The organism is Streptomyces subrutilus (assembly GCF_008704535.1).
In the GTDB taxonomy this organism is placed as follows: Bacteria; Actinomycetota; Actinomycetes; order Streptomycetales; family Streptomycetaceae; genus Streptomyces; species Streptomyces subrutilus.
On sequence record NZ_CP023701.1, the window covers coordinates 4262157 to 4625000 of the forward strand.

The following is a 362844-nucleotide window of genomic DNA, read 5'->3' on the forward strand; positions in this document are numbered from 1 at the left end:
GGGCGTTGCCGATGGACATCGGCGTCGTGGCGGGCATCGTGCTCGCCGCAATCGTGGCTGTGATCGGCCTCTTCAAGCTCATGTGGCGGGTGGCCGAACCCAACGAGGCACTCGTCATCTCCGGCTCCGCGCACCGCACCGAGGGCCTCGGCGAGGGCATGGGGTTCCGGATCGTCACGGGCCGGGGGACGCTCGTCCTGCCGGGCGTGCAGGCGGTGCGCAAGCTGTCCCTGGACCTCAACGAGACCCAGCTGTCGGTGGACTGCGTCACGCACCAGGGCATTCCGCTGCGGGTCAAGGGCGTCGTCATCTTCAAGGTCGGCGACGACCTCGTCTCGATCGCCAACGCGGCGCGCCGCTTCCTGGACCAGCAGAAGATGATGCCCGAGCGGGTGCACATCGTCTTCGCGGGCCATCTGCGGTCCATCGTGGGCGGCCTGACGGTCGAGGACATGATCCGGGACCGGGAGAAGCTCACCGGGCAGACCCGGATGGCCTGCGGTACGGAGATGGAGAAGCTCGGCCTGATCGTCGACTCGCTCCAGATCCACGAGATCGAGGACCCGACCGGCTACATCAAGAACCTGGCCATGCCGCACGCGGCGGCCGTGCAGCGCGACGCGCGGATCGCGCAGGCGGAGGCGAACCGGCTGGCGACGGAGGCCGAGCAGGCGGCCTCGGCCCGGATGGCGGAGGCCACCCGGGACAGCGAGATCCTCCAGGCCGGCTACCAGGCGGAGCGCGACAAGGCCGCGGCCACCGCGCGGCAGGCGGGCCCGCTGTCGGAGGCCGCGGCCCGGCAGGAGGTCGTCGTCCAGGAGACCCGGGTGGCGGAGCTGGAGGCGCACCGGCGCGAGCAGCAGCTCCAGGCCGACGTGCGCAAGCCGGCGGACGCGGCGGCCTACGAGACGCGGACCCGGGCGGAGGCCGAGCGCGACGCGCGGATCTCGGCGGCGCAGGCCAAGGCGAAGGAGACGGAGCTGGCGGCCGCGGCCGAGGCGACCCGGGTCACGACGGCGGCCGCGGCCGACGCGCGGGCCACGGAGGCGCGCGGGCTCGCGGCGGCCACGGCGACCCGGGCGACCGGTGAGGCGGAGGCGGCGGCGACGCAGGCGCGGGGCCTGGCGGAGGCGGAGTCGGCGAGGGCGAGGGGCCTGGCCGAAGCGGAGGCGATCAAGGCGCGGGCGGCGGCGCTGGCGGAGAACCAGGAGGCGGTGGTCGCGCAGCAGCTGGCCGAGAACTGGCCGGCGATCGTGGAGGCGGGCGCGGGCGCCTTCGGGAACGTGGAGCACATGGTGCTGCTGAACGGGGCCGAGGGGATGTCGGAGGTGTTCGCGAAGGCCCTGACCATGGGCGGTACCGGGCTGGGGCTCGCGCGCCAGCTGCTGTCCTCGATGGCCCCGGCCCCGGCCCCGGCCCAGCCCCCGGCCGGCGCCGGCGCACCGGCAACGGCCCCGGCGCCCCTACCGGGCCCGGCGCCGGGCGAGGGCCGCATCCCGATCCGCGAGGAGGGCTGACACCGCCGGCGGGCCCGTGCCCCGGGCCCGCCGCGCTACTTCGGGGCGCGGCGGCCCAGCAGGCGCTTGGCGGCGAGGACGATCAGGATGCCGGTCGCCAGGACCGCGGCGCCCTCGCCGAAGCCGCCGTCCGGCTCCGGCGGGGGCGCCGCGTCCGCCGGGGCGCCCGGCTTCGGCGAGGGCGCCGCGGTGGGCCGTTCGTCACCCGTGGCCCCGGCCACGGGGACGGCGATGACGCGGCTCCCCGCGCCCTCCGCGCCGAACATCAGGGTCCGGCCGTCCGGCGTGTACGTCACCGACTCGGCCTGCCCCTGCCAGGGCGCGTCGACCCGCTCGCCCGCGCCCTGCGGCCGCCCGTCCTTCCACGGGTAGCTGCGCGCCGTGAAGTAGCCGCGCAGCGTCAGCCGGGTGCCGTCGGGCGAGAACGCCCCGTCGGTCACCCACGGGACGTCGGCGACCCGCCGGAACACGTTGGGCGCGTCGCCGGGCACCAGCCGCTCCGGGCCCTCGTACAGGCCGCCCTTCTGCTCGTTCTTGCTCGCGATGTACACCCGGCCGGTGACCGGATGCACCATCAGGGACTCGGCGTTGCGCGGCCCGTCGGCGTAGGTGACCGTGAACTGCTCGGCCCTGACGGTCGCGTCGCGCAGTTCGGCCGGCTCCTTGAAGCGGTAGATCCACACGTGCTTCCAGGTCCCGTCGAGGTTGTCCCCGATGTCCCCGACGTACAACTGGCCGTCCGGTCCCAGCGAGATCGCCTCGACGTCGCGCGGCGTGCCGATGCCGGTCAGCGTGAGCCGGGCCACCGTACGGCCGGTCGCCGAGTCCACGGCGTACACGTACGGGCCGTCGTCGCTGTCGTTGTGCGTCCAGTACACGCCCGGGTGGACGCGGCTGGCGGCCAGTCCGCTCGACTCCTTGATCCGGGGGTCGGCGATCGTGAAGGACGAGGCGCCGGGCGCGGGCGCCGTGGCCGCGGCGGCCGTCGCGGGCGGCAGCGCCACGAAGGCCGCCGCGGCCGCGGCGAGGACGGCGGCGGACAGGGCGGCGGCGGTGGCGGGGGCCGGCGGCAGGAGGCGCATGCCCCCAGCCTGCCAGCCCGCCCGCCGTGTCCGGCGTCACAGGGGTATCCGTCGTGCGATCCGCGATGATGACCGGATGCGTTTCATGTTCGTCGGTGACTCCATGACCATCGGGCGCGCCGGCGACCACACCTGGCGCTACCGGATGTGGCAGCACCTGGACGCGACCTTCGGCGGCCCCTTCGAGATCGTCGGCCCGCGCACCGGCCTGTACGACGAGACGGCCGGCGCGGCCGCCGGCGAGGCGTACGCCGACCCCGGCTTCCCGCCGGCGGCCCGCCGCCACCTGGCCGGCTGGGGCGAGGGCTGGCAGCACATGGCCCCGCTGATCGGCCCCGCCGCGGGCGCCGCCCGGGCCGACGTCCTGTTGGTCTCGCTGGGCCTGATCGACCTGGGCTTCTACACCCGCGCGGACCAGACCGCCGCCAACGTGCGCCGGTTCGTGGCCGGGGCGCGTGCCGCCCGGCCCGGGGTGCGGATGGTGCTGCTGCCGGTCATACCCAACGTGCGGGCCAGGACGGACGCGCCGTTCGCGGCGGAGGTGGCCCGGTTCAACGACCTGCTGGCGAAGGCGGTCGCGGACCTGACGACCGACGCCTCCCCGCTCCTGCTGGCCGCGCGCCCGCAGGCGTACGAGATCGACCACGACACCTACGACGGCACCCACCCCAACGCCTCCGGGGAGCACCGCCTCGCGGGGGAGTTCGCGGCGGTGCTGCACCAGGCGTGGGGGATCGGCGGGCCCTACCGGGTGGACCGGGCCGCTCCGTAACACGCCCTTCACCGTGGGGCCTTGCTTCGAGTCCACTCCAGGCAGTTGGCTAGTGACCCATGAAGTACACGCAGCTGGGACGCACCGGCCTCAAGGTCAGCCGACTTGTACTCGGCACGATGAACTTCGGCCCCCAGACCGGGGAGTCCGAAAGCCACGCCATCATGGACTCCGCCCACGCATCGGGCATCAACTACTTCGACACCGCGAACGTGTACGGCTGGGGTGAGAACAAGGGCCGCACCGAGGAGATCATCGGCACCTGGTTCGCCCAGGGCGGCCGCCGCCGCGAGAAGACGGTCCTCGCCACCAAGGTCTACGGCTCCATGGCCCCGGAGGGCGAGTCCTGGCCCAACTACGACCGGCTGTCCGCGCTCAACATCCGGCGGGCCGTCGACGCGAGCCTCAAGCGGCTCCAGACGGACTACATCGACGTCTACCAGTTCCACCACGTGGACCGGCTGACGCCCTTCGAGGAGATCTGGCAGGCCGTCGAGGTCCTGGTCCGGCAGGGCAAGATCCTCTACGCGGGCTCCTCCAACTTCCCCGGCTGGAAGATCGCCCAGGCCAACGAGACCGCCGCCCGCCACGGCCGGCTCGGCCTGGTCAGCGAGCAGTGCCTCTACAACCTCGCCGAGCGGCGCGCGGAGCTGGAGGTCCTCCCGGCGGCCGAGGCGTACGGGCTCGGGGTCATCCCGTGGTCCCCGCTCCACGGCGGCCTGCTGGGCGGCGCCATCCGCAAGGCCGCGGACTCCGGCCGCACCGCCGGCGGGCGCTCGGCGGACTCGCTGGCCAACAGCACGGTGCGGGCGCAGGTGCAGGCGTACGAGGACCTGCTGGACAAGCACGGCCTGGAGCCGGGCGAGGTCGCCCTCGCATGGCTGCTGACCCGGCCCGGGGTGACCGGGCCGATCGTCGGGCCGCGGACGCAGGAGCAGCTGGACTCGGCGGTGCGCGCGGTGGAGCTGGAGCTCTCGGAGGAGGTCCTGTCCGGCCTGGACGAGATCTTCCCCGGCCCCGGGCCGGCGCCGGAGGCCTTCGCCTGGTAGCGGACGGACGGATGGGCGGACGCGTCGGGGCGCGGCGGCGCCGGCCGGGCTACTGCCCGACGGCCGCCGCCACGGCCACGACGAGGAACATCAGCACGAGCACGCCCGCCATGACGCGGTTTCTGGTCTTGGGATCCACCCGTCGAGCCTAACCCGCCCGCCGCCACCGCCCCGCACGGCCCCCGGCCGCGGGCGGGGCGGGGGCGGCGGGCGCCGGCCCGTACGGGCGCTCTTGCGGGCGCCGTACGGGGCCGTTCGTCAGCCGCCGGCGAGCGGCCAGGCCGCGGCCGTCTCGTAGCGGGGCCGCTCGCCGGGCACCGGGCCGGCGGGGAGGTTGCTGCGCACCAGGCTGAGGGTGTCGGCCCGCCAGGGCGTGCCCTCGAACCCCGCGAGGGACTCCAGGTACGGCCGCAGCGGGGTGGCGCCGTCGCGGCTGCGGGCCAGGGTGAGGTGGGGCGTGTACCGCCGGTGCTGCTCCATGGGCACGCCGGCCCGCCGGGCGGCGGCGTCGGCCCGTTCGGCCAGCATCCGCAGGGCGTCGATCCCGCCGGCCGCCCCGGCCCACAGCGCGCGGTCCCCGAAGTGCCCCGAGCCGTGCAGCCGCAGGTCGAAGGGGGCCGTACGCTGCGCGGCGCGGGCCAGCCGGGCGTGCAGGTCCGGGAGGAGCTCCTCGCGCACCTCGCCCAGGAAGGCCAGGGTGAAGTGCCAGCCGGACTCCGCGGTCCACCTCAGCCGGTCGTCGCGGAGCGGGCGTACGGCCGCGGCGAGCTCGGCCACGGCCCGCGGCGGCGGCAGGACGGCGGCGAACAGTCTCATGCCCCCCGACCCTACCGGCGCCCCGTGCGCGGGGGCCGGGTCGGTCAGGCGGCCGTCACCAGCTCCCGGCGCGCGGAGGGCACGAAGGAGACCCCCCGCCGGCCGACCCGCAGCCGCAGGTTGCCGACGCGTGCCAGCACCACCGCGACGGCCACGGAGGCGAGCAGCGAGATCGCACCGCCGGCGGCCATGCCGATCCGGGCGCCGTAGGTGTCGGTGATCCAGCCCAGCAGCGGCGCGCCCAGCGGGGTGCCGCCGGTGAAGACCATCATGAACAGGGCCATGACCCGGCCGCGCATCTCGGGGTCGGTCGCCATCTGCACGCTGGAGTTGGCCGTGACGTTGACGGTCAGGCCGAAGATGCCGATCGGCACCAGCAGCGCGGCGAACAGCCAGAAGCCGGGCGCGAACGCGGTCACGATCAGCAGGCCCGCGAAGAGCACGGCCGCGGCCACCAGCAGCCGCAGGCGGGAGTGGCCGCGCCGGGCGGCGAGCAGGGCGCCCGCGAGGGAGCCGGCCGCGATCAGGGTGTTGAAGAGGCCGTAGGTGCCCGCGTCGCCGTGGAAGACGTCGCTGACGAAGGCCGACAGCCAGATCGGGAAGTTGAACCCGAAGGTGCCGATGAAGCCGACCAGCACGATCGGCCAGATCAGCTCGGGCCGTCCGGCGACGTAGCGCAGTCCCTCGCGCAGCTGTCCCTTGGCGCGCGGCTGGACCTCGACCGGGTGCAGTTCGCCGGTGCGCATCAGGAGCAGGCCGGCGATGGGCGCGGCGAAGGACAGTCCGTTCAGCAGGAAGGCCCAGCCGGAGCCGACGGCGGTGATCAGCACGCCGGCGACCGCGGGGCCGACCAGCCGCGCGGACTGGAAGTTGGCGGAGTTCAGGCTGACGGCGTTGGCGACCTGGTCCTTGCCGACCATCTCGGAGACGAAGGTCTGCCGGGCCGGGTTGTCGACGACGGTGACGAGGCCGAGCAGGAAGGCGGCCAGGTAGACGTGCCAGACCTGGACGTTCCCGGCGAGGGTGAGGACGGCGAGCGCGATGCCGGTGAGCCCCATGGCGCCCTGGGTGACGATCAGCAGGGGCCGCTTGGGGAGCCGGTCGGCGAGGACGCCTCCGTAGAGGCCGAACATCAGCATCGGCAGGAACTGCAGGGCGATGGTGATGCCGACGGCGGAGGCGGAGCCGGTCAGCGAGAGGACCAGCCAGTCCTGGGCGATGCGCTGCATCCAGGTGCCGGTGTTCGAGACGACCTGGCCGGTCGCGAAGAGGCGGTAGTTCCGGATCTTCAGCGAGCTGAACATGGACGCCTTGCCCGCGGGTGCGGCAGCGGCGGTAGAGAGGGTGGATGTGTGGCCGGGTGCGGAGTCTGCTCCGGTTCCCGTACTCAAAAGCGTTCGCCTCCTGGCGTCGTTCCTACAGGTGGGCGAGCTTCTCCAGGACGGGTGCGGCCGCGCGCAGCTTGGCCCACTCCTCCTCGGTCAGCTCGGCCGCGAGCCCGGCCAGGAAGGCGTTGCGCTTGCGGCGGCTCTCTTCGAGCATCGCCTCGGCTTCCTCGGTCTGGCGGACCACCTTCTGGCGGCGGTCGTCGGGGTGCGGTTCCAGCGTGACCAGTCCCTTGGCTTCCAGCAGCGCGACGATGCGTGTCATCGACGGCGGCTGGACGTGCTCCCGCCGGGCGAGCTCGCCCGGGGTCGCCTGACCGCAGCGGGCGAGGGTGCCGAGGACCGACATCTCGGTCGGGCTCAGCGACTCGTCGACGCGCTGGTGCTTCAGCCGCCGTCCCAGGCGCATGACGGCGGAGCGGAGATCGTTCACGGCGGCAGCATCGTCGCCATGGGAGAGGTCGTGCATGTCCTTAGAGTAACTCATTACTCTCGCTAAAGAACACCCGTTGTTTTTCGTCACTCGTACGGGTGAGTGCGCGGCGGAAAGCGACCCGCGTCCACGGCCTCTGCCCCGACCCTTTCGGCATGGGGACACATGTGCTCAGCATGCGCATAGACGGGGAGCTCCTCGACAGGCTCCGCACTCATGCCGCCAAACGCGGAATGAGCGTCCAGGACTATGTGGTCCGGACGCTCATTCGCGACGACTTCGACGAGCGCTTCAAGACGGCCGTCGACGAGACAGAGAAGTTCTACGGGCTCACCTGAGCGGGCGGCCCCGGTGCTCACGTGAGGCCGAGCGCCGGCATCGCGTAGTAGAAGACGAAGACCGCCGACACGATGTACATGGCCACCGGGACGTCCCGGCCGCGGCCCGTCGCCAGGCGCAGCGCGCAGAAGCTCACGAAGCCGATGCCGATGCCGTTGGTGATCGAGTAGGTGAAGGGCATCATCACCATGGCCAGGAAGGCCGGGACGGCGATGGTGAAGTCGCTCCAGTCGATGTCCCGGATCGAGCCCGCCAGGATCAGGAAGCCCACCGCCACCAGCGCGGGGGTCGCGGCCTGGGACGGGACCATGGTGGCGAGCGGGGTCAGGAAGAGCGCCACGGCGAAGAGGCCGCCGGTCACCACGTTCGCCAGGCCCGTACGGGCGCCCTCGCCGACGCCGGCCGTGGACTCCACGAAGCAGGTGGTCGCGGAGGAGGAGGTCGCGCCGCCCGAGGCGACGGCCAGGCCGTCGACCAGCAGGACCCGGTTGATGCCGGGGAAGTTGCCGTCCTTGTCGATCAGCTTGGCCTCGTCGCCGACGCCCAGGATCGTGCCCATCGCGTCGAAGAAGCAGGACAGCAGCACGGTGAAGACGAACAGGATGCCGGTCAGCATCCCGACCTTCCCGAAGCCGCCGAACAGGCTGACCTGCCCGACCAGCCCGAAGTCGGGCGCGGCCACCGGATTGCCGGGCCACTCGGGGACCGTCAGGCCCCAGGCCTGGGCCGGGAGGCTGGTGACCAGCTGGACGCCGACCGCGGCCACGGTCATGACCACGATGGAGATCAGGATCGCGCCGGGCGTCTTGCGGATGATCAGGGCGAGGGTCAGCAGCACGCCGATCACGAAGATCAGGACCGGCCAGCCGTGCAGGTGGCCGTTGCCGCCGAGCTGGAGCGGGACCGTGGTGTGCGCGGCGTCCGGGATGCGGGAGACGAAGCCCGAGTCGACCAGGCCGATCAGCATGATGAACAGGCCGATGCCGATCGCGATGCCCTTGCGCAGGCCCAGCGGCACCGCGTTCATCACCCGCTCGCGCAGGCCGGTGGCGACGAGCAGCATCACCACGAAGCCGGCCAGCACCACCATGCCCATGGCGTCGGGCCAGCTCATGCGCGGGGCGAGCTGGAGGGCCACCACGGTGTTGACGCCGAGGCCGGCGGCCAGGGCGATCGGGACGTTGCCGATGACGCCCATGAGGAGCGTGGAGAATGCGGCCGTCAGGACGGTGGCGGTGACGAGCTGGCCGCCGTCGAGCTGGTGGCCGTACATGTCCTTCGCGCTGCCCAGGATGATCGGGTTCAGCACGATGATGTAGGCCATCGCGAAGAAGGTCGCGAGGCCGCCGCGGACCTCGCGGGCGACGGTCGAGCCGCGCTCGGAGATCTTGAAGTAGCGGTCCAGCCCGGAGGACGCCTGCGGGGAGGGTTCCGGGGTGGTGGCCGAAGGGGCGGGGGCCGGGGTGCTCATACGGTCCTCATTGGGTGTTCATACGAAGAAAATGGGCCACGCCCACATCGTTTCAGTATGAACACATGAACGAAGGGGCGTCCATCTCCGCGCGTAGATGCCGGGAGGACCGGCCTAGACTTGCCACATGGCGAAATGGACAGCGAAGCACGAGGCGCCCGAGCCCCTGGAGGGACCGGTCGTCGCCACCGTCACCGGCGGCACGATCCTGTGGTTCGCCCTCTTCCTCGTCCAGCTGCCCTTCTACGGGTGGTTCGCGGACCGCGGCCAGCTGTGGTGGGTCTGGACCTGCGCGGCCGGCGGCTTCCTCGGCCTGATCGGCATCTGGTACGTCCGGGGCCGCGAAGCGGCCCTCAAGCGCCACGCCGAAGCCGCGGGCGGTCCGGGCGCGGGCGGTCCGGCCGCGGGCGCCGGCGGAGCGGCCGGCGCGGGGCACGCGTAGCGGCGGACCGCCCGGGGGCCTTCCGGCCCGCTACCAGGGGACGATCCGGGTCATCCCGAGGTCGGATCTTCGCCCCGCTCGGCGGGTGAACCGTACGAACCCCCCTTAACGTCGAGAACATGACGCAGCGGGCGAAGACCGAATCCGACGGACCCGAGCCGGGCGGCGGCGCCCCCGGGACCGCCATCGACGCGGGGGCCGAACTCGATCCGGTCCACCCGGTCAGGCCCCCCGCCCCCCGGTTCAAGCCCGGCGGCCTCACCACCGCCGAAGTGGCCGAACGCGTCGCCCGCGGCGAGGTCAACGACGTCCCCGTCCGCTCCTCGCGCTCCACCCCCGACATCGTCCGCGCCAACGTCTTCACCCGCTTCAACGCGATCATCGGCGTGCTGTGGGTGGTCATGCTGTTCGTCGCACCCATCCAGGACAGCCTCTTCGGCTTCGTGATCATCGCGAACACCGGGATCGGCATCATCCAGGAACTGCGCGCCAAGAAGACCCTCGACGGCCTCGCCGTCATCGGCGAGGCCAAGCCCGGCGTCCGCCGCGACGGCCGCACGGCCGAGATCTCCACCTCAGAGATCGTCCTCGGCGACGTCATCGAACTCGGCCCCGGCGACAAGGTCGTCGTCGACGGCTCCGTCGGCGAGGCCGACGGCCTGGAGATCGACGAGTCCCTGCTCACCGGTGAGGCCGACCCCGTCCTGAAGAAGCCCGGCGACCCGGTCATGTCCGGGTCGTTCGTCGTCGCCGGCGGCGGCGCCTTCACCGCCACCAAGGTCGGCCGCGAGGCCTACGCCGCCCAGCTCGCCGAAGAGGCCTCCCGCTTCACCCTCGTCCACTCCGAGCTGCGCTCCGGCATCTCCACCATCCTCAAGTACGTCACCTGGATGATGGTCCCGACCTCCATCGGCCTGATCATCAGCCAGCTGGTCGTCAAGCAGAACAACCTCAAGGACGCCATCGCCCGCACCGTCGGCGGCATCGTCCCGATGATCCCCGAGGGGCTCGTCCTGCTCACCTCGGTCGCCTTCGCGATCGGCGTCATCCGTCTCGGCCGCAAGCAGTGCCTGGTCCAGGAACTGCCCGCCATCGAGGGCCTCGCCCGCGTCGACGTCGTCTGCCTCGACAAGACCGGCACCCTCACCGAGGGCGGCATGGACGTCACCGAGCTCCGCCCGATCGGCGGCGCCGACCCCGCGTACGTACAGAAGGTGCTCGGCGCCCTCGGCGAGTCCGACCCGCGCCCCAACGCCAGCCTCCAGGCCGTCATCGACGCCTACCCGGCCAGCGCCGCATGGCGCTGCACCGAATCCCTGCCCTTCTCCTCCGCCCGCAAGTACAGCGGCGCCAGCTTCAGCGAGGGCGACGGCGAGAACACCACCTGGCTGCTGGGCGCCCCCGACGTCCTGCTGCCCGCCGGGGACCCGGCCCTCGACGAGGTCGACGCCCTCAACGAGGAGGGGCTGCGGGTCCTGCTCCTGGCCCGCTCCGGCCGCGAGCTCGACGACCCGGCCGTCGCCACCGGCATCCGGGCCACCGCCCTGGTCGTCCTGGAACAGCGGCTGCGCCCCGACGCCGGCGACACCCTGCGCTACTTCGAGGACCAGGGCGTCAAGGCGAAGGTGATCTCCGGCGACAACGCGGTCTCCGTCGGCGCGGTCGCCGGGAAGCTCGGGCTGCCGGGCGCCCAGAACACGGTCGACGCCCGCACCCTGCCGGCCGACCGCGAGGAGATGGCCCGGGTCCTCGACGAGAACGCCGTCTTCGGCCGGGTCACCCCGCAGCAGAAGCGCGACATGGTCGCCGCCCTCCAGTCCCAGGGCCACACCGTCGCCATGACCGGCGACGGCGTCAACGACGTGCTGGCCCTGAAGGACGCGGACATCGGCGTCTCGATGGGCTCCGGATCGGAGGCCACGCGCGCCGTCGCGCAGATCGTGCTGCTGAACAACAGCTTCGCCACCCTCCCCTCGGTGGTCGCAGAAGGCCGCCGGGTCATCGGCAACATCACCCGCGTGGCCACCCTCTTCCTCACCAAGACGGTCTACTCGGTGCTGCTGGCCGTCCTGGTGGTCTGCTCGCAGGTCGAGTACCCGTTCCTGCCCCGCCACCTCACCCTGCTGTCCACCCTCACGATCGGCATCCCGGCCTTCTTCCTGGCCCTGGCCCCCAACAAGGAGCGCGCCAAGCCGCACTTCGTGAAACGGGTCATGCGCTACGCCATCCCCGGCGGCGTCATCGCGGGCACGGCCACCTTCGTCACGTACGTGATCGCCCGCGGCCACTACACCGGCCCGGACGCCCTGCAGGCCGAGACCAGCGCGGCCACGCTCACGCTGTTCCTCACCTCGATGTGGGTCCTGGCGATCATCGCCCGCCGGTACACCTGGTGGCGGGTGGCCCTGGTCGGCGCCATGGGCGCGGCGTTCCTGATCGTCCTCGTGGTCCCGTGGCTCCAGGAGTTCTTCCAGCTGAAGCTGGTGGGCGCCACGATGCCGTGGACCGCGGTCGCGATCGCGGCGGCGGCGGCGGCCCTGATCGAGTTCACCTTCCGCCGGGTCGACAGGAGGTTCCCGGCCTGACCGGCCTGACCGGCCTGACCGGCGGACTCAGCGGACGGGGGCGGGGGCCGGCGCCCCCTGGGCCTCGCGGACCTGCGGCTCGGGCGCCCGGGGCCGCGGGGGCCGGGGCGGGGCGCCGATGTCCTTGAGGCGCATGGCCGGCCGCTCCACCAGGTGCCAGGAGAGCATCGCCGCGGCCAGGGCGCCGGCCAAGGACAGCCCCAGGTAGGCGGCGAAGCCCCAGCGGGCGCCGCCCAGGACGGCCAGACCCTGCTGCACGAGGAACCCGTAGATGTAGATCCCGTACGAGTAGTCGTGCCTGGCACCGATGCGCTGGAAGGGCTTCGGCAACCGGATGGCGAGCCAGAGCAGCAGATACGACATGGCCGGGATGCCGAGGGCGAAGAAGTACCCGTAGCGCAGGGTCAGGGCGAATACCAGGGCGCTCAGCGCGGCCAGCTGATCGCTGACCGGGACGTGTTCCTTGTAGAGTTCCAGCAGCGCGCCGAGGGCGAAGGCGAAGCCGAGGTACACCAGGTAGTTGACGCTCAGGGGACCCATCAGCGGGATGACCAGGTCCCCGCCGTGGCCCGCTCCAGCCGCCCCGGCGATCAGCCGGTTCCCGACGGCGTCGGCCAAGACCATGCCGCCGAGGACGGCGGTCACCGCGAGCACCGTGCGCCGGGAGCGGGTCAGGGAGCCGCCGAGGGCGAGGAGGGCCACCCCGAGGTAGCAGAGGATCTCGTAGGCCAGGGACCACAGGGCCCCGTTGAGCGCGTTGTTGTGCGCCAGCCCCTTGCCGGCCGCGGTCTCCAGAATCCCCGACATGCCCCACTGGCCGATGCCCACGGCCCAGTTGGCCCGGAGATACTCGAACGGTCCCTGCGGGTGGTCCCAGAACCCGGCCGTGCCGCCGTGCTGGCGTCCGTACAGGAAGGGGGCCACGACGAAGGCCGTGACGGCCATGCAGACCCAGAATCCAGGGAGCAGCCTCAGCGCGCGGTGCCACAGGAAGCGTCCGACGGGCAGCCGGTTGCCGCTGCGCGTCACGAGGATGCCGGAGAGGAAGAAGAAGCCGAAGACCGACAGCTTCCCGAGGTCGATCTGTCCCTGGGAGAACGTGTGACCGGGCTCATGGGAGCCGAACCCGAGGACCTGCGCGTGCGAGACGACGACGGCCGAGGCGAGCAGGAGGCGCAGCAGGCCCAGGCTGTTGTTCCGCCCCGAGAAGAGCTCGGACACAGGCCCGCGCGACCAGCGAAAACCGGGCGTACGGGCACTACGGTCTGGCATGACGCTCCCCCCGAACGATTCCCTGAGGGGGCGCGCTCATCTGGTCAGATCAAAGGACCATTCAGTCTGTGCGGAGAGCGCGCCGCCTGTCAAAGGACCAGCCGCGTCCCGGGTGCCCGGCGCGCGACCGGGGACGCCGCGGCGGCCTAGTCGAACCAGCGGTCGCGGGCCAGTTCCGCGGTGCGGGAGGCGTCTTCCAGGAGGGCGGCCACCTCGAAGCGGCGGGGCCACTGGCCCGCCGCCCAGGAGAGGCCCGCGGCCACGCCCTCCAGGGTGGCGGCGTGCACCGTGCCGTCGGGGGTGCGGCGCCAGTCCAGTTCGGTGCCGCCCGCGATCAGCTCCTCGTGCTCCAGGTAGCTGTCGGGGGTGGCCGGGCCCAGCAGCACCCGTACCGACTCCGGGACCGGGTGCTCCTCGCCCGGGGTGGTGACCTCCGCCGGCACCGTCTCCGACAGGCGGCGCACCTGGAGCAGTTCCGCGAGGTCCGCCGCCCGCGACGGGGCGACCGGGAGCAGCGCCAAGCCCGCCGCGAGCGGCAGCAGGTCCGGGGCGTCGGCGACCAGCGCGTCCGCCGCGTCCACCACGCGCACCTCGCCGTCGACCACCGCGCGCAGCTCGTCCGGCAGGGTCACCTGCTCCGGGTCCAGGTCCGCCAGCGCCCCGTACAGGCCGTGCAGCTGCCGGTCGGTCACCTCGTGCTCCGGGTCGGCCAGCCGGCCCAGCAGCTCCGCCGCGCCGCCGGGCTCGTCCAGCAGGGCGGCCGCGGTGGTGCGTACGCCCAGGGCCCGCAGGACCTGCTCGTCCTCGAAGCCGGTGGCGTCCGCCGGGGTGTAGAGGCCCGCCAGCAGCGGGTCGCCGCCCGCCGCGCGCAGGCCCGCCGGGCGGCGGCCGTCGAAGACCGGGTGGTCGCGCAGCCACCACGCGGTGTACGGGCGCACGGACCGGGTGGTGCCGTCCGGGAGCAGTACGCGCACCGGCTGGACCAGCGCGTCGCGCAGCGGCGGCCGGGCGAGCATGGCCAGGGCCTGCGGCCAGCAGTCGTCGTCGACCAGGTCGAGGTCGCGCACGGCGACGAGCTCGGTGGCCACCGGCGGCACCGGGGTGTCGGGCAGCTGGTCGAGCAGGTCCTCGCACCAGACGTCGACCGCGTCCAGCAGGCCCGCGTCGTCGGGTTCGGCGAAGTCGCCCTCCCGGGGCTCCAGTTCGTCCGGGTCCAGGACCACGTCGGTGGCGCGGACCAGCTGGAACTCGGCCAGCACGCCGCAGGCGGTGAGCGGGCCGGCGCCCCACCGGTCCACGAGCTCGGCGTCCACGTACGGGACCTCGTCCTCGCGCAGCACCGAGGCCAGCGGCGAGCCCGGCAGCAGCAGTTCGCCCGCCGGCGCCGGTTCCCCGTCCTCGTCGGGCAGGGCCAGCGCGCCCAGCCAGGGTTCGTCGCCCGGGGCCAGGTCGGCGTCGCGGACCAGGCCCAGGACCACCTCGGCCAGCTCCTCGGCGTCCAGCGCGTCCTCGTCCCACACGTCCCCGGCGTCCAGCGAACCGGCGACGGCCGCCCGCACCTGCGGGGTCGTCAGCACGGCCCGCGGGGTGGCGGGCAGCGCGCCGAGCTTCTCCAGCAGCGGGTGCACCGCGTCCGGGTGGGCCACCTTCAGCCCCAGCCGGGCCAGGTTCTCCGGGGTGTCCGCGGAGGGCAGCAGCAGGTGCCGGGGGCCGATCGCGGTGCGCCCGTCGGCCAGCGGAACCGGCAGCCCCGACAGCCGGTCGGGGTCGACGCCGGCGAGGCTGTCGTAGAGCCGGTGCCACCAGTCGGGGGTGCGCTCGATGCCCGCGATCCGCTCGATGGCGTCGCCCAGCGGCAGCCGGCCCACCCCGAGGGTGCGCAGTTCCGGGCGCCGTTCCAGGCCCGCCGGGAGCAGGGTCGGCAGGACCTCGGCGAGGACCCGTACGGTGTCGGCGCCCGCGCCCTCCACGACCTCGGCCTCGAAGGGGCGCAGCGCGGCCCGCTCCGGCGCGTCCGCGTCGGCGTCCGGGTCCCCGGCCGGGGCGGCGGGGGCGGCGGGGGCCAGGAACGCGGTGCGGGGCAGGCGGCGCAGGACGGCGCCGCGCAGGGCCCCGTCCAGCTCGCCCGTGCCGAGCGGCCCGGGCACCAGGTCGACGAGGGCGGTGCTCACCGGGTCCCAGGTGCCGAGGAGTTCGGCGTAGGCGTCGGCGGCGCGCTCGACGAGGAAGTCGGTCAGCGGCCCGGGCGCGGGGTGCCGTCGGGTGGTGTCGAGCGGGAGGGTCGCGATGAGCAGCGCGGGGATGCCCAGCGGCTCGTCGGTGGGGGTCGGGGCGTGCACCACGGGCGCGGTCGCGGGCCGCAGCGGGGCGCCCTCGGCGTCGACGGGCACGGACCAGGAGACGGCCCAGGCGGGGCGCAGCCGCTCCTCTACGGGGCGGTCGGCCAGCAGCGCGGGCTCGACGGGGCCGCCGTGGCGGACGCTCCGCCAGCGCCGGGTGCCCGCCGCGGAGTCCTCGATGACGGTGTACGGGCCCTCGTCGCGGCGGTAGAGGGTGCGGGCGGCGGCGCCGGGGAGCTCGACGACGACCTCGCGCAGCCCGGGCAGGGTCAGCAGCAGGGCGTCGTCGATCGAGCCGAGCAGCCGCTCCGCGAGGTCCTGGGCGGCGGCATCGCGCAGCGGGAGGACCACGACGGTGTCGTAGCCCTCGGGGGCGGTGCCCTCGGCGGGCAACGGCAGGCGCAGCAGGGGGACGTGGCCGTCGCGGCGGCGCAGTTCGTCGCCGAGTCCGGGGCTGCCGACCGCGGCGCCGCGGGCCAGCTCGCGGGCCTCGGCCAGGGACCAGCGGACGCCGCCGTGCCGGCCGAGGACCGCGGGCTCGTCGCTGACGGCGAGGACGGCCGCGAAGCCGACGCCGAACCGGCCGACGGTGTCGCCCGATCCGGTGGACTCCCGCTTGGCGGAGGCGCGCAGGGTGCTCAGCGACTCCACGCCCGTGGCGTCCAGCGGGGCTCCGGTGTTGGCCACGGCGAGCACCGCGGGGCCGCCGTCGCCCGGGTGCAGGGTGAGCCGCAGCCGGCCGGGGACGCGGGCCCGGGCCGCGGCGTCGGCGGCGTTCTGGGCCAGTTCGACGACGAGCCGGTCCCGGTAGCCGCCGAGCGCGAGGTCCTCCTCGGCGTTGGCGTCCTCGCGGAACCGGGCCGGGCCGGCGCCCCAGGCGTCGAGCACCCCGCGCCGCAGCCGGGCCGTGCCGAAGGGGTCCACGCCGTCCTGGGCCGCCGTCACTCGCACGCTCACGCCGCTGCCTCCATGCTGTACTGCGTTCGGGAATGCCGAGCCCTGAAGGTATCGCGTACGGGACCGGCTCTTGGCCGTGAGGTGCGCGAACACCACGACGTTCGCGTCCCGGTGGCGGTCGGGGGCGGGGCTGCCGCCGCAGGTGATCGGGCGGAGCGCGGCCGCCCCGGCCGTCGGTCGTCTTCACGTCGCCCAGGGCCCGGGAGGAGACGGCGAGGTGCGTGGAGCCGTCCGGGACGTCCCTCCGCAAGCTCGTGGACGCGCCCGGCCGGGCAGCGCGGGGGCGGGCAGCCGCAGGCCCGCACCGCCCGTCCGGGAGCCGTCGCCGGTGGCGGGTCCGGCGGCGGGTCCGGCGGCGGACCCGGCCGTGGGCACGGCGGAGCCCCCGGCGACGGTGCGTCGCCGGGGGCTCCCGAGCCGTCAGGGGTGCGCGGAGCGCTCCCGCGCTACAGCTTCTCGATCACGTAGTCGACGCACGCGGTCAGCGCCTGCACGTCCGCCGGGTCGATCGCCGGGAACATCGCGATGCGCAGCTGGTTGCGGCCGAGCTTGCGGTAGGGCTCGGTGTCCACGATGCCGTTGGCGCGCAGCACCTTGGCGACGGCCGCCGCGTCGACGTCGTCCGAGAAGTCGATCGTGCCGATGACGGCGGACCGCTTGTCGGCGTCCACGACGAACGGGCTGGCGTACTTCGACGCCTCCGCCCACCCGTACAGGTTGCGCGCGCTGGCCGCCGTGCGGCCGGTCGCGAACTCCAGGCCGCCCTGGCCGTTCAGCCACTCCAGCTGCTCGTTCAGCAGGAACAGCGTGGACAGTGCCGGGGTGTTGTACGTCTGGTTCTTCAGCGAGTTGTCGATCGCCGTCGGCAGCGAGAAGAACTCCGGGATGTGCCGGCCGGAGGCGTGGACGCGCGCCGCGCGCTCCAGGGCCGCCGGGGAGAACGCCGCCAGCCACAGGCCGCCGTCGGACGCGAAGGACTTCTGCGGGGCGAAGTAGTAGACGTCGGTCTCGGTGATGTCCACCGGCAGGCCGCCCGCGCCCGAGGTCGCGTCCACCAGGACGAGGGACCCGGCGTCGGCGCCCGCGACGCGCCTGATCGGCGCGGCGACGCCCGTCGAGGTCTCGTTGTGCGTGTACGCGTACACGTCCACGCCCGCCTCGGCCACCGGCTCGGGGTGCGTACCGGGCTCGGAGGAGATCACGGACGGCTCGTCCAGCCACGGCGCGAGCTTCGCGGCCTTGGCGAACTTGGAGGAGAACTCGCCGAACGTCAGGTGCTGGGACTTGCGCTCGATCAGCCCGGCGGTCGCGACGTCCCAGAAGGCGGTGGAGCCGCCGTTGCCCAGGATCACCTCGTAGCCCTCGGGGAGGGAGAACAGGTCCCGGACGCCCTGCCGCACCGAGCCGACCAGGTTCTTGACCGGGGCCTGGCGGTGGGAGGTTCCGAGCAGGGAGGTACCGGTGGCGGCGAGGGCGTCCAGCGCCTCGGTCCGCACCTTGGAGGGGCCCGCGCCGAAGCGTCCGTCGGCGGGCTTGATGTCAGCGGGAATCTGGATCTCGGCCACGAGCGGAGCGTATCGGTTCCCGGACCGCGCCCCGGAGGCGCGTCCACCCGGTGAGACGCCCCGGGACGGTGGCAGGCTGGGCCCCGTGACGTCTCCCGGGGAACTAGAGCGGACATTGCGGGCGAACCTGCGCGGGGAGGTGGACTTCGGCGCCGCCGCGCGGGCGCTGGTCACCATGGACGCCTCCAACTACCGGCGCGTCCCGGTCGGCGTGGTCGCCCCGCGCGACGCCGCGGACGTCTCGGCGGCCCTGGAGGTCTGCGCCGCGGCGGGCGTCCCCGTCGTCCCGCGCGGCGGCGGCACCTCCATCGCCGGCCAGGCCACCGGCACCGGGGTGGTCCTCGACCTCACCCGCCACATGAACGCCCTGGTGTCGGTGGATCCGGCCGCCCGCACCGCCGTCGTCCAGCCCGGCCTCGTGCTCGACCGGCTGCGGGAGGCGGTCCGCCCGTACGGGCTCGCCTTCGGCCCCGACCCCTCCACGCACTCCCGCTGCACCCTCGGCGGCATGATCGGGAACAACGCGTGCGGAGCCCACTCGGTCGCCTGGGGCACCACCGCGGACAACGTCCTCGAACTGGCCGTGACCGCCTACGGAGGCGCCGCCCACCGGCTGTCCACCGGCTGGGCCGGAGCCCCGCCGGGCCTGCGCGAGCTGGTCGCGGGCAACCTGGCCGTGCTCCGCACCGGCCTCGCCGGCGGCTTCTCCCGGCGCATCTCCGGCTACGGCGGCCTGGACGCCCTCCTCCCCGAGCACGGCACGCGGCCGGCCCGCGCCTTCTGCGGCAGCGAGGGCACGCTCGGCGTGGTCACCGAGGCGGTGGTGCGGCTGGTCGAGGCGCCCGCCGCGCCCGTGCTCGCGGTCCTCGGGTACGCCGACGAGAGCGCGGCCGCCGATGCCGCCGCGGGGCTGCTCGCCCACGGCCCGCTGACGGTGGAGGGCATGGCGCGCGACCTGGTCGGGGACGCGGCCGGACTGCCGCGCGGCGGTGCCTGGCTGTTCGTGGAGATGCCCGACGCGGGCGCCGCCCGCACGCTGCTGCGGGCCGCGGACGCCCTCGACGCCGTGCTCGTGGCGGACCGGGCCGGACAGCGGGCGCTGTGGCGCATCCGCGAGGACGCCGCGGGCACCGCCACCCGGCTGCCCGACGGCACCATGGCCTGGCCCGGCTGGGAGGACTGCGCGGTGCCGCCGGCCCGGCTCGGGGCCTACCTGCGGGAGTTCCGGGCCCTGCTGGCGGCGCACGGGCTGCGCGGCGCGCCCTACGGGCACTTCGGCGAGGGCTGCGTGCACGTGCGCATCGACTTCGACCTGGCCACCGGCCCGGGGGTGGCCCGCTTCCGCGCCTTCTCGGAAGAACTGGCCGACCTGGTCGTCTCCCACGGCGGCTCCCTCTCCGGGGAGCACGGCGACGGGCAGGCGCGGGCCGAGCTGCTGCCCCGGATGTACGGGCCCGAGACGCTCGCGCTCTTCGCCGCCTACAAGGACGTGTGGGACCCGGCGGGCGGCATGAACCCGGGCATCCTGGTCCGGCCCGCGCGGCTGGACGAGAACCTGCGCTTCGCGGCGCTGCCCGCCACCCCGTTCGCGCGCGAGGTCGCCCGCTGCGTCGGGGTCGCGAAGTGCCGCACGACGGAACCCGGCGGGCCGGGGGTGATGTGCCCGTCCTACCGGGTCACGGGGGAGGAGCGGCACTCCACGCGCGGCCGGGCCCGGCTGCTGCACGAGATGCTGGCCGGGGAGGTCGTCACCGGCGGCTGGCGCTCGGCGGAGGTGGCCGAGGCGCTGGACCTGTGCCTGGGCTGCAAGGGCTGCGCCGGCGACTGCCCGGTGGGCGTGGACATGGCCGCGTACAAGGCCGAGTTCCTGCACCGGCACTGGGCGGGCCGCGTCCGCCCGCTCGCCCACTACCTGCTCGGCGGCCTCCCGCGGTGGCTCCGGGCCGTCGCCGCCCTCCGCGCCGCGCGCCCGTTGAACGCGGCCGCCCGCCACCTGCGCGTACCCGGCCTGGAACGCCGCCGCCCCCTGCCCCCGCTGGCCCCCGAACCCTTCACCCGCTGGTGGCACCGGTCGGGACCGGGTACGGGGCGGCCAGCGCCGCCCGCCGGACCGGCCGACCCGGCCGCGCCGGGCGGGCCCGAGGACGCCGGGCCCGGGGCCCCGGGCCCCACGGTCGTCACCCTCTGGCCGGACACGTTCACCAACCACCTCTCGCCCGACGCCGCCCGCGCCGCCGTCCGGGTCCTGGGGGCGGCGGGCCTCGCGGTCGGGCTGCCGCCGGACGGGGTCTGCTGCGGCCTCACGTACGTCTCCACCGGCCGCCTCGACCGGGCCCGCAGCGTGCTGCGCCGCACCCTCGGCGCCCTCGACGCCGCCGGCGGCGTCGACGGCCCCGTCGTGGTCCTGGAGCCCAGCTGCGCGGCCGCGCTGCGCGCCGACCTGCCCGCGCTGCTCCCCGACGACCCCCGGGCCGCCCGCCTCGCGGCGTCGGTGCGCACCTTCGCCGAGACCCTGGAGGAGTACGCCCCCGCCTGGCGGCCGCCGCGCCTCGACCGGGCGGTGGCCGGGCAGACCCACTGCCACCAGCACGCCGTCCTCGGCGACGCCGCCGACCGGCGGCTGCGCGAGCGCGCCGGCCTGACCGGTGAACTCAGCGGCGGCTGCTGCGGCCTGGCGGGGAACTTCGGCTTCGAACCCGGCCACCACGAGGTGTCCGTGGCGTGCGCCGGGGAACAGCTCCTGCCGGCCCTGCGCGCGGCCCCGCCGACCGCCCTCGTCCAGGCCGACGGCTACTCCTGCCGCACCCAGATCGCCCAGCTCGGCGGGGTCCGGGCCCACCACCTGGCGGAGCTGCTGGCCGACGGGCTGTGACCGGCCCGTCTGTAAGGCAAGACACCCCGCCACACTCCTTACGAACCCCTTAACCTGGAGCCATGACCGCGCCTTCCGCACGCCCGACGACGACCCCGGTCCCGGCCGCGTCCGCCCCCGCCGCCACGCCCCTCGCCCCGCCGGAGGGGCCCGCCGGCGGGGCGGCCCGCTTCGGCCCGGTCGCGCTGGTGGTCTCGGCGGGCGTCTCGGTGCAGTTCGGCGCCGCCCTCGCGGTCATGGTCATGCCCCGGGTCGGCGCCGCCGGCGTCGTCACGCTGCGGCTCGCGGCGGCCGCGCTGGTGCTGCTGCTCGTGTGCCGGCCCAAGGTGCGCGGCCACTCCCGCGCCGACTGGGGCACGGTGCTCGCCTTCGGCGTCACCATGGCGGGCATGAACGGCCTCTTCTACCAGGCGGTCGACCGCATCCCGCTGGGCCCGGCCGTCACCCTGGAGGTCCTCGGCCCGCTCGCCCTCTCCGTGATCGTCTCCCGCCGCCTGGTGAACCTGCTCTGGGCGGGCCTGGCCCTCGGCGGCGTGGTGCTGCTGTCCGGCCACGGCGGGGGCGGCCTCGGCTTCGGCTCGCTCGATCCGGCGGGCGCGGCGTTCGCGCTCGGGGCGGGCGTGATGTGGGCGGCGTACATCGTCTTCAGCGCGCGTACCGGCCGCCGCTTCCCGCAGGCGGACGGCCTCGCCCTGGCCATGGCCGTGGCCGCGGTGCTGTCGTTGCCGCTGGGCGTCTACGAGGCCGGCTCCGACCTGCTGGTCCCGGCCACCCTCGCCCTGGGCGTCGGGGTGGCCCTGCTGTCCTCGGTCCTCCCGTACACCCTGGAGCTGCTCGCGCTGCGGCGGCTGCCGGCCCCGACCTTCGCGATCCTGATGAGCCTGGAGCCGGCCATCGCCGCCACCGCCGGCTTCCTCGTCCTGCACCAGGCCCTGTCCACCGTGGACGCCCTGGCCATCGCCCTCGTGATCGCGGCCAGCATGGGCGCCGTCCGCTCGCAGACCCGCAAGCGGCAGCCCGCCTGAGCGACCGCCGACCCGCCCGGGACGCGAGGGAGCCCCGGCCACCGCACAGCGTGGTGGCCGGGGCTCCCTCGCGTCCCGGGCCGGGCGGCGGCCGCGGGTATGCCGAGCAGGGTGACGAGGACCGCGGTGAGCAGGACCGTCGTACGAGGAGGACGCACCAGCGTGGTTCCTTCGGGAAAGAGGCGGCACGGAGTCGAACGCGGCGGGCCGCGGCGGGCCCTGGCCGGCGGGTCGGCAGCGCGACCGGGTCGGCCGGGACGCGCCGTCGCGGTCGCCGGCGTCCGCGACGCACAAGCCCCTTGCCCCCCAGCTGTGTTGGGGCGGGCGCGGGACGGCGCCGGCCTTCGGTCGAATCATGCAAGCACGCTTGATTGTTTTGCCGGAGGCTGCCAGTCTTCCCCTCACGCCGAGAGGGGAGCGCACCGTGCCCGATCCGTCCGCCGCCGCCGTCTTCGCCGATCTCACCGAGGAGAGCCGCGCACTGGACCTCCTGGTGGGTGAGCTGCCCGCGGGGGACTGGGGCCGGCCGACCCCCGCGCCCGGCTGGAGCATCGCCCACCAGATCGCCCACCTCCACTGGACCGACCGGGCCGCGCTGCTCGCCCTCACCGACGCCGACGGCTTCGCGGGCATGGTCGAGGAGGCCCTGGCGGCCCCCGACTCCTTCGTCGACGCGGGCGCCGAGGAGGGCGCCGGGCTGCCCCCCGCCGAACTCCTGGCCCACTGGCGCACCGGTCGGGCCGGCCTCGACCGGGCGCTGGCCGCGGCCTCGCCCGACACCCGGTTCCCCTGGTACGGGCCGCCGATGAAGGCCGCCTCGATGGCGAGCGCCCGGCTGATGGAGACGTGGGCGCACGGCCAGGACGTGGCCGACGCCCTCGGCGTGCGCCGCACCCCGACCGCCCGGCTGCGGCACGTGGCCCGGATCGGGGTACGGGCCCGCGACTACGCCTACGCGGTCCGCGGGCTGCCCGCGCCGGACGGGGAGTTCCGGGTGGAGCTGGCCGCACCCGGCGCCGCGGACGAGGTGTGGGCGTACGGTCCCGCGGACGCCCCGCAGCGGATCACCGGCCCGGCCCTCGACTTCTGCCTGCTGGTGACCCAGCGGGCGCACCGGGCGGACCTCGCCCTGACCGCGACCGGCCCCGACGCCGACCGGTGGCTGGACATCGCCCAGGCCTTCGCGGGCCCGGCGGGCCCCGGCCGCACCCCGCGGTCCGGCCGGTGAACGCGCCGGTGGACGGCCCGAAGACCACCCCGCAGGACGGCCCCGCAGGCCCCGCGGAGGCGGGCCCGACGGGCCCGACGCCCGCCCGGCCGCTGCGCATCGGCAACGCGTCCGGCTTCTACGGCGACCGGGCCGGCGCACTGCGCGAGATGCTGACCGGCGGCCCGCTGGACGTGCTGACCGGCGACTACCTCGCCGAGCTGACGATGCTCATCCTCGGCCGCGACCGCCTCAAGGACCCCGCGACCGGCTACGCCAAGACCTTCCTGCGCCAACTGGAGGACGGGCTCGCTCTCGCGCACGAACGGGGCGTACGGATCGTGGCGAACGCCGGCGGCCTGAACCCGGCGGCACTGGCCGACGCGGTCCGCGCCCTGGCGGCCGGGGCCGGCATCCCGGTCCGGGTCGCACACGTCGAGGGCGACGACCTGATGCCGTACGCGCAGGGCGCGCTGACGGCCAACGCCTACCTCGGCGGGGCCGGGATCACCGCCTGCCTGCGGGCCGGCGCCGACGTGGTCGTGACCGGCAGGGTCACGGACGCGGCGCTGGTCAGCGGCGCGGCCGCCTGGTGGTTCGACTGGGCGCCCGACGCCCACGACCGGCTGGCCGGCGCGGTGGTCGCGGGCCACGTCCTGGAGTGCGGGACCCAGGCCACCGGCGGCAACTACTCCTTCTTCACCCGGCACGACGTCCGCCACCCCGGCTTCCCCCTCGCCGAGATCGCCGAGGACGGCTCCAGCGTGATCACCAAGCACCCGGGCACCGGCGGCGCCGTCACCCCCGGCACGGTCACGGCCCAACTCCTCTACGAGACCCAGGGCGTCCGCTACCTGGGCCCCGACGTCACCGCCCGCCTCGACACGGTCCGGCTCGCCGAGGACGGCCCCGACCGGGTGCGCGTGACGGGCGTGCTCGGCGAACCGCCGCCGCCCACCCTCAAAGTCGGCGTCACCCGCATCGGCGGCTGGCGCAACGAGGTGGTCTTCGTCCTGACCGGCCTGGACATCGAGGCCAAGGCCGCACTGGTCCGTACCCAGCTCGCCGACTCCCTCGAAGCCGTGGCCTGCGCCCAGTGGACCCTGTCCCGCACGGACCACGAGGACGCCGCGACCGAGGAGACGGCCAGCGCCCTGCTGCGCCTGGTCGTGCGCGACCCGTCCCCGGACCGGGTCGGCCGCGCCCTGACCTCGGCCGCGATCGAACTGGCCCTCGCCAGCTACCCCGGCTTCCACGTGACGGCCCCGCCGGGCCCCGCCCAGCCGTACGGGGTCTTCGCCTCCTCCACCGTGCCCGCCGACACCGTCCCGCACACCGCGGTCCTCCCGGACGGCGCCCGCGTCCACCTGCGCCCGCCCCCGCGCCCCGACGCACCGCGGGAGCCGGCGCCCGAGCCGCGGCCGCCTCGGGAAGGCACCGCGGACCGGGCCCCCGCCGGGGCTCCGGAGGACACCGTCCGCGCGCCCCTCGGGGCCGTGGCCGGGGCCCGCAGCGGGGACAAGGGGGGCGACGCCAACGTCGGGGTGTGGGTCGAGTCCGCTCCCGCCTGGGCGTGGCTGCACCGCACCCTGACGGTCGACGCCTTCCGGTCCCTGCTCCCCGAGACCCGCGACCTGCCCGTCGTCCGGCACGAGCTGCCGCACCTGCGGGCCCTGAACTTCACCGTCACCGGCATCCTCGGCGACGGCGTGGCCTCCGGCCACCGGTTCGACCCGCAGGCCAAGGCCCTCGGCGAATGGCTCCGCGCCCGCCACCTCGACATCCCCGCGCACCTCGTCCCCGCGCACCCCGTGCCCCCGCACCCCGCCCCGACGCACCCCGCCCCCGACCCGGAGGTCGGAACATGACCCGCCTCGGCACCACCGTCGACCCCCGCGCCCCCGAGTACGCGCAGGCCCGTACCGCCGCGCTGGAGCGGCTGACCGCCCTCGGCGCCGAGCTCGCCAAGGCGCTGGCCGGCGGCGGCGAGAAGTACACCGCCCGCCACCGCGGCCGCGGCAAGCTCCTGGCCCGCGAGCGCATCGAACTGCTCGTCGACCCCGACACCCCGTTCCTGGAACTGTCCCCGCTCGCGGCCTGGGGCAGCGACTACCCCGTCGGCGCGTCCCTGGTCACCGGCATCGGCACCGTGGAGGGCGTCGAGTGCCTGATCACGGCCAACGACCCCACCGTCCGCGGCGGCGCCAGCAACCCCTGGACCCTGAAGAAGGCGCTGCGGGCGAACGACATCGCCCGGGAGAACCGGCTGCCCTGCATCAGCCTCGTCGAGTCCGGCGGCGCCGACCTGCCCTCCCAGAAGGAGATCTTCATCCCCGGCGGCGCGCTCTTCCGTGACATCACCCGCCTCTCCGCCGAGGGCGTCCCCACCATCGCCGTCGTCTTCGGCAACTCCACCGCCGGAGGCGCGTACGTCCCCGGCATGTCCGACCACACCGTCATGATCAAGGACCGTTCCAAGGTCTTCCTCGGCGGCCCGCCGCTGGTCAAGATGGCCACCGGCGAGGAGAGCGACGACGAGTCCCTCGGCGGCGCCGACATGCACGCCCGCACCTCCGGCCTCGCCGACCACTACGCCCTCGACGAGCACGACGCGATCCGCCAGGCCCGCCGCATCGTCGCCCGACTCAACCACCGCAAGGCCCACCCGGACCCGCCTAAGGCCCGCGACCCCCTCCACGATCCCGAGGAACTCCTCGGCATCGTCCCGCCCGACCTCAAGACCCCCTTCGACCCCCGCGAAGTCGTCGCCCGCATCGTCGACGGCTCCGACTTCGACGAGTTCAAGCCGCTCTACGGCACCAGCCTGGTCACCGGCTGGGCCACCCTCCACGGCTACCCCGTCGGCATCCTCGCCAACGCCCAGGGCGTCCTGTTCAGCGCCGAGTCGCAGAAGGCCGCCCAGTTCATCCAGCTCGCCAACCAGCGCGACATCCCGCTGCTCTTCCTGCACAACACCACCGGCTACATGGTCGGCAAGGAGTACGAGCAGGGCGGCATCATCAAACACGGCGCGATGATGATCAACGCGGTCTCCAACTCCCGCGTCCCGCACCTGTCCGTCCTCATCGGCGCGAGCTACGGCGCCGGCCACTACGGCATGTGCGGCCGCGCCTACGAACCGCGCTTCCTCTTCGCCTGGCCCAGCGCCAAGTCCGCCGTCATGGGCCCCCAGCAGCTCGCCGGTGTCCTCTCCATCGTGTCCCGGCAGTCCGCCGCCGCGAAGGGGCAGCCGTACGACGAAGAGGCCGACGCCGGGATGCGGGCCTTCGTCGAAGCGCAGATCGAGTCCGAGTCCCTGCCCCTGTTCCTCTCCGGGCGGCTCTACGACGACGGGGTCATCGACCCCCGCGACACCCGCACCGTCCTCGGCCTGTGCCTGTCGGCCGTCCACAACGCCCCCGTCGAGGGCGCCCGCGGCGGCTTCGGCATCTTCCGGATGTGAGCGCCCCATGACCCAGACACCCCTGCACCGCGTCCTGGTCGCCAACCGCGGCGAGATCGCGGTACGCGTCTTCCGCACCGCCCGCGCCCTGGGCCTGGCCACCGTCGCCGTCCACTCCGACCCCGACGAGCACGCCCTGCACGTGCGCGAGGCCGACGCGGCCGTCCGGCTGCCCGGCGCCGCCCCCGCCGACACCTACCTGCGCGGCGACCTCATCGTCAAAGCCGCCCTGGCCGCCGGCGCCGACGCCGTCCACCCCGGCTACGGCTTCCTCTCCGAGAACGCCGCCTTCGCCCGCGAGGTCCAAGGCGCCGGCCTGGTCTGGATCGGCCCGTCCCCCGAGGCCATCGAGGCCATGGCCTCCAAGACCCGCGCCAAGGAACTCGTGCGCGCCGCCGGCGTCCCCCTCCTCGACCCCGTCGACCCGGCCACCGCCACCGCCGCCGACCTGCCGCTCCTGCTCAAGGCCGCGGCCGGGGGCGGCGGCCGCGGCATGCGCGTGGTCCGCGACCTCGACGCCCTGCCCGAAGCCCTCGAAGGGGCCCGCGCCGAAGCCCGCTCCGCCTTCGGCGACGCCGAGGTCTTCGCCGAGCCCTACGTCGAACGCGGCCGCCACGTCGAGGTGCAGGTCCTCGCCGACGCCCACGGCACCGTATGGGCGCTCGGCACCCGCGACTGCTCCCTCCAGCGCCGCCACCAGAAGGTCATCGAAGAGGCCCCCGCCCCAGGCCTCCCCGAACCCCTGCGCACCACCCTCCACGAAGCCGCCGTCGCCGCCGCCCGCGCCGTCTCCTACCGGGGCGCGGGCACCGTCGAGTTCCTCGTCACCGCCGACGGCCGCCCCTACTTCCTGGAGATGAACACCCGGCTCCAGGTCGAACACCCGGTCACCGAAGCCGTCTTCGGCCTCGACCTCGTCGCCCTCCAACTCCGCGTCGCCGAAGGCGCCGCCCTGCCCCTGACACCCCCGGACCCCACCGGCCACGCCGTCGAGGCCCGCCTCTACGCCGAGGACCCGGCCCTCGACTGGCGCCCGCAGACCGGCACCCTGCACACCCTCGCCGTCCCCGACGGCGTCCGCGTCGACACCGGCTTCACCGACGGCGACACCGTCTCCGTCCACTACGACGCCATGCTGGCCAAGGTCGTCGCCCACGCCCCCACCCGCGCCGAAGCCGTCCGCACCCTCGCCCACGCCCTCGCCGCGGCCCGCATCCACGGCCTCACCACCAACCGCGACCTCCTCGTACGCTCCCTGCGCCACCCGGAGTTCACCACCGGAGCGCCCGACACCGGCTTCTACGACCGCCACCTGGCCGCCCTCACCGAGGACGCCCCCGACGCGGGGCTGTCCGCCCTCGCCGCCGCCCTGGCCGCGGCCGCGCCCGCTCCGGACGCCCCGCTCGCCGCCCGACTCGGCGGCTGGCGCAACGTCCGCTCCCAGCCGCAGACCCGCCGCTACACCTGCGCCGGCACCGAGTACGAGGTCCAGTACCACCCCGTGGACCACCCCGGGGTACGGGTCCTGGCCGCCGCACCCGACCGCGTCACCCTCGAAGTCGACGGCGTCCGGCACGTGTTCCACGTGAAACGGAAATCGAACGAGGTCTACGTGGACTCCGCCGTCGACGGAGCCCGCACCCTCACGCCCGTCCCCCGGTTCACCGACCCCCAGGACCGCACCGAACCGGGCTCCCTGCTCGCCCCCATGCCCGGCACCGTCGTCCGCGTCGCCGAGGGTCTGGCCCCCGGCAGCCCCGTCACCGCCGGGCAGCCCCTGCTCTGGCTGGAGGCGATGAAGATGGAACACCGCATCCTCGCGCCCGCCTCCGGCACGCTCACCGCGCTCCACGCCGCCACCGGCCACCAGGTCGAGTTCGGCGCCCTGCTCGCCGTAGTCCAGGAGGAACCGCCAGCATGAGCCCCGTCATCGAACCCCAGGAACACCAGGACCTGCGCACCGCGGTCGCCGCCCTCGGCCGCAAGTACGGCCGCGAGTACCTCGCCCGCGTCGCCCGCGAAGGCGGCCACCCCGACGCACTGTGGGCCGACGCGGCCGAGCTCGGCTACCTCGGCGTCAGCCTCCCCGAGGAGTACGGCGGCGGGGGCGGCGGCATCGCCGAACTGTCCATCGTCCTCGAAGAACTCGGCGCCGCCGGCTGCCCGCTCCTGATGATGGTGGTCTCGCCCGCCATCTGCGGCACGGTCATCGCCCGCTTCGGCACCGACGCCCAGAAGCGCGCCTGGCTCCCCGGCCTCGCCGACGGCACCCGCACCATGGCCTTCGGCATCACCGAACCCGACGCCGGCTCCAACTCCCACCGCATCACCACCACCGCCCGGCGCGACGGCGACGACTGGGTCCTCACCGGCCGCAAGGTCTTCATCTCCGGCGTGGACATCGCCGACGCCACCCTCGTCGTCGGCCGCACCGAGGACGCCCGGGACGGCCGCCTCAAGCCCTGCCTGTTCATCGTCCCGCGCGACACCCCCGGCTTCGGCCGCTCCCTCATCGACATGGAGATCCAGGCCGCCGAGAAGCAGTGGGAACTCACCCTGGACGAGGTACGGCTGCCCGCCGACGCCCTCGTCGGCGACGAGGACGCCGGGCTGCTCCAGCTCTTCGCGGGACTCAACCCCGAGCGCATCATGACCGCCGCGTTCGCCATCGGCATGGGCCGCCACGCCCTCGCCAAGGCCGTCGACTACGCGAAGACCCGCCAGGTCTGGAAGACCCCCATCGGCGCCCACCAGGCCATCGCCCACCCCCTCGCCGCCTCCCACATCGAACTGGAGCTGGCCCGCCTGATGATGCAGAAGGCCGCGGCGCTGTACGACGCGGGCGACGACATGGGTGCGGGCGAGGCCGCGAACATGGCGAAGTACGCCGCCGCCGAGGCCTGCGTCCGGGCCGTGGACCAGTCCGTCCACACCCTCGGCGGCAACGGCCTCACCCGCGAGTACGGCCTGGCCTCCCTGATCACCGCCTCCCGCGTGGCCCGCATAGCCCCGGTCAGCCGCGAGATGATCCTGAACTTCATCTCCCACCAGACCCTGGGCCTCCCCAAGTCCTACTAGCCCGCGCCGGTGCCACCCCCGCCCGAGCGGCGCAGGACCCCGGCTCCACCGGGCACCGAGCTCCGCCCGAACCCGCCCCTCAAGCGCCGACGAGGCCGAACGGCCCGACCCCGCCGAGGAAGGCCCGCCCGAACCCGCCCCTCAAGCGCCGACGAGGCCGAACGGCCCGACCCCGCCGAGGAAGGCCCGGCCGCACCCGCGCTGCAACCGCCGGCGAGGCGAGAGGTGCCCGACCCCGCCGAGGAAGGGCCGCCCGCACCCGCGCCTCCACCGCCGGCGGGGTTGAAGCGGCCGGGCCCCGACGAAGGGGCCGGGCCGTTCACCCCCGCCAAGCCCCCCGCAGGGGCCCCGGCATACCCTCCCCCGAGGGCACCGCACGGCACCCCCACCCCGCACCCCCTCCGGAGGAGACATGGCCCCACTGGTCCACGCCGCGCGAGCGACCGGCGTCGCCACGCTCACCCTCGACTCCCCGGCCAACCGCAACGCCCTCTCCGCCGCCCTCGTCGGAGAGCTCCGCGCGGCCCTCGCCACCGCCGCCGCGGACCCGGAGGTCCGGGCCGTCGTCCTCACCCACACCGGCAGCACCTTCTGCGCCGGCGCCGACCTCAAGGCCCCCTGCGCCCCCGCCGACTTCCTCGCCCTGCTCCGCGAGATCGCCGGGCTCCCCAAGCCCGTACTGGCCCGCGTCACCGGCCACGTCCGCGCCGGCGGCCTCGGCCTGCTCGGGGTCTGCGACATCGCCGCCGCCGGACCGGAGTCCTCGTACGCCTTCACCGAGACCCATCTCGGCCTCGCCCCGGCGGTGATCTCCATGCCGCTGCTCCCGCGCCTCGACCCGCGCGCGGCCTCCCGCTACTTCCTCACCGCCGAGCGGTTCGACGCCGCCGAAGCCGCCCGCATCGGGCTGCTCACCCTGCACGCCGACGACGTCGACCTGGCCCTGGGGCCCGTGCTCGACGGCCTGCGCAAGGCCTCCCCGCAGGGGCTGGCCGCCACGAAGGCGCTCACCGCGGCCGCCGTGCGCGCGACCCTGGACCGCGACGGCGACCGCCTCACCGGCCTCTCCGCCGAGCTCTTCGCCTCCGCGGAGGCCCGCGAGGGCATCACCGCCCGCTTCGAACGCCGGGACCCGTCATGGGCCCTGTAGCGGACCCCACCGCCACCGCCCCCAAGCAGGCCCGCAGCCGCGTCACCCGCCGCCACCTCCTGGAGGCGGCCGTCTCCTGCCTGGCGGAACACGGCTGGGCCGGCTCGACCGTCTCCGTCGTCGCCGAACGGGCCGGTGTCTCGCGCGGCGCGGCCCAGCACCACTTCCCGACCCGCGAGGACCTGTTCACCGCGGCCGTCGAGTACGTGGCCGAGGAACGCTCCACGGCCCTGCGCGAGCTCTTCCACGCGGGCCCGGCCGCACGCCCGGCCGTCGTGGCGGCCCTGGTGGACCTCTACACCGGAGCCCTCTTCCGGGCGGCCCTCCAGCTGTGGGTCGCGGCCGGCAACGAGGAGCAGCTGCGCCCCCGGGTCACCGAGCTGGAGGCCCGCGTCGGCCGCGAGACGCACCGGATCGCCGTGGAGCTGCTGGGCGCGGACGAGTCGGTGCCGGGCGTACGGGAGACCGTCCAGGGCCTCCTCGACATGGCCCGCGGCCTGGGTCTGGCGAACCTGCTGACGGACGACGAGGCCCGCCGCGCCCGCGTGGTGGCCCAGTGGTGCCGCATGCTGGACGCCACCCTTCCCGACCCCGCAGGGCCGGCCTGACCCGCACGCACGAAGGGCGCCGCCCCCCGAGGGGGACGGCGCCCGACGCGCGAAGGAGGGCCGACCCGGCCGACCGGCCGGGGCCGGGCCCGGCCCCGTCAGGCGGTCTCGGCCATGTCCGCGTACCCGGCGATCTCGTGCGGGTCGCGCCGGCTCGGGCCGGTGTAGCGCGCCGAGGGCCGGACCAGGCGGCCCGTGCGCTTCTGCTCCAGGATGTGCGCCGACCAGCCGGCCGTACGGGCGCAGGTGAACATCGAGGTGAACATGTGCGCCGGGACCTCCGCGAAGTCCAGCATGATCGCGGCCCAGAACTCCACGTTCGTCGCGAGCACCCGGTCGGGCCGGCGCGCGTGCAGCTCCTCCAGCGCGGCCTTCTCCAGCGCCGCGGCGACCTCGTAGCGCGGCGCGTCCAGCTCCTTGGCCGTGCGGCGCAGCACGCGGGCCCGCGGGTCCTCCGCGCGGTAGACGCGGTGCCCGAAGCCCATCAGGCGCTCGCCCTTGTCGAGGGCCTTCTTCACGTACGCCACGGCGTCGCCGGTGCGCTCGATCTCCTCGATCATCCCGAGCACGCGGGACGGCGCCCCGCCGTGCAGCGGCCCGGACATCGCGCCCACGGCGCCGGACAGCGCCGCGGCCACGTCCGCGCCGGTGGAGGCGATGACGCGCGCGGTGAAGGTGGAGGCGTTCATGCCGTGCTCGGCGGCGGAGGTCCAGTAGGCGTCCACGGCCTTGACGTGGCGCGGGTCCGGCTCGCCCCGCCAGCGGATCATGAAGCGCTCGACGACGGACCCGGCCTTGTCGATCTCCCGCTGCGGGACCATGGGCAGGCCCTGGCCGCGCGCCGACTGGGCGACGTAGGACAGCGCCATGACGGCGGCCCGGGCGAGGTCGTCGCGCGCGGTGCGCTCGTCGATGTCGAGCAGCGGTTTCAGGCCCCACACGGGGGCGAGCATGGCGAGTGCGGACTGCACGTCGACCCGGATGTCACCGGAGTGGACCGGGATCGGGAAGGGTTCGGCGGCGGGCAGGCCGGGGTTGAAGGCTCCGTCGACCAGCAGGCCCCACACGTTCCCGAAGGAGACGTGGCCGACGAGGTCCTCGATGTCGACCCCGCGGTAGCGCAGCGAACCGCCTTCCTTGTCCGGTTCGGCGATATCGGTCTCGAACGCGACGACCCCTTCGAGCCCGGGTACGAAATCGGACATCAGGCGGCTCCTCAGCTAGTGCGAACACGCGCGGCTCCCGGCGTGATTCGCGGTCCGGCGCGGTCATCCCCGTTGATGCCCGGCGCGGTCGGTGGTCATCCGTGCGGGGACCCTCGGACCGGCCCCAAGATTTTGTCCGTTCCCGGTGGACTGCGGAAGCGTGACATACGGCACACCCGCCGGGCGGCCTCTGGGGCAGGATGGCGGGCGTGACCGATCAGGACCTTGACCCCGCCGTCATGCGCAAGCAGTACCGCTCGGAGATCGTCGACGAGCGGACCCTCGCCGAGGATCCCATGGGGCAGTTCGCCCGCTGGTTCCAGCAGGCCGCCGACGCGCACCTCTTCGAACCCAACGCCATGGTCGTCTCCACGTCGACCCCGGACGGCCGCCCGAGCTCGCGCACGGTGCTGCTGAAGCAGTTCGACGAGCGCGGGTTCGTCTTCTTCACCAATTACGAGTCGCGCAAGGGCCGCGAGCTGGAGGTGAACCCGCACATCGCCCTCCTCTTCCCCTGGCACCCCCTGGCCCGTCAGGTCGTCGTCACCGGTACGGCGGTCCGCATCGGCCGCGACGAGACGGCGGCGTACTTCCGCTCCCGCCCGCACGGCTCGCAGCTGGGCGCCTGGGCGAGCGAGCAGTCCCGGGTGATCGGCTCCCGCGCGGAGCTGGACCGCCGGTACGCGGAGCTCGCCGTCCGCTACCCCGAGGGCGAGCAGGTCCCGGTGCCGCCGCAGTGGGGCGGCCTGCGGGTGACCCCGGGGGAGGTGGAGTTCTGGCAGGGCCACGAGAACCGCCTGCACGACCGCCTGCGGTACGCCCGGGACGCCGGAGCGGCGGCGGGGTGGCGCGTGGAGCGGCTCTGCCCGTAGCGGCGGCCGGAAGGGCCGGTCGGGGGCGGCGGGCCGGTTCCCGGGCCGGGAGACGTCCGGGAAGGGTCCGGCACGGGTCCGGGAGAACAGGCGACCCGCGGGCTCGGGGTCTCTCCCCCTGCAGTGGGAGAAGCCGGCCGGACGTACCGGCGAGCCCGCGGGTCGGGTGACTGCTTGGGATTGGCACCTGGCGCTACCGCCGGGCACCGCACTGGGTGCGTGCGACGACGGGCGCTTTAGCCCGCAGCCACCTCACGCGTCCGGTTTCCGTACATTGCGGCAACCACCTCCCTTCTCGTGTACGGCCGAGCCTAGAACTCCCTCCCGGGCCGCACAACCGGATTATTCGCGGGCCGGTCCACAGGCCCGCGTCCTGGCCACAACTCCCCTTATCCCAGGGCCTGTTGCTCTCTACACTGGGCCGGCCTGAACCCAGGGGGGTGGCTCCATGAGCGCACGGGCGCTTCCGCGCGACTACCGGATCAAGTCCGGCCGCATCACCGTGCTCGTCCTCGCCGTGGGAGGCGGCTGGCTCGCCGCGCTGCTGCCGCTCTGGAACGACGAGACCATCGTCGGCTGGGTGAAACTGCTGGTCGCGGGCCTGCTGGTGGTCCTCTTCGGCTGGCTGCTCTTCGCCGCCCGCCGCTGCTCCACCTCCGCGGACCTCAAGGGCATCACGGTCCGCGGCATGACCCGCACCCGCCGTCTGGCCTGGGAGGACGTCCAGGACATCCGGGCCGTGCCCAACCCGAGCGCCGCCGTGGCCCGGAACGCGCCGAAGGTCCTCTCGTACGCCTACGACACCGACGGCCAGCGCCTCCTGCTCGCCTACGTCGACGACGTCCACGTGACGGTCGAACGCGAGATCGACCTGCTCCGCGCCGCCTGGACCGAGCTGCGCGGCGAGGACTGGGAGGCCGACGCGGACGCGGCGCGCCGGATCCGGCGCCAGCACGCCCGGGAGGCCGGCACGGCCCGCGCCATGGCCTGGATCACCGGCGCGATCGTGCTGCTCACGGTCCTGTTCGTGGTGTTCCTGCTCGTCTCCGGCTGACCCTTCCGCGCGGGCGCCGGGACCGGCTCAGTGCCGGAAGAAGATCCGGTCGCCGTACTCCTGCATGACGCGGCCGTTCCACTCGTGGCCGCCGTCCACGTTGCCCGAGCGCAGCAGCGGCGGCTCGATCCCGCGGCCGGCGAGCTCGCCGGCCGCCGCCGCCATGACCGCCTGCATGATCGCGCTGGTGACGACGGTGGAGGCGGGGGCGAAGGGGGCGTCGATCCCGTCGAGGCTCAGCTCGGCGTCACCGACCGCGATCTTGCTGTCGAGGACCACGTCGCAGTGGTCCTTCAGGAAGGTCCCCGAGACGTGGCGCGACTTGGTCTCCGTCGTGTACGCCACCGAGGTCACGCCGATGACCTTCAGGCCGATGGCGCGGGCGTTCATGGCCATCTCGACCGGCAGGGCGTTGCGCCCGGACAGGGAGATGATCACGAGGAGGTCGCCGTCGGCCGCGGGGCTGCTGTCCAGGACGGCGCCGGCCAGGCCGTCGACCCGCTCCAGGGCGCTGCCCAGCGTCGCGGGCATGACGTCGATGCCGGCCGTGCCCGGGACCGCGAGGAAGTTCATCAGGGCCAGTCCGCCGGCCCGGTAGACCACGTCCATGGCGGGCAGCGAGGAATGCCCGGCGCCGAACGCGAAGAGCCGGTTCCCGGAGGCGACGGCGTCGGCGACGAGGGACCCGGCCTGGGCGATCCGCCCGCCCTCCTCGTTGCGCACCCGCTCCAGCAGGCCGATGGCGGCGTCGAAGAACTGACCGGCCAGCTTGCTCTCGCTCATACGCCGATGGCCCTTCGGGAGGTGGGGTGGGAGGGGAGGTGCGTCGGTGTCCGCCGCTCACCGTGCGGTCTGGACCAAGGGCCTGTCAATACGAACGTCAATCCCGGGACGAAAGGCCCTGGGGGGATGTCCCGGGATGTCCGGGGGTGCCCTCCGGGAGATCACCCGGAGGGTGCGCGCGCGGCGGTCGGGAGATGTCCCGGAGCGCCCTTGACGCCCGGCACGGGACGGTTGTCGGCCGGATGCGTCAGAATTGGGGGCAGGGCCAGCGCACGCAATCCGAGGGGCACGAATGTCCGGACTGATCGACACCACGGAGATGTACCTCCGCACCATCCTCGAACTCGAAGAGGAAGGTGTGGTCCCCATGCGCGCCCGGATCGCCGAGCGGCTGGACCAGAGCGGCCCGACGGTGAGCCAGACGGTGGCGCGCATGGAGCGCGACGGCCTGGTGGCCGTCGCCAGCGACCGGCACCTGGAGCTGACGGAGGAGGGGCGGCGGTTGGCGACGCGCGTGATGCGCAAGCACCGGCTCGCCGAGTGCCTCCTGGTCGACGTGATCGGCCTGGAGTGGGAGCAGGTGCACGCCGAGGCCTGCCGTTGGGAGCACGTGATGAGCGAGGCGGTGGAGCGGCGGGTGCTGGAGCTGCTGCGCCACCCGACCGAGTCGCCGTACGGAAACCCGATCCCGGGGCTGGAGGAGCTGGGCGAGAAGGCCGAGGCCGATCCGTTCCTGGAGGCCGGCATGGTCAGCCTGGCCGAGCTGGACCCGGGCTCCGAGGGCAAGACGGTGGTCGTCCGCCGGATCGGCGAGCCGATCCAGACGGACGCCCAGCTGATGTACACGCTGCGGCGGGCGGGCGTGCAGCCCGGCTCCGTGGTGAGCGTGACGGAGTCCCCGGGCGGGGTACTGGTCGGCAGCGGCGGCGAGGCCGCCGAGCTGGACTCGGAGATCGCCTCGCACGTCTTCGTCGCGAAGCGCTGACCGGGGGCCGGGCCGCGGCGGCCCGGAGACACGGGCGGTCCCGGCGCCTCGCGGCGCCGGGACCGGTCCTCCCCTGGTGACCTGGAGCCCCGAGCTCTCAAGGTCGTCCCTTCGGACCGTCTTCCCCGAGCGGCCCGCCTCCCTGGTGAAAGGATCTCCCTCGGCAGTGCCGGTCAATCCTTGAGCAAGGTCACTCGAACGAGCGGTGTTCTGGGCGAGACCCCCGTTTTCGAATGCGGGTTCGATAGTCTGGCGCGGAGCGAAGGGGGTGCATCTGCGGTGGTACAGCGCATCGATGTGACGGGAGCCGGCGGAGTGCGCCTGGCCGCCTGGGAGTTCCGCGAACCGGGCGCGGGGCCCGCGGCGGCCTCCGCACCGGCCGCCGCCGACCCCGCGTCCGCCCGTCCCGGGGTCCTCTTACTGCACGGCCTCATGGGCCGGGCCTTCCACTGGACCGGCACCGCCCGCTGGCTCGCCGAGCGGCACCGCGTGGTGGCCCTGGACCAGCGCGGCCACGGCCAGAGCGAGCGCCCGGCCGCCGGCCCGTACACCCGCGAGGCGTTCGTCGCCGATGCCGAGGCCGCCGTCGAACAGCTCGGCCTCGCCCCCGTGACCCTGATCGGGCACTCCATGGGCGCCCTCACCGCCTGGCAGCTCGCGGCCCGCCGCCCGGACCTCGTCGCGGCCGTGGTCATCTGCGACATGCGCGCCTCGGCCCTCGGCGAAGCCTCCCAGCAGGAGTGGGAGGACTGGTTCCGCCGCTGGCCGCTCCCCTTCCCCACCCAGGACGCCGCCCGCCGCTGGTTCGGCGAGGACGACCCCCGGGTGGAGCGCCCCGACCCCGGCCGGGGCGCCTTCTTCGCCGAGGTCATGCACGAGACCGACGACGGCTGGCGGCCGCTGTTCTCCCGGCGCCAGATGCTGACGGCCCGTGAGACCTGGGTGCACGACGCCCACTGGGAGGAGCTGGCCCAGGTGCGCTGCCCGACGCTCGTGGTCCGCGGCCTGGACGGCGAGCTGGGCCGGGCCGAGGCCCAGGAGATGGTCCGCGTCCTGCCCGCCGGCCGGTACGCGGAGATCCCGGACGCCGGGCACTACCTCCACTACGACCAGCCGACCGCCTGGCGCGCCGCCCTGGAGCCCTTCCTGGACGGCATCGGGGCGGCCCGCCCCTGACACCGCGGCGCCGCCCGCCGACGGCACCGGCGAAACCGGCACCGAGGGGCCGCCGCACACGGGGAGGGAAGGGGACGGGGGCGGACGCCTGAACCGACCGCCCGCCCGGGCCCGTACGCGGCGGAGCCCGCCCCGGCGGGTCCCCGGGGCGGGCTCCTGCGGCGCAGCGGCGGCTCAGTCCTTGCTGACCGCCAGCAGGATCTCCGGCAGCCGGCGCGCCACCATCGGCGCCGCCAGCCGCAGCCCCGCCCAGGCGGCCAGCGCGCCCCAGGCCGCGCCCACGGGCAGCACGATCCAGGCCAGGCCGTGCTGGGACACGTTCAGGTAGATCGTCAGGGCGATCACCGGAGCGCTGATCAGCGCCGACACCAGCATCCCGCCGAAGATCCCCAGCCAGGCGAGCGCGCCCTGCCCCGGCGAGACGTTCTTGAAGGCGCCCTCCGTCGGGATCGAGTACGGGAAGCGCGCCGAGGCCAGCGCCCCCGAGCAGAACATCGACCCCACCAGGGCCACCGCCACGCCCAGGGCCGCAGGGAACCCCTCCCAGTCGTCGAGCAGGGCGGCCGTCACCACCGTCACCAGCACCGTGTACGGGCCCGCGACCAGCACCAGCGCCAAGGCCCGGGCGCGCAGTTCGAGGTAGGCGTCGCGCGGGGTGGAGATCGTCTGCGCGACCATCCAGAACGCGGAGGTGTCCTGCCCGAACTGGTTGTACATCTGGACGCCGAGCATGCCCGCGCCGAAACAGGCGAGGTACAGGGAGCCGGTGCCCTGGAGCGCGTTGAAGACCGGGACGATCAGGCCGATCGCCAGCGCGGTCACCCAGGAGGACTTGGTCTTCGGGTCGCGCACCATGTACCGCAGGGTCCGCTGCACGACCGCGCCCGTCCGCCCGTCCGGCAGCAGCGACCAGAAGCCGCCCGCACCGCGGTCCTTCCCCGGACCGGCCGCCGCGACGGTCGAACCGTCCGGGGTGACCATCAGCCGGGTCAGGCTCCGCTCCCAGAACCACAGCAGCAGGGCCAGCGCGCCCAGCGTGAGGGCCAGTTGGGCGGCCGCCACCCCGTACGCGCCGTCGCCGACCGAGTCCACCATGCCGACGGCGGTCGCCGGCGGCAGCCACCGCACCACGGCCTCGACGGGCTCCAGCTGCGCCAGGCCGCCCGTCTGGAAGAGGCGCTGGCCGGCGAAGTTGGCCACCTGCGCGCCCACCGCGATCAGCAGTCCGCTCAGCACCGCCAGGTCGCGCCCCTTGCGGCTGCTGAGCAGCCGCACGTTGGCCGTGGCCACCGCCCGGGCCAGGGTCACGCAGCCCAGCAGCAGCAGCGGCACGGCCACCACGGCCGCCACCGCCCCGGCCGTGCCCCGTGCGACCGCGATCACCGAGCCGACGGCCAGGCACAGCGTGAACAGCGGCCCGATCCCGATCAGGGAGGAGGCCAGCAGGGCCCGTACGAGGGGCCGCGGGCGCAGCGGCAGCATCACCAGCCGGCTCGGGTCCAGGGTCTCGTCGCCGGTGGGGAAGAACAGCGGCATGAAGGTCCAGCCGAGCGCCAGGATCGCGGCCAGCAGGACGACGACCGTGCCCGCGTGGGCGTTCCCGCGCAGCAGGGCCAGCCCGAAGGTGGCGAAGAAGGCGACGACGAGCGCGAAGACCAGCGAGCCGATCCAGGCGGCCTTGCGCTTCGAGGAGCCCTTGAGGCCGTTGCGCATGAGCGAGAGCTTCAGCCGGACGAAGACCCCGGTGAGGGAGTCGGGCGCGGTGGCGGCGGGTGCGGGCCCGGCGGTGGGCCGGGCCGTGGTGGCGGTCATCGGGAGGCCGCCCCGGATCCGCCGAGCCAGTCCAGGGAGTCCCCGGCCGCGTCGCGCCCGTGCGCGCCGACCAATTCGAGGAAGGCGGCCTGCAGCGACGGCGCGTCGCCGCGCACGGCGGCCAGCGGGCCGGCGGCGCGGATGCGTCCGGCGGCCATGACGGCGACCCAGTCGCACAGGGATTCCACGAGTTCCATCACGTGGGAGGAGAAGACGACGGTGGCCCCGGAGGCGGTGTAACGTTCCAGCACTCCGCGGATGGTCTGCGCGGACACGGGGTCGACGCCCTCGAACGGCTCGTCCAGGAAGAGCACTTCGGGATTGTGCAGCAGCGCGGCCGCCAGGCCGATCTTCTTGCGCATGCCCGTCGAGTAGTCCACGACCAGCTTGTGCTGCGAGCCCGCGAGGCCGAGGACCTCCAGCAGCTGCGTCGCCCGCTTGTCGGTCTCCTGCCCCGGCAGGCCGCGCAGCCGGCCCATGTAGCCGAGCAGCTCCCGCCCGGACAGCCGCTCGAACAGCCGCAGACCCTCCGGCAGGACGCCGATCCGCGACTTCACCTCGACCGGATCGGCCCACACGTCGTGCCCGGCGACGAAGACCCGCCCCTGGTCGGGGCGGAGCAGCCCGGTCACCATCGACAGGGTCGTGGTCTTGCCGGCGCCGTTCGGGCCGACCAGACCGATGAACCGGCCCGCCGGCAGCTCCAGGTCCACCCCCGCCACGGCCACCTGCTCGCCGAAGCGCTTCCACAGCCCCTCCACCCGCACGGCGGGCGGCGCGGATCGCGCGCCACCCGTCCCCTGCGTGCCGTTCGTCGCATCGCCCTGGTCCGGCATGCGCCCGCCTCCCGTTTCGTCCCCGTTGGTGGTTCCGTCTTCACCATAGGAGGCGCGGGAGGGGCCTGAGCAGTTACTTATGTCATGAACTTGCCCGTACGCATGTCGCCGTCACGCCCCGCCGCGGGCCCGCTCCGCCGCCGCCTCCCGCCCGCACGCGTACGCCAGCGCGTCGATCAGCTCCTCCGCGTCCGGCAGCCACCGGTTGGCCGGCGTGGGCCGCCGCGCCCACTGCACCGAGCCCCGGCCGCCGAAGCGGGTGGGCGGCGCCGCCACGTACCCGCCCTCGCCGCGCACCTCCAGATCGAGCGCGGACGGGATCCAGCCCAGCTTCCGTACCAGGTCGGGCACCTTCGCCCCGGCGCCCGGCAGCACGAAGAACAGCATCCGGTGGTCGGGGGTCAGGGCGACCGGCCCCAGCGTGCGCTGCATCCGCTCCAGCCGGGCCAGCGCCAGGAACCCGGCGGAGTCCGGCAGGTCCACCGCGTCGAACGTACGGCCCGTCGGCATCAGGATCGAGGCCTCCGGGGTCTTCGTCCACACCCGCCGCACCTGCACCGCACTGCCCGTGGCCAGCGCCGCCCAGTCCTTCACCGCCGGATGCGCGCCGGGTGCCGGGCAGTCCACCGCGCCGCAGGAGCACACCTCCCGGCCGTCCCCCGACTCCAGCCAGGTGCCGGCGAAGACATCCCAGTGCCGTTCTTCCGCGTACCGCACGGCATGGTCCAGCAGCTGCTCGCCGCGCTGCTTGGGGATGGGTGCGGTCTCCGTTACTCCGATGGTCTCTTCCACGCCCATCACAACTCCGAGCGTCACCTCGGGTTACGGCCGCAAACCGGCCGGTGGACGGAACACGGATCCTGCATGCGGGGCGCATGGAGGCACGGGCGGGGGCGCGTAGGAGGCCGCTGCGGAGGAGTTGGGTAGCGACACCACGCAGAGCGGAAGATTCTCCGCACATCAGGCGGGAAGTGATCATTCCAAGGATCACCCGCGGCCACAGGGGGTTTTCATGGCAGCCAGGCCTCTCGTCGCCCGCCAGCCGAACGAACGGCTGCAGGCGCTCATCCAGGAAGCCGGGTGCTCCAATGCCGGGCTCGCCCGGCGCGTGAACATGTGCGGGGCCGAACACGGCCTGGACCTGCGCTACGACAAGACCTCCGTCGCCCGCTGGCTGCGCGGCCAGCAGCCGCGCGGCCGGGCACCGGGCATCATCGCCGAGGCCCTCGGGCGCAAACTCGGCCGGACCGTCACCATCGACGAGATCGGCATGGCCAACGGCAAGAACCTCGCCTCCGGCATCGGCCTCCAGTTCTCCCCGACCGTCGTCGGCGCCATCGAACAGGTCTGCGAGCTGTGGCGCAGCGACGTCGGCCGCCGCGACTTCCTCGCCGGGTCGAGCGTGGCCGCGTCCGCGCTCGTCGAACCGAGCCGCGACTGGCTGATCACCGGCGCCGACAGCCAGGTGGCCCGCAGCGGCGGCTCCCGCGTCGGCGCGTCCGACGTCGAGGCCGTACGGGCCACCACCGAGGCCCTCAAGGAACTCGACCACCGCTTCGGCAGCGGGCACGTGCGGCCCGTGGTCGTGCACTACCTCAACTCCGTGGTGTCCGGGCTGATCGGCGGCTCGTACCGGGAACCGGTCGGCCGGGCCCTGTTCGCGGCCGTCGCCCGGCTGACGGAACTCGCCGGCTACATGGCCGTGGACACCGGCCAGCCCGGCCTGGCCCAGCGCTACTACATCCAGGCCCTGCGCCTCGCCCAGGCGGCCGGCGACCGGGCGTACGGCGGGTACGTGCTGGCCGCGTCCATGAGCCACCTCGCCGCCGAGCTGGGCAACCCGCGGGAGATCGCCCAACTGGCGCGGGCCGCCCAGGAGGGCACGCGCGGCCAGGTCACCCCGAGGGTGGAGGCGATGTTCTACGCGGCCGAGGCGCGCGGCCACGCGCTGCTCGGGGACACCCGGGCCACGACCGTCCTGGCGGGGCGCGCGGTGACCGCGCTGGAGCGGGCCGAGCCGGAGTCGGGCGACGACCCGGTCTGGATCCGCCACTTCGACCAGGCCTACCTCGCCGACGAACTGGCCCACTGCCACCGGGACCTCGGCCAGGCGGATGCGGGGGCGCGGCGCGCGCAGGAGGCGCTGCGCGGGCTGCCGGAGGGCAAGGAGCGCCGCCGGGCGATCGGCCTGCTGCTGCTGGCGGCGGCGCAGGTCCAGCAGCGGGAGGTGGAGGAGGCCTGCCAGACGGCCGCCCGGGCGGCGGACCTGTTGGCGGGGCTGCGCTCGACCCGCGGTGCGGAGTACCTGGACGACTTCCGCTCCCGGCTGGAGCCCTACCGCGAGGAGCCCGCGGTCCGCGAGTTCGGCGCCCGCCTGGAGGCCCATGCGGCCCAGGTCGCCTAGGGCGCGCCCGGAGATCCGGCTTCCGGATCGGGCCGGCCGGTTCGCGGGCGGCCTCCCGGGGGCGGTGGGTGACCGGGTAGCGTGGGCCGACGGTCGCGCAGGTTCGGGCAAGTCGGAGAAGGAGTACCGGTGACGGAGCACGGACGAGGCGGCGCCCCCCAGCCGGGTGCCCCGTGGGGTCCGGACCCCGCCTACCCGCCGCGACCGGAGCAGGCGCACGGCGCGCAGGGCCCCGAGCCCACCGGATACCCGGAGTACCCCGGGCCTCCCGGGTACCCGGGCGCGCCCGGGCAGCAGGCGGCCGCGCCGGGGCTCCCCGCGTACGGCTACCCGCAGCCCGGCGAGCCCGGCGGCCCCGCGTGGGAGGCGTCCGGCCACGCGGCCCCGGGGTACGGCTATCCGCCGGCCGGCCCCGGGCACGTGGTCGGCCCCGGGTACGAGGGCCCGGGCGATCCGCACGGCTACGGCTACCCGCCGCTGCCCGAGGCGGTCACCCAGTACATCCCGCCGGTGCCCCCGGGGCCGGGCGGCGCGGGCGAGGACGCCACGCAGTACATCCCGCCGGTCCCGGCGGGGCCGGCGCACGGGGAGGCGGCCACGCAGTACATCCCGCCGGTGCCCGCGGGGCCGGGCGGCGCGGGTGAGGACGCCACGCAGTACATCCCGCCGGTGCCGGCGGGGCCGGCGCACGGGGAGGCGGCCACGCAGTACATCCCGCCGGTGCCGGCGGGGCCGGGCGGCGCGGGTGAGGACGCCACGCAGTACATCCCGCCGGTGCCGGCGGGGCCGGGCGGCGCGGGTGAGGACGCCACGCAGTACATCCCGCCGGTGCCGGCGGGGCCGGCGCACGGGGAGGCGGCCACGCAGTACATCCCGCCGGTGCCCGCGGGCCCCGGGCCCGAGGAGCCGGCGACGCAGTACCTGCCGCCCGTCCCGGCCGGCCCCGCCGCCGAGTTCGACGGGCTGTTCCGCGGCGAGGACGCCGCCGGGCAGACCCGGCACCTGCCCCCGGTCCAGGAGCCGGTGCTCCGGCAGCAGCCGCCGCGCCCGTACCCGCCGAGGGCGCAGGGCCCCGTAGCGCAGCAGCCGTACCCGCACCCGCAGCAGGGCCACCCGCGGAGCCATCCGCAGCAGCAGTTCGCGCCGGTCCCGCCCCCGCAGCCCGCCCCGCGCCGGGTCTCCCCGGGCATCATCGCCGCCGTGGTCATCGGCCTGGCCGTCGTCGGGCTCGGAGTCGGCTCGCTGCTGGGCGACGGCAAGCCGCAGAACAACGACCCGGGCGCGGCCCCCGTCGCACCCACCGGCGCCTCGGCGGCGGCCGGCGGCGGCGAGGCCCCGGTCGACCCGGGCGGTCCGCAGGCCGTCCAGCTCGACAAGCTCCTCGCCGACAGCAACGACAGCCGGGCCGCGGTGATCAAGGCCGTGGAGGACATCAAGACCTGCAGCAACCTCGACCGGGCCGCCTCCGACCTGCGCGACGCGGCCCGCCAGCGCGAGGAGCTCGTCACCCGCCTCGGGGAGCTCAAGGTCGACCAGCTCCCGGACAACGCGAAGCTGAACGCGGCCCTCACCAAGGCCTGGCAGTCCTCGGCCGCGGCCGACAACAGCTACGCGGCGTGGGCGCAGGACGTGACCGGGCCCGACGGCTGCAAGGACGGCAAGGCCCGCTCCACCGACAACGCGGCCGCCGGCAACCGGGCGAGCGGCGACGCGACGAAGGCCAAGGAGCAGGCCGCGACCCTGTGGAACACGATCGCGGCCAAGTACTCCCTCACCAAGCGGGACAAGTCGCAGCTCTGAGCCCGCCCGCCCCGGGCGGTCAGGCCGCCCGGGGGGCCTGCTCCAGCGTGGGCGTCATGTCCATCGACTGCTCGCCCGGCTGGGCGACGAGCCGGCCGGCCTGGACGACCTGGAAGGCGACCCGGCCGTTGACCATGCGGGGGAAGCCGCCGACGGCGCGCATGTCCGCGTAGCGCCAGCCGAGGTCGGGGGTGAGGCCGCCGGTGGGCACGGCCGCCGACTGGTTGAGCATCCGCGCGACCTTGCGGCCGGTGATCTCGTCGCCCGCCTTGAACCGGCCCACGATCTCGTTCAGCACGGTGTACGCGATCCAGGTGGTCTGGGTGCCGCTGTCGTCGGGGTCGACGTCGTCGTCGCCGAAGGCGAAGTCGGAGATCACCGAGCGCATGGGCGCCCAGGCGGGGTCGGTGGACACCGGGTACCAGCTGGTGACCAGGGCGCCCTCGAAGGGGCTGTCCCGGCCGCCGGTGCGGTCGACCAGGGACTGGCCGACGCTGCCCAGGACCGAGGAGATCTGCGGGTTGCGGTGCTGGGTGTCGGCCCGCCGGAAGGCGTCGAAGAAGGTCTCCGTCCGCTCGCCGAGCACCGCCGTCACGCACCCCTTCTCCTTGGCGTCCTTCGGGTCCTTGGCGTCCTTCCCGCCGGTGCCGCCGGTCGCGGCCGCCAGGGCGTCGCGGGCCTGGACGGCGAAGTCGGCGGAGTCCTCGGCGGCCCGGATGTCGGAGGCGTCGCCCGCCTTGTTGGCGCGCAGCCCGGCGTTGAGCAGGATCGGCAGCGAGTCGCCCGCGGGCGTGTCGGGGCGCACCAGCGCGACCTGGGAGCAGGTGCGGCCGAGCTGGTGGCCGGCGCCGGCGAGGAGGACCGGCTGGCCGCCGTTGACGGGGTAGGACAGCGTCGACTGGAACTCCTCGGCGGAGACCCCGTACCCGCCGATGAAGGGGATGCCCTCGGCCTCCAGCGGGGCCATGAAGGCGCGGCCGTGCTGGCTGTAGGAGCCGACGACGGCGACGGCCTTCTCGGTGATGGCCTTGCGGGCGCAGTCGGCGGCGCCGGTGGGGGTGTTGCGCTCGTTGCAGGTGAGCACGCGCAGCTTGTGGCCGTTGATGCCGCCCTTGGAGTTCACCCACCGTTCGTAGGCGCGGGCCATGGCGGGCATGCCGGGCATGTTCGTCGCCTGGGTGCCCTCGGGCGCGAAGGTCATGACGGTGAGGGTGTCCCCGGAGCCCCCCGGGCCTCCGGGGACCACCCCGCAGCCGGCGGCGAGACAGGCACCCATCGCCGTGGCCAGGAGCGTGCGGGAGAGGAATGCTGCGCGTTGCCGATCGGTCATGTCCATGCACCATTCCGCCCCACGGGTAACTGAGGTGTGAGGTGTCCACAACATTCGGTGACGTCGAGGTGAATGGCCGGGGCGGTCGCCGTCGGGGTGCGGGGCGCGGGGGTCCGCTCGGTCCGGGGGCGGCCCGGGCGCCTCATGATCGCGGCGTACGGGAACGTACGATCGAAAGCGTGACATTCGCCCAAGGTTCGAAGAACTCTTCCCGCCGCGGCGGCCGCTCCTCCACCATGGGCGGCATGCCCCTCAACGACATGCCGTGGTGGCGCTGGCGCGGCAACGTGCGCTCGGCGCTGCACATGCTCTCCGACCCGGTCTTCCACGAGGAGACCTGGCTCGCCGGCGCGGAGGGCTACGGAGACGTCACCGACGCCGTGTACCGGCTGGTCGAGGACACCTGGCTCGACAGCTGGTCCGCCGAGAAGTACGTCGGCACGATCTTCCGGGACTCGCAGGAGGCGGCCCTGGTGGACCTCGCCGTGCTGCGCGTGCTGCGGATACTCCACCAGGTCGGCCCGGACGCGCCCGTCTCCGCCTTCCTCGAACACCACGCGTGGCCCGAGGCGGTCCGCGCCGCGCGCGAGGCCCACGTACGGCTGGCCACGGCGGACGGGGAGGACCCGGACGTACGGCCGCGCTCGCTGGAACTGCTGAGAATCCTCACGCGTACGGTGTGAAAGGCTGTGGGGTCATGAGCGACCACCCACAGCCCGAGGCCCAGGCCCGCCCCCAGCAGTTCGTCCTGACCGTGTCCTGCCCCGACAAGCAGGGCATCGTGCACGCCGTGTCGAGCTACCTCTTCATGACCGGCTGCAACATCGAGGACAGCCAGCAGTTCGGCGACCGGGCCACCGGCCTGTTCTTCATGCGGGTGCACTTCGAGGCCGAGGCACCGGTCACGCTGGAGAAGCTGCGGGCCAGCTTCGCGGCCATCGGCGACTCGTTCCGGATGGACTGGCAGATCCACCGCTCGGACCAGCGGATGCGGATCGTCCTGATGGTGTCGAAGTTCGGGCACTGCCTCAACGACCTGCTGTTCCGGTCGAGCATCGGCGCGCTCCCGGTCGAGATCGCGGCCGTGGTCTCCAACCACACCGACTTCGCGGAGCTGGTCGGCTCCTACGACGTCCCGTTCGTGCACATCCCGGTGACGAAGGACACGAAGGCGGCGGCGGAGGCCGAGCTGCTGGAACTGGTGCGCAGCGAGAACGTCGAGCTGGTGGTGCTGGCCCGGTACATGCAGGTGCTGTCGGACACCCTCTGCAAGGAGCTGAGCGGGCGGATCATCAACATCCACCACTCGTTCCTGCCCAGCTTCAAGGGCGCCAAGCCGTACCACCAGGCGCACGCGCGGGGCGTGAAGCTGATCGGCGCGACCGCCCACTACGTGACGGCCGACCTCGACGAGGGGCCGATCATCGAGCAGGAGGTCGAGCGGGTGGGGCACGAGGTGACCCCGGACCAACTGGTCGCGATCGGACGGGACGTGGAGTGCCAGGCGCTGGCGCGGGCCGTGAAGTGGCACAGCGAGCACCGCGTCCTGCTGAACGGCGCCCGTACGGTCGTCTTCGCGTAGCCCGCGCGGGCCGGGGCCGGGGGCCGGTGCCGGCCCGCCCCCGGCCCGAGCCCCGCGGGCCCCCGGCTCCGCCGGGCACCGGGCTCCACCCGGACCCGCGCCTCACACGCCGGCGGGGCTGGGAGGGGCGGGCCGGGGGTTCGGTCGGGGCCGTGGGGTCAGGCGTCCGGGGCTTCGACCCCGCAGTAGCCGGCGAACGCCGCCAGGATCTCGTCCTCCGAGATGCGGCCGTCCCCGTCCGTGTCCAGCGCCGTCGCCACCTGCGTGGCGAGCTCCGCCGGGGTGCCCAGCACGTGCAGCGCCCGCGCCGCGCCCGGCGCCGTCGCGCCGACGCCGCCCTCGTCCGCCACCGCGATCACGGCCCGCAGGAACGGCCGCGCGATCTCCGCGAACCGCTCCGGACTGTCCCGCAGCCGCTTCGCCGCGCCGGTGATGAACTCCTCGCGGGACACCCGCTGGTCCCCGTCGACGTCCGCGATGCCGGCCAGCCCCTGCCAGAAGGCCTCGGCCCCGGCGAAAACGGCCTGGCCCTTGTCCGAGCGGGCGGTCACCCCGAATTCGGCCAGCACCGCCCTCGCGGCCGAGCTGAAGTCCTCCCGGTCGATATAGCCGGAGCCGTCCTGGTCGAAGGTGGCGAATCGGGCGGCGATCTTGCGCTCGTATTCTGCGCTGTCCATGTTAGGCGTTCCGCCTTCACGTGTGCGGTGGGTACAGATCAAGACAAGGCAGGAGCGTAAGGCCTTCGTGGCCTGCGCGTTAAGCGAAGCGGTCAAGCAGGTGGCCGCATCGAACCCGCGCACGGGGAGCGCGGTGGGGCGCGTACGCGTGTACCCATGTGCCGGGGTCCGTAACGCCGTTCGTACGGCGATCACACGTCGGCCCGCATCTATCACGCGTGGCGCGATTCAGGGGCAAGGTTCGTCCAAAACACGCGCACATGGCCCCGTGCCCACTACATTCGATCCGTCGACACACGGCTGGGGGCACTATGCCGAAGGACGTACCACCGCGCTGGGACCGCCGCATGCAGCAGCGGCTCGCCCGCGGTGAGGCCGCCGCGCTCGGTGAGCTGTACGACCGGTTCGCCTCGCTCGTGCACGGCCTGGCGCACCGGGTGCTCGGTGACGAGAAGGCGGCCGACCGGATCACCCGCGAGGTCTTCGGCTACATCTGGGAGAACCCGGACGCCTACGACCCCAAGCAGGGATCCATGCGCTCCTGGGTCGCCCGGATCACCCAGGGCCAGGCGGTGGACCGGCTCCGGCAGGCCGAACTGGGCCGCGGATCGCGCGAGGAACTGGAGCAGAAGGTGCGCACTGCCCACGCGGCCGCCCGCGCGGACTACATCGTGACGTCCATGCCCGCACCCCTGCGCGCGGCCCTCGAACTCGCCTACTTCAAACGGCGCGACTACCGGCAGGCCGCCGCCGACCTCAAGATCAGCGAGGACGAGGCGCGGCGCCGGCTGAGACTCGGGCTCCAACTGCTCTCGACCGCGCACACCTTCCCGCAGGAGGACACCGCCCGGGCCGGGTCCGGGCCGGGGCCCTTCGGCCCGTCCGGATTCGGCCCGCCCCGCTACGGATCGGCCCGATGAGCGGCCCCGCGGAGTGGGCCGGGGACGGTTACGGGAGCCCCGTCGGCCCCGTGTGGATACCGGGGCCGCGCGACGCCGCCGAGGACCCGGACCCGGGGCGCGCGCCCCGGGTCTCCGGACGGCCCGAGCCGGTCGCCGACCCGGTGGCCGAGGACGCCGACCCGGTCGCCGAGGCCGCCGCGGAACCCGTGGCGCTGGCGGCGGACCCGGCCCGGGCCGCGAGCGGGGCCGTGCCCGCGGTGCCGCTCACGCACGCCGTGCTGAAGTCCCTGCTCGGGGCGTGGGCGCTGGCCGCCTGCTCGGCGGCGGAGACACGGGCCGTGGAGGACCACCTGACCGAGTGCGCGCCCTGCGCGGAGGAGGCGCTGCGGCTGCGCGACGCGGTGGGCCTGCTGCAGCCCGAGGAGAGCCTCGACCTGAAGCCGCTGCTGCGGTCGCGGGTGCTGGAGGACTGCCTCGGCAAGCGTCCGGCCCGGATCCCGGTGCCGGGCTGGGCCGCCCCGTACGACACGGAGACGGCGCGGCTCGACGCGCTGCTGCGGGACTTCGGCGACGCCGAGTGGCAGACCCCGGTGCGGCTGAAGTGGTTCGAGGAGGAGCGGCGGCGCTCGCGCTGGACCACGGTGGCGGGGGTGATCGGCCACCTGCTGACGGTGGACGGGCTGGTCGCGGCGGCCCTCGGCCTCGACGACCCGCTGGGCCCGGACGCACCGAAGGGCGCGGACCCGGCCGCGCGGACGGAGCGCTTCTGGGAGTCCTCGGAGCAGCCGGCCGGCCGCGAGGTCCGCGAACCGTGGCGGGACCAGGGGCACACGCTGGTCCGCACGGTCTCCTTCGCGGGTGGCGGCGTGGCCGAACTGGACGTGGACTACGGCGGCTTCGCGCTGCCGCTCGCGGACGCCTTCCTGGAGCGGGCCTTCGAGTGCTGGGTCCACGCGTGGGACATCGCGGAGGCGGTGGACTACCCGTACGCGATGCCGACGGGCCCGCACCTGCACCGCATGATCGACCTGGCGGCCCGGCTGCTGCCGGGCGCGCTCGCGGCGCGCCGCAGGGCGGGCCTGGCCGCGCCCGCGCGGGGCCTGGTCGCGGCGGGTGCGCCGGGGCGCACGCTGCACCTGGAGATCGAGGGCGCGGGCGGGGGCGGCTGGGACATCGCGCTGGACTCGCCGGCGGCCAGTACGTCGGCGGAGCGGACCGTGGCGGAGATCGCGCTGGACGGGGTGGAGTTCTGCCAGTTGGCCGCGGGCCACATCGCGCCGGAGGAGGCGGCCGCGGGGCAGCACGGGGACCGGGAGGCGATCCGGGACGTGCTGCTCGCGGCGGCGTCCCTGAGCCGGCTGTAGCCTCCCGGCGGGGTGGCGGTGCGGGCTCCGGGCGCGGGCCGGCGCCGTCCGACCGTGCCGGCACCTTCGGCCTCGCCGGCGTTCGAGGCGCGGGTCCGGGCGGTGCCCGGTGCCCGGCGGAGCCGGGGTGGGCCGGTGCCGGGGCGGGTCGTCGTCCGGGATCGCGTGATGGATGGCGTCCGCTCCCGGCTTCGGTCCTTGCGGCCCTGTGTACGCCACACATCACGTGTTACGTCCCGGACCGGCACCCCACCCCGTCCCCGGCCCCGTCCCCGGCCCCGTCCCCGTCCCCGGCCCCGGCCCCGGCCGGCGCGGGCCCGTAGCGCTGGGGCGCGGCTCCCCGCGAGGGGTCAGGCGAAGCGTTCGCGGAGGCGGTACTTGAGGACCTTGCGGAGGGCTTCGTTGCGGGGGAGGGAGTCCAGGAGTTCGAGCTGCTCCGGGAGTTTGTGCGGGGACAGGCCCTGGGCGCGGAGGTGGGCGGTGAGGCGGGGGAGGGTCAGGGGGGTGGCGCCCGGGGGTTGTTCGACGACCGCGCAGACGCGTTCGCCGCGTTCCGCGTCGGGGAGGCCGATGACGGCGGCGTCGGCGACGTCCGGGAGCAGGTGGAGGAGGTCCTCGATCTCCTTGGCCGAGATGTTCTCGCCCTTGCGGATGATGACGTCCTTGCTGCGGCCGGTGAGCACCAGGTAGCCGTCCGGGGTGAGGCGGCCGAGGTCGCCGGTGATCAGGTAGCCGTCGGCGTCGAAGACCTCCGCCGACCGGCCCCGGTTCAGGTACCCCTGGCAGACGGCCTCGCCGCGCAGCCGGACCTCGCCGTCGGTGCCGGGCGGCAGCGGGGTGCCGTCGGGGGCGGTGATGCGGATGGACATGCCCTCCGGGGGGCGGCCCTCGGTGGTGGCGAGGTGGTCCGGGGTGTCGTCGGGGGCGCCCATGGTGATCATCGGGACTTCGGTCATGCCGTACCCGTGGGTGAGCTGGCAGCCCATCTCACGGACGACGGCGTGGTAGATCTCGGGCGGTTTGGGGGCGCCGCCGCCCGCGAGGAGGCGGAGGGTGGGGATGAGCGGGGTGCCGGGGTCCTTGCGCTGTTCGGTGAGGAACATGGAGTAGAAGGCGGTGGAGCCGCCGGCCACGGTGACGCCGTGGCGGCGGTAGCCGTCGAGGGCGCCGGGCATCGCGAACTTCTCGAAGAGGACGGCGGGGAAGCCGTAGAGCAGCAGCATGACGGTGTAGTCGGGCCCGGCTATGTGGGCGAAGGGGAAGGCCATGGAGCCCACGTCGGTCTCGGTCAGGTGCAGGGCGTGGGCCAGGCAGGAGCCGCCGGCGATCAGGGAGCGGTCGGTGTGCAGGACGCCCTTGGGGTCCGAGGTGGTGCCGGAGGTCCAGTAGATCCAGCGGACGCCGGTGCCGGAGGCGGGGGGCGGGGGCAGGACGGCCGGGTCGCCGTCCGGGAGGTCCTCGTACGCGTCGAAGACGCCGCGGGCGCCGAGCCGGGCGGCCATGGCGGGGTAGTCGTGGCCGCGCCAGACGCCGGGGACGGCGAAGTACTCGGCCCGGGACTCGCGCAGGGCGAAGCCGACCTCGCGGTCGCGGTAGAAGGGGATGACGGGGGACTGGACGGCGCCGAGGCGGGCGAGGGCGACCGAGAGGAGCACCGTCTCGATGCGGGTGGGCAGTTGCCAGGCGACGACGGTGCCGGGGCGCACGCCCATGCCGTACAGGCCCGCGGCGACGCGGGCGGCGCGGTCGCGGAGCTCGCCGAAGGTCAGCCGGCGGTCGTGCGCGGGGTCCTCGGCGGCTTCGACGAGGACGGTGGTGTCGGGGGTGAGCGCGGCCCGGCGGGCGACCAGTTCCCACAGGGTGCGGGACCGGCTCAGTTCTGTGGCGGTGTCCGTCATCCCAGACCTCCCCATAGCTGACGGATAGTCAGATCAAGCGCAGAGCGTAGGGCTCCGGCGCTTGTCGGTCCAGGGGTGGCGGGGCTAGCTTGTTTCTGACGATCCATCAGATTGGGGAGACGGTCATGGAACTGGATTTGCCTCGGATCATCAGCGTCGACGACCACGTGATCGAGCCCGCCCACCTGTTCGACGTCTGGCTGCCCGCCAAGTACCGCGACCGCGGGCCGCGTCCGCTCACCGCCGGCATCGGCGAACTCCAGTACACGGGCGGCAAGTACGTGATCACCATGGATCCCGACGGCCCGCCCACCGACTGGTGGATCTACGAGGACCTGAAGTTCCCGTACAAGCGCAACATCGCAGCGGTCGGCTTCGACCGCGACGACATGACGCTGGAGGGCATCACCCGCGAGGAGATGCGCCGCGGCTGCTGGGACCCCAAGGCGCGGCTGGATGACATGGACCTCAACCACGTCGAGGCCTCCCTGTGCTTCCCGACCTTCCCGCGCTTCTGCGGGCAGACCTTCGCGGAGGCCCACGACAAGGAGGTGGCGCTCGCCTGCGTGCGCGCCTACAACGACTGGATGGTCGAGGAGTGGTGCGGCGACAGCGGCGGCCGGCTGATCCCGCTGTGCATCATCCCGCTGTGGGACATCGACCTGGCGGTCGCCGAGATCCGGCGCAACGCCGCGCGCGGGGTGCGGGCGGTGACCTTCTCCGAGATCCCGACCCACCTCGGGCTGCCGTCGATCCACTCCGGCTACTGGGACCCCTTCTTCGCCGTCTGCCAGGAGACCGGCACCGTCGTCAACATGCACATCGGGTCCTCCTCCCAGATGCCCGCCGCCTCCCCCGACGCGCCGCCCGCCGTGCAGGCCTCCCTCAGCTTCAACAACGCGATGGCCTCGATGATGGACTTCCTCTTCAGCGGGGTCCTGGTGAAGTTCCCGACCCTCAAGCTCGCCTACAGCGAAGGCCAGATGGGCTGGATCCCCTACGCCCTGGAGCGGGCCGACGACGTCTGGCGCGAGCACCGCGCCTGGGGCGGGGTCCGCGGACTGGTCCCCGAGCCGCCGTCCACCTACTACTACCGGCAGATCTTCTGCTGCTTCTTCCGCGACAAGCACGGGATCGCCTCGCTCGACGTGGTCGGCCGCGACAACGCCACCTTCGAGACCGACTACCCGCATGTGGACTCGACCTTCCCGCACACCAAGGAGGTCGCCCTCGACCACGTCGAGGGACTGGACGAGGAGACCGTCTACAAGCTGATGCGCGGCAACGCCATCCGCATGCTCGGCCTCGACCTGGACCGCTGATGGACCTGACCTACACCGAGGAGGAGCAGGACTTCCGGGCCGCACTGCGCGCCTGGCTCGCCAAGGTGCTCCCCGCACTGCCGCCCGCCCCCTCCCCGGACGACTGGCCGGGCCGCCGCGCCCACGACGCGGGCTGGCAGCGCCGGCTCTACGACGCCGGGTACGCGGGCCTGCACTGGCCGGTCGACGCCGGGGGCCGCGGCGCCACCCCCACCCAGCACCTGATCTTCCTGGAGGAGACGGAGCGGGCCGGGGCCCCGTACGTCGGCGCGAACTTCGTCGGGCTGCTGCACGCCGGCCCCACCATCGCCGCCGAGGGCAGCGCGGAGCAGCGGGCGCGCTGGCTGCCGCCCGTCCTGCGCGGCGACGAGATGTGGTGCCAGGGGTTCAGCGAGCCCGGCGCGGGCTCCGACCTGGCCTCCCTGCGCACCCGCGCGGTGCGGGACGGGGACGCGTACGTGGTGACCGGCTCGAAGATCTGGACCTCGCACGCCGAGGTCGCCGACTGGTGCGAGCTGCTGGTGCGCACCGATCCGGACGCCCCCCGGCACCGCGGGATCTCCTGGCTGGCCCTGCCGATGGACGCGCCGGGGGTGACGGTGCGGCCGCTGCGGACGCTGGCCGGGTCGGCGGAGTTCGCGGAGGTGTTCCTGGACGAGGTGCGGGTGCCGCTCTCGCACCGGGTCGGCGCGGAGAACGACGGCTGGCGCGTCACCATGGTGACGCTGTCCTTCGAGCGCGGCACCGCCTTCGTCGGCGAGGTCGTCGCCTGCCGCCGCACCCTGGAGGGCCTGGCCCGCACGGCGCGGGCCAACGGCCGCTGGGACGACCCGGTGCTGCGGCGCCGGCTGGGCCGGCTGTACGGGGAGTTCGGCGCGCTGTGGCGGCTCACGCAGTGGAACGTCAGTGCGGCGGAGCGCTCGGGCGGGGTGCCGGGCGTCGGCGGCTCGGTCTTCAAACTCGCCTATTCGCACGCCCGGCAGGAGCTGTACGAGGCGGCGGCCGAGGTGCTGGGCGCGGACTCCCTCGTCCTGGACGCGCGGTGGACGCCGGACCGGCTCTCCTCCCTGTCGTACACCATCGCCGCCGGCACCTCGCAGATCCAGCGCAACATCGTCGCCGAGCGCATCCTCGGCCTCCCGAAGGGCCGGTGACGGGGCATGCACTTCCAGCCGACCGAGGACCAGGAGGCGCTGCGCGCCGGCGTACGGGCCCTGCTGGCGGGGCGGTACGGGCGCGAGGAGCTGCGGGCGGCGGTGGACGGCGGGCCGGTGGTGGACCGGGCGCTGTGGCGGGAGCTGGGCACGGCCGGGTTCTTCGCCCTGCGGCTGCCGGAGTCCGCCGGGGGCGTGGGGCTGGGCCTCGCGGAGGGGGTCCTCGTCTTCGAGGAGGCGGGGCGGGCGCTGCTGCCCGGCCCGCTGGTGGCCACGCACCTGGCCGCCGGGGTGGTGCCGGGCGCCGCCGAGGGCACGGCGGTGGTGACCGCCGGCGACCTGGACGGGGGGCTGGTGGCGTACCTGGCGGAGGCAGACGCGGTCCTGGGGGCGGCCGGGCCCGGGGTGCCGGCCGGGGAGCCGGTGCGCTCGGTGGACCCGCTGACCCCGCTGCACCGGGTGGCGGCGCCGGGCGAGGTGGCGCCGTACCGCACGGCGGGAGCGCTGCTGACGGCGGCGCTGCAGGTCGGGAGCGCGCTGCGGACGCTGGAGCTGGCGGTGCGCCACGCGGGCGAGCGGGAGCAGTTCGGGCAGCCGATCGGTGCGTTCCAGGCGGTCAAGCACCTGTGCGCGGGGATGCTGGTGCGGGCCGAGGTGGCCCGTACGGCCGTCTACGCGGCAGCGGTCACCGAGGACGCGGGGGAGGTCGCGGCGGCCGGGCTGCTGGCGGACGAGGCCGCCGTACTGGGGGCCCGGGACTGCCTACAGGTGCACGGGGGGATGGGCTTCACCTGGGAGGCGGACGTCCACCTGCACCTGAAGCGAGCCTGGGTGCGGGCCCGGCAGTGGCGGACCGCGGAGCAGGCGGAGGAGCTACTGGCGGCGGAACTGCTGGCCGGGGCCGGCCCGCCGGGACCGGGTGACGCGCCGTGACGGAACGGCCCGGGCGGGCACGGGAGGGACACCGCGGGACGCATGTCCGATTACAGAGAGTTGATATCGGTTTGTGTCCTTCGGGGGCCCCCTTACGGACCGGAGTCGGGGGCCTGCTCCGGTACGCTCCCACGCATGCGGGCGGTTGAGCGGCGAAGGCGCCGCACAGTATGCACTACGCCTACTCCATCGCGCGGGAATATGCCCGAAGCGCTTGTTGTGGTGACTGTACGTCAACCAAGCTGCTCCGCACGGGGATCACGCTGGGTGATCCCATCCCGTCGCGAGGCGAAGTGTCCGCCGGTTCGGATGGTGTGAGCGGTGCAGGTGCTTCAGGTTCAGCTGGAGGTAGGACCGGACCCCGCCGAGGTCGGCCGGGCGCGCCGGTGGGCCAGGTCCCGGCTGGCGGGGTCGGGCATAGGGGTCGACGAGCCGCTCGCCGAGACGCTGATCCTGCTGATCTCGGAACTGGTGACCAACGCGGTCGTGCACACGGGCTGTCCGGCCGTGCTGCGGATGCTCTTCGGGGGGCCGGGGGTGCGGGTGGAGGTCGCGGACGCGAGCGACCGGGCGCCGGCCCGGCGGCAGGCCGCCGGGGACGACACCGGGGGCCGGGGCCTGGAGCTGGTGGACGGACTGGCGGACCGGTGGGGATGGCAGCGCGAGGGCGCGGGCAAGCGGATCTGGTGCGAGGTCGACCGGGCGCAGCAGGTGGCGGCGGGGGAGCGCGCCCCGGACGGGGCGCCGGAGATTCACACGTCGGGGCGGGAACCGCGCGTGTACCTCTAACGAGGTGTTGACGATCCGTCACCTCTTGATCACCCTGGTGGGGAGCGATTCGACGCGAGGGGACGCCAAGGGAAGGCCTTGACGAGTGCGGGTCGCGGGGTGGCGGCCGCCGTGCCGCGCTCGGGGCGCGCATGCGCGCCGCCGCCACCCGCAGGTCAGCGCCGCCGGCGGCCGCGGTCCCGGCCGCGGTCCCGTTCCCGCTCGGGCGTCACAGGACGGCCACCGGGGCCACGGGGGTGCCCACGGCGCCGACGAAGGGTTCCGGCATGGCGGAGAGCAGGAACGCGTACCGGTTCTCTTGTGCACAGGCTGTGGACAACTTTTCGAGATTCCAGTTCTGGCCCTGGTGCATGCCCATCTCGACCAGGTCGAGCGCGTGCACCGGCAGCCAGAGGTCCTCGATCTCCGGCGGGAAGATCTCGAAGGTCAGGGTGTCGTTCGCGACCGCCGCCACGTCGCGCGCGTGGAACCACTCCGGGGTGCGGACGGACAGGCCGGGGGACGGGAAGCCGTACCCGTGCTTGTCGCCCGCCAGATAGACCTGGACCTGGCCGGTGCGGACCAGGACGATGTCGCCCGCGCGGACGGCGACCCCGCCGAACTCCTCGGCCTCGGAAAGGTCTTCGGGGGTCACCGCGTGGCCGCCCGCCAGCCGGTCCAGGCCCTTGGCGCGGGCCACGTCCAGCAGGACGCCCCGCGAGACGATGTGCCCGGCCTTGTCGATGCCGCTGAACGAGGCCCGGCCGTGGGCGGTGATCGAGTCGGCGGGGCGGCCGTTGTAGATCCGCCCGGAGTGCGAGACGTGCGTCAGGGCGTCCCAGTGGGTGCCCGCCTGGAGGCCCATGGTCACCGCGTCGTCGCTGCAGGCCACCGTGCCCGGCCCGAAGATCTCCTGGTTGATCTGGACCATCGTGTGCAGCGGGTTGACGCGGCCGGGGATCAGGCCGGCCTGCACCCCGTCCTCCTTGAGGGGCAGGGCCAGGGGGACGCGGCGGCCGGTGCGGATCTCGCGGGCCGCCTCGCGGACCACGGCGTCGGTCACCAGGTTCAGCGTGCCGATCTCGTCGTCGGCGCCCCAGCGGCCCCAGTTGTTGACGCGCTTGGCGATGGCGTGGAACTCGGCGGGCAGGGACATGGGGCTCATCAGCTCCTTGCGGGTGCGGGTGCGGGTGCGGGTGCGGACCGCGGATCGCGGATCGCGGACCTCGGGCGGGCGGCCGTCGGCGGGGGCGTCCCAGACGGGACCCGACGAGGGCTTGTGCGGGGGCGTCCGACTGCCCCTAGAATCTAACGGTCCGTCAGAAAACGCGGGAAGGGGCCGGACGTGGGGAACTTCTTGGCAGGCAGGGTCGTCGCCGTCACGGGCGCCGGCCGGGGCATCGGGCGGGCCGTGGCACGCGCCGCCGCCGCCGAGGGCGCCCGGGTCGTCGTCAACGACTACGGCGTCGGGATCGAGGGCGGCGAGCCCACCAGCGAGATAGCCGAGGCGGTGGTGAAGGAGATCGCGGCCGCGGGCGGCGAGGCCGTCGCCGTCGCCGACGACATCTCCACCATGGCTGGCGGCCAGCGCATCGTCGACACGGCCCTGGCCCACTACGGGCGCATCGACGGCGTCGTCTGCGTCGCGGGCATCCTGCGCGAGCGGATGCTCTTCAACATGTCCGAGGAGGAGTGGGACCCGGTGGTCGCCACCCACCTCAAGGGCACCTTCACCGTCTTCCGCGCCGCCTCCGCCGTCATGCGCCGGCAGGGCTCCGGCACCCTCATCGGCTTCACCAGCGGCAACCACCAGGGTTCGGTCGCGCAGGCCAACTACAGCGCCGCCAAGGGCGGGGTCATCTCCCTCGTCCGGTCCGCGGCCCTCGGCCTGGCCAAGTACGGGGTCACCGCCAACGCCGTCGCACCCGTCGCCCGCACCCGCATGTCGGCGGGAGTCCCCATGGAGCTCAAGGAGATCGGGGAGCCCGAGGACGTCGCCGCGCTCGTGACCTACCTGCTCAGCGACCGGGCCGTCGCCACCGGCGGCGAGAGGATCACCGGGCAGGTCTACACGATCGCCGGCCCGAAGATCGCCGTCTGGGCGCAGCCGCGCGAGCTGCGCGCCGGCTACGCCGAGGGCTCCTGGACCCCCGAGCGGATCGCGGACTTCCTGCCCGGCACCGTGGGCACCGACCCGATGCCCATGCTGGCGCAGCTGGAGGCCATGGCCAAGGCGGCGGCCGCCAAGGACCGCCCCAACGCGTAGGGAGCGGCGTGGACTTCAGCTTCGGGGCCGAGGACGGGGAACTGCGCGCCCGGGCCCGCGCATGGCTCACCGGGCACCTCGTGGGCCCGTACGCCGACGCCGTCGGCCTCGGCGGCCCCGGCAGCGAGCACGAGGAGGTCCCGGCCCGCCGCGCCTGGGAGCGCGAGCTGGGCCGCGGCGGCTGGATCGGGCAGGGCTGGGACGCCCCGGACGGCGCGTACGGGCAGCGGCGGCTGTCCCTGACCGGGCAGGTGGTGTGGGCCGAGGAGTACGCGGCGCTGCGCGCCCCCGGCCGGGTCGGCCACATCGGCGAGAACCTCCTCGCGCCCACCCTGCTCGCGTACGGCAGCCGCGAGCAGCAGGGCCGCTTCCTGCCCGGCATCGCACGGGGCGAGGAGCTGTGGTGCCAGGGCTACAGCGAACCGGGCGCCGGGTCCGACCTCGCGGCCGTGCGGACCCGCGCCGTACGGGACCGGGCCGACGGCCGGTACCGCGTCACCGGGCAGAAGATCTGGACCTCGCTGGCGGGGGACGCCGACTGGTGCTTCGTCCTCGCCCGCACCGAGCCGGGCTCCCGGCGCCACCGGGGGCTGTCCTTCCTGCTGGTGCGGATGGACCAGCCGGGGCGGGTCGAGGTCCGGCCCATCCGGCAGATGTCGGGGACCTCGGAGTTCAACGAGGTCTACTTCGACGGGGCCGAGGCGGACGGGGCGGTCGGCGCCGAGGGCGACGGCTGGACCGTGGCCATGGGCCTGCTCGCGCTGGAGCGCGGGGTGTCGACGCTGGTCCAGCAGATCGGCTTCGCGGCCGAACTCGAACGCGTCCTGGCCGCGTACGCCGCCTCCGCCGAGGCCGGGGACCCGGTCCTGCGCGAACGCCTCGTACGGCAGTGGGCCGAGCTGCGCACCATGCGGTGGAACGCGCTGCGGACCCTCGGAGACGGGGGCGGTCCCGGTGCGCCGAGCGTGGCGAAGCTGCTGTGGGGCGGCTGGCACAAGCGGCTCGGCGAGCTGGCGGTGGCGGTGCGGGGCGCGGCGGCGACGGCGGGGCCGGCGCCGTGGGCGCCGGGGCTGCCGTACGAGCGGGGCCTCGACGAGGGCCAGCGGCTGTTCCTGTTCACCCGGGCCGACACCATCTACGGCGGCTCGGACGAGATCCAGCGGAACATCATCGCCGAGCGCGTGCTCGGCCTGCCTAAGGAGTCCAGGTGAGAGGCGTCGTGTTCGACGGCAAGCAGGCCCGGGTGGTCGACGACCTGGAGATCCGCGACCCCGGCCCGGGGGAGGTGCTGGTGGCCGTCGCGGCGGCCGGGCTGTGCCACAGCGACCTGTCGGTGATCGACGGGACCATCCCCTTCCCGCCGCCGGTGGTCCTCGGGCACGAGGGCGCCGGGGTGGTCGAGGCGGTCGGGGCGGGGGTCGCGCACGTGGCGCCCGGGGACCACGTGGCGCTGTCCACGCTGGCCAACTGCGGGGCGTGCGCCGACTGCGACCGGGGACGGCCGACGATGTGCCGCAAGGCCATCGGCAGGCCGGGTCAGCCGTTCTCGCGGGGCGGCGCCCCGCTGTTCCAGTTCGCCTCGAACTCGGCGTTCGCGGAGCGGACCCTCGTCAAGGCCGTCCAGGCCGTGAAGATCCCCGCCGACGTGCCGCTGACCTCGGCGGCGCTGATCGGCTGCGGGGTGCTGACCGGGGTGGGCGCGGCCTTGAACCGGGCGAAGGTGGACCGCGGGGACTCGGTGGTGGTCATCGGCACCGGCGGCATCGGACTGAACGTCCTGCAAGGGGCCCGGATCGCGGGGGCCACGACGATCGTCGCCATCGACGCCAACCCGGCGAAGGAGGCGGTGGCCCGGCAGTTCGGCGCCACGCACTTCATCGACGCCTCGGCCGTCGCCGACACCTCGGCCGCGGTCCGCGAGGTGCTGCCGACCGGCGCCGACCACGCCTTCGAGTGCGTGGGCAGCGTGAAGCTGATCCGGCAGGCGGTCGACCTCCTGGACCGGCACGGTCAGGCGGTCCTGCTCGGCGTGCCCGGCTTCAAGGAGGAGGCGTCGTTCCTCGTCTCGTCGATGTACCTGGACAAGACGATCATGGGCTGCCGGTACGGGTCCGCGCGCCCCCAGCGCGACATCGCCCTGTACGCCGAGCTCTACCGGCAGGGTCGGCTGCTGCTGGACGAACTGGTCACCGAGGTCTACCCGGTGGAGGACTTCGCGAAGGCGGTGGACGACGCCCACCACGGGCGGGTGGCCCGGGGGGTCCTCACCTTCTGAACGCGGCGGCCCCCGCCCGCGGGGCCGCTCCGGGCGGGCCGGCCGGGCCCGGTGCGCCGGCCGGCCCGCCCGGAGCGCGTCGGCCGGCGGTTCGTCCGGCTCAAGGCCGAGCGGTCCCGGCTGCCGGGTCGGCGGGGTCAGTCGCCGAAGCGGCCGAAGCGGCCCCGGTGGAAGAGCAGGGGGTCGCCCTCGCCGTCGGCGCCCAGGGCCAGCACGCGGCCGACGACGATGAGGTGGTCCCCGCCGGTGTGGACGGCGTGGATCCGGCAGTCGATCCAGGCGGGCACGGCGTCGAGCTGCGGCGATCCGGTGACGGGGGCGGGGGAGTGGGCCACCCCCGCGAACTTGTCGGCGCCGCTGACGGCGAAGGAGCGGCACAGCCCGCCCTGTTCGGCGCCGAGGATGTTGACGCAGAACACCCCCGCGCGGGCGATCCGCGGCCAGGTGGTCGACGTACGGGCCACCATGAAGGTGACCAGCGGCGGGTCGAGGGAGAGCGAGGCGAAGGACTGGCAGGCGAAGCCGGCCGGGCCGTCCTCGTCCGCGCCCGGCGGCGCCGTGATCACCGTGACCCCGCTGGCGAAGTTCCCCAGGACCGCCCGGAACTCGCCGGGGCCCACCGGCGCGCGCTCGTCCGCCCCGACCGCCCGCAACTCGGGCGGGGGCAGGGCCTCGACGGGCTCCGGGCCCGGGAGAGGGGAGCCGACCGACCTGAGGTACCGGACGACGGTGGCCGCCATCCCTACGTGTCCCATCACACTCCGATTGAACCTGACGGTACGTCAGATGGGAAGGGGTGCCGCGGTGCGGGCCCGGGCGCGGCCGTGCGTGCGCCGTCCGCGCCCCGGCGGCGCGTCGTACCGCCGCGTGCGGCGCGCCGCCGTACGGGTGAATCCGGCCGCCCGGGGCGGCCCGTACGCCCGTGGTGTCGCGGGGGCCGGTCATCGTGGCTGCGACCGCGTACGCCGTACTTTCGGGAGGACCCCCATGCTCGGCACCGACTTCCGTACCGGATCGCCCAACTGGCTCGACCTCGGCAGCCCCGACACCGCGGCGGCCGCGACCTTCTACGGGGCCGTGCTCGGCTGGGAGTTCGTCCCGGCCGGACCGCAGGCCGGCGGGTACGGCTTCTTCCAGGTCGGGGGCAGGACCGTCGCCGCGATCGGACCGCTGACCGAGGAGGGCGCCTCGTCCGCCTGGATGACCCACTTCATGACCCCGGACGCCGAGGCCACCGCCCGCGCGGTGCGGGAGGGCGGCGGCCGGGTGCGCACGGAGCCCGGGGACGTCATGGACGAGGGCCGCCTCGCGCAGTTCACCGACCCGCAGGGCGCCGAGTTCGCGTGCTGGCAGCCCGGGAAGACGGCCGGACTGGGGCTGACCACCGCCGAGAACACCCTGCTCTGGGTGGAACTGCACGTCCCGGACCCGGCCGCGGCCATCGGGTTCTACGCCGGCCTGTTCGGGTGGCGGTCCGCCGAGATGCCGACGCCCGGGATGACGTACCGGGTCCTGAGCATCGCCGACGGGGACCAGCAGGACGGCTCGTTCGGCGGGGTCGCACCGCTGGGCGAGGGAGCGGGAGAGGAGGCGCGCTGGGTGCCGTACTTCCACGCGGCGGACGTGGACGCGACGACGGAGCGGATCACCGGGGCCGGCGGGTCGGTGCTGATGCCGGGCGCGGACGTGCCGGACGTCGGCCGGATCGCGTGGGCCGCGGACCCGGCGGGAGCGGTGTTCGCCCTGCTGAAGCCGGATCCGCGGCAGGCGTAGGAGCTGCCGTTCGGACGCTGCCGTCCGGGGGTCCGGTTCAGCGGCCCCGGTAGGTGGGGGTGCGGCGCTCCACGAAGCCGGCCACGCCCTCGGCGGCGTCCGCCGTGGTCATGTTGATCTCCTGGGCGGCGGCTTCGGCGGCCAGGGCGGCGGCCCGGTCGCCGTCGAGGGAGGCGTTGACCAGCTGCTTGGTCAGGGCCAGGGCCCGGGTCGGGCCCTGGGCCAGCCGCTGCGCCCAGGCGCGTGCCGTCTCCTCCAGGGCGTCGCCGGGCACCACCTTGTTCACCAGGCCGAGCCGCTCGGCCTCGGCGGCCGGGACGGCATCGCCGAAGAACATCAGCTCCTTGGCCTTCTGGGGGCCGACGAGACGGGGCAGCAGGTAGGCGCCGGCGCCGTCCGGGACCAGGCCGCGGCGGACGAACACCTCGATGAAACGGGCGCCTTCGGCGGCGACGACGAGGTCGCAGGCGAGGGCGAGGTGGGCGCCGATGCCGGCGGCCGTGCCGTTGACGGCGGCGATGACGGGCTTCTCGCAGTCCAGGACCGCGGTGATCAGGCGCTGCGCGCCGAGCCGGATCATGCGGGCCACGTCGCCGGCGACGCGTTCGGTGGGGGCGGAGGCGCCGGGGGGCGCGCCGCGCAGGTCGGCTCCGGCGCAGAAGCCCTTGCCGGTGGCGGTGATCACGACGGCCCGGACGTCGGGGTCGGCGGAGGCCGCGCCGAGCAGCGCGATGACGCGTTCGCGCTGGTCCCGGGTGACGGCGTTCATGGCCTCGGGCCGGTTGAGGGTGATCCAGGAGACGCCGCCGTCGGTGCGGTGGAGGACTTCGTCCTCGGGGGTGGGGGCGGGGGCGGGAGCTGCGGGGGGCACGGGGGCTCCTTGCGGTGTCGACTGCGTCGGTCCGGGGCGCGTGGCGCGGGCCGGCCGTTTCGGCTTCGCGGGCGTGAGGCTCGGGTCGTGGGCCCTTGGCGGGGGCCGGCCGGTCCGGCCCCGTCGGCGTGTGAGGCGCGGGTCCGGGCGGGGCCGGTGCCCGGCGGGGCTCGGCCGGGCCGGGGCGCGCCGTCCAGCCCCGCCGGGAGGTCAGCGGCAGAGGGCCAGGGCGTCCAGGGCCACCGCGCCCTGCCCCCGGGGGAGGACCATCAGGGGGTTGATGTCCAGCTCGGAGAGTTCGTCGCCCAGTTCCAGGGCCATCCGCTGGATCCGCAGGATCACCTCCACCAGGGCGTCCACGTCCGCCGGAGGTGCCCCCCGCACCCCCTCCAGCAGGGCGTGCCCGCGCAGTTCCGTCAGCATCCTGCGGGCCTGGTCCTCGCCGAACGGCGGGACGCGGACCGCGGCGTCGTGCAGGACCTCGACGAGGACACCGCCGAGGCCGACGGTGACGGTGGGGCCGAAGAGGTCGTCCTGGGTGACACCGACGACCATCTCCACGCCGCGTTCGATCATCTGGCAGACCAGGATGCCGTCCAGCGGCACGTTCTCGTAGCGGGCGATGTCGGTCAGTTCGCGGTACGCGTCGCGGATCTGGCTCGCCGAGGTCAGGCCGACCTTGACCAGGCCGAGCTCCGTCTTGTGGGCGAGCTGGGGGCCCGAGGCCTTCATGACGACCGGGTAGCCGACGAGCCCGGCCGCCCGCACGGCCGCCGCCGCGCTGGTCACCAGTTGCTCGCGCGGGACCCGTATGCCGTAGGCCCGCAGGAGCTGTTTGGCGGCGTGTTCGCTGAGCTGCTGGCCGGGGCGCATCAGGGCCTGGGCCTTGCGGAAGGACGGGGAGGGGGTGCGGGGGGCCTCGTCGAAGGGGGAGCGGTAGGAGGCGGTGAAGCGGTGGTGGCCGAGGTAGGCGCGTACGGCGGTGATGCAGTTGCCGAAGGTGCGGAAGGTGGCGACGCGGGAGGAGCCGAGGAGGGTGGTGCGGTAGGCCTCCTCGGTGCCGACGGGGGAGCCCCAGATCACGCAGACCAGCTTGTCGGTGGCTTCGGCGGCGTCCACGAGGTCCTGGGCGAGCCGGTCGCTCATCGGGGGGAAGGGGCCGGTGATCGGACAGATCAGGACGCCGACGGAGGGGTCGGCGAGGATCGAGTCGATGATCTTGCGGCCGCGCCAGTCGCCGACGGGGTGACCGCCGTTGTCGACGGGGTTGGCGACGTCGAGGTAGTCGGGGATCCACTGGTGGAGCTCGCGCTGCCGGGCCTCGGAGAGGGTGGGCAGGGTGAGGCCGGCTTCGGTGGCGAGGTCGGAGAAGTGGGCGCCGGTGCCGCCGGATATGGAGTAGACGACGACCCCGTCGGCCACCGGCTTGCGGGCCCGGGCCAGCAGGGCTGCGGTGTCCTGGAGTTCGTCGAGTCCGTCGACGCGGATGACGCCGAACTGCCGCATGGCGGCGTCGACGACGGTGTCGGCTCCGGTCAGCTTCCCGGTGTGGGAGGCGGCCGTCCGGGCGCCGGTCTCGGTGCGGCCGACCTTGACGGCGACGACGGGGACGCCGTTGCGCGCGGCCCGGTCGGCGGCGAGGAGGAAGGAGCGGCCGTCCTTGAGGCCCTCGACGTAGCAGGCGATGGCCCCCACCTCCGGCCGTTCGGCGAAGTACGAGATGAAGTCGGAGGTCTCCAGGTCGGCTTCGTTGCCGGTCGGCGCCCAGTGGGAGAGGCGGATGCCGAGCTCCTGGAGGGTGTAGACGGGCCGGCCCTGGTGGCCGGACTGGGTGATGAGGGCGATGGCCGGGCCGTCGAGGTCCTCGCGGAACTCCTGGAAGGCGTTGAGGTTGGTGTTGGGGCCCAGGAGGCGCAGGCCGGAGCGTTCCACGGCGGCCGTGAGCCGGGCCTGGGCGAGGGCGCCCTCGTCGCCGGTCTCGGCGAATCCGGAGGCGAAGGCGACCGCGAACTTGACCTTGGTCTCGGCCAGTTCCTCGATGACGGGGAGCGGGTCGGCGACGAGGAGGACGGCGAGGTCCACCTGTTCGGGCAGGTCGGCCACGGAGGCGTGGCAGGGCCGGCCGAAGACGGCGGTCCGGGTCGGGTGGACCGGATGGATGCGGGCGCCCACCCGCTCGGCCCAGGCGACGAGCTGGCGGGTGATGCCGGTGTTCGGCCGGCCCTCGGTGTCCGAGGCGCCGATGACGGCCACGGACTCGGGCCGGAAGAACCGGTCCAGGTCGGGCACATCGGCGTGCAGGGGCCGCCCGCTGACGTCCAGGGCGGGCGCGTCCTCGGCGGACGGTGCCGCCGTCGAGTGGACGGCCGTCCTGGGGGTCTCCCCGCAGGCCTCGACACGTGCGCGGAAGTCGGTGGTGAGGGTGCCGTGAGTAGATCCAAGCATCGTTCCGCCCGCTCCTGCTCGATGAACCTCAATAACTGACGCGTAGTCAGATTACTGAACTGACGTGCCGTCAGGAACAGGGCTGCGCAGGAAAGGTGGTGGAGGTGGTGTGTGGAACGGTGCCAGACGGTGCCCGGGCGGGTCCAGAGTGCCGTTCAGGCCGTCCGGCGCACCTGTCGCGCCACCGCCTTCGCGATCCGTTCGGCGTCCAGGGCCATCTCCCGGAACATCCCGCTGATGGGGTTGGAGAAGCCGGTGAAGTGCAGTCCGGGCGCCCCGGCGGCGGTGCGGGCGCCGTGCGTACGGGGCCGGCCGCGCGCGTCGAGCACCCCGAGGTGGCCGACCAGGCCCTCCAGGGCGCGCCGGTAGCCGGTGGCCGCGATCACCGCGTCCGGTGCGATCCGCGCGCCGTCCGCCAGCACCACCTCCGCGCCGTCGAAGGAGTCCACCGCGGCGACCGGCTCCACGGCGCCCCGGCGGACCGCGTCGATCAGGCCGACGTCCTGCACCGGGATCGCCCCCTGCCGGACCCTGCTGTACAGGCCGGTCGCGGGCCGCGGGAGGCCGTGCGCCGACAGGTCCGGGACGGAGGCGCGCGCGACGAGCGCCCCCAGCCGGTCCACGAGCCGTACGGGCAGCCGGCGGACGAGGATGCCGGTGCGCTGGGCCGGCCAGCCGGCGGTGGAGCGGCGGACGATGTGCGGGGCGGTGCGCACGGCGAGCCTGACCCGCGCGGCCCCGCCCTCGGCGAGGTCGACGGCTATCTCGGCGCCGGTGTTGCCGACGCCGACGACCAGGACGTCCCGGCCCGCGTACGGGGCGGGGTTGCGGTAGCCGGCGGCGTGCAGCAACTCCCCGGTGTAGCCGTCCCGGCCGGGCCACGCGGGCAGGGCGGGGGTGTGGTTGAAGCCGGTGGCGACGACGACGGCCGCGGCGGCCAGCACCCGGCCGCCACTGGCGTGCAGGGTCCAGCCGTGCCCGTCGGGGGCCCGCTCGACGCGGATCACCTCCACGCCGGTGACGAGTTCCAGCTCGTGGTGCTCGGCGTACTTCTCCAGGTAGCGCACGACGTCGTCGCGGGAGACCCAGCGTCCGAAGCGGCGCGGCATGGCCAGGCCGGGCAGGGCGGACAGGCGGCGCGTGGTGTGCAGGTGCAGCCGGTCGTAGTGTCCGCGCCAGGAGGCGCCGGGCGCGTCGGACTTCTCCACGACGACGGCCCGGACCCCGCGCGAGCGCAGTGCGGCGGCGGCCGCGAGGCCGCCGGGACCGGCGCCGATGACGTAGACGGGGCGCGGCTGGGTGGTCAGGTCTGGTGCTGCGGGGGCTCCGGGCATGAGGAGTGAGCGTATCGCCACGCTGGGTTGATGGGTCTCGGACGAGGAGGGAATCGATTGCGGATCGATCACGGGCGGGGTGTTGGGGACGGGCGCGGGTGCGGGGGCGGGCGTTTCGGGTGCGGGTGCGCGGCGGAGTGCGTTGGGGGGCTTGCGGGGAGGGGCGGTCATCCGTTGAACTGACGTACCGTCAGATTCATGTGGTGTGGAGGGGTGGAGGGCCGCCGATGCAGACCGTCTGGCTCAGTGGGGCCGAATGGCTCGCCGTGCTCCGGATAGGCCTCGGCCTGTGGTGGCTGGAGAGCTGGCGGCACAAGGACAAGAAGGGCTGGTTCGAACGCGGTACGGGCATCGCCTGGGCCGCCGACATCGCGGGCAAGCACCGCTGGGCGTTCGTCAAGGGCGGCTTCGACACGGTGGTCCGGCCCCGGCCGAAGCTGATCGCCCACGTCGTCGTCCACGCCGAACTCGCCCTCGGCCTCGGCCTGGTGCTCGGATTCCTGACCCCGGTCGCACTGGTCGGCGGACTGCTGCTGAACCTGCTCTACCTGGTGCTGATGATCCACGACTGGGCCGAGCAGGGCCAGAACGCCATGATGGCCCTGATCTCGCTCGTGACGCTCTTCGCCGTCGGCTGGCAGACCTGGTCACTCGACGCGGCCCTGGGGCTCTTCCTGTGACCGGCGCCCGGTACGACCTCCCGGAGACCGACGACTTCACGCGCCCCTACTGGGACGCCGCCGCCGAAGGCAGGCTGCTGCTGCGCCGGTGCGCGGAGTGCGGGCGGGCGCACCACTACCCGCGCGAGTTCTGCCCGTTCTGCTGGGCGGGGGAGGACCGGGTGGCGTGGGAGGCGGCGAGCGGGCGGGCCGTGCTCTACACCTGGTCGGTGATCCACCGCAACGACCTGCCGCCCTTCGGCGACCGCGTCCCGTACACGGCGGCCGTGGTGGACCTGGCGGAGGGGCCGCGGATGATGACGCAGGTCGTCGACTGCGCGGCGGCGGACCTCGCGATCGGCATGCCGCTGACGGTGGCCTTCCGCGAGACGGCCCCCGGCATGACGGTCCCGGTCTTCCGTCCGGTGGCCGCCGGCCCTCCCCGGGAGGACTGACCTCGGGTGGGCCGCATGCCCGGGGGCCGGCGCGCCGGCGCGCCGGCGGGGGTGGGGCGGTCGCGGGTCGCCGGTAGCGGGTCGCGGCCGTGCGCCGAGGCGACGGGCCCGGCCGCCCGCGGGCTCACGGCCCGTACGGCCCTACGGGCTCGCGGCCCTCACGGCCGTCCGCGCCCGCGGCCCTACGGTCCGTACGGCCCTACGGCCAGAGGAGGGTACGGGTCCAGGTGCCGGACGGGGTGCGGCGGTAGCGCAGGCGGGTGTGGCGGCGGGCCGGGTCGCCCTGGAAGAACTCGGCCTCGGTGGCGTCCAGGACGTACCGGGTCCAGGTGGGCGTGGGGGCGTCGGGTTCGGCGGCGGCCCGTTCCCAGGCCGCCGCCGACGCCTCCGCCAGTTCCGCGCTGGAGCCCAGCACCTCGCTCTGCCGGCCGGTCAGCGCCGCGGCGAGCGCACCGCGCGAGCGGGCCGCCAGGTCCGCCCGGCTCTCCTCGGCACCGCAGGCGGCGACCCGGCCGCGTACGCGCACCTGCCGGCCCACCGCCGGCCAGTAGAAGCCGAGCGCGGCCTCGGGGCGGGCCGCGAGCTGCACGCCCTTGGCGCTGGTGGAGTGCGAGGCGAAGTGCCAGCCGCGGGCGTCCGCGTCGTGCAGCATCAGCGTGCGGACGTCGGGCCGGCCCTCGCCGTCCACGGTGGCCAGGCTCATGGTGTGCGGTTCGGGCTGCCCGGCCGCGGCGGCCTGCGTCAGCCACTCCCGGAACAGCGCCAGCGGCGCGTCCGGTGCGGCCTCGGCGTCGAAGACCGGCAGCGCGGTGTCCCACACGCGCAGGGAGTGCAGGGTGGCGCGGAACTCGTCGTCGCCGATCTCGCTCGTCATGCCGGCCAGCCTAGGCCGTCCCGGCCGTCCGCCCGGGCTTCCCCGGCCGTCCCGACCGGGCCGTGCCCGGGTCCTGGCCGAGGTTCCGGTGCGGGGTGCGGCGGCCGGCGGGGCGGGGTCGGGGGGTCAGGAGCGGCCCAGCAGGAGGGTGCCCGAGGAGCAGAACCAGCCGCCCGTTCCCGAGGCCAGGGCCACCTCCGGCAGGCGGCCCCCGGCCTTCAGCACCTGGCCGGCGCCCGCCTCGCCGCGGAGCTGGCGGACCGCCTCCACCAGCAGGAACAGCCCGCGCATGCCCGGGTGGCAGGCCGAGAGTCCGCCGCCGTCCGTGTTGACGGGGAGCTCGCCCCCGCGCAGCAGGCGGCCCTTCTCGACGAAGGCGCCGCCCTCCCCCTTGGCGCAGAAGCCGAGGTCCTCCAGGGTCACCAGGGTCATGTAGGTGAAGGCGTCGTAGATCTCGGCGAGGTCCACGTCCGCCGGGGTGAGGCCGGCCCGTTCGAAGGCGAGCCGGCCCGAGACCGCGGCCGGGGAGACGGTGAAGTCCTCCCACTCGGACATGGTGGTGTGGGAGACGGAGGCGCCCGCGCCCAGGACCCACACGGGGGCCTTCGCGGTGTCGGGCACGTAGTCCTCCGCGGCCAGCAGCACCGCGCAGCCGCCGTCCGAGCGGATGCAGCAGTTCAGCTTGGTGAAGGGGTCGGCGATCATCTCGGAGGCGAGCACGTCGTCGACGGTCAGCGGGTCGCGGAACATCGCGTCCGGGTTCGTGGCCGCGTTCGCCCGTGCCTGGACGGCCACCGAGGCGAGCTGCTCCAGCGTCGTGCCGTACGCGTGCATGTGGCGGCGGGCGGCCATCGCGTACTTCGCGATCAGGGTGTGTCCGTACGGGACCTCGAACTGCAGCGGGCCGCGCGCCCCGAAGGAGAGGTTGGCGGTGCGGCGGCGGGCCTTGATGTCGGCGCGGGCGGTCGAACCGTAGACCAGCAGCACGGCGTTGGCGTGACCGGCGGCGATGGCGTCCGCGGCGTGGGCCGCCATCACCTCCCAGGTGGAGCCGCCCACGGAGGTGGAATCGACCCAGGTGGGGCGCAGGCCCAGGTACTCGGCGACCTCCACCGGCGCCAGGATGCCGAGGCCCGCCGAGGCGAAGCCGTCGATGACCGAGCGGTCCAGCCCGGAGTCGGCCAGGGCGCGGCGGGCGGCCTGGGCGTGCAGCGCGTACGGGGTGGGGCCGTCCACCCGGCCGCAGTCCGAGAGCGCGACACCGACGACCGCGACCCGGCGGCGGGAGGCGCCGGGGGTCCGGGGGGTGCCGGCCGGTCCGGTCGGGGCGGGGGCGGAGGCGGGTGCGGGCCCTCGGAGGGGTCCGGGCGTGGGTCCAGGCATGGGGCGACGGTACATCTGACGATGCGTCAGAAGCCAGACCGCGTCGCCGTCCCGAACCCGAACCGATCCGCCCGCCCCCTGTGCATCTACCGCCCTCCGTCCTAACATGACGCGCCGTCAGATACGGGGAGGAGCACGACGATGGATGCCGCCTTCACCGCGGAGCAGGACGAGATGCGCCGCACCCTGCGCGAGGTCCTGGCCAAACGCTGCGGTCCGGCCGAGGTCAAGGCCGCCGTACGGACCGCAGCCGGACACGATCCGGGGCTGTGGCAGCAGCTCGCCCGCGAGCTCGGCCTGCCGGGTCTGGCCGTCGCCGAGGAGTACGGCGGCGTCGGCTGCGCCCCCGGAGACCTGGCCCTGGCCTGCGAGGAGGCGGGGCGGGTGCTGCTGCCCTCGCCGCTGCTGGCCACCGCCGTGCTCGCCGTGCCGCTGGTCACCGCCCTCGGCACCGCCGCCCAGCGCTCCGAGCTGCTGCCGCCGCTGGCGGCCGGCGGGCTCACCGCCGCCCTCGCCGTCCCCGGCCCGGCCCTGGCCACCGCCCTCGCCCTGGCCGGCGACAACACGGGCGGGGAGTGGGCGGGCGGCGGCCGGGCCGGCGGGGTGCAGGCCCGGGCCGACGCGGACGGCGCGGGCTGGCGGCTGTACGGGGAGGCCGCGCAGGTGCTCGACGGCCACAGCGCCGCCCTGCTGCTGGTGGCCGCGCACACCGGCGGGTTCGCGCGCAGCCGCACGCTGCTGTTCCTCGTGCGCGAGGACGCCCCCGGCCTCGCCCGCACCCGGCAGTCCGTGCTCGACGAGACCCGCCCGCAGGCCCGCGTCGAGCTGCGGGACGTGCCGGCGCGGCTGCTCGGCACCGAGGACGCCGACGTGCTCGGGGCGCTGGCCGGCGCCGGGCGCACCGCGGCGGCCGTGCTCGCGGCCGAGGCGGTGGGGGCGGCGGACCAGGCGCTCGCCCGCACCGTGGAGTACGTGCGCGAGCGCGAGCAGTTCGGCCGGTCCATCGGCTCGTTCCAGGCGGTCAAGCACCGCCTCGCCGACCTCTACGTACAGGTGCAGGCGGCCCGTTCGGCGGCCTACTACGCCGCTTGGGACCCGGCGCAGGGCGCCCTCGCCCTCGCCCAGGCGCTGGAGGCGCTGCGGGTCACCGCGGGGGAGGCGATCCAGTTGCACGGCGGCATCGGCTTCACCTGGGAGCACGACGCCCACCTCTACTTCAAGCGCGCGGCCGCCGACGAGCTGCTGTTCGGCCCGGTCCACCGGCTGCGGGCGCACGCCGCGCAGCGGGCCGGGCTCTTCGCCCCTCCGTCCCCGACCCGTTCCGAGAAGGTGGCCGTCTGATGGCAGCGACATCCGGCGTCGGCGTCCGGCTGATGCAGAAGGTCTCCTCGACCCTGCTGTTCGCCAAGGTCGCCCCGCACGTCATACCCGCCGTGGACAAGGCGGTGCACCGGCTGACCCGCGGCAAGGTCATCCTCAGCGCGCAGATGCTGCCGGGCGTGATCCTCACCGCCAAGGGCGCCAGGACCGGCGAGCCGCGCACCACGCCGCTCGCCTGCATGCCGGAGGACGGCGGGACGAGCTGGCTGCTGATCGGATCCAACTTCGGCCGGCCCGGGCACCCGGCATGGACCGGGAACCTGCTCAGGCACCCGGACGCGGACGTGAGTTGGAAGGGTCGGGACATCGCCGTGCGCGCCCGGCTGCTGGAGGGCGAGGAGCGCGCGGAGGCGTGGCGTGCGGCACTGGCCTTCTGGCCGCCGTACGCGGCGTACCAGGCGCGCATCGAGCGCGAGATACGGCTGTTCCGCCTGGAGCGGCGCTGATCGCAGGCGTGGGCCGGGAGGGCGGGGACGAGCGGGCCGGAGGGGGGATGGGGCGGCGGGCGGCCGGGGCCGCTCGGTACGGCGGACCCGGGAACGGGTCCGCCGCTACTTCGTCGGCTTCTTGCCCGTGATGCCGAGGTGGACGAGCAGCGCCAGGTTCGGCTTGAGCTCGGCCTGCTTGACGCCCCAGGTCTGGAAGCCCTTCTGGTGCGAGGCGACCGCGGCCAGCATCGCGACCAGGGACCCGGCCACGGCGGCGGGGCTGACGTCCTTGTCGACCTTGCCCTTGGCCTGGAGCTCCTTCATCGACTCCGTCAGGGAGTTGGTGACGGAGTTGAGGATCTTCATGCGGATCTTGTAGAAGCGCTTGTCGCCCTCGGCCGCGCCGAGGTCGACGACCCGAAGGATCGCGTCGTTGCGCCGCCAGAAGTCCAGGAAGCCCTCGACGAGTTCCTCGGCCGCGGCCCAGCCCGCCTTGCCGACCCAGGTCCGGCCCTCGACGAGCGAGGTCAACTCCGCTCCCTCGGTGGCCATGTGCTCGGCGATCTCCAGGACGGCGCCTTCGACGTCCGGGAAGTACTGGTAGAAGGTCGCGGGGGAGGTACCGGCCTTGCGGGCGACGTCGATCACCTTGACGTCGCGGTACGGCGAGGAGCTGAGCATCTCGCTGAGGCAGTCGAGCAACTTCTGCCGCGTCGCCTGGCCGCGCCGGCCGGCGACACGCCCGTCGACGGTGCGTACTTGTCCTGTCATGCCGTCAGCTTACCGAGGGGTGATGGGCGCGCTATTCGGCCGCCTGCAAATGGGGTCATCGGGCCTCTGGGCTGGGTGTGAGCGGGCCCTGAGAGGATGGAGGGTCGATTTTCGGCCGTTATGACGCCGAGTGGGGCGACCATCGGCCGGTCATCGGCCGCCCATCGGGCGTCCACCGGGCCGTCGGCGCGCGGCCGTCGGGCCTCCGCCACCGCGCCCCGGACGCGCCGGGGTGCGCCCGGGGCACCGGTCGGGCGCACGGGCGCCGCGTGCGGTCCCCCGGATCGCCCGTCCGGACCGGCCGTCCGGACCGGCCGTCCCCCGAATAGTCTTGTCAACAGGCTGTGGACAAGTTTTCGGGCGGATCATGGCTGGGAGGGGTGGGAGGGTACACACCCCCGCACAACGGAAGGAACCGGGCTCATGGCCGCATTCGCGGAAGGCACACCCTGCTGGGTGGACGCCTCGCTCCCGGACGTCGAGGCGGGCAAGCGCTTCTACGGCGAGCTCTTCGGCTGGACCTTCTCGCCCGGCGCTGGCGCCGACTACGGCCACTACACCCAGGCCTACAGCCGCGGCCGCAACGTCGCCGCCCTCGCACCCAAGCCGGACGGCCGGATGCCGACCGTCTGGGGCATCTACCTCTACACCACCGACGCCCACGCCTGCGCCCAGCGCATCCGCGCGGCCGGCGGCCAGATGGTCATGGAGCCCATGCCCGTGGGCCCGTACGGGACCGCCGCCATGGCCGCGGACCCGGGCGGCGCCGTCTTCGGCCTCTGGCAGCCCGGCACCCACCACGGCTTCGAGGCCCGGCAGGAGCCGTACACGTACTGCTGGAGCGAGGTGTACACCCGGGCCCGCGACGCCGTCGACGCCTTCTACGCCAAGGTCTTCGGCTACGTCCCGCAGGACCAGGACGACGCGGGCGTCGAATACCGCGTCTGGTCCCCGCCCGGCAGCACGCAGGGCGCCACGGCCGGCGGCCCGCCCGGCGCGGGCACCGCCGTGATGGGCCGCAGCCTGATCACCGACGCCTTCCCCGAGGTCATGCCCGCGCACTTCCTGGCCTACTTCGCCGTACCCGACTGCGACCAGTCCGTCGCGATGGTCCGGCGGCTCGGCGGACGGGTCACCGCCGAGCCCTTCGACACCCCCTACGGCCGCATCGCGGTCGTCGCCGACGACCAGGGCGCCGTCTTCGGCCTGTTGTCGGAGCCGCGCACCAAGCCCGCCGGATAGCCGCCGGACGGCCGTCGGACCCGGCCCCCGCGCGGCCCCGCCCGCGGGCCGCGCACCCGGCCGCGACCGGCCCCGTGCCGTCCGCCCCCGGCCGTGCCGGGGCCGGACCGGGCGCGGGCCTGACAGAATCGGGGGTGCGCGACCCGGGCGGCGCCCGGGAGTGAGACGCTGCACGGGGCGGGGCCCCGGCCCGGCTCCGAGCGTGCTGGTGGAAACGGGCCCGGCGAGGGCCCGTACGGGGATGGGTGTGGAGGCGAGTGGTGGAGCAGCTGACGCAGCACGACCCGAGACGGATCGGCCCCTTCGAGGTGCTGGGACGGCTCGGCGCCGGCGGCATGGGGCTGGTCTATCTCGCGCGGTCCGCGTCCGGACGGCGGGTCGCGATCAAGACGGTGCGCACCGAACTCGCCGAGGACCAGCTGTTCCGGGTGCGCTTCACCCGCGAGGTGGAGGCCGCCCGCGCGGTCTCCGGCTTCTACACCGCGGCCGTCGTCGACGCCGACCCGCGCGCCGCCGTGCCGTGGCTGGCCACCGCCTACGTCCCGGCGCCCTCCCTGGAGGAGATCGTCAACGAGTGCGGGCCGATGCCGGCCCAGGCCGTGCGCTGGCTCGCCGCCGGCATCGCCGAGGCGCTGCAGTCCATCCACGGCGCCGGCCTCGTCCACCGCGACCTGAAGCCGTCCAACGTGCTCGTCGTCGAGGACGGTCCGCGCGTGATCGACTTCGGCATCGCCAGCGGGGTCTCCAACACCCGTCTGACCATGACCAACGTCGCCGTCGGCACTCCCGCCTACATGTCGCCCGAGCAGGCGAAGGACTCGCGCAGCGTCCGCGGCGCCAGCGACGTGTTCTCGCTCGGCTCCACCCTCGTCTTCGCGGCCACCGGCCACCCGCCCTTCCACGGGGCCAACCCGGTGGAGACGGTCTTCATGCTGCTGCGCGAAGGCCCCAACCTCGACGGGCTCCCCGACGAGCTGCGCCCGCTCATCGACTCCTGCATGCAGATGGACGCCACCCGGCGCCCCACCCCGGCCGACCTCCAGGCGCAGCTCGCCCCGCACCTCTTCGACGGCGGCGACGACAGCGGCACCGCCTCGGCCTGGCTGCCGGCGCGGGCGGTCGCGATGATCGAGACCCGCCGGTCGGGCAACCGCCCCGCGCACGTCGCCGCCCTCCCCGGCCCCGCGCCCGGCCCCGCGCCGGCGGCCCGGCGCGGGCCCGACTCCGCGGGCGCCACGCACCGCCGGCAGCGCGGCGTCGACCCCTGGGTGGACCCGCGGACCGGCCAGGCCGTGCCGCAGCGCCCGCACCACCCGCCGATGGCCCCGGCCCGCTCCGGCGAGCCCGTGCGCCTGGGCGGCTCCCCGGTGCCGATCGGCCCCGGGCCGCGCGCGAGCGCGGCGGCGGCCGCCGTCCACGCCTCCGCACAGGGCGCCGTGGACGCGGCGACCGGCTGGGTCCGGCCCCCCGGCGGGTCCACGGCCGCACCCGCCGCCGAGGCCGCCCGGGCCGTGGCGGGGTCCGTACCGCATCCGGCCCCGGCCCCGGACAGCGGACGCTGGCGGCCGTGGCGCTTCCGCATGTCCAACGAGGTGTGGGGCACCCCGACCGTCTCCGGCGACCTGCTCTACGTCACCTCCTTCGAGGTCCACGCCCTGGACGTGGCCAGCGGCCGGCGCCAGTTCAAGACCCGCGACGTCGCCTGGTCCATGGCCGTCTCCGACGGCCGGATCCACGCCTCCGACGGCCCGTCCCTGTACGCGCTCGACGCGACCGACGGCTCCGAGCGGTGGCGGCTGTCCACCGACGCCTGGGTGTACGCGCTGACCGCGGAGCGCGGCACGGTCGTCACCGCCACGCGCGGCGGCGGCGTACAGGGCTGGGAATCGTCCAACGGCCACAAGCTGTGGGAGCTGACCGGCGCGCAGACCGACTTCGAGACCCCGGAGGCGGCCCCCGTCCTGCACGACGGCACCGTCTACGTGTGGCAGGACGCCCGGCTGCGGGCCGTGGACGCCCGTACCGGCCGCGAGTCCTGGTCGTACCCGGTCGGCGACGCGGGCTCGTGCGGAAACGTCCCGGTACGGGTCACCCCCGCCCCGGACGGCAACGTCTACGTCAGCGCCGGCACCCGGGTGCTGTCGGTGGACCGGGCCTCGGGCCGGGTCCGCTGGCACTTCGAGGCCCCGGCGGTGTTCCTGGCCGCGCCGGCTTTCGCGCCGGGCCCGGCGGTGACGGGCGGCGGGGTCTACCTCGCCGACTACCTCGGCACCGTCTACGCCCTCGACGCGGCCACCGGCAAGGACCGCTGGCGGATCGCGACGGAGCCGCGGGCGTCCTCGGACCCGGTGCTGGTGGCGAACGGCAACGTCCACCTGGGCGCCGGCAGCGCCCTCTACACGCTCGACGCGGTCACCGGCACCCCGAAGTGGCGGTTCGCGGCGGGCGGCGAGATCACCGGCCTGCCGGCGGTCGCGGACGGCCGGGTCCACTTCGGCTCGGCCGACCACTGCCTGTACACCCTGGACGCGGCGGGCGGCCAGCTCCGCTGGAAACTGGCCACGGGCGGCGAGATCACGGGCGCCCCGGTCGCGGAGGCGGGCGTGGTCTACGCGTGCAGCAAGGACCGCTGCGTCTACGCCCTGGACGCGGCCAAGGGCACCGGCACCCGGACGGGAGGCTGAGGCGACTCGGCCCCCTCCCGGTCGCACAACGCACCGGGAGTGACAGGATGGACCCCATGAGCAACGTCTACTTCGACATCACCATCAACGACAAGCCCGCGGGCCGCATCGTCTTCGAGCTGTTCGACAAGGTCGTCCCGAACACCGCTCGGAACTTCCGCGAGCTGGCCACCGGCCAGAACGGCTACGGCTACGCGGGCTCCGGCTTCCACCGCATCATCCCCCAGTTCATGCTCCAGGGCGGTGACTTCACCAACCACAACGGCACCGGCGGCAAGAGCATCTTCGGCGAGAAGTTCGCGGACGAGAACTTCGAGCTGAAGCACGACCGCCCGTACCTGCTGTCGATGGCGAACGCCGGCCGCAACACCAACGGCTCGCAGTTCTTCGTCACCACCGTCGTCACCTCCTGGCTCGACGGCAAGCACGTCGTCTTCGGCGAGGTCGTCGAGGGCAAGGAGCTCGTCGACCAGATCGAGGCCCTGGGCTCCCAGTCCGGCGCCCCCAAGGCCAAGGTCGAGATCGCGGCCTCGGGCGTCGTCGACGCCGCCTGACCCCCGCACCCCGTGCCGGCCGGCCCCGCCCCCTCCGGGGGCCGGGGCCGCCGCCGCGTCCGGGGCGCTACACCCGGCCGACGGCGAGCAGGTGCGAGCTCGCGGCCAGCAGCTCCGGGTACGGCTCGGCCAGCCGCGCCGCGGTCAGCGCGGCCTCGAACATCCGCGACCCGATCAGGCTCTCCCGGGTGTGCTGCTCGGTCGCCTTGAGCGCCGACCACGCCGGGCCTTCGACGCCGTAGACCCGCGGCCCGCGCAGCCCGGCCTCGCGCAGCTCCGCCGCCAGCCCGTCGCCGGTGTGGAAGTAGGCGGTGGTGAAGCCCTTGCGCCCGGCCTCGTGGACACCGGCGACCAGGACGTCGGCGACGGCGTCGCGGACCCGGTCGACCGCCAGCAGGGTGGTCGCGACGTGCTCGAAGACGGAGGAGTACCGCCCGATGGCGGCGGCCGCGACCAGCCCGCCGGGCCGCACCACCCGAGCCGCCTCGCGCAGCGCCCGTACCCGGTCGCCGGCCTCGACCAGGTGGTACAGCGGGCCCAGCAGGAGCGCGGCGTCGTACGCGCCGTCGCCGGCCGCCAGCGAGCGGGCGTCGCCGAGCGCGCTGCGCAGTCCGGCGGCCCGCGCCTCCTCGACGTGACGCGGTACGGGATCGACCAGGTCGACCTCGTACCCGTCCGCGACGAGCCACCGGGCATGGGCACCGGGCCCCGCCCCGACGTCGAGGACCCGCGCGGGCGCGGGCGGCAGGTGCCGCCGCAACAGCTCCTGGGTGCGGACCATCTCCAGCACCCCGTCCGCACTGCTGCTCAGCCGGTCGGATTCGCTGATCGTCTCGCTGTAGAAGGCGATGATCTCTGGGCCTACGGAGTGTGGGGGCATGCTCCGGATTGTCGACCCTGGCCGCAACGGACGGTACCCCCTAGCCTGACCGGTCAACCGGTCAGCCCCACCATTCAAGGAACCCACATGCCACTCCTCAAGTACGAGCAGATCGCGGAGAGCCTGCGCCATCGCATCTCCGAGGGCGAGTTCGGTCCGGGGGACTTGCTGCCCTCCAGTCGTGACCTGTGCGAACAGTGGTCCGTCTCGCGGGCCACCGCGATCAGGGCGATGGAGGTGTTGCGCGCGGACGGCGTGGCCGTGCCCCATCAAGGGCGCGGTTTCGCCGTGACGGATGCGCCGGTGGCGCGCCCGGCCGGTGGACGGGGTCCGGGAACGAGCCGGGTGCAGGGCGCTCCCTACCGCCGGCTGGGCGTACCGGACCTGTTGGTGCCTCCCTCGCACGTGGCCGAAGCCCTCGGCCTGGCGGCCGGACGCCAAGCCCTTCACCGGGCCAGGCTCGTCCTCACGGAGGAGGGGCAGCCGCGTTCGCACGTGGTCGCGTGGTTCCCGCCGGAAGTCGCTGAGCTCTGCCCGCGGCTCCATGAGAACGGGCCGATCGCGGAGGGTACGACGAGCTACGTGCGGCGCAGCACGGGTCGGCTGTCCGTTCGTGGTTCGGACACCACGACGGTGCGCTTGGCGACGAGGGCAGAAGCCGAACTCCTTCAGGTGAAACGCCCCTGTGCGGTCGTGGTGGTGCTCCATACCGCCTACGACGAGGCTGGTGAGCCCCTGGTCTGCGAGGAAGGCGTGACCGCCGAGGGGCTGTGGGAGCTCGTAGACAACTATGCGATGAACCAACGGGGTTGACTGGACCGGTCCACCGGTCCAATCTGCATCACGTGAGGCGCGGATCGCGCTGTAACGTCGAGACCCCCGCGACCGCGCCAACGGTCCGGGGGCATGGCTACCGCTTCGAAGGAGCGTCAGCATGGTGCATTTTATCGGTCCACCCTTGGCCGAAGTGGTGCGGAGGTGGCGGCGCGAGCCGCGGACGGTACCTCTCGTGCGAGCCGAGCTGCGGAGCGCCCTGGGCGAATGGAGGCTGGCCGAGCTGGAGGAGAACGCTCTGATCGTCGTCTCCGAGTTGGTGACCAATGCCGTTCGGCACGCGGTGGGGCCCCGGGACAGGGAAGTCGAGACGCGTTTCCTACGGCTGCCGGACGGACTCGCGATCGAGGTGCACGACGCGGGCGACGGCTGGCCGGAGATCGGGCCACCGGCCGCGGAGGGCGAAGGCGGCCGTGGGTTGCACCTGGTGGCGGCCCTCGCCCACCGTTGGGCCGTCGAGGAGCGGTGTGGACCCGGCAAACGGGTGTGGGCCCACCTGTCCGTGCGACCGCGACGCGGCTGAGTGCCGCTGGGCGAGTAGCAGGTGCGATCGGCGCCCGGCCGGTGGGTTACGCCCGGTCCTCCGGGTGTTTCGGTGGCCAGCCGCGGGGGTCGGGGGCGTCGGTCCGGGGCGGGTGGCTCGGGTCCGTGGTGGGGTGGCCGGGGGTTTCGGGCGGGTGGGCGGCCGGGTCGTACGGGCCGGGGGCCGGCTGGTCGTACGGTCGCGCGGGCTCCTGGTGGGGCGGGTACGCCGGGTTCTGCGGGTGCGTCGGGTACGCGGGCGCCCGGGAGGTGCGGGTGCGGCGGGGGCGGCCGCGCATGACGGCCGCGCCGAGGATCAGCAGGGCGCCGCCGCCGAAGGCGTTCGCGAGGCCGTCACCGATGCCTCCGCCGCCGGCCCCGCCGACCGAGAGGCCGTCGGCGGCCTGGCCCTGCCGGACCATCCACAGCACGGCGAACCCGAGCACGATGACCCCGGCCAGTGCCATCAGCAGCCGCGAGCGCAGCACGACCGCCGCCAGCGTGAGGAGGGCGGCGACGACGAACGGGAGCAGGATCGAGCCGAAGAGCGCCGCCCCGTCCGAGGTGATGCCGGCGGAGGAGAACAGCTCCTCCAAGCGGTAGTCGGTACCGTGACGGCCGTCGTACCAGGCACGGAAGGGGCTCCAGACGGCGGCCGTCGCTCCGATCAGGCCGAGCAGCGAACCGAGTGCGTTGCGGATCATGCCCGGCCCTCCGAGGTAGCGGTTGCGTTCCCGACGCTACGCCCGGCCGCCCGGCCCCGCACGCGGGCCGGGCGGCCGGGGGACGGGCCGGTTCCGGGTGCGCGCCGACTCGACCCGGATGCGCAGGGCCTCGTACATCGCGGCGTGGCCGCGGGCGGCGCCGAGCGGCGGCCTGCCGAGGCACAGGGGGACGAGCAGCCCGCGGAAGCGTTCGCCGTGCTCCAGCCGCGTGGTCCGGCCCGGGCCCTCGGTCAGCCGCAGGACGTGCTCCCGGTCGAAGAGGCCCCGTACCAGGAAGGGGCGGGTCCAGCGCAGCTCCCGGCCGGGGACGGCGGTGACGACCGTCGGGCGCAGGACGACCGGTCGGCCGCGCTCCGGGTGGGTGACCAGGGTCAGACGGGTGCCGGGCACGGCCGCGCCGGCGGCCTCGCGGATGTACGGGTTCCACGCGGCGTGGCCGGGGAAGTCGGTCAGGACCTCCCAGACCTCCCCGGGCGTCGCGTCGATGCTGGTCTCGGTGGCGGTGGTGCGCACTGGTGGCGTGCTCCTCGTGTGGGTCCGTGAAGGGCTCACCGAAGGGACGCGGGCGTGCGGCTCGCCGCCGGGTTCGGTTGGTTCGGGGCGACCGTCCGGGGCGTTCGGGCGTCGGCCGCCCGGTCGTTCGCGGGCTGTTCGGTTGTCCGTCGGATGATACGTCCGGGTCGGCGGGGGTGCTGGTAGCGTGGCCCGCCATCGTCCAGGGGGAGGGGTCGGGCCATGGCGGCTGGGCGTCGGATCAGGTTCACGGCGGTACTGATCGCCGTCGTCTTCGCGCTGACGGGGTTCTCGTCGAGCGGCGGCGGCAGCGGGAGCGGCGGGACGAGCAAGGGCAAGAGCGGCGGCGGCTGCTCCAGCTCCAAGAGCGGCAAGAAGAAGTCGTACTCCGGCGGCAGCGGCCGTACGGCGAGCGGCTCGCCCTCGGCGAGCCCGAGCGGCGATCCGGCGACGGCCGTGGTGGTCACCTGCACCGGCGCGTCCTCGGCGGTCACCACCCTGCGCGTCACCTCGCGCCTGGACCGGGCGGCGACGTTCGAGGTGCGGCTGTACCGGGAGGGCTCGGGCGGCACGGTCGTCGACACGACCGATGCCGAGGTCACCCTGGAGGCGCGGGCGACCCGCACCGTCGACGTGGCCCTGAAGGACCCGGCGCGGGCGGCCGAGGTCAGGACCTGCCGGGTCGGCGCGGTCACCGTGCGGTCGTCCTCGGCGTCCGCGACGACCGGCCCGGCGCCGACCGGGTCGTCGGACGGGTCCGGCGGGTCGTCCCCGAGGAAGCCCACGAAGAAGTCGACGTCGAAGCCGAAGTCGGGGGCGGGAGCGTCCCGCTAGCCCGGCCGGGCCGCGCCCGCGGCCGGGCCCGCGGCCTCGCCGCCGTCCGGGCCCCGGTCGAGGCGGCCGGTCGCCACCAGGTCGCCGGCCGGGGTGAGGCGTGCCAGGTCGCCGGTGCGGAGGTAGCCGTCGCCGGTGAAGGCCCGTGCGTTGTGGTCGGGCGCCCGGTAGTAGCCCCGCGGGGTGCAGGGACCGCGGACGAGGAGTTCGCCGCTCCCGCCCCGCGGCACGTCCCTGCCGTCCGCGTCGACGATGCGGACCTCGTCGTCGGGGGAGAGCGGTCGGCCCCGGGTGGTGTGCACCGTCCCGGCCGGGTCGTCGGGCCGGGTGAGGGTGAGCGGGCCCTCGGCCCGTCCGGAGACCCGTTGCAGCCGGCATCCCCACGCGGCGCCCAGCCCGGCGGCGGCCGTCCCGTCGGAGGCCGTCCCGCCGATCTGTACGAGCCGCAGGCTGCCCGTGTCCGTCCGGGCCGCGGGGAGGGCGTCGAGCCAGGCCCGGGCCACGGCGGGCACCACCGAGGTGACGGTGACCCGCTCCCGGGCGACGAGCGGCAGGCACACGGCGGGATCCGGGTCCTCGGCCAGGACGACGGTGCCGCCGGCGGCGAGGGTGCCGAGGATGCCGGGGCAGCCGAAGGTGAGGTTGAACTCGTCGGGCAGCGCGGCGAGGTACACGTCGTCCCCGGTGAGCGCGACCAGTTCGGCGGCGGCCCGGACCTGGCAGGCGTAGTCGTTGTGGGTGCGCGGTACGAGCCGGGGCGCCGCGGTGGCGTCGTCGTCGGAGAGCAGGAAGAACGCCACCTGGCCGGCGTCGGGTGCCAGCGGCGGCTCGGGCGGGGCGTCGATGGAGTCCAGCCGGCAGTAGTGGCAGCCCGACGGGTCGGTGGTGAGGCCGCCGTACGGGGACGCGACGCCCGGCGGCTCGTAGGTGAACACCCGCCGCAGGAACGGCTCGCGGGCCGCGATGTCCGCGGCCATCGCCGTGTGGTCGAAGCCCTCGCGCGTCGAGGGGCCGACGTAGCCGACGGCCCGGGCGACCCGCACCAGGTGGGACACCTCGGGCGTGCGCAGCGAGACCGGGCAGATCACGGGCACCACCCCGGCGCGCATCAGCGCGAACAGCGTGACGACGGCCTCGGGGACGTTGGGCAGCTGCACGAGCACCCGCTGCCCGGCGCGCAGGCCGCGCAGCCGGAAGCCGGCGGCCGCGCGGTCGGCGCGCCGGTTCAGGCCCGCGTAGGTGAGGCGGCCGGCGCCGTGGACCAGCGCGGTCCGCGGCCCGTACCGGAGGGCCCAGCCGCGCAGCAGGTTGTCCAGCGTGCTGCCGCGCCAGTGGCCGGCGGCCCAGTAGCGGTCGACGAACTCCTCGGGCCAGGGCGTGCAGCCGTCGAGCATGGGCGTCACTCGCCTCCTCCGTACCGGTGCGCGGGCGGCCGCGCCGCCCGGTCCCGGTGATCCAATCCGGCGGCCCGCCGGCGGGCAATGCGCCGTCCCTACCACGGGCGGCGCCCCGAGTCGGCAGAACACCCAGGCCAAGCCGCTGACCAGGAGGGACGGCCGGGAGGAGGTCGGGCGCCGGTCAGCGCAGCCGGTACGCGGGGGCCGTCCGGCGCGATCCGAACAGCTCCGCCTGTCGCTCCGGGTCCAGGTTTCCCAGCGCGATCAGCGCCGGGGCCTGGTCCAGGGCCTGCCGCAGCGCGGCCCGCTTCGCGGACCACAGCGCCCGTACGGTCCCCTGCACGGCCTCCGTCGGGAAGCCGGCCAGCGTCCGCGCCGCGCGCAGGGCCGCGGGGAGCAGCTCCTCGGGTTCGGTCAGCTCCGAGACCAGGCCGATCTCGTACGCCCGCTGCGCGGAGAGCCGTTCCGCCGTGCCCATCAGGGACATCCGGGCGACCTCGCCGAAGGGCATGCGCTGGGCCATGTAGACGGCCTCGTACGCGCTGACCATGCCGTAGCTGGTGTGCGGGTCGAAGTAGGTGGCGCCGCGTGCGGAGACGAGGAACTCCGCCTCGCCCAGCAGGTAGAACGCCCCGCCGCAGGCCATGCCGTTGACGGCGGCGACCACCGGCTTCCACAGGTCGCAGGACTTGGGCCCGATGCCCGCCAGCGGGTCGTCCACCGCGTACGGGGACGCGGGCTGTGCCACCCGCACCCCGCGGTCGATCCCGGTGCAGAACGCGGCCGTCCCCGCGCCCGTGAGGACGACGGCCCGGATCTCGTCCGCGAACCGCAACTCCCGCCACACCGCGACCAGTTCGGCCGCGGTCTCCAGGTCGATCGCGTTGTGCCGGTGCTCCCGGTCCAGGGTGACGACGGCGACCCCGGCCGCCGCGTCCCGCTCCACCCGCAGCGTCACGGCCGCTCCAGGAGCCAGCGCGGCACGGCGGTGCCGCCCGTGTCGGTGAACGCGACCTGGACCCGCGCCCCGATCCGCAGCCGGGCCGGGTCCACCGAGTCCAGCGGGGCGTCGGGGGAGGCCACCAGGTTCCCGGCGAGCCGGATGTGCGGGGCGTCGGCGAGCTCCACGAGGATCACGTTGTACGGGGCCTGCGCGGCGTACGCGGGCAGCAGCGGCGGGTGCGGCCGCACGTACGACCAGATGCGGCCGCGGCCGCTCATCAGGCGCCATTCGCTGTCGAAGGACCGGCAGTGCGGGCAGCAGGGGCGGGGCGGGAAGCGCAGCCGGCCGCAGGCCGGGGCGGCGCAGGCCTGGACGCGGAGCTCGCCGCGGGCGGCGTACTCCCAGAAGGGGGTGCCGTCCTCGTCGGGGACGGGCAGCAGCAGTCCGTCGGCGCCGGCCGGCGGGGTGTCGGGCGCCGCCCCGGGTGCGGTGCCGGGCGGGGTCGCGGGCGGTGTGGCGGGTGCGGTCATCGGTCGGCTCCTAGGGGCTCAGGCGCGCAGCAGGATCGCGGACGTGGGGACCCCCTCGCCCGCCGTGACCAGGCAGGTCGCGGCGTCCGGCACCTGGGCGGTGGAGACGCCGCGGAGCTGCTTGACGCCCTCGTTGATCAGGTTGAAGCCGTGCACGTAGGCCTCGCTCAGGCCGCCGCCCCCGGTGTTGATCGGGAGCCGGCCGCCCATCTCCAGGGCGCCGCCCTCGGTGAAGGCGGCGCCCTCGCCGCGCCCGCAGAAGCCGTAGCCCTCCAGGGAGAGCGGGATGAGGGGGGTGAAGGCGTCGTAGATCTGGGCGACGTCCACGTCCTGGGGGCCGAAGTCGGCCTGCTTCCACAGGTGGCGGGCGGCGGTCCAGGCGGGGCCGGAGAGCGGGTCGTCGTTCCAGTAGTTGACCATCCCGTGGTGCTGGGCGGGCAGACCCTGGGCGGCGGAGTGCACGTAGACGGGCCGCTGGCGGCAGTCGCGGGCGCGCTCGGCGGAGACGATCACGCAGGCCAGGGCGCCGTCGGTCTCCAGGCAGTTGTCGAAGAGGCAGAGCGGGTCGCTGATCATCCGGGAGGTCATGTACATCTCGCGGGTCAGCGGGCGCTCGTACATCATCGCGGCGGGGTTCTCGTTGGCCCGGTTGCGGCAGGCCATCGCCACGTTGAAGAGGTGGTCGCGGGTGGCGCCGTACTCGTGCATGTAGCGCCGGGCCAGCATCCCGATCTCGTCGGCGGGGCGCAGCAGGCCGAAGGGGCGGGTCCACTGGCCGGGGGTGGGGAGCTGGACGGCGGTGTTCTTCCAGGGGCGCGGGCCGGAGCCGCGCTTGCGCGAGCGCCACGCCACGCCGACGGTGGCCTGACCGGTGGCGACGGCGGCGGCGAGGTGGCCGACGGTGGCGCAGGAACCGCCGCCGCCGTAGCCGATCTTGGAGAAGAAGGTGACGTCGCCGGCGCCGATGGCCTTGGCGACCTCGACCTCGTCGGTCTCCTCCATGGTGTACGAGGAGAAGGCGTCGACCTCGGAGGGGTCTATGCCCGCGTCGGCCAGCGCCGCCAGGATGGCGCGGCAGGCCAATTCCTTCTCGGACTGCGGCAGTCGTTTGGCAAAGGCGGTCTGCCCGATGCCGACTATCGCCGTAGCGTCCTTGAGCGTTGCCGCCATCGCCACCTCCGGGGGGTGCGCCAGTACTGACAGCCGCGAAGGCTACAGCTAATCTGACGGATAGTCAGCTACTGGTACCGGGGAGGGGCGGACGATGCACGAGGGCGCACACGGGTACACGGGCACGGACAGCGGCTCGGGCACGGACCCGGGAGGCCGCCGGGACGCCGGGACGGCGCCGGCTGCGGGGCGCGGACCCGGCACGGGGAACGGCGCGGACCTGCCCGCCCCCCGCGACGCCTCCGGCGACGCCGCCCACGCGGCCCCCGGCGACGACCCCCGCGGTGACCTGCGCTGGGGCAGCGTCGCCGCCCTCGTCCGGTCCGCGGCCCGCCGCCACGGCGACCGGGAGGCCGTCGTCGACGGGCGGGTGCGGATCAGCTACGCCGGGCTCGGCGAGCGCGTCGAGCGCGCCGCCGCCGCCTGCATCGCGGCCGGCGTCGAACCGGGCGACCGGGTCGCCGTCTGGGCCCCCAACACCCTGGAGTGGATCGTCTCCGCCCTCGGCGCGGTCTCGGCCGGCGCCGTCCTCGTCCCCCTCAACACCCGCTTCAAGGGCGCCGAGGCCGCGTACGTCCTGCGGCGCAGCCGCGCCCGGCTGCTCTTCGTCACCGGCACCTTCCTCGGCACCTCCTACGTCGCCTCCCTGCGCCGCGCCGCCGCGGAAGGCCCCGGCGGCGGCCCGCTGCCCGGCCTCCCGCACCTGGAGCAGGTCGTCGTCCTCGCCGAGGACGCCCCGGCCTCCTTCCGCACCTGGAAGGAGTTCCTGGCGGGCGGGGACGCCGTCCCGGCCGACGTGGTCCGCGAGCGCGCCGAGGTGATCCGCCCCGAGGACCCCTCCGACATCGTCTTCACCTCGGGCACCACCGGCAGCCCCAAGGGCGCCGTCATCACCCACGCCCAGACCCTGCGCTGCTACGCCGTCTGGAGCGACCTCGCCGGCCTGCGCGAAGGCGACCGCTACCTGATCGTGAACCCCTTCTTCCACACCTTCGGCTACAAGGCCGGGATCATCGCCTGCCTGATGCGCGGGGCCACGATGGTCCCGCAGCCCGTCTTCGACGTCGACACCGTCCTCGCCAACGTCGCCGCCGAGCGGATCTCCGTCCTCCCCGGCCCGCCCACCCTCCACCAGTCCCTCCTGGACCATCCGCACCGGGACCACCACGACCTGTCCGCCCTGCGCCTGGTCGTCACCGGAGCGGCCGTCGTCCCCCTCCGGCTGGTGGAACGGCTCCGCGGCGAACTGCGCATCGCCACCGTCCTGACCGCCTACGGGCTCTCCGAGGCCAGCGGCATCGTCAGCATGTGCCGCCGCGGCGACCCCGCCCGGGTCATCGCCGAGACCTCCGGGCGGGCCATCCCGGACACCGAGCTGCGCATCGTCGGCCCCGAGGGCCGCGACCAGCCCGCCGGCACGGCCGGAGAGGTGTGGGTCCGCGGCCACCACGTCATGCGGGGCTACTTCGAGGACCCCGACGGGACCGCCGGGGCGATCACCCCCGACGGCTGGCTGCGCACCGGCGACGTCGGCGTGCTCGACCGGGCCGGGAACCTGCGGATCACCGACCGGATCAAGGACATGTTCATCGTCGGCGGCTTCAACGCCTACCCCGCCGAGATCGAACAGCTCCTCGGCCTCCACCCGGACGTCGCCGACGTGGCGGTGGTCGGCGTCCCCGACGCGAGACTCGGCGAGGTCGGCAAGGCGTACGCGGTCCGCCGCCCCGGCGCGACGCTGACCGCAGACGACCTGATCGCCTGGTCCCGGCGGGAGATGGCCAACTACAAGGTGCCGCGCACCGTGGAGTTCGTCGCCGAACTGCCCCGCAACGCCGGCGGCAAGGTCCTCAAACGCGACCTGCGCGCCCGCTGACCGGCCGTTCGGCTGCGGCTGCCGCCGTGACGGGTGCGGCCGGCGCCGCGTCGTCGCGCCGCGCCAGCACCAGCCGCCACCGGGGCGCGCCCGAGGGCAGCCGGCCGAAGGGCTCCAACGGGGTGGTCGCCACCGTGAAGCCCGCCGCCTCCAGGTCCGCCCGGACCCCGCTGGGCGGGAAGGTCCGGTAGTACATGACGAACGGCGGCCGCCACACCGCGTTGCGCACCCGCATCGCGGCGTCGAAGCCCGCCACCGCCCACCACACCGGTGAGCGGAGCGGGATCGGGGCGCCGATCGGGAAGGCGAAGAGCCCGCCCTCGCGCAGCGCGGACCGCACCCCGGCGAACAGGGCCGGTCGCTCGGCCGGCAGGAAGTGGCCGAAGGCCCCGAAGCTCACCGCGAGGTCGTACGTGTCCGCGAGCGCGGCCGGCAGCGCCCGCGCGTCGGCCCGTACGAAGTCCACCCGCCCGGCCGCGCCCCCGCCGTCCCCGTACGCCTCGTCCCCGTGGGCCCGCCGGGCCTGCGCCAGCATGCCCGCGCTGAGGTCCACCCCGGTCACCCGCCCGCGGCACAGCCGGCGCAGCATCCCGATCCCGGCGCCGGTGCCGCAGCACACGTCCAGACCGGCCCCGAAGGAGCCCTCCCGCCGGGCGAGGGCCTCCTCGACGGCGTCGAGCATCCGGTCCGGGGTGCGGAACGGCGTGCGGTCGAACTTCGGGGCGAGCAGGTCGTAGCCCCGCTCCACGGAGGAGAGGGCCTGGACGGCGAGTTCGCGGACGCCCGGTCCGCCGGAGGTGAACACGGGCCCAGCGTAGGCCGTCCCGCCCTCCCGCCGGGGCGTCCGGACGCGGGCGTGCGACGGCGGTCGCGATGGCTCCCCCTCCGGGCCACCGCGACCGCCGTCCCCCCGTTGCTCCCCCGTACGACGTCCGTTGTGCGTGCCGTACGTACCGTGCGTGCCGTGCCTACGGGCGCGGACCGGACGCGTGGTTGTCCAGCGTCCGGATCTCCTCGCCGGAGGCGTGGTTGTCGAGCGGCTTCTGGCCCGGGTTCGGGACCGGCTTCTGCACCGGCGGGTCGAGCGGCTTGATCTCGATGCCCGAGGCGTGGTTGTCGAGCGGCCGTATGTCGCCCTCGTTCGGCAGTACGTTCTCGTTCGTCGTCATCGGATCTCCTGATGGATGGGTAGGACCCGTTCGGCGATTCCCCCGCGGACCGCCGAACGGGTGGTCCTCCAACCGGCCCGGGTGCTCCCCCCGGCGCTCCGGGCCGATGGACCTATCGTGCCGCAGGGCGATAAACGAACGATGAACGCCGTATTCATCGGGCATCCGTGCAGGTCAGAGCCGTTCGAGCGGAATCCGGCCACCGCCTTCGGCGTCCGCCCGCTCCCGGGCCGCCGTGCTCAGGCCGCGATCTCGGAGGCCAGCAGGGCCCGCACCTCGGCCAGTTCCGCCGAGCCCAGCTGCTCGAACACCGACTCGGCGTCCCGCCAGCACGCCCGCGCCCGGTCCGTCTGGCCCAGCCGCAGCAGCGCCCGGCCCAGCACCATCAGCACCGTGGCCCGGCGCCACTCGCCGCCGATGCCGCGCAGCGCGATGGCCTGCTCGGCGTGCGAGGCGGCCAGCGTGGGCCTGCGCGCCGCCAGGTGGGCCTCGGCGAGCCGGAAGTGCGTCACGCCCTCCCACAGCGGCTGCCGGTTCTCGTGGAACAGGGACAGGGCCTCGGCGAGCTGGTCCAGGGCCTCGCCGAGCCGGCCCGCCTGGGTCAGCGCGATGCCCAGCGCGTAGCGGCCGTTGGCCAGGCGCAGGGTCAGGCCCATCCGGTCGTATATGGCGATGCCCTGGCGCGCCAGGTCGATCGCGCTGGTCAGCCGGCCCAGCTCCACGTGGATGCGGGAGAGGTTGCACAGGGCGCTGGCCTCGCCGATGTTGTTGCCGTCCGCCCGGAAGTTCTCGATCGCCTCCAGCAGGTAGCGCTCGCCGTCCGCGTGCCGCCCCTGGTAGAGGGCGATGATCCCGCGGTCGTTGGGCGCCCAGCAGCTCGGCAGCGGGTCCGCGGCCTCCCGGGCGAGTGCCGTGGCCTGGCGGGCCTCGTCGTCGGCCTCGGTGAAACGGCCGGTGAACAGGTGCACCATGGTGAGCGTGGTGCGGGCCCGGCCCTCGGCGCGCGGGTCCTTCGCGGCGCGCGCGGCGTCGCGCAGGGCCATCGCGGCGGACTCGTACTGCTTGGAGTTGGCGCCGGACTCCGCGAGGTCCTTGGCGGCCCACAGCAGGTCCACGGCCCGGCGCAGCACCCGCGTCCCGTCCCGGTCCGGGCGCACGGAGGCCTGCCGGACGCACGCCAGCAGCGGGTCCGCCTCCGCGTACAGCCAGTCCAGGGCGGCGCGCGGCCCGGCGAAGGAGAGCCCCGGGTAGCAGGTGTCGGACAGGTGCGCCGGGAGCCGGTCGCCGGGGCGTTCCATGGCGTACACCCCGGAGGCGGTGGCCAGGTAGAAGTCGAGCAGCCGGTCCAGGGCGGCGTCGCGGCCGGCGGGCGGGTGCTCGTCGCGCTCGGCGCAGGCCCGGGCGTAGAGGCGTACGAGGTCGTGGAAGCGGTAGCGGCCGGGGGCGGCGGATTCGAGCAGGGAGCAGTCGACGAGGGCCTCCAGGAGGTCCTCGGTGTCGTGTTCGGCGAGGTCCAGGACGGCGGCCGCGGCGGAGAGGGAGACGTCGGGACCGTCGGCGAGCCCGAGCAGCCGGAACGCCCGCTGCTGGGCGGGTTCGAGCTGGCCGTAGCCGAGTTCGAAGGTGGCCTTGACGGCGAGGTCGCCGGCCTGGAGCTCGTCGAGGCGGCGGCGCTCGTCGGCGAGCTTCGCGGCGAGGACGGAGACGGTCCAGGTGCGGCGGGCGGCGAGGCGGGAGGCGGCGATGCGGATGGCGAGCGGCAGGAAGCCGCAGGCGCCGACGACGTCGAGGGCGGCCTGGCGTTCGGCGCCGACCCGCTCGGCGCCGACGATGCAGGTGAAGAGCTGGAGCGCCTCCTCGGGGCTCATCACGTCGAGGTCGACGAGGTGGGCGCCGGCCAGCCCGGCCATCCGCACCCGGCTGGTGACCAGGGCCGCGCAGCCCGCGGTGCCCGGCAGCAGGGGCCGGACCTGGGCGGCGTCGCGGGCGTTGTCGAGCAGGACCAGGACGCGGCGGCCGTCGAGCGTGGAGCGGTAGAGGGCGGCGCGCTCGGCGGGGGAGTCGGGGATGGCGCTGTCGGGGGTGCCCAGGGCGCGCAGGAAGGAGCCGAGGACGGCTTCGGGTTCGGCGGGCCGGGCCTCGGTGCCCTGGAGGTCGACGTAGAGCTGGCCGTCGGGGAAGTGCGGGCGGGCGGTGTGGGCCACGTGCACGGCGAGGGTGGTCTTGCCGACCCCGCCGATGCCCGCGAGGGCGGAGACGGCCATGACCCGGCCGGCCTCGGCGCTGCGCGACAGGATGCCCCCGAGCTCGTCGACGAAGCTGGACCTGCCGGTGAAGTCCGATACCGTCGCGGGCAGTTGGGCGGGGCGCGTCCGGCCGGCCGCGGCGGCCGGCACCGGGTCCTCGGCGCGGGCGAGGTCGGCGTCCGCGTTGAGGATGCGCTGCTGGAGGGCGGAGAGCTCGGGCCGGGGATCGACCCCGAGCTCCCCGGAGAGCAGGCGGCGGGTGTCGGCGTAGACGGCGAGGGCCTCGGCCTGCCGGCCGCTGCGGTAGAGGGCGAGCATCAGCAGCTCGCGCAGGCGCTCGCGCAGCGGGTGGGCGGCGGTCAGCGCGGTGAGCTCGGAGACCGCCCCGGCGTGGTGGCCGACCTCCAGGTCCAGGTCGAGCCGGGCCTCCAGCAGCTGGAGCCGCCATTCGGCGAGCCGGGTGCGCTCGGTCTCCGCGTGCGGTCCGGGGACCCCGGCGAGCGGTTCGCCGTCCCACAGGCCCAGGGCGCGGGCGAGGAGCGTACGGGCGAGGCCGCGGTCCCCGGCGCCGCGCGCCGCCTCGGCCTCGGCGGCCAGGCCGCGGGCGACGCCGAGGTCCAGGGTGGCGGTGGAGCGCAGCCGGATGGCGTAGCCGCCGGATTCGCTGACGAGCATCCCGGGGTCGAGGACCTTGCGCAGCCGGGAGGCGTACGTGCGGATGGTGGCGAGGGCCTGCTGCGGCGGGTCCTCGCCCCAGATGGCGTCGATGAGTTCGGGCGCGGTGGCGGTGCGGCCCTCGCGCAGCAGCAGTACGGCGAGCAGGGCGCGCTGCTGGGGTGTCCCGGAGGGCAGGGCCTCGGCGCCGCGCCAGGCCCGGATCGGCCCGAGGACGGAGAACCGGGCGCCGGGGGCGGCCTCGCGGGGCGCCGGAGCCGGGGCGGGCGCCGCGGGGGCCGCCGGGGCGCCCGCGGGGGTGCGGGCCCTGGGGGCGCTGCCCGTGGGGAAGGTGCCCGCGGGGAGGGTGCCCGCGGGGGCGGCGTGTGTTCGGGTGGTGTCCGCGGGAGTGGGGACGCCCGCCGGGACGGTGGTGCCCACGGAGCCGGTCCGGGCCGCATCGGGGTGGTTCCGCGGGCGCGGGATGGCCGGTACGCCGTCCATCTGTCGTCCCCCTGCCTTCCGTCGGTGTCATGGTCAGTCTGCCCTGTGTTGCGCGTACACGTCAGCCCGTAACGGACCGATCGCCTCCCGACTAGCTGACGGTTCGTCAGATCGGCGCTACGGTAGGAGGCATGGAGACCTTCCCGAAGATCATCTCGGTGGACGACCACACGGTTGAGCCCCCCCACGTATGGCGGGACCGGCTCCCGTCCAAGTACAAGGACACCGGCCCCCGGATCGTCCGCGCCCCCCTGAAGGAGATGACCTTCCTCGGCGGCAAGTTCGCACCCGTGATGGGCGCACCGGGCGACGACGGCCCGATCGGCGACTGGTGGGTGTACGAGGACCTGCACCGGCCGCTCACCCGTCTCGACACGGCCGTCGGGTACGACCGCGACGAGATCAAGCTGGAAGTCATCACCTACGAGCAGATGCGCCCGGGGTCCTTCTCGGTTCCCGAGCGGCTCGCGGACATGGACGTCAACCACGTGCAGTCGGCGCTCTGCTTCCCGACCTTCCCGCGCTTCTGCGGCCAGACCTTCACCGAGGCCGGGGACCGGGAGCTCGGGCTGCTCGGCGTACGGGCCTACAACGACTGGATGGTCGAGGAGTGGTGCGGCCCCGACGCCCGCGGCCGGCTGATCCCCCTCACCCTGGTCCCGCTGTGGGACGCCCGCCTCGCGGCCGCCGAGGTCCGCCGCAACGCCGCCCGCGGGGTGCGCGCCGTCGCCTTCTCCGAGATACCCCCTCACCTGGGACTGCCGTCCATCCACACGGACGACTGGGACCCCTTCCTGGAGGCCTGCGACGAGACCGGCACGGTCATCGCCATGCACATCGGCTCCTCCTCCCGCATGCCGTCCACCTCGGCCGACGCCCCGCCCGCCGTGGGCTCCACCATCACCTTCGCCAACTGCTGCTTCTCGATGGTGGACTGGCTGATGAGCGGGAAGTTCGAACGCTTCCCGCGGCTGAAGATCATGTACGCGGAGGGCCAGATCGGGTGGATCCCCTACATCCTGGAACGCGCGAACGTGGTCTGGGAGGAGAACCGCGGCTGGGGCGGGGTCGCCGACAAGGTCCTGCGGCCTCCGTCGGAGCTCTTCGCCGAGCACGTCTTCGGCTGCTTCTTCGACGACGCCTTCGGCCTGAAGAACCTCGACGCGATCGGCGTCGGCAACGTCCTCTACGAGACCGACTACCCGCACTCGGACTCCACCTGGCCCAAGTCCCGCGAGGTGGGCGAGGCCCAGATGGGCCACCTGGCGCCGGACGTGGTCGACCGCATCGTGCGCGGCAACGCGATCGACCTGCTCGGCCTGACGCCCGACGGCCTGTGGGAGGGACCGGGCTCCGCGGCCTGAACCGGCGCGGCGCACGGCCCCGGACGCGGCGACGAGCGCGGGACCGGGGCGGGGGCGTGCGCGGGACGGGGCGGCGACGGGGCACCGGCGGAGCCGGGGCGGGCCGCGGGCAGGGGTCCGTCTTGCACCCGCGCCCGCCCCCGGGGCATGCTTCGCCGGGGTACAGCGGGAGGATCATCATGCCGGTGGACGTGCGGACCGTGATCACGGTCGTGCTGTGTGCTGCCGCCGCGCTGGGAGCCTCCGCCGCCGTCGCCGAACTGGTGCCGCCGCCCGAAGGGGCCGCGCCGACGGCCGTACGGGCCGCGGCCGCGCCGACGGCCGCGCCGACCGGGCCGTCGCGCACGCAGGCCGCGAAGCCCCAGCTCTCCCCGCAGCCCGGGACGACCCTGCCGCCGCCCGTGGTGCCCAAGCCCGGCGGCCCCGCCGCGTTCACCGGAGCGCTGTTCACCAAGGGCCTCGACGGCGACCACTTCTGCACCGCCACCGTGGTGCACAGCCCCGGCCGCGACCTCATCGTCACCGCCGGCCACTGCCTGCTCGACGGGGACCAGAGCGGCGGCAGCGCCGTCTTCGCACCCGCGTACGCGAACGGCGCCGCCCCGTACGGCACGTGGAAGATCGACCGGGTGTTCGAGGACGCCCGCTGGGCCGAGGACGCCGACGACGACTACGACCTGGCCTTCGCCCGCCTCGCCCCCGACGCCTCGGGCCGCCGCATCGAGGACGTGACCGGCGCGGCCGTGCTCGACACCAGCGGCCGCGCGGGCGAGGAGGTCACGGTCACCGGCTACCCCGCCGACCGCAAGGTGCCCCGTACGTGCACGGCCGTCGCCGTCCGCGAGAGCGCCACCGAGCAGCGCTTCGACTGCGCCGACTTCCCCGGCGGCACCAGCGGCAGCGCCTGGATCGCCGGCGACGGGAAGATCATCGGCGTCCTCACGGGCGGGGACACCGACGACGTGTCGACCAGCACGGTCCTCGGCGACTACGCGGCCTCCCTCTACGCCGAGGCCGCCGCCGACCGCTGAACGCTGAACGCGGTGCACCCGGTCCCGGCGCGGTCCGGAGGGGACGCCCCGGGTCGTGTCGTCGAAGTCCCGTCCGACCGGCGGGGTCTGCCCCGCCCTCCGGGCGGACGGCACCAGCTCGACGACACTCCCTAGGCCAGGAGGCCGAGGTGGACCGGCCGGTCCCGGGCGTCGGCCAGCAGGTCGGGCAGGCGCGGCGGCCACAGCGGCTCGCCGAGCGTCGCGAGGCGCCGGGGCGAGAGCCACTGCCAGTGGATGTCCGGGGCTTCCAGGACCGGTTCGCGGCGCGGGCCCGTGGTGACGTAGACGTGCTCGTGCTGGCGGACCGGCACGCCCTGGTGCGTGAAGTCGTGCTCCCACGTGCACAGCAGCCGCTGCGGTTCCAGGTCGGTCCACCCGGTCTCCTCGCGCAGCTCCCGCCGCACGCACTGCTGCGGGGTCTCGCCCGGGTCGATCCCGCCGCCCGGCGGCAGCCAGTGGATGCCGACCTCCACGTTGTTCTCGCGGAAGAGGAACACCGATCCGGAGGGGGACACGATGACAACGCGCGCTGCCTGGCGTGGAGTTCGCATCGGTTCAGCGTACGCCGGTGATCGCCTCGGGGGGACGGTGCTGCACGGCTTCCTCCCGTTCCGCAGCCCACCCCTCCGCGCACGGCCGGCCCCGGCCCCGCGTCCCACCCCGGCGCCCCGGCCCCAGCCCGGCTCCCGCGCCGGTCCCGCGCCCGAGCCGCGCCCGGCCCCCTGACTGCCGCGGCCCGCGGCCCGCGGCCGCCGCGACGCCCCGTCGCCCCGTCGCCTCGGAGGCCGTCCGCCGCCCCGTCACAGCCGGGCGCGGGAGCGCCCGCTGACGGTCCGTGCGCGTTGCCCCGCGCCGCCCCGGGGCGGCGGATCGGGTCCCGTGAAGGGCGGCTGCTGTACGGTCGGTTCAATGAGCAAGCACGCCCGGGCCCGCTCCCGTCGACCCCGCACCTCCGCCGCCGGACGCGCCCCGCGCCGGGTGGCCCTGGTCGCCGCCTTCGGCCTGGTGGCCTTCGGGGCGGGCTGGGCGTACGTCACGGACGGCTCCGAGCAGGGCTCCGAGGCCGCGGCCCGGGCCGCCACGGACGCCCGGCCGCGGGCCGTGGACCGCGCCGCCCGCGATACCCGGCGGGACCCGATGCAGGGCCTGACGGGGGTCGGCGAAGCGACCCGGGCGCGCATCCCGGCCGACTCCCGCCAGCTGCTCCTGGTCACCGGCGAGTCCCGCGGGTCCTCGCGGTCCACCGCCACGCTCTACACCCGCCCCGCGCCGGGCGCCGACTGGGTGCGCGGCGCGAGCTGGCCGGCCCGCAACGGCGCCAAGGGCTGGTCCGCCGAGCGCACGTACGGGGACCTGACCTCTCCGGAGGGCGTCTTCGAGCTCACCGACGCGGGCGGCCTGCTGGCGCCGCCGCCCGGAACCCGGCTCCCCTACGACCGGGACCCGGCCTTCGTGGCGAGCGGCCGCGGGGTGAACGGGGAGTCGCTGGAGGGAGCCTTCGACTACGTGGTCGCGATCGACTTCAACCGCAGGGCCGGCCGGTCGCCGCTGGACCCGGTGAAGCCGGAGGGGGAGGAGAAGGGCGGCAACATCTGGCTCCACGTGGACCACGACGGCCCCTCGCAGGGCTGCGTGGGCCTGCCCAAGGAGGCGATGGTGACGGTCCTGGAGACCCTCGACCCGGCGGCCCGGCCGGTCATCGTGATGGGACCGGAGGGCTTCTGAGCCGCCGGTCCTCAGACGCGGACCCGCTGGACCGGTGACGGCCGCCCGAGGGAGGCGGCGGCGCAGAGCTTCGGCACGTGCGATCCGTCGGAGGAGGCCACCTTCGCCCGTCCGGTCGCGAGGGCCGCGGTGGCCACCACGAGCGAGTCCACGACGCATGCGTGCCCGTCGAGCCCCACGGCCTCGAACAGCTCGACCGCCTCGTCGGCCACCCTCTCCGTCACGGTGACGACCGTGAGCCGGGGCCTCTGCCGGGCCGGGCGCCGACCTGCCCGGCCGGCACGGCGCACTTCGGCCCAGGGTCACCCCTCCGCCATCCCACCCTTGGTGGGATGCGGCAGCGCCGGTTCGATCCCCGCCCACCCCTTGTCTGACGAGCCGTCAGATACGACGATGGCCCCGCACCGACCCGCACCGGCCGCACGGACGGCCCCACGAACCGGCAGACGAAGGCGAGGCGAACCGGCATGGCGCGCGTGTTCCCGCAAGGACGGCTGGTCTACGGGATGCAGCTCCCGGTCCAGTCGCAGAGCACCATCTACGCCGAACCCTGGGAGGCCGCCGCCACCGCCGCCGACCTCGCCGAGGTGGCGCGGGCCGCCGACCGGGCCGGCTTCGGGTACGTGGCCACCTGTGACCACGTGGCCGTACCGCGCCGGCTCGCCGGGCCCATGAGCACCGTCTGGTACGACCCGGTGGCCACCCTCTCCTTCCTCGCCGGCATCACCGAGCACGTGCGCCTCCTCAGCCACGTCGCGATCGTCGGCCTGCGCCACCCCCTGGTCAGCGCCAAGCAGTACGCCACCCTCGACCACCTCTCCGGCGGCCGGCTGATCCTCGGGGTCGGGGCCGGGCACGTGCAGGAGGAGTTCGAGGCGCTCGGCGTGGACTTCGCGCGCCGCGGGGCCGTCCTCGACGAGACCCTCGACGCGCTGCGGGCGGCGCTGGGGCCCGAGGAGTACCCGGAGTTCGAGGGGGAGCTGTTCTCCTTCCGGGACCTGGGCCAGCTGCCCCGGCCCGCCCAGGCGCGCATCCCCGTCTGGGTCGGCGGCTCCTCGCCGGCCGGGCTGCGCCGGGCCGCCGTCCGGGGCGACGGCTGGCTCCCGCAGGGGGACCCGCGGCACCGGCTGCCGGCGCAGATCGCCCGGCTCCGGGAGCTGCGGGCGGAGGCCGGGATCGGGGAGCCCGTCGAGATCGGCGCGATCACCGAGGCGCTGTACGTCGGCGAGCCCGGCTGGGACACCGGCCGCCGGACGCTCACGGGCAAGGCGCAGGTGCTGGCGGAGTCCCTGCGGGAGTACGGGGCGCTCGGCGTGGACCAGATCCAGGTCCGCTTCCGCAGCCGCGACCGGGCCGAGCTGACGGACCAGATCGCCGCGTTCGGCGCGGAGGTCGCGCCGCACCTCAACGACTAGGAGGCACCGCCATGGGCAAGCTCGACGGACGGGTCGTCATCATCACCGGCGCGGCGCGCGGCCAGGGCGAGCAGGAGGCCCGGCTCTTCGCCGCCGAGGGGGCCAGGGTGCTCCTCGGCGACGTGCTGGACGAGCAGGGTGCGGCGGTGGCCGAGGAGATCGGCAAGGACCGGGCCCGGTACGTGCGGCTGGACGTGACCCGGGAGGAGGACTGGTCGGCGGCGGTCGAGGCGGCGAAGGACGCCTTCGGCGCGATCGACGGGCTGGTCAACAACGCGGGCATCCTGCGGTTCAACGAGCTGACCGCGACCCCGCTGGAGGAGTTCCGGCAGGTGGTCGAGGTCAACCAGGTCGGGGCCTTCCTCGGCATCCGCACGGTGGCCCCGGAGATCGCGGCGGCCGGCGGCGGCACGATCGTCAACACCTCCTCGTACACGGGCCTGACGGGGATGGCGTACGTCGGCGCGTACGCGGCGACCAAGGCCGCCGTGCTGGGGCTGACCCGGGTCGCGGCGCTGGAGCTGGCCGGCCGGGGCATCAGGGTCAACGCGCTGTGCCCGGGCGCCGTGGACACCCCGATGGCCAACCCGGGGCTGCTGGACCCGGCCGGGCAGAGCGACGAGGGCAGGGAGGCCATGGCCGCGCTGTACCGCCGGGTCGTGCCGCTGGGCCGGGTCGGCCGGCCGGAGGAGGTCGCGCGGCTGGCCCTCTTCCTGACCGGCGGGGACTCCTCCTACATCACCGGCCAGCCGTTCGTGATCGACGGCGGCTGGACGGCCGGGGTCTCCCTCGGCTGAACCGGCCCGGCCAAAGACCTGATGGGGCGTCAGGTATTGACGCTCCGGCCCTCCCGGTGGAACAGTCGGACCATCGAATCTGACGGAACGTCAGAAATCAAAGGACGGTGAACCCCCTTGGAATTCGGGCTCTTCGTGCAGGGATACGTGGCCGAGTCACGGTCCAAGGTCGACCCCGAGGCGGAGCACAAGGCGCTGATCGAGGAGACCGAGTACGTCATCCAGGCCGACAAGTCGGGCTTCAAGTACGCCTGGGCCTCCGAGCACCACTTCCTGGAGGAGTACTCGCACCTCTCCGCGAACGAGGTCTTCCTCGGCTACCTCGCGCACGCCACCGAGCGCATCCACCTCGGCTCCGGCATCTTCAACCCCCTCGCACCGGTGAACCACCCGGTGAAGGTGGCCGAGAAGGTCGCCATGCTCGACCACCTCTCCAAGGGCCGCTTCGAGTTCGGCACCGGCCGCGGCGCGGGCAGCCACGAGATCCTCGGCTTCCTGCCCGGCATCGAGGACATGAACGGCACCAAGGAGATCTGGGAGGAGACCATCGCGGAGTTCCCCAAGATGTTCCTCCAGGAGGAGTACGAGGGGTTCCAGGGCAAGCACTGGTCGCTGCCGCCGCGCAAGATCTTCCCCAAGCCGTACGGCAAGGCCCACCCGGCCATGTGGTACGCCGCCGGGTCCCCCTCCTCGTACGCGATGGCGGCGAAGAAGGGGCTCGGGGTGCTGGGCTTCAGCGTCCAGAAGGTCTCCGACATGGAGTGGGTGCTGGAGCAGTACAAGACGGCCATCCAGGAGGCGAAGGCCATCGGCGCCTTCGTCAACGACAACGTCATGGTCACCTCGACCGCGATCTGCGCCGAGACCCACGACAAGGCGGTCGAGATCGCCGTCAACGCCCACATGAACCGCTTCCAGTCGCTCGTCTTCCGCTACCACGACACCTTCCCGCGGCCGGAGGCCATCCCGCAGTGGCCCGAGCTGCTGCCGGAGTACAACGCGGAGATCATCGAGCTGCTGATCGCCGAGGAGCTGATGATCTGCGGCGATCCGTCCGAGGTGCGGGCCCAGTGCAAGCGGTGGGAGCAGGCCGGCGCCGACCAGCTGTCCTTCGGACTGCCGACCGGGGTGTCGCCCGAGGACACGCTGAACACCATCAAGCTGATCGGTGAGCACGTGATCCCGCACATCGACACGGACCCGGTCCACCGCACGACCCGCTTCCGCGAGTCCGCCTAGGCCGTCTCTTTCGGATCGTGCCGGGCCCGCGGCGTCTGGCACCGTGCCTGGCCGCACTGCCGAGGCGACCACGTACGTCCCGTACGCGAGCGCCCCGGCAGCACGCCCGGGCACGGCACCAGACGCCGCGGGCTCGGCCGACAGGATCCGAAAGAGACGACCTAGGGGCACCTCCGGCCCCGCCGGCGTTCGCGGCGCGGAGCCCGGCGGGGCCGGGGTCCTGCGGAGCTCGGGCCGGGGGCGGGCCGGGGCCCGCACCCCGGCCTGTCGGAACCGGCCCCGGCGGGGCCGAAGCGCACGTGTGACCGAGGAAGGGACGTCATGCTCGACCACCTGATCAAGGGAGCCACCGTCGTCGACGGGACCGGCGCCCCCGCGTTCACCGCCGACGTCGGGCTCCGCGACGGCCGCATCGTGGCCATCGGCGCCGTCACCGAGGAGGCCCGCACCAGCGAGGACGCCACGGGGCTCGTCCTGGCGCCCGGCTTCGTCGACCCGCACACGCACTACGACGCCCAGCTCTTCTGGGACCCCTACGCCACCCCCTCCATGAACCACGGCGTCACCACCGTCGCCGGCGGCAACTGCGGGTTCACCCTCGCCCCCCTCAACCCGGCCCGCCCCGAGGACGCCGACTACACCCGCCGCATGATGAGCAAGGTCGAGGGCATGGCACTCAAGGCCCTCGAAGAGGGCGTCGACTGGACCTGGTCGACCTTCGGCGAGTACCTCGACGCCCTCGACGGCCGCATCGCCGTCAACGCCGGGTTCATGGTCGGCCACTGCGCCCTGCGCCGTCACGTCATGGGCGAGGACGCCGTCGGCGGGCAGCCCACCCCCGAGCAGCTCGACGAGATGCTCGCGCTGTTCCACGACGCGATGGACGCCGGTGCCTGGGGCCTGTCCACCACCCAGTCCTCCACCCACTCCGACGGGGCCGGCGCCCCCGTCGCGTCGCGGCACGCGAAGCCCGCCGAGCTCCTCGCGCTCTCCCGGGCCGTCGCCGAACACGAGGGCACCCAGCTCGAAGCCATCGTCGCCGGCTGCCTCGACCAGTTCTCCGACGAGGAGATCGACCTCTTCGTCGACATGAGCGCGGCCGCCGGCCGGCCCCTCAACTGGAACGTCCTCACCATCGACGCCGCCGTCCCCGAGCGCGTCCCGCGCCAGCTGGTCCCCAGCGAGCGGGCCCGCAGGGCCGGCGGCCGGATCGTGGCGCTCACCATGCCGATCCTCACGCCCATGAACATGTCGCTGGGCACCTTCTGCGCCCTCAACCTCATACCCGGCTGGGGCGAGGTCCTCGCCCTGCCCGTGCCCGAGCGGATCGCCCGGCTCCGCGACGCGGACGTACGGGCCGACCTGCTGCGCCGGGCCGACAGCAAGGAGGCCGGCGTCTTCCGCCGCCTCGCCGACTTCGGGCGGTACGTCATCGGCGACACGTACAGCAAGGAGAACGAGGGCCTCTCCGGCCGGGTCGTGAACGCCATCGCGGCCGAGCGCGGCCAGGACCCCTTCCACTGCCTGGTGGAGATCTGCGCCAACGACGACCTGCGCACCGTCCTGTGGCCCATGCCCACCGACAACGACCCCGCCAGCTGGGCCCTGCGCCAGGAGACCTGGCAGCACGAGGACGTCCTGCTCGGCGGCTCCGACGCGGGCGCCCACCTGGACCGGATGTGCGGTGCCCCCTACACCACCCGCTTCCTCGGCGACTGCCTGCGCGGCCGCCGCCTGGTCCCGCTGGAGCAGGCGGTGCAGATGCTCACCGACGATCCGGCCCGGCTGTTCGGGCTGCGCGAGCGCGGCCGGATCGCCGAGGGCTACCACGCGGACCTGGTCCTCTTCGACCCGGAGCGCATCGAGGCCGGCCCGGCGACGCTCGTGCACGACCTGCCCGGCGACAGCCCGCGGCTGGACGCGCGGGCCGTCGGGATCGTCTCGGTACGGGTCAACGGCGTCGAGACCATCCGCGACGACGAGGTCACCGGTGCCGTCCCGGGCATCGTGCTCCGGTCGGGCCGCGACACGAGGACGGTGAGCACCCGATGACGCGGCTCTACATCGGCGGCGAGTGGGTCGAACCGGACGGCGGCCACTACGAGGTGGTCAACCCGGCGGACGAATCCGTCGTCGGCCTGGCCCCCGAGGCCTCGCGCGGCCAGGTCGAGGAAGCGGCGCGCGCCGCGGCCGGGGCGTTCGGCGCGTGGTCCCGCACCCGGCCCGAGGAGCGGGCGGCGATCCTGGACCGGGCCGCCGACATCATCGAGCGCGAGTACGGGCCCTGGTCGGACCTGGCCCGGCAGGAGACGGGCGCGCCCACCGGGGTCGCCCGCGGCATGCAGGTGGGGGTCGGCGCGGCCCGCTTCCGGCGCTACGCGCGGGGCGCGCTGGAGCCGGTGGAGCGCGGGCTGCCGCCCCAGGTGACGGAGGCCGGCCCGATGGGGAGGGCGAGCGTGCTGGGCGCGCTGGAGGTGCGCCAGCCGGTCGGCGTGGTCACCTGCATCACCTCGTACAACAATCCGTGGGCCAACCCGGCGGGCAAGGTGGCGCCCGCCCTGGCCATGGGGAACACGGTGGTGGTCAAGCCGGCACCGCAGGACCCGCTGTCGGTGTTCAAGATGGCGGAGGCGCTGCACGAGGCCGGGGCCCCGGCGGGCGTGGTGAACGTGGTCTGCGGCACCGCGGTCGAGGTGGGCGAGGCGGCGGTGGACTCCCCGTACGTGGACATGGTGTCGTTCACCGGCTCCACGGGAGTCGGGCAGCGCATCGCCGAGGTCTGCGGCCGGACGATGAAGCGGCAGCTGATGGAGCTGGGCGGCAAGGGCGCCGCGGTGGTCTTCGAGGACGCCGACCTGGACGCGGCGGTGTCGGGGATCGGGACGACCTTCTCCTTCTATTCGGGGCAGATCTGCACCGCTCCGACGCGGGTGATCGTCCACCGCGCGGTGTACGCGGAGCTGGTGGAGAAGCTGACCGGGTACCTGGCCTTCATGAAGGTGGGCGATCCGGCGGTGCGGGGCACGGTGGTCGGCCCGGTGATCTCGGCGGCGCACCGCGACCGGGTGGAGTCGTACGTCGAGCTGGGCCGCAAGGAGGGGGCACGGATCGCGTTCGGCGGCGAGCGTCCGGTGGTCGGCGACGGCAGGGGCTTCTACGCGGCCCCGACGCTGCTGGTCGACTGCACCCGCGCCATGCGGGTGGTCCGGGAGGAGATCTTCGGCCCGGTGGTGGTCGTCGTCCCGTTCGACGGGGGCGAGGACGAGGCGGTCGAGCTGGCCAACGACAGCGACTTCGGGCTGATCGGCTACGTCTGGTCCGGGGACGCGGCGCGCGCGTTCCGGGTGGCGCGGCGGCTGCGGTCGGGCGGGGTCGGCGTGAACACGGTCGGGCGGAACATGGAGGCGCCGTTCGGCGGCTTCAAGCGCTCGGGCGTGGGCCGGGACGTCGGCTCGTACGCCCTGCACGCCTACAGCGAGACGCAGTCGATCGTCTGGGCCGGCTGAGCTCCCGGACGGCGGGCCCGCTCAGCCGGTGGCGTCCAGGATGAAGGACGCCTCTCCCCGGACCCGGCCGTTGACCTGGAGCTGCACGAGGTGCTCGCCGGAGTGGTAGCGGCGGGTGGTGATCGGTTTGAAGGAGTGGCGTCTGGTGCCGGTGAGGACCTCGCCGGGGGCGAGGCCGCGGGTGGTGAGCTTGAAGACCTTGGGGGTGCGGGCGCCGTTCGCCTTGACGTGGTGGACCACGTAGTCGATGACGAGCTCGGCGGGGAGCGGGCCGGTGTGGGTCACCGTGTAGTCGAAGACGAGGTACTCGCCGACGGCGACGCGCGGGGTGGTGACCACGGGCCCGCCGACGGTGACCGGCACGTCGGGGGAGTGGCCCAGCAGGGTGAGCGCGTCGGGCCGCCCGGCCTTGATCAGGGTGCGCAGGCCGTGCCGGACGACGCGGTCCGTCGCGGGGTCGGTGCCGGGGCCGGTGCGCCATCGTGCGGCGGTCTTGACGGCGAGGGCGGGGTGGTCGCGGCTGATGTCGTTGAGGTGGTTGGCCACGGACCGGCGGACGTACTCGGACGGATCGCGGTGCAGGGCGTCGAGCACGGGCAGGACCGGCCGGGGGTCGGCGATGAAGGCGGGCAGCCGCGGGGCCCACGGCAGCCGGGGCCTGGTGCCCTCGCCGGCCAGCCTCCGTACATGGGGGTCCTGGTCGCCGGTCCAGTCCGCGACCACGGCCAGGGCGCGGGCGGGATCGGCGCGCAGGAAGGGGCGGACGGCGGATTCGGCGGTCAGTCGCGGGGTGAGGTCGTGCAGCAGCGCGAGCCCGGGTTCGAAGGCGGCCAGTCCGCGGACGGCGACCGCCTCGTTGACGGGGAAGGTCATCCAGCCGGTGAGGCCGGGATCGTCCAGGGCGGTGCGCAGCACGGCCTCGAAGGCGGTCCAGTCGTCCGGGAGGTCGGTGAGGACGGCGTCGCGCACGGCGTCGACGCGGGCGCGGAAGCCCAGGCCGTCGAGGCTCGCGGCGCGGGCGGTGAGCGCGGGGGAGGAGGGCCGGCGGCCCGCGCGGGCGAGCAGCCGGGCCAGGTTACTGACGGTATCCGCGCTGAGGAGCTCGTCGGCGGTGGGCATGGGGCCCAGTCTGGCGCACGAGGCCGTGGTTTCGGGGCCCGCAAATTGGCACGGGAAAGTTTTGAATGGGACAAAACGGGCACACCTGCGGTTTCCGCATTCCGGAAGCTTTGGCCCCGGGCCTTCCGATCCGTGAATAGATGCCTGAGTGAACCTTGTATTGCGAGAGCGTGAACCGTCTCGACGTCAAGATTCCAAGGATTTTAGTCCTGTGAAGTACTGGACTTAAGTCCTCCGGATGAGGAAACCGCACCCTCTAACGTCCTGACTCATGACACAGCTGGACGTTCGGCCTCGGGTCGGAGACACGGTAAGCGGCGTCGCCGGGAGCGAGGGCGAAGGCGACGTCCGCGGCAAGGGCCTCGGCAAGGGGTCCGTCGGACTGGTGGGAAGCGCCGTCATCGGCATCTCCACCGTCGCCCCCGTCTACTGCCTGACCTCGACCCTCGGCTCCACCGCCGGCGAGGTCGGCGTCCAGATGCCGGCGGTCTTCCTCGCCGGCTTCATCCCGATGCTCCTGGTCGCCTTCGCCTACCGCGAGCTCAACAAGGCCGTCCCCGACTGCGGCACCTCCTTCACCTGGACCGTCAAGGCCTTCGGCCCGCGGATCGGCTGGATGTGCGGATGGGGCCTGGTGATCGCCACGATCATCGTGCTCTCCAACCTGGCCGGCGTCGCCACCTCCTACTTCTGGCTGCTGGCCGGCGAGATCACGAACAACCCGTCGATCGCCGCCCTCGACGACAACAAGCTCGTCCACATCGCCACCTGCCTCACCCTCATCGCCGCCGCCACCGCCATCAGCTACCGCGGCATGACGGCCACCAAGGGCGTCCAGTACACGCTGGTCGGCCTCCAGCTCGCGGTCCTGGCCATCTTCGTCGCCATGGCCTTCCAGAAGGCCTCCGCCGGCAGCTTCGACACCGGCCTGGACTTCTCCTGGTCCTGGATGAACCCCTTCGCGGTCGAGTCCATGGCGGCCTTCACCGCCGGACTCTCGCTCTCGATCTTCATGTACTGGGGCTGGGACGCCTGTCTCGCCACCAACGAGGAGACCACCGGCTCCGCCAAGACCCCCGGCCGCGCCTCCCTCATCGCGATGATCGTCCTGGTCGGCTCCTACCTGGCCACCGGCATCGCCGCCCAGATGGCCGTCGGCTCCGGGACCAGCGGCCTGGGCCTCGGCAACCCCGAGACCTCAGGCAACGTCTTCGCCGCCCTCGCCGGCCCCGTGATGGGCCCGATGCTCGGCATCCTGCTCTTCGTCGCCGTCCTGGCCTCCGCCACCGCATCCCTGCAGACCACCTTCATCCCGGTGGCCCGCACCGTCCTGGCGATGTCCACGTACGAGGCCCTGCCCGCCTCCTACGCCAAGGTCCACCCGAAGTTCAAGACCCCGGGCCGCGCCACCGTCATGGCGGGCATCGCCACCGGCGCCTTCTACACCGTCATGACCCTGGTCAGCGAGAACGTCCTCACCGACACGATCTTCGCCCTCGGCCTGATGATCTGCTTCTACTACTCGCTGACGGCCTTCGCCTGCGCCTGGTACTTCCGCGCCGACCTGCGCCGCTCCGTGCGCGACCTGTTCTTCAAGGGCGTCTTCCCGGTCCTCGGCGGCCTGCTGCTCGCCACCGTCTTCTTCAAGACGCTGATCGACATGTGGAACCCGTCCTACGGCTCCGGCTCGACCGTCCTCGGCGTCGGCAGCGTCTTCGTGATCGGCGTCGGCCTGCTCGCCCTCGGCCTGGTCGTCATGTTCGTCACCGAACGCCGCAGCCCCGCCTTCTTCCGCGGCGAGGTCCTCACCAAGTCCACCCCGGCCCTGGTGGTCGAGGACTGACCCCACCGCCGAGGCTCCCCGAGCCCGGCCCAGCCAGGTCATCGCGTACGGCCCCGGATCGGTCCCCGATCCGGGGCCGTACGCGTGGGACCCCACCCGGCCGCACGGCGCCGCGCGCGGCCCCGCAGTGACCCGGGGCGCGGCCGGGTCGTTGGGCGGGGCATGAATGCCATGAAGCGCACCCTTTCCGCCCTGGTCCTCACCGGCGGCGCCGCCCTCGCACTCACCCCCGTCGCCGCCCACGCCGACGAGCCCGCCATCCAGGGCCCCCCGATCACCCAGCGCGTCGGCGACATCGTCAGCCGCCCCGGCCAGGCCGTCGAGGACACCAAGACCGCCCTCGAAGTGACCACCGCCGCCGCCGGCTCCGCCACGGGGGCCACCGACACCTCCCTCGCGGGAGCGGGCAGCGCCCTGACGGGCGGCCTCCCCAAGGCCCCGAAGGCGGGCTGAGACGCCCGACACCGCCGGGCCCGGGCCGCCGCGGTCGACACGGCCCGGCGGCAGGGGCCCGGCCGCACGGCCCGGCCCCTCCTCCGTCGCGTCGCGTCGCGCCTCAGGCGTCCACCGCCGGCGCCGGCCCCATCGCATTCAGTCGGCCGGCGCGCTGGATCTGGGCGAGCCGTCGCACCTCCCGGTGGAACGGCTCGTCGGCCGGCACGTTCCAGGAGTGCAGGTAGACCAGGAGCTGGGTCAGGACGGTGTCGTACTCCACGAGGGACGCGCACTCTCCGCCGTCCCGGTCGACGAGCCTTTGGAGCATCCGCTCCTTCTCCTCGTTCTCCGCGGCCAGGGTCGCCCTGAAACCCTGTACGTATTTGCCCAACTGTCCCTTTTTGGTGATGTATTCGAGTTTGTTCTCGATCAGGCTCCGCTGGCGCGCGGTGACCGGCGTGCCGCCGAGCAGCCCCTTCAGGCGGCCGGCGTGTCCGGCGCGCTCCTGCGCGAGCTCCCGCATCTGGCCCTCGGTGAGGTCGCTCCGGCACAGCAGCAGGATCGCCGTGTTGTCGTAGCTCTCGCCGGCCGCGACGTGCGTCAGCTCGTGTGCGAGGGAGCCCAGGCGCTCCACCTTGCCCTCCGTCTGGTTCACCGCGTGCGTCATCCGGTACCTGTCGTCGATCCGCCTGGTGCCCGGCATGCCGACGCCCAGGTCGACGATGCCGCTCAGGCCCGTCACCTCGGCGAGCACCTCCCGCGTCTCCTGCGGCGCATGGGGGTCCGCCGCCATCGCGACCAGCGCGTTCAGGTCGTTGGCCACCAGGCCGGCGAGGGCCCCGGCGGCCGCCGTGCCGGCGAGGGCCTCGGCCGGGGTGGCGCCCGCGGCGCTGCCCTTCGTCACGGCGCCGAGCAGCGTGCCCACCCGCCGCTGGAGATGGTCGGAGAGCGTGGTGGAGAGGATGGACAGGTCGGAGTTGGGTCCCCCGGCCTGGATGAGCGGCAGGAGCTCCTCGTACAGGCCGATGAGGTTCGACGCCGCCTGCGCCGGGGGCTGCTCCAGCACCCCGTCGAGCCGACTGTAGATCGCGTACTCCGCCCTCGCCTCGTCGAGGACCTTCGCGACGGCCGGGCGCCGCTCGGAAGGCAGCGTTCCCGTCAAGGCGTTCTGGGCGGTCGTCCGGATCTGGTCCAGTACGGTGGTCCGGCCCCCGTAGTCGTCCCGGCCCTTCCGCCCGTACGTCTCCAGCAGCTTGTCGAGCTTCTTGACGTCACTGGGGCGCATGCCGGACGCCCTGCTGCTCTCCTTGAAGGCCTCCGCCGAGATCAGGCGCGCCACGGTCACCGGCTCCGACGCCGAGGGGGCCGACCGCGCCGGTCCGTCGTGCCCGTGCGCTCCGGCCGCGTGCCGGTCGCCGTCCGGAGCGGGCCCCGCCATGGCCCGTGTCGCGTTGGCCTCCGCCTCGCGTTCGAACCGGTCGGAGGGGTCGGAGACCTTCAGGCCCGAACCGTTGTCGGTGCCCGCGACCGGACCCTGCCGCTGCTGGATCACGTGGGTCAGCTCGTGCGCGAGGGTGTGCTTGTCCCCTCCGCCCTCGCCGATGACCACGTGACGGCCCGAGGTGTACGCCCGGGCGCCGACCTCGGCGGCCGAGGCGCGGGCGGCGCCGTCGTCGTGGATGCGGACGTCGGAGAAGTCCGCGCCGAGACGGGTCTCCATCTCCGCGCGCAGCGCGCCGTCGAGGGGCCGTCCCGAAGCGGCGAGGACCTCGTGCACCGCCGACCGCTGCACCGGCGCCTCCTCGGCCCCGGCCGCCCCCCGTGCGCCGTGTCCGCAGCCCGGACCGTGCTGGTGCGGGCCCCCGGGGTGACCGGCCCGCTGGAGCATGCGGACGACGGCCGCATTGCCCGCGGTGCGCTGCAGGGCCGCCAGGCCGACCGCTTCGACGGGGGCCGGAGCCCTGGGCGCCGGGTTCCTCCTGTCGGGGGCCTGCTCCGACACGTGCTCGTGAACCACTGGTTGTCTCCCCATCGTCGGGTGCGGTCCCGACCACGACAACAGCCGCCCCAGCGGCCCGGAAGGGCGGAACGCGCCGACACCGGGGCACACCGCACTGCCCGCGCGGACACCCCGGGACGGGCCGGCGGGAGGGGGAGGTCCGGGCCCGTCGCCCGCCCCGGGCGCGCCCGGCCGGTCGGAAAGACCGTCCGGGCGGAGCCGGCCCGGCCGTTCGGGGCCGTGGCCCCGGGCCGGGGTGCCGTCGGCGGCCGGGCCGGAGGTCAGAGGTACTGCGCGAAGTCGTCCAGGGTGCGCAGGACGTCGGGCTCGGCGGCCGAGGGGAGCTGGAGGACGACCTCCTCGATGCCCAGCTCGGCGTAGTGGCCGAGCTTGCCCCGGGTCGGCTGGACGGCGTACGGGACCACCTGGAGGGACTTGGGGTCGCGCCCGGCGCCCTCCCACACCCGGCGCAGGGCCGGGAGGGACTCGCCCAGGCCGCCGCCGCCGATCGGGAGCCAGCCGTCGGCGTGGTCGGCGATGGCGGCGAAGAGCTTGGGCCCGGCCTGTCCGCCGATCAGGGTGCGGGGGCCGTGCAGGGGCACGCCGGGGCCCAGCTCGCGCGGGGCCTGGACGGGCTTCGGGTGGGCGGAGCTGGCCCGGACGGAGGAGAACGAGCCCGCGTACGCGGTGGGGTCCGGCGCCCACAGGGCGCGCATCAGGGCCATCCGGTCGCGGACCAGGTCGCGGCGGGTGCGCCACTCGACGCCGTGGTCGGCGGCCTCCTCGACGTTCCAGCCGTAGCCGATGCCCAGGGTGAGGCGGCCGCCGGAGAGGTGGTCGAGGGTCGCGGCCTGCTTGGCGAGGTCGATCGGGTCGTGCTGGGCGACCAGGGTGATGCCGGTGCCCAGGTGCAGCCGCTCGGTCACCGCGGCCGCCTGGCCGAGGGCGACGAAGGGGTCGAGGGTGCGCCCGTACATCTCGGGCAGGTCGCCGCCCATCGGGGCCGGGGTGTCGCGGCTGACCGGGATGTGGGTGTGCTCCGGCAGGTAGAGGCCGGAGAACCCGCGCTCCTCCAGGCTGCGGGCGAGGCGGACGGGGGAGACGGTGCGGTCGGTGAGGAAGATCGTCGTGGCGATCCGCATGGCTTCTGGCACCTCCGGGACGTGGGACGGCCACGGTACGGCGTCCGCCCCGCGGAGGGCAGGGCGCGTCGTCGGCCGACAGCGCGGAGCCCCCTCCGTCCGGTGGACCGCCGGGCGCGCCGACCCGCCGGACCCCCGGACGGCTGGAACCATGCGGCAATGGGTTCCCCGAGCACGGCCGAGAGTTCGGCGACGGCGCGACTCGTCCTGCTGACGCTCGCGTCCGGTCAGTTCCTGATGGCGCTCGACAGTTCCGTCATGAACGTCTCCATCGCCACGGTGGCCGAGGACGTGGGCACGACCGTGACGGGCATCCAGGGCGCGATCACCGCCTACACCCTCGTGATGGCCATGTTCATGATCCCCGGCGGCAAGGTCGGGGCGCTGATCGGCCGCAGACGGGCGTTCATGATCGGCTGCTGTGTGTACGGCGCCGGCTCCCTCACCACGGCGCTCGCACCGAACCTGCCCGTGCTGCTGCTGGGCTGGGCGCTGCTGGAGGGTCTCGGAGCGGCGCTCATCCTGCCCGCGATCGTGGCGCTCGTCGCCGGCAACTTCTCCGTCGAACGCCGGCCCGCCGCCTACGGACTCGTCGTCGCGGCGGGGGCCGTGGCCATCGCCGTCGGACCGCTGGTCGGCGGGGTCGCGACGACGTACTTCTCCTGGCGGTGGGTCTTCGCCGGCGAGGTCGTGGTGGTGCTCGGCATCCTCGCGCTCGCGCGCCGCGTCGCGGACGCCCCGCCCGGTGAACGCCGCGGCGTCGACTCCGTGGGCGCCCTCCTCTCCGCACTCGGGCTCGGGACCTTCGTCTACGGCGTGCTCCGGTCCGACGAATGGGGCTGGTTCCAGCCCAAGCCCGACGCGCCGTCGTGGATCGGGGTGTCCCTGACGACGTGGCTGATGCTGGCGGGTCTGCTGCTGATCCGGCTCTTCCTCGACTGGGAAAGGCGGGTCGTCGAGCGCGGCGGCGATCCCCTCGTCGATCCCGGCATGCTGCGGAACAAGCAGCTCACCGGCGGCCTGACGATGTTCTTCTTCCAGTACCTCGTGCAGATGGGCGTGTTCTTCGTCGTCCCGCTCTACCTGTCCGTCGCGCTGGGCCTGTCCGCGCTGGAGACCGGCGCCCGTCTCCTGCCGCTCTCGGTGAGCCTGCTGGCGGCCGCGGTCCTGATCCCGCGCTTCCTCCCGGACGTCTCGCCGCGGCGCGTGGTACGGCTCGGCACCCTCGCGCTGCTCGCGGGAGCGGTGGTGCTGATGGCCGCACTCGACGCGGGCGCCGGGGCGGAGATCGTCACCCTCCCCCTCCTGCTGATCGGACTGGGCATGGGCGCGCTGGCGTCCCAGCTCGGGTCGGTCACCGTGTCCGCGGTGCCGCAGTCCCGGAGCGCGGAGGTCGGCGGCGTACAGAACGCCGTCACCAACCTCGGCGCCTCGATCGGCACGGCACTGGCCGGATCGATCATGATCGGCGCGCTGACGGCGTCCTTCCTGACGAGCGTCGAGGCGAATCCCGCGGTCCCGGACAGCGTCAAGAGCCAGGCGACCGCCCAGCTCCAGAGCGGCGCGCCGTTCCTGTCCGACGCCCAGCTCAAGACCGCCCTCGCCGGGGCCGGCACGAGCACGGAGGTGTCCGAGGCGGCCATCGCCGCCAACGCCGACGCCCGGCTCGACGGCTTGCGCGCGGCGCTCGCCGTCCTCGCCTTCGCCGCGCTCATCGCCCTGTTCTTCGCCCGGCGGATCCCGTCGGCCCAGCCCCGCTCGACGGAGGCCTAGGCAGACCGTCCCCTTTCGAAGGGGACGGCCCAGGGTGCGCCCGCGGCCGCCGGGAGCGGGACGTCCGCCACGGCCAGGGAGGGGGTGTGGCCGTCGGCTTCGGCCAGGACGCGGCCGTCCGGGGCCCAGACCGCCGCGCCCCCGCAGCCCGTCCAGGGGCCGGCCGGGCCGACGTGGTTGGCGAGGACCACGTACATGCCGTGGTCGCGGGCGATCCCGGGGTGCACGGCGACCCGTTGCGCGACTCCCTCGTCCGTCCCGTAGAGCGAGCTCGCGAGGTGCACGGCGCAGCCGGCCGCCGCGCCCGCGCCGGGGACCTGCGCGACGTGGTTGTCGTAGCAGATGCCCAGCGAGAAGCGCAGGCCGCCGAGTGCGAAGCGGCCGGGCCGGTCGCCCGCCGCGAAGACCTCCCGCTCCTGCCCGCGCAGGTGCTGTTTGGCGTACGTCGTCACGTGCGCCCCGTCCGCCCCGTGGACCAGGGTCGCGATGACGGGCCGGGGGCCGTCCGTGCGCAGCGCCGCGTTCACGGCGGTGGCGATCCCGGCCGAGCGCAGCGGGTCCAGGCGGGGATCGTCGGCGCCGGTCAGCCACAGGGCGGGGTCGGCGGCGACGGAGTCCAACGCGTAGCCGGTCAGGGTCAGCTCGGGGAACACCACCAGCGCGGCGCCCGCCGCCCGGGCCCGGCCGGCGAGGGCGGCCGCGCGCGCGGCGTTGGCGGGCACGTCGGCGGGGACGCAGGTCAGCTGGGCGGCGGCGATCTTCACGGGCCCAGGATGCCACCGGGCGTGCGCCGCACACCAGGGCGAATCCGCGACGTGGCCTCCGGTCCGAGCCACTTCACGGAACCCGCCCCGAGGGTTCCGGCAGGCCGGGACGCGGCGGCGATGTCCGCGCGGACCCCCGCACCCCCGCACCCGGCACGTCGGCCCGGCCGCCTGCACGGTGCCGCTCCTCGTGGCCGCGCGCGGCGGGCGGGACGGGCCGCGGGCCCGGCGCTACCGTGCGGACACGGCCTGGGCGCGCGGGTAGCGGGCCAGCCAGCCCGGGGCCCCGCCGGCGGGTCCGTGCAGGGCCGGGCCCTGGGTCATCTCCAGGGCGAAGTCGTCGGCGAGCTCCAGGACCGTGGCGCGGCCCTCCAGCTCGGTGAGCCAGCCGGCCGGGAGCGCGGTCTCGCCGTGCTGCGCGCCGAGCAGGGCCCCGCACAGGGCGCCGGCGGCGCCGGAGTCCCCGCCGTGGTTGACGGCCAGCCGCAGTCCCTGCGCGACGTCCTCGGCGACCAGCGCGCAGTAGACGGCGACGGCGAGCACGTCCTCGGCCGCGTGCCCGTCCCCGCCGCCCGCGCCGTCGCCCGATGCCAGGGCCGCGACGGTCCGGGGGCCGGGCGGGCCCAGGGTGACGGCCGACAGGGCGCGCTGGAGGGCGTCCGTGACGGGCTGGTGGCCGGGCCGGGCGCCGAGCAGGGCGAGGGCGCGCCGGACGGCGGAGTCGGGCGAGTCGCCGCGCGTCAGGCCGTGGACGACGACGGCGCCGGCCCCGGCCGTGAGGTAGGCGGCGGGGTGGCCGTGGCTCTGCGCGGCGCATTCGACGGCGAGTTGCAGGACCAGGGCGGGCTCCCAGCCGACCAGCAGCCCGAAGGGCGCCGAGCGGGCCGCGGCGGCCGCACCGCGGGCGGTGGGGTTCTTGGGGTGGGCGGGGGTGCCGAGGGCCGCGTCGGCGAAGCCGGTGAGGCAGGCCCGGTCGGGGTCGCGCCGGGCGTAGAGCCACTCCTCCTGCGCGAGCCAGCCGTTGTCCGCGCGCCGCTCGTCGGGGCCCCAGTCGTGCTGGGTGGCGGCCCAGCGCAGGTGGGCGCGGTGGACGTCGGTGGGCGGGTGCCAGGTGCCGGTGTCCCGGCGCACGTGGGCCCGGATCAGGCCGTCGACCGTGAAGAGGGTCAGCTGCGTGGCGGCGGTGACCCGGCCGCGGCGTCCGAGGTGGGGGACGGGGTCGATCAGGCCCTGCGGGCCGTGGGCCGCGCGCAGCGCGTCGAGGGAGAGGGCGGTCACGGGCGCGCCGAAGGCGTCGCCGATGGCGGCGCCGAGGAGGGCCCCGCGCACCCGGCTGCGGAAGTCCTGCTGCTGGGCCCGGCCCCAGAGCCCGGTGAGCGCGGCCCGGGCGGACACCCCGCTGCCGATGGTCCCGCCACCGCGGACGGCGGCCCGGCCCGCAGCGCCGGCAGCGTCGCCCGCTCCTGGGACGGCGGCCCCGCCCGCAGCGCCGGCAGCGTCGCCCGCTCCTGTTTCGGCACCCGTACCCGCAGGCGAGCCCGTGCCCGTTCCTGAGTCCGTACCCGAGCCCGAGCCCGTATGCCTGCCCGTGCCCGTGCCCGTAGGCGTGCCGGCACCCGTGCCCGTTGCGGTTCCGGTTTCGGCTCCGCTTCCCGTTCCGCTTCCGCTCCCGGACGGCGCTCCGGGCCCGGGCGGCGTGGCCGCCGCGGCCGGGTCCGGCGGGGTGCCGTTCGTAGGGACCTGGCTCGTATCCATCAGTTCGTCCACCCCCGGCACCGTGCCCCGTCGACCCAACCCGTACAGCCGCGCATGCGAATCCGCACTGTAGTTGACAGGTTCAGTCGGTTTCGGAGCCGGGAGGTCAAGCAGCCCGTAACTGAGCGCAGAACGGCCGGAATCCGAATACTTCCAGCCGCCGACCTGGCGCATGACACGTTTTGCCACCTGCCTCCGAGCCGGTTGGTTTCGGCCATGCCGCGTTCATCCGACGTTCTCCGCGGCCGCCCAGCCTCGGAGTCATGAAGAAGGCACTGCTCGCCGCGACCGTCGTCGCCTCCGCACTCACCGCGTCCCTGGTCGCGGCCCCCGCCGCCACCGCCTCCGGCTTCCCCCGGGACCGGGACGGCCGCGACCGCTCCGCCATTCCCTTCACCGAGGCCACCGTCACCGCCGGCGCCGACGGCTCCTTCACCCTGGACTGGAAGGCCCGCGGCACCAAGCGGGTCGAGATCAAGGCGAACGGCAAGGTCGTCGCGAAGGGGGGCGCCCAGGGCCGGGCCGTGGTCACCGGCCTGCCCGCCGCCGACCGCCAGTGGTTCGACTTCACGCCCGACCACGGCCGGGGCCTGCACCTCGCCGACCGCCTGATCAAGCTCGACGGCGCCGTCAACTTCCGCGACGCGGGCGGCTACCGCACCACCACCGGCCAGTGGGTCAAGATGGGCGAGGTCTACCGCTCCGACGCCCTCGACAAGCTGACCGCCAACGACCTCGCCAAGCTCCAGCGCCTGCGCGTCAAGACGGTCTTCGACCTGCGCATGGCCGACGAGCGCACCCAGGCCGCCGACAAGGTCCCCGCCGGCGCCTCCTACGTCGTCGCCGACGTCTTCGCCGGGTCCGGCTCCTTCCAGGCCCTGCCCAGGACCCCCGACGAGGCCGTCAAGGCCATGACCGACGCCGAGCGGGCCATGGTCGCCGGCGAGGGCGGCAAGAAGGCCTACACCCAGGTCTTCGAGGGCATCCAGCGCGACCGCGCCCGCTCCGTCCTCTTCCACTGCACCGCCGGCAAGGACCGCACGGGCTGGGCCAACGCCTCCCTCCTCACCGCCCTCGGCGTGCCCCGCGAGACCGTCGAGGCCGACTACCTGGCCAGCAACGACTACCGCAAGGCCGCCAACGACGCCGTCCTCTCCCACCTGCCCGCCCAGCAGGCCGCCGTCTACAAGCCGCTGCTCGACGTCCGGCCCGAGTACCTGAACGCGGGCTACGCCGAGGTCAAGGCCCGCTACGGCACCTTCGACCGCTACCTGAAGGACGGCCTCGGCATCGACTCCCGCGAACTGCGCGAGCTCAAGCGGGACCTCCTCGTCGGCTGACCGGACCGCCGCGGGTCGGGGAGCGGACCTGCTCCCGCCCCGCGGCGTCCGTGCGCCGCCGCGCCTACTCCAGTACGGGCAGCAGCTCGGGCAGGTGCCCGTCCGAGGCGCGCGCCGCGTCCTGGCGTTCCTGCGGCACCTCCCCGTACAGCGTCGTCCGGGCCCGCGCCGGACGTCCCGCCGCCCCGGCGACCGCGATCAGGTCCCGCACCGACTTGTACGACCCGTAACCCGACCCCGCCATCCGCGAGATGGTCTCCTCCATCAGCGTGCCGCCCAGGTCGTTCGCCCCGGACCGGAGCATCTCGGCCGCGCCGTCGGAGCCCAGCTTCACCCAGCTCGTCTGGATGTTGGTGATGTGCGGGTGGAGCAGCAGCCGCGCCATTGCCGTCACCGCCCGGTTGTCCCGCGCCGTCGGCCCGGGGCGCGCGATGCCCGCCAGGTACACGGGTGCGTTGGTGTGGATGAACGGAAGCGTCACGAACTCCGTGAACCCGCCCGTCCGCTGCTGGATGCGGGCCAGCGTGCGGAAGTGGCCGAGCCAGTGCCGGGGCTGGTCCACGTGCCCGTACATCATGGTCGACGAGGACCGGATGCCCAGCTCGTGCGCCGTGGTGACCACGTCGATCCAGTCCGCCGCCGGCAGCTTGCCCTTCGTCAGGACCCAGCGCACCTCGTCGTCCAGGATCTCCGCGGCCGTGCCCGGGATGGAGTCCAGCCCCGCCTCCTTGGCCGCCGTCAGCCACTCGCGCACCGACAGACCCGTGCGCGTGGCACCGTTGACGACCTCCATCGGCGAGAAGGCGTGCACGTGCATGCCCGGCACCCGCTCCTTCACCGCCCGCGCGATGTCGAAGTACGCCGTCCCCGGCAGGTCCGGGTGGATGCCGCCCTGCATGCACACCTCGACCGCGCCCACGTCCCACGCCTGGGCGGCGCGGTCGGCGACCTGGTCCAGCGAGAGGGTGTACGCGTCGGCGTCCGTGCGGCGCTGCGCGAACGCGCAGAAACGGCAGCCGGTGTAGCAGACGTTGGTGAAGTTGATGTTGCGCGTGACGATGTAGGTCACCTCGTCCCCGACGACCGACTTGCGCAGGTCGTCAGCGATCCGGCACAGCGCGTCCAGCGCCGGCCCGTCCGCGTGCAGCAGCGCGAGGGCCTGCCCGTCGCTCAGCTTCGTCGGGTCGTCGGCGGCCTGCGCGAGCGCGGCCCGTACGTCCGTGTCGATGCGCTCGGGCACCATGCCCGGCGCGGCGGCCTCGCGCAGGGCCTCCCAGTCGCCGTAGACGTGGTCGAAGTCGTCGCGCCGGTCCCCGGTGCGGCCCTCGGTGTCGATGGTCGCGTGCAGGTCGGTGCGCCCGTACGCGGCGAAGCCCTCGTCGGGCTCCTGCCACGGGCGGCCCTCGACCGCGGCGCCCTCGTCCGCGAGCCCCGTCGCCGGATCCGCCAGGGCCCGTACGTGCGGCAGCAGCCGCGGGTCGAGCCAGGGCTCGCCGCGCTGCAGGAACTCCGGGTAGATCGTGAGGCGTTCGCGCAGTGCGAAGCCGGCGGCCGCGGTCCGCTCGGCCAGCTCCTCGATGTGCGGCCAGGGCCGCTCCGGGTTCACGTGGTCCGGGGTCAGCGGGGACACGCCGCCCCAGTCGTCGATGCCGGCGCCGATGAGGAGGGCGTACTCGGCGTCCACCAGGTTCGGCGGGGCCTGGATGCGGGCGCCGGGGCCCAGCAGGTGGCGGGCGACGGCGATGGCGGCGGCCAGCTCCTCCAGTTCCGCGTCCGGCATCCCGCGCATCGCGGTGTCCGGCTTGGCCCGGAAGTTCTGGACGATGACCTCCTGGATGCCGTGGTAGCTGCGCTGGATCCGGCGCAGCTCGAAGAAGGCGTCGGCGCGCTCCTCGTACGACTCCCCGATGCCGATCAGGACCCCGGTGGTGAAGGGGACGTTCGAGCGGCCCGCGTCCTCCAGCACCCGCAGCCGCACGGCCGGCTCCTTGTCGGGGGAGCCGTGGTGCGGGCCGCCGGGCTCGGACCACAGCCGGGTGGCGGTGGTCTCCAGCATCATCCCCATGGACGGGGCGACGGGCTTGAGGCGCTGGAGGTCCGACCAGGACATGACGCCCGGGTTCAGGTGCGGCAGCAGCCCCGTCTCCTCCAGGACCCGGATGGCCATGGCCCGCACGTAGGCGAGGGTGTCGTCGTACCCGTGCGCGTCGAGCCACTCGCGCGCCTCTGGCCAGCGCTCCTCCGGGCGGTCCCCGAGCGTGAACAGGGCCTCCTTGCAGCCCATCGCGGCTCCCTGGCGGGCGATGGCGAGGACCTCGTCGGGGGAGAGGTACATGCCGTGGCCGGCGCGGCGCAGCTTGCCGGGCACGGTGACGAAGGTGCAGTAGTGGCACTTGTCGCGGCAGAGTCGAGTGAGGGGGATGAAGACCTTGCGCGAGTACGTGATGACGCCCGGGCGGCCGGCGGCGGCGAGCCCGGCGTCTCTCACCCGTGCGGCGGACGCGGCGAGGTCCCGGAGGTCCGCGCCGCGCGCCTGGAGGAGTACGGCCGCCTCGGTCGCGTCGAGCGCGACGCCGTCGCGGGCCCGCCGGAGCGCGCGGCGCATCGCGTTTTCGGTCGGAGCGTCACTCGGAGTGGTCATGGCCCGAGCATACGATCCGGTGGTAGCCGCACGGGATGGGTCATCGCATCAGCTCACCGGCGTTGACCAGCAGTGACTGGCCGGTTATCGCCCGCGCCCGGTCCGAGGCCAGGAAGACGGCGGCGTCCGCGACGTCCCCGTCGGTGGCGAGGTCGGGCAGGGCCATGCGCGCGGTGAGGCGGGCGTGCACCTCGGCCTCGGGGACGCCCTCGGCGTGGGCGGTGAAGGTGACGAAGGCCTGGACCGGAGGCCCCCACATCCAGCCCGGAAGCACGGTGTTGACGCGGATGCGGTACGGGCCGAGCTCGCGGGCCATCGCGTACATGGCCGAGGTCAGCGCCCCCTTGGACGCCGCGTACGCGCTCTGCCGCACCTCGTTGGGGGCGGCCACCGCGGACTGCGTCCCGATGATGACGACCGACCCCCCGGCGGCCTTGAGGGCGGGCAGGCAGGCGCGGGTCATGCGCAGGGTGCCGAGCAGGTTCACGTCGAGGACCTGCTGCCAGGTGCCGAAGTCGGCGTCCTGGAGGCCGCCGAAGTACGAGTCCCAGGCCGCGACGTGCACCACCGCGTCCACGCCCCCGAACCGTTCGCGCGCCAGGTCGGCGAGGGCCCGGCACTGGTCCTCGTCGGTGATGTCGGTCGGCCGGTAGGCGGTGCGCGCACCGGCCGGGTCGATCTCGGCGGCGGACTTGGCGAGGTTGGCCTCGGTGCGCGCCCCGAGCACCGCGTTCCCGCCGTCCCGCACCACGGCGGCGGCCACCTGGTGGCCGAGGCCGGCCCCGACGCCGGAGACGATGACGGTCTTCCCTTGCAGCAGCACGGCGATCCTCCGGATAGCGCTCACCTGACGGGGCGTCAGGTTAAGGCGCGCGACCGGGGTTGGGAAGGCCCGCGCGCCCGCCCCCGCCGCTCCGGGCTCCCGCCCGCGCGCCCGCCCCGGTGGCAGGGCCCACGCTCGGCCCCTCCGGCGCGACCGCGCGCGGGCCCTCGGGCGGGCCCGCTCAGCCCCTTCGGCGCGACCGCGCTCAGCCCCTCGGGTGGGCCGCTATCGCGCGGCCGAGGCGCGCGAGGCCCTCGCCGATCTCCGCGGGGGTGTGCGCGGTGAAGGACAGGCGCAGGGTGCGGGGGTCCGCGGGGCCGGTGAAGAAGGGGGCGCCCGGGACGAACGCCACCTCGTGCGCCACCGCCGTGGCGAGCAGGGCCGTCGCGTCGTACCCCTCCGGGAGGCGGGCCCAGACGAACATGCCGCCCTCGGGGCGGTTCCAGGCGGACCCCGCCGGAAGGGCCCCGGGCAGGCCCGCCAGCAGGGCGTCGCGGCGGGCCCGGTAGGCGTCCCGCACGGAGCCGACGTGGGCGTCGAGGTCCGAGGCGCCGAGGTAGTGGGCCGCGGCCAGCTGGTCAACCGTGGAGGTGTGCAGGTCGGCCGCCTGCTTCGCGAGCACCGCCGCCCGGAGCAGCCCGGCCGGGGCCCGCAGCCAGCCCAGCCGCAGCCCCGGGGCCATGACCTTGGAGAAGCTGCCGAGCAGCGCCGTACGGTCCTCGGCCCCCGGGTGGGCGGCGAGCCAGGGGATGTCGGAGCCCTCGTAGCGCAGCTCCCCGTACGGGTCGTCCTCCACCAGCCACAGCCCGAGGCGGGCGGCGACGGCGGCCACCGCCGCGCGACGGGCGGCGGGCAGGGTGCGGCCGGTCGGGTTCTGGAAGGTGGGCACGGTGTAGAGCAGCTTGGGCCGCTCCCGCGCGACGATCTCCGCGAGGGCGTCCGGCACGATGCCCTCCCCGTCGCACGGCACGGCCACCAGCCGGGCCCCGGCCAGCGCGAACGACTGCAGCGCGGCGAGGTACGTCGGGTTCTCCACCAGGACCGTGTCCCCGGGCTCCACGAGCGCGGCGGCGAGGAGCGACAGCCCCTGCTGGGAGCCGGTGGTGACCAGCACCTCCTCCGCGCCGGTCGCCAGCCCCCGCGCGCTCGCCCGGCCGGCGACGGCCGCGCGCAGCTCGGGGACGCCCTCGGTGGTGGAGTACTGGAGCGCCCGGCGGGCCCCGGCGCCGAGGGCGGCGTCGTACGCGGCCCGCAGCCCCCCGGTGTCGAAGAGCTCGGGCGCGGGGAGGCCGCCGGCGAAGGAGACGACCCCGGGGCGCTCGGTGAGCGCGAGGATCTCGCGCACGGGGGAGCTGCCCACCGAGCGGACCCGCGCGGCGAGGGCGGGCGGCGGGGCGAGGGGGGTGGTGGCGGCGGCGACAGCGGGCACGGGGGTCCTCCGGGAGACGGGTGCCGGCATCGTAGTCAGAGAAAGGTGCAGACGGCATGCATGTGTCACATGGTGAACTCGGCCCGCACTCTCGTGATCTGACGTGACATCAGCTAGACCGGACCCATGACGACAGGAGCGCACGACCCCGCCCCCGGCGACGACCGGAGCACCGCCCGCACCGACTTCCGCGACCCCGCCCGCGCCGACACCCGCGCCGATCCCCGGGTCGACACCCGGGTCGACGACTACGCCGGGCTCGCCGCCGTCGGCCCCTACGGCGTCCGCCCCGGCCATGCGCTGATCACCATGGTGGAGCCGCACCCGGGCCACGAGTTCGCGTACAACCGCTGGTACGAGGACGACCACTACTACGCCGGCGCCATGGCCATGCCCTGGATGTACGCGGGCCGCCGCTGGGTCGCGACCCGCGAGCTCCAGGAGCTGCGCTACCCGGAGAAGTCCGCCGTGGCCCAGCCGGTCACCGCCGGCTGCTACCTCTCCACGTACTGGGTCACCGAGGGCCGCTACGACGAGCACATGAAGTGGACCGTCGGCATCAACACGCGCCTCAACCGCGACGGCCGCGTCTACCAGGACCGCACCCACGTCTTCACGGCGTTCCAGGACCACGTCGCCACCGTCTACCGGGACGGGGCCGCCGGCCCCCGGGACTTCCACGCCCTCGACCACCCGTACGCCGGGCTCGTCCTCCAGGTCGTCGACGCGGACGGCCCCGAACAGCGGGCCGAGCTGCTGGAGTGGCTGCGGGCGCGGGCTCTGCCGGAGCGGCTGCGCGGCTCGTCCGCCGCGATGGTCACGGTCTTCCGGCCGACCCCGCTGCCCGGCGACCGGATGACGTACGTCAAGCAGGTCGAGGGGGTCGGGACCCGCCTGACCCTGCTGTGGTTCCTGGAAGAGGAGCCCCGGGCCTGCTGGGACCGCTTCCGGGGCCTGGACGCCGAGGTGGCCGGATCGGGGCTGGGGCGGGTCGAGCTGGTCGCCCCGTTCGTCCCGACGGTGCCGGGGACCGACCGCTACGTCGACCGGCTGCGCTGAGCGGGCGCCCGCGCCGGGCCCGGGCATGCCCGAGCCCCCTCGGCCAAGACGGCGGACCGGTCGAGAGGGCTCCAGTCAGTGGTGCGGGTACTGCGGGTGGTGCGGGTACTGCGAGGAACTCGGGGGACGCGTGCAGTGACGTTCAGGCGCGTCGTCCCGACCGGCCCTCGGTGACGCCGGTGACGAAGGAGGTCCAGGAGCCGGGCGCGAAGGTGAGGGACGGGCCGTCCTGCACCTTCGAGTCGCGCACCGCGACGGCCTCCGTCACGGGGGACTTCACCTCGACGCAGGCGCCGTTGGCGGAATAGGAGGACTTGGTCCAGTTGTGCGTGGCGCCCTGGCGAATAGCCATGTTTCTCTCCGGTTCAGCGAGTGGTCCAACTGGGGGTCGATGTCAGCCACTTCTTCCTGCTGACGTGATCGACGCTACCGGCAGCTCCGGAAGGGCGAAGGGGCCATTCACCCGACCGAGTGGCATATTCCAGTCAGGCCTTCTGTGGCCGGGGAGTGACGGTGTACCGTACCGGCCCTCCCGCGCCACCCGCGCCTTTTCCTCCCGCTTTACTCGCCCTTGCCCGCGTATTGGTCGATGATCCCGGAAATGAACTGCCGGGTCTGGTCGACGCCCAGGGCCTGGGCGCGCAGGTGCTCGTACATCACGCTGTACTTCTGCACGTCGTTGGCCTTCTCCAGGTACAGGTCGCTCGTCACGCCCTCGATGTAGACCACGGTCGAGTCCGAGGCGTCCGGGAATTCGAGGATCGCGTACTGGCCGTTCACGCCGGGGTGCGCGCCCAGCGCGAAGGGCATCACCTGCACGGTCACGTGCGGCTGGTCCGACTGCTCTATCAGGTACTGGAGCTGGCGCGTCATCAACTCGGCGTCGCCCACCTGCCGCCGCAGCGCCGCCTCGTCGATGACGGCCCACAGGCGCAGCGGACCGAGGTCGGGATTGTTGTTCTCCGTCTCCGACAGCCGCTTCTGGCGGTGCATCCGGACCTGTACGCGCTTCTCCACGTCCGCGGGAGCGGTCTCCGGCCACGCGCCCCGGACCAGGGCCTGCGCGTACTCGGTGGTCTGGAGCAGTCCGGGGATCACCAGCGGCTCGTAGGTGCGCAGACTGGCGGCGTCCGTCTCCAGTCCGATGTACACGCTGTACGGGATGTCGCCGAAGGCGTGCCACCAGCCCTGCTGGCGCGAGTCCTTGGCCATCTGCATGAGGGAGTCGACGAGGCGGCGGTCCTCGACCTCGTACACCTCGCACAGGTCGCGGACGTCGCGCTGGCTGATGGAGCGGCGGCCGTTCTCCAGCCTGCTGATCTTCGACTGGGAGACGAGCAGGCGCTCCGCGACCTGCTCGGCCGTCATGCCCTTGTCCTCGCGGAGCCTGCGCAGCTCCATGCCCAATCGTCGGCGTCGGACGGTGGGATTGACATTGGACGCCACGTGAACGGCACCTCCGCCTTCTTCTGTCGCTGTCTCTCTGCGTGTCTGATGTCGAGCAGACTGCCACCGAAGCGTGGGCCACCGCTGGGGAACGGCCCGGAAAACAGACGCGCGGGGTGGCGGGACCGGGATGACCGGCCCCGCCACCCCGCGCGCTGGCGGTGTGTGCCGGACCGGCCCTGGCGGGCGCGGTCACGGCCGTGGCGTTGCGGTGGAACGGGGTGCGGTGGGCACGCCGCGTCGCCGCGGCGTGCCCACCGGGTGGATCAGTGCGCGGCCGCGCGGGCCATCGCACCCGTCCGGCGCGGCTGCAGCGGGACGCTGCTCGCCGTGGCACGGGCCGGCGGTGCCGGTGCGCGGTCGCGGCGCGGCTGTGCGGCCACACCGTTCTGGACGTCCATCACGGCGTGCGCCACCAGTCCGCCCATGGGGTCGTGCCGGATCAGGTCCCGTAGCCGGGACCTGGACGAACGCCCCTCGTTGCCGGGGTACAGGTGCTTGCCGAGTCCGACCGCGTGGGCCAGTGCGGCAAGCGCCGCGGTCCGCGGGTCCGGCGGTACGCCGGTGCGGATCGCCGTATCGAGCCGGGTACGGATCTCCCGGCTGATGGCCGTGTCCGTCGCCTGGTAGCGAGTTGTCGGCAACACCCCGCACATCTGGCCCGCGACGGCATGGACCATGCCGCAACGCTCCAGGTGAGCGAGGTAAATCTGGCGGAGCCCCAACCGGGGTCCGCCAATCCAGTGGACGGCCCGTACCGGGCTGCCGCGCCTGCGCAGCAGTTCCAGTGCGGAGTCCAGAGTCGGATCTCCTGTCGGCCGTGGCATCACCACGGCGATACGATCCCCGTCAGGGGCTATCCGTCCTGCCAGAGCCAGCTCCACTAGCTGTGCCCCGGCCAGGCCGAGGTCGAGCGACTGCGGCTGCGCCGTGGTACCCGTGGCCGGGTCCAAGGCGAGCAGCAGAAGCTCCTCCGGAATTGTTCTGCGGCTCCTGCCCATCCATGCCTCCCCGCGTGGATGAGTGACAGGGTGACGCCTCTCACATTCATCTGTCGAGAGCGCCTGACCGCTTTGCGGGGGAACTCGCAACTATGTCGTTCTCGTCTAGCACGGGGGCGATGCCCCCGAGACGGGACACTGTTAGACATTCGGACAGCCGGACGTGGCGGCGATCGAGGAGGAACTGGTGGCGGGCGAGTCCCCCGACAAGTCGGTAGATGCAGGAGCACCGGGGGCGGCGGAGTCCTCCGCGGAGCGTGACCCGAGGCTGTCGGTCTTCCGACCCAGGAACCCCGCGGAACCCACCGACCCCGCCGGGCGCCCCGAAGGCCCCGAACGCCCCGAACGCCCCGACACCGCGCGGACCGCCGACGGCGCCGCCGGTGCCGAGGGAGCCGGGGCCGCCGGCGAGCGTGCGCAGGCTGCCGACCGCGCTGGTGCTGCCGGGCGGACCGGCGCTGCCGAGCGCTCCGGCGCTGCCGAGCGGGCCGGGCGTGCCGGGGGCGGCGCCGCCGGGCGCCCTGAGGGTGCCGACGCTGGCGGGGCCGAGGGCGCCGGACGTGGCGTCGACGCCGCGGACCGCTCCGGCGCCGCGGACCGCTCCGGCGCTGCCGAGCGGACCGGGCACCCTGAGGACGCCGCTGCTGGTGACGCCGACCGTGCGGACCGTGCCGGGGCCGCCGGGGCCGCCGGGGCCGCCAACGGGCGTGCGCGGGGTGGCGACCGCTCCGGCGCTGCCGGGCGCGCCGAGAGCGGCGCCGGGCGTGCTGCGGGTGTCGGCACCGGCGGTGCCCAGGGCGCCGACCGTGACGGCGCTGCCGGTCGGACCGGGGGCGCCGACCGGGCCCAGGGCGCCGGCGGTGCCGAGGGCGACGATCCACTGAGGGAGGCGGTGGCGGCCTGGGTGGCCACGGCGGACCCGGCGACCCCTGACGACGCTGCTCCGGACAACGCGGCCCCGAAGGGCGGGCGTTCGGACGCGACCGCTCCCGCTGCCGGTGCGGCGCCCGCGACGCGCGGCGACGCGGGCGCGGCTGCTGCCGCCGAGGCTCCGGACGCGACTGCCGTCCGGCGCCCCGGTACGGGTTCCGGTAAGGATTCCGGTACGGCGTCTCGGGAAGGTTCCGCTTCTGCCTCCGATTCCGCTCTCCCGTCCGGCTCCGGCCGCGCCACCGCGGGCCCGGCGGAGTCCGCTCCGGGCACCGGCAAGCGGCCCGGCGCTGCCGAGGCCTCGGCCCCCGCCGTACCGAAGGTCGCCGACGAACCGGCCCCGTCCACCGGCAAGAAGCCCGCTCCCGGCACCGCTCCCGGCACCGCTCCCGGCACCGGCACCGGCACCGGCACCGGCTCGGGCGACAGCGACCGCACGGCCGTCTTCCGCACGGTGAAGCCCTCCGGTCCGGCTTCCGGTCCGGCTTCCGGTCCGGGTTCCGTTTCGGGCTCTGGTTCCGGTTCCGCCGGCGAGCGGTCCGGTGCCGCCGACGACGGTGAGCGCACCGCCGTCTTCCGGACGCAGAAGCCCGCCGCGAACGCGCCGCACACTCCCATCGACTTCTTCCGCCCGGCCAAACCGGTCACCGGCAAGCCCGCGACCCCCGCCGGCCCCGCCGGGTCCGACGCTCCGGCCGACAGCGAGCGCACCGCCGTCTTCCGTGCGGTCAAGCCGCCCACCGCGCCGACCGACCGCACCGACACCGGCTCCGCTTCCGGTTCCGGTTCCGGTTCCGCCCCGGCCGTCGACGACGGGCCCGCCGACAGCGAGAGCACCGCCGTGTTCCGCGTCGTGAAGCCCGCTGCCACGGGTGCCGGGCGGGTCGCGCCGCCGAAGGCCAGCACTTTCGTACCGCTGCGCACGGACGACACCCCGACCCCCTCGGCCCAGGCCCGCCCCCAAGCACCGGCCCCGGCCGACACCCGGCCCCGCAGCACGGCCGAGTCGCCCGAGCGGACCACGCAGCAGCCGCTGCCGCCCAGGCCGCCGCTCGACATGCTGGCGGACCTCACCAACAACCCGCCCCCGCCGCCGAGCCCGATGCGCACCGCCGTGCGACGGTTCAAGATCTACTTCCCGCTCGCGGTGCTCCTGGCGATCATCCTGGCCGTGGTCCAGCTCGTGCGGCCGCTGCCCGAGCCGAAGCTCGCGATGACCGCGAAGACCTCGTACACCTTCGACGGCGCGAAGCCCGAGCTGCCCTGGCCCGGCGAGGGGCAGGCCTACATGGCCGCCGCCGGACTCGGCACCCTCGGCCAGTCCGGCGAGCAGAAGCCGGTGCCGATCGCCAGCGTCACCAAGTCGATGACGGCCTACATCATCCTGCGCGACCACCCGATCAAGAAGGGGGAGAAGGGCGAGACGATCACCATCGACAAGACGGCCGAGACCGAGGGCAAGAAGAACAACTCGACCGACAACGAGTCCACCCTCGACACCGTCAAGGAGGGCGACAAGATCAGCGAGTACGACGCCATCGCCGCCCTCATGATCCCCTCGGCCAACAACATCGCGCGGCTGCTCGCGCGGTGGGACTCCGGTTCCCAGGACGCGTTCGTCAAGAAGATGAACGACACCGCCAAGGAACTCGGCATGGCCAACACCACGTACACCGACCCCTCGGGCCTGGACGCGACCACGGTCAGCACCGCCGAGGACCAGGTCAAGCTGGGCCTGAAGCTGGTCGAGATCGAGACACTGCTCGACATCACGAAGAAGCCCGGCTGGGTCGACCCGTCCGGCAAGAACTGGCGGAACTGGAACGGTCTCGTCCCGTACAACGACTCGCTCGGCATCAAGACCGGTACGACGACGAAGGCCGGCGGAAACCTCCTCTTCGCCGCCCAGAAGAAGATCGGCAACACCAACCAGCTGATCGTCGGCGCGGTCCTCGGCCAGCACAAGCCGCCGATCATCGACAGCGTCCTCGCCGCGAGCAAGCAGCTGATGATCGCCACCCAGAAGTCCCTCGCGGGCGCACCCGTCGTCAAGAAGGGCGATGTCGTGGGCTACGTGGACGACGGGCTCGGCGGCCGGACCCCGGTCGTCGCGACCGCCGACGTCCAGGCGATCGGCTGGGCCGGCCTCACCGTCGGCATCAAGCTGTCGGAGGGCGAGGGCGGCAAGCTCCCGCAGACCGCGAAGGCCGGCACCGAGGTCGGCGTGCTGACCGTCGGCGAGGGCGCCAGCCAGGTCAAGGTGCCGGTCGCGCTGCAGGGCGACCTGGCCGCGCCGGGCTTCGCCAGCAAGCTGACGCGCGTCGGCTGACGGCCGGTGCGAGCGTGGAACCGGCGCCCCGGGCAACTCCGGGGCGCCGGGGCGCGTCCTTCGATCCGGGCGGCGCGCCCTTCGGACCGGACCGCGTGCGCGGATGCGGGCACGCGTCCGCGTCCGGGTGCGGGTGTGGACTCAGGTGTTGGGGAGTGCGGCAGTGACCACCGCTGAGCAGCAGGGACGCAGTCAGGCCGGGCCCCCGTCGGACTCCGCCGCCGACGGGGCGCGGGCCGCGGCGCCCGCGGCCCCGGACCCCGGCATAGGCCGCGCGGGCGCCGGGCGCGCGGGCCGCGCGGGCCGCCGCGTCCTCGACCGGGCGCGCCGGCACCCGGTGGCCGTGGCCACCGTGCTCGCCGGAGCGCTGCACGTCCTGTGGTTCTTCAGCTTCGCCAACAGCGGCGGCGACCTCGCCGCGCAGGACGCCTGGGCCGAGTTCGTCGGCCGGCATCCCGACTCGGCGTACAACCTCGCCTGGTACGGCGGGATGCACCCGGTCTCGTACAGCGTGGTCTCGCCGTACCTCATGCACGTGCTCGGCGTGCGCACCACCATGATGGTCGCGGGCACCGTCTCGGCCGCGCTGCTCGCGCTGGTCCTGACCCGCTGCCGCGGCGCCGTCCGCGAGCCCCTGTGGCCCGCCCTCGCCGGCGTGTACGGGCTGTTCTGCAACGCCCTGTCGGGCCGGGTCACCTTCGGGCTCGGGGTGATGTTCGCGCTCGGCGCGGTCGCCGCCGTGTTCTGCTGGCCCCGCAAGTGGTCGCGGCGCCGCTGGGCGAAGGCGGCCGTGGCGGCCCCGCTGGCCGGCCTCGCCACCGCCTCCAGCCCCGTCGCCGGACTGTTCCTCGGGGTGGTGGCGGCCGCACTGTTCCTGACCCGGCGGCGCCCGGGCGCGTACGCGCTGGGGCTCGCGCCGGTCGCGGTGGTCGGGCTGTCGGCGTGGCTGTTCCCGTTCTCCGGGACGCAGCCGATGCGGCTGGGCTCGGCCTGGCTGCCGTTCTTCTTCGCGCTGCTGATCCTCTTCCTGGTGCCGAAGGGCTGGAAGACCGTCCGCGTCGCCTCCGCCGTCTACGCCCTGGGCACCTTCGTGACCTGGGCGGTCGACTCGCAGGTCGGCTCGAACGTGACCCGGCTGGTCATGCTGTTCGGCGGCGCCGTGCTGCTCGCCGCGCTCCCGTACCGCGTGCCGCGGACCAGGCCCTGGTACGCGGTGCTGCTGGCCTTCGCCGGGATCACCGTCTGGATCACCACCAACAGCGTCACCGACATCATCCGCACCACCCCGCTGGCGGCCTGGAACCGGGAGCTGGCCCCGCTCGTCGACCAGCTGCAGAAGGCGGGCGCGGACCGCGGCCGGGTCGAGGTGGTCCCGGCGAGCAGCCACCGCGAGTCCTCCGCCTTCCCCTCGTACGTGAACCTCGCGCGCGGCTGGAACCGGCAGGCCGACCTGGAGCGCAACCCGCTCTTCTACGACGACACGCTCACCGCCGACACCTACCGCGACTGGCTGGACCGCTGGGCCGTGCACTACGTGGTGCTGCCCGCCGACAAACCCGACGAGGGCGGCCGGGACGAGGCGAAGCTGGTGCGCGAGAGCGACCTGCCCTACCTCCAGCAGGTGTGGGGTGACGCGAACTGGCAGCTCTTCAAGGTGCAGGACCCGACGGACCTGGTGGCCGGCCCGGCCACGGTGGTGCGGGCCGGCGCCGACCAGCTGGTCGTGAACGTACGGCGGGCCGGCCGGGTGCTGGTGCGCATCCCGCACTCGCCCTGGCTGGGCCTGGTGGACGGGGCCGGCAAGCCGGTGGAGCCGCCGCAGGAGACCTTCGCGTCGAAGGCGCGCTCGGGCGGCGAGGGCGGCAGCACGCTGCCGAAGGAGTACGCGAACACGGCCGGCTGCCTGTTCAAGGCGGCTCCCGACGCCTCGGGCGACGTGTGGACCGAGCTGCTGGCACCGGGCCCGGGGGAGTACCGGGTGGCGGCGAAGTACCAGCTGCCGCGGGGGACGCCCTGCCCGGAGGAACTGGTGCAGCCCAAGCTGGGGACCCCGGTGTTCCCGGACCCGGTACGGCCGTGACCCGCGTGCGCCGGTCCGGAATTCTTTACGTCCGGTCCGGGTGCGTCGGCCCGTTTATGTGCATACGATCCGAGTAGTCCGATTGGGTGCTTCCCTAGGGAGTTGACGACGGGATGAGCAAAGAGCAGAAGCACGACGTCCAGGCCGCCATGGCGAAGGCGCAGGACCCGGCGCAGGTGCCCCGTGCGCAGGGCCACGGGTTCGAAGGCCCGGTACGGAGCAAGGTCAAGGGCGGCGCCCACACGAAGGCCGACCTCAAGCGGGCCGGCACGCCGCAGGGCGACCGCATCGGCGAGCGCAGCCGCGGCCTGAGCTGACGGCCACGGCCTGAACCGAAGGCCACGGCCTGAACCGACGGCCACGGTCTCAGCCGACCCGGGGGCGGGAGCGAGCCGCCCCGTCCCGTACGCCGAGAACCGCGCGCCCGCGACCCGCACCCCTTAGGACCGTGAGCCCCGTGAACCCCATGAGCCGGGACCTGGTGGTCCGCCCCGCACCTCCGCGCACTACGGTGATCTGACCGGCACGGGGGGTGCGGGGCGGCGCACGGCCGCGCGACCGCCTCCCCCGACCGTCCGCCCATCCACCGGCTCACGGAAACGGGACCCATCATCCAGTCGCGACTGCCCGCCTGGACGGCCACGCTGACCTGGAAGGCCGCCGTCTTCATCACCCTCATGTGTTGCGGCCTGGCCGCCCTGCTGGGCGTCCTCGTGCACCGGGCCATGAACCACCAGACCGAGACCGCCGCCCGCGACAAGGCCCTGGCCCGGCTGGAGCGGACGATCGGCGCGTACGAGGCGGGCGCCCGCCTGCCCCGCGGCGAGGGCATCGACCCGGTGGGCCTGCCCCGGGAACTGCGCGAGAGCGCCGTCCGCGGCAAGCGCGCCACCGCCGTCGGCGAGCACCGCGGCCGGTCCGCGATGTGGGCCGCGGGGCCCGCCGCCGACGCGACCGCGATAGCCGTCGCCGTGGACTTCACCGCGGCCGAGCGGACCATCGCCGAGCTGGACCGGGCCATCCTCGGCTCCTCCGCCCTCGCCATCGGCCTCACCCTCCTCATCGGCGCCTTCTCCGTCACCCGCGTCACCCGGCGGCTGCACCTGACCGCGCAGGTGGCGCGCCGGATCAGCGCGGGCGACCTCGACGCCCGCGTCGGCGACCACGCCCGCAACAAGGACGAGGTCGCGGCCGTCTCCCGGGCCCTGGACACGATGGCCTGCACCCTCCAGCGCAAACTGGAGGCCGAGCAGCGCTTCACCGCCGACGTCGCCCACGAACTGCGCACCCCGCTGACCGGCCTGATCGCGGCCGCCGAACTGCTGCCGCCGGGCCGCCCCGCCGAGCTCGTCCGCGACCGGGTGCAGGCCATGCGGGCGCTCACCGAGGACCTCCTGGAGATATCCCGGCTCGACGCGCGCAGCGAGCGGGCCGAGCTGGACTCCCACGACCTGGCCGAGCTGGTGGCCCGCACCGTCCGTGCCTCGGGCACCTCCGCCGAACTGGTGGTGCTCGCGACGACGCGGCTGGAGACCGACCGGCGCAGGCTGGACCGGATCATCGGCAACCTCGTCGTCAACGCCCACAAGCACGGCGCCGAGCCGGTGACGGTCACGGTCGACGGCCGCGACCGGACGGTGACCGTCACCGACGCGGGGCCCGGCTATCCCGAGTACCTGCTCACCGACGGCCCGCAGCGGTTCCGTACGGAGGGCATGAACAAGGGCCACGGCCTGGGCCTGACCATCGCCGCGGGCCAGGCCCGCACCCTCGGCGCCACCCTGACCTTCCACCGGCGGCGGGGCGGCGGCGCCGAAGCCCGTATCAGACTCCCGGGCCCCCGCGGCCCGGCCGGACCACCACCTCCGGGCACACCGGCTCCCCCGGCCCACTGAACCCACCGCCGCCACCCACCACGCAACGCAGAGGACCCCCGACCACAACGGGTCGGGGGTCCTCGGACGTGCCCTCGGCAGGATTCGAACCTGCGACACCGGCTTTAGGAGAGCCGTGCTCTATCCCCTGAGCTACGAAGGCGAGCGACGTCGGAGCCTGCGCGGGACGTCGCCGCATCCTCCGCGGAGGAGTCCGGCTCGCCTCGGCAAGCGCCCCGGCCGCCCCAAGGGCAGCCGAGGGACAGCGTAGCGGATCAGGGGCGGGCTCCGCGGCTGGGTTCTCGGGGGGCCGCGGTCGGCCCGCCCGGTCAAGTCCGTCGCCACGCGGCGGGCTTCGGCGCACCACGGGGCAGCCCCCGCCCGCCCCGACCCGTCAGGTGGTCTCGGTGTCGTAGAAGCAGAGGTGGTCCGCGATGGCGGCGACCTCGGGCTTCGGGTCCGGGTAGGCCCAGGCGATGTCCGCGCCGTCCGGCACGGACCAGTAGCGGGCGTCGCCCTTGAACGGGCAGTGGGTGCGGGTGTCGGACGGGGTGAGGAGCTCCGTGCGGACGTCCTGCGGGGGCAGGTAGTAGCGCACCGGGCAGCCCGTCTCCCGCAGGGCCAGGGCGCGGTCGCTCTCGGCGAGCAGCCGACCGTTGCGCACGACGCGCACGTGCAGGCCGGCCTGTTCGATGGTGATGTCGTGTCCACGTGTCATACGTTCCTCAGCACCGCCGCCCGGCCCGTTCTTCCCGTGCCGCGCACCTGTCCCGCGAACGGGTCGACCGGCCGCCGTGACCGGGATGACCGGCTTGATCGTGCCGGGTTGCCGGGTTGCCGGGCGGCGAGGTGCCGGCGGGCCGCAGGCCGGGCTCCGGCGGGCCGAGCGACCGGACCCGGGCCGGACCCGGGCCGGATTCGCCCCCCCCCGCGTCCTCCGGTTCCGCGTCCGGTTCCGCTCGTGCCGTCTCACGGCCGGGTGACGCGGACCTGGTAGCTGCCGTTGCGCAGTTCTCCGACCACCGAGATGCTGATGCCCGCCTTCTCGTCGGTGAAGGTCTCGCCCGGCCGGAACGGCGCGTCCGACAGTTCCGCGTGCACGTTCGGGCGCCGGGTGCAGCCGCCGCTCCCGCTCGCGCTGTCCGACACCGTGACGGGGCCGCGCCCGGTGTCCACGTCGGAGTCCACCTTGTAGATGAGGACGCCCGGCCTGCACACCGCCTCGTCGTTGCCCGCCTGGGTCCGCACCTCCACCGCGTACCCGGTGCTCTCGGACAGCGGGACGAAGGCCAGCTTCGTGCCGCCCGACACCGCCAGCGGGGACAGGACGTGGTCGCTGACGCCCGACTTCGACGCGCAGCTGATCTGCGTGCTGTCCAGCCAGCCCAGCTTCCACTTGTGCCAGCCCAGCAGGTCGTTGTTGGCGCCCCAGTCCTCGCTCATGATGTCCCAGTGCCCGACCGTGCCGCCGCCGTCGGAGGTGTACAGGTCCGGCAGGCCGAAGACGTGCCCGTTCTCGTGGGGCAGGACGCGGTAGCCGGTCTCCCGGTAGGTGCCGGAGCCGTCGTCCTGCCGGCTGTAGACGAAGGACGTGTTCGCGAGCGGCACCCCGTCGGCCATCGGGGCCTCGCCGTTGCCGGAGAAGGTGACCGACAGGACGGTGTCCAGGGCGGACGGCCCGGCGTTCGGCGTGACGAGGACGTTGATCAGGTCGTACCGGCTGAAGTCGACCTCGGAGTCCGCGGCCTTCGCGATGTGCTCGACCAGCTGGCGGTAGCCCGGCTCGTACGGGGACCCGCGTTCGATCCCGTACGCCGCGAACGGCATCGGCATCCGCAGCCAGTTGCGTATCGGGGCCTCGGCCTGGTAGCTGAGCCGGCCGTAGGAGCTGGTGCGGAACCAGTCCGAGGTCCGGGGGAAGAACTCCGCCAGCCGGTCCGCGGCCGTGCCCTCGCCCTTGGCGTCGGGGAAGTCGATCATCAGGTTCAGTGCCCGGACCTCGCCGGTGGAGCGCGCGTACCCGGGCGGCGTCGGCAGGCCCTCGGACAGCTGCACGCCCATCGTGCCGGTGATCCGGCACGGCGCGAGGGCCGATTCGACGGTCGTGGCCCTCGGGCCGGCCGCCGAGTGGGTCCGGCCGGATATGCCCGCGCTCGCGGTCGCGGTGACGCCGAGGGCCAGCGCGGTCAGGCCGATGTACGCGCAGGTGCGGTGGGGTCTGCGTATCCGGTGGCGGGTCTGCGGCATGGAGAGCGCCTTCGGGTCCGCGGCAGTCGGCCGGGTCCGACTGCGCTCTGTCCGATCACCCTCCGACGGCGGCGGCGCGCCCGCGCGCCGGGAGAGGCCGAACGTGAACCGCCTGGTGAGTCAGGTCACACGCGAGGGTGAAATAACCGGGGACCTGATCCCCGTTTGCATGGGAGTCCCGCGAAGTGGGGACGGGCTCCCCGTTTGACGCGTCGCGCTGACACGGACGGCGGACGCGAGCCGCACGGACGTCCCATCCCAGTCGTACGACCGTGTGAGCGTACGAGTGACCGCCCCGAGGAGGCCCCGGAATGAAGCGCTCCACCACCGCACCCGCGGTCCCGCCCGCCACCGCGGCACCCGCCGCACCCGCGGTCCCGTCCGCCACCGCGGCACCCGCCGCACCCGCGGTCCCGTCCGCCACCGCGGCACCCGCCGCACCCGCGGTCCCGTCCGCCACCGCGGCACCCGCCGCACCCGCGGTCCCGTCCGCCACCGCGGCACCCGCCGCCACCGCGGTCCCGTCCGCCACCGCGGCACCCATCGCACCCGCGGTCCCGCCCGCCACCGCGGGAGCCACCACCCCCGGCTGCCCCGCCGTCCCGCGCCCCCGTGCCGACGCCGTCCGCAACCGCGAGCGCATCCTGGCCGCGGCCCGCGAGGTCTTCGTGGAGTTCGGCCCCGGCGCCCCCTTCGACGAGGTGGCGCGCCGCGCGGGCATCGGCAACGCCACCCTCTACCGGCACTTCCCCGACCGGGACGCCCTCGTCCACCACGTCGTCCTCTACGTCATGGACGGGGTGGCCTCCGAAGCCGAGGCCACCCTCGCCGAAGAACCCGACGCCTTCGCCGCGCTCTGCCGCTTCACGCACGCCGCCGCCGACGAGCGGATCGGCGCCCTGTGCCCGATGCTCGCCGACGACTTCGACCGCGACCACCCCGAACTCGTCGCCGCGCGCGAGGCGTTGGAGGCCGTCATCGAGCGGCTGCTGGCCACCGGCCAGGACGCCGGCCTGATCCGTACGGACATCGGCGTCGGCGATCTGACGCTCGCCCTCTCCCAGCTCAGCCGCCCCCTCCCGGGGACCGGCTGCCTCGACGCGGACCGTTTCGTCCACCGCCATCTCCAGCTGTTCCTCGACGGGTTGCGGGCCCCGGCCCGCTCGGTGCTGCCCGGTGCGGCGGCCACCCTGGAGGACCTGAGGCGGAAAACCATGTGACACGCACATAGCTCCGTTATTAGCCTCTTTCAGTCATTCCGTACAGTGAAGTGGGTACCCCCATGTCAAAAACAGCCGCGATTCCGCCGCTGGCTGCCGATCCCAGCCGCTGGAAGGCACTCGTCTTCATAGCCCTGGCCCAGCTGATGGTCGTCCTCGACGCGACCATCGTGAACATCGCCCTCCCCTCGGCCCAGACCGACCTCGGCATCTCCGACGGCAACCGCCAGTGGGTCATCACCGCCTACGCGCTCGCCTTCGGCGGTCTGCTCCTCTTCGGCGGCCGCATCGCCGACAAGTGGGGCCGCAAGAACGCCTTCACCGTCGGTCTCATCGGCTTCGCCCTGGCCTCCGCGCTCGGCGGCGCCGCCACCGGCGAGGCCATGATGCTGGGCGCCCGCGCCCTCCAGGGCGCCTTCGGCGCGCTGCTCGCGCCGGCCGCCCTCTCGCTGCTCGCGGTGATGTTCACCGACGCCAAGGAGCGGGCCAAGGCCTTCGGCATCTACGGTGCCATCGCGGGCGGCGGCGGCGCTGTCGGCCTGATCCTCGGCGGCTTCCTCACCGAGTACCTCAACTGGCGCTGGACCTTCTTCGTCAACATCCCCTTCGCGATCGTCGCGGCCATCGGCGCCTGGTTCGTCATCCGCGAGCCCGCCGGCTCCCGCAACCGCGCACCGCTCGACATCCCGGGCGTGGTCCTGTCCACCCTCGGCCTGGTCGCCCTCGTGTACGGCTTCACCCGCGCCGAGTCCGCCGGCTGGTCGGACGCCACGACCGTGGGCATGTTCGTCGCCTCCGCGGTGCTCCTGGCGGCCTTCGTCGGCGTCGAGTCCAAGGTCAAGTCCCCGCTGCTCCCGCTGCGCGTGCTGCTGGAGCGCAACCGCGGCGGCGTCTACCTCTCGCTGGGCCTCGCCGTCATCTCCATGTTCGGCCTGTTCCTCTTCCTCACCTACTACCTGCAGGTCGTCAAGGGCTTCTCGCCCGTCAAGACCGGCTTCGCCTTCCTCCCGATGATCGTGGGCATGATCACCGGCTCCACCCAGATCGGCGCCCGCCTGATGACGCGGGTCCCGCCGCGCCTGCTGATGGGCCCCGGCTTCCTGGTCGCCGCCACCGGCATGCTGCTGCTGACCCGGCTGGAGGTCGGGTCCTCCTACCCGGCGCTGATCCTGCCCGCCCAGCTGCTGCTCGGCCTCGGCATGGGTACGGCGTTCATGCCGGCCATGTCCCTGGCCACGCACGGGGTGAACCCGGCCGACGCCGGTGTCGCCTCCGCCATGGTCAACACCTCGCAGCAGGTCGGCGGCGCCATCGGCACCGCGCTGCTGAACACCATCGCCGCCTCGGCGACCACCGCCTACCTGACCGACCACGCGGCCGAGGCCGCGGCCGGCGGCGCCGCGGCCAAGCTGGTCCAGGCGCAGGCCATGGTCGAGGGCTACTCCTCCGCCATCTGGTGGGCGGTGGGCATCCTCGCCACCAGCTCGGCCATCGCGCTGACGCTGATCAACACCGGCCGTCCGGGTGCCGGCGGCCCGGTGGCCTCCGGCTCGGGCTCCGCCGAGGACGCCGAGTTCAAGGTGCCGGTGATCGCCCACTGACGGGGGCTGCGCCGGTCCGGGAATGACTGAAGACCCCGCGTGGTTCAAATTTGAACCACGCGGGGTCGGTCCTGTTTCCGGGGGCCACGCTCCCGCCCGCACCCGCACGAAGGAGCCCCCCGATGACCCCCGCCGCCGCGGTTCCCGCGATCCCCGCCGCCCGGATGCCCGCGCTCTACCTCAGCCACGGCGCGCCGCCCCTCGCGGACGACCCGATCTGGCCGGCCGAACTGGCCGCCTGGTCCGCGCGGCTGCCCCGCCCCACGGCGATCCTGATGGTCTCGGCCCACTGGGAGGAGGCCCCGCTCGCCCTCGGCGCCACCGTGCCCACCCCGCTCGTGTACGACTTCCGGGGCTTCCCCGAGCACTACTACCGGGTCCGCTACGACGCCCCCGGCGCCCCCGCGCTGGCCGCCTCCGTACGGGCCCTGCTGCGCGCCCCGGGCACCCCCGTCCAGGACGTCCCCGGCCGCGGCCTCGACCACGGGGCGTACGTCCCGCTGGTGGAGATGTTCCCCGAGGCCGACATACCGGTGCTCCAGATCTCCCTGCCGACCCTGAACCCGCGCCGGCTGATGGACATCGGCCGCAAGCTGGCCCCGCTGCGCGACGAGGGCGTCCTCGTCGTCGGCAGCGGCTTCTTCACCCACAACCTCGCCGCGCTCCGCCACCCCGGCCCGGGCGTCCCCGCCTGGTCGGCCGAGTTCGACGCCTGGGGCAGCGAGGCGCTGGCCGCCGGCGATCTGGACGCGCTGCTCGACTTCGAGTCCGCGTCCCCCTCGGGCCGACTGGCGCACCCCCGTACGGAACACTTCGCCCCGCTCTTCGTCACCCTCGGCGCCGCCGAGGCCGCGGGCGACCTCGGGTCCCGCCGCGACACGGTGGACGGCTTCTGGATGGGCCTCTCGAAGCGCTCCTTCCAGTTCGGCTAGGTCGTCTCTTTCGGATCTTGTCGGCCGAGCCCGCGGCGTCTGGTGCCGTGCCTGGGCGTGCTGCCGGGGCGCTCGCCTACTGGACGTACGTGGTCGCCTCGGCAGTGCGGCCAGGCACGGTGTCAGACGCCGCGGGCCCGGCAAGATCCGAAAGAGACGGCCTAGGTCGGCGGGACGCCCCGGCCGGCGGTTCCCGCCCCGGGACGGCCGCACGTGACCGTTTTTGGCGTAAAAAAGCAGCTTGTCGTTTATTCGGTGATTACTTCGCCCGCGCAGGCAACCGGCGGGCGCCGCGGGCCGTCTTCAGGGGCGGAGTGCAGGTGTCCGCGGCGCGGCTCCGCAAGGGGCCCGGCCGCGGCGGATGTGACGGCGGTCTCACGGACCGTGTGGTCCGGCGGGGGGCGGCGCCTCTCGGATCGCCCCCCGTTCCCGCCCTGACCTGCATTTCTTCGGGTTCTGTCGGCGTCCGGTCCCGCCTCGCGGCGGGGCAGGATACTGCAAGATCTCCGAAAAGAGGGAGCATCGTGGGAATTCTGTCCCGATTCCAGTCGTTGTTTCCTTCGGAAGCGGGCACTCGGGAGAGTGTCCGGGGACGTACCAGGGCTCGACCGGTGGCGTCCAGCAGCCGCACCGCGACCGAACTCATCGCAAGGGAGCACGCATGGCAACCCGCGCCGTCGCCCGTCGTCAGTCCTCGAGCAGTGCCCGCTCGGTGGGCGGGGAGATCGCAGACCGCGACCTTGTCGGCATGTACCTGGACGAGATCGCTCGCACCCCGCTGCTCGACGCGGCCAAGGAAGTGGAGCTCTCCCAGATCATCGAGGCGGGCGTGTACGCCCGCCAGATCCTCGACGGAGGCATAGAGCGCGAGGGCCGGGCGCCCTCGCGCGAGGAGCTGGAGGCGCTCGCCGCCGAGGGCGAGCGCGCCAAGGAAGTCTTCATCCGGTCCAACCTGCGCCTCGTCGTAGCGGTCGCCCGCCGCTACCCGCGCAGCGGGCTGCCCCTCCTCGACCTCATCCAGGAGGGCAACGCCGGCCTGGTCCGCGCCGTCGAGAAGTTCGACTACGCCAAGGGCTTCAAGTTCTCCACGTACGCCACGTGGTGGATCCGCCAGGCCATCACCCGCTCCATCGCCGACCAGTCCCGCACCATCCGCCTCCCCGTCCACCTCGTCGAGGAGCTCGGCCGCATCCGCCGAGTCCAGCGCGAGTTCAACCGGGAGAACGGCCGGGACCCGGAGCACGCGGAGATCGCCGCCGAGCTGGACACGACGGAGAAGCGCGTCGGCGACGTGCTGGACTGGGCCCGTGACCCGGTCAGCCTGAACATGGGCGTGGACGACGACGGCGACACGCAGTTCGGCGACCTGCTGGAGGACACCTCGGCGATCTCGCCCGAGCAGTCCGTGCTCTCGCTGCTGCGCAGCGAGGAGCTGGAAGACCTCCTCGGCAAGCTGGACCAGCGCACGGCGTCGATCATCAAGATGCGGTACGGCATCGACGACGGCCGCGAGCGGACCCTGACCGAGGTCGGCAAGCAGCACGGCCTGACCCGTGAGCGCATCCGCCAGATCGAGAAGCACGCGCTGCTGGAGCTGAAGAAGATGGCCCACGACACGGGCTTCGACGCCGTGGCCTGATCCGTCCCACCCCCCCCCAGACGAGCCCCGGCACCTATCCCCCCCAGGTGCCGGGGCTCCCCCCTGCCCTGCCCCCTCCCCGACTACCCCCCGGCCCCGGCCAGCCGGTCCGCCAGGGCGCGGGCACCCGCCGCCAGCGCCGCCGGGGCCTGCACCGTGAACGGCAACCCCGTCAGCGCCAGCCGCGCGGCCAGCCACTCCGGCGCGTCCCCGCTCTCGAACCGCACCCGCGTGCCCCCACCGCCCGCGCCCCCACCGCCCGCACCCACACCACCCGCACCCGCACTGCCTGCGCCCGTGCCCACACCACCCGCACTCGTACCACCCGCACCTCCGACCGCACCCGTACCACCGTCGCCCTCCACCGCCGCCTCCCGCAGCCACTGCGGCAGCTCCGCCGGCCCCGCCGCGAAGGTGACCTCCACCGCGTACGTCTCCCCGCCCCGCAGCCCCCGCCGGACGAACTCCTCCGCCTCCATCGGCAGCTCGCGCGGCGCGAACCGGGCCCCCGTCGCGAACGCCTCCGCCACCCGGTCCACCCGGAAGGTCCGCCAGTCCCCGCGCTCCAGGTCGTACGCGACCAGGTACCACCGGCTCCCCGTGCTCACCAGCCGGTACGGCTCCACCACCCGCCGCGACCGCACCCCGTCCCGCGCCCGGTAGGCGAACCGCAGCCGCTCCGGCCCGGCCACCGCCGAGGCCATCGCGGTCAGCGTGCGCGGGTCCACGCTCGCCCCGTCCCCCCGGCTCAGCGCGACGGTGGCCGACTGGAGCGCGCCCACCCGCCGCCGCAGCCGCGAGGGCAGGACCTGCTCCAGCTTGGCCAGCGCCCGTACGGAGGCCTCCTCGATCCCCTCGATGGCGTGCCCGGCGCCCGCCCGCAGCCCCACCGCGATGGCCACCGCCTCCTCGTCGTCGAGGAGCAGCGGCGGCATCGCCGCCCCGGCCACCAGCCGGTACCCGCCGTCCGCGCCCAGCGTGGCCTCCACCGGGTACCCCAGCTCCCGTAGTCGCCCGATGTCCCGCCGGATCGTCCGGGGGCTCACCCGCAGCCGCTCCGCCAGCTCGCTGCCGGGCCATTCGCGCGGGGTCTGGAGGAGGGACAGCAGGGACAGGAGCCGTGCCGGAGTGTCGGTCATGCCCTCCAGGCTGCCAGCGAACGAGGACACGGGGTGACCTAGATGCCGTCTACGTTTCTCTCCATGAGCACCGAGACGTCCCACGCATCGCCCGGAAGAGAGAACGGGCCCGTACGAGAAGAGCGGAACGCGGCCGCGCCGCCGGACCCGGGCGCGGCGCCGGCCGCCGGCCCCCACGACGCTCCCGCGCCGGGCGGCTCGTCCGCCGACCGCCGCCGCTGGCTGGCGCTCGCCATCGTGATGACCGCGGCCTTCATGGACCTGGTCGACGTCACGATCGTCAACATCGCCATCCCCAGCATGCGCCAGGACCTCGGCGCCTCCACCAGCGCGATCCAGTGGATCACCGCCGGCTACGCGCTCGCCTTCGCCGCGGGCCTGATCACCGGTGGCCGTCTCGGCGACATCTACGGCCGCAAGCGCCTCTTCCTCGTCGGCATCACCGGCTTCACCGCCGCCTCGCTGCTCTGCGGCATCGCCGCCGACCCGGCGATGCTGGTCTCCTCCCGCCTGCTCCAGGGCGCGATGGCGGCCCTGATGGTCCCGCAGGTCCTCGCGATCATCCACGTGACCTTCCCGCCGCACGAGCGCGGCAAGGTCTTCGGCCTGTTCGGCGCCATCGTGGGCCTCGGCGCCGTCTCGGGCCCCATGCTGGGCGCGCTGCTCACCGAGTGGAACCTGTTCGGCCTCGAATGGCGTCCGATCTTCCTGATCAACCTGCCCGTCGGCATCGCGGGCGTGCTCCTGGGCCGCAAGTTCATCACCGAGTCCAAGGCCCCCCGGGCCCTGCGCCTGGACCTGGTCGGCGTGGTGCTGGCCACCCTCGCGCTGGTCATGCTGATCTTCCCGCTCACGCACGGCCGGGAGAACGACTGGCCGCTGTGGGGCTTCGTGTGCATGGCCCTGGCGCCGGTCGTCTTCGCGGGCTTCATCGCCTACGAGAAGTACAAGATCAAGAAGGACGGTTCGCCCCTCGTCGAGCTGTCCCTCTTCAAGGTCAAGAGCTTCGCCGGCGGCATCGCCGTCCAGCTGACCTTCGGCATCGCGACCGGCATCTTCTTCCTGGTCTGGACCCTGTACATGCAGATGGGCCTCGGCTGGAGCGCCCTGCGCGCCGGCACCACCGGCATCCCCTTCTCCGTCGCCGTCTCGGCCGCCGCGGGCATCTCGGTGCAGAAGCTCGTCCCGCGCTTCGGCCGCAAGGTGCTCCAGGCCGGTGCGCTGACCATGGCCGCGGGCCTGCTCCTCTACATCTGGGAGTCGCAGCACTACGGCATGGGGATCGCGTCCTGGCAGATGGCCGCCCCCCTGGTCGTCATGGGCATCGGCATGGGCCTGATCGTGGCCCCGCTGACCGACACCGTGCTCTCCGAGGTGCCGCCGGAGCACGCCGGCTCCGCCTCCGGCCTGATCAACACCACCGGCCAGATGGGCAACGCGCTGGGCCTCGGCCTCACCTCGGTGGTCTTCTTCGGCCTGATCGACGACGACACGGTCTTCGGCTCCCCCTACGTCGAGGCCTTCCGCGGCGCCCTGTGGTGGGTCGTGGCCGTGCTGTTGGTGATCTTCGCCGTGATGTTCATGCTGCCGCGCAAGGCGGTGCCCTCCGAGCACCGCGAGGGCGGCCCCGACGCCCCGGCCGCCCCCGCGGTCCCGGCTCAGGCCGACGGCCGGGCACCGGCACCGGCCCCGGCGAAGGTCCCCGCGGTCTGAGGGCCCGGGCCCTTCGGCCCCACTTCACGGACATGCCCGCCTTTGATGGCGGGCATGTCCGTTTTTCTTTGTTTCGGGACCTGTGGGGGCGTACTCTCGGGGGGAAGTCACAGACTCGGGCATGGAACGGACGTAAAGCCACATGTACGCACCGGAGCGTCAACAGGAGATCCTCCGCCTCGCCCGCGAGGCGGGCCGGGTGGACGTGCTCTCCCTCGCCGACCGCTTCGAGGTCACCGCCGAGACCGTGCGCCGCGACCTCAAGGCCCTCGACCGGGCCGGCCTGGTCCGCCGCGTCCACGGCGGTGCCATCCCGGCCGGCCGGCTCGACTTCGAGCCGGACCTCAGCGAACGCGAGGCCACCGCCGCCGGCGAGAAGGACCGCATCGCGGCCGCCGCCCTCGCCGAGCTCCCCGACGGCGGCAGCGTGGTGCTCGACGCGGGCAGCACCGTCGCCCGCCTCGCCGCCCTGATCCCCGTCGAGTCCGCGCTGACCGTGGTCACCCACGCGCTCCCCGTCGCCGCCCGCCTCGCCGACCACACCGGCGTCGACCTGCACCTCGTCGGCGGCCGGGTGCGCCACCGCACCCGCGCCGCCGTCGACGCCTGGGCGCTGCGCGCGTACGCGGAGATCCGCGCGGACGTCCTCTTCCTCGCGACGAACGGCTTCTGCGCGCAGGGCGGCCTGACCACCCCCGACCTCGCCGAGGCGGCCGTCAAGCGCGCCGCCATGGCCGCCGCCCGCCGGGTCGTCCTCCTCGCGGACTCCGCCAAGGCCGGCCAGGAGCACTTCGCGCGGTTCGGTTCCTTCGCCGAGGTCGACCTCCTCATCACGGACACGGGGCTCGCCCCCGCCCAGCACGCGGCGATCGAGGCCGCCGGTACGGAAGTTGTGCTCGTATGATCCTCACCGTCACCCCCAACCCCTCCCTCGACCGGACCTACGAGGTCCCCTCGCTGGACCGCGGCGCGGTGCTGCGCGCCACCGGCGACCGCGTCGACCCCGGAGGCAAGGGCGTCAACGTGTCCCGCGCCGTGGCCGCCGCGGGCGTCCGCACGACGGCGGTCCTCCCGCTGGGCGGCGCTCCGGGCGCCCTGCTCGCCGAACTGCTCACCGCCCAGGGCGTGGACGTCACGGCCGTCTCCATCGCCGGCCAGACCCGCTCCAACATCTCCGTGGCCGAACCGGACGGCACCCTCACCAAGATCAACGCGGCGGGTCCGGAGCTCTCCCCGGACGAGTCGGCGCTGCTCCTGGAGACCGTCCGCACCGGCTCCGCCGCCGCCTCCTGGATCGCCTGCTGCGGCAGCCTCCCGCGCGGCCTGGACCCCCGCTGGTACGCCGACCTGGTCACCCGGGCGCACGAGGCGGGCGCCCGGATCGCGCTGGACACCTCGGGCCCCGCCCTGGTCGCGGCCCTCCCGGCCCGCCCGGACGTGGTCAAGCCCAACGCCTCCGAGCTCGCCGAAGCCGTCGGCCGCCCCCTGGCCACCCTCGGCGACGCCGTCAAGGCCGCCGAGGAGCTCCGCTCCCTGGGCGCGGGCGCGGTCCTGGCCTCCCTCGGCGGCGACGGCCAGCTGCTGGTCTGCGCGCAGGGCACCTTCCACGGCACCGCACCCGTCGACGCCGTCCGCAGCGACGTCGGGGCGGGCGACGCCTCCCTCGCCGGCTTCCTCATCGCCGGCGGCACCGGACCCGACGCCCTCGCCTCGGCCCTGGCCCACGGCGCGGCGGCGGTCCAGCTGCCCGGCAGCGCCATGCCCACCCCCTCGGACCTGCGTCCCGACGCGGTCCGCGTCACCCAGGACCTGCCCCTGGACCTCCCCCTGTCCGAACCCACCGCGGTCTGACGCGCGCAAAGGAGCCCGCGATGAGCGAGATGATCACCCCCGAACTGGTCGACCTCGACCTGTCCGCCGACTCGAAGGAGGAGGCGGCGCGTTCCCTGGCGACGCGGATGCGGGAGCTGGGCCGGATCACCGACCTGGACGGCTTCCTCGCCGACGTGGCGGCACGGGAGGCGCAGATGCCGACCGGCCTGGAGGGAGGGATCGGCATCCCGCACTGCCGGTCCGCCCACGTGAGCGCCCCGACCCTGGCCTTCGGCCGCGCCCCGGCCGGCATCGACTTCGGCGCCCCCGACGGCCCGGCGGACCTGGTCTTCCTGATCGCCGCCCCGGCCGGCGCGGACGACGCCCACCTCACCATCCTGTCCTCGCTGGCCCGCCGCCTGATGCGCCCCGAATTCGTCGGAGCCCTGCGCTCCGCGCGGACCCCCGCCCAGGCCGCCGCCCTGATCGCCGGCGACCCCGAGCCCACCCCGGCCCCGGCTCCGGCCCCCACCCCGGCGTCCGCCCCGGCCCCCGCGACCACCCCCGCCGAGCCGGCCGCCCCCGCCGGCGACCGCTTCGCGGTCGTCGCCGTGACCTCCTGCCCGACCGGGATCGCCCACACCTACATGGCCGCCGAGTCGCTCACCCGGGCCGCGGCCGAGGCCGGCATCGACATCACCGTCGAGACGCAGGGCTCGGCCGGCTTCACCAAGCTCACCCCGGAGCAGATCGCCGCGGCCGACGCCGTCGTCTTCGCCCACGACGTGCCCGTCCGCGACCGCGCCCGCTTCGCCGGCAAGCCCACCGTCGACACCGGCGTCAAGGCCGGCATCAACCGGGCCGCCGAACTCCTCGCCGAAGCCCGCGACAAGGCGGCCCGCGGCGAGGTCGAGAGCCACGCCCCGACCCCCGTCGAGCGGACCGGCGAAGAAGCCGACGGGTACGGGGCCCGGCTGCGCACCTGGCTCATGTCCGGTGTCAGCTACATGGTCCCCTTCGTCGCCGCCGGCGGCCTCCTCATCGCGCTCGCCTTCGCCATCGGCGGGTACGAGATCAACACCGCCCCGTCCGTCGCCGAGCACTTCGTCTGGACCGAGGCGGCCAGCTGGGCCGCCCTCCTCTTCCAGACCGGCGGTCTCGCCTTCGGCTTCCTCGTCCCGGTCCTCGCCGGCTACATCGCCTACGGCATGGCCGACCGGCCCGGCCTCGTCCCCGGTTTCGTCGGCGGCGCCGTCGCCGTCACCATCAACGCCGGCTTCCTCGGCGGCCTGATCGCCGGCCTCATCGCGGGCGGGACCGTCCTCGCCGTCCAGCGGATCAGGATCCCGACCCCGCTGCGCGGGATCATGCCGGTGGTCGTCCTGCCGCTCATCGGCTCGGCCGTCACCGCGTTCCTGATGTTCCTGGTCATCGGCAAGCCCGTCGCCTCGCTCCAGCAGGCCCTCACCGACTGGCTGTCCGGCCTCTCCGGCGCCAACGCGATCATCCTCGGCGTCATCCTCGGCCTGATGATGTGCTTCGACCTCGGCGGCCCGCTCAACAAGGTGGCCTACGCCTTCGCCGTCGGCGGCCTCGCCACCCCCAACGAGGGCAGCATGAAGGTCATGGCCGCCGTGATGGCCGCGGGCATGGTCCCGCCGCTCGCGATGGCCCTGGCCACCACCGTCCGGGGCCGGCTCTTCTCCAAGGCCGAGCGGGAGAACGGCAAGGCCGCCTGGTTCCTCGGAGCCTCCTTCATCAGCGAGGGAGCCATCCCCTTCGCCGCGGCCGACCCGCTGCGCGTCATCCCCGCCTCGATGGTCGGCGGCGCCGTCACCGGAGCCCTGTCGATGGCCTTCGAGTGCACCCTGCGGGCCCCGCACGGCGGCATCTTCGTCCTCCCGCTGACCGGGAACCCGCTGCTCTACCTGATCGCCATCGCCGCCGGCACGCTCACCACCACCGCGCTGGTCGTCCTGCTGAAGGGCACCCGCCGGACCTCCGGCCCGGCGCAGCCCCCGGCCGCCCGCGAGGCCGGCGCCGCGGAGGTCGCCGCCGCGGCCTGACCCCCCGCGCCGCCCTCACCGCACCCGCGCGCGGAGCCGCATGGCTCCGCGCGCGGCTTCTTCGCTCTCGTACACCTCGCACATGTGCCGCCCGTCCGGCGTGGCCGTGTGCTCGACCTCCCACAGGCTGACCTCGGCCCCGTCCAGCAGCACGAAGGCGTGCTCGTACAGGCTGAAACCCGCGTCCCGGCCGCCCGGCAGGGACGCCCGCGTGCCGAAGGCCTGCGTGATCCGGTGGCCGTACGCCGACCGCAGCCGCGCCGCGACCTGCGCACCCGGCCGGTCCGCGTTCTCCGCGCGCCGCAGCACCCGCCGGGCGTGGTCGGCGGACTCCTCCACCGTGTACTCCCGCCGGCACCGGTCCGCGGCCGCGAACAGCGCGCTCAGCCCCGCAGGATCGCGCCCCGGCTCCGCGTCCCCCGGCAGCGGCGCCGGGTCCAGGGCGGCCTCGGCCGGGGCCTCCCCGAAGAGCCGGACCACGGCCGGACGGATCTCCGCCCTGCTCGCGAAGACCTCGTACCGCACCGCCCGGTCACTCTCCTGCCGGTACGCCAGCTCCCACAGCGACACCGACCCGCCGTCGGCCAGCAGGTAGGTGTGCCGGTGGCTCTCCCGCCAGGCACCGGTGGCGGGGGAGCGGTGCGTGGTGTAGAGGGAGGAGCTGTGGGCGAGCGCCGTACCGAGGCGCTCCACCAACGGGTCCGGCAGGTCGAAGGAGTTCAGGGCGCGGCCCAGGAGTCGGTCGAGGTGGGCCTCGGTTGTCTCGTACGGATCGCTCAAGGTGGGTCTCCAGGCCGTCGCAGCGAGTCACTCGGCAGGTGCTCAACGTAGCCCCTCCGCCTGACATCACGTCCGGGATTCGGTAAAACGTCCGGGAAGCATCAGGGGTTCCCGCCACACCTTCAGGTCAACCTGCGTACGAATAGGCATGGTTGGCCCGGCTCTGGTAGGGAGCGGGGGACTATGGGCCGCATGGCAACGAATACAGTGGGCGTCCCCCGCCAGCAGGGACGGCCCCGCACGCACGACGAGGGCGAACGGGAAGCGGCGCCCCGGGGGTTGGCCTGGCTGCTGGCCGTCACCGGCGCCGCCGGGGTGCTGGCCTCCTGGGTGATCACCCTCGACAAGTTCCTCCTGCTGGAGGACCCGGACTTCAAGCCCGCCTGCAGCCTGAACCCGGTCGTCTCCTGCGGCAGCGTCATGAAGAGCGACCAGGCGGCGGCCTTCGGCTTCCCCAACCCCATGCTGGGCCTGGTCGCCTACGCCGTCGTGGTCTGCGTCGGCGCGGGCCTGCTGGCCGGCGCCCGCTACCGGGGCTGGTTCTGGCTGGGTCTGAACGCGGGCACGCTCTTCGGCGTCGGCTTCTGCTCCTGGCTGATGGTCCAGTCGCTCTACGAGATCAACGCCCTGTGCCTGTGGTGCTGTCTGGCCTGGGTGGCGACCCTGCTGATGTTCTGGGCGGTCACCGCGCACACCGTCCGCACCGGAATCCTGCCCGCCCCCGGCCCGTTGCGCGGCTTCTTCACCGAGTTCGGCTGGGCCCCGCCCGCCCTGCACCTCGGCGTGATCGGCATGCTGGTCCTCACCCGCTGGTGGGAGTTCTGGACCTCCTGACCGCCCGGGCGTGCCAGGGCCCCGGCAGCTGGACGCTGCCGGGGCCCTTCTGCGTCACTCCGCGGGCGTGGCGGAAATCAGCTGCCGATCGAACCGTTGCCGGAGAGGACCGGGATGTTGTCGAGGATGTGCGAGAGCGGCTCGTCACCCTTGGCCTGGGTGGAGTTCTCGGTGCACTGCTGGTTCTGCGGGTTGGACAGGACGTTGATGTCCTGGACGCCGACGTTGACCAGGGCGACCAGCGACTGGGCGTTGATCTTCGCCGGGAGGCCGATGCAGGGCTTGTTGAGCGTGCCCTGGACGAGGCCGAGCTGCGGGCTCATGTCGCCGGCGGTCTTCTGGTTGCCGTAGATCTGCTGCGACCCGTTGCCGTTGACCGTGTTGACGCCGTTGTCGTTGCCGATGGCCATGGCCGGGGCCGCGGCGGCGGCGCCCGCGCCGATCGCGACGGCGGAGACCGCGGCGGCGGTCATGAACTTCTTGAACATCTTGATCCTTCTGTCGCACGAGTGCCCGCTAGTGGAGCGCCCTGGTCAACTGCCCCGGCAGGGGGTTGGTTCCGTTGCTTCACTCAAACGGCCTGCGGCGCCCCGGGTTTTCCCCGGACCGGGTGAGAGCGCTCCGGACGCCTGCGCGAAGCCCGTACGCAGCCGGTACCGCGACGGCTCCGGTTGCGGTCCGTGCGGCTTGTTGCACGGTGGGTAAGGAGGCGGATCGCTCGGGTCCGTCTGCCACCACGCGTAAGGAACCTCCATGCACCGCACCACGCCGTCCCGCGCCCGACTCCTCGTCCCGTCGGCCCTCGCCGCCGTCATACTGTCCGGCGCGATCGCCCCGGCCGTGGCCGCGGACGGTTCCGGCTCAGCGGAGGTCACCCGGCGCGTGGCGGAGGTCCAGCAGAAGATCGACGCGATCGCCCGGACCGACGAACGGGCCGCCGCCGGCCCCGTCGAGGACCTCCTCGCCGGGTTGAGCAAGACGATCGCGGACCTCCTCAAGTCCCTGGAGGGGCTGCTGCCCGCCGGGGTGAAGCTCCCGCCCATCGAGATCCCGAAGCTGCCGGCGCTGCCCGCCGTGCCGGGAGTGCCCGAGATCAAGCTGCCGCCGGTCGAGGTGCCCAAGGTGCCGCCGGTCGGCACGGTTCCGGCCCTGCCCACGGGCGCGGTTCCGGCGATCCCCGACATCCCTGCGATTCCCGACATCCCAGACGTTCCGTAGCCGCCGGGAGCCGATCGAATCCGCACGCGGTTACGACTATTGGGCTGAACAGGTCTGATCGCGTGCGGAACCGTGTCGCCGGGGAAGATGGACCGTTTCGCTCGGTGTGAGCCCCGGATCGGGGCAGAACGTCGAACAGAAGGTGCACTTCCCATGAACTCTGCCAAGAAGGCCGCCCTGGTCCTGGCCACCGCCGGTCTCGCCGCGGCCGGTGCCGCCGGCGCCGCCTCCGCCGACTCCGCGGCCGAGGGCGCGGCCGTGGGTTCCCCCGGTGTCCTCTCGGGCAACCTGGCTCAGGTCCCGGTCCACGTTCCGGTCAACCTGTGCGGCAACTCCGTGAACGTCGTCGGCCTGCTGAACCCCGCGTTCGGCAACGTCTGCGTCAACGACTGACGCCTGCGCACGACCGACTGTGGGCGCCCCGGCCTCGCCGGTGGCGCCCACAGTCATGTCGGCCGCGGTCCTGGCCGGCGGCTCAGCCGTTGCCGCCGTTGAGCTTCACGCCCCCGAGCATCGGGGAGGCCTGGGTGGCGCCGTTGGCCAGGCCGAGGAGCTCGCCCGGGACGTCGTTGCGGACCTTGTTGACCTTCTGGACCGTGCCCACGACCTTGTTGATGTGGCCGTTCTGCTCGGCCAGCCCGGCGCCCACGGTCTCGGGGAGGTGCTCGGACACCGGGGAGACCGCGTTCAGCGTGTCCGTCACCCCGCTGGTCAGGCTCATGGGGGGCATCGCGGCCTGGGCGTCGGCGGCGAACGCGGGGGCGGTGGCGCCGAGGGCGGCGACGGAGCCGACGACGACAGCGGCGACCTTCGTGAGCTTCATTATCGAAATCCTTTTCCAGCGGCGACCGTCGCGCCGCTTTCGCCCTGGGTAACGATTCCCACCCGCTACGGAAACGCGGTCGAGCGAGTGCACGACAGCGGCCGGAGAATCCGACGAGGGATTCTCCGGCCGATATTTATTCCGATTACCGTCCCTTAAGGTCAGGCGATACGGGACCGCCGGTACAGAATGGCGCCGCCCAGGACCAGCGCCGAGGCGAGGGCCGCCGCGGCGCCGGGCCGGCCCGCGCCGGTCTCGGCCAGGACGGGCCCGGCCGTGCTCACGGGGGCGGGGGCGCGCTCCGGCGCGGGCGCCGGCGGCTGCGCCGGAGCGGGGGCCGGGGCCGGCGTCAGGTGCACCGGGGTGTCGCCGGCGGGGGCGGCCGGCGGCTGGTCGGCGGGCGGCCCCGCCTCGGGGGCCGGGAGCGGGGCGGGCGCCGGGTGCTCCCGCTCCACGGGCAGGCTCCCGTGCGGCGGGTGCGCGGCGGGACCCTCCTCCCCGACGGGGACGGGCGCGGGCAGCGGGGCGGGCAGCGTCCGGGGCGGCTCCTCGGCGGGGGCCGGGACGGGCTCGGGCGCGGGCAGCGGTACGGGCACCTCGTGCACCGCCGGCGGCGGCGCGGGCGCCGGGTGGACGTCCACGGGCTCGGGCGGCGGCGGGGCGTGGTGGGCCGGAGGGGTGTGGTGCGCGGGCGGGGCGGCCTCGGGGTGCTCGTCGCAGTCCTCCTCGGTCTCCTCCTCCTCGGGGCCGCCGTAGCCGCCCCGGTCGCGCGGTTCGTCGTGGCGCGGGGCCGCGTGGCGCGGGCCCTCGGGCCGCGGCTGCTCGGGCCGCGCCTCCTCCTGGCGGGGGGCCGCGTGCCGGGGGCCGTCGGGGCGCGGGGCCGGGTGGGAGGCCTCCTCGTGCCGCCGCTCCGGCAGTGCGTGCCGGCCCCGGTGCTCGTCGAGGTACCGCTCGAAGGCCTCGGCGTGCTCGGGACTGAGGTAGCGCGCGTAGTCGTGGCCCGGGCCGGCGTCCGTACCGGTGGTCGTGGCGCAGGTGTTGCCCATCGCGGGGTTCAGGGCCGCCGCACCGTCCACGCTGTTGCCGCACACGTTCGGGGCGAAGGTGACCGGTACCGAGACGCTGTTGCCGGACAGCACGCCCGGCGAATGCGAGACCTCGGACGTGGCCCCGGGGTGCGCGTAGGCCGCGCCGGTGGCGATCGACAGCAGGCTCGAAGCGGCTGCCGCCGTGAGCATCCCCTTGCCCAGTACCTGTCGGCTCAGTACCTGTCGCATGGGTCCTTCCCTGTCTACCGGCGCGGGCGCCGGTGCTGAATCGAAGGTGGCCCCGGAGTGCACCGCCGTGCACTCCGAGGCCACCCCGAGGAGGTTCGCCCTCGCGGGCGGAAGCGCTTCGTCAGGCGTTGACGCAGGTGTTGCCGAACGCGGGGTTCAGCAGGCCGACCACGTTCACGGTGTTGCCGCAGAGGTTGACCGGGATGTGCACCGGGACCTGGAGCAGGTTGCCGGACAGGACGCCCGGGGAGCCCACGGCGGCACCCTCGGCCGCGGCGTCGGCCATGGCCGGGGAGGCTGCACCGGCGGCCATCAGAACGCCGGCGGCCAGCACCACTGCCTTCTTGTACGTCATGTGATTTCGATCCTTCCCGCAGAGGCGTATCCACTGCAGAAATAACAACGAGTGGCGGGGTGAAAAGAAACCGCGATTTTCCGGAGACCGCTCGACAATTCACTCCGGTGCCGGGCCGTAATTCCAGGCGCCGGGGAGATTTGCCGGGTCTTTATGCGGGTGGGCCGGAAGGGGCCCGACACGCGGCGAGGCCGCCGCGACCCGAAGGTGCGACGGCCTCGCGGGCACGGGCCTCGATCAGCTGCCGGAGGAGACGTTGCCGGAGAGGATCGGGATGTTGTCCAGGATGTGCGACAGGGCCTCGTCGCCCTTGGCCTGGGTGGAGTTCTCGGTGCACTGCTGGTTCTGCGGGCTGGACAGGACGGGGATGTCCTGGACGCCGACGTTGACCAGGGCCAGCACGGACTGCACGTTGGCCTTCGCGGGGAGGGCGATGCAGGGCTTGTTGAGCGAGCCCTGGATCAGCGCCATCTGCGGGCTCATGTTGCCGTAGGTGGCCTGGTTGCCGTAGATCTGCGAGGCTCCGTTGCCGTTGACGGTGTTGATGCCGCCGTCGTTGCCGATGGCCATCGCCTGCGGAGCCATGGCGGCACCGAGGCCCACGACGGAGGCGGCAACCGCTGCGCCAGCCACAAACTTCTTGATCATTATCGTCCCTTTTTTGCAGGATTGCCCGGTACTGGAGCACTCGGATCAACGGTCCGGCCCGGCTCCGGGTTTCGACGCTTCACCCGGATGCCGCCGTTTCGAGCCGCCCGGTTGACGTTCGGGCGGCTCCGCGCGGACCGCCGGACCCCGCGTCCGGGCAGGGCGGAAGCGGTGGCGGGGGCGCCGCGCGCCGGCCGCTTCCCGGGCTCCGGCATTTCTTTCCGTTCGAACAATGGTGCTCGTCATAACGACCTGCCGGGTAAGAGGGTGCGTGCCGTAGCCCGAAAGGCCGTACGAGCGAGTCCGACGTGATTTCCAGCCTGATTTCTGACAAAGTTCACTCCTGTTTTGTCCCCCTGATCGAAAATGGAGACAGGGTCATGGGTTCCTCCCGCAGAATCCTCGGCGCGCTCGGCCTGCTGTCCTGCCTCGCACTTTCCGGATACGTTCCGACCGCGGCGGCCGCGGTCCCCGCTCCCCGCGAACTGCCCCGGGTCCCGTTCGCCCAGCGCTACCAGGCCGTGCAGCACGGCGGACTGGTCAGGGCCTCGAACGCGGGCATCGGCTGCCGGCGCGAGGAGTCGCCCCGGGCCGCTTCGTGCGCCGAGGTCGAGCGGGGCGCGGCCGGGGTCAACGGCGACTACGAGATGTTCTACAGCGAGGTCGACGAGGACCCGGACACCTACAACTCCACCCGCGCCGAGCTCAAGGTGCCGCAGGGTGCCAAGGTCTCCTACGCCCGGCTCTACTGGGGCGGGAACCTGCGGGTGGGCGAGCAGAAGCCGCCCGAGGACAACGGGCGGGTGCTGGTCGCGGAGCCGGGCGGCGCGTACAAGGAGGTCCTGGCCGACACGGTGATGGGCCACCGGACGGACGCGGGCAGCGACGCCTACCAGGCCAGCGCGGACGTGACCCCGCTGGTCCGCAGGGGCGGGGCCGGGATGTGGACGGTCGCCCAGGTCAACATCGCCATGGGGCACTCGGAGGTCGGGGCCTGGGGCGGCTGGACGCTGGTCGTCGCCTACGAGGACCCCCGGGAGCCGGTGCGCCGGATCTCGCTGTGGGACGGGTTCGAGGCGCTGGCCGCCCGGGCCGGCGACGGGACGGTCGAGCTCACCGGGCTGGACGCTCCGCCCGGGGCCGCGGGGCGGGTCGGAGTGGTCGGGTACGACGGGGACCGCGGGGTCCTGGGGGACTCGCTCGGCGTGACGGCCGACAGCGGACGCCGGGTCAACCTCAGCGATGCCGAAAATCCTTTCAATGATGTTATGAATTCCACGATCACGGATTTTGGACATCAGTCGTTCGTGCGACAGCCCGAACATATGAATAATCTCGGATATGACGCGGACGTGTTCGACCTGAGTCCCGCCCTGTCCGGTGGTGCCCGCAGTCTGAGCTTCAGGTTCACGGGCGAAAGTCAGGGCCATTTCCTCGGCGTGCTCTTCGTACAGACCGACGCGCGCCGCTGAACCCAGGGGACCACTTCACGTGCCCACACAGCCATTGGCAGCACCACCCGCCACCGTCCTCCACCTCGTCCAGCCCGTCGACGGCGGTGTCGCCCGCGTCGTCGCCGACCTCGTCCGCGCGCAGCGCGCGGCGGGCCTGCGCGCCGTCGTCGGCTGCCCGCCCGCCGGGATCCTCCCCGACGCCGCCCGGGCCGCCGGCGCCGAGGTGCACGTCTGGCGCGCCGGGCGGGCCCCCGGGCCCGGGCTGGCCGCCGAGGTGATCGGCGCCCGGTCCCTGCTCCGCCGGGTCCGTCCCGACCTGCTCCACGCGCACAGCGCCAAGGCCGGGCTGGCCGGACGGCTCGCCGCACGCGGGACCGTACCGACCGTCTTCCAGCCGCACGCCTGGTCCTTCGACGCGGTCGGCGGCGCCACCGGCGCGCTCGCGCTGCGCTGGGAGCGGTACGCGGCCCGCTGGGCCGACCGGGTGCTCTGCGTCAGCGAGGCCGAACGGCTCGCGGGCGAGGCGGAGGGGATCGCCGCCCGGTGGTCCGTCGTCCGCAACGGGGTGGACCTGGACCACTTCCGCCCCGACGGCCCCGACCCCGACCGCGAGCGGGCCGCGGCCCGCGCCCGGCTCCCGCTGCCCGAGGCCCTCCGCGGCGACGGGCCGCTCGCCGTCTGCGTGGGCCGGATCTGCCCGCAGAAGGGACAGGACGTCCTGCTGCGGGCCTGGCCGCAGCTGCTGGGCCGCGTGCCCGCGGCCCGGCTCGCCCTCGTCGGCGACGGCCCGGACGCCGACCGGCTGCGCACCACCGCCCCGGCCGGCGTCCACTTCGCGGGCGCCGCCCCCGACATCCGACCGTGGCTTCGGGCCGCCGATCTCGTTGTACTGCCGTCGCGGTGGGAAGGCATGGCGCTCGCCCCGCTCGAAGCCATGGCCTGCGGCCGCCCGGTCCTGGTCTCCGACGTCAGCGGGGCCCGGGAGAGCCTGCCGCCCGGCCAGGGACGGCTGTGCCTGGTACCGGCGGAGGACCCGACGGCACTGGCCAAGGCCCTGGGACGGCTCCTCGCCGAACCGAGGCTCCTCGCCGAACTCGGGGAGCAGGCCCGGCAGCACGCCCGGACCGACTTCGACGTGCGGCGGACCACGGACGCGGTCACCGGTCTGTACCACGAACTGCTGGGCAGGCCCCGGCCCTCGAACCAGGAGCGCATCAGCCGATGACGATGGACAGCGCACCAGCCCGGCACACCGGGCAGGGCGGCACGGGGCACGCCGGCGCAGCCGCCGGCACCACGGCCGTCCGCCGTTCGCGAGCCGCCATCCACCCCCCGCGCGGTCCCAAGGCCGCACCGGCGCGGTCCGCCGTCCGGCCGCAGCGGATCCGCCGCCGCGACGGCGTGCTCCCGCGGTTCACCGCCGACGCGCTGGCCGCCGTGCTGACCGCCGCGGCCCTGCCCGCCTTCGCCCCGCCGAACGAGGCGCTGCCCGTGGCGGCGGCCGTGCCCGGGGCCCTGCTGCTGGCCGCGCTGCACGCCCAGGCCGGGCTGTACCGGCCGCGGCTCGCCCCCTCGGCGCTGGTCGAACTGCCCGCGCTGGCGGGACGTTCCGCCGTGCTGTGGAGCGGGACCGCCGCGGTCGTGGCCGCCGTGGACCCGGGCCGGGCGCTGGGCTGGAGCGTGCTGCTGACCGCCGTCTGCCTCCAGGTCGTACTGGCGTGCGCGGGACGCGGGTTCGTCAACCAGCTGCACCGCCGCTCCGCCGTCCGCCGGCCCGCCTCCACGCTCGTCGTCGGCCCCGGCGCGGGGGCGGGCGCGGTCGCCGCGGCCCTGCTCGGCCGGCCCGAGTACGGACTGCGCCCCGTCGGCCTGGCCGACTGCGCCGGCGCGGACGGCGCGGACAACGCCGCACTGCCGGTCCTCACCACCCGCGAGGACATCCGGCGCGCGGTCATCCAGAACGCGGTGCGCCACGCCGTGTTCACCCGCCCGCCCGAGGCCGACGAGCGCACCGCCTCGCTCGTGCGCCTCTTCCGCGACCACGGCTGCCGGCTCTGGCTCGCCGACCCCGCCGGGACCGCCAGGGTCACCGGCATGCGCGTCGCGCACCCCGCCGACCAGCTGTGGGGGTACGCCGTCCAGCCGCTCCTGCCGCGCCCCGCGCGCCCCTTGGAGCGCTGGGGCAAGCGGGGCATCGACGCCGCGCTCGCGCTGGCCGCGCTGGCCGTGGCGGCGCCGGTGATGGCCGTCTGCGCCCTGGCCGTACGGGTGGGCGACGGACCGGGCGTGATCTTCCGGCAGGAGCGGGTCGGCCTGTACGGGCGGCCCTTCACCCTGCTGAAGTTCCGCACCCTGCGCGCCGACGCGCACGAGTCCGCCACCCGCTGGACGGTGGCCGGCGACCGGCGCATGAGCCGGGTCGGCTCCTTCCTGCGCAAGTCCTCGCTGGACGAGCTGCCGCAGCTGTGGAACGTCGTGCGGGGCGACATGAGCCTGGTCGGCCCCCGCCCCGAACGGCCCTTCTTCGTCGCGAAGTTCTCCACCGTCCACCCCGGCTACGGGGCCCGGCACCGGATGCCCGTCGGCATCACCGGCCTCGCCCAGATCAACGGGCTGCGCGGGGACACCTCCATCGAGGACCGGGCCCGCTTCGACAACCACTACATCGACACCTGGTCGCTGTGGCAGGACCTGTGCATCCTCGCCCGCACCGCGGCCTCCTTCTTCCGCTTCCGGCTGGGGGGCAGCTGATGAGCCTCGCCGTGTCACCCGACGGTGTCGTCCGGTCCGAGCCGCCGGTGCTGCTGCGCCGGCACTGGCCGCTGCTCCCGCTCGCCGCGACCGTGCTGTTCCTGCTCGCCCCGCTCCCGGCGGGCGACGCGAGCGCCTCCGGGAAGGTCGGCCCGGCGGACGCGGCCTCGCTGCTGCTGGTGCTGGTCTGCGCGGTGCAGGCGCTGCGCGGCCGGGTGCGCCGGCTGACCCCGCTCGGCGTGCTGGTCCTCGGGGCGCCCGCCGTGGGGCTCGCGGTGGCGACGGTGACCGCGGGCGACCCGTACGCGGCCCTGCCGGGCTTCGTGCGCTACCTCCAGGTCTTCGTGCTGGTCCCGGCGGCCGTGGTGCTGCTGGTGCGCGACGCGGGGGAGTTCCGGATCGCCGCCGGGTGCTTCGTGGTGCTGGCCCTGGCGCAGGGTGCGGTGGGCGTGGTCCAGTACGCCACCCACACCGGGGCCTCGTACCAGGGCGAGGACATCCGGGCGGTGGGCACCTTCGGCCCCGGTGACGTCATGGGCATGGCCACGGTGGTGGCGTACGGGCTGGTCGTGGCCACGGCGGTGGCGCTGGCGCCGGGCGGCGCCCGGCGCACGCGGCGGGCGGCGGCCGGCGCCGCGCTGGCGCTGGTGGTGCCGCTGGTGCTGTCGTTCAGCCGCGGGGCGTGGATCGCGACCTTCGCCGCGACGGCCCTGGTGATGCTGCTCGCCGGCGTCAGGCGGGCGCTGAAGGTGCTCCTCGCGCTGACCGCGGCGGGCGTGGTGCTGGTGGGCGGCCTCGGGGTCGGCTCCGACATGGTGGCGGAACGGCTGGCCTCCATCACGCAGGTCTCCAGCGCCCCCGACCAGTCGGTGACCGACCGGTACACGATGTGGGCGGCCGCCGAGTCGATGTGGCGCGAGCGGCCGGCCGCGGGGGTGGGGCTCAAGGGCTTCCCGGCCAACCGGGACGGCCACTCCTCGCTGGGACTGTCCTCCGGCAGCGACACCGCCGGCGCGGGACAGGCCTACGTCCGCCAGCCGCTGCTCTCCCCGCACAACATGTACCTCCTGGTCCTCAGCGAGCAGGGCCTGATCGGGCTGACCGCGCTGGTGGGCGGCTGGGCCGCGCTGCTGGTCGCGGGCGTGCGGCGGGCCGCCGCGGGCGGGGCCGCGCGGGACTGCGGGCTGATCGCGGTCGGCCTGCTCGTGTGGCAGCTGACGGACTTCCTCTACGCGGACATCGGCGGGCCGTCCACCGTCCTGACCGGAGTGATCATCGGCCTGGGCGCCTGGTGGGCCCTCTCCGACCCGGGATCCGCGGGCCGGGCCCCCCGGATCCCGGCCCTCGACGGGCCGGCCCCCCGGTGACGGACCCGACGCCCTGGCGGCGGCCCGCGGCGACGGAGGTCGCCGCGGCCGCCGGGTGTCCGCCGCACCCGGCCGAGCCGGGCCCGCCGCCCGGTCCCGCCGGGGCCCCGGCCGTGCCGCCGCCCGCACCGCCGTCGCCGGCCGCCGCCGCCGCCCGGCCGGCCGGACCGGCGTCGCAGGACCCGGGGTTCGTGGCGGGCGCCCTGCCGCGCTCGGCCGCCGGCGGGCGCCGCGGCGTACGGCCGGCCCCGCGGGCCGGCCAGGACCCCCGGGCCCCGCACGCGGTACAGAACCCACCGGCCCCGTACGGCGCACGGGCCACCGGCGGCCGCGCCGTGCCGCGGCCCGGCCCGTCGCCCGCGGCGCCCGGCGACGGCCGGGGCCGCGACGGCGCACGGCCGGGCCGCGCCGCGGCCGCCCCGCCCGGCGCCCCGGCCGGCATCCCGCCCCGCGGCCCCGCGGGCGGCGGCGGCTCCGGCGAGGAGCCCGGCGGGAGCGGACCGGCTCCGCTCGGCCGGTTCCTCGCCCGGGCCGCCGCCGTCACCGCCGTACTGACCGCGGCCGGGGCGGTGTTCGGGCTCGTACGGGACCAGACGATCGCGCACCTCTTCGGCGCCGGCCACGACAGCGACGCGTTCCTCATCGCCTGGACCGTCCCCGAGATGGCCTCCACGCTGCTGATCGAGGACGCCATGGCGCTGCTGATGGTGCCCGCCTTCAGCCACGCCCTGGCCCGGCGGGCCGCCGGCCGCGCCGGACTCACCCGCAAGGACGCCCGCACGCAGGACCCCGTACGGCTGCTGGTGGCCGCGACCCTGCCCCGGCTCGCCGTCTTCCTCGCCGCCGTGGCCACCGTGCTCGTGCTGGCCGCGCCGCTGGTCGTGGCCGTCCTCGCGCCGGGCCTGCCCGACCCGGCGCTGGCCGTGCAGTGCACCCGGCTGACCGCCCTGACCGTGCTGTCCTTCGGGATCGCCGGCTACTTCAGCGCCGCGCTGCGGGCCCACCGGTCCTTCGTGCCGCCCGCCGCGATCTACGTGGCGTACAACGTCGGCATCATCGGCACCCTGGTCGCCCTGCACAGCCTGTGGGGGGTGCGGGCGGCGGCCGCCGGAGTGGCGGTCGGCGGACTGCTGATGGCCCTGGTCCAACTGCCCGCCTTCATCCGCCACGTGGGCTTCGGCCCGGGCCGGGTCAAGGGCGCGCCCCGCTGCCAGCGCGACCGCGACCGGCCCACCCTCATCGCGTTCGGCCTGATCGCGCCCGTCGTCTTCTTCGCCGTCTTCCGGCAGTCGCAGGTGCTCGTCGAGCGGTTCCTCGCCGCCTCGCTGCCCTCCGGGGCCATCTCGCACCTCAACTACGCGCAGAAGGTCGCGCAGATGCCGATGGTGCTGTCGCTGATGATCTGCACGGTCACCTTCCCCGTGGTGGCCCAGGCCATGGCCGGCGGGGAACGGGAGAAGGCCCGGCGCCGGGTGGAACAGGACCTCGCCCTCGCCTCCCTCGCCGTGCTCACGGGCACCGCGATGGTCGTCGGCTACGCCCCGCAGATCATCCAGGTCCTCTTCGAACGCGGGGCCTTCACCCACCAGGACACCCTCGCCACCGCCTCCGTGATGCGCGTCTACGCCCTCGGACTGCTCGGCCACTGCCTCGTCGGCGCACTGTCGCGGCCCTTCTTCTCCACCGACCGGCCGACCTGGTTCCCGGCGCTCGCGATGGGCGCCGGACTGCTCGTCAACGTCGTCGCCGGAGCCTTCGCCGTCGGCTGGTGGGGCACCTACGGCATCGCCGCCGCCAACGCGGCCGGCATCACCGCCACCGCCGTCCTGCTGCTCACCGGCCTCGGCCCGCGGATCATCGCCATCGAGGTCCGCCGGGTCGCGGCCAGCATCGGCCGGCTCGGCGTGGCCGCCGCGGCGGCCGGCGGCACCGGATGGATCGCCGGCCCGATGATCCCCGACCCGCTGCTCAGCGCGGCCCTCGGCTGCCTGCTGGTCCCGGCCATGTTCGGGGCCACCGGCACGGCCGTGGGCGCCATCGAAGTCACCGCCCTGCCCGGTCAGATCGCCCGGTCCTCGTCCCAGCTCACGCAGAGGTTCCGCCATGCCCGCTGACACCGACACGGCCCCCGCCGCGGTGCGACCCACCCGCCGGGCCGCCGCGCCGTGGGTCCTGATGTACCACTCGGTCGCCGAGTTCACCGACCCCGCCGAAGACCCGTACGGCATCACCGTCACCCCCCGCGCCCTGGAGGCCCAACTGCTGTGGCTGCGCTCCCGGGGCCTGCGCGGGGTGTCCGTCGGCGAGCTCCTGCGGGCCCGCGCGGCCGGGCGCGCCGAGCGGCTCGTCGGCCTCACCTTCGACGACGGCTACACCGACTTCCTGACCCGGGCCCTGCCGCTGCTGCGCCGCCACGGCTGCACCGCCACCCTGTTCGTCCTGCCCGGACGGCTCGGCGTCGACAACGTCTGGGACCCGCTGGGGCCGCGCAAGCCCCTGCTCACCGCCGAGGGCATCCGCCAGGCCGCCGCCGCCGGACAGGAGATCGGCTCCCACGGACTGCTCCACCAGGACCTCACCGCCGCCTCCGACGACGTGCTCCGCCAAGAGCTGCGCGGCAGCCGCGACCTGCTGCGCGAGCTCACCGGCACCGTGCCCGCGGGGTTCTGCTACCCGTACGGACACCTCGACGCCCGCGTCGTCGCCGCCACCCGCGCCGCCGGCTACGGGTACGCGTGCGCCATCGACCCCGGCCGGCTCGCCGGCCCGCACGCCCTGCCGCGCACGCACGTCAGCCAGGCGGACGGCGCCGCCCGGCTGCGGATCAAGCAGCTGCGCCACCAGACCCGCGAGCTGCGCCGGGGGGTGCGCCCGTGAAGCACGTGACGGACCTCGGATCGGCCAGGGCGCTGCACGTCATCACCGGCCTCGGCATCGGCGGCGCCGAACAGCAACTGCGGCTGCTGCTGCGGCACCTGCCCATGCCCTGCGACGTCCTGACGCTGACCAACCCCGGGCCGGTCGCCGAGGGCCTGCGCGCCGACGGGGTGCGGGTGGTCCACCTGGGGATGACCGGCAACCGCGACCTGGGGGCGCTGCCGAAGCTGGTCCGGTTCATCCGGCGCGGCCGGTACGACCTCGTCCACACCCATCTGTACCGCGCCTGCGTGTACGGACGCCTCGCCGCCCGCCTCGCCGGGGTCGGCGCGGTCGTGGCCACCGAGCACTCCCTCGGCGACGACGAGATCGAGGGCCGGCCGCTGACGCGCGGGGTGCGCGCGCTGTACCTGGCCGGCGAGCGGATGGGCGCGGCGACCGTGGCCGTCTCCGACACCGTGGCCGCCCGGCTGGAGGGGTGGGGGGTGCCGGCCGCGCGGGTACACGTCGTACCGAACGGCATCGAAGCCGTCCGGTTCCGCTTCGACGAGGGCGTACGGCGCGCCACCCGGACCCGGACCGGCCTGCCCGAGCGGGCCTTCGTGGTCGGCGGGGTCGGCCGGCTGGTGCCGGGCAAGCGGTTCGACGTCCTGGTGCGGGCCGTGGCGGCGCTGCCCGGGGCGCACCTGCTGCTCGCCGGGGACGGACCGGAGCGGGCCGCGCTGCGCAGACTGGCCGCCGAACTCGGCGCGCAGGGCCGCGTCCACCTGCTGGGGGAGCGGGACCCGCTCGGCGACAGCGCCGACGGCCGCACCCCCGGCATCCCCGCACTGCTGGCCGCCATGGACGTCTTCGTCTCGCCGTCCCGCGAGGAGGCCTTCGGGCTCGCGGTGGTGGAGGCGCTGGCCGCCGGGCTGCCCGTGCTGCACGTGACCTGCCCGGCCATCGACGACCTGCCGCCCGACCAGGCGCCCGGTGCCCGGCGCATCGGGCCGGGCACGGAGGAGCTGGTCGCGGCGCTGCGCGGGCACATGGAGGCCGGTGCGCGGCGGCTGCCGGCCCCGCCGGTGGTCCGCCGCTACGACATCGCGCGCAGCGCCCGGCAGCTCCTGGACGTCTACGCCCTGGCGCTCGGAACGCCGGTCGACGGGGCCGCCCCGGCTCCCGCGGCCGGCGGCCCGGCCCCCGAGGGTCCGCCGGGCCTGGACCTGGCCGCCCCGGGCTCCCGTACCGGGCGGGACGGCGGCGGACCGCCCGGACCCGCCTGACCCGTACACGTACACCCCGGCCGGGGCAACGGCCGGGACCCGACGAACTCCCCTGCACTCCCAGGAAGCGAGCACGCTCATGGCCGACACCGCCGACCAGAAGAAGTCCGACCACCGCCCGGAGAAGAAGGGCTCCCGGCGCAGGTTGCTGCCGCCGCCCGCGTGGTGGCCGCTGCCCGCCTGCGCCCTGCTCGGGCTGGCCGCGGGCGGCGCGTACGGGGTGCTCAAGACCCCCGAGTACGCCGCCACCAGCTACGTCGTCGCCGTACCGGGCGACACGACCGAGCCCGCCACCGCCCTCGGCTTCGCCCAGGCGTACGCCCGCATCGCCACCAGCAGCTCCACCCTCGCCTACGCGCAGCCGCGCGCCGGCGTCAGCGCGCGCGAGCTGCGCACGCAGGTGCGGGCCGAGACCTCACCCGAATCCCCGATGATCGCGATCACCGGCACCTCCACGAGCCCCGCCGAGGCCGCCGACATCGCCAACGCCGTCGCCGACGCCCTCTCCCTGAGCAGCAACCAGGCCGCCAAGAACACCGGCGTCCAGCTGCTCCTGTTCAACCAGGCCGTGGCCCCCACCGAGCCCGCCTCCCCGTCCGCCCCGCTCGGCGCGGCCGTCGGCCTGTGCGCGGGCGGCCTGCTGGGCGGCCTGTGGCTGCTGGCCCGGCCCGCGCGCGGGCGGCGCCGGGAACGGGCCGCCGGGGCCGCCGCCGGCGCGCCCGTGGTGGAGGAGTACGCCACGCTGCCCGCCCAGGGCGACCACGCCGAGACCAAGGAGAAGGAGTCCGTGCGATGAGCGCGGGCTCCACCGGGGGCCTGTCGGTGACGCTGTGCCGCGATCCCCGGCAGTTCGCCGGGCTGGAAGAGCCGTGGAACCGGCTCGTCCGCGGCTGCCCCACCGCCACCCCCTTCCAGAGCCACGCCTGGCTCCACTCCTGGTGGCTGTCGTACGGCAGGGAGGGCCGGCTGCGGATCCTCCTGGTGCGGCGCGGCGGCGAACTGGTCGGCGCGGCCCCGCTGATGCTCGTCCACCGGCCGCTGCCGCTGCTGGTGCCGCTCGGCGGGCCGATCACCGACCACTTCGACGTGCTCGTCGCCGCCGAGCACGCCGACCTGGTCGTCCCGGCGCTGGCCCGCGGCCTGTACCGGGCCGCCCGGGGCGCCGTCGTCGACCTGCGCGAGGTGCGGCCCGGCGCGGCCGCCGAAGGGCTGGGCAAGCACTGGGCGGGGGTCGGCAGCACACTCACCGACTCCACCTGCATGGAGCTGCCCGCGCTGCCCTTCGACGAACTGGTCAGGCGGATGCCGTCCTCGGGCGCCCAGCGGGTCCGGGCCAAGCTCCGCAAGACCGACGCGGCCGGGATCGAGGAGCACGAGGTCACCGAGGACGAGGTGCCGCGCGCCGTACGGTCGCTGCTGCGGCTGCACGAGAAGCAGTGGCGCGGCCGCGGAGTCAACCCCGAACACCTCAGGCCGCGCTTCGCCGAGCACCTGACCCGGGCCGCCCGGCGGATGGTGCGGACCGGGGAGGGCCGGATGACCGAGTTCCGGCTCGACGGGAAGGTGGTCGCGGCCAACGTCACCCTGCTGTCGGCCGGGCTCAGCGGCGGCTACCTGTACGGGGCCGACCCGGACCTGCGGGCGCTGAAGGTTGACGTGGGGACGCTGTTGCTGCGCCACGAGGCGGAGCGGGCCCTGGCCGACGGCCGGCCGGTGGTGAGCTTCCTGCGCGGCAGCGAGCCGTACAAGAACCACTGGCGGCCCGAGACGGTCGTCAACCAGCGGTTCCTGCTGGCCACGACGGCGCTCGCGCCCCTGCTGCGGCTGCACGAGTCGCAGGTGACGGGGCGCGAGCGGGTGGTGGACGCGCTGCGCGAGTCGCTGCCGGCCGCCCGGGACTGGCGGGCGCGGCTCAACGACCTGCGGGTGCGATGACCCGTCGTCTAGAAGGGCCAGAAGCCGGAGTCCTTGCCCCAGTCGACCTGGACGCAGACCGACTGCCTGCCGACCAGCTTGGAGAGCCACTCTCCGAAGTTGACCGGTACGCACCACTGCCTGCCGTTGGCGGGCGGCTTCTCGGGCAGCGGCTGGGGCTTCGGGGGCACGGGCGACGGCGGGGCCGACACCGGGGGCACCGGCGGGGACGCCTCCGGCGACGGGACGGCCGGGCTGGGTGCGGCGGGGCTGGGTGCGGCGGGGCTCGGCGCGGCGGGGCTGGGGACCTCGGGCGCCGGGGCTTCGGGGGAGGGGGGCTCGGGCGCGGTGGCCTCGGGCGAGGGAACGGCCGGGCTGGGTGCGGCCGGGCTGGGGACGGCGGGGCTCGGCGCCTCGGGCATCGGGACCTCGGGCGTGGGGACCTGCGGGGTCGGGATCTGCGGGGTCGGGATCTGGGGCGTGGGGATCTGGGGGGTCGGGATCTGCGGGGTGGGCACGGCCGGCGTGGGCACGACCGGGGTGGGGATCACGGGGGTCGGGACGACGGGGGTGGGGACCACGGGGGTGGGGGTCACGGGGGTGGGGGTCACCGGGGCGGGCTTCTGCGGGGTCAGGGCGTCGCGGAAGGCCTTCGCGGACTGCGGGTTCTGCTTGCACTGCCACACGCCGTGCGGGCAGTAGTCGGTGATGGTGTGGTAGAGCGGCTTGTGCTGCTCGATCCACTTCAGCATGCGGCGCACGTACTCCGGGTTGTCCCCGTTGCGGAACAGCCCCCACTCCGGGTACGAGATCTCCTTGCCGTGTGCCTTCGCGAAGTCGACGTGCTGCTGGAGCCCGTACGGCTGGCTGACCTGCTCGTCGAACGTCCGGCCGGGAGCCTGGTCGTACGAGTCCATCCCGACGATGTCGACCACGTCGTCGCCGGGGTAGCACCGGGTCCAGCCGATCGCGTCCGTCCCCCGGTTCGGGGCGAAGTCGAACTTGAACTCCTGGCCGGGCACCGAGCGCATCGCGGTCACGACGCGCTTCCAGTACGCCTTCCACCGCTCCGGGTCCGGCCCGCATCGGTGCGTGTAGGTGGTGCCGTTCATCTCCCATCCGAGCACGACCACCGTGTCCGGGACGCCCAGCGCGACCAGCCGCCGGGCGAGCTTCGTGAAGTGCGCGTCGTACTGGCCCTCGGCGCCCGCCCGGATCAGCTGGGCCACCTGGTAGTCGGGCACCCGGTCCTCGTTGCGGGCCTGCATGGGCACGTTGAGGACGAACATCCGGTCGTCGGCGGCCCGGCGCCAGGCCGCCCAGGATTCGAGGAAGGAGACGTTCCCCTCGATGCCCGCCCACTGGTCGCCGGGGAGATAGGTGTGGCCGACCCGGATCTCCCTGCCGCCCAGCCAGCGCGACAGGTACGGGATCCGGGCCACTCCCGGCGGTCCGTAGTCCAGGTAGGCGCCCATGGCGATGTCGGAGCCCGTGGGCCGGTCCTCTTCGGGCGCCGCGAGCGCGGCCCCGGTGGCGAGCAGTCCGGCCGTGACCGTACCGATGCAGGTACTCACCAGTCGGTGGCGTGGTCTGGGCATGGCGTCTCCCGAGCTCTCCCGAATCGGTGTGCTTACCCCAGACGTTAGACATCAGATCTGACGAATGGCCTGTCCGGTGAATGCTGCGTAGGCCATTCGCAGCTGCGTACCACCCCCGCTTGGTCCGACTAGGTGAAAGACACCGCTTCCATGCACGCGTTCGCCAACCATGTGCCCGCCGTCCTGCTCCGACTCGATCGCAATCCGTTCCACCACGGAACCCTCGGCGCCGTCAGATCCCTTGGCCGCAAGGGCGTGGAGGTCCATGCCGTCGTCGAGGCCGGAGGGGGGCCCATGGCGCGGTCGCGGTATCTGCGGGCCGTGCACGCGGGACCTGACGGAGGGTTGGACCCGCAGGCGCCCGAGGCGCTGGGGGCGTGCCTGGCCGGCGTCTCCGAGCGGATCGGGCGGCCCGCGGTCCTGGTGGCGATGGACGACCTCAGCGCGATCGCGGTGTCGCGGATCGCACCGATGCTGACGGACCGTTTCCGGATTCCCCATCAGCCCGACAACCTGCCCGCCCGGGTGGCCGACAAGGCCGAGTTGTCCCGGCTCTGCGCGCGCTGGGAGGTCCCCCACCCGGAGACCGTGGTCCCGGCCGGCGGGGCGGAGGCCGCGGAGGCCGCGTGGCGGCTCGGACTGCCGGTGATCGCCAAGTGGAGCCGCCCCTGGCTGCTGCCCGCCGGGGCCGCGGGACTGCGGAGCACCATGCTCGTGCACAGCGCCGCCGAGGCGCGGGGGCTGTACGAGCGCTCCGCCGAGGCCGGGAGCAGGCTGCTGCTCCAGCGGTTCCTGCCGGCCGGCCCGGACACCGACTGGTTCTTCCACGGGGCCTTCGGACGGGGCGGCCACCCGCTGCTGATCGGGTCGGGCCGCAAGGAGATGTCCTGGCCGGTGCGGACGGGACTGACGGCGGTGGGGCGCTGGCTGCCGGACCCGGCGGTCGAGGAGGCGGGGCTGCGGCTCGCCGAACGCCTCGGCTACCAGGGGATCCTGGACCTGGACTTCCGCCGGGACGAGCGCGGCACCTTCCGGCTCGTCGACTTCAACCCCCGTCCGGGAGCGCAGTTCCGGCTGTTCACGGACGCGTCCGGGCTGGACGTCGTCCAGGCGATGTACCTCGACCTGACGGGGCAACGGGTACCGGAGCCGTCGGGCGGGCCGGGCCGGGTGTTCGTCGCGGAGAACTACGCGCTGCTGGCGGCGGTACGGGGCGGCTCCCTGCCGCGCCGCCGCCCGACGGGGGCGGCCGCGGGCCCGCCGGCCCCCGTCGCGCCCGCGGCTCCCGGTGCTCCGGCGGCTCCCGCCGCGCCGCTCGTCGCGGGCCAGCGGCGGGCGCCCGAGCGCGGCGCAGCCGGTGCGCCGCCGGCGGCCGGCGGCGCTACCGGGACCCCGGCCGGGCCGCAACCCGTGCCCGGGAGCGCGAGCGCGCCCGGGGCGGGGACGGCGAGCCGCACCGGCGCCGCGACCGCGTCCGCGCGCGGTAGCGGGGCCCTGGCCGGAGCCGGCCCCGCGCCCGGGGCCGGCGCCCGCACCGCCACCGGCAGCGCGAGCTGGGCCGCGCCCCGGCAGCGCCGGCGGCCCGGAGCCGTGCGGGTGCTGCCCGTGGGGGAGCGGGGCCGGGTGGAGGCGGCCTGGTTCGCGGCGGACGACCCGCTGCCGTTCCTGGCCATGGTCGGCGCCTTCCTGGGCCGGGGCGCGGGCAAGGGGGCGCGGGTCCTGCGCGGCGTCCCCGGCCACGGCCGCCGCACCGTACGCGCGGCGGCCCGCGCCCCCCGGCAGCGGGGCAGCGGGCCGTCCGCCGCCGGCGAGGGCGCCGCGGCCCCCCGGCCGGTCCCGCCGGAGGCGCCGGCCGAACCGGACGAGCTGGTGAGCCGTTGACCGGGAAGGGTGGGGCGGCCGTGACCCGGATGGACGATCTCGTGGTGGTCGGGGCGGGCCCGTACGGCCTGTCCATCGCCGCGCACGCGGCGGGCGCCGGGCTCGGCGTCCGCCTCCTGGGGCGCCCCATGGCCTCCTGGCGCGACCACATGCCCGGCGGCATGTACCTCAAGTCGGAGCCCTGGTCGTCCAACCTGTCGGCGCCCGGCGGGCGGCACACCCTCGCCGACTACTGCGCGACCCTCGGGCTGACCGCGGAACACGGCACTCCGCTGCCGATCGGCACGTTCAGCGCGTACGGGATGTGGTTCGCGCGGGCCGCCGCGCCCGCCGTGGAGGAGGTGACCGTCACGGAGGTGACCCCGCACGGCGACGGTTTCCGCGTCCACACCGCCGAGGGACCGCCCCTCCTGGCCCGGACGGTCGCCCTCGCGGTGGGGGTGATGCCCTTCGTCCACCATCCCCGCGCGCTGCGCGGGCTGCCGCCCGGCCACGTCTCGCACAGCAGCGGCCACCGCGACCTGACCCGCTTCGCCGGGCAGGACGTCGTGGTGCTCGGCGCCGGGCAGGCCGCCCTGGAGACCGCCGTCCTGCTCGCCGAGCGGGGCGCGCGCCCCCTGCTGGTGGCCCGGCGGCCCCGGCTGAACTGGAACGGGCCGCCCCAGCCCCTGGACCGGTCCCCGCTGCGCGCCCTGCGCGCCCCGCACAGCGGGCTGGGCACCGGATGGCGCAGCTGGGCGTGGTCGGAGCTGCCCTGGGCGGTGCGCCGGCTGCCCGCCCCCACCCGGGAGCGGATCGCGGCGACCGCCCTGGGCCCGGCCGGTGCCTGGTGGCTGCGGGAGCGCTTCGAGGGGCGCGTACCGGCCCTGCTCGGGCACCGGCTGCTGCGGGCGGCGGCGGTGGGCGACCGCACCCGGCTGGAGCTGGCGGACCCGGCCTGGGAGGCGGTGGTCGTGGAGACGGGGCACGTCATCGCGGCCACCGGCTTCAGCCCCGACCTGGCCCGGCTCGACGTGCTCGACGCGGGGCTGCGGGCCTCGCTGGCGACGGTGGGCGGCGGCGGGACGCCCGAACTGAGCGCCGGGTTCGAGTCCTCGTGGCCGGGACTGTTCTTCGCGGGGCTGCTGAGCGCTCCCTCATTCGGCCCTTCCATGCGATTCGTGCACGGTGCGGGCTTCACGGCGGGGAGACTGGTGAAGGGAGACCTGGGGCGCCTCGGCACCCGGCGCGCCCGACCGGGCTCCACCGGCGCCGCACGGACCGACCGGGCCCCGGCCGGACATCCGAAGACGTATCCGCGGTGAGAGCCGCGGGTGAGAGGGGTCCGCGATGAGCGCGGAGAGAGCACAGGGCAGAGGCTGGGTACGGATTCCCGCCAGCCGGGAAGGTTCCCCCAGGGGGACGCCTCCCGGCGGCGGCCGGGTGCGGGGGCCCGCGGAGGACCAGCCCGGCGCGGGCTGGTCCACCGGCCACGGCCACGGTCACGACCGCGGCCACGGCTACGACCACGGCTACGACCACGGCCCGTACGCGGCGCCCTCCCCTCCCGCCCAGCCCCCGATCTACCTGTCCCTCGTCACGCGCTGGCGGGAGGCCGGGCGCACCCTTCCGGGGCATCCTGACGAGGAGTGGGAGCGGCTGATCTCCCAGCCGTGCTGGCCCGGCCGTTAGGTGGTGAGTGTCTTGGCAGCGGCGGAGCGCGAGGGCCCCGGGCAGGGCCGGCAGTCCCCCGTCACCGGGCCGGGGGAGCGGCTCGCGCTGAACGGCATGGGCAGCTTCGAATGGGACCTGGACGCCGGCACCCTCGACCTCGACGCGGCCGGGATGGCCGTCTTCGACCTGGAGCCGGAGGAGTTCGACGGCACCCCGGAGGCGCTCGGCCTGCGCCTGCCCGGCGCCGACGGCGAGCGGCTGGGCCGCAGCGTGGTGGCCGCCCTGGCCGCCGGCGGCGAGACGTACGGCGGCTACTTCACGGTCCACCGGCGCGACGGCCGCGACCAGTGGACGCACACCCAGGGCCGGGTGCTGCGGGACGCGGACGGGCACCCGTACCGGATCGTGGGGATCGTCCGGGACGCCACGGCCGAACTGGCCCAGGCGGTGCAGCTGCGCAAGCTGGAGTCGGCGCGGGCCCAGCAGACGACGATCGTGCAGCGCACCACGGACGCCCTGTCGCGGGCGGTGACGGTCGACGACGTCACGGCCGCGCTCACCGGGGCGGGCGCGCTGGAGCGGCTCGGCGCGGACGGGCTGGCCCTGGGGCTCGTCGAGGGCGGCACCATGAAGATGATCGCGATGAGCGGGGAGTCCCTGGAGGTCCTCGGCGAGCGCAACCTGACCCGCATGGACGGCTCGCTGCCGCTGTCGCGGGCGGTGCTCACCCGGCAGGCGCGCTTCGTCACCTCGCTGTCCGCGCTCGGCGAGGAGTTCCCGCTGCTGCGCGACTACCTGGGCCGCATCCACTACTCGGCCGCGGCCTACCTGCCGCTGATCGCGCAGGCCCGGGCCATCGGCGGGCTGGTGCTCTTCTACCGCAGCCGCACGGAGTTCAGTCCCGAGGAGCGCAACCTGTGCCTGGGCCTGGCGGGCATCGTCGCCCAGTCGCTCCAGCGGGCCCTCCTCTTCGACCAGGAGCGGGAGTTCGCCACCGGACTGCAGGCGGCCATGCTGCCGCGCCGCATCCCCGAGATCACGGGCGGGGAGATCGCCGTCCGCTACCACGCGGCCTGGAGCGGGCGGGAGGTCGGCGGGGACTGGTACGACGTGATCTCGCTGCCCCGCGACCGGGTCGGCATCGTGGTGGGCGACGTCCAGGGCCACGACACGCACGCGGCCGCCATCATGGGCCAGCTGCGGATCGCGCTGCGGGCGTACGCGGGCGAGGGCCACCCCCCGTCCACGGTCCTGGCCCGGGCCTCGCGGTTCCTCGCCGAGCTGGACACCGAGCGCTTCGCGACGTGCATGTACGCGCAGGTCGACCTGGCGACGGGGGGCGTACGGGCCGTGCGCGCCGGGCACCTCGGACCCCTGATCCGGCACACGGACGGGCGGACCGGCTGGCCCAACGTGCGCGGCGGGCTGCCGCTGGGGCTGGCCACCCTGTTCGCGCAGGAGGAGTTCCCCGAGACCCGGCTCGACCTGGTGCCCGGCGAGACGCTGGTGCTGTGCACCGACGGCCTGGTCGAGGAGCCCGGCACCGCCATCACGCAGGGCATGGAGGCCCTCGCCCATGCCGTCCGCAGCGGTCCGCAGGAGGCCGGGGCGCTCGCCGACCACCTCTCGGACCGGCTGTGGGAGCGCTGGGGCTCCGGGGACGACGTGGCCCTGCTGGTGCTGCGCCGGGCTCCGGACCCGGGCACGCACCGCGCGCCGCGCATCCACCAGTACGTCCACCAGGCCGACCCGGAGGGGCTCTCCGAAGCCCGCTACGCGCTGCGGCAGGCGCTGCGCGACTGGGGGGTGTCGGAGCTCGCCGACGACGTGGAGCTGGCGGCGGGGGAACTGCTGGTCAACGCGCTGCTGCACACGGACGGCGGAGCGGTGCTGACCATGGAGGTGCTGCCGGAGCCGGTGCGGCGCATCCGGCTGTGGGTCAAGGACCGCTCCAGCGTGTGGCCGCGTCGGCGCACCCCGGGCGAGGCGGCCACGACGGGCCGCGGGCTGCTGCTGGTGGACGCGGTGGCGACGCACTGGGGCGTGGAGCCCCGGGGCGACGGCAAGGCGGTGTGGTGCGAGTTCGCCGCGGAGGGGCGGCCCCGCAGCGCGGGGTGACCGGACGGTCACCCCGGGTTGTGGGGCGGCGGGTGCTCGGTGATCATGCGCACATGGAACGGATCGTGTTGTGCGCAGGCTGAGCAAGGGCGCCGCGACGGGCATCCTGGCCCTGCTCCTGCTGGCCGCCGGGGTGCCGGCGGCCGTGGACTGGACGACGGGGCGCCCGCACGCGGACCCCGGGTGCCAGTCGACGGCGTTCATGTCGATGACGGGCGTCGCGCCCGTGTGCCGCTAGCGGGAGCGGCGGGCCGGAGCCCGCGGCCCGGGCCGCGGACCTCAGCGGTGGCGGTGCAGTTCGACGGCCCTGCGGTCCTCCGCGACCGTGCGCAGCGAGGTCGGCAGCAGCCCGCCCGAGCGGCCGATCTCCTGCAGCCGCACCTCCGCGCCGGCCGGCCCCCGGTGGACGCCGGGCGTCATCCGCAGGCTGCCGGTGGCCCGCCACGGGTGCTCCCGCCCGTCGCAGAGCGCCTCGCCGCCGCCGAAGCCCAGTCGGACCCGGTCCTGGACGAGGACCGCCGAGATCTGCACCGTCCGCACGGGTGACGTGCCGTCGCAGCGGTAGGTGCCGGAAAGGGTGACGGTGCCGTCGCCCCCGAGGTCGGCGTGGCGCTGTACGGAAATCGCATTTCCCTGGGGGGCGGCGGTCGCGGGCGCGGTGAGAGCGGTCGCCGCGGTCAGTGCGGAAAGGGCCGCGAGGGCCAGGCGGGGGCCGGAAAGGGCCATGGTTCCTCCAGGTGGGACGGCATGCGTACGGGTCGCGGATCGCGTCGGCGGGAATCCGCCGGAAATGCATTGTGCTGGCACACGGGCGGCAACCGGCTCCGCACACTCGTGTCGGTGTGTGCAATTTCCCGCCCGGGGGCGTGAGACTGGCCGCAATTCGTCCCCGAAGGGATTCCGCATGCGCCGCTCCGCCCTTTCCTCCCCCCTCGTCGCCGCCGCCCTCCTCCCGCTCCTGCTGTGCGGTGCCTCGGCCTGCCGGAGCGCCCCCGAGGGCGCCGCGCTCGCACCCGCCGCCGCGCCCGCCGTCCCGGTGGACGACGGGGTGCCCGGCGTCGAGGGGGCGTCCGGGCGGCCCGCCGTGCGGGAGGCCCGCGTGGGCGACTCCGTACGGGTGCGCGGCGCGCAGGTGGGCCGCCACCTCCAGGCCGTGCTGAACGCCTACGTGGACCCCGCGGTGAGCGTGGAGAAGAACTACGCGCCGGCGCCCGGCAAGCGCTGGGTGGCCGCCTCCATGTCCTTCGTCAACGTGGGCGGGGCCTCGTACGGGGCGCTCGGACGCATGTGGGCGCAGGACGGCGCGGGCCGGCGCCACCCGGTGGTGCCGACGGGGGAGCTGACGACCGGCAAACCGCTCGTCTTCGATTCCCTGGAGGTCGGTGAGCGGGCCGAGGGATGGGTCGTGTTCGAAATCCCGGAAAACGCGCGCATCGTGCGCCTCCAGTACCAGGACGCGAACATGCAGGCGAATTCCGGAGGGGGTTTCTGGGCCGTCTAGCCCGCTCGGGTGAAAGGCCGTGAAAGGGCCGGGTGCGGGAGCACTAGGGTGCGGCGCATGACTTCTACGCAAGCCGAGATCGACCGGTCCCACCTCGGCACCCTTTCGGTCCTCGCCTGGATCGGCGACCCCGCCGACGGGCACGACATCCCGTACCTCCTGGCCTACACCCTCGGCGACGGCCCGCAGGGCCGGGAGGCCGGAGAAGCGGCCGCGCGCGGGCTGTTGGAAGAGATCGGACTGCCCATCGGCGACGTGGTCATGGACGGCACCCGCAACCCGCGTACCTTCGCCGTCCAGATCGTCCTCATGGCCGGAAACCAGGTCACCCTCACCCTTCCCGGGCTGAACGCCACCTGCGTCGCCCCCGACGAGTGGGTCGCGGCGGCCAACGAGAGCGGCCAGGCCTACTTCCTCTTCGCGACGCGCGCCTGGCCCGAGGCGGTCCCCGGCCGGCCGGTCACCGAGGAGGTCCTCCAGGCCTTCGCCGGCGACGAGGAGGTGCTCACCAGCAGCGCCCACTGCGTCCTCGCGGTGCAGACCCTGCAGGTGTAGCGCCCGTAGGACAGCCGGCCGCCGGGCTCCCAGCCCGCCCGGTGGCCGGCGCCCGGCCCGGTCGCCCGTCAGGGCCGCTCGAAGGCGAACCTGAGCGAGCGGACCCGGTTGTCGAAGTTCGACGGGGCAAGGTCCGGCAGGCCCACCGCCCGCAGGGCGACCGGCCGGGTGAGCAGCTCGCCGAAGAGCGCCTTCATCTCCACCCGGGCCAGGTGCGCGCCCAGGCAGAAGTGCGGGCCGCCGCCGCCGAAGCCCAGGTGCGGATTGGGCGAGCGGGTGATGTCGAAGGCGTCGGGGTCCGGGAAGACGGCCTCGTCGCGGTTGGCGGACGCGTAGTAGAGGACCACCTTGTCGCCCGGCCGGAACAGGTGTCCGCCCAGGACGTGTTCGGCGACGACGGTCCGGCGGAACTGGATGATCGGCGTCGAGTGGCGGATCATCTCGTCGACCGCGCCGTCCGCGTGCGCCCCGAAGTCGCCCAGCAGCAGGTCCCGTTGGTCCGGGTGGTCGGTCAGCAGGGTCAGGCCGTGGGTGATCGCGTTGCGGGTGGTCTCCACCCCGGCCACCATCAGGAGCGAGAAGAAAGCGCCGAGTTGGCGCGCCCCGAGGGCCTGGCCGTCGACGTTCGCGCAGACCAGGGCCGAGATCAGGTCGTCGGTGGGGTTCTTGCGCCGCTCCCGGCCGATGCCCGCCACCATCCGCTGCATCCGGGCCAGCGCCCGCAGCCCGCGCCCGGGCATCCGCAGCCGGGAGGCCAGGGTGCGGTCCACGCCGATGTGCTCGGAGGCGTGGTTCACCCGGGCGGCGATCTCCGCCCGGTGGCGCTCCGGGATGCCCATCATGTTGCAGATGACCTCCAGGGGCAGCCGGGAGGCCACCGCCGAGACGAACTCGTCGGGCCGGTCGGCCAGCACGTCGTCCACGATGCGCGCGGCCACCGCGTGCACGTCCTCCTCGGCGGCCGCGAGCAGGCGGGGCGTGAAGGCCCGCTGGACGATCTTGCGGAGCCGGGCGTGGTCCGGGCCGTCCAGGTTCACCATGGAGTCCCCGAACAGCGCGCGCACCCACCGGGCCGGCTCGGGCGTGGTCACGCCTGGGGCGCTCGCGAACACCTTGGGCAGGCGGCTCGCCTCCTGCACGTGGGCGTGGCGCACCAGGGCCCAGTGGCCGGCGCCCTCGGGCACGAACACCGGGGCGTCGAGCGCGCGCAGCCGGGCGAAGGCGGCGAGCCGCTGCGCCGGGGGGCGCTGCCAGAAGCCCGGCACCGCCAGTTCCCTGCCGGGGCCGTCGTCGCCGCCGGGCCGTGGTGCGGGGAGGGTCATGGCCGTGCCTCTTCCTGTCGCGGGGGCGTCCTGAGCTGGAGAACGCCGCAGGTGGCGCGGGGGTGACGGGTGGGTGCGGGGCGGGTGGGAGCGGCGCTGCGGGCGGCGGGCACGGGACGGGCGGGGCCGCGGCTCCGCCACGTCGGGCCGGGGTTCAGGCGTCGGCGGGGTCCGGGCCGGCCGACAGGGCGATCCCGACCGCGACGGTGGCCGTCGCGACCAGGCCCGCGTACAGGACGGCGTACGGACCCGCCCAGGTGCACGCCAGCACGACGAGCGCGGAGAGCGGCAGGGTGGCCTGCTGCGCGAGACCCCGCTTGAAGTGGCGGGAGTGCAGGAACCACACCGTCAGGAGGAACAGCGCGGACGGGACGGTGACGGCGGCGTTGGCGGCCGGTTGCGAGAGGTGGGCCTGGCCCACCGCGTGCTCGACCGCGACCTCGATGCCCGAGCCGATGGCCGCGCCCGAGGCGAAGATCAGCAGGTGGCCGTAGCCCCACGGGATGGCCTCGCGGTTGGTGGTCAGCCGCTCGTGCACCGGCGCCGCGAAGTAGATCCACCACGCGGCGAAGACGATCAGCAGCCCGCCCGCGGCGATCGGCAGCAGCTCGCCGAGGGCGTCGTGCTCGTCCAGCGCCGACTTCACGGCCACCGTGCTCGCGGAGATGGTCTCGCCCAGCACGATGATGGTGAACAGCCCGTACCGCTCGGCGATGTGGTGCGGGTGCCAGGGCGTCTGGTGGCCCCGCTCGGCCACCACCGGCACCAGCAGCTCCGCCGCGGCCACGATCAGGAACAGCCAGCGCTTCACGTCGTCCGGGGCGAACAGCAGCGCCACCCAGCCGGCCTGGCAGACCACCAGCCCCGCCGCGTACGTGAACGCGGCCCGGCGGGCCGGCCCGCTCTCGCCCGCCCCGGCGCGCAGCCACTGCGCGGTGAGCGCGACGCGCATGATCAGGTAGCCGACGACGGCCACCGTCCAGTCGTTCTCGTCGGAGGCCCGGCTGACGCCCGCAGCGTAGACGAGCACACCGGCGATCTGGACCAGCGTCGCGATGCGGTACGGCACGTCGTCGCAGTCGTAGGCGGAGGCGAACCACGTGAAGTTCATCCACGCCCACCACACGCCGAAGAACACGAAGAAGTAGCCGATCACGCCCGTACCGGGATGGCCCTCGGCCAGGGCGTGCACCAGCCTGGCCCCGCACTGCGCGACCGCGACGACGAAGCAGAGGTCGAAGAACAGCTCCAGCGGGGTCGACGCCCGGTGCTCCTCGTGGCGGCCGCGGGCGGTCATGGGGGTGTATGCCATGACCGCCAGCAGACCAGGGACCCCGGCCTCAGCAGGCCAGGCGCGCGGTCCGCAGGCTCCCGGTGCCCCGCGCGGAGGCCCCGTACCGCTCCAGCACCAGCCGGGCCACGCGCGGATGGTCCGCCAGCGGCTCCGACACCGTCCACGCGCCGCAGCCCGCGAGGGCCCGCGTGAAGCGGCCCGGGGCCAGCAGGTGCGCCGCCACCGCGACCCGCCGGTACCCGGCCGCCCGGAGCCGGGCCAGCGCCTCGGGGACGGTGGGCCCCGCCGAGGTGAGGTACGCGGGCACCACCGGGACGGGGGCGGGGCCGGGGCCGCGGTCCCGCGCCAGCAGGGCGGCCAGCCGGGCCGCGCAGTCCTGCGTACCGGTGTTCCCGCCGGGGCGCGAGGAGCCCGCGCCGGCCACGACCACGGCGTCGGCGCGGGCGTACGGGCTCCGGCGGCGCTCCGCGTCGTACAGCCGGCCGTGCAGGGCGAGGGCGATCCCGTCTCCGCCGCCGAGCCCCTCGGTCAGGGTGCAGCCGGTGCCCGCCAGGACCGCCGGGATGTCCACCCGGCGGTGGTAGCCGTCGCCCAGCAACAGCGGGACGACGACCGCGCCCGGGTGCGCGCGGACGACCTCGGCGAGGGACGGGGACTGGACGTCGAGGTGGCCGACCACGGCGCGGACCCCGCTCAGGGCCTCGATCGCGCCGGTCAGCCGGCGGAAGGTCGCGGCGGCGGCCGGGACGGCACTGCCGTGCACGGCGATCACGAGCATGCCCGCCTCCCACTGCCCCGGTGCCGGTCGCGCGGGGGCTCCGGTGGCCGCCGCGGACGTCCTCGCCGTCCACGCTACGCGGGCGGGGGCCGCGCGAAGCCGGCCGAAGGGCTCGCCTCGCAGGTCACAGGTCCCGTCGGGGACGGGCCGCCGGCCCCGCCCCGACAGGCCCTTTTCGGGGCCCGCGCGCCGGGACGCGGGCCTACCGTCGAGGGCAGGCCCCCTTGGCGCCAGCGGGATCCGGGGGAGTCGCGGGATCCGGCGGAGCCACCCGCCCGCACCCGCCCGCACGCACATCTGGCACACGGAGTGAGACCCATGGCGCAGACGCTGGTTGTCATCGGCCACGGCATGGTGGGACACCGCCTGCTGGAGGCGCTCGCCGAGCGCGACGCGCTCGCGGACCCGGCCCGGCCCGGGGGCGGCGGCTGGCGGGTGACCGTGCTGGCCGAGGAGGAGCGCCCCGCCTACGACCGGGTGCACCTGTCGGCGGCGTTCACCGGTTCGTCGGACGAGGACCTCTGCCTGGTCCGCGACGGCTTCCTGGAGCGGCACGGCATCGACCTGCGCCTGGGCGACCCGGCCGAGCTGATCGATCCCGCCGCCCGCACGGTCACCAGCCGGTCCGGGGCGGTGCTGCGCTACGACGCCCTGGTGCTGGCGACCGGTTCGTACCCCTTCGTGCCGCCGATCGAGGGCGCCGACGCCCCGGGCTGCTTCACGTACCGCACGCTCGACGACGTCGAGGCGCTCACCGCGTACGCCCGCCGCGCGCGCAGCGGCGTGGTCGTCGGGGGCGGGCTGCTCGGCCTGGAGGCGGCCGGGGCGCTGCGCACGCTCGGACTGACCACGCACGTGGTGGAGTTCGCGCCCCGGCTGATGCCGCTGCAGGTGGACGACGGCGGGGCGGCCGCGCTGAGGGCCACCATCGAGTCCATGGGCGTCGCCGTGCACACGGGCGTCGGCGCGGCCGGCGTCGGGACGGACGGGGACGGGCGCGCCACCTTGCTGCGGCTGAGCAGCGGCGAGGAGATCGGCGCGGACGTGGTGGTCTTCTCGGCGGGCGTCCGGCCGCGCGACGGCCTCGCCCGCGCGTGCGGGCTGGCGGTCGGGGACCGCGGCGGGGTGGCCGTGGACGCGCACTGCCGCACCAGCGACCCGTACGTGTACGCCGTCGGCGAGTGCGCGCAGAGCGCCGACGGCACGGTCTACGGGCTGGTCGCGCCGGGCTACCAGATGGCCGAGACGGTCGCCGAGGCGCTGGCCGGGGCCGGCGGGCTCACCTTCACCGGGGCCGACACCTCCACCAGGCTCAAACTGCTGGGCGCCGACGTGGCGTCCTTCGGCGAGCCGTTCGCGCCCGAGGGTCGCGGCGGGGCCAAGTCCGTGGTCTTCTCCGACGCGCGCGAGGGCGTCTACAAGAAGCTGCTGCTCGGACCGGACGGAGCCCTGCTCGGCGGAATCCTGGTCGGCGACGCGCAGGCGTACGGCTCGCTGAAGCCGCACGCCGGCCGGCTGCTGCCCGGCCCCGCCGAGGCCTTCGTCCTGCCGTCCACCGGCGGCGCGGACCTGCCGGGCGCGGACGCACTGCCCGACGACGCGGTGGTGTGCTCCTGCCACAACGTCACCAAGGGCCGTGTCCGGGACGCGGTGGCCGCGCAGGCGCTGACCGACATCGGCGGCGTCAAGAAGTGCACCAAGGCGGGGACGGGCTGCGGCGGCTGCCTCGGCACCCTGCAGGCCGTACTGGACGCCGAACTGTCCGCGCGGGGCGTCGAGAAGCCGCGCGGGCTGTGCGAGCACTTCGCGCTGACCCGCGCCGAGATCTACGAGACGGTCCGCACCGAGGGCGTCCGCAGCTTCGGCGAGCTGCTGGAGGCGCACGGGACGGGCGGCGAGGGCTGCGCCGTCTGCAAGCCGGTCGTCGCCAACGTCCTGGGCACCCTCGCCCCCGACCTGGGCATCGGCCACATCCTGACCGGGGGACAGGCGGCGCTGCAGGACTCCAACGACCTCTACCTCGCCAACCTGCAGAAGGACGGCACCTACTCGGTCGTCCCGCGCGTCGCGGGCGGCGAGATCACCGCGGAGCAGGTGATCGCGCTGGGCGAGGCCGCCCGCGACCACGGCCTCTACACGAAGATCACCGGTGCGCAGCGGATCGGGCTCTTCGGGGTCCGCAGGGAGCAGCTGCCGGACATCTGGCGGCGGCTGGGCGCCGCGGGCTTCGAGTCCGGACAGGCGTACGGGAAGTCCCTGCGCGCGGTGAAGTCGTGCGTCGGCGCCCGGTTCTGCCGGTTCGGGCAGGGCGACTCGATCCGGCTCGCGATCGACCTGGAGCTGCGCTACCGGGGGCTGCGCACCCCGCACAAGTTCAAGGGCGGGGTCTCCGGCTGCCTGCGCGAGTGCGCGGAGGCGCGGGGCAAGGACATCGGCGTCATCGCCACCGCCCACGGCTGGAACCTCTACGCGGGCGGCAACGGCGGCGCCACCCCGCGCCACGCGGACCTGCTGGCCTCCGACCTGACGACGGCCGAACTCCTTTCCCTCGTCGACCGGTTCCTCATGTACTACGTCCGTACCGGCGAGCGGCTGGAGCGGACGGCCGCCTGGATCGAACGGCTCGGCGGCGCCGGCGCGGGCCTGGAACACCTGCGGGCCGTGCTGATCGAGGACTCGCTCGGCATCTGCGCGGAGCTGGAGGCGCAGATGGAGCGGCACGTGGCGGCGTACGAGGACGAGTGGCGGGCGGTCCTGGCGGACCCGGCGGCGCTGGAGCGGTTCGGGACGGCGGACTTCGGGGCCGCGGCGCGCGGCGACGGCCTGGAGCCGGGGCGCGGGCGGGCGGCCCGGCTGGCCGACGGCAGCGAGGCGGCGGTGTTCAAGGACCGTGCCGGGCGGGTGTACGCGGTCGGCAACCGGGACCCGTTCTCGGGCGCCGACGTCATCGCCGACGGCATCATGGGCTCGCGCGACGGCGTCCCGGTGGTGGCCTCGCCCATGCACAAGCAGGTCTTCGACCTGCGCACCGGCGCCTGCCTGGACGACCCGGAGGTCTCGCTCCCGGTGGTGCCGCTGGGGTGGTAGGACCCCGCGGCGGGCCGACCGACGCACCGGGGGCGACGGGACCTTGTCCCGGTCGCCCCCGGTGCGTTGTCCTCTGTCGCCGGGGGCCGCGGAGGGCGGAGTCTGGACGGGTCGGGGCCTTTCTCTCCGTTCAGACCCCTTTGACCCCTTTGACTCCAGTGACTCCAGGAAGTGCAATGAGTACCGCCACGAAGGAAGCGCAGAGGCCGGTCGCCGATCCGGCGCAGTACCGTCCGGGCCGGACCATCACGCAGTGGACGCCGGAGGATCCGTCCTTCTGGCGGTCCACCGGCAAGAAGGTCGCGACCCGCAACCTGTGGATCGCGGTCCCCGCCCTGCTGGTGGCCTTCGTGGTCTGGCAGGTCTGGAGCATCACGGCGACCAACCTCAAGGACGTCGGCTTCGGCTTCTCGCAGTCCCAGCTGTTCTGGCTGACCGCGGTGCCCGGCGTCACCGGCGGCACCGCCCGCATCGTCTACACCTTCGTCGGCCCGATGATCGGCCAGCGCCGCTTCACGGCGATCTCCACGGTCGTGCTGATCGTGCCGCTGCTGTGGCTGGGCTTCGCGGTGCAGGACCCGGGCACCCCGTACGGCACGATGATCGCGATCGCCGCGCTGTGCGGCATCGGCGGCGCGAACTTCTCCTCCTCGCTGGCCAACATCGGCTTCTTCTACCCGAAGCAGGAGAAGGGCAACGCGACCGGCATCAACGGGGGCCTGGGCAACCTGGGCGTCTCGGTCGTCCAGCTGCTCACGCCGATCCTGATCACCTCCTCGGTCCTGGCCGTCGGCGCGGGCCAGAAGAAGGCCGACGGTTCGGAGGTCTACCTCCAGAACGCCGCCTTCGTGTGGGTCCCGGTCCTGATCGTGCTGGCGGCCGTCGCCTGGTTCGGCCAGAACGACCTCAAGGTGGCCTCCACCCCCTTCAGCCAGCAGAAGGTCATCTTCAAGCGCAAGCACAACTGGCTGATGACCTGGCTCTACGTCGGCACCTTCGGCTCCTTCATCGGCTTCGCCGCGGCCCTCCCGCTGCTGATCAAGACCACGTTCCCCGCCCACTCGGTGGCCACCTACGCCTGGATGGGCCCGGCGCTGGGCGCGCTCGCCCGCTGGGCCGGCGGCCGGGTGGCCGACAGGCTGGGCGGCGCCCGGGTGACGATCCTGTCCTTCGTGGGCATGGCCCTGTCCCTCATCGGCGTCATCACCTTCCTCCCGGCCGGCTCCGACCAGGGCTCCTTCCACGGCTTCTTCCTCTGCTTCCTGGCGGCCTTCTTCTTCTCGGGCATCGGCAACGGCTCGACGTTCCGGCAGATCCCGGTCATCTTCCGGAGCCAGCACCTCAAGGGGCTGACGGAGGGCACTCCCGCGTACGCGGCCGCCCTGAAGCAGGCGGAGATCGAGTCCGGCGCGGTCACCGGCTTCACCGCCGCCATCGCCGCCTACGGCTTCTTCTTCATCCCCGCGATGTTCGCCAACTTCGCCGTGACCAGCGCGATGTGGGGCTTCGTGGCCTTCTACGCCTCCTGCACCGTCGTGGCCTGGTGGTTCTACGCCCGCCCCGGCGCGGAAGCCCCCAGCTAGGCCGCCCGTGCCGGCCCGCCGTCCCGTCCGGCCGTCCCGTCCGGCCGTCCCGTCCGGCCGTCCCGTCCGGCCGTCCCGTCCGGCCGTGCCCCGGCCGCCGGGGCGCGGCCGTGGGTCCGCCGCCGACATTCTTGTGAAAGATTTCACAAGCCCACGAGGACGTTCGTCCCGAGCGAACCGGCAGGTCAGAGGTGGTGCAGCCGAGCCGGGGGCGGGAAGAGCGGGACCTTCGGGCCCCAGGTCAGGACCAACGCGGCGCCCAATGATCGATCAAAAGGCGTGCAATGGAGACAAGCAATGAGGCGACTGAAGAAGGTGCGGGCGATGACTGCCACCCCTGCGGAGACCACGAAGTACGGCACGGCCTGGGACGGGTTCAAGGGCGGGCTGTGGCGCGACGCCGTCGACGTCCGCGACTTCATCCAGCAGAACTACACGCCGTACGAGGGCGACGACTCCTTCCTCGCCGGCCCCACCGAGCGCACCACCGCCGTGTGGAAGGCCATCACGGACAAGTTCCCGCAGGAGCGCGAGAAGGGCGTCTACGACGTCGCGTACGACGTCCCGTCGACGATCACCGCGCACGCCCCCGGCTACATCGACCGCGACAAGGACCTGATCGTCGGCCTCCAGACCGACGCCCCGCTCAAGCGCGCGATCATGCCGTACGGCGGCTGGCGCATGGTCGCCGGAGCCCTGGAGACCTACGGCTACCCGGTGTCGGAGGAGCTGGAGAAGGTCTTCACCGAGTACCGCAAGACCCACAACGCCGGCGTCTTCGACGCCTACACGCCCGAGATCCGCGCCGCCCGCAAGGCCGGCATCGTCACCGGCCTGCCGGACGCCTACGGCCGCGGCCGCATCATCGGCGACTACCGGCGCGTGGCCCTCTACGGCGTGGACCGCCTGATCTCCGCCAAGAAGGAGGAGAAGGAGGAGCTCAACCGGCTGCCCGCCGGCGGCCGTTCGCTGGAGGAGACGATCCGGCTGCGCGAGGAGCTCGCCGAGCAGCTCCGCGCCCTCGCGGAGCTCAAGGCGATGGCCGCCTCCTACGGGTACGACATCTCCGGCCCCGCCGCCACCGGCCGCGAGGCCATCCAGTGGCTGTACTTCGCCTACCTGGCCGCCGTGAAGGAGCAGAACGGCGCGGCCATGTCCCTGGGCCGCACCTCCACCTTCGTCGACGTCTACCTCCAGCGCGACATCGAGGCCGGCCGCCTCACCGAGGAGCAGGCCCAGGAGCTCGTCGACGACTTCATCGTCAAGCTCCGCATCGTCCGCTTCCTGCGCACCCCGGACTACGACGAGCTGTTCTCCGGCGACCCGACCTGGGTCACCGAGTCGATCGCGGGCATGGGCGAGGACGGCCGCCCGCTGGTCACCCGCTCCTCCTTCCGCTACCTGCAGACCCTCTACAACCTCGGCCCGGCCCCCGAGCCGAACATGACGGTCTTCTGGTCGCCGCGGCTGCCCCAGGGCTTCAAGGAGTTCTGCGCCCGCGTCTCGATCGACACCTCCTCGGTGCAGTACGAGTCCGACGAGCTGATGCGCCCCCGCTTCGGTGACGACACCGCCATCGCGTGCTGCGTCTCGGCGATGCCCGTCGGCAAGCAGATGCAGTTCTTCGGCGCCCGGGTGAACCTCGCCAAGACCCTGCTCTACGCCGTCAACGGCGGCCGGGACGAGAAGTCCGGCGCCCAGGTCGGCCCCGAGACCGGCGCCCTCACCTCCGAGGTGCTGGACTACGACGAGGTCATGGCCAAGTTCGACGCGCAGATGGAATGGCTCGCCGAGACCTACGTCCACGCGCTCAACGTCATCCACTACATGCACGACCGGTACGCCTACGAGCGCATCGAGATGGCACTGCACGACCGCGACGTGCGCCGCACGATGGCCTGCGGCATCGCCGGCCTCTCGGTCGCCGCCGACTCGCTCTCCGCCATCAAGCACGCCCGGGTCCGCGCCGTGCGCGACGAGACCGGGCTCGCCACCGACTACACGGTCGAGGGCGACTACCCGGCGTACGGCAACAACGACGACCGGGTCGACGACATCGCCGTCTGGCTGGTCGAGGAGTTCATGAAGAAGGTGCGCCGGCACGAGACCTACCGGGGCGCCGAGCACACCCAGTCCGTGCTGACCATCACCTCGAACGTGGTCTACGGGAAGAAGACCGGCAACACCCCCGACGGCCGCCGCGCCGGCGAGCCCTTCTCCCCGGGCGCCAACCCGATGAACGGCCGCGACACCCACGGCTACGTCACCTCGGCGCTGTCGGTCGCCAAGCTCCCGTACGGGGACGCCGAGGACGGCATCTCGCTGACCAACACCGTCACCCCCGACGGCCTGGGCCGCACCCCCGAGGAGCGGATCAGGAACCTGGCGGGCGTCCTCGACGGCTACATGGCCAGCGACGGCTTCCACATGAACGTGAACGTGCTCAACCGCGACACCCTCATGGACGCGATGGAGCACCCGGAGAACTACCCGCAGCTGACCATCCGGGTCAGCGGTTACGCGGTGAACTTCGTCCGGCTCACGCGGGACCAGCAGCTGGACGTGCTGAACCGCACCTTCCACGGCTCCCTCTAGAGCCCGCCGGCCGGAGCCCCCGGCCGCGCGCCCCGGGGCCGGGCCCACCACCCCGGCCCCGGGACCGCGCACCCCCACCGGACACCAGATCACCTCCGGAGCACCCGCCATGACCGTTCTCCTCGGTACGAGCATCCCCGTCGGCCAGGCCGACGCCGCCTTCGCCAGCGCCGGCCGCACCCCGGCCGCGGCCGCGACCCAGCGGCCGAGCGAGGGCTCGGTGCACTCCTGGGACCTGTCCACGGGGGTCGACGGGCCCGGCACCCGCTTCGTCACCTTCCTCTCGGGCTGCCCGCTGACCTGCCTGTACTGCCACAACCCCGACACCATGCGGATGCGCAACGGCAAGCGGACCTCGGCGGACGACGTCATCGCCGAAGCCCGCAAGTACACCCGCTTCATCTCCGCCTCGGGCGGCGGAGCCACCGTCTCGGGCGGCGAGCCGCTCCTGCAGCCCGTCTTCGCGGGCGAGCTGCTGCACCGGATGAAGAACGACCTGGGACTGCACACCGCCCTGGACACCTCCGGCTTCCTCGGAGCGCGGGCCACCGACGCCCTGCTGCGCGACGTGGACCTGGTGCTGCTGGACATCAAGTCCTGGGACCGCGCGACCTACCGGAAGGTGACCGGCCGCCCCCTGGAGCCCACCCTCGACTTCGCCCGCCGCCTCGCCGACCTCGGCAAGGAGGTGCACCTGCGCTTCGTGCTGGTGCCGGGGCTGACCGACGCGGCCGAGAACGTCGAGGGCGTCGCCGCCTTCGCGGACGGCCTCGGCAACGTCTCGCGCGTCGACGTCCTGCCCTTCCACAAGCTGGGGGAGGCGAAGTGGGACGCGCTGGGCATGCCGTTCACCCTCCACGACACGCCGTCGCCCACCGCTGGGCAGGTGGCCGCGGCCAAGGCGGTCTTCGCGGCCCGCGGCCTCACCGCCGTCTGATCCGGACACCGCTGCCGCCCCGACGGCCGATCGGGCCCCGTTCGGCCCAATCGCAAGAGCCACATAACGGGCTGAAACGGTACGCACCACCTAGCGTGGTGCTGTGCCCGAGCCCACAGAAGCAGTCGCCGCCGCCCCGCCGCCGCCCGAGGGGCCCGAGCCACCCGGGCTCCCCGTGGCGCCGCCCGCCGCGAGGCCCGTCGCCGCGCGCGCGACGCTGGCCGGCACCGTCGTCTCGCTGGTGCTCGTCGTGGCGATCGTGCTCGGCAGCAGGCTGCTGCGCGACTTCGACTCGGCGCTGCTGCCCTACGCGGTCGCCACCGTCTTCCTCGCCTTCGGCGTCGCCTACCGGTACACCGTGTGGGTGTCGGCGCCCGGCGCGCGCCGGCTCTTCACGAAGGGCTTCGGCAGCTTCTTCTCGGCCGAGAACTTCAAGAAGGCCCCCACCGCCCTGCCGAAGATGATCGCCACCTACCTGGGCTTCCAGAAGTTCCTCGGCGCCCGCTCCCGCGCCCGCTGGGCCGCCCACCAGCTGATCTTCTGGGGCTGCATCCTCGCCGCGCTCATCACCTTCCCGCTGACCTGGGGCTGGTTCACCTTCACCGCGGACAGCGGCGCCGGGCCCGGATACGAGATGCGGATCTGGGGGATCGAGGTCCTCGGCTTCGACTCGCTGAACCTCCTCGGCTGGCTGATGTTCCACGGCCTCGACATCGCGGCCGTGCTCGTCATCCCCGGGGCCTCGTACTTCCTGTGGCGCCGGATGAAGGACCGCGGCGCGATGACCGGCCAGCGGTTCGCCTACGACCTGCTTCCGCTGATCTGCCTGATCGTGATCTCGGTGACGGGTCTGCTGCTGACCTTCTCGTCGATCTTCCTGCACGGCGGGGGCTACGAGTTCCTGGCGATCCTGCACATGGTCTCGGTGGTGTTCACGCTGATCTACATCCCCTTCGGGAAGTTCTTCCACATCGTCCAGCGCCCGGCGGCCGTCGGCATGCAGCTCTTCAAGTACACCGCCCGCCAGGACGACCAGGTCTTCGCCTGCAAGCGCTGCGGCGAGCCCGTCGACACCGCGCCGTACGTGGAGAACCTGCGCGGCACCATGCGGGACCTGAAGCTCGACTTCGACGCCTGGGCCGAGTACTGCCCCCGCTGCAAGCGGGTGCTGCGCGGCAACGCCTACCTGACCCACGTCAAGAAGGGCTTCAAGTGACCGCGACCGAACCCGCCCGGGGCGCGTCCGGGCCCGGCCCCGTACCCGTCTCCCTCGACCCCTCCATCGCCCCGCCCGGCACCCGCAACTTCCGCGACGCCGGAGGCATCCCGGCCGACCGGTGGCACGCCGACCAGAACGGCGAGACCCTCGTCCCCACCCACTGCTGCTTCTGCGGCGTGCAGTGCGGGATGTACCTGCGCGTCGACAAGGGCGGCAAGGTCTTCGGGGTCGAGCCCCGCAACCACGACATCAACCGGATGCGGCTGTGCCCCAAGGGCATCAACGCCTACCAGCAGGTCAACCACCCCGACCGGCTCACCGCACCGCTGATGCGCCGCTCCCGCGACGAGGAGTTCCGGGAGGCCTCCTGGGACGAGGCCCTCGACTTCACCGTCTCCGAGATCCGGCGCATCCAGGACCGGTACGGCAAGGACGCCTTCGGACTCCTCGGCGGGGCCAGCCTCTTCTCCGAGAAGACCTACCTCGTCGGCAAGTTCGCCCGGGTCGCGCTCCAGACCAAGCACGTCGACTACAACGGCCGCCTGTGCATGGTCAGCGCCGCCGGCGCCAACAAGCTCGCCTTCGGCATCGACCGGGCCGGCAACCCCTTCTCCGACATCCTCCTCTCCGACTGCCTGCTCATCGCCGGGTCGAACGTGGGGGAGTGCTTCCCCGTGATGACCCAGTACCTGTGGGGCGCACGGGACCGGGGAGCCTCGCTGATCGTGATCGACCCCCGCGAGACGGCCATCGCGCGCACCGCCGACATCCACGTCGCCCTCAAGCCCGGCACCGACGCCGCCTTCTTCAACGCCGTCCTGCACGTGGTCGTCGCCGAGGGCCTCGCCGACGAGGCGTACCTCGCCGCCCACGCCACCGGCTGGGACGAGGTGAAGGAGACCGTCGCCGGCTACCCGCCCGCCCGCGCCGCCGAGATCTGCGGCGTACCGGCCGGGCAGATCGTCCAGGTCGCCCGGGTCTTCGCCGGCGCGGACCGGGCCATGGCCTGGCACGCCCGCGGCATCGAGCACCACTCCCAGGGCGTCGAGAACTGCCTGACCGTGATCAACCTGTGCGTGGCGACCGGCCACATCGGCAAGCCGGGCGCCGGCTACGGAACCATCACCGGCCAGGGCAACGGCCAGGGCGGCCGCGAACACGGCCAGAAGTCCGACCTCCTCCCCGGCGGCCGCTCGATCACCAATCCGGAGCACCGGCGCCAGATCTGCGAGATCTGGGGCATCGAGGAGTCGGAACTGCCCGGCGCCGGCACCTCCATGATGGAGATGGTCTGGCAGATGCAGCGGGGCGAGATCCGCGGCCTGATCGGCATCTGCAACAACCCCTTCGTCTCCCTCCCCAACTACGCGGTGGTCAAAGAGGGCTACGACACCGCGGAGTTCCACGCCCAGTTCGACTTCTTCCTCTCCGAGACCGCGGCCAACGCCCACGTCGTCTTCCCCGTCACCACCTGGGCCGAGGACGAAGGGGTGATGGCCAACGCCGAAGCCCGGGTCGTCAAGCACAACAAGGCCCAGGAGCCCCCGGCCGGTGTCCGCACCGACACCTGGGTGATGTGCGAACTGGCCCGCCGCCTCGGCGCCGGCCGGCACTTCGACTTCCCCGGCTCCCGCGAGGTCTTCGAAGAGCTGCGGATCGCCTCCGCCGGCACGGTCAACGACTACTACGGCATCACCTACGACCGGCTGGAGGAGACCGGCGGGATCGCCTGGCCGTGCCCCGCCACCGACCACCCCGGCACGCCCCGGCTGTTCGAGGACGGCCGGACCTACCACCCCGACGGCAAGATCCACCTCCAGGTCGTCGAATGGCACCCGCCCATGGACCCCTACACCGAGGAGTACCCCCTCTCCCTCACCACCGGCCGCACCGTCGCGCACTTCCTCTCCGGCAACCAGACCCGCCGCCTCGGAGCCCTCGTCGAGCAGACCCCGCGGCCCTGGGTGGAGGTCCACCCCTCGCACGGCTTCCGCAACGGCGACCCGGTCCGGGTGGTCACCCGCCGCGGCAGCGAGGTCTTCCCCGCCCTGGTCACCGAGGCCATCCGCCCCGACACCGTCTTCATCCCCTACCACTGGCCCGTCCCGACGGCGGCCAACGCCCTGACCATCGACGCCCTCGACCCCCGCTCCAAGATCCCCGAGTACAAGGTCTGCGCCGCCCGGATCGAGGCCGCCGAGCGGATCGACGAGGTGCCCGAGCCGCCCACGGCCCCGGGACACCGGGCCTATCCGGAGACCCAGGTCTCCCGTACCGACCCCCTGCCCCCCACGGCCCCGCAGGGCCGTGGCACGGCGGAGAGGAGCTGAGCCGCCATGATGGGCCGCACGATCTTCATCGATCCGGGTCGCTGCATCGGCTGCCAGGCGTGCGTCTCGGCCTGCCGCGAGTGCGACTCGCACCGCGGGAAGTCGATGATCCACCTGGACTACACCGAACCCGGCATGTCCGTCGCCTCCCTCCCGACCGTCTGCATGCACTGCGAGGACCCGGTCGCGCCCTGCGCCGAGGTCTGCCCCGCCGACGCGATCCTGGTGACCGCCGACGGAGTGGTCCAGCAGGCCGACACCACCCGCTGCATCGGGTGCTCGAACTGCGTCAACGCCTGTCCCTTCGGCGTCCCGAAGATCGACCTCCAGGCCAAGCTCCAGCTGAAGTGCAACCTCTGCTACGACCGCACCGCCTACGGCCTGGCCCCCATGTGCGCCACCGTCTGCCCCACCGGCGCCCTCTTCTACGGAACCCTCGAAGAGCTCCAGGCCGAGCGCCCCGGCGTCCAGGTCGCCGACTCCTTCGTCTTCGGCGACGTCGTGGTCAGTACCGGCGTGGCGATGGTCGTCCCCGCCGAGAAGGTCCAGTGGCCCGTCCCCGGCGGTCTGCCCGTCGTCGAGATCAATGGAGTGGACGTCCGATGAGCGTCACCGAGCAGCCGGCCCCGTCCTCCGGCCCGGGTCCCGACGGCGACGCCGCAGCCGACCGGCTCCGGGACCGGATCAGCGCCGACTCCCTGACCACCCGCCGCGACTACCTGCGGATCGTCACCACCGTCTCCGGCGGCCTGGCCATCGGCGGGATCGGAGTCGCCGCCGGCATCCTGCACCGGCACGGCGACAGCGAGTCCCTGCCCCAGCCCAAGAAGGTCACCGACCGGCTGTCCCCCGGCCAGTCCGTCGCCTTCCGCTACCCGGGCGACGAGGACCGGGCCGTCGCGGTACGGCTCGGCGACGGCAGCCTCGTCGGCTACTCGGCCGTCTGCACCCACCTCGCCTGCGGGGTGCTGTGGCGGGAGGACCGCGGACCCGACGGGGAGCTCTACTGCCCCTGCCACGAAGGGGTCTTCGACGCCCGCACCGGAGAGGTGACCGCGGGCCCGCCGCCCCGCCCCCTCCCCAAGGTCTTCCTGACCGAGCGGCCCGACGGCAGCGTATGGGCCGTCGCCACCGCCCGTTCGGGGGAGCCGGCCAAGGACGCCCTGTGCCGGCAGTTCGGCGACGACCACCCCGCGGACGCCGCACAGCTGGGCTGCCCCGGAGCGGCCCGGCCCAAGGCGGCGGAGAGCAGGCGCACATGAGCCAGGCCCCGATCCCCCCGCGCCCGGAGTACCGCCCGGGCAGCGCCCGGCGCCGGCTCAACCGTCCGGTACGGGAGCGGTACCCGCAGATCCGGCCCACCAGCGGGTACGGCGACCCGCGCGTCCGGCACACGGGCCCCGGGCCGGGAGCCGGCGGCGAACAGGAGCCGGAGCGGTCCTCCAAGCTCAACGCCCGCATCGTCCTGGCCCTCAGCGTCGTCGTCGGCCAGCTGTGGGCCCTGACCGTGACCGTCAACGTGTGGATGCAGGGCGATACCGGAACGGCCTGGTGGGGAGCGGGATTCCTGGTCCTGTCCTTCCTCGTCGTCCTCGCACTGTGGCTCCTCGACCCGAAGGACCGGTGACCATGTCGATACGCACCAACAGCGGCTCCGGGGTGCGCTCGCACCGCGCCGACACCTACAAGCCGGGCGCCACCATCGGCGACTGGCGGCCCGAGGACGACGGCTTCTGGCAGTCCACCGGCCGCAGGGTCGCCCAGCGCAACCTCTGGGTCTCGATCCCCGCGCTCATGCTCGGCTTCGTGGTCTGGCAGGTCTGGTCCGTCACCGTGGTCAAACTGAACGACGTCGGCTTCGGCTTCTCCAAGTCGCAGTTGTTCTGGCTGACGGCCATCCCCGGCATCACCGGCGGCACCTTCCGGATCCTCTACACCTTCATCGGGCCCATCTTCGGCGAGCGGAAGTTCACCGCCTTCAGCACCGTCATCCTGGTCGCGCCGATGCTCTGGCTCGGCTTCGCGCTCCAGAACAACGGCACCCCGTACTGGGAGCTGGCCCTGATCGCAGCCGTGTGCGGCATCGGCGGCGCGAACTTCGCCTCCTCCATGGCCAACATCGGCTTCTTCTTCCCCAAACGGGAGAAGGGCAGTGCCAACGGACTCAACGGCGGTCTCGGCAACCTGGGCGTGAGCATCGTCCAGCTGGTGGCCCCGCTGGTGGTGACCGCGGCCGTCCTGGGCGCCCCCGCGGGCGGCCCGCAGCACGACGCGAAGAAGAACACCGACATCTGGCTCCAGAACGGCGCCTTCCTGTGGGTGCCGCTGCTGGTGATCATGGCGCTGCTCGCCTGGTTCCTGATGAACGACCTGAAGGTCGCCTCGGCGCCCTTCAGCCAGCAGAAGATCATCTTCAAGCGCAAGCACAACTGGCTGATGACCTGGCTCTACGTCGGCACCTTCGGCTCCTTCATCGGCTTCGCCGCGGGCCTGCCCCTGCTGATCAAGAACAACTTCGAGTCCCAGGGCTACCAGGCCACCACCTACGCGTGGATCGGCCCCTTCGTCGGAGCCCTGATGCGGTGGGCCGGCGGCTGGCTCTCCGACAGGATGGGCGGGGCCAGGGTCACCCTGCTGTCCTTCGTCGGCATGGCCGCGGCCCTGGTCGTGGTGATCTACGCGCTGCCGCACGGGGGCGACGGAGGGAGTTTCTGGGCGTTCTTCATCGGCTTCCTGGCCGCCTTCGCCTTCTCCGGCCTCGGCAACGGCTCGACCTTCCGGCAGATCCCGGTGATCTTCCGGGACCAGCACATGCGGGAGGCCGAGGGCGCGGGCCCGCAGGCGCAGGCCGCGGCCCTGAAGCAGTCGGAGATGGAGGCCGGAGCCGTCACCGGCTTCTCCTCGGCCATCGCCGCCTACGGCTTCTTCTTCATCCCGGCCATGTTCGCCGCGATGTCCGTCACCAACGCGCTGTGGATCTTCATCGGCTTCTACGCGACCTGCCTGGCGGTGTGCTGGTGGTTCTACGCCCGCAAGGGCGCCGAGGCTCCCAGCTGAGCCGTACCGCGCACGGGAGCGGCCGTACCCTGGAGGCATGAGCACCGCTCCCGACCCGAACCCGCAGCCCCGGCCCGCGCCCCGGCCCAAGCCGAGGATCGACTTCGACGATCCGCTGGACCAGCAGTCCTCGGACGACACCGACCGCGGCTGGGGCGAGCGGCCGCCCGCCGGCGGAAGCGCGGCCGACCTGGCCCGCTTCCTCGACGAGAAGCCCCCACACCACATCTGAGCCGCCGGAGCGGCCGCGGCTAGAAGGCGTCGCGCTGCCCCGTCGGGCCGGCTCCGCCGCCGTTGGCCGCGCGCTGGGCGACCAGGGTGTCGCGGATCTCCTTGAGGACCTCCAGCTCGGTGATCTCCATGGTCTCCTGCACGCCTTCCTTGGCCCTGCGGCGCGCCTCCACCTTGGCGAGGTACTTGGCCATCGGCAGCACCATCAGGAAGTAGACGACCGCCGCGGTGATCAGGAAGCTGAGCGTGGCGTTGAGCACCGAGCCCCAGAGGATCTCGACACCCGTCGGCTGCCCGCTCGCGTCGAGGCCGCAGGGGTTCTTGATGCACGACTTGTAGACGTCGAGGTTCTTGGTGCCGATGGCGCCCACCAGCGGGCTGATGATCCCCTTGACGATGGAGTTCACGATGTTCGTGAACGCCGCGCCGATGACCACGGCCACCGCGAGGTCGACCACGTTGCCGCGCATCAGGAAGGCCTTGAAGCCCGCCAGCACGCTCTCCTTCTTCTTCTCGCTCACCACTGAGCCTTTCTTCACATCTACGGAACATGGAGACAACGGTTCCGAAAGTTACGGCAGTCCGGGCCGGGCGTGTCCAATCGGCTGCCACCTCACGGTGACTTGACCGCTCACGTGTGCGATTCAGCACAACGTCACCGCCAAGCGCGTCACGGCGCCCGTGCCCACCAGAACCCGCGCCGTGTCCCGGGGCACGGACAGCACCACCAGCGCCCCGCCGTCCCCCGTGTCCCCTTCGGAGGAGGGCATTTCGACCACGCGCGCTCCCGCCGCCACCACCCTCGGCGGTCCGGTCCGTTCCGCCGCGACCACGTCGACCCGGTCCCCGGGCCGCAGCAGCCGCACGGTCGCCGCGTCCGCGATGCGTACCGGGGCGGACACCGTCCGCTCGACGGCGGGCGGCGGTTTCACCTCCGGCGGCCCGCCGCCCCGGGAAGCCTGCGCCTCCGTCCCACCCACCGCCAGGGCCGCGGCCAGGACGGCCATCGCGGCCGCGGCCGCCCGCCGCCGGCGCCGCAGCGCCCTGCGCAGCCGGTACCCGCCCCGCCCCACCCGCAGCGGCGGGAACGCCGGTACGGGCCGGGCCGGAGGGCAGCTGGAGGGACAGGTCACCGCAGCCGACAGGGCCGACGGGCTCATGAGCGTCGAAGAAGCCGAAACGGTCGAGGAGTTCGAGGAGTTCGAGGAGTTCGACGAGATCGACGGGTTCGACGAGTTCGAAGAAGTCGAAGAAGTCGATGAAGGGACAGAGGACATGGGGGCCACCGCCGTACCGAGTGGATCGTGGAGTCCGGGCCCGACGCCCGGACGCCCCTCACGATCCGCCCTCCCGCCCCACCCCGCTCCGAACTGTGGACAGCCTTTCGACTGTGGACAACCGCTTCACCCGTACGAGTGAGGAGCAACCCCCGCCCTAGCGTCCCGCCGGCGGCCGGCAGGCGTCCGAGAAGCCCTGGCCGGTCAGTCCGAACGCGCTGTTGACGCGCGAGCGCCAGTTCTCCAGCGCGACCACCGCGGTGAGCTCCACGAACGCCGCCTCGCCCAGCCGGCGGAGGAGCTCCGCGGCGAGCGCGTCGGTGACCGTCGGCTCCGTCTCGGTCATGGCCTCGGCGTACTCCATGGCCAGCAGTTCCACCTCGGTGAAGAGCTCCCGCGCCTCCCGCCACCGCGGCACCCGTTCGATCTTCTCGGCGTCCAGCCCGCGCTCCCGGCCCTCCCAGTAGCCGAAGTCCACGCACCACGAGCAGTTGATCCGGGCCGCCGCCGCCATCAGCGCGAGGTGCTTCACCCCGGCGTCGAGGGCGTTCCACCGGGCCGCCCGCCGCTCCAGTCCGACGTACGTGCGCAGCACCCGCGCGTGGTGCCCGTACGCGAGCCCCGGGTCGAGCACCTTCCCGTAGGTGCGGCGCGAGTACCAGGCGCCCAGGCGCACGAGCAGGGTGCGGGGCGGGGTGAGCGGGATGCGGGGCATGGCGGTCGCCTCCTGGAGCGGTCGGTCCCGACGGGTCCACACCCCCGGGACCGGACAGCCGCCCGGAACGTGACACCGCCCGGAACGTGACACCGCCCGAAGGCGCGAAACCGCCCCCCGCCCCTCAGGGAAGCTCGATGCCCAGGTCCCAGCCGTCGTGCGCGTGCGTGCACAGGCAGTCGCGGGACGCGGTCGGCGGCAGCGCCGCCACCGCGTCGAAGAGGACCTCGCGCAGTCGGCCGACGTTCTCGCCGAACACCCGCAGCACCTCGGTGTGGGAGACGCCCTCGCCCGTCTCGGCGCCCGCGTCCAAGTCGGTGACCAGGGCCATCGACGTGTAGCAGAGCCCCAGTTCCCGCGCGAGCACCGCCTCCGGGTGCCCCGTCATGCCGACGACCGACCAGCCGGCCGCCGCGTGCCACCGCGACTCGGCGCGCGTGGAGAAGCGGGGCCCCTCGACGACCACCATGGTGCCGCCGTCCACCGGCTCCCAGTCGCGCCCGCGCGCCGCCCCGAGCGCCGCCGCGCGCCCCACCGGGCAGTACGGGTCGGCGAAGGTCGTGTGCACCACGTTGGGGACGCTCCCGTCGGGCAGCGGCTCCCCGTCGAAGAAGGTCTGGGCGCGGGCCTTCGTACGGTCGACCAGCTGGTCGGGGACGAGCAGCGTGCCCGGGCCGTACTCGGGGCGCAGGCCGCCGACCGCGCACGGCCCGAAGACCTGGCGCACGCCGACCGAGCGCAGCGCCCACAGGTTGGCGCGGTAGTTGATCCGGTGCGGCGGGACGGTGTGCTCGCGCCCGTGCCGCGGGAGGAAGGCCACCTGGCGTCCGGCCAGCTCACCGACGTACAGGCAGTCGCTGGGGGGCCCGTACGGGGTCTCCACGCGGACCTCGGAGACGTCCTCCAGGAACGAGTAGAAGCCCGAGCCGCCGATGACACCGATCTCTGCGTTCACCATGGCCCCACCCTAACCGCGCATGCCGAAGGCCCCACCGCCCGGTACGGGCGGCGGGGCCTGGCGGAACGAGGTCAGGCGGCCGAGGTGGAGCCGGAGCCGGAGCTGCTGCCGCTCGTGCTCGACGAGGACGTCGAGGAGGAGGCGGCGGCGGGCGCGGCGGCGGCGGTCGACGGGGACGACGCCCCGGCGGGCTTCGCGGCGGGGGTGCTGCTCGACGACGAGCCGCGGCTGTCGTTCCGGTAGAAACCGGAGCCCTTGAAGACGATGCCGACCGCGGAGAACACCTTCTTCAGGCGTCCGTCACAGCTCGGGCACACGGTCAGCGCGTCATCGGTGAACTTCTGCACGGCCTCAAGGCCCTCACCGCACTCGGTGCACTGGTACTGGTAGGTCGGCACGAATTTCCTCCTGGCACTCTCACTCAATGAGTGCTAACGACGCTCCATGGTGACGTATTCCGGCGGTTCAGTCCACCGTCACCGGCACGCGGTGACCGATCCCACGCTCGTTCGACTCGTCACGGGAGGCGGGGGCGGACGCGTTCACGATCCGGCTCGGGGCCGTCGGCGCCAGCTTGGACCGCAGGGCCAGCAGGGTGATCAGCGCCAGTGCGGTGGCCACCATCGGCACCAGGAAGCCGGCCGTGGAGCCGTGCGCGTCGGTCAGGCTGCCCGCGATGGTGACCGCGGCGGCCTGGCCCAGGGCGACCGCGCCGGTCAGTGCGGTGAACGCCTCGGTGCGGGCGGCGGCCGGGACCAGCTGCTCGATCATGGTGTAGCCGGTGATCAGCGCCGGGGCGATGCACAGGCCGACGACCAGGCCGATCGCGCCCATCAGGATCGCGGAGTTCGCGGCCCACAGGACGGACGCGGCGGCGGTCAGGCCGACGTAGCCGAGGATCAGGCGGCGGCGCGGGCCGATCTTCCAGGCGATCGTGCCGCAGGCGATGCCCGCGATCATGTTGCCGCCGGCGAAGACGCCGTACAGCAGGCCGTTGGCGCCCGGGTTGCCGATCTCGTTGGAGAAGGCGGTGAGCGAGATCAGCATGCCGCCGAAGACGGCGCCGACGCCGACGAAGGCGACGACCAGGACGCGCAGGCCGGGGACGGACAGCGCCGAGACGTGCTTCTCGCCGCTCGCGAGCCGCGGAGCGGGCTTGGGCTGGGTGCCGCGCTGGGCGGCGAAGAGCAGACCGCCGACGAGGGTCAGCGAGGCCTCGGCGATCAGGCCGGCCGAGGGGTGGATCGTGGTGCACAGGAAGGTCGCGAGGACCGGGCCGACGACGAAGGTCAGCTCGTCGGTCACGGACTCCCAGGCGGCGGCCGTCGACAACAGCGGCGAGCCTTCGAGCTTGGCGGCCCAGCGGGCCCGGACCATCGGCCCGACCTGCGGGACGGAGGCACCGGCCGGCACGGCGGCCAGCGCGAGCGCCCACATCGGCGCGCCCAGCAGGGCGAGCGCGGTCAGGGCGCCGATGGCGGCGGCGTGGGCGAAGACGACGGGGATCAGCACGGCGGCCTGGCCGCGGCGGTCGGCGAGCTTGCCCATCTGGGGGGCGAACAGGGCCATCGAGACGCCGGTGACGGTCGCGACGATGCCGGCGTCGCCGTACGAGCCGGTGGTGTGCTGGACGAGCAGGACGATACCGATGATCAGCATCGCGAAGGGCTGCCGGGCGGCGAAGCCGGGGAGCAGGAAGCTGAGGGCGCCGGGCGTGCGCAGGAGCTGTCCGTAGCCGGGGCGGGCGGACGTGTCGGTCGTGACCGCGGATGTCACGGCCTGGCCTTTCCGCTGCCTGGTAGAACTCCCCGTCTGCGGACGATGCGCCGCCTTGTGAGCGACCGCACCCGTACATGTGGGAGCCCCGAGAGCTGTCCTCTTGCGCAGAACCGAGTGATACCTGGACGCCCACTGCGAGGGTGCCACGGCCGCTTTGCGGTCGCGCCAGCTCTGCGTCAGGCAGAGTTGGTTCGATCTGGTGTGCCTTCATCGTACAGGGAAAGCCACTGGAACGCCCTGTGATTACGGTGACTGGGCATCTCTTCACCTGCGATTAACGGGATCTTCGCCTTTCCGGCCCCCAGAAACGGGGGCAAAGCAGATCGAAGGCCACCGAAATTGGGGATTTAGAACGGTGCTCTAACATAAACTTGTAGGAAAGCACGTCGAATTCCGGACGTGGACCCCTGCCTTTCGGACGGACCCACGAGCGTCTTCCGGACACGGACACGGACACGGCCGCGACCCCGCCCGGCCCGGCCTCACGGCCTCACGGCCTCAGTGCCTGGCCCGGCCGCCGCCGGGCGCGTGCCCCGCCCCGTCGCCCGCTGCCTCGCCCGTGCCGAGCCAGCCCGCCAGCTTGCCGCCCCGCGCCACGGCCCGCAGCCGCGCCTCGGCGGCGTCCCGTACCGGATCGGTCGCCACGACCAGCAGCTCGTCCCCGCGCCGCAGCACGGTAGACGGAGCCGGTACGAAGCTCTTGGCGTCCCGGACCACCAGGGTGACCGAGGCCCCCGGCGGCAGCCGCAGCTCGCTCACCTCCACGCCGTGCATGCGCGAGGCCGGCGGGATCGCGAAGGACAGCAGGTGCCCGCGCAGCTTCTCCAGCGGCGCCGACTCGATGCCCAGGTCCGCGGCCGACTCGTCGGTGTCGCCGAGGTTCAGCTTGCGCGCCAGCCAGGGCAGGGTCGGCCCTTGGACCAGGGTGTAGACGACGACCAGCACGAAGACGATGTTGAAGACGCGTTCGCTGCCCTCGATCCCGGACACCATGGGGATGGTCGCCAGGATGATGGGCACCGCGCCGCGCAGGCCGGCCCACGACATCAGGGCCTGCTCCTGCCAGGGGATGCGGAAGGGCAGCAGGGAGACGAAGACCTCCAGCGGCCGCGCCACCATCGTGAGCACCAGCCCGATGATCACGGCCGGCCAGAAGTCGTTGACCAGCTCGTGCGGGGTGACCAGCAGGCCCAGCAGCACGAACATGCCGATCTGGGCGATCCAGCCGAGACCGTCCGCGAACCCCCGCGTGGCGGGCCAGTGCGGGAGCTTCGCGTTGCCGAGGACCATGGCCGCCAGGTAGACGGCGAGGAAGCCGGAGCCGTGCGCCATCGCGCCCGCCGCGTACGCCGCGACCGCGATGGCCATCACGGCGATGGGGTAGAGGCCCGAGGCGGGCAGGGCCACGTGCCGCAGCCCGTACGCGCCGACGAAGCCGACGGTCAGGCCGATGGCGGCGCCGATGGCCAGCTCCAGAGCGATCTTGCCGAGCAGCACGTACCAGTCGTCGACCGGGCCGACGGTGGCGAAGGCCACGACGAGGATGACGACGGGTGCGTCGTTGAAGCCGGACTCGGCCTCCAGGACGCCCGTGATGCGGGAGGGGAGCGGGACCTTGCGCAGGACGGAGAAGACGGCCGCCGCGTCGGTCGAGGAGACGACCGCGCCGATCAGCAGGGCCTGGCGCCAGTCCAGTCCGACCAGGTAGTGCGCCCCCGCGGCGGTCACGCCCACGCTGATCGCGACGCCCACCAGCGACAGCGAGATCGCGGCCGGCAGGGCGGGTCTGATCTCTTTCCACTTGGTGCCCAGACCACCCTCGGCGAGGATCACGACGAGCGCGGCATATCCGATCACCTGGGTCAGCTCGGCGTTGTCGAACACGACGTTGCCGATGCCGTCCTGGCCTATCGCGATGCCTATGCCGAGGTAGATGAGCAGGCTGGGGAGTCCGCTGCGTGACGAGACGCGCACCGCCACGACGGCGACGAGCAGGACGAGCGAACAGACCAGCAGGAGCTCATTGAGCGTGTGGACAGTCAGGGGGCGGCCCTTTCCTCCATGCGCCCGGCGGATCGTTACGCCGCGGCGCGTGCGGCAACTACTTCGTTACCTTACCTAATCTTTGACGCTTTCTTGACGCGTTACGCACATTGTGAATCGCCGCTCCGCCCTTGTCCTCGGCAGCTTGACCCCTGGCGGATCACCGGGACGGGTCCTGCGCCTATGGTTGCTCCCAGCACTCCCAGGACCACCCTGCCCCTCGAAGGACAGCGATGCCCGCCAACGAATCCGCTCCTCCCGTCAAGAAGAAGGGACGACGCGCCCGTCTGATCGTGCTCGTTCTGGTCCTGGCTCTCTTCGCGGGCCTCGGCTACGGGGCGTACTGGGGCGTGGACAGCGTGCGCGCCTCCTTCCCCCAGACCACCGGCTCCCTCAAGGTGCCGGGCCTGACCGGGACCGTCGACGTCAAGCGCGACGCCCACGGCATCCCGCAGCTCTACGCCGACAGCGACTCGGACCTCTTCCGCGCGCAGGGCTTCGTGCACGCGCAGGACCGCTTCTGGGAGATGGACGTACGCCGTCACATGACCTCCGGACGGCTCTCGGAGATGTTCGGCGCCGGACAGGTCGAGACCGACGCCTTCCTGCGGACGCTCGGCTGGCGCCAGGTCGCGCAGGCCGAGTACGACACCAAGCTGTCGGCCGACACGAAGAAGAACCTCCAGGCCTACGCCGACGGGGTCAACGCCTACCTGAAGGGGAAGTCCGGCAAGGACCTCTCCGTCGAGCACGCGACCCTCAAGCTCAGCGCCGGCTACGCGCCCGAGCAGTGGACGCCGGTGGACTCGGTGGCCTGGCTCAAGGCGATGGCCTGGGACCTGCGCGGCAACATGCAGGACGAGATCGACCGCGCGCTGATGTCGAACAAGCTCACGCAGGCGCAGATCGACGAGCTCTACCCGCCGTACCCCTTCGACCGCAACAAGCCGATCGTCGAGGGCGGCAAGAGCGACGGCGGCAAGTACCTGCCGCAGGGCTCCACCGGCAGCAGCGTCGGCAGCGGCACCGGTTCGAGCAGCGGCACCGGTTCGAGCAGCGGCACCGGTTCCGGCACCGCCGCCGGCTCGCAGGCCTCGACGGGCACGGGCACGGGTACGAGCACGGGCAGCGGCGGCGACGCGGTCACCGGCCTCGCCGGCAACGCCACCGCCCAGGGCGCGACCGTCGGCCTGCGCACCCAGCTCGGCGCCCTCGCCGAGACGCTGGACGAGATCCCCGACATCCTCGGCCCCAACGGCAGCGGCATCGGTTCGAACTCCTGGGTCGTCTCGGGCAAGTACACGACCACCGGCAAGCCGCTGCTGGCGAACGACCCGCACCTGGCCCCGCAGCTGCCCTCGGTCTGGTACCAGATGGGCCTGCACTGCCGCACGGTCTCGGCCCAGTGCCAGTACGACGTGGCCGGCTACACCTTCTCCGGCATGCCGGGCGTGGTCATCGGCCACAACGCCGACATCGCCTGGGGCATGACCAACCTGGGCGCCGACGTCACCGACCTCTACCTGGAGCAGGTCCGGCCCGAGGGCTACGTCTACGACAACAAGGTGCTCCCCTTCACCACCCGCGAAGAGGTCATCAAGGTCGCGGGGGGCAAGAGCAAGACGATCACCGTCCGCACGACCAACAACGGGCCGCTGATCTCCGACCGCAGCAACGAACTGACCTCGGTCGGCGCCCGCGCCCCCGTCGCCAGCTCGGCGCCCGACCGCGGCAACGGCTACGCGGTCGCCCTGCGCTGGACCGCGCTGGAGCCGGGCCGCTCGATGGACGCCGTCTTCAGCCTCGACCGGGCGAAGAACTTCACCGACTTCCGCCAGGCGGCCTCCCAGTTCGAGGTGCCCTCGCAGAACCTGATCTACGCCGACAACAAGGACGCCACCGGCAACATCGGCTACCAGGCCCCCGGCCGCATCCCGGTCCGGGGCCAGGGCGACGGCCGGATGCCGGCCCCCGGCTGGGACTCCAAGTACGCGTGGAAGACCGGCAAGGACGGCAGCACCAGCTACATCCCGCAGGCCGAGCTGCCCTGGGACTACAACCCGTCGCGCGGCTACGTCGTCACCGCCAACCAGGCCGTCGCGGAGCCCGGGACGGGCTCGGGCAAGTACCCGAACCTGCTGACCACCGACTGGGGCTACGGCGCCCGCAGCCAGCGGATCAACGACCTCATCGAGTCGAAGATCAAGGACAGCGGCAAGATCTCCACCGACGACATGCGCAGCATGCAGATGGACAACAGCAGCGAGATCGCCGCGCTGCTGACCCCGATGCTGGCCAAGATCGAGGTGGACGACCCGGACGTGCGCTCCGCGCAGAAGCTGCTGGAGGGCTGGAACTACACCCAGGAGCCCGACTCGGCGGCCGCCGCGTACTTCAACGCGGTCTGGCGCAACATCCTGAAGCTGTCCTTCGGCGACAAGATGCCCAAGGAGCTGCGCGTCGAGGGCAGCTGCATGAACGTCCGCGAGAGCAGCACCGGCCCCGCCGACGACCTCGCCAAGACGGTCCGCGAATGCGGCACCCGCGGCCCCGACTCCGCCCAGCCGGACGGCGGCGACCGCTGGTTCGAGGTGGTGCGCCGCCTGGTCAAGGACGAGAAGTCGCCGTGGTGGCAGTCGCCCGCGATCAAGTTCAAGGAGCCGGCCACCACCACCCGCGACGAGCTCTTCGCCCGGGCCATGCGCGACGCCCGCTGGGAGCTGACCGCCAAGCTCGGCAAGGACCAGTCGACCTGGAGCTGGGGCCGGCTGCACCAGCTGACGCTGAAGAACCAGACGATCGGCACCGAGGGCCCCGGCTTCATGCAGTGGCTCCTCAACCGCGGCCCGTGGAACGTGGGCGGCGGCGAGGCCACCGTCAACGCGACCGGCTGGAACGCCTCCAGCGGCTACGGGGTCACCTGGGTGCCCTCGATGCGGATGGTCGTGAACCTCAACGACCTCGACAAGTCCCGCTGGATCAACCTGACGGGCGCCTCGGGCCACGCGTACGACGACACCTACACCGACCAGACGACGATGTGGGCCAAGGGCGAACTGCTGGAGTGGCCGTTCGGCAAGGAGGCCGTCGACAAGGCGACCGTCGACACCCTGACCCTCAAGCCGGCGGACGCCTCATGAGCTGAAGCGGCGGACCCCCGACGGGGTCGCCACCGCCTGGACGGGGTGGTCGTGGGGTTCCTCCGGGACCCGCGCGACCACCTCGTCGTCGTAGAGGAGCACGACCAGCGCGGGACGCGCGCCGGCCCGCTCCAGGCGCTCCAGCACCCGGTCGTACGAGCCCCCGCCGCGCCCCAGCCGCATCCCGCGCCCGTCCACCGCGAGCCCGGGCAGCAGGACGGCGTCGGCGGTGGTGACGGCCTGCGGCCCGAGCCGGGGCCCGGCCGGCTCCAGCAGGGTCATCCTCCCGGCGTGCGCGGCCTCGGCCAGCGTGCCGGGGCCCCCGTACACCGCCCAGTCGAGGTCGTTGTCGGCCAGCAGCACGGGCAGCAGCACCCGCTTCCCGGCCGCGCGCAGGGCGTCGAGCAGCTCGCGGGTGCCGGGCTCGGACCCGACGGAGACGTAGGCGGCCACGGTGCGGGCGCCGGCCAGCTCGGGCAGGCCCAGGGCGCGGGCGGCCAGGGCGGCGGCCGCGGTGCGGCGCTCTCCGGGGTCCAGGGCGCGGCGGGCGGCGAGCAGATCCCGCCGCAGTGCGGTCTTGGCGTGCTGGTTCTCGGTCACAGCCGAATCAAAGATCCTCGTTAAGTGCCGCATACCGGTATGTTCCGACCATGATTTGATCGGGCATTCGAGCGGACCCACTATCGTTCGGGCATGACTATGTTGCACCCCGTGATCAAGAAGGCCGTGATTCCGGCCGCGGGCCTGGGCACTCGGTTCCTTCCGGCCACCAAGGCCACTCCGAAGGAAATGCTCCCCGTCGTGGACAAGCCGGCCATCCAGTACGTGGTCGAAGAGGCCGTCGGCGCCGGACTCGATGACGTGCTCATGATCACAGGCCGTAACAAGCGTGCCCTCGAAGACCACTTCGACCGCAACTACGAGCTGGAGTCGGCCCTCATCGCCAAGGGCGACGACGACCGGCTGAAGAAGGTCCAGGAGTCCAGCGACCTGGCCACCATGCACTACGTCCGCCAGGGCGACCCCCGCGGCCTGGGCCACGCCGTGCTGTGCGCCGAGCCGCACGTCGGCCGCGAGCCCTTCGCCGTCCTCCTCGGCGACGACCTCATCGACCCGCGCGACCCGCTGCTGCGCCAGATGGCCGACATCTACGCCCGCACCGGCGGCACCGTCATCGCGCTGATGGAGGTCGACCCCGCCAACGTGCACCTCTACGGCTGCGCCGCCGTCGAGGCCACGGACGAGGAGGACGTGGTCCGCGTCACCGGCCTCGTCGAGAAGCCGGACCCCGCCGACGCGCCGAGCAACTACGCCGTCATCGGACGCTATGTCCTCAACCCCGCGATCTTCGACATACTGCGGGAGACCGAGCCGGGCCGCGGTGGGGAGATCCAGCTCACCGACGCCCTGCAGAAGCTGGCCGCCGACGAGACCATCGGCGGCCCGGTGCACGGCGTGGTCTTCCGGGGCCGCCGCTACGACACCGGGGACCGCGGCGACTACCTGCGGGCCATCGTCCGCCTCGCGTGCGAGCGCGAGGACCTGGGCCCCGAGTTCCGCACCTGGCTTCACCGTTACGTCACGGAGGAGATGTAGCACCTTGAGCAGTACCGCGCCGCAGGACACCGGCCACCACCGTCTGTGGTCGGTGGACGAGCACCTCGCGGACATCCTCGCCGCCGTCCGGCCGTTGGAGCCCATCGAGCTCCAACTGCTGGACGCCCAGGGCTGTGTCCTGGTCGAGGACGTCACCGTGCCCGTCGCCCTCCCGCCCTTCGACAACAGCTCCATGGACGGCTACGCCGTCCGCACGGCCGACGTCCAGGGTGCGAGCGAGGAGTTCCCCGCGGTGCTCGCGGTGATCGGGGACGTCGCGGCGGGCGCCGGCGAGCTGCCCACCGTCGGCCCCGGCCAGGCCGCCCGCATCATGACCGGCGCCCCGCTGCCGCCCGGCGCGGAAGCCGTCGTACCGGTCGAGTGGACCGACGGCGGCGAGGGCGGCGGCGCCGCCTCCGGCATGACCCCGGCCAGCTCCGCTCCCGAGGGCGCCGGCGGCGAGGTGCGCGTGCACCGCTCCGCCGAGGCCCGGGCGCACGTCCGCTCGCGCGGCAGCGACGTACAGGCCGGGGACCTCGCGCTCGCGGCGGGCACCGTCCTCGGACCGCCGCAGATCGCCCTGCTGGCCGCCATCGGACGCGGCACCGTACGGGTGCGCCCGCGCCCGCGCGTGGTCGTCCTGTCCACCGGCAGCGAGCTGGTCCAGCCCGGCGAGGCCCTCACCCCCGGGACGATCTACGACTCCAACAGCTTCGCGCTCGCCGCGGCCGCCCGCGACGCCGGAGCCATCGCCTACCGCGTCGGCGCCGTCGCGGACGACGCCGACACCCTGCGCGCGACCATCGAGGACCAGCTGATCCGGGCCGACCTGCTGGTCACCACCGGCGGGGTCAGCGTCGGCGCGTACGACGTGGTGAAGGAGGCGCTCACCTCGGTCGCCGGCGGCGAGGACGACGTGGACGGCGGCGGGATCGACTTCCGCAAGCTCGCCATGCAGCCCGGCAAGCCCCAGGGCTTCGGCGCCATCGGCCCCGACCACACCCCCCTGCTGGCGCTGCCCGGCAACCCGGTCTCCTCGTACGTCTCCTTCGAGCTCTTCGTCCGTCCCGCGATCCGCACCCTGATGGGACTGCCGCAGGCCGAGATCGTCCGCCCGAGCGTGCGCGCCGCGCTCAAGGCCGACAAGGCCGTCGGCTCCCCGGCCGGCCGCCGCCAGTTCCTGCGCGGTGCCTACGACGCCGAGAGCGGCACGGTCAGCCCGGTCGGCGGATCGGGCTCGCACCTGATCGCCGCGCTGGCCCACGCCGACTCGCTGATCGTCGTACCGGAGGACGTCACCTCGGTGGAGCCGGGGGCCGACCTGGAAGTGGTCCTGCTCGGCTGAACACCCGCCGGTACGGGTAGCGTGTTGCATCACACAGGCCCCCGGGGGCCCGGACGGAAGCGACGCGCAGAGCTATGAGTACGCAGAGCAGGCTGACCCACCTCGACGAGGCCGGTGCGGCCCGGATGGTCGACGTCTCCGAGAAGGACGTCACCACCCGGACGGCCCGGGCCAGCGGCCGGGTACGCGTCTCCCCCCGGGTCGTCGAGCTGCTGCGCGGCGAGGGCGTCCCCAAGGGCGACGCCCTCGCCACCGCACGGATCGCCGGGATCATGGGGGCCAAGAAGACCCCCGACCTGATCCCGCTGTGCCACCCGCTGGCGGTCTCCGGCGTCAAGGTCGAACTGTCGGTCGCCGACGACGCCGTGGAGATCCTGGCCACCGTGAAGACGACCGACCGCACCGGCGTCGAGATGGAGGCGCTGACGGCGGTCGCCGTCGCCGGCCTCACCGTCGTGGACATGGTCAAGGCCGTCGACAAGGGCGCCGTCATCACGGACGTCCGGGTGGAGGAGAAGACCGGCGGCAAGTCCGGCGACTGGACCCGCGCGTGAACGCCCCGCGCGGCGGCGAGGTCCACAGCCACCTGCACGCGGTGCCGGAGCCGGACGCCGCCGCGGCGCCGTCCGCGGCGGCCGGACCCGCGGCGGCACCGGCGGCGCTGCGCGCCCTGGTGGTCACCGCCTCCAACCGGGCCTCGCGGGGCGTCTACCCGGACCGGGGCGGACCGCTGCTCGCCGAGGCCCTGGAGGAGCTCGGCTTCGCGGTGGACGGCCCGCGCGTCGTCCCGGACGGCGACCCGGTCGGTCAGGCGCTGCGCGAGGGCGTGGCCGCCGGCTACGACGTCATCCTGACCACCGGCGGCACCGGCATCTCGCCGACCGACCGCACCCCGGACGCCACGGCGCGGGTGCTGGACTACGAGATCCCCGGCATCCCCCAGGCCATCCGCGCCGAGGGTCTGGCCAAGGTGCCCACCGCGGCCCTCTCCCGGGGCCTGGCCGGCGTGGCCGGACACACCCTGATCGTCAACCTCCCGGGCTCGACGGGCGGGGTGCGCGACGGCCTCGCCGTCCTGTCCCGCCTGCTGCTGCACGCCGTGGACCAGATCCGCGGCGGCGACCACCCCGGACCGGCGGGACCCTCCGGGAGCACGAGCTGAACGGCCCCACCTGGCCGGTGGTCCTGACGGACGGCGAGGTCACCCTCCGGCCGATAAGACTGCGCGACCAGAAGGCCTGGCGCGAGGTCAACCGGCGCAACCGCGACTGGCTCCGCCCGTGGGAGGCGACGATCCCGCCGCCCGCCCCGTGGGGGCCGGTGATCCAGCGGCCGACGTACCGCCAGATGGTCCGCCACCTGCGCGCCGAGGCGAACGCGGGCCGGATGCTGCCCTTCGTCATCGAGTACCAGGGCCGGCTCGTCGGCCAGCTGACGGTCGCCGGGATCACCTGGGGCTCGATGTGCGCGGGCCACGTCGGCTACTGGGTGGACCGCGAGGTGGCGGGCCGCGGCGTGATGCCGACGGCGGTCGCGCTGGCCGTGGACCACTGCTTCGCCCGGGTCGGGCTGCACCGGATCGAGGTGTGCATCCGCCCGGAGAACGGGCCGAGCCGGCGGGTGGTGGAGAAGCTGGGCCTGCGCGAGGAGGGGCTGCGCCCGCGCTACCTCCACATCGACGGGGCCTGGCGCGACCACCTCGTCTACGCCGTCACGGCGGAGGAGGTGCCCGAAGGGCTGCTGCGCCGTTGGCACCGGGCCCGCCGCCGGGAGAGTCCGCAGACATAGATATCCGAATAAGAGTTCGAATTTAAGGCCCGCGGAACCGATTCGCCCATAACCTGATCCGAAGAATCACAAAAAAAGTCCGTGATATCAGCGAGATCGTGCGACACACCGGCCCGATTGGGCGATCCCGTCGCCCGCGCCCCTCTACGGTGTGGGGTGTGAGCAGCAGCGGCCTCATCTACGCAGTCATTGTCGGGGCCTGGGCCGCCTACTTGGTGCCCATGTGGCTCCGCAGGCAGGACGAGCTGAACGAGGCCCGTCCGACGGAACGCTTCTCCACTGCCATTCGGCTGCTTTCGGGCCGGGCGGGAATGGAGCGCCGTTACGCCAAGGGGCTGCGTGAGCGCGGTGACGAGCAGGTGGAGCCCGAACCCCGGGCGGACCCGGACGCCGCGACGGAAACGGTGCATTCCGTGGACGCCGACGTCCGGGCCGTCGTCGTGCCCCCGACCAGGGCGGAGCCGAGACCTGCCGCAGCCGAACGGGAGCAGCGCGCCGAGCGGGCCCGCCGCGAGCAGCGACTCCAGGTCCTCGCGCGCCGCCGGCGCACCACCGCGCTCCTCTTCCTCGTCTTCACCCTCGGTGCGGTCGTCGCCGCGGTGGGCGGCCTGCACCTGCTGTGGGCGCCGGCCGTGCCGGCCGTACTGCTGAGCGCGTACATCGTGCACCTGCGGGTCCAGGAGCGCCGGCGCTACGAGTTCACCATGGACCGCCGCCGCGCCGAGGCCGCCGCGCGCCACCTGCGCGAGAACCGTCCCCGCCGCCGCGAGCCCGAGGCCGCGGCGGGCGAACCGGACCCCGCGCCACCGGTCTCCCCGCAGGAGGCCGGCCGTCGGGCGCTCGTCGAACAGACCGACCACGCCGAGTGGGTCGACCAGCAGCGCGAGCGCGAACGCGGCCCCGCGCGCGGTGACAGCTGGGAGCCGGTCCCGGTCCCGCTGCCGACCTACGTGACCGCTCCGGTCGCCCCGCGCGCCACCGGCCCCGCGGCCCCGGACGGCTGGAGCGCGAAGCGCTCCAGCGCCGCCGAGCCGACGGAGCCGCGCCTGCGCGCCCAGCCGGCCGTCCCCGCGCCGGCGCAGTCCCCCGACCCGCAGTCCGCGCCGCGGCCCCGCGGCCGTGACCGCGGCCGCACGCCGCTGTTCGACCAGTACGAGAGCGACGAGCGCCCGCGGGCCGCGAACGAGTGATCGGTGACCTGCGCGGACGCTCCCGGATACCGGTTTTGGAGCACCCGCGCGGGGATGCTAATGTTTCACACGTCGCAAGGGCCTGTGGCGCAGTCTGGTAGCGCACCTCGTTCGCATCGAGGGGGTCTGGGGTTCAAATCCCCACAGGTCCACAGACGACAGTTCGCGAGTAGCTCTCGGGAACGTCACGAGATCCCGTTCAGCCGAAAGGCTGGGCGGGATCTCGGCGTTTGCGGGGTACCGGGCCTGACGGGCGATCACGGGCCCGCCGGAGGCTCCGGCGGGCGGGTGGTCGGGCCGCTGTCGCAGTGGGTCAGGACGGGGTGTTCAGAGGTTTGGCCATGCAGCGGCTGGAGGCGTGGAAGCGGTAGTGGCCGAACTTGGGGGCCGCCGTGTAGCCGGCCGAGAGGTAGAGGGCTATCGCCTCCGGCTGCTGGTCGCCGGTCTCCAGGACCATGCGGGTGCGGCCCGCCGCGCGCGCGTCGTCCTCCAGGGCCGCCAGGGTGCGTCGGGCGAGTCCGAGGCCGCGGGCGCGGGGGACGACGTACATGCGCTTGAGTTCCGCGTCGCCGTCCGAGTAGCCCTCGTCGTTGTGGTCCTGGGTGCGCCAGCCGCCGCTGGCGACGGCCGCGCCCTCGGCGTCGTACGCCAGCAGGTAGAGGCCCCGCGGCGGGAGGAACATCGCGGGGTCGAGGTAGGTGACGTCGCCCTCGCCGTCGTACCGGGTCTGGTACTCGAGCTGGACCTGGTCGTTGAGTTCGACAGCGTCGCCGTGGTCGTAGGGCACGGCGCGGAGCTGGATCATCCCGTGAGACATTCGAATATCGTACGGAACCCTTTCGCTAAGGTGCAGGGATGCTCACTGTGACCTCCGTGAATGTGAATGGGATCCGCGCCGCCGCGAAGAAGGGCTTCGTGGAGTGGCTCGCCGGCTCCGACGCCGACGTCGTGTGCCTCCAGGAGGTGCGGGCCGAGGAGGCGCAGATCCCGGCCGAGGCCCGGGCGCCCGAGGGCTGGCACACCGTCTTCGCGCCGGCCGCCGCCAAGGGCCGGGCCGGGGTCGCGCTGTACGCGCGGCGGGAGCCGGAGCGGGTGCGGATCGGGTTCGGCAGCGACGAGTTCGACGCCTCGGGGCGGTACGTCGAGGCGGACTTCCCGGGGGTCACCGTCGCCAGCCTCTACCTGCCCTCGGGCGAGGCGGGCACCGGGAAGCAGGACGAGAAGTACCGGTTCATGGGCGAGTTCCGCGCCTACCTGGAGGAGCTGAAGGTGCGGGCCGCCGCCGACGGGCGCGAGGTCGTGGTCTGCGGCGACTGGAACATCTGCCACCGCGAGGCCGACCTGAAGAACTGGAAGACGAACCGCAAGAGCGCCGGCTTCCTGCCCGAGGAGCGGGAATGGCTGGGCAAGGTGTACGAGGAGGCGGGCTACGTCGACGTCGTGCGCGCGCTGCACCCCGACGCCGAGGGCCCGTACTCCTGGTGGTCCTACCGGGGCCGGGCCTTCGACAACGACGCCGGCTGGCGCATCGACCTCCAGGTGGCGACGCCCGGGCTGGCCGGCAGGGCCGTGAAGGCCTTCGTGGAGCGGGCCGAGACGCACCCGGAGCGCTGGTCCGACCACGCGCCGGTGACCGTGGTCTACGAGCTCGGGGTCTGATCCGGTCCGGTCGCGGGGGCTCCGCTCGCGGGGGTCCCGGCCGCCGGGTCGTCGGGGGCCGGTGCGGCGGCCAGGAGGCGGTCCATGGCCATGGTCAGCTCCGCCTCCACCACGCTCTTGGCCAGCGGCCGCAGCCGCGTGACGGCGTCGTCCTGCGCGATGTGGGCCGATATCAGCTCGGTGAACAGGGCGGCCAGCGCGTCCGCGTGCGCGCGCACGCGCCGGCCCGTCTCCAGGACGGCCGCGAGCGGGACCCCCTCGCGGACCAGCGCCGAGGACACGTCCAGCAGCCGCCGGCTGACGTGCACGATCTCCTCGCCGTCGGTCGCCAGGTAGCCGAGGTCGAGCGAGGCCGCCAGGTTCTCCGGGGTGACCTCGCCCTCGAAGTAGTCGGCCAGCGCCTCGGGCGAGAGCCGTACGGGCGTCTCCTCGGACCAGCCGATCCCCAGCAGCTCGCCGAGCTGTCCGACGTCGCGGCCGCTTTCGAACGCGGTGGTCAGCTCCGCGATCCCGCCCAGGGTGTGGCCGCGCTCCAGCAGGGCGGCGATGGTGCGCAGCCGGGCCAGGTGGTGGTCGTCGTACCAGGCGATGCGGCCTTCGCGGCGCGGGGGCGGGAGCAGTTTGCGCTCGCGGTAGAAGCGCAGGGTGCGGACGGGGATGCCGGCCTCCCCGGCCAGTTCCGCCGTGCGGTACTCGCGCACTGTCTTCGCTTCCGTCTCGTCCTTCGCCACAGGCGCAGCCTAGGCGTACCGGCAGCAACTTTCCGGGCGCGACCCCTACCCATGAGTACGGGGCTGCTCTACTCTCCCGATTGTGCCAGTGATTGCTGGCAGTGTTGCGATGGTCTGGCAAGGCACTGCGGATGAAGCGGAGGCGGCGGGCATGGGCGAGCGCGAGCACGGGCGGCGTGAGCACGTACGGGTGGCGGTGATCGGGTCCGGATTCGGCGGGCTGGGCGCGGCGGTGCGGCTGCGGCGCGAGGGGATCACCGACTTCGTGGTCCTGGAACGGGCCGGATCGGTCGGCGGGACCTGGCGGGACAACAGTTATCCGGGGTGCGCGTGCGACGTCCCCTCGCACCTGTACTCCTTCTCCTTCGCGCCCAACCCGGACTGGCCCCGCACCTTCTCCGGGCAGCCCGCGATCCGCGCGTACCTGGAGCGCGTCGCCGACACCTTCGGGCTGCGCCGGCACATCCGGCTCGACTCCGAGGTGCTGCTGATGCGCTGGGACGCCGACGCGCTGCACTGGGAGATCGAGACCGCCTCCGGGGAGCTGACCGCCGACGTGGTGGTGTCGGCGACCGGACCGCTGTCCGACCCGAAGATGCCGGACATCCCGGGGCTCGCGCAGTTCCCGGGCAAGGTCTTCCACTCGGCGCGCTGGGACCACGACTACGACCTCGCCGGCAAGCGCGTCGCCATGATCGGGACCGGCGCCTCGGCCATCCAGATCGTGCCCGCCATCGCCCCCGACGTGGAGCGGCTGACCCTCTTCCAGCGGACCCCGCCGTGGGTGATGCCGCGCACCGACCGGGCCATCACCACCGCCGAGCGCTGGCTGCACCGTCAGCTGCCCTTCACCCGGGCGGCGCGGCGCGGGCTGCTGTGGGGCATCCGGGAGCTCCAGGTCAGCGCCTTCACCAAGCGGCCGAACCAGCTCGGGCTGGTCGAGTCGCTCGCCAAGGCCAACATGGCGCGCTCGATCAAGGACCCGGAGCTGCGGGCCAGGCTGACGCCCTCGTACCGGATCGGCTGCAAGCGGATCCTGCTCTCCAGCGAGTACTACCCGGCCCTGGCCCGGCCCAATGTGGACCTGGTGGCGTCCGGGCTGAAGGAGGTCCGCGGCTCGGTGCTGGTGGCCGCGGACGGGACGGAGACCGAGGTCGACGCGATCGTCTTCGGCACCGGCTTCCACGTCACGGACATGCCGATCGCCGACCGGGTGGTCGGCGTGGAGGGCAGGACCCTCGCGGAGGAGTGGAAGGGCGGGATGCAGTCGCTGCGCGGTGCGACGGCGGCGGGCTTCCCGAACTTGATGACGATCATCGGCCCCAACACCGGGCTCGGGAACAGCTCGATGATCCTCATGATCGAGTCGCAGCTGAACTACATGGCGGACTACCTGCGGCAGCTCGGCGTGCTGGGCGGGAAGGTCGCGCTCGCGGCCCGGCCGTCCGCCGTGAACCGCTGGAACCGGCAGGTGCAGGCCCGGATGGAGCGGACGGTGTGGAACACCGGCGGCTGCACCAGCTGGTACCTGGACGAGCAGGGCCGCAACACCACGGTCTGGCCGGGCACGACCGGCGAGTTCCGCAAGGAGACGCGCGCGGTGGACCTGGCCGAGTACGAGGTCGTGCGCGTCCGGGACCGGGAGCCGGTGGCGGCCGCCGGGGTGGCCGGGACGCCGGCTCCGGCCGCGGCTCCGGCCGTGGGCGCCGTCGAGGAGGGGGCGGCGTGAGCCGGCTGACGCACGTGGTGTCCGGGCCGTACGCGCCGCCGGTGGCGCGGCGCGAGCTGGTCGCCACCTCCGCCGACGGATCCCGGCTCCACGTCGAGGTGCACGGGGAGGACGGGGCGCCGGCCGTGGTGCTGGCGCACGGCTGGACCTGCTCCACCGCGTTCTGGGCCGCCCAGGTGCGGGAGCTGGCCCGGGACCACCGGGTCGTCGCCTACGACCAGCGCGGGCACGGCCGCAGCCCGGCCGCCCGCGCCTACAGCACCACGGCCCTCGCCGACGACCTCGTGGCCGTGCTGCGGGCGACGCTGGCCGAGGGCGAACGGGCCGTCATCGCCGGGCACTCCATGGGCGGGATGACCATCATGGCGGCCGCCCAGCGCCCGGAGTTCGCCGAGCACGCCGCGGCCGCGCTGCTGTGCAGCACCGGGAGCGCCGGGCTGGTCGCGCAGTCGCTCGTGCTGCCGCTGCGGGCGGGGCCGGCGCGAACCCGCTTCACCGGCGCGGTCCTCGGCTCCCGGGCGCCGCTGGGGCCCGTCACGCCCGTGGCCCGGGCGATCCTCAAGTACGCGACCATGGGCCCCGGTTCGGCGCCCGAGAAGGTCGAGGCGTGCGCCCGCATCGTGCACGCCTGCCCGACCGGGGTCCGCCGCGCCTGGTCCGCCGTGCTGGCCGGCCTCGACCTCGACGCGGACGTGGCCCGCCTCACCGTGCCCACCGCCGTCATCGGCGGCAAGGCCGACCGGCTCACGCCCGTCGCGCACGCCCGGCGGCTCGCCGCCGCGCTGCCGAACTGCGTCGGGCTCACCGAGCTCACCGGCATGGGGCACATGACCCCGATCGAGGCCCCGGAAGCGGTGACCGCCGCCGTGCGCGAGCTGACCGCGCTGTACCTGCCCGCCGCGGCGGCCCCGGCCCCGGCCCCGTCCCCGCGGACGCCGGCCGACGCGCCCGCAGCCCCGTCCGCCGACCCGTCCGCCGACCCGTCCGCCGAAGAGAAGGAGAAGACCGCGTGAGCGCTCGCAGGAGTCTGGAAGGTCAGGTCGTCGTCGTCACCGGAGCCGCCCGCGGGGTGGGCGAGCTGCTCGCCCGCAAGCTGTCGGCACGCGGCGCGAAGATCGCGCTGGTCGGCCTGGAGCCGGAGGCCCTCAAGGAGGTCTCCGAACGGCTGCACACCGACAGCGACCACTGGTACGCCGACGTCACCGACCACGAGGCCATGGCCCGCGTCGCACGGGAGGTCAAGGAGCGCTTCGGCAAGGTGGACGTCGTCGTCGCCAACGCGGGCGTGGCCTCGGGCGGCCCGTTCGTCGACTCCGACCCCGAGGCCTGGCGCCGGGTGATCGAGGTCAACCTCATCGGCGGGGCCGTCACGGGCCGGGCCTTCCTGCCCGTCCTGATGGAGAGCCGGGGCTACTTCCTGCAGATCGCCTCGCTCGCCGCGATCACTCCCGCGCCGATGATGACCGCGTACTGCGCCTCCAAGTCCGGCGTCGAGGCCTTCGCCCACTGCCTGCGCGCCGAGGTCGGCTACAAGGGCGTACGGGTGGGTGTCGGCTACCTGTCCTGGACCGACACCGACATGGTGCGCGGGGCCGACCGGGACGAGGTCATGCGGGAGCTGCGCCAGCGGCTGCCGTGGCCGTCGAACCGGACCTACCCGCTCGGCCCCGCCGTCGACCGGATCGTGGCGGGCATCGAGCGGCGCTCGTCGCACGTCTACGCGCAGTGGTGGCTGCGCGGGATGCAGGGCGTGCGGGGGTACCTGCCGGGGATCATCGGGGCGGTCGGGCAGCGCGAGATGAAGCGGTTCGAACCCCGGCTGGCCGGTGTGTCCAAGGGGCTGGTGGGAGCGGGCGGCGCCGCGGACGAGCAGGAGCGGGCCGCGCGCACCTGACCGGAGGTCTGTCGGATATGCGAGGTTCGTCCGGTCGTGCCAGGCTGGTCGCACCCGAGCCACCCGACACCTCTGGAGGAACACCATGGGCCTGAGAGACCAGTTCCACGAGAAGGCGAGGCAATTGGCCGAGCGAGCCGGAGCCGAGGCCCGCGAAGCCCGCGACGACGCCCCGGAGGGTGCGGCGCGCCGTGCGCCGGACGCGCCGGGCACGCCCGGACGGGCCGCGCGGCAGCGGCCGGCCGAGGTCGTCGACGACACGTCCGGCACGTAGGCACCGCGCGGGACGCGGGGTGAAGGGGCGCGGCCGGCGGGCCGCGCCCCTTCACCGTGGCCGCCGCTTCACCGTGGCCGCCGCTACGGGCGTGGCGGCAGCTTCGGGCGGCGCAGGTCGGGTACGTCCGTGTAGCCCGGGGGCACCGCCGCCGGGTCCTGTTCCAGCAGCTCCAGCGCCAGCTCCACCGCGTCGTCCAGTTGGGCGTGGCGGCCCTCCGCCCAGTCGAGAGGGGTGCGCAGCACGGCGAGGTCTGGGTCCACTCCGTGGTTCTCCACCGACCAGCCGTACTCCGGGAACCAGGCCGCGTTCATCGGCACCGTGATCACCGATCCGTCGCCGAGGGCGTGCCGGCCGGTCATCCCGACCACCCCGCCCCAGGTGCGCTGGCCCACCACCGGGCCGAGGCCCAGCAGCTTGATGGCCGCGGTGATCATGTCGCCGTCGGAGGAGGTCGCCTCGTCGGCCAGGGCGACGATGGGGCCCCGGGGCGCGTTGGAGGCGTAGCTGACGGGCTGGGCGTTGCGGGTGAGGTCCCAGCCGATGATCGACCGGGTCAGCTTCTCCACCACCAGCTCGCTGATGTGCCCGCCGGCGTTGCCGCGGACGTCCACGATCAGGGCCGGGCGGGACATCTCCATCCGCAGGTCGCGGTTGAACTGCGCCCAGCCCGAGCCGCCCATGTCCGGGATGTGGAGGTAGCCGCAGCGGCCGCCGCTGAGCTGGCGGACCACCGCGCGCCGCTTGGAGACCCAGTCCTGGTAGCGCAGCGGCCGTTCGTCGACCAGCGGGACGACCGCGACCCGGCGGGCGCGGCCCGAGCCCTCCGCGGGCCGGAAGGTGAGCTCCACGGTGGTGCCGCCGGCCCCCGCGAGCAGCGGGAACGGGCCGGCGACCGGGTCGACGGGGCGGCCGTCGACGTGGGTGATCTCGGCGCCCTCCCGGATGCCGGTGCCGGCCAGCGGGGAGCGGGCCTTGGAGTCGGAGGACTCGCCGGGCAGGATGCGGCCGACCACCCAGGAGCCGTCGCGGGGCAGCAGGTTGGCACCGAGCAGTCCGATGGCGCGCTGGTAGTGCGGGGGGCCCTCGTTGCGGCGGGCCGGGGAGACGTAGGCGTGCGAGGTCCCGAGCTCGCCGAGGACCTCGCGCAGCAGGTCGGCGAACTCGTCGGGGGAGGCGACCCGTTCGACCAGGGGGCGGTACTGGCGCAGGACGCCGTCCCAGTCGATGCCGCACATGTCCGGCTCCCAGAAGTACGCGCGGATGATCCGGCCGGCCTCCTCGAACGCCTGGCGCCACTCGGCCGCGGGGTCCACCTCGTGCAGGATGCGCCGCAGGTCGAGGTAGACCGTCGAGTCGCCGTCGCCCGACTCGGTCGCGGGGACCGCCCGCAGGTCGCCGTCGTCGTTGACGACGAGCCGGGTGCCGTCGCCGCTGACCGCGAACCAGTCCAGGCCCGAGGCCAGTTCGCTCTTGCGGGCCTTGGTCATGTCGAAGTGCTCCAGCGTCGGCTTGCCGCTGGTGTCGGCCGGGTTGGCGAAGGTCTCGCCGAGCGCGCCCGAGATGGGCCAGCGCAGCCAGACCAGCCCGCCGCCGCTCACCGGGTACAGGGCCGAGTACTTGGACGCCGCGACCGGGAAGGGGGTGACCCGGCTCTCCAGGCCCTCCACCTCCACGGTCACCGCGCCGTCGCCCGTGTCGGAGTCCCCCTCGACGGGGTCGAGGCCGCCCGCGGCCGGGCGGCCGTCGGGGGAGAATGCGAACGGGGAGGGGGTCGCGGAGGACAGCGGCACGAGGTAGGGGCGGCAGCCCAGCGGGAAGGACAGGTCCCCGGTGTGCACGTCGTAGACCGGGTCGAAGCCGCGCCACGACAGGAAGGCGAGGTAGCGCCCGTCCCGGGTGAAGACCGGGCTCTCGTCCTCGAATCGGCCGTTGGTGACGTCGATGACGCTGCGGGTGCCGGGGCCGGAGATCCGGGCCATCTTGATCTGCCGCAGCGACCGGCCGATGCCCGGGTGGGACCAGGTCAGCCAGCACCCGTCGGGCGAGAACGCCAGGTCGGTGACGGGCCCGTTGACCGACCTGATCAGCTCGGTGACCTCGCCGTCGGACTCCTCCGCCGCGTCGATCAGCAGCAGCCGCCCGTCGTGGGAGGCGATGGCCAGGCGCTCCCCGTCCGGGTCGGACAGCAGCTCCAGTACGCGTCCCAGCGCGCCCGAGGCCAGCCGGCGCGGCGCGCGTTCGCCGGAGGCCCGCGGCAGGTAGGCGATCTCGACGGCGTCCTCGCCCTCCGCGTCGGTGACGTACGCCACCTGCCCGCCGCCGCCCAGCATCTCCGGCAGCCGCACCCGCACCCCGGGGGTGTCGGCGATGGTGCGGGCCGGGCCGTCGCGGTGGGTCAGCCAGTACAGGCTGCCGCGCACCACGACGGCGCTGGCCCGGCCGGTGGTGTCCACGGAGAGGGAGTCGACGTGGCTGGCGGCGGGCACCTGGTAGCTGCGCCGGCCGGCGCGCGGGCCGCCGAGGCGGACCTCCAGGCGGCGCGGGACGGCGCCGGGGGCCAGGGAGTCGACCAGCCAGAGGTCGCCGGCGCACTGGTAGACGACCCGGGAGCCGTCGCTGGAGGCGTGCCGGGCGTAGAAGGCGTCGTGATCGGTGTGGCGCAGCAGGTCGCCGCCGTCGGGGCGGCAGGAGTAGAGGTTGCCGACGCCCTCGTGGTCGGAGAGGAAGGCGATCCGGCCGTCGACGAACATCGGGGAGTCGAGGTGCCCGTCGAGGTCTTCCAGGAGCCGTCGGCCGTGCAGCCACAGCCGGCCGGTGGCGCCGCCCCGGTAGCGCTTCCAGGCGGCCGGCTCGTGCGGGGGCTTGCCGGTGAGCAGGAGGGTGCGCCGTTCGCCGTCGTCCCCGTCGTGCACCTGGATGTCGGAGACCGGGCCCCAGGGCAGGCGGCCGCCGGGGCTGCCGTCGGCGGGGAGGCTGTAGGCCCAGGCGAAGTAGGAGAAGGGCTGGCTGTGCGAGGAGACGGCGAGGATGTCGCTGCGGCCGTCCTCGTCGGGCGGGGTCCAGCCGCAGACGCGCGTGTCGGTGGCCCCCCAGTGGCTCAGCTGTCGGGCGGGGCCGCCGTCCACGGGGGCGAGGTGGATCTCGGGGTCCAGGGTGCGCCAGGTGGTGAAGGCGATGTGCCGGCCGTCGGGGGAGAAGCGCGGGTGGCTGACGCGGGTCCGGTCGACCGTCACCCGCCAGGCCCGGCCGGGGGCCTGACCCTCCGGCACCAGCGGGGCGACCCACAGGTCGTCCTCGGTGGCGAAACACAGCAGGTCGTGGTGGAGGTGTGGGAAGCGGAGGTAGGCGCCGTCGTGACTCACCCCCCAATGCTTTCCGCGCCGGGGGGCCCTGGCAACTCGTGCACGTGACCCATGACACCCGCTCCAACGAAACGATACGGTTTCGTTTCGCTAGGGGTGGGGGTATCGTCTTCAGCGTACGGAACGGTTTCGTTCGGATGGAGGGGCGGACATGACCGAGGCGATGGCGGCCCGGCGCAGTCGGATCACCCCCGAACGGCAGGCCGAACTGCACGAAGCGGTCCTCGACCTGCTGCGTGACGTCGGCTACGAAGCACTGACCATGGACGCGGTCGCCGCCCGTACGAAGTCCAGCAAGGCCACCCTCTACCGCCAGTGGGGGAGCAAGCCGGAACTGGTCGCCAAGGCCCTGAGGTGCACGCAGCCCGTCTCGCTGCGGGAAATCGACACGGGCACCCTGCGCGGGGACTTCGCGCGCATGGTGGAACACTCGGACGACGCGCAGATGGCCAAGGACACCGCCCTGATGCGGGGTCTGGCCCATGCCGTCCACGAGAGCCCCGAACTCCACAAGGCGCTGCGCGACCTGCTGGTCGATCCGGAGATCAACGGTCTCCAGACGATGCTCCGGCGCGCGGTCGACCGCGGCGAGATCAGACCGGACTGTCCGGCCCTGGACTTCGTGCCGCACATGCTCATCGGGGCGTTCATCGCGCTCCCGCTGATCGAGGACCGCCCGGTGGACCGGGCCTTCCTCGGTGACTTCGTCGACGCCGTGGTCTTCCCCGCCCTCGGCGTCTGATCCTTCCCGTCCCCTCCGTCCCCGCCGTTTCCCGCTGCTCCTGACACGCCGCTCTCGTCGTCGGGCCGGCTCACCATGCCCCGATCCATCCCACGACCCGAACGGGAGAACCACCGACGTGGCCACCTTCCTCTACCGGCTCGGCCGAGGCGCCTTCCGGCGCCGCGGCCTCGTCGCCCTCGTCTGGGTGGCGCTGCTGTTCGCCGCCGGCTTCGGCGCCGCGACGGCGTCCGCGCCCACCTCAGGCTCCTTCTCCATACCGGGTACGGAGGCCCAGCGGGCCTTCGACCTCCTCGACCAGCGCTTCCCGGGCATGGCCGCCGACGGCGCCACCGCCCGCATCGTGATCAAGGCGCCCGAGGGCGCCAAGGTCACCGACCCCGCCGCCAAGGCCGAGGTCGAGAAGATCGTCTCCGGCCTGAAGAACGGGCCCGGCGCGAGCCAGATCTCCTCCGTCGCCGACCCCTACCAGACCCAGGCCGTGAGCCAGGACGGCTCCATCGCGTACGTCAGCGTCAAGTACGACGTCAGCGGCATGGAGCTGAAGGACGAGGCGCGCGACGCGCTCAAGGACTCCGGCAAGGAGGCCGCGGCCGCGGGGCTGAACGTCCAGATCGGCGGCGACGCCCTGATGGCCGCCCCCGAGACCGGCTCCGGCGAGATCATCGGCATCGCCATCGCCGCGATCGTCCTCGTCATCACCTTCGGCTCGCTGGTCGCGGCCGGGCTGCCCCTGCTGACCGCCCTGATCGGCGTGGGCATCGGCGTCTCCTCCATCACCGCGCTCGCCAACGTGCTGGACCTCGGCTCGACCACCTCCACCCTGGCGATGATGATCGGCCTCGCGGTCGGCATCGACTACGCGCTCTTCATCGTCTCCCGCTACCGCGCGGAGCTCGCCGAGGGCCGCGAGCGCGACGAAGCCGCGGGCCGGGCCGCCGGAACCGCCGGCTCCGCCGTCGTCTTCGCCGGCCTCACCGTGGTCATCGCCCTCGTGGGCCTGGCCGTCGTCAACATCCCGATGCTGACGAAGATGGGCTTCGCGGCCGCCGGCACGGTGGTCATCGCGGTCCTGGTCGCCCTGACCCTGGTCCCGGCCATCCTCGGCTTCGCGGGCAAGAAGGTCCTGCCGGCCGGCACCAAGAGCAGGCTGTTCGGCAAGGGCCGCCCGGCCGGCACCGAGCCCAAGGCCAACGGCGGCACCCGCTGGGCCCGCTTCGTCCTGCGCCGCCCGGTGATGGTGCTGCTGGCCGGCGTCATCGGCCTCGGGATCATCGCGATCCCGGCGAGCAAGCTGGAGATGGGTCTGCCGGACGACGGTGCCCAGCCCGTCTCCACCACCCAGCGCCAGGCGTACGACCTGTTGTCCGAGGGCTTCGGCCCCGGCTTCAACGGCCCGCTGATGGTGGTCGTCGACGGGGACAAGGCCCTCGCCGACAAGACCGCCGACCGGATCAAGGGGCTGGAGGGGGTGGCCGCGGTCACCCCGGCCAACCTCAACGAGGCCGGCGACGCGGCGGTCATCACCGTCATCCCGAAGGACCGCCCGTCCTCCACGCAGACCGAGGACCTGGTCCACGAGATCCGCGCGGTCAGCGGCGACGAGGTCCTCGTCACCGGCGCCACCGCCATGAACATCGACTTCTCGCAGAAGATGAACGACGCGCTGCTGCCCTACCTGGCGCTCGTGGTCGGCCTCGCCTTCCTGCTCCTGATGCTGGTGTTCCGTTCGATCCTGGTCCCGCTCAAGGCGGCCCTCGGCTTCCTGCTCTCGGTGGTCGCCGCCCTCGGCGCGGTCGTCGCGGTCTTCCAGTGGGGCTGGCTCGGATCGCTCTTCGGGGTCGAGCAGACCGGCCCGATCATGTCGATGATGCCGATCTTCATGGTGGGCGTGGTCTTCGGCCTGGCCATGGACTACGAGGTCTTCCTCGTCACCCGCATGCGGGAGGCCTACGTCCACGGCGAGCGCCCCGGCCAGGCCGTGGTGACCGGTTTCCAGTACAGCGCCCGGGTGGTCGTGGCCGCCGCCGTCATCATGATCGCGGTGTTCGCCGGCTTCATCGGGGCCAGCGAGCAGATGGTCAAGATGATCGGCTTCGGTCTCGCCGTCGCCGTCTTCTTCGACGCCTTCGTGGTCCGCATGGCCATCGTCCCGGCGGTGCTCGCGCTGCTCGGGCACAAGGCCTGGTGGCTGCCCAAGTGGCTCGACCGGCTGCTGCCCAACGTCGACGTGGAGGGCGAGAGCCTGCGCAAGCACCTCTCCGGACCGGACGGGCCGTCCGACGGCCCGGACAAGGACCGCGAGCTGGTCGGGGTCTGACCCCCGCACCCGCCGTCCCGCGCCACCGCGCGACCCGCGTACGAAGGCCCGGCCCCGTACCGCCCGATCACCGGGCGGTACGGGGCCGGGCCCGTTGCTCCTACCGGGTGGCGGGGGCGTACGTACGGCGCAGGAAGCGGCGCAGGACCGCGATGTCGAACTGGACCACCGCGACTCCCTCGGGGGAGTGGAACTCGACCACCGCCTGGACCCGGCCGCAGGGCCAGATGCGAACGTCCCCGGTGCCGGTCGGTGCCTGCAGGCCCGCCTCCAGGAGGGCGCGGGGGAAGACCCACTCGTTGTCGGTGCCCTCGGGGGAGAGGTCCGCCGGGAAGACGATCCGCACGGCCAGCGGCTCGGCGGGCGCGAAGCGTAGGGCGACCGGGATGGTCCGGTAGAGGGGGTCGTCGGTGATCACCCGGGCCCGGACGCGCTCCTCGACGACGGCCGCGGGGGCGGTCGTGTCGGTGACGGTCGCGGTACCCGCCGCGGCGGCCGGCGGATTCTCGGCGGTGGCTGACATCGACAAGACTCCTCGAAATTGGAACATATGAGTCCGTTTGTCCGTCCAGCCTCGCACATTCCCACGAAAGCGCGCGGCTCCTTTTGTGACCGCTGCGCTCTTGCCAACTGTTTGCAAGTGGGCACTATTCTTGAACGGTTAAAGACTTTGTGAGGAAGAGGAAGCGGAGCCCCTCCATGCATGTGCCCGACGGATTCATCAACGCACCCGTCTCGGTGGCCGCCGGAGTGGTGGCCGCCGCCGCGGTGGGCGTCAGCCTGCGCGGCGCCCGGCGCGAGCTCGACGAGCGCACCGCGCCGCTCGCCGGCCTCGTCGCCGCGTTCATCTTCGCCGTCCAGATGCTCAACTTTCCCGTCGCCGCCGGCACCAGCGGCCACCTGCTCGGCGGGGCGCTCGCCGCGATACTCGTCGGCCCCTACACCGGCGTGCTCTGCGTCTCCGTGGTCCTCCTCATGCAGGGCCTGCTCTTCGCCGACGGCGGCCTGACCGCCCTCGGCGTCAACATCACCGTCATGGGCGTCGTCACCGTGGTCGTCGCGTACGCGATCTTCCGCGGGCTGCTCGCGGTGCTGCCGGCCACCCGCCGGTCCGTGACCGTCGCCGCCTTCACCGGCGCGCTGCTCTCCGTCCCGGCCGCGGCCACCGCCTTCACCGCCGTCTACGCGGTCGGCGGCACCACCGACGTCGCCATCGGCAAGGTGTTCACCGCCATGGTCGGCGTGCACGTGCTCATCGGCATCGGCGAGGCCGTCATCACCGCGGCCACCGTCGGCGCCGTCATCGCCGTCCGCCCCGACCTGGTGCACGGCGCCCGCGGCCTGAGCGCGCCGCTGAAGCTGCGCGTCGGCGGCGAACTCGTCGACGCCCCGGCCGCCGCCCCGGCGCCGGTCGCGGCCCGCTCCATCCGGAAGGTGTGGATCACCGGCCTGGTCACCGCCCTGGTCCTCGCCGGGTTCGTCTCCTACTACGCGTCCGCCAGCCCCGACGGCCTGGAGAAGGTCGCCGCCGACAAGGGCATCGACGCCAAGGTCGAGGACCACGCGGCCGCCGGCTCCCCGCTCGCCGACTACGGCGTCAAGGACGTCGACGACGCCCGCCTGTCCGGCGGCCTCGCCGGGGTCATCGGCGTCGGTGCGACCGTCGCCGTCGGCACCGGCATCTTCTGGACCGTGCGCCGCCGCCGCTCCGACGAGCTCACCGCGACCTCCGCCTCCGCCCCCACGGCGGGCTGACGTGGGCGCCGGCCACGCCCACCAGCTCTACCGGCACGGGCACTCGCCGGTCCACGACCTGCCCCCGCACTGCAAGCTCGCCGCCGTCTTCGCCTTCGTGATCGTCGTGGTGTCCACCCCGCGCGAGGCGGTCTGGGCCTTCGGCCTCTACGCCCTGCTCCTCGCGGCGGTCGCGGCCGCGGCCCGCGTCCCGGCCGGCTACCTGCTGCGGCGGCTGCTGATCGAGGTCCCGTTCGTCGCCTTCGCCGTCCTCATGCCCTTCGTGGCGGAGGGGGAGCGGGTGCACGTCCTGGGCCTGTCCCTCAGCGTCTCCGGCCTGTGGGGCGCCTGGAACGTCCTGGCCAAGGGCACCCTGGGCGTCGCCGCCTCCGTGCTGCTCGCCTCCACCACCGAGCTGCGGGCCCTGCTGCTGGGCCTCCAGCGGCTGAAGCTGCCGCCGCTGCTGGTGCAGATCGCCTCCTTCATGATCCGTTACGGGGACGTGGTCTCCGACGAGCTCCGCCGGATGTCCGTCGCCCGCCGCTCCCGCGGCTTCGAGGCCCGCGGCGTAAGGCACTGGGGCGTGCTCGCCAAGACCGCCGGCGCGCTCTTCATCCGCTCCTACGAGCGCGGCGAGCGCGTCTACCTGGCCATGGTCAGCCGCGGCTACGCCGGCTCGATGCCGGTGATCGACGAGGTCTCCGCCTCGCGCGCGCAGTGGGCGTACGCGGCCGCCCTCCCGGTGACGGCCCTCGCCGTCTGTCTGATGGGATGGACCCTGTGACCGCACCCTCCGGCCCCCCCGCACCCCCGGCGCAGGACGCGCCCTCCCTGGAGGTCTCCGGCCTCGCCTACGCCTACCCCGACGGCCACCAGGCCCTCTTCGGCGTGGACCTCACCGTCGGGCGCGGCGAGCGCGTCGCCCTGCTCGGGCCCAACGGCGCCGGCAAGACCACCCTGGTGCTGCACCTCAACGGCATCCTCGGCGGCGGCGTGGGCACCGTCACCGTGGCCGGGCTGCCCGTCGAGAAGCGCAACTTCGCCGAGATCCGGCGCCGGGTGGGCATCGTCTTCCAGGACCCCGACGACCAGCTCTTCATGCCCACCGTCCGGGAGGACGTGGCCTTCGGCCCGGCCGCGGCGGGCCTGCGCGGCGCCGAGCTGGAGGAGCGGGTCGCGGCCGCGCTGGCCCAGGTCGGCATGGCCGACTTCGCCGACCGGCCGCCGCACCACCTGTCCTTCGGACAGCGCCGCCGCGTCGCCGTCGCGACCGTCCTGGCCATGCGCCCCGAGATCCTGGTCCTGGACGAGCCCTCCTCCAACCTGGACCCGGCCTCGCGGCGGGAGCTCGCGGACATCCTGCGGTCCCTGGACGTGACCGTGCTGATGGTCACCCACGACCTGCCGTACGCCCTGGAGCTGTGCCCGCGGGCCGTGGTCCTCAGCGGCGGCGCCATCGCGGCGGACGGCCGCACCCAGGACCTGCTGTGCGACGAGCGGCTGATGCGCGCGCACCGACTGGAGCTGCCCTTCGGCTTCGACCCGCGCTCGGTGACCGTGGCGTAGGCGGACGGACCTCCGTGCCGGGGCCGGGGGCCGGCCCGGCATAAGGGGCCCGCACGGGACGTTGGACCGCTCGTGGAGATCCAGGGTGAGGTGGCGGAGGGCTTCGAGCCGGTCCGCGAGGCGTTCGTACGCAACTTCGAGGTGCTCGGGGACCGGGGCGCGGCCGTCGCCGTGTACCGGGACGGGCGCCGGGTGGTCGACCTGTGGGCCGGCCCGAAGGACGCCGACGCCCCCGCCGGCCCGGCCGAACCGTGGACAGCGGGCACCGCGCAGGTGGTGCGGTCCGCCACCAAGGGGGTCGCCGCCGCCGTACCGCTGCTGCTGCACCAGCGGGGGCTGCTGGACCTGGCCGCTCCGGTGGGCTCGTACTGGCCGGAGTTCAAGGCGGCCGGCAAGGAGCGGGTCCTCGTACGGGACCTGCTCGCGCACCGGGCCGCGATACCCGCGCTCGACCGGAGCCTGACCCCCGCCGAGGCCCTCGACGGGGCGACGGGCCCGCGCGCGGTCGCCGCGCAGCGGCCATTCTGGGAGCCCGGCACCGCGCACGGCTACCACGCGCAGACCTACGGCTGGCTGCTGTCGGAGCTGGTGCTCCGGGTGACCGGCGCCTCCCTCGGGCAGTGGCTGGCGCGGGAGGTGACCGGGCCGCTGGGCCTGGACTTCTGGATCGGCCTGCCCGCGGCCGAGGCGGCGGCGGGCCGGGTCGGCCGGGTCGCCGCGGTGGCGCCGCCGGAGCGCCCCGGCACGCTGCGGACCCGGCCGCGCAGGAACGTCTCCGAGGCCTACGCCGATCCGGCCTCGCTCACCCGCCGCGCCTTCGCCGCCATCGACCCGCTGCCGGACGAGAACGCCCCCGCCTACCGGGCCGCCGAACTCCCGGCGTCGGCGGGCACCGGCACGGCGCGGGCGCTGGCCGGCTTCTACGCGGCGCTGCTGGACGACACCGACGACGGCGCCCGGCTCTTCACCCCGCGCACCACCGCGCTGGCCGGGTCGGAGCTCTCCGCCGGGCCCGACCGGGTCCTCGTGGTGAACACCCGCTTCGGACCGGGCTACATGCTGCACGGCCCGGCCTCCCCGCTGCTGTCCCCGGCCTCCTTCGGGCACCCCGGGCGCGGCGGCTCGCTGGCCTTCGCCGACCCGGAGGCCGGCATCGGCTTCGGCTACGTCACCAACGCCCTGGCCCCCTCGGTCACCGCCGACCCGCGGGCCCAGGCGCTGGTCCGGGCGGTACGCACGGCGGCGGCCGGGGTCAGCCGGCCCTGAGGACCGTGGCGACGATCGGGCCCGCCGCGTCGCCGCCGTGGCCGCCGCCCTCGACCATCGCCGCCGCGGCCACGTCGCCGCTGAAACCGGTGAACCAGCTGTCCGGGCTCCCCGCGCCGTCGACCTCCGCCGAGCCGGTCTTCGCGCCCTTGTCGCCGCCGACCGGCCGCATCGCCTCGGCCGCCGTCCCGCTGGTGGCCGTCAGCCGCATCATGGAGACCAGCTGCTGCTGCACGGCCGGCTTCATCCGCCGCTGCGCCTTGGCGACCGTACGGCCGTCGAGCTCGGCGGGGACCAGCAGCGGCTGGCGGAACACCCCGGTGCGCGCGGTGGCGGTGAGGGACGCGACGTTCAGCGGGTTCATGGTGATCCGGCCCTGCCCTATGTACGCGGCCGCGGCCTCCGCGCCCGTAGCCGTCGGGACCTTGCCGTCGGTGGACTTGATGCCGGTCTTCCAGTCCAGCCCGATGCCGAAGACCTCGGTGGCCTCCCGCGACAGCGCGCCGTCGTCGTCGACGTCGTCGATCTGCTTGATGAAGGCGGTGTTGCAGGACCGGGCGAAGCTCGTGGCGAAGTTCGTGCCCGCGGGCAGGCTGAAGTTCTTCAGGTTGTGGAAGCCGCGGCCGCCCCACTCCGCCAGCGCCGGGCAGTCGGCCGGCTGCCCGGCCGCCACCTTGCCGCGGTCGATCAGCATGGCCGCCGTGACGATCTTCATCGTGGAGCCGGGGGCCCGGTTGCCCGTCATCGCCGCGTCGTAGCCGTCCTTGCGGTGGTTGGCGATGGCCAGGATGTGCCCGTTGCTCGGCTGGACGGCGACCACCGACGCCTCCGGGTACGCGGCCACCGCCTTCTCGGCGGCCGCCTGCACCTTCGCGTCCAGGTACGTCGTGAGCAGGCTCGGCTCGCCCTCGGCGAGGGTCAGCAGCGTCCGCTTCGCGGCGCCCGAACCGGCCGCCGGTTCGATCCACAGCTCGGCCCCCGGCCTGCCGCCCGCCTTCGCGCCGTAGGTCTCGCGGAGTTGGCCGAGGACGGGCCGCAGCGAGGGGTACTTCTCGGCGGTCAGCTCGACGCCGTTGCGGTCCACGGCCTTGACCGGCGGGGTGGCGGGCGCCCCGGCGCGCAGCGACTCGCCCGGCCCGAGCTCCGGGTGCAGGACCGAGGGCTGCCAGTCGACCAGCGGCTTGCCCGAGGTCAGCCCGCGCACCACGGTCAGCTTGGACGCGTAGGCCAGGGGCTTGGTGACCCCCTCGTACGTGACCTCGGCGGCGACCGAGAAGGGCACGGTGGTGCCGGTGGGCGTGCCGGGGGTGATCACGGCCCTGGACACGTACGCCTTGGTCCTGAAGTCCGCCACCGCGCTCTGCGCGGCCGCCGCGTTGTTCGTCAGCGCGGCGGCGCCCTCGCCGTCGCCGGCCGCCCAGGCCGCCAGGAAGGCCTCGGCGGCCCGGGCCGCCTCCTTCTCGGTGACCGGCCCGCTGCCCCGCTCCGACCGGGCGGAGACCTCCCCGTCCTTGCCGTCACCGCCGCCGTCGCCGACGAGCGCGTACGCGCCGACGGCGGCCCCTCCGGCCATCACCAGGAACACCCCGCCGATGACCGCACCCTTCGCTGCCCCGTTCACTGCTGGCCCCTCCCCGGGAAACACGGCTCTCTGAACGCGTTCAAAGAACTCCGGGTGCAGACCTTACGCGGAGCCGACAACTTCCCCGGCCCTTGTTACCGGACCGGGACATCCGCCCCCGCCGGGCCCCCGCCCGCCCGGCGACGCCCGCCCGGGGACCGCCGCTACACCCAGGTGTCCAGCCACATGCGGCCGCGCCAGGAGTCCAGCGGGATGGACTGGCCCGTGTAGATGGGCCAGAAGTAGATGAAGTTCCACGCGATCAGCAGGACCAGCACCCCCGCGCCGATCGCGCCCACGGCGCGCCGGCGTTCCGAGGAGCCCGCCGGGCCCAGGAGGGCGCCGATCATCATCGCCACCGCCAGGCACAGGTACGGGACGAAGACCACCGCGTAGAAGAAGAAGATGGTCCGCTCCTGGTAGTTGAACCAGGGCAGCAGACCCGCGCCCAGGGCGCAGGCGATGGCGCCCGCCCGCCAGTCGCGGCGGAAGAACCAGCGCCACAGCACGTACAGCAGCGCGAAGCAGCCCGCCCACCACAGCAGCGGCGTGCCCAGGGCCAGGACCTCGCGGGCGCACTTGCCCGCGGCCGTCGCCGGGCAGCCGTCCGTGCCGGGGCCGGGGGACTCGTAGAAGAAGGAGACGGGCCGGCCCAGGACCAGCCAGCTCCACGGGTTGGACTCGTAGGTGTGCCCGGAGGTCAGGCCGACGTGGAACTTGTAGACCTCGGTCTCGTAGTGCCACATGCTGCGCAGCCACTCCGGCAGGAACGACAGCGGGCTGCCCTGGTCGTACTTGGCCGCCCAGTCGCGCAGGTAGCCGCCCTTGCCGTTGTCCGGGCTGAAGATCCAGCCCGACCACGAGGCCACGTACGTCGCCACCGCCACCGGCACCGTCGAGACGAAGCCCGGCAGCGCGTCCCGGCGCAGCATCGAGGCGTACGGCGCGCCCGCGCCCGCGGTGCGCCGCGCGGCGGCGTCCCACAGCACGGTCAGGACGCCGAAGAAGGCCAGCACGACGAAGCCGTTCCACTTCGTGCCCGCGGCCAGGCCCAGGCAGACGCCGGCCAGGATGCGGTACGGGCGCCAGCCCAGCCGCAGGGTCTCGGCGATCACCGTGTCGGGCCGCGTCCTCCCCTCCGCGTCCACCGGGAGGGCGTCGGCGAGCCGGGCCCGGGTCCGGTCCCGGTCGACGAGCAGCGCCCCGAAGGCCGCCAGCACGAAGAACATCAGCACCAGGTCGAGCAGGGCGGTGCGGCTCATCACCAGGTGCAGGCCGTCCACCGCCAGCAGCGCGCCCGCCAGGCAGCCCAGGAAGGTGGAACGCAGGAGGCGCCGTCCGATCCGGCACAGCATCAGCACCGAGAGGGTGCCGAGCAGGGCGGTCATGAACCGCCAGCCGAAGGGGGTCAGGCCGAACATCCACTCGCCGAGCCCGATGACCCACTTGCCGACCGGCGGGTGCACGACGTAGCCCGGGTCGACGGGCAGCGGCACCCCGTCCGGGTTGGCCAGGATCGACTTGTCGATGTCCTTGGGCCAGCTCGCCTCGTAGCCCTGCCTGATCGTCGCCCAGGCGTCCTTGGCGTAGTACGTCTCGTCGAATATCACCGCCTTCGGGGTGCCCAGGTGCACGAACCGCAGCACCCCGGCGACCGCCGCCACCAGCAGCGGACCCGCCCACGCGAGCACGCGCCGCCAGGTGCCCCACACCTCGGGCCGCAGCCCGAAGGCCGCCCACAGCTGCGCCGAGGGCCTGGCGTACGGGGGCACCAGGCGGGTGCGGACGTCACCGCCCGGCGCGGCGCCGGCGGGCGGCGCGTAGCCGAAGCCGCGCAGGCGGCGCAGCCACGTGGGGGGCTCGTCTGCGCGTCCCGCGGGCGGGGCGGGCGGGGCCCCCGCGGGGCTGGGCGGCGGCGTCGCGGTACTGGTCACCGGGTCATGGTAGGGAACCGATCTGTGCGCGCCCCAGTCCTGCGGGTGCGTCGGCCCCGCGGTGTGCCCGGCCGTGCGCGCGCCGCGGGGCGCGGACCGGGCGGAAAGGGGCGGCGCGGGCGGATCGGCGGCGTGCGCGGCGCCGCGGGCCGGGCGCGCGGCGGGGGCTGAGAGGATGGACGGGTGACAGCTGACCAGCCCCGCGGCACCGAACCCGTCCACACGCCCGCCGGCCAGGCAGGCGTCCTCGTCCTCGCCGGGACCCCGATCGGCGACCTCGCGGACGCCCCGCCGCGGCTCGCCGCCGAGCTGGAGCGGGCCGACGTGATCGCCGCCGAGGACACCCGGCGGCTGCGCCGGCTGACCCAGGGGCTCGGGGTGCACACCACCGGGCGCGTCCTGTCGTACTTCGAGGGCAACGAGTCGGCCCGCACCCCCGAGCTGGTCGAGGCCCTGGAGGCCGGCAAGCGGGTCCTGCTGGTGACCGACGCGGGCATGCCCTCGGTCTCGGACCCCGGCTACCGGCTGGTCGCCGCCGCCGTGGAGAAGGACCTGAAGGTCACCGCCGTGCCGGGGCCGTCGGCCGTGCTCACCGCCCTCGCCCTGTCGGGGCTGCCGGTGGACCGGTTCTGCTTCGAGGGCTTCCTGCCGCGCAAGGCCGGCGAGCGCCTGGGCCGGCTGCGGGAGGTCGCGGGCGAGCGGCGCACGCTCGTCTACTTCGAGGCCCCGCACCGGCTCGACGACACCCTCGCGGCCATGGCCGAGGTGTTCGGGGCCGACCGGCGGGCCGCCGTCTGCCGCGAGCTGACCAAGACCTACGAGGAGGTCAGGCGCGGCGGGCTCGGCGCGCTCGCGGCCTGGGCCGCCGAAGGCGTGCGCGGGGAGATCACCGTCGTGGTGGAGGGCGCTCCGGCGGCCGGCCCCGGCGACGTGGACGACGAGGAGCTGGTGCGCAGGGTGCGGGTGCGCGAGGAGGCGGGGGAGCGGCGCAAGGAGGCGATCGCGGCGGTGGCGGCCGAAGCGGGCGTACCCAAGCGGGACGTCTTCGACGCGGTCGTCGCGGCAAAGAACGCGACACAAAAGGTGTGTTAAGTCGGTAAAGAGCTAACCTGAAAAGCAAAGCCCAGACCGCGCACCGCCGCCTTTGGGCATGAGTCGCCCAAAGACCGTCCAACACTGGACCGGACCTGATGCGCTCCCGCCCGAAGAGGCGTCCACTGGCAAAGGCACCAGTGGAACAAGAGGAGCTGGCATGAGTGAGATCGCAGACACCCCCGTACCCGTCCCCGCCGCCGCACCCGGAGCCTTTTCCATACCCGCGGCGGCGGCGGCCACGGCGCCGGCCGTGCCGACCGTGCACGAGGCGTACTCCTTCGCCTGCATGAAGTGCGGGTACGGCTGGGAGCAGGCCTACGCGATAGAGCACCACGTCGACGGCAACGGCCAGCCGTTCATCCGGTACACGGCCGACGGCGAGCGCGTCCCCTCCCCGCTGTCGAACCCGACCTGCCTGAACTGCGGCGGGCACATCGTGCGGATCATGCGCGCGGGGCAGGTCTCCTCGGTGCTCGGCATGCTCGACCAGCTCTACCACCACCCCGTCGCGCCCGGCATCGCCGGCCCGGTCCCCGCGGGCGAGAACCTCCCGCGCCCGCCGAAGCAGCGCCGCGCCCGCCGCGGCCACGAGGGCCCGGGGCCCGTCGCGCCCGGGGCCGACGGCGAGGACCGCCGCGGCAAGGGGCTCGGTGCCCGGCTGCGGGGACTGTTCCGCCGCTCGTAGACCGCCGTGGGCGGTCCCGCTCCCGGAGACCGACGGGCAGGGCGCCGGTCATAGGATCGGCCGTATGAGCACCGCTTCGAAGGACGTCCCGCCCCCGCTCCCCGAACCCCTGCGGGTGGCCGTGGCGGACTCGCACACCCACCTCGACATGCAGTCCGGCACCGTCGAGGAGGCCCTCGCCAAGGCCGCCTCGGTGGGCGTGACCACCGTCGTCCAGGTCGGCTGCGACGTGAAGGGGTCCCGCTGGGCGGCCGAGACCGCGGCCGCCCACGACAACGTCCACGCCGCCGTGGCCCTTCACCCGAACGAAGCCCCCCGGATCGTCCACGGCGACCCCGACGGCTGGTCGCGGCAGGGCGCGCGCGCCGGCGGCGGAGAGGCCGCGCTCGACGGGGCGCTGGCCGAGATCGAGGCGCTCGCCGCGCTGGCGCACGTCAAGGCGGTCGGCGAGACCGGACTCGACCACTTCCGCACCGGACCGGAGGGCAGGGCGGCGCAGGAGCGCTCCTTCCGTGCCCACATCGAGATCGCCAAGCGGCAGGGCAAGGCGCTCGTCATCCACGACCGCGAGGCCCACGCCGACGTGCTGCGGGTCCTGCGCGAGGAGGGCGCCCCGGAACGGACGGTCTTCCACTGCTACTCGGGAGACGCCGAGATGGCCCGCGAGTGCGCCGCCGCCGGCTACTACCTGTCCTTCGCCGGGACCGTCACCTTCAAGAACGCGGCGCCCCTGCGGGAGGCCCTGGCCGTCGTTCCGCTGGAGCTGGTGCTCGTCGAGACCGACGCCCCGTACCTCACCCCGGCGCCGTACCGCGGACGGCCCAACGCGCCCTACCTCATCCCGCTGACCGTCCGGGCGATGGCGGCCGTGCGCGGCCTCGACGAGGACGCCATGGCCACCGCGCTCGCGGCCAACACGGCGCGCGCCTTCGCCTACTGAGCCGACACGCCGGGTAGCCGTCCGACTTTGGAGCGTGACGGCTCCTGCCGCTAAGGTGCCGTGCCCGAACCAGCAGGGGCCGGACCAGTGGAGCGAACGTCGTGAGCGATACGCAGGGCAGTCACCGCCGCGGCGGTCCCGTCCCGGGGGCGTACGAGGACACCTCCGCGGCCACCGCGCCCCCCGCTCCGGCCCACCTCCACCCGCACCCGGACGCCGGCCCGGGCCTCCCCTCCGGCCCCGGCCCCGAGCCCGCGGTGCCCGGCCCGCGCACCGGACGCCGGGCCCGGGGCCGCGCCGCCGCCGACGGGCCGGCCGAGGCCCCGTACGCCCCCGAAGCCCCGCCGGCCCCCTGCGCCCCGGCCATCGCGACCGGGCCCGGTCGCCGCAGGGGCGCCCCCGCCGAGGGGCCCGGCCCGGACGCACCCGCCGGGACCGGCTCGCGCCGGCGGCCCGGGGCGGCGGACCCGGACCCCGCACCCGCCGCCGGGCCCGGAACCGGCCGCCGCCGGGGAGCCGGGGAGCCCGCCCCGGCGGGCCCGCACGCCGCGGCGACCACCGCGCCCGCGCCCGTCGCCCCGCCCGCGCCCGCCGGACCGGGCCGCCGCCGCCGGGGCGCGGCCGAACCCGAACCCGAGGCCGAAACGGCGGCCGGTCCGGCGCACCGGCCCCCGGCCGCGCCCCCGGCCCCGGCCGCGCCCGGGACCGGCCGGCGGCGCGGCGGGCCGGGTGAGGCCGGGGGCGGCGCCGGCCGGGCCCCGGGCTCCGGCGGCACCTGGCGGCGCATCGTCCCGCAGGCCCTGGTCGTCGCCTTCCTGGCCGGGGGCACCACCGCCTTCGTCGCCGCCGACAAGGCCGTGCGCCTCACCGTCGACGGCGTCCCGCGCACGCTGCACACCTTCGCCGACGACATCGGCGAACTCCTCGCCTCCGAAGGCGTCGACGTCGGCCCCCACGACCTCGTCGCCCCCGCCCGAGGCCGCCACCTCGGCGACGGCGAGGAGGTCGTCGTCCGCTACGGGCGCCCCCTGCGCCTGACCCTCGACGGGCAGCGCCGCGAGGTGTGGACCACCGCCCGCACCGTCGAGGGCGCCCTCCACCAGCTCGGCATCCGCGCCGAGGGCGCCCACCTCTCCGCCCCGCGCACCGCGCCCGTGCCGCGCTCCGGCCTCGACCTCGGCGTCCGCACGGAGCGCAGCGTCACGTTCATGGCGGACGGCCGCGAACGCACCATCCGCACCAACGCGGCCACCGTCCGGGAGGCCCTGGACCAGGCCGGGATCACCCTGCGGGACCAGGACGCCACCTCGGTGCCCGCCACCGCCTTCCCGCGCGACGGGCAGACCGTCACCGTGCTGCGGATCACCGGCACCCGCGAGGTCCGCGAGGAGCGCCTCCCGTACGGGACCGAGCGGGTCAAGGACCCGACCCTGTTCGCCGGCACCGAGGTCGTCGAACGGGCCGGACAGCCGGGCGCGCGCCGGGTCACCTACAGCCTGCGCACCGTCAACGGGGTCCGGCAGCGGCCGCGCCGGATCGCCGAGGAGACCGTCCGCGAGCCCGTCACCCAGCTCGTCAAGGTCGGCACCAGGCCGCTGCCGAACTCCGTCGCGGGCGCCGACGGCCTCGACTGGGCCGCCCTCGCCCAGTGCGAGTCCGGCGGCCGGGCCGGCGCCACCGACCCCTCGGGGACGTACGGCGGGCTCTACCAGTTCGACGTCCGCACCTGGCAGGCCCTCGGCGGCAGCGGCCGCCCGCAGGACGCCTCCGGCTCCGAGCAGACGTTCCGGGCGAAGAAGCTCTACGTGCAGCGGGGGGCGAGTCCCTGGCCCCACTGCGGCCGTAGGCTTACCCGGTGAGCACCGCAGAGCAGCAGCCAGAAACCCCCGAAAACCCCGCGTCCGACTCCCTTCTCGGCCCCGCCGACATCAGGGAGCTGGCGGCGGTGCTCGGCGTCCGTCCGACGAAGCAGAAGGGCCAGAACTTCGTCATCGACGCCAACACGGTCCGCCGGATCGTGCGCACCGCCGGGGTGCGCCCCGACGACGTGGTCGTCGAGGTCGGGCCGGGCCTGGGCTCGCTGACGCTCGCCCTGCTGGAGGCCGCGGACCGGGTGGTGGCCGTCGAGATCGACGACGTGCTCGCCGCGGCGCTGCCCGCCACCATCGAAGCCCGCATGCCCGCGCGCACGGACCGTTTCGCACTGGTGCACTCCGACGCGATGCTCGTGACGGAGCTGCCCGGGCCCGCGCCGACCGCGCTCGTCGCGAACCTGCCGTACAACGTGGCCGTGCCCGTGCTGCTCACCATGCTCGACCGCTTCCCGAGCATCGAGCGGACCCTGGTCATGGTGCAGGCCGAGGTGGCCGACCGGCTGGCCGCCGAACCGGGCAACAAGGTGTACGGCGTGCCCTCGGTGAAGGCCAACTGGTACGCGCACGTCAAGCGGGCCGGCTCCATCGGCCGCAAGGTCTTCTGGCCCGCCCCGAACGTGGACTCCGGCCTCGTCTCGCTGGTCCGCCGGACCGAGCCGGTCAAGACCACCGCCTCCAAGGCCGAGGTCTTCGCCGTCGTCGACGCCGCCTTCGCGCAGCGCCGCAAGACGCTGCGGGCGGCGCTGGCCGGCTGGGCCGGTTCGGCCGCGGGCGCCGAGGCGGCGCTGGTCGCCGCCGGGATCTCGCCGCAGGCGCGCGGGGAGTCGCTGACGGTCGAGGAGTTCGCGGCCATCGCCGAGCACAAGCCCGCCGCCGAGCGGGCCGCGCTGTGACCGGGGTGGCGGGCGGCACCGACCGCCGCACCCGCGGCCCCGCCGCGCGCGCCGCCGTCACCGTGCGCGTCCCCGCGAAGGTCAACGTCCGGCTCGCGGTGGGCGCGGCCCGTCCCGACGGCTTCCACGACCTGGCCAACGTCTTCCTGGCGGTCTCCCTCTTCGACGAGGTCACCGCCACCCCCGCCGACGCGCTCACGGTCACCTGCGAGGGCCCGGACGCCGCCGAGGTGCCGCTGGACCGCACCAACCTCGCCGCCCGCGCCGCCGAGGTGCTCGCCGCGCGGGCCGGCCGGGAGCCGGCCGTCCACCTCCACATCGCCAAGCGCATCCCGGTGGCCGGCGGGATGGCGGGCGGCAGCGCGGACGGGGCCGCCGCCCTGCTCGCCTGCGACGCCCTGTGGGGCCTGGACACCCCGCGGGCCGAGCTCCTCGACCTCTGCGCCGGGCTCGGCAGCGACGTCCCCTTCAGCCTGGTGGGCGCAGCCGCCCTCGGCACCGGCCGCGGCGAGCTGCTGACCCCGGTCGACGCGGGCACCTTCCACTGGGTGTTCGCCGTCGCCGACGGAGGGCTGTCCACCCCGGCCGTCTTCCGCGAGTTCGACCGCCTCACCGCCGGTACGGACGTCCCCGAGCCGGCCTGCGGCCCCGCGCTGCTGGCCGCCCTCGCCGCGGGCGACCCGGACGCGCTGGCCGCCACCCTCGCCAACGACCTCCAGCCGGCCGCCCTGGCCCTGCGGCCCCGGCTCGCCGACACCCTCGCCGCGGGCACGGCCGCCGGCGCCCTGGCCGGGATCGTCTCCGGCTCCGGCCCCACCACGGCCTTCCTGGTGCGGGACGCGGCCGCCGCCGCCGAGGTTGCCGCCGCCCTGGCCGCGTCCGGCACCTGCCGCGCCACGCACGTGGCGTCCGGGCCGGTGCCGGGGGCCACCGTCCTGCCGTAGCCGTAGCCGTAGCCGTAGCCGTAGCCGTAGCCGTAGCCGTAGCCGTAGCCGCGGCCCGGCTGCCCGGTCCCGGCGGGGGCGGTTTCGGCGCAGCGGGCGGCCCGGCCCGGAGGGTTAGGCTGGGGGGCTGATCCACACCCCTTCCCTGGAGCGCGTCTGATGGCCGTCAATCTGGTCAATGTCGAGGCAGTCAGCAAGGTGTACGGCACACGTACCCTGCTCGACGGCATCTCCCTCGGCGTGTCCGAGGGGGACCGGATCGGCGTCGTGGGCCGCAACGGCGACGGCAAGACCACCCTCATCCGGATGCTCGCCAAACTGGAGGAGCCCGACAGCGGCCGGGTCACCCAGAACAGCGGCCTGCGCATGGGCGTCCTCACCCAGCACGACTCGCTCGACCCGGCGGCCACCGTCCGGCACGAGATCATCGGCGACATGGCCGACCACGAATGGGCCGGCAACGCCAAGATCCGCGACGTGCTGACCGGTCTCTTCGGCGGCCTGGACCTGCCCGGCTTCGGCCAGGGCCTGGACACCGTCATCGGCCCGCTCTCCGGCGGCGAGCGCCGCCGCATCGCGCTGGCCCAGCTGCTCATCGCCGACCAGGACCTGCTCGTCCTCGACGAGCCCACCAACCACCTCGACGTCGAGGGCATCTCCTGGCTGGCCGGGCACCTCCAGGAACGCCGCTCCGCGCTCGTCTGCGTCACCCACGACCGCTGGTTCCTCGACCAGGTCTGCACCCGCATGTGGGACGTGCAGCGCGGTGACGTCCACGAGTACGAGGGCGGCTACAGCGACTACGTCTTCGCCCGCGCCGAGCGCGACCGCATCGCGGCCACCGAGGAGTCCAAGCGGCAGAACCTGATGCGCAAGGAGCTCGCCTGGCTGCGCCGCGGCGCCCCCGCGCGCACCTCCAAGCCCCGCTACCGCATCGAGGCCGCCAACGAGCTCATCGCCGACGTGCCGCCGCCGCGCGACACCTCCGAGCTGATGAAGTTCGCCAACGCCCGCCTGGGCAAGACCGTCTTCGACCTGGAGGACGTCAGTGTCCACGCCGGGCCCAAGGTGCTCCTCGAACACCTCACCTGGCACCTGGGCCCCGGCGACCGCATCGGCCTCGTCGGCGTCAACGGCGCCGGCAAGACCTCCCTGCTGCGCGCGCTGGCCGAAGCCGCCCGCACCCAGGGCGAGGTGCAGCCCGCCGCGGGCAAGGTCGTCGTCGGCAAGACCGTCAAGCTGGCCTACCTCTCGCAGGAGGTCGGCGAACTCGACCCGTCCCTGCGGGTCCTGGAGGCGGTCCAGCGGGTGCGCGACCGCGTCGACCTCGGCAAGGGCCGCGAGATGACGGCGGGCCAGCTGTGCGAGCAGTTCGGCTTCACCAAGGAGAAGCAGTGGACGCCGGTCGGCGACCTCTCCGGCGGCGAGCGCCGCCGCCTGCAGATCCTGCGGCTGCTGATGGACGAGCCGAACGTCCTCTTCCTCGACGAGCCCACCAACGACCTCGACATCGAGACCCTCACGCAGCTGGAGGACCTCCTCGACGGCTGGCCCGGCTCGATGATCGTGATCTCCCACGACCGGTTCTTCATCGAGCGCACCACCGACACCGTGATGGCCCTCCTCGGCGACGCCAGCCTGCGCATGCTGCCCCGCGGCCTGGACGAGTACCTGGAGCGCCGCCGGCGGATGATCGAGGCGGCCGCTCCGGCGCCCGCCCCGGCCGCCCCGAAGTCCAGCTCCTCGGGGGACGCGCGCGCGGCGAAGAAGGAGCTGCAGAAGATCGAACGGCAGCTGAACAAGCTCTCCGACCGCGAGTCGGCCCTGCACGCGCAGATCGCCGAGCACGCCACCGACTACGACAAGGTGGCCAAGCTCGACGCCGAGTTGAGGGAACTGCTGTCCGACCGGGACGACTTGGAGATGCGCTGGCTGGAGCTGGCCGAGGAGGCGTAGCCTCCGCCGCCCGCGCGGCACAACGGCCGGATAACGGTGGCGTCACGGGCCGGTCCTCCCTTGGGAACAGGGGGTGGACCGGCCCGCCGTAAAGATGGCGTGAGTGATACAAAGGTCATCCCCCCACGCCCTCCGAAGCCGAAAGCCGCGCTGATGACCGAGCCGCCCCAGCCGCCGAACCAGCCGCCGACACCTTCCGGTTACGGGCACCTCCCGGGTCCGCCGCAGTCCGGCTACGGCCAACCGCCGCAGGGCGCCAACCCGTACGCACAGCAGCCGCCGACCGTTTCCGGCCACGGCGGCGCCCACGGCCCGGACGGGCAACCGGGCCGACAGCAGCACCCGCAGCCCGTCCCGCAGCCCGGGTACGGCTACCCGCCGCAGCCGTCGACCGTGCCGTTCGGCGCCCCCGGCACACCCGGCGCCCCCGGCACCCCGCCCCGGCGCAGGCCGGCCGCCCTGATCGTCGCCGCGGCCGTCGTCGGCGCCCTCGTCCTCGGGGCCGTCGGATACGCGGCGTTCTCCAACGACGGGGGCAAGAAGCCGGTCCCGCCCGTCGCACAGGGCTCCACGCCCGCCGACGCCAAGCCCTCCGCCTCCGTGGACAAGGGCGACGGCAGCGGCAACGGAGCCGCCGACACCGACCTCAACTCCGGCCGCAAGCCGGGCGAGGACAAGGTCCTCTGGCTGAAGACCGCCGCGATCGACGGCCCGGGCGCGGGCGTGGAGGCCGACGGCCAGTGGATCGTCGGCGACACCGTCGTCAAGAGCGTCTGGAAGTCCCTGACCGGCTACGCCGCCGCCGACGGCAAAGAGAAGTGGACCCTCCCCTTCCCCGCACCGATCTGCTCGACCACCCCGCAGACCACCGCCGACGGCAAGACCGTCGTCCTGTACCGCGACGGCGAGTCCGACAGCGCCTCCTGCACCCGGATGCGCGCGGTGGACCTCGCCACGGGCAGGGAGGCCTGGTCGAAGGAGGTGCCCAAGGAACAGCTCTTCGACATCTTCACCAGCCCCACCGTCGGCATCACGGGCGACACCGTCGCCATCAGCCGCGCCGGCACCGCCAGCGCCTTCAGGGTCTCCACCGGAGACAGGCTCTTCGCCAGCCCCCAGGCCGAGGGCTGCAAGCCCTCCGCCTACGCGGCCGGCAACGGCAGGCTGGTCGCCCTCGCCACCTGCCTGGACGACGACAAGACCGCCGAGATCCAGGGCACCGACCCCGTCACCGGCAAGAAGGGCTGGACCTACCGGGTCCCCAAGGGCTTCAAGGTCACCAGCGTCTACTCCGTGGACCCCCTCGTCGTCGACCTCGGCAACGAGACCACGAAGGAACGGGTGATCACGGTCATCGGACCCGACGGCAGGCAGGGCGCCAACCTCGTCGCCGAGGGCAAGTTCCCCCTCGGCTGCGGCGACACCGACGTCTTCCGCTCCCTGCTGGTCTGCTCCTCCGCCGCCGTCGACGCCGGCACCCTCTACCTCGCCACGGCCCCGGACCGCACCGCGGGCAACGAGCTCGTCGCCTTCGACCTGGCCGGCGGCAAGCAGAAGTGGCGCACCCCGGCCGGACCCGGACGCACCCTGACCCCGCTCAAGGCCGCGAACGGGCAGCTCGTCGCCTATCGCGAGGCCGAGGACGAGCAGGGCGGCGAGATCCTCTCCGTCCCGGCCGCCGGCGGCGCCCCCACCACGCTCCTGCGCAACCCGTCGGGCCCGGCCGCGGCCGTGGAGAGCTCCTTCTCCTCCCCGAAGGCCGACTACGTCGACGGACGCTTCTTCCTCTCCGTAACGAACCTGCGGGCCAAGGGCACGGACGAGAAGCTCCTGATGGTCTTCGGCAAGTGAACGCGTCCACCGAGCCGCCCACCGAGCCGCCCACCGAGCCGCCCACCGGGCCGCCCTCCGAGAGGCACAGCACCCCATGAGCACCCCGCCGCCCCCCAGCCAACCGCCGTCCGGCGGCTTCGGCGCGCCCCAGGATCCCCCGCCGGGCGGATTCGGCGGGCCCGTCCCGCCGCCCGCACCGCAGCAGCCCCCCGCACCGCCCGAGCAGCCCCCGGCCGACCAGCCCGCCGCCTACGGATACCCGCAGCAGCCCGGGTACGGCTACCCGCAGCAGCCCGGCCCCGCCGGCACCCCGCCGCCCTTCGGTCAGCCCCCCACCGTGCCGCAGTCCTTCCCGGCCGCGGCCCCGGCCCCGGCCGGCGGCAACGAGGTGCGCACCCAGCTGCTGATCGTCGGCGCGGCCCTGCTGGCCATCGTCCTGATCATCGGCGGCGGCTTCTGGTACACCTCGGGCGACGGGACCGACGCGGGCGGCGGCGGACGGAACACGGCCGACGGCAAGGAGCCCGGCGGCGACAAGCCGCAGGCCGGCCCCGCCGGTTCGGAGAAGGTCCCCGCCAACACCAAGTCGAAGCCGCTGTTCAACCAGCCCAACCCGCAGCCCGCCGAGGTCGTCAGCGTCGCCGGCTCCTGGCTCACCGACACCACGTACGTGAAGTCCGACGTGGCGAAGGTGGTCGGCTACAACACCGTCGACGGCGGCAAGAAGTGGGAACTGCCCTTCCCGGGCGAGCTGTGCGGCGCGACCCGGCACGTCAGCGACAACAAGACCGCCGTCCTGTTCAAGCCGTCCCTGCCGACGGCCGAGACCAAGTACCCGCAGTGCAGCGAGGTCGGCGTCATCGACCTCACCACCGGCAAGCTCGTCTGGTCCGGCAACGCCAAGAGCGCCACCAGCGGTGACAAGCCCGTCGCCTACAACGAGGTCACCATCAGCGGCCGGACCGTCGCCGCCGCCGGCGTGTCCGGCGGCGCCGCCTGGAACCTCGCCGACGGCGCGTCCCTGTGGCTGCCCAAGGTCGACGGCGAGGGCTGCCGCGACACCGGCTACGCGGGCGGCGAGGCCCTCGCGGTCATCCGCAAGTGCGGCCAGAGCTCCAACTACACGCTGCACGCGCAGTTGCTGGACCCGGCCACCGGCGCCCCGACCGTCTCCTACAAGCTCGCCCCGGGCATCGAGTACGCCGGCATCGTCTCCACCAAGCCCCTCGTCGTCGGCGCCGACGTCGGCAAGACCGCCAAGAACGCCACCGGCCTCAGCGACCTCTTCGTCGTCGGCCCCTCGGGCGAGCTGAAGGCCCGCATCTCCCTCGCCGACGGCACCTTCGCCGGCAAGTGCGCGGCCACCGAGGTCGAGAAGTGCTCCAACATGGTGGTGGGCAACGGCAAGCTGTACCTGCCCTCGTACGAGCACCAGGGGGGCTCGTCCGCCGTCAGCCGGACCAACGAACTGCTCTCGTTCGACCTGGAGACCGGCAAGCAGACCACCGACCGCGCCGACGCGGGCGAGGGCCACACCATCTTCCCGCTGCGCATGGACGGGTCGAACATCATCGCCTACAAGAGGCCGCCCTACGACAAGGGCGGCCAGGTGGTCAGCATCGACGGGACGACCATGAAGGAGACCGTCCTGATGGTGAACCCGGCGGACAAGGCGAGCCAGCGCATCGAGACCGCCTTCTCGCCCGAGTACTCCGAGTACCGCTACCACGACGGCAAGCTGTTCATCTCCCGCACGACGGCGCGCAAGCCGTACTCCGAAAAGAGCGACCCGGAGTACCTGTTCGTCTCGTTCACCGCGAGCTGAGCCGCGCCGCGGCCGGCGCGCCGCGCCCGCGCCGCACACCCGCACCCGGCCCCCGGACGGTCCGCTTTCCGGGGGCTTCTGCGCGGTATCCGCCGCGCACCGTCGAACAAGCGTGTAGCTTGCCGGGGCAGAAGGGTCGGGGGTGGGTGCCTTCATGGGCGTACGGGTCGTGGTGGTCGACGAGCACCGCCTGCTGGCCGAGGCGCTCGCCTCGGCCCTGAAACTGCGCGGTCACCGGGTGCTCGCCGCGGCCGCCCCGGCCGCGGGCGCCGCCGAACTGGTCATCAACCGGGCCCCGGAGGTCTGCCTGCTCGGCACCGCCACCCCGGCCCAGCCGGGCGTCTTCGAACCCGTGGTCCGCATCAAGCGCGAGCGCCCGCAGATCGCCGTGGTCGTCCTCGGCCCGGTCCCCAGCCCGCGCGGGATCGCCGCCGCCTTCGCCGCGGGCGCCTGCGGGTACGTGCGCCAGGACGAGCGGATCGAGGGCGTCGAGCGGGCGTTGGCCAAGGCCCGGGCCGGCGAGGTCGCCATCTCCCCGCAGCTGCTCCAGGGGGCCTTCGCGGAACTGCTCAACCCGGCCGCCCAGCCCGACGACGAGGCGGGCCGGCTGCTGCGGCTGCTGACCCCGCGCGAGGTGGAGGTGCTGGTGCGGGTCGCCGAGGGCGAGGACACCCGGCTCATCGCGGCGGGCATGGCCATCGCGCCGAGCACCGCGCGCACCCACGTGCAACGGGTGCTGATGAAGCTGGGCGTGGGCTCCCGGCTGGAGGCGGCTGCGCTGGCGGCCCGTACCGGACTGCTGGACCGGGCCGCGCCCGCGCGGCCGTTCACGGCGGGCCGCGACTGAAGCGGGCCGGGCGGACCCGATTTCCCTGCGGGCGCCCGATCGGGTAAGCCAGTCTCCAGCAGGTGCACGCATCCGGCGTGCTCCCCCGCGAGAGGCAGTAGGCGAGTGAGCAAGTACCTGGTTACCGGTGGCGCCGGATACGTCGGCAGCGTGGTCGCCGCCCACCTCCTGGAGGCCGGGCACGAGGTGACCGTGCTCGACGACCTGAGCACCGGCTTCCGCGCGGGCGTGCCCGAGGGCGCCGCCTTCATCGAGGGCCGCATCCAGGACGCCGCCGAGCACCTGGACGGCTCCTACGAGGCCGTCCTGCACTTCGCGGCGTCCTCGCAGGTCGGCGAGTCCGTGGCCGACCCGGCCAAGTACTGGGAGAACAACGTCGGCGGCACCCTCGCGCTGCTGAACGCCATGCGCGCGGCGGGCCTGCGCAAGCTGGTCTTCTCCTCCACCGCCGCCACCTACGGCGAGCCCGCGGAGGGCCTGCTGACCGAGGCCTCGGTCACCGCGCCGACCAACCCGTACGGGGCGACCAAGCTGGCCGTGGACCACATGATCGCGGGGGAGTGCGCGGCGCACGGCCTGGCCGCGGTGTCCCTGCGCTACTTCAACGTGGCCGGTGCGTACGGGGCGTTCGGCGAGCGGCACGCGCCCGAGACCCACCTGATCCCGCTGGTGCTCCAGGTCGCCCTGGGCGAGCGGGAGTCGATCTCGGTGTTCGGCGAGGACTACCCGACGCCGGACGGCACCTGCGTGCGCGACTACATCCACGTCGCGGACCTCGCGGAGGCGCACCTGGCCGCGCTGGAGCACGCCACCGCGGGCGAACACCTGATCTGCAACCTCGGCAACGGCAGCGGCTTCTCGGTGCGCGAGGTCGTCGAGACGGTCCGCAAGGTCACCGGCAGGGAGATCCCCGAGGTCGTCGCCCCGCGCCGGGCCGGCGACCCGGCCGTGCTCGTCGCCTCCGCCCGTACCGCCCACGAGCGCCTCGGCTGGACCCCGAGCCGCCCCGACCTCACCGGCATCATCGCGGACGCCTGGAACTTCGCGCGCACGCGGACCTCCTGAACCGAGGTCCCCGGCGGCGGCATCCCGCACCCCACGTCCCGCACCCCACGCCCCTCGCGCCCGCCCCGGCGCGGGGGGCGCGCGCGTGGGCGCCGCACGGCGCGGAGGGGGGCGGTGCGCGGGCGCCCGGCGCGCATGCGCCGGGTGACATGGACCCCGTGCAACTGCCCGTGGCACAGCCCGGTCCGGAATCGGCGTTCCGGGCGTTTCGGGTAGGCGAATTCAAGCCACCACAAAGGCCCTTCCCGAGGGCCGCGCCGGTAAATCGCAGGGAAAACTTCTGCTATTCGGCCAACCACGAGCGACGACCGGGCCTACGCTGATGCGTGACACCGGTGGGGGCCGGTGTTGATTCAGGGGTCGAGAAACGTCGGGTACGGCGTCCGGTCCGGGGTAGTGCAGAGGTGTCTCGGCGGCGGCCGCGGCGACTGCGGATCACCCGGTCCGGGCGCCGTACCCGTCGTCGTCCGTTCCCCTACCCTTGGGGGTCTTGTGGTTCGTATCCGGGTTCTCGTCGTCGACGATCACCGCATCTTCGCCGAATCGCTCGCAGCCGCACTCGCGGCCGAGCCGGACGTGGACGTGTCCGCGGCCGGCAGCGGCCCCGCCGCGCTGCGCTGCCTCGAACGCGCGGTGGCCGAGGGCCGCCGCTTCGACGTCCTGCTGGTCGACGCCGACCTCGGCATCGTCGCCGGGGCGGTCCCCGCCCGGCGCGAGCCGGGCTCCGGGCCACCGTCGCTCGCCGTCGCGGACGGCATCTCGCTGGTCGCGGGGGTGCGGGTGTCCCACCCGGGGGTCCGCACGGTGGTCCTCGCCGAGCGGGACGACGCCCGGCGGGCCGCGCTCGCGCTGCAGGCCGGCGCCTCGGGCTGGGTGGCCAAGGACTGCTCCCTCTCGCGGCTGCTGGCCGTCATCCGCGGGGTGCTGCGCGAGGAGACCCACCTGCCGCCCGCCCTGCTGACCGGGGTGCTGCGCGAGCTGACCGCCGCGCGCAAGCACCGCACGGACAGCGAACGGCTCGTGGAGTCGCTGACCCCGCGGGAGCACGAGGTGCTGCGCTGCATGGTGGCGGGGCTGGGCCGCAAGGACGTGGCGGCCCGGCTGTTCCTGTCCCCGCACACGGTCCGCACGCACATGCAGAACGTGCTCGGCAAGCTCGGCGTGCACTCCACGCTCGCGGCGGTGGCGCTGGCCCGCAGAGCCGGGGTGCGACCCGCGGAGCTAGCCGGGGATGTTGTCGAACGGAGCGGTCAGCTGGCGTAGCAGCGCGGCGAGGTCGCCGCGCTGGTTCTGCGAGAGCCGGGCCAGGATCGCCCGCTCCTGGGCCAGCAGCCCGGCGAGGGACTGGTCCGCGCGGTCCCGGCCCTCGGAGGTGAGGCGCACCAGGACCCCGCGGCGGTCGCTGGGGTCCGGGAGCCGCTCGACGAGGCCCTTCTTGGCGAGCCGGTCGATGCGATTGGTCATGGTGCCCGAGGTGACCAGGGTCTGGGTGAGCAGCTGCCCGGGGGAGAGCTGGTAGGGCGCGCCGGCCCGTCGTAGCGAGGTCAGCACGTCGAACTCCCACGGCTCCAGGCCGTGCTCGGAGAAGGCCAGTCTGCGGGCACGGTCGAGGTGGCGCGCGAGCCTGCTGACGCGGCTGAGCACCTCAAGCGGTTCCACGTCGAGGTCAGGGCGCTCCCGCCGCCATGCCGCGACCAGTCGGTCGACCTCGTCCTCCATGCCGATCAGTGTAAGGGGTCTGTCGATGTGAAGTCTCTTCACGTCATGCATCTTGAGGTCAAGTGTCTTGACGTCGAGATATAAAGGGGCCGACCATGGGCAGAGAGGGTGCCGGAACGGCTTCCGTCCCCACCCGACCCGCCAGCAGGGAGGCCCGCACATGCAGTCCGACACCGCACCGGCCCACACCGCTCCGGCCCCCGGGGCCCGGACGTCCGGCGCCCCCGGTCCCACCGTGCCCACCTGGGACCCCGGGCAGTACCTCCGGCACGCCGACCACCGCGCCCGCCCCTTCCTGGACCTCCTGGCCCGGATCCCCGAACCGCCCGGCCGGCCCGCGCGCATCGCCGACCTCGGCTGCGGCCCCGGCAACGTCACCGCGCTGCTCGCCGATCGCTGGCCCGAGGCCCGCATCAGCGGCTTCGACCTCTCCCGCGAGATGCTGGAGCGCGCCACCGCGGAGCACGCCGGCCCCACCGCCGGCGGCGGCAGCCTCGACTTCCACCCGGCCGACCTCGCGCACTGGATCCCGGAGGAGCCCTACGACCTGATCGTCTCCAACGCCGCCCTCCAGTGGGTCCCCGGCCATCCCGGGTCCTTCGCCGCCTGGATCGGCTGGCTGCGCCCCGGCGGCACCTTCGCCTTCCAGGTCCCCGGCAACTTCGCCGCCCCCAGCCACGCCCTGCTCGCCGAGCTCTGCGAGTCCCCGCGCTGGCGCTCCCGCCTCGGCGGCCACGGCGCCCGCTCCGTCCACCAGCTCGACCCCGCCGCGTACCTCGACCGCCTCACCGGCCTCGGCTGCACCGCGGACGTCTGGGAGACCACCTACCACCAGCTGCTGCACGGCCCCGACCCGGTGCTCGACTGGGTCAAGGGCACCGCCCTGCGCCCGGTGCTCACCGCCCTCGGCGACGACCGGCCGGCCGTGGAGGCCTTCCTCGACACGTACCGGGAGCTGCTGCGCGAGGCCTACCCGTCCGGCCCGCGCGGCACCGTCTTCCCGTTCCGCCGCATCTTCGCCGTCGCCCGCAGGGACGCCTGACCGGCGACCGCGGGCCGGCCGACGGGTGAACGGCCCAACCGCCCAACCGCCCGGACGGACGACGGCGCCCCGTCACCGGGCCTGCCGGTGACGGGGCGCCGTCGCAGCCGCCGGGCCCCGCGCGCACGCGGGACGGGGCTCAGCTCTTGCGGCGGCCCACCAGCTGCGGCTTGGACTCCAGCTTGTCCAGCCCGTGCCAGGCCAGGTTCACCAGGTGCGCGGCGACCTCCGCCTTCTTCGGCCGGCGCACGTCCAGCCACCACTGCCCGGTCAGCGCCACCATGCCGACCAGCGCCTGCGCGTACAGCGGTGCGAGCTTCGGATCGAAGCCGCGGGCCTTGAACTCCAGGCCCAGGATGTCCTCGACCTGCGTCGCGATGTCGCTGATCAGCGAGGCGAAGGTGCCCGTCGACTGCGCGACCGGCGAGTCCCGCACGAGGATGCGGAAACCGTCCGTGTACGACTCGATGTAGTCCAGCAGCGCGAACGCCGCCTGCTCCAGCAGCTCCCGCGGGTGCCCGGCCGTCAGCGCGCCCGTCACCCCGTCCAGCAGCTGGCGCATCTCGCGGTCCACGACGACCGCGTACAGGCCCTCCTTGCCGCCGAAGTGCTCGTACACCACCGGCTTGGACACCCCGGCCTTCGCCGCGATCTCCTCCACCGACGTGCCCTCGAAGCCCTTCTCCGCGAAGAGCGTCCGGCCGATGTCCAGCAACTGCTGACGCCGCTCCGCGCCCGTCATCCGGACCCGTCGGCCGCGCCTGGGCTTGTCACTGCTGGGATTGCTGCCGTCGATCGCCACGCCCCCCATCATGCCGGGTTCGGCTCGTCATCCCTGCGCCGGGCGTCGATGCGGGCCGCCGAGGGCCAGCGCACGTCCGTCGCCCAGCCCAGCTGCTCGAACCAGCGGATCAGCCGCGCGCTGGAGTCGACCTGGCCGCGCAGCACCCCGTGCCGGGCCGAGGTCGGGTCGGCGTGGTGCAGGTTGTGCCAGGACTCCCCGCACGACAGCACCGCCAGCCACCACACGTTGCCCGAGCGGTCCCGGGACTTGAACGGCCGCTTGCCCACCGCGTGGCAGATCGAGTTGATCGACCACGTCACGTGGTGCAGCAGCGCCACCCGCACCAGCGAGCCCCAGAAGAACGCCGTGAACGCGCCCCACCAGGACATCGTCACCAGGCCGCCGACCAGCGGCGGGATCGCCAGCGAGAACATCGTCCAGAAGACGAAGTCGCGCGAGATCCGGCGGATCGCCGGGTCCTTGACCAGGTCCGGGGCGTACTTCTGCTGATCGGTCTGCTCCTCGTCGAAGAGCCAGCCGATGTGCGCCCACCACAGCCCCTTCAGCAGCGCCGGGAGCGTCTCGCCGAACCGCCACGGCGAATGCGGGTCGCCCTCGTGGTCGGAGAACTTGTGGTGCTTGCGGTGGTCCGCCACCCAGCGCACCAGCGGACCCTCCACCGCCATCGACCCCATCACGGCGAGGGCGATCCGCAGCGGCCGCTTCGCCTTGAAGGAGCCGTGCGTGAAGTAGCGGTGGAAACCGATGGTGATCCCGTGGCACGCCAGGAAGTACATGAAGACCATGAGGCCGAGGTCCAGCCAGCTCACCCCCCAGCCCCAGGCCAGCGGGACGGCCGCCAGCAGCGCCAGGAAGGGAACGGTGATGAACAGCAGGAGGGCGATCTGCTCGACGGACCGCTTGCTCTCGCCGCCCAGGGTCGCGGACGGCGCGGAGGTGTCGGAGGGCGTCGAGGCGTCCTCGATCAGATCGGGACTGGTGGTCAATGGGGGTCCCCTGGGGGGTGAGGAGTCGGCGGAGTGGGCGCCACCCGGCGGTGCCGGGGAGAACCGGAAGCTCGGAGAGCACGGACCCTACGGACCCGTAACCTACGGCATCGTAAGTATGGCAAAGCAGGGGCCGACAGCAACAGGACCACGGCCGTGACGGCGCCGTACGGACCGCGTGCGCGCCGCGCACGCGCCGTGCACCACCCGTCCACGTGCCCCACCCGCCCCCGCCGCATCCGCCCCCCCGCCCCGCCGCCGCGACCCGCCCGCCCCGCCGCGACCCCGCCCGCCCGACGGCCCGCGGCCCGCCCTGCGAGACACCTGACCGGACCGGCGCCCCGGACACCTATCCTGTTGTCGTCGGACAGCGCGGTCCGCACGGGCAGCCCGAGCTGCGCATCAGGAGCGGCCACGCCGCGCGCGCACCGGGAGCCCACCGCCCAGTAGCGCTCGAACACTGCAAGGAGCCGCACCTGTGAGCAGTGCTGACCAGGCCCCCCAGGGCCAGGCCCCCGTCACCCCGGCCGCCACCGCCAACGCAGAACTGCGCGCGGACATCCGCCGGCTCGGCGACCTCCTCGGCGAGACCCTCGTACGCCAGGAGGGCCAGGACCTCCTCGACCTCGTCGAGCGCGTCCGCGCCCTGACCCGCACCGACGGCGAGGCCGCCGCCGAGCTGCTCGGCGACACCGACCTGGAGACCGCCGCCAAGCTGGTGCGCGCCTTCTCCACCTACTTCCACCTCGCCAACGTCACCGAGCAGGTGCACCGCGGCAAGGAGCTGCGCGCCCACCGCGCCGCCGAGGGCGGCCTGCTGGCCCGTACGGCCGACATGCTCAAGGACGCCGACCCCGAGCACCTGCGCGAAACGGTCCGCAACCTCAACGTCCGCCCCGTCTTCACCGCGCACCCCACCGAGGCGGCCCGCCGCAGCGTCCTCAACAAGCTGCGCCGCATCGCCGCCCTCCTGGAGGAGCCCGTCACCGGCGCCGGCGACCGCCGCCGCCACGACCTGCGGCTCGCCGAGAACATCGACCTCGTCTGGCAGACCGACGAACTGCGCGTGGTCCGGCCCGAGCCCGCCGACGAGGCCCGCAACGCCATCTACTACCTCGACGAACTGCACGCCGGCGCCGTCGGCGACGTCCTGGAGGACCTCGCCGCCGAACTCCAGCGCGTCGGCGTCGAGCTGCCCCCCGGCACCCGGCCGCTCACCTTCGGCACCTGGATCGGCGGCGACCGCGACGGCAACCCCAACGTCACGCCCGAGGTCACCCGGGACGTGCTGATCCTCCAGCACGAGCACGGCATCACCGACGCCCTCGAACTCGTCGACTTCCTGCGCGGACTGCTGTCGAACTCCATCCGCTACACCGGAGCCACCGAGGAACTCCTCTCCTCCCTCCAGGCGGACCTCGAACGCCTCCCCGAGATCAGCCCGCGCTACAAGCGGCTGAACGCCGAGGAGCCGTACCGCCTCAAGGCCACCTGCATCCGCCAGAAGCTCGTCAACACCCGCGAGCGCCTCGCCAAGGGCACCGCGCACGAGGACGGCCGCGACTACCTCGGCACCGCCGAGCTGCTCACCGACCTCACCCTCATCCAGACCTCCCTGCGCGCGCACCGCGGCGCCCTCTTCGCCGACGGCCGGATGGACCGCACCATCCGCACGCTGGCCGCCTTCGGCCTCCAGCTCGCCACCATGGACGTCCGCGAACACGCCGACGCCCACCACCACGCGCTCGGCCAGCTCTTCGACCGGCTCGGCGAGGAGTCCTGGCGCTACGCCGACATGCCCCGCGACTACCGGCAGAAGCTCCTCGCCAAGGAACTGCGCTCCCGCCGCCCGCTCGCCCCCACCCCGGCACCGCTCGACGCCGCCGGCCGCAAGACCCTCGGCGTCTTCTCCGCCATCAAGGACGCCTTCGAGAAGTTCGGCCCCGAGGTCGTCGAGTCCTACATCATCTCGATGTGCCAGGGCGCCGACGACGTCTTCGCCGCCGCCGTCCTCGCCCGTGAGGCCGGCCTGCTCGACCTCCACGGCGGCTGGGCCAAGATCGGCATCGTCCCGCTGCTGGAGACCACCGACGAGCTGCGCGCCGCCGACGTCATCCTCGACGAGATGCTCGCCGACCCCTCCTACCGGCGCCTGGTCTCCCTGCGCGGAGACGTCCAGGAGGTCATGCTCGGCTACTCCGACTCCTCCAAGTTCGGCGGCATCACCACCAGCCAGTGGGAGATCCACCGCGCCCAGCGCCGCCTGCGCGACGTCGCCCACCGCTACGGCGTCCGGCTGCGCCTCTTCCACGGCCGCGGCGGCACCGTCGGCCGCGGCGGCGGCCCCTCCCACGACGCGATCCTCGCCCAGCCCTGGGGCACCCTCGAAGGCGAGATCAAGGTCACCGAGCAGGGCGAGGTCATCTCCGACAAGTACCTCGTGCCGTCCCTGGCCCGCGAGAACCTCGAACTCACCGTCGCCGCCACCCTCCAGGCCTCCGCCCTGCACACCGCACCCCGCCAGTCCGACGAGGCCCTGGCCCGCTGGGACGCGGCCATGGACACCGTCTCCGACGCCGCCCACGGCGCCTACCGCGCCCTCGTCGAGGACCCCGACCTGCCCGCGTACTTCTTCGCGGCCACCCCCGTCGACCAGCTCGCCGACCTCCACCTGGGCTCCCGGCCCTCCCGCCGCCCCGACTCCGGCGCCGGACTCGACGGCCTGCGCGCCATCCCGTGGGTCTTCGGCTGGACCCAGTCCCGCCAGATCGTCCCCGGCTGGTACGGCGTCGGCTCCGGCCTCAAGGCACTGCGCGAGGCGGGCCAGGACGACGCCCTCGCCGAGATGGGCGAGCGCTGGCACTTCTTCCGCAACTTCCTGTCCAACGTCGAGATGACCCTGGCCAAGACCGACCTGCGGATCGCCCGCCACTACGTCGACACCCTCGTGCCCGACGACCTCAAGCACGTCTTCGCCCGCATCGAGGCCGAACACGAGCTCACCGTCCGCGAGGTGCTGCGCATCACCGGCGGCGAGAAGCTCCTGGACAACCACCCGGTGCTCCAGCAGACCTTCTCCGTCCGCGACGCCTACCTGGACCCCATCTCCTACCTCCAGGTCTCCCTGCTGGCCCGCCAGCGCGCCGCCGCCGCCCGCGGCGAAGAAGCGGACCCGCTGCTGGCCCGCGCCCTGCTGCTCACCGTCAACGGCGTCGCCGCCGGCCTGCGCAACACCGGCTGACCGCCCGCACCACGGCGCACGGGAGCCCCCGCACCGAACGGTGCGGGGGCTCCCGTCGTACCGGGCCGCGCGGGCCCTACGTGTTGTACGCGGACTGCGCGCGCTCCAGGCCCTCGGAGATCAGGCACTCCACCGCGTCGGCCGCCCGGTCCACGAACCAGTCCAGCTCCTTGCGCTCCGTCGAGGAGAAGTCCTTCAGCACGAAGTCCGCCACCTGCATCCGGCCCGGCGGACGGCCGATGCCGCAGCGCACCCGGTGGTAGTCCGGCCCCAGCGACTTCGTCATCGACTTCAGCCCGTTGTGCCCGTTGTCCCCGCCGCCCAGCTTCAGCCGCAGCGTCGGGTAGTCGATGTCCAGCTCGTCGTGGACGGCCACGATCCGCTCCGTCGGCACCTTGTAGAAGTCGCGCAGCGCCGTCACCGGGCCGCCCGACAGGTTCATGTACGCCATCGGCTTGGCCAGCACCACCCGGCGGTTCGCCGGACCCGGCGGGCCGATCCGGCCCTCGACCACCTGGGCCCGGGCCTTGTGCGCCTTGAACTTCCCGCGGATCCGCTCCGCCAGCAGGTCGGCCACCATGAAACCGATGTTGTGGCGGTTGCCCGCGTACTCCGGTCCCGGGTTCCCGAGACCGACGATCAGCCAGGGCGCCGCGTCGTCCGACATCAAAAACTCCTTGAACGGGAACGACCGCCGCCCCGCTCCAGTGGAGCCGGACGGCGGCCGGTCAGCTACTGCCGGGAAGGCGGTGCGAGGCTCAGGCCTCTTCGCCCTCGGCCTCGGCGGACGGCTCCTCGGCCTGCGGGGCGACGACCTGCAGCACGGCGATGTCGCCGTCGACGGCCAGGGTGGTGCCCGACGGGAGGACCAGGTCCTTCGCGTGGATGGTGTCGCCGGCCTCCAGGCCCGCGATGGAGACGGTGACCTCGGTCGGGATGTGCGTGGCCTCGGCCTCGACGGAGATGGTGTTCTGGAGGGTCTCCAGCATGTTGCCGCCCGCGGCCAGCTCGCCCTCGGTGACGATCGCGACGTCGACGGTGACCTTCTCGCCCTTCTTGACGATCAGGAGGTCGACGTGGGAGATCGAACGCTTCAGGGGGTGACGCTGCACGGCCTTCGGGATGACCAGCTCGGTGCCGCCGCCCGCGATGTCCAGGGAGATCAGGACGTTGGGGGTGCGCAGCGCCAGCAGCAGGCCGTGGCCCTCGACGTCGACGTGCTTCGGGTCCTGGCCGTGACCGTAGATGACACCGGGGACCTTGCCGGCGACGCGGGCCTTGCGGGCGGCGCCCTTGCCGAACTGGGTGCGGACCTCGGCGGAAAGCTTGACCTCGGACATGCTCACTCCTCGTGGGGTGACGGAAATCGGAACTGGAGTCACCCGGCCGGAACGGCCTGCTACGAAGAGCGCGTCGATAACGGAGCGCCGGCACCCGCGCGAACAGGTACGGCCTCCCTCGCCGAGCAACTCGTGGAGTGTACCCGGGGAGGGAGGCCGTACCCAAAAGGATCTACCGCACAGCGGTTACTGCTGCTCCTCGAAGAGGCTGGTGACCGAGCCGTCCTCGAAGACCTCGCGCACCGCGCGCGCGACCATCGGGGCGATCGACAGCACCGTGATCTTGTCGAGCTCCAGGTCGGACGGGTCCGGCAGGGTGTTCGTGAACACGAACTCGCTCACCTTGGAGTTCTTCAGGCGGTCGGCGGCCGGGCCCGACAGGATGCCGTGCGTCGCCGTCACGATGACGTCCTCCGCACCGTGGGCGAACAGCGCGTCGGCCGCGGCGCAGATGGTGCCACCGGTGTCGATCATGTCGTCGACCAGGACGCAGACGCGGCCCTTGACCTCGCCGACGACCTCGTGGACGGTCACCTGGTTGGCGACGTCCTTGTCGCGGCGCTTGTGCACGATGGCCAGGGGGGCGTCCAGCCGGTCGCACCAGCGGTCGGCCACGCGCACGCGGCCGGCGTCCGGCGAGACGATCGTCAGCTTGGTGCGGTCCACCTTGGCGCCGACGTAGTCCGCGAGGACCGACAGGGCCGAGAGGTGGTCCACCGGGCCGTCGAAGAAGCCCTGGATCTGGTCGGTGTGCAGGTCGACCGTGAGGATGCGGTCCGCACCCGCGGTCTTCAGCAGGTCGGCGACCAGACGGGCCGAGATCGGCTCGCGGCCCTTGTGCTTCTTGTCCTGACGGGCGTAGCCGTAGGACGGGACGATCACGGTGATGGAGCGGGCCGACGCGCGCTTCAGCGCGTCGATCATGATCAGCTGCTCCATGATCCACTTGTTGATCGGAGCCGTGTGGCTCTGGATCAGGAAGCAGTCCGCGCCGCGCGCGGACTCCTGGAAGCGGACGTAGATCTCACCGTTCGCGAAGTCGAAGGCCTTCGTCGGCACGAGGCCGACTCCCAGCTGGTGCGCGACCTCCTCGGCCAGCTCGGGGTGGGCGCGGCCGGAGAAGAGCATGAGCTTCTTCTCGCCGGTCGTCTTGATCCCGGTCACAGCACTGTCTCCTCAGACGTGTTGAAAGCTGCTCGCCCCCGTGCGCGTCCGTCCCGCACACGGTGAGCCAGCCGAATTGCGTGCACCTATCACGGTACGCCGTCGCGGGCGCACCTGTTTCCGGTCAGTTCGCCTCAGCGACGGCCGGCGTCCTCCGGGGCCGCCGACTGCGCCGCGGTCGCGGCCGCGCTGCCCGGACGCTTGCGGGCCACCCAGCCCTCGATATTCCGCTGCTGGCCGCGGGCCACGGCCAGCGCACCGGCCGGCACGTCCTTGGTGATCACGGACCCGGCGGCGGTGTAGGCGCCGTCCCCGATCGTGACGGGTGCCACAAACATGTTGTCCGAACCCGTCTTGCAGTGTGAGCCGACGGTCGTGTGGTGCTTGTTCTCGCCGTCGTAGTTCACGAACACGCTGGCCGCGCCGATGTTGGTGTACTCGCCGATGGTCGCGTCGCCCACGTACGACAGGTGCGGCACCTTGGTGCCCTCGCCGATCGTCGCGTTCTTCATCTCCACGTACGTGCCGGCCTTGGCCTTCGCGCCGAGGCTGGTGCCCGGGCGCAGGTACGCGAACGGGCCCACGGTCGCCTCCGGGCCCACCGCGGCGCTGTCGGCCACCGTGTTGTCCACCCGGGCGCCCGCGCCCACGGAGGTGTCCCTGAGGCGGGTGTTGGGGCCGACCTCCGCGCCCTCGGCGACGTGGGTGGTGCCGAGGAGCTGCGTCCCGGGGTGGATCAGGGCGTCCTGTCCGAAGGTGACGGTCACGTCGACGAACGTGCTGGCCGGGTCCACGACCGTCACGCCCGCGAGCATGGCCCGCTCCAGCAGGCGCGCGTTCAGCAGCGCGCGGGCCTCGGCGAGCTGCACGCGGTTGTTGATCCCGAGGATCTGGCGGTGGTCGCCGCCGACCGCGGCCCCGACCCGGTGCCCGGCTTCGCGCAGGATGCCGAGGACGTCGGTGAGGTACTCCTCGCCCTGGCTGTTGTCGGTGCGGACCTTGCCGAGGGCGTCGGCGAGCAGGGCGCCGTCGAAGGCGAACACCCCGGAGTTGATCTCGCGGATGGCCCGCTGCCCGTCGGTGGCGTCCTTGTGCTCGACGATGCCCGTCACGGCCCCGTCGTCGCCGCGGATGATCCGCCCGTAGCCGGTGGAGTCGGGGACCTCGGCGGTGAGCACGGTGACGGCGTTGCCGTCCTCCCCGTGCGTGCGGGCGAGCTGCGCGAGCGTCTCGCCGGTCAGCAGCGGGGTGTCGCCGCAGACGACGACGACGGTGCCGGTGACGTTCCCGCCGAGCTCTTCGAGGGCCATCCGGACGGCGTGCCCGGTGCCGTTCTGCTCGTACTGGACGGCGGTGCGCACGTCGGCGTCGATCCCGGACAGGTGCGCGGCGACCTGCTCGCGCGCGTGCCCGACCACCACGACCAGCTCGGCGGGGTCGAGTTCACGGGAGGCGGCGACGACGTGACCGACGAGCGAGCGCCCGCAGATCTCGTGCAGGACCTTGGGAGTGGCCGACTTCATGCGGGTGCCTTCACCCGCTGCGAGTACGACGACGGCTGCCGGGCGGTTGGCGCTCACGGGTGGGCCCTTCGGCTTCGGGGGTGGACCCGTGAAGGATAGCGGGGGGCCCGAACCGCCCGACGAAGGCGGGTCCCGGCCGCGGAGGTCGGGACCCGAACGTGTGGAGCTCCCCCGCCAGGACTCGAACCCGGACATAAGGCACCAAAAGCCTCAGTGCTGCCAATTACACCACAGGGGATTATGCGCGACTAAACCGGACATCGGGGTCTGGTGGTCGAGTCGACGGCACCCACTATGCCGCACCACCACCCCTGGACGCGACGGTAAACGGCGCCGCTTCGGCCGATCGGTCCGGGCCCGCGCGTACGGGATCCGGGTGGGCCGGGGGGTCTGCGTAGGCTGGACGGCATGACCAGTACGGGGGATGTGGAAGGCCGCGCTGGGCCGCCTTTGTGGTGGGTGCGGCGGCGGGATGTCGTGGTGGACGGCGCGCTCGGCGCGGTGTCCGCCGTCGAGTGCGGGTGGGAAGGCGCGTCGTTCGCCCGCGAGGCCGGGCTGCCGGTCGCGGTCGGGGTGCTGTTCGGGATCGCGGTGGGGGCCGTGCTCCTGCTGCGGCGACGGTGGCCGATCGCCGTGGTGCTGGTCGGGATCGCCGTGGCGCCGGCCGCGATGGGTTTCCTGCTCGGAGTGGTGGGCCTGTACACGCTGGCCTCCTCCGAGGTGCCCCGGCGGATCACCGGCACGCTGGCCTCGATGTCGCTGGCCGCGACCTTCGTGGTGATGTACCTGCGCACCCGCGGTGACGTGGAGGCCGACCCGATGCTGGTCGTCGTCCTGTCCGGCTTCGTGGCGGTGGCGCTGACCGTGCCGCCGGTGCTGTTCGGGCTGTACGTCGGGGCCAGGCGGCGGCTGATGGAGAGCCTGCAGGAGCGGGCGGACTCCCTGGAGCGGGAGTTGTCGCTGCTGGCGGACCGGGCCGAGGAGCGGGCCGAGTGGGCCCGTACCGAGGAGCGGACCCGGATCGCGCGGGAGATGCACGACGTCGTCGCGCACCGGGTCAGCCTGATGGTGGTGCACGCCGCGGCCCTGGAGGCGGTGGCGCTGAAGGACCCGGCGCGGGCCGTGAAGAACGCCGCGCTGGTGGGGGACATGGGCCGGCAGGCGCTGACCGAGCTGCGCGAGATGCTCGGGGTGCTGCGGGCGGCCGAGAAGCCGAAGCCCGCCCCGGCGGCGGCCCCGGTCCCGGCCGGCGGCGGCGCCACGGCTGTCGTGGCGCCGCTGTCCGCGGCGCTGGTGGCGGTCTTCGACGACGGGCCCTCGCTCGGTGGGCTGGAGGAGCTCGTCGGGCAGTCGCGCGCGGCCGGGATGGCCGTGGAGGTGGTGGTGCAGGGCGAGGCCGCCGGGTACGCGGCGGAGCTGGAGCAGACGGCGTACCGGGTGGTGCAGGAGGCGCTGACCAACTGCCACAAGCACGCGCCCGGGGCGCGGGTGGTGGTGCGGCTGGCGCACCGGGAGGGGGAGGTGGCCATGCAGGTGGAGAACGGGCCCTGCGAGGGCCGGTCCGACGGCGTCGGCCTGCCGAGCGGGGGGAACGGCCTGGTCGGGATGCGGGAGCGGGTGCTCGCGCTGGGCGGGGTCTTCGTCTCCGGGCCGACGGACGCGGGCGGCTTCCGGGTGTCGGCGGTCCTGCCGGTGCGGTAGCGGGGTGCGGGGTGCGTGCCGGGGCCGGGCCCGGTGGCCGTGGCGGGCCGGGCCGGCGCGTGGTGGGGCGCGTGGTGGGGCGCGTGGTGGGGCGGGGCGTTCGGGTCAGGCGGTGGTGAGGCGGGTCGGCTGGAGGCCGGTCAGCAGGAGGGCGAGGGCGTCGTCGAGGCTCGCACCGAGGTACCAGTCGCCGCTGTGGTCGATGCCGTAGACGCGGCCCTCGGCGTCGATGGCCAGGTGGGAGTCCCCGTCGGCCTCGACGCCGAGCGGGCAGAGCCGGGTGGACAGGGCGCGGCCCAGGTCGGCGAAGGTGCGGGCCAGGTGGAGGCCGGTGAGGGGGTCGATGCGCACGGGAACCGGGGCTATCTGGCGGCCGGTTCCGGGGGCGGTCACGGTGAGCCCGCCGAATTCGGCCCAGGCCTCGACGGCGGCGGGGAAGACGGTGTGCCGGTGTCCGGCGGGGGTGGTGTGGTCCCGGAGGGCGCCGGCCCAGTACTCGGCCTGCTTGATGTCCCAGCGGCCGGGCTCCCACCCGGCGGTGCGCAGGGCGGAGTCGACGGCGACCGGGAAGCGGGTGGCCGAGGAGCGGTCGTAGGAGGCGGAGGCGGACCCCGTTGCGGCGGGGGTGGAGGCGCTGGTCATGGCTACTCGGCTGGGGTGAGGTCGACGGGGCGTACGCCGAAGTGGGAGAGGAGGGCGGCGCAGGAGCGGCAGGGGGGTGCGTAGTTGCCGTGGAGGGGGTCGCCGTCCTCGCGGATGTGGCGGGCGGTGATCTTCGAATGCTTCAGGGAGCGCCGGGCCTCGCTCGGGGTGAGGGGTTTGCGGGAGGCGCGCTTGGAGCGGGCGCCCTCGACGGTGGTGAGGTGGCGGGAGAGCAGGAGGGCTTCGGGACATCGGCCGGTGAAACGTTCGCGCTGGCCGCTGGTCAGGGTGTCGAGGAAGTCCTGGACGAGCGGGTGGAGCACGGGGGGCTGGTCGGCCTTGCCGGCGGTGCCGGTGAGGGTCTCGCCCCGTACGGAGAGGGCCGCGGCGACGGTCGGGAGGATGCCGTCGCGGCGGAAGCGCAGCACGGGCACGGCGGGGCGCCCGTCGGAGCTGCCCCAACGCAGGCGGGGGTCGCCGGCGGGCCCGGGCTCGGCTCCGGGGCCCGGTCCGCCGCGGCCCGTCGCGCCGCGCGGGTCGGCCGGGTGGGCCGGGCCTGCCGGGGCTCCCTGGGCTCCCGGCCCCGGAACCGACGCCCCGGCGGGGCTCGCGTTCCTCGCGCCGCCTCCCGGGCTCCCTGTGCCCGCGGGGTCCGCTGCCCCCGCGGGGCCCGGCGGGCGTGGCAGGCCGCCGGGTCCGCCGGGGCCGGGCGTGCCCGTGCCCGATGCCGTCGGTCCGGTCGGGGTCCCCGGTGTGGCCGGGCCTCCCGGGGCGGGGCCGGTCGGATCGGGCCGTGTTGCCGTGTGGTGCATGGTCGCGCTTTCCCTCCCGTGGCGGCGGTGGTGGCCGCTGTCGCGCACGCCCCCGTGCTGCGGGGACAGCCTGTCAAATGTCTCCCGTCCTGTGGAAGCTGGGTCGAATATTCGTATCAATTCGGATGTTCCCGGCCCCCGTGCGGGTGGTCCCGGCGCACGCGGGTGAGGCCCTTGCCCCAGCACTTAGGCTGTGGTGAACCAGCCAGATCCAGCAGGGGGCTACCGCCATGACGACAGGTCGGCTCGGGCAGCAGGCCGCGCCACCCAACGCCGCTTACTCGGGGCAGGTCGTGCATTTCCCGGACCCGGTCCGGGCCGCTCGGCATCCCCACGGCGTACGGATGGACGGCAACGGGCATCCGGACTTCTCCGCCTACGCGCGCGCGGCCGTGGAGATCGCCGAACCCCCCGAGGGCTTCGGCGTGGACGAACTGCGGCTGACGGACTACGTGTCCGCGAACGCGGCGATGCGCGCGGCCGGACACGAACTGTGGGACACGGTCGGCCCGGTGGCGACCCCGCACGGCTGGACCTGGCACCACGTGGCGGGCTCGCGGCGCATGGAGCTGGTCCCCGTCGAGGTGAAGGCGCTGCTGCGGCACCACGCGGGACTCGCGACGGCCCCGGTGGACCACGAGAAGCGCGGGACGCGGCCGCTGCAGGAGGCCCGCCCGGCGCACCTGGGACTGCCGAAGTCGGTGGTGTCGGTCGCCGAGGAGCAGGTGCAGGGCGTCGAGGAGGACCTCGGCTACCGGCTGCCGGAGGCGTACCGCTCGTTCCTGAAGGCGGCCGGCGGCTGCGCCCCGGTGGGCGCGGGGCTCGACGTCGACCTCGGTCTGCTGGTGGACCAGCCCTTCTTCACGGTGCGCGAGGAGGTGGCGGTCAACGACCTGGTGTACGTGAACAAGTGCCTGCGCGACCACCTGACGAAGGACTACCTGTGCGTGGCCTTCGTACAGGGCGGCCTGCTCGCGCTGAAGGTGCGGGGCGAGGGCAGCGGCTCCGTGTGGTTCTCCCCGTACGACGACGCGCGCGACCGGGACGGCTGGTCGGTGCAGGAGCGCGTGGAGCGGCTGTTGCTGCCGTGCGGCGGTGATTTCGACGCCTTTCTGGAACGGCTGGCGGGCAATCCGCCGGAGCTGGAGACGGTGGCCGGTCTGATGGTGGACGGCGGTTTCGCGCGTTCGGTTCCGGTGGCGCGAGCCGGTTCGGATGAGGGGTGACGGCGCGGTGGTGACGTTTGCGCAGGCGCAGGAGCGCGCCGAGGAGTGGATCAACGGCGAGGTGCCCGCGTACCAGCACCGCGAGGTGCGCGTACGGGAGTTCGGGCTCGGGTTCGTGGTGTGGGCGGAGGACCGGGCGGCCGGTCCGGTGTCCGGAGGTGGCCGCCAGCGGCTGGTCATCGCGCGCGACAGCGGGGAGGTGACGCTGTGGCCCGGGCTGCCGGTGGGTGAGGTGATCCGCCGGTACGAGGAGGAGTACGGGGCCGCTGCCGCGTCCGCGGCCTCGGAGGCTTCGGTGCCGCCGCCGCGGATCGACTCGGAGCAGACCTCGTTCATGCTGAGCCCCCCGGAGTGGCTCCAGGAGGCGGCGGACCGGGCGGGCATTCCGGGCGGCGACTCCGGGAGCGCCGGGAGTTCCGGCGGCTCCGGGAGCTCCCAGGGGTCCGCTTCCTCCTCTGCCCCCTCTTCCTCTTTCTCTTCTGCCTCCCCTGCTGCTCCGGAGCCGGCGGACCCGACCCCGGCGGCGCCCTCCGACGCCCCGCCGGGGTCGGCGGACGCGGTGCCGTTGCGGCGCGGCGGAGAGGTCCCGTACGAGCCGACCGCCAACGACGGGGTGCCGGCCCGGGTGCCGTCCGGGGCCACGCCGTGGGCCGGGACCGACGTCAACCCCGGCGCGGACGACGCGTCCGTGGCGCTGCCGGCGACCGTGTTCGCACCCCCGCTCTCCGGGTCGGACCAGGACGACGCGCCCGCGTCGGGCGTGGCCCCCGAGGCGCGGACCACGCTGATGCCGGGCGGCAGCCGGCTCCCGAGCACGGCCGTCGGGCCGGCCCTCGGATCGGACGCGGGCTCCATCGCCGACGCGCCGACCAGCAAGGCCCAGCTGTCCCGGCCCGGTTCGCGCGGGCCGGGGCAGCCGCCCGCGGCCCCCGGCGCGCCCGGTGCACCGGGCGGCGGGCAGGACCACGCGGCGACCGTGCTCGCGGGGCCCGGAGTACCGAGGCCGCCCGCCCCGCCCGGGGTGCCCGGCGAGGGCGCGCACCACGCGGCGACGATGCTCGCGGGGCCCGGGGTTCCGCAGCCGCCCGGTCCGCCGGGGACGCCCGGTGCGCCCGGTGCGTCCGGCGGCAGCGACGGGCGGGGCGGCGGGCTCGACCACGCCGCGACGATGCTCGCCGGACCGGGAGGGCCGCAGCCGCCCGGTCCGCCCGGCGCACCCGGGCGGCCGCCCGCCCCGCCCGGGGTGCCCGGCGGGGGCGCGCACCACGCGGCGACGATGCTCGCGGGGCCCGGGGTTCCGCAGCCGCCCGGTCCGCCGGGGACGCCCGGTGCGTCCGGTGCGTCCGGTGCGCGGGGCGGTCACGGCGGGTCCGGCGGCGGGCTCGACCATGCCGCCACCATGCTGGCCGGCCCGGCCGCGGGACAGCCGCCGGCCCCGCCCGGACCGCCGCCCGGCGGACCGGGCGCGCAGCCTCCGGCGCCGGGCGGGGTGCCCACGGTCGGCCCCGGCTACCAGGCCGTGCTCCGCTACCGCGCGCCCGACGGCTCCGAGCAGCAGCTCATCCGCCGCTCGGCGCCCGGTACCCCGCACCCCGAGTGGCAGATCCTGTACGAGCTGCGCGCCATGAACGTGCCGCCGCAGCAGGTGCTGGAGCTGCACACGGAGCTGGAGTCCTGCGAGCTGCCCGGCGGGTACTGCGCCCGGATGATCCGGGAGACGTGGCCGCAGGTGCGGATCACCAGCGTGGCCCCGTACGGCAAGGACCACGCGGGTCGCCAGCAGGGCGTGCGGCACCTGCTCACCCACCAGGGCGAGCTGCACCAGGTGGCGGACGGTCCGGCGCGCCCCGCGCCGGTGCGGGCGCCGCTGCCGCAGGTTCCGCTCCAGCCGGCGATCCCGCTGGAGGCCATCGCGCAGGAGCTGGTGGGGGCGTTCGGCCCGCAGGGCGTGTTCCGCTTCGACCAGCGCGCGGTGTCCCGGCAGGGCGTGCCGGACATCGTGGCGCAGACGCTGGTGTGGGCGGGCGTGCCGGTCGACTTCGGGCCGTTCTTCTGGGGGCAGGCGGTGCCGGGCCAGCCGGTGCCCACGCTGGCCGAGCTGGCCGCGCAGCGGCAGGTGCAGCCGGCGCCGGACGCGGGCTCGTACCTGGTGGTCGGCAGCGACTTCGGCAAGGCGCTGTGCGTGCAGTACGGCACCGCGCACATCGTCGCGGTGCCGGTGGAGGCCGGGCCGGGCGGTGGCCCGGTGCCGCCGCAGTTCGTGAATTCGAGCCTGCCGCAGTTCGTCCGCTCCCTCGCGATGCTGGGGCACATGTGGCGGCTGCGGCAGCACCTGACGCCGGAGCAGGCGGGCCGCTGGACCGTCGATTTCCAGGCGAATCTGGCGGGGCTCGACAGCGCGGCGCTGGCCTCGCCGGAGAGCTGGTGGTCGGTGCTGCTGGAGCAGATGTGGGACGGACTGCTCTGATCGGACACCGAACGGTGATCGCTTGACTGGCCGGGCCGAGACCCTCGCTCGGGGCCCCGGCCCGGCCATTCGGGCTTCTGCTGGCAAATGACGCATCCTTGACCGGAACCCCCGCGAGAGAGGCGCTTCCAGGATGAGTGGACCCATGGCGACGGTGCGCGGCCGCGGCTACCGCACGGACGAGGTCGACCGGTATCTCGCCCGGCTCACCGCCGGCCGCGACGAGGCCTGGGAGCGGGTGGCGCGGCTGACGGCGCTGGCCGAGGAGATGGAGGCGGAGGCGGCGCGGCTCCGGGAGGCGGTGTCCGCGCTGGCCCCGCAGACGTACGACGAGCTGAGCGAACGGGCCCGGCGGATCCTGCTGCTGGCGCAGGAGGAGTCGCGGGAGCTGCGCTCGGACGCGCGGGAGGCCGCGGCCGAGGCGCTGGCCGCCGCGCAGGCGCACGCCGAGCGGGTGGCGGAGCTGGCCCGGCACGACGCGGAGTCGGTGCGCGAGCAGACCGAGGTACGGGCCCGGCAGGGCCTGCTGCGGGCGCAGCGGGAGGCCGACGGCGCCCGGGCGGAGGCGCGGGAGGACGCGGAGGCGTGGCGGTCGCAGGCGCAGGCGGCGCTGGCGGAGGCGCACCGGCGGTCGCAGGCGCTGCTGGCGGAGCGCGAGCAGGAGCAGACGGACCGCTGGGACGCGTCGGAGCGGGAGCTCGCGGCGCGGGAGGCGGAGCAGGACGCGCGCCACGCGGAGGCCGAACGGCACGCCGAGGCCCGGCTGTCGGAGGCGCGTCGGCTGTTCGCCGAGACGGAGGAGTCGGCGCGGCACGGCCAGGAGGACGCGGAGGCCGCGGCCGCCGAGGTGATCGCCGGAGCCAGGGTGCTGGAGGAGCGGGTGGGGCGGGAGACGGACCGCATCCTGCGCGAGCACGAGGAGTCGCAGGAGGAGATGCGGGCGCACATGAACCACGTCCGCTCCAGCCTGGCCGCCCTGACGGGCCGCGCCCCGGCGTAGCGCGCGGGCCCGGCCCGGTCGGGAGGGGACGGCTCCCGGTCGGCGGGTCCGGCGGCGGGCCGGGGCCGCGGGCCGGGGTCAGAGGCCGGCGGACTCGTAGTGGTACGGGTCGCTGCGCAGCCCTCGGGTGGTGACCACCACCGTGAACGGGGGCGTCGCGCTGTCCGGGAGGGGTGCGGTCAGGGTGCCGGTCGCGGGGTCCGGGACGGCCGGGACGGCGGTGTCGTCCACGGTGACGCGGGCGGTGTCGGCGGTGAGGCCGCCGCCCTCGACCGTGAGCCGGTCGCCCCGGACGCTGACGTCGGTGATGACCGGGTTGGCTCGGGTGGCCACCTTGTTGAGCAGGTACGCGCCGGCGGGGGCGCCGGTCAGGGCCCAGATCTCGGTGGGCAGGGGCGGCAGGCCGGCGCCGACGTCGGAGAGGAAGAAGAGCACCACGTAGAGCAGGGTGACGGCGCTGAGCGCGACGTACTGGAGGTCGACGAGGTCGGTGCGCCCGCTGTCGTTCGCGATGAGCTCCCGCAGCGGCCGCCGTCCCGACGGGGTGGGCTTGGGGGCCGGTTTGGCCAGGGTGCCCCTCTCCAGGCGCGCGCCGACGACGGCCTTGGCCCCGATCAGGGCCGCGTACGGGCCGCCGAGCAGCGGCAGGTACACCGTCGTCAGGGGGGAGAGGGGGCCGTGCTCGCCCTCGAACCAGGCGGCGCCGCCGCCCGCGGTGAGGCCGTAGCCGAGGGTGGCGAGCAGCAGCCAGACCAGGACCACCGTCCAGGCGAGGGCCAGGGTCGTGGAGGTGGAGAGCCGGCCGTCGCGGCCGGTGACGAAGGCGGGACGGCGGCGGAGCCGGAGGGCGAGCGGTCCGGCCAGTGCGGCCAGCAGGGCCAGCGCGAAGAGTGCGGAAGTCATGTCGTCCCCCCGGAACGGTCGTGGTCGGCACGAGGGTCACCCACCGGGCCGGTCCATGACAAGTCAGTCCTCGCGCTGCTCCGGCAGGACGGGGAAGGTGCGCGGAGCGAGCAGCAGCAGGATCAGCAGCGCGACCAGACAGGCCGCGGCCGCCCCGAGGAAGATGTGGTCGACGGCGGCGGCCACGGCCGCGCGCAGGTGGTCGGCGGCGGCCGGCGGCAGCAGCCCCGGCCGGTCCAGGGCCTTCGACACGTCGTCCAGGCCGTCCGGCAGCCCGGGGACGCCGGCCAGCCGGTCGGCGAGGGTGGCGTTGGCGACGGCCGCGAGCAGGGCCGCTCCCACGCTCTGGCCGACCTGGCGGCAGAAGAGCACGGAGGCCGTGGTGGTGCCCCGTTCCGCCCAGCCGACGGTGGACTGCACGCCGATGATGAGCGGGAGTTGGAAGAGGCCGAGCGCGCCGCCCAGCAGCAGCATGACCAGCGCGGGCTGCCACGGCCGAGCGGGGTGCGGGAGCAGGGTGAAGGCGTAGAGGATCGCGGCGGCGAGGGAGATGCCGACCACGGCGGTGTCGCGGAAGCCGATGCGCCGGTAGAGGTGCTGGCTGAGGGCGGCGGACAGCGGCCAGCTGAGGGTCATCACGGACATGACGAACCCGGCGCCGATCGGACCGAGTCCCAGCACGGCCTGGGCGTACGTCGGCATGAACACCATCGGGGCCACGGTCAGCAGCCCGAACACCCCCATGGCCAGGTTGACGGCGGCGAGCGTGCGCCGGCGCCACACCCAGCCGGGCAGGACGGGCTCCGCCGCCCGCCGCTCCACCCGTACCACCACGGCGGCCAGGACGGCGCTCGCCGCCAGCAGTCCCAGGGAGGGCGCCGACAGCCAGGGCCAGGACACCCCGCCCTGGACGAGCGCGAAGAGCAGCACCCCGCCGCAGGCGAACACGGCCAGTGCCCCGGCCCAGTCGACCGGCCCGCGGCCGCCGCGGGACCGTACGGGCTCGACCAGGTGCCGGCCGACCATCCACCGGGCGAGGGCGGCGAGCGGGAGGTTGATCAGGAAGATCCAGCGCCAGTGCGCGTACGCGGCGAGCAGGCCGCCGAGCACGGGGCCGGCCACGGAGGAGGCGGCCCACACGCCGGACATGCGGGCCTGGATCCTGGGCCGGTCCTTGAGCGGGTAGAGGTCGGCGGCCAGGGTCTGGACCGTGCTCTGGAGGGCGCCGCCGCCCAGCCCCTGGACGATCCGGAAGGCGATGAGGGCGGCCATGTTCCAGGCGGCCGCGCACAGCAGGGAGCCGACGAGGAAGAGGGCTATCCCGAACAGGAGCACCGGCTTGCGGCCGAGGGTGTCGGAGAGCTTCCCGTAGACGGGCAGGGTGACGGTGACGGCCAGCAGGTAGCCGGAGAAGAGCCAGGAGAACACCGAGAAGCCGCCGAGGTCGCCCACGATCTGCGGGACGGCGGTGGCCACGATGGTGCTGTCCAGGGCGACGAGGGCCATGCAGAGCATGAGGGCGGCGACCACGGCCGTCGCCGGCCGCCCCGAACCCGCGCCCCCGACACCGCCGTTGGCCCGCACGCCACCCGCGTCCCCGACTCCGCTCGCGTCCCCGACTCCGCTCGCGTCCCCGGCACCGCCCGCGCCGCCGGTGGTACCCGCGCCCGCGGCGGACCGGGCGGCCGGGTCCGCACCCGTGTCCTCGGCTGAGCCCACCGGGATTCCTTCCCCTTGCACGTAACCGCGGGGAACACCTTCTCACCGGGCCGTGCCGGGCGGTAACCCCCAGATCCGGTCCACCGAAGGGTGGACCACCCCTAGGGGCCGCTCCACAGAACGGACCGGGGGTCTTTCGTCCGGGCGGATGAGGCCCGGGGCCCCGCAGCGCCCTTGACTGGCCCCACGGGCCGGGAAGGCCGGGGGTGGGGTTAACCCCCGGGCCGATACGGCGAAGGGCACCAGCGCGCAGCGCCCCGGTCCGCAACAGACTTCAGCACGACGACGACGGCGATGACGGCGATGACGGCGATGACGGCGATGACGACGGCGACGACGCACGCGGCCACCCGAACAAGGAGAACACCGTGACAACGGCTATGACCGAAACCAGGCAGGGGGGCACTGGAGGGCATGGCGCCGTCGCGGCCCGGGCGCGCAAGGTCGTCAAGGCCTACGGCGCGGGCGAGACGCGCGTCGTCGCCCTCGACGACGTGGACGTGGACATCCACCGCGGGCAGTTCACCGCCATCATGGGCCCGTCCGGCTCCGGCAAGTCCACGCTGATGCACTGCCTCGCCGGCCTGGACACCGTGACCAGCGGTCGCATCCACCTCGACGAGACCGAGATCACGGGTCTGAAGGACAAGAAGCTCACCCGGCTGCGCCGCGACCGCATCGGCTTCATCTTCCAGGCGTTCAACCTGCTGCCCACGCTGAACGCCCTGGAGAACATCACCCTCCCCATGGACATCGCGGGCCGCGCGCCCGACGCGCAGTGGCTGAACCGCGTCGTGGAGACCGTCGGCCTCGCCGGCCGGCTGAAGCACCGCCCCACCGAGCTCTCCGGCGGCCAGCAGCAGCGCGTGGCCGTGGCCCGCGCGCTCGCCGCCCGGCCGCAGATCATCTTCGGGGACGAGCCCACCGGCAACCTCGACTCCCGGGCCGGCGCCGAGGTCCTCGGCTTCCTGCGCCGCTCCGTGGACGAACTCGGCCAGACCATCGTCATGGTCACGCACGACCCGGTGGCCGCCTCCTACGCGGACCGCGTCATCTTCCTGGCCGACGGCCGGATCGTCGACGAGATGTACGGCCCCACCGCCGAGCAGGTCCTGGACCGTATGAAGGACTTCGACGCACGCGGGCGGACCTCATGAGCGGCACCGTCCTGAAGACCTCGCGGCGCAACCTCGTCGCGCACAAGGGGCGGATGGCGCTCTCGGCCGTGGCGGTCCTGCTCTCCGTCGCCTTCGTCTGCGGCACCCTGGTGTTCACCGACACCATGAACACCACCTTCGACAAGCTGTTCGCCGTCACCGGCTCCGACGTGACGGTCAGCCCGAAGGCCGCCGAGGACGGCGACGAGAACCCCGACCGCGGCCGGCCCGAGACGCTGGACGGCTCGGTCGTCGCGAAGGTGCGCGCCGCCGCGGGCGTCAAGAGCGCGGAGGGCGCCGTCGTCTCGATGTCCGTCACCGTCGTCGACGGCGAGAACCGGAACCTGGGCTCGACCACCGGCGCCCCGACCATCGCGGGCGACTGGAACGACAACGAGCTCAAGTCCATGAAGATCACCTCCGGCCACGCACCGCGCGGCCCCACCGAGGTGATGATCGACTCCGACACCGCGCGCAAGCACGGGCTGCGGCTCGGCGACGAGGTGCGCACCATCGCCGTCACCGGTGACGCCCGCGCCCGGATCAGCGGCATCGCCGCCTTCACCGTCACCAACCCCGGCGCGGCCGTCGTCTACTTCGACACCGACACCGCGCAGCGCCGACTGCTCGGCGAGCCCGGCGCGTTCACGCACGTCAACGTGGTCGCCGCGGACGGGGTGAGCGACGAGCAGCTCAAGCGCGACGTCGCCGCCGCCGTGGGCGCGGACGCCTACAAGCTCCAGACGGCGCAGGAGGCCGCGGACGCGAACCGCAAGGACGTCGGCTCCTTCCTCGACGTCCTGAAGTACGTGATGCTCGGCTTCGCCGGGATCGCCTTCCTCGTCGGCATCTTCCTCATCTTCAACACCTTCTCGATGCTGGTCGCCCAGCGCACCCGCGAGATCGGCCTGATGCGCGCCATCGGCGCCGACAGCGGACAGGTCCTCAAGTCCGTGGTCGTCGAGGCCCTCCTCCTCGGCGTGGTGGGCTCGGTCCTCGGGGTCGGGGCGGGCGTCGGCCTGGCCGTCGGGCTGATGCGGCTCATGGGCCGGATGGGCATGCACCTGTCGACCGACGACCTGACCGTCGCCTGGACCACCCCGGTCGTCGGGGTCGTGCTCGGCGTGGTCGTCACCGTCGTCGCCGCGTACGTCCCGGCCCGCCGGGCCGGCCGGGTCTCGCCGATGGCGGCCCTGCGCGAATCGGGCACCCCGGGCGACCGCAAGGCCGGCGCGGTCCGCGCCGCGCTCGGCCTGGTCCTCACCGGTGCCGGCGGCGCCGCGCTCCTCCTCGCCGGGGCCGCCGACCGGGCCGGGGCCGGATCGCTCTGGCTGGGCCTGGGCGTGGTCCTCACGCTCGTCGGCTTCATCGTCATCGGACCGCTGCTCGCCGCGGGCGTGGTGCGGGTGCTCTCCGGCGCCGTGCTGCGGCCCTTCGGGTCCGTGGGGCGCCTCGCCGAGCGCAACGCCCTGCGCAACCCGCGCCGCACCGGCGCCACCGCCGCCGCGCTGATGATCGGGCTCGCCCTGGTCGCCTGCCTGTCGGTCGTCGGCTCCTCGATGGTCGCCTCGGCCACCGACGAGCTCGACAAGTCGGTCGGCGCGGACTACATCGTCGACTCCACCAGCGGGCAGCCCGTGGTGCCCCAGGCCGAGCAGGCGCTGCGCGCCGCCCCGGGCCTGGACCACGTCACCGCCTACCGCCTGGTGGAGGCGAAGGTCACCGCCCCCGACGGCTCCACCGTGACCGAGGGGCTGGGCGCCACCGATCCGACCTACGCCCGCGACATCCGCCGCAAGATGACCGCCGGCGAGCACGCGGCCGCCTACGGCGAGGGCGCCATCTCGGTCGGCTCGCAGTACGCCACCGCGCACGGCATCGCGCTCGGCGACGCGCTGACGGTCGCCTTCACCGGCGGCAACACCGTCCGCCTGAAGGTCGCCGCGATCACCGGCGACGAGGGCAACCTCGATCGGGGCATGAAGTACGTCAGCACCGCGACGGCCGAGGCGAACGTCCCGGCCGACCGGATGCCGCGCCCCTTCATGCTGCTGGCCACCGCCGCGGACGGGCACTCCGCCGCGGCCGCCTACCGGGGCGTCAAGGACGCGCTCGCCGACTACCCCCAGTACCAGGTCCGCGACCAGGCCGACTACAAGCAGGCGCTGAAGGACCAGGTCGGCCAGCTGCTGAACATGGTCTACGGGCTCCTCGCCCTCGCCATCGTCGTCGCCGTCCTGGGCGTGGTGAACACCCTCGCCCTGTCGGTCGTCGAACGGACCCGCGAGATCGGCCTGATGCGCGCCATCGGCCTCTCCCGCCGCCAGCTGCGCCGCATGATCCGCCTGGAGTCGGTGGTCATCGCCCTCTTCGGCGCCCTCCTCGGCCTCGGGCTGGGCATGGGCTGGGGCGCCAGCGCGCAGCAGCTGCTCGCGCTCCAGGGCCTGAAGGTGCTGGAGATCCCCTGGCCGACGATCCTCGGGGTGTTCGCCGCCTCGGCCTTCGTGGGCCTGTTCGCCGCGCTGGTCCCGGCCTTCCGGGCGGGGCGGATGAACGTACTGAACGCGATCGCGGGCGAGTAGCACCGCCGCGCGGTCGTCACGGGGGACAACGGGGGACGGCCCCGGCCCGGCCCGTCAGGGCGGGGCCGGGGCCGCGCCGCGTCCGCCGGCCGCGCGCCGCGCCCCGCGGGGATCAGGAGCGGCGCATCAGGACGATGCCCTCGGCCTCGCCGACCAGCGTGAACCGTGCGCCGGGGTGCAGCTGGAGCGCGTAGGCCGTCGGGTCCTCGCCCGCCCACTTCGAGGAGTTGTCGATGGCGATCCAGTCGGGCACCACGCCCTTGCTGCCGCCGATCCACAGCACGCGGCAGCGGGAGGTCAGCCGGGTCAGCGGGGTGGTGTCGGCCTCGACGACGGCGCCGTCGGGTATCTCGGCCAGCAGCCGCTCGACGGCCACGGCGCGGGCGGGCCGCTCGTACGTGCGGGCCTCGGCCAGCCGGGAGGTCGGCAGGGTGGTCGCGGCGAGGGCCAGGCCGGCGGCGAGCACGGCGGTGGGCAGCTGGAGCGCGTACGCCCGCAGCCGCGGCCGGCGGCCGCGCCGGACGATGTCGATGGCGTCGACCAGGGCGAGGGTGACCACGGGCATCAGCACCGCGCTGTAGTGCCAGTCGGTGGACCAGTAGTGCGGGTCCCCGGACAGGAACCGCCAGCCCAGCGTGGGAGCGGCGACCAGCAGCAGCGGGGAGCGCAGGGCCAGCAGGCCGGTGGTCGGGATCAGCACCCAGCCCAGGGTGGCGAGCTTGGTGCCGAGGCCGTCGAGCGGGCCCGCGCCCTGGATCTTGTCCCAGTAGCCGTAGCCCGCGGTGGCGAAGGCCGGTATGACGACGGTGAACACCAGCGCGGCCAGGACCGCGGCCCCGACGGCGACGCCCAGCGCGGTACGCACCGCCCGCCGGTCCGAGGGGTGGGCCCGCCAGGCCACCACCACGGCCAGGGCGGCGAGCGTGAAGCCGAGGTCCTCCTTGACCAGCAGCAGCGGCAGCCCCCACAGCAGGGCGGCCCGCCAGCGCCGGGCGAGGACCGCCTCCAGTGCGAAGGCCAGCAGCGGCACGGCGAAGGCGATCTCGTGGAAGTCGAACTCGACGGCCCGCTGTATGCCCCAGGCCAGCCCGTACGCCACCCCGAGCGCGATGCCGCGGGCCGGTCCGAGGAGCCGGCCGGCGGCCCGGGTGACGGGCACGGCGGACAGGGCGAACAGGGCGGCCTGGACGACGAGCAGGGTGACCGGGCCCGGGAAGAGCCGGTAGACGGGGGCGACGAGCGCGATGATCGGGCTGAAGTGGTCCCCGAGGATGTTGGCGCCGGGGCCCTTCAGATCGGCGACGGGCTCCCGGAGGTGGGCGTAGGCGCGGATGGCCTGTTCGAAGATGCCCAGGTCCCAGGAGGACCACTCCATGCGGCGGAACCGTCCGACGGACACCACCAGGTACACCGCGAACAGGCCGGCGGCCACCACCCAGGGGCCCGCCCACCGGCTCCCGGCCGGCCGGGTCGCGGCGGCCGTCGGTCCGGGAACGGGGGCGGGGCGGGTTATCGCGTCGCTCGTCACGGTCTCGTACTCCTCGGCCGGTGCGGCGTGCACTCCTGCGGAAGGTGACGCGGCGAGCTCGAACGGTCGGTAGGGGCCCATCGTAGAGCGGGCCCGCTCGAACCCGGGGCCGCGGGCCGCCCGGCCCCGGCCACCGGCGGGGGAGTCGACCCGAACTCCCCCGCGCGAGGGGGTCGCGCGCGTCGTAGGGTGGGAACCCCCGGCCCGTTCGACGTGTCGGGCCCTTCGCGTTGCGCCCCGAACGCCCTCCACCGGACGGAAAGCCCCCCACATGAGCCTGCACGGACTGCTCGACGCCGTCACCCGGGACCCGGCCCTCGCCGAGGCGGTCACCGCGGCCGGGGACGGCAACCGCATGCACGTGGACCTGGTCGGCCCGCCGGCCGCGCGGCCGTTCGTGATCGCCGCACTGGCCCGGCAGACCGGGCGCACCGTCCTCGCGGTCACCGCCACCGGCCGCGAGGCCGAGGACCTCGCCGCCGCGCTGCGCTCCCTGCTGCCGCCCGACGAGGTCGTCGACTACCCGTCCTGGGAGACCCTGCCGCACGAGCGCCTCAGCCCGCGCAGCGACACCGTGGGCCGGCGGATCGCCGTCCTGCGCCGCCTGGCCCACCCCAGCAAGGACGACCCGGCCGCCGGCCCCGTCAGCGTCGTGGTCGCGCCCATCCGGTCCGTGCTCCAGCCGCAGGTCAAGGGGCTCGGGGACCTGGTTCCGGTGAGTCTGCGCCAAGGGCAGAGCGTCGACCTCGGGGAGGTGACGCAGGCCCTGGCCGCAGCCGCGTACGCCCGCGTCGAGCTCGTCGAGAAGCGCGGCGAGTTCGCCGTGCGCGGCGGCATCCTCGACGTGTTCCCGCCCACCGAGGAACACCCGCTGCGCATCGAGTTCTGGGGCGACGAGGTCGAGGAGGTCCGCTACTTCAAGGTCGCCGACCAGCGGTCCCTGGAGATCGCCGAACACGGCCTGTGGGCACCGCCCTGCCGGGAGCTGCTGCTCACCGACCAGGTGCGGGAGCGGGCCGCGGCCCTCGCCGAGGCCCACCCCGAGCTCGGCGAACTGCTGAACAAGATCGCCGAGGGGATCGCGGTCGAGGGCATGGAGTCCCTGGCCCCGGTCCTCGTCGACGACATGGAGCTGCTGATCGACGTCCTGCCGGGCCGTTCGATGGCCCTCGTCTGCGACCCCGAGCGGGTACGGACCCGGGCCGCCGACCTGGTGGCGACCTCGCAGGAGTTCCTGATGGCCTCCTGGGCGGCCACCGCGGGCGGCGGCGAGGCGCCCATCGACGTCGGCGCGGCCTCGCTGCGCGGCATCGCCGAGGTCCGCGACCGGGCCCGCGAGCTGGACATGATGTGGTGGTCGGTCTCCCCGTTCGCCGCCGACGAGGAGGCCCCCGGGGGCGACACGCTCAAGCTCGGCATGCGCGCCCCCGAGGCCTACCGCGGCGACACCGCCCGCGCGCTCGCCGACACCAAGGCCTGGATCGCCGACGGCTGGCACACCGTCTACCTCACCGAGGGCCACGGCCCGGCCGCCCGCACCGTCGAGGTGCTCGGCGGCGAGGGCATCGCGGCCCGGCTGGAGGCGGACCTGCGGGCCCTGGAGCCCTCGATCGTGCACGTCTCCTGCGGCTCGATCGACAACGGCTTCGTCGACCCCGCCCTCAAGCTGGCCGTCCTCACCGAGACCGACCTCACCGGACAGCGCACCGCCAGCAAGGACCTCGGGCGGATGCCGACCCGGCGCCGCAAGACGATCGACCCGCTGACCCTGGAGGCCGGCGACTACATCGTCCACGAGCAGCACGGCGTCGGCCGCTACGTCGAGATGGTGCAGCGCACCGTCCAGGGCGCCACCCGCGAGTACCTCCTCGTCGAGTACGCCCCCGCCAAGCGCGGCCAGCCCGGCGACCGGCTCTACATCCCCACCGACCAGCTGGAGCAGGTCACCAAGTACGTCGGCGGCGAGGCCCCGACCCTGCACCGGCTCGGCGGCGCCGACTGGACCAAGACGAAGGCGCGCGCCAAGAAGGCGGTCAAGGAGATCGCCGCCGACCTCATCAAGCTGTACAGCGCCCGCATGGCGGCCCCCGGGCACACCTTCGGCCCGGACACGCCCTGGCAGCGCGAGCTGGAGGACGCCTTCCCGTACGCGGAGACGCCCGACCAGCTCACGACCATCGCCGAGGTCAAGGAGGACATGGAGAAGTCCGTCCCGATGGACCGGCTGATCTGCGGCGACGTGGGCTACGGCAAGACCGAGATCGCGGTGCGGGCGGCGTTCAAGGCGGTCCAGGACGGCAAGCAGGTCGCCGTCCTCGTCCCGACCACGCTCCTCGTGCAGCAGCACTTCGGCACCTTCTCCGAGCGCTACAGCCAGTTCCCCGTCAACGTGCGGGCGCTGTCCCGCTTCCAGACGGAGACCGAGTCCAAGGCCACCCTGGAGGGCCTGCGCGAGGGCTCCGTCGACCTGGTCATCGGCACGCACCGGCTCTTCTCGCAGGAGACGAAGTTCAAGGACCTGGGCCTGGTCATCGTCGACGAGGAGCAGCGGTTCGGCGTGGAGCACAAGGAGCAGCTGAAGAAGCTGCGGGCCAACGTCGACGTGCTGACCATGTCCGCGACGCCCATCCCGCGCACCCTGGAGATGGCGGTGACCGGCATCCGCGAGATGTCGACGATCACCACTCCGCCGGAGGAGCGGCACCCGGTGCTCACCTTCGTCGGCCCGTACGAGGAGAAGCAGATCGGCGCCGCCGTCCGGCGCGAGCTGCTGCGCGAGGGCCAGTGCTTCTACATCCACAACCGGGTCGAGTCCATCGACCGGGCGGCCGCCAAGCTGCGCGAGATCGTGCCCGAGGCGCGGATCGCGACGGCGCACGGCCAGATGTCCGAACAGGCCCTGGAACAGGTCGTGGTGGACTTCTGGGAGAAGAAGTTCGACGTGCTCGTCTCGACCACGATCGTCGAGTCCGGCATCGACATCTCCAACGCCAACACCCTGATCGTCGAGCGCGGCGACAACTTCGGCCTCTCCCAGCTGCACCAGCTGCGCGGCCGCGTCGGCCGCGGCCGCGAGCGCGGGTACGCGTACTTCCTCTACCCGCCGGAGAAGCCGCTGACCGAGACCGCGCACGAGCGGCTCGCGACGATCGCCCAGCACACCGAGATGGGCGCGGGCATGTACGTGGCGATGAAGGACCTGGAGATCCGCGGCGCGGGCAACCTGCTCGGCGGCGAGCAGTCCGGCCACATCGCGGGCGTCGGCTTCGACCTGTACATCCGCATGGTCGGCGAGGCCGTCGCCGACTACCGGTCGGCCGTCGAGGGCGGGATCGAGGAGGAGCCGCCGCTGGAGGTCAAGATCGAGCTGCCGGTCGACGCGCACGTCCCGCACGACTACGCGCCGGGCGAGCGGCTGCGCCTGCAGGCCTACCGGTCCATCGCCTCCGCGAACTCGGAGGCCGACGTCAAGGCCGTGCGCGAGGAGCTCACCGACCGCTACGGCAAGCTGCCGGAGCCGGTGGAGAACCTGCTGCTGGTGGCCGGACTGCGGATGCTGGCCCGGGCCTGCGGGGTCGGCGACATCACCCTCCAGGGGCCCAACATCCGTTTCGGGCCGGTGGAGCTGCGCGAGTCGCAGGAGCTGCGGCTCAAGCGGCTCTACCCGGGCGCGGTGCTCAAGCCGGCCGCCTCACAGGTCCTGATCCCGCGCCCCAAGACGGCACGGGTCGGCGGCAAGCCGCTGGTCGGCCGGGAACTGCTGGCCTGGACGGGCGAGTTCCTCACCACCATCCTCGGGTCCTGAGACCGGGCGCCGCGCGGGCCCGCGGCCCGCGCGGACCGCGGGCCCGCGCCGCCGCCCGGACGCCGTGCGGCGACCCTGCAACGGTTGCGCACATCCCCTCACCCGTGGCCGGAAAGGCTGTATACCCTTCCACCCGAACCCTCTTCCGCTCGGCCCGTCAGGAGCAGCGATGCACGGCCCCGGCCTCCCGCCGCACCACGGTCACCAGCCCAGTTCCGGGGGCGTGGTGACGCTGCGCGTGCTGTTCGCCCTGCTCCCCGTGCTGAGCTGCGGCTTCCTCGCCTGGGGCTCGATGCTGCGGTTGGCGCTCGTCACCCGCCGGCCGCGCGACTGGTGGATGCTCCTGGTCACGGGCGTCCTCGCGGTGGCCGCCATGACCCTGATCCAGCTCGACCCGACGCCCGAGACCGACGGCTGGCAGGGCAGCCTCGGCGCCGCCACGTCGATCCTCACCGGGTTCGCCGTCTGCGTCTACTTCCTCGTCTTCGACATCCGGCACCACGAGGCCGGGGCGGCGCAGGGCGCCGTCTGGTACCCGGCGCAGCCCGCCCCCTACCTCCCGCACCCGACCGCGCAGCAGGGCTACGGGTACCCGCAGCCCCAGCCCCCGCAGCTCCCGCCCCGGCCCCCGCACGCGACCCCGGTCGCGCACACCGCGCCGCACACCGCCCCGCCCCCGCACACCGCCCCGCCCCCGCACCCGGCCCCGCCGCCGCGCCTCGGGCAGGTCCGCGCCGAGCTGGACGAGCTCAGCGAACTCCTGCGCCGCCAGCAGCCCCACGACGGGGACACGACCCGGTGACCGACCGGCTCATCGGCGACCGCTACCAGCTCGCGAGCATCCTCGGGCAGGGCGGCATGGGCCAGGTCTGGACGGCCTACGACCGCCGCCTCGACCGGCGGGTCGCCGTCAAACTGCTGCGCCCCGACCGGGTGGCGGGCCCCGGCACCGTCGCCGAGGAGCTGCGCCGGCGCTTCGTGCGCGAGTGCCGGATCACCGCGCAGGTGGACCACCCCGGCCTGGTCACCGTGCACGACGCGGGGAGCGACGGCGACGAGCTGTTCCTCGTCATGGGCCACGTCGAGGGCGCCGACCTCGCCGACCACCTCGCCCGGCACGACCCGTACCCGTGGCCGTGGGCCGTCGCGGTCGTCGCGCAGCTGTGCGCCGTGCTGTCGGCCGTGCACGCGGTGCCGATCGTCCACCGCGACCTGAAGCCCCGCAACGTGATGATCCGCCCCGACGGCACCGTCCTGGTCCTGGACCTCGGCGTGGCCTCGGTGATGGACACCGACACCACCCGCCTCACCAGCACCGGCACCCCGATCGGCAGTCCGGCGTACATGGCCCCCGAACAGGCCATGGGCGGGGCCGTGGGCCCGTACACCGACCTCTACGCCCTCGGCGTGCTGCTCTACGAACTCCTCAGCGGGAACGTCCCCTTCGCCGGGTCCACCGCCCTCGGCGTCCTCCACCGCCACCTGTACGAACCCCCGCGCCCGGTCCGGCAGACGCGCCCCGAGGTGCCGCCGGAGCTGGAGGCCGTCCTGCTCCACCTCCTCGCCAAGGACCCCCAGGACCGGCCCGCCTCCGCGCAGCAGGTGTACGAGGCGCTCACCCCGCTGCTCCCCGGGCGCGGCAGCGGCTCCCCGGGCGGCCCGCTCGACCCGACGCGCCCCTTCCGGCGCCCCCACGCGCCCTGGCCCGACCGGGCCGCCGTGATCCCGCCGCGCCCGGCCGACCCGCCGACCCCGGCGCGGCCGGACATCCCCGGCGCCGTCGACGAGGCCCGCACCCTCCTCGCCCAAGGCCAGCTCACCCGGGCCGTGGACATCCTCGGCGGCATCCTCCCGGCCGCCGTGGCCCAGCACGGCGAGCACTCGCCGGTGGTGCGCTCGCTGCGCAAGCAGTACGCGGCCACGCTGATGGACGACGGCCAGTACCGCCGCGCCCTGCCCGAACTGCGCCGCCTCGCCGACCAGTTCCCGGCCGGCGACCCGCAGTCGCTGCGCTTCCGCTACGACGCCGCGCAGTGCCTGGAGCAGCTCGGCGAGCCGGCCGCGGCGCTGGCGGAGTACCGCTCGCTGCTGCCGCTCTTCGAGAACCACTACGCCAACCCGGACCCCGGCCTCCCGCTGGAGGTCCGCCGCCGGATCGCGCACCTGCTGCTCTCCCTCGGGGACCGCCCGGCGGCCCACGCCACCCTGGCCCGCCTCCTCTTCGACGCGGAGCGCCTGCACGGCCCCGGCCACCCCTTCCCGACGGAGGTCCGGCGCACCCTGCACTGGCTCGGTCAGGTCCGCTGACCGGACCGCAGCCCGGCCGCCCACCAGGGCCCGCGCCGCCGGGTCCGCAGCAGCCAGGCCATCGCCGCCGCGGTCGCCGTCTTCAGCACCGTGAGCGCGCACACCGCGAGGTCCACGCGGTCGCGCGGGAAGACCCCGACCGGCAGGGCGGTCCGTACGGAAAGACGCGCGCGGCGGCGTCCCCGGCGCAGACGGCGGCCGTCGTCAGCCGCGCGGCGAACGCCGAGCCGGGCAGGCCCGGGCGGCGGTCCGGGGAGCGGCGCGGGGAGCGGTGCGGTGTCGACCTGGTGGGCCGACCCTGGCAGCGCCGGCGGTCCGCGGCATGGCCGCCGGGTGAACACGCACCCCAACACCCCGGGAATCGTTGGTCGAAGCGGTGGCCCGGACCACCCTGACTGCATACCATCGATCACCGCACGGCCCTTGTGCACCGAAGCACAATCTCCCGGCCCTGGAGGCTCCTTTGCACCGTCGCACAGCGCTCTCCGTCTCCACCGCCCTGCTCCTGGCGGCCCCCCTGCTGTCGGCCTGCTCGGGGCAGGCGCACCCCGGTACCGCGGCCGTCGTCGGCGGCGAACGGATCACCACCTCCGCGCTCCAGGCCCAGATGAACGACGTGCGCGCCGCGCAGAACCGTTCCGGGCAGGCCGCCGCCGAGCTCATCGCCAACACCCCCCGGCTCGACCGGCTCAAGCTCGGCTCCATGCTCCAGAGCCGGATCATCGACAAGATGGCCGCGACCGCCGGAGTGAGCGCCTCCACCAAGGAGATCGAGGCGGAGCGCGCGTCCTACGTCGAGGGGGTCGGCGGGGCCGAGCAGTTCGAGGCGCAGCTGCTGCAGAAGACCGCCACCGCGCCCGACCAGGCCGACCGCTTCCTGAGGGACCGGGTGCTGATCGCCAAGCTGACCGCCAAGTACGGCAACGGCCAGCTCGCGGCCCCGGCCGCGGCCGCCGCCAAGGCCCTGGACATCGAGGTGAACCCCCGCTACGGCGCCTGGAACGCCGCGCAGGTCCAGCTGGGCGACGTGGAGACCCCGTGGATCACCCAGAAGACCCGCCCCCAGCAGCCCCCCGCCGGAGCCTGACGCCCGCGGCCGGAGGTAGGTTCGGAGGGTGACCGACCACGCACCCGCCGAGCCCCCCTCCACCGCCCCCGTGCCCGCCGCACCGGCCGTACCCGCCGCCGCACCGGCCGGGCCGGCCGGCCGCATCGTGCTGCTGACCACCAGCCACCGGGTCGCGCCCGGCGTGCTGTCCTGGCCGGCCTGGCAGGCCCTGCACGCGGCGGACCGGGTGCTGTGCGCCGACCCGGGCCACCCCCAGCTCCCGTACCTGCGGGAGGCCGGCATCGAGGTGGCGCACGCGGCCCCGGACGCGGCCGCGCTGGTCGAGGCGTGCGCGGGCGGCCGCACGGTCGTGGTGCTGCCCGGCGGCGAGGGGGACCGGCGGCTGACCGACGGGCTGGCACGGCTGGCGGGCTCGGGCCGGGCCGCCATGCCCGACCTCGAACTGCTGCCGGGCTCCTACGACCTGCCGGGCGCGCGCCTGCTCGACCTGGTCCAGGTGATGGACCGGATCCGGCGCGAGTGCCCCTGGTCCTCCCGGCAGACCCACCGGGGCCTGGCCAAGTACGGGATCGAGGAGGCGTACGAACTCGTCGAGGCCATCGAGGACGGCACCCGGGCGGAACTGCGCGAGGAACTGGGCGACGTGCTCCTCCAGGTCGTCTTCCACGCCCGGATCGCCGAGGAGTTCCGAGCGGACGCGGCGGACGACACGGACGCGGGGGACGAGGCGGACGACGGTGACGACGGGGGCTCCGGCGAAGGGGCGTTCTCCATCGACGACGTGGCCGCGACCCTCGTGGAGAAGCTGGTCCGGCGCCACCCGCACGTCTTCGGGGACGCCGAGGCGCACACCCCGGACGAGGTGAAGGCGCACTGGCTGCGCACCAAGGCGGTCGAGAAGCAGCGCGCGTCCGTCACCGACGGCGTCCCGCTCGGCCAGCCCGGCCTCGCGCTCGCGGCCAAGCTCGCCGGCCGGGTCCGTACGGCCGGCCTGCCGGTGGAGCCGCCCCGCGGCGAGGGCGTCGGATACGAGCTGCTGGCGCTGGCCGCGCGCGCCGAGGCGGCGGGCACCGATCCCGAGACCGCGCTGCGCGCGGCGGCCCGTGCCTACCGGGACGCCATCCGGGCGGCCGAGGGCCTCACTCCGTAGCCGGGCCGCCGCCCCGGGGCGCACGGCCCGAGGGGTTGTGCCACTGCGGCGCCGGGGGGTCGATGAACCACTCCCCGAAGCCCAGCGGGCGCCCGTTCGCGCCCTGGCCGCGGCCCGCGGCGGGCACGGAGTCGTGGAAGGTCCGGTCGGCGGGGGCGCCCAGCCCCGCCAAGAGGTGCGCGGTCTCCTGCACGAACGGGGCCGGCCCGCTGAGGTAGACGTCCTGGTCGGGCCACCGGCCCCGGTTGCCGAGCGCGGTGGCCAGCCGGTCGGTGGCCTGGTTGCGGTGGCGTCCGGGCGCGGGCGTGATGTAGGTGACCGCGAGCCAGGGGCAGGTCCCGGCGTACGCGTCGATCAGCGGGCGGTCGTAGAGGTGCGCGGCGTCCCGGGCGACGACGAAGAGCCGTACCTCCTGATCGGGAGGGTGCTGTGCCAGCTCCTCCAGCAGGGCGCGGACCGGGGCCCAGCCGGTGCCCGCGGCGATGAGGCTGGCCGGGCGTCCCGCGCGGCGGAAGGTCAGCTGCCCGCAGGCGGCGCCCAGGCGCAGCCGGTCGCCGGGCCGCGTCTCGGCGACCAGGGCGGGGCTGAGCCGGCCCCCCTCGATCCGGCTGACGTGCAGGTCGACCGTGCCGTCGGGGCGGGGCGCGTTGCCGAGGGAGTAGGTGCGCCAGGTGCGCGGCACCCGGTCGCTGCTCACGCTCGCGTACTGACCCGGGAGATGGGGGAAGGGGAGGGCCGGCCGGAGGGTGAGGACGCCGACGTCCTGCCCGTACCGGAGGTGGCGGACCACCTCCGCGTCCCACCAGGGCGGCCCCTCGCCCGCGGCGGCGCCGGCCGTCATCGTGTCGGCGATCAACTGGTAGGCCTCGGCCCAGGCCTTCTCCGCCCGCGGGGTCCAGGCGTCGCCGGCGGTCTCGGCGAGCGCGGCGAGGAGGCTGGCGCCGACCGCCGTGTAGTGCGCGGGGCCGGCCAGGAACTTGCGGTGGTCGCGGCCGAGCTCGCGGAGGTAGGGGAGGAGGGTCTCGTCCTCCAGGTGCCCGATCACGTGGGTGAGCGCGGCGAAGAGCCGGTCGCGCTGGCGCTCCATGTCCTCGGCGGAGGCGGGGAAGAGCGCGCGCATGTCCGGGTTGTGCCAGAACAGGTGCGAGTAGAAGAACTTGACCGCGTGCTCGGCCCTTCTCTCCACCACCGCGAAACTGCTCTTCAAGATCCTCGCATCCACAAGAGCGAAAGTAGGAACGCCGCGGAAGCCGGCGTCAAGTGTGGGCGGATCTACGGACAGCCGCGACGAACCGCCCGAATCGGGTGGCGGGCCGGCGCCGGGATACGGTCCTGGGGTGCATGAGCAGACCCCCGCCACCCCAGCCGACGCTCCCTCCGCCCAGGGCCCGACCCTGTTCGACTGGGAGTTCGCGACCGACCCGTACCCGGCCTACGCCTGGCTGCGCGAGCACGCGCCGGTGCACCGCACCAGGCTCCCGAGCGGGGTCGAGGCCTGGCTGGTCACCCGGTACGCCGACGCCCGCCAGGCCCTCGCGGACCAGCGGCTGAGCAAGAACCCGGCCCATCACGCGGAACCCGCGCACGCCAAGGGCAAGACCGGCATCCCCGGGGAGCGCAAGGCCGAGCTGATGACGCACCTGCTCAACATCGACCCGCCGGACCACACCCGGCTGCGGCGGTTGGTGTCGAAGGCGTTCACCCCGCGCAGGGTGGCCGAGTTCACCCCGCGGGTGCAGGAGCTCACCGACCACCTCATCGACGGGTTCGCGGAGCGGGGCGAGGCCGACCTCATCCACGAATTCGCCTTCCCGCTCCCCATCTACGCCATCTGCGAGATGCTCGGCGTCCCGCGCGAGGACCAGGACGACTTCCGCGACTGGGCCGGGATGATGATCCGCCACGGCGGCGGGCCGCGCGGCGGGGTCGCCCGCTCGGTCAAGCAGATGCGGACCTACCTCGGTGAACTCATCCACCGCAAAAGGGATGATCCGGGCAATGACCTGATCTCCGACCTGATCCGCGCGAGCGACCACGGCGACCACCTCACGGAGGCCGAGGCCACCGCGATGGCCTTCATCCTGCTGTTCGCCGGCTTCGAGACGACCGTGAACCTCATCGGCAACGGTGTCCACTCCCTCTTCATGAACCCGGGCCAGCGCGCCCGCCTCCAGACCTCCCTGGCCGCCGGGGAGCGGGGCCTGCTGGAGACCGGCGTCGAGGAGCTGCTGCGCTACGACGGCCCCGTCGAGCTCGCGACCTGGCGGTTCGCCACCGAACCGCTCACCCTGGCCGGACAGCGGGTGGCGGCCGGGGACCCGGTGCTGGTCGTCCTCGCGGCGGCCGACCGCGACCCCGCGCGCTTCGCCGAACCCGACACCCTCGACCTCGCGCGCACCGACAACCAGCACCTCGGCTACGGGCACGGCATCCACTACTGCCTGGGCGCGCCGCTCGCCCGGCTGGAGGGCCAGACCGCGCTCGCGACGCTGCTGACGCGCCTGCCGGACCTGGAACTCGCCGTACCGGCCGAGGAGCTGCGCTGGCGGGGCGGGCTCATCATGCGCGGCCTGCGCACCCTTCCGGTCCGCTTCACGCCGCGGGGGCGCTGAGCCCCGCCTGACCACGCGTCAGGCGCGGTCCGAACTTGTGACAATCGTTCGAAGGCCGCTAGGTTCTGCCGTTACCCCGCTGTTATGCGAAAGGTGCACCTCATGCGTTCCGGGAACGGCCGCCACAGACGCCCCCGCCAGGTCCCCGCCCTGGTCGTCACCGCAGGAGTCACCGGCTCCGCGCTCGCCCTGCCGCTGCTCGCCGCCACCAACGCGACGGCCGCCGACACCTCCACCTGGGACCGGGTCGCCGAGTGCGAGAGCGGCGGCTCGTGGAGCGCGAACTTCGGCAGCGGCGCGTACGGCGGGCTCCAGTTCACGCAGGAGCAGTGGAAGAACGCCGGCGGCCTCGACTTCGCCGAGCGCCCCGACCTCGCCAGCCGCTCCCAGCAGATCGCCGTCGCCGAACGGGTGCTGGCCGCCCAGGGCCCCCAGGCGTGGCCGCTGTGCGCCGCCACGGCGGGCCTGGCCCAGCAGGGCGCCGCCGCCGAGGTGGACCCCGGCCTGCCCGGCTCCGGCGGTGCGGCGGCCCCCACCCCGAACCGCCCCGACGCCGACGTCCCCGTCACCGGCACCGGTGCGCCCTCCACGGACTTCGGGGCGCCGACCCCGCTGCCGAGCCCGTCCGACCTCCCCGACGGCCCGCTCGCACCCTCCCTCGGACTGCCCGTCATGCCGGCGCCCGACGACCCGGCCACGAGCCCGGCCGACCCGACGGCCCCCGCGGACCCCACCGCCCCGACCGTCCCGGGTGAACCCGCCACGCCCGCGCCGGACGGCTCCACGCCCCCGGCCGACCCGACCGCGCCGGCGGACCCGACCGCGCCCGCGGACCCCACCGCGCCCGCCCCTTCGCCCTCCGGCACCCCCGACCCCTCGGGCGGAGCCACGCCCCAGACGACGACCGGCGCCTCCACCGACCCCTCCGCCCTGCCGTCCGTCCCGGAGGGCAGCGGCAAGCACCGCGGTACCCCGGCGGCCGAGGAGTCCGGCGCGGCTGACGGGGCGTCGGAGCCCTCCTACACGGTCAGATCGGGCGACAGCCTGACCGCCATCGCGTCCGCCAACGGACTCAAGGGCGGTTGGAACGCGCTCTACGAGGCCAACGAGCAGGTCATCGGCAAGGACGCGGACCTGATCAAGCCCGGTCAGAACCTGGATCTAAGCGCGGAATAGCGGCACTTCGGGCACCCGTAAAGCTGCTGATTGTCCGTTTTCTGTAAGTGAGACATGCGTCTCTTCGCTCCAACTGGCGTGTCCCACCCGGCGGCTGCCGCAAACCCCGTCCTCACCTGCGCAAACGTCCCCGCAGGGGGCGCAAGCAAGGGTGGTTTCCCCCCGATGTTGCGCGTTGAACATCGGGGGGAGACCTGTCTACCTTCTGAGTCGCCCGCCACCGCGGGCTCCTTCGACCGCATCGCCGAATCCTGCCGGCGGACGGGGGGAACAGTCGTCGCGTCAAGCGCCGAAGGCAGGAGCGGGGGAACCAAGGTAGGCGCCGGGAGCGGCCGTTGAGAGACGGTCACGCCACCGGCTAGGGGTTAAGCCGTGCGCTAGGTCGCACGGCCGGGCAACTCACTCGCCCGAACCCGACAGCTCACCTCGTAGGCGTCGGTGAGGAGAAACTCCATGCTGCTTTCCGGCAAGGGCAAGCACCGCCGCGGTTCCAAGGCCGTCCGCATCGTCACGCTCGCCGGTGTCGCCGGTGTGGCCGTGGCCGCCCCCCTGATGGCCGCCGGCTCCGCCAGCGCCGCCACCGCGTCCGAATGGGACAAGGTCGCGCAGTGCGAGTCCGGTGGCAACTGGTCCATCAACACGGGCAACGGCTTCTACGGCGGCCTGCAGTTCACGTCCTCCACCTGGGCCGCGTACGGCGGCAAGGCGTACGCCGCGCAGGCCAACCAGGCCAGCAAGTCGCAGCAGATAGCGATCGCCGAGAAGGTCCTCAAGGGCCAGGGCAAGGGCGCCTGGCCGTCCTGCGGCGTCGGCCTGTCCAAGGCCTCCTCCGGCGGCTCCGTCGAGGCCCCGGCCAAGAACCAGCAGAAGACCGAGTCGAAGAAGACCACGCAGGCCGCGCCGAAGAAGGAGACCAAGCGCTCCCAGGCCCCGACCACGCGCTCCGAGCGCTCCGAGGCCCCGGCCCCGACCGCCAAGCCGAAGGCCCAGGCCCCGAAGACCGGCACCGGTTCGTACGAGGTCAAGTCCGGTGACACCCTCGGCACCATCGCCGAGGCCAACGGCGTCAACGGCGGCTGGGAGAAGCTCTTCGAGCTCAACAAGGGCGTCGTCACCGACGCCGACCTGATCTTCCCGGGTCAGAAGCTCCACCTCGGCTGAACGGTGCGGCCCTGACCGCACCCGGCCCCGTCCGTCCCCGCAGGGCCCCCACCGCCCGGCGCGCCTCCCCCCGCGCGCCGGGCGGCGGCGCGTGCCCGGCCGGACCGCGATGATCAAGGGTCCAATGTCCTGGAAGAGGGGTATTCGGGCCCTTTTTCGTCCCAGGACCCGGGCGGTCGGCCGGCCGAGTGCCCGGAGCCGGTTAGGCTCTAAGCGGCAAGGCCATCCCACGGCCTGACACGCCACCGCACACCCAGCGTCACATCCCAGAAGGAGATGCTCGTGCCGTCCATCGACGTCGTCGTAGCCCGGGAAATCCTGGACTCCCGAGGCAACCCCACGGTCGAGGTCGAGGTGGGCCTCGACGACGGCAGCACCGGCCGTGCTGCCGTTCCGTCCGGTGCCTCCACCGGTGCATTCGAGGCCATCGAGCTCCGTGACGGTGACCCCAACCGTTACATGGGCAAGGGTGTCGAGAAGGCCGTCCTCGCCGTCATCGAGCAGATCGGGCCGGAGCTCGTCGGCTACGACGCCACCGAGCAGCGCCTGATCGACCAGGCCATGTTCGACCTGGACGCCACCGACAACAAGGGCTCGCTCGGCGCCAACGCCATCCTCGGCGTGTCCCTCGCCGTCGCCCACGCCGCGTCCGAGGCCTCGGACCTCCCGCTCTTCCGCTACCTCGGCGGCCCGAACGCGCACCTGCTGCCCGTTCCGATGATGAACATCCTCAACGGCGGGTCGCACGCCGACTCCAACGTGGACATCCAGGAGTTCATGATCGCCCCGATCGGCGCGGAGTCCTTCTCCGAGGCGCTGCGCTGGGGCGCCGAGGTCTACCACACCCTCAAGAAGGTCCTCCACACCAAGGGCCTCTCCACCGGGCTGGGCGACGAGGGCGGCTTCGCCCCGAACCTGGAGTCCAACCGCGCCGCGCTCGACCTCATCGTCGAGGCCATCAAGCAGGCCGGCTACGTCCCGGGCAAGGACATCGCGCTCGCGCTCGACGTCGCCGCGTCCGAGTTCTACAAGGACGGCAAGTACGAGTTCGAGGGCCAGTCCCGCTCGGCCGCCGAGATGACCGAGTACTACGAGGAGCTCGTCTCCGCGTACCCGATGGTCTCCATCGAGGACCCGCTGTACGAGGACGACTGGGCCGGCTGGAAGACCCTCACCGACCGTCTGGGCTCCAAGGTCCAGATCGTCGGCGACGACCTCTTCGTCACCAACCCGGAGCGCCTGGCCCGCGGCATCGAGGAGGGCTCCGCGAACGCCCTGCTCGTGAAGGTGAACCAGATCGGTTCGCTGACCGAGACCCTCGACGCCGTCGAGATGGCCCAGCGCAACGGCTTCAAGTGCATGATGTCGCACCGTTCCGGCGAGACCGAGGACGTCACCATCGCCGACCTCGCCGTCGCCGTGAACTGCGGTCAGATCAAGACCGGCGCCCCGGCCCGCTCGGACCGCGTCGCCAAGTACAACCAGCTGCTGCGCATCGAGGAGATCCTCGACGACGCCGCCGTGTACGCCGGCCGCTCCGCCTTCCCGCGCTTCAAGGGCTGAGCCTTCGCCTAGCCTCCGTACGTCCCCGCACTCGGTCCCGTACCGTGTGCGGGGACGTATTGCGTAGTGCGTACCGAGGAGAGGCGGGGTCAATGGCCGGGAACCGGGATCGGTTCTCCACCTTCTCGACCGCGACCAGGCTCAAGCAGCTCGGCGAGCGGACCGCGGCACACGTCTACCGCTCGCAGTCGCGCCGCCAGGTCCGCCGCAGCCGGCTCACCGGCCGCGCCGCGCTCCTGGTCCTCGTCCTCTGTACCCTGGTCGTCGCCCTCGCGTATCCGATGCGCCAGTACGTGTCCCAGCGCTCGGAGATCGCGGAGCAGCAGCGGGCGGCCGCCTCCGCGCGGGACCGCCTCGAACGGCTCCGCGACGAGAAGGCCCGCTGGCAGGACAACGCCTACGCGGAGCAGCAGGCGCGCAAGCACCTGCACTTCCTGCGCCCGGGGGAGATCGGCTTCATCATGAGCGACCCCGGCGCCGAGGGCACCGACCGGCGCCGCACCGGCCAGGCCGGTGCGGACCGGCCCTGGTACTCCAACGTCTGGGACGGCGTCGACAAGGCCGACCGCCCCGGCGAGTGAGCCGCCGCGGCGGCCCGCCGGGCCGCCCTCACCACCCGTCATAGAACCGCGAACGAAGAGACTTCCTCCAGGCATGCAGACGCCCCCGCCCCAGACCGACCGGACCGAGCCGACCGACGCGGACATCGAGGCGTTCGAGCAGCAGCTCGGCCGCCCGCCCCGCGGGCTGCGCGCCATCGCGCACCGCTGCCCCTGCGGCCAGCCGGACGTGGTGGAGACCGCCCCCCGGCTCCCCGACGGCACCCCCTTCCCGACGCTGTACTACCTGACGTGCCCGCGCGCGGCCTCCGCGATCGGCACGCTGGAGGCCAACGGCGTGATGAAGGAGATGCAGGCCCGGCTCGCCGAGGACCCCGAACTCGCCGCCGCCTACCAGGCCGCGCACGAGGACTACATCCGCCGCCGCGACGCCGTCGAGGTGCTCCAGGGCTTCCCGAGCGCCGGCGGCATGCCGGACCGGGTCAAGTGCCTGCACGTCCTGGTCGGGCACTCGCTGGCCGCCGGCCCGGGCGTGAACCCGTTCGGTGACGAGGCCCTGGCCATGCTGCCCGAGTGGTGGGCCAAGGGACCCTGCGTCACCCCGTGCGGGGAGCGCGGGACCGCGTCCGCGGAGCAGGACGCATGACGCGCGTCGCGGCCGTCGACTGCGGGACCAACTCCATCCGCCTGCTGGTCGCCGACTGCGACCCGCGCACCGGCGCCTTCACCGAGCTCGACCGGCGGATGACCGTGGTCCGGCTGGGCCAGGGGGTGGACCGCACCGGCCGGCTGGCCCCGGAGGCGTTGGAGCGCACCTTCGCCGCCTGCCGGGAGTACGCGCGGGTCGTCCGGGAACTGGGCGCCGAACGCGTGCGCTTCGTCGCCACCTCGGCCTCGCGGGACGCCGAGAACCGCGAGGACTTCGTCCGGGGCGTGCGGGACATCCTGGGCGTCGATCCCGAGGTGATCTCGGGCGACGAGGAGGCGGAGTTCTCCTTCACCGGCGCGACCAGGGAGCTCACGGGCCGCGCCGACCTGGCCAGGCCCTACCTGGTCGTGGACATCGGCGGCGGCTCGACCGAGCTCGTCGTCGGCGAGGACCGGGTGCTGGCCGCCCGCTCCGTGGACGTGGGCTGCGTCCGGATGACCGAGCGTCACCTCGTGGTGGACGGCGAGGTCACCGACCCGCCGACGGCCGCCCAGGTGGCCGCCGTACGGGCCGACATCGAGGCGGCGCTCGACCTCGCGGCCGAGACGGTCCCGCTGGAGCGGGCCCGCACGCTGGTCGGCCTGGCCGGCTCGGTGACCACCGTGGCCGCCATCGCACTGGGACTGCCCGCGTACGACTCGGCGGCGATCCACCACAGCCGGATCTCCTACGAGCAGGTCCGCGCGATCACCGAGCGGATGCTGACGGCCACGCACGCCGAACGCGCGGCCATCCCCGTCATGCACCCGGGCCGGGTGGACGTGATCGGGGCGGGCGCCCTGGTCCTCCTCGCGATCATGGAGCGCACCGGCGCCCGCGAGGTCGTGGTCTCGGAGCACGACATCCTCGACGGCATCGCGTGGTCCGTGGCCTGACCCGTCGAAACGGGCGGGCAGCGCGGAAACGGCGGGCGGCCCCGGCACCGACAGGGTGCCGGGGCCGCCCGCGTACCGCACCCCCGACCACGCCCCGGCCACCGGGTGCCGCCACCCGGCCCGGCGCCCTCGGGCGGCGGTCGACGCGGCCGGCGGTGTCCCGCGAGCGGTGTGTCGGTTCCCTGGGATATGGCGAGTCCGGGGGCGGTGGTGGCTGGTGGTTCGTGGTGAACGGCGGACGGGACCGGTGGGTTCGCAGTCGGGGAGGGTGCGAGAGGGGTGTGTGAGGGGTGTCCGGGGGCCTCCGCAGGGGGCGAAAGTCCCGTCGCCCCCATCAACTTCGTGAAGTTCTTCACAAGGAAAAAGGGCCCGCGGAGCGAAGTCGGGGGCCGTTCGGGCGCATCGGGAGGCCCAAAGCCCCGTTTCGGGCGGTCGTTCGTGCGAATCGGGGGGTGCGCAGCGAGGGTGCGGTAGGTATCCACGAACCCGGTGGTCTACTCCGGTCGGAGCCCTGCGGCCCTGATCAGGACTGGTGAACAACGATTCCCGAGCCACCCCGGTTCCCGATTTCCGCCATGACCTGGGTCACGTGGGCGGCGGAGTGTAGCAGAGGCACTCCGACTCCTTGTGAAGGGGCTCACGAGCGTCACCCCTGGGGGTGCTGGATACTCGTTTCCATGAGCACCACGGAGCGTCCCAGGATCCTCGTTGTAGGAGGTGGGTACGTAGGCCTGTACGCAGCCAAGCGCATCATGAAGAAGATGCGCTACGGCGAGGCGACCGTCACGGTCGTCGACCCGCGCTCGTACATGACCTACCAGCCCTTCCTCCCCGAAGTGGCCGCAGGCAGCATCTCGCCTCGGCACGTCGTCGTCCCGCTGCGACGCGTGCTGCCCAAGGCGGAGGTCCTCACCGGCCGGGTCACCACCATCGACCAGGACCGCAAGGTCGCCGTCGTCACGCCGCTGGTCGGCGAGGCGTACGAGCTGCCCTTCGACTACCTGGTGATCGCGCTCGGCGCCGTCTCCCGCACCTTCCCGATCCCCGGCCTCGCCGAGCAGGGCATCGGCATGAAGGGCGTCGAAGAGGGCATCGGCCTGCGCAACCACGTGCTGGAGCAGCTCGACAAGGCCGAGTCCACGACGGACGAGGACGTCCGGCGCAAGGCCCTCACCTTCGTCTTCGTGGGCGGCGGCTTCGCCGGCGCGGAGACCATCGGCGAGGTCGAGGACATGGCCCGCGACGCCGCGAAGTACTACTCCACGATCAAGCGCGACGACATGCGCTTCATCCTGGTCGACGCGGCCGACAAGATCCTCCCCGAGGTCGGGCCCAAGCTCGGCACCTGGGGCAAGGAGCACCTGGAGTCGCGCGGCATCGAGATCTACCTCAACACCTCCATGGACTCCTGCGTGGACGGCCGTGTGGTGCTGAAGAACGGTCTGGAGGTCGACTCCAACACCATCGTGTGGACCGCCGGCGTCAAGCCGAACCCGGCACTGGCCCGCTTCGGCCTGCCGCTCGGCCCGCGCGGCCACGTGGACGCCGAGCCGACCCTCCAGGTCAAGGGCACGGACTACATCTGGACCGCCGGCGACAACGCCCAGGTTCCCGACATGGCCGCCCGCAAGGCCGGCGTCGAGAACGCCTGGTGCCCGCCGAACGCCCAGCACGCGCTGCGCCAGGCCAAGGTCCTCGGCGACAACGTCATCTCGGGCATGCGGGGCTTCCCGCAGCACCCCTACTCGCACTCCAACAAGGGTGCGGTGGCCGGCCTCGGCCTCCACAAGGGTGTCGCGATGATCGTCATGGGCAAGATGAAGATCAAGCTCAAGGGCCGGCTCGCCTGGTACATGCACCGTGGCTACCACGGCATGGCCATGCCGACCTGGAACCGCAAGATCCGCGTCTTCGCCGACTGGACCCTCGGCATGTTCCTCAAGCGCGAGGTCGTCTCCCTCGGCGCGCTGGAGACCCCCCGCGAGGAGTTCTACGAGGCTGCCAAGCCGGCGCCGGCTCCGGCCGCCGCCACGGCTCCGGCCGAGAAGGCCAAGGCGTCCTGACCCGGCGCCCGCCGGTCGCGGTGGTGCTCTGAGCCGACCCCGCGGCATCCCGCAGTACCCGCTCGACCCGAAGGGGCCGTCCGCCATCCGTGGTGCGGACGGCCCCTTCGGCGTGTGCGCCCGCTTGCCCGGGGTCAGTCATGGGTAGACCGTCTGGTCGGACCTTTGTGGAGGTGTGCCATGACCGACGCCGCGCCGCGGCTGGCCGCTGTTGCCGAGACCCTGCTGAAAGCACCGCTGCCGGTACGCATCCGGGCCTGGGACGGCAGCGAGGCGGGCCCGCCAGGGACCCCGACCCTCGTCGTCCACGACCGCCGGGCCCTGCGCCGCATGCTGTGGAAGCCCGGCGAGATGGGCCTGGCCCGGGCCTGGGTGGCCGGGGAGCTGACCGTCGAGGGCGATCTGTTCGACCTGCTCGACCGGGTCGCCGGGCTGCTCTGGGAGCGGCGGCCCGAGCCACCGCCCGAGGAGGAGCCGGCCCGGGCCGCCCCCGGCCGGGTGCGGGCCGTCGGGCTGCGGGCCGCCGCCGTGCGGTCCGGGGGGCCGCGCGCCGCGCTGCCGGCGCTGCCGGAGCGGTTCGCCCGGGTCGCGGCCGCCGCCGCCCCGCTGCGCGACCCGTACGCCCGCGCCGCCGTGCGCGAGCTCGCGCTCCTGGCGAGACCGTGGCCGGCGCCGCCGCCACCGCCCGAGGAGGCCGCCCGCCGGGGCGGGCCGAGCCACACCAGGAGCCGCGACAAACAGGCCATCGGCCACCACTACGACGTCGGCAACGAGTTCTACGAGCGCGTGCTCGGCCCCTCGATGGTGTACTCCTGCGCCTACTGGAGCCCCGGCGGGACCCTGGAGGAGGCCCAGTACGACAAGCTCGACCTGGTCTGCCGCAAGCTCGCCCTGCGGCCCGGTGGCCGGCTGCTGGACGTCGGCTGCGGCTGGGGCTCGATGGCGCTGCACGCGGCCCGGGAGTACGGGGTCCGGGTGACCGGCGTGACGCTCTCGCGGGAACAGGCCGCCTACGCCCGCAAACGGGTCGCCGACGAGGGCCTCGCCGACCTCGTCGAGATCCGGATCCAGGACTACCGGGACGTCAGGGACGGTCCGTACGACGCCATTTCCTCCATCGGGATGGCCGAACACGTCGGGGCCGAGCGCTACCGGGTCTACGCCCGCACCCTGTACGACCTGCTGCGTCCCGGCGGGCGGCTGCTGAACCACCAGATCGGCCGGCCGCCGGAGGCCGTCGAATCGGCCCACCGCATCGACGAGTTCATCGACGCGTACGTCTTCCCCGACGGCGAGCTCTCCCCGCTCGGCACCACCGTGGGCGAGCTGGAGCGGGCCGGCTTCGAGGTGCGCGACGTCGAGGCGCTGCGCGAGCACTACGCGCTGACCCTGCGGGCCTGGGTGACGCGGCTGGAGGAGCACTGGACGCAGGCCGTACGGCTGACGTCGCCGGGGCGGGCCCGGGTCTGGCTGCTGTACATGGCCGCCTCGGCGCTGGGCTTCGAGCACGGCCGGCTCGGGGTCAACCAGGTGCTCGCGGTGAAGCCGGGGCCGGGCGGGGCGGCCGGGCTGCCGCTGCGGTTGCGGACCTGGGACGCGTAGGCCCGTACCGGCACGTGCGGTGGACGGGGCCGGAGCGCCGGAAGGGCCCCGGGGTGCGTGCCCCGGGGCCCTTCCGCCTGCCGTGCGCCCCCGTCGCGCGGGGGCCGCCGGGCTATTCGGTCTTGATGGCGGTCAGCATGTTCAGCCGGGCGGCGCTGCGGGCCGGCCACATGGCGGCCAGGACACCGACGACGGCGGCCAGCAGGAGGAAGAGGCCGAGCCGGCCGAAGGGCAGGACCAGCGCGTAGTCGGGGACCGACGAGGCGAAGGTGGTGCCCAGCGCCCAGGCGAGGAAGACGCCGATGGCGACGCCCAGGACCGCGCCGAACAGCGAGATCACCACGGCCTCCAGGCGGATCATGTTCTTGACCCGGCCGCGGTCGAGCCCGATGGCCCGCAGCATGCCGATCTCCTGGGTGCGTTCGAACACCGACATCGCCAGGGTGTTGACGACGCCCAGCACCGAGATGATCAGCGCCATGCCGAGCAGGCCGTACATGATGTTCAGCGCCGTGTTGACGAGGCCGCCCATCTCGTTGCGCATGTCCTGCCGGGTGGCGACGGTCATGGCCGGGTTCTTGCCGAGCGCGTCGACCACGGCCTGCTGGGCGGCCTTGGACTCGCCCCCGGTGGCGTTGACGTACACCTCGTTGATGTACTGCTCCTCGCTGTGCGCCGCGAGGATCTTGTTGTCCATGACGTACGGCGACAGCAGGCCCTCCAGGTCCTTGTAGACCGCTCCGACCGTGAGGCTGGCCTGCCGGCCGTCGTCGTAGCGGACCTGGAGGGTGGAGCCGGTGGTGAGCTTCTGCTTCTCGGCCGTCTTCTGCGCGACCGCGATCTCGCCCTTGGCGAGGCTGTCCAGCGAACCGCCGATGACCTCGATGTTCAGGAGCTGGCCGATGGTCTGCGGGGTGACGCCGGACACCGACCGGATGTCCTCGCCGACCGTGACGTAGCCGATGGCCTGCGGGGAGACGGCCTTGATGCCGGGGGCCCCGGCCAGGGTCTCGGCCACCGACGTGTCGAGGGCGCCCACGCCGCCGGCCATGGAGACGCGGTAGTCGGCCTTGAGCTTGTCGGTGCTCATCCGGTCCACGGCCTGGCCCATGGTGATGCCGATGACCGACAGGGCGGTGACCAGCGTGAGGCCGATCGCCAGGGAGGCGGCGGTGACGGCGGTGCGGCGCGGGTTGCGGACGGCGTTCTGCGCGGCCAGCTTGCCGGGGACGCCGAACAGCTTCTGCAGGACGGGACGGATGGCCGCGATGACCGGCCTGGACAGCAGCGGCAGCAGCACGATCATGCCGATGAGCATGAAGAACGCGCCGGCGGCCAGGATCATCCGGCCCTCGTCGCCGCCCGCGGAGACGCCCAGCAGCACCCCGCCGACACCGGCGGCGCCGATGACGGAGCCGAGGACGTTGCGCACCACCAGCGACTTGGCGGTGGCCGGCAGGTGGGCGCTGCCCATGGCTGCGACGGGGGCGATGCGGCCGGTGCGCCAGGCGGGCAGCAGGGCGGCGAGGGTGGTGACCAGGACGCCGATGGCCAGGGCCCAGCCGATGGTGCCGGGGGAGACCACGAGGTCGCCGGCCGGGATCTTGGCGTCGAAGGCGTTCATCACGGAGCGCATGCCGACGGCCAGCCCGATGCCGGTGACCAGGCCGATGACGGAGGACAGGACGCCGACGAGCAGCGCCTCGGCGAGCACCGACCGGATGACCTGGCCGCGGTTGGCGCCGACGGCGCGCAGCAGGGCCAGTTCCTTGGTGCGCTGGGTGACCAGCATGGTGAACGTGTTGTAGATCAGGAAGATGCCGACGAAGAGCGCGATCCCGGCGAAGCCCAGCAGCATCTGGTTCATGCCGCCCAGCTGCTTCTTGATGTCGCTCGCCTGTTCGGCGGCGAGGGCGGCGCCGGTCTGGGCGCGGGTGTGCTCGGCGTCGAGCAGCGGTTTGACGTCGGCGAGGAGCCGGTCGGCCGTGGTGCCGGCCCGGGCGCCGATCGACAGCTCCTGGTAGTAGCCGGGCTGGAGGTAGAGCCGCTGGGCGACGGCGTTGTCGAAGAGGACGAGGCTGCCGCCCGCGTTGACCGCGCCGTCCTCGGTGGTGAAGACGCCGGTGAGGGTGTACTCCTTCACCGGGCCGTTGGTGGCCACGCGGACCGTGTCGCCGACGCGGTACCTGCCGGTGGCCGCGGTCGAGCGGTCGAGGGCGATCTGGCCGTCGGCGGTCGGGCCGGTGCCGTCGGTGAAGGTGTAGCGCGGGTCCTTGCCGTCCACGACGGGCGCGTAGTTGCCGCCCTTGTTGGCCCAGCCGGAGCCGATCAGTTTGCCGTCCTCGTCGCCGACGCCGGCGAACCCGGAGACGCGGCCGGAGACGGACGCGACGCCGCCGAGGGCCTTGACCTTGTCGAGGGTCTGCTGGCTGATGCCCGGCTCGCCCTCCTTGCGGCCGTCCTCGTCGCGCGAGGTGCCGTACGAGGTCACGGAGACGGCGACGCCGTCGTAGCTCTTGGCGGACTGGCCGGAGAGCGATTTGCCGAGGGTGTCGGTGAAGACGAGGGTGCCGGAGACGAAGGCGACGCCGAGGGTGACGGCGAGCACGGTCATCAGCAGCCGCGCCTTGTGCGCGAGGACGTTGCGCAGGGCGGTACGGAACATGGGGTCTCAGTCCTGGGGCTGGAAGGTCTGGCAGTGGCTTCGGGGGAGCCCCGGGATCAGCTGGTGCGGCCCTTGGCGTCGAAGGCCTTCATGCGGTCCAGCACGGCGTCGGCGGTGGGGCTGAGCACCTCGTCGACGATCCGGCCGTCGGCGAGGAAGATGACGCGGTCCGCGTAGGAGGCGGCCGCCGGGTCGTGGGTGACCATGACGACGGTCTGGCCCAGCTCGCGCACCGAGTTGCGCAGGAAGCCCAGGACCTCCGCCCCGGAGCGCGAGTCGAGGTTGCCGGTCGGCTCGTCACCGAAGATGATCTCCGGGCGCGAGGCCAGCGCGCGGGCCACGGCCACGCGCTGCTGCTGGCCGCCGGAGAGCTGGGTGGGGCGGTGGCCGAGGCGGTCGGAGAGGCCGACCATGGAGATCACGCTGTCCAGCCACTGGCGGTCGGGCTTGCGGCCGGCGATGTCCATGGGAAGGGTGATGTTCTCCAGGGCGGTCAGGGTCGGCAGCAGGTTGAAGGCCTGGAAGATGAAGCCGATCTTGTCCCGGCGCAACTGCGTGAGCTGCTTGTCCTTGAGCGAGCCCAGCTCGGTGTCGCCTATCCGGACGGAGCCGGAGGAGAAGGTGTCCAGCCCGGCGACGCAGTGCATCAGGGTGGACTTGCCGGAGCCCGAGGGTCCCATGATCGCGGTGAACTGGCCCTGCGCGAAGTCGACGGAGACGTCGTCCAGGGCGACCACCCGGGTCTCGCCCTGGCCGTACACCTTGGAGAGGCCGGTGGCGCGGGCGGCCACGGCCTGGGCGGTGTGCGGGGCGTAGTTCATGGTGGTCACGGGAGCGGCTCCTCGGGCTGCGGACCTGGCTGCGGTCCGGATCGGCGGGACGCTCCCATCCTCTCGGCGCGCACCCCCGCCGCGGATCAGCCGTGGTGACCGTTCCCTGGCCCACTGGAGTCTGATCGCCGGCGCGGCCGCCTCCTCCTCTGGTATGACGGGAACCCGGGCCCCGCGGGCGGGACGGGGGCCCGGGACGGCCCGGCGGGAGACCGGCCGGGGCCCGCCGCGGGGCGTGGTCCGGCCCTGGTCGCAGGGGGTGGCGCGGGGCGTGGCGGCAGGGTGGCGGATGCCATCGAAATCCCGTCATTCCCGCAGGACGGGCGATTGCCGCCCGGAACGGGCCGACCGTGCGTTCTCGGGTCTGACGGACCCTCAAGCGCCAATAAAATCAGACAACATCGGATAGGGGCCCCGGTGACGGCGATCGTCTTCCGGATAGGCTCGACCCGGGGTTCACAGCTTTTACCGCGGGGCCGCTGCGCCTTGCCCGGATGGTGGAATGCAGACACGGCGAGCTTAAACCTCGCTGGCCTTCGGGCCGTGCCGGTTCAAGTCCGGCTCCGGGCACTCCGCACCGCGCGCCGGCCTCCCGCGATATCCCCTGCGGTTGGCCATGCCTTCTCCTAAGATCCTCCTCCAGCAGTAGGGTGCTTTCTTTGCGAGCGCATTACTCTTGAGGACAAGGCCGCGCTCGGCGGCCACGGAGGAGTGAGATGAGGAGCAGTAACCCGGTCTTCTCGCGACGGGGGTTCAGCCGCGACAACGGTGGCCACGCGGGCTTCGACGCCCAGCAGCAGCACCAGCAGGCCGGGGCCGCGACCAACCCGTACGCGACGAACCCGTACGCGACCGACCCGGCCACGGGCATGCCGCAGGCTCCCGCGCGCGCCGACGCGATGACCATCGACGACGTCGTGAGCCGTACGGCCATGACGCTCGGCACGGTCATCGTGACCGCGACGCTCGCCTGGGTCCTGCTGCCCGTCGACCCGGCCAACCTCGGCAAGTCCTACGGCATCGGGATCGGCGCGGCCCTGGTCGCCTTCGTCCTGGCCATGGTCCAGTCGTTCAAGCGCACGGCCGTCCCGGCGCTGATCATCGGCTACGCGGCCTTCGAGGGCGTCTTCCTCGGCGTCATCAGCGCCGCGGTCAGCACCTACCTCAGCCCCGGCGTGGTCATCCAGGCCGTGATGGGCACGATGTGCGTCTTCGCCGCGGTGCTCTTCGCGTACAAGATGCGCTGGATCCGGGTCAACCGCCGCTTCACCGGCTTCGTGATGGCCGCGGCCATGGGCTTCATGCTGCTCATGGTGGCCAACCTGCTGTTCTCGGTCTTCGGCGGCGGTGACGGCCTCGGCTTCCGCAGCGGCGGCCTCGGCATCCTGTTCGGCGTCATCGGCGTCATCCTGGGCGCCTGCTTCCTCGCCCTGGACTTCAAGCAGGTCGAGGACGGCGTGACGTACGGCGCCCCGCGCGAGGAGGCGTGGCTGGCGGCCTTCGGCCTCACCATGACCCTGGTGTGGATCTACCTGGAGATGCTCCGCCTCTTCTCGATCCTCTCGGGCGACGACTAGCGGGACCCGGCGGCCTTCCCGGCCGCCGTCGTCCCACCGCACGGGAAGGCCCCGCGAGCACCGCTCGCGGGGCCTTCCCGCGTTCACGCGCGTTCGGTAGGGGACGGGGGAGCGGGACGCGCGGGGGCGCTCAGCCGAAGCGGCGTGCGGCCCTGCGCAGGTCGTACTCGTGGATGATCGCCTTGGCCTGGCCGTACGACAGCTCGTGCGCGCCGAGGAGCCAGCTGACCTTCTCCTCGAACCGGACGAGGGAGGGGCCTTCGTCGACGGTGCGGAGCCAGTCGGAGACCTCACGACCGGTGGTCTGGGGGATTCTGTCGATCATGTTGCGGTGGGTCTGCTCGGAGAACTCTACGGACATATGGGCGCCTCCGGGGGTGTCGCCGTGCTGTTCCCTTCCCGCCACCGTGCCGGAGAGTCCGCCCGTTGGCAATGGTGCCCGGGCCCCGCGTAAGGTCGGCCGCGTGCTCGATACCTCACCCCTGACCGCCGCCGTGGACCGGTTCGCCGACCGGCTGCGGGCCGCCCCGCAGAGCCGCCTCCAGCAGGGCGCCGCCGGTGCGGCGCTGGAGCTGGCCCGCGAGCTCGCCGTACGGGCGCAGGCCCTGGAGGGGGCCGGCGCGGGGCGCGAGATGCCGGACGCCGGGATCTTCGTCGTCGGCGACCAGGTGGCCGTGGCCGGGCTGGACCTCGCCGAGGCGCTGCGCGCCGCACCGGCCGGGAACGGCGCGAAGGCCCCGTCCGAGGTGCTGGACGAGGCCGTGCGGCTGGTGGAGCGGGCGGAACTCAGAGCGATGCGATGACCCGGTCCGCGAGGATGTAGACGTTGCTGTCCGGGTCCTCGCCGTCACCGCAGGAGAAGGTCAGGGCGTAGGCGCCGGAGATGCCCGAGCCGCCCAGCAGGACCGGCGCGGTGCCCGAGCGCAGGGCCTCGGCGAGGCGCTCGGCGGTCTCCCGGTGGCCGGGGGTCATGCAGAGCGTGGTGCCGTCGGTGAAGACGTACACGTCCAGCGTGCCCAGCGGGCCGGGGCGGACGTCCGCGAGGGCCGTACGGGCCTCCGCGAGCTCCTCCAGGCGGCTGACGGTGCGCTCGTGGTCGGCGCCGGGGTGCGCGGCCTGCACCGGGACGAAGTCGGGGTGCGAGGGGTGGCGCCGGCGGGCGGCGGCCAGCTCGGCGGAGTCCTCGGGGTGGCCGGGGTGCGCCGGGTACTCGTCGAGGACGTCCTCGCCGAGCACGGCCTCCAGGCCCACCAGCTCCGACTGCCGGGGCAGGAAGACCGGGCCGTCCTCGCCGAGGCCGGGCAGCCCGCCCAGCAGCGAGGGCGCGTCGGCGGCGTCGCGGGCCTCCTGCGCGGCCCAGAAGGCGCGCGCCTCGGCCAGCTCGCGCTCGCGCTCCTCGGCGAGGGCTTCGGCGACCGCGGCCCGTATCTCGGCGGCGGGGGACTCGGTCGCGCCGCGGGCGTGCGGCACGGTCGCACCGCGCGGGTGCGCCGGCATCGCCAGCTCACTGCGCAGGGCCGTGACCTGCTTGCGGAGGCCGTGGACGGCGTGCAGCGCAGCGGCGCCCACGGCCGTGGCAGCGGCCGTGGTCAGCAGCAGGGCAAGAGACATGGCGCTCACTGACTAACTCCTGATGTATTCGATCCCCCGACTTCCTACATCAGAGTGTCCCGACCTGGGAATGGCGTGCAGTGCATTACGTCACGAATTGGACAGGGCTTTCGTCACAAGGCCACCCCCTGTACAGCCCTTGACCTGCATATATGCACCTCCCCCAGGAGATAGGTCACATCCTGGGGGAGATTCGGTCACAGCTCGGCCGCGACGGGGTTGAAAACCGCGCCGACCCGGCCTCCGCTCCGGCTCAGCTCAGCCGCTCGATCCCTCGGTCGCGCTGTGCTTCGCCTGTGCTGCGGGCAGGTGCCGCCCTCGTGCCTCGGGCGACCCCTACCCTCCGCTCCGGCTCAGCTCAGCCGCTCGATGACCATCGCCATGCCCTGGCCGCCGCCCACGCACATCGTCTCCAGGCCGAACTGCTTGTCGTGGAACTGGAGGCTGTTGATCAGCGTGCCGGTGATGCGGGCGCCGGTCATCCCGAAGGGGTGACCGACGGCGATGGCCCCGCCGTTGACGTTCAGCTTGTCCAGCGGGATCTCCAGGTCCCGGTACGACGGGATGACCTGCGCCGCGAACGCCTCGTTGATCTCGAACAGGTCGATGTCCCCCACCGTCAGGCCGGCCCGCTTCAGCGCCTGCTTCGACGCCTCGACCGGGCCCAGGCCCATGATCTCGGGGGAGAGGCCGGTGACACCCGTCGAGACGATGCGGGCCAGCGGGGTCAGGCCCAGGTCGCGGGCCTTGGTGTCGCTCATGACGACGAGCGCCGCGGCGCCGTCGTTCAGCGGACAGCAGTTGCCCGCCGTGATCAGTCCGTCGGGACGGAAGACGGGCTTCAGGCCTTCGACGCCCTCCAGGGTCACGCCGGCGCGCGGGCCGTCGTCGGTGGAGACGACCGTGCCGTCGGGGGTGGTGACCGGGGTGATCTCCCGCTCCCAGAAGCCGTTCTTGATCGCGGCCTCGGCCAGGTTCTGCGAGCGGACGCCGAACTCGTCCATGTCCCGGCGGGTCACGCCCTTCAGCCGGGCCAGGTTCTCGGCGGTCTGCCCCATCGCGATGTACGCGTCCGGGACCAGGCCGTCCTCGCGCGGGTCGTGCCAGGACGCGCCCTCGCTCCGCGCGACGGCGGCGGTACGGGCCTCCGCGTCGGCGAAGAGCGGGTTGTGGGTGTCCGGCATGCCGTCCGAGGAGCCCTTCACCGACCGCGAGACCATCTCGACGCCCGCCGAGATGAAGACGTCGCCCTCGCCCGCCTTGATGGCGTGCAGCGCCATCCGGGAAGTCTGCAGCGACGAGGAGCAGTAGCGGGTGATCGTGCAGCCCGGCAGGTGGTCCATGCCCATCTGCACGGCCACGATCCGGCCCAGGTTGTGGCCCTGCTCGCCGCCGGGCAGGCCGCAGCCGAGCATCAGGTCGTCGATCTCGCGCGGGTCCAGCCCGGGCACCTTGGCGAGGGCGGCCTGGATGACCGTGGCCGTCAGGTCGTCCGGGCGGACGTCCTTGAGAGACCCCTTGAAGGCGCGGCCGATCGGCGAGCGGGCGGTCGAAACGATGACGGCTTCGGGCATCGGAACTCCAGGGGGTGCGTCGTTGCGGGACCGCAAGCGAAGTTACCGCCCCGTACGGTCGAGGTCACCGGGCGCGCGGTGTGATGCCGGTCGCTCCCGCGGGGGCGGCGGTCCGGGCGGGGCTCCGCGGGGCCCGGCCCCGCTCCCGCGTACGGGGTCCGGCGTCCGCGTCCGGGCGCCGGGCCGGCCGCCCCGCATCCCGCGGACGCCGGGCGGGCGGGCGCGGGGGCGGCGCTCCGGCGGGCGGGCCGCCGCATCAGGCCGGGCCCGGCAGGGAGTGCCGGTCGGGGGTGCCCGCCGGGGGCGGGGAGGCCGCGAGGTCCTCGCCCGGGACCCGGCGGCGCCGGCGGTGCTTGAGCAGGGCCCAGGGGCCGCGTGCTGCCGTGACCTCGGTGCCCGCCTCCCCGGCGGCCGCCGACGCGGCCTGCGCCACCGGCAGCATGTCCTCGTCCCGGGACACGTCCAGCCGGTCCGACTCGGGCCACACCCCGAGCGACGCGCACAGCGTGGGCAGCACGGCCATCGCGGCGGTCGCGTACCCCTCCGCGGACGGGTGGTAGGAGTCCGGGCCGAACATCTCGCGCGGGTTCGCGGCGAACTCCGGGCCCAGCAGGTCCCCCATGGAGACCGTACGGGCGCCGAGCGCGACCACCCCTATGGTCTGGGCGGCGGCCAGCTGGCGCGAGACCCGCCGGGCCACCCAGCGCAGCGGCTGGTACACCGGCTCGATCGTGCCCAGGTCCGGGCAGGTGCCCACGACCACCTCGGCCCCCGCGAGCCGCAGCCGCCGCACCGCCGAGGTCAGGCAGCGCACCGACTGGGTCGGCGGCATCCGCCGCGTCACGTCGTTCGCGCCGATCATGATCACGCAGACGTCGGGGGGCGGCGACTGCCGCCCGTCCGCCGGGTCGAGCAGCAGGCCGACCTGCCGGTCCAGGTCGTCCGACATGGCCCCCGACAGGGCGACGTTGCGCAGCTCCACCGGCCGTTCCGCCACCGCCGCCAGCCCGGACGCCAGCAGCGCCGCCGGGGTCTGCCGGGCCCGCCGCACGCCCAGTCCGGCGGCCGTGGAGTCGCCCAGCATGCCCAGGCGCAGCGGGCCCGCGGCCCGTTCCGGCCCGTCGAACTCGCTCCCGTACAGCCCGTCCGCGCGCGGCGGGTCCGGCAGCCCGGTCCCCACCGTCCGCTTCGCGAACTGCACCTCGGCCAGCACCAGGCCCACCGCTGCGACCCCGACCAGTCCGAGGCCGCCTCCGCCGTACGCCGCGCCCGCCGCGATGCGGCGGGCCGTTCTCGCCCTGGACACCCTTCAGGCCACCTCCTCGGCTCCTCGCTGACCTACCTGCCCCGTACGTACGGTCGGTCAATCCCTTTCCGCTTACTCTGGCCGGACCTCCCGGAGAACCCGTGGAGTCCCCTCCTTGGAGAACATGTGCAATTCCACGACTCGATGATCAGCCTCGTCGGCAACACCCCGCTGGTGAAGCTCAACCGTGTGACCGAAGGCCTGCAGGCCACCGTCCTTGCGAAGGTCGAATACTTCAACCCTGGTGGTTCGGTCAAGGACCGGATCGCCGTACGGATGATCGAGGCCGCCGAGCAGAGCGGTGCCCTCAGGCCCGGTGGCACCATCGTGGAGCCGACCAGCGGCAACACGGGTGTAGGACTCGCCATCGTGGCCCAGCAGAAGGGCTACAAGTGCATCTTCGTCTGCCCTGACAAGGTGTCCCTGGACAAGATCAACGTCCTGCGCGCCTACGGCGCCGACGTGGTGGTCTGCCCGACCGCCGTCGACCCGGAGCACCCGGACTCGTACTACAACGTCTCCGACCGCCTCGTGCGCGAGACGCCGGGCGCCTGGAAGCCGGACCAGTACAGCAACCCGAACAACCCCCGTTCGCACTACGAGACCACCGGTCCCGAGCTGTGGGAGCAGACGGACGGGAAGATCACCCATTTCGTCGCGGGCGTCGGCACCGGCGGCACGATCTCGGGCACCGGCGGCTACCTCAAGGAGGTGTCCGGCGGCGCGGTGAAGGTCATCGGCGCCGACCCCGAGGGCTCGGTCTACTCCGGCGGCTCCGGCCGCCCGTACCTCGTCGAGGGCGTCGGCGAGGACTTCTGGCCGACCGCCTACGACCGCAACGTCACCGACGAGATCATCGCGGTGTCCGACAAGGACTCCTTCCAGATGACCCGCCGCCTCGCCAAGGAGGAGGGCCTCCTCGTCGGCGGCTCGTGCGGCATGGCGGTCGTGGCCGCCCTGCGCGCCGCCGAGGGCCTGGGGCCGGACGACGTGGTCGTCGTCCTGCTGCCGGACAGCGGCCGCGGCTACCTCAGCAAGATCTTCAGCGACGAGTGGATGGCCGGGCACGGCTTCCTGGAGGAGGCGGGCCCCTCGGCCCGCATCGGCGAGGTGCTGAAGGACAAGGAGGGCGGCATCCCGTCCCTGGTCCACATGCACCCCGAGGAGACCGTCGGCGAGGCCATCGAGGTGCTGCGCGAGTACGGCGTCTCCCAGATGCCGATCGTCAAGCCGGGCGCCGGCCACCCCGACGTCATGGCCGCCGAGGTCATCGGCTCCGTCGTCGAGAAGGAGCTGCTGGCGGCGCTGTTCGCGCAGCGGGCCTCGCTCGGCGACCCGCTGGAGAAGCACATGAGCGCGCCGCTGCCGCAGGTCGGCTCGGGCGAGCCGGTCTCCGAGCTGATGGCCGTGCTCGGCGCGGCCGACGCGGCGATCGTGCTGGTCGAGGGCAAGCCGACGGGCGTCGTCAGCCGCCAGGACCTGCTCGCGTTCCTCGCCAAGGGCGCGAAGTAGCCGGTACGGGAACACCCGGGTCCGACGCCCAAACGGTACGGGCCCGACACGTGACGGCAGCACCGGCTTAACACGGCTCCGGCACAGTGGTGGGTGTCGGCAGGGAACACCGGGAGACCGGGAACCCGGCCGGCACCACGGAACGGCGTCGCGTGGCTCCGGAGCGGCTCCCGGACCACGCCGGCGCCACGGACGCGGACGGCCCTGACCCGGCCGTGTCCTTACGCGGGGACCGCCGTCGTCCCGCCCCCGGGCAACCGGGGTGCGGCGGTCCCCGCGCCAAACCGCTGTCCGGGGTCCGTCCCGGGCCCGCGTGCCGTCCCGCGCCCCGGCCCGCGCTACGCGGGCTCCGCGCCCCGCGCCTGCCGGGCGTGGACGAAGCTGACGCCCAGGATGCCCGCCCAGACCACCAGCAGCCCGCTCAGCCCGGCCTGGGCCGCGCCGATCGCCGACAGCGGGATCGCCAGCACCAGCGTGACGACGGCGAAGCCGAAGCGCTCGCCGAAGCCGGACGCCGCCGCCTCAGCCCCGCCGCGGCCGCCGCCCCGGGCCGCGAGCAGGCGTTCCTCCGCCAGCCGCCGCCGGACCTGCGTGTCGACCTTGTCCACGAACGAGTCCACCAGTTCGGCCTCGTACTCGGGGCCCAGCTCCCGCCGGGCGTCCAGCGTGGCGTCGAGTTCCTTCTTCAGCTCTCGGGCGTGTGCGTCCATCCCTCCACGGTAGGAACGCGGCCCCGCCCCGGCACTGGGGCCAGCCCCCGTATCCGGGGGCCGCGAGCCCTCCGCGGGACCGTCCCGGGCATCCGCATCGCGGGCGCGGGTTGCCGAGCTGCATAAGCGCATGCAGAGTGCTCCGTGACTGAATATCTCAGCGGGGACGGGATGGAGGGGACGGCCATGAGCGAGGGCCCGGCCGCACGGCTGCAGAAGCTGTTCGAGGGGCACCGGCTGACGCCGACCCAGCGGCGGATCGCCCACTGCATGGTGCGCGGGGCGGCCGACGTGCCGTTCCTGTCGAGCGTCGAGCTCGCCGAGCTGGCCGGGGTGAGCCAGCCGTCGGTGACCCGGTTCGCGGTGGCGCTGGGCTTCGACGGGTACCCGGCGCTGCGCCGGCACCTGCGCGAGGTGGCCCCGGCCGAACGGGCGGGCACCGCGCGGGGCGACGCGTACAACGAGTACCAGCAGGCCGTCCAGGGTGAGATCGACAACCTGCGGCAGCTGGCCGCGGCGCTCGCCGATCCGGCGCCGGTCCAGGAGGCGGGGCGGCTGCTCGCCGCCTCCGTCCCGCTGCCGGTGCTCGGGCTGCGGGCGGCGTCCTCGCAGGCGCGCGGGTTCGCGTACTTCGCGGCCAAGGTGCACCCGGACGTGCGCCTCCTCGACGAGGGCGGTTCGATGCTGGAGGACCGCATCGACGCCGCGCTCCGGCACGGGGCCACGGCGCTGCTCTGCTTCGCGCTGCCCCGCCATCCCCGCGAGGTCGTGGAGACCCTGGAGCGCTCCCGGCGGGCCGGGCTGACGGTGGTCACGGTCGCGGACTCCGCCTTCGCGCCGGTCGCCCGCCACTCGGACCTGCTGATCCCGGCGCCGGTCGGCACCGGGCTGGCCTTCGACACGGCCTGCGCGCCGATGCTGCTGGGCCGGGTGCTGCTGGAGGCCATGGCCGACGCGCTGCCGGACGCCCAGGCCCGGCTGGAGGACTTCGACGCGCGGGCGGCGGCGCGCGGCCTGTTCGTGGAGTAGCCCGACCGGCGGGCCGGGGCCGGCTCAGAGCAGCGCGTCCCGGTGGGCCCCGCCCGCCTCGGCCACCAGGGACGCCTCGTCCTGCGCCGGACGGGCCAGGGCGAAGCGCACGGCGCCGTCGGGGCCGGTGGCCCAGCCGTGGACGCCGGGGCGCGGGAGGCTGTTGTAGCCGTAGGGGGCGGTGAAGAAGTACGCCCCGGTGTCCGGGACCCCGATCAGGTCGCCCGGCTCCAGCCGCGGCAGCTCCCGGGCCGTGGCGAGCAGGTCGCCCGCGAAGCAGGCCGGGCCGGCGACGTCCTGCGCGACCGCCTCGCCCGTCTTCGGGGCGCCCCGCGCGTCGTACGGCAGGACGCGTACCGGCCAGACCGCCGGGGCGTACACCGTACGGGTGGCCACCTGGACCCCGGCGTGGGTGACGGCGATCGGGCGGCCCCCGGTGGTCTTGGTGTACTCGACCCGCGCGAGCACCAGCCCGTGCCGGGCCAGCAGGGACCGGCCGAACTCGGTGACCAGCCCGTACGAGCCGTCGAAGAGGGCCGGGACCGCCCCGCGCAGCGCGGCCGCGTACGCCGCGTACGCGGGGCCGGCCGCGTCGGACGCGAAGTCCACCGGCAGCCCGCCGCCGATGTCGAGGGTGTCGACCTGGCGGCGCCCGGCCGCCGCGTTGACCTCCTCGGCCAGGGCGTGCAGCTCCCGCACCCCCTGGGCCATCAGCGGCAGCGGAACGCCCTGGGAGCCCGAGTGGACGTGCAGCCGGGTCAGCCACGGGCGGTCCAGGAAGGCCCGTACGAGCCACTCCCGGGCGCCCGGGTCGCGCAGGGCGATCCCGAACTTCGAGGTCGCGGTCGCGGTGGACAGGGCGGCGATGGCGCCCGCGCCGGTCTGGGGGTTGATCCGTACGCCGACCGGGGACGCGGTGGGGGCCGCCGCGACCAGGCCGTCGAGGCGCGCCAGCTCCTGGCGGCTGTCGGCGTTGACGGCGACGCCGAGGTCCAGGGCCGCGCGCAGCTCGCCGGCCGTCTTCGCGGGCGAGTCCAGGACGATGCGCTCCGGGGCCACCCCGGCGGCCCGGGCCAGTGCGAGCTCGCCGGGCCCGGCGGCCTCGCAGCCGAGGCCGGCGCGGGCGAGCAGGCGCAGCACCGGGACGAGCGGGGCGGCCTTGACGGCGAAGGCGTGCAGCACCGGGGTGCCCGGGGGCAGCGCGGCCGCGAAGGCGGCGGTCAGTTCGGCGGCGGAGGCGCGGATGCCGTCCACGTCGAGCAGGCAGACCAGGGGCTCGCGCTCCAGCAGGCCCCCGGCGACGGCGGCCCGCACGGCGAGGTCCCGGCGGCGGGCGACGGCGGCCGCCCCGGCGCCGCCCACCGCCCCGGCACCGGTCCCGGCATCGCTGCCGGTGCCGGTGGCCGCGTCGGGCCCGGTGCGGGCGCCGGTGTGCGGGAGCCGCTCGGAGGTCATGTACGCCATCAGATCACCGGGCGGAGGCGTCCGCAGCTGTTGACTGAACCTATTCATGGCGACAGGATGTGAATGGATTGACCAACACCGGAGGAGACGCAGCCATGTCAGGACCTCGCCCCGTACGGGCCTCGCGCGGTACCGCACTCAGCACCCTGGGATGGCAGCAGGAGGCCGCGCTGCGGATGCTCCAGAACAACCTCGACCCCGAGGTGGCCGAGCACCCCGACAAGCTCGTCGTCTACGGCGGCACCGGCAAGGCCGCCCGCGACTGGCGCTCGTACGACGCCATGGTCCGCACGCTGCGGACCCTCAGGCAGGACGAGACGATGCTCGTCCAGTCCGGCCGCCCGGTCGGCGTCATGCAGACCCACGAATGGGCGCCGCGCGTCCTGCTCGCCAACTCCAACCTCGTCGGCGACTGGGCCAACTGGGAGGAGTTCCGCCGCCTGGAGCACCTCGGCCTGACCATGTACGGGCAGATGACGGCCGGCTCGTGGATATACATCGGCACCCAGGGCATCCTCCAGGGCACCTACGAGACCTTCGCCGCCGTCGCCGCGAAGAAGTTCGGCGGCACCCTCGCGGGCACCATCACCCTCACCGCGGGCCTCGGCGGCATGGGCGGCGCCCAGCCGCTGGCCGTGACGATGAACGACGGCGTCGCCATCTGCATCGACGTCGACCCGCGCGCCATCGAGCGCCGCATCGAGCACCGCTACCTGGACGTGAGGGCCGACAGCCCGCGGCACGCGCTCGCACTGGCCACCGAGGCCCGAGACGCCCGCCGCCCGCTCTCCATCGGCCTGCTGGGCAACGCCGCCGAACTGCTGCCGCAGCTGCTGGCCGAGGGCGCCCCGATCGACATCGTGACCGACCAGACCTCCGCCCACGACCCGCTCGCCTACCTCCCCGTCGGCGTCGCCTTCGAGGACATGGCGGACGCGGCGGCCAAGGACCCGGCGGGCTTCACCACCCGCGCCCGCGAGTCCATGGCCCGGCACGTCGAGGCCATGGTCGGCTTCATGGACGCCGGCGCCGAGGTCTTCGACTACGGCAACTCCATCCGCGGCGAGGCCCGGCTCGCCGGCTACGACCGCGCCTTCGCCTTCCCCGGCTTCGTCCCCGCCTACATCCGGCCGCTGTTCTGCGAGGGCAAGGGCCCCTTCCGCTGGGCCGCCCTCTCCGGCGAGGCGTCCGACATCCACAAGACCGACCGGGCGCTGCTGGAGCTCTTCCCCGAGAACGAGTCCCTGCACCGCTGGATCAAGATGGCCGGCGAGCGCGTCCACTTCCAGGGCCTGCCCGCCCGCATCTGCTGGCTCGGCTACGGCGAGCGCGACAAGGCCGGCGAGCGCTTCAACGACATGGTCGCCGGCGGCGAACTGGCCGCCCCGCTGGTCATCGGCCGCGACCACCTCGACTGCGGCTCGGTCGCCTCCCCGTACCGCGAGACCGAGGCCATGCTCGACGGCTCCGACGCCATCGCCGACTGGCCGCTCCTCAACGCCATGGTCAACGTGGCCTCCGGCGCCTCCTGGGTCTCCATCCACCACGGCGGCGGCGTCGGCATGGGCCGCTCCATCCACGCGGGCCAGGTCACCGTCGCCGACGGCACCCCGCTCGCCGGCGAGAAGATCCGCCGCGTGCTGACCAACGACCCCGGCATGGGCGTCATCCGCCACGTCGACGCCGGCTACGACATCGCCGAGACGGTCGCCGACGAGCGCGACGTCCGCATCCCGATGCGCGAGGGCGACGACGCGTGAGCACGACCCCCGCGCCCGGCGCCCCCTCGTTCCACACCATGTGGGCCGAGCTCGCCCCGATCGGCCGCCACCCCGGCTCCGGCGGCTACCGCCGCCACGCCTGGACCCGCGCCGACGCCGACTGCCGGACCTGGTTCCGGGAGCAGGCCGAGGCGCGCGGCCTGACGTACGAGACCGACCGCAACGGCAACCAGTGGGCCTGGCTCGGCGACCCGCTCGCGGGCGACGCCGTCGTCACCGGCTCGCACCTGGACTCCGTCCCCGACGGCGGGGCCTTCGACGGCCCCCTCGGGGTGGTGTCCTCCTTCGCGGCCCTGGACGAACTGCGCCGGAGGGGAGCGGAGTTCTCCAGGCCGCTGGCCGTCACCAACTTCGGCGACGAGGAAGGGGCCCGCTTCGGCCTCGCCTGCGTCGGCTCCCGGCTCAGCGCCGGACAGCTGACCAAGGAGAAGGCGTACGAGCTCCGCGACGCGGACGGCACCACCCTGCCCCGCGCCATGGAGGCCGCCGGCCACGACCCCGACGCCATCGGGGCCGACCCCGAACGGCTCGCCCGCATCGGCGCCTTCGTCGAACTCCACGTCGAGCAGGGCCGCGCCCTGGACCTCTCCGGCGACCGCGTCGGCATCGCCTCCGCGATCTGGCCGCACGGCCGCTGGCGCTTCGACTTCCGCGGCGAGGCCAACCACGCCGGCACCACCCGCCTCGTGGACCGCCGCGACCCGATGCTGACGTACGCGGCGACCGTGCTGGCCGCCCGTACGGAGGCGGCCCTCGCCGGGGCCGTCGCCACCTTCGGGAAGGTCTCCGTCGAACCCAACGGGGTCAACGCCATCCCCTCGCTGGTCCGCGGCTGGCTCGACGCGCGCGCCGCCGACCAGGCCACCCTGGACACCGTCGTCACCGCCGTCGAGAAGGCCGCCCGCGAGCGCGCCGACCGGGACGGCACCGACCTCGACACCGTCCGCGAGTCCTTCACCCCGGTCGTCGAGTTCGAACACGCCCTGCGCGACGAACTCGACCGCATCCTGGGCGGATCCGTCCCCGTCCTAGGCACGGGCGCGGGACACGACGCCGGCATCCTCTCCGCGGCCGTCCCGACCGCGATGCTGTTCGTACGGAACCCGACCGGCGTCTCCCACTCCCCGCGGGAGTTCGCCGCCGAGGACGACTGCGTGGCGGGCGTCCTGGCCCTCGCCGACGTACTGGAAGGACTCGCGTGCAGGTGACCGCGCACAAGACGTACTGGCTGGAGCACGCCTGGCTCGGCACCCACGTCGAGCCGGGCGTCGCCCTGGACGTCACCGCCGACGGGCGGATCGGCGCGCTGCGCACCGAGGTGCCCGCGCCGCCGCCCGGCGCCGAGGTGCTGCGCGGCCTGACCCTCCCGGGCCTGGCCAACGCCCACTCGCACGCCTTCCACCGGGCCCTGCGCTCCACCGTCCAGGTGGGCTCCGGCACCTTCTGGACCTGGCGCGACTTCATGTACAAGGCCGCCCAGAACCTCACCCCCGACAGCTACTTCGCGCTCGCCCGCGCCGTGTACGCCGAGATGGCGCTGGCCGGCATCACGAACGTCGGCGAGTTCCACTACGTCCACCACGCCCCCGGCGGCGCCCCCTACGCCGACCCCAACGCCATGGGCGAGGCCCTGATCGAGGCCGCCGCCGCGGCCGGCATCCGCATCACCCTGCTCGACACGGCCTACCTCTCGGCGGGCTTCGGGCAGGCCCCCGACCCGCACCAGCTGCGCTTCTCCGACGGCACCGCCGACGCGTGGGCCGAGCGGGCGAGCGTCCTCAGGCCCCGCGCGCACGCCCTGATCGGCGCCGCGATCCACTCGGTGCGCGCCGTGCCCGCCGACCAGTTGGCCACCGTCGCCGACTGGGCGCGCGAGCGCCGGGCCCCGCTGCACGTCCACCTCTCGGAGCAGACCGCCGAGAACGAGGCCTGCCTGGCCGCCCACGGCCGCACCCCGACCCGGCTGCTCGCCGACCACGGCGTCCTGGGCCCGGACACCACCGGCGTCCACAACACGCACCTGACCGCCGAGGACATCACGCTGCTGGGCGCCTCCGCCACCGGCACCTGCATGTGCCCCACGACCGAACGCGACCTCGCGGACGGCACCGGCCCGGCCCCCCGCCTCCAGCGGGAGGGCAGCCCGCTGTCCCTCGGCAGCGACAGCCACGCCGTGATCGACCTCTTCGAAGAGGCCCGCGCACTGGAGCTCAACGAACGCCTGCGCAGCCGCACCCGGGGCCACTGGACGGCGAACGCCCTGCTCACCGCCGCCACCGAGGACGGCCACGCGGCCCTCGGCCGGACCGACGCGGGCCGGCTGGAGCCGGGCGCGCTCGCGGACTTCACCACGATCGCCCTCGACTCCGTCCGCACCGCCGGCCCGCCGACCCGCTTCGGCGCCGAGACGGCCGTCTTCGCCGCCACCGCGGCCGACGTGCGCCACACGGTCGTCGGCGGCCGCCACGTCGTGCGCGACGGCGCCCACACCCTGGTGCCGGACGTCCCGTCCGCCCTGTCCGAGTCCATCGCGGCCCTGCGCGCCTGACGGTGCCCTCCCGCGCCCCGAGAGGAACCATGACCACCACCGTCATCACCCACATCGGCAGCCTCGTCACCAACGACCCGGCCCTCGGCGACGGCTCCCCGCTCGGCCTGGTCCGCGACGCCGCGGTCGTCCTCGACGGCGAGCGCGTCGCCTGGGTCGGTCCCGCCGCCGACGCCCCGGCCGCCGACACCTCGTACGACGCGGGCGGCCGGGCCGTCGTCCCCGGCTTCGTCGACTCCCACTCCCACCTGCTGTTCGCGGGCGACCGCACCGCCGAGTTCAACGCCCGCATGTCCGGCCGCAGCTACTCGGCCGGCGGCATCCGCACCACCGTCGCCGCCACCCGCGCCGCCGGCGACGCGGAGCTGGAGGCCAACCTGGTGCGCCACCTGGCCGAGGCCCGCCGCCAGGGCACCACCACCTTCGAGACCAAGTCCGGCTACGGCCTGACCACCGCCGACGAGGCCCGCGCCCTGCGCATCGCCGCCGCGCACACGGAGGAGGTCACCTACCTCGGCGCGCACATCGTCCCCCCCGACTACGCCGACGACCCGGCCGGCTACGTCGACCTCGTCACCGGCGAGATGCTCGCCGCCTGCGCCCCGTACGCCCGCTGGGTGGACGTCTTCTGCGAGAAGGGCGCCTTCGACGGGGACCAGGCCCGCGCCGTCCTCACCGCGGGCGCGGCGGCCGGACTCGTCCCGCGCGTCCACGCCAACCAGCTCGGCCACGGCCCCGGCGTGCAGCTCGCCGTGGAGCTCGAAGCCGCCTCCGCCGACCACTGCACCCACCTCACCGACGCCGACGTGGACGCGCTGGGCCAGGCCGCGGGCACGACGGTCGCCACCCTGCTGCCCGGCGCCGAGTTCTCCACCCGCGCCGCGTGGCCCGACGCCCGCCGGCTGCTCGACGCCGGCGCGACCGTGGCCCTCTCGACGGACTGCAACCCCGGCTCCTCCTACACCAGCTCCATGCCGTTCTGCATCGCCCTCGCCGTCCGCGACATGCGGATGACCCCCGACGAGGCCCTGTGGTCGGCCACCGCGGGCGGCGCCCGCGCCCTGCGCCGCTCCGACATCGGGGTGCTCGCCCCCGGCGCCCGCGCCGACCTGGCCCTGCTCGACGCCCCCAGCCACGTGCACCTCGCCTACCGGCCGGGCGTCCCGCTCGTCGCGGAGGTCTGGCAGCGCGGGGTGCGCGCGGTCTGACGACGCCGGGCCCGGCCGGCCGCCCGGGGCCCGCACAGGCTCCGGACGGGCGGGTTCCGGACGGGCGGCGGCGCACGGCACGGAACACCGCGGGAGCGCCGTCCGGACGGGGCCGGTACACGGCCCGGACCCGGACGGGACACGGCCGCCGGGCCGTCCGGGCACCGCCGGAAGACGGGCCGCCCGCCGCCGGACGCCCCCCGAACACACCCCTGCGCGGGCCCGTTGATCCGGGCCGTCCCGTGTCTTCCCTCCGTAAGGCCCCGGGCGTACCTTGAGCCACCAATCTGATGTGTCGTCAGTAACTTGTGGCCGAGGGGAAGACCAAGGTGTCCGACCGGAAACGCTCCACCGCGCTCGCGCTGGCCTCCGCGCTGGCCGGATCGGCGGTCCTGCTGGCCGCCCCCGCGGCCCGTGCCGCCGTCGTCGACGTGGCCTACAACTGCAAGACGCCGATCGGCGACAAGTCGGCGGTGTCGCCCATCGACATCAAGGCCGTCAAGGAGGGCGGCGGCTACAAGCTGACGATGTCCTTCCAGAAGGGCGTCTCGTCGAGCCCCATCGAACTGGGCAAGGGCGCGATGTCCCCCAGCGCGGTCATCGTCGTGGGCGGCGCCGAGAAGGCCTCCGTCCCGGTCTCCGGCCCGCCCAACGCCGAGGCCGCCCCCGCCAACGCCCCGATCAAGATCGGCGACCTGTCGGGCACCTACACGCCCAAGAAGAGCGGCAAGGTCACCTTCACCGCCGGCGTCCTCACCATCAAGGCGATGGGCACCACGACCACCTGCACCCCGGGCAACGGACCCGCCCCCGCCCTGGAGCTGGACGTCACCGCGGCCGGCGGCGGAGCCCCCGCCGCGGACCCGCCGTCCGGCGGCGGCGCCACCGGGGACACCCTGCCGCAGACCGGCCCCCTCGACTCGGCCGTCGCCCTCGGCACCCTCGGCGGCACCGTCCTGCTGACCGGCGCCGCCGGGACGCTCTGGCTGACCCGGCGCGGCCAGCGGGCCCGGTCCTGAACGGAGCACCCCCGGCCATGCCCGTGCTCCACACCCCGAGAAGGCCCACCCGGCCGGTCGCGGCCTCGTCCGCCGCGGCCCGGGTGGTCGCGGCGCTCCTGGCCGCCGCCGCGCTGTGCGCGCCCGCCGCGACGCACCCGGCCGCGGCGGCGCCGGTCCCCGCGCGCCCGGCCGCCGCCGGCCCCGCCGCGAGGTCCGCGCCCGCCCCCGCGCCCGCCGCCGACGCCCCCGCGCCCGCCGCCGACGCCCCCGCGCCCGCCGCCGACGCCCCCGGCTGGACCGCCGGGCCCGCCGCCGGGGCCGCGGTCCGGCCCGACGGCGTCCGGCCGTACTTCTACCTGGCCGGCGCCCCCGGCACGGTGCTGGAGGACCGCCTCGCCCTGACCAACACCTCCGACCGGGCGCGCACCGTCACCCTGCGCGGGGCCGACGCCCGCGACACCCCCGAGGGCGCCCCCGCGGTGCGCCCCGCCCGGGAACCGGCCGGGGCCGGAGCGGGCGCCGGTGTCTGGTTCGCGTTCGGGCCGGGCGCCACGGTGACGGTCCCGCCCCGCACCCGCGCGGTGGTCCCCTTCACCGTCACCCTCCCGCCCTCCGCCCCTCCCGGCGACCACCCCGCCGCCGTGGTCGCCGCCGAAGCGGGCCGGGAGGCGGCCGTACGGGTCCACCTGCGGGTCGGCGGCCCGCCCCTGGCCGCACTCACCGTCGAGGACGTCACCGTCCGGGGCCGCGGCGCCGCCACGGAGGTCGCGTACACCCTGGTCAACCGCGGCAACACGGTCCTCGCCCCCGCACTCTCCCTGCGGGCCCGGGGCCGCTTCGGCGCCCTGCCGGGCCGCCCCGCCCACGCCCTACCGCTGGAACTGCTCCCGGGGCAGCGGGTGGCGCTGACCGAGCCCTGGCCCGGCGCCCCCGCCCTGGACCGGGCGCGCGTCACCCTCACCGCCACCGCGCCCGGCGGCGCCCGCGCGTCGGGCGGTGCCGACGCGTGGTTCGTGCCGTGGCGGGCGGCCGGCCGGACCGGCGCGGGGCTGCTGCTCCTCGCCGCGGCCGTGGGAGCCGCGCGGTACCTCCTCCGCGCCCGGCGGACCAGCCAGGACCCGCCGGCGCCCGGCCGCGACGCACCCTGCGACGGGACACCGGCCCGTCCGGGCCCGGTCCGCGCACCGGAACACGAGCTGACGGGAGTCCCCAGGTGAGCGCCAAGGTGAGCGCCCAGGCGTACGTCTCGCGCCCGGCCACGGCCCCGAGCCCGGCCGCGCCCGCGCCCCCGCGCCCGGTCCGTGCCGGGGCGCGGCTCGCGGCCCTGCTCGCCGCCGGCCTGGCGGTGTGCGCCCTCGTCCTGTCCCCGGCCGCGCCGGCCGGGGCGGAGGAGGGCCGGCCGGCCGTGGCGCTCTCGCTCCAGGAGGCCGCGAAGGGCACCGAGATCACGGTCACCGGCACCGGCTGGCGGGCCGGGACGATGGTGATGCTGCTCGTCTGCGGCCAGAACATGATCGGCGGCACCAACAGCTGCGCCAACGCCGACGGCGCCGCGGTCGCGGTGGCCGGCGACGGCCGCTTCACCGCCCGGCTGCCGGTGGTCGCGCCGCCCAAGCCCTGCCCCTGCGTCGTCAACGTCGCCTCCGTCAACGGGGACCGGTCCACCGTCGCCGCCCCCCTGAAGATCACCGACCATCCGGTGGCCGACCTGCCCGCCGAGTCCGGCACGGCCCGCCTCGCGATGCTCACCGGGGTCCGGCTGGACGGCGGGGACGGGGTGCTGACCTGGTTCGGCGCCCCGCCCGCCCGCACGTTCAAGGTGACCGTGGGCAACCTCGGCACCGCCCCCGTCAAGGATCCGGTCTTCCAACTCGGCACCGCGCACGGGGTGTTCGCGCCCCTGTGGGAGGAGGCCCGGTGGAAGGGCACCATCCCGCCCGGCGGCAAGGCCGAGATCGCCCTCGACGTGGCCCTCGGCGCGGGCGCGTACGGGGACTACACGGTCTCCCTCAAGTACGGCGAGACGGTGCTGGCCACCCAGCCCTGGGGCGTGGACCGCCCGTACGGCGTCCTGCTCTTCTGGGCGCTGCTCCTGCTGGTCGTCCCGGCCGCCGTCTTCCGCGTCGGGATGGCCGTCGTCGACCGGGTCCGCCCGCGCGACGCGGCCGGCGGCGGCCGCCACCGCGGGGCGCGCCTGGCGGAGGCGGCCTCGGCCGTGACGGCCCGGCTGCCGCGGGTGCCCCTACGCGGCCCCGTGCCGGCCCGCGCCGAGCGGGCGCCCGAGCCCCCACAGACCACCACGGCGGTCCTGCCGTGGTTCACCCCGGACAGCGCGCCGGAGACAGCACCGCAGACGTCCGCACCGTCTGAGAACCGTTCGACGACGAAGGGACATTCGTGAAGACCCAACGGAGGGTGAGCGCGGCCGTGGTCGCGCTGCTGCTCGGCGGCGCGGGCATCGCCCTGGCGGCTTCTCCCGCCCAGGCGGCCGAGACGACGTTCAAGGTCAAGTGCGTACCGCCGGCCGGCGGCGGCGGTCCCGTGGAGGGCGACACCACCGCGAAGATCACCGCCCCGGCCACCGCCAAGGTCGGCGACGAGGTCGACGTGGTCTGGGAGACCGTCAAGCCGGCCTCGAACAACACCGACCTGATGGTGATCCCCCAGGACTCCGTCCTGCCCACCGGGGTGATCACGGTCGGTGGCGGGGGCGGCGAGCTGAAGGTCGCGGGGGAGAAGAAGAACCCGGAGATCCCGAAGAAGGCGCCCATGGTCATGTCGGCCATGAAGGGCAAGCTCAAGCTCACCAAGGCCGGCAAGATCACCCTGACTCCCGGTGCGTACGACGTCGCCGTGACGTTCCCGATCGGCACCTTCACCACGAAGTGCGCCCCGGTGGGCGACGTGGGCGCCGGGGCGACCATCGACGTGGCGGCCGGCTCCACGGGCGGCACGACGACGGGCGGCACGACCACCGGAGGCACGACCACCGGAGGCACCACCACGGGCGGCACCACCACGGGCGGCGCGACCACGGGCGGCGCGACCACCGGCGGGAGCGGCGGCCAGACCGACTTCCCGGGCAAGGCCGTCGACGTGAAGTTCGACTGCGGCGCGACCGTCCCCGGCGGCATCACCACCCCCGTCACCGTCAACGCCAGGAAGAACGGCGGACGCTACGACCTGACGGTCAAGACGGCCAAGGACGCCATGAAGGCCCCGCTGCCCCTGCCCAAGGGCGCACTCAAGCCCTCGATGCAGATCAGGCTGGGCGGCGCCGACACCGGCGTCGTCAAGGTCAACGGCCCGGCCAACGCCGAACCCATCGGCCAGGGCGCGGGCGTCAGCCTGAGCGACATGACGGGCACCTACACGCCCGGCAAGACGGGCAAGACCACCCTGAGCCCGTCCGACATGGCCATCGAGGTCACCATGGCACCCGGCTCCACCCCGCTGACGGTGCCCTGCAAGGCGGCCAGCAGCGCCGTCTCGCTGGAACTGGACACCACCGCCCAGGAGGGCGGCTCCGGCTCCCCGGCCACCACGGGCGGCTCCGGCGGGTCGGGCGGCTCCGCCGCGGCCTCGGGCGGCCTCGCCGAGACCGGCGCGCAGGACGGCGGCGGCGTCAAGGCCCTCGCCCTGGTCGCGGGCACGGTCATCCTGCTCGGCGGCGCGGTCTTCACCTTCACCCCGTGGCGCCGCCTGCGCGGCATCCGGTAGCCCCGCCGTACGACAGGGCGGCCCGGCACACCTTCCGGTGTGCCGGGCCGCCCTGTCGTACGGGGTGCGGGGTGCGTCAGTGCACCGAGCCCATCAGGGACTGGACCTTCTTGCGGTACGAGTAGACCGCGACGCCCGCGAGGACGGCGGCGGTCGCCTCGAAGGCGATCACCCACAGGCCGTTCAGGTCCACGCCGCCGAGCGACAGGAGGCTGGTGGTGCAGTCGCCGGCGGTGACGGCGAGGAACCAGACGCCCATCATCTGCGAGGCGTACTTCTGCGGGGCCATCTTCGTGGTCACCGAGAGGCCGACCGGGGACAGGCACAGCTCGCCTATGGTCTGGATCATGTAGATCGAGACCAGCCACATCGGGGAGACCTTGGTGCCGTCGCCCGCCATGTTCATCGGGACGATGAAGACGAAGAAGGACGCGCCGACCAGGACCAGGCCCATCGCGAACTTCACGATGGTGTTCGGCTCCTGGTTCTTGCGGGCCAGCCACAGCCACAGCCAGGCGAAGACCGGGGCCAGCGCCATCACGAACAGCGGGTTCAGCGACTGGTACCAGGTGGCCGAGAAGCCGAGGCCGAAGACGGTGTCGGCGGTCTTGGAGTCGGCGAACAGCGACAGCGTGGAGCCGCCCTGGTCGTAGATCATCCAGAACACGGCCGCGGCGATGAAGAACCAGATGTAGGCCGTCATCTTCGACTGCTCGGTCAGCGACAGGTCCTTGTCGCGCTTGATGCGCGCCAGGACGGCGACCGGGATGACCAGGCCGGCCAGGGTCAGCGGCACCAGGGCCCAGTTGAGCGTGTAGTGGCCGAGCGCGACCACGGCGCCGTAGAAGACGGCGATGCCCAGGACCGCGAAGGCGACCTTGGTGAGGACGGCCTTGCGCTCCTCGGCCGAGAGCGGGTTCGGGACCAGGCTGCTCTTCGGGCTCAGGTGCTTGGTGCCGAGCAGGAACTGCGCGAGACCCACGGCCATGCCGGCGGCGGCGAGGCCGAAGCCGACGTGCCAGTTGTACTCCTTGCCGACCGTTCCGACCACGAACGGGGCGATGAAGGCGCCGAGGTTGATGCCCACGTAGAAGAGGGTGAAGCCGCCGTCGCGGCGCGGGTCCTCGGGACCGTCGTACAGGTGGCCGACCATCGTGGAGATGTTGGCCTTGAGCAGGCCGGAACCGGCCGCCACGAGGATCAGACCGACGAAGAACATCGCCTGGCCGGGCAGGGCCAGCGACAGGTGGCCGCCGATGATCACGAAGCCGGCGATGGCGACCGTCTTGCGGGCACCCCAGACACGGTCACCGAACCAGCCGCCGGGCATGGCCATCAGGTAGACCATCGAGACGTACACGGAGTAGATGGCCGTCGTCGTGGCCGCGGTCATGGCCAGACCGCCGCCCTGGCTGCCCGTGGCGGCGTCGGCACCACCCGAGACCAGGTAGTACACGAGGAGGGCGCGCATGCCGTAGTAGGAGAAGCGCTCCCACATCTCGGTCATGAACAGCGTGGCCAGGCCACGGGGGTGGCCGAAGAAGGTCTTCTCTTCGGCCGGTGGCCTGGAGGAGTCCGTCGTCAGGCTGGAAGCCATGGTCGATCCTTGCTTGCTCGGGACGCCGGGCTTCGTGAGCCCTGGTAGCGCCCGGTGAGGGGTGGCCGGCACCGGCGACCCCGTGTCCCGCCCCACGCCTCGGGGGCCGCCCCTTCAGGTGAGGGGCGGAAGGACATCCGGCACCGGGATCCACGCCCTTCGCGCACCGTCGCGAGAAGAGCCCGGCCCACAGGTCATTCACTGTCATCTGGGTCGGGCAAACCGACCAGAGCAGAAATTGAGGTCTTCGGCCCGTTTTTCGGCACAAAGATCCCCTGAGTAGTGCATCAGGCGTCTCGCCACCATACGACACGACACTGCGGCATATGGAAGGACTTGAGATATGGATCACAGGATTCCGGGGAACCGTTCCGCCCCATTCGAAGGCCCATGACGGTTCGTATACCCAGATCCAGAGGGCTATGCCCAGGGGCCTTTCAGGGCCGCCGCCGCGGACTACCATCACCCACATGACGCGTGTACTGCTCGCCGAGGACGACGCTTCCATCTCGGAACCCCTGGCTCGCGCCCTGCGCCGAGAGGGCTACGAGGTCGAGGTCCGGGAGGACGGCCCCACCGCCCTGGACGCGGGACTGCAGGGCGGCGTCGACCTCGTCGTCCTCGACCTCGGCCTGCCCGGGATGGACGGCCTCGAAGTGGCCCGCCGGCTGCGCGCCGAGGGCCACGGCTTCCCGATCCTCGTCCTGACCGCCCGCGCGGACGAGGTCGACACGGTCGTGGGCCTGGACGCGGGCGCCGACGACTACGTGACCAAGCCCTTCCGGCTCGCCGAGCTCCTGGCCCGGGTCCGGGCCCTGCTCCGGCGCGGCGCCACCGAGGCCAGCCAGCCCCCCGCCACCCACGGCGTACGGATCGACGTCGAGTCGCACCGGGCCTGGATGGGGGAGGAGGAGCTCCAGCTCACCGCCAAGGAGTTCGACCTGCTGCGCGTCCTGGTGCGCGACGCGGGCCGGGTCGTCACCCGCGACCAGCTCATGCGCGAGGTGTGGGACACCACCTGGTGGTCCTCCACCAAGACCCTCGACATGCACATCTCCTGGCTGCGCAAGAAGCTCGGCGACGACGCCGCCAACCCCCGCTACATCGCCACCGTCCGCGGCGTCGGCTTCCGCTTCGAGAAGAGCTGACCCGGGGCCGGCACCCCGGGCCGGCCCCGCGCCTGCCCCCGCTCCGTCCCACGGGGTCCGGGACGATGTCCCGTACCCCGCACTGGGGCATGCTCTAGGGCATGCGCCGCCGCCTGATCAACTCCACCCTCGCCGTGGTCCTCGTCGTGATCGCCGTCTTCGGGGTCTCCCTGGTGATCGTGGAGACCCGGACCATCACCAGCAGCGCCCAGGACCGGATCGAGTCGGAGGCCCTGCGGCTCGTCGGCGTCGTCGAGTCCGAGGTCCTGGAGAACAAGCCGATCGACTCCGCCGCCCTCGCCGAACTCCTCGACACCGGCACCTACGCCCGGATCGGCATCCCCGGCCAGGCGCCCATCGAAGTCGGCCCCCGCCTCACCGACAGCGTCATCCGGGGCACCGCCCGCGGCGAACAGGGCGAGGTCGTGGTCGTCGAGGAGGCCCGCTCCACCGTCACCCGGGAGGTCGTACGGACCCTGGCCGTGGTCGGCGCGGTGGCCCTGCTGGCCGTCGTGGCGGCCGTCCTGCTCGCCGTACGGCAGGCGAACCGGCTCGCCTCCCCCCTCACCGACCTCGCCGAGACCGCCGAGCGGCTCGGCTCCGGCGACCCGCGCCCCCGCCACAAGCGCTACGGCGTCCCCGAGCTGGACCGCGTCGCGGACGTCCTGGACTCCAGCGCCGAGCGGATCGGCCGGATGCTCACCGCCGAGCGGCGGCTGGCCGCGGACGCCTCGCACCAGCTGCGCACCCCTCTCACCGCGCTGTCGATGCGGCTGGAGGAGATCACGGTCACCGAGGACATGGAGACCGTGCGGGAGGAGGCGACGATCGCCCTCGCCCAGGTCGAGCGGCTCACCGACGTGGTGCAGCGGCTGCTGACGAACTCCCGGGACCCGCGGACCGGCTCCGCGGTCCCCTTCGACCTCGACGAGGTCGTCAAGCAGCAGGTCGAGGAGTGGCGGCCGGCCTACCGCAGCGCCGGCCGGGCCATCGTGCGCTCCGGCAAGCAGGGCGTACGGGCCGTGGGCACCCCCGGAGCCGTCTCGCAGGTGCTCGCGACCCTGGTGGAGAACGCGCTCATGCACGGCGGCGGCACCGTCGCCCTGCGCACCCGCCTCATCGGCAACCAGGCGGTGCTGGAGGTCACCGACGAGGGCCCCGGCGTCCCCCCGGACCTCGGCAACCGGATCTTCGAGCGGGCCATCAGCGGCCGCAACTCCACCGGGATCGGCCTCGCGGTCGCCCGCGACCTCGCCGAGGCCGACGGCGGACGGCTCGAACTGCTCCAGGCGCAGCCGCCGGTCTTCGCCCTCTTCCTCAGCCGCACCGCCCCGGAACGGACCGAACCGGAGGCCACGGTCCGCTAGGCCGTGGCGCCCGGACGCCGCTAGGCCGTCTCTTTCGGATCTTGCCGGGCCCGCGACGCCTGGCACCGTGCCTGGCCGCACTGCCGAGGCGACCACGTACGTCCAGTACGCGAGCGCCCCGGCAGCACGCCCAGGCACGGCACCAGACGCCGCGGGCTCGGCCGACAAGATCCGAAAGAGACGACCTAGTTGTTCGCGGGAGCCGGCTCGGGCAGCGGTTCGGGCCGGCGCCCCGGCCCGGGCCGCGGCCCCGTACCGGCCGGGGCGTCCGCGGCCGGTACGGGGGCGGACGCGGGCAGGGCCCGGAAGACCCAGGTCCGGTACGACCAGAACCGGAAGACGGTGGCCGTCCCGATGCCGAGGAACTTGAAGACGTTCGTCGCGACCGGGCCGTCCCAGCCGAACCCGTACGTCGCCGTGTACAGCACGCCGTTCTCGATGACCAGGCCCACCGCGCTGAAGGCGGCGAAGAGGGCCAGCTCGCGCGTCCGGCCGCTCTGCGCGCGGTCCCGGTAGGCGAAGTAGCGGAAGCCGAGGTAGTTCGTGGCGATGGCCACGACGGTGGCTATCACGCTCGCGCGGACCACCTGGAGGTCCGTCGTGTGCCGGATCAGGTTGAAGACGCCCAGATTGACCAGCACGCCCAGCCCGCCGACCGCGCCGAACTTGGCGGCCTCGCGCGCCAGACCCCGTACCCGTTCGAGGACGGAGGCGTTTCCCGGCGTGCTCATCAGATGGCCAGTCCTGTCGGTCGCCGCCCCGCGCGGGGCGTCCGGTGTACTCCGTCAACCCGCCCATGTTAAGTGTCGCCCGCACGCTCCGTCTGTGCCTTCGCGCCCCGTGCGACGCACGGCACACCGACCGGTCCGGGCCGCTCCCGCGCGCATGCGGGTCCCGGTGGCCGAATACCGCCCGATACCCTGGAGGAGTGACGTTCCCGGTAGTCGGCATGGTCGGCGGCGGACAGCTCGCCCGCATGACCCACGAGGCGGGCATCCCCCTCGGCATCAAATTCAAGATCCTCAGTGACACCCCACAGGACTCGGCGGCCCAGGTCGTGAGCGACGTCGTCATCGGCGACTATCGCGACCTGGAGACACTGCGCGCCTTCGCGCGCGGCTGCGACGTGATCACCTTCGATCACGAGCACGTCCCCACCGAACACCTCCGGGCCCTGGAAGCGGACGGCATCCCCGTCCGCCCGGGGCCCGACGCGTTGGTGCACGCCCAGGACAAGGGGGTGATGCGCGCCCGGCTCGACGAGATCGGCGCGCCCAGCCCCCGCCACCGGATCGTGCGCGATCCGGCGGACGCGGGCGCCTTCGCGGACGAGGTCGGCGGCTTCCCGATCATCCTCAAGACGGTGCGCGGCGGGTACGACGGCAAGGGCGTGTGGTTCGTCCGCACCCCCCAGGACGCGGAGGCCCCGTTCAAGGCGGGCGTCCCGGTCCTGGCGGAGGAGAAGGTGGCGTACGTCCGCGAACTCGCGGCCAACATCGTCCGCTCCCCGCACGGCCAGGCGGTGGCCTACCCCGTCGTGGAGTCCGTCCAGGTGGACGGGGTCTGCGACACGGTCATCGCCCCCGCCCCCGGCCTCTGCGAGGAGCTCGCGGGCGAGGCCCAGTCGCTGGCCCTGCGCATCGCGACGGAGCTCGGCGTCACCGGCCACCTGGCCGTGGAGCTGTTCGAGACCACCGACGGCCGCATCCTCGTCAACGAACTGGCGATGCGCCCGCACAACAGCGGCCACTGGACCCAGGACGGCGCCGTCACCTCCCAGTTCGCCAACCACGTACGGGCGGTCCTGGACCTCCCGCTGGGCGACCCGCGCCCCCGGGCCCGCTGGACGGTCATGGCGAACGTGCTGGGCGGCGACTACCCCGACATGTACGCGGCCTACCTGCACTGCATGGCCCACGACCCCCAGCTGAAGATCCACATGTACGGCAAGGACGTGAAGCCCGGCCGCAAGGTCGGCCACGTCAACACCTACGGCGACGACCTGGACGACGTGCGGGAGCGCGCCCGCCACGCCGCCGACTACCTCCGAGGGACGGTCACCGAATGAGCACCTCCGCAGCGCCGGTCGTCGGCATCGTCATGGGCTCGGACTCGGACTGGCCGGTCATGGAGGCCGCCGCCCAGGCCCTCGACGAGTTCGAGGTCCCGTACGAGGTCGACGTCGTCTCCGCGCACCGGATGCCGCGCGAGATGGTCGCGTACGGGGAGCAGGCCGCCGGACGCGGCCTCAAGGCGATCATCGCGGGCGCGGGCGGGGCCGCCCACCTGCCCGGCATGCTCGCCTCGGTCACCCCGCTGCCCGTCATCGGCGTGCCGGTGCCGCTGAAGTACCTCGACGGCATGGACTCCCTGCTGTCGATCGTCCAGATGCCCGCCGGCGTCCCCGTCGCCACCGTCTCGGTCGCCGGGGCGCGCAACGCCGGCCTGCTGGCCGTGCGGATGCTGGCCGCGCACGACCCGGAGCTGCTGGCCCGGATGCGCGACTTCCAGCAGGAGCTGAACGAGCAGGCCACCGAGAAGGGCAAGCGGCTGCGCACCAAGGTCGCCGGCGCCGACGCCTTCGGGTTCGGCAAGTGAGCGCCGCGCAGCGCCTGGACGAGGCGCGCGAGCTGCTGGCCGCGCACCCCGTGGTGGACGGCCACAACGACCTGCCCTGGGCGCTGCGCGAGCAGGTGCGCTACGACCTGGCCCGCCGGGACATCGCCGGCGACCAGTCCGCCCACCTGCACACCGACATCCCGCGGCTGCGCGCCGGCGGGGTCGGCGCGCAGTTCTGGTCGGTGTACGTGCGTTCCGACTACGCGGGGGACACGGCGGTCAGCGCCACCCTGGAGCAGATCGACGCCGTCGCCCAGCTCATCGACCGCTACCCCGGCGACCTGGTGCGGGCGCTGACGGCGGACGACATGGAGGCCGCCCGCGCCGACGGCCGGATCGCCTCGCTGATGGGCGCCGAGGGCGGCCACTCCATCGCCAACTCGCTCGCCACCCTGCGCGCCCTGTACCGGCTGGGCGTGCGGTACATGACGCTCACCCACAACGACACCATCGACTGGGCGGACTCGGCGACCGACGAACCCCGGCACGGCGGCCTGAGCGACTTCGGCCGCGAGGTCGTCCGCGAGATGAACCGCGTCGGCATGCTCGTGGACCTCTCGCACGTCGCCGCGACGACCATGCGGGACGCGCTGGCGGTCTCGGCCGCACCGGTGATCTTCTCGCACTCCTCCGCGCGGGCCGTCTGCGACCACCCGCGCAACGTCCCCGACGACGTGCTGGAGCTGCTGCCGGCCAACGGCGGCGTCGCCATGGCCACGTTCGTCCCCAAGTTCATCCTCCCGGCGGCGGTCGAGTGGACCCTCGCGGCGGACGAGAACCTGCGCGCCCACGGCTTCCACCACCTCGACACCACCCCCGAGGCGATGGCCCTGCACCGGGCCTTCGAAGCCGCCCGCCCGCGCCCGGTGGCCACGGCCGCCACGGTCGCGGACCACCTGGACCACATGCGCGCGGTGGCCGGCGTCGACCACATCGGCATCGGCGGGGACTACGACGGCACGGCCTTCACCCCCTCCGGGCTGGACGACGTGGCGGGCTACCCGAACCTGGTCGCGGAACTGCTCACCCGCGGCTGGTCCCGGGCCGACCTGGCCAAACTGACCTGGTCGAACGCGGTACGGGCGCTGCGCGACGCGGAGGCGGTCTCCCGCGACCTCACCGAGTCCAGGGGCCCGTCGAACGCGGTGCTCTAGGCCCGCCCCCCGGGAGGCCTCCGGGCCCCTCCTCCCGGGACGGTCCGGCCGCTTGCCCGGGGCGGGCTCCGGTCCGCCCCGGTAACCGGCCCTGACCTGGCGGTTACACCCGAACGCCACATCCGCCGGGCGTCCCACGCGTCTCACATGTCACGGTGGCTCCACCTCTCCACCTCTCCCTGCTGCCGCCGAGACCGGAGCCCACGCCATGGCCGACCTGCAGGACGATCCGCCCTACGCGGGCATCGGCGCGGAGGACCTCCCCGCCCCCGCGGTGGAGTCCGGAGCACTGGAGCGGGCCGTCGAGCTGCTCTCCGTCCACCCCGTCGCGGACGGGTCCAACGCGCTCGTCTGGACCCTGCGGCAGCGTCCGTACCACGACATCGAGACCCCCGAGGCGGGGGTCGACACCGACATCCCGCGGCTGCGCGCCGGGGGAGTGGGGGCGCAGTTCTGGTCCCTGCTCGTCCCGCCCGGCGGACCGCGCGACGGCGCCACCGACGACCAGGTGCTCTCCGACACCCTGGAGCAGATCGACGCGGCCCTCGCGCTGCTGCGCCGCTACCCCGACGGCCTCCTGCTGGCCCGCACCGCGGGCGACATGGCCGACGCCCGCAACCGCGGCCGGATCGCCTCCTTCCTCGGACCCGTACCCGGCCGCACGCTGAACGGCGGACTGGGCCCGCTGCGCGCCTTCCACGCGCTCGGCGTCCGCCTCCTCGCACCCGCGGGCGCGAGCTGGGCCCGCGACGGCCTCACCGACTTCGGCCACGAGGTGGTCCGGGAGGCCAACCGGCTGGCGGTCCTGCTCGACCTCGACGGCTGCTCGCCGGCGGCGGCCCGCCGCATCGCGGGCGCCTCCAAGGCCCCCGTCCTGGTCTCCAACACGGCGGCCGCCTCCCTCAACCCCCACCCGGGCAACGTCACCGACGAGGTGCTGCTCGCGCTCCGGGAGGCGAACGGGCTGGCCATGGTCACCTTCGACACCGCGCGCACCGGCGACTCGCTGCAGGCGGTGGCGGACCACGTGGAACACGTACGGTCCGTCGCGGGCCCGCACTGCGTCGGCCTCGGCGCCGCCTTCGGCACCGAGCGGGACACCGCCCGCCCACCCGGCCTGACCGACCCGTCGGGCTACCCGCTGCTCATCGCCGAACTCCTCGACCGGGGCTGGCCCGAAGCCGACCTGGCCCTCCTGACCTGGGGCAACGCCCAACGCGTGGTACGGGACGCCGAATTCACCGCCCGCGCCGCCCAGCACCGCGGGAGCTAGGGGGACGGCCCGGCCGGGCGGGCGCGCACCAGCGCCCGCGGGAGGCGCACGGGGGCTACGCGCGCGGGCGGCCCATCGCGCGGTAGGTCCAGCCCGCCGCGCGCCACACGCCCGGGTCGAGGGCGTTGCGGCCGTCCAGGATCAGCCGGTCGGTGACGACCGCGCCCAGCTCCGCCGGGTCGAGGTCGCGGAACTCGCGCCATTCGGTCAGGTGCAGGACCACCTCCGCGCCGCGCGCCGCCGCGAGCGCGGAGTCCGCGTACCCGAGGGTCGGGAAGACCCGGCGCGCGTTGTCCATGCCCTTGGGGTCGTAGACGGTGACCTGGCCGCCCTGGAGGTGTATCTGCCCGGCCACGTTCAGCGCGGGCGAGTCGCGGACGTCGTCCGAGTCGGGCTTGAAGGTGGCGCCCAGCACGGCGACCCGCTTGCCGAGGAAGGAGCCGCCGACCGCCTCGCGGGCCAGCTCCACCATGTGGCCGCGCCGGCGCATGTTGATGGAGTCGACCTCCCGCAGGAAGGTCAGCGCCTGGTCCGCGCCGAGCTCGCCGGCGCGCGCCATGAACGCCCGGATGTCCTTCGGCAGGCAGCCGCCGCCGAAGCCGATCCCGGCCCGCAGGAACTTCGCGCCGATCCGCTCGTCGTAGCCGATGGCCTCCGCCAGCTTGACCACGTCGCCGCCGGCGGCCTCGCAGACCTCCGCCATCGCGTTGATGAAGGAGATCTTGGTGGCGAGGAAGGAGTTCGCGGCCGTCTTGACCAGCTCGGCGGTCGGGAAGTCGGTGACCACCAGCGGGGTCCCCTCCGACATGGGCGTCTCGTACACCTCCCGCAGCACCTTCTCGGCCCGCTCGCCCCGGACGCCGATCACGATCCGGTCCGGGTGCAGGGTGTCCTGCACCGCGAAGCCCTCCCGCAGGAACTCCGGGTTCCAGGCCAGCTCGACGTCCGCGCCCGCCGGGGCCAGCTCCGCGAGCTTCGCCGCCAGCCGCTCGGCCGAGCCCACCGGCACGGTGGACTTGCCCACGACCAGCACCGGCCGGGTCAGGTGCGGGGCGAGCGAGGCCATCGCGGAGTCGACGTACGACATGTCGCAGGCGTACTCGCCGTGCTTCTGCGGGGTGTTCACGCACACGAAGTGGACGTCGCCGAACTCCCCGACCTCCGCCCAGGAGGTGGTGAACCGCAGCCGCCCCGTGGACCCGGGCAGCCCGGCCACGTGCGCCGAGAGCAGCTCCTCCAGCCCGGGCTCGTACATCGGCACCCGGCCGGCCGCCAGCATCTCGATCTTCTCGGGGACCACGTCCAGCCCCAGCACCTCGAAGCCCAGTTCGGCCATGGCCGCGGCGTGCGTCGCGCCGAGGTATCCGGTGCCGATCACAGTGATCCTGAGGGGGGCCATGCGTGCTCCAGGGGGTGCGGGCCGTTTGCGGCCACTGAGCATAGTCGGGCTGCTCCGGGGGGACGCTCTCCGGCGGGCACCGCTGTCACGCAGCTCACGTACGCGGCACGTACCGCTGTCGGGAGCCCGGACACTAAGCTTCGGGTTACTTAACGGTAGTTAGCATCACGCATCACCCTGGGGAGTGAGAGATCTTGGCGGGTTCTGCCGACTTCGACCTGTACCGCCCGGCCGAGGAGCACGACATGCTCCGCGAGTCGGTCCGCTCGCTCGCCGAGGCGAAGATCCTGCCGTTCGCCGCCGCGGTCGACGAGGAGTCCCGTTTCCCGCAGGAGGCCCTCGACGCCTTGGTCGCCAGCGACCTGCACGCCGTCCACGTGCCGGAGACCTACGGCGGCGCGGGCGCCGACGCCCTCGCCACGGTCATCGTGATCGAGGAGGTGGCCCGCGTCTGCGCCTCCTCCTCCCTGATCCCGGCCGTGAACAAGCTCGGCTCCCTGCCCGTCGTCCTCTCCGGCTCCGAGGAGCTCAAGGCCAAGTACCTCGGCCCCCTCGCCAAGGGCGACGCGATGTTCTCGTACGCGCTCTCCGAGCCGGACGCGGGCTCCGACGCCGCCGGCATGAAGACCCGCGCCGTGCGCGACGGGGACTTCTGGGTGCTCGACGGCGTCAAGCGCTGGATCACCAACGCGGGCGTCTCCGAGTACTACACGGTCATGGCCGTCACCGACCCGGAGAAGCGCTCGAAGGGCATCAGCGCCTTCGTCGTGGAGAAGGGCGACGAGGGCGTCTCCTTCGGTGCCCCGGAGAAGAAGCTCGGCATCAAGGGCTCCCCGACGCGCGAGGTCTACCTCGACAACGTCCGCATCCCCGCCGACCGCATGATCGGCGCCGAGGGCACCGGCTTCGCGACCGCGATGAAGACCCTGGACCACACCCGCATCACCATCGCGGCCCAGGCGCTCGGCATCGCCCAGGGCGCACTGGACTACGCCAAGGGCTACGTCCAGGAGCGCAAGCAGTTCGGCAAGCCGATCGGCGACTTCCAGGGCGTGCAGTTCATGCTGGCCGACATGGCCATGAAGATCGAGGCGGCCCGCCAGCTGACCTACGCGGCGGCGGCCCGCTCGGAGCGCGTCTCCGCCGGCGGCGCCCACGAGGACCTCACCTTCTTCGGCGCCGCGGCCAAGTGCTTCGCCTCCGACGTCGCCATGGAGGTCACCACGGACGCGGTCCAGCTCCTCGGCGGCTACGGCTACACCCGCGACTACCCGGTCGAGCGCATGATGCGCGACGCCAAGATCACCCAGATCTACGAAGGCACGAACCAGGTCCAGCGCATCGTCATGGCGAGGAACCTGCCGTAACAGGGTTTGCGCAGCTCAAGGCCCCTGGCGTCCGCGCGATGCCGGGGGCCTTCCGCGGGGGTTGGTTCCGCTCGCCGGCCCCGGGCCGTCTGCGCCGGGAAGGGGCTCCGGGGGTGGCCCGCGGTGCGTCCTCGGTGCCGGTTCGGGTCCTGGTCGGGCACGGCCCGGGGGTGGTCCCCGGATGGGCTAAATTTGGACCTTCGTACGCCGGAATCGGTTGGGGAGAACGCAATGACGGAAGCGATCCTGCTGGTCGGCGGACAAGGGACGCGGTTGCGTCCCGTGACGGTCAACACGCCCAAGCCGATGGTCCCCACGGCCGGCGTCCCGTTCCTCGCCCACCAGATAGCCAGGGCCGCCGCCGCCGGCGTCACGCACGTGGTGATGGCCACCTGCTACCTCGCCGAGGTCTTCGAGCCCTACTTCGGCGACGGCTCCGCCTTCGGCATCAGCCTGGAGTACGTGGTCGAGGACGAGCCCCTGGGCACCGGCGGAGCCATCCGCAACGCCGCGCGCCGCCTCACCGGCGGCCCGGACTCCGCGGTCCTCGTCTTCAACGGCGACATCCTCACCGGCCTCGACATCGCCGGACTCGTCGCCTCCCACGAGCGGGCCGACGCCGACGTCTCCCTGCACCTGGTGCAGGTCGAGGACCCGCGCGCCTTCGGCCTGGTCCCCACCGACCCCTCGGGGCGGGTGCTCGCCTTCACCGAGAAGCCGCAGACCCCCGAAGAGATCATCACCGACCAGATCAACGCCGGCTGCTACGTCTTCCGCCGCAGCGTGATCGACTCCATCCCCGAGGGCCGCCCCGTCTCCGTCGAGCGCGAGACCTTCCCCGGTCTGCTCGCCTCCGGAGCCAGGCTGCACGGCGTCACCGAGAACACCTACTGGATGGACCTCGGCCGGCCGGACGCCATCGTCCAGGCCTCCGCCGACCTCGTCCGCGGCGTGGTCCCCTCCCCGGCCGTCCCCGGCCGGTGCGGCGAGTACCTGGTGCTGCCCGGCGCCGAGGTCGCCGCCGGAGCCAAGCTGTCCGGCGGCACGGTCGTGGGCGCCGGAGCCCGCATCGGGGCCGGGGCGAGCGTCCAGGGCTCCATCGTGCTGGCCGACGCGGTGATCGGCCAGGACGCCCAGGTCAACGCCAGCCTGATCGGTGCCGGCGCCTCCGTCGGCCCGCGCACCGTCCTGGACCGCGCCGTCATCGGCGACGCGGCCGCGGTCGGCGCCGACAACGAACTGCGCGGCGGCGCCCGCGTCTGGTGCGGCGCCCGGCTGCCCGACGCCGCGATCCGCTTCTCCTCGGACTCCTGATCCGGCACCCGGACCGGCACCCGGATCGGCACCCGATCCGGCACCCGATCCGGCACCCGATCCGGCACCCGGACCGGCACCCGATCCGGCACCCGGACCGGCACCCGGACCGGCACCCGGTCCGACCCCTGTGAGCGCGATCCCGAGCGTGATCCCGTTCCCGATCCCGTTCCCGATCCCGATCCCGAGCGCAAGCCCGTTCGGACTCGTCCGGTCGGACCCCCGCGACGACGCCGCGGCCGGGTGGGCACCCCATCCGGCCGCGCACCGCACCCCGCCCCGTCACTGACCGCGGACGGTGACCTTCTCGTCGTTCTGGATCTGCTTCACCAGCTGCTGCACCTTCGCCTTGTCCCAGACCAGGTTCCCGCCGCGCTGCCCGGAGATCGGCATGTTCATCGAGACGCCGTCACCGCCGTTGACGCCCTTCATCGCGAAGAACATCTGGCCCATGTCCCACAGCCCCATGTCCTTGTCCACGATGAGCGTGTCCAGCCCCGCCCCCAGCATCGGGTACAGGGAGAACGGATTGAGCACCGTGGACGGCGTCGCCGCCTGGGAGGCCAGTGCCGACAGGAACTTCTGCTGGTTCTTCGTCCGCTGGAGGTCCGACTCGGCGAAGGCGTAGCGGGTCCGTACGAAGGCCAGCGACTGCTCGCCGTTGAGCGTCTGCTTCCCGGCCTGGAAGTCGGCGCCCGACTTCTCGTCCTTGAAGCCCTTGTCGATGTCGAGCTCGACCCCGCCCAGCGCGTCCACGATGTTCGCGAACCCGGCGAAGCCGATCTCGGCGTAGTGGTCGATCCGCAGACCCGTGTTGAACTCGACCGTCCGCACCAGCAGCTCGGGCCCGTCCTCCGCGTACGCCGCGTTCAGCTTGACCCGGCGGCCCTGCCCGGGGAACTTCTTGCCCGACTGCGATCCCACGAAGGACGGGATCTCCACGTCCGAGTCGCGCGGCAGCGAGATCATCGTGTTCCCGCTGGAACACTTCGCCAGGATCATCATGGAGTCGGTCCGCTTGCCCTCGGCCGAGCCGGTGTGCAGCTTCTTCTTCTCCTCGGCGGACATGCCCTCGCGGCTGTCGGAGCCCACGATCAGGTACGTCGTGCAGTCGCCCTCCTTCGGGCGCTCGATCACCTTGGAGAGGTCCACCTCCCGGCGCACCTTGGAGTCGGCCCAGAAGTAGGTGGCGACCGTGGTCACCAGCAGCGCCGAGACCAGCACGATCGAGCCGACCTTGATCCGTCTGCGCCAGTCCGGCGCCGGCCCGGGCGCCCGCCCCGGACGGCCCGGCCCGGCCGGCGGCCGCACCGGCCCGCCGGGACCCGCGGGCCCGCCCGGTCCGGCCGGCGCACCGTAGACCTGGCCGGTGTTGTAGCCGCTGTCGTAGCCGCCGTACGCGTCGTGGCCGCCCTGCGCCTGCCGCGGGGGCACGCCCGGTGCGGGGGGCGGGGTGCCGGGGCGCCGGGCGGGCGGCGGAACCGCCGGGCGCGGGGGCTGCTGCCGCTGGACGTGCCGCATCCGCTGCGCGCCCTCGGGCTGCGCCTGCGCGCTGCCGTGCCCGTACCCGTCGTCCCGGCGGCCGCGGTCGTCGCGGTCGCCGTTCCACCCTGCTGGCCAGTCATTCATGCGCCCTAGGATGCCTGCCCGGGCGTGTCGTCCGACAGCCCGGGGGAGCATCCGTACCGGTGCTGTTGCAGAGCTGATGCCTCCGGTACGCATCTAAGGTGTCCGTATGACAGAGATACCGGCCGAGCCGCCGGGCAAGCCGACCTCGGCCTCCCGCACCACCCTCAGCCACATCATGACCGCCAACGACACCAACCTCCTCGGCACCGTCCACGGCGGCGTGATCATGAAACTGGTGGACGACGCGGCCGGCGCCGTGGCCGGCCGCCACTCGGGCGGTCCGGCGGTCACCGCCTCCATGGACGAGATGGCGTTCCTGGCGCCCGTGCGCGTCGGCGACCTGGTCCACGTGAAGGCCCAGTGCAACTGGACCGGCCGGTCCTCCATGGAGATCGGCGTACGGGTCCTGGCCGAGCGGTGGAACGAGTCCACCCCCGCCACCCAGGTCGGCAGCGCCTACCTCGTCTTCGCCGCGGTCGACGCCGACGGCAAGCCCCGTACCGTCCCGCCCGTGCTCCCGGAGACCGAGCGGGACGAGCGGCGCTACCAGGAGGCGCAGATCCGCCGCACCCACCGCCTCGCCCGCCGCCAGGCGATCATGGCGCTGCGCGAGGAGCGGTCGGCCCAGGGCTTCGACGACTAGCCCACCGCACCGCACCGCACCGCACCGCGCCGCGCCGCGCCGGGCCGCGACCGCCGCCCGGCCCGGCGGTGGCGGCGGTCGCGGCCCCGCCGCCACCGCCGCCGTTCACCCGACCGGCCCCACCGGCCCGCCCGACTACGTGGCGCAGACCACCTGGTCGCCGGTGACCGCGCCCGCCGTGCCGCCCTGGTACGGGTCCTCGGGCCGGACCGGGACCACCTTGCGGTAGTCCGCGCCCGCGATCACCACCACGGTCCGGCCCTGGCCCGCGACCGCCCGCAGTTCGCTGCCGGGCAGGGCGGCGGAGACCGTACGAGCGGAGCGGTCCCAGCGCGGGTCGTACGTGATCACCGTGCGCTTGACCTCGCGGCTGGAGCCGGTGCCCGGCGTGCGCGTGGTGTCGAAGCCGGTCGCCCGCAGGGCCTCGTCCACCCGCCCGCCCAGTCCGTCGATCCGCGTCCCGTTCTCCACCTGCACCCGGATCTGCTGCGGGGGCACGTCCACCGGCACCGACGCGGGCCGGCCGCGGCCCGCCGAGGCCGTGGCCGTGGCCGAGGTCGCGGCCGGGGCCGGCGCCAGCGGCCGGTCGTTGCGCACCGCCTCGAACAGCTTGGCGGCCTTCGGTTCGTCCCACTTCACCGTGGAGCCGATGCCCTTGACCGGGTACGAGGGGTTGCCGATCGGCACCGACGCGAACTCCGACGAGGACGGGGTGAAACCGCGCATGGCCTGCCCGAGCGCCAGCATCTGCTCCGAACCGAAGCCGGTGTCGGCCCGTACCGAGCCGAGCAGGGTGGAGCTGAGCTGCTTGAACTTCACCGGGTTCAGCAGCACGCCGCCCCCGGTCGCCTGCTTGATCAGCGCGGCGACGAACCGCTGCTGGCGTTGCATCCGCCCGAGGTCGGAGGCACCGTCGACATGGCGCGAGCGCACGTACTGCAGGGCCTGTCCGCCGGTGAGGCGGTGGGTGCCGGGCAGCAGGTCGAGGCCGGTGTTGGGGTCGCGCATGGTCTTGGCGGTGCAGATCTCGACGCCGCCCACCGCGTCCACGGTCCGCATGAAGCTGGTGAAGTCGACCTCCAGGTAGTGGTCGATCTTCACGCGGGTCATGTTCTCGACGGTCCGCACGGTCAGCTGCGGTCCGCCCTCCGCGTACGCCGCGTTGAGCTTGACCGGGTGGGCGTTGTGGTCCTTGCCCGTGACCAGGTCCCGATGGGCCGGGACCTCGGCGAAGCTGTCCCGGGGCAGGCTGATCACGCTCGCCCGCTCCCGGTCCGCCGACAGGTGCACCAGCATGATCGTGTCGGTGCAGTGGCAGGGCGCGCCGCCGAGCCGGTACGCGCGCTTCTCCTCCGGGGTGATCTTGTCGCGGCCGTCGGTGCCGACGAGCAGGAAGTTCACCCCGTGCCCGGCCTGGGGGCGGTTCTTCATGTCCTTGAACGGGTCCACCCGCTCGATGCCGGTGTCCAGGCCCGTCATCACGGCGTGCCCGACGGCCCCGCAGCCCAGCACCACGACCGAGAGGCCGGCCGCGAGCCGCACCCCCCAGCGCGGCCGGTCCCCGCGGCCCCGGACCGGACCCCCGCCGCCTGCGCCGCCGCGTCTCCCGCCCCCACCTCTGCCGCCGGCTCCGCGCCGGGCGCGCTGCGGCTGTGGCTGCGGTGGCCTGGCGGGACGGGTGGGGCGGTGCGGCTGGGGCACGGGGGACACCTCCGCGGGAACAGCAGGGAACGCTCGGTACGCGTCTGATCCGTCGGAACAGTAGGCCCATACGATCAGCATCTGTCCGTACCGCTCGTTCGGCGCGCACCCGGTTCCCCCGTACGCGGTAACGTGACACCGATACCCGACCTTGAAGGACCACATGCCCGCCCAGCAGCCCGCAGTCTCGGTGATCATGCCGGTGCTCAACGAGGAGCACTACCTCCGCGACTCCGTCCGCCACATCCTGGAACAGGAGTACGCGGGCGAGATGGAGGTGGTGATCGCACTCGGGCCGTCCTCGGACCGCACCGACGAGATCGCCGCCGAGCTCGTCCGCGAGGACCCCCGCGTCCACACCGTCGCGAACCCCACCGGCCGCACCCCGGCCGCGCTCAACGCGGCCATCAAGGCCTCCCGCCACCCCATCGTGGTGCGCGTCGACGGCCACGGCATGCTCTCGCCGAACTACATCGCCACCGCCGTCCGGCTCCTGGACGAGACCGGTGCGCAGAACGTCGGCGGCATCATGCACGCCGAGGGCGAGAACGCGTGGGAGGAGGCGGTCGCCGCCGCCATGACCTCCCGGATCGGCGTCGGCAACGCGCCCTTCCACACCGGGGGCGGGGCCGGCCCCGCCGAGACCGTCTACCTGGGCGTGTTCCGCCGCGAGGCCCTGGAGCAGCAGGGCGGCTACAACGTGGAGTTCATCCGCGCCCAGGACTGGGAGCTGAACTTCCGCATCCGCGAAGCCGGCGGCCTGATCTGGTTCTCGCCCGAGCTGAAGGTCCAGTACCGCCCCCGGCGCTCGGTACGGGCCCTGGCCAAGCAGTACAAGGACTACGGCCGGTGGCGCCACGTGGTGGCCCGCTACCACGCGGGCTCCATCAACCTGCGCTACCTCGCGCCCCCGACGCTGGTGTGCGCCCTGACGGCCGCCGTGGTCGCGGGCGCGGCGCTGACCCCGTGGGCCTTCGCGGTCCCGGCCGGGTACCTCGCGGCGATCACCGCGGGTTCCGTGCCCGCGGGCAGGGGCCTCCCGCTGAAGGCCCGGGCGCAGATCCCGGTGGCACTGGCCACCATGCACGTCTGCTGGGGGTTCGGCTTCCTGACCAGCCCGCGCGCCCTCGCGAAGCGGGTGATCGCCTCCCGCCGCCCCGCGGTGCGCCGCGACACCTCGCAGGTCTGACACCTCGCGGGCCTGACACCTCGCGGGTCTGACACCTCGCGGGTCTGGCACCTCGAAGTTCTGGCGCCGCACCGGGACCACCGGCCACCGGCGCACCACACGCACCACACACACCACACGCACGAAGGGGCCCGGCCGCGGACGCGTTCCCACGCACCCGCCGCCGGGCCCCTTCGCGCGTACGCGCCGCCGCTACCAGGTGAAGCCCGGCTGGATCGCCATGCACGCCTTGTCGTTGTCGCCGTTGAGCGGGTGCGCGGAGTCCGGCGCCTTGGTCGGCGCGGGCGCCGGCGCGGGCGGCGCGTCACCGGTGCGCCAGTCCTTGCCCACGTACAGGACGATGCCGGGGACCTCGCCGGACTTCTCGACCGAGGAGGCGGGCAGCCCCAGCGCGGTGGCCAGGGCGGCCGCGTCGGCCGCCTGCCGGTCCGTCGCGAAGCGGACCACCGTGGTGTCCTCCGCGCCGGTCTGGGTGTCGGCGACGGCCTTGGTGAAGCCCTTGCCGGCCAGCAGCGTGGCGACCTCGGTGGCCCGGCCCTTGGCCTTCGCCTGGGCGCCGTCCTTGCCGCCGGTGGCGTTGCGGACGGAGACCGCGATCTTCGCGGGCGCGGCGGCCGTGGCGGCCGGCGGGGCGCTCTGCGCGGTGCCCGCCGTGCCCGGCGCGGAGGCCGACGGCGCCGGCGAGGAGCCTGCGGACGCCGGGGTGCCGGAGCCCTGGCCGTCGAGCGCGATGTCCTCGCGGACCATCCGGAACAGGTCCTCGGCCTCACCCGCCTTGGGCTCGACCCGCCCGTCCAGACCGGGCCGCGTGCTGTAGATCCACGGCATCGTGGTCATGGTGATCCGGCCCGGCGGGACCTTCTTCAGCTCCATGCTGAGGTCGAACAGCTTGTCGATCTTGTTCAGGCCGGGGTCCACCACCATGGCCTCGATGGCCGCCTGCGCCAGGCTGTTGAGCTTCACCGGGTTGGTGAGCTTGGCGTTCTTGCGGAACTCCCGGGCCATCGAGTTCATGTACTGGTGCTGGGCGTGGGTCCGCCCGATGTCGGTGCCGTCCTCGAAGCCGTAGCGGGTGCGCAGCCACTGCAGGGCCTGCTCGCCCTGGATGTTGGTGGTGCCCGCCGGCAGCTTCAGCCCGGAGCCCTTGCCGTCCCGGGTGCGGGAGTGGACGTTCTGCTCGACGCAGACCGGGACGCCGCCGATGGCGTCGGCCATCGAGACCACGCCCTTGAAGTCGATCATCATGAAGTGGTCGATGGGGATCTTGGTCAGTTCGGTCCAGGCGGCGACCGTGCAGCCCGGTCCGCCGCGGCTCAGCGACTCGTTGGTCTGCACGAGCCCTTTGCTGGCCTCGTGCACCGTGCCGTTCGCCTCGGTGCACTTGGGCATCATCAGCATCGTGTCGCGCGGCATCGACACCACGGACATGTTGCTGCGGTCGGCGGACAGGTGCAGCAGCATCTGCACGTCCGCGAGCGGCGGTCCGTCGAAGGTCTCCGTCGCGCCGCCGAGGGCCTGGTTCGCCGCGTCGTTGCGCGCGTCGGAGCCGATGATCAGGATGTTCAGCGGGGTCTGCCCGAAGGCGTTGGGCTTGGAGCCGCCCAGCTTGGTCTCGCCGAGGTTGAGCGCGTCCGTCTGGATGCTGCCGTTGAGGTGGCGGTAGTAGAGGTAACCGGCCGCGCCCGTCCCGAGTATGAGCAGGGACAGCACGGAGGCCACCCAGCGCAGCACGCGCCGCCGCCCCCGCCGGTTCGCCGGGCCGCCGCCCCGTCGGGAGCCGCCCCGCCGTGAGCCGCCCCGCGGAGGGGGCACCGTACCGGAGGCACCCCCGTCGCCGCCGGATATGCCACCGGCGGCTGATGCGGCCGAGCCCTCCCCCCGCACGCTGCTGTGCGTCACGCGTCCCCCCTCAAATTCCTGTGTGTCGTTGTGGTGCCGGTCCCGCCGGCGTGCCGGTCCTACCGGCCGGTCCCGGTCACTTGACGCAGACGGCCTTGTCGGCCTCGACCCGCTGCAGGTCCTTCGGGACCTCCTGCGGCGCCGGCGCCGCCGGCGGCGTGCCCGGCCCGGTGAAGTCCGGCCCCAGGGTCAGCTTCATGGGCGTCCTGGCGGCCGCGTCCGTCGTGCCCGCCTTCAGCGCGGTGGCCGGCAGCCCCAGCATGTCCGCGAGCGCCCGGGCCTGGTCGGCCTGGTTGGGCGCGAACTCCAGCTGGGTCGCGCCGACCTTCGCGGGCGCGTTGCCCAGGTTGCTCGACCTGGTCACGCCCTTGCTGTTCTGCAGCCAGTTCAGCGTGGTGGACGCGGCGCCCTTGGGGCCGCCGCCGTTGTAGACGTCCACCCGTACGTCCGCCGCGGGTGCGCGGGTGCCCTGGAGCAGGGCGTCCTGCTTGGCCTTCGCCTCGGCGTCGGCGGCCTGCTGGTCCGCCTTCTCCTTCTTCTCGACCTCCGTGAGCGAGACGTCCCCCCGGATCATCTGCAGCAGCGGATCGGCCCGCCCGCGGTCGAGCACGACGGTGGCCTTGACCTTCTCCGCCGGGTTGTCCTGGACCGGCAGGGTGGTGAAGGTGACGTTCTTCAGGTCGATGTCCTTCAACTCGGTCGCGAGGTCGGTCAGTTTGTCGATCGACCCCAGACCGCGGTCCACCGTGAGCGACTTGGTGGCCGCCTCCGCCAGCGAGAAGAACTTCTTCGGACTGCTCAGCGTCTCCTTCGACTTCATCTCGCGCATCATCGAGCTGAGGAAGGCCTGCTGGGTCTTGATCCGGTCCAGGTCGCTCTCGTTGCCGAAGGAGTGCCGGGTCCGCACGAAGGCCAGGGCCTCCTCGCCCGCCAGCCGGTGCTCGCCCGCGGACAGCTTCAGCTTGGAGTCCCTGTCGTCGACCGCCTTGTCGAGGCAGACGGGCACGCCGCCGACGGCGGTGCTGAGGTTCTTCACGGCGTTGAAGTCGACCATCATGAAGTTGTCGACCTCTATGCCGGTGAGGTCCTTGACCGTGCGCATCGTGCAGCCCGCGTCGCGGCCCTCCTGCCCGAGGCTGTTGTTGAACCGGGTGTTCTTCGTGCCCCGGACGTCCTTGGTCGTACCGTCCGGCTGCTTCGTCGGGCAGGAGGGGATGTCGGTGATGAGGTCGCGCGGGATGGACAGCGCGGTGGCGTTGCTGCGGTCCTTGGCGACGTGGAAGAGGATCGTGGTGTCGGCGTGGCCGACGCTCTCCGCGTCCCCGTAGCCCTCGTTGCCGGCGCCGCTGCGCTTGTCGGTGCCGATGACCAGAATGTTGATGGCCTGGTCCTTCTTGAACCCGCCGGTGCCCGCGCCCGTGGTGTCCGTGACGGTGAGGTTGCCGTTCAGGTGCTCGTAGTAGAGGTACGCCCCCACCGAGCCGGCGACCAGCAGGAACGCGAGCGACCCCCCGGTGATCATCAGCGCCTTCTTGCGCCGGCCCCCGCCCGCGCCCCCGCCCTTGCGGGAGCGCCCCGGCCGCCGCCCGGGCGGCCCGTCGCCGCGCCGCGGCTTGGGCACCGCGGGCGAGGGGGCGGTGGGGGCCGCCGGGGTGGATCTGCGGGGGGCCGAGACGGAGGCCCGCTGCTGTTTCTGCTGCGCGGTGGAGTCGCCCAGTCGCAGTTCGTAGTGGCCGGTGCGGGGGTTGATCACCCACTGGTCGGCGGGGTCGATTTCCTCGGCCCGCCCACGGCTTTGCGCATCCACGGTTGCTCGAATCCTCCGTCGGTGCCTCGCGACGCGCCTCCCCCAGGCGCACGGTCAACGATCCGGCTGGTGCGTGGCCTCTTGGTCGGCCGGAGCACCGGATCGCTCACCTTATCCGTCAGGTTCGGCTGCAAACCATGCTGGTGACAAATTCCACTTCCCTGATAACGGGGCGAACCGCCCAACGCGCGCGGTTCGGTCACCGGCTTTTGGGATTGCTTTACCGGCAATCGGCCGGTCCCGCGGTGGTCCCGGTGAAGGTGGGGACGGGCGCGGGGGTCGTTCCGGTTCCCGCGGAGTCCTCGGCGGCCCCGCCCCCGTCGGGGGAGGCGGAGCCGGACCCGGAGTCCGCCGCGGAGTCCGTCTCGGGCCTCGGCGGGGTCACCGTGACCGGCTCGTCCGTCCTGAGCTGCTCGAACAATCGCTCCGCGGCCGGCTCCACCAGCTCGTCCCGGTTCGGGTTGGCGGGGTACGGGCGGCGCGGAACCGTGAGGAACTTGACCTGGTCGGTGGGGATGTCCCGTACGCCCCGCACGAGTTCGTACAGCCCGCGCAGCGAGGCCAGCCCCGGGTCGGTCGTCACCGAGGAGGTCGCCGCGTCGAGCAGCGGGTAGAGCCGCGCCGGGTTCAGCAGCACCCCGTTGCTCTGCACCTTCTTGACGAGCGAGCCGAGGAACTGCTGCTGCCGCTCCATCCGTTCGGTGTCGCTGCCGTTGCCCAGGCTGTAGCGGGCGCGGACGAAGCCGAGCGCCTGTTCGCCGCCCAGCGTCTGCCGGCCGGCCGGCAGCTTGAGCTTGGCCTCCGTGTCGTCCACCGGCTGCTTGAGGCAGACCTCCACGCCGCCGACCGCGTCGACCATCCGCTTGAAGCCGCCGAAGTCCACGACCATGTGGTGGTCGACGCGGATGTCGGTCAGCTTCTCCACCGTACGGATCGTGCAGGCGGCCCCGCCCCACTCGTACGCCCAGTTGAACTGCGCGTACTGCGCCACGGTGCGCGTCCCGTCCGGCTTGAGGCAGGCGGGGATCCGCGCCATCAGGTCCCGGGGGATCGACACCGCCGTCGCGCTCTTCCGGTCGGCGGGCAGGTGCAGCAGGATCGCGGTGTCCGAGCGCTGGGTGCCCTTGTCCCGCCCGTACGGGGCGTTCTCGCGCCCGGAGCGCGAGTCCGAGCCGATCAGCAGGATGTTCTGGGCGCCGTCGGCCCCGTGCGCCGGGCGCTCGCGTTCGTAGCGCTCCAGCTCGGCGGCGGCCGAGGTGTCCTCGGTGATGTTCCCGTCGAGCTTGTGGTAGACCCACCAGCCGGCGCCGGAGCCCAGCAGGACCAGCAGGGCCGCACCGAGGCCGGCCCGGCGCACCATGCGGCGCCGACGGCTGCGCGGGGGCCTGGGGGCACCTCCGGCCGCGCCGGCGCCGCCCGGTATGCCTGCGCTGTCGGTCACTGGCGTCCGTCCCCTCGCCGCTCCGGTCACGACCGGCCGTACGGGTGGGTGCGGCGGCCACTGCCGATCCTGCCCCCGGGGACGGGGGGAGGCCCGGGGGCGGGGGCCTGTCTAGGGCCGTGTGGGTGACAAATCGCCCGTTCCGCGGCGAACGGGCCGAGACGAACGCGGGCCGAGACGCGCGGGCCCAGACGAACGCGGGCCGCGGCGGTCCGCGGCGGGCCGGGCCGCACCCGCCCGGACCGCCGCGGCCCGCTACGCGCTGTGCGTGACGCGCTCGCTCTCGACCCGCTGCGCCAGCGCCTCCGGCGACAGCCCCGCCAGGTTCCGGCACAGCACCACGGAGCCGCCCGAGGCCAGCGGGGCGAAGAGCCCGGCCGACAGCCCCTCCCACGTGTCGTAGCCGAGCCCGGTCAGCAGCCGCGAGCCGGGCCCCAGCCCGCGCTCCGCCGCGTCCGCGCGGGCGCGCTCGACGAGCTGCGCGAACGAGAGCTCCGCGCCGCCGACGGCGAGCCCGGGCCCGTCGGGGTCGACCGGGACGAAGGGCGCGAAGCGGTCCCCCTGCCCCGGCACCTCCACCGCGTAGTCCGCGAAGCCGGCCGGCGGCTGCGGGAAGCGGCCGCCCAACGGCCGCAGCGCCAGCGCCACGCGCTCGCCGCCGCAGGCCAGGGCGCGGTCCAGCGCGTCCGGCCCGCTGACGACGAGGTCGGCCGCGCCGGGGTCGCCGTCCACCGCGGCCACCACCCCGACCGAGGAGCAGGCGAGCAGCCACACGGCGCTCTGCCAGTGCGCGGGCAGCAGCAGCGCGAGCCGGTCGCCCGGTTCGGCGCCCAGGTCGCCCTGGAGCAGGTTGGCGGTCTTGGCCACCCAATTGGCGAAGGTGGCGACGGACAATTCGACGCGCTCGCCCGTGGCGTCGTCGTAGAAGGTGACGAGCGGGCGGCCCGGATCGGCGGCGAGCGCGGATCGCAGCAGGTCGGCAGGGGTGCGGTCAGTGGCGTTCACCCGGCACAGGGTACGCGGGCCCCTCCCCCGTACGGCGGCCCGCGGCTCCCCCGTACGGGGGAGGGGTATCCCGGGCGCGTCCGGACGGAGCGTCAGTTCTCGGATGGCGCCCGGCTCCACGGGTGCCCACCATCCTGTTCATGCGTGGATACCTTGCTTCCTCGATCGGCGTCGCGACGGCTGCCGTACTGGCACTGCCCCTCGCGCTCCCCACCCCCGCCATGGCCCTCGCGTCCCCGGGCGCGGCCGCTCCCGTCACCCCCGCCGGCTCCACCCGGTCGCTGCCGCTCGCCCCCCTGGGCCCGGCGGCCGACCGGACCCCCGGCGTCCCCGGCATGAGCGCCTCGCCCCGGCTCCCCGAGACGCAGGGCCTGGCCGCACGCGAGGTCAGCACGTTCTCGCTGGTCGGCGTCGTCTGGGACGACGCCTCCCGGCGGCTCGACGGCCGCGTGCAGGTCCGCACCCGCGCCGTCGCCACGGGCGCCTGGTCGCCCTGGCAGGACGTGGAGACCCACAACGACGAGCACGTGGCCGATCCGGACGCGGCGGAACGCGGCTCCGGCCGCGTCCGCGGCGCCACCGCCCCGCTGTGGGTCGGCGCCTCCGACGGGGTGGAGGTCCGCGTGCAGGCCGATCCGGGCGCCGCGGCCACCCGCGCCCCGGCCCGGCTGCCCTCCGGACTGCGGATCGAACTCGTCGACCCGGGCGAGGAGGCGCCCGCCTCCGACCCGGACGGCAAGAACGGCGCCCCCGGCGACGACAAGGGCGAGATGGCCGCGCCCGGCATGTCCATGGAAGCGGCCGAGTCCTCGGCCGCCAACCTGCCCCACGCCTCCCTCGGCGCGAGCGAGATCTCCGCCCTCGACAAGGCCGACTCCACCGCCGACGCCGTCTACGCCAGCGACGGCGAACTGACCGCCGCCGCCCGGCCGTACATCGGCCCGCGCCCGCGCATCGTCACCCGCAAGGGGTGGGGCGCGGACGAGCGCCTGCGCGAGAAGGGCTTCGTCTACACGAAGACCGTCAAGGCCGCCTTCGTCCACCACAGCGCCTCCGGCAACAACTACGCCTGCAAGGACGCCCCGGCCGTGCTGCGCAGCCTGTACCGCTACCACGTCGTCAGCAGCGGCTGGCGGGACCTGGGCTACAACTTCGCCGTCGACAAGTGCGGCACGGTCTACGAGGGCCGCGCGGGCGGCGTCTCCAAGGCGGTCCTCGGCGCCCACACCATGGGCTTCAACACGGACAGCATGGGCGTCGCCGTGATCGGCTCCTACTCCTCCACCTCCCCGCCGGCGGCGGTGGTCGACGCGGTGGCCCGCCTCACCGCCTGGAAGCTCGGGCTCTTCGGGGCGGACCCGCGAGGCAAGACGACCCTGACGTCGGGCGGCGGCAACCTGTACGCCAAGGGCCGCGGCGTGCGGCTGAACGTCATCTCCGGCCACCGGGACGGCTTCGCGACGGAATGCCCCGGCCGGCTCCTCTACGGCAAGCTCCCCACCACCCGCACCACCTCGGCCCGCCTCCAGGGCCGCCCGTAGCCCGACCGGGCCCCGCGCGCGGGGCCCGGCGGCGCGGCGACCGCGGGTCGGGGCCGGCCGTCGGCAGGGCTACGCTCGAAGGCATGGCCGGCCGCTTCGACCCCCTCAGCCGCGCCGCCGTACGCGGCGGCCGCACCACCGTGCCCCCGGGCCGTCCCGCGGGACCGGCGGAACCGGCGGGACCGGGCTCCGGGTCCACCGCCACCGAGCCGGTCGAGGCCGCACCCAGCGGACCGGCAGCCGGCACCACCGCGCCCAAGCGGCGGCGATGGGTGCCCGAGGGGGCCGTCGACCTCGGGCTCACCCTCGGCCCGCTGCGGCGCGGCCCCGGCGACCCGACCTTCCGCACCACCCCCGACGGCTCCGTCTGGCGGGCCAGCCGCACCCCCCACGGCCCCGCCACCCTCCGGGTCGTGATGACCGCCGACGCCGCGTGCGCCGAGGCCTGGGGCCCGGGCGCGGACTGGATGCTCGACGCGCTGCCCGCCCTGCTCGGCGCGGGCGACGACCCGGCCGCGTTCGTGCCCCGCCACCGCCTCCTGCACACCAGCCACCGCCGCCGCCCGGGCCTGCGCCTCACCCGCACCGGGCTGGTGCTGGAGTCCCTGATCCCGACCGTGCTGGAACAGAAGGTCACCTCCGACGAGGCCTACCGCGCCTGGCGCCGCCTCGTGAGCCGGTACGGCGAGCCGGCCCCCGGCCCCGCCGAACCGCGGCTGCGCGTCATGCCCGACGCCCGGACCTGGACGCTGATCCCCTCCTGGGACTGGCACCGGGCCGGCGTCGACGCCAAGCGCTCCGCCACGATCATCCGGGCCGCGCGGGTGGCCGCCCGCATGGAGGAGGCCGCCGCCATGGAGCTGCCCGAGGCGGCCGCCCGGCTGGAGGCCGTACCCGGCATCGGCCCCTGGACCTCGGCCGAGACCCTCCAGCGCAGCAACGGCCACCCCGACGCCGTCACCACCGGCGACCTGCACCTGCCCGGCATCATCGGCTACGCCCTCGCGGGCGACCGGGACGCCGACGACGCCGCCATGCTGGAGCTCCTCGCCCCGTACGCGGGCCAGCGCCACCGGGCCGCCCGCCTCGTCCTCCTGGCGGGCCGCACCCCGCCGCGCCGCGCACCCCGGATGTACCGCAACGACATCGGCCTGATCTGACCGCCACGCCCGGTCCGGCCCCGGCCCGGCCCGCCCTCAGCGGACCTCGATGAACTCCGCGGCGGTCCGGTCCGGCCGCCGCGGCGGCGCCGCGGCCGGGTGGCCCACGGCCACCGCGCCCATCGGGTCCCAGTCGCCGGGCAGCGCCAGCACCTCGCGGACCACGTCCCGGCAGAACATCGTCGAGGACACCCACGCCGACCCCAGCCGCTCCCCGGCCAGCGCGACCAGCAGGTTCTGCACGCCCGCGCCCATCGCGACCACGAACATCTCCCGCTCGGCCGCGTCCCGCCGCGCGTGCCCGTAGTGGTGTGCCCCCTCCGTCACCAGACAGGGCACCACCAGGTACGGGGCGGCCCGCAGGACCTCCCCGCGCCGCACCCGCTTCGCGATGGACTCCTCCGACCTGCCGTCCGCCCGCAGGTCGGCGACCCACGCGTCCCGCATGGCGTCCAGCAGCTCCCGCCGCGCCGCCGCCGACTCCAGCAGCACGAACCGCCACGGCGTCGTGTGGTGCGGCGCAGGGGCCGTCACGGCCGCCGCCACCGCCCGGCGCACCGCGCCCGGGTCCACCGGCTCGGAGGTGAAGGCACGGACCGTACGGCGCTGCGTCACGGCCTCCCGCACCGCCTCGGAGGTCCCCAGCCGGAACATGTCGTCGGCCGCCGGGCGCACCAGGTCCCGCGCCGACGAGCCCTCGCCCAGCACGTGGGGCAGCCCGCGCACCACCGCCACCGGCAGCCCGGCGGCCTTGCCCTTGACCAGGTCGCCGGCGGCGGCCAGCTCGTCGGCCGTGGCCACCACGGTCGCGCTCAGCGGATTGCCGTACGCGTCGGTGCCCCCGCGCAGGTCGTCCAGGACCCGCACCCCGGCCGAGCCGATCGCCACGTCGGTGAGCCCGGCGCGCCACGGCCGTCCGAAGGTGTCCGTCACCACCACGCCCACGTCCGCGGAGAGGAGGTCGCGCAGCCCCGCCCGGATCGCCGCCGCCGAGGCGTCCGGATCCTCGGGCAGCAGCAGCACGGTGCCCGCCGCGGTGTTGGAGGCGTCCACCCCGGCCGCGGCCATCACCAGGCCCTGCCGGTTCTCCACGATGCGCAGCGCACCCCGGCGCGCGACCACCCGTACGGTCTCCGCGTCGATGGCCTCCTCGCGCGAGGAGGCCCGCACGATCCGGCCCTCCGCCTTGGAGACGATCTTGGAGGTGACCAGCAGGACATCGCCGTCCCGCAGGTCGGGCGCGGCCGCCGCGATCAGCTTCGCCAGGTCGTCGCCCGGCCTGACCTCGGGGATCGAGTCGACCGCCCGTACCTCGTACGAGGGAACGCGCGCGGCCGTCACCGCGAGGCCTCCGCCAGCTCCAGGGCGGCCCGGGCCATCGCGGCGGTCGCCTCCAGGTCGGTCATCATCAGCGGCACGGCCCGGCAGGTGATCCCGGAGGCCTCCACCTCGGCGACGGCCTCCGTGTCGGTGGTGTCCACCAGCCAGCCGTCGAGCAGACCGTTCCCGTAGTGCAGGGCGACCGCGGCCGCCGTGGACTCCACGCCCACCGCGGCCAGCACCTTGTCGGCCATCCCGCGCACCGGCGCGCCCCCGACGATGGGGGACAGGCCGACGACGGGCGCCGAGGCCGAGGCGACGGCCTCGCGGATGCCGGGCACGGCCAGGATGGTGCCGACCGAGACCACCGGGTTGGACGGCGGGAACAGGATCACGTCGGCGGCCGCGACGGCCTCCAGCACGCCGGGCGCCGGTGTGGCCTGATCGGCCCCGACGGGGACGATCGCCTCCGCGTCCACCGCGGCGCGCAGCCGCACCCAGTACTCCTGGAAGTGGACGACCCGGCGCTCGCCGGTGCCGCCGTCGGTGATGGCGACGTGGGTCTCGACCCGGTCGTCGGACATGGGCAGCAGCCGGACGCCGGGCTGCCAGCGGTCGCAGAGGGCCTCGGTGACGGCGCTCAGCGGGTAGCCCGCGCCGAGCATCTGCGTACGGACGATGTGGGTGGCGAAGTCGCGGTCGCCGAGGCCGAACCAGGTGGGTCCGACGCCGTACGCGGCGAGTTCCTCCTTGACGGTGAAGGACTCGTCGGTGCGGCCCCAGCCCTGGTCCTCGTTGATGCCACCGCCGAGGGTGTACATCACCGTGTCCAGATCGGGGCACACCTTGAGCCCGAACAGGTGAATGTCGTCACCGGTGTTGCCGATGACCGTGATGTCCGCGTCGGGGACGGCGGACCTGAGTCCGCGCAGGAAACGGGCGCCGCCTATACCGCCGGCCAGAACAACGATGCGCATGCCCGAAGTCTGTCAGGCCGCGTGCCGGTCAGACCGACAAGGCCGCCGGCCTGGCGGGGGAGCAGCTGTGCATCGGCATCTCGGTGAGGCCGGGGAAGTAGACGTGCAGGCTGACGGCGCCGTCGAGGGTGTCGTTGACGACCTCGTGGGCGTAGCCGGGGGCGAAGACCCGCTGGGAGCCGGCGCCGAGGGCGAGCCGGCCGCGCGGGCTGTGCTCGGTGAGCTCGCCGTCCAGGACGGTCAGCACGCCGGAGGAGCTGCCGTGGTCGTGCGCGCCGCTGCCCTGGCCGGGCACCCAGCTGAGCAGCCAGACCTCGTAGCCGGGGCCGGTGCGCAGCCGGTGGTACCAGCGGGTGGTGGCGTCGTAGCGGACGAGGTGCTCCCAGGAGCCGCGGTCCGCGGCGATGGAGCGGGCCAGGCCGGCGAACTCGGCGACGGTGGCCGGATGCTCGCGGGCGGGCTGGAGGAGGTGCTGCACGGCGAGGATGTCGCCGGCGATCTGCAGGTCGCTCTCGCCGCCCGACGCGGGGGCGGGGGCGGTGACCAGGGGGGTGGGGGTGGCGCTGTTCATCGTGGGGATACCTCGACGGATGTCAGTCGTGCTGGCGGTTGCTGCGGGGGCCGGCCGGAGCTCAGCGGAGCCGGGGCTCCGAGGGCATCAACAGCTGCAACAGCAACAGCGAACCTGGGCAGCGCACAGGAACCCACGAATGGGGGTCCGGGTGGCGGCTGCGGGCGCTGACATGCGGACAAGGAGACCGGGTCGGAGGGGTGACTGTCAACTCAATGTCTGGTTTGAGAGGAAAGTTTCACCCCATCCGGTTGCCGTGTGCGGAGAAAGGTTTGTGCACTGCGCCCCGGGGGAGATCGCGCCGTGCGGCGATTCAAACCCGTATCCGCCATCTCGTGACCGGACTGTGATCTGCGCCGCTTCTTTGACCGGATCGCAACCCCGACCGGGAGTGAGGCGTGATTTTCAGGGAAGGCGCACGCTGTGAGCGCCCGCTGCATCTGTCATGGTTTTTGGCGATATGAACACTTTCTGCATAGGCTTGGTTCCGCAGAGTGAATAAGGGGCCCAATAGCAGATCTCGGCTTGACTGCGCCGGAGCTACACACTTGTAATTTCACTCGTGTCGTTGCGTAGCGATCGGTGACGGCATGACCACGGGGACGCATAGACAGAGCGAGGGGCGCACATGACCGAGCTGTTTCAGGAACTGCTGGTCGAGGAGGCGGACGAGGAGCTCGGATGGCAGGAGCGGGCCCTCTGCGCCCAGACCGACCCCGAGTCCTTCTTTCCGGAGAAGGGCGGCTCCACCCGCGAGGCCAAGAAGGTCTGCCTCGCCTGCGAGGTCCGCTCCGAATGCCTTGAGTACGCCCTCGCCAACGACGAGCGATTCGGCATCTGGGGCGGCCTGTCCGAGCGCGAGCGGCGCCGGCTGAAGAAGGCAGCGGTCTGACGGGGGCCGGGCGCCCCGCGCGGGCCCCGCACGGCACCTCGCACGACATATCCGACGACTTGTCACACGGCACATCGCACGGCATACCGACAGCCCGTACGGCACCGCACCCGGCGCGGCGGCGAGGCGGTCGACGAGCAGAACCCGCAGAGCGAACGGTCCGCCTCCCGCACCTTCCCCGCAGGAGGCGGACCGTCGTCGTGCCAGCCGTTAGTGTGGGGCGCTGTCCAGCAGCCTCCGAGGGCACACCACCCCCGGACCCCCGGCCGGAGGGCCCGTACCGCGATGTCCCTGCACAGCCAGTCGGCGGCCTCCCACCAGGCCCCCGCCACACCCGAGTTCCCCCGGCACGTCGTCACCGCGGTCCTCGTCGCCCACGACGGCGCACGCTGGCTGCCCCGGACGCTCGCCGGCCTCCTCGGCCAGGAACGCCCCGCGCAGAACCACATCGCCGCCGACACCGGCAGCGCCGACGACTCCGCCCGCCTGCTCTCCGAGGCCCTCGGCGACCAACGGGTCCTGCACCTGGCCCGCAGAACCGGATTCGGCACCGCCGTCGAGGAGTCCGCCCGCACCGCGGGCACCCTCACCCCCGAGGACCTCCCGTACCTCAAGCGCCCCAGCGGCTGGGACCCCGTCAGCCGCACCTGGCGCGACGACGCGTACGACCTCCCCGAACTGCCCCACGGCGAACCGGTCCAGTGGCTCTGGCTGCTGCACGACGACAGCGCCCCCGAACCCGACGCCCTCACCGAACTGCTGCGCGTCGCCGACCAGAACCCCGACGCCGCCGTCATCGGCCCCAAACTGCGCGGCTGGTACGACAAGAAGCAGCTCCTCGAAGCCGGCGTCACCCTCGCCCGCAGCGGCCGCCGCTGGACCGGCCTCGACCGCCGCGAACAGGACCAGGGCCAGCACGACCAGGTCCGCCCCGTCCTCTCCGTCTCCACCGCCGGCATGCTCGTGCGCCGCGACGTCTACGACGCCCTCGGCGGCTTCGACCGCCGCCTGCCCCTCATGCGCGACGACGTCGACCTGTGCTGGCGCGCACAGAGCGCCGGCCACACCGTCCTCGTCGCCCCCGACGCCGTCATGCGGCACGCCGAGGCCTCCGCCCGCGAACGCCGCACCGTCGACTGCGCCGGCCGCACCACCTCCAGCCCGCACCGCGTCGACAAGGCCGGCGCCGTCTACACGATGCTCGCCAACAGCTCCGGCCGCGCCCTTCCGTACGTCCTGCTGCGCATCCTCGTCGGCACCGCCCTGCGCACCCTCGCCTACCTGATCGGCAAGGCCCCCGGCCAGGCCGTCGACGAACTCGCCGGACTGCTCGCCACCCTGCTGCGCCCCGGCCGCGTCCTGGCCGCCCGCGCCGCCCGCCGCCGGTCCGCCGTCCCGGCCGCCGAGCTGCGCCCGCTGTTCCCGCCGCCCGGCGCCTCGCTGCGGGCCAACGCCGAACAGCTCGCCGAGTACTTCGGCCGCGACCGCGACACCGAGCCCGCCGCCGCCGGCCGGCACGGCGGCGCCAGCATCCTCACCCCGCCCGGCGAGGACGGCCACCACCCGCAGCCCGAACGCTTCGCGCGGCTGCGGCGGATCGCCCGCAACCCCGCGCCCGTCCTCTTCGGCCTGCTCCTGCTCGTCTCCCTCGTCGCCTGCCGCTCCCTGATCGGCTCCGGCTCCTTCATGGGCGGCGCCCTGCTGCCCGCCCCCGACAGCGGCTCCGACCTCTGGCGCGCCTACACCGACGGCTGGCACTCCGTCTCCACCGGCTCCACCGCCGACGCGCCCCCCTACCTCGCCGTCCTCGGAGCCCTGTCCACCCTGCTGTTCGGCTCCACCCACGCCGCCCTGACCCTGCTGCTCGTCGGCGCCGTCCCGCTCGCCGGACTCAGCGCCTACTTCGCCTCCCGGCCGCTCGTCGAGTCCCGCCTGCTGCGCGCCTGGGCCGCCGTCGCCTACGCCTTCCTGCCCGCCGTGACCGGAGCCCTCGCCGCCGGCCGCATCGGCACCGCCGTCCTCGCCGTCCTGCTCCCGCTCATCGCCCGCTCCGCCGTCGCCGCCTTCGCCCTCGACGGAGCCGACGCCGACCGGGCCGGCTGGCGCCCGGTGTGGACCCTCACCCTCCTGCTCACCCTGGCCACCGCCTTCACCCCCGTCGTCTGGCCGCTCGCCGCCGCCCTCGGCGCCGCCGCGCTCGTCCTGCGCCGCGCCCGCTGGAAGGCGTACGGCCTGCGGCTCCTGGCCGCCCTCGCCGTGCCCCTCCTCGCCCTCGCCCCCTGGTCCCTCGGCCTGCTCCTGCACCCCGGACGCCTCCTGCGCGAGGCCGGACTGCCCTACGCGACCGGCTCCGCCACCGGCCCCGGCCTCGTCGCCGCCAACCCCGGCGGCCCCGGCACCGGCGGCTCCCTGCTCCTCGCCGGCATCGTGCTGGCCGCCCTGGCCGCCCTGCTCCGCGCCGACCGGAGGCTCGCCGTCCGCACCGCCTGGGCCACCGCCCTCGCCGCGCTGCTCCTCGCCGTCCTCCTCGACCGCGCCGCCTGGGCCGGCCCCGCCACCCTCGTCCACGGCCTCGCCCTCCTCGCCGCCGCCCTCCTCGGCGCCGACGGAGCACGGGTGCGGGTCGCCGCGCGCAGCTTCGGCTGGCGCCAGCCGGTGGCCGTCCTGATCGCGCTGGCCGCCGCCGCCGGACCGCTGATCGGCGCGGCCGGCTGGGTCCTCGACGGCGCCGACGGACCGCTCCGGCGCCGCGACCCCGTCCAAGTGCCGGCCTTCGTCGCCGACGCGGGCGGGGACGACAACCAGACCCGCACCCTCGTCCTCGACCGCGAGGGCCCCGCGACCGTCTCCTACAGCCTGGTCCGCGGCTCCGGCGGCAGCCTCGGCGACGCCGAGGCCATCGCCGCGACCGGCGGCGACCCCCGCCTCGACAAGGTCGTCTCCAACCTCGTCGCCGGCTCCGGCGCCGACCAGTCCAGCCAGCTCAGCGCCTTCGCCATCCGCTTCGTCATGTTCCGCCCCGGCGGACCCGAGGACATCCGCCGCGTCCTCGACGCCACCCCCGGCCTCAGCCGCCGCCACCAGCAGGACGGCACCGCCCTCTGGGGCGTCGAACCCTGGCTGCCGCGCGCCGTCATCCTCCCCGCCCAGCAGGGCGAGGCGCCCGTCCCGGTCGCCTCCGGCCCCGTCGAGGCCCACGGCAGGATCCCGGCCGGCGAAGCGGGCCGCGTGCTGCGCATCGCCGACCGGGCCGACTCCGGCTGGCAGGCCACCCTCGACGGCAAGCCCCTCAAGCCCAGGACGCTGGACGGCTGGGCCCAGGGCTTCGAACTGCCCGCCGCCGCCGGCCGCCTCGACCTCGTCCACGAGAACTCCCTGCCGCGCACCCTGTGGCACTGGGTCCAGGGCCTCCTCGCCCTCGTGCTGCTCGTGATGGCCCTGCCCGGCCGGCGCGCCCGCCTCGACGACGACCTGCCCGAGGAAGAGGCCGCGCTCCCCGCCCAGCCCGGCCCCGCCGAGGCCGGCGAGGGCCGCCGGGCCCGCCGGCTGCGCGCCGAGGCCCAGACCCCGGACGCACCGCAGCCGGCCGCCGCCGTCGCCGACCCCTACGCGCAGATCCCCGCGCAGCCCGTCTACGGCGAGGACGCGTACGCCTACCAGCCCTACGGCGGGGACCAGGGCGGCTACGCCTACGAGCCCCGGCAGCCGCAGGCACCCCGGCAGCCCTACGCACCGGAGCCGGAGTACGGCCGGTACCCCGAGCCGGGCCACGACGCGCCCCACCCGCAGCAGCAGTACCCGCCCCAGGTGGCGCAGCCCGACCCGGCCGCCCCGGAGCACCCCCACCCGTACGACCCCTACGCGCCGTACGAACCGCCGTACGAACCGCCGTACGAACCGCCGTACGAACCGCCCTACGAACCGCCGTACGACAGCCGCGGACAGCACGACCCGCGTCCCGACGGGAGCCCCCAGCAGTGAAGCACCGCGCACCCCTGACGCTGGCGGCCGTGACGGCGGCCCTCGCCGCCCTCGCCGCGCTGGCCTCCCTCACCGCGCCCGCCGCCGAGGGGAAGGCGGCCGACGGCAAGACGGCCGCCGCCGTCCGGATGCCGGTCGAGCGGTCCCTGCTCGTGTGCCCGGCGCCCAGCTCCTCGGACATCGCCGACACCGCGTACACGGCGTTCACCCCGGCGGCCCCGGGCGGCGCCAAGACCCAGGGCACCGCCCGGCTGCTCGGCGCGACCGCCGAGGCCAAGCCCGTACTGGAGCCCAAGGAGCCCGGCAAGCCCTTCGGGGCCACCGCCTCCGGCGCCGACGCCCCCGCGCTGAACGGCACCGCCGACGGGGCCCTGGCCCCCGGCTGGACCGTGCAGCAGACGACCAAGGTCTCGGTCGGCCGCGCCCGCGGCCTGCTCGGAGCCGGCTGCACCGCACCCGGCACCGACTTCTGGTTCCCGGCGGTGAGCACCGCCAAGGGCCGCGAGGACTACGTGCACCTCACCAACCCGGACGACGCCGCGGCCGTGGTCGACATCCGGCTGTTCGGACCCGACGGGGCCCTGAAGACCGACGCGGGCGCCGGCGAGAACATCCGCATCGACCCCCGGTCCAGCGCCTCCGTCCTGCTGTCCTCGCTGGCCCCCGCGACCCAACTGGCCGACGCCACCGCCCACGTGACCACCCGTGCCGGCCGCGTCGGCGCCTCGGTGCAGGTCGCCGAGGACGGGGTGGGCGCCGACTGGCTGCCCGCGGCCGCCGACCCGACGGGCTCCCCGGTGCTCCCCGGCATCCCCGCGGACGCCGCCTCCGTACGGCTGGTCGTCTTCGCCCCCGGCGACCAGGACGCGGACCTCGCGCTCCGGCTGGCCGGCCCCGGCGGCGCCATCAGCCCGGCGGGCAACGAACAGGTGCACGTGAAGGCCGGGATGACGGCGAGCGTGGACCTCGGGGACCTGACCCGGGGCGAGCCCGGCTCCCTGCTGCTGACCCCGGTGGACGCGAAGAAGGCCGCACCGGTCGTCGCCGCGCTCCGCGTGGTCCGCGGTGCCGGGACCAAGCAGGAACTGGGCTTCGTCCCCGCCGCCGGACCCGTCGGCGCACGGGCCACCGCGGCCGACAACCGGCCCGACGAGAACGCCACCGTGCTGTCCCTGACCGCCCCCGCGGCCGACGCCAAGGTCCGGGTCACGGCCTCGCCGGGCACCGGAGGCGGTGAGGCCGCCTCCCAGGAGGTGGCGCTCAAGGCCGGCACCACCCAGAAGGTGACCCTCGCCCCGACCGGCGGCAAGGGCCCCTACGCCCTCACCGTGGAGACCCTCTCGGGCGGCCCGGTCCACGCGGCCCGCACCCTGTCCCTCCCGCACGACGGCATCGCCATGTTCACCGTCCAGACCCTCTCGGACGACCGCTCCACGGTCTCCGTGCCCCGCGCCCGCCAGGACCTGTCGGTGCTGACCCGCTGACCCGCTGACGCGCCCGCGGACCCGTCGCCGCGGACCCGCCCGCGGTACGCGCTCCCGGACCTCAGTCCTGGCCGTACCGCGGGTCCACGGTCTCCGGCGAGAGGCCCAGCAGCTCCGCCACCTGCTCCACCACGATCTCGTGCACCAGCAGCGCCTTCTCGTCGCGCGTCTTGGTCCGGATGTCCACCGGCCGCCGGAAGACGACGATCCGCGCCGGCCGCCCCTCCCGCGGCTCCTGCATCGCGCCCAGCGGCACCGCCTCGTCGTTCCAGCCGCCGTCCGCGCCGCCCGGCGGACCGGGGACGTCACCGACGAGGAACTCCACTTCGGCCAGTTGGGGGAAGCGCCGCTCCAACCGCTCCACCGAGTCCCGCACGAGGTCCTGGAAAAGCTCCGCCCGGCTCGCCGACAGCGGCACCTGGGGCGGGGCCACGGGCCCGCGCATCCCCCGTCCGTGCCGGTCACGACGGCGCGGGCGGGGCTCGGCGGGGAGGTCGGCCGGTCGGGGAGGAAGGGGGCTGTCCGTCACCCCCGCAGGGTAGCCGCCGACCCCGACACGGGGGAGTGAGCGCCGGGAGAGTCGTCGCGGCCCGGTCAAGAGTGCGGTACCGTCCAACGTCGTGAGCCTTGTACGTCGCTGTTCGCGCACCGCGTGCGGCCGCCCTGCCGTCGCGACACTGACGTACGTCTACGCCGATTCGACCGCAGTTCTCGGCCCGCTCGCCACCTACGCCGAACCCCACTGCTACGACCTGTGCGCCGAGCACTCGGAGCGCCTGACCGCCCCGCGCGGCTGGGACGTCGTCCGGCTGTCCGACGGCTCGGGCCCGGCGCGCCCGAGCGGCGACGACCTCGAAGCCCTCGCCAACGCCGTCCGCGAGGCGGCCCGCCCGCCCGAACGCGCGGCCGGGGCGGGCGGTTCAGGTCAAGGTGGCCCCTCCACCGGCGAAACCCGCCGCGGACACCTGCGCGTCTTGCGCTCGCCGGATTCCTGACGCCCCGTTCGTCTGAAAAGCCCCGCTCCGGGCACGGTAGGTTTGCTCGACCGCACAGACCTTCAGGAGGGCAGGCAGTGGCCGCAGATCTTTCGAACATCGTCAAGGCGTACGACGTCCGGGGCGTCGTGCCCGACGAGTGGGACGAGCACCTGGCCGAGCTGTTCGGCGCGGCATTCGTGGAGGTCGTCGACGCCACCGCCATCGTGATCGGCCACGACATGCGCCCCTCCTCCCCGGGCCTGTCCGCCGCCTTCGCCCGCGGAGCCGCCGCCCGCGGCGTGGACGTCACCCTCATCGGGCTCTGCTCCACCGACCAGCTCTACTACGCGTCCGGCCACCTCGGCCTCCCCGGCGCCATGTTCACGGCCTCCCACAACCCGGCCCGGTACAACGGCATCAAGCTCTGCCGCGCCGGCGCCGCCCCCGTGGGCCAGGACACCGGCCTCTCGCAGATCCGCGCGCTCGTCGAGAAGTGGTCCGACGACGGCGCCCCCGCCGCCGCCCCGGGCACCACCCCCGGCACCATCACCGAGCTGGACACCCTCCCGGGCTACGCCGCGCACCTCAAGGGCCTGGTGGACCTCACCGCCATCCGCCCGCTCAAGGTCGTCGTCGACGCGGGCAACGGCATGGGCGGCCACACCGTCCCGACCGTGTTCGACGGCCTCCCGCTGGACGTCGTCCCCATGTACTTCGAGCTCGACGGCAGTTTCCCGAACCACGAGGCCAACCCGCTCGACCCGAAGAACGTCGTCGACCTCCAGGCCCGCGTGCTCGCCGAGGGCGCCGACCTCGGCATCGCCTTCGACGGCGACGCCGACCGCTGCTTCATCATCGACGAGCGCGGCGTCGGCGTGTCCCCGTCGGCGATCACCGCCCTGGTCGCCGCCCGCGAGCTGGCCCGCAACGGCGGCACCGGCACCGTGATCCACAACCTGATCACCTCCTGGTCCGTCCCCGAGGTCGTCCGCGAGCACGGCGGCACCCCCGTCCGCACCCGCGTCGGCCACTCCTTCATCAAGGAGGAGATGGCCAAGACCGGCGCCATCTTCGGCGGCGAGCACTCGGCCCACTACTACTTCAAGGACTTCTGGAACGCGGACACCGGCATGCTCGCCGCGCTCCACGTCCTCGCGGCCCTCGGCGGCCAGGAGGGCACCCTCTCCGACCTGGTCTCCTCCTACGACCGCTACGCCGGCTCCGGTGAGATCAACTCCACCGTCGAGGACCAGAAGGGCCGCCTCGCCGCCGTCAAGGACACCTACGGCTCCCGCGAGGGCGTCACCATCGACGAACTGGACGGCCTGACCGCCACCGCCGACGACTGGTGGTTCAACGTCCGCGCCTCCAACACCGAGCCGCTGCTGCGCCTCAACGTGGAGGCCCGCGACGAGGCCACCCTGGCCGCGGTCCGCGACGAGGTCCTCGCCCTCATCCGCGCCTGACCCGTCGACCGTCCGTCCGACCCGACCGCGCCCGACCGGCCCGGCGGCCGCCGGGGCCCACCGCCCCGCCGGCCGCCGGGCCGCCGGCCTCCCGGACCACGGCCGCCACCCGCCCCGACCTGCGCGTCCCGGGCCACCTCGGGACCGCACCGGGGATGACTCGGCGGTACGCTGACCACGCCCCAACCCCATGTTCGAAGGGAAGCGCCCCATGCCGCTCGAAGCCGGTCTCCTGGAGATCCTCGCCTGCCCCGCCTGCCACGCGCCCCTCGCGGACGAGTCGGCCGACGAGACGGCACCCGAGCTGATCTGCACCGGCCAGGACTGCGGCCTCGCCTACCCGGTCCGCGACGGCATCCCGGTCCTCCTCGTGGACGAGGCCCGCCGCCCCGCCTGAGCAGCCCCGCACCGCGCGACGCGCAGACTGGATTCCGTCACCCGACAGCCGGAGGCCGCCATGCTCGACGAGTCACTCCTCGACGCACCGGAGGATCTCGCCCGCGCCGACCGCCGCGGCCTGCTCCGCGGCGCCGCCGAGGCCGGAGCCCGGGTCCGCACCGCGGCCCGGCACGCCACCGAGGCGGGCCTCGCCGACCTGCGCCCCGACGGCCGGCCCCGCGCCGTCCTCATCGCCGGGCCCGGCACCGCCGCCACCGGCGTCGCGGACCTGCTCGGCGCCCTGGCCGGAGCCGCCGCCCCCGTCATCCGGCTCGACCCCACCGGCGTCGCGCACGCCGCCGGCGCCCTGCGCTGGTCCCTGCCCGGCTGGGCCGGCCCCGTCGACCTGCTGCTCATCGCCACCACCGACGGCACCGAACCCGGCCTCGCCGTCCTCTCCGAGCAGGCCTACCGGCGCGGCTGCACCGTCGTCGCCGTCGCCCCCGAACGCTCCCCGCTCAGCGAGGCCGTCGACGGCGCCCACGGCCTCCTCGTCCCGATGGCCAAGGCCCCGTACCAGGAGTACGACGAGTCCGCCGCGGCCGGGCCGGGCGCCCTCTGGGCCCTGCTGACCCCGCTCCTCGTACTGCTCGACCGGGTCGGCCTGATCGCCGCCGCCCCCGGCACCCTCCAGCTCGTCGCCGACCGGCTCGACCGCACCGCCGAACGCTGCGGCCCGGCCATCGCCACCTACTCCAACCCGGCCAAGACCCTCGCCTCCGAGCTGGCCGACTCCCTCCCGCTCATCTGGAGCGAGGGCACCGGCGCCGGCCCCGCGGGCCGCCGCTTCGCCGCCACCCTCGCCGAGCTCGCCGGCCGCCCCGCACTCGCCGCCGCGCTCCCCGAGGCCCTGCCCGCCCACGGCGTCCTGCTCGCCGGCGCCTTCGCCGCCGGAGCCGATCCCGAAGACTTCTTCCGTGACCGGGTCGAAGAGCCCCAGGCCCTCCGCGCCCGCATCGTCCTGCTGCGTGACCGGCCGGCCGGCGGCCTCACCGCCGCCCCGGCCGCCCGCGAGCTCGCCCTCAGCCACGACACGGCCATCAGCGAACTCGAACCGGAGGAGGGAGTCGAACTGGAACAGCTCGCCGAACTCCTCGCCGTCACGGATTTCGCCACCGCCTACCTGGCGTTGGCTTCCGGGGGACACAGCTGAGGTACACCTGCGTACCCGGCTCTATCCAGGAAGACGACGATGGACCGCCTGACGAACACGATCCGCCCCTACGCCTGGGGATCGGCCACCGCCATCCCCGCGCTCCTCGGAGTCGAACCCACCGGTGAGCCCCAGGCCGAGATGTGGATGGGCGCCCACCCCGGCGCCCCCTCCCGCCTCGACCGCGGCTCCGGCGAGACCGCCCTCTCGGACGTCATCGCCGCCGACCCCGAGGGCGAGCTGGGCGCCGCCGCGGTCGCCAGGTTCGGCCCCCGCCTGCCCTTCCTCCTCAAACTCCTCGCCGCCGGCGCCCCCCTCTCCCTCCAGGTCCACCCCGACCTGGCCCAGGCCGCCGCCGGCTACGCGGACGAGGAGCGCCGCGGAGTCCCGATCGACGCGGCCCACCGCAACTACAAGGACCCCAACCACAAGCCCGAGATGATCTGCGCGCTCACCCCCTTCGACGGACTGTGCGGATTCCGCGCCCCCGACGAGGCCGCGGAGCTCCTCGAAGGGCTCGGCGTCGACTCCCTCAAGCCGTACGCCGACCTGCTGCGCGCCCACCCCGAGGACGCCGCGCTGCGCGAGGTGCTCACCGCCGTACTGACCGCCGACCGCGAGGAGATGGCCCGCACCGTCACCGAAGCCGCGGCCGCCGCCCGCCGGCTCGGCGGACCGTACGCCCCGTACGCCTCCCTGGGCCACGACTTCCCCGGCGACCCCGGCGTCATCGCGGCCATGCTGCTCAACCACTTCCGGCTCCAGCCGGGCGAGGCCGTGTTCCTCGGCGCCGGCGTCCCGCACGCCTACATCGACGGCCTCGGCGTCGAACTGCTCGCCAACTCCGACAACGTGCTGCGCGCCGGACTCACCCCCAAACACGTGGACGTGCCCGAGCTGCTGAAGATCGTCCGGTTCGCATCGGGCGACCCCGCCGTCCTGCGCCCCGAGGGCGACGTCGAAGAGGTCTACGAGACCCCCATCGACGAATTCCGGCTCTCCCGCTTCCTGCTCGCACCCGGTGGCGCCCCCCGCCTCCTGCCGGTGGACACCGCGCAGATCCTGCTCTGCACCGCGGGCGCGCCGCACGTCGGCGAACTCGGCCTCGCTCCCGGGGAGTCGGTTTTCGTCCCCGCGGGCGAAAAGGCCGAACTGTCCGGTACCGGAACCGTATTCCGGGCCACGGTGGTCGTCTGACGCGCCGTCGCCGGGGTAGCTGCAACAATGTGCGGCCGGTAGACCGTGGCTAGGAAGGACACCCTGCATCCATGAGCGCGTCGGGCGGTACCAAGGCGATCGTGGCGGCACTCGCCGCCAACCTCGCCATCGCTGTAGCCAAATTCGTGGCGTTCCTCTTCAGCGGATCCTCGTCGATGCTCGCGGAAAGCGTCCACTCGCTCGCGGACTCCGGAAACCAGGGCCTGCTGCTGCTGGGCGGGAAGAAGGCCAAGCGCGAGGCGACCCCGCAGCACCCCTTCGGCTTCGGGCGCGAGCGGTACATCTACGCCTTCCTCGTCTCCATCGTGCTCTTCACCGTCGGTGGCATGTTCGCCATCTACGAGGGCTACGAGAAGATCCACGACCCGCACGAGATCACCCACTGGTACTGGCCGGTCGGCGTCCTCGTCTTCGCGATCCTCGCCGAGTCCTTCTCCTTCCGCACCGCGATCAAGGAGTCGAACGAGACCCGCGGCCAGCAGACGTGGCCCCAGTTCATCCGCCGGGCCAAGGCCCCCGAGCTGCCCGTCGTCCTCCTGGAGGACTTCGGCGCGCTCGTCGGCCTGGTCCTGGCCCTCGGCGGTGTCGGCCTGGCCCTGCTCACCGGCAACGGCGTCTGGGACGGCATCGGCACCCTGTGCATCGGCATCCTGCTGATCGTCATCGCGATCATCCTGGCCGCGGAGACCAAGTCCCTGCTGCTGGGCGAGGCCGCGGGCCTGGACGACGTCGAGAAGATCAAGGCCGCCGTCGTCGACGGCGACACCGTGACCCGGCTGATCCACATGCGCACCCTGCACCTCGGCCCCGAGGAGCTGCTCGTCGCCGCGAAGATCGCCGTACGCCACGACGACAGCGCGGCCCAGGTGGCCGACGCGATCAACGCCGCCGAGACCCGCATCCGCGAGGCCGTCCCGATCGCCCGGGTGATCTACCTGGAGCCGGACATCTACCACGCGGAGGCCGACCGGGGCCCGGAGCCCACGGACCCGACGGGCACCGTCCCGACGAGCACCGACCCGGCCGCCCGCGCCTGACCCGCACGCGGACCCGCGGGGAGAGGGGCCCCGCAGCCGTACGGCTGCGGGGCCCCTCTCCCCGCGGGTCCGCGTGCGGGCCGGGGAGCTACCGGATCTCGCGCAGCACCTCCAGGACCGCCCGCACGTCGGGTGCGGACGCCAGGCGCTCGCGGAAGCCGGTGTCCATCAACTTCCGCGACAGCAGCGCCAGGATGCGCAGGTGCTCGTCGCCGGCCGCGGCCTCGGGCACCGAGATCATGAAGACCAGCCGGGCCCTCGTCCCGTCCGGCGCACCCCACTCGATGCCCTCGTCGGACCGGGCGAAGCCGACGGTGGGGCGGGCCACCGCGTCCGTCTTGGCGTGCGGGATGGCGATGGACTCGCCGAGCCCCGTCGTCCCCTGCGCCTCCCGGGCCAGCGCGACCCGTACGAGCTCGTCCACGTCCCGCACGTTGCCGGTGGTGGCGAGCACCGCGGCCATCTCGCGGATGGCCGCCTCCTTGGTGTCCGCGGCCAGTTCCGTCCGCACGGTGCGCCCGGTCAGGTACCCGGAGAGCACCTCCGGCTCCCCGTCCGCCGCGGGCGCGGGCCGGGTCCGCACGGCGGTGGCGGTGGCCGTCCCGGTGGCCGTGGCCGCACTGGTGGCGGCGTCCGTACCCGCGTCCGTACCCGCACGCGTACCGCCGGCCGGGGCCGTACCGGCGGCCGCTCCGGCCGGCAGCGGATCGGGGGAGAGGGCCGCGGGGGCGGGCCCGCCGGCCCTGCGCAGCTTGAGCTCGATCAGCGCGTTGGTGGTCAGCGCGGTGACGACCGTGCCCGCCGCGATCGCGACGAAGAACATCGCGGCGCCGCCGATGGCCCCGAACACCGAGACGATCGGACCGCCGTGCGGCACCGAGTCCTGGACCCCGGCCAGGCCCGCGACGGCGCCGGCCACGGCGCCGCCCAGCATGTTCGCCGGGATGACCTGGGCGGGGCGCGCAGCGGCGAAGGGGATGGCGCCCTCCGAGATCCCGAAGAGGCCCATGAACAGGGCGGCGATGCCCGTCTCCCGCTCCTGGTCGCTGTAGAGCCTGCGGCGCAGCAGCGTGGCCAGGCCCTGGCCCAGCGGCATGACGGGGATCGCGGCGGCGGCCATGCCCATGACGTGGTTGTTGGTGCCGATCAGGCCCACGGCGACGAGGAAGGCCGTCTTGTTGACCGGGCCGCCCATGTCGAAGGCGATCATCAGGCCGATGAGCGCGCCGAGGACGATCGCGCTGGAGCCGGTCATCCCGTTCAGCCAGCTGGTCAGGTGCGTGAAGACCCAGGAGATCGGCCGGCCGATCACGTAGATGTAGAACAGGCCGAGCGCCAGCGTCGACACGATCGGGATCACGATGATCGGCATGATCGGCTGGACGAACCTCGGGACCTTGACCTTCTTGATCCACACCACCAAATAGCCGGCCAGGAAGCCGGTCGCGATGGCGCCCAGGAAGCCCGCGTTGGCGTCGGCCCCGTAGATCGTCGTGGCCTCGCCGGCGAGGAAGCCGCCGATCATGCCGGGTACGAGCGCGGGCCGGTCGCCGAGCGCGTAGGCGATGTAGCCGGAGAAGATCGGCAGCATCAGCTTGAAGCCGAGACCGCCCAGCGCGTTGACGTAGAACCAGAACGAGCCCTGGTCGAACTCGATGCCCTTGGCCGTGGTGTGCCCGCCGAGCGCGATCGAGACGGCGAGCAGCAGACCGCCCACGACCACGAAGGGGATCATGTGCGAAACGCCGTTCATCAGCGCCTTGTACGCGGCGCTGCGCTCGCGCCCGCCGCCCCCACCGCCCCCACCGCCCCCGCCGCTTTCGCCGGCGCCCGCGCCCGACCCGGTCTGGACGGGGGCGCTCTGCACGCGCCCGATCAGCTCCTTGGGCCGGTGGATGCCGTCGGCGACACCGGTGGACAGCACCCGCTTGCCGGCGAAGCGGTCGCGGTCGACCTCTTTGTCGGCGGCGATGATGATCCCGTCCGCTTCTCTGACATCGTTGTCAGAGAGCACGTTCTCGGCGCCGATCGAGCCCTGCGTCTCCACCTTGATGTCGACACCGAGCTCGTCCGCGGCCTGTTGGAGCTTCTCCGCGGCCATGTAGGTGTGCGCGATGCCCGTGGGACACGCGGTGACGGCGAGCAGCTTCAGGCGCTTGCGCCCGCTCGCGCTCCCGTCCACGGGAGGGCCGGCCGGACTGGTCACTGCAATCTCCTTCACGCTGGGGGTCCTGCGGGATCGCGCGGAAGTTTCGATCCACTGGCATCGTGCCTCGGGTAAGGAGCGGATCAAAAGTCCGAAAGGCCCTGAATCCTTCCGCCGGAGGACCCGAAGCCGTGCCCCGACTCCTGCCCCGGCGGCTGGGGCTCACTCCGCCGATCGGTGTAGATTCGTCATCAGTGTCAGGCGTCGCTGCTGATGGCGGTCGGGCGGTCTTCGCGACCGGCCGAGGGGAGAGAGGGCCCCCGACGGACTGTGCTCGGTGCCCCGTCCCCCGGACGGCGCACGGCTCAGCCGTACCCACCCTCTCGAACCATGAGGAGCAGCACCCATGGACTTCAAGGTCGCAGACCTCTCCCTCGCCGCCTTCGGCCGCAAGGAGATCACCCTGGCCGAGCACGAGATGCCGGGTCTGATGTCGATCCGCGCGGAATACGCGGACGCGCAGCCGCTGGCCGGAGCCCGGATCACCGGCTCGCTGCACATGACCGTGCAGACGGCCGTGCTCATCGAGACGCTCGTCGCGCTCGGCGCCGACGTCCGCTGGGCCTCCTGCAACATCTTCTCCACCCAGGACCACGCCGCCGCCGCCATCGCGGTCGGCCCGAACGGCACCCCCGAGGACCCGCAGGGCGTCCCCGTCTTCGCCTGGAAGGGCGAGACGCTGGAGGAGTACTGGTGGTGCACGGAGCAGGCGCTGACCTGGCCGAACACCCCCACCGGCGGCCCGAACATGATCCTCGACGACGGTGGCGACGCCACCCTCCTCGTCCACAAGGGCGTCGAGTTCGAGAAGGCCGGCGCCGCCCCGGACCCGTCCACGGCGGACTCCGAGGAGTACGCGTACATCCTCACCCTGCTCAACCGCACCCTCGGTGAGTCCCCGCAGAAGTGGACGCAGCTCGCGTCCGAGATCCGCGGTGTGACGGAGGAGACGACCACGGGTGTGCACCGTCTGTACGAGATGATGTCCGAGGGCACGCTGTTGTTCCCGGCGATCAATGTGAACGATGCGGTGACGAAGTCGAAGTTCGACAACAAGTACGGGTGCCGGCATTCGTTGATCGACGGCATCAACCGTGCCACCGATGTGCTGATCGGTGGGAAGACGGCGGTGGTCTTCGGGTACGGGGACGTCGGCAAGGGGTGTGCGGAGTCGCTGCGCGGTCAGGGTGCGCGGGTGATCGTCACGGAGATCGACCCGATCTGCGCGTTGCAGGCGGCGATGGACGGGTACCAGGTCGCGACGTTGGACGATGTGGTGTCGAGTGCGGACATCTTCATCACGACGACGGGTAACAAGGACATCATCATGGCCGCGGACATGGCCAAGATGAAGCACCAGGCGATCGTGGGGAACATCGGTCACTTCGACAACGAGATCGACATGGCGGGTCTCGCGAAGATCGAGGGGATCGTCAAGGACGAGGTCAAGCCGCAGGTCCACACGTGGAAGTTCCCCGACGGGAAGGTCCTGATCGTGCTGTCGGAGGGCCGGCTGCTGAACCTGGGCAACGCGACCGGGCACCCGTCGTTCGTGATGTCGAACTCCTTCGCGGACCAGACCCTGGCGCAGATCGAGCTGTTCACCAAGCCCGCCGAGTACCCGACCGGTGTCTACGTGCTGCCCAAGCACCTCGACGAGAAGGTCGCCCGTCTCCACCTCGACGCGCTGGGCGTCCGGCTGACCACCCTGCGCCCGGAGCAGGCCGCGTACATCGGCGTCGACGTCGCCGGCCCGTACAAGCCCGACCACTACCGCTACTGATCGATCCCCCGCGGATCCGCAGCACGTGAGCACGTGAGCACGCCAGCGCGCGCAGGCGTGCCCACGTGAGGACCGAGCACCGAGCACCCGAGTCAGGCCCCCGGCGCACCGCCGGGGGCCTGCCCCGTCTCCAAGGAAGCCCCGCCATGCCCCGCGGCCGCTATGCGCTCCACGATCCGCACGACCACACGCCCCTCGGCGAGGAGCACTTCCACTGCGCCCCCGGCCCCTCGGGCTGGCGCTACGTGTCCCAGCTCACCGCGCCGAACGGCGACCACCGCGGCTCCGTGGACCTCGCCGTCGACGCACTCGGCCGCCCCATCCGCCTGGAGGCCAACGCCGCGAGCTGGCAGGTCCGGGGCGCCGCCATCGACGGCGTCACCTGGGTCCGTTCGGACCCCACCGGCACCGGGGCCACCGAGGGCAACGTCCGCGCCGCGGGCTTCACCGGCACCTCCCCGGCCTTCCTCGTCGCCACCGCCCGCCTGCTGCGGCCGGCCCCGGGAGCCCCCGCCACGCGCGTGCGCCTCGTCGCCCTCACCGATCCGGTCCTGGCTCCCCGTACGGTCGACCAGGCGTGGGCCCTGGTCTCCCGCGAGGAGCACCCCACGGACAGCGGACCGCTGCTCGTGGACGAGTACCGGGTCAGCGCCCTGGACACCGGCGAGGTCCACACCGTCCACCTGGCCGGGGACGTGGTCCTCTCGGCCCCCGGCATCGAACTCGAACACCTGGAGACCCCGCCCTCGACCTTCGAGGACCCGGCGTAGCGCACCCGCCCGCGGGACTCAGGCGGGAGGCGCGAACCCGCCGGCCCGCGGCGCCGCCGCAGGAGCCGTCGGCGCGCCGGGAGCGGGAGCCGGTGCCGGCCCGACCGGCGCCACGGGCGCGAGGTGCGCCGCGGCCGGCACGGCCGGGACCGGGCGGGGGGCCGCTCCCGCGGCGCCGAAGGCCCGGGCCGCGTCCCGCGACTGACGTTCGTGCACCACGGCCATCAGGAACGCGGCGGCCGGCACCCCGGCCGGCGGCGGCGTCCCGGTCCGCGCCACGAGATCGTCCGCCAGCCGCGCCGCCATGGCGGCGCCCACCTGCGGGTCGAGCTGCCCCATGCGCGTCAGGTACTGCCGTATCGCCAGCCACAGCCCCTCCGGCACCGCCGACAGGTCCAGCCCGGAGAACCGCCCGGCCAGCCACGGCGGTGGGGGCGGCACCGGCATCACCCGCGCCCCCGGCACCCGCTCGCGGATCACCAGCGTCCCCGCGAACACGTCGCCGAGCCGCCGCCCCCGCTCCGAGGCCAGCGAGGCGATGCACGCCACGGACCCGAAGGTCATCAGGAGTTCGACCACGCCCATCGCCCCGCGCACCAGCGCGTGCCGGAACCGGATCGGACCGCCGTCGTCGCGCACCACCCGCAGCCCGCACGCCAGCTTGCCCAGCGACCGCCCGTGCGTGAGGGTCTCCACGGCCATCGGTACGCCGACCACCAGCAGCAGCCCGCTCGCCACGGTCACCGCCGCCTGCGCCGCGTCGTCCAGCGAGGCCGTCGCGAACTGCAGCCCGACCGCGACGATCACGTACAGCGCGACGTAGACCGACAGGTCGAGGAGGAACGCGAGCGCCCGGGTCGGCACCCTCGCGGGCCGCAGCCCCAGGACGACCGCGTCCCCCGTGACCAGACCGCTCACCAC

At 74.1% G+C, this 362844-nt stretch carries 299 protein-coding genes, 4 tRNA genes and 1 riboswitch; of the genes, 189 read left to right on the forward strand and 114 right to left on the reverse strand.

The window, feature by feature from the left end:
- Positions 1 to 11: 11 nt before the first annotated feature.
- Entirely contained in the window at positions 12 to 1517 is a 1506-nt protein-coding gene (locus tag CP968_RS18795; protein ID WP_150519111.1) for an SPFH domain-containing protein, read from the forward strand.
- Positions 1518 to 1552: 35 nt separating this feature from the next.
- Here CP968_RS18795 and CP968_RS18800 read toward each other — a convergent pair whose 3' ends face one another.
- The gene (locus CP968_RS18800; protein ID WP_150519112.1) at positions 1553 to 2599 is read right to left on the reverse strand and encodes a WD40 repeat domain-containing protein; all 1047 of its coding nucleotides are present in this window, start codon (positions 2597 to 2599) and stop codon (positions 1553 to 1555) included.
- 76 nt (positions 2600 to 2675) lie between these two features.
- Here CP968_RS18800 and CP968_RS18805 point away from each other — a divergent pair, with 76 nt between their 5' ends.
- Together CP968_RS18805 and CP968_RS18810 are read left to right on the forward strand one after the other, a co-directional pair.
- On the forward strand, positions 2676 to 3371 hold the full coding sequence (locus tag CP968_RS18805) for a GDSL-type esterase/lipase family protein (protein ID WP_150519113.1): 696 nt from the start codon (positions 2676 to 2678) through the stop codon (positions 3369 to 3371).
- A 59-nt stretch (positions 3372 to 3430) separates the two neighbouring features.
- Positions 3431 to 4420 carry an aldo/keto reductase gene (locus tag CP968_RS18810; protein WP_150519114.1) on the forward strand — a complete coding sequence of 330 codons (990 nt, stop codon included), beginning with the start codon at positions 3431 to 3433 and terminating at the stop codon, positions 4418 to 4420.
- Between the two features lie 258 nt (positions 4421 to 4678).
- On the opposite strand, the gene thpR is transcribed toward CP968_RS18810, so the two are convergent.
- The 3 genes from thpR to CP968_RS18825 are packed head-to-tail and all read right to left on the reverse strand — an operon-like array spanning position 4679 to position 7090.
- The gene (thpR, locus tag CP968_RS18815; RefSeq protein WP_150519115.1) at positions 4679 to 5236 is read right to left on the reverse strand and encodes an RNA 2',3'-cyclic phosphodiesterase; all 558 of its coding nucleotides are present in this window, start codon (positions 5234 to 5236) and stop codon (positions 4679 to 4681) included.
- 44 nt (positions 5237 to 5280) lie between these two features.
- Positions 5281 to 6627, reverse strand: a complete 1347-nt coding sequence (locus tag CP968_RS18820; protein ID WP_150519116.1) for an MFS transporter — start codon at positions 6625 to 6627, stop codon at positions 5281 to 5283.
- A 25-nt stretch (positions 6628 to 6652) separates the two neighbouring features.
- Positions 6653 to 7090 (reverse strand): MarR family winged helix-turn-helix transcriptional regulator, encoded by a 438-nt coding sequence (locus tag CP968_RS18825; RefSeq protein WP_150519117.1) that lies wholly within the window; start codon positions 7088 to 7090, stop codon positions 6653 to 6655.
- 119 nt (positions 7091 to 7209) lie between these two features.
- Between CP968_RS18825 and CP968_RS18830 the strand changes: the two genes are divergently transcribed.
- Positions 7210 to 7392 carry a ribbon-helix-helix protein, CopG family gene (locus tag CP968_RS18830; RefSeq protein WP_150519118.1) on the forward strand — a complete coding sequence of 61 codons (183 nt, stop codon included), beginning with the start codon at positions 7210 to 7212 and terminating at the stop codon, positions 7390 to 7392.
- A gap of 17 nt (positions 7393 to 7409) precedes the next feature.
- On the opposite strand, the gene CP968_RS18835 is transcribed toward CP968_RS18830, so the two are convergent.
- Positions 7410 to 8864, reverse strand: a complete 1455-nt coding sequence (locus CP968_RS18835) for an NCS2 family permease (protein WP_150519119.1) — start codon at positions 8862 to 8864, stop codon at positions 7410 to 7412.
- A 127-nt stretch (positions 8865 to 8991) separates the two neighbouring features.
- Between CP968_RS18835 and CP968_RS18840 the strand changes: the two genes are divergently transcribed.
- Positions 8992 to 9306, forward strand: a complete 315-nt coding sequence (locus CP968_RS18840) for a DUF2530 domain-containing protein (RefSeq protein ID WP_150519120.1) — start codon at positions 8992 to 8994, stop codon at positions 9304 to 9306.
- A gap of 119 nt (positions 9307 to 9425) precedes the next feature.
- The gene (locus CP968_RS18845; protein WP_150519121.1) at positions 9426 to 11891 is read left to right on the forward strand and encodes an HAD-IC family P-type ATPase; all 2466 of its coding nucleotides are present in this window, start codon (positions 9426 to 9428) and stop codon (positions 11889 to 11891) included.
- A gap of 27 nt (positions 11892 to 11918) precedes the next feature.
- Here the strand turns inward: CP968_RS18845 and CP968_RS18850 are convergent, their stop codons facing one another.
- The 3 genes from CP968_RS18850 to serC all read right to left on the reverse strand — a co-directional run bounded on the left by CP968_RS18850 (position 11919) and on the right by serC (position 18024).
- A complete protein-coding gene (locus CP968_RS18850) occupies positions 11919 to 13163 on the reverse strand; it encodes an acyltransferase family protein (protein ID WP_150519122.1) in 1245 nt (414 codons plus the stop codon).
- Positions 13164 to 13309: 146 nt separating this feature from the next.
- Positions 13310 to 16459 carry a sacsin N-terminal ATP-binding-like domain-containing protein gene (locus CP968_RS18855; protein WP_150519123.1) on the reverse strand — a complete coding sequence of 1050 codons (3150 nt, stop codon included), beginning with the start codon at positions 16457 to 16459 and terminating at the stop codon, positions 13310 to 13312.
- A 446-nt stretch (positions 16460 to 16905) separates the two neighbouring features.
- Positions 16906 to 18024, reverse strand: a complete 1119-nt coding sequence (serC, locus tag CP968_RS18860) for a phosphoserine transaminase (protein ID WP_150519124.1) — start codon at positions 18022 to 18024, stop codon at positions 16906 to 16908.
- A 175-nt stretch (positions 18025 to 18199) separates the two neighbouring features.
- Between serC and CP968_RS18865 the strand changes: the two genes are divergently transcribed.
- From CP968_RS18865 to CP968_RS18905, 9 genes are all read left to right on the forward strand, one after another.
- A complete protein-coding gene (locus CP968_RS18865; RefSeq protein ID WP_229885970.1) occupies positions 18200 to 20896 on the forward strand; it encodes an FAD-binding and (Fe-S)-binding domain-containing protein in 2697 nt (898 codons plus the stop codon).
- 62 nt (positions 20897 to 20958) lie between these two features.
- On the forward strand, positions 20959 to 21921 hold the full coding sequence (locus tag CP968_RS18870; protein WP_150519126.1) for an EamA family transporter: 963 nt from the start codon (positions 20959 to 20961) through the stop codon (positions 21919 to 21921).
- A gap of 424 nt (positions 21922 to 22345) precedes the next feature.
- Positions 22346 to 23149, forward strand: coding sequence for a TIGR03084 family metal-binding protein (locus CP968_RS18875; RefSeq protein ID WP_150519127.1), 804 nt, complete (start codon positions 22346 to 22348; stop codon positions 23147 to 23149).
- 149 nt (positions 23150 to 23298) lie between these two features.
- Entirely contained in the window at positions 23299 to 24996 is a 1698-nt protein-coding gene (locus CP968_RS18880; protein ID WP_229885968.1) for an acyclic terpene utilization AtuA family protein, read from the forward strand.
- Positions 24993 to 26591 carry an acyl-CoA carboxylase subunit beta gene (locus CP968_RS18885; RefSeq protein WP_150519128.1) on the forward strand — a complete coding sequence of 533 codons (1599 nt, stop codon included), beginning with the start codon at positions 24993 to 24995 and terminating at the stop codon, positions 26589 to 26591. The genes CP968_RS18880 and CP968_RS18885 overlap by 4 nt, the downstream gene beginning before the upstream one ends.
- Before the next feature lie 7 nt (positions 26592 to 26598).
- Entirely contained in the window at positions 26599 to 28512 is a 1914-nt protein-coding gene (locus tag CP968_RS18890) for an acetyl/propionyl/methylcrotonyl-CoA carboxylase subunit alpha (RefSeq protein ID WP_150519129.1), read from the forward strand.
- Positions 28509 to 29669 (forward strand): acyl-CoA dehydrogenase family protein, encoded by a 1161-nt coding sequence (locus CP968_RS18895; RefSeq protein ID WP_150519130.1) that lies wholly within the window; start codon positions 28509 to 28511, stop codon positions 29667 to 29669. The genes CP968_RS18890 and CP968_RS18895 overlap by 4 nt, the downstream gene beginning before the upstream one ends.
- A 412-nt stretch (positions 29670 to 30081) precedes the next feature.
- Positions 30082 to 30819 carry an enoyl-CoA hydratase family protein gene (locus CP968_RS18900; RefSeq protein WP_150519131.1) on the forward strand — a complete coding sequence of 246 codons (738 nt, stop codon included), beginning with the start codon at positions 30082 to 30084 and terminating at the stop codon, positions 30817 to 30819.
- Complete coding sequence (locus CP968_RS18905; protein WP_150519132.1) at positions 30807 to 31427, forward strand: TetR/AcrR family transcriptional regulator; 621 nt, start codon at positions 30807 to 30809, stop codon at positions 31425 to 31427. Before CP968_RS18900 ends, CP968_RS18905 begins: the two co-directional genes overlap by 13 nt.
- 98 nt (positions 31428 to 31525) lie before the next feature.
- Here the strand turns inward: CP968_RS18905 and CP968_RS18910 are convergent, their stop codons facing one another.
- Complete coding sequence (locus tag CP968_RS18910) at positions 31526 to 32632, reverse strand: citrate synthase 2 (RefSeq protein ID WP_189828822.1); 1107 nt, start codon at positions 32630 to 32632, stop codon at positions 31526 to 31528.
- Positions 32633 to 32832: 200 nt separating this feature from the next.
- Here CP968_RS18910 and pdxH point away from each other — a divergent pair, with 200 nt between their 5' ends.
- Both pdxH and CP968_RS18920 read left to right on the forward strand, forming a co-directional pair.
- Positions 32833 to 33504, forward strand: a complete 672-nt coding sequence (gene pdxH / locus CP968_RS18915) for a pyridoxamine 5'-phosphate oxidase (RefSeq protein ID WP_150519134.1) — start codon at positions 32833 to 32835, stop codon at positions 33502 to 33504.
- A gap of 448 nt (positions 33505 to 33952) precedes the next feature.
- Entirely contained in the window at positions 33953 to 34558 is a 606-nt protein-coding gene (locus tag CP968_RS18920; protein ID WP_150519135.1) for a PH domain-containing protein, read from the forward strand.
- Between the two features lie 27 nt (positions 34559 to 34585).
- Here the strand turns inward: CP968_RS18920 and CP968_RS18925 are convergent, their stop codons facing one another.
- Positions 34586 to 35341 carry an SIS domain-containing protein gene (locus CP968_RS18925; protein ID WP_150519136.1) on the reverse strand — a complete coding sequence of 252 codons (756 nt, stop codon included), beginning with the start codon at positions 35339 to 35341 and terminating at the stop codon, positions 34586 to 34588.
- Between the two features lie 292 nt (positions 35342 to 35633).
- Here CP968_RS18925 and CP968_RS18930 point away from each other — a divergent pair, with 292 nt between their 5' ends.
- Together CP968_RS18930 and CP968_RS18935 are read left to right on the forward strand one after the other, a co-directional pair.
- A complete protein-coding gene (locus CP968_RS18930; RefSeq protein WP_150519137.1) occupies positions 35634 to 36326 on the forward strand; it encodes an iron-dependent transcriptional repressor DtxR in 693 nt (230 codons plus the stop codon).
- 279 nt (positions 36327 to 36605) lie between these two features.
- On the forward strand, positions 36606 to 37502 hold the full coding sequence (locus CP968_RS18935; RefSeq protein WP_150519138.1) for an alpha/beta fold hydrolase: 897 nt from the start codon (positions 36606 to 36608) through the stop codon (positions 37500 to 37502).
- A gap of 174 nt (positions 37503 to 37676) precedes the next feature.
- Here CP968_RS18935 and CP968_RS18940 read toward each other — a convergent pair whose 3' ends face one another.
- From CP968_RS18940 to CP968_RS18950, 3 genes are all read right to left on the reverse strand, one after another.
- Complete coding sequence (locus CP968_RS18940; RefSeq protein WP_150519139.1) at positions 37677 to 39314, reverse strand: transporter; 1638 nt, start codon at positions 39312 to 39314, stop codon at positions 37677 to 37679.
- Positions 39311 to 40150 (reverse strand): ABC transporter ATP-binding protein, encoded by an 840-nt coding sequence (locus CP968_RS18945; protein ID WP_150519140.1) that lies wholly within the window; start codon positions 40148 to 40150, stop codon positions 39311 to 39313. Before CP968_RS18945 ends, CP968_RS18940 begins: the two co-directional genes overlap by 4 nt.
- 111 nt (positions 40151 to 40261) lie before the next feature.
- Positions 40262 to 40942, reverse strand: a complete 681-nt coding sequence (locus tag CP968_RS18950; RefSeq protein WP_150521987.1) for a bifunctional DNA primase/polymerase — start codon at positions 40940 to 40942, stop codon at positions 40262 to 40264.
- Between the two features lie 220 nt (positions 40943 to 41162).
- Here CP968_RS18950 and CP968_RS18955 point away from each other — a divergent pair, with 220 nt between their 5' ends.
- Together CP968_RS18955 and CP968_RS18960 are read left to right on the forward strand one after the other, a co-directional pair.
- Positions 41163 to 42554 carry an NsdA family TPR-like regulatory protein gene (locus tag CP968_RS18955; RefSeq protein ID WP_150519141.1) on the forward strand — a complete coding sequence of 464 codons (1392 nt, stop codon included), beginning with the start codon at positions 41163 to 41165 and terminating at the stop codon, positions 42552 to 42554.
- A gap of 129 nt (positions 42555 to 42683) precedes the next feature.
- Positions 42684 to 44354 carry a hypothetical protein gene (locus CP968_RS18960; protein ID WP_244330575.1) on the forward strand — a complete coding sequence of 557 codons (1671 nt, stop codon included), beginning with the start codon at positions 42684 to 42686 and terminating at the stop codon, positions 44352 to 44354.
- Between the two features lie 19 nt (positions 44355 to 44373).
- Here CP968_RS18960 and CP968_RS18965 read toward each other — a convergent pair whose 3' ends face one another.
- Positions 44374 to 45684 (reverse strand): ABC transporter substrate-binding protein, encoded by a 1311-nt coding sequence (locus tag CP968_RS18965; protein ID WP_150519142.1) that lies wholly within the window; start codon positions 45682 to 45684, stop codon positions 44374 to 44376.
- A 236-nt stretch (positions 45685 to 45920) separates the two neighbouring features.
- Here CP968_RS18965 and CP968_RS18970 point away from each other — a divergent pair, with 236 nt between their 5' ends.
- Both CP968_RS18970 and purU read left to right on the forward strand, forming a co-directional pair.
- Positions 45921 to 46367 carry an SCO4402 family protein gene (locus CP968_RS18970; protein WP_150521989.1) on the forward strand — a complete coding sequence of 149 codons (447 nt, stop codon included), beginning with the start codon at positions 45921 to 45923 and terminating at the stop codon, positions 46365 to 46367.
- A gap of 14 nt (positions 46368 to 46381) precedes the next feature.
- Positions 46382 to 47266 (forward strand): formyltetrahydrofolate deformylase, encoded by an 885-nt coding sequence (purU, locus tag CP968_RS18975; RefSeq protein ID WP_150519143.1) that lies wholly within the window; start codon positions 46382 to 46384, stop codon positions 47264 to 47266.
- Between the two features lie 158 nt (positions 47267 to 47424).
- On the opposite strand, the gene CP968_RS18980 is transcribed toward purU, so the two are convergent.
- Complete coding sequence (locus CP968_RS18980; protein ID WP_150519144.1) at positions 47425 to 47943, reverse strand: EF-hand domain-containing protein; 519 nt, start codon at positions 47941 to 47943, stop codon at positions 47425 to 47427.
- Positions 47944 to 48254: 311 nt separating this feature from the next.
- Here CP968_RS18980 and CP968_RS18985 point away from each other — a divergent pair, with 311 nt between their 5' ends.
- The gene (locus CP968_RS18985; RefSeq protein WP_150519145.1) at positions 48255 to 48863 is read left to right on the forward strand and encodes a sigma-70 family RNA polymerase sigma factor; all 609 of its coding nucleotides are present in this window, start codon (positions 48255 to 48257) and stop codon (positions 48861 to 48863) included.
- Entirely contained in the window at positions 48860 to 50209 is a 1350-nt protein-coding gene (locus CP968_RS18990; protein WP_150519146.1) for a maleylpyruvate isomerase N-terminal domain-containing protein, read from the forward strand. Before CP968_RS18985 ends, CP968_RS18990 begins: the two co-directional genes overlap by 4 nt.
- A 350-nt stretch (positions 50210 to 50559) precedes the next feature.
- Here CP968_RS18990 and CP968_RS18995 read toward each other — a convergent pair whose 3' ends face one another.
- A complete protein-coding gene (locus CP968_RS18995) occupies positions 50560 to 52107 on the reverse strand; it encodes a class I adenylate-forming enzyme family protein (protein ID WP_150519147.1) in 1548 nt (515 codons plus the stop codon).
- A gap of 125 nt (positions 52108 to 52232) precedes the next feature.
- Here CP968_RS18995 and CP968_RS19000 point away from each other — a divergent pair, with 125 nt between their 5' ends.
- The 4 genes from CP968_RS19000 to CP968_RS19015 all read left to right on the forward strand — a co-directional run bounded on the left by CP968_RS19000 (position 52233) and on the right by CP968_RS19015 (position 56305).
- On the forward strand, positions 52233 to 53429 hold the full coding sequence (locus CP968_RS19000; RefSeq protein ID WP_150519148.1) for an amidohydrolase family protein: 1197 nt from the start codon (positions 52233 to 52235) through the stop codon (positions 53427 to 53429).
- Complete coding sequence (locus CP968_RS19005; RefSeq protein ID WP_150519149.1) at positions 53429 to 54583, forward strand: acyl-CoA dehydrogenase family protein; 1155 nt, start codon at positions 53429 to 53431, stop codon at positions 54581 to 54583. The genes CP968_RS19000 and CP968_RS19005 overlap by 1 nt, the downstream gene beginning before the upstream one ends.
- Before the next feature lie 6 nt (positions 54584 to 54589).
- Complete coding sequence (locus CP968_RS19010; RefSeq protein ID WP_150519150.1) at positions 54590 to 55516, forward strand: acyl-CoA dehydrogenase family protein; 927 nt, start codon at positions 54590 to 54592, stop codon at positions 55514 to 55516.
- Between the two features lie 321 nt (positions 55517 to 55837).
- Positions 55838 to 56305, forward strand: coding sequence for an ATP-binding protein (locus CP968_RS19015; RefSeq protein ID WP_150519151.1), 468 nt, complete (start codon positions 55838 to 55840; stop codon positions 56303 to 56305).
- A gap of 208 nt (positions 56306 to 56513) precedes the next feature.
- On the opposite strand, the gene CP968_RS19020 is transcribed toward CP968_RS19015, so the two are convergent.
- Positions 56514 to 57440, reverse strand: a complete 927-nt coding sequence (locus CP968_RS19020) for a cyclase family protein (RefSeq protein ID WP_150521990.1) — start codon at positions 57438 to 57440, stop codon at positions 56514 to 56516.
- Between the two features lie 189 nt (positions 57441 to 57629).
- Here CP968_RS19020 and CP968_RS19025 point away from each other — a divergent pair, with 189 nt between their 5' ends.
- From CP968_RS19025 to CP968_RS19035, 3 genes are read left to right on the forward strand one after another with little or no spacing between them, the layout of a single operon-like run.
- On the forward strand, positions 57630 to 58550 hold the full coding sequence (locus CP968_RS19025; RefSeq protein ID WP_150519152.1) for an SDR family NAD(P)-dependent oxidoreductase: 921 nt from the start codon (positions 57630 to 57632) through the stop codon (positions 58548 to 58550).
- An 8-nt stretch (positions 58551 to 58558) separates the two neighbouring features.
- Positions 58559 to 59761, forward strand: a complete 1203-nt coding sequence (locus tag CP968_RS19030; protein WP_150519153.1) for an acyl-CoA dehydrogenase family protein — start codon at positions 58559 to 58561, stop codon at positions 59759 to 59761.
- Positions 59758 to 60825: a Zn-dependent alcohol dehydrogenase gene (locus CP968_RS19035; RefSeq protein WP_150519154.1), complete on the forward strand. Its 1068-nt coding sequence runs from the start codon at positions 59758 to 59760 to the stop codon at positions 60823 to 60825. Before CP968_RS19030 ends, CP968_RS19035 begins: the two co-directional genes overlap by 4 nt.
- 137 nt (positions 60826 to 60962) lie before the next feature.
- Here the strand turns inward: CP968_RS19035 and CP968_RS19040 are convergent, their stop codons facing one another.
- Entirely contained in the window at positions 60963 to 61565 is a 603-nt protein-coding gene (locus CP968_RS19040; protein ID WP_150521991.1) for a flavin reductase family protein, read from the reverse strand.
- Positions 61566 to 61812: 247 nt separating this feature from the next.
- Here CP968_RS19040 and CP968_RS19045 point away from each other — a divergent pair, with 247 nt between their 5' ends.
- Positions 61813 to 62598, forward strand: a complete 786-nt coding sequence (locus CP968_RS19045) for a VOC family protein (protein ID WP_150519155.1) — start codon at positions 61813 to 61815, stop codon at positions 62596 to 62598.
- A gap of 37 nt (positions 62599 to 62635) precedes the next feature.
- On the opposite strand, the gene CP968_RS19050 is transcribed toward CP968_RS19045, so the two are convergent.
- The 3 genes from CP968_RS19050 to CP968_RS19060 form a co-directional block, all read right to left on the reverse strand.
- Positions 62636 to 63367, reverse strand: coding sequence for an enoyl-CoA hydratase/isomerase family protein (locus CP968_RS19050; RefSeq protein WP_306419877.1), 732 nt, complete (start codon positions 63365 to 63367; stop codon positions 62636 to 62638).
- 312 nt (positions 63368 to 63679) lie between these two features.
- Positions 63680 to 65914 carry an acetate--CoA ligase family protein gene (locus CP968_RS19055; protein WP_150519157.1) on the reverse strand — a complete coding sequence of 745 codons (2235 nt, stop codon included), beginning with the start codon at positions 65912 to 65914 and terminating at the stop codon, positions 63680 to 63682.
- A 155-nt stretch (positions 65915 to 66069) separates the two neighbouring features.
- Positions 66070 to 67248, reverse strand: a complete 1179-nt coding sequence (locus tag CP968_RS19060; RefSeq protein WP_150519158.1) for a flavin-containing monooxygenase — start codon at positions 67246 to 67248, stop codon at positions 66070 to 66072.
- A gap of 227 nt (positions 67249 to 67475) precedes the next feature.
- Between CP968_RS19060 and CP968_RS19065 the strand changes: the two genes are divergently transcribed.
- Together CP968_RS19065 and CP968_RS19070 are read left to right on the forward strand one after the other, a co-directional pair.
- Positions 67476 to 67928 carry a DoxX family protein gene (locus tag CP968_RS19065; protein ID WP_150519159.1) on the forward strand — a complete coding sequence of 151 codons (453 nt, stop codon included), beginning with the start codon at positions 67476 to 67478 and terminating at the stop codon, positions 67926 to 67928.
- Positions 67925 to 68362 (forward strand): Zn-ribbon domain-containing OB-fold protein, encoded by a 438-nt coding sequence (locus tag CP968_RS19070; RefSeq protein ID WP_189828821.1) that lies wholly within the window; start codon positions 67925 to 67927, stop codon positions 68360 to 68362. Before CP968_RS19065 ends, CP968_RS19070 begins: the two co-directional genes overlap by 4 nt.
- Positions 68363 to 68561: 199 nt before the next feature.
- On the opposite strand, the gene CP968_RS19075 is transcribed toward CP968_RS19070, so the two are convergent.
- Both CP968_RS19075 and CP968_RS19080 read right to left on the reverse strand, forming a co-directional pair.
- Positions 68562 to 69236 (reverse strand): pyridoxine/pyridoxamine 5'-phosphate oxidase, encoded by a 675-nt coding sequence (locus tag CP968_RS19075; RefSeq protein ID WP_150519160.1) that lies wholly within the window; start codon positions 69234 to 69236, stop codon positions 68562 to 68564.
- A 126-nt stretch (positions 69237 to 69362) separates the two neighbouring features.
- On the reverse strand, positions 69363 to 70619 hold the full coding sequence (locus tag CP968_RS19080; protein WP_150519161.1) for a thiolase C-terminal domain-containing protein: 1257 nt from the start codon (positions 70617 to 70619) through the stop codon (positions 69363 to 69365).
- 141 nt (positions 70620 to 70760) lie between these two features.
- Here CP968_RS19080 and CP968_RS19085 point away from each other — a divergent pair, with 141 nt between their 5' ends.
- The gene (locus CP968_RS19085) at positions 70761 to 71960 is read left to right on the forward strand and encodes an acyl-CoA dehydrogenase family protein (protein WP_150519162.1); all 1200 of its coding nucleotides are present in this window, start codon (positions 70761 to 70763) and stop codon (positions 71958 to 71960) included.
- Positions 71960 to 72445 (forward strand): nitroreductase family deazaflavin-dependent oxidoreductase, encoded by a 486-nt coding sequence (locus tag CP968_RS19090; RefSeq protein WP_150519163.1) that lies wholly within the window; start codon positions 71960 to 71962, stop codon positions 72443 to 72445. Before CP968_RS19085 ends, CP968_RS19090 begins: the two co-directional genes overlap by 1 nt.
- A gap of 105 nt (positions 72446 to 72550) precedes the next feature.
- Here CP968_RS19090 and CP968_RS19095 read toward each other — a convergent pair whose 3' ends face one another.
- On the reverse strand, positions 72551 to 73198 hold the full coding sequence (locus CP968_RS19095) for a TetR family transcriptional regulator (protein ID WP_150519164.1): 648 nt from the start codon (positions 73196 to 73198) through the stop codon (positions 72551 to 72553).
- A 423-nt stretch (positions 73199 to 73621) separates the two neighbouring features.
- Between CP968_RS19095 and CP968_RS19100 the strand changes: the two genes are divergently transcribed.
- The 3 genes from CP968_RS19100 (at position 73622) to CP968_RS19110 (ending at position 77678) form a co-directional block, all read left to right on the forward strand.
- Positions 73622 to 74440, forward strand: a complete 819-nt coding sequence (locus CP968_RS19100) for a VOC family protein (RefSeq protein ID WP_150519165.1) — start codon at positions 73622 to 73624, stop codon at positions 74438 to 74440.
- A 257-nt stretch (positions 74441 to 74697) separates the two neighbouring features.
- A complete protein-coding gene (afsK, locus tag CP968_RS19105; protein ID WP_189828820.1) occupies positions 74698 to 77124 on the forward strand; it encodes a protein serine/threonine kinase AfsK in 2427 nt (808 codons plus the stop codon).
- 56 nt (positions 77125 to 77180) lie between these two features.
- Positions 77181 to 77678 (forward strand): peptidylprolyl isomerase, encoded by a 498-nt coding sequence (locus CP968_RS19110; RefSeq protein WP_150519167.1) that lies wholly within the window; start codon positions 77181 to 77183, stop codon positions 77676 to 77678.
- 67 nt (positions 77679 to 77745) lie between these two features.
- On the opposite strand, the gene CP968_RS19115 is transcribed toward CP968_RS19110, so the two are convergent.
- A complete protein-coding gene (locus CP968_RS19115) occupies positions 77746 to 78558 on the reverse strand; it encodes a class I SAM-dependent methyltransferase (RefSeq protein ID WP_150519168.1) in 813 nt (270 codons plus the stop codon).
- A gap of 87 nt (positions 78559 to 78645) precedes the next feature.
- On the opposite strand from CP968_RS19115, the gene CP968_RS19120 reads away from it, so the two are divergent.
- Positions 78646 to 79371 (forward strand): GntR family transcriptional regulator, encoded by a 726-nt coding sequence (locus CP968_RS19120; RefSeq protein WP_150519169.1) that lies wholly within the window; start codon positions 78646 to 78648, stop codon positions 79369 to 79371.
- Positions 79372 to 79567: 196 nt separating this feature from the next.
- The gene (locus tag CP968_RS19125) at positions 79568 to 79915 is read left to right on the forward strand and encodes an ATP-binding protein (protein WP_229885926.1); all 348 of its coding nucleotides are present in this window, start codon (positions 79568 to 79570) and stop codon (positions 79913 to 79915) included.
- A gap of 46 nt (positions 79916 to 79961) precedes the next feature.
- On the opposite strand, the gene CP968_RS34900 is transcribed toward CP968_RS19125, so the two are convergent.
- Together CP968_RS34900 and CP968_RS19135 are read right to left on the reverse strand one after the other, a co-directional pair.
- Positions 79962 to 80618 carry a hypothetical protein gene (locus tag CP968_RS34900; RefSeq protein ID WP_229885924.1) on the reverse strand — a complete coding sequence of 219 codons (657 nt, stop codon included), beginning with the start codon at positions 80616 to 80618 and terminating at the stop codon, positions 79962 to 79964.
- A gap of 36 nt (positions 80619 to 80654) precedes the next feature.
- Entirely contained in the window at positions 80655 to 81152 is a 498-nt protein-coding gene (locus tag CP968_RS19135) for an SRPBCC domain-containing protein (RefSeq protein WP_150519171.1), read from the reverse strand.
- 222 nt (positions 81153 to 81374) lie between these two features.
- On the opposite strand from CP968_RS19135, the gene CP968_RS19140 reads away from it, so the two are divergent.
- Positions 81375 to 81986: a hypothetical protein gene (locus CP968_RS19140; protein WP_150519172.1), complete on the forward strand. Its 612-nt coding sequence runs from the start codon at positions 81375 to 81377 to the stop codon at positions 81984 to 81986.
- Here the strand turns inward: CP968_RS19140 and CP968_RS19145 are convergent.
- The 4 genes from CP968_RS19145 to CP968_RS19160 all read right to left on the reverse strand — a co-directional run bounded on the left by CP968_RS19145 (position 81983) and on the right by CP968_RS19160 (position 86026).
- Positions 81983 to 83380 (reverse strand): AMP-binding protein, encoded by a 1398-nt coding sequence (locus tag CP968_RS19145; protein ID WP_150521993.1) that lies wholly within the window; start codon positions 83378 to 83380, stop codon positions 81983 to 81985. The genes CP968_RS19140 and CP968_RS19145 overlap by 4 nt on opposite strands.
- A gap of 184 nt (positions 83381 to 83564) precedes the next feature.
- On the reverse strand, positions 83565 to 84341 hold the full coding sequence (locus CP968_RS19150; protein WP_150519173.1) for an enoyl-CoA hydratase/isomerase family protein: 777 nt from the start codon (positions 84339 to 84341) through the stop codon (positions 83565 to 83567).
- Positions 84338 to 84769 (reverse strand): Zn-ribbon domain-containing OB-fold protein, encoded by a 432-nt coding sequence (locus CP968_RS19155; protein WP_229885966.1) that lies wholly within the window; start codon positions 84767 to 84769, stop codon positions 84338 to 84340. Before CP968_RS19155 ends, CP968_RS19150 begins: the two co-directional genes overlap by 4 nt.
- A 105-nt stretch (positions 84770 to 84874) precedes the next feature.
- Positions 84875 to 86026, reverse strand: a complete 1152-nt coding sequence (locus CP968_RS19160; protein ID WP_150519175.1) for a lipid-transfer protein — start codon at positions 86024 to 86026, stop codon at positions 84875 to 84877.
- A 94-nt stretch (positions 86027 to 86120) separates the two neighbouring features.
- On the opposite strand from CP968_RS19160, the gene CP968_RS19165 reads away from it, so the two are divergent.
- Positions 86121 to 87902, forward strand: a complete 1782-nt coding sequence (locus CP968_RS19165; RefSeq protein ID WP_229885921.1) for a FadD3 family acyl-CoA ligase — start codon at positions 86121 to 86123, stop codon at positions 87900 to 87902.
- On the opposite strand, the gene CP968_RS19170 is transcribed toward CP968_RS19165, so the two are convergent.
- The 3 genes from CP968_RS19170 to afsR form a co-directional block, all read right to left on the reverse strand.
- Positions 87877 to 88707 carry a class I SAM-dependent methyltransferase gene (locus CP968_RS19170; RefSeq protein ID WP_150519176.1) on the reverse strand — a complete coding sequence of 277 codons (831 nt, stop codon included), beginning with the start codon at positions 88705 to 88707 and terminating at the stop codon, positions 87877 to 87879. The genes CP968_RS19165 and CP968_RS19170 overlap by 26 nt on opposite strands.
- 163 nt (positions 88708 to 88870) lie before the next feature.
- A complete protein-coding gene (locus CP968_RS19175) occupies positions 88871 to 89071 on the reverse strand; it encodes a hypothetical protein (protein WP_150519177.1) in 201 nt (66 codons plus the stop codon).
- A gap of 239 nt (positions 89072 to 89310) precedes the next feature.
- Positions 89311 to 92475 carry an SARP-family global regulator AfsR gene (gene afsR, locus CP968_RS19180; protein ID WP_229885920.1) on the reverse strand — a complete coding sequence of 1055 codons (3165 nt, stop codon included), beginning with the start codon at positions 92473 to 92475 and terminating at the stop codon, positions 89311 to 89313.
- A 131-nt stretch (positions 92476 to 92606) separates the two neighbouring features.
- Between afsR and CP968_RS19185 the strand changes: the two genes are divergently transcribed.
- Positions 92607 to 93839, forward strand: coding sequence for an amidohydrolase family protein (locus CP968_RS19185; protein WP_150519178.1), 1233 nt, complete (start codon positions 92607 to 92609; stop codon positions 93837 to 93839).
- Positions 93840 to 94018: 179 nt separating this feature from the next.
- Complete coding sequence (locus tag CP968_RS19190) at positions 94019 to 94870, forward strand: trypsin-like serine peptidase (protein ID WP_244330576.1); 852 nt, start codon at positions 94019 to 94021, stop codon at positions 94868 to 94870.
- Between the two features lie 131 nt (positions 94871 to 95001).
- On the opposite strand, the gene CP968_RS19195 is transcribed toward CP968_RS19190, so the two are convergent.
- Entirely contained in the window at positions 95002 to 95442 is a 441-nt protein-coding gene (locus CP968_RS19195; RefSeq protein ID WP_150519179.1) for an NUDIX hydrolase, read from the reverse strand.
- A 358-nt stretch (positions 95443 to 95800) separates the two neighbouring features.
- On the opposite strand from CP968_RS19195, the gene CP968_RS19200 reads away from it, so the two are divergent.
- Positions 95801 to 96616, forward strand: a complete 816-nt coding sequence (locus tag CP968_RS19200; protein WP_150519180.1) for a L,D-transpeptidase family protein — start codon at positions 95801 to 95803, stop codon at positions 96614 to 96616.
- An 11-nt stretch (positions 96617 to 96627) separates the two neighbouring features.
- Here CP968_RS19200 and CP968_RS19205 read toward each other — a convergent pair whose 3' ends face one another.
- On the reverse strand, positions 96628 to 96840 hold the full coding sequence (locus CP968_RS19205; RefSeq protein WP_150519181.1) for a hypothetical protein: 213 nt from the start codon (positions 96838 to 96840) through the stop codon (positions 96628 to 96630).
- Between the two features lie 243 nt (positions 96841 to 97083).
- Here CP968_RS19205 and CP968_RS19210 point away from each other — a divergent pair, with 243 nt between their 5' ends.
- The 5 genes from CP968_RS19210 (at position 97084) to CP968_RS19230 (ending at position 103573) form a co-directional block, all read left to right on the forward strand.
- A complete protein-coding gene (locus CP968_RS19210) occupies positions 97084 to 98031 on the forward strand; it encodes an LLM class F420-dependent oxidoreductase (protein WP_189828819.1) in 948 nt (315 codons plus the stop codon).
- A gap of 11 nt (positions 98032 to 98042) precedes the next feature.
- Positions 98043 to 98828: an SDR family NAD(P)-dependent oxidoreductase gene (locus tag CP968_RS19215; protein WP_150519182.1), complete on the forward strand. Its 786-nt coding sequence runs from the start codon at positions 98043 to 98045 to the stop codon at positions 98826 to 98828.
- Positions 98829 to 98945: 117 nt separating this feature from the next.
- Positions 98946 to 100067 (forward strand): LLM class flavin-dependent oxidoreductase, encoded by a 1122-nt coding sequence (locus CP968_RS19220; protein ID WP_150519183.1) that lies wholly within the window; start codon positions 98946 to 98948, stop codon positions 100065 to 100067.
- 321 nt (positions 100068 to 100388) lie between these two features.
- Positions 100389 to 102119 carry an N-acyl-D-amino-acid deacylase family protein gene (locus CP968_RS19225; RefSeq protein ID WP_150519184.1) on the forward strand — a complete coding sequence of 577 codons (1731 nt, stop codon included), beginning with the start codon at positions 100389 to 100391 and terminating at the stop codon, positions 102117 to 102119.
- Positions 102116 to 103573, forward strand: coding sequence for an aldehyde dehydrogenase family protein (locus tag CP968_RS19230; RefSeq protein WP_150519185.1), 1458 nt, complete (start codon positions 102116 to 102118; stop codon positions 103571 to 103573). The genes CP968_RS19225 and CP968_RS19230 overlap by 4 nt, the downstream gene beginning before the upstream one ends.
- A 21-nt stretch (positions 103574 to 103594) precedes the next feature.
- Here the strand turns inward: CP968_RS19230 and CP968_RS19235 are convergent, their stop codons facing one another.
- Complete coding sequence (locus CP968_RS19235; RefSeq protein WP_150519186.1) at positions 103595 to 104692, reverse strand: DNA alkylation repair protein; 1098 nt, start codon at positions 104690 to 104692, stop codon at positions 103595 to 103597.
- Between the two features lie 271 nt (positions 104693 to 104963).
- Here CP968_RS19235 and CP968_RS19240 point away from each other — a divergent pair, with 271 nt between their 5' ends.
- Both CP968_RS19240 and CP968_RS19245 read left to right on the forward strand, forming a co-directional pair.
- Complete coding sequence (locus CP968_RS19240; RefSeq protein ID WP_150519187.1) at positions 104964 to 106535, forward strand: APC family permease; 1572 nt, start codon at positions 104964 to 104966, stop codon at positions 106533 to 106535.
- Between the two features lie 171 nt (positions 106536 to 106706).
- The gene (locus CP968_RS19245; RefSeq protein ID WP_229885916.1) at positions 106707 to 106988 is read left to right on the forward strand and encodes a hypothetical protein; all 282 of its coding nucleotides are present in this window, start codon (positions 106707 to 106709) and stop codon (positions 106986 to 106988) included.
- A 103-nt stretch (positions 106989 to 107091) separates the two neighbouring features.
- Here the strand turns inward: CP968_RS19245 and CP968_RS34905 are convergent, their stop codons facing one another.
- Together CP968_RS34905 and CP968_RS19255 are read right to left on the reverse strand one after the other, a co-directional pair.
- Positions 107092 to 108987 (reverse strand): eCIS core domain-containing protein, encoded by a 1896-nt coding sequence (locus CP968_RS34905; protein ID WP_229885914.1) that lies wholly within the window; start codon positions 108985 to 108987, stop codon positions 107092 to 107094.
- Between the two features lie 263 nt (positions 108988 to 109250).
- On the reverse strand, positions 109251 to 110111 hold the full coding sequence (locus tag CP968_RS19255) for a TIGR03619 family F420-dependent LLM class oxidoreductase (protein WP_150519189.1): 861 nt from the start codon (positions 110109 to 110111) through the stop codon (positions 109251 to 109253).
- A gap of 159 nt (positions 110112 to 110270) precedes the next feature.
- Between CP968_RS19255 and CP968_RS19260 the strand changes: the two genes are divergently transcribed.
- Positions 110271 to 111884, forward strand: a complete 1614-nt coding sequence (locus CP968_RS19260; protein ID WP_150519190.1) for an MFS transporter — start codon at positions 110271 to 110273, stop codon at positions 111882 to 111884.
- On the opposite strand, the gene CP968_RS19265 is transcribed toward CP968_RS19260, so the two are convergent.
- Both CP968_RS19265 and CP968_RS19270 read right to left on the reverse strand, forming a co-directional pair.
- The gene (locus tag CP968_RS19265; RefSeq protein ID WP_150519191.1) at positions 111881 to 112648 is read right to left on the reverse strand and encodes a carbon-nitrogen hydrolase family protein; all 768 of its coding nucleotides are present in this window, start codon (positions 112646 to 112648) and stop codon (positions 111881 to 111883) included. The two genes, CP968_RS19260 and CP968_RS19265, sit on opposite strands and share 4 nt — an antisense overlap.
- A gap of 231 nt (positions 112649 to 112879) precedes the next feature.
- Complete coding sequence (locus CP968_RS19270) at positions 112880 to 114043, reverse strand: ADP-ribosylglycohydrolase family protein (RefSeq protein WP_189828818.1); 1164 nt, start codon at positions 114041 to 114043, stop codon at positions 112880 to 112882.
- 623 nt (positions 114044 to 114666) lie between these two features.
- On the opposite strand from CP968_RS19270, the gene CP968_RS19280 reads away from it, so the two are divergent.
- Positions 114667 to 115743: a tyrosine-protein phosphatase gene (locus CP968_RS19280; RefSeq protein WP_150519192.1), complete on the forward strand. Its 1077-nt coding sequence runs from the start codon at positions 114667 to 114669 to the stop codon at positions 115741 to 115743.
- A gap of 64 nt (positions 115744 to 115807) precedes the next feature.
- Here CP968_RS19280 and CP968_RS19285 read toward each other — a convergent pair whose 3' ends face one another.
- The 3 genes from CP968_RS19285 to CP968_RS19295 all read right to left on the reverse strand — a co-directional run bounded on the left by CP968_RS19285 (position 115808) and on the right by CP968_RS19295 (position 120666).
- Positions 115808 to 118384, reverse strand: a complete 2577-nt coding sequence (locus tag CP968_RS19285) for a bifunctional FO biosynthesis protein CofGH (protein ID WP_150519193.1) — start codon at positions 118382 to 118384, stop codon at positions 115808 to 115810.
- Positions 118385 to 118424: 40 nt separating this feature from the next.
- Positions 118425 to 119207: an SDR family oxidoreductase gene (locus CP968_RS19290; RefSeq protein WP_150521999.1), complete on the reverse strand. Its 783-nt coding sequence runs from the start codon at positions 119205 to 119207 to the stop codon at positions 118425 to 118427.
- Between the two features lie 205 nt (positions 119208 to 119412).
- The gene (locus CP968_RS19295) at positions 119413 to 120666 is read right to left on the reverse strand and encodes an aminotransferase-like domain-containing protein (RefSeq protein WP_150519194.1); all 1254 of its coding nucleotides are present in this window, start codon (positions 120664 to 120666) and stop codon (positions 119413 to 119415) included.
- A 96-nt stretch (positions 120667 to 120762) separates the two neighbouring features.
- On the opposite strand from CP968_RS19295, the gene CP968_RS19300 reads away from it, so the two are divergent.
- On the forward strand, positions 120763 to 121695 hold the full coding sequence (locus CP968_RS19300; protein ID WP_229885912.1) for a hypothetical protein: 933 nt from the start codon (positions 120763 to 120765) through the stop codon (positions 121693 to 121695).
- A gap of 142 nt (positions 121696 to 121837) precedes the next feature.
- On the opposite strand, the gene CP968_RS19305 is transcribed toward CP968_RS19300, so the two are convergent.
- From CP968_RS19305 to CP968_RS19315, 3 genes are all read right to left on the reverse strand, one after another.
- Entirely contained in the window at positions 121838 to 122047 is a 210-nt protein-coding gene (locus CP968_RS19305; RefSeq protein ID WP_150519195.1) for a DUF397 domain-containing protein, read from the reverse strand.
- A 209-nt stretch (positions 122048 to 122256) separates the two neighbouring features.
- Positions 122257 to 123141: a helix-turn-helix domain-containing protein gene (locus tag CP968_RS19310; protein WP_150519196.1), complete on the reverse strand. Its 885-nt coding sequence runs from the start codon at positions 123139 to 123141 to the stop codon at positions 122257 to 122259.
- A 266-nt stretch (positions 123142 to 123407) separates the two neighbouring features.
- Complete coding sequence (locus CP968_RS19315) at positions 123408 to 124142, reverse strand: GOLPH3/VPS74 family protein (RefSeq protein ID WP_150519197.1); 735 nt, start codon at positions 124140 to 124142, stop codon at positions 123408 to 123410.
- 892 nt (positions 124143 to 125034) lie between these two features.
- Between CP968_RS19315 and CP968_RS34915 the strand changes: the two genes are divergently transcribed.
- From CP968_RS34915 to CP968_RS19335, 4 genes are all read left to right on the forward strand, one after another.
- The gene (locus CP968_RS34915) at positions 125035 to 127401 is read left to right on the forward strand and encodes a D-alanyl-D-alanine carboxypeptidase family protein (protein WP_244330604.1); all 2367 of its coding nucleotides are present in this window, start codon (positions 125035 to 125037) and stop codon (positions 127399 to 127401) included.
- 163 nt (positions 127402 to 127564) lie between these two features.
- Positions 127565 to 129481, forward strand: coding sequence for an MFS transporter (locus tag CP968_RS19325; RefSeq protein ID WP_150519198.1), 1917 nt, complete (start codon positions 127565 to 127567; stop codon positions 129479 to 129481).
- 113 nt (positions 129482 to 129594) lie between these two features.
- Positions 129595 to 129798 carry a hypothetical protein gene (locus CP968_RS19330; protein WP_229885911.1) on the forward strand — a complete coding sequence of 68 codons (204 nt, stop codon included), beginning with the start codon at positions 129595 to 129597 and terminating at the stop codon, positions 129796 to 129798.
- Between the two features lie 360 nt (positions 129799 to 130158).
- A complete protein-coding gene (locus CP968_RS19335; RefSeq protein ID WP_150519199.1) occupies positions 130159 to 131376 on the forward strand; it encodes a sensor histidine kinase in 1218 nt (405 codons plus the stop codon).
- 69 nt (positions 131377 to 131445) lie between these two features.
- On the opposite strand, the gene CP968_RS19340 is transcribed toward CP968_RS19335, so the two are convergent.
- The 3 genes from CP968_RS19340 to CP968_RS19350 all read right to left on the reverse strand — a co-directional run bounded on the left by CP968_RS19340 (position 131446) and on the right by CP968_RS19350 (position 133602).
- Positions 131446 to 131518: transfer RNA gene (locus CP968_RS19340), tRNA-Arg, on the reverse strand.
- Between the two features lie 231 nt (positions 131519 to 131749).
- On the reverse strand, positions 131750 to 132073 hold the full coding sequence (locus tag CP968_RS19345) for a DUF427 domain-containing protein (RefSeq protein WP_150519200.1): 324 nt from the start codon (positions 132071 to 132073) through the stop codon (positions 131750 to 131752).
- 251 nt (positions 132074 to 132324) lie between these two features.
- Complete coding sequence (locus tag CP968_RS19350) at positions 132325 to 133602, reverse strand: M6 family metalloprotease domain-containing protein (RefSeq protein ID WP_150519201.1); 1278 nt, start codon at positions 133600 to 133602, stop codon at positions 132325 to 132327.
- 542 nt (positions 133603 to 134144) lie between these two features.
- On the opposite strand from CP968_RS19350, the gene CP968_RS19355 reads away from it, so the two are divergent.
- The 4 genes from CP968_RS19355 (at position 134145) to CP968_RS19370 (ending at position 138994) form a co-directional block, all read left to right on the forward strand.
- Positions 134145 to 134822, forward strand: a complete 678-nt coding sequence (locus tag CP968_RS19355; RefSeq protein ID WP_150522001.1) for a TetR/AcrR family transcriptional regulator — start codon at positions 134145 to 134147, stop codon at positions 134820 to 134822.
- A 62-nt stretch (positions 134823 to 134884) separates the two neighbouring features.
- The gene (locus tag CP968_RS19360) at positions 134885 to 136423 is read left to right on the forward strand and encodes an MFS transporter (protein ID WP_150519202.1); all 1539 of its coding nucleotides are present in this window, start codon (positions 134885 to 134887) and stop codon (positions 136421 to 136423) included.
- A 122-nt stretch (positions 136424 to 136545) separates the two neighbouring features.
- Positions 136546 to 137355 carry a dioxygenase family protein gene (locus CP968_RS19365; protein WP_150519203.1) on the forward strand — a complete coding sequence of 270 codons (810 nt, stop codon included), beginning with the start codon at positions 136546 to 136548 and terminating at the stop codon, positions 137353 to 137355.
- 661 nt (positions 137356 to 138016) lie between these two features.
- A complete protein-coding gene (locus tag CP968_RS19370; RefSeq protein ID WP_150519204.1) occupies positions 138017 to 138994 on the forward strand; it encodes a sigma-70 family RNA polymerase sigma factor in 978 nt (325 codons plus the stop codon).
- Positions 138995 to 139077: 83 nt separating this feature from the next.
- On the opposite strand, the gene CP968_RS19375 is transcribed toward CP968_RS19370, so the two are convergent.
- Positions 139078 to 140133: a helix-turn-helix transcriptional regulator gene (locus tag CP968_RS19375; RefSeq protein WP_150519205.1), complete on the reverse strand. Its 1056-nt coding sequence runs from the start codon at positions 140131 to 140133 to the stop codon at positions 139078 to 139080.
- A 63-nt stretch (positions 140134 to 140196) separates the two neighbouring features.
- Here CP968_RS19375 and CP968_RS19380 point away from each other — a divergent pair, with 63 nt between their 5' ends.
- The 4 genes from CP968_RS19380 to CP968_RS19395 all read left to right on the forward strand — a co-directional run bounded on the left by CP968_RS19380 (position 140197) and on the right by CP968_RS19395 (position 145724).
- Entirely contained in the window at positions 140197 to 141846 is a 1650-nt protein-coding gene (locus CP968_RS19380; RefSeq protein ID WP_150519206.1) for an MFS transporter, read from the forward strand.
- A gap of 142 nt (positions 141847 to 141988) precedes the next feature.
- Complete coding sequence (locus CP968_RS19385; protein WP_150519207.1) at positions 141989 to 142750, forward strand: DeoR/GlpR family DNA-binding transcription regulator; 762 nt, start codon at positions 141989 to 141991, stop codon at positions 142748 to 142750.
- Positions 142747 to 143697: a 1-phosphofructokinase gene (gene pfkB, locus CP968_RS19390; RefSeq protein ID WP_150519208.1), complete on the forward strand. Its 951-nt coding sequence runs from the start codon at positions 142747 to 142749 to the stop codon at positions 143695 to 143697. Before CP968_RS19385 ends, pfkB begins: the two co-directional genes overlap by 4 nt.
- A gap of 20 nt (positions 143698 to 143717) precedes the next feature.
- A complete protein-coding gene (locus CP968_RS19395) occupies positions 143718 to 145724 on the forward strand; it encodes a PTS fructose transporter subunit IIABC (protein ID WP_150519209.1) in 2007 nt (668 codons plus the stop codon).
- Between the two features lie 15 nt (positions 145725 to 145739).
- Here the strand turns inward: CP968_RS19395 and CP968_RS19400 are convergent, their stop codons facing one another.
- Positions 145740 to 146504 carry a DUF6227 family protein gene (locus CP968_RS19400; RefSeq protein WP_150519210.1) on the reverse strand — a complete coding sequence of 255 codons (765 nt, stop codon included), beginning with the start codon at positions 146502 to 146504 and terminating at the stop codon, positions 145740 to 145742.
- A 192-nt stretch (positions 146505 to 146696) separates the two neighbouring features.
- Between CP968_RS19400 and CP968_RS19405 the strand changes: the two genes are divergently transcribed.
- Positions 146697 to 147338 (forward strand): vitamin K epoxide reductase family protein, encoded by a 642-nt coding sequence (locus tag CP968_RS19405; protein WP_150519211.1) that lies wholly within the window; start codon positions 146697 to 146699, stop codon positions 147336 to 147338.
- A gap of 77 nt (positions 147339 to 147415) precedes the next feature.
- Here CP968_RS19405 and CP968_RS19410 read toward each other — a convergent pair whose 3' ends face one another.
- On the reverse strand, positions 147416 to 147826 hold the full coding sequence (locus CP968_RS19410) for a rodlin (protein WP_150519212.1): 411 nt from the start codon (positions 147824 to 147826) through the stop codon (positions 147416 to 147418).
- A 265-nt stretch (positions 147827 to 148091) separates the two neighbouring features.
- On the opposite strand from CP968_RS19410, the gene CP968_RS19415 reads away from it, so the two are divergent.
- Complete coding sequence (locus CP968_RS19415; RefSeq protein ID WP_150519213.1) at positions 148092 to 148556, forward strand: hypothetical protein; 465 nt, start codon at positions 148092 to 148094, stop codon at positions 148554 to 148556.
- A 153-nt stretch (positions 148557 to 148709) separates the two neighbouring features.
- Positions 148710 to 148949 (forward strand): chaplin, encoded by a 240-nt coding sequence (locus tag CP968_RS19420; protein WP_150519214.1) that lies wholly within the window; start codon positions 148710 to 148712, stop codon positions 148947 to 148949.
- An 82-nt stretch (positions 148950 to 149031) separates the two neighbouring features.
- Here CP968_RS19420 and CP968_RS19425 read toward each other — a convergent pair whose 3' ends face one another.
- From CP968_RS19425 to CP968_RS19440, 4 genes are all read right to left on the reverse strand, one after another.
- Positions 149032 to 149379: a hypothetical protein gene (locus CP968_RS19425; RefSeq protein ID WP_150519215.1), complete on the reverse strand. Its 348-nt coding sequence runs from the start codon at positions 149377 to 149379 to the stop codon at positions 149032 to 149034.
- 161 nt (positions 149380 to 149540) lie between these two features.
- Complete coding sequence (locus tag CP968_RS19430; protein WP_150519216.1) at positions 149541 to 150656, reverse strand: chaplin; 1116 nt, start codon at positions 150654 to 150656, stop codon at positions 149541 to 149543.
- A gap of 121 nt (positions 150657 to 150777) precedes the next feature.
- On the reverse strand, positions 150778 to 151011 hold the full coding sequence (locus CP968_RS19435) for a chaplin (RefSeq protein ID WP_150519217.1): 234 nt from the start codon (positions 151009 to 151011) through the stop codon (positions 150778 to 150780).
- A 237-nt stretch (positions 151012 to 151248) separates the two neighbouring features.
- A complete protein-coding gene (locus CP968_RS19440; protein WP_150519218.1) occupies positions 151249 to 151659 on the reverse strand; it encodes a rodlin in 411 nt (136 codons plus the stop codon).
- A 380-nt stretch (positions 151660 to 152039) separates the two neighbouring features.
- Here CP968_RS19440 and CP968_RS19445 point away from each other — a divergent pair, with 380 nt between their 5' ends.
- The 9 genes from CP968_RS19445 to CP968_RS19485 all read left to right on the forward strand — a co-directional run bounded on the left by CP968_RS19445 (position 152040) and on the right by CP968_RS19485 (position 163311).
- The gene (locus CP968_RS19445) at positions 152040 to 153131 is read left to right on the forward strand and encodes a DUF3344 domain-containing protein (protein WP_150519219.1); all 1092 of its coding nucleotides are present in this window, start codon (positions 152040 to 152042) and stop codon (positions 153129 to 153131) included.
- 19 nt (positions 153132 to 153150) lie between these two features.
- Positions 153151 to 154338 (forward strand): glycosyltransferase, encoded by a 1188-nt coding sequence (locus tag CP968_RS19450; protein WP_150519220.1) that lies wholly within the window; start codon positions 153151 to 153153, stop codon positions 154336 to 154338.
- Complete coding sequence (locus tag CP968_RS19455; RefSeq protein ID WP_373303988.1) at positions 154335 to 155864, forward strand: exopolysaccharide biosynthesis polyprenyl glycosylphosphotransferase; 1530 nt, start codon at positions 154335 to 154337, stop codon at positions 155862 to 155864. Before CP968_RS19450 ends, CP968_RS19455 begins: the two co-directional genes overlap by 4 nt.
- A complete protein-coding gene (locus tag CP968_RS19460; protein WP_150519221.1) occupies positions 155864 to 157231 on the forward strand; it encodes an O-antigen ligase family protein in 1368 nt (455 codons plus the stop codon). Before CP968_RS19455 ends, CP968_RS19460 begins: the two co-directional genes overlap by 1 nt.
- Positions 157232 to 157566: 335 nt before the next feature.
- Complete coding sequence (locus tag CP968_RS19465) at positions 157567 to 159345, forward strand: lipid II flippase MurJ (protein ID WP_150522003.1); 1779 nt, start codon at positions 157567 to 157569, stop codon at positions 159343 to 159345.
- A complete protein-coding gene (locus CP968_RS19470; RefSeq protein WP_150519222.1) occupies positions 159335 to 160108 on the forward strand; it encodes a polysaccharide deacetylase family protein in 774 nt (257 codons plus the stop codon). Before CP968_RS19465 ends, CP968_RS19470 begins: the two co-directional genes overlap by 11 nt.
- Positions 160105 to 161376: a glycosyltransferase gene (locus CP968_RS19475; protein ID WP_229885907.1), complete on the forward strand. Its 1272-nt coding sequence runs from the start codon at positions 160105 to 160107 to the stop codon at positions 161374 to 161376. The genes CP968_RS19470 and CP968_RS19475 overlap by 4 nt, the downstream gene beginning before the upstream one ends.
- 79 nt (positions 161377 to 161455) lie before the next feature.
- Positions 161456 to 162172 (forward strand): YveK family protein, encoded by a 717-nt coding sequence (locus CP968_RS19480; RefSeq protein ID WP_150519223.1) that lies wholly within the window; start codon positions 161456 to 161458, stop codon positions 162170 to 162172.
- On the forward strand, positions 162169 to 163311 hold the full coding sequence (locus CP968_RS19485; RefSeq protein ID WP_150519224.1) for a GNAT family N-acetyltransferase: 1143 nt from the start codon (positions 162169 to 162171) through the stop codon (positions 163309 to 163311). Before CP968_RS19480 ends, CP968_RS19485 begins: the two co-directional genes overlap by 4 nt.
- Before the next feature lie 8 nt (positions 163312 to 163319).
- Here the strand turns inward: CP968_RS19485 and CP968_RS19490 are convergent, their stop codons facing one another.
- Positions 163320 to 164888, reverse strand: a complete 1569-nt coding sequence (locus CP968_RS19490) for a glycoside hydrolase family 26 protein (protein WP_150519225.1) — start codon at positions 164886 to 164888, stop codon at positions 163320 to 163322.
- A 345-nt stretch (positions 164889 to 165233) separates the two neighbouring features.
- On the opposite strand from CP968_RS19490, the gene CP968_RS34920 reads away from it, so the two are divergent.
- The 5 genes from CP968_RS34920 to CP968_RS34140 all read left to right on the forward strand — a co-directional run bounded on the left by CP968_RS34920 (position 165234) and on the right by CP968_RS34140 (position 170778).
- Positions 165234 to 166769 carry an ATP-grasp domain-containing protein gene (locus tag CP968_RS34920; RefSeq protein ID WP_229885905.1) on the forward strand — a complete coding sequence of 512 codons (1536 nt, stop codon included), beginning with the start codon at positions 165234 to 165236 and terminating at the stop codon, positions 166767 to 166769.
- Positions 166770 to 166798: 29 nt separating this feature from the next.
- Entirely contained in the window at positions 166799 to 168073 is a 1275-nt protein-coding gene (locus CP968_RS19505) for an NAD(P)-binding domain-containing protein (protein ID WP_150522004.1), read from the forward strand.
- A 118-nt stretch (positions 168074 to 168191) separates the two neighbouring features.
- A complete protein-coding gene (locus CP968_RS19510) occupies positions 168192 to 168440 on the forward strand; it encodes a hypothetical protein (protein WP_229885903.1) in 249 nt (82 codons plus the stop codon).
- A gap of 12 nt (positions 168441 to 168452) precedes the next feature.
- Complete coding sequence (locus CP968_RS19515) at positions 168453 to 170540, forward strand: SpoIIE family protein phosphatase (RefSeq protein WP_229885901.1); 2088 nt, start codon at positions 168453 to 168455, stop codon at positions 170538 to 170540.
- Between the two features lie 70 nt (positions 170541 to 170610).
- Positions 170611 to 170778, forward strand: a complete 168-nt coding sequence (locus CP968_RS34140; protein ID WP_167536823.1) for a hypothetical protein — start codon at positions 170611 to 170613, stop codon at positions 170776 to 170778.
- A 41-nt stretch (positions 170779 to 170819) separates the two neighbouring features.
- Here CP968_RS34140 and CP968_RS19520 read toward each other — a convergent pair whose 3' ends face one another.
- A complete protein-coding gene (locus tag CP968_RS19520; RefSeq protein ID WP_150519227.1) occupies positions 170820 to 171266 on the reverse strand; it encodes a DUF6299 family protein in 447 nt (148 codons plus the stop codon).
- Between the two features lie 178 nt (positions 171267 to 171444).
- Between CP968_RS19520 and CP968_RS19525 the strand changes: the two genes are divergently transcribed.
- On the forward strand, positions 171445 to 172041 hold the full coding sequence (locus CP968_RS19525) for a DUF4352 domain-containing protein (RefSeq protein WP_150519228.1): 597 nt from the start codon (positions 171445 to 171447) through the stop codon (positions 172039 to 172041).
- A gap of 57 nt (positions 172042 to 172098) precedes the next feature.
- On the forward strand, positions 172099 to 172596 hold the full coding sequence (locus CP968_RS19530) for a DUF5949 family protein (RefSeq protein ID WP_150519229.1): 498 nt from the start codon (positions 172099 to 172101) through the stop codon (positions 172594 to 172596).
- 68 nt (positions 172597 to 172664) lie between these two features.
- On the opposite strand, the gene CP968_RS19535 is transcribed toward CP968_RS19530, so the two are convergent.
- The 3 genes from CP968_RS19535 to CP968_RS19545 form a co-directional block, all read right to left on the reverse strand.
- Positions 172665 to 173918 (reverse strand): cytochrome P450, encoded by a 1254-nt coding sequence (locus CP968_RS19535; RefSeq protein ID WP_150519230.1) that lies wholly within the window; start codon positions 173916 to 173918, stop codon positions 172665 to 172667.
- A 154-nt stretch (positions 173919 to 174072) separates the two neighbouring features.
- Entirely contained in the window at positions 174073 to 175230 is a 1158-nt protein-coding gene (locus tag CP968_RS19540; RefSeq protein ID WP_150519231.1) for a low temperature requirement protein A, read from the reverse strand.
- A gap of 28 nt (positions 175231 to 175258) precedes the next feature.
- A complete protein-coding gene (locus CP968_RS19545) occupies positions 175259 to 175990 on the reverse strand; it encodes a sirohydrochlorin chelatase (RefSeq protein ID WP_167536824.1) in 732 nt (243 codons plus the stop codon).
- 318 nt (positions 175991 to 176308) lie between these two features.
- Between CP968_RS19545 and nirB the strand changes: the two genes are divergently transcribed.
- From nirB to CP968_RS19600, 11 genes are all read left to right on the forward strand, one after another.
- A complete protein-coding gene (gene nirB, locus CP968_RS19550; RefSeq protein ID WP_150519233.1) occupies positions 176309 to 179077 on the forward strand; it encodes a nitrite reductase large subunit NirB in 2769 nt (922 codons plus the stop codon).
- Between the two features lie 176 nt (positions 179078 to 179253).
- Entirely contained in the window at positions 179254 to 180660 is a 1407-nt protein-coding gene (locus CP968_RS19555) for an MFS transporter (RefSeq protein ID WP_150519234.1), read from the forward strand.
- A 324-nt stretch (positions 180661 to 180984) separates the two neighbouring features.
- Positions 180985 to 183255 carry a formate C-acetyltransferase gene (pflB, locus tag CP968_RS19560; protein ID WP_150519235.1) on the forward strand — a complete coding sequence of 757 codons (2271 nt, stop codon included), beginning with the start codon at positions 180985 to 180987 and terminating at the stop codon, positions 183253 to 183255.
- 109 nt (positions 183256 to 183364) lie between these two features.
- Entirely contained in the window at positions 183365 to 184192 is an 828-nt protein-coding gene (pflA, locus tag CP968_RS19565) for a pyruvate formate-lyase-activating protein (RefSeq protein ID WP_150519236.1), read from the forward strand.
- 103 nt (positions 184193 to 184295) lie between these two features.
- A complete protein-coding gene (locus tag CP968_RS19570) occupies positions 184296 to 185408 on the forward strand; it encodes an MFS transporter (RefSeq protein WP_150519237.1) in 1113 nt (370 codons plus the stop codon).
- Positions 185405 to 187741 carry a molybdopterin oxidoreductase family protein gene (locus tag CP968_RS19575; protein ID WP_150519238.1) on the forward strand — a complete coding sequence of 779 codons (2337 nt, stop codon included), beginning with the start codon at positions 185405 to 185407 and terminating at the stop codon, positions 187739 to 187741. The genes CP968_RS19570 and CP968_RS19575 overlap by 4 nt, the downstream gene beginning before the upstream one ends.
- Before the next feature lie 6 nt (positions 187742 to 187747).
- Entirely contained in the window at positions 187748 to 188347 is a 600-nt protein-coding gene (locus tag CP968_RS19580) for a 4Fe-4S dicluster domain-containing protein (protein ID WP_150519239.1), read from the forward strand.
- Entirely contained in the window at positions 188344 to 189003 is a 660-nt protein-coding gene (locus CP968_RS19585) for a Rieske (2Fe-2S) protein (protein ID WP_150519240.1), read from the forward strand. The genes CP968_RS19580 and CP968_RS19585 overlap by 4 nt, the downstream gene beginning before the upstream one ends.
- Positions 189000 to 189368: a hypothetical protein gene (locus CP968_RS19590; RefSeq protein WP_150519241.1), complete on the forward strand. Its 369-nt coding sequence runs from the start codon at positions 189000 to 189002 to the stop codon at positions 189366 to 189368. Before CP968_RS19585 ends, CP968_RS19590 begins: the two co-directional genes overlap by 4 nt.
- A gap of 2 nt (positions 189369 to 189370) precedes the next feature.
- Complete coding sequence (locus CP968_RS19595; RefSeq protein ID WP_229885899.1) at positions 189371 to 190798, forward strand: NarK family nitrate/nitrite MFS transporter; 1428 nt, start codon at positions 189371 to 189373, stop codon at positions 190796 to 190798.
- Between the two features lie 37 nt (positions 190799 to 190835).
- Positions 190836 to 191030: a hypothetical protein gene (locus CP968_RS19600; protein ID WP_150519242.1), complete on the forward strand. Its 195-nt coding sequence runs from the start codon at positions 190836 to 190838 to the stop codon at positions 191028 to 191030.
- A gap of 19 nt (positions 191031 to 191049) precedes the next feature.
- Here CP968_RS19600 and mscL read toward each other — a convergent pair whose 3' ends face one another.
- Together mscL and CP968_RS19610 are read right to left on the reverse strand one after the other, a co-directional pair.
- Positions 191050 to 191550, reverse strand: a complete 501-nt coding sequence (gene mscL / locus CP968_RS19605) for a large conductance mechanosensitive channel protein MscL (protein ID WP_150519243.1) — start codon at positions 191548 to 191550, stop codon at positions 191050 to 191052.
- Positions 191551 to 191673: 123 nt separating this feature from the next.
- Positions 191674 to 192189, reverse strand: a complete 516-nt coding sequence (locus tag CP968_RS19610; protein WP_150519244.1) for a hypothetical protein — start codon at positions 192187 to 192189, stop codon at positions 191674 to 191676.
- Here CP968_RS19610 and CP968_RS19615 point away from each other — a divergent pair.
- Positions 192188 to 192448, forward strand: coding sequence for a hypothetical protein (locus CP968_RS19615; RefSeq protein WP_150519245.1), 261 nt, complete (start codon positions 192188 to 192190; stop codon positions 192446 to 192448). The genes CP968_RS19610 and CP968_RS19615 overlap by 2 nt on opposite strands.
- Before the next feature lie 15 nt (positions 192449 to 192463).
- Here the strand turns inward: CP968_RS19615 and CP968_RS19620 are convergent, their stop codons facing one another.
- The 5 genes from CP968_RS19620 to CP968_RS19640 all read right to left on the reverse strand — a co-directional run bounded on the left by CP968_RS19620 (position 192464) and on the right by CP968_RS19640 (position 197801).
- Positions 192464 to 193021: a carboxymuconolactone decarboxylase family protein gene (locus tag CP968_RS19620; RefSeq protein WP_150519246.1), complete on the reverse strand. Its 558-nt coding sequence runs from the start codon at positions 193019 to 193021 to the stop codon at positions 192464 to 192466.
- A gap of 124 nt (positions 193022 to 193145) precedes the next feature.
- A complete protein-coding gene (locus tag CP968_RS19625; RefSeq protein ID WP_150519247.1) occupies positions 193146 to 193979 on the reverse strand; it encodes an S-methyl-5'-thioadenosine phosphorylase in 834 nt (277 codons plus the stop codon).
- Between the two features lie 71 nt (positions 193980 to 194050).
- Positions 194051 to 194377, reverse strand: coding sequence for an FmdB family zinc ribbon protein (locus CP968_RS19630; RefSeq protein ID WP_150519248.1), 327 nt, complete (start codon positions 194375 to 194377; stop codon positions 194051 to 194053).
- Between the two features lie 67 nt (positions 194378 to 194444).
- On the reverse strand, positions 194445 to 195755 hold the full coding sequence (locus CP968_RS19635; protein WP_150519249.1) for an MFS transporter: 1311 nt from the start codon (positions 195753 to 195755) through the stop codon (positions 194445 to 194447).
- Positions 195756 to 196256: 501 nt separating this feature from the next.
- Positions 196257 to 197801: a potassium/proton antiporter gene (locus CP968_RS19640; RefSeq protein ID WP_189828829.1), complete on the reverse strand. Its 1545-nt coding sequence runs from the start codon at positions 197799 to 197801 to the stop codon at positions 196257 to 196259.
- 233 nt (positions 197802 to 198034) lie between these two features.
- Between CP968_RS19640 and CP968_RS19645 the strand changes: the two genes are divergently transcribed.
- Positions 198035 to 200941 (forward strand): penicillin acylase family protein, encoded by a 2907-nt coding sequence (locus tag CP968_RS19645; RefSeq protein ID WP_150519251.1) that lies wholly within the window; start codon positions 198035 to 198037, stop codon positions 200939 to 200941.
- Here CP968_RS19645 and CP968_RS19650 read toward each other — a convergent pair.
- Positions 200936 to 201541 carry a 5-formyltetrahydrofolate cyclo-ligase gene (locus CP968_RS19650; protein ID WP_229885898.1) on the reverse strand — a complete coding sequence of 202 codons (606 nt, stop codon included), beginning with the start codon at positions 201539 to 201541 and terminating at the stop codon, positions 200936 to 200938. The genes CP968_RS19645 and CP968_RS19650 overlap by 6 nt on opposite strands.
- A gap of 93 nt (positions 201542 to 201634) precedes the next feature.
- On the opposite strand from CP968_RS19650, the gene galU reads away from it, so the two are divergent.
- The 7 genes from galU to CP968_RS19685 all read left to right on the forward strand — a co-directional run bounded on the left by galU (position 201635) and on the right by CP968_RS19685 (position 207012).
- Positions 201635 to 202537, forward strand: a complete 903-nt coding sequence (gene galU, locus CP968_RS19655; RefSeq protein WP_150519253.1) for a UTP--glucose-1-phosphate uridylyltransferase GalU — start codon at positions 201635 to 201637, stop codon at positions 202535 to 202537.
- Positions 202538 to 202541: 4 nt separating this feature from the next.
- Positions 202542 to 203882 (forward strand): molybdotransferase-like divisome protein Glp, encoded by a 1341-nt coding sequence (glp, locus tag CP968_RS19660; protein WP_189828816.1) that lies wholly within the window; start codon positions 202542 to 202544, stop codon positions 203880 to 203882.
- 74 nt (positions 203883 to 203956) lie between these two features.
- Entirely contained in the window at positions 203957 to 204436 is a 480-nt protein-coding gene (moaC, locus tag CP968_RS19665) for a cyclic pyranopterin monophosphate synthase MoaC (RefSeq protein ID WP_150519254.1), read from the forward strand.
- Positions 204437 to 204543: 107 nt separating this feature from the next.
- On the forward strand, positions 204544 to 205044 hold the full coding sequence (locus CP968_RS19670; RefSeq protein WP_229885959.1) for a MogA/MoaB family molybdenum cofactor biosynthesis protein: 501 nt from the start codon (positions 204544 to 204546) through the stop codon (positions 205042 to 205044).
- A gap of 17 nt (positions 205045 to 205061) precedes the next feature.
- Positions 205062 to 205670 carry a GNAT family N-acetyltransferase gene (locus tag CP968_RS19675; protein ID WP_150519256.1) on the forward strand — a complete coding sequence of 203 codons (609 nt, stop codon included), beginning with the start codon at positions 205062 to 205064 and terminating at the stop codon, positions 205668 to 205670.
- A gap of 158 nt (positions 205671 to 205828) precedes the next feature.
- Positions 205829 to 206860 (forward strand): divisome protein SepX/GlpR, encoded by a 1032-nt coding sequence (gene sepX, locus CP968_RS19680; RefSeq protein ID WP_150519257.1) that lies wholly within the window; start codon positions 205829 to 205831, stop codon positions 206858 to 206860.
- Positions 206861 to 206938: 78 nt separating this feature from the next.
- Positions 206939 to 207012: transfer RNA gene (locus CP968_RS19685), tRNA-Ala, on the forward strand.
- A gap of 161 nt (positions 207013 to 207173) precedes the next feature.
- Here CP968_RS19685 and CP968_RS19690 read toward each other — a convergent pair.
- Positions 207174 to 207677, reverse strand: a complete 504-nt coding sequence (locus CP968_RS19690; protein WP_150519258.1) for a GNAT family N-acetyltransferase — start codon at positions 207675 to 207677, stop codon at positions 207174 to 207176.
- Positions 207678 to 207715: 38 nt separating this feature from the next.
- Here CP968_RS19690 and CP968_RS19695 point away from each other — a divergent pair, with 38 nt between their 5' ends.
- Positions 207716 to 208519: an exodeoxyribonuclease III gene (locus CP968_RS19695; RefSeq protein WP_150519259.1), complete on the forward strand. Its 804-nt coding sequence runs from the start codon at positions 207716 to 207718 to the stop codon at positions 208517 to 208519.
- Here the strand turns inward: CP968_RS19695 and CP968_RS19700 are convergent.
- Positions 208501 to 209250, reverse strand: a complete 750-nt coding sequence (locus CP968_RS19700; RefSeq protein WP_150519260.1) for a MerR family transcriptional regulator — start codon at positions 209248 to 209250, stop codon at positions 208501 to 208503. The genes CP968_RS19695 and CP968_RS19700 overlap by 19 nt on opposite strands.
- Positions 209251 to 209401: 151 nt before the next feature.
- On the opposite strand from CP968_RS19700, the gene CP968_RS19705 reads away from it, so the two are divergent.
- The 4 genes from CP968_RS19705 (at position 209402) to CP968_RS19720 (ending at position 213147) form a co-directional block, all read left to right on the forward strand.
- Positions 209402 to 210979 (forward strand): flavin-containing monooxygenase, encoded by a 1578-nt coding sequence (locus tag CP968_RS19705; RefSeq protein ID WP_150519261.1) that lies wholly within the window; start codon positions 209402 to 209404, stop codon positions 210977 to 210979.
- Positions 210976 to 211992 carry an alpha/beta fold hydrolase gene (locus CP968_RS19710; RefSeq protein WP_150519262.1) on the forward strand — a complete coding sequence of 339 codons (1017 nt, stop codon included), beginning with the start codon at positions 210976 to 210978 and terminating at the stop codon, positions 211990 to 211992. Before CP968_RS19705 ends, CP968_RS19710 begins: the two co-directional genes overlap by 4 nt.
- Positions 211989 to 212873 (forward strand): SDR family oxidoreductase, encoded by an 885-nt coding sequence (locus CP968_RS19715; protein WP_150519263.1) that lies wholly within the window; start codon positions 211989 to 211991, stop codon positions 212871 to 212873. The genes CP968_RS19710 and CP968_RS19715 overlap by 4 nt, the downstream gene beginning before the upstream one ends.
- A gap of 85 nt (positions 212874 to 212958) precedes the next feature.
- Complete coding sequence (locus tag CP968_RS19720) at positions 212959 to 213147, forward strand: hypothetical protein (RefSeq protein ID WP_150519264.1); 189 nt, start codon at positions 212959 to 212961, stop codon at positions 213145 to 213147.
- Positions 213148 to 213230: 83 nt separating this feature from the next.
- Here the strand turns inward: CP968_RS19720 and CP968_RS19725 are convergent, their stop codons facing one another.
- On the reverse strand, positions 213231 to 216512 hold the full coding sequence (locus CP968_RS19725; RefSeq protein ID WP_150519265.1) for a S41 family peptidase: 3282 nt from the start codon (positions 216510 to 216512) through the stop codon (positions 213231 to 213233).
- Between the two features lie 151 nt (positions 216513 to 216663).
- On the opposite strand from CP968_RS19725, the gene CP968_RS19730 reads away from it, so the two are divergent.
- Together CP968_RS19730 and CP968_RS19735 are read left to right on the forward strand one after the other, a co-directional pair.
- Complete coding sequence (locus CP968_RS19730; RefSeq protein ID WP_189828815.1) at positions 216664 to 217254, forward strand: TetR/AcrR family transcriptional regulator; 591 nt, start codon at positions 216664 to 216666, stop codon at positions 217252 to 217254.
- A gap of 118 nt (positions 217255 to 217372) precedes the next feature.
- Positions 217373 to 219574 (forward strand): MMPL family transporter, encoded by a 2202-nt coding sequence (locus CP968_RS19735; protein ID WP_150519266.1) that lies wholly within the window; start codon positions 217373 to 217375, stop codon positions 219572 to 219574.
- 100 nt (positions 219575 to 219674) lie between these two features.
- Here CP968_RS19735 and CP968_RS19740 read toward each other — a convergent pair whose 3' ends face one another.
- The gene (locus CP968_RS19740; RefSeq protein ID WP_150519267.1) at positions 219675 to 220097 is read right to left on the reverse strand and encodes an SsgA family sporulation/cell division regulator; all 423 of its coding nucleotides are present in this window, start codon (positions 220095 to 220097) and stop codon (positions 219675 to 219677) included.
- Between the two features lie 176 nt (positions 220098 to 220273).
- Between CP968_RS19740 and CP968_RS19745 the strand changes: the two genes are divergently transcribed.
- The 4 genes from CP968_RS19745 (at position 220274) to CP968_RS19760 (ending at position 224140) form a co-directional block, all read left to right on the forward strand.
- A complete protein-coding gene (locus CP968_RS19745) occupies positions 220274 to 221329 on the forward strand; it encodes an energy-coupling factor ABC transporter permease (RefSeq protein WP_150519268.1) in 1056 nt (351 codons plus the stop codon).
- A 1-nt stretch (position 221330) separates the two neighbouring features.
- Entirely contained in the window at positions 221331 to 222092 is a 762-nt protein-coding gene (gene cbiQ, locus CP968_RS19750; protein WP_150519269.1) for a cobalt ECF transporter T component CbiQ, read from the forward strand.
- Positions 222080 to 222874, forward strand: coding sequence for an energy-coupling factor ABC transporter ATP-binding protein (locus CP968_RS19755; RefSeq protein WP_150519270.1), 795 nt, complete (start codon positions 222080 to 222082; stop codon positions 222872 to 222874). Before cbiQ ends, CP968_RS19755 begins: the two co-directional genes overlap by 13 nt.
- Positions 222875 to 222946: 72 nt before the next feature.
- Entirely contained in the window at positions 222947 to 224140 is a 1194-nt protein-coding gene (locus CP968_RS19760) for a serine hydrolase domain-containing protein (RefSeq protein WP_150519271.1), read from the forward strand.
- Here CP968_RS19760 and CP968_RS19765 read toward each other — a convergent pair.
- Both CP968_RS19765 and CP968_RS19770 read right to left on the reverse strand, forming a co-directional pair.
- The gene (locus CP968_RS19765; RefSeq protein WP_150519272.1) at positions 224127 to 225761 is read right to left on the reverse strand and encodes a penicillin-binding transpeptidase domain-containing protein; all 1635 of its coding nucleotides are present in this window, start codon (positions 225759 to 225761) and stop codon (positions 224127 to 224129) included. The genes CP968_RS19760 and CP968_RS19765 overlap by 14 nt on opposite strands.
- A 164-nt stretch (positions 225762 to 225925) precedes the next feature.
- A complete protein-coding gene (locus tag CP968_RS19770) occupies positions 225926 to 227695 on the reverse strand; it encodes a dolichyl-phosphate-mannose--protein mannosyltransferase (RefSeq protein WP_150519273.1) in 1770 nt (589 codons plus the stop codon).
- Between the two features lie 183 nt (positions 227696 to 227878).
- Between CP968_RS19770 and rsmI the strand changes: the two genes are divergently transcribed.
- The 12 genes from rsmI (at position 227879) to CP968_RS19835 (ending at position 242915) form a co-directional block, all read left to right on the forward strand.
- Positions 227879 to 228787, forward strand: coding sequence for a 16S rRNA (cytidine(1402)-2'-O)-methyltransferase (rsmI, locus tag CP968_RS19775; protein WP_150519274.1), 909 nt, complete (start codon positions 227879 to 227881; stop codon positions 228785 to 228787).
- Positions 228788 to 228947: 160 nt separating this feature from the next.
- Complete coding sequence (locus CP968_RS19780) at positions 228948 to 229475, forward strand: hypothetical protein (protein WP_373303987.1); 528 nt, start codon at positions 228948 to 228950, stop codon at positions 229473 to 229475.
- Positions 229476 to 229539: 64 nt separating this feature from the next.
- Positions 229540 to 230415 carry a TatD family hydrolase gene (locus CP968_RS19785; RefSeq protein ID WP_150519275.1) on the forward strand — a complete coding sequence of 292 codons (876 nt, stop codon included), beginning with the start codon at positions 229540 to 229542 and terminating at the stop codon, positions 230413 to 230415.
- A 365-nt stretch (positions 230416 to 230780) separates the two neighbouring features.
- Positions 230781 to 232274 (forward strand): resuscitation-promoting factor, encoded by a 1494-nt coding sequence (locus CP968_RS19790; protein WP_150522010.1) that lies wholly within the window; start codon positions 230781 to 230783, stop codon positions 232272 to 232274.
- The gene (rsmA, locus tag CP968_RS19795) at positions 232271 to 233182 is read left to right on the forward strand and encodes a 16S rRNA (adenine(1518)-N(6)/adenine(1519)-N(6))-dimethyltransferase RsmA (protein WP_150519276.1); all 912 of its coding nucleotides are present in this window, start codon (positions 232271 to 232273) and stop codon (positions 233180 to 233182) included. Before CP968_RS19790 ends, rsmA begins: the two co-directional genes overlap by 4 nt.
- On the forward strand, positions 233179 to 234126 hold the full coding sequence (locus CP968_RS19800; RefSeq protein WP_229885896.1) for a 4-(cytidine 5'-diphospho)-2-C-methyl-D-erythritol kinase: 948 nt from the start codon (positions 233179 to 233181) through the stop codon (positions 234124 to 234126). The genes rsmA and CP968_RS19800 overlap by 4 nt, the downstream gene beginning before the upstream one ends.
- 159 nt (positions 234127 to 234285) lie before the next feature.
- The gene (locus tag CP968_RS19810; RefSeq protein WP_150519277.1) at positions 234286 to 236082 is read left to right on the forward strand and encodes an ABC-F family ATP-binding cassette domain-containing protein; all 1797 of its coding nucleotides are present in this window, start codon (positions 234286 to 234288) and stop codon (positions 236080 to 236082) included.
- A 153-nt stretch (positions 236083 to 236235) separates the two neighbouring features.
- Positions 236236 to 237933, forward strand: a complete 1698-nt coding sequence (locus tag CP968_RS19815; protein ID WP_150519278.1) for an outer membrane protein assembly factor BamB family protein — start codon at positions 236236 to 236238, stop codon at positions 237931 to 237933.
- Positions 237934 to 238009: 76 nt separating this feature from the next.
- Entirely contained in the window at positions 238010 to 239740 is a 1731-nt protein-coding gene (locus CP968_RS19820) for a PQQ-binding-like beta-propeller repeat protein (protein ID WP_150519279.1), read from the forward strand.
- A 154-nt stretch (positions 239741 to 239894) separates the two neighbouring features.
- Positions 239895 to 240587, forward strand: a complete 693-nt coding sequence (locus CP968_RS19825) for a response regulator transcription factor (RefSeq protein WP_150522012.1) — start codon at positions 239895 to 239897, stop codon at positions 240585 to 240587.
- 105 nt (positions 240588 to 240692) lie between these two features.
- On the forward strand, positions 240693 to 241652 hold the full coding sequence (gene galE, locus CP968_RS19830; protein WP_150519280.1) for a UDP-glucose 4-epimerase GalE: 960 nt from the start codon (positions 240693 to 240695) through the stop codon (positions 241650 to 241652).
- A gap of 492 nt (positions 241653 to 242144) precedes the next feature.
- On the forward strand, positions 242145 to 242915 hold the full coding sequence (locus CP968_RS19835) for a response regulator transcription factor (protein ID WP_150519281.1): 771 nt from the start codon (positions 242145 to 242147) through the stop codon (positions 242913 to 242915).
- On the opposite strand, the gene CP968_RS19840 is transcribed toward CP968_RS19835, so the two are convergent.
- Entirely contained in the window at positions 242874 to 243371 is a 498-nt protein-coding gene (locus CP968_RS19840) for a MarR family winged helix-turn-helix transcriptional regulator (RefSeq protein ID WP_150519282.1), read from the reverse strand. The genes CP968_RS19835 and CP968_RS19840 overlap by 42 nt on opposite strands.
- A 160-nt stretch (positions 243372 to 243531) precedes the next feature.
- Here CP968_RS19840 and CP968_RS19845 point away from each other — a divergent pair, with 160 nt between their 5' ends.
- Positions 243532 to 244413: a trans-aconitate 2-methyltransferase gene (locus CP968_RS19845; RefSeq protein WP_150519283.1), complete on the forward strand. Its 882-nt coding sequence runs from the start codon at positions 243532 to 243534 to the stop codon at positions 244411 to 244413.
- A gap of 139 nt (positions 244414 to 244552) precedes the next feature.
- Here CP968_RS19845 and CP968_RS19850 read toward each other — a convergent pair whose 3' ends face one another.
- Positions 244553 to 245227 carry a TetR/AcrR family transcriptional regulator gene (locus CP968_RS19850; protein ID WP_150519284.1) on the reverse strand — a complete coding sequence of 225 codons (675 nt, stop codon included), beginning with the start codon at positions 245225 to 245227 and terminating at the stop codon, positions 244553 to 244555.
- A complete protein-coding gene (locus tag CP968_RS19855; RefSeq protein WP_150519285.1) occupies positions 245224 to 246204 on the reverse strand; it encodes an acyl-CoA desaturase in 981 nt (326 codons plus the stop codon). Before CP968_RS19855 ends, CP968_RS19850 begins: the two co-directional genes overlap by 4 nt.
- Positions 246205 to 246682: 478 nt before the next feature.
- On the opposite strand from CP968_RS19855, the gene ppc reads away from it, so the two are divergent.
- The gene (gene ppc / locus CP968_RS19860) at positions 246683 to 249445 is read left to right on the forward strand and encodes a phosphoenolpyruvate carboxylase (RefSeq protein WP_189828814.1); all 2763 of its coding nucleotides are present in this window, start codon (positions 246683 to 246685) and stop codon (positions 249443 to 249445) included.
- A 76-nt stretch (positions 249446 to 249521) separates the two neighbouring features.
- Here the strand turns inward: ppc and pth are convergent, their stop codons facing one another.
- The 5 genes from pth to CP968_RS19885 all read right to left on the reverse strand — a co-directional run bounded on the left by pth (position 249522) and on the right by CP968_RS19885 (position 253710).
- On the reverse strand, positions 249522 to 250112 hold the full coding sequence (pth, locus tag CP968_RS19865; RefSeq protein ID WP_150519286.1) for an aminoacyl-tRNA hydrolase: 591 nt from the start codon (positions 250110 to 250112) through the stop codon (positions 249522 to 249524).
- A 91-nt stretch (positions 250113 to 250203) separates the two neighbouring features.
- Positions 250204 to 250785, reverse strand: a complete 582-nt coding sequence (locus CP968_RS19870) for a 50S ribosomal protein L25/general stress protein Ctc (RefSeq protein WP_150519287.1) — start codon at positions 250783 to 250785, stop codon at positions 250204 to 250206.
- 186 nt (positions 250786 to 250971) lie between these two features.
- On the reverse strand, positions 250972 to 251949 hold the full coding sequence (locus tag CP968_RS19875; protein WP_150519288.1) for a ribose-phosphate diphosphokinase: 978 nt from the start codon (positions 251947 to 251949) through the stop codon (positions 250972 to 250974).
- A gap of 134 nt (positions 251950 to 252083) precedes the next feature.
- Positions 252084 to 253529, reverse strand: a complete 1446-nt coding sequence (gene glmU / locus CP968_RS19880) for a bifunctional UDP-N-acetylglucosamine diphosphorylase/glucosamine-1-phosphate N-acetyltransferase GlmU (protein WP_150519289.1) — start codon at positions 253527 to 253529, stop codon at positions 252084 to 252086.
- Positions 253530 to 253638: 109 nt separating this feature from the next.
- Positions 253639 to 253710 (reverse strand) — tRNA-Gln (locus CP968_RS19885).
- 170 nt (positions 253711 to 253880) lie between these two features.
- On the opposite strand from CP968_RS19885, the gene CP968_RS19890 reads away from it, so the two are divergent.
- On the forward strand, positions 253881 to 255173 hold the full coding sequence (locus CP968_RS19890) for a sensor histidine kinase (protein ID WP_150519290.1): 1293 nt from the start codon (positions 253881 to 253883) through the stop codon (positions 255171 to 255173).
- Positions 255174 to 255278: 105 nt separating this feature from the next.
- On the opposite strand, the gene CP968_RS19895 is transcribed toward CP968_RS19890, so the two are convergent.
- Positions 255279 to 255815 (reverse strand): SUKH-3 domain-containing protein, encoded by a 537-nt coding sequence (locus CP968_RS19895; RefSeq protein ID WP_150519291.1) that lies wholly within the window; start codon positions 255813 to 255815, stop codon positions 255279 to 255281.
- Positions 255816 to 255817: 2 nt separating this feature from the next.
- Positions 255818 to 256282 (reverse strand): YwqJ-related putative deaminase, encoded by a 465-nt coding sequence (locus tag CP968_RS19900; RefSeq protein WP_150522014.1) that lies wholly within the window; start codon positions 256280 to 256282, stop codon positions 255818 to 255820.
- Positions 256283 to 256857: 575 nt separating this feature from the next.
- Here CP968_RS19900 and CP968_RS19905 point away from each other — a divergent pair.
- The 3 genes from CP968_RS19905 (at position 256858) to CP968_RS19915 (ending at position 261320) form a co-directional block, all read left to right on the forward strand.
- On the forward strand, positions 256858 to 257853 hold the full coding sequence (locus CP968_RS19905; protein WP_150519292.1) for an SMI1/KNR4 family protein: 996 nt from the start codon (positions 256858 to 256860) through the stop codon (positions 257851 to 257853).
- A 7-nt stretch (positions 257854 to 257860) separates the two neighbouring features.
- Positions 257861 to 260320: an SUKH-4 family immunity protein gene (locus tag CP968_RS19910; RefSeq protein WP_150519293.1), complete on the forward strand. Its 2460-nt coding sequence runs from the start codon at positions 257861 to 257863 to the stop codon at positions 260318 to 260320.
- 133 nt (positions 260321 to 260453) lie between these two features.
- On the forward strand, positions 260454 to 261320 hold the full coding sequence (locus tag CP968_RS19915; protein ID WP_150519294.1) for a DivIVA domain-containing protein: 867 nt from the start codon (positions 260454 to 260456) through the stop codon (positions 261318 to 261320).
- 78 nt (positions 261321 to 261398) lie between these two features.
- On the opposite strand, the gene CP968_RS19920 is transcribed toward CP968_RS19915, so the two are convergent.
- Both CP968_RS19920 and CP968_RS19925 read right to left on the reverse strand, forming a co-directional pair.
- On the reverse strand, positions 261399 to 262223 hold the full coding sequence (locus CP968_RS19920; RefSeq protein ID WP_229885895.1) for a hypothetical protein: 825 nt from the start codon (positions 262221 to 262223) through the stop codon (positions 261399 to 261401).
- Positions 262224 to 262286: 63 nt separating this feature from the next.
- Positions 262287 to 263807: an MDR family MFS transporter gene (locus CP968_RS19925; protein WP_229885952.1), complete on the reverse strand. Its 1521-nt coding sequence runs from the start codon at positions 263805 to 263807 to the stop codon at positions 262287 to 262289.
- Positions 263808 to 264322: 515 nt separating this feature from the next.
- Between CP968_RS19925 and CP968_RS19930 the strand changes: the two genes are divergently transcribed.
- Both CP968_RS19930 and CP968_RS19935 read left to right on the forward strand, forming a co-directional pair.
- On the forward strand, positions 264323 to 265099 hold the full coding sequence (locus tag CP968_RS19930) for an ABC transporter ATP-binding protein (protein ID WP_373303985.1): 777 nt from the start codon (positions 264323 to 264325) through the stop codon (positions 265097 to 265099).
- Complete coding sequence (locus CP968_RS19935) at positions 265096 to 267681, forward strand: ABC transporter permease (RefSeq protein WP_150519296.1); 2586 nt, start codon at positions 265096 to 265098, stop codon at positions 267679 to 267681. The genes CP968_RS19930 and CP968_RS19935 overlap by 4 nt, the downstream gene beginning before the upstream one ends.
- 112 nt (positions 267682 to 267793) lie before the next feature.
- Here the strand turns inward: CP968_RS19935 and CP968_RS19940 are convergent, their stop codons facing one another.
- A complete protein-coding gene (locus CP968_RS19940) occupies positions 267794 to 269290 on the reverse strand; it encodes a DUF2079 domain-containing protein (protein WP_150519297.1) in 1497 nt (498 codons plus the stop codon).
- A gap of 190 nt (positions 269291 to 269480) precedes the next feature.
- Between CP968_RS19940 and mfd the strand changes: the two genes are divergently transcribed.
- The 3 genes from mfd to CP968_RS19955 all read left to right on the forward strand — a co-directional run bounded on the left by mfd (position 269481) and on the right by CP968_RS19955 (position 275321).
- Positions 269481 to 273014: a transcription-repair coupling factor gene (gene mfd / locus CP968_RS19945; protein ID WP_150519298.1), complete on the forward strand. Its 3534-nt coding sequence runs from the start codon at positions 269481 to 269483 to the stop codon at positions 273012 to 273014.
- 169 nt (positions 273015 to 273183) lie between these two features.
- Positions 273184 to 273816: a hypothetical protein gene (locus CP968_RS34145; protein WP_167536825.1), complete on the forward strand. Its 633-nt coding sequence runs from the start codon at positions 273184 to 273186 to the stop codon at positions 273814 to 273816.
- Positions 273813 to 275321, forward strand: coding sequence for a serine/threonine-protein kinase (locus CP968_RS19955; protein WP_150519300.1), 1509 nt, complete (start codon positions 273813 to 273815; stop codon positions 275319 to 275321). The genes CP968_RS34145 and CP968_RS19955 overlap by 4 nt, the downstream gene beginning before the upstream one ends.
- On the opposite strand, the gene CP968_RS35715 is transcribed toward CP968_RS19955, so the two are convergent.
- Positions 275309 to 275437: a hypothetical protein gene (locus CP968_RS35715; protein ID WP_373303995.1), complete on the reverse strand. Its 129-nt coding sequence runs from the start codon at positions 275435 to 275437 to the stop codon at positions 275309 to 275311. The genes CP968_RS19955 and CP968_RS35715 overlap by 13 nt on opposite strands.
- Before the next feature lie 347 nt (positions 275438 to 275784).
- Here CP968_RS35715 and CP968_RS19965 point away from each other — a divergent pair, with 347 nt between their 5' ends.
- Positions 275785 to 276408: a SurA N-terminal domain-containing protein gene (locus CP968_RS19965; protein ID WP_150519301.1), complete on the forward strand. Its 624-nt coding sequence runs from the start codon at positions 275785 to 275787 to the stop codon at positions 276406 to 276408.
- 70 nt (positions 276409 to 276478) lie between these two features.
- Positions 276479 to 277540 (forward strand): nucleoside triphosphate pyrophosphohydrolase, encoded by a 1062-nt coding sequence (locus CP968_RS19970; protein ID WP_229885948.1) that lies wholly within the window; start codon positions 276479 to 276481, stop codon positions 277538 to 277540.
- On the opposite strand, the gene CP968_RS19975 is transcribed toward CP968_RS19970, so the two are convergent.
- The gene (locus CP968_RS19975) at positions 277530 to 278747 is read right to left on the reverse strand and encodes a globin domain-containing protein (RefSeq protein WP_229885893.1); all 1218 of its coding nucleotides are present in this window, start codon (positions 278745 to 278747) and stop codon (positions 277530 to 277532) included. The genes CP968_RS19970 and CP968_RS19975 overlap by 11 nt on opposite strands.
- Before the next feature lie 130 nt (positions 278748 to 278877).
- On the opposite strand from CP968_RS19975, the gene CP968_RS19980 reads away from it, so the two are divergent.
- The 9 genes from CP968_RS19980 (at position 278878) to CP968_RS20020 (ending at position 289861) form a co-directional block, all read left to right on the forward strand.
- Complete coding sequence (locus CP968_RS19980) at positions 278878 to 280152, forward strand: cytochrome P450 family protein (protein ID WP_150519304.1); 1275 nt, start codon at positions 278878 to 278880, stop codon at positions 280150 to 280152.
- Between the two features lie 102 nt (positions 280153 to 280254).
- Positions 280255 to 281328, forward strand: coding sequence for a transglycosylase family protein (locus tag CP968_RS19985; protein ID WP_150519305.1), 1074 nt, complete (start codon positions 280255 to 280257; stop codon positions 281326 to 281328).
- Between the two features lie 277 nt (positions 281329 to 281605).
- Positions 281606 to 281778: riboswitch (cyclic di-AMP (ydaO/yuaA leader) on the forward strand.
- 3 nt (positions 281779 to 281781) lie between these two features.
- The gene (locus tag CP968_RS19990; RefSeq protein ID WP_150519306.1) at positions 281782 to 282489 is read left to right on the forward strand and encodes a transglycosylase family protein; all 708 of its coding nucleotides are present in this window, start codon (positions 281782 to 281784) and stop codon (positions 282487 to 282489) included.
- 276 nt (positions 282490 to 282765) lie between these two features.
- On the forward strand, positions 282766 to 284052 hold the full coding sequence (gene eno / locus CP968_RS19995; RefSeq protein ID WP_150519307.1) for a phosphopyruvate hydratase: 1287 nt from the start codon (positions 282766 to 282768) through the stop codon (positions 284050 to 284052).
- 92 nt (positions 284053 to 284144) lie between these two features.
- On the forward strand, positions 284145 to 284633 hold the full coding sequence (locus CP968_RS20000; RefSeq protein WP_150519308.1) for an FtsB family cell division protein: 489 nt from the start codon (positions 284145 to 284147) through the stop codon (positions 284631 to 284633).
- Positions 284634 to 284706: 73 nt separating this feature from the next.
- Positions 284707 to 285258: a DUF501 domain-containing protein gene (locus CP968_RS20005; RefSeq protein WP_150519309.1), complete on the forward strand. Its 552-nt coding sequence runs from the start codon at positions 284707 to 284709 to the stop codon at positions 285256 to 285258.
- Entirely contained in the window at positions 285255 to 286196 is a 942-nt protein-coding gene (locus CP968_RS20010) for a Ppx/GppA phosphatase family protein (protein ID WP_150519310.1), read from the forward strand. The genes CP968_RS20005 and CP968_RS20010 overlap by 4 nt, the downstream gene beginning before the upstream one ends.
- A gap of 677 nt (positions 286197 to 286873) precedes the next feature.
- Positions 286874 to 288259, forward strand: a complete 1386-nt coding sequence (locus CP968_RS20015; protein ID WP_150519311.1) for an NAD(P)/FAD-dependent oxidoreductase — start codon at positions 286874 to 286876, stop codon at positions 288257 to 288259.
- A 180-nt stretch (positions 288260 to 288439) separates the two neighbouring features.
- Positions 288440 to 289861, forward strand: a complete 1422-nt coding sequence (locus tag CP968_RS20020) for an SAM-dependent methyltransferase (RefSeq protein ID WP_150519312.1) — start codon at positions 288440 to 288442, stop codon at positions 289859 to 289861.
- A 112-nt stretch (positions 289862 to 289973) separates the two neighbouring features.
- Here CP968_RS20020 and CP968_RS20025 read toward each other — a convergent pair whose 3' ends face one another.
- Both CP968_RS20025 and CP968_RS20030 read right to left on the reverse strand, forming a co-directional pair.
- Positions 289974 to 292526, reverse strand: coding sequence for an ABC transporter permease (locus tag CP968_RS20025; RefSeq protein WP_150519313.1), 2553 nt, complete (start codon positions 292524 to 292526; stop codon positions 289974 to 289976).
- 56 nt (positions 292527 to 292582) lie between these two features.
- On the reverse strand, positions 292583 to 293347 hold the full coding sequence (locus tag CP968_RS20030) for an ABC transporter ATP-binding protein (RefSeq protein WP_150522017.1): 765 nt from the start codon (positions 293345 to 293347) through the stop codon (positions 292583 to 292585).
- Between the two features lie 497 nt (positions 293348 to 293844).
- Between CP968_RS20030 and CP968_RS20035 the strand changes: the two genes are divergently transcribed.
- Positions 293845 to 293926 (forward strand) — tRNA-Leu (locus tag CP968_RS20035).
- Positions 293927 to 294072: 146 nt separating this feature from the next.
- The gene (locus CP968_RS20040) at positions 294073 to 294933 is read left to right on the forward strand and encodes a Bax inhibitor-1/YccA family protein (RefSeq protein ID WP_150519314.1); all 861 of its coding nucleotides are present in this window, start codon (positions 294073 to 294075) and stop codon (positions 294931 to 294933) included.
- Positions 294934 to 295063: 130 nt separating this feature from the next.
- On the opposite strand, the gene CP968_RS20045 is transcribed toward CP968_RS20040, so the two are convergent.
- On the reverse strand, positions 295064 to 295294 hold the full coding sequence (locus tag CP968_RS20045) for a DUF4287 domain-containing protein (RefSeq protein ID WP_150519315.1): 231 nt from the start codon (positions 295292 to 295294) through the stop codon (positions 295064 to 295066).
- A 103-nt stretch (positions 295295 to 295397) separates the two neighbouring features.
- On the opposite strand from CP968_RS20045, the gene CP968_RS20050 reads away from it, so the two are divergent.
- The gene (locus tag CP968_RS20050) at positions 295398 to 295736 is read left to right on the forward strand and encodes a hypothetical protein (protein WP_150519316.1); all 339 of its coding nucleotides are present in this window, start codon (positions 295398 to 295400) and stop codon (positions 295734 to 295736) included.
- On the opposite strand, the gene CP968_RS20055 is transcribed toward CP968_RS20050, so the two are convergent.
- The 3 genes from CP968_RS20055 to CP968_RS20065 all read right to left on the reverse strand — a co-directional run bounded on the left by CP968_RS20055 (position 295720) and on the right by CP968_RS20065 (position 299424).
- The gene (locus tag CP968_RS20055; RefSeq protein WP_189828828.1) at positions 295720 to 296544 is read right to left on the reverse strand and encodes a hypothetical protein; all 825 of its coding nucleotides are present in this window, start codon (positions 296542 to 296544) and stop codon (positions 295720 to 295722) included. The two genes, CP968_RS20050 and CP968_RS20055, sit on opposite strands and share 17 nt — an antisense overlap.
- Before the next feature lie 353 nt (positions 296545 to 296897).
- Positions 296898 to 298118 (reverse strand): acetyl-CoA C-acetyltransferase, encoded by a 1221-nt coding sequence (locus tag CP968_RS20060; protein ID WP_150519318.1) that lies wholly within the window; start codon positions 298116 to 298118, stop codon positions 296898 to 296900.
- Between the two features lie 256 nt (positions 298119 to 298374).
- Positions 298375 to 299424, reverse strand: coding sequence for an SGNH/GDSL hydrolase family protein (locus tag CP968_RS20065; protein WP_229885892.1), 1050 nt, complete (start codon positions 299422 to 299424; stop codon positions 298375 to 298377).
- Positions 299425 to 299550: 126 nt separating this feature from the next.
- Between CP968_RS20065 and CP968_RS20070 the strand changes: the two genes are divergently transcribed.
- Positions 299551 to 300936, forward strand: coding sequence for a cystathionine beta-synthase (locus CP968_RS20070; RefSeq protein ID WP_150519319.1), 1386 nt, complete (start codon positions 299551 to 299553; stop codon positions 300934 to 300936).
- 338 nt (positions 300937 to 301274) lie between these two features.
- On the opposite strand, the gene CP968_RS20075 is transcribed toward CP968_RS20070, so the two are convergent.
- Entirely contained in the window at positions 301275 to 301646 is a 372-nt protein-coding gene (locus CP968_RS20075) for a hypothetical protein (RefSeq protein WP_150519320.1), read from the reverse strand.
- 186 nt (positions 301647 to 301832) lie between these two features.
- On the opposite strand from CP968_RS20075, the gene CP968_RS20080 reads away from it, so the two are divergent.
- Positions 301833 to 302675, forward strand: coding sequence for a MurR/RpiR family transcriptional regulator (locus CP968_RS20080; protein ID WP_150519321.1), 843 nt, complete (start codon positions 301833 to 301835; stop codon positions 302673 to 302675).
- A 24-nt stretch (positions 302676 to 302699) separates the two neighbouring features.
- Here the strand turns inward: CP968_RS20080 and CP968_RS20085 are convergent, their stop codons facing one another.
- Positions 302700 to 304130 carry a type III PLP-dependent enzyme domain-containing protein gene (locus CP968_RS20085; RefSeq protein WP_150522018.1) on the reverse strand — a complete coding sequence of 477 codons (1431 nt, stop codon included), beginning with the start codon at positions 304128 to 304130 and terminating at the stop codon, positions 302700 to 302702.
- Between the two features lie 104 nt (positions 304131 to 304234).
- Here CP968_RS20085 and hutU point away from each other — a divergent pair, with 104 nt between their 5' ends.
- From hutU to CP968_RS34155, 8 genes are all read left to right on the forward strand, one after another.
- Positions 304235 to 305899, forward strand: a complete 1665-nt coding sequence (gene hutU / locus CP968_RS20090; RefSeq protein ID WP_150519322.1) for a urocanate hydratase — start codon at positions 304235 to 304237, stop codon at positions 305897 to 305899.
- A 38-nt stretch (positions 305900 to 305937) separates the two neighbouring features.
- Entirely contained in the window at positions 305938 to 307128 is a 1191-nt protein-coding gene (locus CP968_RS20095; RefSeq protein WP_150522019.1) for an allantoate amidohydrolase, read from the forward strand.
- Entirely contained in the window at positions 307125 to 308468 is a 1344-nt protein-coding gene (locus tag CP968_RS20100) for a formimidoylglutamate deiminase (protein WP_150519323.1), read from the forward strand. The genes CP968_RS20095 and CP968_RS20100 overlap by 4 nt, the downstream gene beginning before the upstream one ends.
- A 29-nt stretch (positions 308469 to 308497) precedes the next feature.
- Positions 308498 to 309676 carry an imidazolonepropionase gene (hutI, locus tag CP968_RS20105; protein ID WP_150519324.1) on the forward strand — a complete coding sequence of 393 codons (1179 nt, stop codon included), beginning with the start codon at positions 308498 to 308500 and terminating at the stop codon, positions 309674 to 309676.
- A gap of 329 nt (positions 309677 to 310005) precedes the next feature.
- Positions 310006 to 310695, forward strand: a complete 690-nt coding sequence (locus CP968_RS20110) for a peptidase (RefSeq protein ID WP_150519325.1) — start codon at positions 310006 to 310008, stop codon at positions 310693 to 310695.
- Positions 310696 to 310712: 17 nt separating this feature from the next.
- On the forward strand, positions 310713 to 311894 hold the full coding sequence (locus CP968_RS34150) for a COG1470 family protein (RefSeq protein ID WP_167536826.1): 1182 nt from the start codon (positions 310713 to 310715) through the stop codon (positions 311892 to 311894).
- A 122-nt stretch (positions 311895 to 312016) separates the two neighbouring features.
- Positions 312017 to 313078, forward strand: a complete 1062-nt coding sequence (locus CP968_RS20120; RefSeq protein WP_150522020.1) for a neocarzinostatin apoprotein domain-containing protein — start codon at positions 312017 to 312019, stop codon at positions 313076 to 313078.
- The gene (locus CP968_RS34155) at positions 313075 to 314397 is read left to right on the forward strand and encodes a hypothetical protein (protein ID WP_167536827.1); all 1323 of its coding nucleotides are present in this window, start codon (positions 313075 to 313077) and stop codon (positions 314395 to 314397) included. Before CP968_RS20120 ends, CP968_RS34155 begins: the two co-directional genes overlap by 4 nt.
- Before the next feature lie 76 nt (positions 314398 to 314473).
- Here CP968_RS34155 and CP968_RS20135 read toward each other — a convergent pair whose 3' ends face one another.
- Entirely contained in the window at positions 314474 to 315994 is a 1521-nt protein-coding gene (locus CP968_RS20135) for a peptide MFS transporter (RefSeq protein ID WP_150519328.1), read from the reverse strand.
- Between the two features lie 470 nt (positions 315995 to 316464).
- On the opposite strand from CP968_RS20135, the gene CP968_RS20140 reads away from it, so the two are divergent.
- Positions 316465 to 317142: a response regulator transcription factor gene (locus tag CP968_RS20140; RefSeq protein WP_053681251.1), complete on the forward strand. Its 678-nt coding sequence runs from the start codon at positions 316465 to 316467 to the stop codon at positions 317140 to 317142.
- Positions 317143 to 317243: 101 nt separating this feature from the next.
- Entirely contained in the window at positions 317244 to 318509 is a 1266-nt protein-coding gene (locus CP968_RS20145) for an ATP-binding protein (RefSeq protein ID WP_150519329.1), read from the forward strand.
- A 185-nt stretch (positions 318510 to 318694) separates the two neighbouring features.
- Here the strand turns inward: CP968_RS20145 and CP968_RS20150 are convergent, their stop codons facing one another.
- Positions 318695 to 319240 (reverse strand): GtrA family protein, encoded by a 546-nt coding sequence (locus CP968_RS20150; protein ID WP_150519330.1) that lies wholly within the window; start codon positions 319238 to 319240, stop codon positions 318695 to 318697.
- Positions 319241 to 319437: 197 nt separating this feature from the next.
- Between CP968_RS20150 and CP968_RS20155 the strand changes: the two genes are divergently transcribed.
- From CP968_RS20155 to CP968_RS20170, 4 genes are all read left to right on the forward strand, one after another.
- Positions 319438 to 320577: a 5-(carboxyamino)imidazole ribonucleotide synthase gene (locus CP968_RS20155; RefSeq protein WP_150519331.1), complete on the forward strand. Its 1140-nt coding sequence runs from the start codon at positions 319438 to 319440 to the stop codon at positions 320575 to 320577.
- On the forward strand, positions 320574 to 321107 hold the full coding sequence (gene purE, locus CP968_RS20160; RefSeq protein WP_150519332.1) for a 5-(carboxyamino)imidazole ribonucleotide mutase: 534 nt from the start codon (positions 320574 to 320576) through the stop codon (positions 321105 to 321107). The genes CP968_RS20155 and purE overlap by 4 nt, the downstream gene beginning before the upstream one ends.
- Positions 321104 to 322282 (forward strand): dipeptidase, encoded by a 1179-nt coding sequence (locus CP968_RS20165; RefSeq protein ID WP_150519333.1) that lies wholly within the window; start codon positions 321104 to 321106, stop codon positions 322280 to 322282. Before purE ends, CP968_RS20165 begins: the two co-directional genes overlap by 4 nt.
- A gap of 208 nt (positions 322283 to 322490) precedes the next feature.
- Positions 322491 to 323555, forward strand: a complete 1065-nt coding sequence (locus CP968_RS20170; RefSeq protein WP_150519334.1) for a membrane dipeptidase — start codon at positions 322491 to 322493, stop codon at positions 323553 to 323555.
- A 55-nt stretch (positions 323556 to 323610) separates the two neighbouring features.
- Here CP968_RS20170 and CP968_RS20175 read toward each other — a convergent pair whose 3' ends face one another.
- Positions 323611 to 324954, reverse strand: coding sequence for a UDP-glucose dehydrogenase family protein (locus tag CP968_RS20175; RefSeq protein ID WP_150519335.1), 1344 nt, complete (start codon positions 324952 to 324954; stop codon positions 323611 to 323613).
- Between the two features lie 194 nt (positions 324955 to 325148).
- Here CP968_RS20175 and CP968_RS20180 point away from each other — a divergent pair, with 194 nt between their 5' ends.
- A complete protein-coding gene (locus CP968_RS20180) occupies positions 325149 to 326321 on the forward strand; it encodes an acyl-CoA dehydrogenase family protein (protein ID WP_150519336.1) in 1173 nt (390 codons plus the stop codon).
- Positions 326322 to 326552: 231 nt separating this feature from the next.
- Positions 326553 to 327635 (forward strand): mannose-1-phosphate guanylyltransferase, encoded by a 1083-nt coding sequence (gene manB / locus CP968_RS20185; protein ID WP_150519337.1) that lies wholly within the window; start codon positions 326553 to 326555, stop codon positions 327633 to 327635.
- Between the two features lie 282 nt (positions 327636 to 327917).
- Here manB and CP968_RS20190 read toward each other — a convergent pair whose 3' ends face one another.
- Positions 327918 to 329264, reverse strand: coding sequence for an LCP family protein (locus tag CP968_RS20190; RefSeq protein WP_150519338.1), 1347 nt, complete (start codon positions 329262 to 329264; stop codon positions 327918 to 327920).
- Positions 329265 to 329370: 106 nt separating this feature from the next.
- Between CP968_RS20190 and CP968_RS20195 the strand changes: the two genes are divergently transcribed.
- The gene (locus CP968_RS20195; protein WP_150519339.1) at positions 329371 to 329907 is read left to right on the forward strand and encodes an acyl-CoA thioesterase; all 537 of its coding nucleotides are present in this window, start codon (positions 329371 to 329373) and stop codon (positions 329905 to 329907) included.
- Positions 329908 to 330042: 135 nt separating this feature from the next.
- On the opposite strand, the gene CP968_RS20200 is transcribed toward CP968_RS20195, so the two are convergent.
- Complete coding sequence (locus CP968_RS20200) at positions 330043 to 331608, reverse strand: LCP family protein (protein ID WP_444545992.1); 1566 nt, start codon at positions 331606 to 331608, stop codon at positions 330043 to 330045.
- Positions 331609 to 331771: 163 nt separating this feature from the next.
- On the opposite strand from CP968_RS20200, the gene CP968_RS20205 reads away from it, so the two are divergent.
- The gene (locus CP968_RS20205) at positions 331772 to 332797 is read left to right on the forward strand and encodes a glycosyltransferase family 2 protein (protein WP_150519341.1); all 1026 of its coding nucleotides are present in this window, start codon (positions 331772 to 331774) and stop codon (positions 332795 to 332797) included.
- Between the two features lie 192 nt (positions 332798 to 332989).
- On the opposite strand, the gene CP968_RS20210 is transcribed toward CP968_RS20205, so the two are convergent.
- The 4 genes from CP968_RS20210 to CP968_RS20225 form a co-directional block, all read right to left on the reverse strand.
- Positions 332990 to 334681, reverse strand: a complete 1692-nt coding sequence (locus tag CP968_RS20210; protein ID WP_150522021.1) for an LCP family protein — start codon at positions 334679 to 334681, stop codon at positions 332990 to 332992.
- Between the two features lie 91 nt (positions 334682 to 334772).
- On the reverse strand, positions 334773 to 336503 hold the full coding sequence (locus tag CP968_RS20215; protein ID WP_150519342.1) for an LCP family protein: 1731 nt from the start codon (positions 336501 to 336503) through the stop codon (positions 334773 to 334775).
- A gap of 220 nt (positions 336504 to 336723) precedes the next feature.
- Positions 336724 to 337944 (reverse strand): LCP family protein, encoded by a 1221-nt coding sequence (locus tag CP968_RS20220; protein ID WP_229885886.1) that lies wholly within the window; start codon positions 337942 to 337944, stop codon positions 336724 to 336726.
- 255 nt (positions 337945 to 338199) lie between these two features.
- Entirely contained in the window at positions 338200 to 338949 is a 750-nt protein-coding gene (locus CP968_RS20225) for a TIGR03089 family protein (RefSeq protein ID WP_150519343.1), read from the reverse strand.
- 140 nt (positions 338950 to 339089) lie between these two features.
- On the opposite strand from CP968_RS20225, the gene CP968_RS20230 reads away from it, so the two are divergent.
- Both CP968_RS20230 and CP968_RS20235 read left to right on the forward strand, forming a co-directional pair.
- A complete protein-coding gene (locus CP968_RS20230) occupies positions 339090 to 340490 on the forward strand; it encodes a peptidoglycan recognition protein family protein (RefSeq protein ID WP_150519344.1) in 1401 nt (466 codons plus the stop codon).
- A gap of 83 nt (positions 340491 to 340573) precedes the next feature.
- Positions 340574 to 341650 carry a DNA-3-methyladenine glycosylase family protein gene (locus CP968_RS20235; protein ID WP_150519345.1) on the forward strand — a complete coding sequence of 359 codons (1077 nt, stop codon included), beginning with the start codon at positions 340574 to 340576 and terminating at the stop codon, positions 341648 to 341650.
- A 36-nt stretch (positions 341651 to 341686) separates the two neighbouring features.
- Here CP968_RS20235 and CP968_RS20240 read toward each other — a convergent pair whose 3' ends face one another.
- From CP968_RS20240 to CP968_RS20250, 3 genes are read right to left on the reverse strand one after another with little or no spacing between them, the layout of a single operon-like run.
- The gene (locus CP968_RS20240; RefSeq protein ID WP_150519346.1) at positions 341687 to 342991 is read right to left on the reverse strand and encodes a coenzyme F420-0:L-glutamate ligase; all 1305 of its coding nucleotides are present in this window, start codon (positions 342989 to 342991) and stop codon (positions 341687 to 341689) included.
- Positions 342988 to 343947: a 2-phospho-L-lactate transferase gene (gene cofD / locus CP968_RS20245; RefSeq protein ID WP_150519347.1), complete on the reverse strand. Its 960-nt coding sequence runs from the start codon at positions 343945 to 343947 to the stop codon at positions 342988 to 342990. The genes CP968_RS20240 and cofD overlap by 4 nt, the downstream gene beginning before the upstream one ends.
- A gap of 28 nt (positions 343948 to 343975) precedes the next feature.
- Entirely contained in the window at positions 343976 to 344518 is a 543-nt protein-coding gene (locus CP968_RS20250; RefSeq protein WP_150519348.1) for a cysteine dioxygenase, read from the reverse strand.
- Positions 344519 to 345146: 628 nt separating this feature from the next.
- On the opposite strand from CP968_RS20250, the gene CP968_RS20260 reads away from it, so the two are divergent.
- From CP968_RS20260 to CP968_RS20270, 3 genes are all read left to right on the forward strand, one after another.
- The gene (locus CP968_RS20260; protein ID WP_003983763.1) at positions 345147 to 345410 is read left to right on the forward strand and encodes a WhiB family transcriptional regulator; all 264 of its coding nucleotides are present in this window, start codon (positions 345147 to 345149) and stop codon (positions 345408 to 345410) included.
- A 285-nt stretch (positions 345411 to 345695) separates the two neighbouring features.
- Positions 345696 to 349391, forward strand: coding sequence for a glycosyltransferase family 2 protein (locus CP968_RS20265; RefSeq protein WP_150519349.1), 3696 nt, complete (start codon positions 345696 to 345698; stop codon positions 349389 to 349391).
- Positions 349388 to 350875 carry a DUF5719 family protein gene (locus tag CP968_RS20270; protein WP_150519350.1) on the forward strand — a complete coding sequence of 496 codons (1488 nt, stop codon included), beginning with the start codon at positions 349388 to 349390 and terminating at the stop codon, positions 350873 to 350875. Before CP968_RS20265 ends, CP968_RS20270 begins: the two co-directional genes overlap by 4 nt.
- 61 nt (positions 350876 to 350936) lie before the next feature.
- On the opposite strand, the gene CP968_RS20275 is transcribed toward CP968_RS20270, so the two are convergent.
- Positions 350937 to 351404, reverse strand: a complete 468-nt coding sequence (locus tag CP968_RS20275; RefSeq protein ID WP_189828813.1) for a metallopeptidase family protein — start codon at positions 351402 to 351404, stop codon at positions 350937 to 350939.
- Between the two features lie 91 nt (positions 351405 to 351495).
- On the opposite strand from CP968_RS20275, the gene CP968_RS20280 reads away from it, so the two are divergent.
- The 6 genes from CP968_RS20280 (at position 351496) to CP968_RS20305 (ending at position 357164) form a co-directional block, all read left to right on the forward strand.
- Positions 351496 to 351870, forward strand: coding sequence for a DUF3499 domain-containing protein (locus tag CP968_RS20280; RefSeq protein WP_150519352.1), 375 nt, complete (start codon positions 351496 to 351498; stop codon positions 351868 to 351870).
- 77 nt (positions 351871 to 351947) lie between these two features.
- Positions 351948 to 353318: a phosphomannomutase/phosphoglucomutase gene (locus tag CP968_RS20285; protein WP_150519353.1), complete on the forward strand. Its 1371-nt coding sequence runs from the start codon at positions 351948 to 351950 to the stop codon at positions 353316 to 353318.
- A 211-nt stretch (positions 353319 to 353529) separates the two neighbouring features.
- The gene (locus CP968_RS20290; RefSeq protein WP_150519354.1) at positions 353530 to 353715 is read left to right on the forward strand and encodes a Trm112 family protein; all 186 of its coding nucleotides are present in this window, start codon (positions 353530 to 353532) and stop codon (positions 353713 to 353715) included.
- Positions 353716 to 353775: 60 nt separating this feature from the next.
- Positions 353776 to 354909: an SIS domain-containing protein gene (locus CP968_RS20295; protein WP_150519355.1), complete on the forward strand. Its 1134-nt coding sequence runs from the start codon at positions 353776 to 353778 to the stop codon at positions 354907 to 354909.
- Positions 354910 to 354948: 39 nt separating this feature from the next.
- Positions 354949 to 356106, forward strand: a complete 1158-nt coding sequence (gene manA, locus CP968_RS20300; RefSeq protein WP_150519356.1) for a mannose-6-phosphate isomerase, class I — start codon at positions 354949 to 354951, stop codon at positions 356104 to 356106.
- A gap of 71 nt (positions 356107 to 356177) precedes the next feature.
- On the forward strand, positions 356178 to 357164 hold the full coding sequence (locus CP968_RS20305) for a cation diffusion facilitator family transporter (protein WP_150519357.1): 987 nt from the start codon (positions 356178 to 356180) through the stop codon (positions 357162 to 357164).
- An 88-nt stretch (positions 357165 to 357252) separates the two neighbouring features.
- Here the strand turns inward: CP968_RS20305 and CP968_RS20310 are convergent, their stop codons facing one another.
- On the reverse strand, positions 357253 to 359370 hold the full coding sequence (locus tag CP968_RS20310; RefSeq protein WP_150519358.1) for a fructose-specific PTS transporter subunit EIIC: 2118 nt from the start codon (positions 359368 to 359370) through the stop codon (positions 357253 to 357255).
- A 346-nt stretch (positions 359371 to 359716) separates the two neighbouring features.
- On the opposite strand from CP968_RS20310, the gene ahcY reads away from it, so the two are divergent.
- Together ahcY and CP968_RS20320 are read left to right on the forward strand one after the other, a co-directional pair.
- Positions 359717 to 361153, forward strand: coding sequence for an adenosylhomocysteinase (gene ahcY, locus CP968_RS20315; RefSeq protein ID WP_150519359.1), 1437 nt, complete (start codon positions 359717 to 359719; stop codon positions 361151 to 361153).
- A 146-nt stretch (positions 361154 to 361299) separates the two neighbouring features.
- Positions 361300 to 361923 (forward strand): hypothetical protein, encoded by a 624-nt coding sequence (locus CP968_RS20320; RefSeq protein ID WP_150519360.1) that lies wholly within the window; start codon positions 361300 to 361302, stop codon positions 361921 to 361923.
- Positions 361924 to 361941: 18 nt separating this feature from the next.
- Here the strand turns inward: CP968_RS20320 and CP968_RS20325 are convergent, their stop codons facing one another.
- The gene (locus CP968_RS20325; RefSeq protein WP_229886980.1) at positions 361942 to 362841 is read right to left on the reverse strand and encodes an RDD family protein; all 900 of its coding nucleotides are present in this window, start codon (positions 362839 to 362841) and stop codon (positions 361942 to 361944) included.
- Between the last annotated feature and the right edge of the window lie 3 nt (positions 362842 to 362844).

Bases quoted from the DNA above. Each gene is read 5' to 3' on its own strand.
- CP968_RS18795 (WP_150519111.1), top strand. From the start codon at position 12: ATGGACATCGGCGTCGTGGCGGGCATCGTGCTCGCCGCAATCGTGGCT.
- CP968_RS18800 (WP_150519112.1), bottom strand. From the start codon at position 2,599: ATGCGCCTCCTGCCGCCGGCCCCCGCCACCGCCGCCGCCCTGTCCGCC.
- CP968_RS18805 (WP_150519113.1), top strand. From the start codon at position 2,676: ATGCGTTTCATGTTCGTCGGTGACTCCATGACCATCGGGCGCGCCGGC.
- CP968_RS18810 (WP_150519114.1), top strand. From the start codon at position 3,431: ATGAAGTACACGCAGCTGGGACGCACCGGCCTCAAGGTCAGCCGACTT.
- thpR (WP_150519115.1), bottom strand. From the start codon at position 5,236: ATGAGACTGTTCGCCGCCGTCCTGCCGCCGCCGCGGGCCGTGGCCGAG.
- CP968_RS18825 (WP_150519117.1), bottom strand. From the start codon at position 7,090: ATGCACGACCTCTCCCATGGCGACGATGCTGCCGCCGTGAACGATCTC.
- CP968_RS18830 (WP_150519118.1), top strand. From the start codon at position 7,210: ATGGGGACACATGTGCTCAGCATGCGCATAGACGGGGAGCTCCTCGAC.
- CP968_RS18835 (WP_150519119.1), bottom strand. From the start codon at position 8,864: ATGAGCACCCCGGCCCCCGCCCCTTCGGCCACCACCCCGGAACCCTCC.
- CP968_RS18840 (WP_150519120.1), top strand. From the start codon at position 8,992: ATGGCGAAATGGACAGCGAAGCACGAGGCGCCCGAGCCCCTGGAGGGA.
- CP968_RS18845 (WP_150519121.1), top strand. From the start codon at position 9,426: ATGACGCAGCGGGCGAAGACCGAATCCGACGGACCCGAGCCGGGCGGC.
- CP968_RS18850 (WP_150519122.1), bottom strand. From the start codon at position 13,163: ATGCCAGACCGTAGTGCCCGTACGCCCGGTTTTCGCTGGTCGCGCGGG.
- CP968_RS18865 (WP_229885970.1), top strand. From the start codon at position 18,200: ATGGACGCCTCCAACTACCGGCGCGTCCCGGTCGGCGTGGTCGCCCCG.
- CP968_RS18870 (WP_150519126.1), top strand. From the start codon at position 20,959: ATGACCGCGCCTTCCGCACGCCCGACGACGACCCCGGTCCCGGCCGCG.
- CP968_RS18880 (WP_229885968.1), top strand. From the start codon at position 23,299: ATGCTGACCGGCGGCCCGCTGGACGTGCTGACCGGCGACTACCTCGCC.
- CP968_RS18885 (WP_150519128.1), top strand. From the start codon at position 24,993: ATGACCCGCCTCGGCACCACCGTCGACCCCCGCGCCCCCGAGTACGCG.
- CP968_RS18890 (WP_150519129.1), top strand. From the start codon at position 26,599: ATGACCCAGACACCCCTGCACCGCGTCCTGGTCGCCAACCGCGGCGAG.
- CP968_RS18895 (WP_150519130.1), top strand. From the start codon at position 28,509: ATGAGCCCCGTCATCGAACCCCAGGAACACCAGGACCTGCGCACCGCG.
- CP968_RS18900 (WP_150519131.1), top strand. From the start codon at position 30,082: ATGGCCCCACTGGTCCACGCCGCGCGAGCGACCGGCGTCGCCACGCTC.
- CP968_RS18905 (WP_150519132.1), top strand. From the start codon at position 30,807: ATGGGCCCTGTAGCGGACCCCACCGCCACCGCCCCCAAGCAGGCCCGC.
- CP968_RS18910 (WP_189828822.1), bottom strand. From the start codon at position 32,632: ATGTCCGATTTCGTACCCGGGCTCGAAGGGGTCGTCGCGTTCGAGACC.
- pdxH (WP_150519134.1), top strand. From the start codon at position 32,833: ATGGCGGGCGTGACCGATCAGGACCTTGACCCCGCCGTCATGCGCAAG.
- CP968_RS18920 (WP_150519135.1), top strand. From the start codon at position 33,953: ATGAGCGCACGGGCGCTTCCGCGCGACTACCGGATCAAGTCCGGCCGC.
- CP968_RS18925 (WP_150519136.1), bottom strand. From the start codon at position 35,341: ATGAGCGAGAGCAAGCTGGCCGGTCAGTTCTTCGACGCCGCCATCGGC.
- CP968_RS18930 (WP_150519137.1), top strand. From the start codon at position 35,634: ATGTCCGGACTGATCGACACCACGGAGATGTACCTCCGCACCATCCTC.
- CP968_RS18940 (WP_150519139.1), bottom strand. From the start codon at position 39,314: ATGACCGCCACCACGGCCCGGCCCACCGCCGGGCCCGCACCCGCCGCC.
- CP968_RS18945 (WP_150519140.1), bottom strand. From the start codon at position 40,150: ATGCCGGACCAGGGCGATGCGACGAACGGCACGCAGGGGACGGGTGGC.
- CP968_RS18955 (WP_150519141.1), top strand. From the start codon at position 41,163: ATGGCAGCCAGGCCTCTCGTCGCCCGCCAGCCGAACGAACGGCTGCAG.
- CP968_RS18965 (WP_150519142.1), bottom strand. From the start codon at position 45,684: ATGACCGATCGGCAACGCGCAGCATTCCTCTCCCGCACGCTCCTGGCC.
- CP968_RS18970 (WP_150521989.1), top strand. From the start codon at position 45,921: ATGGGCGGCATGCCCCTCAACGACATGCCGTGGTGGCGCTGGCGCGGC.
- purU (WP_150519143.1), top strand. From the start codon at position 46,382: ATGAGCGACCACCCACAGCCCGAGGCCCAGGCCCGCCCCCAGCAGTTC.
- CP968_RS18980 (WP_150519144.1), bottom strand. From the start codon at position 47,943: ATGGACAGCGCAGAATACGAGCGCAAGATCGCCGCCCGATTCGCCACC.
- CP968_RS18985 (WP_150519145.1), top strand. From the start codon at position 48,255: ATGCCGAAGGACGTACCACCGCGCTGGGACCGCCGCATGCAGCAGCGG.
- CP968_RS18990 (WP_150519146.1), top strand. From the start codon at position 48,860: ATGAGCGGCCCCGCGGAGTGGGCCGGGGACGGTTACGGGAGCCCCGTC.
- CP968_RS18995 (WP_150519147.1), bottom strand. From the start codon at position 52,107: ATGACGGACACCGCCACAGAACTGAGCCGGTCCCGCACCCTGTGGGAA.
- CP968_RS19000 (WP_150519148.1), top strand. From the start codon at position 52,233: ATGGAACTGGATTTGCCTCGGATCATCAGCGTCGACGACCACGTGATC.
- CP968_RS19005 (WP_150519149.1), top strand. From the start codon at position 53,429: ATGGACCTGACCTACACCGAGGAGGAGCAGGACTTCCGGGCCGCACTG.
- CP968_RS19010 (WP_150519150.1), top strand. From the start codon at position 54,590: ATGCACTTCCAGCCGACCGAGGACCAGGAGGCGCTGCGCGCCGGCGTA.
- CP968_RS19020 (WP_150521990.1), bottom strand. From the start codon at position 57,440: ATGTCCCTGCCCGCCGAGTTCCACGCCATCGCCAAGCGCGTCAACAAC.
- CP968_RS19040 (WP_150521991.1), bottom strand. From the start codon at position 61,565: ATGGCGGCCACCGTCGTCCGGTACCTCAGGTCGGTCGGCTCCCCTCTC.
- CP968_RS19045 (WP_150519155.1), top strand. From the start codon at position 61,813: ATGCTCGGCACCGACTTCCGTACCGGATCGCCCAACTGGCTCGACCTC.
- CP968_RS19050 (WP_306419877.1), bottom strand. From the start codon at position 63,367: ATGAACGCCGTCACCCGGGACCAGCGCGAACGCGTCATCGCGCTGCTC.
- CP968_RS19055 (WP_150519157.1), bottom strand. From the start codon at position 65,914: ATGCTTGGATCTACTCACGGCACCCTCACCACCGACTTCCGCGCACGT.
- CP968_RS19060 (WP_150519158.1), bottom strand. From the start codon at position 67,248: ATGCCCGGAGCCCCCGCAGCACCAGACCTGACCACCCAGCCGCGCCCC.
- CP968_RS19065 (WP_150519159.1), top strand. From the start codon at position 67,476: ATGCAGACCGTCTGGCTCAGTGGGGCCGAATGGCTCGCCGTGCTCCGG.
- CP968_RS19075 (WP_150519160.1), bottom strand. From the start codon at position 69,236: ATGACGAGCGAGATCGGCGACGACGAGTTCCGCGCCACCCTGCACTCC.
- CP968_RS19080 (WP_150519161.1), bottom strand. From the start codon at position 70,619: ATGCCTGGACCCACGCCCGGACCCCTCCGAGGGCCCGCACCCGCCTCC.
- CP968_RS19085 (WP_150519162.1), top strand. From the start codon at position 70,761: ATGGATGCCGCCTTCACCGCGGAGCAGGACGAGATGCGCCGCACCCTG.
- CP968_RS19090 (WP_150519163.1), top strand. From the start codon at position 71,960: ATGGCAGCGACATCCGGCGTCGGCGTCCGGCTGATGCAGAAGGTCTCC.
- CP968_RS19095 (WP_150519164.1), bottom strand. From the start codon at position 73,198: ATGACAGGACAAGTACGCACCGTCGACGGGCGTGTCGCCGGCCGGCGC.
- CP968_RS19100 (WP_150519165.1), top strand. From the start codon at position 73,622: ATGGCCGCATTCGCGGAAGGCACACCCTGCTGGGTGGACGCCTCGCTC.
- CP968_RS19110 (WP_150519167.1), top strand. From the start codon at position 77,181: ATGAGCAACGTCTACTTCGACATCACCATCAACGACAAGCCCGCGGGC.
- CP968_RS19115 (WP_150519168.1), bottom strand. From the start codon at position 78,558: ATGCCCCCACACTCCGTAGGCCCAGAGATCATCGCCTTCTACAGCGAG.
- CP968_RS19120 (WP_150519169.1), top strand. From the start codon at position 78,646: ATGCCACTCCTCAAGTACGAGCAGATCGCGGAGAGCCTGCGCCATCGC.
- CP968_RS34900 (WP_229885924.1), bottom strand. From the start codon at position 80,618: ATGATCCGCAACGCACTCGGTTCGCTGCTCGGCCTGATCGGAGCGACG.
- CP968_RS19140 (WP_150519172.1), top strand. From the start codon at position 81,375: ATGGCGGCTGGGCGTCGGATCAGGTTCACGGCGGTACTGATCGCCGTC.
- CP968_RS19145 (WP_150521993.1), bottom strand. From the start codon at position 83,380: ATGCTCGACGGCTGCACGCCCTGGCCCGAGGAGTTCGTCGACCGCTAC.
- CP968_RS19160 (WP_150519175.1), bottom strand. From the start codon at position 86,026: ATGGCGGCAACGCTCAAGGACGCTACGGCGATAGTCGGCATCGGGCAG.
- CP968_RS19165 (WP_229885921.1), top strand. From the start codon at position 86,121: ATGCACGAGGGCGCACACGGGTACACGGGCACGGACAGCGGCTCGGGC.
- CP968_RS19175 (WP_150519177.1), bottom strand. From the start codon at position 89,071: ATGACGACGAACGAGAACGTACTGCCGAACGAGGGCGACATACGGCCG.
- afsR (WP_229885920.1), bottom strand. From the start codon at position 92,475: ATGGACGGCGTACCGGCCATCCCGCGCCCGCGGAACCACCCCGATGCG.
- CP968_RS19185 (WP_150519178.1), top strand. From the start codon at position 92,607: ATGGAGACCTTCCCGAAGATCATCTCGGTGGACGACCACACGGTTGAG.
- CP968_RS19190 (WP_244330576.1), top strand. From the start codon at position 94,019: ATGCCGGTGGACGTGCGGACCGTGATCACGGTCGTGCTGTGTGCTGCC.
- CP968_RS19195 (WP_150519179.1), bottom strand. From the start codon at position 95,442: ATGCGAACTCCACGCCAGGCAGCGCGCGTTGTCATCGTGTCCCCCTCC.
- CP968_RS19200 (WP_150519180.1), top strand. From the start codon at position 95,801: ATGAGCAAGCACGCCCGGGCCCGCTCCCGTCGACCCCGCACCTCCGCC.
- CP968_RS19210 (WP_189828819.1), top strand. From the start codon at position 97,084: ATGGCGCGCGTGTTCCCGCAAGGACGGCTGGTCTACGGGATGCAGCTC.
- CP968_RS19215 (WP_150519182.1), top strand. From the start codon at position 98,043: ATGGGCAAGCTCGACGGACGGGTCGTCATCATCACCGGCGCGGCGCGC.
- CP968_RS19225 (WP_150519184.1), top strand. From the start codon at position 100,389: ATGCTCGACCACCTGATCAAGGGAGCCACCGTCGTCGACGGGACCGGC.
- CP968_RS19230 (WP_150519185.1), top strand. From the start codon at position 102,116: ATGACGCGGCTCTACATCGGCGGCGAGTGGGTCGAACCGGACGGCGGC.
- CP968_RS19235 (WP_150519186.1), bottom strand. From the start codon at position 104,692: ATGCCCACCGCCGACGAGCTCCTCAGCGCGGATACCGTCAGTAACCTG.
- CP968_RS19240 (WP_150519187.1), top strand. From the start codon at position 104,964: ATGACACAGCTGGACGTTCGGCCTCGGGTCGGAGACACGGTAAGCGGC.
- CP968_RS19245 (WP_229885916.1), top strand. From the start codon at position 106,707: ATGAAGCGCACCCTTTCCGCCCTGGTCCTCACCGGCGGCGCCGCCCTC.
- CP968_RS19255 (WP_150519189.1), bottom strand. From the start codon at position 110,111: ATGCGGATCGCCACGACGATCTTCCTCACCGACCGCACCGTCTCCCCC.
- CP968_RS19260 (WP_150519190.1), top strand. From the start codon at position 110,271: ATGGGTTCCCCGAGCACGGCCGAGAGTTCGGCGACGGCGCGACTCGTC.
- CP968_RS19280 (WP_150519192.1), top strand. From the start codon at position 114,667: ATGAAGAAGGCACTGCTCGCCGCGACCGTCGTCGCCTCCGCACTCACC.
- CP968_RS19285 (WP_150519193.1), bottom strand. From the start codon at position 118,384: ATGACCACTCCGAGTGACGCTCCGACCGAAAACGCGATGCGCCGCGCG.
- CP968_RS19295 (WP_150519194.1), bottom strand. From the start codon at position 120,666: ATGCCGGCACCCGTCTCCCGGAGGACCCCCGTGCCCGCTGTCGCCGCC.
- CP968_RS19300 (WP_229885912.1), top strand. From the start codon at position 120,763: ATGACGACAGGAGCGCACGACCCCGCCCCCGGCGACGACCGGAGCACC.
- CP968_RS19305 (WP_150519195.1), bottom strand. From the start codon at position 122,047: ATGGCTATTCGCCAGGGCGCCACGCACAACTGGACCAAGTCCTCCTAT.
- CP968_RS19315 (WP_150519197.1), bottom strand. From the start codon at position 124,142: ATGGGCAGGAGCCGCAGAACAATTCCGGAGGAGCTTCTGCTGCTCGCC.
- CP968_RS19330 (WP_229885911.1), top strand. From the start codon at position 129,595: ATGAGCAAAGAGCAGAAGCACGACGTCCAGGCCGCCATGGCGAAGGCG.
- CP968_RS19335 (WP_150519199.1), top strand. From the start codon at position 130,159: ATGTGTTGCGGCCTGGCCGCCCTGCTGGGCGTCCTCGTGCACCGGGCC.
- CP968_RS19345 (WP_150519200.1), bottom strand. From the start codon at position 132,073: ATGACACGTGGACACGACATCACCATCGAACAGGCCGGCCTGCACGTG.
- CP968_RS19350 (WP_150519201.1), bottom strand. From the start codon at position 133,602: ATGCCGCAGACCCGCCACCGGATACGCAGACCCCACCGCACCTGCGCG.
- CP968_RS19360 (WP_150519202.1), top strand. From the start codon at position 134,885: ATGTCAAAAACAGCCGCGATTCCGCCGCTGGCTGCCGATCCCAGCCGC.
- CP968_RS19365 (WP_150519203.1), top strand. From the start codon at position 136,546: ATGACCCCCGCCGCCGCGGTTCCCGCGATCCCCGCCGCCCGGATGCCC.
- CP968_RS19370 (WP_150519204.1), top strand. From the start codon at position 138,017: ATGGCAACCCGCGCCGTCGCCCGTCGTCAGTCCTCGAGCAGTGCCCGC.
- CP968_RS19375 (WP_150519205.1), bottom strand. From the start codon at position 140,133: ATGACCGACACTCCGGCACGGCTCCTGTCCCTGCTGTCCCTCCTCCAG.
- CP968_RS19380 (WP_150519206.1), top strand. From the start codon at position 140,197: ATGAGCACCGAGACGTCCCACGCATCGCCCGGAAGAGAGAACGGGCCC.
- CP968_RS19385 (WP_150519207.1), top strand. From the start codon at position 141,989: ATGTACGCACCGGAGCGTCAACAGGAGATCCTCCGCCTCGCCCGCGAG.
- pfkB (WP_150519208.1), top strand. From the start codon at position 142,747: ATGATCCTCACCGTCACCCCCAACCCCTCCCTCGACCGGACCTACGAG.
- CP968_RS19395 (WP_150519209.1), top strand. From the start codon at position 143,718: ATGAGCGAGATGATCACCCCCGAACTGGTCGACCTCGACCTGTCCGCC.
- CP968_RS19405 (WP_150519211.1), top strand. From the start codon at position 146,697: ATGGCAACGAATACAGTGGGCGTCCCCCGCCAGCAGGGACGGCCCCGC.
- CP968_RS19410 (WP_150519212.1), bottom strand. From the start codon at position 147,826: ATGTTCAAGAAGTTCATGACCGCCGCCGCGGTCTCCGCCGTCGCGATC.
- CP968_RS19415 (WP_150519213.1), top strand. From the start codon at position 148,092: ATGCACCGCACCACGCCGTCCCGCGCCCGACTCCTCGTCCCGTCGGCC.
- CP968_RS19420 (WP_150519214.1), top strand. From the start codon at position 148,710: ATGAACTCTGCCAAGAAGGCCGCCCTGGTCCTGGCCACCGCCGGTCTC.
- CP968_RS19425 (WP_150519215.1), bottom strand. From the start codon at position 149,379: ATGAAGCTCACGAAGGTCGCCGCTGTCGTCGTCGGCTCCGTCGCCGCC.
- CP968_RS19430 (WP_150519216.1), bottom strand. From the start codon at position 150,656: ATGCGACAGGTACTGAGCCGACAGGTACTGGGCAAGGGGATGCTCACG.
- CP968_RS19435 (WP_150519217.1), bottom strand. From the start codon at position 151,011: ATGACGTACAAGAAGGCAGTGGTGCTGGCCGCCGGCGTTCTGATGGCC.
- CP968_RS19440 (WP_150519218.1), bottom strand. From the start codon at position 151,659: ATGATCAAGAAGTTTGTGGCTGGCGCAGCGGTTGCCGCCTCCGTCGTG.
- CP968_RS19445 (WP_150519219.1), top strand. From the start codon at position 152,040: ATGGGTTCCTCCCGCAGAATCCTCGGCGCGCTCGGCCTGCTGTCCTGC.
- CP968_RS19455 (WP_373303988.1), top strand. From the start codon at position 154,335: ATGACGATGGACAGCGCACCAGCCCGGCACACCGGGCAGGGCGGCACG.
- CP968_RS19460 (WP_150519221.1), top strand. From the start codon at position 155,864: ATGAGCCTCGCCGTGTCACCCGACGGTGTCGTCCGGTCCGAGCCGCCG.
- CP968_RS19470 (WP_150519222.1), top strand. From the start codon at position 159,335: ATGCCCGCTGACACCGACACGGCCCCCGCCGCGGTGCGACCCACCCGC.
- CP968_RS19480 (WP_150519223.1), top strand. From the start codon at position 161,456: ATGGCCGACACCGCCGACCAGAAGAAGTCCGACCACCGCCCGGAGAAG.
- CP968_RS19485 (WP_150519224.1), top strand. From the start codon at position 162,169: ATGAGCGCGGGCTCCACCGGGGGCCTGTCGGTGACGCTGTGCCGCGAT.
- CP968_RS19490 (WP_150519225.1), bottom strand. From the start codon at position 164,888: ATGCCCAGACCACGCCACCGACTGGTGAGTACCTGCATCGGTACGGTC.
- CP968_RS19505 (WP_150522004.1), top strand. From the start codon at position 166,799: ATGGACGATCTCGTGGTGGTCGGGGCGGGCCCGTACGGCCTGTCCATC.
- CP968_RS19520 (WP_150519227.1), bottom strand. From the start codon at position 171,266: ATGGCCCTTTCCGGCCCCCGCCTGGCCCTCGCGGCCCTTTCCGCACTG.
- CP968_RS19525 (WP_150519228.1), top strand. From the start codon at position 171,445: ATGCGCCGCTCCGCCCTTTCCTCCCCCCTCGTCGCCGCCGCCCTCCTC.
- CP968_RS19530 (WP_150519229.1), top strand. From the start codon at position 172,099: ATGACTTCTACGCAAGCCGAGATCGACCGGTCCCACCTCGGCACCCTT.
- CP968_RS19535 (WP_150519230.1), bottom strand. From the start codon at position 173,918: ATGACCCTCCCCGCACCACGGCCCGGCGGCGACGACGGCCCCGGCAGG.
- CP968_RS19540 (WP_150519231.1), bottom strand. From the start codon at position 175,230: ATGGCATACACCCCCATGACCGCCCGCGGCCGCCACGAGGAGCACCGG.
- CP968_RS19545 (WP_167536824.1), bottom strand. From the start codon at position 175,990: ATGCTCGTGATCGCCGTGCACGGCAGTGCCGTCCCGGCCGCCGCCGCG.
- nirB (WP_150519233.1), top strand. From the start codon at position 176,309: ATGGCGCAGACGCTGGTTGTCATCGGCCACGGCATGGTGGGACACCGC.
- CP968_RS19555 (WP_150519234.1), top strand. From the start codon at position 179,254: ATGAGTACCGCCACGAAGGAAGCGCAGAGGCCGGTCGCCGATCCGGCG.
- pflB (WP_150519235.1), top strand. From the start codon at position 180,985: ATGACTGCCACCCCTGCGGAGACCACGAAGTACGGCACGGCCTGGGAC.
- pflA (WP_150519236.1), top strand. From the start codon at position 183,365: ATGACCGTTCTCCTCGGTACGAGCATCCCCGTCGGCCAGGCCGACGCC.
- CP968_RS19580 (WP_150519239.1), top strand. From the start codon at position 187,748: ATGATGGGCCGCACGATCTTCATCGATCCGGGTCGCTGCATCGGCTGC.
- CP968_RS19585 (WP_150519240.1), top strand. From the start codon at position 188,344: ATGAGCGTCACCGAGCAGCCGGCCCCGTCCTCCGGCCCGGGTCCCGAC.
- CP968_RS19590 (WP_150519241.1), top strand. From the start codon at position 189,000: ATGAGCCAGGCCCCGATCCCCCCGCGCCCGGAGTACCGCCCGGGCAGC.
- CP968_RS19595 (WP_229885899.1), top strand. From the start codon at position 189,371: ATGTCGATACGCACCAACAGCGGCTCCGGGGTGCGCTCGCACCGCGCC.
- CP968_RS19600 (WP_150519242.1), top strand. From the start codon at position 190,836: ATGAGCACCGCTCCCGACCCGAACCCGCAGCCCCGGCCCGCGCCCCGG.
- CP968_RS19615 (WP_150519245.1), top strand. From the start codon at position 192,188: ATGAGCGTCGAAGAAGCCGAAACGGTCGAGGAGTTCGAGGAGTTCGAG.
- CP968_RS19610 (WP_150519244.1), bottom strand. From the start codon at position 192,189: ATGAGCCCGTCGGCCCTGTCGGCTGCGGTGACCTGTCCCTCCAGCTGC.
- CP968_RS19620 (WP_150519246.1), bottom strand. From the start codon at position 193,021: ATGCCCCGCATCCCGCTCACCCCGCCCCGCACCCTGCTCGTGCGCCTG.
- CP968_RS19625 (WP_150519247.1), bottom strand. From the start codon at position 193,979: ATGGTGAACGCAGAGATCGGTGTCATCGGCGGCTCGGGCTTCTACTCG.
- CP968_RS19645 (WP_150519251.1), top strand. From the start codon at position 198,035: ATGCCCGCCAACGAATCCGCTCCTCCCGTCAAGAAGAAGGGACGACGC.
- galU (WP_150519253.1), top strand. From the start codon at position 201,635: ATGACTATGTTGCACCCCGTGATCAAGAAGGCCGTGATTCCGGCCGCG.
- moaC (WP_150519254.1), top strand. From the start codon at position 203,957: ATGAGTACGCAGAGCAGGCTGACCCACCTCGACGAGGCCGGTGCGGCC.
- CP968_RS19690 (WP_150519258.1), bottom strand. From the start codon at position 207,677: ATGTCTCACGGGATGATCCAGCTCCGCGCCGTGCCCTACGACCACGGC.
- CP968_RS19695 (WP_150519259.1), top strand. From the start codon at position 207,716: ATGCTCACTGTGACCTCCGTGAATGTGAATGGGATCCGCGCCGCCGCG.
- CP968_RS19705 (WP_150519261.1), top strand. From the start codon at position 209,402: ATGGGCGAGCGCGAGCACGGGCGGCGTGAGCACGTACGGGTGGCGGTG.
- CP968_RS19720 (WP_150519264.1), top strand. From the start codon at position 212,959: ATGGGCCTGAGAGACCAGTTCCACGAGAAGGCGAGGCAATTGGCCGAG.
- CP968_RS19730 (WP_189828815.1), top strand. From the start codon at position 216,664: ATGACCGAGGCGATGGCGGCCCGGCGCAGTCGGATCACCCCCGAACGG.
- CP968_RS19740 (WP_150519267.1), bottom strand. From the start codon at position 220,097: ATGTCAGCCACCGCCGAGAATCCGCCGGCCGCCGCGGCGGGTACCGCG.
- CP968_RS19745 (WP_150519268.1), top strand. From the start codon at position 220,274: ATGCATGTGCCCGACGGATTCATCAACGCACCCGTCTCGGTGGCCGCC.
- CP968_RS19755 (WP_150519270.1), top strand. From the start codon at position 222,080: ATGGACCCTGTGACCGCACCCTCCGGCCCCCCCGCACCCCCGGCGCAG.
- CP968_RS19780 (WP_373303987.1), top strand. From the start codon at position 228,948: ATGAGTGAGATCGCAGACACCCCCGTACCCGTCCCCGCCGCCGCACCC.
- CP968_RS19785 (WP_150519275.1), top strand. From the start codon at position 229,540: ATGAGCACCGCTTCGAAGGACGTCCCGCCCCCGCTCCCCGAACCCCTG.
- CP968_RS19810 (WP_150519277.1), top strand. From the start codon at position 234,286: ATGGCCGTCAATCTGGTCAATGTCGAGGCAGTCAGCAAGGTGTACGGC.
- CP968_RS19815 (WP_150519278.1), top strand. From the start codon at position 236,236: ATGACCGAGCCGCCCCAGCCGCCGAACCAGCCGCCGACACCTTCCGGT.
- CP968_RS19820 (WP_150519279.1), top strand. From the start codon at position 238,010: ATGAGCACCCCGCCGCCCCCCAGCCAACCGCCGTCCGGCGGCTTCGGC.
- CP968_RS19825 (WP_150522012.1), top strand. From the start codon at position 239,895: ATGGGCGTACGGGTCGTGGTGGTCGACGAGCACCGCCTGCTGGCCGAG.
- CP968_RS19840 (WP_150519282.1), bottom strand. From the start codon at position 243,371: ATGGAGGACGAGGTCGACCGACTGGTCGCGGCATGGCGGCGGGAGCGC.
- CP968_RS19845 (WP_150519283.1), top strand. From the start codon at position 243,532: ATGCAGTCCGACACCGCACCGGCCCACACCGCTCCGGCCCCCGGGGCC.
- CP968_RS19850 (WP_150519284.1), bottom strand. From the start codon at position 245,227: ATGATGGGGGGCGTGGCGATCGACGGCAGCAATCCCAGCAGTGACAAG.
- pth (WP_150519286.1), bottom strand. From the start codon at position 250,112: ATGTCGGACGACGCGGCGCCCTGGCTGATCGTCGGTCTCGGGAACCCG.
- CP968_RS19870 (WP_150519287.1), bottom strand. From the start codon at position 250,785: ATGTCCGAGGTCAAGCTTTCCGCCGAGGTCCGCACCCAGTTCGGCAAG.
- CP968_RS19890 (WP_150519290.1), top strand. From the start codon at position 253,881: ATGACCAGTACGGGGGATGTGGAAGGCCGCGCTGGGCCGCCTTTGTGG.
- CP968_RS19895 (WP_150519291.1), bottom strand. From the start codon at position 255,815: ATGACCAGCGCCTCCACCCCCGCCGCAACGGGGTCCGCCTCCGCCTCC.
- CP968_RS19905 (WP_150519292.1), top strand. From the start codon at position 256,858: ATGACGACAGGTCGGCTCGGGCAGCAGGCCGCGCCACCCAACGCCGCT.
- CP968_RS19915 (WP_150519294.1), top strand. From the start codon at position 260,454: ATGAGTGGACCCATGGCGACGGTGCGCGGCCGCGGCTACCGCACGGAC.
- CP968_RS19920 (WP_229885895.1), bottom strand. From the start codon at position 262,223: ATGACTTCCGCACTCTTCGCGCTGGCCCTGCTGGCCGCACTGGCCGGA.
- CP968_RS19930 (WP_373303985.1), top strand. From the start codon at position 264,323: ATGACCGAAACCAGGCAGGGGGGCACTGGAGGGCATGGCGCCGTCGCG.
- CP968_RS19935 (WP_150519296.1), top strand. From the start codon at position 265,096: ATGAGCGGCACCGTCCTGAAGACCTCGCGGCGCAACCTCGTCGCGCAC.
- CP968_RS19940 (WP_150519297.1), bottom strand. From the start codon at position 269,290: ATGGGCCCCTACCGACCGTTCGAGCTCGCCGCGTCACCTTCCGCAGGA.
- mfd (WP_150519298.1), top strand. From the start codon at position 269,481: ATGAGCCTGCACGGACTGCTCGACGCCGTCACCCGGGACCCGGCCCTC.
- CP968_RS34145 (WP_167536825.1), top strand. From the start codon at position 273,184: ATGCACGGCCCCGGCCTCCCGCCGCACCACGGTCACCAGCCCAGTTCC.
- CP968_RS19985 (WP_150519305.1), top strand. From the start codon at position 280,255: ATGCGTTCCGGGAACGGCCGCCACAGACGCCCCCGCCAGGTCCCCGCC.
- CP968_RS19990 (WP_150519306.1), top strand. From the start codon at position 281,782: ATGCTGCTTTCCGGCAAGGGCAAGCACCGCCGCGGTTCCAAGGCCGTC.
- eno (WP_150519307.1), top strand. From the start codon at position 282,766: ATGCTCGTGCCGTCCATCGACGTCGTCGTAGCCCGGGAAATCCTGGAC.
- CP968_RS20000 (WP_150519308.1), top strand. From the start codon at position 284,145: ATGGCCGGGAACCGGGATCGGTTCTCCACCTTCTCGACCGCGACCAGG.
- CP968_RS20005 (WP_150519309.1), top strand. From the start codon at position 284,707: ATGCAGACGCCCCCGCCCCAGACCGACCGGACCGAGCCGACCGACGCG.
- CP968_RS20010 (WP_150519310.1), top strand. From the start codon at position 285,255: ATGACGCGCGTCGCGGCCGTCGACTGCGGGACCAACTCCATCCGCCTG.
- CP968_RS20015 (WP_150519311.1), top strand. From the start codon at position 286,874: ATGAGCACCACGGAGCGTCCCAGGATCCTCGTTGTAGGAGGTGGGTAC.
- CP968_RS20020 (WP_150519312.1), top strand. From the start codon at position 288,440: ATGACCGACGCCGCGCCGCGGCTGGCCGCTGTTGCCGAGACCCTGCTG.
- CP968_RS20025 (WP_150519313.1), bottom strand. From the start codon at position 292,526: ATGTTCCGTACCGCCCTGCGCAACGTCCTCGCGCACAAGGCGCGGCTG.
- CP968_RS20030 (WP_150522017.1), bottom strand. From the start codon at position 293,347: ATGAACTACGCCCCGCACACCGCCCAGGCCGTGGCCGCCCGCGCCACC.
- CP968_RS20040 (WP_150519314.1), top strand. From the start codon at position 294,073: ATGAGGAGCAGTAACCCGGTCTTCTCGCGACGGGGGTTCAGCCGCGAC.
- CP968_RS20045 (WP_150519315.1), bottom strand. From the start codon at position 295,294: ATGTCCGTAGAGTTCTCCGAGCAGACCCACCGCAACATGATCGACAGA.
- CP968_RS20055 (WP_189828828.1), bottom strand. From the start codon at position 296,544: ATGTCTCTTGCCCTGCTGCTGACCACGGCCGCTGCCACGGCCGTGGGC.
- CP968_RS20060 (WP_150519318.1), bottom strand. From the start codon at position 298,118: ATGCCCGAAGCCGTCATCGTTTCGACCGCCCGCTCGCCGATCGGCCGC.
- CP968_RS20075 (WP_150519320.1), bottom strand. From the start codon at position 301,646: ATGGACGCACACGCCCGAGAGCTGAAGAAGGAACTCGACGCCACGCTG.
- CP968_RS20080 (WP_150519321.1), top strand. From the start codon at position 301,833: ATGAGCGAGGGCCCGGCCGCACGGCTGCAGAAGCTGTTCGAGGGGCAC.
- CP968_RS20085 (WP_150522018.1), bottom strand. From the start codon at position 304,130: ATGACCTCCGAGCGGCTCCCGCACACCGGCGCCCGCACCGGGCCCGAC.
- hutU (WP_150519322.1), top strand. From the start codon at position 304,235: ATGTCAGGACCTCGCCCCGTACGGGCCTCGCGCGGTACCGCACTCAGC.
- CP968_RS20095 (WP_150522019.1), top strand. From the start codon at position 305,938: ATGTGGGCCGAGCTCGCCCCGATCGGCCGCCACCCCGGCTCCGGCGGC.
- hutI (WP_150519324.1), top strand. From the start codon at position 308,498: ATGACCACCACCGTCATCACCCACATCGGCAGCCTCGTCACCAACGAC.
- CP968_RS34150 (WP_167536826.1), top strand. From the start codon at position 310,713: ATGCCCGTGCTCCACACCCCGAGAAGGCCCACCCGGCCGGTCGCGGCC.
- CP968_RS20135 (WP_150519328.1), bottom strand. From the start codon at position 315,994: ATGGCTTCCAGCCTGACGACGGACTCCTCCAGGCCACCGGCCGAAGAG.
- CP968_RS20140 (WP_053681251.1), top strand. From the start codon at position 316,465: ATGACGCGTGTACTGCTCGCCGAGGACGACGCTTCCATCTCGGAACCC.
- CP968_RS20145 (WP_150519329.1), top strand. From the start codon at position 317,244: ATGCGCCGCCGCCTGATCAACTCCACCCTCGCCGTGGTCCTCGTCGTG.
- CP968_RS20150 (WP_150519330.1), bottom strand. From the start codon at position 319,240: ATGAGCACGCCGGGAAACGCCTCCGTCCTCGAACGGGTACGGGGTCTG.
- purE (WP_150519332.1), top strand. From the start codon at position 320,574: ATGAGCACCTCCGCAGCGCCGGTCGTCGGCATCGTCATGGGCTCGGAC.
- CP968_RS20170 (WP_150519334.1), top strand. From the start codon at position 322,491: ATGGCCGACCTGCAGGACGATCCGCCCTACGCGGGCATCGGCGCGGAG.
- CP968_RS20175 (WP_150519335.1), bottom strand. From the start codon at position 324,954: ATGGCCCCCCTCAGGATCACTGTGATCGGCACCGGATACCTCGGCGCG.
- manB (WP_150519337.1), top strand. From the start codon at position 326,553: ATGACGGAAGCGATCCTGCTGGTCGGCGGACAAGGGACGCGGTTGCGT.
- CP968_RS20190 (WP_150519338.1), bottom strand. From the start codon at position 329,264: ATGAATGACTGGCCAGCAGGGTGGAACGGCGACCGCGACGACCGCGGC.
- CP968_RS20195 (WP_150519339.1), top strand. From the start codon at position 329,371: ATGACAGAGATACCGGCCGAGCCGCCGGGCAAGCCGACCTCGGCCTCC.
- CP968_RS20205 (WP_150519341.1), top strand. From the start codon at position 331,772: ATGCCCGCCCAGCAGCCCGCAGTCTCGGTGATCATGCCGGTGCTCAAC.
- CP968_RS20230 (WP_150519344.1), top strand. From the start codon at position 339,090: ATGCGTGGATACCTTGCTTCCTCGATCGGCGTCGCGACGGCTGCCGTA.
- CP968_RS20235 (WP_150519345.1), top strand. From the start codon at position 340,574: ATGGCCGGCCGCTTCGACCCCCTCAGCCGCGCCGCCGTACGCGGCGGC.
- cofD (WP_150519347.1), bottom strand. From the start codon at position 343,947: ATGCGCATCGTTGTTCTGGCCGGCGGTATAGGCGGCGCCCGTTTCCTG.
- CP968_RS20250 (WP_150519348.1), bottom strand. From the start codon at position 344,518: ATGAACAGCGCCACCCCCACCCCCCTGGTCACCGCCCCCGCCCCCGCG.
- CP968_RS20260 (WP_003983763.1), top strand. From the start codon at position 345,147: ATGACCGAGCTGTTTCAGGAACTGCTGGTCGAGGAGGCGGACGAGGAG.
- CP968_RS20265 (WP_150519349.1), top strand. From the start codon at position 345,696: ATGTCCCTGCACAGCCAGTCGGCGGCCTCCCACCAGGCCCCCGCCACA.
- CP968_RS20290 (WP_150519354.1), top strand. From the start codon at position 353,530: ATGCCGCTCGAAGCCGGTCTCCTGGAGATCCTCGCCTGCCCCGCCTGC.
- CP968_RS20295 (WP_150519355.1), top strand. From the start codon at position 353,776: ATGCTCGACGAGTCACTCCTCGACGCACCGGAGGATCTCGCCCGCGCC.
- manA (WP_150519356.1), top strand. From the start codon at position 354,949: ATGGACCGCCTGACGAACACGATCCGCCCCTACGCCTGGGGATCGGCC.
- CP968_RS20305 (WP_150519357.1), top strand. From the start codon at position 356,178: ATGAGCGCGTCGGGCGGTACCAAGGCGATCGTGGCGGCACTCGCCGCC.
- ahcY (WP_150519359.1), top strand. From the start codon at position 359,717: ATGGACTTCAAGGTCGCAGACCTCTCCCTCGCCGCCTTCGGCCGCAAG.
- CP968_RS20320 (WP_150519360.1), top strand. From the start codon at position 361,300: ATGCCCCGCGGCCGCTATGCGCTCCACGATCCGCACGACCACACGCCC.